Genomic DNA, 454,969 nt, shown 5'->3' with positions numbered 1-454,969 from the left:
GCCTCCGATGGGTAGCGCCGGGGTGGTCGTGGCGCACGGCTGGCGTGTGGTGGCGGACATCCATGGGTGCGTGCGTTGGATGGCTAGCGGCGCGGGGTCCGGGCGCCGTCGATGGCGGTGTCGAGGGCGGCGGTTTCGGCGGCCGCGGGTGCAGTGCGCCGCCGCGCGCTGTGTTGGGCCAGGCGCGCGAATTCCCAGGCGGGCCAGGCATGCCCGGAACCCTCCAGGGCGGCTCTCGCCTCGGCACGTGCGCGGGCATGCTCACTACGGTCGACGGCACGCTCCACGCGGTAGGCGCGAACGGCGGCGAGGTGTTCGGCTTCGCGGGCGATGTCGTCGGCGGCGGGACGCTTTCGAGGCGGTCGGTGCCGTGCCAGGCCAAGATCGCGCTCAGTAGCCTGATCGGCTTGTGTGGGGTGTCGGGATCCAGTGGCCCACGCCGAGCCAGTCGCTGATGAGTTGCTTCACATCGCGCGGTGGCCAGCCGTGGCGCGCGGGCCCGGCCAGGATGGCCGCCCAAGCGGTGGGACTAGGTGTACTGACCACGGACGTTGGTGACGGCGTGGCGTGGTGACATAACGAAGACCTCCGAGTGAAGTGCGAGCTGTCTAGGAACGCACTCGTCACGTCGGAGGTCTTCGTGTCCCACCGTAATGCCCCTTTGTCTGAAACCGGCCGTCTGCGCCTGGCTCGTTGTGTAGTCGATGATGGTTGGCCGCTGCGGCGAGCTGCCGAACGCTTCCAGGTCTCGGTGACCACAGCGGCGCACTGGGCGGGCCGCTACCGCGAGCTTGGTGATGCGGGGATGGTCGACCGCAGTTCACGACCGCATTGCAGTCCACATCGGACGCCTAAGCGGACTGAGCGGCGCATCATCAAAGTCCGGGTCATCCGCCGCTGGGGCCCGGCCCGCATCGGCTACCTACTGGGTTTGCACCCCTCCACGGTGCATCGGGTGCTCGCCCGCTACGGGCTGGCCAAACTGCGTTGGCTGGACCGTCCCACCGGGCGGGTCGTGCGCCGTATGGAATCGGCCCGACCCGGCGACCTGGTCCATGTCGATGTCAAAAAGTTGGGCAAGATCCCTGCCGGCGGTGGCTGGCGCTTGCTGGGGCGAAGCACAGGCAGACGCCATTCGCGCGCCGACAAAAGCAGCGGGAGATCAGCTAAGGACCGCGACGGACGGCGGGGTTACCACTTCGTGCACACCGCCATCGACGCGCACTCGCGACTGGCCTACAGCGAACTACTCGCCGATGAAGGAAAGCAGACTGCGGCTGAGTTCTGGTCGCGAGCCAACGCCTGGTTCCAAATGTGCGGCATCACGGTTCGAAAAGTGTTGACCGACAACGGGTCCTGCTATCGCTCCCACACATTTCGTGAGGCACTCGCTGGCATCGAGCATCGCCGGACCCGGCCATACCGGCCCCAGACCAACGGCAAGGTGGAGCGTTTTCACCGGACCCTGGCCGACGAAGGGCCTACGCCCGGCTCTATATCAGCGACACAGAACGTTGCGAGGAATTCCTCCGATGGCTACACACCTACAATCACCACCGCAGCCACACAGCACTCGGCGGCCAACCGCCCGCCACCCGCATACCTAACCTCTCAGGTCAGTACAACTAGGCCGGTGACACCTGGGGGCCTGCGGGTCGGCGAGCCATGCCTTGGCCAGCGCCGGTACGGCGGCGGTCGCGGGTAGTAACCACGTCCTGGGCGCTAGGTGGGCAGGCGCCGGTTGATCAGCAGCGCCAGCGCCGTCGCGATGAGGGCCGTCAGCACCCCGAGGCGCAGCCAGCCGGAGCTGCCCGGCCCCGGCACCGTGCGGTAGCCGATCTCGTTCTCGATCGCGTTGTAGCTCTTGTTGAGCTCGCCGATGTTGGTGGCGGTGTAGGGCTGCCCGCCCGAAAGCCGGGCGATCGTCTTCATCTGGTCGGTCGACACCGGGACCGCGACGCGCTGCCCGTCCATCTCGATCTCGCCGCCCTTGGTGCCGAATGAGATCGTCGAGATGGGCACGCCCTCGTCCTTGGCCAGGCGCGCCGCGGTGTAGACGCCGTCGTGCGGATCGCTGGGGTTGGAAGGCTTGTTCTCGCGGCCGTCGGAGAGCAGCACGATACGGGCCGGCGGCGGATTGTCGCCGCCGGTGACCGCCGTGGCGCCGATCGCGTGCAGGGCGGTGAAGATGGCTTGGCCGGTGGCCGTGCTGTCGGCGAAGTCCAGCTTCTTCAGCGCGTCGATGGTCGCCTGGTGTTGCGGGGTGGGCGGCACCAGCAAATAGGGTGTGCCGGCGAAGCCGACCAGCCCGAGGTTGATGCCCGGCGTCAGCTGGCTGGCGAACTGGCTGGCCGCCTGTTCGGCTGCCTTGAGCCGGTTGGGTTCGACGTCGGTCGCCCGCATGGACTGCGACATGTCGATGACGAGCATGATGACGGCGCGGTTGCGCGGGATGCGCATGTCGTGGGTGGGGGTGGCCAGCGCGATGGTCAACAACGCCAGGCAGAGCAGCGACGCGGCGATCGGCAGGTGCCGCCACGGCGACTGCGCCACGGGGGCGTCGGTGTAGCGGTGCAGCCGTCGGTTGCGACGAGCCTGGACCATGACGTAGATGGCCAGCAGGGCCAGGGGCACCAAACCGAACAGCAACATGCCCGGGCGTTGGAACCCGTAGAGCGGCAGCGGGCCGATTCCGGGAAGCGACACGTCACTCAACCTTCCCGTCTCCTGATGCTGCCGCCAGTAAAGAGGAGACTCGGGGACCCGTCAAACGTTCGGTAGCTCGCGGCTATTCGCGACGGAGCCGGCCCTCGACGAACTGCTCCAGCTTTTCCCACTCGCGCACCGCCGCGGCGTAGGGCGGCGACGGCTTGGTGACCGAGCCGGGCTCGAGCACGGCGGCCACCAATTTGCCCAGCGGCCGGGTGGTTTCGAGCGCCTTGTCCACCGCGGGATCCTCGGAGTAGTCGCCGATGTCGCGGAGCACCTCGACGGCCAGTTCCAGTTGCTCGCGGTCCACGGCGTCCGGCCCGTCGGCGAGGTCGTCGGCCAGACCGCTGAGCACATAGATGTTGTCGTCGGTGACCTCGACCGCCAGCGAGCCGTCGGTGGCGGCGGTGCGGATGTCGTCGTAGGTGCTCAGGTCGGACAGGTCGTGGTCGTGCTCGTCGGCCAGGTAGCGGGCCAGCGCGCGCTCGGACGGGAACACGCTGATGCGCCCGTTGCGGCCCAGGAAGATCGGTTCGTCGTCGAGGTAGCAGCGCAGCGTGAAGAAGGTGCCCGAGCTCGTCATGATCCGGATCGGATCGATGCCCACCTGCAGCCAGAAGTCCTTGTCGCCGCCCAGCACCGCGGTGTCGCCGGCCGCCCGATCGTCGGTGTCGTCGTCGTCCTCGGTGTCGGCGTCTTCTTCCGCGGTGTCGTCGTCGGCCTCGTCGGCGGCGGATTCCTCGAGGGCGTTCTCCTCGACGGCGTCTTCGGTTTCGTCCTCTTCGCGCTCCTCGGCCAGTTCGTCGGCGGCCTTGGCCGACAGCGCGTCGTCGACCTCGGGGGTGGTGGCGATGTCGTCGATCGCGCCCAGCACGTCGTCCCAGCTGCGCCCGATGACCTCGGCGATCGCATGCCAGCGTTTGGCGCCGGCCTTGCCGGTGAAGTACTCGAGCCCGCCCGACACGGTGCCCAGGCTGGGGTTGCCGTTGAAGAACTTCGACACCGCCGCCAGCTCGCACACCGATCCGATGGACGACACGATGGCCAGCGTGCCCGCCAGCGCGGCCACCGATTCCTCGGTGGGCTTCTCCGCGACCAACTCCTCGACGGCGACCAGATCGAACTGCTTGTCCTCGGCGGGCTCGAAGTCATGCGCGTGCGCCGACGTCAGGTCCTTCCACGCCGGGTGGTCGGTCAGGTCGTTGTCGGTGTCGGACCGCACGAACGCCACCAGGTCGGCGACGGAGGAGAAGACGAACAGGTCTTCGTCCTTGCCCAGGAACGCCTCCCACTCGTCGCCGGAGTCACGCCAGCGGGGCGCCCACACGGTGTAGCGGTCACCGGCGGACAAGCTCAGGCGAATGGGCACGAGGTCAGCAGCCATGCGGCACAGAATAGCGACGGCCGGCGAAGCCGCCGCCATCAGCACGGGCGATCGCGAGCGCGGCGGAGCCGGGTGAAGCGGGTCGCCGCCATCAGCACGGGCGATCGCGAGCGCGGCGGAGCCGGGTGAAGCGGGTCGCCGCCATCAGCACGGGCGATCGCGAGCGCGGCGGAGCCGGGTGAAGCGGGTCGCCGCCATCAGCACAGCGGGTTAGCCCCAGATGTCGGTGATGGGCGGCGCGCTGGCGGCATATCCCGTCTTGGGTAGCCCGTACATCTGCTCCACCGTGGAAAGCACGTTGTAGTGGTTGATCTGCTCGCCGTAGTTCCCGGGGCGGACGTGGGCGCCGTAGAACACTGTGGGGATCTGGTTGCGGCTGCCGTTATCGTCCTCGTCGAACGTCACGATCAGCAGGCTGTTGTTGGCCACCGCCCAGTTGGCGTAACCGGACAGCTGGCGGTTGAGCCAGGTGTCGGCCTGCGCGATCGAGCCGTCGTGCATGTTGTTGTCGTTGTTGGGGATGACGAACGACACGGTCGGCAGGCTGGCGTAGTTGCCCATCGGGAACGCGGAGAACGGCAGCGAGTTCGCCGCCGGCACGTTGGTGAAGTTGGCCCACGGCACGTGCTTGCGCGCGTACTTGCCCGCGGTGCACACGGGCGAGCCGACCGCGGGCAGGCCTTCGGCGAAGCCGACGAAGGTGTGGCCCGCGGCCAGCAATTCGGATCCGAGGTTGGGGGCCGCGCCGGCGTTGATCGGGCACAGGTCCTTGGTCACCCCGAAGGTGTTGCCGGCGAACAGCGCCAGGTAATTCGGTTCGCTGGGGTGTGTTTCGGCGTACGACTGCGTCATGTTCGCGCCGTTGGCGGCCAGGGAGGTGATGAAGGGCGCCGACTGGTTGCCGATGATGCCGTTCTCGGAACGGTTTTCCTCCACCACGATCACGATGTGCGCCGGCTGCGGAATGGCCGCTGCCGCAAGGCCTATGCGCGGGGTCAGCGGGCTTGCCGCGAGTCCCACCGATGCCACCGCGCCGAGCGTCAGCAGGAGGCGATGCGCCCTACCGAGCAGCGTTCTCGGACTTCGATTTTCGCGTGACACCCAGGGAGTATACGAACGCGCGTACGCCCTGGCCGGGACGAGCGCAAGCGTGTCAGAAGGGCTTTGCCCGATCGTTATATACCCTTCATGGGATGGACGTGTGCGTGCTCGACCACCCGCTGGCCGCGGCCCGGCTGACCGTGCTGCGCGACGAACGCACCGACAACTCCGGGTTTCGGGCCGCGCTGCGCGAACTCACGCTGATGCTGGTCTACGAAGCCAGCCGGGAGGCACCGCGCAAGTCGATCAGGATCCGCACGCCGGTGGCCGCGACGACCGGGACACGACTGGTCAACGCGCCGCTGCTGGTTCCGGTGCTGCGCGCCGGGTTGGGCATGGTCGAGGCCGCCCAGGCCGCGATACCCGAGGCGGAGGTGGGCTTGGTCGGTGTCGCCCGCGACGAGGAAACCCTCCTGCCGGTCCCTTATCTCGAGGCGCTGCCCGACAAACTTGCGCGCAGACCGGTGTTTGTCCTCGACCCCATGCTGGCCACCGGCGGGTCGATGGCGCACACCATCGGGCTGCTGCAACGCCGGGGCGCCACCGAGATCACCGTGCTGTGCGTGGTGGCGGCGCCGGAAGGCCTTGCGGCCGTGGGGAAAGCGGCGCCGAGCGCGCGGGTGTTCACCGCCGCGGTCGACAAGGGGCTCAACAAGTCGGCCTATATCGTGCCGGGCCTCGGCGACGCGGGGGACCGCCAATTCGGGCCGAACCTGTTCACCAGTCCTGCATCGCAGCGACCAGCTCGGCGCGCAGGGCGCCGGCGCGCCGCCGCGAAGAATCCAGATCCTCGCTAGGCGCACAGCGAATCTCCAAGTAGCACTTCAGTTTCGGCTCGGTCCCGGAGGGCCGCACCACAACCCTGACCGACGTGTCGTTGTCGCCGCCGGCGAAGATCAGCGCATCGGTGATGTCGGTGAGCTCGGCGGGGAACCCGGCCAGCGTCGCCGGCGGGGCGGTCCGCAGCCTGCGCATCAGCTCGGCCGCCTCGGCGGGGTCGGCGACCCGGCGCGACACCGCGGCGACGTCGTGCACCCCGTACCGCCGGGCCAACTCGTCGAGGAGATCGGCAACCGAACGGCCTTGGCGCAGCAGCGTGGCCACCAGATCGCACACCAGCACCGCGGCGCTGATGCCGTCCTTGTCGCGCACGGCGGCCGGGTCGACGCAGTGCCCGATCGCCTCCTCGTAGGCGTACACCAGGGTGCCGCCGGGAACCTCGGCATCGGCGCGCGCCAGCCATTTGAAGCCGGTGAGGGTTTCGACGTGGACGGCGCCGCGGCGCGCGGCGATGGCCGACAGCATCCGCGAGGACACCACCGTGCTGGCCACCACCGGTGTCTCGGCCTGGTGTGGCTGGGAAAGAATGTAATCGCCTAGCAGCCAACCTGTTTCGTCACCGGACAGCATCCGCCAGCCCGACCTGTCGGGGATGCCGACGGCGCACCGGTCGGCGTCGGGGTCCAGCGCGATCGCCACGTCGGCGCCGGTGTCCGCGGCCAGGGCCAGCAGCGCGTCGGCGGCGCCGGGCTCCTCGGGGTTGGGGAACGCGACGGTCGGAAAGTTCGGGTCCGGCGCGAATTGCGCTGCGACGGTGTGCACTTGGGTGAACCCGGCGCGGTGCAGCGTCTCCAGGGCCACCGCACCGCCCACCCCGTGCAGCGCCGTCAGCGCGACCCGCGCCGAACCGCCGCCGCGCCGCAGCCCTGACGCACGCTCGATGTAGCGTTCGACCAGATCGAGCTGCGCGGGTTCGACGGGGGCCCGGCCGATCTGGTCGGCCGGCGGTGCGCCGGCCATCGCGGCTTCGATCTCGCGGTCGGTGGGGGAGACGAGCTGGATGCCGCCGTCGACGTACACCTTGTAGCCGTTGTCGGCCGGCGGGTTGTGCGACGCCGTGATCTGGATCCCGGCGAGCGCGCCGGTGTGCCGCACCGCGAACGCCACCACCGGAGTGGGCACCGGGCCGAGCAGCAGCACCGAAAACCCTTGATCGGCAAGCACTTCGGCGGTCACCGTGGCGAATACCGCTGAGCCGTGCCGGGCGTCGCGCCCCACGACCACCTGCGCGCCTGCCGGTCCGCGCCGCTTGAGCACCTGTGCCACCGCCCAGGTGGCCCGCGACACCACCGCGACGTTCATGGCGTCGGGCCCGCCGCGCACCGGGCCGCGCAGGCCCGCGGTGCCGAACGTCAGGGGGTGGGCGAAGCGCGTGGCGAGTTTTGCCGCGTCGCACGCGGCGAGTTCGGCGGCCGTCCGTGGGTCGGGGTCATGGGCGATCCACTCCTCGGGCGTCATGGCCCTAAAACCGGGGCAGCCGCTCGAGGATCAGGGCCAGCAGGGCGCCCATCCGGCTGGCGGACGCGGCACCGGCCGAGAGCACCTCGACGTGGCTCAGCGGCTCGCCGCCGATGCCGGCGGCCAGGTTGGTCACCAGCGACAGCCCGAGCACCTCGGCGCCGCCCGCCCGCGCCGCGATGGTCTCGTGCACCGTCGACATGCCGACCAGGTCGGCGCCCAGCGTCCGCAGCATCCGGATTTCCGCGGGGGTCTCATAATGCGGGCCGGGCAGGCCGGCGTAGACGCCTTCGGTCAGCGTTGGGTCGGCCTGGCGGGCGAATTCGCGCAGCCGGGGGGAGTAGGCGTCGGTCAGGTCCACGAATTGCGGACCGACCAGCGGGGAACGCGCGGTCAGGTTCAGGTGGTCGCTGATCAACACCGGTTCGCCGACGGTCATGTCCGGGCGCAGTCCGCCCGCCGCATTGGTGAGCACGACCGCGCGCACGCCGGCCGCGCACGCCGCCCGCACCGGATGAACGATGTGGCACAGGTCGTGGCCCTCGTAGGCGTGGATCCGGCCGACGAGCACGAGCACCCGGTGTTCGCCGATGCGCATCGACAACAGCTCACCGGTGTGCCCGATCGCGGTGGGCGGCCGGAAACCGGGTAGGTCGGCCTGGGGCAAAACGGCGGTCTTCCCGATCGCCCCACTGCCGAGCGCCGCGACCGCGGGCGACCATCCCGAGCCGAGGACGATGGCGACGTCATGCTCGGCGATTCCGGTGCGCTCGGCGATGACCGCCGCGGCCCGGCGCGCGAGGTCGCCTCGGTCGGACGAGGTTTGGGTCACAGCGGCAGCCTAGCCCGGCGACGGCGAGCGCCCGCGGGGCGCGAGTGAGGAGCCGGGCAATCGAACCTAGCCCGGCGACCGTGTCGCCGGTATGTGTCAAGATCTGGCGTATGAGTCTTCGTAAGTGGCCGGTGGTTGGCCCGGTCATGGGAACTGCGGTTGCCGTTGCGCTGTCAGTGGTTTCGATCACATTCGGACCGGCGCCGTCGGCCAAGGCGGACTGTCCGAACGTGCAACTGATCTTCGCCCGGGGCACCGCCGAGCCGCCCGGCCTGGGCGTGGTCGGCGACGCGCTGTTTGCCGCCCTGCAGCCCGCCCTGGGTTCGCGCACCGTCGATTCCTATGCGGTGAATTACCCGGCCAGCTACAACTTCCTGACTACCGCCGACGCCGCCAACGACGCACGCGACCACATCGCGGAGATGGTCGACCAGTGCCCGTCCACGCGGCTGGTGCTCGGCGGCTTCTCGCAGGGCGCCGCCGCGATCTCGATGCTCGCCGGGGTGCCGCCCGTCGGCCAGCGCATCGGCAACTTCGGATCGGCGCCCGCGCTGGATCCCGCCCTGGCCAACAAGATCAGGGCCGTGGCGGTGTTCGGCAATCCCGGCAACCGCTTCGACACACCCCTGTCGTCGACGGGCGCGTTCGCCGGCCGCACCATCGACTTGTGCAGCGAGGGTGATCCCGTCTGCGTCGTCGGGGGTCGCGACCGGGATGCGCACCACGACTACTCCGCCCCGCCCTACCCGGGCCAGGCGGCGGGATTTATCGCCGGGCTGGTGTAGCCCTCAGGGCCTCCGGGCCGTAGGCCGGTGAGTGACATACTGCGAGAGTGCCCACCGCCCCGTTAGACAGCCCACTGGACAGCGTCGAAGCTGTCGTGCGGCGGCGCGGTGGCGAGCTCGTCGAGTTGTCGCACGCCATTCACGCCGAGCCCGAGCTGGCGTTCGCCGAGCACCGCAGCTGCGCCAAAGCGCAGGCGCTGGTCGCCGAGCGTGGCTTCGAGATCACCGCGGCCGCCGGCGGTCTGGACACCGCCTTTCGCGCCGACTACGGCAGCGGGCCGCTGACCGTCGGGGTGTGCGCCGAATACGACGCGCTGCCCGAGATCGGGCACGCCTGCGGCCACAACATCATCGCGGCATCGGCGGTGGGCACCGCGCTGGCCCTGGCCGAGGTGGCCGACGAGCTCGGCTTGCGGGTGGCGCTGCTGGGGACTCCCGCCGAGGAGGCCGGCGGCGGCAAGGCACTGTTGTTGCGGGCCGGGGTATTCGACGACATCGCCGCCGCGGTGATGCTCCATCCCGGGCCGACCGACATCGCCGCCGCCCGCTCGCTGGCCCTGTCCGAGGCGACCGTCACGTACCGCGGCAAGGAATCCCACGCGGCCGTCGCGCCGCACCTGGGGATCAACGCCGCCGACGCCGTGACCGTCGCGCAGGTGGCCGTCGGGCTGCTGCGCCAGCAGCTGGCGCCCGGGCAGCTGGTGCACGGGATCGTCACCGACGGCGGGCAGGCGGTCAACGTCATCCCCGGGCGCGCGGCGCTGCAGTACGCGATGCGCGCGGTCGAAGCCGATTCGCTCAGGGAGCTGGAGGGCAGGATGTACGCCTGCTTCGCCGCGGGCGCGCTGGCCGCCGGCTGCGAATACGACATCGACAACCCGGCACCCGCCTACGACGAACTCACCCCCGACCCGTGGCTCGCCGACGTCTTCCGCGACGAGATGCGCCGGCTCGGCCGCGAGCCGGTTGCCCGCGAGTACGAGGCGGCGCTGCCCATGGGCAGCACAGACATGGGCAACGTGACCCAGGCGCTGCCGGGGATCCACCCGGTGATCGGGCTCGACTCGAACGGGGCCATGGTTCACCAGCGCGGCTTCGCCGAGGCCGCCACCAACGCCAGCGCCGACCGCGCCGTGATCGAGGGCGCGATCATGCTGGCGCGCACCGTGGTCCACCTGGCCCAGACGCCCGCCGAACGCGACCGGGTGATGGCGGCGCACGAACGCAGACGCGGCGGGGAGCGCGCATGAACCTCGCCGACGCCGCCGAATCCTGGCTGGCCGCACACCACGCAGACCTGGTCGAATGGCGCCGGCACATCCACCGCTACCCCGAGTTGGGCCGGCAGGAGTACGCCACCACCCAGTTCGTCGCCGAGCGGCTAGCCGAAGCGGGGCTCAACCCGAAGGTGTTGCCCGGAGGCACCGGGCTGGTCTGCGACATCGGCCCCGAGCACGAGCCCCGGATCGCGCTGCGGGCCGACATGGACGCGCTGCCGATGGCCGAACGCACCGGCGCCCCCTACGCGTCGACCATGCCCAACGTCGCGCACGCTTGCGGGCATGACGCGCACACCGCCATCCTGCTGGGCACCGCCCTGGTCCTGGCGTCGGTGCCCGAACTGCCGGTCGGGGTGCGGTTGCTCTTCCAGGCCGCCGAGGAACTGATGCCCGGCGGGGCGATCGACGCCATCGCGGCCGGCGCCATCAGCGGGGTGTCGCGGATCTTCGCGCTGCACTGCGACCCCCGGCTGGAGGTCGGCAAGATCGCGGTCCGGCACGGCCCCATCACCTCGGCGGCCGACCAGATCGAGATCACGCTGTACTCGCCCGGCGGCCACACCTCGCGCCCGCATCTGACCGCCGACCTGGTGTACGGGCTGGGCACGCTGATCACCGGGCTGCCGGGGGTGTTGTCGCGGCGCATCGACCCGCGCAACGGCACCGTGCTGGTGTGGGGCGCGGTCAACGCGGGGGTGGCGGCCAACGCGATCCCGCAGACCGGCGTGCTGGCCGGCACCGTGCGCACCGCGAGCCGGCAGACCTGGGTGGGGCTCGAGGAGATCATCCGCGAGACCGTGTCCGGCCTGCTCGCGCCGCTGGCCATCGAGCACACGTTGCAATACCGGCGCGGCGTCCCGCCGGTGGTCAACGAGGACGTCTCGACGCGCATCCTCACCCACGCGATCGAAGCCATCGGCCCCGACGCGCTCGCCGACACCCGCCAGTCCGGCGGCGGCGAGGACTTCTCCTGGTACCTGGAGGAGATTCCCGGCGCGATGGCGCGGTTGGGGGTGTGGCCGGGCGCGGGCCCGCAGCTGGACCTGCACCAGCCGACGTTCAATCTCGACGAGCGGGCCCTGGCGATCGGGGTGCGGGTGCTGGCCAACATCGTCGAGCAGTCGGCGGTGCTCGGGCGGTCTTAGCGGGCGGCGCCGCGGTTCGTGGCGCGCGCGACGTGTTGGGCGATGTGCGCGTACGTTCGGCGCGTGACGTCGCCGGCCTGGCTCATGATGTTGTATCCGTGGTCGACGTCGGCCACCTCGTAGTACTCCGCCAACGCGCCGGCCGCGTCCAGCTTCTCCGCGTACCTGCGGGCTTCGCCGCGGAGCCGATCGTGCTCGGCCGTCACGACCAGTGCGGGCGCGATGCCGGCGATGTCGTCGGCGTTGTCGCCCCAGGCGGGCGAGGCCAGGCGATCGCGCCGCTGCGCCCGCTCGGGTATGTAGGCCGTGTCGAAGACCTCACCCATCCACGGCTTCATGATCGCCCGACGGCCGAGCGTGGACGGCTTGTCGCGGGTGGGCGTGACCAGGTCGAGGGGCGCGTAGTGCAGCACCTGCAACGCGATGTGCGGGCCGCCGTCCTCCCTCGCGAGCCGGGCCGCCGCGGCGGACAGGTTGCCGCCCGCGCTTTGGCCGCCGACGCACAGCCGCGCGCCGTCCCAGTCGTGCTGCGGGCCGGCGGCCCAGCGCACCACGTCGTAGATCTGGTGTACCGCGGCGGGAAACCGGTGCCGCGGCGCCAGGACGTAGTCGGGGTTGATCACCAGCACGCCCGCGTTGGCGGCAAGGTACCGGCACCAGGGATCGTCCTGTTCGGGGTGCCCGACCACGAACCCGCCGCCGTGCACGTTGACATAGACCGGCGGGTCGGTCGTTTCCGCCGGCGGGTGATAGACGGTCGCGCGGGTGGGGCCGTGCCGGGTGGGGATGGTGACTTCGCTGGTGCGGCCCGGAATCTCGGGGAAGCGCACGGCGGCCTTGGGGGCCGGGTTGACCGCGGCGGCGAACGCACGCGCCAGCGCGTCCGCGACCGGTGGTGTGGACAGGATCGACACTTAGGCGCTGGTCCCCGGGCCGATGTTGCGCGCCGGGCGAGTGCGCAGGCTGTGCACGTAATCGCTTGGCGCCCCGGCGATTTCGGCGGCATCCGCCATGACTCCGAGATATCGGGCCGACGGCAATCCGCCCTCCCACGCGTCCAGCACGTACAGCCAGGCCAGGACCGGGTCGGTGGTGGTGTCCGACGAGATGCGCTCGACCCGGCACCGGATCTTCTGGTGGACGCCGAACTCCGAGCCCTCCCAGCGGTCCAGGTTGACCTCGTCGGCCGGTGTCATGTCGTAGAGGACGACGAACACCTTGGAGCCCGGGTCCTCGACGACGGTGGCCAGCGCGCCCTCCCAGCCGATGTCCTCGCCGCCGAACGTCAATCGCCACCCGTGCAGCCAGCCCGTTCCGGCCATCGGCGAATGGGGTGCGCGCTTCAGCATCTGCTCGGGGTCCATGTTCGACCCGTACGCGGCGTAGAGCGGCACGGGGAAAGCTTAGACGTCCGAGCTGGCCCGGTCTGCCCCCGAGCGTTGGGCGGGGTGCGGCCGGCTTCGTTAGGTTAGGGCTGTGGTGACCCGCATCGTGATCCTCGGTGGCGGCCCGGCCGGTTACGAAGCCGCGCTGGTCGCCGCCACCTCACACCCCGACACCACCCACGTGACGGTGATCGACTCCGAGGGCATCGGCGGGGCCGCCGTCCTGGATGACTGCGTGCCGTCCAAGACGTTCATCGCGTCGACCTGGCTGCGCACCGAGCTGCGCCGGGCGCCGCGGCTGGGTTTCGAGATCGACATCGACGACGCCAAGATCTCGCTGCCGCAGATCCACGCCCGCGTCAAGCAACTCGCCACCGACCAGTCGGCCGACATCACCGACCAGCTGCTCGGCGTCGGGGTGCACGTGGTGGCCGGCCGCGGCGAGCTCGTCGACCCCACACCCGGGCTGGCCCGCCACAACATCAAGGCGACCGCCGTTGACGGCGCCACCAGCGAGTACGAGGCCGACGTGGTGCTGATCGCCACCGGCGCCAGCCCGCGGGTGCTGCCGTCGGCCCAGCCCGACGGCGAGCGCATCCTGACCTGGCGCCAGCTCTACGACCTGAAAGCGCTGCCCGAGCACCTCATCGTGGTCGGGTCGGGGGTCACCGGCGCGGAGTTCGTGCACGCCTACACCGAATTGGGTGTGCCGGTGACGGTGGTCGCCAGCCGCGACCGGGTGCTGCCCTACGAGGACGCCGACGCCGCGCGGGTTCTGGAGGCGGCGTTCTCCGAGCGTGGCGTGAAGTTGGTGAAGAACGCCCGCGCCGCGTCGGTCACCCGCACCGAGGACGGCGTGCTGGTTACGCTGGCCGACGGGCGCACCGTGGAAGGCAGCCACGCGCTGATGACCATCGGTTCGGTGCCCAACACCGACGGGCTGGGCCTCGAGCGGGTCGGCATCGAGCTGGGCCGCGGCGGCTACCTGACCGTGGACCGGGTTTCGCGGACCTCGGTCACCGGCATCTACGCCGCCGGGGACTGCACCGGCCTGCTGCCGCTGGCCTCGGTCGCCGCCATGCAGGGCCGCATCGCGATGTATCACGCGCTGGGCGAGGGCGTCAGCCCCATCCGGTTGCGCACGGTGGCGGCGACGGTGTTCACCAGGCCCGAGATCGCGGCCGTCGGTGTGCCCCAAACGATGATCGACGACGGTTCGGTGTCGGCGCGCACGATCATGCTGCCGCTGCGCACCAACGCGCGCGCGAAGATGTCCGGGCTGCGGCAGGGTTTCGTCAAGGTGTTCTGCCGCAAGTCCACCGGTGTGGTCATCGGCGGGGTGGTGGTGGCGCCGATCGCCTCCGAGCTGATCCTGCCGATCGCCGTGGCCGTGCAGAACCGCATCACGGTCAACGAGCTGGCGCAGACGCTCGCCGTGTACCCGTCGCTGTCCGGCTCGATCACCGAGGCGGCGCGGCGGCTGATGGCGCACGACGACCTGGACTAGTGGCGACCGGTGGACCGACGCGTCGGGCGTTGAACCGTTAGCCTTGGTGCAGCACGTCCCTACTGGCGAGTAACCGACGGGAGTTTCTTCAGTGAGGAGTCCAGGTCGTGGCTGATCCGATCCACGCGTCCACCCAGCGAAGCTCGCCGGTGTCCGTGCTGGGTCCGGAGCATCGGCGCGCGGCCTGGGAACGGCTGGGCGCCGAGCAGTTCGACGTGGTGGTGATCGGCGGCGGCGTGGTCGGTTCGGGTTGCGCGCTGGACGCCGCGACCCGGGGGCTCAAGGTGGCGCTGGTGGAAGCGCGCGATTTCGCGTCGGGCACCTCGAGCCGCTCGTCGAAGATGTTCCACGGCGGCCTGCGCTACCTCGAGCAGCTGGAGTTCGGTCTGGTGCGTGAGGCGCTCTACGAGCGCGAGCTGTCGCTGACCACGCTGGCACCGCACCTGGTCAAGCCGATGCCGTTCCTGTTCCCGCTGACCAATCGCGTGTGGGAGCGTCCCTATATCGCCGCCGGCATCTTTCTCTACGACCGGATGGGTGGGGCGAAATCCGTTCCGGCGCAAAAGCATTTGACCCGCGCGGGCGCATTGCGGCTGAGCCCGGGCCTCAAGCGCAGCTCGCTGATCGGCGGAATCCGTTACTACGACACGGTTGTCGACGACGCCCGGCACACCATGACCGTCGGGCGCACCGCCGCGCACTACGGCGCGGTGGTCCGCACATCCACCCAGGTCGTCGCCCTGCTGCGCGAGGGCGATCGGGTGACCGGGGTGCGGGTCCGCGACTCCGAGGACGGCTCGATCACCGAGGTCCGCGGCCACGTCGTGGTCAACGCGACCGGGGTGTGGACCGACGAGATCCAGGCATTGTCCAAGCAGCGCGGGCGATTTCAGGTGCGGGCCTCCAAGGGTGTGCACGTCGTGGTGCCGCGCGACCGCATCGTCAGCGACGTCGCGATCATCCTGCGCACCGAGAAGTCGGTGATGTTCGTCATCCCGTGGGGCAGCCACTGGATCATCGGAACCACCGACACCGACTGGAATCTCGACCTGGCCCACCCCGCGGCCACCAAGGTCGACATCGACTACATCCTGCAGACCGTCAACACGGTGCTGGCCATCCCGCTGACCCACGCCGACATCGACGGCGTGTACGCGGGGCTGCGGCCGCTGCTGGCGGGGGAGAGCGAGGAAACCTCGAAGCTGTCCCGCGAGCACGCCGTGGCGGTGCCCGCCCCGGGGCTGGTGGCCATCGCCGGCGGCAAGTACACCACCTACCGGGTGATGGCCGCGGACGCGATTGATGCTGCGGCGCAATTCATTCCGGCCCGGGTTGCGCCGTCGATCACCGAGAAGGTCAGCCTGCTGGGTGCCGACGGTTACTTCGCGCTGATCAACCAGGCCGAGCACGTCGCCGAGCTGCAGGGGTTGCACCCCTACCGGGTGCGCCACCTGCTGGACCGTTACGGGTCGCTGATCGGTGACGTGCTGGCGCTGGCGGACGAAAACCCCGACCTGCTCAACCCGATCAAGGAGGCGCCGGGCTATCTGCGGGTCGAGGCGCTGTATGCCGTGACCGCCGAGGGGGCCCTGCACCTGGAGGACATCCTGGCCCGCCGGATGCGCATCTCCATCGAATACTCCCACCGCGGAGTCGACTGCGCGCGAGAGGTCGCGGATGTGGTTGCGCCGGTGCTGGGTTGGTCCGCGGCGGACATCGACCGTGAGGTCGCCAACTACGCCGCCCGGGTGGAGGCCGAGGTGCTGTCCCAGGCCCAGCCCGACGACGTGTCGGCGGACGAGTTGCGGGCCAGCGCGCCCGAGGCGCGCGCCGAGATCCTCGAGCCGGTCCCCCTCACTTGAGACCCGCCCCGCTTCCCGTGCGCGACGGGCTCGGCCCGGCGCGGGTGAGGCTGCGGGGCGGACCGGTGCTGGCCGAGCTGGGCGCGCGGTTCGGCGCGCGGGCCCGCGCGAAGGTGCTGGCCGGGGAGGTGGTGGGCGCCGACGGCGCGGTGGTCGATGCCGCCACCGTGCTGCCGGCCGGGGCGAGCGTCTACCTCTACCGCGAGCTGCCCGACGAGGTGCCGGTGCCGTTCGGGATCCCGGTGCTGCATCGCGACGACGACATCGTGGTCGTCGACAAGCCGCCCTTTCTGGCCACGATGCCGCGGGGGCGGCACGTCGCGCAGACCGCGCTGGTGCGGTTGCGCCGCGAGCTGGGGCTACCCGAGCTGAGCCCCGCGCACCGGCTGGACCGGCTGACCGCCGGAGTGCTGGTGTTCACCGCGCGCCGCGAGGTGCGCGGCGCGTTCCAGACGCTGTTCTCGCGGGGGTTGGTGCGCAAGACGTATCTGGCCCGGGCCGCCGTCGACCCGGCGTTGCGGCTGCCCCGTGTGGTGGAAAGCCGCATCGTCAAGCGCCGGGGCCGGCTGCAGGCGGTCAGCGAGCCGGGTGCGCCGAACGCCGAGACCCTGGTGGAGTTGCTGTCCGCGGACGGCCTCTACCGGCTGACCCCACGCACCGGACGCACCCACCAGCTGCGCGTGCACATGGCCTCGCTCGGGATACCGATCGAGGGGGACCCGTTGTACCCCAACGTGATTGACGTTGCGGCCGACGACTTCAGCACGCCGCTGCGATTGCTGGCACAGCGCATCGAGTTCACCGACCCGCGCACCGGCGAGCGCCGCGAGTTCGTCAGCCGCCGGGTGGAGCCGTAGCGTCTGATTGCCACCCTGCCCTGATTCCTGCGCAAAACACCCACCACGCGGTAGCGTCATGTTTGCTGGTTGGGTCGTCGGGAGGCAACCATGAAGCGCGGCATCGGTTCAGGAGTGGCGGCCCTGCTCATGGCCGCCGGGCTGATCGCCTTTGCACCGCCGGCCGTCGCCGGCTGCCAGTACGGGGGAGGCGTTCTCAGCAAGTGCGACGGGCCCGTCCAGCCCGACGGCACCTGGCAACGTTGCGTCGCCGTCACCCGCCTGATTCCCCACGGAGCCAGTTCCTACCTCGTGCCCGAGCAGAACTGCGACGTGATGGGCCCCGACCAGCGCCCGCCGGATTTCGCGTTCGCCGACCCCCCGACGCACATCGACTGAGCGGACAGCCCGCGGCATGGGCCGCCCGGGATCGGGTAGCCCGCGCGTATGGACATCACCGTCACGTTCGTCGGCAACGCCACCACGCTGATTTCCGTCGGCGGGCTGACGCTGCTGACCGACCCGAATTTCCTGCACCGCGGGCAACGCGCCTACCTCGGCCACGGCCTGGTGTCCAAGCGCCTGAAGGAGCCGGCGTTGAGCATCGACGAACTCCCGCCCGTCGACGCGATCGTGCTCTCCCACATGCACGGCGACCACTGGGACCGGGTGTCGCAGCGGGGTCTCGACCACGCCCTTCCCATCGTCACCACCCCGCACGCCGCCCAGCGCCTGCACCGCCGCGGCTTCGCGCACGCACGCGGCCTGCGGACCTGGCAACAGCACACGATCACCAAGGGCGAGACCACGCTGACCCTCACGTCGCTGCCCGGGCGCCACGCGCCGGGGTGGAGCCGGCGCCTGCTGCCGCCGGTGATGGGCACCATGCTCGAGGTCGCCGCCGACGGCTCGCCCCGGCGCCGGCTCTACATCTCCGGGGACACCCTGCTGGTCGAGGAGCTGAAAGAGGTTCCGGCGCGGTTCGATCCGATCGACGTGGGGATGCTGCACCTCGGCGGCACGCGGCTGCCGGCCGGCCGGCGGCTTCCGTTCGGGCTGACCGTAACCATGGACGGCCGCCAGGGGGCCGAACTCGTCGCGCTGCTGAGCCTGCCGAAGGTCATCCCGGTGCACTTCGACGACTACGCGGTGTTTGCGTCGCCCCTGGCCGACTTCACCCGGGAAATGCGGCGTCGCGGGCTGGGCGACCGCGTCGTCACCGTGAACCGCGGCGCCTCGGTCACCGTCTGAAAGAGGGGCCCCGCCCTTGAACGGCCCCTTGAACGGCCCCTTGAACGGCCCCTTGAACGGCGGGGCGAGGTTCGCCGGTCAATAAATGGGGAGAGGAGCGCGTAGCTGGGGGTATAGGGTGTCCTAGCGGCTTGCGGTCGAACTGGGAGGTAACCGACCGCAGGTAGCAGGCATCGATGTACAAGAGTTTGGGGCTTTTTCGCGGCCTGGTTAACGGAAATTTGCTGAGGCGTTCTCAGCGTGGGCATTGTGAGATGTGATGGATCTACTAGCACCCCCCGAGGTCACCTCGACGCTCATCCACACCGGGCCCGGAGCGGGCTCGCTGATCGAGGCCGCCGGCGCCTGGCAGCGCCTGGCCGTCGAGCTGGAGAATTCCGTCTCCACCTATGCCTCCACGTTGTCCTCGCTCATCGATTCCTGGGACGGTCCGTCCGCGATGGCGATGCTGCTTTCCGTCCAGCCCTACCTCTTGTGGTTGCGCGAGACGGCGCAGCAGTCCGCGCAGATGGCCACCTCGGCGGAAGCCGCCGCCTCGGCCTTCAGCGCCACTCGCGCCACCGTCGTGCATCCCTCGGTCGTCACCGCCAACCGGACGCGCCTGCGGCAGCTGCTCATGACCAACCGGTTCGGGACCAACACCGCGGCGATCGCCGAGGCCGAGAACGAATACCAGACCATGTGGGCGAACAACGCCGCGGCGATGACCCGCTATCAGGCGACGACGTCGCAGGCGACTACGCAACTGTCGCCGTTCACCTCGCCGCTTCCCGACACCAATCCGGCCGGAACGGCCAACCAGCAGGCCGCGGTGATGAAAGCCTCGACTGACTCTTCGGGTTCGTCACTGGGATCGATATTCTCGGGGCTCAACACCGCCGGCGGCTTCGACCCCAACAGCGGCTGGTTCGGCTGGGCGAACACCTGGGCCAACCAGTTCATGTCGTCCGGTTTCCCCGTCAACCTATTGACCGTGTGGGCGCAGATGGCGACCGCCCAAGGGGTCGCGTCCGTCGGCGGCGACATCGGTTCCGGCCTGTCCGAGGGCCTCGGAGCGACCACGGCGAGTCTGGCCAACGCGATCAAGGGAATCGGCGCGGGGGCTTCCGCGCCGACCGGGGCGTTGGGGGTTGGCGTCTCGCTGGGCAAATTGACCGCGCCCCCCGCCGTCGTGGGGCTGTTGCCGGGCGCACCGGCCGGGGTGCAACTCGCCTCCGCGGCGTCCCCGCTGCCCGCGACGGAATCAGGATTCCCCATGATGCCGATGATGGTGCCGCCGCCGACGGCCTCGGCGGGCACCGGCTGGCGAAAACGCAAACAGCAAAAGTACGAGGACGTTGCCGTGGGCCGCGAGGTCAAAGGCAAAGTGATGCCTCGAAACCCGTCGGCCGGATGACATTGACATTGACGTCGGCGCCGCACGACCGCGAGCGCCGATCGCATCCACGGGGTCGGCAGAGTCTGTCAAAGGCGACCAGCACCAGCGCCGACGCGCGTCGTTCGCCCCACCCACTTCTTCCCCAAGGTAAAGGTTCATGGATTTTGGGATACTGCCGCCCGAGATTATCTCGGCGCTGATCCACTCCGGACCCGGCGCTTGGTCATTGATCGAAGCCGCCGGCTTCTGGCAGGAATTGAGCGCCGAGCTGGAGCAATCGGCAAGCAGCTACACCGCTGAGCTGTCGTGGCTGTCCACGACGTGGCACGGTCCGTCGTCGCTGGCGATGGCCGAGGCGCTGGAACCGTATCTCGCCTGGTTGCGCCTTACCGCGCAGCAGTGCCAGCAGACCGCCGCGTCGGTGGAGGTCGTCGCCGCGGCATTCGAATGGACCCACTGGACGGTGGTGCATCCCTCGCTGGTCGCCGCCAACCGGGCGCGCCTGGCAATGTTGTTGGCCACCAACTTCTTCGGCATCAACTACCCGGCCATCGCCGAAACCGAAGCCGAGTACCACACCATGTGGGTCAACAACGCGGCCGCCATGTATCGCTACGCCGCGACCTCGGCGGGCGCCGTCAAGCTGCCCCAGTTCTCACCGCCGCCCCAGGTGGCCAGTCCATCCGGGGTGACGACCCAGGCGACGATGGTGCCCACGACTACCGCTACCTCTCCGATGGCGTCGCAGTTGGCCGCGTCCACCGGGTTCGACCCCCAAGCTGGCTGGTTTGGATTTGCCAATCAATGGGCGAGCCAAACCATCGCCGCGAGCGGATTTCCGGTCAATATTCTGGGTGTGTGCGCGCAATTGGCCACCGCGCACGCGTTCACGTCGCTGGGTGAGGGCATCGGTCCGGGATTGGCGGACGGCGCCGCGGCGCTGGCGTCGGCGGAGACGCGGCTCGTCAGCGCGGTCGGCGCCGCGGGGTCGTCCTTGGCGCCGCGGGCGACGCTGGGTGTCGGAATTTCGCTGGGCCACCTGACCATGCCGCCCGCGACGGTGGGAATGTTGGCGTCGTCGCAGGCGCCGGTGCAGCTCGCCTCGGCGGTGTCGCCGCTTCCCCCGGGCGGCGCGCAGCCGCCCATGCTCCCCATGGCGCCGGTGCGCCCGGGCCGGAATTCGAGCGACGGCCGCCGGCGTAAGGGCCGCGACTACGACGACATCGAGTACGGCGCGGAGCTTTCGGGCACGGTGATGCACCGTCCGCCGTCGGCGGGTTGAGAAGATCGCGTGGTGGGCAACGCTCCGCAGATCCAGGGCCGCGTGTGGCGCGGCGGCAAGGCGCAGGACGACTTCGAGTTCGGCAAGATCTCGGACCACCTGTCCGAGCCCGACACCCTGGTGTGGGCCGACCTGTGCAACCCCGACCACGACACCCTCGGCGGCCTGGCCGGCGAACTCGGGCTGAACCACTGGGCGGTCGAAGACGCCGTGGCGGCGGCCGAACGGGTCAAGGCCACCGGCTACGAAACCCACACCTTCTTCACCGTCTACGCCGCCGACATCGCTGACCCCGCGGCGAACGCCGTCCCCGCGCGCGCACTGACGATGCAGCGCATCTCGGCCTTCGTGCTGCCGCAGGGGCTGATCACCGTGCGCCTGACGCCCGACTTCGACATGGCGCAGGTGACCCGGCGATGGCAGGAGCTCGGCGGCCAGGCCTCCGGTGTCGGCGCCCTGGTGCACGGCCTGCTCGACGTGGTGGTCGACAGCCACTTCGCCGCCGTGGAGGCCCTCGACGACGGCATCGAAGCCATCGAGGACGAACTCTTCGACGGCACCTCCCGCAAAGGCGATTTTCAGCGCCGCACCTTCGGGTTGCGCCGGGACCTGGTGAACCTGCGGCGGGTGGCGCTACCGATGCGCGAGGTGGTCAATTCGATTCAGCACCACCGCATTTCGGACGGCACCGACCGGCAGCTCGATCCGCTGTACGCCGACCTCTACGACCACGTGCTGCGGGTGTCCGAATGGACGGAGTCGCTGCGCGACATGGTCACCACGATTTTCGAGACCAACCTGTCGCTGCAGGACGCGCGGTTGAACACCGTCATGAAGAAGCTGACGGGATGGGCGGCCATCATCGCCGTGCCCACGGCGATCACCGGCTTTTACGGGCAGAACGTTCCCTACCCGGGCTTCGGTACGGCGGCCGGATTCGCGGCCAGCACCAGCGTGATAGCCGTCCTGATGGTGGTGCTGTACGTGATGTTCAAACGTCGCGATTGGCTCTAGGCCGCGAGGCCGGTCACTGCGTCACGGGGGCTGAGGCGGAAAGACCGTGCTGGATGCCCTGATTGATTTTGTCCCGCAGGGCCGGGCTGCCTGGCGGATCTGACTCCTTGCAGGCGCAGCTGAGATGACTGAAGGGATTAGGGTCGGTGCTGGCCGATGCTGCGGTCCAGCCGGAAGCGCCAAGAACGATGGCAACACCCGCAACACCGACCAAAAGTTTCGGAATCATTTTGGCCTTGTGCTCGTCACATTAGTTTCGGATGTTCCAATTTTAGCCGTGAATTCGTCACCAGTCTGTCAACCGGCTGTAAATTTCAGGACCCGGATGCTGCCGCGTACTTGGGGCAGTACGCCTTGATGCTGACGCCGACGAAGTAACCGGCGTGATAGCCGTCCAGCGAACTGCTGGACAGCACGTTGTTGGCGACCTGTTCCGGCGTTTGGCCCGAATCGAGTTGGTGGCACACGGTGTGACCGGAGTTGACCACGGCCTCGGGTGACTCGAAGTTGATCCCCTTGGCTTTCAGCGCGGCGAGGAACGCCTCATCGGCGGAGGTGGCATGCGCGCTCGCCGGTGTCGACAGGGCGCCGAGTAGCCCGGCCACCGGCGCAACGCCGATAGCCAGAAGCGACCGCGCGCGGCCGGGCTTGCGCATCTGGGTGCTCGTCATTTGTGATACTCCCGTGGAACAGAAGAGCCGTAGCTTGCTGAAGGCGGGGCCAGTCGGAATGTTCGCACGGCGCCGCGTCACCCGACGGGGTATCGCCGATAATGCCGTCCGTGCCATACCAACGTTTGCTCTGTCTTCGGCGGCGCGTAACCGGCCTCTGTCCGTCGCTGCGCCGTCGGCGACCTGACAACATGCCGTACGCGCGGTGGCTGTGGCTCGCGCTGGTGGCGATATGCGTGGTCGGCTGCGGGGTCCGGCACGTGTCGGCGGCGAGCGCCCGCGAGGTTTCCGGTACGTTCCGATCCAACGGCATGGACCGAACCTACATGTTGCACGTGCCGGCGGGCGACCCCATCGGCCTGGTGCTCAGTTTGCACGGGGGCGGCGGAACCGGGATCGCGCAGCGCGCGCTGACGGGGTTCGACTCCGTTGCTGACGCCCACGACCTGTTGGTCGTCTACCCCGACGGCTACGACAAGAGCTGGGCCGACGGGCGCGGCGCGTCGCCCGCGGATCGCCGCCACATCGACGACGTGGCCTTCCTGGTCGGGCTGGTGGGCAAGCTGCAACACGACTACAACATCGCGCCCGGCCACGTTTTCGTCACCGGGATGTCTAACGGGGGCTTCATGTCCAACCGGCTGGCCTGCGATCGGGCGGACGTCTTCGCCGCGGCGGCGCCGGTGGCCGGCACCCTGGGCGTGGGCGTGGCCTGCAACCCGTCGCGGCCGGTGTCGGTGTGGGAAGCCCACGGCACCGCCGACCCGCTGGTGCCGTTCAAGGGTGGCGCGGTGCGCGGCCGCGGCGGGCTCAGCCACTCCATCTCGGCGGATGCCATGGTCGCGAAGTGGCGCGCGGCGGACGGTTGCACCGGCGACCCGTCGATGGAGGTGCTGCCCGATGTCCGGGACGGCACCGTCGTCCACCGGTTTGTCTCGGCGGCGTGTTCGGCGTCCAGCGAGGTGGTCTTCTGCAAGGTCGACAAGGGCGGGCACACCTGGCCGGGCGGCAAGCAATATCTGCCCGCGGCCGTCATCGGGCCCACCACGCACGCGCTTGACGGGTCGGAAGCCATTGCCGAGTTTTTCCTCGCGCACGCGCGGGATTAGCGCTGGCACGACGGGCACCAGTAGGCCACCCGTGCTTTCGTGTCGTCGGCGTCGATGGGGGTGGCGCAGCGACGGCACTGCTGCCCGGCGCGCCCGTAGACCCAGAGCTGGCGCCCGCTGCGGGTGTCACCGGTGGTGCACCGGTTCCAACGAAAACGGTTGAGCCACAGCATTTCTCGTGCGCGAGAGACCAGCAGCCGCGGATCTGCGATGGCGCTCACCGGCGCGGTGGGCAGATGCCCGCTGATAAAACACAGTTCGTTGCAATAGACGTTGCCGATCCCGGCCAGCACCCGCTGGTCCAGCAGCGCCTCGGCGATCGGGCGGTGCGGGTCGGCGGTCAGGTTGGCGGCGGCACGCGCCGGGTCCCAATCCTCGCCCAGCAGATCGGGTCCCAGGTACGCGACGGCGTCGCCGTCGCGGTCGCGATCCAGGATCTCGAGCACCCCCAGGTCGACGCCGACGGCCCGGGCGGTGCCCGTCTCCAAGACGATGCGCGCCCGGTGGTCCACCCGCACCCGGCTGCCGACCCGCCAGCTGCCCTCCATCTTCAGATGCGAGTGAATGCTGGCGCGCCCCACCCGGATAAACAGATGCTTCCCGCGGCTGACGACCTCGTCGACCACCTGGCCGGTGAGGTCGACGGTGGCGAACCGCGGCACCCGAACGTCGCAGCGGGTCAGGGTGCCCCCGAGCAGGTGCTGACGCAGCACGGCGGCGGTGTGCCAGATGGTGTCACCCTCGGGCATCTCAGCGCAGCCGCATTCCGCGTGGCGTCGTGTGGAATCCGGCGTCGGTGAGCGCGCTCAGCGGCGCGGACCCGTCCGCGCGGGGCGCCAGTGCCGGCACCCCGTCGATGCGCTCCACCAGCATCCCCGCGACGCGGCGGGAGGCGACCAGGTCGGCCAGGGCCGTCGCCGCCGCGAGGTGGGCCGCGGGATCGTCGGTGAAGGTCAGCAGCGAGCGTCCGCCGCGCTCCAGGAACCAGGCGAGCTCGCCGTCGACCAGCACGACGAGCGCGCCGGCCTTGCGGCCCGGCCGCGCGCCCTCGCCGGCGGAGGCGGGCCAGGGCAGCGCCGCGCCATACGGGTTGGCGGGGTCCGCCGCGGCCAGCACCACCGCCCGGTATTCCGGCCGTTCCGGATCGACCCCCTCGCTGAAGTTGCGCAGCCGGTCGACCGTCGATGCGACGGCGAACTGCGCCCCGCCCAGCGACTCGATGAAGTAGCCGCGCTGGCACCGGCCCGCGTCCTCGAAGGTGCTCAGCACCTTGTACAGGGTGGCGAACCCGCCCGGGACGCCCTCGGTGGCCACCGCGCCGCGGGTGAGCACGCCGTGGCGGCCCAGCAACAGTTCCGCTTGGTAGTGGGCGCGCAGCGTGGAATCGGGCTCGGGGGCCGGCAGGATCGACCATCGGCCGCCCACGGTGGGGTCGGCGGGCCGGGACTGCGCGTGCGCGACGGTGTACCGGCTCAGCCGCGGCGGGCGCTGCGACCGGTGCGCGGGTGCGGAACGTTTCCGGGCGCCGGCGCCCCCGAGGACGGCGCGCACCGGGGCGAACGTGTCGCCGGTGATCCAGCCGGCCCAGATCAGTTCCCACAGTGCGGTTTTGAGCTCGGCGTCGGAGACCGCGCCGTGCGCGAGTTGGCGGAAGAAGTAGGCGCCGCCCCCGGCCAGGGTGTCCAGGATGGCGCGGTGGGCGTCGCCCAGGTCGATGTCGGCGGGCCCGGCCAGTGTCAGGGGCGCGGATTCGCCGGCGTGCAACGCGATCCAGCCGTCGCTGCTCGAGATCGACCCGGCGCCCGACCAGGTGACCTCGCCGGTGGCGAGCAGTTCGTCGAGCATCGCGGGGGAGTAGTCGCGGACCCGGGGGGCCAGCACCAGCGGCTCGATCGCCGACGCCGGCATCCGCACACCGGCCAGCTGGTCGATCACCGACATCAGGCCGTCCAGGCCGGAATAGCCTGGGCTGCGCGAGGATTCGGCCGCCCCCACGTGATGCCAGGCCGGCAGGAAGCGGCCGTACGCGGCGGTGCTGACCGGCTCGACCTGGGCCCGCAGCGCCGCCAGCGACCGTCGCCGCAGGATGCGCAAGACGTCGGCGTCGCACCACTGCTCGGCCCCGACCACACCGGCCGCCCCCGACGTCTCGGGCGCGGCGACGAAGTCGCCGCGCACCAGCCGGCCGTCACCGGCCAGCCGGCCCAGGACATCCGCCGTCACCCGCAGCCCCAGGCCGAATCGGGCGGCGGCCTCGGCCGTGGTGAACGGGGTGTGGGTGCGCGCGTAGCGGCCCAGCAGTTCGCCCAGCGGGTCGGTGACCTCCTCGGTGAAGGCGGCCGGCACACCCAGCGGAACCGGGATGCCGATGCCGTCGCGCAGGCGCCCGATGTCCTCGATGGCCACCCACCAGCTGCGCCCGGCGAACGACACCGTCAGCGCGCGCCGCGCCGCGCGCAGGCCCTCCAGCCAGCCGCCGACGTTTTTGCCGTCGGCGATGTCACTGCGGGCGGCCACCTCCTCCTCGGTCAGCGGGCCCAACAGCCGCAGCAGGTCCGCGACGCCCTCGGCGTCGCGCGCGGCCCGTTCGGCCGAGAGGTGCTGCAGCTGGCGGGCGGTGGCGTCGATGACCTCGGGATCGAGGAGCTCGCGCAGCTCCACCCGGCCCAGCAGCTCGGCCAGCAGCGTGCTGTCCAGCGAGAGCGCCGCGGCCCGGCGCTCCGCCAGCGGGCTGTCGCCTTCGTACATGAACGCGCCGACGTAGCCGAACAGCAGCGACGCCGCGAACGGGGAGGGGCGCGCCGTCTCGACCTCGACAACCCGCACCCGCCGCTGGGCGATGCCGGTCATCAGCGTCACCAGGGCGGGGACGTCGTAGACGTCCTGCAGGCATTCGCGGATGGTCTCCAGCACGACGGGGAAGTCGGGGTATCTGCGGGCCACCTCGAGCAACTGGGCGGCGCGCTGGCGCTGCTGCCACAGCGGCGAGCGGCGGCCGGGGTGCCGGCGCGGCAACAAAAGCGCGCGGGCCGCGCACTCGCGGAACCGCGACGCGAACAGCGCCGAACCGCCCACCTCGTCGGTGACGATCGGGTCGATCTCGTCGGCGTCGAAGACGAAAAGGTCCGCGCCGGGCGGTGTTTCCATCCCCGTGTCCGACGCGAAATCGGCCAAGGTGTCGGGCAGGCGCACCACGACGCCGTCGTCGGAGGCGGTGGGCTTCTCGTCGATGCCGTAGCGTTCCCGCAGCCGCCGGCCCACCGCCAGCGCCAACGGCCCGTTCACGGGCAGCCCGTAGGGCGAGTGCAGGATCACCCGCCAGTCTCCGAGCTCGTCGCGGAACCGCTCGACCAGCAGGGTGGTGTCGGTGGGCACCACCCCGGCGGCGGTGCGCTGCTCGTCGAGCAGGCGCGCCAGGTTGTCGGTGGCGTAGGCGTCGAAACCCAGCCCGGCGCAGCGGGTTTCGAATTCCTCGCGGGTGAGGCCGGCCAGCTCACCGGTGAACGCGCCGAGCGCGGTGCCCAGCTCGGCCGGGCGGCCGACGCCGTCACCGCGCCAGAACGGCAACCGGGCCGGTTGGCCGGGCGCCGGGATCACCAGCACCCGGTCGTGGGTGATCTCGGTGATCCGCCAGCTGGTGGCGCCCAGCGAGATGACATCGCCGGGCCGCGACTCGTAGACCATTTCCTCTTCGAGTTCGCCGACCCGCGAAGGCTTTTCGGCCTCGGAGGCCAGATACACGGTGAACAGCCCCCGGTCGGGGATGGCCCCGCCGGAGGTCACGGCCAGCCGCTGCGCGCCGGGGCGCGCTGTCAACGTGCCGGTGTCTCGGTCGTAGACCAGCCGGGGACGCAGCTCGGCGAAATCGGTGGAGGGGTACTTGCCGCTCAACAGGTCCAGGGTGGCCTCGTACACGCTGCGCGGCAGCGTCGCGAACGGCGCGGCGCGGCGCACCGTGTCGAACCACTTGTCGGCGTCCAGCGGCTCGAGCGCGGCGGCCGCCACGGTCTGCTGCGCCAGGATGTCGAGCGGGTTGGCGGGCACCCGCATCGTTTCGATCTGGCCGGTCAGCATGCGCTGCACGCTGACCGCGCAGCCGATCAGGTCGGTGCGGTGCTTGGGGAACAGCACGCCCTGGGAGACCTCACCGACCTGGTGCCCGGCCCGGCCGATGCGTTGCAGGCCGCTGGCCACCGACGGCGGCGCCTCCACCTGGATCACCAGGTCGACCGCGCCCATGTCGATGCCGAGCTCCAGGCTGGAGGTGGCCACCACCGCCTTGAGCAGCCCGCGCTTGAGGTCCTCTTCGACCAGGGCGCGTTGTTCCTTGCTCACCGACCCGTGGTGGGCGCGCGCCAGGATCGGGTCGGCGCCGTAGGTCTGGCCCGAGCCCATGATGTGCGCCGGGGCGCCGCCCGCCACCTTGGGGTTGGCCTCCGTGGACAGCTCGAGGCCGCTGCGTTCGGCGTGGATCTCGTTGAGGCGGGCGGTGAGTCGTTCGGCCAGCCGCCGCGAATTGGCGAACACGATGGTCGAGTTGTGCGCCTCGATCAGGTCGACCAGACGGTTCTCCACGTCGGGCCAGATGGAGGGGGTACCTCCCGCTTGCGGGGGAGTGTTCGCCAGGTTGGCCATGTCGGGCACCGGCACGGCCACGGTGAGCTCGACCGTCTTGGCCGACGCCGGCGCGACGATGGTCGTCGGCTGCCCGCCGGACAGGAACCGGGCGAGTTCCTCGGGCGGGCGCACCGTCGCCGACAACCCGATCCGCTGGGCGGGTGCGCCCTCCCGCAGCGAGTCGAGGCGCTCCAGCGACACCGCCAGGTGCGCGCCGCGCTTGCCCGCGGCGATGGCGTGGATCTCGTCGACGATCACCGTCTGCACCCCGGCCAGGGTGTCGCGTGCCGCGGAGGTGAGCATCAAGAACAGCGACTCCGGAGTGGTGATCAGCACGTCGGGGGGCCGGTTGATGAGGTGGCGGCGGGTGGCCGGCGGGGTGTCGCCGGAACGCACGCCGACGCTGATGTCCGGCGGCGGCAGGCCCCGGCGTTCGGCGATGCGGGTGAGCCCGGCCAGGGGGGTGCGCAGGTTGCGCTCGACGTCGACGGCCAGCGCCTTGAGCGGGGACACGTAGAGCACCCGGGTACCCCGCGGGCGGTCGGCCGAGCCGGCGAGGCTGTCCAGCGCCCACAGGAAGGCCGCCAGCGTCTTGCCGGACCCGGTGGGGGCGATCACCAGGGTGTTGTGGCCGTCGGCGATGGCCTCCCAGGCCTCGGCCTGCGCAGTGGTCGGCGCATCGAAGGTGCTGGTGAACCACTCGCGGGTGACGGCGCTGAACCGGCCCAGGGGGTCGGCGGGGCCGGGTGGCCCGGAATCAGCGCGAGTGCTCACCCGTCCATGGTGCCAACGGGGACCGACATGATGCCGCGGCGCTCAGGTGCGCGAGGTGTTCATCGCCTCGCCGAGCTCCTCCGGGATCTCGGGCACCCGCGCGATCGCGTCCAGCAGCGCGTGCGCGCAGGCATCGGCGAGCTTGTCGGCGTCGGTGGTGGGGTCGATGATCCGCTGCCGGCAGATCTCGAAGGTCATCGCCAGCCAGCCGTTCAGGATCACCCGCAGATGGCGCTCGACCTCGGGTTCCATGCTGGCCGCGGGGAGTTCGGCGATCAGCCGGTTGATCCGGGACATGATGTGTTCCATCTGGCGGTTCTTGGCGTCGTCCTCGACGCCCAGCAGAACCGGGTCGGACCGCCCCAGCCCGACGTACGCCGCCCACGCGGCCTCCGGGTTCTGCTCGTGGTAGGCCATGTAGGCCAGCACGCCGACCCGGATCTCCTCATACATGGTCAGACCGGTGACGTCGTCCATGTTGGTGTTCTCGTACAGGCGGTCGGCCTCGTCCTTGACCACCGCCGCGAAAAACGCTCGCTTGTCGGGGAAATAGTGGTACATCAGGGCCCGCGACACCCCGGCGCGTTCCGCGATCTCGTCGATGCGGACCTCGTCGTAAGGTCGCTTCCCAAAAACCTCTGCCCCTAAAGCGAGCAGCTCAGCGCGCCGATCCTCGGGGGATAGACGCCTTCGGGCTGTCGGCATGTGTCAGATAGTACTCATACGACATGAGACGACGGCCACAATGGATTCAACGCCTCAGCCGAACTCCACTCCCTGGGCCAGCGGCAACTCGCCGGAATAATTGACGGTATTGGTACTTTGGCGCATGTAGGCCTTCCACGAGTCCGTGCCCGATTCCCGCCCGCCGCCGGTTTCCTTCTCGCCACCGAACGCGCCGCCGATCTCCGCGCCGGACGTGCCGATGTTGACATTGGCGATTCCGCAGTCGGATTCGGCCAGGAACTGTTCGGCCTCGCGCAGGTCCGTGGTGAAGATGGACGACGAAAGCCCCTGCGGCACGGCGTTGTTGAGGGCTATCGCGTCGGCCAGCTCGTGGTAGGTCAGCACGTAGAGGATGGGCGCGAACGTCTCGCTCGCCACGATGGCGGTCTGCCCGGGCATGCGCACCACGGCCGGCGCGACGTAGTAGGAATTCGGCTGCTCGCGGCCCTGCGGGTGCCGGCGGTCGCCGTCGATGACCTCGCCGCCGTCGGCGCGCGCGGATTCCAGCGCCCCCACCATGTCGCGGTAGGCGGTCTCGTGGATGAGCGGCCCGATCAGGGTGCCGGGTGCACACGGGTCGCCGATGGGCAGTTGCCGGAAGGCGGACACGACGCGGTCCACCACCTCGTCGGCCACCGAGTGGTGGACGATGAGCCGGCGCAGGCTGGTGCAGCGTTGGCCGGCGGTGCCGGCGGCGGCGAACACGATGGCCCGCACCGCGAGGTCCAGGTCGGCCGACGGCGTCACGATGGCGGCGTTGTTGCCGCCCAGTTCCAGCAGCACCCGGCCGAACCGCGCGGCGACGCGGGGGCCGACCTCGCGGCCCATCCGGACCGAACCGGTCGCGGACACCAGCGCGACCCGGGGGTCGTCCACCAGCAGCCCGCCGAGGTCGCGGTCGCCCAGTATCAGGGAGCTCACCGCGGGCGGGGCGCCGACGTCGGCCGCGGCCCGGGCGATCAGCGCCTGGGTGGCCAGCGCCGTCAACGGCGTCAGCTCCGAGGGCTTCCACACCACCGGGTCCCCGCACACCAGGGCCAGCGCGGCGTTCCACGCCCACACGGCGACCGGGAAGTTGAACGCGGTGATCACCCCCACCACGCCGAGCGGGTGCCAGGTCTCCAGCAGCCGGTGTCCGGGGCGTTCCGACGCGATGGTGCGCCCGTAGAGCTGGCGCGACAGGCCGACGGCGAACTGGCAGACGTCGATCATCTCCTGCACCTCGCCGGCCGCCTCGGAGGTGATCTTGCCGACCTCGACGGTCACCAGGGTGGCCAGCTCGTCCTTGTGCGCCCTGAGCAGCTCGCCCAGGCGCGCAACCAGCGCGCCGCGGACGGGGGCGGGCGTGGTTCGCCACACCGAAAAGGCTTGGGCCGCTTGGGCGATCGTCGCATCGGCGCGCTCGGGTGTGGTGGGCGCGACGGTGAACAGCACCTCGCCGGTGATCGGCGTGCTGGCGGGCAACCCGTGGGCGTCCGGCTCGCCGAGGCTCGCGGTGACGCCGATGGCGTCGAAGGCCGTGCGAACCCGGGCGCGCAACTGTTCGGTGGTCATGAGCATGCCTTTTCGTAGAGGGCGTACGGGTCGGCGACGTCGCGGCCGATCGCCCCGGCCAGCCACTGCGCGTCGTAGCCGGATTCGTCTGGCGCGTCCGCGGTTTCGGCGTCGCAGTCCAGGTTCGACCGGAAGATGCCCGCCGCCGAGGCGGGCAGGAAGTCCTCGTAGACGATCGGCGCCGACGGGTCACCGCCGCGGTAGTAGCCCAGCCCCTCGGCGGCCATCCGCTCGTCGGTGGGCGGAAAGTGATCCGCCCACACCGCGGCCGGGTCGGCGGCGCTCATCGCGGCGTCGTAGCGCGCGCGGCCCTTCGGTGTCAGCGCGACACCGCGGGCCTCCACTTCGCCGAAGCGCACCCGCAGCGTCCCCTCGGTGATCCGACCGTCCTCGCCGCGGAACCGGCGGGGTTCGGCCAGGGCGCGAAAAGAGGTCTGGCGCAACAACACCGCCGGCCCGTCGGTGCGCGGCGGCCCTTGGATGGCGTCGATCATGGCGATGCCGCGCCCGGTCATCCGCCGGTACAGATCGTCGATGTCGAGGACGCGGGGCGTCAGGTGGTTGAGGTGGGTGGAGCCGGCGCCGGCGATGTCGGCGGCCACCGCGGACACCCGTGACAACTCGTCGTACCAGGACTTGTCGATGGGCTCGGCCGACAGGGCGAACGCCGCCACCGCCGCCGCGACGAACTCCCGCGCCCGGTCGGCGGTGCAGCCGTCCTCGGCGGTGACCTCACGCGCGCGGGCGAGCAGCGCGGGATCGAACAGTTGGCGGCGCGCCAGGAAGGCCTCGACGCGGCGGCGCAGGTCACGGTCGAAGAACCGCGCGTCGTGGGTGGCCAGCATCGAGGTGAACACCCGAAAAGGATTGAGCGACAGCTCGTTTGCATCGACGGGCCGGAAGGCGGTCGACACCACGGGGACGGGTGAGGCCGCGCAGCGCAGGTCGTAGTAGCCGACCGGCAGCATGCCGAACGCGGCGAAAAGGTCGGCGACCGCGGCCAGTTCGGCCGGGCTGCCCACCCGGATGGCGCCGTGCCGCTCGGCCGTGACGCGCCGCAGCGAACCGAACCGTTCGGCGTCGGGGTGGCGCGCCGCGACATCGGCGTTGACCCGCTCGCTCACCGCGACCAGGGTGCCGTAGGCGGGCACCTCGGCGGCGTACATCGCCGAGAGGCCCGCGGCGAAAAGCGCGCGAAGCTGCCACGTCGGCAGCCATTTCGCGCGGCTCACGGCGCGCCGTTCGTGCGATAGTCTCCGGCCATGAGTGAGACGCTCGACGACGTCGACCGGATTCTGGTGCGCGAGCTGGTCGCCGACGGACGCGCGACGCTGGCGGAGTTGGCGGCCAGCGCCCGGCTGTCGGTCTCGGCGGTCCAGTCGAGGGTGCGCAGGCTCGAGGCCCGCGGCGTCATCGCCGGATACTCGGCGCGCATCGACCCGGAGGCCGTCGGGCACCTGCTGTCGGCGTTCGTGGCCATCACTCCTCTGGATCCCTCTCAACCCGATGATGCGCCCGCCCGCCTCGAGCACATCGAGGAGATCGAATCGTGTCACTCGGTGGCCGGCGAAGAAAGCTACGTCCTGCTGGTGCGCGTCGCATCCGCCCGGGCGCTCGAGGACCTGCTGCAGCGAATCCGGACGGCGGCGAACGTCAAGACCCGCAGCACCATCATTCTCAATACTTTTTACACAGATCGGCAGCATATTCCATAAATTATCCTGTCACGGCGCAACAATAGTGTAAAAATACGCCATCATGCCCGTACCATGGGCGTCATGACGGCCGCCATGGAACGTTTCGCGCCCGCCGGTCGCCGTGTGGATGCCGACGCCGTCCACGCGGTGCTGGCGCGCAGCATGCTGGTCGACGGCTTCGACTTCGTCCTCGATCTGGACCGCTCGCAGGGCTCCTACCTCTGCGACGCCCGCGACGGCCGGCGCTACCTCGACATGTTCTCGTTCTTCGCCTCCTCGGCGCTGGGCATGAACCACCCGGCGCTGGCCGCCGACGACGAATTCCGGGCGGAGCTCGTCGCGGCCGCCCTGAACAAGCCCAGCAATTCCGACGTGTACTCGGTGGCGATGGCCCGCTTCGTCGAGACGTTCGCCCGGGTGCTGGGCGACCCGGCGTTGCCGCACCTGTTCTTCGTCGACGGCGGGGCGCTCGCGGTGGAGAACGCGCTCAAGGTGGCGTTCGACTGGAAGAGCCGGCTCAACGAGGCGCGCGGTGTCGACCGCGCGCTGGGCACCCGGGTGCTGCACCTGCGCGGCGCCTTCCACGGCCGCAGCGGCTACACGCTGTCGCTGACCAACACCAACCCGGTCACCGTGGATCGCTTCCCCACGTTCGACTGGCCGCGCATCGACGCCCCCTACCTCCGGCCGGGCGCCGACGTGGCCGCGCTCGAGGCCGCGTCGCTGGCCCAGGCCCGCGCCGCCTTCGAAGCCCACCCGCACGACATCGCCTGCTTCGTGGCCGAACCCATCCAGGGGGAAGGCGGGGACCGCCACTTCCGGCCCGAGTTCTTCGCCGCCATGCGCGAACTGTGCGACCGGCACGACGCCCTGCTGATCTTCGACGAGGTGCAGACCGGCTGCGGCCTGACCGGAACCGCTTGGGCCTACCGGCAATTCGGCGTGCAACCCGACGTGGTCGCGTTCGGGAAGAAGACCCAGGTGTGCGGCATCATGGCGGGCCGGCGGGTCGACGAGGTCGCCGACAACGTGTTCGCGGTGCCGTCCCGGCTGAACTCGACGTGGGGCGGCAACCTGGCCGACATGGTGCGCGCCCGCCGCATCCTGGAGGTGATCGAGGCCGACGAACTCTTCGACCACGCCGCCGCGCAGGGCGCCTACCTGCTGGGCTGCCTCGAGCAGCTCGCCGGCGAGTTCCCCGGCGTCGTCCTCGATCCCCGCGGCCGCGGCCTGATGTGCGCGTTCAGCCTGCCGAGCGCCGCCGACCGCGACGAGCTGATCCGCCGGCTGTGGCGGCGCGCGGTGATCGTGCTGCCCTCGGGCCGCGACGGCGTCCGGTTCCGTCCTGCGCTGACCGTCACGCGCGCCGAGATCGACGCGGCGATGCGGGCCATGCGCGCCGCGGTGACCGGCCTGACCTGAGACCGAGCCCGTTTGCCCCGGTTTGTCAGGGGGTACTTCTTAGAGCCGTCGGTGGCGAGCCGGCGTCGCGGCGCGTAACCAAAACGGTGCGGCGAGCGATGAACTTAGGCGGGGCCGGGGGCGGGGCACGCCGGGGCCGAATCCGGGGAGGTGAGGACGATGCAGAAAGCAGGCGAGCGACCAGGCGGTGATCGCCTGGGGCAGGAAGACCGCGAGGTGCTCGCCGCGGTCCGGTTCGCCGTCGCGGCGACGGCCGCCGCCGTCGGCTTCCTGCTGATCGCCGCGGTGTGGGTGAGCACGTGTCCGACCGGGGGCGTCGACACCGTGGCCTGCGGCCCGCCGCAGCGCACCCTGCTGGCGTTCGGCGGTCCGATGATCGCGCTGGCCGCCGGGATCTGGGCGTTCGTGCGCACCTACCTCGTGTGGAAGGCCCGCGGAACCTGGTGGGGATGGCAGGGCGCCGGCTGGTTCTTGCTGACCGTCATGGCGCTGATGGTCGCCATGGGCGTTGCCCCGATCGCCGGTCCGGTACTGGCCCTTTAGGTTTGCTTCCCCGCGATCTAACGTTGATGGTGCGGTGAGGAGCAGCCATGGGAGACACCTATCACGACCCCGTCGACCATCTCAGGACCACGCGGCCGCTCGCCGGCGAGTCGCTGATCGACGTCCTGCACTGGCCGGGATATCTGTTGGTGGTCGCGGGCGTGATCGGCACCTGCGGAAGCCTCGCGGCCTTCGCGACTGGACACCACCACGAGGGCATGACCGCCGGCGTCACGGCCGTCATCGCCGCGGCGCTGGGTCTCGTCTGGCTGGCGGTGGAACACCGCCGGATACGCAGGATCGCCGATCGGTGGTACTCCGAGCACCCCGAGGTGCTCAGGCAATGGCCCGCCAGCTAGGGCGCCGCCACCGAAACACCGTCCGCTCTCCGCTTTTTCCGGGGTGACCTGCCACGACGTCACCCGTTGTGAGTTTTTGCCGGAAACCCGGATCCGAGATTACGGGCGGCGGCGAGTGGGTATCAGGTGTGCACCATGATGAGTGCCGGAACGGTTGCGTTTGCTTGGACGGAAAAGACCTCACCCCATCATGGGGGACAAAATCACGAACACACCGACATAAATGCCTACTGCGAGCACCAACAAAACGATCAGCGTGACCCCGGCGATTACCGCGACGCGCCTAAGCCGGCGCGTCCGGTCTGCATCGGTCGTGTCAGGCCCGTCCACAGCGGGCCGAATACCCGGCGGCGATCATGACTAACCGGCTCGAACGCACGGTCCAGGGCGGGCTGAGGAGCAGTAGTAGTGTCAGTCAAACCATGCCGGGAGACCATATGAACGATGCTGGATCGCACGCCAACAAGCGTCCGCGCGGCCATCGCGCTGTCGAACTTCACGTCGCAGCGCGCCTGGAGAACCTCGCGATGCTGCGCACCCTGGTCGGCGCGATCGGCACCTTCGAGGACCTGGATTTCGATGCGGTGGCGGACCTGCGGCTCGCGGTCGATGAGGTGTGCACCCGGTTGATTCGCTCGGCCACTCCCGACGCGACGCTGAGCGTCGTGGTCGATCCGCAGGACGACCAATTGGTGGTGGAGGCCTCCGCGGCATGCGACACCCACGACGTGGTGGCGCCCGGCAGCTTCAGTTGGCATGTGCTGACGTCCTTGGCCGACGACGTCCAGACTTTTCACGACGGTCGCGAACCCAATGAAACCGGCAGTGTTTTCGGCATCACACTGACGGCGCGACGGGCGGCCTCCAGCAGGTGACACCGCGAGCTGCCGGCGGTTCGGTCTCGCGTCCGAACGAGTACGCCGATGTTCCGGACATGTTCCGTGAGTTGGCCTCCGTCGCGCCCGACTCCATGGAAGTTCAGCGCCAGCGGGACAAGATCGTCGAGCGCTGCCTGCCGCTGGCCGACCACATCGCGCGCCGCTTCGAGGGCCGCGGGGAACCGCGCGACGACCTCGTCCAGGTGGCGCGCGTGGGGTTGGTCAACGCGGTGGTGCGTTTTGACGTCGACGCCGGCTCCGACTTCGTTTCGTTCGCGGTGCCCACGATCATGGGCGAGGTCCGCCGCCACTTCCGCGACAACAGCTGGTCGGTCAAGGTGCCGCGGCGGCTCAAGGAACTACACCTGCGGCTCGGCACCGCGACCGCCGATCTGTCCCAACGGCTGGGCCGCGCGCCCACCGCGACCGAACTCGCCGCGGAGCTCGAGATGGACCGCGAAGAGGTGGTCGAGGGCCTGGTCGCCGGCAGCTCCTACAACACCTTGTCGATCGACAGCGGCGGCGGGGGCGAGGAGGAGGAAGCCCGCGCGATCGCCGACACCCTCGGCGATGTGGACACCGGCCTGGACCGCATCGAGGACCAGGAATCGCTACGCCCGCTGCTCGAGGCGCTGCCCGAGCGGGAACGCACGGTGTTGGTGCTGCGGTTCTTCGAGTCGATGACGCAAACGCAGATCGCCGAGCGGGTCGGCATCTCACAGATGCACGTGTCGCGCCTGCTGGCGAAATCGCTAACGCGGCTGCGGGACCAGTTGCAGTAGCGGCCGGGGGTTTTCGTCGTCGTCGACCCACAGCGGCTCCAGGAGCGGCTCGGCCTTGGGCGTCGTCACCGGGAGCTGGCCGTCCGGGTCGCAGACGCGCAGCAACCTGGCCACCGCCGGGCTCGGCGCCATGGCCCACGAGACCTGGGCGGCCGAGCACAGCACGTTGATCCGGTGCAGCGCCGAAAAGCCTGCGGTGCCAACGAATTTCAGGCCGCGCAGGTCGAGGACCACCCGTCGGGAGCGGTTGAGGCTCTTTTGGACGTAGGCGGCGAGCTGATCGGCGTTGGCCGCGTCGAGCTCGCCGTCGACCGTGATCAGGGTGCCGACCGGGCCCCACCGCGCAGTGAACTGCGCCGTGCGGCTTTGTTGCCAAGATTGGGCCACAGGCATTGCTGACTCCATCCTGTTGAGCAGGATTACTGCTACGGGAATAGTCAGGAATACGTCAACCGACTGCAAAAAGTTCGGAGAAGCAGGGAATTTCGCCTACCCCCACGCCATCGACGTATCCCGGGAGGCTGTGAACTCAACCTTGCCCGATACCCTACTCGCGGTAGCCAGGGGCGACAACGTTCCCTGTGAACTCTCTCAGGGCCGCTACTTGATCTCGGCGAGCACCGTGCCCTGCGTGATGGCGGCGCCGGCCTCGACGGCGAGCCCGGTGATGACCCCGTCCTTGTGCGCGGTGACCGGGTTCTCCATCTTCATCGCCTCGAGGACGACCACCAGGTCGCCGGTGGCAACCTCCTGGCCTTCCTCGACCGCGACCTTGACCACGGTGCCCTGCATGGGCGCGGTGACCGCGTCGCCGGAGGCGGCCGCACCGGCGTGCGCCCCCCGCTTGCGTGGCTTGGGCTTCTTGCGGATGACACCGGCCTCGCCGCCGCCGGAGCCGCCGTTGGACAGCGCCAGATCGCCGGGCAGCGACACCTCGAGCCGGCGGCCGCCGACCTCCACGACGACCTTCTGGCGGGGCCGGGCGTCCGCCTCCTCGTCCAGGGGCTCGCCGCCGGTGAACGGTTCGATCGTGTTGTTCCACTCGGTCTCGATCCAGCGCGTGTGGACCGAGAAGCTCTCGCCGTCACCGATGAACGCCGGGTCGCTCACCACGGCGCGGTGGAACGGGATGACCGTGGCCAGCCCCTCGACGTGGAATTCGTCCAGCGCGCGGCGGGAGCGGGCCAGCGCCTCCTCGCGGGTGGCGCCGTAGACGATCAGCTTGGACAGCATGGAGTCGAACTGGCCGCCGATCACCGAGCCGGCCTCGACGCCCGAATCCAGCCGGACGCCGGGCCCGGTGGGGATGTCGTAGCGGGTGACCGGTCCCGGCGCGGGCAAAAAGCCCCGTCCGGCGTCCTCGCCGTTGATCCGGAACTCGATGGCGTGCCCGCGCGGGGTGGGGTCCTCGGTGAGGTCCAGCTTCTCGCCGTTGGCGATCTTGAACTGCTGCAGGACCAGGTCGATGCCGGCGGTCTCCTCGGTGACCGGGTGCTCGACCTGCAGGCGCGTGTTGACCTCCAGGAAGGAGATCAGGCCGTCCTGGCCGACCAGGTATTCGACGGTCCCGGCGCCGTAGTAGTGGGCCTCCTTGCAGATCCGCTTGGCGGACTCGTGGATCTCCTTGCGCTGCGCGTCGGTCAGGAACGGCGCGGGCGCCTCTTCCACCAGCTTCTGGAACCGGCGCTGCAGCGAGCAGTCACGGGTGCCGGCGACGATGACGTTGCCGTGCTGGTCGGCGATCACCTGCGCCTCCACGTGGCGCGGCTTGTCCAGGTAGCGCTCGACGAAGCACTCGCCGCGGCCGAACGCCGCGACGGCCTCACGGGTGGCCGACTCGAACAGGTGGGGAATCTCTTCGATGGTGCGGGCCACCTTCATGCCGCGGCCGCCGCCGCCGAAGGCCGCCTTGATCGCGATCGGCACGCCGTATTCCTTGGCGAAGGCCACCACCTCGTCGGCGTCCTTGACCGGGTCGGGGGTGCCGGGCACCAGCGGGGCCTGGGCGCGGGCGGCGATGTGGCGGGCGGTGACCTTGTCGCCGAGATCGCGGATGGACTGCGGGCTGGGGCCGATCCAGATCAGGCCCGCGTCGATGACCGCCTGGGCGAAATCGCCGTTCTCCGACAGGAATCCGTAGCCGGGGTGGACGGCGTTGGCGCCGGACTTGGCCGCCGCGTCGAGGAGCTTGCCGAAGTCCAGGTAGGACTCCGCGGACGTTTGACCGCCCAGCGCGAACGCCTCGTCGGCCAGACGCACGTGGGGCGCGTCGGCGTCGGGTTCGGCGTACACCGCCACGCTGGACAGGCCCGCGTCGCGGGCCGCGCGGATCACCCGGACAGCGATCTCGCCGCGGTTGGCGACGAGGACTTTGGAGATCCTCGAGCTGGCGTGACTGGCCACAGCGCCTCCTGTATGGCATCGGTCGCAGACGTATTTCTGCGGGCTTCTCTAAGAGAATTTCTTACAACGAGTTCTCGGGAAGTCTAAGCGCCGCGCCGTTGGGCCGACGAGGCGGTCCGGGTTTACCCGGTCGGCTCGCGCAGCCTGCGCTTGATGCGGGCGAGCATCGCCGAGAGGCCGCGCAGCCGTAGCGGACTGATCAGCGCGGCCAACCCGAGGTCGTCGTAAAAATCCTCGGGCACCGCCAGGATGTCGGCGGCGGGCTGCTCGTCCAGACCGGTCGCCAGGATCGACGCGAAACCCCGGGTGGTCGGCGATTCGGCGGGCGCGCTGAAGTGCAACCGCACCCGGTTCGGGTCGCTGGCGTCGACGTGCAAGAACAGCGGGGTCTGGCACTCGGGCACCGGCTCCATGGCCCGCTCTTCCAGCTCGGGCGGCAGGTCCGGCAGCTCGTCGGCGAATTCCAGCAGCAGCTTCAGCTTGTCCTGGCCCTCGACCTCGGCGAAGTCGGAGACCACCTCGGCCAGCGGCGCGGGCATGCTCATGGCGCACCCATCAGACGGAGACGCGCCCCGGTGCGGGCCCCGGTGCTGGTCCCGGTTCCTGGCCCGCGACGATCGGGGTGCGCACGGTGTTGCCCCATTCGGTCCACGATCCGTCGTAATTGCGCACGCCGGGCTTGCCCAGCAGGTGCGTCAGGACGAACCAGGTGTGGCTGGACCGTTCGCCGATGCGGCAGTACACGACGGTCTTGTCGTCCGGCTCGAGGAAGCCGTAGAGCTCCTCGAGCTCGTCGCGGCTGCGGAATCGGCCGCTCTCGTCGACCGCCTTGGCCCACGGGATCGACCGGGCGGTCGGGATGTGGCCGCCGCGCAGCACGCCCTCCTCGGGGTACTCGGGCATGTGGGTGCGCTTGCCGGTGTACTCGTCCGGCGAGCGCACGTCGATCAACGGCTGGCTGCCGAGAATCTCCAGCACGTCGTCCTTGAACGCGCGGATGGGCTCGTCGTTGCGCGTGACGACGGGGTAGCCGGTGGACGTCTTGGTGGGGACGTCCAGCGTGGTCTCCCGGCGTTCGGCCAGCCACAGGTCGCGGCCGCCGTTGAGCAGGCGCACATCCGGGTGACCGAAAAGCGTGAACACCCACAGCGCATAGGCGGCCCACCAGTTGCTCTTGTCGCCGTAGATCACCACGGTGTCGTCGCGGGCGATGCCCTTGCGGTCCATCAACTCCGCGAACTGCGCGCCGTCGATGTAGTCGCGGACCCGGGGGTCGTTGAGGTCGGTGTGCCAGTCGACTTTCACCGCGCCGGGGATGTGGCCCACGTCGTAGAGCAATACGTCCTCGTCGGACTCGACGATCACCAGGCCGGGGGTGCCCAGGTGGGCGGAGAGCCAGTCGGCGGTGACCAGTCGCTCGGGGTGGGCGTAGTTCGACAGTGTCGGGCTTGGATCGGGGGGTAATGCCACGTTGCCGAGCCTACTCATCCCGGGATTTCGTCACCAACGTCGACGTGTTGTCGCCGATTCGCCCCCATCGGCCCAACGAGTCGACGCTCGGGGTCAGTTCGCCGCCCACAGCGCGGCCACCGACAGCCCGGCCCGCCCCAGCAGGGTCCGCAGCAGCGGCAGGCTCACGCCGATCACGTTCGACGGGTCGCCTTCGATCTTGTCGACGAACCAGCCGCCCAGGCCGTCGAGGGTGAAGCCGCCCGCCACGTGCCACGGTTCGCCGCCGGCCACGTAGGCGCTCAGATCGGCATCCGTCGGATCAGCGAAATGAACTGTGGTGCAAGCGGATTCGACCTCACGATGGGTGATTGCGCCGTCGGACAGCCGCAGCAGACAGTGCCCGGTGTGCAGCCCGCCGGACCGCCCGCCCATGAGGCGCCACTGGCTCGCAGCGGCGTCGGCCGACCCGGGCTTGCCGCACAGCCGGCCGTCGAGGAAAAGCATCGAATCACAGCCAATGACAACGCAATCGGCCGCGACGCCGCCGTCCAGCTCGCCGGCGACCTGTTCGGCCTTGGCCCGGGCCAGGCCGCACACGACGTCACTCGGCGAGGCGTCGGGCCCCAGCGCGGCCGCGACCGCGTCTTCGTCGACGCCGGACACCACCACCAGCGGATCGACGCCCGCCTGACGCAACACCTTGAGCCGGCCGGCCGAGGCCGACGCCAGCACCAGGCGGGTCAATGCCTCATGTGCGTCATTTGCTGCATGGTCAGCCGCTGGTAGTTCGACATCGCGAACCGCAGCCGGTCGACCGGGAGGCCCCAGCGGGTCTCCTCGGGCTGTTCGGGCTCCGGCCCGCCGCCGGCACAGCCCAGCACCGCGACCAGCGCGGCCACCTCCTCGAGGGTGGGTTCGCCCCTGAGGATCTGGATGTGCGGCTCGTGCGCCTCGGGCGCGGCTTCGGTTGCCGCAGAACCGTTTTCGTCGTTCTGACTCACAGGAGCCGAATTGCTCGTCTCGTTCCCGTCGCTCACTGCGTTCGCTCCGCTCGCTCGACTCACAGCGGAATGTTCCCGTGCTTCTTGGGGGGCAGGTGGGCGATCTTGCGTTCCAGCAGGCGCAGCGCCGTGCCGATGTAGCCGCGGGTGTGCGACGGCGGGATCACCGCGTCGACGTAACCGCGCTCGGCCGCGACGTACGGGTTGACCAGGGTGTCCTCGTACTCCTGCTGCAATTCCAGCCGCAGCGCGTCGACGTCCTTGCCCTCCTTGGCCGCCTCGGAAAGCTGCTTGCGGTAGACGAACCCGACGGCGCCGGAGGCCCCCATCACGGCGATCTGCGCCGACGGCCAGGCGATGTTGACGTCGCAGCCCATGTCCTTGGAGCCCATGACGCAGTAGGCGCCGCCGTAGGCCTTGCGGGTGATGACGGTGATCTTGGGGACGGTGGCCTCGCCGTAGGCGTAGAGCAGCTTGGCGCCGCGCCGGATGATGCCGTTGTATTCCTGGCCGGTGCCCGGCAGGAAGCCCGGCACGTCGACCAGCATGATGATCGGGATGTTGAAGCAGTCGCAGGTCCGCACGAACCGGGCCGCCTTCTCCGAGGCGTTGATGTCCAGGCAGCCGGCGAACTGCGTCGGCTGGTTGGCCACGATCCCGACCGGCCGGCCGTCGATGCGGCCGAACCCGACGACGATGTTCTGCGCGTAACCCCCCTGGACTTCCAGGAATTCGTCGTCGTCGAGGATGCGGGTGATCACCTCGTGCATGTCGTAGGGCTGGTTGGGCGAGTCCGGGATCAGCGTGTCCAGCTCGAGGTCCTCCTCGGTGAGGTTGTCCTCGATGGCGCCCGGCGGGTGCGGCTCGGCGTAGCGGGGCGGGTCGGTCGCGTTGTTGGGCGGCAGGTAGCTCAGCAGGTCGCGGACCCAGTCGAAGGCGTCCTGCTCACCGGAGGCGACGTAGTGCAGCGTGCCCGACTTGGCCATGTGGGTGTGGGCGCCGCCCAGCTCCTCCATGGTGACGTCCTCGCCGGTGACGGTCTTGATGACGTCGGGCCCGGTGATGAACATCTGGCTGGTCTGGTCGACCATGACCACGAAGTCGGTCAGCGCGGGGGAGTAGACGTGCCCACCGGCGGCGGCCCCCATGATCAGCGAGATCTGCGGGATGACGCCGGAGGCCAGGATGTTGTTGCGGAAGATGCGGCTGTAGAGGCCGAGCGAGACGACGCCCTCCTGGATGCGCGCCCCAGCGCCGTCGTTGATGCCGATCAGCGGGCGGCCGGTCTTGATCGCCAGCTCCTGGACCTTGACGATCTTCTCGCCGTACACCTCGCCGAGGCTGCCGCCGAACACCGTGGCGTCCTGGCTGAAGATGCACACGTCGCGGCCGTCGATGGTGCCGTAGCCGGTGATCACGCCGTCGCCGAGCGGGCGGTTGTTCTCCAGGCCGAAATTCTTGCTGCGGTGCCGGGCCAGCGCGTCGAGCTCGACGAACGAGTCCTCGTCGAGCAGGGCGAGGATGCGCTCGCGGGCGGTCAGCTTGCCCTTGGCGTGCACCTTCTCGACGGCCTCTTCACCCACCGGGTGCAGCGACTCCTCGCGACGCTTGTGCAGTTCGGCCAGCTTGCCCGCGGTGGTGTGGATGTCGATGGTGTGTTCGGCAGCGGGCTCCGCAGTGTGGTCGGTAACGCTCGTCATGGGTGTCGAGCTTAGCGTGGCTGGTAGCCCGTCCCTGTGAAGGGCTTTGACGGTAACCTCCGCTGATGAACGCCGACCCGGTGCGCATGTCGGAACTGGGATCCGATTCCGCCTCCGTGCTGCGGATCATTTCCCACTTCGACCGGCTCCACGAGTCGGCGGCCGACGCCGACACCGTGGTGCGCTGCGCGGCACTGCTGGCCGAATGCCCGGTCGGTGCGCGGTGGGCGTCGGGCACCGTGATCCGTTACGACGCGACGGGTCGCCTGGAACCGGGCTGCGCGCCGGCGCCGGCGCCGGCCGACGAGCCGAGCGTGTGGCTGGAACGCGACGGTCCCGGGCACGCCCTCGATCCGGTGCTGCTCGATCGGTTGGGCCACACCCTGCGCGCGGTGCCGGCACGCGCCGGGGCGTCGGGCGAGTTGCACATCGGGGATCCGGCGCTGCTCGAAGTCGTGCTCTCCGGCAAGGAGCGCCGGGAGGACCGGGCGCGGGCCGTCCGCCTGCTCGGGCTGGACGAAGGGCGCAACATCTGCGTCCTGGCGGTGTCCGCGCACTCGCCACCCGAGGCGCTGCGGATCATCGCGCGGCAGCTTCCGGGCTCGTCGGTGCGCTCGACCGCCATCGGGAACGCGACGGCCGTGCTGTGCCAGGGGCCCATCGACACCCGGGCGCTCTCCGACGGGCTGGAGAGCGCGATCACCACCGCGTTCCCGGGACGGCGGAGCGAGGGGCCCGACCGGGGCCCCTGGGTGGGCATCGGCGCCAGCGTCGAAGCGCTGGCCGCGGCCACGTCGTGGCAGCAGGCTCTGGGCGCGCTGCGCTTCGCGTCGTCGACCGGTTATGGCAGGCGCGCCGTGGCCTACGAGCGGCTCAGCGCGCTGGAGCTGTTGGCCGATATCCCTTTGGAACGGGTGCACCGGCAGCGAGATGTGTTGCGGATCAACGAGATTGCCGCGACGCCGACGGGCGCGCTCGACGTCGACACCGTGGAGGCCTTCTTCGTGTTCGGGTCGCTGCGGCGCACGGCCGCCGAACTGCATCTGCATCACAGCACCGTCGCGGCGCGGCTCGCACATGTCGGGTCGCAGATGGGATGGGATTTCAACGATCCGATGGACCGGTTCACGGCCACCCTGGTGCTCATGATCCGGCGGATCGCGTTGTCCTCGACCGAACTCGACGAACCGGAAAGGTCCTGACCGACGGTCGTCGGGCGGATCGGCGGATACGGGCGACGGCTGGCGGATGACCGCGGGCCACCGGATTCGTGATGATGACCGCATGGCGATCATCGACCCCAACCGGACCTGGGAACCGCTAGAGAGGCGGTTGGCCGAAACCACCAACGAGCGGCACCGGGCGGTGCTGAGCGTGGTGATCGAGCACATGAAGGCCGAAGCCGCACCGGATTTGGGGCGGTTGATGGCGACGCTGAGCCCCGAGCCCGCCTACCACTTCTGGCACGGGGCCCAGGATGTCGGCGCGAAAACCACCGACGGGGTGCGCAGCTACTACGTCGACTTCCTGGCGACCCGCACCAACATTCTCGAGTTCGAGGTGCAGCGGCTCGTCGTCGACGATGACTGCCTGGTGACCGAGGGTCTGCTCAAGCAGCTCTACCCCGCCGCGGAGCTGACGCGCATCCTCGGGATGCCGGTCGACGACCCCGACGGGGATTACCTGGTGGTGTTCCGGCAGCTGCTGCTGTGGCCAATCGACCAGAGCGGCAAGATCATTGGTGAGGACTCCTACAACCCGGGCGTGGTCAGCGTGACCAAGCTGTCCCGCGACGAGCTGCCGCAGGAGTACCTGGACCTCGTGCACGCGTCGGCCTGAGATGCGCGCCGACATCGCGACGATGCTCCTCGATCGCCTCGGTGACCAACACGTCGGGCTGCGCACCCGTGACCGCGACTGGACCTGGGACGACGTGGTCCGCGAATCCGCCGCGCGCGGCGCCTTGGCCCTGTCGATGCGCCGCAGATCGTTTGCCCAGGCCCCGTTTCACATCGGGGTGCTGCTGGACAACGTGCCCGACTTCGTCTTCTGGCTCGGCGGCGCGGCGCTGGTGGGGGCGACCGTGGTGGGCATCAACCCGACCCGCGGTGCCGCCGAGCTGGCCGCGGAGATCCGGCACACGGATTGCCAGCTGATCGTCACCGACGCCGCGGGGCTGCAGCGATTACGCGACCTGGACCTGGACCTGGAACCGGACCGGTTCCTGCAAGTCGACGACCCCGGCTACCGCGGGCGCATCGATGCCCACCGCGGTCACCCCGCCGTCGCGGCCGGCGTGGGCCCGGAGTCGTTGTTCCTGCTGCTGTTCACCTCGGGGACGACGGGCGCGTCGAAGGCGGTCAAATGCAGCCAGGGGCGGCTGGCCTGGATCGCGCACACGGCCACCGAGAAGTTCGGGCATGTCCGCGACGACGTGGACTACTGCTGCATGCCGCTGTTCCACGGCAACGCGATCATGGCGCTGTGGGCGCCGGCGCTGGCCAACGGCGCCACCGTCTGCCTGACCCCGACCTTCTCGGCGTCGCGATTCCTGGCCGACGTGCGGTATTTCGGTGCGACGTTTTTCACCTACGTGGGCAAGGCACTCGCCTATCTGATGGCCACACCCGAGCGGCCCGACGATGCCGACAACCCACTGGTCCGCGGCTTCGGCACCGAGGCGTCACCGGATGACCAGGCCGAGTTCCGGCGCCGCTTCGGCGCGGAGCTGCTGGAGGGCTATGGCTCGAGCGAGGGTGGCGGCGCCGTCTCGCACGCCGCGGACGCGCCACCCGGGGCGCTGGGCCGGCCGGCCCACCCCGGCGTCGCGGTGGTCGATCCGCAGACGCTGACCGAGTGCCCGCCCGCGCTGCTCGACGAACACGGCCGGGTGCGCAACCCCGACGAGGCCGTCGGCGAAATCGTCGACAAGTCGGGCACCCGGACGTTCGAGGGCTACTACAACAACGACGACGCCGACGCCGAGCGGATCCGCAACGGCTGGTATTGGACCGGCGACCTCGGGTACCGGGACGAGGCGGGCTTCCTGTACTTCGCCGGCCGCCGCGGCGACTGGATCCGGGTCGACGGCGAGAACACCTCCGCCCTGACGATCGAGCGTGTCCTGCGCCGGCACCCCGACGTGGTGGCGGCCGGGGTTTATGCGGTGCCCGACCCGCGATCCGGCGATCAGGTGATGGCGGCCCTCGAGGTGGCCGATCCCGAGAAGTTCGACGCCGCAGGTTTCGCCGCCTACCTCTGCGATCAGAAAGACCTGGGCAGCAAGGGCGCTCCCCGGTTCCTGCGGCTGTCGACGAGCCTGCCCGTCACCGGCTCCAACAAGGTGCTCAAGCGCGTGCTGCAACGCCAGCGCTGGCACACCGACGAACCGGTGTATCGGTGGGCCGGGCGGGGAGCGCCCGCGTACCACCGGATGAGCGCCGACGAAAAGCGCTCGCTCGACGCGGAATTCGCGTCGCACGGCCGGCAGCGCTACCTGTGAGCGCGGCGAGGTAGTCTCCGCTGATGGACGCCCGCCTGTTGGGAACCGCGGACTGGACGGCCGAGTGCGACGTACTGGTCGCGGGATCCGGCGGTGGCGGCGTCACCGGCGCGTACACCGCGGCGCGCGAAGGCCTCGACGTGCTCCTGGTCGAGGCGACGTCCAAATTCGGTGGCACCACGGCGTATTCCGGCGGGGGTGGCGTCTGGTTCCCGTGCAATCCGGTGCTGCTGCGCGCCGGCACCGACGACACCATCGAGGACGCGCTCACCTACTACCACGCGGTGGTCGGCGATCGCACGCCGCGCGAACTGCAGGAAACCTACGTCCGCGGCGGCGCGCCGCTGATCGAGTACCTGGAGGCCGACCCGAACCTGAAGTTCGTGCCGTTGCCCTGGCCCGACTACTACGGCAAGGCGCCCAAGGCGCGCCTCGACGGCCAGCGCCACATCGCGGCCAAGCCGCTGGCGGTGGCCGCCGCCCCCGAATTCCGCGACGCGATCCGCGGGCCGCTGGACACCGACCGGCTCGGCGCCGAACCGCCGTCCGACTACTACGTCGGGGGCCGCGCGCTGATCGCCCGCTTCCTCAAGGCCATCGGCCAGTACCCGAGCGCGTCGCTGCGGCGCGACACCGCCCTGGTCGAACTCGTGGTGTCCGACGGCAGGGTCACCGGCGCGATCGTCGAGACCGGCGGGCAGCGCGGCGCCATCCGCGCCCGCCGGGGCGTGCTGCTGGCCGCCGGGGGCTTTGAAGCCAACGACGAGCTGCGCCGCGCGTACGGGGTGCCGGGCGTGGCGCGAGACACCATGGGCGGACCGGGAAGTCGCGGCCTGGCGTTGCAGGCCGGCATCGCCGCGGGCGCGGACACCGACCTGCTGGACCAGGCGTGGTGGTCGCCGGGCATGACCCATCCCGACGGCCGGTCCGCCTTCGCGCTGTGGTTCACCGGCGGCATCTTCGTCAACCAGGACGGCGACCGGTTCGTCAACGAGTCCCGGGCCTACGACCGGGCCGGCCGCGAGATCATCGCGCAGCTGGCCGACGGGTCGATCACGTTGCCGTACTGGATGATCTACGACGACTCCGAGGGCGAGGTGCCGCCGGTCAAGGCGGCCAACGTCTCCCTCGTCGAGACCGAGAAGTACGTGGCCGCCGGCCTGTGGCACTCCGCGGACACCCTCGAGGAACTGGCCGCCAAGATCGGCGTGCCGGGGGAGCGGCTGGCGGCAACGGTCAAGCGGTTCAACGATTTTGCCGCCTCCGGCGTCGACGAGGACTTCGGCCGCGGCGACGAGGCATTCGATCGCGCGTTCTCGGCGGGCGCGTCGCCGCTGGTGCCCATCGTCACCCCGCCGTATCACGCCGCGGCGTTCGGCATCTCGGACCTGGGCACCAAGGGCGGCCTGCGCACCGACGCCGCGGCGCGGGTGCTGGACAGGTCGGGCCACCCGATTCCAGGCCTGTACGCGGCGGGCAACACCATGGCCGCGCCCAGCGGCACCGCGTATCCCGGCGGGGGCAACCCGATCGGAACCAGCATGCTGTTCAGCCACCTGGCCGTGCTGGACATGCGCGCCCGTCGGCCCTGAGTTCTGATATGGGGTGCTGATATGGGGTGCTGCTTTGTCAAGTGGCAGGGTGAAGCGGCGGCCACGACCGTCGTCGCGGCCGCCGCTTCGTTGGCCCGATAGAGTTTGACGCGGCGTCGTGTCGACGCTGGGTCAGTCTGATATGCGCGGGTTGGTTACCGCAGGACGGGACTTTCGGCATGAGCGGTTCGCTGGTCTAGGGTCGAGGGTAGATGCGTTGTGCTGCAATGTATCTCCTCATAGAACTGACGCGTGTCGCTCAGTCAAACGCTTTGCCTGCGTCGTCTCTGTCGGGACAATTGTGGTTACTTAGCCGTCGAGAACGGCCACCGACCAGCACCAGCCGGCCAGTTCACGAGCGATCGCGGCGTTGGCGATCACTGGCCGTTTGTGACGCTGATCGAAGCGGACCCAGCGGGTATGCAGGCGTCGATTGGCGGCGTGACTGCGCGCCCGCAGGGCAGGTGTGGCCGTCGCCCAGCGGCGTCGCAGACGTTGGCTGGGCCGATAGGGCTTGCGGTGATGCCAAGCCGACTCGATCAGCAATCGACGGACATGACCATTGCCGGTCTTGGTCAGCCCGCCCTGAGCGCGTGTATCGCCAGAGGAATACTCCGTAGGGACCAGGCCGACGTAGGCGCCGATCGTGCGGCCTGTGAAGCGGGTCCAGTCACCAATCTCGACGGCCAAACCGAATGCAGTCAGTGTGGAGATTCCTCGCAGGCACTGCAGGCGGCCGGCGACGCCGGTGAACTCCGAGTCGGCGGCCATCTCGGCGATCGCGTGATCGAGCCTGTCGCGGCGATCAACGGTGGCCAGCATCGCATCGAATGCGGCGTCAAACGCCGCCTGCTGGCCGACATTGCCGAACTGCTGTTGACGTAACCATTGTTCGTGTTTACTCGTCCAGGCTTCACCGCCGTGGTAGACAATCCCTTGCCGCAGAAGCAGTTTCGATATCCGGTGGCGCGCGCTCATCAGATCGCCGCGGCGATCCTCGCGAGCACGGACCAGATCTCGGGCAGACTCTTGGGCCGGCGAGGGAATCGCCACGGACACCACTTCGCCCAGATGAAGGAGCCGGGCCAAGTGCCGCGCATCACGCGCATCGGTCTTGACCCGATCGCCAGCGGGCCGGATCAGCTTCGAGGGCGCCAACACCTGGCAGTCGATCCCGGCCGCGAGCAAAGCCCGCGCCAACCCAAATCCCGTCGGTCCCGCCTCATACACCGCATTGACCGGCCCCGGCAACGACCGAGCCCACTCGAGGATCTCCCCGTGGTGCGGAGTCATCCGGCGCTCGATCACCTCGCCGGTCTCACCATCCAACGCACACCCGAACACCGATCGTGCGTGCACATCCAAGCCAACACTCGTACGCTGACGTATCACTGGGGCCTCCCAAATCTGTGGCTCTACCGGCCAGGACCCACTTCCTGACGGCAACCCACGATCACATTTGAGCGAGGCCCCAGCCCACCCATACCGTCTAGGCTGGGTCCGGTGACAGACCGAGATCAACTTCGAGCACCACTGGACGCCGCCGCGCTGCGCGCCGAGTTGATCGGCACCGGGCTGGGCTGGCGTCAGCTCGACGTCGTCGAGCAGACCGGGTCCACCAACGCCGACCTGCTGGCGCGGGCGGCGTCGGGCGCCGACGTCGCGGGTGCGGTGCTGATCGCCGAGCACCAGACCGCCGGCCGGGGGCGGCACGGCCGCGGCTGGTCCGCCACCCCGCGCGCCCAGATCACGATGTCGGTCGGTGTCAGTGTCGTCGACGTCCCGAGCACCGGGTGGGGGTGGCTGCCGCTGGCCACCGGGGTGGCGGTGGTCGACACCGTCGCTCCGCTGCTGGAAGGGTCCGGGGCCCGGGTGGGGCTCAAGTGGCCCAACGACGTGCTGGCCGGGCCGGCGGATTCGCCGGGCAAGCTGGCCGGAATTCTCGCCGAGGTGGCAAAGCCCGTGGTGGTTATCGGCTTGGGGCTCAACGTGACTCAGTCCGCCGACGAGATCGACGGCCCCGGCGCGACGTCGCTGCTCGATCTCGGCGTCGCCGAACCCGACCGCACCCGGCTGGTGTCCGCCCTGCTGCGGGAGCTGGGACGGCGGATCGTGGCCTGGCGCGCCGCGCGCGGCGCCGACTGGGCGTTGGCCGCCGACTACCGGGCGCGCAGCCTGACCCTCGGCAACCGGGTGCGCGCGCACCTGCCCGGCGGCAAGCAGATCGATGGGACCGCCACCGCCATCGACGACCAGGGCCGGCTGTGCCTGGAAAGCGGCGGGCAGACCGCCGTCGTCGCGGCCGGCGATGTGGTGCATCTGCGGTAGTGGCGATCGCAAGCGCGGCGTAGCCGGGCGCAGCGGGTCGCCACCATCTGCGGTAGTTACGCCTGGGCTGTCGCGTCGCGCGGCTAAGGTCGGCGGGCATGGGCTATCCGGACAATGTGCTGGCCGCCGGCGAGCACGTCATCGTGCACCGCCACCCGCACTGGAAGCGGTTGATGTGGCCGGTGCTGGTTCTCATGCTGGCGACCGGGCTGGCGGCGTTCGGCTCCGGCTACCTCAACTCGACGCACTGGGAGCAGCTCGCCAAGAACATCATCCACGGCGTCATCTGGGGGATCTGGCTGGTGATCGTCGGGTGGCTGACGCTGTGGCCGTTCGGAAGCTGGCTGACCAACCATTTCGTGGTGACGAACCGCCGGGTGATGTTCCGGCACGGGGTGTTGACGCGCACCGGAATCGACATCCCGCTGGCCCGCATCAACAGCGTGGAATTCCGCGACCGCATCACCGAACGGATGTTCCGCACCGGGACGCTGATCATCGAGTCGGCGTCACAGGATCCGTTGGAGTTCTACGACATTCCGCGGCTACGCGAGGTGCACGCGCTGCTGTATCACGAAGTCTTCGACACCCTGGGCTCCGAGGAATCGCCGAGCTGACCCAGCCGCCCGGCCCGATTGCGCCAGGCGCGCAGCAGGGTGACGTTTCCGCCCTCGATCTCGTCTTCGAAGATCTCGGCAATACCGCCCGCGGTGAGCGCCGATTCCAGGGCCTTGTCGGGCGTGCGGGCAAACTGGTCCGGAAATACCCAGCGGCGAAACGCCCAGAAGCGGAACGCCATCTGCAGCAGGTTTCCGATGATGTAGGCCGAGATGAAGTCGGCCAGGTTTTCCACCGCCAGCGACACCGTCGGCACGCGCAGTTGCAGCACGTAGCTGGAGAACCACAGCGGCGCCATGGACAGCAGCACCCCCACGCCGCTGAACGCGAAGAACAGCAGGGCCTCGTGGTGGCGCTCGCGCCCGCCGCGGTTGCGGAAGCTCCATTCCCGGTTCAGCACGTAGGACGCGATGACCGCCACGATGCCGGCGATCACCTTCGCGGTGACCGGTTTGGGTTCAAGAATTGTCAGCTTGAGGGTATAGAAAATCGCCGAGTCGATGACGAACGTCGTTCCGCCGACAATGGCGAATTTGATCAGTTCGTGGTGGCGTAGCAAATAGGGCTGCAAAACCCTTGGCAGACGCGCGATCGTGGCTTCAGCGAAGGACACAACACGTCAGTGTACGGACGGACACAAATTCGACGCAAAATCGTACATAACAATTCAGTGTCGGCCGCGGTCAACACGGCTTTGGCCGCGGCGTGCGGAGCCGTGACACCATGATGGCCGTGCCGAGTACACGCCCGCCGGGCGCCGCCCCCCTCGAAACGCCCCCCGCAGCCGCCCGCGCCGTTCCCCGGGTCACCCCCGTCGTCGCGATGGTCGGTGGCGGTCAGCTCGCCCGGATGACCCACCAGGCGGCGATCGCCCTGGGGCAGACGCTGCGGGTGCTGGCCACCGACGCCGGCGAATCGGCCGCGCTGGTCGCGCCCGACGTGGTGATCGGCTCCCACACCGATCTCGAAGACCTGCGCCGGGTCGCCGCGGGCGCGGACGTGCTGACGTTCGACCACGAGCATGTGCCGACCGAGCTGCTGAACAAGCTGGTCGCCGACGGCGTCAACGTGGCGCCGCCGCCGCAGGCGCTGGTGCACGCCCAGGACAAGCTCGTGATGCGGCGGCGGTTGGAGGCCCTCGGCGTCCCGGTGCCCCGCTATGCCGAGATCCGCAGCGTCGACGAACTCGACGAGTTCGCCCGGGGCATCGCCGGACCCGTGGTGGTGAAGGCGATCCGCGGGGGTTACGACGGGCGCGGCGTGCGGATGGCCCGCGACCCGTTGCACGCCCGCGAGATCGCGGCCGACTTCCTGGCCTCGGGCGTGCCGGTGATGGCCGAGGAGCAGGTGAACCTGCGCCGCGAGCTGTCCGCACTGGTGGCGCGGTCGCCGTTCGGCCAGGGGGCGGCGTGGCCGGTCGTCGAGACGGTGCAGCGCGACGGGATCTGCGTGCAGGTGATCGCCCCCGCGCCGGACCTGCCCGACGACGTCTCCGCCGACGCGCAGGGGCTGGCGTTGCGGCTGGCCGGCGAGCTCGGGGTGGTCGGTGTGCTCGCGGTCGAGCTGTTCGAGACGGGCGACGGGGCGCTGCTGGTCAACGAGCTGGCGATGCGGCCGCACAACTCGGGGCACTGGACCATGGACGGGTCGCGCACCAGCCAGTTCGAACAGCATCTGCGCGCGGTGCTGGACTACCCGCTCGGCGACACCGACGCCGTCGCGCCGGTGACCGTGATGGCCAACGTCCTGGGCGCCGCGACACCCCCGCAGATGAGCGTCGACGAGCGGCTGCACCACCTGTTCGCGCGGATGCCCGACGCCCGCGTGCACCTGTACGGCAAACAGGAACGCCCCGGCCGCAAGGTCGGCCACATCAACTTCGTCGGCTTGGGCCCGGCGCGGGAAAACGTGGCGAAGCTGCGGGAACGCGCCGACCTGGCGGCACACTGGTTGTCACATGGGGAGTGGACGGACGGATGGGATCCACATGCGCCGGTGACGATGAACAGAGCGGTGCGATCGGAAAAGGCGGGAGGAGCGGCGCAACATGGCTGAGCAGCCTCAGCAGGCTCGGGTCGGCGTGATCATGGGCAGCGACAGCGACTGGTCGGTGATGCAGGACGCCGTGGCCGCGCTGGCCGAGTTCGACGTGCCGGCCGAGGTCCGCGTCGTCTCGGCGCACCGCACCCCGCAGGTGATGTTCGACTACGCCCGCGACGCGGCCGGGCGCGGCATCGAGGTGATCATCGCCGGGGCAGGGGGAGCGGCGCACCTGCCGGGCATGGTCGCGTCCGCGACGCCGCTGCCGGTGATCGGGGTGCCGGTGCCGCTCGCGCGCCTCGACGGCCTCGACTCGTTGCTGTCGATCGTGCAGATGCCCGCCGGTGTCCCGGTGGCCACGGTCTCCATCGGCGGCGCCCGCAACGCCGGCCTGCTCGCCGTGCGCATCCTCGGGTCGTCGGACCCGGCGCTGCGGGCGCGGATCGTCGACTTCCAGAAGCAGCTGGCCGAGACCGTGCGGGCCAAGGATGAGGCGCTACAGCAGCGCCGGGGTAAAGTTACCGACTAGTAGCTTGGCGACGAGGCGCGCCGCGCCCGCGCAGGAGTCGGGCAGTTCGGCAGGGCGCCACAGGAGAGCGTAGGAGGCTCGAGATGGCTGGATGGGCCGGAAACCCCACCTTTGATCTGTTCCAGTTGCCCGAGGAGCACACGGAATTGCGGGCGGCGATCCGCGCGCTGGCGGAGAAGGAGATCGCCCCGCACGCCGCCGACGTCGACGAGAATGCCCGCTTCCCGCAAGAGGCGCTGGAGGCCCTGAACGCCTCGGGGTTCAACGCCGTGCACGTGCCCGAGGAGTACGGCGGGCAGGGCGCCGACTCGGTGGCCGCATGCATCGTCATCGAGGAGGTCGCCCGCGTCGACGCGTCGGCGTCGCTGATTCCCGCGGTCAACAAGCTGGGCACGATGGGGCTGATCCTGCGCGGCTCCGACGAACTGAAGAAGCAGGTGCTGCCGTCGATCGCGGACGGCTCGGCGATGGCGTCCTATGCCCTGTCCGAGCGCGAGGCCGGCAGCGACGCGGGGTCGATGCGCACCCGGGCCAAGGCCGACGGGGACGACTGGATCCTCAACGGCGCCAAATGCTGGATCACCAACGGCGGCAAGTCCAGCTGGTACACGGTGATGGCGGTGACCGATCCGGACAAGGGCGCCAACGGTATTTCGTCGTTCATGGTGCACAAGGACGACGAGGGATTCAGCGTCGGGCCTAAGGAGCGCAAACTCGGCATCAAGGGTTCGCCGACCACCGAGCTGTACCTCGAGAACTGCCGCATCCCGGGCGATCGGATCATCGGCGAGCCGGGCACCGGTTTCAAGACGGCGCTGGCGACGCTGGACCACACCCGGCCCACCATCGGGGCGCAGGCGGTCGGCATCGCCCAGGGCGCGCTGGACGCCGCCATCGCCTACACCAAGGACCGCAAGCAGTTCGGCCGTCCGGTCAGCGACAACCAGGGTGTGCAGTTCATGCTCGCCGACATGGCGATGAAGGTGGAGTCCGCCCGGCTGATGGTGTACCACGCCGCCGCCCGCGCTGAGCGCGGCGAATCCCACCTCGGCTTCATCTCCGCGGCGTCGAAGTGCCTGGCGTCCGACGTCGCGATGGAGGTCACCACCGACGCCGTGCAGCTCTTCGGCGGCGCCGGCTACACCGTCGATTTCCCCGTCGAGCGGATGATGCGTGACGCCAAGATCACCCAGATCTATGAGGGCACCAATCAGATTCAGCGCGTGGTGATGTCGCGGGCGCTGCTGCGCTGACCGTTTCGCGGGGGTGTTGGGAAATCGCCGGCCGTACCGCATAGGATCTCCACGGCGCGTGAAGTCCAAGCCGACGGTCGGTAAACAGGCACCGGCTATCCCGTCTGACCACCGCCACCGAGCAATGGTCTTATCGCGGCCAGGGGGTCTGCAGTGCAGAACGTGACTTCCCACTCCCGTCCACAGATGGCCGGGAATTGATACCGGCGCGTGCTCCGGTCACACCGACGGCGAGTTGGCAGTCCTTGTCGTTGCTCTTGGTCGAGGACGACCGCGCCGACGCGTTGCTCGTGGAGGACCTGATCACCGACGCGGCCACCGACGTCCGGGTGGTGTGGGCCAAGTCGATGGCCGACGCGGAACGCGAGCTGGAATCCGCCCGCCCCGATTGCGTGCTGCTGGACCTGCACCTGCCCGACGCCAGCGGGATCGACGCGTTGGACCGCGTCGCCAAGCTGGACGCCACCGTCCCGATCGTGGTGCTGACCGGGCTGAACGACGAGTACTTCGGGGCGTCGGCGGTCGCCGCCGGCGCCCAGGACTACCTGGTCAAGGGCCGGGTCGAGCCCGAGATGCTGCGCCGCGCGCTGCTGTACGCGATCGAGCGCAAGCGCGCCGAGCTCATCGCCGCCGACCTGCACGCGACCCAGCTGCGGGCTCGGGAGAACGCGCTGCTGGAACGCGGACTGCTGCCCTCCCCGCTGCTGCTGGACAACCCGGGCGTCGACATCGTCGCGCGGTACCGGCCGAGCCGCGAAGACGCCTTGCTCTGCGGCGACTTCTACGACGTCGTCCAGACGCCCGACCGGATCGTGCACGTCCTGATCGGCGACGTCGCCGGGCACGGCCCGCACGAGGCGGCCCTGGGCGCGGCGCTGCGGATCGCGTTTCGGACGCTCACCTTCGCGGGCGTGCACGGCGTCGACCTGATGCGGCAGCTGGAGCGGGTGCTGTATTCGGAACGAACCGGCACCGGCATCTTCGCGACCGTGCTCAGCCTCGAGATCTCGCCGGACAGCCCGCGGGTCAGCGTCATCCGCGCCGGGCATCCGGGGATGTTGCTGCAGGGCGGTGGCGCGGTGGAGTGGGTGGAGCCGCCGGGCGGCCCGGCGCTGGGCCTGCATGCCGGCGACTGGCCGCGCCACGAGCTTGCGCTGCCCTCGGGTCACGGCCTGCTGTTGCTGACCGACGGTCTCTACGAAGGCTATTCGGGGCAGGGCACCGAGCGGCTCGGCGAGGATGGCCTGCTCGAGCTGGCCCGCTCGCACGTCAACCAACCCGGCCCGGCGTTCGTCGACGCCCTCATCGACGGCGCCCAGGAACTCGCCGAGCCGCGCGGGGGTCTCACCGACGACATCGCCGTGCTCCGAATCGAGAGGACCACGACGTGACGGCACCGCGTCCGCTTCGGCTCGCGCAGCTCACCGTGCGGGGGTGGCTGGCCCTCGTCCTGTGGATCATGGGCGCGACGGTGCTCCTCGGCGCGGTGGTCGGCGGGGTGTTGCTGGATCGCACCGACCAGGTGTCGCGCCAGGTGGGTGAGGACATCCAGCCGGCGCGCGTCGCGGCGACGCACCTGCAGGCGGCCCTGCGGGACCAGGAAACGGGCGTGCGCGGTTACCTGATCTCCGCCGACCGGCAGTTCCTCGCGCCGTATTACGACGGGCAACGCGCCGAACGGGCGGCCGCCGAGGAGATTCGGCGGCTGGTGGGCGGGCGCGCGGAGCTGATGGCCGATCTGGAGGCCATCGAATCGGCCGCCGCGGACTGGCGGAGCAGCTATGCCGAACCCGTCATCGCGGCGGTCACCCCCAAGGTTCCCACCGTCGTCAGCACCTCGATGGCCGACCTCGGCAAAGCCAAATTCGACCGGCTACGAGTGCTTTTCGATACGCAGAACACGCACCTGGCGGACGCGGCGACAAGCGCCGTCGGTGAGCTCAACGACATCAACGGCTGGCGCGACTGGGTGCTGGGCGCGATGGTGCTGATCGTGTTGGGGACGGCCCTGCTGATCGGGTTGCTGAGTCGCGCCGCGATCACCCGGCCGATCGCGAATCTGGCCGCGGCCTGCCGCCGGATCACCCAGGGCAACTTCGACGAAGTCATCTCGGCGCCCAAGCGGCCCAAGGACATTCGCAACATGGCCATCGACGTCGAGAACATGCGCAAACGCATGGTCGAGGAGCTCGACGTGTCCCGTTCGGCGCAAACCCTGCTCGACGAGCAGGCCGCCGAATTGCGCCGTTCCAACACCGAACTCGAGCAGTTCGCCTACGTCGCGTCCCACGATCTGCAGGAACCGCTGCGCAAGGTGGCCTCCTTCTGCCAGCTGCTGGAGAAGCGGTACGGCGACAAGCTCGACGAGCGTGGCGTCGAATACATCGGCTTCGCGGTCGACGGCGCCAAGCGCATGCAGGCGCTGATCAACGACCTGCTCACCTTCTCGCGGGTCGGCCGGCTGGGCACCACCGAGACCGAGGTGCAACTCGACGCGACGCTCGACTCCGCTCTGGCCAACCTGGCCATCGCGATCGAAGAAACCGACGCCCAGATCGTGCGGCCCGCGGAGCCGCTTCCGGAGATCCTGGGGGACCCGACGCTGCTGACGATGCTGTGGCAGAACCTCCTTGGCAACGCGATCAAGTTCCGGCACAAGGATCGCCCGCCCCGCGTAGTCATCGAATGCTCACCCGGCGAGGGCACCCACGACGGCGAATGGTTGCTCAGCGTGTCGGACAACGGCATCGGCATCCCGGAGGAATTCTCCGACAAGGTCTTCGTCATCTTCCAGCGGCTGCACGGCCGGGAGGTGTACGCAGGAACCGGCGTGGGGCTCGCGTTGGTCAAGAAGATCGTCGAGCATCACGGCGGGACCGTGCGGATCGACACGTCCTACACGGAGGGGACGCGATTCGAATTCACGTTGCCCACCCCCGGGCCCGTCGAGGAAGAAGACTCAGTCGCTTTGGAAGGAGCGCATCAGTGACAGTCGAAGGCAGAGCGATCGACATCCTGCTGGTCGAAGACGACCCGGGCGACGAGCTCATCACGCGAGAAGCGTTCGAGCACAACAAACTCAAGAACAGGCTGCACGTCGCGCACGACGGGGAGGAGGGCCTCAACTACCTCTACCGGCGCGGCGAGTTCGCCGACGAGCCCCGGCCCGACCTGATCCTGCTCGACCTGAACCTGCCCAAATACGACGGCCGCCAGCTGCTGGAGAAGATCAAGTCCGACCCCGACCTGGCCCAGATCCCGGTCGTCGTGCTCACCACCTCCTCGGCCGAGGAGGACATCCTCAAGAGCTACAAGCTGCACGCCAACGCCTACGTCACCAAACCCGTTGACCTGGACCAGTTCATGAAGGCGGTCCGCCAGATCGACGAGTTCTTCGTTCAGGTGGTGCGGCTGCCGACCGCCTGAACGGCGGGCTACCCCGATTCGGAGTGCCGCCGCGCGAACCAGGTGATCAACCGCCCGAGGATGATCAGCAGGAACACGAACACGATCAGCAGGAACGCGGCGTCGTAGGACAGGTCGCGGGCCGTCTTCGACGGCAGGTTGTAGAACGTCCAGATCGGATAGGTCAGGTAACCGACCGGTGAGTCGGTGAGCTTCCCGGTCGGGGCCGAGTTCGACCAGCCCGCCGTGTACAGCATCGGCGCCGTCTCGCCGACCGCCAGCGCGAGCGCCACCAGCAGCCCGGTGACGATGCCGGGGATCGCCGACTTGAGCACGATCTTGCGCAGGGTCCAACCGAGCGGCAACCCGAGCGCTTCGGCCCCCTCCCGGTAGGACGTGGGCACCTGGGAAAGCGCGGACTCGGTGGCCTTGGCGATGTACGGGATGCTCATCGCCGAGAGCGTCAGCACCCCGGCCGCCAGGGAGAACCCCCAGTGAAACTTCACCACCAGCGCCAGGTAGCCGACGTAGCCGAGCACGATCGACGGGATGCCGGACAAGATCTCGTAGGCGCCGCGCAGGATGGAACGTGTTCTGCCGCCGGCGAATTCGGAGAGATAGATCCCGGTCAACACGCTGACGGTGCCCCCGACCAGCATGACGCCGACGCCGACGACCACGGTGCCGATGATGGCGTTGCGCAGGCCGCCGCCGTTGCCGCGGGTGTTCTCGGTCAGGACGCTCCATTTGAAGACCGGCAGGGCGCGCGCGACGACTTCGATCAGCATCCACAGCGTCGGCACGACCACCACCGCCAGGCAGCACACGCAGGCGATCCAGAACAGCGCGTTGACGATCTTGCGTCGGGTACCGACCACGTCAGACACCCCGTCCCACCGGCAGCGCCGTGCCCGACACCCGGCGCACCATCGCGCGGGCCGCGACGTTTGTCAGCAACGTGATCACCATCAACACCAGCGACACCTCGGCGAGGGTTTTCACCGCGAAGTCGGTGAAGTCGGTCATCGCCGAATCCAGCTGCGACACAACGGTTGCCGCGATGGTGGTCATCGTCGCGTAGATGTTGGTGGGTATCGCGCCCAACACCGCGCCCGACACCATGGCGACGGCCATCGTCTCTCCCAGCGCGCGGCCCAGCCCGAGCACCACCGCGCCGACGATGCCGCTCGACACCCACGGCAGGGTGACCCGCCGCGCGCACTCCCAGTCGGTCATCCCCAGCGCGACGGCGCCCTCGCGGGGCAGCACCGGCACTTGCCGGATCAGGTCGCGGGTGGTGCTGGCGATGATGGGGATGACCATCACCGCCAGCACCAGCCCGGACACCAACAAGCCCTCCCCGTTACCGGTGTTGCCGCGGAAGTAGCTGAGCACCGGCACGTCGGGGGCGTTGCGGGCGATCACCGGGGCCACGTAGTGGGCGATGAACGGCCCGAATGTCATTGCGCCCCAAAGGCCGACGATGACGCTGGGGATGCCGGCGAGCAATTCGAGCACCATCCCGATGGCCGACGCGAGACGCTTCGGCAACCGCTCCACGATCACCAGCGCCGCCCCGATCGACACCGGCACCCCGATGACCAGGGCGATCGCCGAGGTCGCCAGGGTCCCCACGATCAGCGGCAACGCCCCGTAGTAGGCGCCGACCGGATGCCGGACGCCGCGGGTGACGACGGCGTCGCCGTAGGTGTTGCCGGGGTTCCAGTCGGTGGCGGTGAAAAAGTGCAGCCCGTTGACCCTGATCGCGGGCAGCGCCTCGAGGAGCAGCGTCGCGAGCACGAACACCAGCGCGAGCAGCGGAACCACCGCGCCCACCGCACCCAGGGAACGGATGGTCAGGCCCGGGCGGCGCGCGCCACGGATCCGCGCCAGCGCGCCGCCCATCGTGAAGTCGGTCACCAAGCTCCTACTGGCCGCTGAGCTTGGCGATCTGGGCGTCCGACAACTTCGCCACCTCGGTCGGCAGCGGTTGGAAGTGAACCTTGTCCAGGAACGAGGCGTTGTTGCCGTCGGTGATCGCCCAGTGCAGGAAGGCCTGCAGGGTCTGGGCGGTGGCGCCGTCCTTCTGACCGCTGTTGACGATGGCGTACTCGTAGTTGACGATCGGGTACCCGTCGGGGGCCGGGCCGTTGATCAGCGAGACCGCCTGGTTCGCCGGGGTTTTCGAGGCGAAGCCGGCGGCCGCGGCCTGGATGCTCTTGGCGTCGGGCAGCAGGTACTTGTCGGAGGCGTTGGCCAGTTGCGCCTCGCCGAGCCCCTTGCCCTGGGCCTGGTCGAGGAAGCTGATGCCGATGTAGGCCACGCAGCCCGGGGTGTCCGCGCAGCCGGTCACCATGCCGCCGTTGCCGTTCTCGCCGAGCGCGCCGGGCACCGTCGGGAACGCGACGGTGGTGCCGAAGCCGGGCGATTTGCCCCAGCCGTCGGGGTCCTGCTTGGACAGGTACTGGGTGAACAGGAAGGTGTCACCGGACCCGTCGGAGCGGTGCAGCGGAACCACCGGCGTGGCAGGCAGATTCACGCCGGGGTTCAGCCCGGCGATCTGCGGGTCGTTCCAGGTTTTGACGGTGCCGTTGTACATGCCGGCCAGCACCTTGCCGTTCAGCTTGATGTGTTCGGTGACGCCGGGCAGGTTGTAGTTGACCTGCTGCGCCGAAATGGCCAGCGCGATGTTCATCAACCCCTTGTGCGCGGCCATGTCGCCCTCGGACAGGTAGGCGTCGGAGGCACCGATGGCGACCGCCCCGGCCGCGGCCTGGGAGATCCCGGTCCCGGAGCCGGTGCCCTGGGTGGTGATCGTGACGTTCGAGTACTTGTCGTGATAGGCGGGGCCCCACAGGTTGAACAGCGGGTAGAGCAGCGTGCTGCCCGTCTCCGACAACGTCACCGGCGATGACGCCGGCGTCGTCGCGACCGGCCCGCCGCCACCCTGGCTCGGCGCACCGTTCTGCGAGGTCGAACCACACGCGGCCGCCGCCAAAACTAATGGCGCGGTCGCGGCCATCGCCAGCAACCTACTCATACGAACTTTCACGGTCTGTTCCTTTCTCTTTCCTTTAGGCCCTTGCGTCCCTTTGCGTTTACTCTGCTCAGCCGCTGATCTTGGCGATCTGGGCGTCCGACAACGTCACTACCTCGTCCGGTAGCGGCTGGAAGTGAACCTTGTCCAGAAACGACGGGCCGTTGCCCTCGGTGATTGCCCAGTGCAGGAACGCCTGCAGCGTCTGGGCGGTGGCACCGTCGCGCTGGTTTTCGTTGACGATCGCGTACTCGTAGTTGACGATCGGATACCCGTCGGGGGCCGGGCCGTTGATCAGCGAGATCGCCTGGTTCGCCGGGGTTTTCGTGGCGAAGGCGGCGGCCGCGGCTTGAATGCTCTTGGCGTCGGGCAGCAGGTATTTGCCGGAGGCGTTGCCCAGCTTGGCCTCGCCGAGTCCGTGCTGGTCGGCCTCGTCGAGCGAGCCGATGCTGGTGTAGGCCACGCAGCCGGGGTTGGCGGCGCAGCCGGTCACCATGGCACCGTCGCCGTTCTCGCCCAGCGCGGCGGGCACGGCCGGGAAGGCGACGGTGGTGCCGAAGCCGGGTGATTTGCCCCAGCCGTCGGGGTCCTGCTTGGACAGGTACTGGGTGAACTGAAACGTGCTGCCGGACCCGTCGGAGCGGTGCAGCGGAACCACCGGCGTGTCGGGCAGTTGCAGGCCGGGGTTGATGCCGGCGATCTGCGGGTCGTTCCAGGTTTTGATCGTGCCCTGGTACATGCCGGCCAGCACCTTGCCGTTGAGCTTGAGGTGCTGATGGACACCGGGCAGGTTGTAGTTGACCTGCTGCGCCGACATGGCCAGCGCGATGTTCATCAGCCCCTGGTGCGCGGCCATGTCGCCCGCGGACAGGTAGGCGTCGGAGGCGCCGATGACGACGGCCCCGGCCGCGGCCTGAGAGATCCCGGCGCCCGAGCCGCTGCCCTGGGTGGTGATGGTGACGTTCGGGTACTTCGCGCGGTAGGCGGCGCCCCACTCGCTGAACAGCGGGTAGAGCAGCGTGCTGCCGGTCTCGGAGAGCTCGATCGTGGAGGTCGCCGGGGCGGTGGCGACGCTGCCGACGGTCGGGCCGGCGCTCGCCGCACCGCCCCTTGGGGTCTCGGCGTGCGAACCGCAGGCCGCGATCCCCAGGGCCGGCGGCGCGATGGCCACCAGACCCAGCAGCGTACCCAGACGAGTCTTCACGTCCCCGCTTCCTCTTCCCCGGCGAGACCCTTTCCCGCTATTGGCTTTCTGAGACGCTTTCCGAGACCCCGGCCGTGTGCGTGGAGCCCTGATCCGAGCCCTGCGCCGGCCGGAACGGCGCGAAGTAGCGGACGGTCTCCTCATGCTTCGGCGACAGGAACAACTGCTTGGTCGGCCCCTCCTCGACCAGCCGGCCCTCGAAGAAGAAGGCGGTCCGGTCACCGCTGCGGGCGGCCTGCGCGAGGTCGTGGGTCACCATGATCACGGTCAGCCGGTCGGCGAGCGATCGGATGAGTCCCTCGATCTTTTCGGTCGTGGTCGGGTCCAGCGAGGAGGTGGGCTCGTCGAGCAACAGCACGTCCGGGTTGACGGCGAGCGCGCGGGCCAGGCACAACAACTGCTGCTGGCCACCGGAGAGCCGGAACGGGGAATCGCCGAGCCGATCCTTGACCGCGTCCCACAGGCCGACCTCGGTGAGCCGGGCCTCGGCGACGTTCTTGAATTCCTTGCGCGGCGCCATTTTGTGCGCGCGCACGCCGGCCACGACGTTGTCCATGATCGACATCGGGAACGGATTGGGACGCTGGAACAGCATGCCGACGCTGCGGCGAAACTCCATCAGGTCGCGGTCGGCGAAGATGGTGCGCCCGCCCAACAGGACGTCGCCGCTGTGCCGGAAACCGGAGACCTTGTCGTTCATCCGGTTCAGGGTGCGCAGGAAGGTGGTCTTGCCCGACCCGGTCGGCCCCAGCAGGGTGGTGACGGAACGGGCGGGGAAGTCGAGACTGACCTGCTCGAGGACCGTTTTGGGGCCGAACCCCAGGGTGAGGTCGACAGCCCGCATGAGCTGGCCGCCATCGGCGACAGGAGCCGCAACTGCGGCCGGTAGCTGTTGTTCGCGACGCATTGACAGCCAATGCTACGTGTTTGCGACCGGCACCCGGTCACCGGCCATTAACCTCTTATTCTTTGTCAAGGGTTTGTATATTCGCGATTGGTTAACTTTTGTTGACGATCAAAGGAGTTTCGTGAGGATCGCTCGATCTGGCGTCGCACTGAGCCTGGTGGCCGCCGTCGCCCTCGCGCTGGCGGGATGCGGCGACAACAACTCGTCGTCGGGATCGAACGCCAAGACGGCGCCGGTGGACTGCGGCGGTAAGAAGGTCCTGAAAGACAGCGGCTCGACAGCGCAGCAAAACGCCATCGAGCAGTTCGTCTACGCCTACGTCCGGGCCTGCCCGGGCTACACGCTCGACTACGACGCCAACGGATCCGGCGCCGGCGTGACCGAGTTCCTCAACAACCAAACCGATCTCGCCGGGTCCGACGTCCCGCTGGATCCGTCCACCGGTCAGAACGACCGGGCGGCCCAGCGGTGCGGCTCGCCGGCCTGGGATCTGCCCACGGTGTTCGGGCCGATCGCGGTCACCTACCACCTCACCGGGGTGAACGGGCTGAAACTGGACGGGCCCACCGTCGCGAAGATCTTCAACGGCACCATCACCAAGTGGGACGATCCGGCGCTGAAGGCGATCAACTCGGGCCTCAACCTGCCGTCGACGCCCATCACGGTCATCTTCCGCAGCGACAAATCCGGTACCACCGCCAACTTCCAGAAGTACCTCGACGGCGCGTCCGACGGCGCCTGGGGCAAGGGCGACAGCGAGGTGTTCAACGGCGGCGTCGGGCAGGGCGCCAGCGGGAACAACGGCACGTCCGCGCTGCTGCAGAACACCGAGGGGTCGATCACCTACAACGAGTGGTCGTTCGCGGTGGGCAAGCAGCTGACCATGGCTTCGATCATCACCTCGGCGGGCCCGGACGCGGTGCCGATCACCAAGGACTCCGTCGAGAAGACGATCGCCGGGGCGACGTTCAAGGGGCAGGGCAACGACCTGGTGCTCGACACCTCGTCCTTCTACAAGCCGACACAGTCCGGCGCGTACCCGATCGTGCTGGCGACCTACGAAATCGTCTGCTCGAAGTATCCGGACGCGGCGACGGGCACGGCGGTGAAGGCATTCATGCAGGCCGCGATCGGTCCGGGCCAGGAGGGTCTGGATCAGTACGGTTCCATCCCGCTGCCCAGCTCGTTCACGGCGAAGCTGTCGGGCGCGGTCAATGCGATTTCGTGACATGGAGACTCGACGGTGAGCGATAGCGGGCCGGCCTCGCGGGCCGGGTCCTGGTTCGGCCCCTACCGGCTGGTGCGCCTGCTGCGGCAGGGCGGCATGGGTGAGGTGTACGAGGCCGAGGACACCCGCAAGCACCGCATGGTGGCCCTGAAACTGATCTCGCAGCAGTTCTCCGGCAACTCGGAGTTCCGGGCGCGCCTGCAGCGCGAGGCCGATATCGCCGGCCGGCTGACCGAACCACATGTGGTGCCGATCCACGACTACGGCGAGATCGACGGCCGATTCTATGTGGACATGCGCCTCGTCGACGGCGTCGATCTGGGCACGCTGTTGCGCCGGGACGGTCCGCTGGCCGCACCGCGGGCGATCGCCATCATCAGCCAGGTCGCCGCCGCGCTGGACGCGGCCCACGCCGTGGGGGTGACGCACCGCGACGTGACACCGGGAAACATCCTGATCACCGGCAGCGACTTCGCGTACCTGGCGGATTTCGGAATCGCCCGGGCCGCAACCGATCCGGGGTTGACCCAGTTCGGGACCGCGATCGGCACGTATTATTACATGGCCCCGGAACGATTCACCGACGACACCGTCACCCACAGCGCCGACATCTATTCGCTCGCCTGTGTTTTGAGTGAATGCCTGACCGGCTCGCCGCCGTACCGGGCCGACACGATCGAACGGCTGGTCGCCGCGCACCTGACGAAGACGCCCCCGTCGCCCAGCCAACTGCGCCCCGGCGCGTTTCCGCCCGCTTTGGATCAGGTGATCGCCAAGGGCATGGCCAAACGTCCCGAGGAGCGCTACCGCACCGCGGGCGAATTCGCCGCCGCGGCCCATGACGCGCTGACCACGTCCGAGCAGCGCAAGGCCACCACGATCCTGCGGGAGGGGGAAAACGCCGTCCAGCGTGCGGAGGCGTCGGGCCCGCTCCCCGGGCGCGAGCCGCCCTCATGGCCCAGCGCCGAGACCATGGCGGGTCCGGTGGCCCCGAGGACGGGCGGCACCGGTTGGTCGGAGCGCTCCGGCCATAACCCGTCACTGATTCGCCCCGCCCCAACGACGACATTCGGCCACACCTACGGGTCCGGGCCGGACTTCAGGAGGCCCCCCGTGCCAATGGACCCCAAACGCAAACAGTGGATCATCGTCGGCGCCATCGCGCTCGTCGCCCTCGTCGCGTTCATCCTGGCGGTCGCCGGTTACCTGTCCACGCGGTCCTCGGGGCCGGCAGAGCAGGCATCGGGCCAAAGTGTGTTGCCGTTCAACGGCATTGACTTCCGCCTGTCCCCGGGCGGGGTGGCGCTGGACAGCGCCGGCGACGTCTACGTCACCAGCGAAGGCATGTACGGCCGGGTGGTGAAGCTGACGGCCGGTTCGAACGCCACGACGGTGCTGCCGTTCCACGGGCTGTATGAGCCACAGGGTCTGGCCGTCGACGGTGCGGGCACGGTGTACGTCGCCGACTTCAACAACCGGGTGGTCAGCCTGGCCGCGGGCTCCAACGACCAGAAGGTGCTGCCGTTTTCGGGTCTGAGCTATCCCGAGGGCGTCGCGGTCGACAGCCAGGGCAACGTGTACGTCGCCGACCGCGGTAACAGCAGGGTGGTGAAGCTGGCGGCGGGATCCAAGACCCAGACCGAGTTGCCGTTCACCGGACTCAAGAATCCCGATGGTGTCGCCGTCGACGCCGCGGGCACCGTGTACGTCGCCGATACCGACAACAACAGGATCGTGAAGCTCGACGCCAATTCAAATACCCAGGCGGAGTTACCCTTCCAGAACATCTCTGTGCCGTGGGGCATCGCGGTGGACAACAGCGGCACCGTCTACGTCACCGAACACGACAAGAGTGACGTGCTGAAGTTCCCGGCGGGCTCGAACGCGCCGACCGTCCTGCCGTTCAACGGGCTCAACACGCCCCTGGCGGTGGCGGTCGACAAGGACCGGAACGTCTACGTCGCCGACCGCGGCAACGACCGGGTGGTCAAGCTGACGCCGTGAGGCTCACGATGCGGGTTGCGGTGCGCCCAGATACTCCTCGGTGTGCTGCCCGAGGGCCGGGGGAGGATCGGTGGCGTCAGCGTCGAAGCTGGAATACCGTGCCGGGGTGCGGATTACGGTGACCGCGTCCTCGCCCTCGCCGACCGGCAGGGCGAGCTCGTTCTCGGCGAACAGCGCGGTGCCGACCACCTGCTTCCAGGTGTAGGCGTGGCAGGCCATCAGGCCGCCCTCCTGGAGCAGCCGGACCCATTCGTCGGCGGTCTTGGCGGCCAGCGCCTTCTCGAGTTCCTCGGTGAGCTCCGGATAGTTGAGCGCGCGGGCGCGCTGGTCGATGAACCGTTCGTCGTCGCGCATGTCGGGGCGGCCGATGATCTCGCACAGCTTGTCCCAGTGCTTGGGCACGTACGCGCTGATCACCAGGTAGCCGTCGGCGGCCTTGAAGGCGTCCGACGGCTGGGTGGCGAACCCGACGCCCTTGCGCCGCTTGGGTTTTGACGTGGAATCGGACGGCTTGGGTTCCGCGTTCGGCTTGTTCAGGTGGATGGTCAGCTGGCTGGCCTGCAGGCTGATCGCGACGTCGTACATGGCGACGCGCACGACGTCGGCTACCCCGTGGCGCTCGCGGTTGAGCAGCGCGGCCAGCACCGCCTGCGCCAGCACGTGACCGCTGGCGGCGTCGACGAGCTGGAACGGAATGATCTGGGGTTTGCCGCTGGGCGTCGGCATCCCGGTCGTCATGCCCGATTCGGCGGCGACCATCAGGTCCACGCCGGGCCGGCTGCCCTCCGGGCCGTTGCCGCCGTAGGCTGACAGGCGCGCGTAGACGAGTTGGGGGTTGCGGGCTTGCAGCTCGTCGGGTCCCAGGCCCATGCGTTCCATCACCCCGGGCCGAAACCCTTCCAGCACAACGTCGGCGGTGTCGACCAGTCGCATGATCTGCTGCTTGGCCTCGTCGCTGCGCAGGTCCGCCATCACCGACTTCTTGCCCCGGTTGTGGGGCAGGAACAGGGTGGCCAGCGGCGGGCGGCCGGGCAGGACCGCGGTGATGTGGCGGGCGGCCTCGCCGACGGGTGCTTCGACCTTGATGACCTCAGCCCCCAGGTCGGCCAGCACCTGGCCTGCCATCGGCCCGGCGATGTTCTGGGTGAAGTCGAGAACCCGGAATCCGTCAAGCGGCTTGGGCGGCTTGCTGTTTGGCACGGTGTCTGCCTTCCTTTTAACGCGCCGCGTTGAGCACCGCGGTGCAGTAGTAGTTCTGGGCGAAGGGTGCCTCGGGGTCGGTCGACTGCAGCGGCAGCCCGGCGTTGGCCAGCAGCTGGTTCAGCGGGGTGCGCGCCGGTTGCCAGCCCCGCTGCTGCAGATAGGCCGCCACGTCATTGCGCGGCCCGGGGAACCCCAGATCGCCCAGCGCGATGTCGAGGCCGCGCTGCCGCCACTTTTCGCTCGCCGCGTTCAGCGCGTCCCCGCTGGCGCCGGTGTTCGCGAAGACCTCGGCCATCAGTTGGCTGCCATCGGCGGACAGCGCGGTGATGTTGTCCAGCAACCGGTCCTGGGCCTCGGGCGGCAGGAAGCCGATCAGCCCCTCGGCGGCCCAGGCGGCGGGCCGCCCGCTGTCGAACCCGGCCCCGCGCAGCGCCGACGGCCAGTCGTGGCGCAGGTCGACCGGGACGGTGCGGACCTCGGCGGTCGGCCGGGCGCCGAGTTCGGCGATGGTGGCGGCCTTGAATTCGAGGACCTGCGGCTGGTCGATCTCGAACACCGTGGTGCCCGCGGCCCAGGGCAGCCGGTAGGCGCGCGCATCCAGGCCGGAGGCGAGGATGACCACCTGGTGGATGCCGGCGGCCCCCGCCTCGGCGAAGAACGCGTCGATGTAGCGGGTGCGGGCGGCCATCATGTCGGTCATGCGCTGCATGCCCCACGCGGCGCCGGGCTCGTCGACGTCGTCGGCGTCGAGTTCGCCGGCGGCCCACCGGGTCATGAAGTCGACACCGACCGCGCGCACCAGCGGCTCGGCGAACCGGTCGTCGATCAGCCCGTCCCGGGTGGCCCGGGCCCGTCCCGCGGCCACCATGGTGGCGGTCGCCCCCACGCTGGTGGCCAGGTCCCAGGTGTCGTCGTCGGTGCGCGCCATCGCGGAATTCCCTTCGGGTCTACTGGTTAGCAACAATAACTACCCGCGCCGGGCCGCGGCCCGCGGGCCGCGCCGCGCCGCGACACAGATCGATCACGGCCGGGTGTTGCGGCACCGGCCCCGCCGTGCGCTCGCTAACCTGGCCCAATGACCACTTCGGTTGCCCTCGCGCGGGAATGCACCGCCGCGCACGACGCCGAATTCACGCGCGGCGCCGCATGGGCACGCCGGCTGGCGTGGATCAGCCTGGCCGTCGTGCTCGTCGAGGGCGTCGTCGGGCTGTGGCAGGGGTTCTCGGTCGGCTCCATCGCCCTGACCGGATGGGCCCTCGGTGGGGCGTCGGAGGCGCTGGCCAGCGCGATGGTGGTGTGGCGGTTCAGCGGTGCGCGCACTTTTTCCCACACCGCCGAGCGGCGCGCGCAACGCGGCGTCGCGGTGTCGTTCTGGCTGACCGCCCCGTACATCGCCGCCGAATCCATCCGCGAGCTGGCCGGTGACCACCGCGCCGAGACGTCGGTGATCGGCATCGCGCTGACCGCCCTGGCCCTGCTGCTCATGCCGGTGCTGGGCCGGGCCAATCACCGGCTGGGTGCGCGGTTGGGCTCGGGAGCCACCGAGGCCGAGGGCATCCAGAACTACCTGTGCGCCGCCCAGGCCGCCGGCGTGCTGATCGGCCTTGCCGCGACGGCGCTGTGGTCGAGCGCATGGTGGATCGACCCCGCCGTGGGGCTCGCGATCGCCGGTGTCGCCGTGTGGCAGGGCGTGCGCGCTTGGCGCGGCGAGCAGTGCGGCTGCTAGCTTCCGCCGCGCTCACCGCTGTCGCTCGGTGACCCGCTGCGCCCGGCTTCGCCGCGCTGGCGATCACCGTTGTCGGGCGGCACATCCAGCCGATATCTGATAAGCCGGGAGCTGTTGGCCACCACCGCCACCGACGACGCGTTGTGCAGGATCGCCGCCAGCACCGGGGACAGCGCGCCGCCCGCGCCGATGATCAGCCCGGCGGCGTTGACGGCGATGGACATGCTGTAGTTCTCCCGGATGACGTCGACGGCGCGGGCCCCCAGGTCCCGCACGTCGAGCAGGCGGTGCAGGTCGTCGTTGGCCAGCGCCACGTCGGCGGTCTCCACCGCGACGTCGGTTCCGGCCAGCCCCATGGCGATGCCGATGTCGGCGGCCGCCAGCGCGGGGGCGTCGTTGATGCCGTCGCCGACCATGCCGACGATGAAGCCCGCGTCCTGCAGTTCGCGCACCGCCGCGAGCTTGTCCTCCGGCATCACCTCGGCGCGCCACTCGTCGATCCCGAGTTCGCCCGCCACCACCTCGGCGATGTCCGGGTGATCGCCGGTGAGCATCACGATCCGGCGAATGCCGTTGGCGCGCAACTGCTTCAGCACGTCGGCGGCCTCCGGCCGCACCTCGTCGCGCAGGCTGATCAACCCCACCAGCTTGCCGTCGACCGCCAGCAGCAGCGGCGTCTCGGCCTCGCGGCGCAGCCGGTCCACCCATTCCGACGCCTTCTTGGACACCCGGACCTTTTCGGAACGCAGCAGCCCGGGGCTGCCCAGCAGCAGGGTGCGGCCGTCGGCCCAGGTCCGCATGCCCAGCCCGACCAGCACCTCACACTCCTCATGCGGCGGGATGGTGATGTGGCGCTCCTCGGTGGAGCGGATCACCGCCTCGGCCAGCGGGTGGCGGGAGTGGATCTCCGAGCTGGCCGCATAGGCCAGCACCTGCTCGGGCTGCCAGTCCTTGTGCAGCGCAATGATATTGGTGACCACCGGCCGCCCGACTGTGAGCGTGCCGGTCTTGTCGAACACGATCGCGTCCACCCGGCCGGCCTGCTCGAGATGCGAGCCGCCCTTGATCAGAATCCCGCGGCGCGCGCCGTTGCCGATCGCCGCGCTGATCGCCGTCGGGGTGGCCAAACCCACCGCGCACGGGCAGGCGATGAGCAGCATCGTCATCGCCCGGCGGACGTCACCGGTGACCGCCAGCGTGATGGCCGAGACGATGAACGAGGTGGGAACGAAACGGCGAGAGAAGTTTTCGCCGACGGTCTGGATCGGCGCCCGGTCGTGCTGCGCCTCTTCGACCCGGGCGATGATGCGCCCGATGGTGGTCTGATTGCCGACCGCGCTGGCCCGCACCACCAGCCGCCCGCGCACCACCACCGAACCGGCGTGCACGTGCGCGCCCGCCACGATGCTGACCGGAAGGTTCTCCCCGGTGATCGCGGACTGGTTGACGACGGCCTCGCCGTCGACCACCTCGCCGTCGACCGGGATCGCGACGTGGTCGTGCACCACGACCTCGTCGCCGATCTGCACGGTGTCGATCGGCACCTGCACCTCGTTGCCGTCGTCGAGCCGGAGCCATGCCGTGTCCTGGTTGCCGCGCAGCAGCTCCGAGATGGCCCGCCGGGTCCGTCGCAGCGTCAGGTCCTGCAGGTACTCACCGATGTTGAGCAGCCACAGCACGGTCAGCGCGACGACGTTCTCCCGCAGCACCAGGCTCGCCACGGTCGCCGCGGAGACCAGCGCGTCGGTCCCGGCCCTGCCGGAGCGCAATGAGCGCAGGGCGCCGCGCAGGAAGGGATAGCCGGTGAAGACGGTGACGCCGGTGGCGAACAGCCGGCCGCTGGGGCCGAGCAGCGGCGGCCGGGCGAACACGTAGCGGCGCACCCCGAGCAGGCCGAGCGCCGCGCCGCCGATCACCATGCGCAGCACGTCGGCGTTGCGGATCTCGGAGGAATGCGGCGCGCGGACCGGGATCAGCTCGGCGGCGACGTGTGCCGCGTCGCCGATGGCCGCGAGCACCGAGGACCGGTCGCAGCGCCGGGGCGAATACCAGACGACCACCGATCCGGTGCGCGGGTAGGCGTGCACCACGCGCACGCCCTCGCACTTGGCGACGGCCTCCTCGACCGCGACGGCGCGCCGCGAATCGGCGCGCACCCAGGTGACCGAGACCCGCATGCGCCCGGCGGCATCCGAAATCACCTGCAGCGCAGGGTCATTCGCCCGTGCCTCGTCTGCAACGTCGGGGACTAGGGCTAGGTCCATCGTGGCGATCAGTGCTCGTGGTCGTGGGTGTCGGCGATCGACGGCGTGGGCGCCTCCTCGCCGATGCGCTCGCGGGCCTCGGCCATCACGTCGGCGAGGCGCAGGCGCGCCGACTCGGCGGCCTCCTCGGCCCTGCGGGTGCCGCGGAGCCCGAGCTCGGCGCCCTTCACCGCGGTCTCGTGCAGCGGCGCCTTGGCCACGGCCTTGCGCACCACCTCGTAGGCCGTCACGCCGACCAGCCCGGTGACGACCGTCCCTGCCGCCTTCGCCAAGAGCCCGTACACCGCCATCACCGCAACCTTCCTCGTCGTCTCAGCGTTTAGCCCATGTCCGCTCGACGTTAACATCGAAATATTGCGATATCAATATGTATCGACGGCGGTGGCCCCGCCGGGCGGGTTACAGCACCCGGGTGACCTTTTCGGTCTCGATGCGGCGCGACTGCGCGTCCGGATCGGCGTTGGCCACCTGCACCAGCGAGGCGCCGACGGCCATGAGCGCCAGCAGGCCGTCCACCAGCTCGGCGGGGTCGGTCCACGGCTTACCGGACAGCACGCGGTCGCTCGACGTCAAACCCCTTGTCGCCGCGGAGGTTTGACAGTCCGCAAGCACCTCGTCGACCGGGCGCCCACCCAGCGCCGGGCCCGGGCGCGGTTCGGGAACGATCTGGTCGCCGTGCACCCGCACCGCGGTGGCGTAGTCGGTCACGCCGATCGGCAGGTCGGGCGCGGGGCGGCCGAACGCGTCGAGCGACAGCACCGCGACCTCGCCTCCCGCCACCGCGTCGTCGGCTTCGTCCAGCCTCTCGATGGTGCAGAGCGCCAGGTCGGCCGGGCCCGCCAGCACCGCCTCGGCGCCGATCCACCACACCCCGAACAGCACGGCCGCCGTCTGCCAGTGCGCGGGCAGCAGGATTGCGACGCGGCTGGCCGGCCCGGCCCCCAGTTCGTCGCGCAACAGGTTGCCCGTCTTGGCGGCCCAGTTGGCCAGCGTCACCCCGGACAATTCGATGCGCTCGCCGGTCGCGTCGTCGTAGTACGTGATCCGCGGGCCGACCGGGTCGGACCGCAGCATCGGATCGAGGATGGCACCGCTCAGCGTGCTCAGTTGATGCACGGGTCGTTAGTTTATGCACTCCGGCTTGTCGGAACCGGCGGTCAGGATCGGCGACGGCGGGGGAGCGCCCGCGTTGGCGGTCACCGCGCCGGCGGTGGACACCCGGGCGGGCATGATCGATTCGGTGCCGGACAGGCCCGAGCCCGGCCCGCTGTAGTCGTTGGCCAGCACCACCCGCACCGCGCCCGGCGCCAGTGAGGTGTCGGCGATCACCGGCAACCCGCCCAGTTCCTTGGCGACCTCTTTTGCCCCCATGTCGTCGCTCTTGGCGGCGCGGACCTGGCTGGCCTTGACGTGCCCGCCGTCGTTGTTGCCCACCGTGCCGGCGGCAAAGCCCTTGGCGCTCAACACGTCCGACACGGCCGCGGCCAGCCCGTTGATGTCGGTGTCGTTGACGACGCTGGCGGTGGTCTTCGCGGGGGTGTAGGCGATCTCCTCGGTCTTGCCCTGCTCCTGCTCGTGCAACAGGCCGCCGACCCAATCGGCCACCTGGTGCGGGTCCACCCGCACCACGCTCTGCATGCCGTCGTCGCTCCAGCCGGCGCCGTCGAGCACCGGGATGGTGGCGAACGCGACGTTGCCGCCCGCCAGCTTCTGCATCTGCTGCACGAAATCCATCACGTCCCACCCGGCCGAGATCACCACCGAACGCTGCACGGCGGATTCCAGGCGCCGCACCGTGGTGGGGCTGGACAACGTCTTGCCGGAGATGACCCGATGGGCCAGCGAGGCCATCACCACCTGCTGGCGCACCACCCGGTCCAGGTCGCCGCGCGGCAGTTCGTGGCGCTGGCGCACGAAGCTGAGCGCCTCCGGGCCGCTGAGCCGTTGCGGGCCCGCCGGGAAGTCCGCACCCGAAAGCGGTTCGAACACGGGCTCTTTGAGGCAGACGTCGACGCCGCCGAGGGCGTCGGTGATCAGCGAGAAACCGAGCAGGCCGATCTCGGCGTAGTGATCGACGGTGACGCCGGTGAGGTCGGCGACGGTCTTGATCAGCGCCTCGCGGCCGGCCTCGGTGCCCTGGGCGGCCGCATCCGCCGCGGCATCGCCGGCCCTGACCAGGCTGGCGCGTTTGGCTTCCCGGGTCTGGCCGTAGACGCCGTTGATCTTGGTCTTGCCCAGCCCGGGGGCGGCGACGTAGGAGTCGCGCGGGATCGAGATCGCGGTCGCCGACTTCCCGTTGTTGGGGATCCGGATGAGGATGATCGTGTCGGTGTTGGTGGCTTCCTCGTCGCCGGCCTTCAGCGTGTCCAGTTCCTCTTGGGACAGCGGGTTGCCGTGCGCGTCGGTGCGGCTGTCGAGGCCGACCAGCAGGATGTCGATCGCGCCGTCGTCGCCGCCCTTGCCCAGCGAGGGCGCCGACATGTGAAAGATGCCGTCTTCGAAGGACCGGACATTGCTCCACGCGATCCCGGTGCCGACGACGACCGCGAGCGTCAGCACGGTGGTAATCACACGAACCACACGTTGCACAGGCATCCCACTACATTACTTGCGACACATCAGCTTCACGGGTAGCCAATCGCGGCGTGGCCCGCGCCGCCCCGCGATTTCTTGGGCCACGCGCTTTTCTGGGCTTCGCCCGGCCATGCCAAACTCGAACCATGTCAGGCAGGATCGTGATCGCCGGGGCCGGTGGGCAGCTGGGCGGCTATTTGAGCTCGCTGGCGGCAGGTCAGGGCCGGGAGGTCCTGGCATGCGGGTCAGCGCAGTGGGACATCACCGACCCCGCGGCGGCCGAGCGGATCGTGCAGCGCGGCGACGTGGTGATCAACTGCGCGGCCTACACAGATGTCGACGGCGCCGAAACCGACGAGGCCGGCGCCTTCGCGGTCAACGAGGCCGGTCCCGGGCACATCGCGCGGGCCTGCGCGCGGGCCGGCGCCCAGTTGATCCACGTGTCCACCGACTACGTCTTTAACGGCGACTTCGGCGGCGCGCCGCCCCGGCCGTACGAGCCCAGCGACCAAACCGCGCCGCAGGGCGTGTACGCCCGCAGCAAGGTGGCAGGCGAGCAGGCCGTGTTGGCGGCGCTGCCCGAGGCGGTCGTGGTCCGCACCGCCTGGGTCTACACCGGCGGCACCGGCAAGGACTTCGTCGCCGTCATGCGCCGACTGGCCGCCGGGGACGGCCCGGTGGACGTCGTCGACGACCAGATCGGCTCCCCGACCTACGTCGGCGACCTGGCCGCCGCGCTGCTGCAGATCGTCGACGACCGCGTGCCCGGCCCGATCCTGCACGCCGCCAACGAGGGCGCGGTCTCGCGGTTCGACCAGGCCCGCGCCGTCTTCGAGGAATGCGGCGCCGACCCGGCCCGGGTGCGGCCGGTCGGCACCGACCGCTTTCCCCGGCCGGCGCCGCGGCCGGCCTACTCCGCGCTGGCCAGCGGACAGTCCGCGGCGGCCGGGCTGCGGCCGCTAAGGCCCTGGCGCCCTGCGCTTGTCGCGGCCCTGGCCGCCTCGCAAAGCGACGCTGCCAGCGGTGTCGCGGCCGATCGACCGTTACCCTCTACGCGTGACTGACGTTCTGCCGGTCGTGACGGTGACCTATTCACCGGGTCCGCACCTGGAGCGCTTCCTGGCCTCGCTGTCGCTGGCCACGGAGCGCGAGGTGTGCGTGCTGCTGGCCGACAACGGCTCCACCGACGGCACCCCGCAGGCCGCGGTCGATCGCTATCCCAACGTGCGGCTGTTTCACACCGGCGCCAACGTCGGCTACGGGACCGCGGTGAATCGCGCCGTCGCCCAGCTGGACCGCGAGGACGACTGGGTGATCGTGGCCAACCCGGACGTGCAGTGGGGCCCGGGCAGCATCGACGCCCTGCTGGACGCCGCGTCGCGCTGGCCGCGGGCCGGTGCGCTGGGCCCGCTGGTCCGCGATCCCGACGGGTCGGTGTATCCGTCGGCGCGGCATCTGCCCAGCCTGATCCGCGGCGGCATGCACGCGGTCGTCGGGCCGTTCTGGAAAACCAACCCGTGGTCGGCGGCGTACCGCCAGGAGCGGCTGGAGCCCAGCGAGCGCCCGGTCGGCTGGCTGTCGGGGTCGTGCCTGCTGGTGCGCCGGTCGGCGTTCGGCCAGATCGGCGGCTTCGACGAGCGCTACTTCATGTATATGGAGGACGTCGACCTCGGCGACCGGCTCGGCAAGGCCGGCTGGCTGTCGGTCTACGTGCCGTCGGCGGAGGTCCTGCACCACAAGGGCCACTCCACGGGCGGGGACCCGGCCAGCCACCTGGCCGCCCATCACAAGAGCACGTATATGTTTCTGGCCGACCGGCACGCCGGTTGGTTGCGCGCGCCGCTGCGCTGGACGCTGCGCGCCTCGTTGGCGGTACGTTCCCGCCTGATGGTGCGCAGCGCGGTGCGCGCGTCGGGCCGGGCGAAACTGGCGGAAGGGCGACACTGAGGTGGGAACTCCACAAGTCGACGTCGTGATCCTGGTCGGCGGCAAGGGCACCCGGCTGCGGCCGCTGACGCTGTCGGCGCCCAAGCCCATGCTGCCCACCGCCGGGCTGCCGTTCCTCACCCATCTGCTGTCGCGGGTCGCCGCGGCGGGCATCGAGCACGTCGTCCTGAGCACGTCGTACCGGGCCGGCGTATTCGAGGCGGAGTTCGGTGACGGCTCCAAGCTGGGCCTGCAGATCGAATACGTCACCGAGGAGAGCCCGCTGGGTACCGGCGGCGGCATCGCCAATGTCGCCGGCCACCTGCGGCACGACACCGCGATGGTGTTCAACGGCGACGTGCTGTCGGGCTCCGACCTGGGCCAGATGCTCGACTTTCACCGCGCCCAGGAATCCGACGTCACCCTGCACCTGGTGCGGGTGGGCGACCCGCGGGCGTTTGGCTGCGTGACCACCGAGGAGGGCAGGGTCACCGCCTTTTTGGAGAAGACTCAGGATCCGCCGACCGACCAGATCAACGCCGGCTGTTACGTGTTCTCGCGCGAGATGATCGACCGGATCCCGCGCGGCCGTGAGGTTTCGGTGGAGCGCGAGGTGTTCCCCGCGCTGCTGTCCGATCCCGGCGTCAAGGTCTGCGGCTACGTCGACGCCAGCTACTGGCGCGACATGGGCACCCCGGAAGACTTCGTCCGGGGGTCGGCGGATCTGGTGCGCGGCATCGCGCCGTCGCCCGCCCTGCACGGCCACCGCGGCGAGCAGCTGGTGCACGACGGCGCGGCGGTGTCCCCGGGCGCGGTGCTGATCGGCGGCACCGTGGTGGGGCGGGGCGCCGAGATCGGGCCCGGCGTCCGGCTCGACGGCGCGGTGATCTTCGACGGCGCCAAGGTCGAGGCCGGCAGCGTGATCGAGCGCTCGATCATCGGCTTCGGCGCGCGCATCGGCCCGCGGGCGCTGGTGCGCGACGGCGTGATCGGCGATGGCGCCGACATCGGCGCGCGGTGCGAACTGCTGCGCGGCGCCCGGGTGTGGCCCGGCGTGTCCATTCCCGACGGCGGCATCCGCTACTCGAGCGACGTCTGAAGGCGGGGGTGCCTTCGCGTCCCCGAACGTGAAGCCAGCCGCACGCTCGAGGCCGAACGTGAAGCTAGCCGCACACGCGGCGGCTAACGGGCACGCGTGGCCCGCGACACCAGGTACGCCAGCGCGTGATCGGTCCCGGCGGGCAGCGCGTCGGCCGGCCACCAGCGCAGGTCCTCCGACTCGTCGCTGATCGCGATCCGCGCCCCGGCCGGCGCGTGCGCCACGAACTGCAAATCCAGATGGCGGGTGGGCACGCCCAGCGAGCACACCACCGGATGCACGTGCACCGCGGCCAATTCGGGTTCCATGCGCAGCTCGTCGACCCCGGACTCCTCGGTGGCCTCGCGCATCGCCGCGGCGACGATGTCGGCGTCGTCGTCGTCGCAATGGCCGCCCAGCTGCACCCAGCGGCCCAGGCGACGATGCAACGTCAGCAGCACCCGGCCGCCGCTGTGATCGAGCACCAACGCCGACGCGGTGACATGCCCCGGCACGCACTCGCGGCGGCACGCGTCCTCGCGGGCCGCTACGAACGCCAAAACGGCGTGCCGCAACGAATCCTGGCCCGCGTCCGGGGGTTCCCAGTCGGACAGGATCGCGATCACCGACTCCCGCAGGCTCACCGCGAGCCCCGCCGTTTCCTGCGATGGGCCAGCGACGCCCACGCCGCGCGGCAGTCCGCCACGGTCTCGGCCGGCAGTCCCAGCCCGTCGATCAGCACGCGACGGTCGACGAGGTCGAGCGCCTTCTCGATCTCGTTGGCCTTCAACAGCAAATCGACGTCGCCGGCGAGGTCGGGATCGGCGTGTTCGGGCGCGGGAACGGGCAGCTGCTCGGCCTCGCGGGGTTCGAGCTCCAGCACGCCCCCGCCGTAGCTGCGGCCCATGACCTCGGTGAAGGCGAACGTCACGCTGTTGTGGAACACCGCGGCCAGCCCCGCCGGGTCGACGGGGCGCCCGCGGGAGCGGGCGAGGCGCACCCGATGGACGGTGTCGGTACTCGTGGCGCCCACACCATTGACGGTCAACCGCGGCGCCCGGTGAATCTGGCGCAGCAGGAACAGGTCTGGCGCCCACAGCGACGGCGTGCTCCACCAGGGCGTGCGGATCGAGCACTTGTAGCCGCGGTGCACGCCGGCCACCTCCCCGGCGCGGATGTGGGCGATCAACGCGGGATCGGCCGGCTCGCGTGGCGCGTTGAGCAGCCAGCTGCGGTGCGCGGAGGCGACATCGCTTGCCCGGCAATCGGTGTCGTAGATCAGCCCGGACAGCTGGGCGCTGCGCGAGACGAGCGGGACGCAATGCGGCCGCAATCCCCGCTCCCGGGCCTGGGCGTCGGTCAGGGTGAAAAACGCGTTGCGCCCGGTCACGATGCCCACATCCACCTCGGCCAGAGACCCGAGCGGGAGCAAGGCGTCGGAGGCCTTGAGCGCGCGCAGCAGCCGGATCGCGGCGGGGTCCAGAAAGTACTTGGTCCACTTCTCGTTTTCGTGCAGCAGCGCGGGCGCCCATTCGGCGTCCAGGTCCGCCCGCGCCAGCGCGTCGGCGTCGGGCAGGTGCACGGTGCGGATGCGGGCGGGGCCGGGGCCGGTGACGCCGCAGAACAACACGACCTCCTGCAGGATGCCGTCGAACACCAGCCGCTCGAAGGTCAGCAGCGTGATGTCGCGGAATCGGCTCAGCAGAAAGTCGCGCAACGGCGCCGCGTAGGTGACCTGCAGCAGCTCGGCCGGGAGCACCAGGCCCACCCGCCCGCCGTCGCGCACCAACATCGTGCTCGCCACGACGAACGGCACCCACGCGTTGGTCAGCCTGCTCGGCCGCAGGCCCTCGCGCCGCATCAATTCCAGCGCCGGGTCGCGGTGCTGCGGGGCCCAGTTGCCGAACCGGATGTAGGGCGGATTGCCGGCGACGCCGTCCCAGCCGCCGGCCCCGGCTTCAGCGGCGCCGGCCAGCCAGGTGAACAGGCTGTCGGTGTCGACGGGCGCGAACCGGCGGGCCTTGGCCGCCTCGCGCGCGATCAGCTCGACGCCGTGGGCGCGGTCGCTGAGCGCGGCCAGCTCGCGCAGGATCGCGCCGTCACCGCAGGAGGGTTCGACGATCTTGGGGCCGGCCTCGCGAACCCAGCGGGCCAAAAACCGTGCCACCGGCGCGGGGGTGTAGTAGCCGCCGCGGACCTTGTCGGCCGACGCCGCCGCCTTGCCCGCGAAGTTCATGGGCTCAAGTATTACTTGCGGATCAGCAGATCCCCGGGGTCCCCGGCGTCGCGCGGGCCGGCGGGCTCGTCGGCGTAGCCGATGGCGATGGCGCCCAACGGCTCCCAGTCGGCGGGCAGCTCGAGCTCGGCGCGCACCAGGTCGGCGGCGAAAATCGTCGACCCGATCCAGCAGCTGCCCAGCCCGCGCACCGCCAGCGCGACCAGCAGGGCCTGCACGGCCGCCCCGACGGCCACGGTGAACATGGTGTGCTCGGCGTCGGTGCGGGCGGCGTCGGGATAGGAATGCGCGCCGTCGGGAACCAGGACCGGGATGACGACTTCGGGCGCGTCGTAGAGGATCTGGCCGCGCGCCACCCGGCGCTCGATGGCGTCGGCGGGCTTACCGTCGCCGGCGAGGTCGGCGCGCCACTTGTCCTTCATCCGATCCAGCAGCCGGGCCCGCGTGGCCCGGTTTTGCAGCCAGGCGAACCGCACCGGGCGGGTGTGGTGGGGGGCCGGGGCGGTGAGGGCCTCGGCGACGGCCGCCTCCACCAGATCGGCCGGGACGGGCTCGGCGCCGAACCGGCGCACCGATCGGCGCAGCAGCTGCGCTTCGCGGCGGCCCAGGTCGATCGCCTCGGCGGTGCCGAGCCAGAACAGGTCTTCGGTGCCGGGCCGCAGCAGGCGCCGCGCCGTCGAGCCGTCGTCGGTCACGGACAGTCCGCGCACCACCGCCACCGGCATCGCGGTCAATTTGCCCTTGACCAGATCGGCGGCCGCGGCGATCTCGTCGGCGACCGCGACCTCGGTGACCAGCAACTCGTTGCCGTGTTGGTCGAGCGCCCCCGAATAGCCATGCAGCACAGCCAGACCCGCCGCGCCCACCGCCGCGTCGGTCTGGCCGTTGCGCCAGGCGCGGCCCATCGTGTCGGTGATGACGACGGCGACCTCGACGCCGAGCCGCTCGCGCAGCGCGGCGCGCAGCGTGGCGGCGCTGCCGTCCGGGTCGACGGGCAGCAGCGCCAGCTCGTCGCGCCCGACGTTGGAGCCGTCCACGCCCGCGGCGGCCTGGACCAGCCCGATCCGGCTCTCGGTGATCAAGGTCTTGCCCTTGCGGGCCAGCACGCGCACGGCTTCGTCGTCGACCAACTTGCGCCGCAGCCGGTCGCGCTCTTCCGGGTCGCGGGGCGCCGGCACCAGCCGGCCCTCGCATTTGGACACCGCCTTGCTGGTGACCACCACGACGTCGCCGTCGCGCAGCCAGGGTGCCCCGGCGGCGACGGCCGCGCCTAGATCGTCGCCGGGCCGGAACTCGGGCAGACCGGCGACGGGCAGGATCTCGATCGCGGCGGCGGTGCCGTGCTCGCCGGGTGGAGCGTTGTGGGTCACGGCGCCACCCCCGCCAGCTCCAGCCCGGCGCGGACCATCTCGGCGGTCGCCCCGGGGTCGGTCATCACCAGCGGCACCGAGCGCACCGCCACGCCGTCGATGTCGGCTGAGTCGCCTTCGCTCACCAGCCAGCAATCCAGGATGCCGGTGCCCCCACGCGCGCCGTAGTGGCGGCCGACGGCCTCGGCGGTGGACTCGACGCCGATCACCGACAGGCAGGCATCGGCCATGCCGCGCAACGGCTTTCCACCGATGATCGGCGAGTAGCCGACGACCGGGGCCTTCGCCGCGCGCAGCGCGCCGCGGACGCCGGGGACGGCCAGAATGGCGCCGACGCTCACCACCGGGTTCGACGGGGCCAGCAGGATGACGTCGGCGTCGGCGATGGCCGCCGTGGCTTCGGTTGTGGCGGCTGCCTTTTCGGCGCCGACGAAGGCGAAGCTGTGGGTGGGCACCTGGGCGCGGTAGCGCACCCACCACTCCTGGAAGTGGATGGCCCGCCGGCTGCCGTCGTCGGGATCGGTTATCACCACGTGCGTCTCGCAGCGGTCGTCGGTGACCGGCAGCAGCCGCGCGCCCGGTTGCCAGCGGTCGCACAGCGCCGTGGTGATCTGTGACAGCGGGTAGCCGGCGTTGATCATCTGGGTGCGCACCAGGTGGGTGCCCAAGTCGCGGTCGCCGAGTCCGAACCAGTCCGGCTGCACCCCGTAGCGCGCCAATTCCTCTTTGGCGTGCCAGGTTTCGTCGCGGTGCCCCCACCCTCGCTCCGGGTCGACACCTCCACCTAAGGTGTACATGCAGGTGTCCAAATCGGGGCAGACTCGCAGTCCGTGGATCCAGGCGTCATCGCCAACGTTGACGATCGCCGTCAGCTCGTGACTGCCGGCTTCCGTGTCTGGGCGCCGTAGCGTGTGAAATTGACCCAGTCCGAACAACTGTTGAACCCCCAGCAGGAAGCGGGCGCCGCCAACCCCACCGACCAGAACGGTGACCTTCACTTGAGCCTCACACAGCACGACAGTACTGCCCGTCGACAGCGCGGTGGCGGGCCCGTCGGGGCTGCCTCAAAGTTGGGCTTCCCCACCACTTGTGGGGAAGTTGGGGGCTATGTGATCGACACGCCGACGGCCCAAAGCAACAGAAACGCCGAAATTCGATCACGAGATGGTATGGAAATTCGCCGAAGTGCTTGACCCGGCAGATCAACCCGTGTCTAATCACATCAGTGTCATTTCCCGGTTGGCCGGCCGACTCCGGTGTCGCAGACCGAGATTCGATCACTTGTTCGAATTGTCTGTACATCAGAACAGTGGGAATCAAACACTCTCTCTCCAATCAAGCTGAGGAGGCGGACGACCGTATGTCTTACGAAACTTTTCGAGGCGCCATGGCGAGCACGCCGCACACCCCGATCGACTCGGCGCCGGACCGTCCCGCCCGGCCGCACCTGACCGTGGTTCCTGATGCGCCAGTCGCATTCGAGCCCGAGCCGTTGCCGGCGCCCGTCGCCGACCAATGGCAGGACCGAGCGCTGTGCGCCCAAACCGACCCCGAAGCCTTCTTCCCGGAAAAGGGTGGGTCCACCCGCGAGGCCAAGAAGATCTGCCTGGGCTGCGAGGTGCGCCACGAGTGCCTCGAGTACGCGCTCGAGCATGACGAGCGCTTCGGCATCTGGGGCGGTCTGTCCGAACGCGAGCGCCGCCGCCTCAAGCGCGGCATCATCTAAACGCCGCGCACCGTAGTTATTCGTCGTCGATCGTCGGATCGATGACCGACGGTTCAACGTCGAGATAGATGGCCACCTGGGCCACCAGGATCTCGTGCAGCAAGTCGCCGAGTTCGACTGTGTCCTTGGCCCTTCGCTCAATTGGCTTGCGGAACAGCACAATTCGCGCCCGCGTGGAGTTGCCGCGGATGTCGACACCGGCCGGGATCAACCTGGCCAGGGGGATCGGTCCGTCGGCGATCACCTCGGGTGGCCACTGCACGCTCTCGGGATCCTTGGCCGCGATCCGCGGAATCTCATCGACCGCCACGTCGAGCTCGGTCAGCCGGTCCTGCCAGTTCCGCTCGATGGGTTCGTAGGCCTCCAGCACCGCCATGTCGAACCGCTCGGCGCGGCTGCGCCACCCCGGCACGCTGGGGGGCAGCAGCGGGCCGCGCATCTCGCGCCCCCTGCGGAAGAGTCGATGGGTGACCGGTCGGCGCGGAGCCGATCCGTCCGAAAACCGATCTCTTCGCGGGGAACTGCGCGAATCGCCCACGCGCCGATGGTAACGGTTGCACATCGGCGCCCGTCCGGTTGCGCGTGTCCGGCGCTTGGGCGGCGTTTGTGCACGATAGCCTTTCGAACGTGAACGTTCCCCGTCGCTGTTGCCGGCCCGGGTGCCCGCACTATGCCGTGGCGACCCTAACGTTCGTCTATTCGGACTCGACGGCAGTCGTCGGCCCGCTGGCGACCGCTCGGGAACCCCATTCTTGGGATTTGTGCGTCAACCACGCCGGCCGCATCACCGCTCCCCGCGGATGGGAGCTGGTGCGCCATGCCGGTCCCCTTGTTTCCGAGCCCAATCACCCCGACGACGACGACCTTGTCGCGTTGGCCGACGCGGTCCGCGAAGGTGGTTCCGGGGAGCGCGGCGCGCCGTACGGCGGCACCGTCTCGCCCGTGAACGGCTTCGCGGACCCGCACATCCACCACGGCGGCTCCCAGGCCACCGCGCCCAGCAGCAGTGTGCTCGCCCCGCCGGAGCATCGGTCGGGGCGGCGCCGCGGGCATCTGCGCGTGTTGCCCGACCCGGCCGACTAGGCGGGTCCTGGCCAATCCGCCCGCACCGCGGCTCGTGTTCTCTTTCGCCCGATAGGCTGACGGCCAAGAGTTCACGTCGTCAGGAGTCCCGCATGTCTCGGCCCGCCGCGACTGTCCACCGTGTCGTCAAGGCTTACGACGTGCGTGGTCTAGTCGGCGAAGAGCTCGACCAGCCGCTGGTTACCGATCTGGGCGCGGCCTTCGCCCGCCTGATGCGCGCCGAGGGCGCCCGCCAAGTCGTGATCGGCCACGACATGCGCGACAGTTCGCCCACCCTGGCCGCCGCGTTCGCCGACGGCGTCACCGGCCAGGGTCTCGACGTGGTGCGCATCGGTTTGGCGTCCACCGATCAGCTCTACTTCGCCTCCGGGCTGCTGGACTGCCCGGGCGCGATGTTCACCGCGAGCCATAACCCGGCCGCCTACAACGGAATCAAGCTGTGCCGGGCGGGGGCCAAACCCGTGGGCGCCGAGAGCGGGTTGCGCGTCATCGCCGACGACGTCATCGCCGGCGTCGAGGGCTCCGCGGGCCACGACGGCCCGCCCGGAACGGTCACCGACCGCGACGTGCTGGCCGACTACGGGCAATACCTGCGGTCCCTGGTGAACACCTCCGGGCTGCGCCCGCTGCGCGTGGCCGTCGACGCCGGCAACGGCATGGCCGGTCTGACCACCCCCGCGGTGCTCGGCCCGATCGGCTCGATCACGTTGTTGCCGTTGTACTTCGAGCTCGACGGCTCCTTCCCCAATCACGAGGCCAACCCGCTCGAACCCGCCAACCTGGTGGACCTGCAGACGTTCGTGCGCGAGACCGGCGCCGACATCGGGCTGGCCTTCGACGGGGACGCCGACCGCTGCTTCGTGGTCGACGAGGGTGGCAACCCCGTGTCGCCGTCGACCGTGACCAGCCTGGTGGCCGCGCGCGAGCTGGGCCGCGAGATCGGCGCGACGATCATCCACAACGTGATCACCTCGCGCGCGGTGCCCGAACTGGTCAGCGAGCGCGGCGGCACACCGCTGCGCTCGCGGGTGGGGCACTCCTATATCAAGGCGCTGATGGCCGACACCGGCGCGATCTTCGGCGGCGAACATTCGGCGCACTACTACTTCCGCGACTTCTGGGGCGCCGACTCCGGGATGCTGGCGGCGCTGTACGTGCTGGCCGCGCTCGGCGAGCAGGACCGCCCGCTGTCGGAGCTGACCGCGGACTACCAGCGTTACGAATCGTCCGGCGAGATCAACTTCACGGTGGCCGACGCCGCGCAGTGCACGGAGGCGGTGCTGAGGTCGTTCGGCACCCGCATCCACTCCCTCGATCACGTGGACGGCGTGACGGTGGACCTCGGCGACGGCAACTGGTTCAACCTGCGCAGCTCGAACACCGAGCCGTTGCTGCGGCTCAATGTGGAGGGCCGCACCGCCGAGGACGTCGGCGCGATGGTCGCCCAGATCAGCGCCGAAATCGCCGCGCAGACGTCGCGCGCCGGGGCCACCCCGTGAACGCCACCCGGGCGGTCGATCTCGAAGACACCGAAGGCCTGCTGGCCGCCGACCGCGACGGCCTGCTGCGGGCCGCGTCGTCGGCCGGCGCGCAGGTGCGCGCGGTCGCCGCCGCGGTCGAGGAGGGCGCGCTGGACCCGCTGCGGGCCGAGGACCGTCCGCGCAGCGTGATCTGGGTGGCCGGCCGCGGCACCGCCGAGACCGCCGGGACGATGCTGGCCGCGACGTTGGGTTCGGTGACGTCCCAGCCGTTCACGCTGGCCGCCGAGGCGCCCCCGTGGGCGGGCCCGCTCGACGTGCTGATCGTCGCGGGCGACGATCCCGGCGACCCCGCGCTGGTCGCCGCCGCCGCGACCGGGGTGCGCCGCGGCGCGCGGGTCGTGGTGGTGGCGCCGTATGAGGGCCCGCTGCGGGATTCCACCGCAGGCCGCGTGGCGGTGCTGGCGCCCCGGCTGTGGGTTCGCGACGAGTTCGGGCTGTGCCGGTATCTGGCCGCCGGGCTTGCCGTGCTGCACGCCGTCGACCCGCGGCCCAGCATCGACCTGGGGTTGCTCGCCGACGAGCTCGACGCCGAGGCGCTGCGCAACAGCGCCGGCCGCGAGCTGTTCACCAATCCAGCCAAGCTGCTGGCCGCGCGGATCGCCGACCGCCAGGTCGCGCTGGCCGGCGACGGCGCCGCGACGCTGGCGCTGGCGCGGCACGGCAGCTCGGTGCTGCTGCGCGTCGCGAATCAGGTGACCCCGGCCACCGGGCTGGCGGACGCGGTGGTCGCCCTGCGCGCCGCGGCCTCGAGTGGCGGGATCGCCGATCCCGACGCCGCCTTGTTCCACGACGAGGAGCTCGACGGGCCGCTGCCGCCGCGGCTGCGGGTGCTGGCGATCATCCTGGCCGACGAGCAGACGGTGGTGGCCGCCAGGACCGCCGGGCTCGACGACGTCTACCTGCTCGCCGCCGAGGATGTGCCCGACGGACCCGGCGGCTCTGCCGGCTCCGGTGTTTCGCCTGCGCTGGGGGGTCCCGGCCGCGCCGAGCAACAGCTGGCAGTATTGGCCGTCCGGCTGGAGATGGCCGCGGTTTACATGCGACTGGTGCGGGGATAGATAGAACAGTGGAACTGCTTCGCGGGGCCTTGAGAACGTACGCGTGGGGTTCGCGTACCGCCATCGCCGAGTTCACCGAACGTCCGGTGCCGGCGGCGCATCCGGAGGCCGAGCTCTGGTTCGGCGCCCACCCGGGCGACCCGGCCTGGCTGGAAACCGACAACGGCGAGATCACGTTGCTCGAAGCGCTCGACGCCGACCCGGAGGGTCAGCTCGGGCCGGGGTCGCGGGCCCGCTTCGGGGACGTGCTGCCCTTCCTCGTCAAGGTGCTGGCCGCCGACGAGCCGCTGTCGTTGCAGGCGCACCCGAGCGCCGCGCAGGCGGCCGAGGGTTACCTGCGCGAGGAGCGGGTCGGCATCCCGCTGACCTCGCCGGTGCGCAACTATCGCGACACCTCGCACAAGCCCGAGTTGCTGGTGGCGCTGCACCCGTTCGAGGCGCTCGCCGGATTCCGCCCGGCGTCGCGCACGATCGAGCTGCTGCGGGCTTTGGCGGTTTCCGACCTCGATCCCTTCATCGACCTGCTCAACGACCAGTCCGACGCCGACGGTCTGCGCGCGCTGTTCACGACGTGGATCACCGCGCCGCAGCCCGACATCGACGTGCTGGTGTCCGCGGTGCTGGACGGCGCGATCGCGTACCTCAGTTCGGGGGCAACGGAATTCGCGGCCGAGGCCAAGACGGTGCTCGAGCTCGGCGAACGCTATCCCGGCGACGCCGGCGTGCTGGCGGCGCTGCTGCTCAACCGCGTCAGCCTGGGCCCGGGTGAGGCCATCTTCGTGTCGGCCGGCAACCTGCACACCTACCTGCGGGGTTTCGCGGTGGAGGTGATGGCCAACTCCGACAACGTGTTACGGGGTGGGCTGACCCCCAAGCACGTCGACGTGCCCGAGCTGCTGCGGGTGCTGGACTTCGCGCCCACCAGCGAGGAGCAGTTGCGGCCGCACATCCGCCGCGAGGGCTTCGGGCTGATCTATGAGACGCCGACCGACGAGTTCGCCGTCGCGCTGCTGGAGCTCGAAGACGAGTACGTCGGCCACGAGGTGGATGCGACGTGTAGCCACGACGGGCCCCAGATCCTGTTGTGCATCCAGGGTTCCACGACGGTGCACGGCAAGTCCGGCTCGCTGACCCTGAAGCGGGGGATGGCCGCGTGGGTGGCGGCCGATGACGCTCCGATCCGGCTGGTCGCGCACGAGCCGAGCAAGCTGTTCAGGGCGACGGTAGGGCTGTAACGGCCGGCCCTGATGGTGGCGACCCGCTTCGCCCGGCTCGTGCCTAGCGCGGCGACCCGCAGCGCCCGGCTTCGCCGCGCTTGCGGTCGCCGCGGCCGCGCGTGCGGTCGCCGCCGCCGCGCTTGCGATCGCCTCGCCGCCGTCTGACGGCCTCGCGTCGCTCGCTCAGCCACAGCCGGGCGTTGTGCGCGATGGCCCGGCCGATGATCCGCGGCGGCGGAACCATATAGAGGCTGTCCAGCAGCGAGAACCGGCGCAAAAACCATTCCGCCAGAACGGGTTCGGTTTCGGCGGCGCCCAGGAACTGGTCGAACAGCGCCCCGGAGGGCCGCCACCACCAGGGAACCGGCCCCGACGTGTCGGCGTGGTGGAAGGTGATGTCGCCGATGGCGTTCATCATCCACACCGGGAAGGTGCTCTTGGCGGTGGCCCGATTGAGCGCCGCGGCCAGTTGATCGTCGGGGCCTTGCAGGGCGCGGCGCAGATGGCCGGCCTGCAAAGAGGTCATCGTCATGCCTTGGCCGTAGGTGGGGTTGAAGCTGGCCACCGCGTCGCCGAAGGCGATGATGCCGCCTGGGAAGCGGTCGACTTTGTCGTAGCGGCGCCAGCGGCTGGCCGGGAAGGCGTGGAAGGCCGGATCGCCCAGCGGCTCGGCCTGTGCCAGCGCCGCGTTGAAGTGGGCGGGAAGCAGTCGCTGGGCCAGCGCCAGCATCTCGGGGAAGGTTCGCGGCGGTTTGACGTCGGCCACGCCGAAGGTGGTGAGGACCCAGGTGCCGTCCTCGTAGCACAGCATGCCCAGCCCCAGGGATTGGTCGTGGGAGGCGCCGGCGACCACGACCTTCTCCGCGATCAGCCCGTCGGGGATGCGGAACTGCTGGGTGGCGTAGTTGATGCCGATGTCGATGGCCTGCTCGACGGGGCGCGCAAATCCCCAGTGCGTCAACCACACCGGCAGCCGGGTGCCCCGCCCCGCCGCGTCGACGACGAGGTCCGCGCGCACGAATTCCGGCTCGCCGTCGGCGGGATCGGCCGGATCCACCAGCACGCCGGTCACCCGTTGCCGCGTGCGGTCGAACCGCGGTTCGGCCACCGAGCGCCGCACGATGATGACGTTGCCGAGGCGCTGAACCCGTCTGCGCAACTGCCATTCCAGGTGCGGCCGGCTGGGCACATAGGCGGTGAATTCGTCGCGCAGGGTTTGCCCGGTGCCCAGGACATGGCCCGCGGCGCCCAGGTGGATGCAATCGGGCCGGTTCTCCAGCTTGGGCACGCCGGCGGCCACCATGCCGTCGAGCAGGCCGGGAAAGAGGTTCTCGAATTCGATCGCCCCGCGCGCCATCAACATGTGCAGGTGCCGGTCCTGGGGCACCGTCGCCCGGTTCGCCGGGACGGCCGGCAACTCGTCGCGCTCGAAGACCGTCACCCGCGCATACGTGTCCGACAGCACCCGCGCGGCGCACAGCCCGGCGATGCTCCCCCCGATCACGACCGCGTGCGCCCGCGTGTTTGCTTTGCTGTCCGGCATCCGTGGGGAGTACCCAGTACTGTGTCGGACCAATGGCTCCCAGCGTTGGGAAAGGGCGGTTGCATGGCCAATCGATGGCGCACGAAGTCGGTGGAACAATCGATCGCCGACACCGACGAGCCGGACACCAAGTTGCGCAAGGACCTCACCTGGTGGGACCTGGTCGTCTTCGGCGTCGCGGTGGTGATCGGCGCCGGCATCTTCACCGTCACCGCGTCGACGACGGGCGACATCACGGGGCCATCCATCTGGTTGTCGTTCGTCATCGCGGCCGGCACCTGCGCGCTGGCGGCGTTGTGTTACGCCGAGTTCGCTTCCACCCTGCCGGTGGCCGGTAGCGCCTACACCTTCTCCTACGCGACCTTCGGGGAGTTCCTGGCCTGGATCATCGGCTGGAACCTGCTGCTGGAATTGGCGATCGGCGCCGCCGTGGTGGCCAAGGGCTGGTCGAGCTACCTGGGCACGGTGTTCGGGTTCGCCGGTGGCACAGTCGAATTCGGGTCGGCCCAGGTCGACTGGGGCGCGCTGGTGATCGTCGCGGGGGTGGCGACGCTGATCGCGCTGGGCACCAAGCTGTCGTCGAGGTTCTCCGCGGTGGTCACCGGCATCAAGGTGTCGGTCGTGCTGTTCGTCGTGGTGGTCGGGGTCTTCTACATCAAGCGCGCGAACTATTCGCCGTTCGTTCCCAAACCGGAAGCCAGCAGCGAGGCCAAGGGCATCGACCAGTCGGTGTTGTCGTTGCTGACCGGGGCGCACAGCAGCCACTACGGCTGGTACGGCGTGCTGGCGGGGGCGTCCATCGTCTTCTTCGCGTTCATCGGTTTCGACATCGTCGCCACCATGGCCGAGGAGACCAAGAATCCGCAGCGCGACGTCCCCAGGGGGATCCTGGCGTCGCTGGGCATCGTGACCCTGCTCTACGTCGCGGTCGCGATCGTGTTGTCCGGCATGGTTTCCTACACGGAACTCAAGACGGTGCGCGGCCGCGGGCAGGCGAACCTGGCGACGGCGTTCACCGCCAACGGCATTCACTGGGCCAGCAAGATCATCTCGATCGGCGCGCTCGCGGGATTGACCACCGTCGTGATGGTGCTGATGCTCGGCCAGTGCCGGGTGCTGTTCGCGATGGCGCGCGACGGGCTGTTGCCGCGCTCGCTGGCGAAGACCGGTTCGCGGGGCACCCCAGTGCGGATCACCGTGCTGGTCGCCCTCGTGGTGGCCGTGACCGCGTCGGTGTTCCCCATCACCAAGCTCGAGGAGATGGTCAACGTCGGCACGCTGTTCGCCTTCGTCCTGGTCTCCGCCGGCGTGATCGTGCTGCGCCGGACCAGGCCGGACCTGGAGCGCGGCTTCAAGGCGCCGTGGGTGCCGGTGCTGCCGATCGCCTCGATCGCTGCCTGCGTGTGGCTGATGCTCAACCTCACCGCGCTCACCTGGGTCCGGTTCGGGGTCTGGCTGGTGGTCGGCACGGCGATCTACATCGCCTACGGCTACCGGCACTCGGTGCAGGGCGAACGCGAGGCCGTCGCGTCCGAGCCCGCCGACACGCTCGAGGCGGACCCCCACAGCCCGGTGCCGTAGCAACGACTTTACAAAACAACGACGTTTGTCTAGACACAAGACGCAAACGCCGGTATTGTCCAATCTCAACGTGGTGTGACTCACAAGGAGGTTGGGCATATGACGACACTCGAACCGCAGGTAGAGCAGGGAACCGGCGCGCCCGTCTGGCGGGACAAGAAGCGCCGCCTGTGGCTGATGGGGCTGATCGCCCCGACGGCGCTGTTCGCGATGCTGCCCCTCGTCTGGGCGCTGAACCGGCTCGGCTGGCACGGCGCCGCGCAGGTGCCGCTGTGGATCGGTCCGATCCTGGTCTACGTCCTGCTGCCGATCCTGGACCTGCGCTTCGGGCCCGACGGCCAGAACCCGCCCGACGAGGTGATGCAGCAGCTGGAGAACGACAAGTACTACCGCTACTGCACCTACGCGTTCATCCCGTTCCAGTACCTCAGCGTGGTCTTCGGCGCCTACCTGTTCACCGCCTCGAACCTGAGCTGGCTGGGGTATGACGGGCCGCTGGGCTGGGCCGGCAAACTGGGCGTGGCGTTGTCGGTCGGGGTGCTCGGGGGCGTCGGCATCAACACCGCGCACGAGATGGGCCACAAAAAGGATGCGCTGGAGCGCTGGCTGTCCAAGATCACGCTGGCGCAGACCTGCTACGGCCACTTCTACATCGAGCACAACCGCGGCCACCACGTGCGGGTGGCCACCCCGGAGGACCCCGCCTCGTCGCGCTTCGGGGAAACATTCTGGGAGTTCTTGCCGCGCAGCGTCTTCGGGAGCCTGCGCTCGTCACTGCGGCTGGAAGCCCAGCGGATTCGCCGGTCGGGCAAGAACCCGTGGAATCCCGTGACGTACCCGTCCAACGACGTGCTCAACGCCTGGGCCATGTCGGTGGTGTTGTGGGGGATCCTGATCGCGGTCTTCGGGCCGGCGCTGATCCCGTTCGTGATCATCCAGGCCGTCTTCGGTTTCAGCCTGCTCGAGGCGGTCAACTACCTCGAGCACTACGGCCTTCTGCGGCAACAGAATTCGAGCGGCCGCTACGAGCGGTGCACCCCCGTGCACAGCTGGAACTCCGACCACGTCGTGACCAACCTGTTCCTGTACCACCTGCAGCGGCACAGCGATCACCACGCCAACCCGACGCGGCGCTACCAGACGCTGCGCAGCCTGGACGGCTCGCCCAACCTGCCCAGCGGGTACGCGTCGATGATCTCGCTCACCTACTTCCCGCCGCTGTGGCGCAAGGTGATGGACCACCGGGTGCTGGCGCACTACGACGGCGACATCACCAGGGTCAACCTGCAGCCGCGGCTGCGCGAGAAGCTGCTGGCGCGCTACGGGGCCCAGGGGGCCCGGGCATGACCGCCTACCGCTGCCCCGGCTGCGACTACACCTACGACGAGGCGAAAGGCGCTCCGCGGGAAGGCTTTCGGCCGGGAACGCCCTTCGCCGACATTCCCGACGACTGGTGCTGCCCCGATTGCGCGGTGCGCGAGAAGGTCGATTTCGAAATCACGACAGCCCGATAGGAGTGAACCGATGAGCGAGGACTACAAGCTTTTCATCTGCGTGCAGTGCGGGTTCGAATACGACGAGGCCAAGGGCTGGCCGGAGGACGGCATCGCGCCGGGAACCCGGTGGGACGACATCCCGGAGGACTGGAGCTGCCCGGATTGCGGCGCGGCGAAAACGGACTTCGAGATGGTCGAGATCGCCCGTTCGTGACCGCCATCGGCGCCGCTGCCCGTCGCGAAAGAACAGATTCCGGCCCGCGAGCCGCTATTGTCGCGGCTGTGAAGCGGATGCCGTACGCCGAGGCGTCGCGCGCCCTGCTGCGCGACTCGGTGCTCGACGCGATGCGGGAGGAGCTGCTGACCCGGGACTGGTCGGCCATCACCCTCTCCGACGTGGCCCGCGCCGCGGGCATCAGCCGGCAGACCATCTACAACGAGTTCGGCTCCCGGCAGGGGCTCGCGCAGGGATACGGCCTGCGCCTGGCCGACCGCCTGGTCGACGCCGTCAACGCCGCGCTAGAGGCCCACGTCGGCGACATCTATGCCGCGTTCCTGCAGGGGTTCCGCGATCTGTTCACCGAGCTGTCGGCCGATCCGCTGGTGATCTCGCTGCTGACCGGCGTCGCCAAACCGGACCTGCTGCAGATCATCACCACCGACAGCGCCCCGATCATCACCCGGGCCTCCGAGCGGCTGACCGCCGCGCTCACGCACAGCTGGGTGGCCACCAGCGACGAGGACGCCGGTGTCCTGGCGCGTGCCATCGTGCGGCTGGCGCTGAGCTACGTGTCGATGCCACCCGAGGCCGACCACGACGTGGCCGCCGATCTGGCGCGGTTGATGACTCCCTTCGCCGAGCGGCACGGCGTCATCAACGTCCCCTGAACGTTCCCTGGCCCGTGCGGCGCGCGGGCGCACGACTACAGTGGCGCAAGAACATACCTAAGCTAATTACCGCTTGGATCCGAGCGAGCCCCTAGACGGCAGGAAAAAGGAAGAGAAGCTATGACGACGACCGAAAACGCACTCACCCCCGAGGTTCGAAACGGCATCGATTTCAAGGTCGCCGATTTGTCGTTGGCGGATTACGGTCGCCGGGACATCGAGCTCTCGGAGCAGGAGATGCCGGGTCTGATGTCGCTGCGCCGCGAGTACCACGACGTCCAGCCGCTCAAGGGTGCGCGCATCTCCGGCTCGCTGCACATGACCGTGCAGACCGCGGTGCTGATCGAGACCCTCGTCGCGCTGGGCGCCGAGGTCCGCTGGGCGTCCTGCAACATCTTCTCCACCCAGGACCACGCCGCGGCCGCGGTGGTCGTCGGCCCGCACGGCACCCCGGAGGAGCCCAAGGGCGTCCCGGTGTACGCGTGGAAGGGCGAGACGCTCGAGGAGTACTGGTGGGCGGCCGAGCAGGTGCTGACCTGGCCCGACGAGCCCGCGAACATGATCCTCGACGACGGCGGCGACGCCACCATGCTCGTGCTGCGCGGGGCGCAGTACGAGAAGGCCGGCGTGGTGCCGCCCGACGAGGAAGACGACTCGACCGAGCACCGGGTGTTCTTGAACCTGCTGCGCAAGCGCTTCGAGACCGACAAGGACAAGTGGACCAAGATCGCCGCGTCGATCAAGGGCGTCTCCGAGGAGACCACCACCGGCGTGCTGCGGCTCTACCAGTTCGCCGCCGCCGGCGACCTGGCGTTCCCGGCGATCAACGTCAACGACTCGGTCACCAAATCCAAGTTCGACAACAAGTACGGCTGCCGGCACTCGCTGATCGACGGCATCAACCGCGGCACCGACGTGCTCATCGGCGGCAAGAAGGTCCTGATCTGCGGCTACGGCGACGTCGGTAAGGGTTCCGCCGAGTCCGTGGCCGGCCAGGGTGCGCGGGTGACCGTCACCGAGATCGACCCGATCAACGCCCTGCAGGCGCTGATGGAGGGCTTCGACGTCAAGCGGGTGGAGGACGTGATCGGCGAGGCCGACATCATCATCACGACCACCGGCAACAAGGACATCATCACCCTCGAGCACATGAAGGCGATGAAGGACAAGGCGATCCTGGGCAACATCGGCCACTTCGACAACGAGATCCAGATCGCCCGCCTGGAGAAGTCCGGCGCCACCAAGACCAACATCCGCCCGCAGGTCGACCTGTGGACCTTCCCGGACACCGGCAAGTCGATCATCGTGCTCTCCGAGGGCCGGCTGCTGAACCTCGGCAACGCCACCGGCCACCCCTCGTTCGTGATGAGCAACAGCTTCTCCAACCAGGTCATCGCGCAGATCGAGCTGTGGACCAAGAACGACGAGTACGACAACGAGGTCTACCGGCTGCCCAAGCACCTCGACGAGAAGGTGGCCCGCATCCACGTCGAGGCGCTCGGCGGCCAGCTGACCAAGCTGACCAAGGAACAGGCCGAGTACATCGGCGTCGACGTCGACGGCCCGTACAAGGCCGACCACTACCGCTACTGAGCCACCAGATCGCCGCCGAGCGTGACACCACAGTCACGCTCGGCGCCGACTGTGACTGTGGTGTCACGTTCGCGGCTCGATAGGCTCGCGCCGTGCTGATCGCGATCGAAGGCGTCGACGGCGCCGGCAAGCGGACGCTGACCGAAGGGTTGCTGTCCGCTTTCGAAGCGGCCGGGCGGTCGGTGGCCACGCTGGCCTTCCCGCGCTACGGGCAATCGGTGACGGCGGACATCGCGGCCGAGGCGCTACACGGCGAGCACGGGGACCTCGCGTCCTCGGTCTACGCGATGGCGACGCTGTTCGCGCTCGATCGCGCCGCGGCGGTCGAGCATCTCGAGGGGCTGCGCCGCGACCACGACGTGGTGATCATGGATCGCTACGTCGCCTCGAATGCGGCCTACACCGCCGCGCGCCTGCATCAGGACGCGGGCGGGCCGGCGGTGGCCTGGGTGCACGGCCTCGAATACCGGCGCCTGGGTCTGCCCGCGCCCGACTGGCAGGTGCTGCTGGCGGTGTCGGCCGAACTGGCCGGGGAGCGCGCGCGCAGCCGGGCCGCATCCGATCCGAGCCGCCCGCGCGACAGCTACGAACGCGACGACGGGCTGCAGCAACGTACCGGCGACGTCTACGCCGGGCTGGCCGCCGCGGGGTGGGGCGGCCCCTGGCGGGTGGTCGACAAGGACGTCGATCCGGGTGGTTTGGCCGCCAGTTTGATCGCCAGATAGCACAAATTTGTCACGATTCGGCCTTATCGGAGAAGAAACGCCCGTGTGGCGCCCCAGTTTTGTCCCGATCTGGTGACACCATGGACTCCATGAGGCAAAGGATTTTGGTCGTCGATGACGACGCTTCGCTAGCCGAGATGCTCACCATCGTGCTTCGTGGGGAGGGTTTCGACACCGCGGTCATCGGTGACGGCACCCAGGCCCTGACTGCGGTGCGCGAACTGCGCCCCGATTTGGTGTTGTTGGACCTGATGTTGCCCGGCATGAACGGCATCGACGTGTGCCGGGTGTTGCGCGCCGATTCGGGCGTGCCGATCGTGATGCTGACCGCCAAGACCGACACCGTCGACGTGGTCCTGGGCCTCGAGTCGGGCGCCGACGACTACATCATGAAGCCGTTCAAGCCCAAGGAGCTGGTGGCCCGCGTGCGGGCGCGGCTGCGGCGCAACGACGACGAGCCCGCCGAGATGCTGTCCATCGCCGACGTCGAGATCGACGTGCCGGCGCACAAGGTCACGCGCAACGGCGAGCAGATCTCGCTGACCCCGCTGGAGTTCGACCTGCTGGTGGCGTTGGCGCGCAAACCGCGGCAGGTGTTTACTCGTGATGTGCTGCTCGAACAGGTGTGGGGCTATCGTCACCCGGCGGATACCCGCCTGGTGAATGTGCACGTCCAGCGTCTGCGGGCCAAGGTCGAGAAAGACCCTGAGAACCCGACCGTGGTGTTGACCGTTCGAGGAGTGGGTTACAAGGCCGGACCTCCGTGACCCACGCACGTCTAGAGCGTCGTAAGGGAGAGCGCCGGCGGTGATTTGGGGCTCCCGGCGACGCACTCGGAGCCGCTGGGGGCGCTCCGGCCCCATGACTCGCGGCATGGGCGCGGTGAGTCGGGCCGTGGCAGTCGCCTGGCGCCGCTCGTTGCAGTTGCGGGTCGTCGCGCTGACGTTGGGGCTGTCGCTGGCGGTCATCCTGGCGCTCGGCTTCGTACTGACTTCTCAGGTCACCAATCGCGTGCTCGACGTCAAGGTCAAGGCCGCCATCGAGCAGATCGAGCGGGCGCGCACCACGGTCGGTGGGATCGTCAACGGCGAAGAGGCGCGCTCGCTGGACAGCAGCCTCCAGCTGGCCCGCAACACGTTGACCTCCAAGACCGACCCGGCCTCCGGCGCGGGGATGGCCGGCGCGTTCGACGCGGTGCTGATGGTGCCGGGCGACGGTCCGCGCGCCGCGACCACGGCCGGACCCGTCGACCAGGTGCCCAATTCCCTGCGCGGCTTCGTCAAGGCCGGGCAGGCGTCCTACCAGTACGCGACCGTGCACACCGACGGATTCTCGGGCCCGGCGCTGATCGTCGGCACCCCGGCGTCCTCGCAGGTGGCCAACCTGGAGCTGTACCTGATCTTCCCGCTGAAGAACGAACAGGCCACCATCCAGCTGGTGCGCGGCACCATGATCACCGGGGGCGCGGTGCTGCTGGTGCTGCTGGCCGGGATCGCGCTGCTGGTGTCGCGCCAGGTGGTGGTGCCGGTGCGGTCGGCCTCGCGCATCGCCGAACGGTTCGCCGAGGGGCACCTGTCGGAGCGCATGCCGGTGCGCGGCGAGGACGACATGGCGCGGCTCGCGATGTCGTTCAACGACATGGCGGAAAGCCTGTCGCGTCAGATCACCCAGCTGGAGGAGTTCGGTAACCTGCAGCGCCGCTTCACTTCTGACGTGAGCCACGAGCTGCGCACCCCGCTGACCACGGTGCGCATGGCCGCCGACCTGATCTACGACCACAGCGCGGACCTCGACCCCACGCTGGCGCGCTCCACCGAGCTGATGGTCAACGAGCTGGACCGGTTCGAGTCGCTGCTCAACGACCTGCTGGAGATCTCCCGGCACGACGCCGGTGTCGCCGAGCTGTCCGTCGAGGCGGTCGACCTGCGTACCACCGTGCAGAACGCGCTGAGCAACGTCGGGCACCTGGCCGAGGACGCCGGCATCGAACTGAAGGTGGACCTGCCGACGCACGAGGTGATCGCCGAGGTCGACACCCGCCGGGTGGAGCGGATCCTGCGCAACCTGATCGCCAACGCCATCGACCACGCGGAGCACAAGCCGGTCAAGATCCGGATGGGCGCCGACGAGGACACGGTCGCCGTCACCGTCCGCGACTACGGGGTCGGGCTGCGGCCCGGTGAGGAGAAGCTGGTGTTCAGCCGGTTCTGGCGCGCGGATCCCTCGCGGGTCCGCCGGTCCGGCGGCACCGGGCTCGGCCTGGCGATCAGCATCGAGGACGCGCGGCTGCACCAGGGCCGGCTGGAGGCGTGGGGCGAACCGGGCGACGGCTCGTGCTTCCGGTTGACGCTCCCGCTGGTTCGCGGCCACAAGGTCACCACGAGCCCGCTGCCCATGAAGCCGATTCCGCAACCCCCGCCCACCGGCCCACAGCACGCGAAAGACCGCACGCGGCAACGAGAGCCGGCCGAGAGGACCCTGTGATGCGGCGGTTGTTGGGCCTGCTGATGCTGGCCATGCTGCTCGCCGGCTGTGCCGGGGTGCCCAGCTCGTCGGCGCCCCAAGCCATCGGCACCGTCGAGCGGCCGGCGCCGTCGAACCTGCCCAAGCCGACCCCGGGCATGGACCCCGACGTGCTGCTGCGCGAATTCCTCAAGGCCACAGCCGATCCGGCGAACCGGCACCTGGCCGCCCGCCAGTTCCTCACCCAGTCGGCGTCGAACTCGTGGGACGACGCCGGTAGCGCGTTGCTCATCGACCACGTCGTGTTCGTCGAAACCCGTGCGGCCGAACGTGTTTCGGCAACGATGCGGGCGGACATCCTGGGCTCGCTGTCCGACATGGGGGTGTTCGAAACCGCCGAGGGAGTGTTGCCCGACCCGGGGCCGATCGAATTGGTCAAGACCTCCGGCGGCTGGCGCATCGACCGCCTGCCCAACGGGGTCTTCCTGGACTGGCAGCAGTTTCAGGCGACGTACAAACGCAACACCCTCTACTTCGCCGACCCGACCGGCAAGACCGTGGTCCCCGATCCGCGTTATGTCGCGGTGCCCGACCACGATCAGTTGGCCACCGAACTGGTCTCCAAGGTGATCGGCGGGCCGCGGCCCGAGATGGCGCACACGGTCCGCAACCTGCTCGCGCCGCCGTTGCGGCTGCGCGGGCCGGTGACCCGGGCCGACGGCGGTAAGAACGGGATCGGCCGCGGGTACGGCGGTGCGCGCGTCGACCTGGAGAAGCTGTCCACCACGGATCCGCACAGCAGGCAATTGGTTGCGGCGCAGATCATTTGGACGCTGGCCCGGGCCGATATCCGGGGCCCGTACGTGATCAACGCCGACGGCGCGCCGCTGGACGACCGGTTCCGCGACGGGTGGACCACCTCCGATGTCGCCGCGACCGACCCCGGCGTGGCCGACGGCGCGGGCGCCGGGCTGCACGCCCTGGTGAACGGCTCATTGGTGTCGCTGGACGGGCAGCGCACCTCGATGGTGCCCGGCGCGTTCGGTCGCATGGGGGATCAGACGGGGGCCGCGTTGTCGCGCAGCGGCCGGGAGGTGGCGTCCGTGGTGACGCTGCATCGCGGCGCCCCGGACATGGCGGCCTCCCTGTGGATCGGCGATCTGGGCGCCGAAGCGGTGCAGTCCGCCGACGGGCACAGCCTGTCGCGGCCCACCTGGTCGCTGGACGACGTGGTGTGGGTGGTGGTCGACGGCAACAACGTGCTGCGGGCGATTCAGGAGCCGGCGTCGGGGCAACCCGCGCGCATTCCGGTGGATTCGGTGGCGGTGGCCACCCGGTTCCCGGGGCCGATCACCGACCTGCAACTGTCCCGCGACAGCACGCGCGCCGCGATGGTGATCGGCGGCCAGGTGATCCTCGCCAGCGTCGAGCAGACCCAGGCCGGGCAGTACGCCCTGACGTATCCGCGGAGGCTGGGCTTCGGGTTGGGCAATTCGGTGGTGTCGCTGTCCTGGCGCACCGGCGACGACATCGTGGTGACCCGCACCGACGCCAACCATCCGGTCTCGTACGTCAACATCGACGGGGTGAATTCCGACGCGCCGGCCCGCGGCCTGCAGATGCCGGTGACGACCGTGGTGGCCAACCCGTCCACGGCCTACGTCGCGGGTCCCGAAGGGGTGCTTCAGTATTCGCCGTCCGCCGACGGTCAGCAGGGCTGGTTGGACGTGCCCGGGCTGACGGTTCCCGGCGCGGCGCCGGTGCTGCCGGGCTGACGGTCGCCGCCATCGGGCTAGCGCCGGCCCTGCTCATGTCGGCCCCGGCCGTCACACTGTCGCCATGCTCGACCTGTTCCTGCCTGCCGAATGCGGCGGCTGCGGCGCCCCGTCGACGCGCTGGTGCGACGCCTGCACCACCGAGCTGGCCGTCAGGCCGGACGAGCCGCACGTGGTGAACCCGCGCATCGACGCGGGCGTCCCGGTGTTCGCGCTCGGCCGCTACGCCAACGCCCGCCGGCAGGCGATCCTGGCGCTCAAGGAACACGGCCGCGCCGATCTCGTCGCGCCGCTGGCGCGCGCACTGGCCCTCGGGGTGCACCGGCTGCTGGCGTGGGGGATCGTCGACACCCCACTGACCCTGGTGCCCGCACCGACCCGGCGTTCGGCCGCACGCCGGCGCGGCGGCGACCCGGTCACCCGGCTGGCCCGCGCCGCGGTGGCGCAGCATCCGGAGATCTCCGTCGCCCAGGCGTTGCGCATCAAGGCCTTGACCCGCGACTCGGTGGGGCTCGGCACGGCCGCGCGCGAACGCAACATCGCGGGCCGGGTCGTGCTGCGCGGCCGGCCGCCGCGCACCGACGTCATGGTCGTCGACGACATCGTCACCACCGGGGCGACGGCGCGCGAATCGGTGCGCGTGCTTCAGGCCGCCGGGGTCCATGTCGTCGCGGTGCTGGCGATCGCCGCCGCGTGAGACTGTGCGACAGCCATGAGGTTGTGAAGAACTCGCAACAGCTCGGCGAAATTAGTGGCATGGGTGGGCGAACACGAGCTAACGTCGGAATCAACATTCATTGACTCACTGGTCGGGATATTCCCAGGTTGAGCCCCACTTGCGGGAAGGGGTGAGTAATCGACACCTCGCACCGGCGGGCAGCCTGCGGCGGTAGCCAGTCTCGAACCGCTCTCACCTCGTCGGCGCATCAAGTCAGCCGGGCACGCAACGCGCGTGCGACGTGTAAAGAGAAACGAGTTGTCACGTATGTCAAGGCTATCCGTGGATTCCGGTCAGATTCTGGACCAACCCTCTTCCATCGCCGATGGGCAAGCCCAACCGACAACCACCGCCGACGTTGTGTTCAAAGGCCGCAACGTAGAAATCCCCGATCATTACCGTCTGTACGTCTCGCAAAAACTCGCCCGCCTCGAGCGGTTCGATCGCTCCATCTACCTTTTCGATGTCGAGCTCAAGCACGCTCCCAACCGGCGGCAGCGCAAATCCTGTCAACGCGTGGAGATCACCGCCCGCGGCCGCGGCCCGGTGAGCCGGGCGGAGGCGTGCGCCAACAGTTTCTACGCCGCGTTCGAGTCCGCGGTCGACAAGCTGGAGAGCCGGCTGCGCCGCGTCAAGGACCGCCGCAAGGTCCATTACGGCGACAAGACGCCGGTGTCGCTGGCCGCCGCCACCGCGGTGCCACCGCCCGAACCGGCACGCGGCGCGCCCGAGGCGCCGGCCGATCACGACGGTGTGGAGTCGGACCACGAGCCCGGGCGGATCGTGCGGACCAAGGAGCATCCGGCCACGCCGATGACGGTGGACGACGCGCTCTACGAGATGGAGCTCGTCGGGCACGACTTCTTCTTGTTCCACGACAAGCACACCGAGCGGCCGTGCGTCGTCTACCGGCGCCACGCCTATGACTATGGGCTGATCCGCCTGGGCTGATCCCCTCACCCCGCCGAACGTCGACTTATTGCGAGATTTCACGCAGATTGACGCAAGAAGTCGACGTTCGGCGCCCAAAGAGCGACGTCACCTAGGATGGGTGTCGCCAAAGACTCCGATCCGGCCCGGTGACGACGCAGAGCGCGTAGCGCGATGACGAGGAGCCGGGCGATCAAACCGTAGAGGACATAGCTGTGCTGTCGAAGTTGCTGCGCCTTGGCGAAGGTCGCATGCTCAAGCGTCTCAAGCGGGTGGCTGACTACGTCAACACCTTGTCCGACGAGATCGAGAAGCTGACCGACGCCGAGTTGCGGGCCAAGACCGACGAGTTCAAGAAGCGGCACGCCGACGGCGAGAGCCTCGACGACCTGCTGCCCGAGGCGTTCGCGGTGGCCCGGGAGGCGGCCTGGCGGGTGCTCGACCAGCGCCCCTTCGACGTGCAGGTGATGGGCGCGGCGGCGCTGCACTTCGGCAACGTCGCCGAGATGAAGACCGGTGAGGGCAAGACGCTGACCTCGGTGCTGCCGGCCTACCTCAACGGCATCGGCGGCAAGGGCGTGCACGTCGTCACCGTCAACGACTACCTGGCCAAACGTGACAGCGAGTGGATGGGCCGCGTGCATCGCTTCCTCGGCCTGGACGTCGGCGTGATCCTCGCCCAGATGACACCCGACGAGCGCCGCGTGGCCTACAACGCCGACATCACTTACGGCACCAACAACGAGTTCGGGTTCGACTACCTGCGCGACAACATGGCGCATTCGCTCGACGACCTGGTCCAGCGCGGGCACAACTTCGCCATCGTCGACGAGGTCGACTCCATCCTGATCGACGAGGCCCGCACCCCGCTGATCATCTCCGGCCCCGCCGACGGCGCCTCCAACTGGTACCTCGAGTTCGCCCGGCTGGCGCCACTGATGGAAAAGGACACCCACTACGAGGTGGACCTGCGCAAGCGCACCGTCGGCGTGCACGAGCTCGGCGTGGAGTTCGTCGAGGACCAGCTCGGCATCGACAACCTCTACGAGGCCGCGAATTCGCCGCTGGTCAGCTACCTCAACAACGCGCTGAAGGCCAAGGAGCTGTTCAACCGCGACAAGGACTACATCGTGCGCGACGGCGAGGTCCTCATCGTCGACGAGTTCACCGGCCGCGTGCTCTACGGCCGCCGCTACAACGAGGGCATGCACCAGGCGATCGAGGCCAAGGAGCACGTCGAGATCAAGGCCGAGAACCAGACGCTGGCCACCATCACGCTGCAGAACTACTTCCGGCTCTACGACAAGCTCGCCGGCATGACCGGTACCGCCCAGACCGAGGCGGCCGAGCTGCACGAGATCTACAAGCTCGGCGTGGTGCCCATCCCCACCAACAAGCCGATGGTCCGCGCCGACCAGTCCGACCTGATCTACAAGACCGAAGAGGCCAAGTACATCGCGGTCGTCGACGACGTCGTCGAGCGCTACGAAAAGGGCCAACCGGTGCTGATCGGTACCACCAGCGTCGAGCGCTCCGAATACCTGTCGCGGCAGTTCCAAAAGCGCCGCGTCCCGCACAACGTGCTCAACGCCAAGTTCCACGAGCAGGAGGCGACCATCATCGCGGTCGCCGGCCGGCGCGGCGGCGTCACGGTGGCCACCAACATGGCCGGTCGAGGCACCGACATCGTGCTGGGCGGTAACGTCGACTTCCTCACCGACCTGCGCCTGCGTGAGCGCGGCCTCGACCCGGTGGAGACACCCGACGAGTACGAAGCCGCGTGGCACGAGGAACTGCCCAAGGTCAAGGAGGAGGCCTCCAAAGAGGCCGAAGAGGTGATCGAGGCCGGCGGTCTGTACGTGCTGGGCACCGAACGGCACGAGTCGCGGCGCATCGACAACCAGCTGCGCGGCCGCTCCGGCCGCCAGGGCGACCCGGGCGAGTCGCGCTTTTACCTGTCCCTGGGCGACGAGCTCATGCGCCGCTTCAACGGCGCCGCGCTCGAGGCGATGCTCAACCGGCTGAACCTGCCCGACGACGTGCCCATCGAGGCCAAGATGGTCACCCGCGCGATCAAGAGCGCCCAGACCCAGGTGGAGCAGCAGAACTTCGAGGTCCGCAAGAACGTCCTTAAATACGACGAGGTGATGAACCAGCAGCGCAAGGTGATCTACGCCGAGCGCCGCCGCATCCTGGAGGGCGAGAACCTCAAGGAGCAGGCGCTGGACATGGTCCGCGACGTCGTCACCGCCTACGTCGACGGCGCGACCACCGAGGGCTACGCCGAGGATTGGGACCTGGAAGCGCTGTGGACGGCGCTCAAGACGCTGTACCCGGTCGGCATCGACCACGAGCCGCTGACCCACCATGACGCCGACTCCGAGCGCGACGACCTCACCCGTGAGGAGCTGCTCGAGGCGTTGCTCAAGGACGCCGAAAACGCATATGCCGCAAGGGAAGCCGAGCTCGAGGAGATCGCGGGCGAGGGCGCGATGCGGCAGCTGGAGCGCAACGTGCTGCTCAACGTGATCGACCGTAAGTGGCGCGAGCACCTCTACGAGATGGACTACCTCAAGGAGGGCATCGGGCTGCGCGCGATGGCGCAGCGCGATCCGCTGGTCGAATACCAGCGCGAGGGCTACGACATGTTCATGGCCATGCTCGACGGCATGAAAGAGGAGTCCGTCGGCTTCCTGTTCAACGTCACGGTCGAGGCGGTGCCCTCCCCGCAGGTCGCCCCCGTCCAGGCGCCCGAAGGCCTGGAGGAATTCGCCACCGCCGCGGCCGGACAGCAGGGCGGCGCCACGACGACGGCCGTGCGCGAAGAGGCCCCAAGTACGTTGCGCGCCAAGGGGATTGACAACCAGGCGCCCGCGCTCACCTATTCCGGCCCGTCGGAGGACGGTTCGGCGCAGGTGCAGCGCAACGGCGGCGATTCCAAGGCGCCGGCCGGGGTTCCCGGGGGCGCCAGCCGGCGCGAGCGCCGCGCGGCGGCGCGGCAACAGGGACGCGGCGCCAAGCCACCCAAATCGGTGAAGCGGCGCTAGCGGCCCACCGTCCGCGCGAGTGCGCGGCTGGTCGCACACTCGGCACCGAGCGTGCGACAGGCCGCACATTGGTGGCCGAAATGAGGCATCCGCCCCATGCGCGGGGGCGACGTTCGCGTGGACCATCCCGGCATGACCACAGCGCGCACCCCGCTCGACGCCGCCACGGCCGTCCTGCACCACCCCGTCCTGCCCGCGGGAAGTGACGAACGCTTCGTCGGTTTCGGCGTCATGGGTCTTCCCTTCGCCAGCGGGCATTACCTGGCGTTGCGGCAATTCCCGGCGACGTCGTTCTCGCCCGGCTATCGGTCGGTGTGGCACCGCGACCCCGACGATGCCTGGACCTTTTACGCGACGACGCCGGGTCCACAGAGCTGCGCCCGCTTCTTCTCCGCGGCGACCCGCCACGACGCCGTCCAGTGCGACATCGACGTCGCCTGGGTCACGCCGTGGTCGTTGTTCGTCGAAATCCCGGGCCTGCTGGCCTGGCAGATCGATCTCCACGCCACATGGTCGACGCGGCTGATGAGCACGATCGGCGAGCGGTTGCCGACGTGGGCGTGGACCAATCGGGCGGTCCTGGCCGTCCTCGGTCGAGTCGCCGGGCCGACGCTGCGGGCCGGGCGGATCCGGCTCGCCGGAACCGTGCCCAACGGCCAGCGATTCATGATCGCGCCCGCGCGGGTGTGGACGGTGAGGCACTCGCGGACGATCTTGCGCGAGGTGGACCTCGGACCGGTCGGGCCGCTGCACCCGCAGGCGAGGCTGGCCGGCTTCCGGCCGCCGCAACGCGGCGTGTTCGCGGTGGGCTCCGGGCACTTCGACACCTTCGACCCGGGCCGGCATCAGGCCGTGCGGCGCACCGTCCCAATCGGGTGACCGGCAGCGGTTAGCTGGGCACAATGAGGCTCATGTCAGAGCCCGAACTACCGACGCGGGCGGAGTTGCTGGCGGCGTTGTCGGTGGCGATCGATCTCGGCCTCGGCCAGCCCGCCGAGCACATGCTCCGGGCGGCGCTCATCGCGACCAGGCTCGCGGACCGACTCGGGCTGGCGGCAGAACAGCGCGACTGCGCCTACTACACCACCCTGATCATGTGGATCGGCTGCCACGCGGACTCCCACGAATACGCGCGATGGTTCGGCGACGACATCGCCGTGCGCCATGACTCCTACCTGGTCGACTGGTCCGGGTTTCCCTACCTGCGTTTCCTGGTGAGCAACGTCGGTCGCGGCCAGCCGCTCGCGCATCGAATGGCCGTGATGGCAACGCTATTCGCCGACGCGCGCGGTCACATCTCCCGGTTGATCCACTCGCACTGCGCGTCGGCGGCCCTGCTGGCCGATCGCATCGGCCTGGGCTCCGACGTGCAGGCCGCGCTCGCGTTCGCCTTCGAGCGTTACGACGGCGGCGGCCTGCCCGCGGGCGCCCGGGGCGAGGCCATCCCGATCCAGATGCGCATCGCGCAACTCGCCGATATGGTCGAGGTGCACCACCGCACCTACGGCGTCGCCGGCGCCGCGGCCATGGTGCGGGGCCGGCGCGGCGGGCAGTTCGATCCCCGGGTCGCCGACGCGTTCCTGCGCGACGCCGAGGCGATCCTGGCCGGGCCGCCGGCCGGCGACGCGTGGGCGGCGGCGCTGGGCGAGGCGCCCGATCGCCATCAGCGACTTGACGATTCGTCGCTGGACGCGTTGCTCGTCGCGCTGGGTGACTTCGTCGACCTGAAATGCCCGTTCACCCTTGGGCATTCGCGCGCGGTGGCCCGGCTCGCGGGCGAAGCGGCGCTGGCCGCCGGGCTGATGCCGACGCGGTGACCCTGACCCGGCGCGCGGGCCACGTCCATGACCTCGGCCGCATCGGGGTGTCGAATCAGATCTGGTCCCGGCCGGGACCGTTGAGCGCATCGGAATTCGAGCGGGTACGGCTGCATCCGTACCTGACGGTACGGATCCTCAACCAGGTCCCCGGGGTGCGGCAGCTGGCCGAGGTCGCGGGCAATCACCACGAATGCCTCAACGGCTCGGGGTATCCGCGCGGGCTGGCCGGGCCCGCGCTGCACATGCCGGACCGCATCCTGCCGCCGCCGTCCGTTACCAGTCCGCCTGCGAGCCAAGGCCGTACCGGGAAGCGATGCCGGCCGAGGCGGCGGCCCGCCGGCTGCGCGGGCGCGCGCAGGCCGGTGAACTCGAACCGGTCGCCGTCGAGGCGGTGTTGCACGCGGCCGGCCAACCCGCGCAACGGCCGACCCCGCGGCCGGATGGCCTGACCCCCAGGGAAATCGAGGTGCTGCGCCTGGTTGCGAGGGGTGCCTCCAACAAGGAGATCGCGGCATCGTTGGTGATCAGCGAGAAGACGGCCCGCAACCACGTCGAGCGAACGTACGCCAAGATCGGCGTATCGAACCGCATCGGCGCCAGCATGTACGCGCTGCGGCACGGCCTGGTGACCACGGCGCCCAGCTAACCCGGACGACGGCCGGAAACGTGCCGGGCGCGGCCGAAAATGAGGCATCCGCCCCATGTTCAAACGCGCCGGCGAGGCGCACAATCAGCGAATGAAGCGATTCTTGATAGTCGGTTACGGCGCCGCCGCTTACCTGCTCTTTCTCGCCGCATTCCTGTACCTCGTGGCCTTCCTGGGAAACTTCTGGGTGCCGCGAACCGTCGATCACGGGATCTCGTCGCCCGCCGGTCAGGCCGTGCTGATCAACATCGTGCTGCTCGCCGTGTTCGCCGTCCAGCACAGCGTCATGGCGCGGCCGTCGTTCAAGACGTGGTGGACGCGGTTGGTGCCGTCGCCGATCGAGCGCAGCACCTATGTGGTGCTGTCGAGCGTCGTGCTGGTGCTGCTCTACTGGCAATGGCGGACGATGCCGGCCGTCGTCTGGGACGTGCGGCTGCCGGCCGGGCGCCTGGTGCTGTGGACGTTGTTCTGGCTCGGCTGGGCGATCGCGCTGGCCGCGACGTTCATGGTCAGCCACTTCGACCTGTTCGGCCTTCGCCAGGTGTACCTGGCGTGGCGCGGAAAACCCTACACGCACATAGGTTTTCACGCCCGGATGCTGTACCGGCTGGTGCGCCACCCGCTCATGCTCGGTTTCGTCATCGTCTTCTGGGCGGTCCCTACCATGACGGCCGGGCACCTGCTGTTCTCGGTCGCCATGACGGGCTACATCCTGGTCGCCACCCATCTGGAAGAGCACGACCTGGTGGAGGCGCTCGGTGAGCAGTATCGCGACTACCGTCGCCGGGTGCCGATGCTGCTGCCGCTGGGACACCGGCCGCGCCGCGATCCCGCCCAACCGGCGGAGCTGCATTAGCGCTCGGGCAAGCGTCGCGGTCCGCTGACGGCGGGCCGCGCGACCTGTCAGGATTGACGGCATGGATGTCAAGGAGGTGTTGCTGCCCGGGGTCGGTCTTCGTTACGAGTTCACCGATCGCAACGGCGACCGCATCGGCATCATCGCGCGGCGCAGCGGCGATTTCGACGTCGTCGTCTATACCCGTGAGGATCCGGACGAGGCCCGGCCGCTGCTCCACCTCAACGACCAGGAGGCCGAGGCCGTGGCCCAGATCCTGGGGGCGCCCCGGATCGCCGAGCGGTTCACCGAGCTGGCCCGCGAGATACCCGGGCTCGAGACCGGGCAGGTGCACATCCTGGCGGGCAGCCCGTTCGTGGACCACCCGCTGGGAGACACCCGCGCCCGCACCCGCACCGGGGCGTCCATCGTCGCCATCGTGCGCAACGAGGAAGTGCTGGCCTCGCCGGGCCCCGCGGAGATGCTGCATGTCCGGGACGTTCTGATCGTGATCGGCACCGAAGACGGCATCGCCGGCGTCGAGCAAATCATCGACAAAGGTTGAGCCGGTGCAAATCTCGGGGACGCTGTTGCTACAACTCGGCGCCCTCCTGGCCACGCTGGCCGTATTGGGCGCCGCCGCACGCCGATTCGCGTTGTCGCCCATCCCGGTGTACCTGCTGGCGGGCCTGGCCCTGGGCAATGGCGGGATCCTGCCGATGGCCGCCGGCGGGGAGTTCATCACCACCAGCGCGCCCATCGGCGTCGTGCTGCTGCTGCTCACCCTGGGCTGCGAGTTCTCGGCGGCCGAATTCTCCAGCAGCATGCGCCATCACCTGCCGTCCGCGGCCGTCGATGTCGTCTTGAACGCCGCGCCCGGCGCGATCGCCGGCTGGCTGCTGGGACTGGATGGCGTGGCCATCCTGTGCCTGGCCGGCGTCACCTACATCTCCTCGTCGGGCGTCATCGCACGGCTGCTGGAGGATCTGCAGCGGCTCGGTAACCGGGAAACACCGGCGGTGCTCTCGGTGCTGGTGCTCGAAGACTTCGCGATGGCCGCCTACCTGCCGCTGTTCGCCGTCCTGGCGTCGGGCGGCGGGTGGCTGCGCGCCGTCGGCGGCATGGTGGTGGCGGTGGGCGCCCTGATGGCGGCGTTCGCCGCCTCCTACCGCTGGGGCCACCACGTGGACCGGCTGGTCGAACACCCCGACTCCGAACAGCTGATGCTGCGGGTGCTGGGCATCACGCTGATCGTGGCGGCGGTGGCCGAGTCGCTGCACGCCTCGGCCGCCGTGGGCGCATTCCTGGTGGGCCTGACGCTGACCGGGGAAACCGCCGAGCGGGCCCGCCAGGTGCTGGGGCCGTTGCGCGATCTGTTCGCCGCCATCTTCTTCCTGGCGATCGGCTACTCGGTGGACCCGCAGGAGCTGATCCCCATGCTTCCCGCGGCACTGATCCTGGCCGCGGTGACCGCGGCGACCAAGGTGGCGACCGGGATGTTCGCCGCCCGGCACGACGGGGTGGCGCGGCGCGGTCAACTGCGCGCGGGCACCGCGCTGATCGCGCGCGGCGAATTCTCGTTGATCATCATCGGATTGGCCGGCAAGTCGCTGCCCGCCGTCGCCGCGCTGGCGACGTCCTACGTTTTCGTCATGGCGATCATGGGGCCGGTGCTGACCCGCTATACCGGCGGTCCGCGGACGGCCGCCGCGGCGAGGTGACCGGCGCGGTCACCCGATGTGCAGGGCGACCACCATCCATCGGACCCCGCTCGCCAGGCTCACCTGCTCCACCCGGCAGGCGATGGCGTGGATGCGGTTCCCGCGGCTGTAGGAGCCGAAGACCTCGGCCGCCGTGTCCGGGTCCCGGTGGCCCGCCGGCTGTAATCGCAGGCGGCGCAACACCGCGGCACCCGCGTGACCGTGCGCCTGCCCGGCGGCCGAACGCCCTACCGCGACAACCGAATCCACCAGGCTGGGCGCCAGCAACGGATTCAGCTGGGCGGCCGGGCGGCGCCGGTCGATGACCTCCAGCACGCGCCGCAGCGCGGCGTCGGCGAAGCTCGCCGCCTGGCGCATCCGCGCGGACATGACCGTGGCCGAATCCGGCGCCGGCGCTCTGCTGGGTTGCCCGGTGTAGGGCCGGGGCGCAGGGTGTGCGCTGCGGCGGCGTAACGGGGCCCGCGAGGCCGGCCGGCACGGCGGGACGGCACGCGGCACGTCCCGGGTTTCCGGCTCGTAATCGACGACGGGCATGACGGTGAAGGCGCCAGGCGGATTCGCAACGGGGCTACTGTTCAACGCGCACTCTCCAACTCTTCGGCCGGACCGGAAGCCTGCTGGAGAGGGGCAGACAGTGGTCATCATTACATAACTCTGCGATCGCGCGTCCCCATCCCGACGCGCGCCCCGGGGCGGGCGATTACGGTGGGCGAGACATCGCTTGAGGCGACAGGCGATGAATCGACGAGGAGGACTGCGCCGAATGGTGACCCGGTTGTCCCCGCCGGACGCGTCGTTCTATCGGCTGGAAAACACCGCCACGCCCATGTACGTCGGATCGCTGGCCATCCTGCGCCGTCCGCGTGCCGGGCTGAGCTACGAGACGCTGCTGGGCACCGTCGAGCAGCGGCTGCCCCAGATTCCGCGCTACCGGCAGAAGGTCCGGGAGGTGCCGGTCGGCACGGTCCGGCCGGTGTGGATCGACGACAACGACTTCGACATCACCTATCACGTGCGACGCTCGGCGCTGCCCTCACCGGGCAGCGACGGCCAGCTGCACGAGCTGATCGCGCGGCTGGCCGCGCGGCCGCTGGACAAGACGCGGCCGCTCTGGGAGATGTACCTGGTCGAGGGCCTGTCCAAGAACCGGCTCGCCCTCTACACCAAGTCGCATCAAGCGCTGATCAACGGGATGGCGGCGCTGGAGATCAACCACGTCATCAGCGACCGGACCAAGCGCCCACCCCCGGCCCCCGAAGACATCTGGATCCCGGAGCGCGACCCGGGCAACACCCGGCTGGTGCTGGGCGCGATCGGTGAGTGGCTGGTCGGTCCGAGCGCGCAGCTGCAGGCCGTCGGGTCCGCGATCGGCGGCCTGGTGACCAACTACGGCGAGCTCGTCGGCGCCGGCCGCCGGGCGTTCGATTTCGTGCGCAACCTGGCCCGCGGCGACGCGCCCAGCAGCCCGCTCAATGCCACCGTTTCGCGTCATCGCCGGTTCACCGTCGCCACCGGCAACCTCGACGACTACCGCGCCGTGCGGGCCCGCTACGACTGCGACGTCAACGACGTGGTGCTCGCGGTGATCGCCGGCGCGCTGGGCAACTGGCTGATGTCGCGTGGGGTGGCGGTGTCGCCGACCGCGACGGTGCGGGCGATGGCGCCGCTGTCGGTGTACGACGACGGCGACCTCGACGCGAGCGGCCCCGGCCAGGCGATCAGCCAGGTCATGCCGTTCCTCGTCGACCTGCCGGTGGGGGAGCCGAACGCCGTGGTGCGGCTCTCGCAGATCGCGCACGCCACCGAGTCCAACCCGACGGCGGCCCAACTGGTGGACGCCAGGACCATCGTCACGCTGTCGGGATTCGCCCCGCCCACGCTGCACGCCATGGGAATCCGCGTCGCGACCAGTTTCCCGAGCTTCTCCAAGCGCACGTTCAACCTCCTGATCACCAACGCGCCCGGCGCCCAGTCGCAGATGTACGTCGCCGGCACCAAGTTGCTGGAGACCTACACGGTGCCGCCGCTGCTGCAGAACCAGGCGCTGGCGATCGGCGTGACCTCGTACAACGGCATGCTCTACTACGGAATCAACGCCGACCGCGAGGCCATGAGCGACGTCGACCTGCTGCCGGGACTGCTGGGCCAGGCGCTCGAGGAGCTGCTGGAGGCGTCACGGTCCTAGTCGGCGGTGAAAACCCCTGCGTGCGGCTATCATTCGTTGCTGTGAAGCCAGCCGCGCCCACGATTTCCGACGCCTCCGCGCCGAGCTAGCCGCACATGACGGTCGTCTACATCCCCGCCACGCTGGCCATGCTGCAGCGGCTCGTCGCCGACGGCTCGGTGCGGCCGGTCAACGGCACGGCGTTCGCGCTGACGCCGAAGTTGCGCGAGGCCTACGCCGAGGGCGACGACGACGAGCTCGCCGACGTGGCGCTGCGCGAGGCGGCGCTGGCGTCGCTGCGCCTGCTGGCCGGCGACGCGCCTTCGGAATCCCTGCCGCCGCGCCGCGCGGTTGTGGCCGCCGACGTCGACTTCGACGCATCCGGGGTCACCTACCGTCCCGACCTCGACGACGCCGTGGTCAGGCTGCCCGGCGCGGTCGCGATCGAGGACGTGATCGCCGCGTACGTCGACAATGCCGGCGCCGAAGAGGCGGTGGCCAGGGCCATCGAGGCCGTCGACGCCGCTGACCTGGGCGATGAGGACGCCGACCTGATCGTCGGCGACGCGCAAGACCACGATCTGGCCTGGTACGCAAACCAGGAACTGCCGTTCTTGCTCGAGCTGATGTGAGGCATTCGAGACGGCAGCGCTAGCTACGACACCGTAGGTTACGGTACCGTAGGTTTCGTGAAGCGCACAGAATCGACCACAATGTGAGCGTAAGCAAAGCGCCACGTCGTGAGCAGGAGCTTCCTCTGGGCAAACGGAACCCGTCGATCACGGGCAACGTCGTCGACACCAAGCGACCCGTGGTCGCCGGCGCCGACCGGCACCCCGGCTGGCATGCCCTGCGCAAGCTCGCCGCGCGCATCACGACGCCGCTGCTGCCCGACGACTATCTGCACCTGGCCAATCCGCTCTGGTCGGCGCGCGAACTGCGAGGACGGGTCCTGCAGGTGCGCCGCGAGACGGAGGACTCCGCGACCCTGGTCATCAAGCCGGGCTGGGGCTTCAACTTCGACTACCAGCCGGGCCAGTACATCGGCATCGGACTGCTGATGGACGGCCGCTGGCGCTGGCGGTCGTACTCGCTCACGTCGACCCCGGCGCCGACGCCCGCGCGCTCCGGTTCGGCGCGCACCGTGACCATCACGGTCAAGGCGATGCCGGAGGGGTTCCTCTCGTCGCACCTGGTGGCCGGTGTTGAGCCGGGCACCGTCGTCCGGTTGGCCGCGCCGCAGGGCAACTTCGTTTTGCCCGATCCCGCGCCGCCGTCGATCCTGTTCCTCACCGCCGGCTCCGGGATCACGCCCGTGATGTCGATGTTGCGAACCCTGGTGCGCCGCAACCAAATCGGTGACATCGCCCACCTGCATTCGGCGCCCACCGAGTCCCACGTGATGTTTCGCGGCGAGCTGGCCGCGCTGCAGGCCGACCACCCGGGCTATCGGTTGCAGCTGCGCGAGACGCGTACCCAGGGCCGGCTCGACCTGTCCGTGCTGGACGCCGACGTACCGGATTGGCGCGAGCGCCAGACCTGGGCCTGCGGGCCGGAGGGCCTGCTCACCGCGGCGGAACGCCTATGGTCGGCCGCGGGCGTCGCCGAGCGTTTGCATCTCGAGCGGTTCGCGGTGTCCAAGGCCGCACCCGCCGGCGCCGGCGGAACGGTCACCTTCGCGCAAAGCGGACGCGCCGTCACGGCCGACGCGGCGACGTCGTTGATGGATGCGGGGGAGAGCGCCGGGGTGCAGATGCCCTTCGGGTGCCGCATGGGTATCTGCCAGTCGTGCGTGGTCAGCCTGGTGGAGGGGCACGTCCGCGACCTGCGGACCGGCCAGGAGCACGACCCGGGGACCCGGGTGCAGACCTGTGTGTCGGCCGCGTCCGGCGATTGCGTGCTCGACATTTAAAGGCTACTCACAGGTAACCTACGGCTTCGTAGGTTACGATAGCGTAGGTCTCGTACCGAACAAACGACCGCAGGGAGAAGAAGACGATGGCGATCACCGACGTCGACGTATTCGCCCATCTGACGGACGCCGATATCGAAAACCTGGCCGTGGAGCTCGATGCCATCCGCCAGGACGTGGAAGACTCGCGCGGCGAGCGGGACGCCCGCTACATCCGCCGCACCATCGCGGCCCAGCGCGCGCTCGAGGTAACCGGCCGGCTGCTGCTGGCCGCCAGCTCGCGGCGCTCGGCCTGGTGGGCGGGGACGGCGACCCTGGGCGTGGCCAAGATCGTCGAGAACATGGAGATCGGCCACAACGTCATGCACGGCCAGTGGGACTGGATGAACGACCCGGAGATTCACTCCTCGACGTGGGAGTGGGACATGAGCGGGTCGTCCAAGCACTGGCGCTACACCCACAACTTCGTGCACCACAAGTACACCAACATCCTCGGGATGGACGACGACGTCGGCTACGGCCTGCTGCGCGTCACCCGCGACCAGCGCTGGAAGCGCTTCAACGTCTTCAACCTGGTCTACAACACCTTGCTGGCCCTCCTCTTCGAGTGGGGCGTCGGCCTGCAGCACGTGGAGCTCGGCAAGATCGCCAAGCGCCGCATGGACAACGACGAAGCCCGGCAGCGGGTCGACGAATTCCTGGCCAAGGCCGGGCGGCAGGTGTTCAAGGACTACGTGGCGTTCCCCGCGCTGACCTCGTTGTCACCCGGAGCCACCTACATGTCCACGCTGAAGGCCAACGCGCTCGCCAACGTGATTCGCAACGTGTGGGCCAACGCGGTGATCTTCTGCGGCCATTTCCCCGACGGCGCAGAGAAATTCACCAAGACGGACATGATCGGCGAGACCAAGGGGCAGTGGTATCTGCGACAGATGCTGGGCAGCGCCAACTTCGAGGCCGGCCCGGCGCTGAGGTTCATGAGCGGCAACCTGTGCCACCAGATCGAGCACCACCTATACCCCGATCTGCCGAGCAACCGGCTGCACGAGATCTCGGTGCGGGTGCGCCAGGTCTGCGACAAGTACGACTTGCCTTACACCACAGGGTCTTTCCTGCTCCAGTACGCGAAGACGTGGCGCACGCTGGCCAAGCTGTCGCTGCCGAACAAGTACTTGCGCGACGACGCCGACAACGCCCCGGAGACCCGCAGCGAGCGGATGTTCGCCGAACTCGAGCCGGGTTTCCTGGGTACCGATCCGGCCACCGGCCGCCGCCGCGGGCTCAAGTCCGCGATCGCCGCCGTGCGCGGTTGGCGGCGCGGGAAGCGGGCGGTCGCAGCGGCGCGTCTTGACGACGGCCTGGCCGCTTAGGGCTCTCTGCCCGACGGACTCGCCTAGGGCAACGCCGAACGTGTACTCGCTGCTCGTGTTTCGCTGATTTCCCGCGCGGAGAGCACGCTCGGCGCGGTCGTCAGGTCAGGGGTGCGTGACGAGGTAGGTCTCGTTGCCCAGGTCGGCGGTGAGTTCGTCGACATCGAACGGGCGGTCGAGCCGGGCGCCCAGTGCCTTCGTGTCGACGAGCAGACTGATCTCCGCGGTCTGACGCGCGAAAAGCCGCCCGATGTACGGGTAGATGCGGCGCATGATCGCCCGCTCGGCGGAGGTGCAGCGTGACGCGCAGTAGCCGACGTGGCCGATCTCGTCGGTGAGGATCTCGCTGTAGAGCAGTTCGATCCGCTCGGCGACGTCGGGTTCGTCGGCGAACAGCCTTCTGCCCACCCGGCGCAATTCGTCAAACATGATGCAGCCGGCCATCTCTGCGGCCCCGACGAACATGAAGCCGAGCCGTTCGGGGAGGAATACGCCCGTCTTGACGAACTGGCGCATCACGAAAGGCGGCGGGACAACCTGGAAGGTCAGATCGAACACGTCCAGCGCGTACGCCAGCAGTCGAGTGTGGTAGTGCTCCTCGAGTTCGAGGTAGACGTTCTCGGGCGGCAGGCTCTCGTCGCTGTTGCGCCCGTAGGTTTCGCCGAGTCCCACGCCGAACCGCTCCGCCTGATTCAGTTTGGCGGTCGCCAGCGGGAACAGCATCTTGGGGTCCAGGCCGGGTTCTGGTCGCCGCCGGCGCAGGTTGCGCAGGAACGTCTGCCGGTCGGCGGGATGTGCCGACCGGACGGGGTTGGCTTCGAGTTCGTTGAAGAACCGTTCTCGATTCGCCAACCGCCTGTTCAGCAGGTCGGCTTCGCCGTCACGTCTGGCCAAGAAGTCCCGGTAGCCCTCGATGCCCGTGCGATTCATCGTTTCTCCATCCCGTTGACAATCGTTGTCACGTAACGACTTAACAGCGCAGCGTCGTGCGCCCCGGTGGCGAGCAGCGCGAATAGCCCGGTCAGGAAGAACATTCCGAGCTCCGATGCGTCGACTTCGGAGGACACGTGTCCCTCGTCTTGGGCCCGGCTGATCACGCCCACCAGGAACTGAGCGAGGGGATGCTGCGTCAACTCGTCTTCGACCGGACGGGTCGAGGAGAAATGCAGTCCGAGCATGTCCCGGAAAACGACGTCGCCCAGCCGGCGTTCGGCACTGAGAACGTGCGCTACGAGTTGTGAAAGCACCGACGCCAGATCGCCCTTGGCGTCGCCGAGTTCGCTGATGATCCGGGTCTCCTCGTTGCGCTCCACCTCGATAAGGACGTGCTCCTTGGTCGGGAAGTGGAAGTAGAACGTCCCCCGCACCACGCCCGCGGCAGCCGCGATGGCGCTGACGTCAGCGGCGGCAAACCCACGCTGGGAGATTTCGGACAATGCCGCGTCGAACAAGCGCGCCCGGGTCTCGAGCCGCCGGGCCTCCCGGACGCTCGCGGCCGGCGAACTGGCCGGGGATGATCCGCGTGGCGACGCCATGCACGCACGGTACGCCAATTGCTGACGGCCGTCAATGACAGGCGTCAGCGAATTTGCGATTCAGGAGCCCCCGGTCACCTTTACGGCCAGTGCCGCCAGCTTGGCGTCGAGTTGCTCGGCGGCGCTGAGCAACTCGGGATTGGGCTCGACGACGATGAGCGACGACGGCTTGACATAGGTCAAGCTGCTGCCGGTGCCGTTGTCGGTGAGCAGCAGCTCGACGGGCGCGAACAGGCCCGCGGTCACGTCGTGGCGCAGCATCGTGATGGCGATCAACGGGTTGCCCAGGATGACGCGCAACGCCTTGCGGTCGATCCCGGCCTTGCCGATCCAGGCGCCGTGGTCGACGACCCCGAACAGCATGAATCCACTTGGGCCGACGTGGGATTCGACGCGGTCCTCGTATGTTCGCCAGTCATCGGTGGACGTCGCGATGTCGTTGATCGGCACCGGATCTTGGCCGATGTCGGCCAGCAGCGCGGCGACCAGCTCGTCGTAACTCTTGGCGCTGTCGTAGCGCATTCGGACGCCGTCGAAATGGGTTTCCGGCATGACGCCCCCGCTAGCCCAGTCGCTCGATGATGGTGGCGTTGGCCATGCCGCCGCCCTCACACATCGTCTGCAGCCCGTACCGACCGCCGCGCTGCTCCAGAGCGTTGACGAGCGTGGTCATGATGCGAGCGCCGCTGGCGCCCAAGGGATGACCGATCGCGATCGCGCCGCCGTTGACGTTCGTCTTGGCCAGATCCGCGCCGGTGTCCTTTGCCCAGGCCAGCACGACGGGAGCGAACGCCTCGTTCACCTCGAACAGGTCGATGTCGGCCAGCGTCAGCCCGGCGCGCCGTAACACCTTCTCGGTGGCGGGAATCACGCCGGTCAGCATGTAGAGCGGGTCGGAGCCCACCACGGTGGTGGTGTGGATTCGCGCCAGCGGGCGCAGGCCCAGTTTCTGGGCGACCTCACTGCTGGTGATCATGACTGCGGCGCTGCCGTCCGACAGCGGCGATGAGTTACCCGGGGTGATCTCCCAATTGATCTGCGGGAAGCGGGCTTTCATTGCGTCGCTGTAGAACGCCGGCTGCAATCCGGCCAGTGTCTGCACCGTCGTGCCGGGCCGGATGATCTCGTCGGTGGCGAGCCCGGCGATCGGGATGAGCTCGTTGTCGAACAGCCCTTCCTTGGTGGCACGGGCGGCCTTCTCGTGGCTGCCGGCGGAGAACTCGTCGAGCTCGCTGCGCGAAAAGCCCCACTTCGCGGCGATCAGTTCGGCGCTGATGCCTTGTGGCACCAGGCCGTCGGGATACCGTGCGTCCATGCCCTCGCCGAATGGGTTGCTGCCCGGCGACACCTGGCTGCCCATCGGGACGCGCCCCATCGATTCCACGCCGGCGGCGATGACCAGGTCGTAGGCGCCGGCGATCACACCCTGGGCCGCGAAGCTGATGGCCTGCTGGCTGCTGCCGCACTGGCGGTCGATGGTGACGCCGGGCACCGTCTCCGGGAATCCCGCACCCAGCAGGGCGTTGCGGGCGATGTTGACGGCCTGGTCGCCGACCTGGGTCACGGCGCCGGCGATGACATCGTCGACCTGCGCCGGATCGACGCCGGTGCGCCCCACCAGTTCCCGCAGGCTGTGCGCGAGCAGGTCGGCGGGCAGCACGTTATGCAGCGCGCCACTGGCTTTGCCCTTGCCGATGGGGGTGCGGACTGCTCCGACGATGACGGCGTCGCGGTTCATGGCTCCTCCTTGAGCATCTGGATATACCTAGCTATACCTAGGTAAACACCTCGGTATGCTGAAAGCAACCCAGCTGCGGAGGTGATCTAGATGACACTGCTGCAAGGTCCGCTGGCCGACCGCGACGCCTGGTCGGCGGTGGGCGAGTGCGCGATCGAAAAGACGATGGCCGTCGTCGGTACCAAATCCGCGATGCTGATCATGCGCGAGGCGTACTACGGCACCACGCGTTTCGACGACTTCGCCCGTCGGGTTGGCATCACCAAGGCCGCCACCTCGGCGCGGCTGGCCGAGCTGGTCGAGCTGGGACTGCTACGGCGCCAGCCCTATCAGGAGCCCGGCCAGCGCAGCCGCGACGAGTACGTGCTCACCCAGGCGGGCATCGATTTCATGCCGGTGGTGTGGGCGATGTTCGAGTGGGGGAGGCACCATCTGCCGGGGCGCCACCGGCTGCGGCTGACGCACCTGGGCTGCGGAGCCGAGGTGGGCGTCGAAATCCGGTGCGCCGAAGGTCATTTGGTGCCGCCCGACGAACTCGGCGTGCGGCTGGCTAAGAAGTCTGGTTGAGCGCGGTCAGCAGCCGGCGGGCGGCGGCGACGCGCCGGACGGCCGGCCCGGTCAGCGTGTCCAGCGCGCACTCGGGGTCGGCCGGCGGACCCATGTGCCCACAGCCGCGCGGGCAGTCCTCGATGGCGTCCGCCAAATCCGAGAACGCCATCATGACGTCGTCGGGCTTGATGTGCGCCAGCCCGAAGGATCGGATGCCCGGCGTGTCGATCACCCAGCCCGACGTCGATAGAGGCAGCGCTACCGATTGGGTGGAGGTGTGCCGCCCCCGGCCGATGTCGGTCACGTCGCCGACGGCGCGGTCCGCGTCGGGCACCAGCCGGTTCACCAACGTCGACTTGCCGACGCCGGAATGCCCGAGCAGCACGGTGATCTTGCCGGCGAGCAGGTCCGCCACGGCGAGTAGGGGATCGTCGCGGCCCGCCACGATTACCGTCAGATCCAGGTCGACGAACTGCTCCGCGAACGGCTCCGGCGGGGCGAGGTCGGTCTTGGTCAGGCACAGGATCGGCGTGAGTCCGCCGGCGTAGGCGGCGATCAGCGTCCGGTCCACCAGCCCGGTGCGGGGAGGCGGGTCGGCGAGCGCCACCACGATCAGCAGCTGGTCGGCGTTGGCGACCACCACCCGTTCGGTCGGGTCGGTGTCATCGGCGGTGCGCCGCAACACAGTTCGGCGCTCGCCGCGACGCACGATGCGGGCCAGCGTGTCCGTCCGCCCGGACAGATCGCCGACCACATCGACCTCGTCGCCGACCACGATCGGCGTGCGGCCCAGTTCCCGGGCCCGCATGGCGGTGACCCGACGGTCGACGTCACCGCCCAGCACGCATCCCCAGCGGCCGCGGTCGACACTGACCACCATGGCGGCCTGGGCGTCGGCGTGCTCGGGACGCGTCTTCGTCCGCGGCCGCGAACCCCGGCCGGAGCGGATCTTGACGTCGGACTCGTCGTAGTCGCCGGGCTTCACATGCCGTGGTCTTCCTGAGCGGTCAGCATCTGGGCCCACAGCCGCGGAAAGTCCGGCAGCGTCTTGGTGGTCGCGCCGATGTCGTCCACCTCGACGCCGGCCACCCGCAGCCCGACGATCGCGCCCGCCATCGCCATCCGGTGGTCGGCGTACGCGCGCCAGACCCCCGGCCGCAGCGGTGTCGCCGTGATCACCAGGCCGTCGGGCGTTTCGGTGCAATCGCCGCCCAGGCGGTTGATTTCGGTGCTCAGCGCGGCGAGCCGATCGGTCTCGTGGCCGCGCAAGTGGGCGATGCCGGACAGGCGCGACACCGATCCCGGGGTGGCCAGCGCCGCCAGGGCGGCCACCGACGGTGTCAGCTCGCCGACCGCGCGCAGGTCGACGTCAAAACCGACGTAGTCCTTGGAGCCGCGCGCCTCCAGGTACGAATCATGTTGGGTGACAACGGCATTCATCTTGCCCAACACGTCCAGAATGTGGTCGGCGGGTTGCACGCTGTTCGCCGGCCAGCCGGTGATGCGCACCGCGCCGCCGGTGACCACGGCCGCCGCCAGGAACGGAACGGCGTTGGTGAGGTCCGGTTCGACCTCCCAGTGCCGGGCCGCGACCGGCCCCGGCCGCACCCGCCAGCGGTTGGGGACGGAGTCGTCGATGTCGACGCCGGCCTGGCGCAGCATCACCACCGTCATCGCGATGTGCGGCGCCGACGGCAGCGCCGAACCGGTGTGTCGCACCGTCAGCCCGTCGTCGAAAGAGGCCGCGCACAACAGCAACCCGGAGACGAACTGCGACGAGGCCGAGGCGTCGATCTCCACGGTGCCGCCGGTGACCGAACCGGTGCCCAGGACCCGGAACGGCAGCCCCGAGCCGTCGATCCGCACGCCCAGCCCGCGCAGCGCATCCAGCAGCGGGACGATGGGCCGCGCCCTGGCCTGCTCGTCGCCGTCGAACTCCACGATCGATTCGGCGAGCGCCGCCAGCGGCGGGACGAAGCGCAGCACCGTGCCCGCCAGGCCGCAATCGACCTGTGCCATCGGTTCCGGCACCACGCGGCCGCTGACCGTCAATTCCGTCCCGTCGCCGTCGACGTGCAAGCCCAGCGTGCGCAGCGCGCCGATCATCAGGTCGGTGTCCCGGCTGCGCAGCGCCCCGCTGATGGTCGGGGTGCCTTGGCCCTGCGCGGCCGCCAGCGCCGCCAGCACCAGGGTCCGGTTGGTCTGCGATTTCGAACCGGGAACGGTCACGGTCGCGTGCACCGGTTGCGGTGCCTGGGGGGCCGTCCACGTAGTCACCGGTCCATCATCGCCTGTCACCGGTTGTTGCCACCAATAGGAGTTCGCGCTCTGCCACCATGGAGGTATGTGCGGACGGTTCGCGGTCACGACCGACCCGGCCCTGTTGGCCCAGAAGATCAAAGCGATCGACGAGACCACCGGCGCCGCGGCTGGAGGCGACGCCGGTTCGACCGGCCCTAACTACAACGTGGCTCCGACCTCGACCATCGCGACCGTCGTCAGCCGGCATTCCGAACCCGAGGACGAGCCGACGCGGCGGGTGCGTCTGATGCGCTGGGGATTGGTGCCGCCGTGGGCCAAGGCGGGCGCCGACGGCGCGCCCGAAACCAAGGGCCCGATGCTGATCAACGCCCGCGCCGACAAGGTCACCAGCTCGCCGGCCTTCCGGACCAGCGCCAAGTCCAAGCGTTGCCTGATCCCGATGGACGGCTACTACGAATGGCGGGTCAATTCCGACGCCGCGGCCGGCAAGAAGTCCCGCAAGACACCGTTTTTCATGTACCGGGAGGACGGCGAGCCGCTGTTCATGGCGGGCCTGTGGTCGGTGTGGAAGCCGGCCAAGGATGCGTCGCCGCTGCTGAGCTGCACAATCATCACCACCGACGCGCCCGGGGAGCTCGCGCAGATCCACGATCGGATGCCGTTGGTGATGCCCGAGCGCGATTGGGACCGGTGGCTCGACCCCGACGCCCCGATCGATGAACAACTGCTGGCCCGCACGCCCGACGTGCGCGCCATCCGCACGCGTGAGGTGTCGACGTTGGTCAACAACGTGCGCAACAACGGCCCGCAGCTACTCGAGCCGGCCGAGCCGGAGCCCGAGCAGGCGCGGCTTCTCTAGCGCTATCCGCGCGGGTCATGCGGCAGCTGACTGATTCGAAGATCGCGCCTGAGAACGAGATTCAAACGGCGTGTGCGAAGAAGGTGTCAGGTATTCCGTCGAGCTTGATGGCGTCCCTCGCGATGCCGTCGACGTGTAGGAGCGCGCGACCGGCGAAGGCCCGTCCGCAGGCCCGGCGAGTCAAGTTGACTAAACCGGACGTTAGTTCACCAAATTCGCAGTAATCAGCGGGTCGCTGGGCTAGGCTCCTGGATTTGTTAACGAGGCATTAACAAATGCTCACGGGAGTGGCACTGGCGAGAGTGAGCGCACCGATGCCGGTGGTAAGGACCCTGATGACCTGGAGGCCGCGCGATGACACTCGAGTCACCGAACATCAACATGGGCTTCGCCAGAGCGAAGAAGTTCGCCACTAATCGGTCGGTTTTGATCGCCGGGGCCTTCGTCGGCACGCTTCTTTTGATCAGCGTGCTCGCCGATAACGGCCGCGCCGACTCGATGCCCAACACTGCGCCCACGACACTCATGACTTCCGCGTCCAGTCCGGCGGCATCGTCAGCATCCCTGGATGCCACGGCTACGTCGGTCAAACTCGCCACACTGCCAATCAAGGGACGCGCGCCGAAGACCGGTTATGACCGCAGCCAGTTCGGACCCGCGTGGACCGACGACGTGAGCGCGACCTACGGGCACAACGGCTGCGACACACGCAACGACATCCTCCGGCGTGACCTCGTTGCAGTCGAACTCAAACCCGAATCGAACGGCTGCACCGTGGTCGCCGGGGTATTACACGACCCCTACACCGGCAACACTGTGGAGTTCCATCGCGGCCAGGGCACGTCCTCACAAGTGCAGATCGACCACGTTGTCGCGTTGTCGGATGCATGGCAGAAAGGGGCGCAGCAGTGGGACGCAGCCCGACGCCGCAACTTCGCCAACGACCCAATCAATCTTCAGGCCACCACCGGGTCGGTCAACGAGCAGAAAGGCGACGGCGATGCTGCAACGTGGTTGCCGCCCAACAAGTCCTACCGCTGCACGTACGTTTCCCGCATCGTCGATGTGAAGTCCACCTATGGGCTGTGGGTGACGCAGGCGGAGCACGATGCCATCGCTCGGGTACTCGCGACCTGTGGTGGGCCCGCCGTCGCTCCCGCGACCGACATGATCACACCTGCTGCGCCGGAAACCAGTACTCAAGTCGTTCCGTCGCCGACCACCCCGGCGTCCAGCGGTGATTCGTCTGTGTACTACCCGAACTGCAAGGCTGCAAGGGCTGCCCACGCGGCACCCATCTACGTCGGACAACCCGGATACCGACCTGGGTTAGACCGTGACGACGATGGCGTAGCTTGCGAATAATCCGTCGGATCAGCCGCAAGGCGTAGTCGAGTTACAGGTTTCGCGAATACTCTTTCGCCGCAACAATGTTCGTGGCGCCCGTTACTTATACCTGATGCACTATGGCCTGGATTGAGCAAGGATTCACCGGCTGGTCCTCAACCACAGCTGGGCGACCATCAGCGTGAGTCGGTGGTTGGAACGTCGAGGGCGTACTCGATTAACGGACGTCGGCGGACTACTCAACGCCAAGTAGGTTGCCGGCCGGGCCGATTCGGATGATGGATCTGGGCGGCCGCGATGCAATCGCTCATGCCGCGCCGGGGTTGTCGGCTTCTTCGTCGTCGTCTGAACTACCCCAGGTTTAGTTCCTACTCGGTTGCGAGGGCCGGGGTCGGCTGGCTCGCAGGGTGTGAGGTGCCGGTGAGGGCGGCCTCGTACTCGGCGGGTGGAACGTAGCCGAGGGCTTCGTGCAGGCGTTCCTGGTTGTACCAGGCCACCCATTCGGCGGTCGAGAGTTCGACATCATCGATGCACCGCCAGGGCTTGCCGCGGTTGATGAGCTCGGTCTTGTAGGCGGCGTTGACCGCTTCAGCGAGGGCGTTGTCATAACTATCGCCACGCGACCCGACCGAGGGCGCGATCCCCAGTTCAGCCAGCCGGTCGGTATAGGCCAGCGATAGGTACTGGGATCCGCGGTCGGAATGATGAACCAACTCGGATAGATCGGTATTCGACTGCCACACAGCGTGATTGAATGCTTGAAGCGGGAGGTCTTCGGTGCGCATCGTGGCCGAGACCGCCCAGCCAACGATCTTCTTGGTGCACGCATCAGTGACGAACGCGGTGTAACAGAACCCCTGCCAGGTCCGCACGAACGTGATGTCGGCGACCCATAGCCGGTTCGGTGCAGCGGCCCGGAATTGGCGGTTGACCAGATCGGCCGGCCGGATCGCGGCCGGGTCGCTGATCGTGGTGAACACCGGCTTGCCCCGCTGGGCGCCGCGCAACCCGGCCTTGCGCATCAACCGGCGGGTTTGTTCACGGCCCAGCTGCCAACCACGCCGTGTCATCGCCGCGTGCATCTTCTTGACCCCATACACCGAGTAGTTCTGCCGGTGCACCGCCTCAAGGTCAGCGATCAGCTGCTCATCGCGGATCTCCCGGTCCGACGGTGGTCGGGTCCGCGCGGCCCGATAACCCCGCGAGGTGAGGAATCCGGGGATAGCTGCCCGCAGCACACGGCAGATGAGCTCGACCCCGAACTGATCGCGATGAGCATCGATGTAGGCGATCATTTCGTCGCGGGGCGGTCGAACTCCGCGGCAAAAAACGCAGACGCTGACTTCAAAATCTCGTTAGCCCTGCGCAGTTCAGCGTTCTCGCGCTTGAGCTTACGGATCTCGGCATGCTCAGAACTGGTCATGCCCGGCCGTTCACCAGCATCGACTTGGGCCTTGCGTCGCCACCGACGCACCGACTCCTCCGAAATATCGAGTTTGCTGGCGACAGACTTTATGGCCTCGAACTCCGACACTTCCGAGGCTTCCATCACAGTGTCCAACAACCGCAACGCACGCTGCCGAAACTCCGGCGAATACTGACGGGGCATAGCTTCCAATCCTCCTATAAGGATCGGAACTAAACCTGGGGTAGTTCAGTCGTGTTCGTGGTGGAGGAGTTTTTCGGGGTGGTGGTAGGTGTTGGTGCGGGGTTGGCCGCGCTCGAGGTGGGGCGGGGGTTTCCATTCGGTGTCGCCGCGGGCGTTTGTGCGGGTGTGCCATCCGCCGGGGTTGAGCATGCGGTGATGCGGGCCGCAGGCGAAGGTGAGGTCGTCGATGTCGGTGCTGTGACACTTGCTGTAGTCCGTGGTGTGGTGGACTTCGCAGTAGTAGCCCTTAACCCCGCAGCCTGGGGCGGTGCAGCCGCGGTCCTTGGCGTACAACACAATCCGCTGCCCCGGGGAAGCGATCCGCTTGGTGTGATACAACGCCAGGGCCTTGCCTTTATCGAAGATCGCCAGGTAGTGGTGGGCGTGGCGGCCCAGGCGGATCACCTCACTCATCGGCAGGATGGTGCCCCCACCGGTGAGGGCGCGTCCGGCGGCGGCCTCCAACTCGGCCAGGGTGGTGGTGACGATGATGGAGGCCGGCAACCCGTTGTGCTGACCCAACTCCCCGGAGGCCAACAGCGCCCGCAGCGCGGCCAGCAGGGCGTCATGGCCGCGCTGAGCAGCCGAGCGGGAGTCGCCGTCGATGGCGGCCTGGCTGGGCGTCCCCTCCACACACGGCATCTCATCAAGCGGGTTGCACATGCCCGGCGCGCCGAGTTTGGCCTCCACGGCTTCGACGGTGGCCCGTAGTTCGGGAGTGATCAGGCCCCGCAACTCCGACATGCCGTCGGGTCGTTGGCGGCCCAGGGTCACCCCGCGGCGACGGGCCCGGTCCTCATCGGTGAAAAGACCGTCGGGATTGAGGCAATCTTCCAGGACGTGGGCCAGGCCGTCGAGTTCGTCGGGCCGGTGATAGGCGGCGTGGCCGGCCAGATCGGCCTCGACCCGCTCGCGGGTGGCCGGGTCGATCCAGCCGGGCAGCCGGCGAAAGAACCTGCGGATCACCGCGACGTGTCCGGCGCCCAGCTCGCCGCGGCGCTGGGCGGCGGCGGTGGCGGCCAACACCGGGGGCAAGGGTTCACCGGTCAGACCATGACGTGGGCCCAGATCGGCGGCCTCTTTGACCCGCCGGCCGGCCTCGGTGTGGCTGATCCGCAACCGGTCAGCGATGGCCTGATCGAGTTTGGCGCCGAGTTCTTGGATGCTGGCTTGGCGGGCCAGGTGATTGATCAACTGATGCTCGGGCACGGGCAGGCGGCGGCGCACGCTTTCGCAGCGCTCCAACAGCGCCACACACTCCCGAGGGGCCAGCGCGTCAAAACTCAGCCCTGCCACGCCCTCGAGGGCGGCGTCGAGCGCGTCGAAGGCCGCGCTGATCGCGTCCCGATCCACGATGCCCGAACTCATACCGTCAAACTATCGAGGCCCACCGACAGAAAACCCCGAATTGTGACCACTGAAAACACAGTGGCACAAGGGAATTCAATATACGTTTCCGATATCCGAAACGTAGCGGCGCGAGGCGCGATCCGCCGAGGCGCCCGCCGCCGCGCGATCGACCACACGCAAAGCCGGCCCGATCGCACGGGGCTTCGCCTCCCAGCCGCCTAACTCCGCTGCGCCGTCAGCGACACGGCGGTGGCCACCGCCTCCAGCAGGCGGGTGAGTTGCTCGGCGTCGCCGACGGTGCGGTCACCGGCGGCCAGTCGGGTGAAGATGCCGGCGATGAACGTCGTGACGGCGGTGGTCTGCGCGTCCAGCAGTTCGGGGTCGCGGGTGTCCGGCTGCAGGTGGGCGATGGCGTCGCGGGCCATCGCGTTGATCCGGGCGACGAACACCTGCGATGTGTCGGCCAGATCGGGATCGCGCGCGGCGCCCAGCAACAGTTCGTGGCGCGCGCGGTTCAGCATCAGCCCGGAGCCCTCGGCCTGCATCATCGTCAGCCGGGCCAGGTGCGCGAACGGCGAGAGTGGGTCGACCGGTTCGTCGATCACCGACTGCAAGTTGGCGACGTCGATCACCGCCACGCGCTTGCCGACGCCGCGCAGCAAGGCCGCGCGGGTGCGGTAGTAGTACGACGTGGTGCCCTCGGGGACGCCGGCGCAGCGGTCGACGCGCCCGTGGGTGAGCCCGCGCGATCCGTGTTCGGCCAGCACCTGGATCGCGGCGTCGCATAGGTCGCGGCGGCGTTCATCGCCGTCGCGTTTGCGGGACCTCGTACTGTCAGCCATGGGTCACCGAAGGACGGTGCCGCCGTCGATGTTGACGACCTGACCATTGATCCATTCGCCCTCCTCGGACAGCAGGAAGGCGACCAGCGCGGCGATGTCGCCGGGGTTGCCGACGCGCGGTCCGCGAATGCGCTTGAGCGCGCCGGCCTCCAGGTCCGGCCACCGCGGCACCGAGCGGATGGTCTCGGTTGCGGTGAACCCGGGCGCGACCGCGTTGCACCGGATGTTGTCCTTTCCCCACCGTGACGCGACGTGGCGGGTGAGCGCGCCGATGCCGGTCTTCGCGGTGGCGTAGGCCGGGCGCGCGGGCTCACCCTGGAACGCCGCAGCCGACGACATGTTGACGATCGCCCCGCCGCCGCGGTCCAGCATTCTCGGGATGGCGTATTTCATCGCGGCCACATACCCGCGCAGGTTCACCGCCATCACCCGGTCCCAGACGTCGAAGTCGATGTCCACCACGTCGGTGTCGGCCCGGATGGCGCTCATGTCGGCGCCCACGTTGAACAACAGGTCCACACCGCCGAAAGTCGTTGCGGCGGTGTCGATCAGCCCGGCGACCGACGTGGGGTCCGCCAGGTCGAAGGGCACGTGGGCCGCCGTTCCCCCAGCGGCGGTGATGTGTTCGGCCGTCTGCTGCGCGGCGTCGGCGGCGACGTCGCCGATGACGACCCGGCAGCCTTCCTCGGCGAGACGCGCGGCGGTCGCGGCGCCGATTCCGGTCGCGCCGCCGACGACGACCGCCACCTTGTCGATCAAACCCTGCAATCCCATGGATATTGACTTTACCTCTAGAACTGTAGAGGATCGCCAGTCATGGCTGGAATTCATCGGGAGCGGCCCGGAGCCGGCGACCTGTCGGCGGCGACGGACACGCCGGCGCTGGCCCTGGGCGACGGCGTCTGGATGTCACCGGGCGTCTCCAACGCCTACGCGGTGGCCACCGACGAGGGACGGGTCATCGTCAACAGCGGGCTGGTGTTCGAAGGGCCGTTGCATCGCAGGGCTTTTGCCGACGTGCCGGGCCCGACGCGGGCGATCATCGTCACGCAGGGGCACGCCGACCATTGGGGCGGGGTGAACTCGCTGCGCGACGAGGGCACCAACGTCGTGATGAACCGCAACTATCGGTATTGGCGCGACGACAACACGCTGCTCATGGGCTATCGGGTGCCCAAGACGTCGTTCGCCTTCCAGAAGTTCTCCGACGCGGTGCTCGAGCATTTCCAGACCGTCGACCCCGCGACCATCGACTTCTCGTTTCCCGAGCCGACGACGACGTTCGACCAGCGGCACAGCTTCACCGTCGGCGGCCGAGCCTTCGAGCTGGCGTGGACGCCGGGCGGCGAGACCACCGACGCGCTGGTGGTGTGGCTGCCGCAGGATCGGATCCTGTTCACCGGCAACCTGTTCGGGCCGCTGTTTGGGCACGTGCCGAACCTGATGACCATCCGCGGCGATCGCTATCGCGATCCGATTCTCTACATCGAGTCGCTGAACACCGTGCTGGAATACGGACCGCAGCGGCTGATCACCGGCCACTTCGACCCCATCGAGGGCGCCGATCGCATCGCGGAGGAAGTCACCGCGATGCGTGACGCCATGCAGGCCGTGCACGACCGCACCGCCGAACTGATGAATTTCGGCACCGACGTCCACACCGCGATGCGCGAGGTCACGGTGCCCGAGCACCTCGACATCGGCGAAGGGTACGGCAAGACGTCGTGGAATGTGCGCGCCATCTGGGAGATGTACACCGGATGGTTCCGGCATCGCTCCACCACCGAATTGTATGGGGTGGCACCGGATTCGGTGGCGGCCGACGTGGTGAGCGCGGCCGGTGCCGACGCGCTCGTGGACGCGGCCCGCGCGCACGTGGCCGCCGGGCGGCCGGTGCAGGCCATCCACCTCACCGACCTGATCCTGGCCGCCCAGCCGTTGCACGCGGCGGCGCGCGCGGCCGCGGCCGACGCCCACGAGGCGCTCCTGGTCGACGCGGAGAACTTCTGGGAAAAAGCCTGGCTCACCAAATCCATCAACGAACTGAGGTCACCCGAATGAACACCGTCAACTTCGATTTCACCGGCGCCAACGTGCTGGTGACCGGCGGCACCAGCGGAATCGGCAACGCCATCGCCGCCGCATTCGCCGGCGCGGGCGCCGCCGTCACGGTCACCGGCACCCGCGGTTCCGCCGCGGACTATTCCGAGACTGATCTGAGCGCGTACACCTACCGCCAGTGTCAGATCCAGGATCCCGAATCCGTTGACGCGCTGGCGGACTCGCTGGGTGAGCTGGACATCTTGGTCAACAACGCGGGCGGCCCCTATCCCGCGGGCGACGAATACGACCCGGACGGCTACGTCGCGTCGGTGACGCAGAACATGTTCGGACCGATGCGGCTGACCATGCGCTGTTATGACCTGCTCAAGTCCAGCCAGGCGCCCGGCGGGGCGAGCGTCGTCAGCGTCGTGTCGATGTCCGCGTTCCGCTCGGCGGTGTTCGTCCCCGGCTACGCCTCGTCGAAGATGGGCCTGCTCGCCCTGACGATGAACCTCTCGCGGCGGTGGGCTGACGACGGAATCCGGGTCAACGCCATCGCGCCCGGGCTCATCGACACCCGAATGACCCACCCGGCCATGGGCATTCCCGAGGTGATGGACGTCGAGATCGGCTTCCACACGCCCCTGGGCAGGCCCGGCACACCCCAGGACTGCGCCGGCGCGACGCTGTTCCTGTGTACCGACGCCGCCTCGTACATCACCGGCACCACCATCGCCGTTGACGGCGGATACCTGACGGTCTGAAACGATGAGCGACAACAACTTCGACAACGTCTCGACCACCGACGACGTCTTCACGCTGGCCGCACAGCGCACCGGCCTCGCCGAAATCGATTCCGACTCTTGGCGCGACGGGCTGGCCATCATGCTCGACGAGCTCAACAGTTCGCCCGCGTTCACCCCGTTCGGCCGCGAACGCGTCCTCACCGACGCCACCGACGCGCTGGGGCGGCGCATGCAGGTACACGCCTACATCCAGGCGCACCCCGAAGTCCTCGACGCGCCCGTCGAGCGACCGCTGATCGTCCTGGGCATGCCACGCACCGGAACCACGGTCATCAGCTACCTGCTCGACCAGGATCCGGCCAGGCGCTCGCTACTGCACTGGCAGTGCGTGCACCCGATCCCGCCGGCGCCCACCGAGGCGCTGCGCACCGACCCGCGCTGCCTGGCCCTGCTGGAGGAACAGCGCAAGATCCTGGACATGGTCACGCAGGCCAAAGTGCCGCTGCCGCACTGGGAAGACGCCGACGGGCCCACCGAGGACATGTTCATCCACAATCAGGATTTCAAGGGGCTGTCCTGGGACTCGTTCCTGTCGACCTCGCGCTACGCCGAATGGTTGTTCCACGAGACCGACATGACCAGCACCTACGAATACCAGAAGCGCTACCTGCAGGTCCTGCAATCCGCCGCCCCGGGCAACTGGAGCCTGAAGATGCCGTCGCATTCGGTCCACATCGAGGCGCTGCTCACGGTGTTCCCCGACGCCCGGCTGATCTGGGCGCACCGCGACCCCTACAAGGCGACGGGGTCGCTGTGCAACCTATGGAAGCTGCCCAAAGGGATGGTGCTGCACCCCGATGCCATCGACCTGAATGCCATGGGGCGCAACGCCATGGCGCAGATGCGCTACCACGTCCAGCGGCCGCTGCGGGCCCGCGACCGCATCGGCGACGAGCGCTTCTTCCACATGTATTACCACGAGATGATGCGCGACCCGATGGCAGTGATGCGGCGCATCTACGAGTGGGCCGACGAACCGCTGACCTCCGAAACCGAAGCGCGCATGCGTAATTGGCTCGCCGAGCACCCCCAGGACCGCTTCGCGCTCAACGCGTACACCCTCGACCAGTACGGCCTGACCGTCGACGCGCTCGAACCGATCTTCGCCGAATACCTCGATACCTTCGACATCGAACTGGAGGCCACGCCATGAATCCGGCGGACTGCCATCACACCGGTCTGGTGGTCGACGATATGTCCGCCGCCGCCGAACGGCTCACCGGGGCGATGGGGTACCGGTGGACGAAACCGGTCGAGTACACGTTGAGCGTGGCCACCGCCGAGGGCGACATCGACGTGCCGTTCCGCTTTGTCTACTCGGTCGACGCGCCACACCTGGAGCTGATCCAGGCAGTGCCGGGCACAATCTGGACCGCGCCACCCGGAGGCGGCGCCCACCACCTCGGCTACTGGGTCGACGACATAGCCGGTGCCGCAGCGCAACTCGAACACAGCGGGTACCGCCTGGAGGCGCGACCCAGTGGCGAGACGCTGTCGATGTTCGCCTACTACGTCGACCCGTCCGGCGTCCGCATCGAGATCGTGGACCGGGCACTGTTTCCCGACTGGCCCGGGTTTCTGCAATCCATGGCGGCTTGACCCGTTCGCGCGAGGAGTCACTGATGAAGATGTCAATGGTCACCGGCCCGGGCAAGGCCGAAGTACTCGACGCCGAGCGTCCCACGGTGGGCCCCAACGACGTGCTGGTCCGGATGCGCGCCTGCGGCATCTGCGGTTCGGACGCGTTTTACATCACCATCGGCGGGCTGCCCCCTCGCCAGGGACACACACCGCTCGGACACGAGCCCGCCGGGGAGATCGCCGAGGTCGGCGAGATGGTGAGCGGCCTGGCCGTCGGCGACCACGTCGTCATCAACCCGATGGCCGCCCCGGGCGGCATCATCGGCAACGGCGGACCCAGCGGCGCGCTCGCCGACTACCTGCTCATCGAAAACGCGGTCCGCGGAACGAGTCTCGAGGTCATCCCCGACCACGTCCCGTGGGAGGTCGCGGCGCTCAACGAGCCGATGGCCGTCGCGCGTCACGGCGCCAACCGGTGCCGACCCAAGCCGACGGACAAGGTCGCCGTGTTCGGCGCCGGACCGATCGGCCTGGGCGCCACGCTGGCCTTCAAATCCCTTGGCGTGAGCCACGTCGTCGTCGTGGACCTGCTCCCCGGCCGGCTGGACAAGGCGCTACAGATCGGCGCCGACGCGGTCATCAACTCCGCCGACGAGGACGTCGTGGCGCGCCTGATCGAACTGCACGGCCGGGGCGAGAGCATGTACCCCGGCAAGGCGGGCACGAACATCTATCTCGACGCGGCCGGTGTGCCCGCCGTCGTCAACACCGCGCTCGCCGCCGCGCAAAAGGGTGCCACCGTGGGCATCGTCGGCGTCCACAAGGAGCCGGTGCCCGTCGACCTGATCAACGTGATGAGCAACGAGATCACCCTCCTCGGGAGCATGGGCTACCCCGACGAAATCTTCGAGGTGACCAAGGATCTCGTCGCGAACTGGGAGAAATACGCGCTGATCGTCAGCCACACCATCCCGTTCGACAACGTCGGCGAGGCGCTCGAGCTCGCCCAAACTCCGGGTGCCGCGGACAAGGTCGTCGTCACTCTCGGCTGATGTCGGCGGTGATCGCGCCGGTGAGGCGGATCAGGTCCCGGGGTGCGACCGCGACATCGTAATGCCGCTTGCCGGCGCTGCACAGCATCCGATCCCAGCGCAGCGCGGAGGCGTCCAGGACCGTGCGCAGCCGCTTGCGTTGACCGAACGGCGAAATGCCGCCCACCACATAGCCGGTGGCCCGCTGCGCGGCGGCGGGCTCGGCCATGACGGCTTTGGCCACACCCAGCGCCGCGGCGACCGCCTTCAGCGACAACCGCGACGGCACCGGCACGATCGCGACGGCCAGCTCACCCGGCAGCGCGACGATCAGCGTCTTGAAAACCTGTTCGGGCGCCACGCCGGACGACGCGGACAGGTCGGCGACCGCGTCGAAGTGCAAAACCTGGTGCGGCACACCGGCTTTCACCAACTCGGCGATGCCCGGGGTGGCCGCGCCGCGCACCGGCTACCTCCGACGGTCGTGACCCGCCGCGCCCGGCTGCGCCGCGCTTGCGATCACGACGAACTCCGACGGTCGTGACCCGCCGCGCCCGGCTGCGCCGCGCTTGCGATCACGACGAACTTCGACGGTCGTGACCCGCCGCGCCCGGCTGCGCCGCGCTTGCGATCACGACTATGGCCCCGAGTACCCCGGCGGGTTGACGCCGTCGACCCAGAAGTCCACGCCCAACTTCGAACCCGGCACGCAGTTGTACGCCGAGAGGTCGGTGACGCCGGATTCCACCAGCACGTCCTCACACAGCAGCATGTTGCCGGTGTACTCCTTGGACGGCTTGTTGAGGACGACGTAGGCGGCGTCGGAGTACACCTCGGGCTTGCGGGCCCGGCCCATCGCCTCGTCACCGCCGAGCAGGTTCTGCACCGCGGCGGTCGCCACCAGCGTGCGCGGCCACAGCGTGTTCGACGCGATGCCTTCGTCCCGCATTTCTTCGGCGATGCCCAGCGCGCACAGCGTCATGCCGAACTTGGCCATCATGTAGGCCGTCGGCTTCAGCCACTCGCGGCCGAGCAGCACCGGCGGCGACAGCGTCAGGATGTGCGGGTTCTCGCGCCCTTTCAGGTGCGGGATGCAGGCCTGCGATACCGCATACGTGCCCCGCACCTGGATGCCGTTCATCAGGTCGAACCGCTTCATCGGCACCTCGGTGACCGAACCCAGGTTGATCGCCGACGCGTTGTTGACACAGATGTCGATGCCGCCGAACTGCTCGACAGTCTTGGCCACGGCGGCCTCGACCGAATCGGGGTCGCGGACGTCCCCGACGATCGGCAGGGCCTGCCCGCCCGCCTCTTCGAGCTCCTTGGCCGCGGTGAACACCGTTCCCGGCAGCTTCGGGTGCGGCTCGGCGGTCTTGGCGATCAGGGCGATGTTGGCGCCGTCCTGGGCGGCGCGCTTGGCGATCGCCAGGCCGATGCCGCGGCTGGCGCCGGAGATGAACATGGTCTTGCCATTCAGGGACATGGCGTCACACTAACGCCACGCCGGAATCGGCCCGACCGGGGTCTGCGCCGGGGTGCGGGTACCGATATTGCGGGCCGAATTCGCCCCGGAAATAGCCGGATCGTGCGCGCGGTTGATCCAATTGGTTTTTCGATGCGGTGGGTCACACCCGGGCGGAGCTTGTCGGGGTGAGCCTTTAGATTGGGAGGAGCAGCGTGGTGTCAACGGCGACGAGCCTGTTAGGCGAGGAGCAGTTGGCTGGCGTCCTTGCGAGTCCGGTGGCGCTTTCGGTGCTTTCCGGTAACACCGCAGCAGAAGGGACCGGATTAAGCGACATGGCCGATTCTCTAGATGGCCGCGATGGCGCGGCAACGCCGTCCATTACCGAGCCCGTGGCGCCCGAAGAGACGGACGCCGAACTGACGGCGCGCTTCGAGCGCGACGCGATTCCCCTGCTGGACCAGCTCTATGGCGGCGCGCTGCGCATGACGCGAAACCCCGCCGACGCCGAGGACCTGCTGCAAGAGACGATGGTGAAGGCGTACGCGGGCTTCCGCTCTTTTCGGGCCGGCACCAATCTCAAGGCATGGCTGTACCGGATCCTGACCAACACCTACATCAACAGCTATCGCAAGAAGCAGCGCCAGCCGGCGGAGTATCCGACCGAGGAAATCACCGACTGGCAGCTGGCCGCCAATGCCGAGCATTCCTCGACCGGGCTGCGTTCGGCCGAGGTGGAGGCCCTGGAGTCGCTGCCGGACTCCGAGATCAAAGACGCGCTGCAGGCCTTGCCGGAAGAATTCCGGATGGCGGTCTATTACGCCGACGTCGAGGGATTTCCGTACAAGGAAATCGCCGAAATCATGGATACGCCGATCGGAACGGTAATGTCACGGCTGCACCGCGGCCGACGGCAACTGCGCGGCCTGTTGGCCGACGTTGCCAAGGAGCGGGGCTTCAACCGCGGTCAGCAGGCGCACGAGGAGGTGTCGTCATGAGCGAGTTCGCCGGCCAGGGCGGTGCTTCGCCGGAGGCCTGCCCCAACGACGAGTCCCACGGCAGCGTCGGCTGCGCGGAGGTCATCCGCCAGGTCTGGCTGCTGCTCGACGGTGAATGCGGCCCGGACACCCGCGAACAACTGCGCCAGCACCTCGAGGCGTGCCCCGGCTGCTTCAAGCACTACGGCCTCGAAGAGCGCATCAAGGCGTTGATCGCCACCAAATGCAAAGGCGAAAGGGCCCCGGAGGGCCTGCGAGAGCGGCTACGGCTCGAGATCCGGCGCACCACCATCATGCGGGGTACGCAGTAGCGTCCCTCAGGAATTGGGTCGCTTGCCGTGGTTGGCCTTGCTGTGCTTGCGGTCGCGCTTCTTACGGCCTCGTTTGGCCATGGGTCGAACCTCCGTTGATTGCTTGTCAAACCAGGCGCCTGGCGCCGGTTGGCTTGCCGTCCAGTCTCTCACGAGACGCGCCGCGCATTGTCTTCGCCCTGGTGCGGCCCGCATGCGGGGCCGTCGGGGGCCGCGCGCCGCGGTCCCGGCGGGCCCTGTGGTTCGATGTAGGCGAGCCTGGTAGAACCTTGATGGACCAAAGATCCAGCGATGGACCAACAACCGGCGATGACCAGCAGCCAGCCTGCGCAGAGGCCGAAACGAGTGGGGTGAAGATGGCCGAGGATGTGCGCGCCGAGATCGTGGCCAGCGTGCTCGAAGTCGTTGTCAACGAGGGTGACCAGATCGGCAAAGGCGACACCGTGGTGCTGCTGGAGTCGATGAAGATGGAGATCCCCGTCCTTGCCGAGGTCGGTGGCACCGTCAGCAAGGTGAGCGTGTCGGTGGGCGACGTCATTCAGGCGGGCGACCTCATCGCGGTGATCAGCTAGCCGGTCAGGCCCCTTCGACCAGCCGCCGGGGAACGACCCGGGGAGTAAGCGATGTCAACTCTCGGTGATCTGCTCGCCGAACACACCATGCTGCCGGGCAACGCGGTCGACCATCTGCACGCGGTGGTGGGCGAGTGGCAGCTGCTGGCGGATCTGTCGTTCGCCGACTACCTGATGTGGGTGCGGCGCGACGACGGCGTGCTGGTGTGCGTGGCGCAATGCCGGCCCAATACCGCGCCCACGGTGCTCCAGACCGACGCGGTGGGCACCGCCATCGCCTCCGGCCGCCTGACCCTCGTCGCCGAGACGTTCGCGTCGGGCACCGCACAGCGGGATAACGTTGCGGGCCAAGAGAATTCGTGGTTGCCGGGCACCCACGTCGAGGCGTCCCCGGTGCGGTACGGCGGCCAGGTGGTGGCCGTGCTCACCCACCATCAGACCGCGGTGGCCGCCGACCGCGCGTCCGGCCAGTTGGAGATCGCCTACCGGCAGTGCGCCGGCGACCTCGTCCACATGCTCGCCGAGGGCACCTTTCCCGACGCGGGCGACGTGGTGATGTCGCGCTCCACCCCCCGGGTCGGCGACGGCTTCATCCGCCTCGACGTCAAGGGCGTCGTCGACTACGCCAGCCCCAACGCGCTGTCGGCCTACCACCGCATGGGCCTGACCGCCGACCTGGAGGGACACAACCTCATCGAGGTCACGCGCCCGCTGATCTCGGATCCGTTCGAGGCGCAGGAAGTGGCCGAGCACGTGCGGGACCTGGTGGCCGGGGGGCGCAGCATGCGCATGGAGGTCGACGCCGGGGGAGCCACCGTGCTGCTGCGCACGCTGCCGCTGGTGGTCGACGGCGCCAGCGCCGGCGCCGCGGTGCTGATCCGCGACGTCACCGAGGTCAAGCGCCGCGACCGGGCCCTGATATCCAAGGACGCCACCATCCGCGAAATCCACCACCGGGTGAAGAACAACCTGCAGACCGTCGCGGCGCTGCTGCGCCTGCAGGCCCGCCGCACGGTCAACGCGGAGGGTCGCGAGGCGCTTATCGAGTCGGTGCGCCGGGTGTCGTCGATCGCCTTGGTGCACGACGCCCTGTCGATGTCGGTGGACGAGCAGGTCAACCTCGACGAGGTCATCGACCGGATCCTGCCGATCATGAACGACGTGGCCTCGGTGGACCGTCCGATCCGCATCAACCGGGTCGGCGATCTGGGCGTGCTGGACTCCGACCGGGCCACCGCCTTGATCATGGTGATCACCGAACTGGTGCAAAACGCGATCGAGCACGCCTTCGACCCGGCCGTCGAGGAAGGCTCGGTGACGATCCGCGCCGAGCGCTCCGCGCGCTGGCTGGACGTCGTGGTGCACGACGACGGCCGCGGCCTGCCGGACGGATTCAGCCTGGAGACCTCCGACAGCCTCGGGCTGCAGATCGTGCGGACGCTCGTCTCGGCGGAACTGGACGGCACCCTGGGGATGAGCCAGTCCGCGGCCCGCGGCACCGACGTGGTGTTGCGCGTCCCGATCGGCCGACGGACCCGAATGCTGTTGTAGGCAGACGCAAGAGTGCGGCCCCGACAATCGTCGAGGCCGCACCGTTTTGCGTTATCTGGGTTAAACCCCGCTGCGGGCTTTCGTCCGGGCGTTGCGACGCTTCAGCGCACGCCGCTCGTCTTCGCTCATGCCGCCCCAGACGCCCGAGTCCTGGCCCGTGTTCAGGGCCCAGCCGAGGCACTCTGTGGTCACCGAACACCGATTACAGACCAGTTTCGCGTCAGCGATCTGCGCGAGCGCCGGACCACTGTTCCCCACCGGGAAGAACAGCTCCGGGTCTTCGTCACGACAGACCGCCTTGTGGCGCCAATCCATACGTCTTTACTCCTTACTGAGTGCGCAGCAAGGCGCACGGCTATTTTCTTCGGCTGTTAAACGCGTGCAGAAGAAAAGGGGCCGCACCCCTACGTAAATTTCTGCATGCAACCTTTTGATCGTTTCACAGGCTCAACAGATGTCAATAGTGTGAGTTCGCTCGTGGGCTATCTCACTTTGATCATCTCGTAGTCAAGCCCTTACTCCGTTGTACTACACTCACGGGCCACTCCCGGTGCAGCTTTTTGTTGCGTGCGCCACAGCCCCGGCGTTGCCGCAGTTCAGCGACGTTTTTGCTGAGGAGGCGCGGCCACCGCCAGCGCGTCGGGGACCGACTTGAACGTCATGGTTTCGCGCACGCCGAGATAATCCCCGTCGAACTGGCAGGCGACGGCGCCTCCGGTCGAGGTAACTCGCACGCACGGCAGGTCGTCCTCGGTGACGAGGTGCTTGAAGTCGAACGTGGGCCGTTTTGCGAACATCTGCCGCACGATCCGCAGGGTGGGGACCAACTTCAGATTGGTCGGCGCGAACACCCCCAGCCCCGACTCGAAGCTGCAGCCGGGATTGGTCCACACCGGCCGCTCGTTGGCGAACGTCCACGGGCTGGAGTTCGACACGAACGCGAAGCTCACGCCGGAGATGGGTTCGCGGCCGGGAAGTTCGAGCGTCAGCATCGGCTCGCGGCGGGTGTAGGCCCACACGGCCGGCACCGATGCGCGAATGTAGCGCCACGCGGTGACCTTGCCGCCCTTGCTGCGTTCGGCCTCCACCGCGGCCACCACCTCGGCGTCGACGCCCATGCCGGTGTTGAACACGGCCCACCGCTCGCCGCAGTCGATCAGGCCGATGCGGCGCCACGTGCCGTGGCGCTGGAAGTCGTCGAGCAACTGGATGAGCTGGTTGGTGGCCGCGACCGGATCCGGCGAGATGCCCAGCGATCGCGCCAGCACATTCGCGGAACCCCCGGGCACCACGGCCACCGCCGGCACCGGCCCGCTCGGAAGCGTTCCGGGGCGACCGAGCAGACCGTTGACCACGCCGCTCACCGTGCCGTCGCCGCCGTGCACGACCACCAGGTCGACGCCGTCGGCGGCGGCCTTCTGCGCGAGTTCGCTGCCGTGCCCGCGATGGTTGGTGTGTTCGACGCTGAGCTGCAACCGGCTTTTGAGGGCGTGGGCCAGCAGATCGCGACCGGCCGGCGTGGTGGAAGTGGCTGTGGGGTTGACGATCAGCACGGCCCGCATGAATCACGAGCTTAGGCGGGCCGGTTAAGGCTGCGCTGTGGGGGAACCGCGGGGGATGGGCGGCCACCCTGACTACGCTGGCGCTGTGACGCCGCCAGCCGCCCCGACCGCCGTCCGCCGCGCCGGCGTCATCGTCGCGGCGCAGGGCGTGGCCGCGCTGGTCGTGGCCGTGGTCCTGGTGGTGCGCGGGATCGCCGGGGCCGACCAGCATGTGGCCAACGGTCTGGCCACCGCCGGGTGGTTCGTCCTCGTCGGCGCCGGAGTGATCGCCGCGGGGCGCGCGCTGATGCTCGGCAAGCGCTGGGGTCGCGGGCTGGCCGTGATCACCCAGCTGCTCTTGCTGCCGGTGGCGTGGTACCTCGCGGTCGGATCACACCAGCCCGGCTTCGGGATCCCGGCGGGGGTTGTCGCGCTGGTCGTGTTGGGTTTGCTGTTCAGCCCCGCCGCGGTGCGCTGGGCCGCCGGTGGTCAGGGCGACTCCGCCAGTCCCGCCAACCGCGGCCCCGACAGCCGGTAGGTGGTCCATTCGTTCTGCGGTTCCCCGCCGATCCCGTCGTAGAGCGTGATGGCGTCGGCGTTCCAGTTCAGCACCGCCCAGGACAACCGGGTATAGCCCCGCTGCAGGCATTCGCCGGCCAGTGCCGCCAGCAGCGCCCGGGCCAGCCCGCGCCGGCGAAATCCCGGGCGCACGAACAGGTCTTCCAGATAGATGCCCGCCGCGCCGTCCCAGGTGGAGAAGTTGACGAACCACAACGCCGTCGCCGCGACCTCACCGTCCGCCTCCGCCACGTGCCCGTACACCGTCGGGCGGTCACCGAAAAGCGCTGTGGAGATTTGTGTTTCGGTGACGGTGCACTGATCGGCGGCGTGCTCGAATTCGGCCAGCGCGTGGATCAATTCGGTGATGGCGGCGACGTCGTGCGGCGCGGCGCGGCGGATGTCTGCGGTCATCGTTGGACTTCCAGGGCGTTGAGTATCGTGGCGAATTTCGTTGTGGTCTCAGCGACTTCGTCGTCGGGATCGGATTCGGCGACGATACCGCCACCGGCCCGCGCCAGCGCGCTGCGCCGGTCCGCCGACAGCTGCGCGCAGCGCAGCGACACCACCCAGCGGCCGTCGCCGCGGGCGTCGCACCAGCCCACCGCCCCCGCGTAGAACCCGCGGTCGCCCTCCAGCTCGGCAATGAGCTGGACCGCGGCCTTGGTCGGGACGCCCCCGACGGCCGGGGTGGGGTGTAGCGCCAAAGCCAAATCGATTGCGCTCGTTGAGGTATCGCGCAGCCGTCCGCTGATCGGCGTGCACAGGTGCCAGACCGCCGCGGTGCGGCTCAGTTGCGGCTCGGGGGCGATCGACAGGTCGTCGCACAGCGGCTCCAGGGCCGCCCGGATGGTCTCGATGACCAGCTGATGCTCGTGGCGGTTCTTGGCCGAGGAGGCCAGCGCGGCGCCGTTGGCGGCATCGGCGTCGGGGTCGGCGCCGCGCGGGGCCGACCCGGCAAACGGCCGGCACTCGACGCGGTCGCCGCTGCGCGCCACCAAAAGTTCGGGGCTGGCGCCCACCAGGGCCACGCCCGCGTAGTCGTCGCCGGCGGCGCTCAGATCGACGAGGTAGCCGTAGGCGGTAGGGTCCGCCGCGACGAGCCGACGCAAAACGGCCCGCGCGTCCATCGGGGCATCGGCCACCAGCTCCAAGGCGCGGGCCAACACCACCTTGTGCAGCGGGTTGTCCGCGGCGGCGAGCTGATCGCGGGCCCGGCGGACCCGGTCGCGGTAGTCACCCGGCGGCGGGAGGGCCGCGGCCACCCGCACCGGCGGCAGGGCGCCCGTAGGCCAGTCCGGGGGGCCCTTTGTGACATCGACGGCGTGCGGCGTCAGCAACGCGGCCGGGCTGCTGACATCAAAGGGCAACGCGCCCAACACAATCGGCACCTGATTCGACCGCAGCGCCGCCTGCGCCGCGCCCACGTCGCCGTAGCGCCGCAGCACGCCGTCGGCGATCAGGGTTTGCGTCGGCCCGCACAGCACGAACGGCGGTTCGGCGTTCAGATGCTCGACTCCTCCTCGCGCCGCTGCGCGGCGCGCATCGTCGTCTTCGGCGTTCAGATGCTCGACTCCTCCTCGCGCCGCTGCGCGGCGCGTATCGTCGTCTTCGGCGTTCAGATGCTCGACTCCTCCTCGCGCCGCTGCGCGGCGCGTATCGTCGTCTTCGCGGTTCACTGTCCCGTCAACCCGAGCGCCCGCAACTGCCGCACCCCGTGCTCGAACCCGCAGACCGCGATCGAGGCGGTGATCATGCCGAAGCGGCTGCCCTCGACCAGCGGCAGTTCGACCCAGCGGGTGATCACCGCGCGGGAGAAGTGGCCATGGCTGACGAAGACCACGTCGCGCGACTCCATGTGCCGCAGCGCCGTCGTGACCGCGGCGTCGGCCCGCTCGCTGACCTGCGCGACGCTCTCACCGCCGGGGCATCCGTGCGTCCACACCAGCCAGTCGGGCACCGACTCCCGGATCTGTTCGGTGGTCATGCCCTCATAGGAGCCGTAGTCCCACTCCGCGAGCTGTTCTGTCACCTCGTCGATGGACAACCCGGCCAGCTCCGCGGTGACCAGCGAGCGTCGCCGCGGGCTGCTGATCACCAGCGGGTCAACAAGTTTCAGTTCACCCAGCGCCCTGCCGGCCAGCTGCGCCTGTTCCCGGCCGGCGTCGGTCAGCTCGACCTCGGTGCGGCCGGTGTGCTGGCCGGATTTCGACCACTCGGTCTCGCCGTGGCGCAGCAGCACCAAACGGTGATCGTGCAAGCCCATACCGAATGATTCTGCCGGACGACATGCGGTGGCCGCTGGGCCCAAGCGCATGGTGGACGAACATGCCAGGATGGCACTGTGAACGCGCGGCGATGCGGAGGGGCGGGCGGCTGGTGAGTAGGACCCGGGTATTGGCGGTGGCCAACCAGAAGGGTGGCGTCGCCAAGACGACCACCGTTGCCTCGCTGGGGGCGGCGATGGTGGAGGAGAAGAAGCGGGTGCTGCTGGTCGACCTCGACCCGCAGGGCTGCCTGACCTTCTCGCTGGGCCAAGACCCCGACAAACTCCCGGTGTCCGTGCACGAGGTGTTGCTCGGCGAGGTCGAGCCCAACGCCGCGCTGGTCGAGACGGCGGAGGGAATGGCGCTGCTACCGGCCAACATTGACCTGGCGGGGGCCGAGGCGATGCTGCTGATGCGGGCGGGCCGCGAATACGCGCTCAAGCGCGCGCTGGCCAAGCTCGGCGACGACTTCGACGTGGTGATCATCGACTGCCCGCCGTCGCTGGGCGTGCTCACCCTCAACGGGCTGACCGCCGCCGACGAGGTCATCGTGCCGCTGCAGTGCGAGACGCTCGCGCATCGCGGCGTCGGCCAGTTCCTGCGCACCGTCGCCGATGTCCAGCAGATCACCAACCCGGAGCTGCGCCTGCTCGGCGCCTTGCCGACGCTGTACGACTCGCGCACCACCCACACCCGCGACGTGCTGCTCGACGTCGCCGACCGCTACAGCCTGCCGGTGCTGGCCCCGCCGATTCCGCGCACGGTGCGTTTCGCGGAGGCCAGCGCCTCGGGTTCGTCGGTGATGGCGGGCCGCAAGAACAAGGGCGCGTCGGCCTACGGCGAGCTGGCGGCGGCGCTGCTCAAGCACTGGAAGAGCGGTAAGCCACTGCCGACGTTCGCCGTCGAGGTGTAGTTCCCACCGCGGGCGGCGTGAGCCGGGCGCGTGCTGAACTGCCGCGGCAACCTGAGCGTTCAGCCCAGGGCGACCACGGTGTCGCCGCGCTGCTCGAAGATCCGAGAACCCGACACGGCGGGGATCACCGCCGCTCCCGGTGGCGGGGCACTCGCCGTGCGGTCCACCGGAATGTAGCGCTCGCCGACGCCGCTGACCGGGTCGTAGACGCCGATCGCGCCGGTGACGGGCACCAGCAGCCGACCCGCCATCATCACTCCCGGCCCCAACGGCGCCGCCTTGTCGCCCGCGGCGATGGTGTAGCGCAGCGCCAGGGTGTTCACGTCGAAAACCATCAGCGAATCGCCGGTCCACCAGGTCAGCAGGCTGCCGGCGTGGGAGACCGCCGCCGCGCGCGACGGCGGCTTGGGCAGCAGGGTGCTCGCCACGGTGGCGCCGGTTTCGTCGATCACGTCCATCCGGGGCTGGGGCGCGGGCAGGTACACCGCGGTGGCGTTGTCCCGGACGGCCAGCACCCGGGCGCCCGAATCGGGCGCGATCCCCGGCTCGGCCACGATGTGTTGTTGGGGTTCGTCGTCGTCCTTGCCGGGCCGGAGCAGCACCAGGCGCAGGTCGGCCTGGTTCGCGCAGCTCTCCAGCACCGAGACGGCGGTCGAGCTGGCCGCGGCCGAGATCAGCTTGCAGCCGGAGTGCAGGCCCCGCGCCGACGGCTTCACCCGGGCGTCGGTCTCGCCGTAGGCCACCATGCGCACCATGTCCGAGCGCCACAGCTCCAGGTGGGTGTCGCCTACCGACAACACCGTCATGCCGTCGGAGGAGAGCCGCACCCGCGGGTCGGCGTAGCCGCTGCGGGCGGGGCCGCGGCGGCCGGTGGAGCCGTCCAGGGTGCTCACCTGCCCGCAGCCGCGATCGTCCCGATAAACCCCGACGGCGTAGCGGTACAGCCAGGAGACTCCGCAGAGGGCGGTGTCGCGGGCGTAGCTCCAGCGGGACTGGCCCGTGCCGGCATCGCGCCCGTCGATCCGGACGCCCGCACCGGTGACGACCACGCCGCCCACCACGACCGGCTCGGTGGTGGCCGGACTGGCGGCGGTCCACAGCTGTTTCAGGCCGGCCGGCACCTGCCGGGCCGGGCTCGGGTTGGGTGCCGGGACGGCGGCCGGTCGGCTGCTGGTCGCCCGCGCGTCGCTGGTCCACCAGATCAGGGCCGCGGCCACGGCGACGACGACCGCGATGGCCGCGGCGGCCAGGATGTCGCGCTTGGTCCGGCGCTCGGGTCTGACCATGCGGGGCGCGGTGCGTTAGTTGGTTTGCGCGGTGGGGGCCGCGGCGGAGGCTTCCGCCGGCTTGCGGCGCCGACGGCGGCGACGGCTGGAGCCGGGGTTCCCCGGCGGCGAGCCGGCCGGCGTTTCCGCGGTCGCCTCACCGTTGCTGCTCGCGGCGCCGTTGCCCGACGGGTGCCCGCTGACCGGCTGGCCACCGCGGGTGCGCCGCCGCGTCCCGGACCGGCGCGCGGTCTTCTCCGATTTCTGTCCCGGCTTCTGGGCCGCGCGCTCGGCGGTGCGGCGCGCGCCCTGCGCCGTGCGGGCCGCGCCCACCGTGCCCCCGGCCTCGGCGGGGATGCTCAGCTCCTCGTACAGGTGCGGCGAGCTGGAGTAGGTCTCGGCGGGTTCGGGGTTGTCCAGCCCCAGCGCCTTGTCGATCAGCGCCCAGCGGGTGAGCTCGTCCCAGTCCACCAGGGTGACGGCGACGCCGGTCTTGCCGGCGCGGCCGGTGCGACCGATGCGGTGCACGTAGGCCTGCTCGTCCTCGGGGATCTGGTAGTTGATGACGTGGGTGACGTCATCGATGTCGATGCCGCGGGCGGCCACGTCGGTGGCCACCAGCACGTCGATGTCGCCGGTCCGGAAAGCCTTGAGCGCCTTCTCGCGCGCCACCTGTCCGAGGTCGCCGTGGACGGCGCCCACCGCGAAACCGCGCTCGGCCAACTCGTCGGCGACCTTCTGCGCGGTGCGCTTGGTGCGGGTGAAGATCATCGTGGCGCCGCGGCCCTCGGCCTGCAGGATCCGGCTGACCAGCTCCACCTTGTCCAGGGCGTGGGCCCGGTAGGCGTACTGGGCGGTGGTGTCGTGGGTGGCCGCCGAGTGCGGCGCCTCCGCCCGGATGTGGGTGGGCTGGTTCATGAAGGTGCGGGCCAGCGTGATGATCGGGTCCGGCATCGTCGCGGAGAACAGCATCGACTGCCGGGCGACGGGGATCTGGCGCAGGATGCGCTCGATGTCGGGCAAAAAGCCGAGGTCGAGCATCTCGTCGGCCTCGTCGAGCACCAGCACCGAGAGCCCACCGAGCTGCAGGTGACCCTGCTGGCTCAGGTCGAGCAGCCGGCCCGGGGTGCCCACCACGACGTCGGCGCCGGCGCGCAGCGCCTCGATCTGCGTCTCGTAGGGACGGCCGCCGTAAATAGAAACCACCGAGAGCCGTCGGCCGCCGTCGGCGGTCAGATGCTTGGCCGCGAGCGCCAGGTCATCGGTCACCTGCAGGCACAGCTCGCGGGTGGGCACCACGATCAGCGCGCGCGGTGTGCCGTTGAGGGGCCGCTCGGCGGAGCCGGACGTGATGCGCTGCAGCAGCGGCACCCCGAAGGCGAAGGTCTTGCCCATGCCGGTGCGGGCCTGGCCGATCAGATCGTCGCCGGCGAGCGCCAGCGGCAGGGTCAGCTCCTGGATGGCAAAAGGGCTTTCGATCCCTTTTTCGGAGAGCGCCCGCACGACTTCGTCGCGGACGCCGAGTTGAGCAAAGGTCAGTTCAGTTGTGCTGGTCAGTGTGGTCATGCGTGGGTAGGTAGCCTCTCGGGACGTATCGGATTGAGTCGGTGTTTCTCTGTCGCGGTCACGCGCGCACGAGTTCCGACTCCGAATACGTCGCCGAGTCGCGGGCTCCGGCTCAGTCTGGGTGGTCCCAGCCCGGGCGGGCCTGCTGTGCACGCACATTTCGCCGATAGCGGCGTGGGAAGAACATTGGCACAAATACAGCCGCCATCTAGCTACATGATAGCTGGTCGAACGCTGGCCCCATGTTGCGCCAAGCCCGCCGACTACAGTGTTGCCATGACCCGGCCCTCTTACCAGCCCTCTTCCACCGACCAAGTGGACGAACCGGCTGCCCCACGACTGTCGGCCGATCACCCCGGGGTCAACGAGTTGTTCGCGGTCTTGGCCTACGGTGAGATCGCCGCGTTCTACCGGCTCACCGACGAGGCGCGGATGGCGCCTGACCTGCGCGGACGGATCTCAATGGCGAGCATGGCCGCCGCCGAGATGCAGCACTATGAGCAGCTGCGCGACGCGCTGGAAAGCCGCGGCGTCGACGTGGTGCCGGCGATGTCGAAGTACGTGTCGGCGCTGGAGAACTACCACCGCCTGACGATGCCCAGCACGTGGCTGGAAGCTTTGGTGAAGACGTATGTCGGCGACGCCCTGGCCGCCGATCTGTATCTGGAGATCGCCGACGGGCTGCCCGACGAGGTCGCCGACGTGGTGCGGGGGGCGCTGGCGGAGACCGGGCACTCGCAGTTCGTCGTCGCCGAGGTGCGCGCGGCCGTCACGTCCAGCGGCAAACAGCGCAGCCGGCTGGCGCTGTGGTCACGCCGCCTGTTCGGCGAGGCGATCACCCAGGCCCAGTACCTGCTGGCCGACCACGACGAACTCGTCGACCTGGTGATGTCGGGCGCCGGCGGGCTGGGCCAGCTCAACGCGTTCTTCGATCGGTTGCAGAAGACGCACGACCGCCGCATGCACGAATTGGGCCTGAGCTGACCCGCAGGTCACTCAGTGTGAGCAGGTCGCCATGTTCGAAGGGGCGGCCGACGCCATGACCCGCTGGCCGGCGGCGTTGAAGACCGAGCAGCTGAGCTGGCCGTAGAAGCTGGTCGCGACCACGGATTCGGTCTGCACCCCGGGATTCAGGACCACCACCTTCGACCACGGCAGCGACACGTTGAACTCGCTCTGCGGGACGCCGCGCGCGTCGGTGTAGACGACGTTCACCAGGTCCAGCAGCTGCTTGGTCCCGCTCACGCTGTAGACGACGGTACGCGGGTTCAGCGTGGCCGTCGGCGGCGGCGGCGCGAGAGGCGGTGCGGCCGTGGGTGTTTGGGCCGCCGGGGTACTCGGCGCGGCGCTCGGTGTGGTGACGGTCGTCACGGTCTCCGGCGGCAACTGGGCCACGCGTGAGGGGTTCGGTGGCGCGGACGCCTTGGTGGTCGCGGGCGCTGAGGTCACCGGGTGGGGAGCCGGCGCTCCCAGCGTGGCCTTGGTGGAGGCGCTGTCGCCGCTGTTGATGATGACGGCGGTGGCGATGGCGCCGACGGCCACCACCGCGCCGAGGATCGCCGTCGCGGGCCGCCAGCGCGAGTCGCTCGGCCAGCCCGTCCAGTTGTAGTCGGCGTGCAGGTAGGGGTCGGTGTCGCAGTCGTCAGCGTCGTCGTCCGGGTAGCTCCGGATCCGGTCGTCGAGGTGCGGCAATGTGGTACCCATGGGGCCGAAGTTAGCCATGTGAAAGCACGGATCGGGTATCGCGCGGGTGTGTGTGACAACCTGCAAGCGAATCGTTATCGGCGCGCGACCGAAGTTTCGCTGACCGCGAAGTGTGGGGACGCGACGGGGTGGGGGTCGGCCGCGTCCACTAGCCTGCTGCTGACAGGGCTGGGACGTCGCCGCCCGCGCAAGACTTCATATACCTACGGAAGGGGTGACCGTGGAGGTCAAGATCGGGATCACGGATAGTCCGCGCGAGTTGGTCCTCGCCAGCGACCAGACACCCGCCGAAGTCGAAGAACTGGTCAGTGCCGCGCTCAGCGAGGGATCGGGTCTGCTGCGACTGAGCGACGAGCGGGGCCGTCGCTACCTGATCCACACCACCAAGATCGCCTACGTCGAGATCGGCGTCGCCGACGCGCGACGGGTCGGCTTCGGGATCGGTGCCGAAATCGAAGCCGGGAAACACGCCGGCAAGGGGCGTTAGGACCGGGTCAGCGGCACGTGTGACAGTCCGCCCCAGGCGAACTGGACGGTGCCCTCGACGGCGTCCGCCTTGGAGATCGGGCGGTCGGAGTCGAGCCAGTACCTGGCGCAGTCGACGCTGATGCCGACCAGCCCGACGGCGATCATCCGCGCGCGGTGCGGGTCCAGCCCGGAATCCTCGCTGATCAACGCGAACACCGCGTCGATGCAGGATTCGGTCGCCACGCGCACCTGGGCGGCCACCTCGGGTTCGGTGACGTAGTCGTTCTCGAAGATCAGCCGGTAACCCTGGCTGTCGTGCTCGATGAAATCGAAAAACGCCTGAACCGCGGCGTGCAACCGCCGGCGGTTGTCCTTGGTGGCGCTCAGCGCCTGCTGAACGCCGGAGACCAGGTTTTCCACGTGCCGCGCCAGCACCGCGAGGTACAGCTCGAGCTTGCTCGTAAAGTGTTGGTAGAGAACGGGTTTGCTGACCCCGGCCCGATCGGCGATTTCGTCCATGCCGGCCGCGTGGTAGCCGCGGTCGACGAAGACGTCGCTGGCGACGATGAGCAGCTGGCCGCGGCGCTCATCGCGGGGTAGCCGGTTTCCTCGCCGGTTGGTAGCCCCGGCACCGTCCGCCGGCCGGCCGCGGTCGGCCGATCTGACGGCACGCCGTGCCGGCATCTTGGCGAGTTCGCTCATCGAGTCCTCATCTGATTGTCGGCGGCCGACCGTCGGTTCACCGGGGCCAGCCGCTCGCAGCTCGTTAAAAGACCTTACTACCCGCGGGGTTGGACCTGCCGCCATCGCGGTTGTCGCCCTGGCAGAAGCGGTGTCGGGCGGGGGATTCGGGCGCGCCACGGTCGGCGCGGCTGGTGCGCTGTGTAATCCTGGGAAAATGACGTCGCAGCGGCCCCCGCGCAGCACCGGTCGCGTGCCGATGCTCCGCGACGAGTGGCGCGAACCGCTGCGGGCGCTGCGTGATCCGCTGGCCGCCCCGGAAGCCGGGCGCGCGCGGGCCGACCGTGGGCGGCAGCGGCAGTGGCGCAAACAAACGTGGCTGGGGCGGTTCGTCTCCACCTACGGCTGGCGCGCGTACGCGCTGCCCGTGCTGGCGGTGCTGACGGCCGTGGTCATGTATCAGACGGTGACCGGCGCCGGCGCGTCGAAGCCGACGGCGAGTCAGCCCATCGAGAGTCCGCCCGCGATCGGCGCGGTGGGCACCACGATCATCGACGCGCCGCCGCGTGGCCTCGCCGCGTTCGACGCCAACCTGCCGGCCGGGACGTTGCCGGACGGCGGCCCCTTCACCGAAGCGGGCGACAAGACGTGGCACGTGGTGCCGGGGACGACGCCCCAGATCGGGCAGGGCACCGCCAAGGTGTTCCGGTACACGGTCGAGGTGGAGAACGGCATCGACCCGACGATGTTCGGCGGCGACGAAGCATTCGCCCAGATGGTCGACCAGACGCTCGCCAATCCGAAGGGCTGGACGCACAACCCGCAGTTCGCCTTCATCCGGGTCGACGGCGCCGCCGGGGCAAAACCCGACTTTCGGATCTCGCTGGTGTCGCCGGTGACGGTGCGGGAGGGGTGCGGCTACGAATTCCGGCTGGAGACCTCCTGCTACAACCCGGTTTTCGGCGCCAGCCGCGAGGCCCGGGTCTTCATCAACGAGGCGCGCTGGGTGCGCGGCGCCGTGCCGTTCGAAGGGGACATCGGTTCGTACCGGCAGTACGTGATCAACCACGAGGTGGGCCACGCCATCGGATACCTGCACCACGAGGCCTGCGAGCAGCAGGGCGCCCTGGCGCCGGTGATGATGCAGCAGACGTTCTCCACGTCCAACAACGACGCCGCGCAATTCGACCCGGACACCGTCAAGGCCGACGGGAAGACCTGCCGCTTCAACCCCTGGCCGTACCCGATCGCCTAGCCGGGCCCAGCCCCCCTACGATGCGCGCAGCGTCTCGTTGCCGTCGTCCCGGCGGGCTGCTGTGATGGTTTGAGAAGCCGAACCGCGAAGCCGAACCGAGGAGATGGTGTCCGTGTCGTCGTTGCCGCCTCTGGTGGCACCCGCAGACCACCTGACCGGAGACGAGGTGGCGCGCTACAGCCGCCACCTGATCATTCCCGGCCTGGGCGTCGACGGGCAGAAGCGGCTCAAGAACGCCCGGGTGCTGGTGATCGGTGCCGGCGGGCTGGGGGCGCCCACCTTGCTCTACCTGGCCGCGGCCGGCGTGGGCACGATCGGCATCGTCGAATTCGACGTGGTCGAGGAATCGAACCTGCACCGCCAGATCATTCACGGCGTGGCCGACGTCGGCCGTCCCAAGGCCGTCTCGGCGCGGGAGTCGATGGCCGCGATCAACCCGCTCGTCGACGTGCGCCTGCACGAGGTGCGCCTGGACTCGACGAACGCCGTCGAGTTGTTCGGCCGCTACGACCTGATCGTGGACGGCACCGACAACTTCGCCACCCGGTACCTGATCAACGACGCCGCGGTGCTGGCGAAAAAGCCGTACGTGTGGGGGTCGATCTCCCAATTCGAGGGGCAGATCTCGGTGTGCTGGGAGGATGCGCCGGATGGGCGCGGCCTCAACTACCGCGATCTCTACCCGGAACCCCCGCCGCCCGGCACCGTTCCGTCGTGCGCCGAAGGCGGCGTGCTGGGCATCGTCTGCGCCTCGGTCGCCTCGGTGATGAGCACCGAGGTGATCAAACTCATCACCGGCATCGGCGAATCGCTGTTGGGCCGGTTGATGATCTACGACGCGCTGCAAATGACCTATCGCACCATCGCGATTCGCCGGGATCCGTCCGACGCGTCGCGGCCGAAGATCACCGAGCTCGTCGACTACGAGCAGTTGTGCGGCGCGGTGGCCGGCCCCTCAGCCGGCGGCGACGGCGACTCCGCCATCACCCCGCGGGAGCTGCGTGAGCTGCTGGATTCCGGCAAGGAGCTGGCCCTGATCGACGTCCGCGAGCCCGTGGAGTTCGACATCGTGCACATCGACGGGGCGCAGCTGATCCCGCAGTCCTCGATCAACTCCGGTGAGGGCCTGGCAAAGCTGCCGCGGGACCGCATGCCGGTGCTGTATTGCAAAACGGGCGTGCGCTCGGCGCAGGCGCTGGCGGCGCTGAAGCAGGCGGGATTCGCCGATGCGGTGCATCTGCAGGGCGGAATTGTGGCCTGGGCGCAGCAGATACAGCCCGACATGGTCCTGTACTGAGCTTCGCCGCTGTTGGACTCGATTAGAGTACCGGTGTGACAGTCGAGCCACCGCCGGACCATGTGCTGTCGGCGTTCGGCTTGGCCGGCGTCAAACCCGTCTATCTGGGCGCCAGCTGGGAGGGCGGCTGGCGGTGCGGCGAAGTCGTCCTGTCGCTGGTGGCCGACAACGCCCGGGCGTCGTGGTCCGCGCGGGTCCGCGAGACGTTGTTCGTCGACGGGGTCCGGCTGGCCCGTCCGGTCCGTTCCACCGACGGGCGCTACGTCGTTTCCGGGTGGCGGGCGGACACCTTCGTCGCCGGGACACCGGAGCCCCGCCACGACGAGGTCGTCTCGGCGGCGGTGCGCCTGCACGAGGCGACGGGCAAATTGGAGCGCCCCCGCTTTCTGACCCAGGGGCCCACGGCGCCCTGGGGGGACGTCGACATCTTCATCGCCGCCGACCGCGCGGCGTGGGAGGAACGGCCGCTGGCCTCGGTGCCGCCCGGCGCGCGGGTGGCCCCGGCGACCGCGGACGCCGAGCGCTCGGTGGAGCTGCTCAACCAGCTCGCCACGTTGCGCAAGCCGACCAAGAGTCCCAACCAGCTGGTCCACGGGGACCTTTACGGCACAGTGCTTTTCGTGGGCACCGCGGCGCCGGGCATCACCGACATCACCCCGTACTGGCGGCCCGCGTCGTGGGCGGCGGGCGTGGCCGTCATCGACGCGTTGTCCTGGGGCGAGGCCGACGACGGACTCATCGAACGCTGGAACGCGCTGCCGGAATGGCCGCAGATGTTGTTGCGGGCGTTGATGTTTCGCCTTGCGGTCCACGCGCTGCACCCGCGGTCCACCGCCGAGGCGTTCCCCGGGCTGGCCCGCACCGCGGCGCTGGTCCGATTGGTGCTCTAGCCGCGTGGCGTCCCGCCACTAAACCCCGTCGGGGAATTCGTAACGAACCTCGCCCAGCGCGATCCTGCCGTCGTGGGCGAGCACGCCCTCGGCGCGCAGCAGCTCCAGCTGGCGGGTGGTCAGGTGGCGCGCCGGGCGGCCGGATGCGGTGATCACCCGGTGCCACGGGAGGTCCGAGGAGTCGGTCCGCATGATCCAGCCGACGATCCGCGGGCTGGAAAGCCCTGCGACGGAGGCGATGTCGCCGTAGGTGGCCACCCTGCCGGACGGGATGGCGGCGACCAGCGCCCGCACCCGCTCGACTTGATCGTCGGTCACCGGCGCCACGGTCAGCGGGCTTCCAGCAACTCGCGGGCCAGCGCGGCGACTTCGTCGGGCTTGGCGTAGGGCACCATGTGGTTGCAGTCGAAATCCAGTAGCCGGAAACGCGATCCCAGCCGCTGCGCAAGGCCCGCGACGAGTTCGTCGGTGACGTAGGGCGGCGATGTTCGCTTGGCGCGCACCAGGATCGTCGGCGTCTGCGCCGGGGGCAGCACGGCGTCGCGGGCGAGCTCGCTCCAGTACGCCATCATCGCGGGCAGGCTGATGCGCCAGCCATAGCGGCCGTTGGGCAGCGCGATCAGATGCTCGTCGAGCTCGGCGTCGAGCAGTGCGGGCTCGACATCCGACCACGAGCCGTGCACCTTTTCCATGCGCGCTTCCTCCGCGTCCGGATAGTCGGGCGAGGACAACATGGCCTCGGCGATGTCGCGCATCCACGCGCCGTCCAATCCGATCGCCGGATCCAGCAGCAGCAGCCCCGCCACCCGGTTCGGGCGGGCCGCGGCCAGGTGCATGGCGAGGCCTGCGCCGAACGAGTGGCCGACCACCACCACGGGCGTGCCCGCCTGGTCGTCGAGGAGGGCGGCCAGTGCGGAGATGTTGGCGTCGATGGTCCACGGCGCCGCCCACGAGGACCGGCCGTGGCCGAGCAGATCCGGTGCGGCCAGCCCGATCTCGGGCAGCAAGCCCGAAAGCTGCTGCCAACGCTGCCCGTGCCCCGTCAACCCGTGCAGCGCCAATATCCGCGCCGGGCCTGGCGGGCCGTAGCGGTGGACGTACAACTCAGCGGTCACCCGTCGATGGTGCCAGCCGCGTCGCGGGCGGTCCTCAGGGGTCGGTCCTCAGCGATCGTCGTCCCGATCGTCGTCCGCGGACACCACGTAGGCCTGCTCGATCACGTCGGCTTCGTTGGCTTCGCGGTCCCGGGCGCTCACGTAATCGGTGTCCAGGCCGGCCTCGTCGTCGGAATCGGCGGGCCGCAGTTGCTCCACCGCGTCGCCTTCGGGCGCCTCGTCGGTGGGAAAGCCGTGTTCGTCGTCCGTCATGGTCTTTCACCCCTCCTTCCGTGCGTCGAGACCATTCTTCGCGCTGCTCCGGCTTCCAGGGTACGAGGCCGGGTCGGCGCCGGCCGGGTCCACTTGTCACACCCTGGTGATTGCATGCAGCCATGGCATACACGTGGCAGGCCGACGCGAGCGCTCTGCTGGCGCCCGGTGCGCGTGGTGTCGTTCGCGTGTTGGGCGGCCCCGGCACCGGGAAGAGCAGCCTGCTGGTCGACGCCGCGGTCGCCCAGATCGACGCCGGGATGGCCCCGGAATCGGTTCTGCTGCTTACGGGTTCCGGTCGGCTCGGGATGGCCGAGCGCAGCGCGTTGACGACGGCGTTGCTGCGCTCGCGACCGAGCGGTCCGGGCCGGGTCGCCGTCAGCGAACCGCTGGTGCGGACCGTGCACGGGTACGCCTACGCGGTCTTGCGGCGTGCCGCCGAGCGCGCCGGTGATGCCCCCCCGCGGCTGGTCACCAGCGCCGAACAGGACGCCATCATCCGGGAACTGCTGGCCGGAGACCTCGACGACGGGCCACGCGCGGCCGCCGCATGGCCGGCGCAGCTGCGGCCGGCGCTGAGCACCGCGGGGTTCGCCACCGAACTGCGAAACCTGTTGGCCCGCTGCGCCGAACGCGGTGTCGAGCCCCAGGAACTGGAGCGGCTGGGCCGTCGTTGCCGCCGGCCGGAATGGACGGCCGCCGGTCAGTTCGCGCGCCAGTACGAACAGGTGATGTTGCTGCGCGCGGCGGTCGGCACGGCGGCGCCGGAGGCAAAGGCCCCCGCGCTGGGCGCCGCCGAATTGGTGGGCGCGGCGCTCGAGGCGTTCGCCGTCGATCCCGAGCTGCTGGCGTCCGAACGCGGCCGGATCCGCGTCCTGCTGGTCGACGACGCCCAACAGCTCGACCCTCAGGCGGCGCGCCTGGTTCGCGTGCTGGCGGCGGGCGCGGAGCTGGCGCTGGTCGCCGGTGACCCCAACCAGGCGGTGTTCGGCTTCCGGGGCGGCGAACCGGCCGGGCTGCTCAACGGCGACGCCCCGACGGTGACGTTGACGACGTCGCATCGCTGCGCGCCCGCCGTGGCCCGCGCCGTCAGCGGCATCGCCGCCCGGTTGCCCGGCGGCGCCGCCGGCCGCCGGATCGACGGCGCCGGGGCGGGGGAGGGGTCGGTCACGGTGCGGCTGGCCGCCTCGGCGCACGCCGAGGCGGCGGCGATCGCCGACGCGCTGCGACGGGCGCACCTCGTCGACGGTGTGCCCTGGTCGCAGATGGCGGTCATCGTGCGGTCGGTGCCGCGGGCCGGCACGCGGTTGCCGCGCGCGCTGGCCGCCGCCGCGGTGCCGGTGGCCGCGGCCGCCACCATCGGGCCGTTGGCCGAGGAGCCGGCGGTGCGCGCGTTGCTGACCGTGCTGTCGGCCGCCGCCGACGGGCTGGACGGAGCGCGCGCGCTGGCGTTGCTGACCGGCCCCATCGGTCGGGTCGACCCGGTGTCGCTGCGCCAGCTGCGCCGAACACTGCAGCGCGCCAACCCCGATCGCCCGCCGGGCGATTTCGCCGAGCTGGTGGTCGAGGCGCTGTCGGGCGCCGTGCCGCCGGGTCCGCAGTTCCGTTCGCTGCGCAAGGTCCGCGCGGTGCTGGATGCGGCCGCGCGGTGCCACGACGCCGGTCAAGACCCGCGCTACACCCTGTGGGCCGCCTGGCACCGGTCGGGGCTGCAGCGCCGCTGGCTGTCGGTCAGCGAGCGCGGTGGCCCCGGGGCCGCCCAGGCCGCCAGGGATCTCGAGTCGGTGACCGCGTTGTTCGACATCACCGACGACTACGTGTCGCGCACCTCGGGCGCGTCGTTGCGCGGCCTGGTCGAGCACGTCGCCGCGCTGCAGCTGCCGAGCGCCGGCCCCGAGCCAATTGCCACGGCCGAGCAGGTCAGGGTGCTCAGCGCGCACGCCGCGCTGGGACACGAATGGGATTTCGTGGTCATCGCCGGATTGCAGGATGGGTTGTGGCCCAACACCGTTCCGCGCGGCGGTGTGCTGGCCACCCAGCGGCTGCTCGACGAGCTGGACGGGGTCACCGCGGACGCCTCGTTGCGCGCGCCCCTGGTGGCCGAGGAGCGCCGGTTGCTGGTGGCGGCGATGGGCCGCGCCCGCCGGCGACTGCTGGTGACGGCCGTCGACAGCGACACCGGCGGGGCGGACCACGCGGCCACGCTGCCGTCGCCGTTCTTCTACGACATCGCGCAGTGGGCCGACGAGGACGTGGATGGGGCTGCGCTGCAACCTGTTTCGGCGCCGCGAGTGCTGTCGGCGGCCGCGCTGGTGGGCCGCCTGCGTGGCGTGGTCTGCGCCCCTGACGGGGCGGTGGACGAGCTCGCCCGCGATTGCGCGGCAACACAATTGGCCCGGTTGGCCAAAGCCGGGGTGCCCGGCGCCGATCCGGTCGGCTGGCACGGCCTGACCCCGGTGAGCACCGGTGAACCGCTGGGGGGCGGTGACGGCGTCGTCACGCTGACCCCGTCGACCCTGCAGACACTGACCGACTGCCCGCTGCGCTGGCTGGCCGAACGGCACGGCGGAACCAACCCGCGCGATCTGCGCTCCACCATCGGCTCGGTGGTGCACGCGCTGATCGCCGAACCGCACCGGAGCGAATCGGAACTGGTGGCCGAGCTGGAGCGCGCCTGGCAGCATCTACCCATTGAGGCGCAATGGCATTCGCACAACGAGCTGGCCCGTCACCGCGCGATGCTCGAGGCGTTCATCGAGTGGCGAAGCCAGAGCCGCGGCGCGCTCACCGAGGTCGGCGTCGAGGTCGAGATCGACGGAACCCTGGAAACCGGTGACGGGGAACAGGTTCGGTTGCGCGGTCGCGTCGACCGGCTGGAGCGCGACGCCGCCGGCCGGCTGGTGATCGTCGACGTCAAGACCGGCAAGTCCCCGGTCAGCAAGGACGACGCCCAACAACACGCCCAGCTGGCGATGTATCAGCTGGCGGTGGCCGAAGGCCTGGTGGTCTCCGGCGGCGACACTGTGGAACCCGGTGGGGCGCGGCTGGTTTACGTCGGCAAGACCGGTGCGGCGGGGGCCGTCGAACGGGAACAGGACCCGCTCACGGCGGCCGGCGGCGACGAATGGCGACAGGTCATCCGGCGAGCGGCGGACGCGACGGCCGGCCCGCAGTTCGTCGCGCGGCGCAACGACGGGTGCACGCACTGCCCCATCCGGCCGTGCTGTCCGGCGCACACCGACGGGGCGGCCCGATGAAGGCCCGCTACAGCCCGAGTGAATTGGCTTGTGCGCTAGGCCTTTTCCCGCCGACCGAGGAACAGTCCGCGGTCATCGCCGCGCCGCCGGGGCCGCTGGTCGTCATCGCCGGTGCCGGCGCCGGTAAGACCGAGACGATGGCCGCGCGGGTGGTGTGGCTGATCGCCAACGGCTACGCCGAACCCGCGCAGGTGCTGGGGCTGACGTTCACCCGCAAGGCCGCCGGCCAGCTGCTGCGCCGGGTCCGGTCCAGGCTGGCCCGGTTGGCCGGCGTCGGCCTGGGCGCGACGGGCCCCGCCGGCAATGCCGCCGAGCCCGAGGGCGCGCCGGTGATCAGCACCTACCACGCGTTCGCAGGCTCGTTGCTGCGCGACTACGGGCTGCTGCTGCCCGTCGAGCCCGACACCCGGTTGCTCAGCGAAACCGAGCTGTGGCAGCTGGCTTTCGACGTCGTCAACGGGTACCGCGGCGAGCTGCACACCGACAAGACCCCTTCCGCGGTCACTTCGATGGTGTTGCGGCTGTGGGGGCAGCTGGCCGAACACCTCGTCGACACCGGCCAGCTGCGCGACACCCACGTGGAGCTGGAGCGGCTCGTCCATGCCCTGCCCGCTGGTCCCTATCAGCGGGAGCGCGGGCCCAGCCAGTGGTTGCTGCGGCTGTTGGGCACCCAGACCGAGCGCGCGGAGTTGGTGCCACTGCTGGATGCGCTCAACGAGCGCATGCACGCCGCGAAGGTGATGGATTTCGGGATGCAGATGGCGTCGGCGGCGCGGCTGGCGGCGAGCTTCCCCCAGGTCGGCGAGGACCTGCGCGCCCGCTACCGGGTGGTGCTGCTCGACGAGTATCAGGACACCGGCCACGCCCAGCGCATCGCGCTGTCGGCCCTGTTCGGCGGCGGGGTCGACGACGGGTTGGCGCTGACGGCCGTCGGCGACCCCATCCAGTCCATCTACGGCTGGCGCGGGGCCTCGGCGACCAACCTGCCCCGGTTCACCACCGACTTTCCCCGCTCCGACGGCAGCCCCGCGCCCGTGCTGGAATTGCGGACCAGCTGGCGCAATCCGCCGCGGACCCTGCGGGTCGCCAACGCCGTATCCGCCGAAGCGCGACGGCGATCGGTGGCCGTGCACGCGCTGCGCCCGCGCCCCGACGCCCCGCCCGGCACCGTCCGCTGCGCCTTGCTGCCCGACGTGGTGGCCGAACGCGAGTGGATCGCCGACCACCTCGAGGCCCACTACCGGCGGGCCCGGGCCGACGGCGTGAGCCCGCCGACGGCCGCGGTGTTGGTGCGGCGCAACGCCGACGCCGCGCCGATAGCCGACGCGTTGCGGGCGCGCGGCATTCCCGTCGAGGTCGTCGGGCTGGCCGGGCTGCTGTCGGTTCCCGAGGTCGCCGAGGTGGTGGCCATGCTGCGGCTGGTCGCCGACCCGACGGCCGGCGCGGCGGCGATGCGGGTGCTCACCGGCGCGCGCTGGCGCCTCGGCGCCCGCGACATCGCCGCGCTGTGGCAGCGAGCGCGCGCGTTCGGCGGAAGCGCGGCGGACGCCGCGCCGCCCTCGCCCGAGGCGATCGCGCGCGCCGCCGGCCCCTCCCACGTCGACGCCGACACCGTCTGCCTGGCCGACGCGATCGCCGATCCGGGTCCGGCGGGCTCGTATTCGGCGGCGGGATATCAGCGCATCACCGCGCTGGCCGCCGAGCTGAACGCCCTGCGCGCCCACCTCGGCCATCCCCTCGCCGACCTGGTGGCCGAGGTGCGCCGCGTGCTGGGCGTCGACTGCGAAGTCCGGGCGGCGGCGGGGGTGGCAGCGGGCTGGGCCGGCACCGAGCACCTTGACGCCTTCGCCGACGTCGTCGCCGGTTACGCCGAGCGCGCCGACGGCGCGGCCACGCGACTGGACGCGTCCGCGACCGCCTCGGTGGCCGGCCTGCTGGCGTTTCTGGATGCCGCCGAGACGGTCGAGAACGGTTTGGCGCCAGCCCCCTTGGCCGCCGCGCGCGACCGCGTCCAGGTGCTCACCGTGCACTCCGCGAAGGGGCTGGAATGGCAGGTTGTGGCGGTCGCACACCTGTCGGGCGGGACGTTCCCGTCGACCGCGTCCAAGAGCACCTGGCTCACAGACGCGGCGGAGCTGCCGCCGCTGCTGCGCGGCGACCGCGCCGCCGCGGGCGCGCTGGGCATCCCGGTGCTCGACACCTCGGACGTCACCAACCGAAAACAACTGTCGGACAAGATCTCCGAGCACCGCCGCCAGCTCGATCAGCGGCGAGTCGACGAGGAGCGCCGATTGCTGTATGTCGCCATCACCCGGGCCGAGGACACGCTGCTGCTATCGGGACACCAGTGGGGCGCCACCGGGATCAAGCCGCGTGGCCCGTCGGACTTCCTGGTGGAGATCAAGGACGTCATCGACGGCGCGGCCGCGGCCGGCGACCCCTGCGGAACCGTGGAGCACTGGGCGCCGCCGCCCGCCGGCGGCGAGCGAAACCCGCTACGCGACAACGTTATCGAAGCGGTGTGGCCCGCCGACCCGCTGGCCGTGCGGCGCAACGAGGTCGAGCGCGGCGCGGCGCTGGTGAGCCGGGCGCTGGCCGCCGGGCCCGCCCAGCCGTGCGCCGACGTCGACGGCTGGGCCGCCGACGTCGACGCCTTGCTGGCCGAACGTGCGCGGCTGACCGAGCCGCCGAGCCGGCAGCTGCCCGGGCAGTTGTCGGTCAGCTCCCTGGTGGGCCTGGCGCGCGACCCGGCGGGCGCCGCGCAGCGGTTGAGGCATCGGCTGCCGTCGCGGCCGGACCCGCATGCGCTGCTGGGCAACGCGTTTCACGCCTGGGTCCAGAAGTTCTACGGCGCCGAATGCCTGTTCGATCTCGGCGATCTGCCGGGGGCCGCGGACTCCGACGTCGGCGACACCGCCGAATTGTCGCAACTGCAAGCAGCGTTCACCGAATCACCGTGGGCCGCAAGGACTCCCGTCGCCGTCGAGGTGCCGTTCGAGATGCCGATCGGTGACACCCTGGTCCGCGGGCGCATCGACGCGGTGTTCGCCGACCCCGATGGCGGCGCGACCGTGGTGGACTGGAAGACCGGTGAACCGCCGCGCGGCCCGGAGGCGCTGCGCCAGGCCGCCGTCCAGCTTGCGGTGTACCGGATGGCCTGGGCGGCGCTGGCCGGGGTCCCGGAATCGTCGGTGCGCACCGCCTTCTACTACGTGCGCGCCCGCACCACCGTCGTCCCCGACGAACTGCCGGGTGCCGCCGAGGTGGCCGGATTGCTGAGCGATCCGGGCGGCCTCCGGTGTGACCCGCGCCGCCCGAGTATGGGGGAGGTGGTGCCCGTGGTTACATAAGACGCGTGCGTGTCTCGTGCGCGGAAATCAAGCCGATGACGGGCCGCCGTGGGCAACGGTAGGTCGCGAAAGCTGAGCGGTCTGGATGAAGCGCTGACCGCCCAGCGCGGTCACCAGCTGATCAGCGTGGTGCGCATCCCCGAGGAGCACGCCAGTCCCATCCGCGTCATCACCCGCCGCCTGGCCATCGCCCTGGTGGTGCTGTTCGGCGCGGCCGTCATCGTCTACCTGGACCGCGACGGTTTCCGCGATGTGCGCAACGAGCCGCTGACTTTTTTGGACTGCCTGTATTTCTCGGCGGTTTCGCTGTCGACGACCGGCTATGGCGACGTCACGCCGTACACCGAAACCGCGCGCCTGGTGCACACCCTGATCTTCACCACGCTGCGGATCGCGTTCCTGGCCGTGCTGGTCGGCACCACGCTCGAAGTGCTCTCCGAGCGGTCTCGCCAAGGGTGGAAGATTCAGCGTTGGAGGAGCAGAGTGCGCAACCACACCATAGTGATCGGCTATGGCACCAAGGGGAAAACGGCGGTCGCCGCCATCCTCGGCGACGAAACGATCCAGACGGAGGTCGTCGTCGTCGACACCGACCGCAGCACGCTCGAGCACGCCGAGAGCGCCGGCCTGGTCACCGTGCACGGCGACGCCACCAAGGCCGATGTGCTGCGGCTGGCCGGGGCCCAGCACGCCGCGTCCATCATCGTCGCCGCCAGCCGCGACGACACCGCGGTGCTGGCGACGCTGACGGCGCGAGAGATCGCGCCCAAGGCGAAGATCGTCGCCTCGATCCGCGAGACCGAAAACCAGCACCTGCTGCAGCAGTCGGGCGCGGACTCGGTGGTGGTCTCGTCGGCGACCGCCGGTCGCCTCCTCGGGCTGGCCACCACGACGCCCAGCGTCGTGGAGATGATCGAGGACCTGCTGACCCCCGACGCCGGCCTGGCGATCGCCGAGCGCGAGGTTGAGCAGAGCGAAGTCGGCGGCTCGCCGCGGCATTTGCGCGACATCGTGCTCGGCGTGGTGCGCGACGGCCACCTGTGGCGCATCGATGCCCCGGAGGTGGACGCCGTCGAGGCCAACGACCGGCTGCTCTACATCCGAAGCGTCGGGCACTGATGGCGATCGCGGACTTTCAGCTGCGCAGCGTCCCGTTGCTGTCGCGCGTCGGCGCCGACCGAGCCGATCAGCTGCGCACCGACGTCGAAGCGGCCACCGCGGGCTGGGCCGGGGCGGCGCTGCTGCGGGTGGACTCGCGCAATCAGGTGCTGGTCGCCGACGGTCGCGTGGTGCTGGGCGCCGCCGCCGAGCTGGGCGACAAGCCGCCGTCGGAGGCGGTGTTTCTGGGGCGCCTCGAGGACGGCCGCCACGTGTGGGCGATCCGCGGCGCCCTGCAAGCCCCGGAGGATCCCGACACGCATACCGAGGTGGTGAACCTGCGCAGCCTCGGCCCGATCTTCGACGACACCAGCGGCCAGCTGATGTCATCGGCTGTGGCGCTGCTGAATTGGCATGAGAAGTCGCGGTTCAGCTCGGTCGACGGCGCACCGACACGCCCGGCACGGGCGGGCTGGTCACGCGTCAACCCGGTCACCGGGCACGAGGAGTTCCCGCGCATCGACCCGGCGGTGATTTGTCTGGTGCACGACGGCGGCGACCGCGCGGTGCTGGCACGCCAGGCGGTGTGGCCGGAGCGGATGTTCTCGCTGCTGGCCGGATTCGTCGAGGCCGGTGAGTCATTCGAGGGATGTGTGGCTCGGGAGATCCGCGAGGAGATCGGGCTGACCGTGCGCGACGTGCGCTACCTGGGCAGTCAGCCGTGGCCGTTCCCGCGCTCGCTGATGGTCGGCTTCCACGCCGTCGGCGATCCGGCGCAGGATTTCTCGTTCAACGACGGCGAGATCGCCGAGGCGGCGTGGTTCACCCGCGATGAGGTGCGCGAGGCCCTGGCGGCCGGGGATTGGTCGAGTTCCTCGGAGTCCAAACTCCTACTGCCCGGGTCGATTTCGATCGCTCGGGTGATCATCGAATCCTGGGCCGCGATCGACTGACCCGGGCGCCGGACGGCGACGTTCAGTTGCCGGTCTCGGCCAGCTTCGCCTTCACCTGGGCCGCGCTCGGGTTGGTCAGCGTCGACCCGTCGGCGAACTTCACCGTCGGGACCGTTCGGTTGCCGCCGTTGACCGAGCTGACGAAGTCAGCCGCCGCCGCGTCGTGCTCGATGTCGACCGCCTCGTACGGAATTCCGTTGGACTTGAGCACCGTCATGAGCCGATGGCAGTAGCCGCACCAGGAGGTGGTGTAGACGGTGAGCGGGGCAGTGGTCGTCATAGCCCGATAACGTAGCCCGGCGACGATGCATTCCGCGCGGCGGGATGCGGAGGAGTGGGATGCGACTCGCCGGCGCGACACGCCAGGGCATCCGATTCGGGCGTGGCGATGCATCGCCTTCGTCGGCGACTTGTCAGTATGGGAAGCCACTATGGACGCCATGCCGACGGTCGCCGATCCACTGACAGCCGGGCTGGACGACGAGCAGCGCGAGGCCGTGCTGGCTCCGCGCGGCCCGGTCTGTGTGCTGGCGGGCGCCGGAACGGGCAAGACCCGCACCATCACTCACCGGATCGCCCAGCTGGTCGCCGGCGGTCATGTCGCCGCCGGCCAGGTGCTGGCGGTCACGTTCACCCAGCGGGCGGCGGGGGAGATGCGCTCCCGGTTGCGGGCGATCGACGCCGCGGCGGGCACGGGACCGGCGGTCGGCGGGGTCTCGGCCCTGACCTTTCACGCGGCCGCGCACCGGCAGTTGCGGTACTTCTGGCCGCGGGTGGTCGGTGACACGGGCTGGCAGCTGCTGGACAGCAAGTTCGCCGTGGTGGCCCGGGCGGCCGGCCGGATCCGGCTCAATGCCGGCACCGACGACGTGCGCGACCTGGCGGGCGAGATCGAGTGGGCCAAGGCGTCGCTGATCGGTCCCGAGGAATACCCCGCCGCGGTGGCCGCCGCGGGGCGGGACATCCCCCTGGACGCCGCCCAGATCGCCGGCGTCTACGCCGCCTACGAGGCCCTCAAAGCCCGCGGCGAACACGTCACCCTGCTCGATTTCGACGACCTGCTGCTGCACACCGCGGCCGCGATCGAAAACGACCCGGCGGTGGCCGAGGAGTTCCGTGACCGCTACCGCTGCTTCGTGGTCGACGAATACCAGGACGTCACGCCGTTGCAGCAGCGGGTGCTGACGGCCTGGTTGGGCGACCGCGACGACCTGACGGTGGTGGGCGATGCCAACCAGACCATCTACTCGTTCACCGGGGCGTCGCCGCGGTTCCTGCTCGACTTCTCCCGCCGCTTCCCCGATGCCACCGTCGTGCGCCTGGAGCGTGACTATCGGTCCACCCCCCAGGTGGTGTCGCTGGCCAACCAGGTGATCGCCGCGGCGCGCGGGCGGGTCGCCGGCAGCAAGCTGCACCTGGTGGGCCAGCGCGCACCGGGCCCGGCGCCGACGTTTCACGAGCATCCCGACGAACCGGCCGAGGCCGCCGCGGTCGCGGTGTCGATCGCGCGGCTGATCGAATCGGGCACCCCGCCGTCCGAGATCGCCGTGCTGTATCGGGTCAACGCGCAGTCGGAGATCTACGAGGAGGCGTTGACCGAGGCGGGCATCGCCTACCAGATCCGCGGCGGCGAGGGATTCTTCAATCGCCAGGAGATCAAACAGGCCCTGCTGGCGCTGCAACGCGCCGCCGAGCGCGGCGCTGAGGATGGTGCCGACGCGCCCCTGCCGGACGTCGTGCGCGCGGTGTTGGAACCGTTGGGGCTGACGGCCCAGGAACCGGTCGGCACCCGGGCCCGCGAGCGCTGGGAAGCCCTGAGCGCGCTGGCTGAACTGGTGGACGACGAAGTGGCGCAACGCCCGCAGCTGGACTTCCCGGGGCTGCTGGCGGAGCTTCGGATGCGCGCCGACGCCCGGCACCCGCCGGTGGTGCAGGGCGTCGCGCTGGCGTCGCTGCACGCCGCCAAGGGACTCGAGTGGGACGCGGTGTTTCTGGTCGGGTTGGCCGACGGCACGCTGCCCATTTCGCACGCCCTGGCGCACGGCGCCGAAAGCGAGGCGGTCGAGGAGGAGCGCCGCCTGCTTTACGTCGGAATCACCAGGGCCCGAACGCATTTGGCGCTCAGCTGGGCGCTGGCCCGTAGCCCGGGCGGGCGCCAGGGCCGCAAGCCGTCGCGGTTCCTCAACGGCATCGCACCCCAGGCGCGGGCCGAGCCGGGGCCGAACAAGTCTCGGCGCAACCGCGCCACCGTGACCCGCTGCCGGATCTGCAACAACAACCTGACCACTCCGGCGGCCGTCATGCTGCGCCGCTGCGAGACGTGCGCGGCCGACATCGACGAGGACCTGTTACTGCGGCTCAAGGCGTGGCGGCTCGACGTCGCCAAGGAACAGAAGGTGCCCGCCTACGTCGTCTTCACCGACAACACCTTGATCGCCATCGCCGAGCTGCGGCCCGACGACGACGAGGCGCTGATCGCGATTCCCGGCATCGGCGCGCGCAAGCTCGAACAGTACGGTCCCGACGTGCTGGAGCTGGTTCGCGGTCGCTGACCGGTAAACCCGCAGGTACAAAATCGGTTGTGACGGCGACGGTGACCGTTTACCCTCGATACCGCAACTGCGCACTACGGAATCGGCACGGCGGAAGGAGGGTGGCCACGATGATCAGCGACGCGTTCGGTGTAGGCGTGACGAGCCCCGACCTGTCCGCGGGTATCGCCCATGCCGCACACGCCGCCGTGTCGGCGGCCGCGCGTAAGCATCGCGCCGCCGCCGCGACCGACGCGTCCGTAGGAGTCGGGGGCCCACCGCAGGCAAGGTAAGTACCAGCCCCGGTTTTCACCCAGATGGCCACGGACCCCGAAGTCAAGGATCCGTGGCCATAGTTGTCGGGTAGACACTTTTCGACCTGGTCCGGATCACCGCCAAGGACAGCAACCCAGACCAGGAAGTAGGTGGTAGACATGTCGGCACCGACAGCCCCCAGGCCGGATTTGCCGTGTCACGCCGGCGATCCCGATCTCTGGTTCGCCGAAGCCCCGGCCGATCTCGAGCGCGCCAAGTCGCTGTGCGTCGACTGCCCGGTGCGCCGCCAATGTCTGGCGGCCGCGCTGGAACGGGCCGAACCGTGGGGCGTGTGGGGCGGCGAGATCTTCGACCGTGGTTCGGTCCTGAGCTTCAAACGACCACGGGGACGCCCCCGCAAGGCGGCCGCCTAGGACGCGAAAGTGCAACTGCCGACACGTTTCCCGAGGTGGTTTCACGCGGTGGATGCAACGGTGGGTGGTTTGGACAATAGTTCGTTGAGGGCTTCGGCGGGTGTATTCCAGTCCAGGGTTTGGCGTGGTCGTCCGTTGAGTTCGGCGGCGACGTAGTCCAGGTAGCCGGCGCCATAGACCGATAGGTCGGTGCCTTTCGGAAAGTATTGGCGCAAAAGCCCATTGGTGTTCTCGTTGCTACCGCGTTGCCACGGCGAGTGTGGATCGCAGAAGTAGATATCCAAGTCAGTGGCGTCAGCGATGGCGAGGTGGTTGGTCAACTCCTTGCCCTGGTCCCAGGTCAACGAGCGGCGTAGATGGTCGGGCAACTCGGCCATTTTGGCCACGATGGCGTTTTGCACCGCCAGGGCGCCGTGGTCATCGGGCAGGTGCAAGAGCATGACAAAACGGGTGGTGCGCTCAACCAGAGTGCCAATCGCGGACCCCGATTTGGTGCTGCCCAGGATCAGGTCGCCTTCCCAGTGACCGGGGACGGCACGGTCGGCGACCTCGGGTGGGCGTTGGCTGATATTGACCATGTCGGGGATACGTCCGTGGCGGCGGGCCCCGGGCTGGTGCTGGGATCGGCGCACCGCGCGTTTGGTCCGCAGGCACCGATGCAGCTCGCGGCGCAACGAGCCGCGGCCCTGAACGTAAATGGCCTGGTAAATGGCCTCGTGGGACACCCGCATCTCCGGATCATCAGGGAAGTCGCGGCGCAGCCGCGCGGCTATCTGAGTTGGGCTATGCAACTGTTTTAACCGAGTCTGCACTTCGGCGTGCAGCCTGTCATTGATCGCGAGCTTGCGGGTCTTGGGGCGCCGCGCCCGATCAGCGGCACGGTCATGCGCCGACACGGCCAGATAGCGCACGCTCGCGGTCTTGCCGCTTTGGCGGGCCCCGAACGCCTCTTTGCGCCGATACCCCGATTTGCAGCCCGTATGGCGGTTACGCAACTCGCAGTTGCTGTCGATCTCACGCTTAATCGTCGATGCTGGCCGGCCCAACCGGCGCCCGATCGAGCGCAAAGATTCCTGGGCATGCACACCGGCCTGGATCTCGATGCGTTCCTGCAAGCTCAACCGCGGCCGGGGACCGCAGATATTCGGTGTCCTGAAACGGGGTTTCACCCCGCCAGCCTCACGGAACCACTGCCGACCCGTGCCTTGCGACACGCCGACGGCCACGCCCGCCGAGCCCGGATCAAGGCCCCGCCGAACACATTCCCAAAACACCGGAACCCGCGACCGCAACGTCCCATTGGCCATCGCAACACTCCTCACTCAGAAGATGTGTTGCATCCATCCCTTGAAATCAAGCGAGTGTCGGCGTCGGTAGTTGCACTTTCGTGAACTCCACGACCGCGCGAACTAGACGACCGCGCTGTCCGGTTCGGCGAACCCGGGCACCAGCTCTTCGGAGAGTGCCTTGATCGGCACGTGGGCGTCCAGCTGACACAGGATCGCGGCCACCGACATGATCACCCGCATCGGGATCACCAGCTTGGGCGGCAGGTCCATCTGCCGGGCGGTGCGGATCTGCGACACGGACCGGTCGATCTCGATGGCCGACATCTTCTGCAGCCACTTGCGGGTGTAGTGGAAGACGTCGACCTCGACCGGTTCGACGTACTGGCGCAGCATGTCGTCGATGTCGCGCACCGACACCTGCTGGCCCTTCTGGATGAAGCCGGCCTTTTCCATCGTCGGCAACAGCAGGTCGTAGTTCTTGTCGCGGGCGAGCCGGATGCTCATGCCGAGCTCGATCGGCAAGCCGCCGGGTAGCGGCGCGACGGCGCCGAAGTCGATCACGCCCATGCGGCCGTCGTCGAGCAGCATGAAGTTGCCCGGGTGGGCGTCGCCGTGCAGCATCTCCAGCCGGCGCGGCGCGTCGAACGTGAGCTCGAGCAGGCGGGCGCCGATCAGGTCGCGCTGCTCGACGGTGCCGTGCCGGATGATCTCCGCCATGGGGGTGCCCTGCATCCACTCCTGGATCACCACCTTCGGCGCGCTGGCCACGATGCGCGGCACCGCGAAGTGCGGGTGGTCGTGATACGCCTTGGCGAAGGCGCGCTGGTTCTCGGCCTCGAGCCGGTAGTCCAGCTCCATCTCGGTGCGCTCGATCAGCTCGTCGACCACGCCTTGGATGTCGGCGCCCGGCGCGAGTTGCTTGAACACCCCGACCAGCCGCTGCATGGTCTTGAGGTCAGCCCGCAGCGCCTCGTCGGCTCCGGGGTACTGGATCTTGACCGCCACCTCGCGGCCGTCGGACCACACCCCCTTGTGCACCTGGCCGATGCTGGCCGAGGCCACCGGGGTGTCGTCGAACGAACTGAACCGCTCGCGCCACTTGGTGCCCAGTTGGGCGTCGAGCACCCGGTGCACCTTGGCCGCGGGCAGCGGCGGGGCGTCCTTCTGCAGCTTGGTCAACGCCTCGCGGTAGGGCTCGCCGAACTCCTCGGGGATCGCGGCCTCGAGCACCGACAGCGCCTGGCCCACCTTCATCGCGCCGCCCTTGAGCTCACCCAAGACGGTAAACAATTGGTGGGCGGCCTTCTCGAGAAGCTCGGCCTGGACCTCGTCCCTGGACTTACCCGTCAGCCGTTTACCGAATCCGAGCGCTGCCCGACCGGCGAATCCGACCGGAATGCTGGCCAGCTTGGCGTTACGCGCAGCCCGGCCCCGTTTGATGTCTGCCACGTAACCATCATCCATGATGACCTGCGCGATGTGGAGAGAAGACGACAACGCTCGTTGTCACAATCCGTAGGCCCAGGTCAGCGGGTGCGCCCGCATCAGCAGGCGCACAACGGGTGTTTCTCCCATTGCCGCGCGACGATCGCGCCGGCGTGCAGATCGAATTCCAGCGTCGCGTTGAGCGTCTGGGGTGGCTTCGCATCGGAGGTCGCCTCTTGCCCGCGCACGGCCGCGATCACCCGGTTCACCTGAGACAGCGCCAGCGCCGCGGTCGCCAGCACGGTGGCGCGGTCGGCGACGCCGACGGTCTCCCGCAGCTGCGCACAAATCGCCGGCCACGCCGCGTCGCGGTCCCGGCGGTGCAGGTCCGCGCAGGCCAGGCAGCTCGTCACGCCGGGGATCACCAGCGGACCCACCAGCCCGATGCCGTCGCGCACCCGCACCACCAGGTGCGCGACGCCCTGATCGTGCAGATCGCGCACCATGCGCGGGTCGGCGACCAGGTAGTCCGAGAACACGACCAGGTCGACGTCGCCGGCCGACACCGCGGCGTGCGGTTGGCTGCTGTGCGCGATCCGGGCGCCCGAGCAGCGCAACGACTCCATCAGCAGCTCCGAGAGCGGCCCGCGGCCGTGCACGCGCACCGACGGGGCCCGGCCGCGCGGTCGCCCGCATTCGGTCGCCACCCCGGCGTCGACGAGTTGGGCCACCAGGCTTCTCAGGCCGTCGGCGTCGGTCAGGCCACGGTCGAGCGCCCGCCGCTGCAGCTCCGGCAGGGGGGTCGGGGACGACATGGACCGCAACAGCGTGGCCAGTTCGGCGGCGGCCAAGCCGCTCGGGGGGCGCACCAGCACCGCGCGGCGGGGATCCCAGCCGACCTGGACGGCGCCATCGGGCCGCAGCAGCACCGGCATCGCCGGGTCCAGCGCATAGGTGGACAGCACCGCCTGGCACTGCTGAGTCACCGCGCAACTGTGTCACGCAGGAGGCAATGGCTCCGCTCAGTTATCCACAGAACCGGTGCCGGGGCCCGGCCCCTCCGGATCCTGGCCCTCGCGCTCGAGTTTGGCGATCGCCTCGTCGATGCCGCTGGTGTCGCCGCCGATGACCCGGTCGATGAATCCGGCCGGCTCGTCGAGGTCCTCGGCGTCGGGCAGCAGGTCGGGGTGTTGCCAAATGCCGTCGCGGGTGTCGACCCCGGCGGCCTGCGTCAGGCGCTCCCAGAACGCGGCGGCTTCACGCATCTTGCGCGGCCGCAGCTCCAACCCGACCAGCGTCGCGAAGGTCTGCTCGGCCGGGCCGCCGCTGGCGCGGCGCCGGCGCAGCGTCTCACCGAGCGCGCCCGCGCCCGGAATCCGGTCGCCCAGGGCGGCGGCCACCACCACCTGCACCCACCCTTCGATCAGGGCGAGCAGCGTCTCCAGGCGCTCCAGCGCCTGCGTCTGCGCGGGAGTGGCCTTGGGCTCGAAAACGCCCTGCCCCAACAGGTTTTCGATCGCCGCCGGATCCGACAGCGACGCCGGATTGAAGTCGCGGGCGAGCTCCTCGATTCCCGACATATCGATCTGCATGCCCATCGCGTAGGCCTCGACCGCGCCCAGTAGTTGGCTCGACAGCCAGGGGACGTGGCTGAACAGCCGGTGGTGGGCGGCCTCGCGCGCGGCCAGGAAGGTCAGGATCTCGCTGCGCGGCCGCTCGAGTCCGGTGGTGAACGATTCGACGGCGTCGGGCATGATCGCCGCAATTCCCTTGGGGCCCAACGGCAAACCGATGTCGGTCGAGGTCAGCACCTCGCGGGACAACCGGCCCAGCGCCTGCCCGAGCTGCGAGCCGAACGCCATGCCACCCATCTGCGACATCATCTGCAGCAGCGGGCCGGCCATGCTCTTGGCTTCCTCGGGCAGCGACGCCGCCCACACCGTCGAGATCTGTTGGGCCATCGGGTCACACAGCCGCTTCCACGTCTCCAACGTGTTGTCGACCCAGTCGGCGGGCGTCCAACCCACCACCTTGGCGGTGCCCGCGGGCAGTGCCGTCGCCCCGTCCAGCCAGGTTTCGGCCAGGTGCACCGCGTCGGCGATCGCCGAGTTCGTCGTGGCCGGCACCGGCGCCACGAAGCCGATCGAATTCGACGCGACGCGACGCGCCAGTTCGTAATTGACCGGCCCCGAGGCCGTTCCGCCGGGTCCGACGGTGCCCGCGCTGCTGAACATCTGACCCAGCTGGGTGAAGATCTGCCCCAGGTCACCCATGCCGAAATCGCCGCTCATACCGAACGCGGCGAACGGGTCGGAAGGGTTCGAGCCCGAATCGGGATCTTTTTTCCCGGGTTTGTCGGGGTCCTCCCCGTGGGAGAAGCCGAACGGCAGGTCAGCCATGACCCCAACGGTACTCACCGTGGGATCGGAAGGCGCGCGACGGCGGGTCAGCTTGTAGCTGAACCACGTAACCGGACCCTTGCAGCCGAATGACCGGCGACGTGGCCCGTCTAGTGTGTTCGGCGTGAACAGGCGCATCCTGACCTTGATGGTCGCGCTGGTGCCGATCGTGGTGTTCGGCGTCTTGCTGGCGGTGGTGACGGTGCCGTTCGTGTCGCTGGGTCCCGGCCCCACCTTCGACACGCTCGGCGAGGTCGACGGCAAGCAGGTGGTGGCGATCCAGGGCACCCTGACGCATCCGACCACCGGTCACCTGAACATGACCACGGTGTCCCAGCGCGACGATCTGACGCTGGGCGAGGCGCTGACGCTTTGGCTTTCGGACACCGAACAGCTGGTGCCGCGCGACCTCATCTACCCGCCCGGCAAGTCCCGGGAGGAAGTGGACAAGGCCAACAACGCGGACTTCAAGCAGTCCGAGGACAGCGCCGAATACGCGGCCCTGGGCTATTTGAAGTACCCCTCGGCGGTCACCGTGGCGAAGGTCCCCGAACCCGGTCCCTCGGCGGGCAAGCTGAAGGCCGGCGACGCCATCGACGCGGTCAACGGCACGCCGGTGGCCACCGTCGACGCTTTCACCGGGCTGCTGAAGAGCACCAAACCCGGTCAGACCGTGACGATCGACTACCGCCGCAAGAACGAACCCGCCGGTGTGGCGCAGATCACGCTGGGCGCCAACAAGGACCGCGACTACGGCTACGTCGGTGTCGCGGTGCTCGACGCGCCGTGGGCGCCGTTCGTCGTGGACTTCAACCTCGCCAACATCGGCGGCCCGTCCGCCGGGCTGATGTTCAGCCTGGCGGTGGTCGACAAGTTGACCACCGGGGGCCTGGCCGGGTCGAACTTCATCGCGGGAACCGGCACCATCACCGCCGACGGCAAGGTCGGCCAGATCGGCGGCATCACGCACAAGATGGTCGCCGCGCACGCGGCCGGGGCGACGGCGTTTCTGGTGCCGGCGAAGAACTGTTACGAGGCCAGTTCGGACAATCCGTCCGGACTGCGGTTGGTCAAGGTCGAGACGCTCGGCCAGGCAGTAGATGCGCTGCACGCGATCACGTCCGGTGGGCAGCCGCCGAGTTGCTAGGCAAGCGCGGGATCGCCGGTTGTCGCAATGCGTAGAGTTGTCACCGTCTAGCAATCGATCAGGGAGCGTAGCCAGTGGGGATGCGGCCCACCGCAAGAATGCCGAAGCTGACTCGGCGTAGCCGGATTCTGATCCTGATCGCACTGGGTGTGATCGCTTTGCTGCTCGCGGGTCCGCGGCTGATCGACGCCTACGTCGACTGGCTGTGGTTCGGCGAGCTCGGCTACCGCTCGGTGTTTTCCACCGTGCTCGTCACCCGGTTCGTGGTCTTTCTCATCGCCGGCCTGCTGGTGGGCGGCATCGTGTTCGCCGGGCTCGCGGTGGCCTACCGCACCCGCCCGGTGTTCGTGCCGAGCAACGACAACGACCCGGTGGCGCGGTACCGCGCCGTGGTCCTTTCCCGGCTGCGCCTGGTCAGTGTCGGCGTACCGGTGGCGATCGGCTTGCTGGCCGGCATCATCGCGCAAAGCTATTGGGTGCGGATCCAACTGTTCCTGCACGGCGGAGACTTCGGCATCAAGGACCCGCAGTTCGGCAAGGACCTCGGCTTCTACGCGTTCGAGTTGCCGTTCTACCGGCTGCTGCTCAGCTACCTGTTCGTGGCGGTGTTCCTGGCGTTCGTGGCCAACGTGTTGTCCCACTACGTCTTTGGCGGCATTCGGCTGTCCGGACGCACCGGTGCGCTGAGCCGTTCGGCGCGGATCCAGCTGGTCACCCTGGTCGGGCTGTTGGTGCTGCTCAAGGCGGTCGCCTATTGGCTGGACCGCTACGAGCTGTTGTCGCACACCCGCGGCGGCAAGCCCTTCACCGGAGCCGGATACACCGACATCAACGCCGTGCTGCCGGCGAAGCTGATCCTCATGGCGATCGCGCTGATCTGCGCGGGCGCGGTGTTCTCCGCGGTCGTCCTCCGGGACTTGAGGATTCCCGCGATCGGCCTGGTCCTGCTGTTGCTGTCGTCGCTGATCGTCGGCGCGGGCTGGCCGTTGATCGTCGAACAGATCAGCGTCAAACCCAATGCCGCGCAAAAGGAAAGCGAATACATCAGCCGCAGCATCGCCGCGACGCGGCAGGCCTACGGTCTGACCGCGGACGTGGTCACCTACCGCAACTACACCGGCGACGCGCAGGCCACCGCCCAGCAGGTCGCCGACGACCGCGCGACCACCTCCAACATCCGGCTGCTCGACCCGACCATCGTCAGCCCGGCGTTCACCCAGTTCCAGCAGGGCAAGAACTTCTACTACTTCCCCGACCAACTCTCCATCGACCGGTACCTCGACCGCAACGGGTCGTTGCGGGACTACGTCGTGGCGGCGCGCGAACTGAACCCCGACCGGCTGATCGACAACCAGCGTGACTGGATCAACCGGCACTCGGTCTACACCCACGGCAACGGGTTCATCGCGTCGCCGGCCAACACGGTGCGCGGAATCGCCAACGACCCCAACCAAAACGGTGGCTATCCCGAATTTCTGGTCAACGTCGTCGGCGCCAATGGCAACGTGGTGTCCGACGGTCCCGCGCCGCTCGACCAGCCGCGCGTCTACTACGGGCCCGTCATCTCCAACACCGCGGCGGACTACGCGATCGTCGGGCGCAACGGCGCCGACCGCGAGTACGACTACGAGACCAGCAACGAAACCAAGAACTACACCTACACCGGGCTCGGCGGCGTCGCCCTCGGCGACTGGTTGTCGCGCAGCGTGTTCGCCGCCAAGTTCGCCGAGCGGAATTTCTTGTTTTCCAATGTGATCGGCTCGAACAGCAAGATCCTGTTCAACCGCGACCCGGCGCGCCGCGTGGAGGCGGTGGCGCCGTGGCTGACCACCGACAGCTCCGTGTACCCGGCGATCGTCAACAAGAGACTGGTGTGGATCATCGACGGCTACACCACGCTGGACAACTACCCGTACTCCGAACTCACGTCGCTGGAGTCGGCGACCGCGGACTCCAACGAGGTGGCGTTCAACCGGCTCGCACCCGACAAGCGGGTCTCCTACATCCGCAACTCGGTGAAGGCGACCGTGGACGCCTATGACGGCACCGTCAGCCTGTATCAGCAAGACGAACAGGATCCGGTGCTCAAGGCGTGGATGCGGGTGTTCCCGGGCACCGTCAAGCCCAAGAGCGACATCAGCCCCGAGTTGGCCGAGCACCTGCGCTATCCCGAAGACCTGTTCAAGGTGCAGCGGATGCTGCTGGCGAAGTATCACGTCAACGATCCGGTGACGTTCTTCTCGACGTCGGACTTCTGGGACGTGCCGCTGGACCCGAACCCCACGGCCAGCAGCTACCAGCCGCCCTACTACATCGTCGCGAAAAACATTGCGAAGAACGACAATTCGTCGTCCTATCAGTTGACGAGCGCGATGAACAGGTTCAAGCGCGACTACCTCGCCGCCTACATCAGCGCGAGCTCCGACCCGGCGACGTACGGGCGGATCACCGTGCTGACCGTCCCGGGTCAGGTCAACGGGCCGAAGCTGGCCAACAACGCGATCACCACCGACCCGGCGGTGTCGCAGGACCTCGGGGTGATCGGGCGCGACAACCAGAACCGGATCCGGTGGGGCAACCTGCTCACCTTGCCGGTGGGGCAGGGCGGGTTGCTCTACGTCGAACCCGTGTACGCCTCCCCGGGGGCCAGCGACGCGGCGTCGTCATACCCGCGGCTGATCCGGGTGGCGATGATGTACAACGACAAGATCGGCTACGGCCCCACCGTGCGCGACGCGCTCACCGGGCTGTTCGGTCCCGGCGCGGGCGCGGCGGCGACGGGCATTCAGCCCACCGAGTCGGGGACGCCCGCGGCGAGTCCGCCGGCCAGTGTGCCGGCACCCGCCATCACGCCCGGATCGCCGCCGCCGGTGGCCGCACCGCCGGTGCCTGACGGGTCCGTGGCGCTGTCACCCGCCAAATCCGCTGCGCTGCAAGAGATTCAGGCTGCACTCGGCGCGGCGAAAGACGCGCAGAAGAAGGGCGACTTCGCTGGCTATGGTGCCGCGTTGCAGCGCCTGGACGACGCGATCACCAAGTACAACAACACCAAGTAGCTTTCAGGCGTAGGCCGTCCGGAACCTGTCCCGATAAGCCTTCGGGCTGATGCCCAGGTGGTTGACGAACGCGCGTCGCAGCGTTTCGATGCTGCCGAAGCCGGCCATGCCCGCGGTCTCGGTGACCGACCGGCCGGCTTCGAGCGCGTTGCGGGCGAAGCCGATTCGAACCAATTCGACGTAGCGCGCCGGGGTCATCCCGAGCTCTGATGCAAACAGCCGGGTCAGCTGGCGTGTGCTCAACGAGGCCAGTGCCGCAAGCCTTTTCACGCTGTGGTCGGCGGAGGGGTCGGCCGCGATCGCTTCGGTGACCGCGCGCAGCGGCGACTGCGGCGGGGGATCGGCCTCGACCAGCACCGAGAATTGTGATTGTCCGCCGGCGCGTTTCAGGTAGACGACCAGCCACCGGGCGACGTCGCGGACCAGTTCGGTGCCGTAGTCCATTTCGACCAGCGCCAGCGCCAGGTCGATGCCCGAGGAAATCCCGGCGGAGGTGAAGACGTCGCCGTCGCGGACGAAGATCGCGTCGGGCTCGACGGTGATGTCAGGGAAGGCCCGGGCCAGCCGCCGGGTGTCGTGCCAGTGCGTGGTGGCGCGCCGACCGTGCAGCACCCCGGCCTGCGCGAGGATGAACGACCCGGTGCAGATGGACGCCATCCGCCGGGTTCGCTCCGAGACGGACCTGATGGCTTCGACGAGCGCGGGGTCGATCGGTCGCCCCGGCAGGTGGTCGCTGCCGGCGACCAGGACGGTGTCGGCGGAATCGATGGCCGAGATCGAGTGGGTGACCCCCAATCGGGTCCCGATCGACGTTGTCACGTCGCCGCCGTCCACCGACGCGACGGTGAGCCGGTAATCGGCGCCGAACCGGTTGGCCTCGACGAAGACTTCGCCCGCCCCGGCGACGTCCAGCAGCGTCACCCCGTCGAAGACGACGATGACCACCACCCGGGAACGCGCTCCACCTGTAGCCACGTGAGCCATTGTGTCGCTTTCTGGGGAGTTGACGGCTGAAACGACCGGCGTCGAATCGTCCGGACCGTCGCACACTGAGCACGACGGTCACCGGAGAAGGAGACGACAAGATGACCACCAGTTCGATCGACACCACCGCCGGCATCCACGTGCCCGACACCGCGCTGGTGCGCGAGGTCACCGACTTCATTCGCGACAGCGCAGACGAGTTGCTGTTCAACCACTCCCGGCGGGTGTTCTTCTTCGGCGCGCTGCAGGGCATGCGCCGCGGGGTGCAACCCAACCTGGAGTTGCTCTACGTCGCGGCCATGTTCCACGACCTCGGCCTGACGGAGCACTACCGCAACTCGACCGTCCGCTTCGAGGTCGACGGCGCCAACGCGGCGCGGGACTTCCTGATGGACGCCGGCGTCGACAAGGCCGACGCCGACACGGTGTGGCTCGGCATCGCCCTGCACACCACCCCCGGCGTGCCGGAGTTCCTGGCGCCCGAAGTCGCGCTGCTGCAGGCCGGTGTGGAAGTCGACGTGGTCGGCGTCGGGCGCGAGCAGCTGGCCCCCGAAGCGCTCGCCGCGGTGATCGCCGCCCACCCGCGCCCGCAGTTCAAGCAGCGCATCCTGGCGGCGTTCAACGACGGCATGAAGCACCGCCCGCACACCACGGCCGGCACCATGAACGCCGACGTCCTGGCGCACTTCGATCCGGCGTTCGAGCGCGTCGATTTCGTCGACAAGATCCTCAACAACGGCTGGCCGGAATAGCCCGGACGGGAGTAGACAGATGGACATCTACGAAGCGCTGTACACGACCAGGATGATGCGGCGCCTGCGGCCCGATCCGGTTCCGCTGGACACGCAGGCCCGCATCCTCGACGCGGCCGTTCGCGCCCCCAACGGGGCCAACACCCAACGCTGGCACTTTGTGGCCGTTGACGATCCGGCGCTCATCCGCGAGTTCGCTCAGCTGTTCCGGCAGGCCCGCGCCCTCGAATACGAGAAGTTCGGGGCGGGGACGGGGCCGATGGTGGCGCCCGCGCCCGGCGCCGACGCGGCCGCACACGCCGAAACGATGCGCCGGATCAAAGGTTCGGGGGACTACCTCGCCGACCATTTCGAAGAAATTCCCTTGTTGCTCTTCGTCTTCGCGATCGACGACCTCGGCGGCGCCAACATCTTCCCGGCGATCTGGAGTGTGCTGCTCGCCGCCCGCGCCGAGGGTGTCGGCGGCGTCATGACGATGGTGCTCCGCAACTTCGAGGACAGGGTCGACGAGTTGTTGGGCGTGCCCGTCGAGGAGGGCTGGACGATGTCGGCCATGCTGGCCCTCGGCTACCCGCGGGGCACATGGGGTGTCGCGGCCAATCGCCATCCCGTGCACGAGGTTTCATCCCGTAACGGCTGGGACACGCCGTTCGGTGTCGAAGTGCCGCAGCCGCTTTGGCCGCCCCAGGGCGACACGGCGACCGCGGTCGGGTTCTGAAAAGGAGGAACGTCAGATGAGCGGCGCGAACGAAATCGGGGTCACGGTCGTGCAGCCGGGGGAGGGCGATTACGTTGCCCTGCCTGGGTTTGGGGCCGTCTTCAAGCTGTCCGGCAAGACCAACGGCGGCGAGGTGTCCATCGTCGAGCACCCGTTTGCGGTCGGCCTGCTCACCGCCGCGCACCGGCACACCCGCGAGGACGAGCATTCGATCGTGCTGGCTGGCGAGATCGGCTTCCGCTCGGACGACAGTGAGGTCGTCCTCGGGCCCGGCGGCTACATCACCAAGCCCCGCGGGCAGATGCACGCGATGTGGAACGCCGGCAGCGAGCCGGGCCGCATCATCGAAGTCATCACCCCGGGCGGGTTCGAGAACTATTTCCGCGAACTCGGTGAGCTGCTCCTCGAGCACGCCGACGACCCGGCCGGCAAGCCGCTGCACGAGTTGCCCGAGTTCGGCGAACTCGCCGACAAATACGGGCTGACCTACGGGTCACCGGAGTGGATGGACGACATCGCCCAGCGATATGGACTGAACCCGCCGTCACACTGAACGAGGCCTCCCGCCCCGCTGAGCGCGCGATTTGGTCGCCGTGACACCGGTTCGGTAACCTGGCATTCACCAACGCGGGGTGGAGCAGCTCGGTAGCTCGCTGGGCTCATAACCCAGAGGTCGCAGGTTCGAATCCTGTCCCCGCTACCAGGTAAAACGGCCCCCGGAGATGGCTCCGGGGGCCGTTTTCATGCCGGGTGGGACGCGTTCGCAAAGCGAATGATCCGTTGGGAATGTGTTCGCGAGGCGCGCGATGGCCTATCTTTACCTCCGTCCGTCGCATCGGTACCGCGAGTTGTCGGAGGAGATCCCACATGCGCAGCTTCAAGGTGGCAGCGTCCGCCACGGCCCTCGTCCTCTTCGGCCCGGCTGGCGTCGCCGCTGCCGCGCCGCCGAAGGACTACTGCGCCGAACTCAAGGGTGCCAACACCGGCCAGGCATGCCAGATCCAGATGGCCGACCCCGGCTACAACGTCAACATCAGCTTCCCGGTGAACTACCCCGACGAGAAGTCCGTGGCGGAGTTCATCGCCAAGGAGCGCGACGATTTCGTCAGTGCCGCCAAATCCTCCGCACCCCGCGACCAGCCCTACCAGCTGACTATTTCGTCGACGAACTACGGGTCGGCGATACCGCCGCGCGGCACCGAGGCCGTGGTGTTCAAGGTCGTCGAGAACACCGGCGCCCCCAAGACGACGTTCAAGTCGTTCAACTGGGACCAGACCTATCGCAAGGCGATCGTGTGGACCGCAGCCTCAGACGACAAGAACAACACGCCCTTGTGGCGCGTCGACGACCCGCTGCAGACCGTCGCGCCCGTCGTGCAGAGCGAGCTGCAGAAGCAGGCCGCGCCGCCCGCGAACCCGGCGCAGACCCCGCCGGGGAACCAGCCGCAGACCGCACCGCCCGCGAGCCCGACGCAGACGGCACCGCCGGTGACGATCGCGCCGGCCGCCGCCTACGACCCCGCGAACTACCAGAATTTCGCCGTCACGAACGACGGTGTGATCTTCTTTTTCGACCAAGGTCGCATGCTGCCCGACGCCACTCAGGTGCTGGTGCCGCGCTCCGCGATCGACCCGATGCTCGCTTAGCGAGCGCAGATCTACCGCGGCAGCACGGCCTCGATGGCGCTGATGACCTCGGGGGCGTCGGGCTCGGTGCGGGGCCGGAAGCGCTGGACCACCGCGCCGTCGGGTGCGAGGAGGAACTTCTCGAAGTTCCACTGGATGTCTCCGGCCTGGCCCTCGGCATCGGAGGCTTTGGTCAACTCGGCGTACAGCGGGTGCCGGTCGTCGCCGTTGACGTCGGTCTTCGCCAACAACGGGAACGTCACCCCGTAGGTCCTCGAGCAGAACTCCTGGATCTCGTCGGCCGTGCCCGGTTCCTGGCCCATGAACTGGTTGCAGGGCACGCCGACGACCGTCAGGCCGCGCTCGCCATAGTCCGTGGCCAGCTTCTCGAGGGCGGTGTACTGCGGGGTCAGACCGCATTTGGAGGCGACGTTGACGACCAGCGTTGCGCCGCCGGACAATTCGGCAAGCGTGGTGGGCCGGCCGTCAAGGGTGGTAAGGGCGATGTCTTTGAGGGTCACGCCGACGACGCTAACGCAGATCAGAGCCAGCCGGTACGGGCGGCCGCAACCGGCTCGGCGGGGGCCGGGGCCAGCTCCCCGTCCCGCACCCCGTCGAGCAGCCGCTGCACCGCGGCGACGATCTCCGGCGCCGCGGCGGCGAGCCCCTTCTTGTCGGCCTCGCTGACCTCGTCGGCGTCGACGCCGGCCCGGGCCAGCACGGCGGACGGGTCGGCCAACTGCTCGGCCAACCACGACACCGGGTCGGCCGACAGCTCGGGCACGAAGTGCCGGCGTCCGGGTTCCCAACCGTCGAAACGCGGGTGGTGATGGGCCCGGTCCAGCGTCCCCGGCGGGCTTTCCGCCGATCCGAATAGGTCCACCCGCCACACCGGGCGGGTAAAGGCGATCGGGACGCCGGCATAGATCGAGCCCTGCGGCTCGGCCCGGTCGACGAGGCGCAGTTCCAGTCTGACTCCCCGCTCCGGGGTTTCCTGACCTTCGAGCGGGGACGGGTCGACGAAATACATGTCCCCGACGACCACACCCAGGGATTCGAATCCGAACGCTGCGAGCATTGCGCCCCTTTCCTGACCGCTATCCGAGCGTAGACCCGGACGTGGACGGGCGTGCCGCTACCGGAGACGGGTCGCGCCGTCGCGTCTCGTAAAATTGAGCGCGCTGCAAAAGGCGTCAGACGAATTTGTTAATGACGGTTCGCACAAGCGGGGCCGTCGCGGTACATTTCAGTGAACCTTGTTGCAAGGGCCCCTGGTATCGGCTCTGACCCGGGGGACGCGGTTCGCCACAGCACCGGGAAGGCGCGTGGCGCGAACGTGAGGGGCGGCGACGGTGGTGTCGGAACAGCGAAGTCCCGGTTCACCCGTGCAGATCAACTCGCAACGAACACCGCCCTACAAGTGGATCGCCCTCGTCACGCTGCTCGTGCTCGCGGTGATTTTGGCCTTGGTGTATGGGCAGTTCCGGGGCGCCTTCACCCCCACGACCAACCTGACGATGTTGGCGTCGCGGGCTGGGTTGGTGATGGATCCGGGGTCGAAGGTCACTTATAACGGGGTGGAGATCGGCCGGGTCGGCAAGATCACCGAGACGGTGCGTGACGGGAAGCCGGCGGCGAAGTTCACGCTGGAGGTCTATCCGCGGTACCTGAAGCTGATCCCGTCGAATGTGAATGCTGATATCAAGGCGACGACGGTGTTCGGCGGCAAGTATGTGTCGCTGACGACGCCGGCCAACCCGTCGGCGCAGAAGATCTCGGCGCACACCGTGCTCGATGCGCGTTCGGTGACCACCGAGATCAACACGTTGTTTCAGACGATCACCTCGATCGCGCAGAAGGTCGATCCGGTCAAGCTGAATCTGACGTTGAGCGCGGCGGCGCAGTCGTTGGCCGGGCTGGGGGACAAGTTCGGCCAGTCGGTGGTGAACGCGAACGCGGTTCTTGATGAGGTGAATCCGCGGATGCCGCAGGCGCGCAAGGATATTCAGCAGTTGGCGGCGTTGGGGGACACCTATGCCGACGCGTCGCCGGATCTGTTCGACTTTTTGAACAATGCGGTGGTCACCGCGCGCACATTCAACGCGCAGCAAAAGGATTTGGATCAGGCGTTGTTGTCGGCGGCGGGGTTCGGTAGCACCGGGGCGGAGATCTTCGAGAAGGGTGGGCCGTTTCTGGCGCGCGGCGCCGCCGATCTGGTGCCGACGGCCCAGCTGCTGGACACCTACAGCCCCGAACTTTATTGCACCCTGCACAACTACCACGACATCGTGCCCATCACCGGCGCCTCCGAGGGCGGCTTCAACGGCTACTCGCTGAACATGGACACCGAGGTCACCTCGGGCTTAGGTCTGTTGCTCAACCCGGTCGCCACCGTCCCCGTCCTCGCCTCGCTCCTCGGCGGCATCGCCGGGGTGGTCGGCGGGGCGCCCAACCCCTACGTCTGGCCCGAGAACCTGCCGCGGGTGAACGCCCGCGGCGGCCCCGGGGGTGCGCCGGGTTGCTGGCAGCGGGTCACCCGCGATCTGTGGCCCGCACCGGAATTGGTGATGGACACCGGCAACAGCCTTGCGCCCTACAACCACCTGGACACCGGATCGCCGTACGCGATCGAGTACGTCTGGGGCCGTCAGGTCGGCGACAACACGATCAACCCCTAGCGCGCGAAAGAGTTGCCGGGAACCATCATTCGCGCGCCGGCATGATCGGTGGTCCGCCGCGCTCGGCGCGAGTATTCGGTGTTGCTTTGTTCGTGCCGCCGCGTCGCGGTACATTGCACTGGTCTTCGTTATTGCATCTGTGTACAGAGCCCCTGGTAACGGACAGTAAGTCGGGGGAGTGATTTGCCGCAGCGCCGTCAGGCCGCGGCACCGACCATGAGGGGCAGTGGTGGCGTCGGTGGGTTATCTGAATAACCAACCGCATCCCTGGCTGTCGCCGAGCGCGGAATACCGGCCGACCTTCGGACTCCTGGTGTAACGCCATGGAAGGTTCACCTGTTCAGATCAACGACTCGCGGGAGCCGCCCTACAAGTGGATCACCCTCGTCGTCGTGGTGGTGCTCGCGGTGATCTTCACCTTGGTGTACATCCAGTTCCGAGGGGGCTTCACCGCTAAGACCAACCTGACGATGTTGGCGTCGCGGGCGGGGTTGGTGATGGATCCGGGGTCGAAGGTCACTTATAACGGGGTGGAGATCGGCCGGGTCGGCAAGATCACCGAGACGGTGCGTGACGGGAAGCCGGCGGCGAAGTTCACGCTGGAGGTCTATCCGCGGTACCTGAAGCTGATCCCGTCGAATGTGAATGCTGATATCAAGGCGACGACGGTGTTCGGTGGCAAGTATGTGTCGCTGACGACGCCGGCCAACCCGTCGGCGCAGAAGATCTCGGCGCACACGGTGCTCGATGCGCGTTCGGTGACCACCGAGATCAACACGTTGTTTCAGACGATCACCTCGATCGCGCAGAAGGTCGATCCGGTCAAGCTGAATCTGACGTTGAGCGCGGCGGCGCAGTCGTTGGCCGGGCTGGGGGACAAGTTCGGCCAGTCGGTGGTGAACGCGAACGCGGTTCTTGATGAGGTGAATCCGCGGATGCCGCAGGCGCGCAAGGATATTCAGCAGTTGGCGGCGTTGGGGGACACCTATGCGGACGCGTCGCCGGATCTGTTCGACTTTTTGAACAATGCGGTGGTCACCGCGCGCACATTCAACGCGCAGCAAAAGGATTTGGATCAGGCGTTGTTGTCGGCGGCGGGGTTCGGTAGCACCGGGGCGGAGATCTTCGAGAAGGGTGGGCCGTTTCTGGCGCGCGGCGCCGCCGATCTGGTGCCGACGGCCCAGCTGCTGGACACCTACAGCCCGGAAATCTATTGCCTGATGCGCAGCGAAGTTGACGCGTTGGGCCCCACGGGCGCTGCCGAAGGCGGGTTCAACGGCTACTCGCTGAACATGGACACCGAGGTGCTCTCCGGGCTCGGACTGATCGCGAACCCGGTGTCTGCGGTGCCCGTCATCGCGTCGCTGGTGGGCGGCGTCGCCGGGGTGGTCGGCGGGGCGCCCAACCCCTACATCTGGCCCGAGAACCTGCCGCGGGTGAACGCCCGCGGCGGCCCCGGGGGTGCGCCGGGTTGCTGGCAGAAGATCAGCCGCGACCTGTGGCCCGCACCGGAATTGGTGATGGACACCGGCAACAGCATCGCGCCCTACAACCACCTGGACACCGGATCGCCGTACGCGATCGAGTACGTCTGGGGCCGCCAGGTCGGCGACAACACCATCAACCCCTAGCGGCCCAGCCCCGACAACGCTTGGCGCAAGCCAGGTTTCGCGCTTTCAAGGATTGGTGAAGCGCCGTAAGCGCGATGCTTATTTCGCGTGCACGCGCCCGGCTGGAGCACTTAGGTAAGGCTAACGTAAGCTCACTGAGTTGTGGGCGCCGTTGCCTGGATCGAGGGGGGCGTAGCCACTGGTCGTCCGTCACGAGCTACAAGGGGTTCACGCATGCGCATCGTCTTTTTCGGATTCCAGACCTGGGGCTACCGGACCCTCGAGGCGCTCACCGAGATGGACCATGAGGTCCCCCTGGCGGTCACCCACCCTTCCAGCGAGGAATCGTACAAGGCGATCTGGTCGGCGCCGGTGGAGGACCTCGCGCGTGACCACGGCATCCCGTTGCATCTGACCGAGACGGTCGACGCGGAAACCATCGATCTGGTCAAGCGCGCCGAGCCCGACGTCATCGTCGTCAACAGTTGGTACTACCGGATGCCGGCGGAACTGTACAACCTGCCGCCGCACGGAACCTTGAACTTCCACGACTCGCTGTTGCCGAGGTTCACCGGGTTTTCGCCCGTGCTGTGGGCGTTGATCAGCGGCGAGTCCGAGTTCGGGCTGACGGTGCACCGGATGGACGACGGCCTGGACACCGGGGACATTCTCGTGCAGCGTTCGGTGCCGATCGGTCCCGACGACACCGGCACCGAACTGGTGCTGCGCGGCATGGATCTGATCCCGGAAGTGCTGGCCGAGGCACTCGGTGCGCTGGAGTCCGGCACTGCGGTCTGGCGACCGCAGAACAAGGCCGAGCGGACGTACTTCCACAAGCGTTCGGAGCGTGACAGTTTGATCGACTGGGGTTGGGCGGCCGAGGACCTGGAGCGGTTTGTGCGCGCGCTGTCCGACCCCTACCCGCGCGCCTACAGCTTCTACCGAGGCGAGCGGATCGAAATCCTCGAGGCGCGCGTTTCCGAGGCCGGTTACGGTGGCACGCCGGGCCGGGTGATCGTCCAGGAGGAGGGCGGCGCGGTGGTCTGCGGCCCCGACTCGAATCGGGGCAACAACCGCGGGCTGGTGATCACCCGCGTCCGCTCTGCGGACGGAGTCGAGTGCGGCGGGGGAAAGTTCTTCCGGCGAGGCGGTTACCTGACCAGCCAGCCCTGACACGTTGCCTGTTCTGAAAGGCTGCGATGGACAACGCATCTTCGGCCACTAGCGCTGCATTGATATCCGCCGTCCCCGCCGGGCAATCGGACGCCCACGCCCCCGATTACCCGGACAAGATCGACGGCAGATTGCTCTGGATCGGCGCGGTGTGCGGTCTGGCCAGCACGATGGGAAACCTGGACGGTACCGCGGTCGCCGTCGCTCAGCGGACCTTTGTCACCGAATTCGGCTCTACCCAGGCGATCGTCTCGTGGACGATGGCCGGCTACATGCTGGCGTTCGCCGCCGTCGTCCCCGTCACCGGTTGGGCCGCCGACCGATTCGGCACCAAACGCCTCTTCATGGGCGGTGTCCTGGTGTTCACGCTGGCCTCCTTGCTCTGCGCGATCGCCCCGAACATCGTGCAGCTCGTCGGCCTCCGTGTGCTCCAAGGGATCGGCAGCGGCATCATGACGCCGCTGTGCTTCGTGATCTTGACCCGCGAGTCGGGTCCCAAGCGACTCGGCCGCCTGGTCGCGATCGGGGCAGTTCCGTTCCTGCTCGGCCCACTTGGCGGGCCGATCCTGGGCGGATGGTTGATCGGCACCTGCGGCTGGGAGTGGATATTTTTGATCAACCTGCCGATCGGGCTGAGCGCCCTGGCGGTCGCGGCGGTGATGTTGCCGAAGGACCGTTCCGCGCCCTCGGAAACGCTCGACGTGACCGGAGTGCTGCTGCTCTCACCCGGCATGGCGGCCTTGCTGGGCGGGATGTCGTCCATCCCGGGACGTCGCACGCTCGCCGACCCCCATGTGCTGTTGCCCTCGATAGCCGGCCTGACACTGATTGCCGCCTTCGTTTTTCACGCCTGGCGTCGGGCGGATGCCCCACTGATCGACCTACGCCTGTTGAAGAATCGCGTGGTCCGGCAGGCCAACCTGACATTGCTGATCTTCGCGGTCACCTATGTCGGAATCTTGTTGCTTGTCCCAAGCTATTTCCAGGTTGCGCTGCACCAGACGCCGATGCAGGCCGGGGTGCACTTGATCGCCATGGGATTGGGCGTCGTACTGACCACACCCGTGGCCGGAATAGTCATGGACCGACACGGGCCGGGCAAGATCGTCCTGGCCGGCTTCCCGCTGATCGCAGCGGGATTGGGCATCTTCACCATCGGAGTCGCCCGGCAAGCAGACTATGCACCGACGCTGATGGCCGGCCTGCTGCTCATGGGCATGGGAATGGGCTGTGTCGCAACGCCTCTCTCCGCGGCGTGCGTGCAGCCGTTGGCGCCGCATCAGATCGCCCGCGGCGCGACCCTGCGCAGCGTCAACAATCAGCTCGGCGGGGCGGTCGGGGCCGCCCTGATGACGGTGCTGTTGACGAATCAGCTCATCCACCGCGAGGACACCGGCACCGCGTCCGCCCACCTCGTCCACGCCTACACGCTGGTATTTGCGGTTGCCGCCGCGGTGGCGGCGGTCGCGATCGTCGCCGCGGCGTTCCTGCCGGCGACTGCTGATGACGCAGCGCGACGAGGCCAACCTGACGAGCGCCCGAGCGCTCGCCCAATGAGAAAGTTCGTTGCCTGATGCTCAATTACGGGACGCAACCAGACACGCTGGGGCCGTTGACCGCCGCCCAGCGGGCACTATGGGCCGCGCAGCAACTTCGGCCCGAGATCCCTTACAACTTCGCCGGTTATCTGGCGATCGACCACGACGTCGACGCCGACAAGCTCATGGTTGCCTGCGAATCGGCGGCCGCGCGGTTCGGTACGCCCTGCGCGCGGCTGTCCCTCGAGGACGGCGAGCCGGTCTTCATCGTCGACCGCACTTTCCCGCTGACCCTGTGCTGCGTCGACCTGCGCGCCGCGGCCGACCCGGCGGGCGCCGCGCACAGCTGGATGGAAGACGACTACTGCCGGCCCGTCGACCTGCTCGCCGACCGGCTCATCAACTTCGCGCTGCTGCGGATCGCCGACGATCTGTCCTACTTCTACCTGCGTACCCACCACGTCCTCGTCGACGGCTACGGCGCCAACAACATCATTCGCCACGTCGCGGCGGTCTACTCGGGAGACCGGCCCCACACCGGCGAAGTCGACTTTTCCGCGTTCGCCCTGCTGCCCGAGGCCGACGGGAAGTATCGGCAGTCTTCACGCAGCGCCGCCGACGCCGAGTACTGGAAGACCGTCGTGCGGGGGCCGCTGGACATCACCGACCTGGCGGGAACGCAACGCCCCGTCGCGCCACGCCATCCGATGGTGCGCGAGTTGGTGTGCACGCACGGACTCCTGGGAAATGGCCAAGACCAGTTCGACGTCGCGAGGGTCGTCGCGGCAACGGCGGCGTTCGTCGCGAAAACGACTGGACGGCAGACTATTTCGCTGTCGCTACCGGTGTCGGCGCGGACCACCGCGGCGCTGAAGAAAAGCGCGGGCATGGTATCCAACATGGTGCCGCTGGTCATCGGCGTCGATGACGGCGACACCGTCGGCGACCTGACCGATCGGGTCGGCACGGCCGTCATCGGTGCCCTGCGGCATCAACAGTTCCGGGGCTGGCCGGACCTGGTCGCCGACGCGACCGGTCACGACACCAACCTCGAGTTCGGACAGGTGGTCAACGTCTTCAACTTCGCCGAGCCGATGCGGTTCGGTCCGTCGCTGCCCATGTGCAATGTGTTGACCACCCTGCCGATCCAAGACATGGCGATCAACATCTATCCGCCGCTCGGTGGCGGCACGCCGCGAATTCAGTTTGCCTGGAACCCAGATCGATACACCGCCGACGAGGTCGACCGGCACATCACACGTTTGGAGTCGCTGTTCGACCGCCTTCTGATGGCGGACGCATCGGTGGTGCTGCGGGAGGTGCCGCTGCTGGATCGCGGCGAACGCGATCTGCTGCTGTCGAGGTGGTCCGGCGCCGGTGTGGATGCCCCGGTCGGCTTGGCGCCGGAGCTGTTGGCCGCCGCGGTGACCGCCGATCCGGACGCGGTGGCGATCGTCGATGGTGACCGTGAGTTGTCGTACCGAGAGCTCGACGAGTCCTCGACGCGGTTGGCGCGGGCGCTGATCGATGTCGGCGTCGGCCCCGAGCGCGCGGTGGGCGTGGCGATCGACCGTTCCGCGGAATTGGTGGTCGCCTGGTGGGCGGTGGCCAAGGCCGGCGGCATGTATGTACCGGTGGATCAGGCCCAGCCGGTCGAGCGCGTCGCCGCGGTGCTCGATGCGGTGGCGGCCGTGTGCGTATTGGCTTGCGGCAGCGGCGATGTGGCCGGTGCCGGGGCGCGGCCGGTGCTCCGCGTGGACGACCCGGAGCTGGCCGGGCGAAGCGCGGATCGCATCACCGACGCGGATCGGGTGGCGCCGCTGGACGTGGACGGCGCGGCGTATGTGATCTTCACCTCGGGGTCCACCGGCACCCCCAAGGGCGTGACCGTCACGCACGCCGGCCTGTTGGGGGTGGCCTCGGCGCAGCGCGCGGTGTTCGGGTTGGGTGCGGACGCGCGGGTGCTGATGGTGGCTTCCCCGGTCTTCGATGCGTCGGTGTTCGAGATGCTCTGGGCGGCCGGCTCACGGGCAACGCAGGTCGTTGCGTCGCGCGACGTCTATGCCGGTGACGCGTTGGCCGCGTTCCTGCGGGCGCACCGGGTGAGCGCCGCCGTGTTGACGCCGACGGTGCTCTCGTCGTTGGATCCGGCGCGACTGGATGGGCTCGGCACGGTGATCACCGCCGGCGAGGCCTGCCCCGCCGAGCTGGCGGCCGTCTGGGCCACGGGCCGGCGGATGGTCAACGCCTACGGCCCGACCGAGGCCACCATCTGGGCCACGTGCAGCGCGCCGCTGGCCGCGGGGCAGCCGGTCCGCATCGGCGCCGCCATCCCCGGGGTGCGCACGCTGGTGCTCGACGCGCAACTGAACCCCGCGCCGATCGGGGTGGTCGGCGAGCTCTATCTGAGCGGGCCCGCGCTGGCGCGCGGATACGTGGGCCAGGCGGCCTTGAGCGCAGAACGCTTCGTCGCCAACCCCTTTGGCGGCGCCGGATCGCGGATGTATCGCACCGGCGACCGCGTGTGCTGGGATCCGGACGGTCAATTGCGTTACCTCGGGCGGACCGACGCGCAGGTCAAGGTTCGCGGCTATCGCATCGAACCCGGCGAGGTCCAAAGCGCCATGGCGGCGGTGGACGGGGTGGGGCAGGCGGTCGTGATCGCCCGCGAGGGGCACGGAGGCGACACGCGTCTGATCGGTTACATCACCGGGACGGCCGATCCCGTGGCGATCCGTGACCAACTCGCCGAGCGGCTCCCGGCCTACATGGTGCCCGCCGCGGTCGTCGTGATCGATGCGCTGCCCCTTACGGCCAACGGCAAGTTGGACACCCGGGCCCTGCCCGCGCCGGAATACACGGCCGGCGCCTACCGGGCGCCCGCCGACGCCGTCGAGGAGATCTTGGCCGGCATCTACGCCCAAGTCCTCGGCGTGGAGCGGGTCGGCGCGGACGACTCGTTCTTTGATCTGGGCGGCGACAGCATCATGTCGCTGCAGGTGGTGGCCCGCGCGCGGGCCGCCGGCGTGATGTGCCGTCCGCGTGACGTTTTCGTCGAGCAGACGGTGGCCCGGCTGGCCCGGGTGGCCACGGTGACCACCGGCGACGACGACGCTCTCGACGATGGCACCGGGCCGGTGACCGCGACCCCGATCATGCGGTGGCTGCACGACATCGACGGCCCGGTCGACCAGTTCAACCAGACGATGCTCGTGCAGGCCCCGGCGGGGGCGGGCGAGGCCGACGCGGTGGCGGTCCTGCAAGCGCTGCTGGACCGGCACGCCATGTTGCGGCTGCGCGTCGACGATGACGGCGCCGGCGGATGGTCGCTGTCGGTGCTCGACGCGGGTTCGGTCGATGCCGCCGGGCGCGTGCGGGCGGTGGACGTGTTGTCCGATGAGGCGCTCGTCGACGCGCGCTCGCGGCTGAACCCGGGCGCCGGGGCCATGCTCAGCGCGCTGTGGGTGTCCACCACCGGCCAGCTGGTGTTGATGATTCACCACCTGGCCGTCGACGGGGTTTCGTGGCGAATCCTGTTGGAAGACTTAAATATCGCGTGGGCCCAGCACCGTAGCGGTCAGCCGGTGGTCTTGCCGCCGGGCGGCACGTCGTTTGCCCGGTGGTCGGCGCTGCTGAACGAGCACGCGCGCCACCCCGAGGTGGTGGCCCAGGCCGACGCATGGCGGCGGGTATCGGCCACGCCCCCGGCGTTGCCGGCGGCTCACGTTACCGATACCCACGCCAATGCCGGCCATCTGTCGGCCCAGCTGGATGTCGAAACCACCCGCATGCTGCTGGGCGAGGTGCCCGCCGCGTTTCGCGTCGGCGCGCACGATATCTTGCTGATCGCGTTCGGCATGGCGGTCACGCAGCTGTCCGGCAACGGCGGCACACCGATCGGCATCGACGTGGAAGGCCATGGGCGCCAGGAGCTGAGCGCCACTGTGGACCTGTCGCGCACGGTGGGTTGGTTCACCGCCACGTACCCGGTTGCATTGCATCTTGGCGGCCTGGACTGGGCGCAGGTCGCGGCTGGTGACACCGCCCTGGGAGCGGTGCTCAAGGGGGCTAAGGAACAGCTGCGCGCCCTGCCGGACGGCCTCACCTATGGGCTGTTGCGCTACCTCAATCCCGATGCGGGCCTGGATGATTGCGATCCCACGGTCGTGTTCAATTACCTGGGACGACTCGCCGGTACGGCGGAGCTCTCCGACGACGTGTGGCGGCCAAGCCTCGACAGCTTGTCGGCCACCGCCGTCGCGTCGGCGGTGCCCGTGCCGCTGTCCCACACCGTGACGCTCGACGCCGGTGTCCTGGACGACGAGGGCGGACCACGGCTGCACGCCAACTGGACCTGGGCGACGTCGGTGCTGGATCACGCGGACGCAACACGCCTGAGCGAGTTGTGCTTTGAGGCACTGCGGGGCATCTGCGCGCACGTGCGCCGCGGTGGCGGCGGCCTCACCCCGTCGGACGTGGCCCCCGCACTTCTCACCCAGCAACAGATCGATGTCTTCGAGCGGCACGGGCGCGTCGCCGACGTCTTGCCGCTGACCCCGCTGCAGCAGGGGCTGTACTTTCACGCCGCGGCCGCGCAGGCCGGCGGCGTCGACCTGTACGCGCTCCAGCTCGAAATCGGCATCGCCGGTCCCCTCGACCCGCAGCGGCTGCGCGAGGCGGTCCACACCGCCGTGCGCCGCCACCCCAACCTCGCCGCCCGCTTCTGCGCCGACATCGACCCGCCCGTGCAGATCATCCCCGGCGACCCCACGATCCCTTGGCATTACGTCGATCTCGGCACCGATCAGGCCGACCTTGACGACCGCGTCCAACGGTTGTCCGCCGCAGAACGCGCCGCGGTCTGCGAACTGGCCGACCCGCCCGCCTTCCGGGCGACGCTTATTCGCACCGCCCACGACCGCTACCGGTTCGTGCTCACCGCCCACCACGTCGTGCTCGACGGCTCATCCCTGCCGATCCTGCTGCAGGAAATCTTCGCCGCCTACCACGCACAGCACCTGCCCGCGCCGGTGCCCTACCGGAGGTTCGTGGCCTGGCAGGCCGGCCGAGACCTCGACGCCGCGCATGCCGGCTGGCGAGAAGTGCTGGCCGGCTTCGACACTCCCACGCTGGTGGGACCGCCGCACCGGCAGAGGCTGGGGCGCCAAGGCCTGGAATCGCGCAGGCTCTCCGAACAGACCACTCAGGCGCTGCACCACTTGGCGCGGGCCCACCACACCACCATCAACACCGTGCTGCGGGCCGCGTGGGCGCAGCTGTTGATGTCGCTGACCGGGCAGCGCGATGTGGTCTTCGGCGCCGCGGTCTCGGGACGCACGGCCGACGTGGCCGGCGTCGAATCGATGGTGGGCCTGCTGATCAACACCGTGCCGGTGCGGGCGCACGTGTCCCCGCAGACCACCATCGCCGGCCTACTGAGCAAGCTGCACAACGACTTTCAGCAGACTCTGGATCACGAACACCTGGCGCTGACCGAGATTCACCGCATCACCGGTCACGACCAGCTGTTCGACACCCTGTTCGTCTTCGAGAACTACCCGCTGGATGCGGCGGCCTCGATGGAGCTCGGTGAGCTGTCCGTCACCGACTTCCGCAGTCACGAATCCACCCACTACCCACTGACCCTGCAAGCCACACCGGGCCGCGAGGTCGCGCTCGGCATCGAATACGATGCTGATCTTTTCGATGCGGGAACCGTTGCAGCGCTTGCTGACCGAGTTGAGCGAGTCCTGCTGGCGATGATCGACGACCCGTCACGGCGGCTGTCATCGGTGGACATGGTCGCGCTGGACGAGCACGAGCGTTTCGACGAGTTCGGCAATCGGGCGGTGCTTGCCCGCGCGGCGGGCGGGGCTTCCATTCCTGAACTGTTCGCCGCACAGGCGCTTCGCACACCGGACGCCGTCGCACTGAGCTGCGGCCAAGTCTCCTGGACCTACCGCGAGCTCGATCTGGCGTCTAATCGACTGGCGCACCTGTTAATCGGCCACGGCGCGCGCCCCGGACAGTCTGTGGCGCTGATGTTCGGACGATCGGCGGAGGCAATCGTCGCGATCTTGGCGGTGCTCAAGTCGGGGGCGGCGTATCTGCCGATCGACCCCGCCGTGCCCGACGCGCGCATCGAATTCGTGCTCGGCGACGCCGCGCCCGTCGCGGCGGTGACGACCGCGGAGCTGACATCGCGGTTCGACGGCCACGCACTGACCGTGATCGACGTCGCCGATCCCGGCATTACCACCCAGCCCGATGCGGGGCTGCCGCCGCCGGCCGGCGCCGACATCGCCCACATCGTGTACACCTCGGGGACCACCGGTGTGCCCAAGGGCGTAGCGACCACGCACCACAACGTGACCCAGCTGCTGGAGTCACTGCACATCGGGTTGCCGTCGGGGCCGGGGCAGGTGTGGTCGCAGTGGTATTCGTACGCGTTCGACGCCTCGGTCGAAGAGATCTGGGGCGCGCTGCTGCACGGCAGCCGCCTGCTGGTGGTGCCCGAATCGGTGGCTGCCGTCCCAGAACACTTTCAGGCCTTGCTGGTTCGCGAACGCGTCACCGTACTGCATCAGACTCCGTCCGCGCTGGCGGCGTTGTCGCCGCAGGGCCTGGAGTCCGCGGCGCTGGTGGTGGCCGCCGAGCCGTGCGCGGTGGAGATGGTGGACCGCTGGGCGCCCGGCCGGATCATGACCAATGCTTACGGCCCGACGGAAACCACGTTGTGCGTGACGGTCAGCGTGCCGCTGGTGCCCGGCGCCGGGGTGGTGCCGATCGGTGTGCCGGTCCCGGGTGCGGCGTTGTTCGTGCTCGACGCGTGGCTGCGCCCGGTGCCAGTCGGTGTGGTCGGCGAGTTATATGTGGCCGGCCGTGGTGTGGGGGTGGGGTATGTGCACCGGGCGGGGCTGACGGCGTCGCGGTTCGTGGCATGCCCGTTCGGCCAGCCCGGACAACGGATGTATCGCACCGGGGACCTGGTGTCCTGGGGCGCCGACGGCCAGTTGCGCTATCTGGGCCGCGCCGATGAGCAGGTCAAGATCCGCGGCTATCGCATCGAGCTCGGCGAAATCCAGTCGGCGCTGGGCGGTTTGGCTGCGGTGGATCAGGCCGTGGTGATCGTCCGCGAGGACCGCCCCGGCGACAAGCGCCTGGTCGGGTATGTCACCGAATCGGGGAGCGGCGCGCTGGATCCCGCCGCTGCGCGCACCGAGCTGGGTGAGCGGTTGCCCGCCTACATGGTGCCGGCGGCGATCGTGGTCGTCGAGGCGCTGCCGTTGACGGTCAATGGCAAGCTGGACGCCCGGGCACTGCCGATACCGGAATATCGCGACACCGCATATCGCGCTCCGTCGAACGCCGTCGAGGAAATCCTCGCCGGTGTCTACGCCCAAGTGCTCGGACTCGACCGCGTCGGCGTCGACGACTCGTTCTTCGACCTCGGTGGTGACTCCCTATCCGCGATGCGCCTCATCGCGACCATCAACACAACGTTGCACACAGACCTGACCGTGCGCTCCCTCTTCAACACCCCCACGGTCGCCCAGCTCGCGCCGCAACTCCGCGAAACCGCGGGGAGGGACGAGCCCTTGGTCGCTGCCGACCGGCCCGACTTGATTCCGCTGTCGTATGCCCAAAGCCGATTGTGGTTCCTCGGCCAATTGCACGGGCCCTCACCGGTTTACAACATGACCGTGGGGCTGCGGCTACGCGGGCGACTCGATGCCGGCGCGTTGGGCGCCGCGCTGCGCGACGTCGTGGCCCGCCACGAATCGTTGCGCACGATCTTCCCCCACATCGAGGGCGTGCCATACCAGGAGGTGGTGTCACCGGAGCGGGCGGACCTCGGCTGGGAGGTGGCGGATGCCACCGGGTGGACACAGGCCCGGCTGGCCGATGCCATCGACGCCGTGGCGCGCCACGCGTTCGACCTGGCGACCGAGACCCCGCTACGCGCAAAGCTTTTCAAGCTCGCCGAAGACGAGCACGTGCTGGCGGCCGTCGTGCACCATATCGCCGCCGACGGATCCTCGATCACCCCGCTGGTGCGTGACCTGGGGATGGCCTACGCCGCCCGCTGTGGCGGACAGGCCCCCGACTGGAACCCGCTGGCGGTGCAGTACGCCGACTACACGTTGTGGCAACGAGCCCGCTTCGGTGAGTTCGACGAGACCGACGGCCCGATCGCCGACCAGTTGGCCTACTGGCAAGGGGCTTTGGCCGGGATGCCCGAACGCCTGGAGCTGCCCACCGATCGGCCGTATCCCGCGGTCGCCGACTATCGGGGTGCCAATGCGGCCGTGGAGTGGTCCGCCGACGTGCAGCAGCGGGTGCGCGCGTTGGCCCGTGAGCACGACGCGACGAGCTTCATGGTGATGCAGGCCGCGCTCGCGGTGCTGCTGGGCAAGCTATGCGCGACCGACGATGTGGCCGTGGGGTTCCCGGTCGCCGGGCGGCCCGACCCCGCGCTGGATGACCTGGTGGGCTTCTTCGTCAACAGATTGGTACTACGGGTCGAGCTGGCCGGCGATCCCACCGTCGCCGACGTGCTGGCTCAGGTTCGCTCCCGCAGTCTCGCCGCCTACGAGCACCAGGATGTGCCCTTCGACGTGTTGGTGGACCGGCTCAATCCGGCCCGATCGATGGCGCAGGCCCCGCTGGTCCAGGTGTCGTTGGCATGGCAGAACCTGCCCGGGCAGCACGACCCGGCGGCCGGACTGGACTTGGGCGATCTGCATATCACCCCGATGCCGCTGGACACCCACACCGCGCGCATGGACCTGACCCTCTCGCTGGCCGAACGGTGGAATCAGGCAGGCGAACCCGCGGGGATTTCCGGGGCGGTGGAATTCCGCACCGATGTGTTCGACGCGAAAAGCGTTGAGGCGCTGATCGCCCGGTTGGAGCGGGTGGTGGCGGCCATGACGGCGGATCCCACCCGCCGGTTGTCGTCCATCGATGTGCTCGACGAAGGCGAATACGCGCGGCTGGACGAGATGGGCAACCGCGCCGCGTTGACCCAGCCCGTCGCCGGCGTGTCGATACCGGAACTGTTTGCGGCGCAGGCGAATCAAACGCCCGACGCGGTGGCGATCACCTGTGCGGGCCGCTCGATGACCTACGACGAGTTGGAGCGGGCCGCCAATCGGTTGGCGCACCACCTGGCCGGCCAGGGTGTGGGGCCGGGTCAGTGTGTGGCGCTGCTGCTTTCGCGCTCGACCGAAGCCATCATGGCCATCCTGGCCGTTTTGAAGACGGGGGCGGCATACCTGCCCATCGATCCCGCGGTGCCCGATGCCCGGATCGGGTTCCTTGTCGGCGACGCCGGACCGATCGCCGCGCTCACCACCGCCGAGTTGGCCGGCCGGCTCGAAGGTTACGACCTGCGCGTCATCGATGTCGACGTGCCGGTCGACGCCCAGCCCGGCTTCGCGCCCCCGGCGCCGGCCGCTGACAACATCGCCCACATCATCTACACCTCGGGCACGACTGGCGTCCCCAAAGGTGTTGCGGTGACACACCACAACGTCACACAGTTGATGCGGGGACTGGACGCGGGCATGACCGCACCCGGACCGGTGAAGGTGTCGACGCAGTGGCATTCCTATGCGTTCGACGCGTCGGTCCGCGAGATCTGGGGTGCGTTGCTGCACGGCGGGCGGCTGGTCGTGGTGCCCGAGGCGGTGGCGGGATCACCGGAAGAGCTGCGCGCCCTGCTGGTCGACGAACGGGTCGACGTGGTGAGCCAGACCCCATCCGCCTTGGCCGCGTTGGCCCTCGACGGTCTGGAATCGGCGGCGTTGATCGTGGGCGGAGAGGCCTGCCCGACCGAGTTGGTGGATCGGTGGGCGCCGGGGCGGGTGATGACGAACGCGTACGGCCCCACGGAAACCACCGTGGACGTGACGATCAGCGCCCCGCTGGAGGCGGGCGCCCCGGCGGTGCCCATCGGCGCGCCGGTGGCGGGTGCGGCGCTGTTCGTTCTCGACAAGTCGCTGCGCCCGGTGCCGCCCGGGGTGGTCGGCGAGTTGTATGTGGCCGGCCGCGGCGTCGGCGTCGGATACCTGCGCCGCGCGGCGCTGACGGCATCGCGATTCGTGGCATGCCCGTTCGCGGAAGTACCCGGCGCCCGCATGTACCGCACCGGTGACCTGGTGCGCTGGGGCGCCGACGGGCAGCTGCACTACGTGGGGCGCGCCGACGAGCAGGTCAAGATCCGCGGCTACCGCGTCGAGCTCGGCGAAATCCGCACCGCGCTGGCCGGTTTGGACGGCGTGGAGACCGCGGCGGTGATCGCCCGCGAGGACCGCCACGGCGCCTTGCGACTCGTCGGCTACATCACCGGCACCGCGGACCCGGCCGTCGCGCGCGCCGAGCTGGCCACCCGGCTGCCCGCCTACCTGGTGCCTGCCGCGATCGTGGCGATCGACGCGTTGCCGCTGACCGTCACCGGCAAGCTGGACACCCGCACACTGCCCGCACCGGAATACCGCGACGCCGCATACCGCGCCCCGGGCAACGCCATCGAGGAAATCCTGGCCGACACCTACGCCGAAGTTCTCGGCCTGGACCGCGTCGGCGTCGACGACTCCTTCTTCGACCTGGGCGGGGATTCCCTGACCGCGATGCGCCTGATCGCCGCGATCAACAAGACGCTGAACACCCGCCTGGGCGTGCGCGCCCTCTTCGACACACCCGACATCGCCCAGTTGGCCCCCCGGGTCCGCGCGGGCGAGGCCGGGCTGGAGCCGTTGGTGGCGGGGGAGCGGCCCGACGTTATTCCGCTGTCCTACGGACAGAGCCGGCTGTGGTTCCTCGACCAATTGCACGGCGCCTCACCGGTTTACAACATGGCGGTGGCGCTGCGGTTGAGCGGGCGGCTCGACGCCGACGCGTTGGCTGCGGCGCTGACCGACGTGCTGGCCCGCCACGAAGCGCTGCGCACCGTGTTTCCGCACACCGACGGCGTGCCTTACCAGGACGTGGTGGCGACCGAGCGCGCGGACTTCGGTTGGGAGGTCGTCGATGCCACCGCATGGCCGCCCGCCCGGCTGGACGACGCCGTCGGCGCCGCCGCCTATCACCGGTTCACGCTGGGTACCCAGATTCCCTTGTTCGCCAAGCTTTTCCGCCTCGCCGAGGATGAGCATGTGCTGGTCGCCACCGTGCATCACATCGCGGCCGACGGCTGGTCCGTGGCCCCGCTGGTGCGCGACCTGGGAGCGGCCTATGCCGCCCGGCGGGCAGGCCAGGCCCCCGGGTGGGCCGCGCTGCCCGTGCAATACGCCGACTACACGCTGTGGCAGCGCGCCCAATTCGGCGACCTCGAGGACAGCGACAGCCCCATCGGCGTCGAGCTGGCCTACTGGCAGGAGGTGCTGGCGGGGATGCCCGAGCGGCTGCCACTTCCCACCGACCGGCCCTACCCGCCGGTCGCCGACTACCGCGGTGCGAGCGTGGCCGTGGAATGGCCGGCGGAGCTGCAGCAGCGGGTGCGTGCCCTGGCCCGCGCGCACAACGCGACCAGCTTCATGGTCATCCAGGCCGCCCTCGCCGCGCTGCTCTCCAAACTCACCGCGATCAACGACATTTCGGTCGGGTTCGCCATCGCGGGTCGCACCGACGCCGCGCTCGATCAGCTGGTCGGGTTCTTCGTCAACACCCTGATCCTGCGCGTGGACGTCAGCGGGGACGCCACGGTCGCCGACCTGTTGGCCCAGGTCCGCTCCCGCAGCCTGGAGGCCCTCGAACACCAGGATGTGCCCTTCGAATTGCTGGTGGAAAGGCTCAACCCGATCCGGTCTTTGGCCCACCACCCGCTGGTCCAGGTTTCGATGACCTGGCAGAACCTCCGCGAGCACGGCAACGACCCCGCCGCGGGCCTGGACCTGGGCGACCTGCAGGTCACCCAGCTGCCCCTGGAAACCCGCACGGCCCGCATGGATCTGACCTTTTCCCTCGGCGAACGCTTCACCGAGGACGGCGAGCCCGCGGGCATCGGCGGCGCGGTGGAATTCCGCACCGACGTGTTCGACGCCAAAACCGTTGAGGGCCTCATCGATCGGCTGGAACGCGTGTTGGCGGCGATGACAACCGACCCGGCCCTGCGGCTGTCGTCGGTGGACGTTCTCGACGCCGCCGAACGTGCGCACTTGGATGCGCTGGGGAATCGGGCGGCGTTAGACGCGCCCACCGCCGGTGTGTCGGTCCCGGAGCTGTTCGCCCGACAGGTGGCTCGCACCCCGGACGCGGTGGCGGTCAGTTGCGGCGGCGGCTCGATGACGTATCGGGAGCTCGACGAGGCCGCCAATCGGTTGGCGCACTTGCTGATCGACCATGGTGCCCGCCGCGGTGAATGCGTGGCGGTGTTGTTCGAACGCTCGGCGCCGGCGATCGTGGCGATTTTGGGGGTGCTCAAGTCCGGGGCGGCGTATCTGCCGATGGATCCGGCGGTCCCCGACGCCCGTATCGAGTTCATGGTCGGCGACGCGCGCCCGGTCGCGGCGGTGACCACCACCGGGCTGGTCGATCGGTTCGCCGGGCTCGTGGTTCCGGCACTCGAAATGAATGACCCCGCGATGACGCGCCAACCGTGCACCGGGTTGCCGATGCCGGATGGCGAGGACATCGCCCACATCATCTACACCTCGGGCACGACCGGGGTGCCCAAAGGCGTTGCAACCACGCATGCCAATGTGACGCAGTTGCTGGGGACGCTGCACGTCGGGTTGCCCTCGGGGCCCGGACAGGTGTGGTCGCAGTGGTATTCGTATGCCTTCGACGCCTCGGTGGAAGAGATCTGGGGCGCCTTGCTGCACGGGTCGCGGTTGGTCATCGTGCCTGAGTCGGTGGCCGCGTTGCCAGAAGACCTGCAGGCCTTGCTGATTGACGAGCAGGTCACCGTATTGCACCAGACCCCCTCGGCGGTCTCGGCGCTGTCACCGCGGGTGCTGGGGTCCACGGCGTTGGTGGTGGCCGCCGAGGCGTGCTCGGCCGAACTGGTGGATCGGTGGGCGCCCGGGCGGGTGATGACCAATGCCTACGGGCCGACCGAGACCACGATGTGCGTGGCGGTCAGCCCGCCGCTGAGCGCCGGGATGGGGACGCCACCGATCGGCGCGCCCGTGCCCGGGGCGGCGTTCTTCGTCCTCGACCCGTGGCTGCGGCCGGTGCCGATGGGCACCGTGGGCGAGTTGTACGTGGCCGGGCGCGGGCTCGGCGCCGGCTATCTGCGGCGGCCGGGCTTGACCGCGTCCCGGTTCGTGGCGTGCCCATTCGGACAGCCCGGACAGCGGATGTATCGCACCGGGGATCTGGTGCGCTGGCGTCCCGATGGACAGTTGCAGTACCTGGGCCGCATCGACGAGCAGGTCAAGATCCGCGGATACCGCATCGAGCTCGGCGAAATTCAGGCGGCACTAAGCGGTTTGGACGAGGTGGATCAGGCCGTCGTGATCGTGCGTGAGGACCGCCCCGGCGACAAGCGTTTGGTGGGCTATGTCACCGAGTCGGTCCCGGGGGCACTGGATGTGGTCACCGCGCGGGCGCGGCTGCGAGAAGGGTTGCCGCCCTACATGGTTCCCGCCGCCCTGGTGGTGATCGAGGCGTTGCCGCTGACGGTCAACGGCAAGCTCGACACCCGCGCGCTGCCGGTGCCGACCTACCGCGACGCAGACTATCGCGCCCCGGGCAACGAACTCGAACACCTGCTCGCCGAGACCTACGCCGAGGTTCTGGGCCTGGACCGCGTCGGGATCGACGACTCCTTCTTCGACCTCGGCGGCGACTCCCTGTCCGCGATGCGGCTGGTCGCCACCCTCAACAAGGCTCTGCAGACCCACCTGAGCGTGCGGACCCTGTTCAACGCCCCTACCGTCGCCGCCCTGAGCCAACAGGTGGACAAACACACCGATGACCCGCGCTTCGTCGCCGTCCACGGCGCGCAGGCCGCCGAGGTGCATGCCCGTGACTTGACGCTGGACAAGTTCATCGACGCCGCGACGCTGGCCGCGGCTTCGTCGTTGCCGGGACCCGGCACCGAGATACGTACCGTGTTGCTCACCGGGGCAACGGGATTCCTCGGACGGTATCTGGCGCTGCAGTGGCTCGAGCGGCTGGAACTGGCCGACGGAAAGCTGATCTGCCTGGTGCGCGCCGGCTCCGACGAGGAGGCGCGCCGCCGCCTGGAGAAGACCTTCGACAGTGGGGACCCACAGCTGCTGAGGTATTTCCACGAGCTGGCCGGCGACCATCTCGAGGTCATCGCGGGCGACAAGGGCGAGGCGAACCTGGGTCTCGACGAGCAAACCTGGCGCCGGCTGGCCGAATCCGTCGATCTGATCGTGGATCCCGCGGCCGTCGTCAACGGCGCGCTGCCCTACAGCGAGTTGTTCGGACCCAACGTGGCGGGCACCGCCGAGCTGATCCGGTTGGCCCTCACCGCGAAACTCAAGCCTTTCACCTACGTGTCGACGGCCAACGTCGGCGATCAGGTCGCGCCGGCGGCGTTCACCGAGGACGCCGACATCCGGATCATCAGCTCCAGCCGGCGCAACGACGGCAGCCGCGCCAACGGCTACGGCAACAGCAAGTGGGCCGGTGAGGTGTTGCTGCGGGAGGCCAACGACCTGTACGGGCTGCCGGTCGCGGTGTTCCGCAGCGGAATGATTTTGGCCGACACCACCTTTGCGGGCCAGCTCAACCTGTCGGACCTGGTCACCCGGATGGTGCTCAGCGTGGTCGCCACCGGTGTCGCGCCGCGGTCGTTCTATCAGCTTGACGCCCAAGGCAATCGGCAGCGGGCGCACTACGACGGGTTGCCCGTGGAATTCGTCGCCGAGGCGATCGCCACGTTGGGGGCCCGCGTCGGCCGGGAATCGGGGAGCGGGTTTGAGACCTATCACGTGATGAACCAGCACGACGACGGCATCGGGCTCGACGAGTACGTCGACTGGTTGATCGAGGCCGGTCATCCGATCGAGCGCATCGACGACTTCGGCGACTGGCTGCGCCGGTTCGAGGCCGGGCTGCGTGCACTGCCGGATCGGGTGCGCGAGCATTCCATCCTGGCGGTGTTGATGTCGACGAATGCGCTTCAGTTGCAGCCCGCGGACCCGGCCTGGAATTCCGCCGTCTCGACCGATCGGTTCCGCGCCGCGGTCCAAGACGCGAAAGTCGGCGCCGACAAGAACAATCCGGACATTCCGCATGTCACGCCGGGAGTGATCATCCAGTACGTCGTCGGCTTGCAGCTGTGCGGGCTGCTCTAACCCCGGGGACCGTCAGCCGCTCAGGCCCGCCTCGAGCTTGGTGTCGGTGGATTTCACGTCGCGCCCCGCGCCGGCCGACACGGTCGCCGCCTCACCGCGGGCCAGCCCCACCGTCGCGACGATCACCACCACCGCCGTCGCGGCGAGGGCGAGCCACTCCCAGCCGCTGGCCGCCAACGTCTCGCCGAGCACGACGATCCCGAGGATCCCGCCCACCACGGGCTTCGCCACGATGATCGTGGGCAGGGATGCGGTGAGCGCGCCGGCCCGATACGCCGATTGGTGATAGATCATGCCGGCCACCCCGCAGGCCACCAGCGCGTAGAGCTCGAAGGAACGCCACACCTGGCCCGGGTGGCGCTCGAGGATGTCGACGACGCCCTTCATCAGGACCGCGAACACCGCCAGCAGCGAGCCGGCCACCGCCGCAAGCAGCAGCGCCGCGACGGGACGATCCACCCAGATGCGGGCGCCCAACAAGCCCAGCAGCAACAGCGGGCCGATCACCGCGGCCACCACGAGCCACGTCTGCAGCGGCGCCCGCTGCTGACCGCCGGTCGGGTCTCCGATCGCGATGAGCACCGCCAGCGCGACCGCCAGTAGTAGCGCCCAGGTCCACTCCCGGCGGGTGATCGGGTGATGGCTCATCCGCGCGTAAATCGGCAGCGCGAACAGCAGCGCCGTCACCTGCAGCGACATCACCAGCAACACCGAGCCCTTGTCGAGGGCGGCGGCCAGCAGCAGGTAACTGCCGATGTCGCCCAAACCGCCCAGCCACCACCGGGTGTCGCGCAGCAACATGCCGAACAACGTCAGGTGGCCCACCCGCCTGTCGGTGACCTCCTGCGCGGACCGCTGACGCACGACGTTGCCGATCGCCGATGCCAGCGCGGCACACAGGGCGAGAATGGCCGCCAGATGCACGTCGGACATGGCATAACCTCCTCACCCAGCTGGCTTGTGCTCGAACTACTAATTTAATCGCGGCGCCGACCGGCGCGCGCCTCGCGGTTGCCCGGGCCGCACAGACGCGGCCCGCTCAGAGCGGGAATGCGGTTCCGGTGAGCCGCTCGGACAGTTCCCAGAGCGCGGCGGCGGTGCCCGCGCGCCTGGCCGGCCAGTTGCGCCACGTCGGTTGGGTGCGACCGTACAGCCCGAACCGCGGGCCGACGAAGGTGTTGCCCGGCAAATCCTGCGACACCGCGTACAACGTCTGGCGGGCGCCGAAATCCGCGTCGGTCGACACGATGCGGTCGACCGCCAGGACCGCCGCGTCGCCCAGTTTGCGGCCGGAGTTGCCCTGCAGGTTCGTGTGCGACCAGCCGGGGTGGGCGGCCAGGGCGCGCAGCGAAGCGCCGACGCCGTCCAAACGCCGCTGCAGCTCGCTGGTGAACAGCAGATTGGCCAGCTTCGACTGACTGTAGGACAGCCAGGCCGAATAGGGTCGCGACTGAAAGTTCAAGTCCTTGAGGCTGATATAGCCGAAGTGGTGCATCAGCGAGGACACCGTCACCACGCGGTCGGTCAGCTTGGGCAGCAGCAGGTTGGTCAAGGCGAAGTGGCCGAGGTGGTTGGTGCCGATCTGACCCTCGAAGCCGTCGACGGTCACCGCGTGTTTGGTGGCCATGATGCCCGCGTTGTTGACCAGGACGTCGACGGTGTCGATGCCCTCGGCGAAGCGCCGCGCCGACCCCAGATCTTGCAGATCGAGCTCGCGCACCTCGACCCGGCCGGCGGCCGAGCGCGCCATGCGGGCGGCCGCGGCGTGACCCTTGTCGGTGTTGCGGACGGCCAGGATGACGTGGCCCCCGACCCGGACCAACTCGCGGGCGGTGATCTCACCCAGCCCGGCGTTGGCGCCGGTGATGATGATGGTCCGTCCGGCGAACGAGGGCAGCTGGGCTGCGGTCCAATCGGCCATGGCAGACACCCTAACCACGCATCCGCGAACGCCGCCGCGGGGCCGAGCGGCCTCGCGGCGGCGCCGAGGACGCGTTCGGGGTCCGGCGGTGCTCCCGGGTATCGTGCCTGGGATGACCAGCGACATCCCACCGGCGCGGGTAGCACGACAGCGGTGTTTTGTCAGGTACGCGCGGGGGATCGCCGGATGTTTCTAGGCGTCATCGTCAATCCGAAAGCGCGGAAGAATCGTGCCGCTCCCCGCGATCGCATCGACGAGCTGCGTCGCCTCGTCGGTCCCTGGGGCGAGGTGCACGAGACCGCATCCATCGACGATCTCCGCGACACCATCAAGCGGATCGGCCCGCGCGTCACCCACCTGGTGGGCGACGGCGGCGACGGCGCGCTGCATTGGTTGATCAACGAAACCGAGCAATGCGAACCGGACCCCGAACGCTGGCCGGCGTTCGTCCCCTCCAACGGTGGCAGCGTGAACGCCGTTGCGCGCAAGGCCCGGGTGCGCGGCCGGCCGGAGACGATCATCCGCGCATTGACGGCGGCCGCCGAAGCCGATCGACCTCCGCCCGAGGTGCGCCTGGACACGTTGGTGCTCGACGGCGAAACCGCCGACGGCGCGGCGTTTCATCGGCTCTGCTTCGGGCTGGCCGCCGGGGGTGTCGGCAACCGCTTCTATGACCGGTACTACGCGGCCCCCGACCACGGTCGGCTGGCCGTCGCGCGGGTGATCGCCCGCAGCTTCGGCGACTACATCACGTCCAAGGTCGCCCCGAGCCGGGTGAAGACCCCGAACTACGCGTCGATCCTGTTTACCCCGACGAGCGCCCGCGTCGTCATCGACGGCGACGAGGTCCCGTCTCGCACGCACAGCCTGCTGCACGCGGGCGCGATCGACCTGCGCATCGGTGGCCCCCTGCGGTTGTTCCCGAAGGCGGCCGAACCCGGCGCGCTGCACTTTCAGGCCGGATACCTACGGCCCTCGAGAATCGTGGCGCAGCTTCCCACCGCCCTCACCAACGGCATGCTCCGTGGCAAGGGGCTGCGCGACGTCAACGGCCACGAGATGATCATCGAAGCCGAGGGCGAGCCGCTGTCGCCCATCATCGATGGGGAGCGCTTCCTGGGCATCGTGAAGCTCGTGGCCCGGGCGGGGCCGCGGATCCGCATCGCGCAGGTCGCGCCGTCCAGCATCGCCCGGGCGCGCAGCGCGACGGCGTCGTGACGCACGCCACGTCATAGTTCCGCAATCCGGTTCCGACACCGTGCGGCGCGCGTAAAAGGCCCGGTAAATCCGACCCCGGAAATGCTTTTATGGCTTTGCGAATTGACGCCTCGGCCAAGCGGATGAAAGACTATTACGGCCCGCACTATAGGCATCTGAATTACGCGAATTAGTACATCCGTAGGTCAGTATCTGAGGAGCCTGTTCGGGCAATAACGCCAGGTCGCTGACCACTGAGATACTGAAGTCCGTATCGTCGCAGATCAGCATTTGCGCAATTAATTTCGCCGCTTAAGCCAGAGCTGTGAATGTGTTGTGCATAGCCCATTAATGGCGCTGAATGTTTTGCTCTTCACCGGTCGGCGGCGCTACATTGGTTTTATATTCATGACGGAAGTCGTTCCCGGGCTCAGCCCGAACCGGAAGGGGGTCGCTCCTACGATGGAGACGCTGATCGATTACCTGCACAAGTGGGAAGCGCTGAAGCCGGACCAGACCCTTTTCCGCTTCGTCGACGTCGACGGGCGCGAACTCGAGCACTACACCTATCAGAGCTTCGCCGACCGTACCCGCGAGCTGGCCGCCTACCTGTCCAAAGAGGCCGGCCTCAAGGCGGGTGAGCGGGCGTTGCTCGTCTACCCCCCCGGCCTGGAGATGATCGCGGCGCTGTATGCCTGCGCGCGCATCGGGGTGATCGCCGTTCCGGTCAGCCCTCCGCTGCCCATGTCGTTCGATTCCGGGCTGGCCAAGCTCAGCTTCATCGCGCGGGATTGCGGCGCCAGGGCCGTGCTGTCGACGAAGCAGTTCGAGTACGACTTCCGGCTGCTGCTCGGCCAGCGGCACGGTGGGCAGGGCTGGTCCGACGCCGCCCTGCCCGAGCTGCCCTGGTTCGCCACCGACGGTGCCCAGGAGTTCGGCGGCGCCCCGGTGGCGGACACCCCGGGGGACGTGTTCTTCCTGCAATACACGTCGGGCTCGACGAACGACCCCAAGGGCGTCATCGTCAGCCACGCCAACGTGATTGCCAACGGGTCCGCCTTCACCGGCGACGTGGTGCTGGCCTCGTGGCTTCCGCAGCATCACGACATGGGCCTGATCTCGGCCTACATGTTCATCCTGCTGCTGGGTGGATCCACCCATGCGATGTCGCCGTTGGACTTCCTCGCACGGCCCTCGTCGTGGCTTCGGCTCATCAGCGACGTCCGCGCCACACACACCCCGGGACCGAACTTCGCGCTCGAATACTGCCTGCGTGAGGACAAGCTGCCCGCCGCCGAACTCGCCGGTGTCGACCTGAGCAGCCTCGAGTGCATCGTCGTGGGGGCGGAACCGTTGCGGGCCAACACCTTCGACCAATTCCGGCAGCGGTTCGCCGACTACGGCCTGCGGCCCGAAGCGCTGACGGGCGCTTACGGCATGGCCGAGTCCACGTTGATCGTGTCGATCCGGGGGCGCCAGACCATCGCGGTGAACAAGCGGGGGCTGGAAAAGAATGTCGCGCGGGTCGAAAAGGCGTTGCCGGAGAACAGCAATCAGGTGCCGTTGGTCAGCTGCGGCAAGCCCATCGACGACACGCTGGTTCGCATCGTCGAACCCGAATCGCGAAAGGCACTGGGCGAGGGCCGCGTCGGCGAAGTCTGGCTGGACGGGCCCTCCAAGGGCGGCGGCTACTGGAACCGCCCGGAGCTCACCGCGGAGATGTTCGGCGCCCGCATCGCCGGCGATGACGAACACACCTACCTGCGGACCGGCGATCTCGGCTTCCTCTACGAGGGCGAGCTGTTCGTCTGCGGCCGCAGCAAGGATCTGATCATCGTGCGCGGTGTCAACTGCTACCCCTCCGACATCGAAGCCATCGTCGAACGCTCGGACGCGCACGTCCGCAGCGGGTGCGTCGCCGCGCTGTCGGTCGAGCGCGACGAGCAGGAGGCGTTGGTCGTGGTCGCCGAGGTGCGAGACGAGCACAACCTGCCCGACGCGAAGGCCCTGGCCCGCGCCATCCGGCGGCACTGCCACGTCGATCCGCACACCATCGTGTTCGCGCCGCCGCGCAGCATCCCCAAGACCACCTCGGGCAAGATCCGGCGCGCGCGGACCCGCCAGCTGTGGCTGGACGGCACGCTGCCCGCGTTCACTAGTTGGGTCAACCCGGCGGTCACCCGGGCCCACGAGGGTCTGGAGGTCGGTGCGGGCCCGCTGGAGCGGTTCCGCAATCTCATCGAGAGCTACGACCTCACCGGCGACGAGGACTGCTCGTTCGCCGACCTCGGCATCGATTCGCTGGCGCTGGCCGAACTGCGCACCGACCTGCAGGCCGTGCTGGAGGAGCGCGGCGCGGGCGAGCTCGCCGAAGAGGTCAACACGCGCCTGCTGCAGCGGCTGACGGTGGCCGAATTCTTCGGGCTGATGCGGCAATTCGGGGAGGGATCCGGGCAGCCGCTGGACGCCCTGCGCCGGGCGCTGGACCAGATCTCCGCCGACTACGAGGCATACGAGACCGCCCAGATGCGCGCCGACGCCGCCCTGCCGCTGCCGGAGCCGGCACCGGCGCGGGCGGGTGCGCCCACCGACATCCTGCTGACCGGCGCGACCGGGTTCCTGGGGCCGTTCCTGGTGGGCAGCCTGCTCGGCAGGACGTCCTACAAGGTGCACGCACTGGTGCGCGCCACGGACGCGGCGCACGGCTTGGACCGCATCGTCGCGTCGCTGCGCCGCGCTCAGCTCTGGACGCCGGCGCTGGAGGCCGAGGTCCGGGCGCGGGTGCGGGTGATCTGTGGCGATCTCGCCGAGCCCGCGCTGGGCATCGGGGAGGCGGCCTTCCAGCAACTCGCCGAGGACGTCGACGCCGTCGTGCACAGCGGCGCCCTGGTCAACTACGTGCGGACCTACGACGCCCTGCGGCCCGCCAACGTGGAGGGCACCCGCGAGCTGTTGCGGCTGGCGATGACCGCCCACCGCAAGACTTTCCACCTGGTCTCGAGCACCTTCATCTACGGCTGGAGCACCGAGCCGGTGGTCGGGGAGTGGGACGCGAACGAGAAGATGGCCGGGCTGGACTTCGGCTACTCGCAAACCAAGTGGGTCGGCGAGCAGCTGGCGCTGGCCGCGCAGCGCAAAGGGCTCGACGTCCGCATCTACCGGCCCTCGCTGATCTCTCCGACCCGGGCGGGCTTCGGCAGCCAGGACGACATCTTGGTGCGCCTCACGGCGTTCATGATCGAGCACGGCCTGGCCGTCAACGCGCTCAACCAGATCAGCCTGCTGCCGGCGGACCTGATCGCGGATCACATCGTCGCGCTGATGGATCTCCCGGACGAGTCGGGCAGTGTTTTCAATATGACGGCCGACGACTACTACAACCTCACCGACATCACCCGGATCCTGTCCGAACGCTACGGGTATCGCTTTGACTACCACGACATTCCGTCGTTCGCCGAGCAGCTGGACCGCCGCTGCACGCCGAACGACCAGATGTATCCGCTGGTTGACTTCCTCACGCGGTCGGCGGGCAAGATCGCGGCGATGCGCGACAAGCGATACAACAACACCCAGTACCGGCACCGGCGGGGGCTCGCCACGGTCCGCCTGCGCGAGCCGGCCCTGACCGAGACGGTCGATTACCTCGTCCGGTTCTTGCGCAGCGAGCGTCTGATCACTGAGGTAGAGGATGAGGCGCAACGCAGCGCCTAGCACGGAAAGGGATGGCAACGATGTTCACCGTCGACGACAAGGCGGCGGGCCCGCATGACGCCTCGCTCGATCACGAGCGCATCGTCCTGCAGGCGCGTGACGTCGACTTCGATTGGTCGACGCTCCCGTTCTATTACGTGCCGAATGAGCCCTTCACCACCCACTTCTGCAACGTGCTGCACCTGCTGCTGCCGGCGGGTGAGGAGTTCATCGTCGACGCGTTCAAGGACACCCTGCCGCTGATCAAAGACGATCAATTGCGGCGCGACGTGCAGGGATTCGTCAGCCAGGAGGCCATGCATTCGCAGGCGCACGCGGGTGTACTCGGGCACTTCGCGGCCAACGACATCGACGTCACACCGTTCACCGACCAGATGCGTTGGCTGTTCGGCCAACTCATCGGTGACCGCCCGCACTGGAGCGGGCGCCGGCGGCAGAGCTGGTTGCTCGAACGGGTCTCGATGGTGGCGGCGCTCGAGCACTACACCGCGATCCTGGGCGAGTGGATCCTGGATACCCCCCAGCACGACGCCCTGGGCACCGATCCGGTAATGCTGGACTTGCTGCGCTGGCACGGCGCGGAGGAGGTCGAGCACAAGGCCGTCGCGTTCGACACCATGAAGCATCTGCGCGCCGGGTACTGGCGGCAGGTGCGCACCCAGCTGCTGGTGACGCCCGCGCTGCTGTGGCTGTTCATCCGCGGCGTGCGATTCATGTATTCCGTCGACCCCTATCTGCCGCCGGGGACCAAACCGCGCTGGCGCGACTATTTCCGCGCGGCCCGAAGGGGCTTGGTGCCGGGGCCATTCCAGTTCCTGCGGGTCATCGGCGCCTATTACACGCCGAGTTTCCATCCGTCCCAGCTGGGCGGGGTGGGACGCGCGGTCGACTATTTGGCCCGCTCGCCCGCCGCCCGAGCGTCGCACTGAATACGGGAGCGTTCGGGATGACTCAGTCCAGCACCGTGGTCGCGTCCGACGGGGTTTCCCTGGCGGTCCACGCCTACACCGAGATCGACCCGCGGCGGCCCACCGTTCTGGCGATCCACGGCTACCCGGATAACCACCGCGTGTGGGACGGCGTCGCACACGAACTCGCCGACCGGTTCAACGTGGTGGCGTATGACGTGCGCGGGTCCGGCGAATCGTCGAGGCCGACGGGACGATCGGGTTACGTTCTGCCGCAGCTGGTTTCCGATGTCGGCGCGGTGATCGACAGCCTCGGGGTGGGCCAGGTTCACCTGTTGGCCCACGACTGGGGTTCGATCCAGGGCTGGGCGGCGGTCACCGACGACTCGGTGATGGCCAAGGTCGCCTCGTTCACGTCGATCTCCGGGCCGCACCTGAACTATGCGGGCAGGTTCCTGCGGTCTCCGCGCACACCGCGCGCCGTTCTCGACGTCGTCAAGCAGGCCCTGGCCTCCTCCTACATCTGGTTCTTCCTGTGCCCGGGTGTGCCGGAGCTGGCGATCCGGTCGCGGGCGACCGTGAAAGTCTTTGCCGCGGTGGAACGTATCGGCCGCGGGCGCGGCAGCGATCGGCAACGCGCGGCCACGACCCGCTCGATCGAGGACTACCTCAACGGGCTGAACCTGTACCGGGCGAACATGCCGGCGCCGTTCTTCGTCCCGGTGCGGCAGTTGCCGCAGACCCGGGTGCCGGTGCAGGTGCTCGTCGCGCGGCGGGACTATTTCGTATCGCCCGCCCTGCAACGGTTTACCGGCTCTATTCCCGACCGCGGCAGGATCGTCCCGATCGAGGGTGGCCATTGGGTGGTCACCTCCCATCCCGACGTCATCGCCGGGTTCACCGGCGAGTGGGTCAATCTGACGTCGGAGAGTGCGGGCCGCCGCGAAATGGGGCAGGCGTGAGAACGGCTGTGACACGGTCTATTTGGGATAGCATTCCGGCCGACCTCTACGGCCGGCGCAAACGCGACCGGATGTACACGGCGTTGTACGGGGTCGGCACGCTGTTCGGGGGCATGGCGTCGGCGTCGCGGTGGACGCCCTCCCGGGTACAGCCCGTGCAGCGGACCACCACCGCGGTAGTCACCAAACGTGAGGAACTGACGCCCGATGTGGTCGCGTTGACGCTGGCCGACCCGGACGGTGGGTTGTTGCCGTCCTGGACACCCGGCGCGCACATCGACGTTCGGCTCCCGTCGGGCCGGCGCCGGCAGTATTCGCTGTGCGGGCCACCCGGGCGGCGCACCGACTATCGCATCGCCGTGCGCCGCATTGCCGACGGCGGCGGTGGCTCGATCGAGATGCACGACACCTTCACCGTGGGGGACCCGCTCGAGTTCGAAGGGCCCCGCAACGCGTTCTATCTCGTCACCGACGAGCATGAGGTGTTGTTCGTGATCGGCGGCATCGGGGTGACGCCCATCCTGCCGATGATCCAGACCGCGCAGCAGCACGGAATCGCTTGGCGCGCCGTCTATGCCGGGCGCAGCCGGGACTACATGCCGCTGCTCGACGAAGTGGTGGCGGTCGCGCCGGACCGGGTCACGGTGTGGGCCGACGACGAGCGCGGCCGGATCCCCACCGCGGCGGACCTGCTCGCCGACGCCGGGCCGACGACCGCCGTCTACGTGTGTGGCCCCACGGCGCTGCTGGAATCGGTGCGCACCGTGCGTGACGAGCACGCCGGCGCGCCGCTGCACTACGAACGTTTCGGGCCGCCGCCGGTGATCGACGGCGTCCCCTTCGAACTGGAACTGGCGCGTTCGCGGCGGGTGCTCACGGTGCCGGCCAACCGTTCGGCGCTGGACGTCATGCTCGACCGCGACTCGACGACGGCCTATTCCTGCCAGCAAGGCTTCTGCGGCACCTGCAAGGTGAAAGTGCTTGCCGGACAGGTCGATCGGCGGGGTAGCGCCGCCGAGGGGGACGACGAGATGCTGGTCTGCGTGTCCCGGGCGAAAAACGGGCGTGTGGTCATCGACGCCTGACCGTTTCGAATCGCCTACATGGGGCCGGGAAGCTCTCCCAGGCTGGAAAGTTCGGCATGCACGGGTCCAATGGCGGCCTGATATTGCTCGTCGGTGAGGGTCTTGGCGTAGTAGCGGCTCATGCGGAGCTGGTATTGCTGGTCCCGAAGTTGGCGGATCCGATCGAGCCTGGCGGCGTCTGCCGCGCCGAATTTGAGCTGCTCGACGCTGATGTGGCCGGCCATGACCTGTTCGATCGGCGAGAGCCGGTAGCCGCAATGGGCGAGCAACTCCAGGTAGGCCTTGCAATGTGCCCGTTCCCCCTCCCGCCACGTGCCGCGTTGGGTTCCCCATTCGAAGGCGGCCAGCACCATCGCGAGCGTCACGACGTTGGGGCGCGCGTCGGCATGGGCCAGCGCCGCCAAGTCCTCGCTCCGGGATCCGTCGACGCCGAGGAGCTTTGCGGCTATTGACATGCTGGCCGGGCAGTGCAATTCGGTCAGGTAGTGGAAGTTGCGTGCGATGAAGATGTCGATCCACGGCGGCGGCGCCGCAAGCAGATTGGCCCGAACCCAGTCGCGGCGCGCCCCGGCGACGCTCCGCGCGAGTCGGTCCAGCTCGCGCATCAGCACCCAGTCGCGGTTGGCGTCGGCGGCGGCCTCGGATTCCAGCTTGGTGGGCCGGCACCCAGTGAACGTGGAGCATCCTTCAACCTCGTCGAGACTCCAGGGTCGCGCTTCGTCGAAGGTCAGGTAGGACGCATAGACACCCAATTCCGGGCACCCCACGCGTTTTGCCAAATCGCTCACCGTCGTTTTTCCGGGCAACAACCTGCAGATGTGATCCCGCTGGCCGAGGTCATCCCGGCTATAGATGAGGCCGATTTCCCGGTGGCGCGATCGGTCGTCGTTGTCCAGAAACACGCACCACCCGGCCGGCCCGGCGATTCCCGGTACATAGTGGGTAGAAATCTCGATCAGCAGGTCATCGATGGTCGCCGAGGCGGGATAGACCCAGAACTCGCGATGGGAGTCGACATCGTCGCCCATGGCGACCGAGTCCCGGTCGACGGTCACCTTCACCGTGTCAGACATATTGAGCCCCACCTACCTCGACCCTGGGCTACCAACGTATCGGAACGCGTTGGTGTTCGGTGTTCGATTGCGCGGCGCTGCGTCATGCTTAGCCAATGCCGAAGAAATCGTTGCGCCCGCCGGCGCAGCCGGAATCTGGGCCGCAGGGTCCGCTGCTGGGGACGTGGCGAGCGGCCGGCCTGAGCATGGCCGTGATCGCGTCTGCGGCGGCGGATGGGTTGGGCGCGCTGCTCGGGGCGGTGATCGTGATTCCGGTGATCTATGCCTTGACGCGACTGCGCGCGTACGCCCCGCACGCGCGCAGTACCGCCGAATTGATCGGCGCCACGCTGGGCCCCAGGGCTGGGTTCGCTGCGGGCGCCATTCAGCTGCTTGCCTACCTCGCCTTGGCGGCCAAGTTCGCCATCACGCTCGGAGCGGTTGTGCTGGTGGACGTTTCATCCGGTGACGACCCCGCCAAGGTTGTTTCGTGGTTGCCGGTTGGCGCACTGGTGGCCGCGATCGTCGTCGGTGCCGTCGTCTGCTGGGCGTCGACCCGGGCCGTCGCCTCGGTGGTGGCGCCGCTCGTGGTCGCGGGTTTGCTCGTGTGCGTCTACCTCGCCGTGGCGGTCGCCGCCCGCGTCGCCGCGGGCAGTGACGCGGTCGTCATCGGTACGGCCGCAACGCCGCACCAGCTGTCCGACCAACTCGTCGGCTTCGGTCTGGGGATGGTGGGCGTCGAGCTCGTCACGGTCCGCGGCGCGCGCATCGGCAGGCCGGGCCGGTCGATGTCGCTGGCGGTCGCGGTGATGGCCGGGGCGGCTGTGGTGTTGTGGGTGGCCGACCATCAGGGTGTCGCGGGGCCGTGGCGGTGGAGCGCCAAATTTCTGTCCGAGGCTGTTCCGGAGTTCTCCGCCGATGCCGGTTGGATGTGGATGGCCGTCGCCGGCGTCACGTTGGCGACGGCGGCCGCGTTGGCTTCGGGGTGGGCGGTGGTGCGCGTCGCCGTTGGCCTGGCGGCCACTGGTGAGGCAACGCCGAATACTGGCCTGCGAGTGGCGGTGGCAGTGCTTGTCGCGGCGATGGCGGCCGTCTTGTCCGCGCACGGGGCTCGCGCGGTCGCCGCGGTCGTTTTCGGCGCGGCGGCGCTATTGCTGGTTGTGTTGTATGTCGCCGTCGCAGAGGCCAATTCACGAATTCCCGGTGACAGCGTCGTGGCCTGGTGGGTGCGGCTGATCATGCCCGCGCTGGCAGTGGTGGCCGTGGTCAAACCGGTGGTGGATGCCCACCTCGGTGTGGTGGAGGTGGCGACGGTGATTGTCGCAATGCTCGGGGTGTGCGCCGCGTTGGCCGTGGCGTCGCTGTCGAGGGCGCCAGGGGTGCCCGGCCAAATCTGAGTAGTCTTACGGATCCCACCAAGGGTGCGCCGTCGCAGGCTTATTGGCATGACCGTTCCCAACAGCATGTCAAAAACCACCGCCGCCTTCTTCGTTCAGGCCGCCGTCGCCTTCGCGATCAGCTTTGTGACCGCGCTGGCCGGGATTTACTTTCTTCCCCTTGACGCGTGGCAACGACTGTTCCTCGGCATCACCTTCCTCTTCCTGGTATCGAGCGCGTTCACGCTGGCCAAGGTCATCCGTGACCACCAGGAAGCCGCGACCGTTCGGGTCCGACTCGATGAAGCCCGCATCGAGAGGCTGCTGGCCGACTACGACCCGCTGGGCGCCGCGAGCTGAGTAGTACTACTCAGGCTCAACGCGTAGAACTGCGCAGGCCCTGGGCGGCCTGCTCGGCAACGCTTCTTTCATCGCACGACTTCGACTCCGCCGCAACACTTCTATCCCTATTCACAGAAGGACACCCATGACAACTCTCGCGAGATTTCCCGACGCCGCCGAGGTGGCCGTGCGCACGCCGGCCGACCGTGATCGCGTCCTGGACGTCATCCGCATCACCTCCCTGATCGGTGTGGTGCTCGGCCATACCGTGATGCCCATCAGCGTCATCGAAAACCATGTCCTGATCTGGGATAACCTGCTCACCACTTCGACGCTGTTCCAGGTAGCGACCTGGCTGCTTCAGATCATGCCGCTGTTCTTCTTCGCCGGCGCCGCGGCCTGCCTGTCCTCCTGGTCCCCGGGCACCAACTGGGGAGACTGGCTGATGAAACGCTGCACCAGGCTGTTCCGGCCGGTGTTCTACTACCTGGCATTCTGGGCGGTCGCACTGACCGTGCTGTATCGGGCGCTGCCCCAACATATTTACGAGCCGATTGCCGGCGTCAGCACGCAGCTGCTGTGGTTCCTGGGCGCCTACGTCCTGGTGCTGGCCGCCATGCCGGTGCTGCACCGCATCACCACGGCCCGCGGCCTGGCCGCCGGTGTGGCCGCCGTCTACGGGGCGATCGCGGTGATCGACCTGATCCGGCTGCACTGGCCGGCGGCGATGCCCCTGGGCTACCTCAACCTCGCCGTCTGGCTCATTCCCGCCATGTTCGGGGTCGCCTACCGCCGCCGGCTACTCAGCGGTCGCGCCGCGCTGGCCGTGGCCGGCGCCTTCTTCGCCGTCGACGTCGCACTGGTGCGCTGGGGGCCGTACCAGATCAGCATGGTCGGCACCGGGGATCACCATCTTTCCAACACCAGCCCGCCGTCGTTGCTGTTGGCCGGGCACGCAATCACCTTGAGCGCCTTGGCCATCGCGGGCGCACCGGCGATCGCGCGCTGGGCGCAGCGGCCACGGGTGTGGTGGTGGACCGCAATCGGCAACTCCGGGGCGATGACCCTCTACCTGTGGCACATGCCGGTGCTGCTGGGCGTGCATCTGCTCTTCGATTACCTTGACTGCCCGCGGTTTCCGGGCCAGCCGGACTTCCTCGCCATCAGCGTCGCGCAGGTGGTCATCGTGGTCCTCGCAGTGGCCGTGCTGTTCGTCGCGTTGCGGCCGCTCGAAAACAACCCGCTGGCCGGCTGGGACGGCGCCGGGACCGTCACCTCGCGCGGGCGGGGCGCGGTCGTCGGCGCGCTGCTGTGCGTGGCCGGTGTCGCGATCCTGGCCGCGATCAGGTGGGGCCTCAAGGACGACGGGCTGGTGTGCATGGCCGTGGTCGTGGCCGCACTCGTCGCCGCGCGGGCGATGGCCCACGAGACCGGCGGGGCACCCCGCTAAAAGCGGGTCACGGTTCGGAGTCCAGGCCATGCTCGATCGCATAGCGCGCCAATTCCACCCGGTTCGCGACCTGAAGCTTGCGAAATGTCGCCTGCACGTGGTTTTCGACCGTGCGGTGGCTCAACGACAGCCGGGCGGCGATCTGCTTGGCGGACAGCCCTTTTGCGACGTAGCGTAACACCTCCGTCTCGCGTTCGGTCAGGCTGGGACGGGCGGGGCCGTCGTCCTTGCTTTGCGCGATACGCCGGTATTCACCCAACACCAGTCCGGCCAGGCCCGGGGTGAACACGGCCCGGCCCGCGGCCGTCGCCGTCACAGCCTGTGCCAGTTCGGGTTTCGAGGCGCTCTTGACCAGATATCCCGTCGCACCAGCTTTGACGGCCTCCAAGACGTCGTCACGTTCGTCGGAGGCCGACAGCACCAGCACCCGCGTCGACGGCGACACCGCGAGCACCGCGGCGGTGGCCTGTGCGCCATTCCCGTCGGGCAGTTGCATATCCATCACCACCACGTCGGGTTTGACCACGCCCGCCCGCCGCCCCGCGGCGGCCACCCCATCGGCCGTGGCCACCACGGTGAATCCGCCCTCGGCCAGGTCGCGCGCGACCGCGTCACGCCAGATGGGATGGTCGTCGACCACCATCACCGTCGCCGGCGTCACATCCTCAGCCATGCCGTCCCTCCCCGCGCGGCACGCACAACTCCCACTCGGTCCCCTCGCCAGGGGCGCTGCGCAGTTGCGCGGTGCCGCCCAGCGACGTCAACCGCCCCACGATCGACTGGGAGACGCCCAGGCGTCCCTGACGCGCCGCTTCCTCGAGTCGACCGTCGGCGATGCCCACGCCGTCGTCGCGCACACTGACTACGACGGAATCGCCGAGGTCCTCCACGAGTACGTACGCGCGCGCCTCCGGGCCCGCATGGGCGGCTGCGTTGTCCAGCGCATTGCCCACCGCGGCGTCGAGCTCGGTCCCTACCCGGCGCCCCAGCGACACCGGAGTCGCCGGCAGGCTGATCGACACCCGGTCGGACGCCCGGCAACGCAGCAGCGTGCGCAGATCGATCGTCGCGCCGTCGGCCTCCGGATCCAGGTCGGCGCACGCCACCCACCGGCGCAGCGCACGCTCTTGCTCGCTCGCCAGGTCGGCGAGTTCCGCTGTCGCGCCGCCGATTTCATGGCCCTTTTTGGCGACCAGCGCCAGCACCTGGATGGCGCCGTCGTGCACCTCGCGGGACAGCCGCTCGCGTTCTTGCACCGCGGCGCTCAACCGGGCCGCCCGTTGCAGTTCGGCGTGCGCACGTCGAGCGGTCTGCGCGGCCATACCGATCGCCATGCCGATGGCCAGCTCGATGATGACGGTGGCGTTGTGCCCCAGGTTGAGGGCGAGGTAGTCCTTGACCGCGAAATTGGTGGCCATCACCGCCAGACCTGTGAGCATCCCCCCGCCGGGGCCGAACTGGATCGCGGCGGAAATCGTGGGATTGCTCGCCCACAACGTCGTCGGCCAGGTCTGGTTCTCGGCCGCCCAGTGCGGCGTCGCGACGACGGTGTTCGACCACATGAGCAAGACCGCGATCACGATCTCGGCGAGCACCCAGGACGGTCTTCGGCCGAACCCCCGCAGGTAGCCGACGGCACACGCCGCGCTCCAGCCGATCAGGAGCGCGAACAGGATCCACCCCAGCGCGGGTCGGCGCAGATCGGGATTGATCGCGATTTGAAAGCCGGCGGCGTAGATGCAACTCAGCAGCCGGAAAACCTGCGCTGCACGCCACAGCGGCGTCGTGGGATCGGGATCCTGGTTCGGCATCGTGATCAGCATAAATGGCCTCGCGCCGACGAACCGACGGCGCGATCGTGGAGACCAGGACGGCGCCGCGAGAGGGAGGGCGGCACCCGGGTGCACTGGATCGCTCCACTGCGCGATCCCTGACAACGAATTGCCTTGCCCTGCAGCTCCTTACTGACGCTTGTCGGCGGGACGGACGCGGCGGTGCGCGGTCAGGAGCAGGTGGTCGAATTCCGATTGGGTGTTGAGCGGCAGGCCGGCGCCGCGGAAGTCCTGAGCGATCTGCTCGGCGAGCGTCCGCAACTTGACGTTCGCCTCCTGTGACAGCCATCTGAGCAACTCGAAGGCCGCGCTGTCGCTGAGGCCGTAGACCAGCATCAGCATTCCCTTGGCGCGTTCGATGCCGGCCCGATTCTCGTTGATCTCAGCGAGTTTCGCGCTGACGGCCTCCTCGTTCACGTGCCCGTTCGGCGCGGAGATGTCGATGTAGAACCCGTGCGTTCCGATCACGCCGTCGTCGTCGTAGAGCCGATCGCCGACCACGACGACCTGGCGTACGTTGCCGGCGGTGTCGATGATCCGGTGGCGGGTGCTGAACGCCTGGCGGGTGTTCACGAGCTGATCGATGGTCGCCGCGACCTGTCCGCGGTCATCGGGATGCTTGTGTGAGAGCACCAGCTCGGTGGTGGGAACGACGCTGCCCGGCTCGTAGCCGTGCATCCGCTGCACCTGTTCCGACCATTCCCACCGCTGATCGGTGAAGTAGAACCGAAACCAGCCCGCGGGTTGGGCGTCGCCGCCGGACAAGGCCTGCTCGACGCTGGCCGTTTCGCCGTTGAGTTCCCATGTCGCTTCCACGGTGGCTCCTAGCTCGGTGCACGCAGCCGAGGGCGGGCGGCGGCCGCGGGGCCGGCACGCGAGCGCGTGCCGTGGGTGCCGCCGCCCGGCCCGCTATCCGGTCAGGCGTTGATGACTTCGCGATGGCCGGCGCCGTCGGCGACGGCCCGGGGAGCGTCGCCGCGACCGACGGCGATCTTGCGCGGCTTGGCCTTCTCGGCCACCGGGATGTGCAGACTCAGCACGCCTTCGGCGTAGGACGCCTGGATCTTGTCGGTGTCGAGGTTTTCGCCGAGCACCAGCTGGCGGCTGAACACGCCGCGTGGCCGCTCGGTGGCCAGCATCTCGCGGTTGGGGTCGAGGGCCGGTCGTTCTGCCCGCACGGTTACCACATTGCGCTCGATGTCGATGTCCAGTGAGTCGGCATCGATGCCGGGCAGGTCGAACTCGACGACGAACTTCTCGCCTTCGCGCCAGGCGTCCATCGGCATCACCGCCGGCCGGGCGGCCGTACCGAGCACCTGGTGGGCAAAGCGGTCGAGCTCACGGAAGGGATCTGAACGCATCAGCATGGTAGTCACCTCTCACTCCGATCTACGCGGTGGTCCGGTAATTTCCTATGTCTAATGACATAGATTCGGTATAGCACCATCGACATATTGACGCAAGTATGCTAAACAGATTTTCAAGTGAATCAGCTGAGGGGATGTGCGATGGTCGAGCACCGCGGCGAGGCCGGGGCTCCGGCGTCCGACCACGGGGTGTACGGCATCTCGGTGGCCGCCGAACTGTCCGGGATTCCGGTGCAATCGTTGCGGCTCTACGAACGCTATGGATTGCTGACGCCCGCGAGAAGTCAAGGGGGAACCCGCCGTTACAGCGCCGACGACCTGACGCGGCTGCGGCGCATCAGCGGGCTGGTCGAGGCCGGGGTCAACCTGGCCGGCATCGCGCGCATCCTCGATCTCGAAGACGACAACGAGACGCTGTCGGCCGCCAACACCGACCTGCGCTCCACCAATCGCACATTGCGCGAAGCCGCGAAGGCGCCGAAGGCCGCCGCCGGCCCCGGCGAACGCGGCGCGACCAGGCCCTGAACCGGTCGCAGATTGCGCCCACCTCCGTCGGGTACTCACCCCGCTGTGCCTTGAAGCGCGGCGAACGAGTCTTGAAGGAGACGCAATGGGAGATCTGACCGAAACCGGCGCTCAGGTGGTGGACGGCGCGCGGCACGAAGCCGACGCCTACCGCGGCGACAACCCCCGGCCGTTGGGCGGCTACCTGGTGGTCCTGGTCGTCTACGCCGTCGTGGTGTCCGTGGCGACGGCGGCCGCGGTCGCGAGCGGGCGCACCTTGCCGACGCGCTGGCGGATCCAGGATCTGATCATCCTCACCCTGGGCACCCACAAGCTCTCGCGAACCTTGACCAAAGACGCGGTGACCAGCCCCCTACGCGCCCCGTTCACGCATTACGCGGGCACGGGCGGCCCCGCCGAGGTCCAGGAGGAGGTTCGGGAGCACAGTCAGCTCCGGCACAGCCTGGGCGAGCTGTTGACCTGCCCGTTCTGCCTGGACATGTGGGTCGCCACCGGATTTGCCATCGGCCTGGTGTTCGTACCCCGGTTCACCCGGCTGATCGCGGGCGTCTTCAGCGCACTGGCCGGGGCGGATTTTCTTCAACTCGCCTACGCGATGGCCCAGCAGTCCGCCGAAGGCTGAGATCAGCTCGTCTTGGGCATCGGGATGCCCTCGCTGGCCGTGAATTGTGCGTCGTCCTCGGAGGACAACCCGATGGACACGACGGAGCGGTTGAACAGCATGTCGGTCAGGTAGGCCAGCGACACCGCCCACCGGTTGACGCCGCGGGGGATCGCGTACAGGTGGTAGGACCTCGTCACGACCTTGGCCGGCAGCCCGGACAGATGGATGTTGAGCGGGTTGGCCACCGCTTTTCGGGGCCCCAGATCGACCACCAGGCCCAGGTTGCGGTGCTTGTAGTCCTTGGGGCTGCCGTAACCGAGGCTGGCGGCGACGTTGCGGGCCAGCACCTTGCCCTGCCGGGTGGCGTGTTGGGCGGTCGGCGGCGTGACCTTGCCGGGCTGGGTGAGGTCGGGAACCGCCGCCGCGTCACCGGCCGCGAACACCTCGGGGTGACCGGGCACCTGTAGATCGGGCTGCACCGTGAGCCGGCCCTTCTCGGTCGGCAAACCCAGGTCTTGGATCAACGGGGCACCCGTCACCCCCGTCACCCAGGCGATCGTGTGCGTGTCGATGCGCGAATCATCGCTCAGCACAACGTGATCGGCGTGCGCCTGCTTGAGCGTGACACCGAGCCGGACGTCGATGCCGCGCCGCCGTAACACCTTCATCGCCGCCTCGCCGAGCTTCTTGCCCACCTCGGGCATCACCTGCTCGGCCAGGTCCAAAAGCAGGAACCGCACTTCGGCCGGGTTGAAGCCCATCTGTTTGGCCGCCGCGTCGGCCAAGGCCCGCAGCTGCACCACCAACTCGGTGCCCGAGTAGGAGGCGCCGACCACCACGACGGTGCGCCGGGCGGCGGCCACCCGGGGATCGTCGTCGATGTTGGCCAGCTCCAGCTGCTCGATGAAGTGGTCCCGCAGGTAGAGGGCCTCGGCGGTGGTCTTCAACCCGCGCGCATGTCGTGCGAGGCCCGGGACGTCGAACAACCGCGTCACCGATCCCGGCGTGAGCACCAGCCGGTCCCAGGACATGGAATGGCTGCGTTCCTCGGGATCGCAGTACGTCAGCGTCTGTTGCGCGAAGTCGACCCCGTCGACGCGCCCGCGCACCGCATGCACGCCCCGCAGCGAATTGGCCAGTGGGATAGCGACAAAGCGGGCATCGACGACACCGCCGGCCACGTCGGGCAGCAACGGGGTGTAAAGCATGTAGTCGACCGGAGAAATGATCGTGATGTCGACGGGTGCGTGCCGCCGGCGCAGAATTCGCGCCAGATGGCGGGCGCAGGTGAATCCGGTGAAGCCGCTTCCCACAATCGCAATGGAGGTCACCGACCCGAGTGTAGGCGGACTTCCGCGGCAAGGAGTCCTCGCGCCTTCGGAAGCCAGCAGACGATCGCGAAAACACTTGATCAGCAAGGTGTTTCGAGGAAGCGGGCACTCAGAAGCGGCCCGGGCCTCTTCCCTTTCGGAGGCCCCGGCCACCGCCGTCGTCCCACCGGTTTCGTTATCGTGCCTTGCGCTTCGTTGGATGGCTCATAGACTTCTCGTTGAGCGGTGGCGTTCGCGCGTTGGCAGATGCCGGCGCGACGCCTATCAGGAAGGGCTCTGCGGGCCATGACGGTTCCGGGGGTGATGTGATGCGAGACGGCAGCGCCACGATCGTCAATCAACTGGTGGAGCTGGTGGCCAACCTGGAGCGTGAACAACGCGGCATCGCGGCCGGTCTGCACGAACTCCTCGACAACGGGGTCCACCACGTGGCCGGATCACAGTACGCGGGGATCACCCTGGCCGAGAAGGACGCATCGGTCAGCAACGTGGCCGCGACGCACCGCTACCCGATGGTCCTGGACGCCATCCAGGACAGCTCCGGCGAAGGGCCGTGCCTGACCGCCGCCTGGGAGCACCACATGATGCACATCGCCGACCTGAGCTCCGAACGGCGCTGGCTGCGCTACCGCCGGCTGGCGCTCGAACAGACCCCGATCCGCTCCATCCTGTCGTTCGAGTTGTTCATCGACGGCGGCAGCATGGCGGCGCTGAACTTCTACGCCGACCGCCCGCACGCTTTCACCGAGGAGTCGGTGGAGATCGGCACGGTTTTCGCCACGCACATCGCCCTGGGATGGTCGATGATGCGCCGCCAAGACCAATTCCGTAGCGCCCTGGCGTCGCGCGACATCATCGGGCAGGCGAAGGGGGTCATCATGGAGCGCTTCGGCATCGACTCCGTCGCAGCGTTCCAGTTGCTGACCCGGGTTTCGCAACAATCCAATATCAAGCTGATCGAAATCGCTCGGGCGCTCATCGAGAGCGAACATCCGCTCCAGTGCCGCTGGCACTGACCACGACCCATGCGGGCGTCCGGCGCCGCCGTTTCGACGGGTGGCAGGCGGGTATGCGCCCTTGCCATGAAGGCTGTCACGTGGCACGGCAAGCGCGATGTGCGGGTGGATTCGGTGCCCGACCCCAAGATCGAGCAGCCCACCGATGCCATCATCGAAGTCACCTCCACCAACATTTGCGGGTCCGACCTGCACCTCTACGAGGTTCTCGGGGCCTTCATGAAGCCGGGGGACATCCTCGGCCACGAACCGATGGGCATCGTGCGGGAGGTCGGCGCCGAAACGGGCGACCTTCGGGTGGGGGACCGGGTCGTCATTCCCTTCCAAATCTCTTGCGGCAGTTGCTACATGTGCGGCCAACAGCTTTATACCCAGTGCGAGACCACCCAGGTGCGCGACCAGGGCATGGGGGCGGCGCTGTTCGGCTACTCGGAGCTCTACGGCGAAGTCCCCGGCGGGCAAGCCGAGCTGTTGCGCGTTCCCCAGGCCCAGTTCACCCACATCAAAGTCCCTGTGGGGCCGCCTGATTCGCGATTCGTCTATCTGTCCGACGTGCTACCCACCGCCTGGCAGGCGGTCGCGTACGCCGACATCCCGGAGGGTGGCACGGTCACCGTGCTCGGTCTGGGCCCCATCGGAGACATGGCCGCCCGCATCGCCGACCACCTCGGTTACCGCGTCATCGCCGTCGACCTGGTTCCCGAACGGCTGGGCCGCGCCGCGCAACGCGGCATCCACACCATCGATGTGGGCCGGCTCGACTCGTCGCTCGGTGACGCGATCCGCGACCTGACCGACGGACGTGGATCCGACTCCGTCATCGAAGCGGTGGGCATGGAGGCGCACGGTTCGCCGACCGCCAAACTGGCGCAGCAGGCCACCGGGCTGTTGCCGGACGCGCTGGCCAAGCGGCTCATGCAAACCGCCGGGGTGGACCGGCTGTCCGCCCTGTACTCGGCCATCGACATCGTGCGGCGCGGGGGAACGATCTCGCTGATCGGCGTGTACGGCGGAATGGCGGACCCGCTTCCGATGCTCACCCTCTTCGACAAGCAGGTGACCCTGCGGATGGGCCAGGCCAACGTGAAACGCTGGGTCGACGACATCATGCCGCTGCTGACCGACGACGACCCGCTTGGCGTCGACACCTTCGCCACCCACGTGCTTCCGCTCGATGAGGCCCCGCACGCCTACGAGATCTTCCAGAAGAAGCAGGACGGAGCGGTGAAGGTCATACTCAATCCGTGATTGACTCTGCCACAAGGCTTTCCGCGTAGTGACACCGGCCCGGCGGGCGGCCCGGGAGTTTGACCGCCACGCCGGCGGGGTATTGATGCGCCATGACTCCCGCAGAGGCCGCAGCCCCCACGCCGACCGGAGAGGTGTGGCCGGGTAGGGCCTATCCGCTGGGCGCGTCGTACGACGGGGCGGGCACCAATTTCGCGGTGTTCAGCGAGGTGGCCGAGCGGGTGGAGCTGTGCCTGTTCGACGCCGAGGGCACCGAGAGCCGCATCACCTTGCCCGAGGTCGACGGCTTCATCTGGCACGCCTACATCCCCAACATCGAACCCGGCCAGCGCTACGGCTACCGCGTGTACGGACCGTACGACCCGCAGGCCGGACACCGATGCAACCCGAACAAGCTGCTGGTGGACCCGTATTCCAAAGCCATTGACGGCTCGTTCGAGTGGAATCAATCGCTCTTCAGCTATAACTTCGGCGACCCCGACAGCCGCAACGACGACGACTCGGCGGACAGCATGCCCAAGTCGGTCGTGATCAACCCCTACTTCGACTGGGGCAACGACCGCCCACCGGATCGCCACTACGCCGACACCGTCATCTACGAGGCCCACGTGAAGGGCCTGACCCAGACCCACCCGGACATCCCCGAACAGCTGCGCGGCACCTACGCCGCGGTGGCGCACCCGGTAATCATCGACCACCTCAAGGGTCTCGGCATCACGGCCATCGAACTGATGCCGGTGCACCACTTCGCCAACGACTCCACCCTGGTCGACAAGGGTCTGTCCAACTACTGGGGCTACAACACGATCGGATTCTTCGCGCCCGACTTCAAGTACTCCGGCGCCACCACGCCGGGCGGGCAGGTCCAGGAGTTCAAGGCCATGGTGCGGTCGCTGCACGAGGCCGGCATCGAGGTCATCCTCGACGTGGTCTACAACCACACGGCCGAGGGCAACCACCTCGGCCCCACGTTGTCGATGCGCGGCATCGACAACGCCGCCTACTACCGGCTGGTCGACGACGACAAGCAGTACTACATGGACTACACCGGCACGGGCAACAGCCTCAACGTCGGGCATCCGCACGCGCTGCAGCTGATCATGGATTCCCTGCGCTACTGGGTGACCGAGATGCATGTCGACGGTTTCCGCTTCGACCTGGCCTCGACGCTGGCCCGCGAGTTCTACGACGTCGACCGGCTGTCGACGTTTTTCGAACTCGTGCAACAGGATCCGACCGTCAGCCAGGTCAAGCTGATCGCCGAACCGTGGGACGTCGGGCCGGGCGGCTATCAGGTGGGCAACTTCCCGCCGCAGTGGACGGAATGGAACGGCAAGTACCGCGACACGGTCCGCGACTTCTGGCGCGGCGAGCCCGCCACCCTCGACGAGTTCGCCTACCGGCTGTCCGGATCGGCTGACCTCTATGAGCACACCGCGCGCCGGCCGGTGGCGTCGATCAACTTCGTCATCGCCCACGACGGGTTCACGCTGCGCGACCTGGTGTCCTACAACGAGAAGCACAACGAGGCCAACGGCGAGGACAACAACGACGGCGAGAGCCACAACCGGTCGTGGAACTGCGGGGCGGAGGGGCCCACCGACGACGAGCAAGTCAACGCCCTGCGCGCCCGCCAGCAGCGCAACTTCCTGACCACTTTGCTGTTGTCCCAGGGCGTGCCGATGATCTGTCACGGCGACGAACTCGGACGCACCCAAAACGGCAACAACAACGGCTATTGCCAGGACAACGAGCTCACCTGGATCGATTGGGGCGCCGCCGATGCGGGCCTGCTGGAGTTCACCCGGACGGTGTCGGCGCTGCGCGCCGAGCACCCGGTGTTCCGCAGGCGCCGGTTCTTTTCCGGCAAGCCGGTGCGCCGGCGCGGCCAGGACAGCGTGCCTGATATCTCCTGGTTCACCCCCGAGGGTGCGGAGATGACCGACGAGGACTGGGGCGCGAGTTTCGCCAAGTCGGTCGCGGTGTTCCTCAACGGCCACGGCATCGCCGGCCGCGACGAGCGGGGCCAACGGGTACTGGACGACTCGTTCCTGCTGTGTTTCAACGCCCACTACGAGCCGATCGAATTCACCCTTCCGCCAAAGGAATTCGGTTCCTCCTGGCAGGTCGTGGTGTACACGGGGCCCGAAGAGACCACGCCCGCCGACGAGGTGCCCGGCGCGGGCAAGCTCAACGTGGAGGCCCACACCGCGGTGGTGCTGCGGGGACTTCCCTCGGCCTAGCGGATCCGGCGAATTACTCTCGCCGACAAGGCCGCATCGGCTATTTTTTTCCGCACGATGTCGATGCCGCGTGTCGACCGCCGGGAACGAGAGGGACAGCCGATGGACAGGCCCGGTCCCGGCGCGCGTCTGGAATCGGCGATGAACACCTCCGGGCGGGCGGCCGCGCTGTTGGTGCTCGTGGTCGCCGCGCTGACGTGGGTGGGCTGGACGGCCGGCATCGAGCGGTTGACGCGGATCTATCCGACCTGGCCGCAGATGATGCCGTGGACCGCGCTGTGGCTGGCCGCGCTGAGCGCGGCGATCCTGGTGCAATGGGGGAGTCCGTCGCGCGAACGGATTTGGGCCGGACGGGGTTTGGCCGCCGCCGCGGCCGCCTTCGCGGTCGTCGTCCTCGCGGAGTACGCGAGCCTCGGCTCGTTCACCGTGGACAGGATCTGGTTCGGCGAGGCCGTCGGCATGCACGAGTGGTCCTGGCCGGGGCGCCCGAGCGTTCAGACGGCGTTGTCGGCGCTGCCCTTGGCGACCGCCATCGCGCTGATCCGGGTGGATCGGTCGACCCGCGTGGTCTGGCCCCTGTGCCTGGCGGGCAGTGCGGCCATCCCGTTCGTCACGGCCGGGGCCTACCTGTTCGACGCCTTGGCGCTGGTGGGCGTCTCGCCGTCGAAGGGCCAGGCGTTCCTGACGGCCGTGGCCCTGTTGCTGCTCGTCGCGGCCACCGCGCTGGCGCGCGCCGACCGGTTTCCGCTCGCGTGGCTGCTCGCCCGACCGGACCGTTCCTCGTTGGTTCGGTTGCTCGGGATCCTGGCCGGCTTTCCGCTCGTCGTGGCCGTGGCGAGGCCGATCTTCGTGGAGCTCGGCCCGGACGACAACGCGCAGTGGACCTTCTCGATCCTGTTGGGAACCGCGGTCGTCGGGGCGGTGACCTTCTACTTCAGCCAGCGCGAGCAGCACTTGCTGATCGCCAAGGAGGTGGCCAGCAAGCAACGCGCCGAGGCCGAGATGCGCTATCGCCTTCTCGCGGACAACGCCGTCGACATCATCGTGCACTTCCGCGGCGGCGAGGTCGCGTGGGTCTCCCCGTCGGTGGAACCCGCGCTGGGTGGCCCGCTGTCCCGGTGGACCGGCCCGGATTTCGCCGGCCGCATCCACCCCGAGGATCGCGACAACCTCCAAACCGCCCTCCGCCGTATCGCGGGCGGCGAACAGGTGCTCCAACGCTTCCGGGTGTGTGCCCTCGACGGCGAATACCACTGGGTCGACGGTCACGGGAAGCCCTACACCGATGCCCGGGGCGACACCGACGGGCTGATCGCGGCGTTGCGGGTGGTCGACGATCAGGTCGAGGCCGAACAGCGACTGGAACGGTTGGCGCGGTTCGACACCCTCACCGGTTTGGTGAACCGGGCCGAGGCCCTGGCCCGGCTGGAGGCCGCGCTGCGGCAACCGCAGCCCGCGGGCACCCATGTCGGTGTCCTGTTTTGCGACGTCGACCGCTTCAAGGCGATCAACGACCGGTGGGGACACGGGACGGGCGACGTCGTACTCGCGACCGTGGCGGCGCGGATCCGGGCGAGCGTTCGCCGCGGGGACACGGTCGGGCGCACCGGCGGCGACGAAATGCTGATCCTGTTGCCCGGCGTCCGCAGCGCCGACGAACTCGCCCAGATCGCCGAGAAGATCCGCCGTCGCGTCGCCGAACCCATCGCCGTCTCCGGCGACACGATCGGCGCGACCCTGAGCATCGGTGCCACGCTTGCCCGTCCCGCCGAGTCCGTCGACGCGGTCACCGCGCGCGCCGACGAGGCCATGTACCGGGCCAAGTCGGGCGACCGGAACACCGTCGAGGCGACGTAAATAGCGAGTGATCGCCACCGGACGAGTCGCATCCGGTAGGTTTCACCGCGACAGCGTCTCGCGTTACAAGAGAGGGCGAATATGTCAAGGACAGTGGTGGTCGGCGCCTCGAGCGGGCTGGGGCGTTGCATCGGGGTCGGTCTCGCGCAGCGCGGCGATGACGTCGCGCTCCTGGCCCGGCGTCTGCAGCGCATCGAGTCCGCGGCCAAGGATGCCGGCCCGAACGCGATCGCCATCGAATGCGATGTCACCGACGAGGCGTCCTGCCGATCGGCGATCGGCGCCGCCGCCGACGCCCTCGGTGGGATCGACAACATCGTCTACACGCCCGCCGTCGGCCCGCTGGTCCGCATGGTCGACACCGATGCCGACACGTGGCGGCGCATCTTCGACACCAACGTCATCGGCGCGTCGCTGGTGACGGCCGCGGCGATGCCGCACTTGACCGCGTCGGCCGGCAAGGCGGTGTACCTGTCCTCGGACGCCGGCACGTTCGGTCCCCCGTGGCCGGGGCTGGGCGCGTACGGCGTCAGCAAGGCGGCCCTGGAACGGCTGGTCGAGGCGTGGCGGGCCGAACACTCCGACGTCGGCTTCACCAACCTGATCGTCGGGGAGTGCGCGGGCGGCGAGGGCGACGCGGCGACGGGAATGAATGCCGACTGGGATATGGACCTCGCCATGAAGGCGGTTCCGCTGTGGTCGTCGCGCGGGTGCATGCCGGGCAAGCTGATGCCGGTCGACGACCTGATCGACGTCGTGCACACCATCCTGCGCACCAACGCCTCGACGTCGATGCCGCTCGTGGTCGCGCGCGGCGCGCCGGCCAGCCCCGCGGCGTTCGCCGAGGCCAACCAGTCGTAGATCAGCCGGATTAGCTGCGGCCGAGCTTTTCCCGCGCGAGGTCGGTGAGGAAGCGGGCCGCCGACGTCGGCCGGAACGCCAGCGCCGCCTCGGTGAGCGCGTCGCGGGATTCGGTGGGTAGCTCGATGTCGGCGGCGGCGACGTTGAACTCGAGCTGCTCGACGCTGGACGCGCCGGGAATGGCGACCACGCCCGGGTAGCTGATCAACCAGGCCAGCGCCACCTGTGCCGGCTTGGCGCCGACTTGCGTTGCGACGTCGCGCAACACCTGCAGCAGCGGCTCGACGCGGCGCAGGTTCTCGGTGCCGAACAACGAGTTCATCGCGCGAACGCCGCCGGGGCGGTTGTCGACGCCGTACTTGCCGCCCAGCAGCCCCTGTTCCAGTGGGCTGTAGGCGATCACGATGCGGTTCTCCCGTTCGGCGAACGGCACCAGGTTCTTGAGCGCTTTCGGGTAGGCGAGCGAGAAGTGCACCTGGTTGCTGATCACCGGCCGGCCCAGCGCGGCGTCGGCCTTCTGCCACCGCTGCAGCGAATAGTTCGAGACGCCCGCCGCCCCGATCGTGCCGCGGTCCAGCAGATCTCGCATCCCGGGCATGATTACCGAGTCCGGCACCACCGGGTTGGGTTGGTGGACCTGGTAGAGCGGGATGCGATCCAGCCCCAGCCGCCGGGCGCTGGCTCGCGCGCGTTGCCTGACCACGGCCGGGAAGGGGGCGACCGGCATGATCTTGCTGGCCACCGCGACCTCGGCGCGTTCGTCGCCGAGCGCCTCGCCCAGGATCCGCTCGCTCTTGCCCAGGCCGTACACCTCGGCGGTGTCGAACAGCGTCACCCCCAGGGCGCGGGCGCGCCGCACGATGTTGCCCGCGGCGCCGGTGGCATAGCTGTCCCCGTAACCCCATTCGCGGGAGCCGAACTGCCAGGTGCCCAAGCCGATCCGGCTGACGCGTCCGACCCCGTCGACGTCGACATACTTCATCCGCTCAGCGTAGTGGCGATCGCAAGAGCGGCGGAGCCGGTCAGCCGGGGATCTTGCCGAGGATGTAGTTGGCGATGGTGACCGCGGCCACCCGGGGCCGCTCGCTGTCCGTGCTGCCGCTGGCGGACACGTTCAGGTCGATGACGACGTTGGCCTTGGCCGCGACCGCCCGCGCCGAGCGCACCTGTATTCCCTTGGGCGTCAAGTCCAGTGTGGTGATGCCGTTGCCGGCGTCGGCGGGAGCGCTCACCGCCATCGCGATCGGCTGCCCCCCGGACGCCGTCACGGTGACGGTCGATCCGCCGCACTGGCGCCATCCGGACAGCAGCGTGTTTAGCTGTGACTGCGCCCCGGCCGGATCGCGGAACGCCGCCACGCCCTGGATGACTTGGATCGACTTCAGCATGCTGCGCGTGTCGGTGAATTCGCCCGCGTGATAACCGGTGAAGGAGCCGGGGGTGTAGGCGTCCGGGCTCCCGGCGGCGATGCTTCCCCAGCATTCCGGGCGGTTGATGCTGCCGTCCTGCGCCGAGCGGCCGGGGCTGTTCCACGTCGGCCCGACCTCCAGGTTCGCGTCGGCGGTGATGTTCCTCAGCGCGTCCAACCCGGGCAGCAGCGTGGTGATGGTGTCCGGCGGGACGGTGGGCGGCGGGGGACCGCTGGACGTGGTGGTCTCGCGCGCCGCCCGGTGTGACGAGGTGGAGCCGCCCAGCGTCGCCCACCCGGCCAGCGCGACGACCGCGAGCAGGATGAACACGTACGACAGCGTCACACCCACCAGGGCGCGGTCACGGCCGAGTTCGCCGGTCCGCCGGATTCGCGCCAACCCGAGGTGTCCCAGGACCGCTCCGGCGGGCGCGAACACGAACGCGAAAATCAGTGACAGCGTGGCCAACGTGTTGACGGCCGGGCGGTACGGCGGGGGCGCGGGCGGCGGCGTGAACGCGGGTGGTTCCGCCGGCGGCTCGATCGGCTCGATCGGCTCCATCGGCGGGACTGACGGCGGCATCCGGCCGAGCGGGTCGTAGCTCAGCGGGTTCTGCCAATACGGGTCCTGCGGGTTGGTCACGCCGTGCCTCCTTCGCGGCCGAACCTGCCCGAAATGTAGCCGACGGCCAGGGACCGTGCCCGAACCCACGCGCCCCAGGCGCGGCCTGGCGATGCTGAGCACATACCCCACCGGGGCGCGGCCACACCCGTTTGACGGCCGATTTCGCCGGGTAGCCGCTTCGGTGAGCGCGCAACAGCCCTGCGCGTCGAACCAAGGAAGATGGGAGGGACACCATGGCACGCACCGCCATCACGTCGCCCACCGACGTGGTCGACTTTCTCCTCAGTCAGCACGAGCAGATCAAGGCGAGGTTCGCCGAAACGCTGGCGGCGTCCGGACAGGCGCGGGAGAAGGCTTTCGTCGAGCTTCGGCGACTGCTCGCCGTGCACGAGACCGCGGAGGAAGAGATCGTTCACCCGCGAGCCAAGCGCAAGATCGCCAACGGCACCGCCGTGGTGGGCAAGCGGCTGCACGAAGAGCACGAGGCCAAGACGGTTCTGCAGCGGCTGGAAAAACTCGACGTCGACAGCGAGGAATTCACCCGCGAGCTGACCACGCTGCGCGACGCGGTGATCGACCACGCCGAGCACGAGGAGCACGACGAATTCGCCAAGCTGGGCGAGGAATTGAGCGCCGACGAGCTGGAACGGATGGGCCGCGCCGCGCAGCTCGCCGAAGCCATCGCCCCCACCCGGCCGCACGCCGGGGTGGAATCCCAGGTGGCCAACCTGGCCGCGGGTCCGTTCGCCGCGATGCTGGACCGCGCCCGCGACGCCATCATCGGGAAGGGCTGACGAGCCACCCGGGGCTGGGTACCCCCGCTCAGTGGGGGAGCGGGGGTACCCACGCCACGGCATTCACATGACCGCCACATCGAAGGCCCCCGGCGCCGCCCGCTACCTCCCCGAGGAGCGGGGCATCGACGCGCTGCGCAGCGCGGCCGAAACATGCCATGGCTGTTCGCTTTTCGAAGACGCCACCCAAACCGTATTCGGTAACGGGCATCCGGGAGCGCCGATCATGTTGGTGGGCGAGCAGCCCGGCGACCAGGAGGACCGCGCCGGTGAGCCGTTCGTCGGCCCGGCGGGGCGACTGCTCGCCCGGGCGCTCGAAGACGCCGGCATCGACCCGGTGCTGACCTATCAGACCAACGCCGTCAAGCATTTCAAGTTCACCCGCAAGGGCGGCAAACGGCGCATCCACCAGAAGCCGGGCCGCACCGAAGTCGTCGCCTGCCGGCCCTGGCTGATCGCCGAGATCGAGGCCGTGCAACCCGAGGTCATCGTGTGCCTGGGAGCAACGGCCGCTCAATCGTTGCTGGGCACCACTTTTCGGGTTTCGGTGCAGCGCGGACGCGAGCTGAAGCTCCCGTCGTCCGTCGACATCGCGATGACGCCCGAGCCGATCGTGGTGGCCACGGTGCACCCGTCGTCGGTGTTGCGGGACCGCAGCGACCGGCACGACGAGGTCTACCGGTCGTTCGTCGACGACCTGCGCAGCGCGCGTTCCGGGCTGGCCTGACCGGGCGGCCGACCGCCGGGTCAGCTCTTCTTGTGCGGCATGAATTCCTGCATCTTGGTTTTCAGGCCGACCTTGACGAAGCCCACACGGTCCTCGTCGCCGGACAACACCGCCGCGGTGGCCGACTTGAACTGCTCCCAGGTGGCGTGCGGCGGGATGGGCGGCATGTCGGGATCGGTGAATACGTCCAGCACGGTGGGACGGTCGGCCGACAGGGCATTGCGCCACGCGTCCGACAATTCGTCGGGATCCTTGATGGCCATGGCGTTGAGACCCAGGCTGGCAGCGAAGGCGGCGAAGTCGACGTCGGGAAGGTTTTGGGACTCCGCGAATTTCGGCGCGCCCGCCATGGCGCGCATTTCCCAGGTGACCTGGTTGAGGTCGTTGTTGTGCAGGATCGCGATGATCAGGCGGGGGTCTTTCCATTCGCTCCAGTAGCGCTTGATCGTGATCAGCTCGGCCATGCCGTTCATCTGCATGGCGCCGTCACCGGCGAACACGATGACGGGCCGGTCGGGATTGCCGAATTTCGCACCGATGCCGTAGGGAACCCCGGGCCCCATCGTCGCCAGCGTGCCCGACAGCGAGCCGCGCATGTCGCCGCGGAAGCGCAGGTTGCGCGCGTACCAGTTGGCCGACGAGCCGGAATCGGCTGTGACGATGGCATTCTCAGGCAGCTGCGGGGACAGCTCGGAGAACAGCCGCATCGGGTTGATCGGATCGGCGCTGACCATCGCTTCCTTGTCCATGGTCTCCCACCAACGCGCCACGTTCTTCTCGACGCCCTCCCGCCACGACCGGTCCTCCTTGCGGCGCAGGTGCGGAATCAGGGCCCGCAGTGCGGACTTCGCATCAGCGACCAGGTTGACCTCGTACGGGTAGCGCATCCCGATCATTCGCCCGTCGACGTCGATCTGCACCGCCCGGCACTGGTCGAACTGGGGCAGGAACTGCGTGTAGGGGAAGCTGGATCCCACCGTGAGCAGCGTGTCGCAGCCCATCATCAGCTCGTAGCTCGGCCGTGTCCCAAGCAGCCCGATAGACCCTGTGACCCAAGGCAATTCGTCCGACAGGACGTCCTTGCCCAACAGCGCCTTGGCCGCGCCCGCGCCGAGCAGGTCGGCGACCTCGGCCAGCTCTTCGCGGGCCCCGCGCGCACCGGTACCCACCAGCATGGCGACCTTCTTGCCGGCGTTGAGGACGTCGGCGGCGCGCGCGATGGCGGTGTCGTCCGGGGCGATGTCCGGGTATTCGATGCCCAGGCTGGAGGGCACCATCTTGAACGCGTGCTCCGGCGGGGAGTACGGCAGCTCTTGGACGTCGCTGGGGATGATCAACGCCGTCGGCGCCCGCTGGGTCATCGCGATGCGGATTGCGCGGTCCAGGACGTTGGGCAATTGCTCGGGGACGGTGACCATTTGGACGTAATCGCTGGCGACGTCCTTGAACAGGTTCAGCAGGTCGACCTCCTGCTGGTAGTTCCCGCCCATGGCGCTGCGGTTGGTTTGACCGACGATCGCCACCACCGGCACGTGGTCGAGTTTGGCGTCGTAGAGGCCGTTGAGCAGGTGGACCGCGCCGGGGCCCGACGTCGCCGCGCACACTCCCACCCGGCCGGTGAATTTCGCGTAGCCGACCGCCTCGAAGGCGCTCATCTCCTCGTGGCGCGACTGGATGAACTGGGGTTTGTTGTCGGCCCGCCCCCACGCGGCGAGGAGCCCGTTGATGCCGTCGCCGGGATAGCCGAACACGTGCTCGACGCCCCACGCCCGCAACCGCTCCAGCAGGTAGTCGGAGACCTCTTGTTTGGACATGTTTCCCTCCTGGGCAGACGGTTCTTCAGTGCTGGCGGGTGGGCGTGTGTGGCTGTTGGTTGAACCACCTGCAGGCAGGCGTGGCTACGGCAGACAGCCGCGCATGGGCGGCTTTGGCACTTCCCACAGGTGCGGGGTTACCCGCAAACGGTGTTGTTATTCCCCTTCACGAGCCGGCCAGCTGACTCACAGCCAGTTAACAGCTGGCGGTGGGGAACAGTTCATGCCGTCTTACGCAGGGTGGACGAGCCGTTGGCGTTGTCGCTCTTGGCTACGCGCCGGATCAGCATCCGGGTGGCCTTGTCCAGAATCTCCTGGGCCACGTCGGGCTTGCGGGCGCGCTCGGCGCGGCGCACCGCCGCGGCGATGGTCAGGCCCTGCTCATAGCCGGTGACGACGCGGGGATCCACATAGGAACCGCGCGCCACCGCCGGCGTGTTGCCCAGCTCCTCGGCCACCTCTTTCATCACGGCGGCCTCGACGCGCTTGGCGACCCGGCCCGACACCGCCGGGTCGGCGTCGGCGAAGGCCGCCGCCGCCAGCACCGTGCCGTGCCACGTTCGCAGGTCCTTGACGGTGTAGTCGTCGCCGGCCAGCTCCTTGAATCGGGCGTTGAGGTCGTCGGCGCGCACGTCGAGCCACCCGGAAGCGGTGCGGCACACCAGCAATCGCTCGGTGCGGTTGGGCCTGCGCATCAGCGAGCGCACCGCCCGGACAACGTCGGCGTCCTCGATCTCCACGGTGCGCCGGACCCCGCTCTTGGCGGGAAAGTCGAATTCGACGGCGTCACTCCGGATTACCACATGTTCACACAGCAGCGTGGACAAACCGTAGGACTCGTGTTCCTCGGCGTATTGCTCGCCGCCGGCGCGGAAGTAGCCGCGATCGAGCAGCCGCAGCGCGAGCGCCAACACCCGCTTCCGGGTCAAGCCCTGGCGCGCAAGGTCTTTGGCGATCTCGGCGCGCCATGCCGGTAGCCGCGTCGACAGTTCCAGCACCCGGTCGAACTTCTCCTCGGCGCGTTCGGCCTGCCAGGCGGAGTGGTAGAGGTACTGGCGGCGGCCGGCGGCGTCGACGCCGACGGCCTGGATGTGACCGTTGGGAAACGGCGAGATCCACACCTTCTTCCACGCCGGCGGAATGACGAGATCCTTGATGCGCTGCAGGGTTTCCGGATCGGAAACCGGCTTGCCGCTTGGCTCGTAGTAGGAGAAGCCCTTTCCGCGGCGCTTGCGCGCGATTCCCGGCTTGCTCAGCACGCTGCGACGCAGTCGCATCCTCGGCCCTCCAGTTCCGTCCGCCGGCCGCATCACTATTCGCCAGAAGTACCCGCCGGCAAAGGCGTTCACACGGACCGTCACGGTTCAACGCGGAAACGACCCGCCACAACGTTGTGGCGGGTCGTCTCGTGGGCTGGATCAGCCGGCCATGAACTCGTGGTAGGCCGACTCCAGGTTCGGCGGCAGGGCGGTGACGTTGCACTGCCGTTCGGTGTCGCCGATCGGGGCCAGGATGCCGCGCAGGTCGTAGTACTCCTGCGGGTGTCCGGTGAAGTAGCTGCGCAGGCTTGATGCAGCTTCGGGCCGCGGCTGGCCGTAGGCGGCCGTCACCACCTGGTTCGCCCCCGGGTGCGCCGCCAGATACTGCTCGGCGGATCCCTGCACCGAGGAGACGGTGGAGTTCACACCCTCGGGGCTGCAGTCGGGTGCTGCGGACGCCGACGGCGCGCCGACGATGCCCATGGCCATCCCCCCGAGCAGGCAGCCGGCGCTGATTCCGGCCATTCGACGGCGCGCGACAATACTGCTGATTTTCATGATGATTGTTGTCCTTCGAAGCGAAATGGTTTTCTCTCGACTGAGGCTCCCGATCCTCGAAATCCAAAGTAGCCGAGGCAAACGGTGGCGATGTTCGCTGACGACGAACGTCGGGGCGCGCTTGGGGCCGTTGAGGGCGCTCGCGACCGTCTTTGCTAAGTGAACGGTGAAGCGGTCCGCAAATTTCTAAGAGAACGCACCCGTTCTTAACCAATCGTGATGTCGATCGTGACGCAATCGTTATTCGCGGATGCGCTGACGAGACGTCCCCGCGATACCAGGGCGAGAGGTCACCGTCGGGATGATCGTTGTCAGTTGCGCGTTGCTGCTGTGACCTCAGCTCCCGCTGGGCTCTTCGCCGTCGGCGACCTGATGCCCATCGATGCTGGGCGGCGCCAAGGTCTGCAGCCACGTGTCGACGTCGGGACCGACGACCACCGCGTGACCGGACGCCAACAGTACCCCGTTGGCGAGCGCGGCCACCGCGGGCCGGACGGCCCGCACCTGCCGGCTATCGCCTTGCTGGGCAAGCAATTTCGACGTCAGCTCGGGCAGGCGGATGGGGTGCGGGCCGGTGATGGTGCGCGGCGTGTGCGACTGTCCCAGCGCCGCCTCCACCAGGACGTCGGCGACGGTGTCGGCGGCGATCGGCTGGATCAGCCAGTCCTCGACGATCACCTCGTCACCGTCGCAGCTCACCGCATCGCAATGGGTGGCGCATTCATACCACTGCGTGGACTTGACGATCGTGGTCGGTACCGGGCCGTCGAGCAGGATGTTCTTCGCCGCCCGTTTGCCTTCGTAGTAGGGGATGCCGTCGAATTCCGGGTCGTCGATGCCCGCGATCGTCGGCACCACCAGGCGCTGCACGTCCTGTGTGGCACACGCGCCCACGATGTTGTGGGAGGCGGTGGCCAGCGCTTGGCTGACGTCGACCGGTTCGGGCGGCACCGGATCGGATACGTCGATCGCGACGTCGACCCCCTTGAGCGCCTCGCAGAGGTCCGGCCCGCTGAACAGATCGATGCCCTGCTCGCGTGAGATCTCAACCACCGCGACGTCGCGCGACCTCAGCCGGGCGACGACGCGGGATCCGGCCGTACCGGTCGCCCCGATCACGGCGATGGTGGACACCGCCCTCACCCCCCTTCGCGCCGCCGGCTAGTACTACCCGGTAAAACCCGTTTCAAACCGATTGCCCGGCCTGATATGTGCGTGCGGAAGGCAACGCGGGACGGGCCGTTTGATGAAGCTTGCGGCGGGAACGCCCTAGGTGCCATCGAGCGCAAGCTCACTCACCACCGAGAGGAAGGTCAACCCATGGGAGACCAGAAGAGCGGGCCGCAGGAAGCGGTGCAGGGCGCCGTCGAGGGCGTGAAGGGCAAGGCCAAGGAGGTCGGGGGGACCGTGCTCGGTCGCGACGACCTTGTCGACGAGGGCCAGGCTCAGCAAGACAAAGCCGACGCCCAACGCGACGCGGGCAAGAAGGAAGCCGAAGCCGAGTCGGCGCGCGCCGGTGCGGACGCGGCCGAAGAGCGCCAGAAGAAAAACCAGTAGGCAGCTTCAGTCAGGGGGTCCGGTCCGTTTCTCGGGCCGGGCCCCCGACTCACACCCGCTGCAGGTCGACCACCAGCGGGCGGTGATCGGAAATCGGCATCGGGCTGGCCTCGACCGGGCCGCCGCGCAGCCGGGGGTCGTCGGTCAAGATGTGGTCGAGCTGGCGGTTGGGGTGATCGGCGGGAAACGTTTCGGCGACGGCCAGCGCCCGCATGCCCGACCAGCGACGAACGGTTTTCGGCGTCATGTTCAAGTCGCCGGTCAGCAACCGTGGGCCCGGGAAGCCGCGCAGGTCGTGAATCACCCGCAGCAGCTGGCGCCGGTTCCAGCCCGGAACGAACGACAGGTGCGTGTTGGCCACCGTCAGACCGCCCATCGGGGTGCGCAGCCGGGCGATGACCGCCGCGCGCGGCTCCTCATCGACGATCATCACCCGGTTGGGGCCGGGCAGGTACATCGGAAAGCGCATCGGGATGCGGGGGAGCCGCAACACCTGCCAACTGGCCACGGGGTATCGGGACAGCAGGGCGATCCCGTACGCGGCGGTCCCCGGCTGTTCGCGGCCGGTGGCGGCCATCCAGGTGGCGCCCGGGGTACCGGAAATCGCCGCGACGAACCGGTGCTCCACCGCGCCCATGGCCTCGGCGGCGGCAGCGGTCAGGTCGGCCCGCTCGGAGCGTGGTTGATCGCAGTCGACCTCCTGCAAGCTGAGCACGTCCGGATCGAGGCGGCGCACGCAATCGCGCAGGCGCGCAACGTCGACGCCGTTCCCGACCGTGCGGCCGTGCAGGATGTTGAAGGTCGCCACGCGCATAGGTTTTCGCCTACCCACTTTCCCGCTCGGGCACGCACCGCGGCATTCCCGCAGCGGGTCGGTGCGTGGATCACCGAAATACGACTTCTCCCACGGCGGAGCCCACCGCGAGCAGCCGCGCGAGCACGAAACTCGGCAATATGGGCGAGGATTCCCCATCGGTGGGCTCGAGTTGACTTCGATAGCATTGCGCCGCACGGCGTTTGCGACCCATCGCCCAGCTGGGAGATGGCACCGAATAGGCTCGGGTCCACGGCACCGCCGGATCGGCGAGATGCGCCCAATGCCACATCAGCACCGGATATTCCAGCAGCGTCGCGCCGGTGCGGGCGCACGCGTCCGAGGCCGCGCGCCCCACGGCTTCGTGGTCGGGATGCCCGTCGCCCCGCCAGGTCGCTGCGCACCAGGTCGCCGGACCGCCATCGGCGAGCATCTGCACCAGCGTGTCGGCCAGGCTGTTCTCGTGATCCGTCAGCTCACCGTCGGGAAACCCCAGCGAGATCGGGCTGGGGACATTCAAATGTCTGGCCGCCCGGCCCATTTCGTATCTGCGAATGGTCGCCATGCGAAGCCGGTCGGAGACCGACACTCCGGGTTGGGCGGCGCCGCCGTCGCTGACCGAGACCACGTGAACGTCAACCCCCCTCGCGGTCAGTTGCGTGGTCATCGCACCCAGGCCGAGGGTTTCGTCGTCGGGGTGCGGGGCAACGACGATCAGCCGTCGGCACTCCGCCAAATCCAGTGTGGGCAGGGGCCGTTCGGCGAAGGCGGCCAGCCACAACGGCACCGGGGTGCCGCCATGGGTCAGCGGATCGGGGGCACACGCGCAGTTGCCCGCCGGCACGGTTTTCACGGCGCCCTCATCGCCTGCTTGCCCGCCAGCTGCCCGAGTTCGGCCAGGTCTCGCTCCGCGTGGCTCTGCCGGATGTAGATGCTCAGGTCCGCGACCCGTTGAGCGTGCCGTCCGTCCTGGCACAGCGGGCCCGGGCCCAGGGCGCGGCCGGTGCGCGTAATCGCTTCGTCGACAGCGTGTTCCACGACCGTGCGGACGCGGCGCGCCAGCAGTTGCGCGGTTCCGGAGCGGTCGAACGGATCGGCGTCGACCTGGACCGCGGCCTCGGTGAGGATCGCGTCGCTGGCGGCCAGCGCGGCGTCCACGGCGCCCAAGTGTGCCAGCGAGTACGCGTCGGCGGATTGGCTTGCGGCGCAGCGATACAGCGGGTCGGCGACCCGGCGTGCGCCGCCGAGCCAACAGGCGGCGACACCGATTGCGCCGTGCCAGAATCCCGGTCGATCCAGGTAGTCGCCGGGGTCGCCCACGGCGACGGCCTGGGCGTTGGTGAACAGGACCGGCCTGGTGTCGCTGCCGGCCATCCCCGCGTTCCACCAGGTGCTGGGCAACGCCTTGACGGCCGGGTCGGTCACCGTCACCGCGAACAGGCCTTGCGTCCCGTCCCCGAGCCGTGCGGTCACCAGCGCGTGCGTGCAGAACCCGGCGCCCGCGCACCACACCTTGGTGCCGTTCAAGGTGAACGCCCCGTCGGTGTCGGTGGCCGTCAGCGCCGTGTCCGGGGCTTCGGCGGCCCACACGCCCCACAGCTGACCCGGGTCGGGGGGCTTGCCGCCCAACTCGTGCAGGATCGCGACGGCATCGACGTGGGACTCGGCGATCCTGGCCGCGACGATGTTGTCCTCGGCCAGCCGCGCCAGCCGCTGCCAGCGTTCGGCCGTGCGCCCCGACGCGGGAAGAGGCAGATCGAGTCGTCCGGACTCGAGCCAATGTTCGATGAGCCCCGCCGTCACGCCGGACCCCCCGCCGGGGATGCCCCCGATCGCACGGCCGGAATCACACCGGTCGCAGCATCATATGAACGTGGCACCGCGGTTGACATAACGGGACGTTTTCCCCATTGGCCGGAAGTTAAACGGCCTTACGATCGTCCGTCGGCAGGTTGTCCGTGGCGCCGGCGGGGTATCACCTAATGCACCATGGCACCCCTCGACGCACATGCCGACGCAACCAGCTGCGCCTCGCGGTTGCGAGAGGCGCTGAAGGGCGCCGCCTCGGCGCTCAAGGAGCATGGGCCGCGTTTCGCCCTGGCGGGCAGCTACGCGTTATGGGCTTACGGCGCACCGGAACCCAGTCACGATGTGGACCTCGTGGTGGCCGAGGCCGACGTGGAGACGGCCGTGGCCACCCTCACCAATGCCGGGTTCGTCGTCGAACGGCCCCCGGAGGATTGGTTGTTCAAGGCCCGCACCGGCGACACGCTGGTCGATGTCCTGCATCGCATCAACGGCGTACCGGTCGATGCCGACACGCTGGATCAGGCCGAACAGCAGGAGGTCCTGGCGATCAGCATGCCGGTGCTGCCGCCCACCATTGTGCTTGTCCAGCAGCTGCGCTCCCTGGGGGAGCATCACTGCGACTTCGCCAGATTGCTGCCGGCCGTGCGCGCGGTGCGCGAACGCCTGGACTGGCGGCGTATCGCCGCGCAGACCGCCGAAAACGATTACGCGGTCGCCTTCTTGGTGCTGGCCGACCGGCTCGGGCTGACGCGTCAGTGATTACGCAGCTTGGCCACCAGCTTGTCCTTCGTCAGGCTCGAATAGCCTGACATGCCAAGCTCTTTGGCCCGCTTCTTCAGTTCGGGAACGGTCCAGTCCTGGTAAGACCCGGACTTGCCGCCCTTGCGACCCGCCGAGGACTTGCCCCGGCCGGCGGCCGCATTCGAAATCCGCGCGGCCTTCTCCTTGGAGTCACCCTTCTTGCGCAGATCCTGGTACAGCTTCTCGTTCTTGATCGACGAACGCGGCATGATCCATCCTCCTGTCCACGATGAGACGCCTTTTCAGTTATGCCCGCCCCGACCGCGGGGAAAACACCGGCGCTAGGCCGGAACCGGGTCGGTGCGACGCTGCCAGCAACGGTGTTGAGCGAGCGCGCCGGCGAATTCCTCGACGAAGCGGTCGGGCAACTCGTCGGCGGCGGCCGTGGTGGTGATGACGGATTGGTCGTTGAGCACGTCGGTGTCCTCGGCGAGGCGGTTGGTGATGCCGGCGGTGCGCAGCAGGTCGACGCCGGCACCGTACGCGCCGATGGGCTTGAGATGCTTGTAGGCCTCGGTCACGAAGTGCACCGCATACCCGTCGTTGGACAGCGTCGCTATCGACCGCGGGCCGCACGCCACCACGACCGCGTCGTAGAGCACCGACGCCATCGTCGTGAAGGAACGGTCGACGGGCAGTTCGCCGCCGGATCCGCCCTCCAACGTGCCGCCGGCCACCGGGGCCAACACCTCGACCACCGCGCCGCGCTGTCCCATCAGCTCGATGAAGCGCTGTGTTCCCACCACATCGACGCCGTCGGCGGCCAGCACCGCGACCTTGCGCGATTCGATGGTGTCGCCCGCGTCGGTGACTTGTGACAGCGCCGGCGAGGCGGCCACCGCGTCGTCGACCTGCTCCTCGGGCGGCGCGGGAAGTCCCAGCTTCGCGGCCACCTGGGCGGCCAGTTCGCCGTCGACCCGGGCGAGCTGTGCGACCACCGCCGAACGGATCTCGGGTATCTCCACCTTGCCGAGCTCGAAGGCGAACGCGGCGACGATGTGTTCGGCTTCCACGCGCGTCATGCTCTTCCAGAACATCCGCGCCTGGCTGTAGTGATTCTCGAAGGACTCGGCCCGCTTGCGCATGGTCTGCCCGTCGAGCCGCTGGGTGTAGTGCCGGAATACGTTCTCGTCGGCTAGCGCGGGGCAGCCGCCGCCGATGGTGTTCTTGTAGTAGCTGGAGCGGCCCTGCGGAATCGCGTGCTGTCCGTAACCGTCGTGCTGGTTGGTGCGGACCTCGGCCACCGGACGGTTGATCGGCAGCTGGGCGAAGTTGGGGCCGCCCAGCCGGATCAGCTGGGTGTCCAGGTAGGAGAAGTTGCGGAACTGCAGCAGCGGATCATTGGTGAAGTCGATGCCCGGCACCACGTTCGCCGTGTGGAACGCGACCTGCTCCGTCTCGGCGAAGAAGTTGTCCGGGTTGCGGTTCAACACCATCTTCCCCACCGGACGAACCGGAACCTGTTCCTCGGGAATGATTTTCGTCGCGTCGAGAAGATCGAAATCGAATTTGAACTCGTCCTCCTCGGGCACGAGCTGGACGCCGAGCTCCCATTCCGGGTACTGGCCCGACTCGATGGCCTCCCACAGGTCGCGTCGGTTGTAGTCGGGGTCTTTGCCGGCGATCTTCTGGCATTCGTCCCAGATCAGCGAGTGCACGCCGAGCCGCGGCTTCCAGTGGAACTTCACGAAAGTTCCCTCGCCGCGGTCGTTTACCAGCCGGAAGGTGTGCACGCCGAAGCCCTGCATCATGCGGTAGCTGCGCGGTAGGGCCCGGTCCGACATCAGCCACATGATGGTGTGCAGCGTCTCGGGCTGCAGCGCCACGAAATCCCAGAGTGTGTCGTGTGCCGACTGCGCCTGCGGAATCTCGTTGTGCGGCTCGGGTTTCACCGCGTGCACGAAGTCGGGGAACTTGATCCCGTCCTGGATGAAGAACACCGGGAAGTTGTTGCCCACCAGGTCGTAATTGCCTTGTTCGGTGTAGAACTTGGTGGCGAAGCCGCGCACGTCGCGCACGGTGTCGGCCGACCCTCGGGAGCCGGCCACCGTGGAGAATCGCACGAACACCGGGGTTTGCAGGCCCGGCGTCGTCAAGAATTTCGCCGCGGTGTACTGCGCCAGCGAGTCGTCATACGGTTCGAAATAGCCGTAGGCGCCGGCACCCCGCGCGTGCACCACGCGCTCCGGGATGCGCTCGTGGTCGAAATGGGTGATCTTCTCGCGCGCGTGAAAATCCTCCAGCAGCGTCGGCCCCCGCTCACCGACCGACAGCGAATCGTCGGTGTGGTCGACGCGCACACCCTGTTGGGTCGTCAGGTATCCGGTGTCCCGACGGAACCGGGCGGACTCCAGGTCGCGCTGCTTGGGATTGGGGTCGGTAGCCATGACTGCCTTTCTGGGTGATTTGCTGGGCCGCTCAACGGTCGCTCAACGGTGTGGAGTACCACCGTCAAACCCGGGTAAAACGGCCCGAATCCGGCACCGGTCCATGGCTTCGAGGGTTGCCTGCCATCGATGCGGGTAGACGGCAGTGGTGATTGCGGCGGCTGACGAAAACGGCGGAAATCGGGCGGCCCGGAAGCTCCACCGGAGCGACATCCGATGAATGTCCATCCGCCGGCTATCTGGATCGAGAGGGAAACCCCTCAAGGCGTACCAATCCTGACGATGGAAGGCGTGCTCGACAGCGAGACCTATCTCGCGGTCCGCGACGCCGTGATCACGGCAGCGATCGACGAGCCGCATGCGGTGATCGTTGGTGTCGATCGTTTGCGCGCTTCATCCATTTCGGCCTGGACGGTGTTCAAAAGCGCTCGTTGGCATGTCAGCGTGTGGCCGGACGTCCCGATATTGCTGGTGTGCGAACAGCCGGCGGTGCGCCGGGCGATCGCGACGGCCGGCGTCGCCCGATATGTGCCGATCCATTCCACCCGGCGGCTCGCGCTGGACGCAGTGCACGATCAATCCCGCAAGGTCCGGCGACGGGCGCGCACCGAGCTTGCGCGATCCTGCGACAGCATCGACCATGCACGTGGCGTGGTCACCGACCGCCTTACCAGATGGGACATCCGCGAAGTGGTCGCGGCCGCGGCCACGGTGGCGACCGTCTTCGTCGAGAACGCTCTCGACCACACCGAGAGTGCGCCGGTGTTGATCGTCGAGAGCTATCGAGACACCGTCACCGTTGCGGTCGCGGACGACAGTCCCCAGCTGCCCGGCCGGCGCGAGGCTCCCGAGCGCGGTGCCGACGTCGTCTCCGGACTGGCCATCGTCTCCGCGGTGTCGCGCGCGTGGGGCGCGGCCCCCACATCGTCGGGCAAAACCGTCTGGGCATTGGTCGGCCGGGAAAACCAGCTCTGATACCGCCTCCGAGCGTTTCACTCGGGGCCAGCAGACGAAACCCCGGCCACAAAACGAAGTCGCGATCTTGTTCGTTTCGCGGACGCCCACAAGAGGTATGCCACGTGATGCCGGGGGACGGACGACGTGCGGGGAGGAACCGCGGTTGAAGATCGCAATTGTCAGCGGCGACGACGTGGTCGGGGAGGACCCCGAGCAGCTGGGTGTCGCGCTGACGGCGCAGGGGCATGACGCGACGGTCTGCCTGCGCCAAAGCGGTCGACGGCGCGCGAAGGCAGCCATCGGCGGCTGCCGCCGTGTGTCGGTTCCGGTCGGCCCGCGCGCGGCGGCCTCCGCCGTCGACGTGCTGCCCTACGTCGGGGAATGGGCGGCGAAACTGGAGCGCGTCTGGTCAAAGGAACATCCCGACGTCGTGCATGCGTACGGGTGGCTGGGTGGCCTGGCCGCGCAACTGGCCGCACGACGTCGGTGTGTCCCGGTCGTGCAGACGTTCTTGGGCCTGGCCGCGACGGCGCGCGACCGTGCCGTGGCCGCACCGCCAAAGAGCGAACGCGAGCGTATCGAGCCGCTGCTGGCGCGCAGCGCGATGTGGGCGACCGGCGAGAGCAGCGCCGAGGTCGACATGCTGGCCCAACTGCGCCACAGCCGCGCGCGGGTGTCCGCGTTGACCTGCGGCGTGGACTCCGAGCGTTACACGCCGGCCGGTCCGGAAATTGCCCGCAACGGGCTGCAACGCGTCCTGTGTGTGGCGCCGAACCCGCTGCAGCATAACGGTTTTGATATCGCGATCAGTGCGCTGTACCGGGTCCCGGGGGCCGAGTTGGTCATCGCGGAAACCGACGCGACGAACACCGTGCACGATGACGCGCGAGCCCAGTTGCAGTATCTCGCCAAGGAATTCGGGGTCGCCGACCGTGTCCGCTTCGCGGGCACGATCCCCGGCAGCGAAATGCCGATGTGGGTGCGGTCCGCCGACGTCATGGTGTGCACGCCTCGTCAACCGCTGCGCCCCTCGACCGCGCTGCAGGCCATGGCCAGTGGCGTGGTGGTGGTCGCCGCGACCGTGGGCGCGCTGGCCGACGTCGTCCTCGACGACATCACCGGTATCGTACTGCCTCCGGAAAATCCCGTCGGCCTGGCCGCCGCGCTGAGAAGGCTCCTCGCCCAGCACTTTCAGTGCGAAAGCATGGGCGCGGCCGGACGGAGCCGCGCACAGTCACGCTTCGGGTGGGACCGGATCGCGCTCGACGCGCTGAACGTTTACCAGAGCCTGGGGGCGCACGACCGGGCAGTGACGAGGGTGCCCACAGTCCTTCCTCTGAGCCGGCCATGACTACCGCGACCCGCGGGACCGCCGGCTTACCGTCCGGGGAGTTCGTCAGTCCTGCGGGCGCAGCGGTCGAGGAGGATCGGGCCGAGTACTGTCCAGGCCGGCCCGAGCTCGGCGCCGACCCGGATCACGGGGTCCAACCAGTCGCGGTGGAATACAAGCAGTTTCGTAGCAGCGATGTGCAGGCGGCGCGCCGGCTTTTCGCCGGCGCCTATCGGCCGGGCTGGCGGCTCTCCGGCTTCACCGGCCACTGCGCGGTGTCGCATCGGCGCCGGGACACCGGGTCGATGACGGTGGACGAGGTGGCCATCCAGGGTCGGTTGACGCTCGAGATCCCGGCGGCCGACACCGTTGTCGTCATACAACCGCGCGCGGGATCGCTGAGCGTCGCGGGCGGCCCCTCGGCGACCGCGGACTTCCCGATTCTCGTCACGCACGGTATGTCCTGTGTATTGCACTGCAACGGCGCGCGTTTCGATGTGGTTGTCCTCGCGGCGGAGGTGCTGCTCGCGGTCGCCGCCGAATGGCACACGGCGCTGTCGCAACAGACCCAGTTCCTGAAATGGCGTCCGCGTTCGCGTGCCGCCGTGCGGGCCTGGCATCGAGCGCTCGACTACGTGTTGACGACGTTGGCCTGTTCCGACACCGCCCAGCAACCGATGATCGCCGCGGGCATGGCCAACCTGCTGGCCGGCGCGTTGCTCGAGTGCTATCCGTCCAACCTGACCGAGCAGGATCCGGCCAGCGGCCTCGCGCTGCCCGAAACGCTCAAGGAGGCGGTGTCTTTCATCCACCGCCACACCACCGAGGACATCGGCATCAACGACGTCGCGGCCGCCGTGCATCTGACCCCACGGGCGGTCCAGTACCTGTTCCGCCGCCGGCTCGACACCACACCGACCGAGTACATGCGTCGGGTCCGGCTTCGCCGCGCCCACCAAGAGCTGATCGCGGCGACGGCGGGCGCCTCGACCGTCACCGAGATCGCCCGGCGGTGGGGGTTCGCGCACACCGGGCGCTTCGCCGTGCTCTACCGGCAGACCTACGGGCAAAGCCCCCACACCACGCTGCGGCAACAGACCCCGGCGTGACGCCCGCGCGGTCAACCACTCAACCGGCGCAGCAGCTGGTTCGCGGCATAGCGGCCACTGAGCACGGCGCCGGCCGCCGTGGCCGGATTATCCACGCCGACCGCCTCGCCCGCCAGATAGAGCCGGTCGCTGATCGGCTGCTGTAGCCGGCACCGGTCGTCGGGACCGGAGCCGGGCGGGTGAAACGAATAGGCGCCGAGCGCATACGGATCGACGCTCCAGTTGGACGTCCGCACGTCGGTCAGCGCGATGTGCTCACCGAAGAGCCGGCGCGCGATCGGTGCCGCGCTGGCCAACAGATCCTGGGGCGAGCGCGACTCCACGAATCGGCCGCGGGTGCCGCCGTTGAGGGCGACCGCCACCGGCGCCACATCGCTGGCCACGGTGAACCATTGCGACCACAGGCCGCCGTCGGGCCCGAGGTATTGGTAGAAGGCGTTGTCCGCCTTCCACGTTCGTTGATCGAAGCGGAAGAAGCTTTTGGACAAGACGCCGAAGCCCAGCGCGTCGATCGCCCGGGCGTGCCCATCGGGCAGAGCTGGATCAAAGGCGATCGCACCGGTTTTCAGCACGCCGAGGGGAACGGTGACAATCGCGGCCGGTCCCCGGTATGCGTTGTGCTTGGTCCGCACGACGACGGCGTCCTCACCGTGCACGATCGCGGTCACCGGTTCGTTGAGCTCGATCGCGAGCCCGTCGGCGAGCGACTTCGGCAGGGCGTCATAGCCGTTCGTGATCACGTCCTGGTCGCCGCCGGAGTAGTCACCCTTATCGAAGGTGCCGGCCGACAGCTGATCCGCGTCGGCGGCGTATTCGTCCTCGACCTCGGTGGTGAGGTAGAACGCCAGTTGGGCTCGATCGGACGGGGAAAGCCTCGCGGCGGTGGCGGCGGCCTTGACGGCGTCGCCCAGGCTGCCGGCGCCGGCTTGGTCGCGGGCTCGTTCCACGAACGCGCGCCAGGTGGCGCTGCGGTAATCGGCCGGCCGCAGAGCGGGATCGGCCACGAGCTCGGCCCACCCGTAATAGTCGGTGGCGACCAGCCGGGCCCCCGCCCGTCGCGCCAGTTCGGTCAGCGGGTTGCCCGTCGCGCCGTGGATCCACGACGCGCCCAGCTCCAGGGGCGTCCCCCAGCCGCGGTCGGTGCATACCCTGCCACCGATGCGGTCGCGGGCCTCGATGACGCGCACCGCCCGCCCGGCGTCGTCGAGGCTGCGGGCGGCGGACAATCCCGCCAGTCCGGCGCCGACGACGAGGACCGAGTCGATGTCCTCGGACGGCGGATGCTTCGGCGCGCACGCGGACGCCATCCCGGCGCCGACGACGCCCGCGGTGGCCGCGAGAAACGCCCGCCGCGACAACCAAGACACGGGTCTAAGCGTCTCATAAGAACCGTTTGCCGGATTTCCCAAATCCCCGCCGAATATCGGGATAAAATCGTCTCATCCTTAGCTGCGGCGACGGGGCCGCGTTCGAGGGGGGAGCGGCGATGAGTGCTCGACGGTCGGTACGCGCAATTGACCCCTTCCCCGAACGGCTGCCGCCGAGTGAGACCGTGTCGGTCCGCGCGGCCGACGGCACCCGGCTGCATGCGGAGGTGTTCGGGCCTCCCGACGGTTATCCGATTGTCCTGGCGCACGGCATCACCTGCGCGATCCGCGCGTGGGCCTACCAGATCGCCGAGCTGGCCGGCGACTACCGGGTGATCGCGTTCGATCATCGCGGGCACGGCCGAAGTGGCGTGCCGCGGGCCAAGGGTTACAGCCTCAAACACCTTGCGTCCGACCTGGATTCGGTGCTGGATGCGACGCTGGCGCCGCACGAGCGGGCGGTGCTGGCCGGTCACTCGATGGGCGGCATGACCATCGCCGCATGGTCGGAGCGTTACCGGCACAAGGTCGCGCGGCGCGCCGACGCCGTCGCGCTGATCAACACCACGACCGGTGACCTGATCCGCAACGTGCAACTGCTCGCTGTCCCGCACGGGTTGTCGCCGGCGCGGGTGCTCGCGGGGCGGGCCCTGATCGGCGCGTTCGGGGGGTTTCCCGTCCCGGGGGCGGCCCGCATCCCGAGCCGTTATGTGGTTGCGATGCTCGCGACCGGGCGCGACGCCGACCCGAGCATCGCGCGGATCGTCTACGAGCTCTTCGAGAAGACGTCGCCGCTGGGGCGGGCCGGATGCGCGCGGGCGCTGGTCGCGTCGGTGGGGTCGCGCTATCTCGACCTCAGCGGGCTGACGGTGCCCACGCTGGTCATCGGCAGCGAACGCGACCGGCTGACACCGATCGGCCAGTCCCGCAGGATCGCACGTGACGCGCCCAACCTGATCGGCCTGGTAGAGCTACCCGGGGGGCACTGCTCGATGCTGGAGCACCCCCGCGAGGTGAGCCGCCAGCTGCGCGCGCTGGCCGAAGCGGCCATCCACAACGCCGCGACCAGCCGGATCAGTTCATAGCAGCGCGGTGACCTCGGCGGCCGCCCGCTGGCCGGACCTGATCGCCCCGTCGAGGAAGCCCGTCCACTCGTCGGCGGTTTCGGTGCCGGCCCAGTGGATCGGGCCGACCGGTTCGCGCAGCCACCGCCCGAATCGCATCCACGACCCTGGCGGCACCGCCGCGGTCGGGCCGCCGGGCGCGAATTCCTCTGCGCCCCAACGATGATCGACGTAGTCGAGAGGCTTGAGTGCGTCGTCGCCGAAAAGCGTTGCAAAGCAACGTAACACGTCGCGGCGGCGCTGATCGCCGGGCAGCGAGTCGAACGCGCGGGCGTCGACGAAACCCATGAGAATGCCCGGACCGTCCGGATGCGGGCTGACGTCGAACGTGATGAAAACGGGGCCCTGGTCGGACAGCGCCTGCCCGGAGAATCCGTTGGCCCGCCAAAACGGCGTGGAATAGGCCGCATACGCCTTGCTGAGCCGGCCCTGCGGCCAATGCCGGGCGAGTTGCTCGTACTCGGCGGGCAGCGGGGGAGTGAACTCGATCGAGGCGCGATGGGCCGGCGGGATCGCGACGATGACGAAGCCGGCCTCGGTTTCGCCGACATCGGTCGTGACGGTCACGCCCGCGCCGTGGCGTTCGATGCGCCGCACCGGCGCGCCCAGCACCACCCGCGTGTCCAGCTCGGCGGCCGCGGCCTCGGCGATCTGTTGCGTGCCGCCGGGAAAGCGGTCCTGCTGGGCGCCGTCCTCGACGTCGAGCAGCCGGTCCAGGCCGCCGGCCGCGTGCGCGTAGCGGGCCGCGTGCAGCATCGACACGTCGTCGGGTTCGCACCCCCAGGTCACCCGCGCCACGATCGCCAGCAGGTCGCGCGACGAGGCCGTCGCCCGCACCGAGCGCAGCCAGCCGCCGAGCGACACGCCGTCGAGTTCGCGCGCCCGCCGGGCGTCCCACGGGGCCGCCAGCGGGACCCCGCGGGCAATCCTGTCAAACTGCCAGCGCAGCCGGCCGATGTCCAGCAGGCCGGTCAGGGACAGCTTGGGAATCGTGCCGCGATACGCGTGCGTCCAGCCGCGCCAGTGGATCAGGTTCTTGCCGTCGTGGTGCGTGGGAATCGTGGGAACGTCGAGTTCGGCCGCCATCGCCAGCACGGCGTCTTGGGTCGGCCCGACGAACGTGCCGCCCAGATCGGCCGGCAATCCGGCGACGCTGCCAGTCAGCGACCGTCCACCGACCCGGTCGCGGCCCTCGAAGACCACCACGTCGTGGCCCTGCCGGGTCAGCTCGCGTGCGGCGGCGAGCCCGGCAAAGCCCGCTCCGACTACGACGACGTCGACGATCCGGGGCGGCTTTGACACGCGCTCTAGTGAACCGCATTTCTGCGATTTGCAGGGCGAAATTGTGAAGCCCGCGAGCCTGCGCTGGTTGCGCGAATGAGCCGAGAACCGTCGAACGGGTCGGCGTTTCGCATACCGGCTAAGGCGCGACCGTGAGCCAGTCTTTGAATCCCGACGGGTCGTGGCGGCCAAGCGCGCCGTGCTCGTAGAGGCCCCAGCCCTCGACCGGGGGCTTGTCGCCGTCGCGGCACACCGCCCGGCCGACGTGGTCGATCACGCCGAACCCCGCGCGGGCGATGATCGCCGGGTCGGTCATGTCGTAGGTCAGCCGCTCGGCGAACTTCTCGCCCTTCCACATGCCGTGGATCCAGTCGGAGTCGCCGCCGTAGCCGCCGCCGACGTGAATGGGGACCGGCAGCTTGGACTCCACGTCGAAGTGGACGCCGGTGCCGTCGGGGGTGGTGGCCTCGATCGTCGCGCCGGTCGGGATGCGGGTGCCGGAGCGGTAGTGGATCTTGACCCGCGGCCAGCCCAGCTGCTCGACGCGGCCGTCTCGCCAGATCCGGGTGCAGTCGTTGAGCGAGCGGAACCCGTTGGGCTCCTCCTGGATGATCAGCACGATCGCGAACTCGTCGAACGCCATCGGCACGTACAGCCACCACATGCCCTCGAAGGGCGGATCGGCGGGCCGCCCCGCGGGCTCGGCCTCGCCGATCGGACGGATGCCCCAGGACCGGTCGCGGCTGCCCAGCCAGGTGTTGGGGTCGACGGTGATTTCCTCGCCGTCGACGACGATGTGCCCGCTCCAGCTGCCGAGCTGGGCGAAACGCTGCGCGTCCAGCGTGACCCGGTTGCCGGAACGCAGGATGTGCGGCTGTTCCTGGACGACATCGAACAGCCCCTTCCAGGTGAGATCGGCTGCGATGCCTTCGGTTTCGTCGAGGACCAGCCGCAGCTTGTTCAGCGGCTCGATGACCTCGATCCGGTAACCGTTGACGTGCTGGTTGAGGCGGTCCTGATCGATGGCGTCCGAAACGTGCACGGCGGTCTGCGTGTCCCCGCGCCGCACGAGCAGGAACGCGTCCTTGACCCCGAGGTTGGGGTAGTAACCGATGCCGCTGATCACGAAGATGTTCCCGGTGCGGTCGTGGGCGTTGAAGTAGGAGCGGTCGTAGAAGTTGCGGTCCGAGGATCCCGGCCACGCGATCGGCTGGGGAATCTGATGTACCGGGAACTCGTCGAGCGGTCCGAGCATTTACTGGTCCTCTCCGATAAGACGTTTCATCAATCCGGCGTGGTAGAACAGCGATTCGACATCGTCGGGCTTTTCGGTTTCGCCGAAGTGCACCCGTCGCGCGCCGGTGCGCATGAACACGCACGCCCACATCACGCCCGAATACACGTAAAACCAGTGCAGGTCGCCGATTTCGACGCCGGTCAGGCGCGCGTAGGTAGCGCGCACGTCGTCCTCGCGCATCACCTCCGGCAGCCCCGGCAGCGTCGCCAGCCCGGCGAGTTCTTGAAACACCATGTGCGCGAATATCATCCACGCCACGTCGAGCTCACGCGGGCCCAGCGTCACCATCTCCCAGTCCAGCACCGCCACCGGCGCGAAGTCCTGGTACAGCACGTTGCCGACGCGCGCGTCACCCCACAGCAGCACCGGTTCGGCGGCGGCCGCCTCGGCGGGCCAGTTGGCTTCCAGCCAGTTGAAGGTGCGTTCCAAAAGCGGCGATCGCCCGATGTCGGGCACCGCGAAGTCATACCAGGACCGCACCCAGTTGAAGTGCTTGCGCAGCGCGGTGTCGCCGCTCAGTCCCTCGGTGAGGAAGCCAAATGTATTCTGCGCGTTCGGAATCGAGTGCAACGCGGCGAGTACTCCGACGGTCGCGTCCTGTAGTTCGCGCTGCCGCTCGGCGGGCGCGTCGGCAAACCAGTTGCCGCCGAACGTGTAGGGCATGACGTCGGGCGGCACCTCACCGTCGACGTAGTCCATCACGAAGAAGGGGGTGCCGAGGACGTCGCCGGTGTTCTCCAGCCAGCGCACCCGGGGGACCGGCACGTCGGTCAGTTCGCCGACCTTGCGGATGACGTCGAACTGATGGTCGAGGCGGTAGGTCGGGAAGACCTGCACGTCCTCGGCGGTGGGCGCCACCCGCGTCACGAGCTTCTGCTGGGTCGGCTGTCCGTCCTGCTGCCAGCGGACGGTCAAGATGATGGTCTCCGACGACATGCCCGTCGAATCCACGCCGCTTTCCACGGTCACCTCGGGTTTTGCGCCGTCGGGCAGTACGGTAGAAAGCCAGCGCGACATCACCGCCGGCAAGGTGGTGACGTCGCGGCTGGAGCGCTGCAGTCGGTCGACGTTGTCGACTGCCGGTTCAGTGGCCACGGGAGTGCCTCCGTCCTTTGGGACTTTTTCGCGGCAATTACGATACGGTAGGTAGCGTTATGAAAGCAGACCCGTCCGGCCTTGACAAGGCCCCCGGCGCCGGCCGCCCGCGCGATCCGCGTATCGACTCGGCCATCCTATCGGCGACCGCGGAACTGCTTGTCCAAACGGGCTATTCAAATATCAGTCTGGCCGCGGTCGCCGAGCGGGCCGGCACCACGAAATCGGCGCTGTACCGGCGATGGTCGAGCAAGGCCGAACTGGTGCACGAGGCGGCCTTCCCGGTGGCTCCCACCGCGCTGGAGGCGCCGGCGGGGGATATCGCCGCCGACATGCGGATGATGATCGAGGCCACCCGCGACGTGTTCACCACCCCGGTGGTGCGCGCCGCGCTGCCCGGCCTGGTCGCCGACATGACGGCCGATCCCGCGCTCAACGCGCGGGTGATGTCGAGATTCGTGGACTTGTTCACCGCGGTGCGGCTGCGGCTGCGTGAGGCGGTTGACCGGGGCGAAGCCCATCCCGATGTGGATCCGGACCGGTTGATCGAGTTGATCGGGGGAGCGACGATGCTGCGGATGCTGCTGCGCCCGGAAGAAGCGCTCGACGATGCGTGGGTGGAACAGACCACGGCCATCGTCGTGCACGGGGTGCGTCGATGACGGGCCGGCTCGCGGGGCGCGCCGCGATCGTCACCGGCGCCAGCCGCGGCCTGGGCCGGGCGATCGCGCTGGCGCTGGCCGCCGAGGGGGCCGCGGTGGCCGTCGGCGGGCGCACCGAAGAGGTCTGGGATGAGCGGCTGCCGGGAACCATCGGTGAGACGGTCGCCGACATCGAGGCGGCGGGCGGACGTGCCGTCGCGGTGCGGGCCGATTTGACCGACCGTGACGAGATCGGTTGGTGGCATCGGCGCGAGACGCGTTGGGCCCCATCGCGATTCTGGTCAACAATGCGGCCTTCACCGCGCCGGGACGCCCACCGGTGCCCGGCGCCGAGCCGCGCGCGAAACCCGCAAAGCCCAGCGGCGCCAAGCCCGGCTGGCCGGGGTTCGTCAGCACACCCTTGCACGCGTATCGCCGGCATTTCGACATCGCGGTCTTTGCGGCTTACGAGCTGATGCAAATGGTGTGCCCCGACATGATCGAGGCGGGTGGCGGCTCGATCATCAACATCACCTCGGTGGCGTCGCGACTGCCCGGTGACGGCCCCTACGCCGACCGCAGCGGCGGAGTGCTGCCCGGGTACGGCGGATCCAAGGCCGCGCTCGAGCATCTGACCCAGTGCGCGGCATTCGATCTCACCGACCACAACATCGCGGTCAACGCGCTCTCGCCGTCCAAACCGATCCTCACGCCGGGCCTCTCCTACTATGCCCGCAACTTCGACGACACCGCCTCGGCGGACGAATTCGCCCGCGCGGCAGTGGAATTGGCCCTTGTCGACCCTGCCAAGGTCACCGGACGCACCATCGGTCACCTGCAGGTGCTCGACGGCAGTTTCCGGCCGTTCGCGCTGGACTAAGCCGGGGTGGTGGCCGTGACCGCGTTGATGATCACGGCGTGCAGCTTGTGCCTCGGCCCCAGTCCTGGCCCTAGGGCCGTCTGACGTGCAAGTATGAGCAAAGCCAGTGCCGCAACGGCGGCAGGCAACCGGTTGAGTGGTGTGCCCCATGCCTGGTATGGACAAGCCGACAGGGCGGGTCGTGGCCCTGATCGTTCTCCTACTCGTGGTCGCGGCCGCCCTGCGCGGGTATCTCCCGGCTCCGCAGCATGCGGTCCGCAGCGAGTCGGGGGGCCGGGCGGCGATGGTGCTCGTGGTCGCGATTTTGGCGGCGATGCTGGCATTGGTCGCGATTGCGGTCGTCGCGCGGTTGCGGGACCCGCGTGCGCCCGCGCCGTCCGCGGGTGCACTGTCCGACATGCTGGGCACCGGAAGGGGCCGACCGAGTTGGCGCGTGTTGCTGATCGGCCTCGGGGTGATCGTGGTCTGGCTGCTGATCGTGATCCTGCTGACCCGCCTCGTGGGGCCTCACGGCATCGGGCCGGCGCCGTCGGCGTCCGAGACGGGGGCCCCGCCGCCGTCGCATGCGGGCTCGCCACCACCGCACCAGCAGCATCGGCAGCGGCCGCGCGACGGCTCGCAGAACATGCTCGGCGTGCTGCTCGCCAGCACGGCCGCGATGCTGTTGGTGACCGTCGCCGGAACGGTCGCCGCGGCGAGGCGACGGTGGCGCCCGGTGGCGCCCCGCATCGCCGACGAGCCGGCCGAACTCCCGGCGGCCGCGGCGCGTTCGAAGTCACTGGCGCGGGCGGCCGAGCGTGGACTGGCCGAGATGACGGACCTGCGCCGCGAACCGCGCGAGGCGATCATCGCGTGCTACGCCGCAATGGAACGCGAACTCGCACATGTTCCCGGCGCCGTGCCCCAGGACTTCGACACCCCGTCCGAGGTGTTGGCCCGTGCGGTCGAACACCATGCCCTGCACGCCGATAACGCAGTACAACTGGTGAACCTGTTCACCGAGGCGCGGTTCAGTCCGCACGTGATGAACGAAGGTCACCGCGACGTGGCCGTGCACGTGCTTCGCCTGGTCCTCGACGAACTGGGAGCGCGGAGCGCGGCATGAAAAAGACCACGGCCCTGGGTATTTTCCTCATCATCGGCATCGAGGTGCTGGCGCTGACGCAGCATGACCGCCGATTCGTGTTGGCTGCCTCCGGCATTGGGCTGGCCCTGGTGCTGCTCAGCATGCGGCGCACCCTGGGACGCGGGCACCAAACCGGGGCCGAGGCGGACGCCGACGACCTCGGGGATTCGTTGCGCCGCTGGCTTTCCACCACCGAGACGACGATCCGCTGGGCGGAGGCCACCCGGGCCGACTGGGATCGGCATCTGCGCCCGATGCTGGCCCGACGGTATGAAATCGCCACGGGCCAACGGCAAGCCAAGGATCCCGCGGCGTTCCACGCGACCGGTCGAATGCTCTTCGGTGTCGAATTGTGGGAATGGGTCAACCCCAACAACGTCATCCGCAACGGCGACCGCCAACCGGGGCCGGGCAGGGCGGCCTTGGAAGAGATCCTGCGAAAGTTGGAACAGGTATGACGGAAGGCGCGATTCAGACATGACGCTGCCGGCGGCAACCACGACCGCACACTGCGAGGCGATTCTCGACGAGATCGAACGCGTGGTGGTGGGAAAGCGCTCCGCGCTCAAGCTCATCCTCACCGCGGTTCTCGCCCGCGGCCACATCCTCATCGAGGACCTGCCGGGCCTCGGCAAGACGCTGATCGCGAGATCCTTCGCGGCCGCGCTGGGCCTGCAATTCACCCGTGTGCAGTTCACCCCCGATCTGTTGCCGGCGGACCTGCTCGGGTCGACGATCTACGACATGCAATCGGGCCGCTTCGCGTTCCGGCCCGGACCGATCTTCACCAACCTGTTGCTCGCCGACGAGATCAACCGCACGCCGCCGAAAACGCAGGCGGCGCTGCTGGAGGCGATGGCCGAACGCCAGGTCAGCATCGACGGCGAAACACACCAACTGTCAAGGCCTTTCATCGTGCTGGCCACCGACAACCCGATCGAGTACGAGGGCACGTACCCGCTGCCCGAGGCGCAGCTCGATCGGTTCGCGATCCGGCTCGAACTGCGGTATCTCAACGAGCGCGACGAGACCTCGATGTTGCGCCGTCGCCTCGAACGCGGGTCGGCCGAGCCGACGGTCAATCAGGTCGTGGACGCGCACGACCTGCTGGCGATGCGGGAATCGGTCGAGCAGGTGACCGTGCACGAAGACGTCCTGCATTACGTGGTCTCACTGGCCAACGCGACGCGGCACCATCCGCAGGTCGCGGTCGGCGCCAGCCCCCGCGCCGAACTCGATCTGGTGCAGCTCGCCCGCGCCCGCGCGCTGCTGCTCGGCCGCGACTACGTGATCCCCGAGGACGTCAAGGCACTCGCCACCGCGGCGGTCGCGCACCGCATCACCCTGCGCCCGGAAATGTGGGTGCGAAAGATCCAGGGAGCCGACGTCATCGGTGAGCTGTTGCACCGGCTGCCGGTACCGCGCACCGGCGCCAGCCCGCAGGAGACGGGATGAGTCCGGCGTGACGCAAAGCCACGGGGTCGAGTTCCACTGGCGTGCATCGGGATTGACGCGGGCGATCGCCACCTGCGCGGGGTTTGCGATGGCCGCGGCCGTCATCGGCGCCCGGTGGCAGCTGATCGCGTTCGCGGCGCCGCTGCTCGGCGTGCTGTGTTCGATCAGCTGGCAGCGGCCGGTGCCGGCAATTCGCGTGCACGGCGCGCCCGACGCGCAGCGATGCTTCGAAAACGAACAGGCGCACCTACGGGTGTGGATCACCGACGAAGAGGAAGGGCTGTCGGCCGTCCGGCTCACGATCCCGGACGTCGAGGGGATGGATCTCGAGATCCCCGATTCCGATGGGGGCCAGCAGATCACGGTCACGGCGACGGCGCAGCGGTGGGGCCGGTACTCGATCGCGGCCCGCCTCGACGCGACCGCCCGGGGTGGGCTGCTCACCGGCACGGCCCTCGTCGACGCCGCGGAGGTCATCGTGTTTCCGCTGACGCCGCCGCAGGCGACGCCCATCCCGCAGACCGAACTCCTCGACCGGCTGGGCGCACACCTGACCCGGCACATCGGCCCCGGCGTGGAATACGCCGACATTCGCCCCTACGTGCCCGGAGACCAACTGCGCGCGGTGAATTGGCCGGTGAGCGCGCGCCGCGGCCAGCTACATGTCACCGAGCGGTTGACCGACCGCGCGGCCGATGTGGTGGTGCTGATCGACGGGTACCGGCAGCCGGCGGGACCGGCGACCGCGGCGACCGAGCGGGTCGTGCGGGGCGCGGCGCAAGTGGTGCAGACCGCGTTGCGGCACGGTGATCGGGCCGGGATCGTCGCGCTCGGGGGCAACCGTCCGCGCTGGCTCGGCGCCGACATCGGGCAGCGCCAGTTTTATCGGGTGCTCGACACCGTGCTCGGCGCGGGCGACCGATTCGAACGCACCACCGGCACATTGGCGCCCCGCGCGGCGGTCCCGGCCGGGGCGATCGTCATCGCGTTCTCCACGCTGCTCGACACCGAATTCGCGCTCGCCCTCATCGATTTGCGGAAGCGGGGCCATGTCGTGTTGGCCGTGGACATCCTCGACAGTTCGCCCTTCGAGGACGACCAGGATCCGTTGGTCGATCGGATGTGGGCGCTGCAGCGCTCCGCGATGTATCGCGACATGGCCACCATCGGTGTGGACATCGTGTCGTGGCGAGGCGACAGCGGTCTCGAGCAGTCGATGGGTGTGCTGCCCGATCGCCGCCGCCGGGTGCGCGGGAGGCTTCGTGGATAGCGGTGGCACGGGGGCGCTGGCGCGGGTGGGGGCGCCCGCGTTCGCGACCGGGTTCGGTGTGCTCATGGTGGGGTTGGCGGCGGCCGGCGGTTCGCACGGGTTCGCGGTGGCCGCGTGGGTGGCGGCGCTGATTGGGGTCGCTGTGGGGACGGTCTTCCGTTCCGCCGCGACGGTTGCCGTGCTGCTGGCGGTCGCGACGGTCGTGCTGTCCGATCCGCCGCTCGTGTTCGTCGCGCTCTCCGGGTTGTGTGCGGCCGCCTACCTGGTGTGCCGCCATGCGGTCGGCGCGGCCGCCCCGGTGGTGCTGAGCAGCTGGCCGACGGCCGTTGCCGCCGTGGGGTTTACGTTCGCCGGCCTGGCCGCGACGTCGTTTCCGCTGCAGTTGCCGTGGCTGCCGCTGGCCGCCCCGCTGGGGGCGCTGGTGATCTACCTGTTGGCGATCCGGCCGTTCCTGGCCTGACCGCGGCCCCGACGCTTGCTCAGTGCAGCAGATGCGCGGCGTGATCGGCCAGGTCGAGCAGTGGCTGCGGGAAGATGCCCAGCACCACGGTGACCGCGGCGCAGACCGCGATCGCGGCCTTGCTCAGGATGCCCGGGGCCACCACGTGCGGGGTGTCCTCGGTTGCCTCGGTGAAGAACATCGACACGATCACCCGCACGTAGAAGTAGGCGGCGACGCCGCTGGCGACCACACCGACGATCACCAGGGGCGCGGCACCCCCCTGGGCAGCGGCCTTGAACACGGCGAGTTTACTGACGAACCCACTGGTCAGCGGGATGCCGGCGAAAGCCAATAAGAACATCGAAAACATCACGCCCACAATGGGTGAGCGCTGTCCCAGCCCGGCCCAGTGCGACAGCGCGGCGTCCTCGACACCGTCGTCGTCGCGGATCAGGCCCACGATGGCGAACGCGCCCACGGTGCTGAAGCTGTAGGCGAGCAAATAGAACAACGTGGAGGACAGGCCGGCGTGGTTGTCGGCGATGACGCCGGTGAGGATGAATCCGACGTGGGCGACCGACGAGTAGGCCAGCATCCGTTTGACGTCGGTCTGGTTCACCGCGGTGATGGTCCCCACCGCCATGGTCAGGATGGAAATCGCCCACAGCACCGGCCGCCACTGATCGTGCAGCGGCGGCAGCGCGACGTAGATCACCCGAAGCAGCGCACCGAAAGCCGCGACCTTGGTGGCCGCCGCCATGAACCCCGTGATGGGGGTGGGGGCGCCCTGATACACGTCGGGAATCCACGAGTGGAACGGCACGGCGCCGACCTTGAACAGCAGGCCGACCGACAGCAGCGCGACACCGACCAGCGCCAGCGAGCTGTCGCCGCGCGCGGCCAGCGCATCCCGGATACCGGTCAGCAGCAGCGTGCCGGTCGCGCCATACAGCAGCGCCACCCCGTAAAGGAAGAACGCCGACGAAAACGCGCCCAGCAGAAAGTACTTCATGGCCGCTTCCTGTGACAGCAGGCGGCGGTGACGGGCCAGGCCGCACATCAGGTACAGCGGCAGGGACAACACTTCCAGCGCGACGAACATGGTCAGCAGGTCATTGGACGCCGGGAAGACCATCATGCCGCCGACCGAGAGCATCGCCAGCGGGAAGAGCTCCGTCTGGGCGGCACCCGCCCGCTCGGCCGCCCGCTCGGCGTCGCTGTCGGGCACCGCGGACGCCTGCGGGGTGAACGAGTCCAGGCCTCCCGTGCCGCCGGAGCCGGCCGCGACCGAAACCCTGCTTTCCGCTTTGGTTTGGGTGCGTTCGGCGATGAAGATGACCGCCATCACCGCGACCAGCAGCACGGTGCCCTGCAGGTACAGCGTCGGCCGGTCGATGGCCATGGCGCCCAGCACCGCGGCCCGCCCGGAGCTCTTGATCGAGCGGCTCACGGCGATGACGGCGACGAACGCCGCGATCAAACCGCCGAGGGCAAGCGTCACTTGGCCGCTGTAGCGAATGCGCCTGGGCAGGAACGCTTCAGCGAGGACCCCCACCACGGCGATGCCGAACACGATGAGGGTGGGGGACAGCAGGAAGTACTGGATGCTGGGGGTGGGGAGGGTCATCGCGGTCCTTCAGCGGTCCGGGCTTCGGCTGGCCTGGGATTTCCCACCGGCACAGTCGGTTTGGGGTCGTGCTGGCCGATGGTGGTCATGGTGTTCTCGACGGCGGGATTGATGATGTCGAGCACGGGCTTGGGATAGATCCCGAGCACGAGCAGCAGCGCGATCAACGGTGCGACGACGACCAATTCGCGCGCCCTCAGGTCGCCGATCTTCTCGTTGCCGGCGGCCACCGGCCCGGTCATCACGCGCTGGTAGAGCCACAACATATATACGGCCGACAGCACCAGCGCGGTGACGCCGAATCCGGCGGCCAGCCAATACCGGTTGAAAGTCCCCAGCAGGACCAGGAATTCGCTGATGAACGGGGCCAGGCCGGGCAGTGACAGGGTGGCCATGGCCGAGACCAGGAAGGTACCCGCCAGGATGGGCGCCACCTTCTGCACGCCGCCGTAGTCGGCGATCGCCCGGCTGCCGTGCCGCGATATCAGGAAGCCGGCGATCAGGAAGACCGCCGCCGTGGACAGCCCGTGGTTGAGCATGTACAGCGTCGACCCGCTCTGGCCCTGGCTGGTCATCACGAAGATGCCCAGGATGATGAACCCGAAGTGCGAGATCGACGTGTAGGCGATCAGGCGCATGATGTCGGTCTGACCGATGGCGACGACCGCCCCGTAGACCACCCCGATGACCGCCAGCACGACGATCAGCGGACGGAAATACGTTGAGGCGTCGGGAAACAGCTGCAGGCAGTAGCGCAACATGCCGAAGGTGCCGACCTTGTCCATCACCGCCATCATCAGCACCGCGGTCGCCGGGGTGGCCTCGACCGCGGCGTCGGGCAGCCAGCGGTGGAACGGCCACAGCGGGGCCTTGATCGCGAACGCGAACATGAAGCCCAGGAACAGCGCCTTGAACACCGCGGAGTCCGCCCCGTAGCGTCCGGAGGCGACACCGGCGACGATCTCACGGAAGTCGAACGTGCCCGACCCGTGCTGCGAGGTCACCACGTACAGCCCGATCACCGCGGCCAGCATGATCAGCCCGCCGAACAGGTTGTACAGCAAGAACTTCACGGCCGCGCGTGAGCGGCCCGGCCCCCCGCCGAAGCCGCCGATCAGGAAGTACATCGGAATGAGCATCGCTTCGAAGAACACGTAGAACAGCAGCACGTCCAGCGCGATCACCGAGATCAGCACCATGGATTCGATGGCCAGCGTCAGCGCGATGTAGGCGTGCACACCGCGTGACGATTGCAAGCTCGGCGAAGCCGGGCGCAGCAGGTCGTCACCATCGTCTTGCGTGCGTTCGCCACCGTCGTTCCAGCCGGCCACCTGCAGCACCGGGATCAGCACCGCGGTCAGCAGCACCAGCACCACCGCGATGCCGTCCACGCCCAGGGTGTAGCCGGCGCCGAAAGCCGGGATCCACTGGTGCTTTTCGACGAACTGGTACGGCGCGCCCCCGGTTTTGAACCCGAGGGTGACGACGACCGCGACCGCGAGGGTCAGGACGCCGAAGATCAGTCCGGTCCACTTGGCGAGCTGTCGCAGCCCGGGCGGCATCAGGATGATCAGCACGGAGCCGGCGAGCGGGACCAGCCACAGCACGCTGAGCCACGGAACCGAATTCAGCGAGTTCACCACAGTTTCACCGCCAGGATCATCGCGACCACCAGCACGGCGCCCGTCAGCATGGACAATGCGTAGTTGCGGGCGAAGCCGGTTTGCAGTCCCCGCAGGCGATTTGACGTCTGGCTCACCAGCGCCGCCAGCGCGTTGACCGAGCCGTCGACGCCCGCGTTGTCGACTTCGACAAGCGCGTGGGTCAGTTGCGCGCCGGGGCGCATGAACACCTCCTCGTTGAAGGCATCGCCGTAGAAGTCCTTGCGGACGGCGGTCGTCAGGGGGGAGACCGACAGCGGAGCCACCCGGGGGATGGGCGCGGTGGCATAAAGCCGGTAGGCCACCGCGATCCCGACGACGACCACACCCAGCGCCAGGGCGCTGCTGACCCAGGCCGGGAAGGCGTGGGTCACTTCCTCGTGTTTCCCGACGACCGGCTCGAGCCAGCGCGCCAAGGTCCCGCCGACCGCCAGCAGGCCACCGGAGAACACCGAGCCGACCGCCAGCAGGATCATGGGCCACGTCATCAGGGCGGGCGCCTCGTGCGGGTGGGCGCCAGGACCCCAGCGCTTCTTACCGAAGAAGGTCATCAGCATCACGCGGGTCATGTAGAACGCGGTGACGCCCGCACCCAGCAGCGCCGCCCCGCCCAGCACGTAACCTCGAACGCCGCCGGCGGCCAGCGCCGCCTCGATGATGGCGTCCTTGGAGAAGTAACCCGCGAACGGCGGCACACCGATGATCGCCAGGTATCCCAGGCCGAACGTCGCGAACGTGATCGGCAGCGCCGCGCGCAGGCCGCCGTAGCGGCGCATGTCCTGTTCTTCGTCCATCGCGTGGATGACCGCGCCGGATCCGAGGAACAGCCCGGCCTTGAAGAACCCGTGGGTGAGCAGATGCATGATCGCGAACGCGTAGCCGGCCGGACCCAGGCCGGCGGCCAGCACCATGTAGCCGATCTGGCTCATCGTCGACGCCGCCAGCGCCCGCTTGATGTCGTCCTTGGCGCAGCCGATGAAGGCCCCGAGCAGCAACGTGACCGCACCCACGATGACCACTGCCAGTTGGGCGTCGGGCGACAGGTTGTACAGCGGGTTGGACCGCACGATCAGATACACCCCGGCGGTCACCATGGTGGCGGCGTGGATCAACGCGGACACCGGGGTGGGGCCCTCCATGGCGTCGCCCAGCCAGGCCTGCAGCGGTACCTGGGCGGACTTGGCGCAGGCGCCGAGCAGCAGCAACAATCCCATGGCGGTCAGCGCGCTGGAATTTTCAGGCCCCGTGGCCTTAGCCCCGGCGAACACCCCGGCGTAGGACAGCGTGCCGAAAGTGCTGAACATCAAGAACATTCCCAGCGCCAGCCCGGCGTCGCCGACCCGGTTCATCACGAAAGCCTTCTTGGCGGCCGTGGCCGCCGTCGGCTTGTGGTACCAGAACCCGATCAGCAGGTAGGACGCCAGGCCCACCCCTTCCCAGCCGACGTAGAGCACCACGTAGTTGTCGGCGACGACGAGTAGCAGCATCGAGGCGAGGAACAGGTTGAGGTAGCCGAAAAACCTTCGGCGGTCCGGGTCTTCGGCCATGTAGGCGACCGAATAGATGTGGATCAGCGAGCCGACCCCGGAGATCAGCAACACGAAACACACCGACAGCTGGTCGATCTGCATCCCCAGGTCGACCTGGAGCTGGCCGACCGGGATCCAGCTGAACACCTTTTGGTGGATGACGCGGTCGTCGGCGGCGCGGCCGAGCAACTCGCCCAGCAGGCTCAGGCCCAGGCCGAATGCCGCGAGGGCGGTAGCGCAGCCCAGCCAGTGCCCCCACCGGTCGGTGCGCCGCCCGCCGAACAGCAGGATCGTGGCACCCGCCAACGGCAGCGCCACCAGCAGCCAGGTGTATTGAGTCATCTTGGCGTCTTCAGCCTTTGAGTAGATTCGCGTCGTCGACGGACGCCGATTTGCGGGCACGGAAAATGGTCATGATGATGGCCAGGCCGATGACCACTTCGCAGGCGGCCACCACCATCGTGAAGAACGCGATCATTTGCCCGTCCAGGTGGCCGTGCATCCGCGCGAACGTGACGAACGCGAGGTTGACCGCGTTGAGCATCAGCTCGACGCACATGAACATGACGATGGCGTTGCGGCGCAACAACACGCCGGCGGCCCCGATGGTGAACAGCAGCGCCGAAAGGTACAGGTAATTCGCGGGATTCACGACGCACCGCCTTGTGACAAACTCGGGCTCCCCTCGGGGGACGGGGTCTTCTTGCCGTCGGCGCCGCGGCTCTGCAGCATCGGCGACACCGACAGCTTCGAGTACGAGCCGTCCGGCAGCAGCGCGGCCACGTCGACGGCGTTGTGGCGGGCGTAGACGCCGGGGCTGGGCAGCGGGGTGGGGTGGCCGCCGGGCTGGAATCGTTCCTGGGAGAGCTCTCGTTGTGTCTTGCGGCGCTCGAAGCGCTCGCGGTGCGCCAGCACCATGGCCCCGACCGCCGCCGTGATGAGCAGCGCGCTGGTGAGCTCGAACGCCCAGAGGTAGCGCGAAAAGATCAGCGCCGCCAGCCCTTCCACGTTGCCGGCGGCGTTCGCGGTGGTCAGTCCGGCGAAACCGCCCGTGGACACGTTGCCGATGGCGGCGATGAGCAGGATGCCGAACCCGACACCGGCGGCCACCGCGGCGACGCGCTGCCCCCGCAGCGTCTCCCGCAGCGATTCCGCCGAGTCCACGCCGATGAGCATCAGCACGAACAAAAACAGCATCATCACCGCGCCGGTGTAGACCACGACCTGAACGACGCCCAAGAACAACGCGTCCTGGATCATGTAGAACACCGCGAGGATGATCATCGTCATCGCCAGGAACATCGCCGAGTACACGGCGTTGACCGCCACCACGACGCCGAGCGCACCGAGCACGGCCAGCGCGCCCAGCACCCAGAACGTCACCGCTTCGCCGGTGGAGGTTCGGGTGATGGTGTCGTGGGCGAAGCTGGATGCCAGAACTGACGTGACGGCGTGGCCCGCGAAACCGGTCACCGGGAGTCCCCGGCGTGCCGGGTGTCCCGCAGCCCGTGCGCGGTCACGTTGCCCTGGTAGTAGTCCTTGTCGGTGGCGCCGTCGGTCCTGGGGTGCGGCGGCGCGAGCATGTCTTGCAGCAGCGGCGCCAGCAGCCGGTCCTTCTCATAGATCAGGTCGGCGCGGTTGTCGTCGGCCATCTCGTAGTCGTTGGTCATCGTCAGCGCCCGGGTCGGGCAGGCCTCGATGCACAGGCCGCAGCCGATGCAGCGCAGATAGTTGATCTGATACACCCGGCCGTAGCGTTCCCCGGGCGAATACCTGAGTTCCTCGGTGTTGTCGGCGCCCTCGACGTAGATCGCGTCCGCCGGGCACGCCCACGCGCACAGCTCGCAGCCGATGCATTTCTCCAGGCCGTCCGGATAACGGTTGAGCTGGTGACGGCCGTGGTAGCGCGGCATGACCGGGCCCGGCTTTTCGGGATACTCCTCGGTGACATTCTTTTTGAACATCGATCCGAACGTCACGCCGAATCCGGCGATGGCGTCCAAGAATTTAGCCACGTGCTTTCTCCTTGCTCGCAGCCGCCAACGACTTCTGGGTCGTCGCCGGCAGCGGCGGTGTCGGGAATACCGGTGTGGAGATCGATGCGGCGGGCAGTTTCTTCGCGTCGCGCCGCAGCTGGCGCTCCAACGCGCGAATACCCGGCGCGCTGAACGGTTTTCGCAGCAACAGCACCAGCGCCGTGGCGAACACGACGCTGCTGACCACCAGCACCGGGGTCCAGTGCGCATACCCCTGGTTGCGCAGCGTGCGGACCACCGCCGCGATCAGCACCCAGACCAGCGAGGCCGGGATCAGCAGCTTCCAGCCCAGTCCCATGAACTGGTCGTAGCGCAGCCGGGGCAGCGAGGCCCGCAGCCAGAAGTAGATGAACAAGAACGTCCACATCTTGGCGGTGAACCAGAGCACCGGCCACCACCCGGTGTTGGCGCCCGCCCACATGTTCAGTGGCCACGGCGCGTGCCAGCCACCGAAGAACAAGATGGTGGCGAGCGAGGAGACCGTCATCATGTTGACGTACTCGGCCAGCATGAACATCGCGAACTTCAGCGACGAGTACTCGGTGTGGAATCCCGCGACCAGTTCACCCTCGGCCTCGGGCAAATCGAATGGCGCCCGGTTGGTTTCACCGACCATCGAGATCAGATAGATCACGAACGACGGCAGCAGCAGGAACACGTACCAGACGTGGTCCTGCGCGGAGACGATCTGTGACGTCGACATGGAGCCGGCGTAGAGGAACACCGCCGCGAACGACAGCCCCATCGCCACCTCGTAGGAGATGACCTGGGCGGTGGAGCGCACCCCGCCCAGCAGTGGGTAGGTCGACCCGGATGCCCAGCCGCCCAACACGATTCCGTACACGCCGATCGCGGACAGCCCCAGGATGAACAGCACCGCGACCGGGAGGTCGGTCAGCTGCAGCGGCGTGCGGTGGCCGAACACCGACACCACGGGGCCGAACGGAATGAACGCGAACGCGGTGAACGCCGGGATCGTGGAGATGACCGGCGCCGCGAAGTAGACGAACTTGTCGACACCGCCGGGGGTGATGGTTTCCTTGAGCGCCAACTTGATTCCGTCGGCCAGGCTCTGCAGGACGCCCCAGGGGCCGGCGCGGTTGGGTCCGGGGCGCCGCTGCATCCAGCCGAGGATCTTGCGTTCGAGCAGAATCGCGACCAGCACGTTGAGCATGAGGAACACGAAGATCGCCAGCGCCTTGCCGAGCACCAGCCACCAGGTGTCGTGCCCGAAGGCGGTCAAGCCGGTAGTCACTTTCCCACTCCGATGTTCACTGTGCTGCCCAGGGTGACGCCGAGCTGGCGGTGCACCGCCGACGCCGACGAGTTCAGCGGGAGCCACACCACCCGGTCGGGCATGTCGGTGACGACCAGCGGCAGGCTGACGGATCCGCGTGACGTGCTGACGGTCACCGCGTCGCCGTCGGCGGCGCCGATCTCTGCGGCGGTCTCCGCGGACAGCCGCACCACGGGTTTGCGCGCGGTTCCCGCCAGATGTGGCTCACCGTCTTGCATTCGGGCGTTGTCCAGCAACATCCGCCAGCCGGCCAACACCGCTTGTCCCGCGCCGGGCTGGACAGGGTCCGGGGCGGCGACGGCCGGGTTCGCGGCGCGCTTGCCGTCCCAGTGCCGTAGCGCGGCCATTTCCTGGCGGGCAGTGTCGACGTCCGACATTCCCAGATAGACGCCCATCTCGTCGGCCAGCGCGTCGAGCACCTGGTGGTCGGACTGTCCGGCCTGCTGGGCGGTGCCGCGCAGCGCGGCCTCGAACGGCCGGAAGCGGCCTTCCCAGTTGACGAACGCGCCAGCCTTCTGTGTCGTCGACGCGACGGGGAACACCACATCGGCGCGTTCGGTGACCGCGCTGTGCCGCACCTCCAGGCTGACCACGAAGCCGGCGCCGTCCAGCGCCGCCAGCACCGCTTGCGGGTCGGCGAAGTCGTCGGGCTCGACACCGCCCACCAGCAGCGCGCCCAGCGTTCCGTCGGTCGCGGCGCTCAGGATGCCGTGGACGTCACGCCCACGGCCGGAAGGCAATTCGGACACGTTCCACGCCTGCGCGACCTGGGCCCGGGCGGTGTCGTCGTCCACCGGGCGCCCGCCGGGCAGCAACCCGGGCAGCGCACCGGCGTCCAGCGCACCCCGCTCACCGGCCCGTCGCGGCACCCAGGCAAGGCGAGCGCCGGTGGTGTCGGCGAGCCGGGCCGCCGCGGACAATCCGCCGGGCACGGTGGCCAGACGTTCGCCGACCATGATGACCGCGCCCGGGGTGGACAGCAGGTCGCCCACCTCGCCGGTGGCCAGGCCGTCCAGCGCCGAGGCTTCGGCGCCGGGCACGGTCTTGATCAGCCGGCCGGACATCTTGTCCAACGCCCGGCTGGCGAACGGCGCCACCGCGAAGACCGGCAACCCGTGTTTGCGGGCAGCCTTGCGAAGCCGCAGGAACACGATGGGCGACTCGTCCTCGGGCTCGAACCCGACCAGCACGACCACCGGAGCCGATTCCAGGTCGGCGTAGCTGACGGCGATCGGCCTGCCGGCGATGCGCGCCGCCAAGAAGTCGGCCTCTTCGGCCGAGCTCGGGCGGGCCCGGAAGTCGATGTCGTTGCTGTCCAGGACGATTCGCGCGAACTTGGAGTATGCGTAGGCGTCCTCCAAGGTCGCCCGGCCGCCGACGAGCACCCCGGCGCGCCCGCGCGCGGCTTCGAGGCCCTGCGTCGCGACGGCGATCGCGTGCGACCACGACGCCGGTTGCAGCGAGCCGTCGGGATCGCGAACCAGGGGAGTGGTGATGACGTCGGGCTGGGTTGCGTAATTGAACGCCCACCGGCCCTTGTCGCAGTTCCACTCCTCGTTGACTTCCGGGTCGTCGCCGGCCAGCCGGCGCAGCACCTTGCCGCGGCGGTGATCGGTGCGCTGTGCGCACCCGGAGGCGCAGTGTTCGCAGACGCTCGGGCTGGAGACCAGATCGAAAGGTCGCGCCCGGAACCGGTAGGCGGTCCCGGTCAGCGCGCCCACCGGGCAGATCTGCACCGTGTTGCCCGAGAAGTACGAGTCGAACGGCTCATTGGCGTAGATGCCGACCTGCTGCAGCGCGCCCCGCTCCTGCATGTCGATGAAGGGGTCGCCGGCGATCTGTTCGGAGAATCGCGTGCAGCGCGCGCACAGGATGCAGCGCTCGCGGTCCAGCAGCACCTGCGAGGAGATGTTGATCGGCTTGGCGAAGGTGCGCTTGTCGTCGGTGAAGCGAGAATCGGCCCGCCCGTTGGACATTGCCTGGTTCTGCAGCGGGCATTCGCCGCCCTTGTCGCACATCGGGCAGTCGAGCGGATGGTTGATCAGCAGCAGCTCCATCACGCCGTGCTGCGCCTTGTCCGCGGCCTCGGAGGTGAGCTGGGTGCGTACCACCATGTCGTCGGTGGCCACGGTGGTGCACGAGGCCATCGGCTTGCGTTGGCCCTCGACCTCGACCAGGCACTGCCGGCAGGCGCCGACCGGCTCAAGCAGCGGGTGGTCGCAGAACCGCGGGATCTGGATGCCCATCAATTCGGCGGCCCGGATCACCAAAGTGCCCTTGGGAACGCTGATTTCGATGTCGTCGATGGTCAGCGTCACCATCTCCGGCGGGCGCACCTCGTCGCCGGTCTCGGTTTTGGCAAGGCTCGTCATCAGCTCGTCATGCCTTTCCGTTCGCCGTCAGCATGGAGTCTCGTGGATCGAACGGGCATCCGCCGCCCTCGACATGGGCGACGTACTCGTCGCGGAAGTACTGGATCGACGACATGACGGGGCTGGCGGCGCCATCGCCCAAGGCGCAGAACGCTTTACCCAAGATGGAGTCGGAAATGTCCAGCAGCTTGTCGAGGTCCTCGTGCGTGCCGGTGCCGGCCTCCAGCCGCTCGTAGATCTTGTCCAGCCAGAAGGTGCCCTCGCGGCACGGCGTGCATTTGCCGCATGATTCGTGCTTGTAGAAGTACGTCCAGCGCTGCACCGCACGCACCACGCAGGTGGTTTCGTCGAAGATCTCCAGCGCCTTGGTGCCCAGCATCGAGCCGGCGCCGCCCACGCCCTCGTAGTCCAGTGGGACGTCGAGATGCTCGTCGGTCAGCAGCGGGGTGGACGAGCCGCCGGGCGTCCAGAACTTGAGCCGGTGACCGGCCCGCACCCCGCCGGCGTAGGCGAGCAACTCCCGCAACGTGATTCCCAGCGGGGCCTCGTACTGCCCGGGGCGGGTGACGTGCCCGGACAGCGAATACAGCGTGAAGCCGGGGGACTTCTCGCTTCCCATCGAGCGGAACCAGTCCACGCCGTTGCCGATGATCGACGGCACGCTCGCGATGGTCTCGACGTTGTTGATCACCGTCGGGCAGCCGTACAGGCCGGCCACCGCGGGGAACGGCGGGCGCAGCCGCGGCTGGCCGCGTCGGCCCTCCAGCGAATCCAGCAGCGCGGTTTCCTCGCCGCAGATGTACGCACCGGCGCCGGCGTGCACCACCAGCTCCAGATCGAACCCCGAGCCGTTGATGTCGCGGCCCAGATAGCCCGCGGCGTAGGCCTCGGCCACCGCGTTCTGCAGGCGGCGCAGCACCGGCAGCACCTCGCCGCGCACATAGATGAACGCGTGGTTGGCCCGGATCGCGTAGGCGGCGATGATGACGCCCTCGACGAGGACGTGCGGTGTCGCCAGCATCAGCGGAATGTCTTTGCACGTACCAGGTTCGGACTCGTCGGCGTTGACCACCAGGTAGTGCGGTTTGGCGGCCGCGCCGGTGTCGCCCTGCGGGATGAACGACCACTTGGTCCCGGTCGAGAAGCCGGCGCCGCCGCGCCCACGCAGCCCGGAATCCTTCACCAACCCGATCACCGCGTCGGGCTCCATCCCCAGCGCCTTCTTCATCGCCTCGTAGCCGCCGTGGCGGCGGTAGGTCTGCAGCGTCCAGGACTCGGGGTCGTCCCAGAAGCGACTGAGCACCGGAGTGAGCGGCGTGGCGCCCGACGACTCGGAAGTGGTTGTCATTGCTGGCCTTCCGGCGCGCTGGGCGCAGCCATGCCGTGTTCCTTGGCTACCTTCAGGCCGGCCAGGGTCGCGGCACCGGCGCCGCCCTGCCCCTGGTCGGGCCGCTCGTCGGGCAAGCCGGCCAGGATGCGCGACGTCTCCCGGAAGGCGCACAGCGGCGCACCGCGGGTGGGGGGCTTGGGCTGACCGGAACGCAGCGAGTCGACGAGTTCGCGCGCCGACTCGCAGGTCTGGTTGTCGAAGAACTCCCAGTTCACCATCACCACGGGCGCGTAGTCGCAGGCGGCATTGCATTCGATGTGTTGCAGGGTGACCGATCCGTCGGGGGTCGTCTCGTCGTTGCCGATGCCCAGATGTTCTTTCAGGGCATCGAAAATGGCGTCGCCGCCCATGACGGCGCACAACGTGTTGGTGCAGACGCCCACCAGGTAATCGCCGGTGGGGCCGCGGCGATACATGGTGTAGAAGCTCGCCACCGCCGACACCTCGGCCCCGCTGAGTCCGAGCTGCTCGCCGCAGAACTCCAGGCCCGCCGGTGTCAGGTAGGAGTCCTGAGCCTGCACCAGGTGCAGCAACGGCAGCAGCGCCGAGCGCTTCTCGGGGTAGCGGCCCATGATCTCCTTGGCGTCGACCTCGAGCCGGGCCCGCACCTCGGGCGGATACGACGTGGGCGCGCCCTCGACCACGAACGCGTTGGGCTCGTCGGGCGGCGGGCCGAGCCGGAGGAAGACCGGCTGTCCCTGCGGGCCGGTCACCGGTCCACCCCGCCCATGACCGGGTCGATGCTGGCGACCGAGGTGATCAGGTCGGCGACCATCCCGCCCTCGCACATCGCGGCGACCGACTGCAGGTTGGTGAACGAGGGGTCTCGGTAATGCACCCGGTAGGGCCGGGTGCCGCCGTCGCTGACCATGTGCACGCCGAGTTCCCCGCGCGGCGACTCGACCGCGGTGTACACCTGGCCGGGAGGGACCCTGATGCCCTCGGTGACCAGTTTGAAGTGGTGGATCAGGGCCTCCATCGAGCCGCCCATGATCTTGGCGATGTGCTCCGGCGAGTTGCCCATGCCGTCGGGTCCCACCTTCAAGTCGGCCGGCCAGGCGATCTTGCGGTCCTCAACCATGGTCGGGCCCGGCTTCAACTTGTCCAGACACTGCTCGACGATCTTGATCGACTCCCACATCTCGTTCACACGAATCATGTAGCGCCCGTAAGCATCACACGTGTCCTCGGTGATTACGTCGAATTCGTAGTTTTCGTATCCGCAGTACGGTTCGCTCTTGCGCAGATCGTGTGGCAGCCCGGTGGCGCGCAGGATCGGTCCGGTGATGCCCAGCGCCATGCACCCGGTCAAATCCAGGTAGCCGACGTCCTGGGTGCGGGCCTTCCAGATGGCGTTCTCGTTGAGCAGACCGCTCATTTCGCGCAGCACTTGGCGCAGCGGCTCGAGGGCCTCGGCGATCTCGGTCTGCGCGTTGGGCGGCAGGTCTTGGGCCACGCCGCCGGGCCGGATGTAGCCGCTGTTCATCCGCAAGCCGGTGATCGATTCGAACAGGGTCAGGACGATCTCGCGGCCCCGGAAGCCGACGAACATCGGGGTCATGGCGCCCAGTTCCATGCCGCCGGTGGCCAGGGCCACCAGGTGCGACGAAATCCGGTTGAGCTCCATCATCAACACGCGGATGACGTCGACGCGCTCGGGTATCTGGTCGGTGATGCCGAGCAGTTTCTCCACACCCAGGCAGTAGGCGGTCTCGTTGAAAAACGGTGCGAGGTAATCCATCCGGGTCACGAAGGTGACGCCCTGGGTCCAGTAGCGGTATTCGAGGTTCTTTTCGATACCCGTGTGCAAATACCCGATCCCGCAGCGGGCGTCGGTGACCGTCTCGCCCTCGATCTCCAGGATCAGCCGCAGCACCCCGTGCGTGGACGGGTGCTGGGGACCCATGTTGACGACGATGCGTTCGCCGGGATCGGCATTGCGGGCGGCTTCGACGACCTTGTCCCAGTCCTGGCCGCCGGCGACCACGAGTGTCTCGCCGGCGCCGTCGTGCGTCGATTCTGTGGTGGTGCTCATCAGTTGTACGCTCTCCGCTCGTCGGGCGGGGGTATCTGTGCGCCTTTGTATTCGACGGGAATCCCGCCGAGGGGGTAGTCCTTGCGCTGCGGATGTCCGTGCCAGTCGTCGGGCATTTCGATGCGGGTCAGCGACGGGTGACCGTCGAAGATGATGCCGAAGAAGTCGTAGGTCTCCCGCTCGTGCCAGTCGGTGGTCGGATAGATGCCGAACAGCGACGGGATGTGTGGATCACCGTCGGGCGCAGACACTTCCAGGCGGACGCGGCGGTTATGCGTGATCGACTGCAGCGGGTACACCGCGTGCAGCTCGCGGCCCGCCTCGTGCGGGTAGTGCACCCCGCTGACCCCCAGGCACATTTCGAAACGCAGTTGCGGTTCGTCGCGAAGGCGCTGGGCGACCTGCGGCAGCGCCTCGCGGCGCACGTGCAGGGTGAGCTCGTCGCGGTACACCACGACTTTTTCTATCGCGTCGGTGAATTCGACGCCGCCCTTTTTCAGCGCCTCGGCCAGGCCGTCGACCAGCTCGTCGAAATAGCCGCCGTAGGGCCGCGGGCTGCTGCCCGGAAGCAGGACTTCGCGCACCAGCCGCCCGTAGCCGGACGTGTCACCGGAGCCCTTGACGCCGAACATGCCGCGGCGCACGTCGATGACTTCTTCGTCGGCGCCGCTGATTGCTTCTTTCGGGTCCTGGTCCGGCGAGCTCATCGCAGCAGTCCGCGCATCTCGATGGTGGGCCGGGCCGACAGCGCCGCCTGTTCGGCTTCGGCGATGGCGTCTTCGCGGTTGACGCCCAGCGGCATGTCCTGAATCTTCTCGTGCAGCTTCAGGATTGCGTACAGCAGCATCTCCGGTCGCGGCGGGCATCCGGGCAGGTAGATGTCCACCGGGACCACGTGATCCACGCCCTGGACCACCGCGTAGTTGTTGAACATTCCGCCCGACGACGCGCACACGCCCATGGCCAGCACCCATTTCGGCTCGGCCATCTGGTCATAGATCTGGCGCAGCACCGGTGCCATCTTCTGGCTGACCCGCCCGGCGACGATCATCAGATCGGCCTGCCGCGGGGTGGCCGAGAAGCGCTCCATGCCGAACCGCGCGATGTCGAATCTTGGCCCGGCGGTTGCCATCATCTCGATGGCGCAGCAGGCCAACCCGAACGTCGCCGGCCACAGCGAGTTCTTGCGGACGTAGCCCGCCACCTTCTCGACCGTGGACAGCAGAATCCCGCCGGGCAGCTGTTCCTCAAGACCCACGTCTTACCTCAATCCCACGTCAGGCCGCCGCGGCGCCACACATAGGCGTAGGCCACGAAAACCGTGAGCATGAACACCACCATTTCGACCAGAGCGAACGTGCCCAGCGCGTCGTAGCTGACCGCCCACGGATACAGGAACACGATCTCGATGTCGAAGACGATAAAAAGCATCGCGGTCAGGTAGTACTTCACCGGAAACCGCTGTCCCGCCGTCGCCTGTGGGCCGCTCACCGAGGTCGCGGTGGGTTCGATTCCACACTCGTAGGCCGCCATCTTCGACTTGTTGAAACGTGACGGGCCGGCCAGGCTCGCGATCACCACCGAGCCCACGGCAAAGGCGGCGGCAATCGCACCGAGCACCAGGATGGGTATGTAGACGTTCAATTCGCTCCATGATCCGTACGAGCCGCCTGCGGCGGCCAGGCGGTAACCGGGCTGCTGTGACGAACTGGGTCTGAAGCCCGTCACAGTGATCTTCAACATAGCGTCGCGGCGTGCGGTGCGCTTGCCCGGGGTGGGCGTTTTGCAGTATTGGGCCACCGCGCGCGTGCTGTGCTGCGCGAACTCGGGAGGCGACGCGTTCGGGACGCGCGCCGGGATCAACGGCGGGAGGCGGCGCCGACGCGGTCAGGACCGCCGCAGGCGGTCACCGGAGGGCAAAACCCGCGGCAGGGCGCGGCTTCGCGTGGGTCAGCGAACCGGGGTTCGCAGCAAATTGAGGACCGTGCGGCCCAGCAGGATGGGGTCGATGGGGTGCGGCACCGCGCCTTCGGCGCGCGACCAGGACGCCAACCACGCATCGTCGGGACGCCCGGTGAGCACGACCAGCGGCGGGCATGTCTCGAGTTCGTCCTTGAGCTGTTTCGCGATTCCCATGCCGCCCGTCGGGGTGGCTTCGCCGTCCAGGATGGCCAAGTCGATGCCGCCCTGGTCCATCGTCCGCACCACCATCGGGCCGGTCGCCACCTCGACGTAGCTCAACTCGGGCAAATCCGGGTGCAGCTGCTTGCCCAGCGCGCGCATCACCCGTTCGCGGGTGTGGGCGTTGCTGCTGTAGACGAGGATCCGCAGGGCGACGCTGGATTGGGGGGTGGAGTCGGCCACGGTGCAGATGCTACTGGGGTCGCCGCGGGTTTAGCGGGGTGCCCGCGGAAATCTCAATGCGATTCGCGCACGAAGATGGCCTCCGCCGCCGCGGTCACCGTGGAGCTCATCATGCCGAGCCGGTTCCAACCCAGGTCGAAACGGCCCCGATCGAGGGTGGTTTCGCCGGCGATCCGGATCGAGCCGTCGTCGAGCTCGGAGATCGTGACGGGCAGCGGCAGCTCCGCGGTGATGCCCTTGATGGTGAAGTTGGCCCGAACGTCGGCCGCCTTGCCCGTCGTCGGGTGCAGCGCGGTGACGACGACGCTGATCTCCCCGAACCGGTCGACGTCGAAGAAGTCGGGCGACCGCAGGTGTTTGTCGCGAAGGCCGATCCCGGTGTCCAGTGATGCGGCCCGGATGTCGACGCGCCCGAAAACCGCTCCCTGGCCGGTCAGTTGGCCGTCACCGGTGAAGTCGGTGAAGCGGCCTTTGACGTTCACCAGCCCCCACATGTTGCCGACCCTGAACGTGATGGCCGAGCGATCCGGAACCAGGTTCCACGCGCCGGCCATGTCGGGATCGTGAAGCAGTGTCTCCAAAGTCGTCATCGTCACCCCCATGCCTTGTGGCGAATCTAGCCTCAATCCATCAACGGCGCGATCCCGGCGGGATCGAAATATTCGTCGATGCGTTCGATGAGGCCGTGACTGCCCACCCTGATCACGATGCAGACCCGCAGCGAGATCGATTGCCCCGCATGCCCGGTGGCGTGCAGGACGTGCTGCTGGACGAAGCCTTGAGCCGAGCCGTCATCGAAGAACTGCCGGTCGAGAATCTCGTAGCGGCGCTGCGTGGTCGCGCCGATGAACCAGCCGATGACCCGCATCGCCCGGGCCTTGTCGTCTGTTTGGAGGGGGTCGCGGCGCGAGCCGACGCGCCACACCGCGATGTCGTCGCTCCACATCGCCTCGACCGCCGCGACATCGCTTCGCTCGATCGCGGTGAACAGGCGGTTGGCGGCCTCGACGACCGTTTCTGCGCGGGAAGCGGGCATGGCACGGCTCCTATTCGCTGTCGTATCCGGGGTGGGCGACGGCGAGCCGGCGCCGTACCAGGGTTCGCAGGCAGGCCGTGACGTCGGCCGCTCGGGCGTCCATCTCGCCGGACCGGATCGCGGCGGCAAGCTGTTCCTCGTCGGCGACGCCCAACCCGGACAGCGCCGCGCGGGATTCGGCCTCGTTGTCGTCGAGCAGTTCGCGCTCGACGATGCGCAACGCGTTGGCCGCCACCCTGGCGTGAAAGTTGACCTGGCCGTCGGTCGCCGACCGCACGTCGGTCTCCAGGAATTCGGCCACCGCGGCCACGAGTTCGGCCGCCAGCGGGCGGCCGTGCGCGCCGATCACGGCGCGGCCCGGCCCCGATTGCCCGCCTCCTCCTCGCGCCGCCGCGCGGCGCGCATCGTCGGCGGGCGCGAGCAGGCTGAGCAGGTCCCACTCCGTCTCGCAGACGCGCCGCCCGATGGTGGCCAGCTCGACCGAACGGTGCTGGCCGCTCAGATGCCGTTCCGCCTGGAATCGGCAGATGACACCCCAGCGCAGCGTGGCCAGCACCAGCCACCAGTGAAACGCCACCCGGTCGACGGTAGTTGCGCTGGCCTGCTCGTAGGCCCGCAGGAAGCTCTCGATGCTGCCGAGGCCGCCGGCGCCGAGGCCGGCCGGGGCGCCGAATCGCCAGGCCCGGATGCAGAACCACGCCAGGTCTTCGTACGCCTGGCCGACGTGCACGAGCTCCCAATCCAGCACCGCGGCAAGGTTCGATCCGTCGACGATGAGGTTGCCCATCCGGAAGTCGCCGTGCACCAGCACCGTCGGCGACGGTTCGGGCCGGTGGGCGCCCAGCCAGCGAAACGCCCATTCGAAGGTGGCGGTGGTGTCGCCCATGTCGTCGAGGCGCTGGCGCCATTCGTCGAGTTGGTCCTCGTGGGTGATCCCGGCAACGTGGGGGTCGGCGCGGTGAATGGCGGCCGCCGCCCGCGCGCACTGCTGCAGCAATCGGGCGCGGCCCGCCTGCCCGTCGGCGGCGTCGAGCTGGCGTTGGATGCGCCGCACGATGGTCTCGCCCTTGATCTCGTCGCAGATCAGAAACGGATTGCCCAGTGCGGCAGGCGAATTGTCGGCGATCAGGACGTGGGGGACCGGCGCGCCCGCGGCCGCGGCGGCGGCCTGTGACCGGGCCTCGAGTTCCATGCCGGCATGCACGTCGTCGGGCGGCCCGGTGCGAAAGATCAGCGAGCGGCGTTGCCCGCCGGTGACGGCCTCGAAAGCCCAGGTGGTCCGGCTGGCGCCGCCCGTCAGCGCGCGCAGGTTCTCGACCGCCGTGTCGGCGCCGATGGCCGACGTGAGCACGGCGGCGAGTTTGGCCGTCAGCTCGGCCGTCTCGTCGTGCATCATTTTCGGCCGAATTTGAACAGCCGCTGCGCCACCCGGCGAATCTGGATCTCTTCGGCGCCCTCGGTGATCCGGTAACGACGGTGGTGTCGGTAGATGTGCTCGAACGGTTCGTGCCGGCTGTACCCGAGCCCGCCGAAGATCTGCATGGCGCGATCGGCGGCGTCGCAGACCAGCCGGTTGGCGCGGTAATTCGCCATCGACACCTTGTCGGAGACCTCCATGTGGTGGTCGCGGTCCAAATGCCAGGCGGCGTATTGGACCAGCAGGCGCACCATCTGCGCCTCGGTCTGCAATTCGGCCAGCGGCCATTGCACGGCCTGGTTGACCGACAGCGGCTTGCCGAACACCGTTCGGCCGCCGGCGTATTCCGCGGCGCGGTCGATGCAGTACTGCGCGGCGCCCAGGCTGCTGGCGGCCTGTCGAATCCTGTTCTCGTGCAGGAAGGTTTGCGCCACCTCCAGGCCGCGATCCACCTCGCCGAGCACCGCGTCCGCGGGCACCCGAACGTCGGTCAGCTCGACCTCGCCGTGGTCGGTGGGCATGTTGAACGTCCACCAGTAGTAGGGAACGTTGAATCCGGGTGTATCGGTCGGCACCAGGAACGCCGTGATGCCGCGCGCGCCCCCGGGCTCACCGGAGGTGCGTGCGAAGACCAGATCGTGGGTTGCGCGGTGCACGCCGGTGTTGAATCGCTTGGAGCCGTTGATCACCCAGCTGTCGCCGTCACGTTCGGCGCGTGTTTCGAGCCAGGTGGCGTCCGAGCCGTGCTTCGGCTCGGTCAGCCCGAACGCCATCGAACGCTCCCCGGTGATCAGCGCCTCCGACCACACCCGGCGCTGCTCATCGGTGCCGAAGCGCTCCATCATGATCACCTGCGGGAAATTCCCGACGATCGACGACTCGTTCTGCAGATCGTTGTGCAGGCCAAGGCCCTTGTGCGCCAGGTGTTCCCGGATGACGGCCATGTCGACGTTGCTGCCGTCACGGCCGCCCAGCGAGGCCGGCAAGCCGTAGCGCAGCCAGCCCGCCCTGTCGGCGCGCCTGCGCATCTCGGCGAGCAGGTCCTCCCACTCGCGGGTCGGGATGCCGTCGTTGTCCCAATCGGTGCGCGCGTGCTCGCGGCGCTGGTCGAAATACTGGATGTTCTCGCGTTCCAGCGGTTTGATCTCCGCCTCGATGAACTCGTCCATCTCGGCGAGCACACCCGGAAGGTGTTCGGGCAGCGTGAAATCCACAAGTATCTCCTTACGCGCCGTACAGAGTTTTCTTCCAGATCGTCGACAGGGTGGCGATGGCGTCCTTGTCGCTGATCTTGATGCCGAGGTTGGAGGGGCCGACGAAGACGGTGGTGAAGTTCTCGAAGAGCAAGGCGATGGCCGCCGCGGTGTGCTGGGGATGCAGCTCGGCGCCGTATCCCTGATCCTGGGCGCGGCGCACCGAGGCCGCCACGAGATCCATGCCGAAGCGCCGGAATTCGTTTTGCACGGCGGCGAAGCGCTGCTGGGTGGCGGCCAGCTGGGCCACCGCGATCATGATGCCGATGTTCTGTTTGAACATGTTCCAGTAACCGGTGACCACCGAGGTGAAGAACGCGTCGTCGTCGGGGGAGTCCGGCAGGTGAACGCTCAACCCCGACGGTGTGACCACCTCATGCAGGAACGATTCCGCCAGCGCCGCCAACAAATCTTCCTTGTCGGTGAAGTAGCGGTAGAACACCGCCGGCGATTTCCCGGCGGCCGACGTGATGTCGGCCAACGTGGTGCCGTGAAAGCCCCGTTCGGCGAACAGCTTACGGGCGGCCTGCTCGAGGGCCTGCCTGGTTTGGCGGCCTTTGGCGGTCAGCTCGCGGGTTGCCTCCGGGGCGGACATCAGTTCCCCCGCACTCAATGTCTCGGTCGGTCGCCGGCGCGCAACAGGGCGCTCGGCAGATCGTGGCCCACCAACGACTTCGCCACGGCGGCCGCGGCGATGGCGGCATCCAGGTCGACGTCGACGCCGATACCGCTGTCGCGCAGCAGGTACACCAGATCCTCGGTGGCGATGTTGCCCGTTGCGCCCGGCGCGAAGGGGCAGCCGCCCAGGCCGCCGACCGAGGCGTCGAGCCGGGTCACCCCGGAGCTGACCGCCGCGTACGCGCTGGCCAGCCCGGAGCCGCGGGTGTTGTGGAAATGACCGCCCAGCGGCATGTCCCCGATCACCGGACGCAGTTGGGCGATCAGCGAACTCACGCGGCCCGGGGTGGCGGTGCCGATCGTGTCGGCGATCGACAGACGGTCGACTCCGCGCTCGCGCGCGGCCGCGGCGATGTCGAGCACCCGCTGCGGCGGGGTGGGGCCTTCGAACGGCGAATCCCACGCGGTGGCGATCACCACTTCGACGCTGACCCGGGGGGCGGGGCCGTCGTGCGCGATGGCGACGATCTCGTCGATCGCCTTGGTGGCCTCGGCGCTGGTGCGCCCGACATTGGCCTGGCTGAACGTGTCGTCGGCGGCCACCACGTACTCGATGGAGCGCAGTCCCGCGGCGACGGCCCGCTTGGCCCCGTTGGGGCTGGCGACCAGCGCGGAGAATTCGATGTCGGGGTAGTCGTGCAGATGGGCGGCGAGCTCGGCGGCGTCGGCCATCGACGGCACCTTCGTCGGGGAGACGAACGCGGTGGCCTCCACCTCGCGGACCCCGGTGGCCGCGACCGCGGCCAGCAGTTCGAGCTTGGCCGGCAACGGGATTGGCGTCTCGATCTGTAGGCCGTCGCGCAGAGAGACCTCGCGAATATCGACGTGCTGGGCGGTCACAGTACCTCCTCGGCGCGCAGCTCCTCGAGCTCCTCGGCGGTCCTGCCCAGCAACCCGGTGTAGACGTCGTCATTGTGCTCGCCGGGTCGCGCGGGACCGGCGTTGCGCAGCCGGCCCGGAGATTCCGAGAGCACGGGAACAATGCCGGGCCCGAGGACATTGCGTTGCAGCCGCTGGTCGTAGTGCTCGATCAGCATGTCGCGGGCCCGCAGCTGCGGGTCGTTGACGACCTCGGCGACCGTGTTGATCGGCCCCGCGATCACGCCTGCCGCGGAAAGGGTTTCGATGATCTCGCCGGGTTGGCGTTCGGCGGCCCAGCAGCCGATGATGTTGTCGAGCTCGTCCTGGTTGCGGCCGCGTGCGACGTGCGTGGCGAACCGGTCGTCGGTGGCCAGCTCCGGGCGCCCCATGGCCTTGCACAGCCGGGCGAAGACGGTGTCCTGGTTGGCGGCGATCACCACCCACGAGCCGTCGGCGCTGCGGTAGATGTTGGACGGGGCGATGCCCTCCAGCCGGGTGCCCGACGGTCCCCGCACCACACCGCCGACGTCGTAGTCGGGGATCGTGGATTCCTGGACGGCCAAACAGGATTCGGTGAGCGCGACGTCGACCACCTGGCCGCGCCCGGTGATGCTGCGGCGGTACAGCGCGGCAAGCGCGCCCTGGGCGCCGAACATGCCGGCCAGGCTGTCCCCGAGCGAGAGCGCCAGCCGCGGTGGCGGGCCGCCGGGGAAACCGTTGAGGTGTCGCAGTCCGCTGGCCGCCTCGGCGACCGAGGCGTAGCCGGCCTTGGAGGCGTCGGGTCCGGTCTGCCCGTAGCCGGACACGCGCACCAGGATGATGCCCGGATTGCGTTGACTGAGCACGTCGTAGCCGAGGTTCCATTTTTCCAGGGTGCCGGGGCGGAAGTTCTCCACCACGATGTCGGATTTCTCGACGAGCTCACAGAACAGTTCGCGGCCCCGGGGGTGGCGCAGGTCGAGGGTGATGGCCCTCTTGTTGCGCGCATGCACCGTCCAAAAGACGTGCTGCCCATCGACTTCGGCCTGGCCCCAGGTGCGCAATGGGTCCGGGGCCTTGGGCAGTTCCACCTTGATGACGTCGGCCCCCATGTCGCCCAGCAGGCGGCCGGCGAAGGGGCCGGCGATCAACGTGCCGAGTTCGAGGACCCGGACGCCGTCGAGCGGACCCGCTACATCGATGCGCCGCTCTCCCCCGCAAGCGGGAGGTGCCCCCGCCTCATCGCTGCGCTCTGCATCGTCGCCGGCGGAAGTCACTCGGCGCTCACGAAGTCGTGCCGGACCAGCCAGTCGGTGACGATGGTGACGGCCGTGCGCAACGCCTCGCGCTGGTCGGGTCCGGCGTAATAGTGTGTGGCGCCGGGAATTTCGTGCATCTCCTTGTCGGGGTGCCCGATCGCTTGGAAGAGCCGCCGGGTGTGGCTGGGCGTGCAGGCATCATCGGCGAGGTTACCGATCACCAGCGCCGGGATCGCGATGTCGGGCCCGCAGGTGACCGCGTCGCCGCGGGCGTCGTCGTAGCTCCACTGCGAGAGCCAGCCGCGCAACGTGGAGAATCGGGCCAACCCGACGGGGCTCATGTTCACCACTTGAGGATCCCCCAGGTAGCACGTCCCCGGGGCGCGTTCGTTGGGATCGACGGTCGGGTCCAGCCACCGCGGGTCGGCCATGGTGCCGTGCACGACGAACCCGAACTCGTCGTCCGGCCGGCCGGCGGCCTTCAGCTCGGCCAGTTTTTCCATGACCCACGCGGTGATACGACGGTTGCGGTCGATCTGCGCCTGCCGGTACCGGGCCAGGAATTCTTGGCTGTAGGGCGGCTGGTTCGGATTGTCGGGGTTGTACAGGTCAAGCTCGGGATCGCGCTGGGTGGGGTCGGATTCGTCGAGGATCGACGCGTCCAGCCATTCGGTCAGCGTGCCGTGCCGGCTGATGTGCGCGGCCAGCAGCATGATGCCGTCGGCCGGGGGCAGGTCGAGTTTGGTCAGGTCGGGTCCGTCACCGGTCGGGCTGGACGTGATGGTCGGATTCTGCGCCTGCTGCTGGTAGAACACCGACAGTGAACCGCCGCCGCTCCATCCGGCGAGCACCACCTTGGAGTAGCCCAGGCGTTTCTTGGCGTCCTTGATGCACTCGCCGAGATCCTCGACCACCTTCTCCATCAGCAGCGCCGAGTCGGTGCCGCGGAAGCGGCTGTTGCAGTAGATGACGTGATGACCGGCCCGGGCCAGGGCATTGATCATCGGCAGGTAGGCGCCGCCGCCGATCGGGTGCATGAACACCAGCACCGTGTCCGACGGCTTGTCCTTCGGCTTGAGCAGGTAGCTTTCCAGCACGGTGATCTCGGCCAGGCCGCCGTAGACGTCCCGGACACCCGAATTGTTCTGGAAGGCAACGAGATAGGGGATGCGGTCGTACTCGTGCTTAACGGCGCGGGTCATCAATGTTGTCCTAGGTCGTGGGCCAGTACCTCGGCCGACGGGGTCAGCCGCCGGCGGGTGTCGATGGCGATCACCTGCCAGTCGACGCGGGAGTACTCGTCGAACTTGCGGCGCGCCCGCTCGCGCGCCTTCTCCGGTGCGCCGTGGTGAACCCCTTGCGGCGCATGCGAAATCAGGCCGGGCGGCATCGGGATGCCATAGAGCGAGCCACCGTGGAAGAAGGCGATCTCGTCGTAGTCGACGTTGCGGTGATACCACGGTGTGCGCTCGGTGCCCGGGATGCCTTCGGCGGGCTTGGGCAGGAAGTTCATCACGTAGACGCCGGTGGCTTGCATGAACAGGTGCACGGTCGGCGGCAGGTGGACGCTGTCGGAGGTGACGACGTTGTAGTCGGCGATGTTGAACGTGAACGCGAAGTTGTCACCGCGCCATCCCTCGACGTCGAGCGGATTATGTTGGTAGAACAGCGTTGTCGGGCCGCCATCATGGATGAGCCGGACCTCGTACTCGCCGCCGGAATCGCCCTCGTCGGCGGGGGCCGGCTCGGGGATGACCACCTGCGACGGGTCGAAGGGGAAGTGGCGGCCCAGCGCGCCGGGTGGCGGTATCCGAAACTCGTCGCTGGCCTCGATCATCAGCATCGTCGTCGCGGTGTCGGGCAGCTGGCGCCAGGTGCATGCCTTCGGGATGTACAGCCAGTCGCCCTCCCGGTAGCGCAGCGGCCCGAACTCGGTCTCGGCCAGGCCGCTGCCCTGGTGAACGAAGCACAGCAGGTCGCCGTCGACGTGACGGGCATAGAACGGCATCGGCTCTTGGCGGCGGCTCAACAGAATTCGGCAGTCGTCGTTGCTGAACATCAGCAGCGGCCCGCCGCCCGCGTCCGTGGCGTCAGCCGGCTTGAGCTCACTGGACAGCACGTCGAGGGGGCGCAGCGGGCCGACCGATCGGTAGGCGGTGGGATCGTTGCGCCGATAGAGGTTGGCGGTGCGGCCGGTGAATCCGCCGCGGCCCAGCTCGTCGTCCTTGAGCCCGTCGAGGTCGGCATGCAGGCGGCGTGGCGTTCGGCCTTTCCGCAGGTGCACAAAGGATTCCATGGACGGCTCCTCCGATGGGCCAAGCTCGGCGGTCACAAAACTGAAAGTGACATTACTTTTTGTTTTGGTCGGACACAAGGGCGGCATCGGCGTTGTCGCGAGGCCGTCGTCGTCCCCGTCCCGCGTGAGTCACAGTCGCCACAGGCGTCTCCGTCAACCCCGGACGCGCAGCACGACCTTGCCCTTGGCGGTGCGGTTCTCCAGCGAGGCGACCGCGGCCGCGGCCTCCGCCAGCGGATAGGTCGCCGGCTCGGGCGGGGCCAGCTCCCCGGAGGTGAGCAGCCGCTCGAGTCCGGCCCACTGCTCGGCCAGCGCGCCCGGATGCGTCCCCGCCCACGCGCCCCAACCGACGCCGACAACGTCAATGTTGTTGAGCAGCAATCGGTTGACCTTGACGGTGGGGATTTCCCCGCCGGTGAATCCGACGACCAGAAGCCGTCCGCCGGGGGCGAGCGAGCGCAGGGAATCCGTGAACCGGTCACCGCCGACCGGATCGACGACGATGTCGACGCCGCGGCCGTGGGTCAACTCCTTGACCGCGTCCTTGAACCCGTCGGCCAGCACCACGTCCGTCGCGCCGGCGGCCGTGGCGATGTCGGCCTTGTCCTGCGTGCTGACGACGGCGATGGTGCGCGAGGCCCCCAGCGCCGGCGCCAGCCGCAGCGCCGAGGTCCCGATGCCGCCGGCCGCGCCGTGGACGAGCACCGTCTCACCGCGCTGCAGCCGGCCCCGCACGGTGAGCGAGAAGTACACGGTGAGGTCATTGAAGAGCAGGCCGGCGCCGGCCTCGAAGCTCACGTTGTCGGGCAGCTTGAACACCCGGTCCGGGGCCAAGATCGCGACCTCGGCCATGCCGCCGGACAGCATCGTGAGGCCGACGACCCGGTCGCCGGGACGCACGTGCGCGCCCTCGGGCGCCGAGCGGACCACGCCGGCGATCTCGGCGCCGAGCACGAACGGCAACTCCGGGCGGTATTGGTACAGGCCGCGGGTGAGCAGCGCGTCCGGGAACGCCACCCCGGCGGCGTGCACGTCGACGACGACCCCGTCGCCCGTCGGTTCGTCGATGTCGGCCAACTCGACCGCGTCTGGACCATCGAGCCGAGTCACCCGTACCGCGCGCATGCCAGCAGAGCCTACTGCCGGCTCAAAAACCGCCCGCGACCCGCACCACGGCCCGGCCGGAGAACTTGCCGGCGCGCACCTGATCGATCACCCCGACGACGTCCTTCACGTCGACATCGCTCACCAGCGAGTCGAGGTGACGCGGCCGCAACGAATCACCCAGCCGGCCCCACAGCGCGCGCCGCCGCCCGATGGGCATCAGCACCGAGTCCATTCCCAGCAGCGCGACACCGCGCAGGATGAACGGCATCACCGTGGTGTGCAGGGCCGGACCCCCGGTGAGACCGCTGGCCGCCACCGCGCCGCCGTAGTCGATGGTGCTGAGCACGTCGGCGAGCGTCGCCCCACCCACACAATCCACCCCGCCGGCCCAGCGCGCCTTGCCGAGCGCGCGCGGCTTGGCGTCGGGATCGGCGGGCAGGCGGCCGATAACCTCCGCGGCGCCAAGGGCTTTCAGCCGCTCGGCGGCGTCGGCCTTTCCGGTCGAGGCGACGACGCGGTACCCGGCGGCCGCCAGCAGGTCCACGCTGACCGAGCCGACTCCGCCGGTGGCCCCGGTGACCACGATGGCGCCGGCGTCGGGCGCAATGCCCCAGTCGATCAGCGCCTGCACGCTCATCGCCGCGGTGAAGCCCGCGGTTCCGATCGCCGCGCCCTCGTGTGGACTCAATGCGCCGAGCGCCACCACCTGGTCGGCCGGTAACCGTGCGTATTCGGCGTAGCCGCCGTGGTGGCCGGTGCCGATCAAATAGCCGTGGGCCAGCACGTTGTCGCCGACGGCGAAGTCGGCCGACGTCGACTCCACGACCTCGCCGGTCAGGTCGATGCCGGGGACGACCGGATAGTTGCGCACCACGCCGCCGCCGGGCGTCAAGGCCAGGGCGTCTTTGTAGTTGACGCTCGAATACAGGACCCGGATCGTCACGTCCCCGGGCGGCAGGTCGTCGGGACGAAGTGTCTCGACCGATGCGGTGATCCGGTCACCATGTTGGCGCGCGACAAGCGCGTGAAACGTGTCCATTCCTCGACGCTAACCTCACCGCGTGAAAACCCGCGAGTGGGCTGAACGCGGGCGCTACCTGAGCTCGGCCGACGACAGGCCGAGCAATCGGCGGGCGACCACCAGCTGCTGGATCTGTTGGGTGCCCTCGAAGATGTCCAGGATCTTGGAGTCGCGCGCCCACTTCTCCAGCAGGGTCTGCTCGGAATAACCTGCGGTGCCGGCCAATTCGACGGACTTGAGGGTGACGTCGGTGACCATCCGGCCGGCCTTGGCCTTGCTCATCGACGCTTCTTTGGAGTTGGGGATCTTGTTGTCGGCCTGCCAGGCCGCCCGCAACGACAGCAGGTAGCTGGCCTCCCAGTCGGCTTCCATCCGCAAGAACTCCGCCGCCGCAGCGCTCTGGGCGTGCGACGGCCGGTCGTAGGAGATCTCCACGCCGGCGTCGGTGAGGATCTTGCGAATTTCCTCCAGGGCCGCGCGGCCCACCCCAACGGCCATGGCGGCGACGATAGGGCGGGTGTTGTCGAAGGTCTCCATGACACCGGCAAAGCCCTTGCCGACCTCGATTTCGGGATTGCCGAGCAAGTTTTCCTTCGGGATGCGGACATTGTCGAACCGGATGGCGGCGGTGTCGGAACCCTTGATGCCCAGCTTGTGCTCGAGCCGCTCGACCGTGACCCCGGGGTGCTCGCGCGGCACGACGAACGACTTGATCGCCGCGCGGCCCTGTGACTTGTCCAGCGTCGCCCACACCACGATGTGGGTGGCGCGCGACCCGGCGGTGACGAAGATCTTCTCGCCGTTGATCACGTACTCGTCGCCGTCCAGGGTGGCGGTCGTCGCGACCGCCGCCGAGTCCGACCCGAAGCCGGGTTCGGTGATCGCCATCGCCGCCCAGACCTTGCCGAGGCGTTGCAGCTGCTCGTCGTTGGCGACCGCGGAAATGGCGGCGTTGCCCAGCCCCTGGTAAGGGACCGAGAGCATCATCGCGAGGTCGCCCCAGCTGGCTTCCAGCGTCTGGAGCAGTGCGGCCATGTTGGCGCCGTTGTGGTTCTTGTCCCGCTCTTCGTCCTCGCCGCCCAGTGCGTTCGCCCCGGCGAATTCGAATGACTCCGAAGCGCCTTCGAAGAGGCTGAACAGGGTGTCGAGCTCGACCGGGTACGCGTGCTCCTTGAGGTCGTACTTGCGGGCGATCGGCCGCATCAACTCAGCGGCGCCCTGATGCGTCTTGGTCGTCACCGCTTGCATCTTGCGGGGAAGTTCCAGATTGATTGCCATGATTGAACTTTCAGCTCGAATGGGTTAACGACTTAGATGACTGCTAGATGACCACGACACCCTCGGCGACGCCGATGGCCCGCAGGTCGCGGTACCAACGCTCGACCGGGTGCTCCTTGGTGTAGCCGTGGCCGCCGAGCAGCTGAACACCGTCCAGTCCGATCTGCATGCCCTTGTCGGCGCCGAGCCGCTTGGCCAGCGCCGCCTCGCGGATGAACGGCAGGCCCTGCTCGGCGCGTGCCGCGCCGCGCCAGGTGATCAGCCGCAGCCCGTCCAATTCGATGGCGATGTTGGCGCACATGAAGGCCACCGCCTGGCGATGCGCGATCGGCTCGCCGAAGGCCTCGCGTTCCTTCACGTAGGGGACGACGTAGTCGAGGACGGCGTGCGACGTGCCGACCGTCAGCGCCGCCCAGCCCAGCCGGGACAGCGCGATCGCCTCGGAGTAATCCTGATCCGACGCGTCGTCCTCGCCGAGCCGCGCGCCCAGCGGGACCGACACCCCGGAGAGCTCGACGTGGCCCAGGGCCGCCGCGCGGAGCCCCATGCTGGGGTCGGCTTTCACGGTGAGGCCTTTCGCCGACGATTCGACGATGAACAGGGCCGGCTTGCCGTCGAGCTGGGCGCCGACGATGAAAAGCTCGGCGTCGGCCGCGGCCGGCACCAACGACTTCACCCCGTCGAGGCGGTAGCCACTCGGGGTGCGCACCGCGGTCGTCTTCAGCCGGGTGGGGTCGAAGAGCGGTTGCGGTTCGGCGATGGCCACGCAGGCCTGCGGTACGTTCTCGCCGGCGAACTCCGGCAGGTAGGTGGCCTGCTGATCGGCGCTGCCCCAATGGGTCAGCGCGGAGGCCACGCCTCCCGGCGCCAGCAGCGGCAACGCCAAACCCATGTCGCCGTAGGCGAGTGCCTCGGCGACCAGCACGTTGGTCACGCTGGAGCGGTGCGCGGCGATGCCGTCGAAATCCTCGGGAATGTTGATCGCCGTGATGCCCAGTTCGGCGGCCTTGGTGATCAGGTCGCGGGGGTAGGTGGCCGCCTCGTCGGCGTCGTGCGCCGCGGGCCGCAGCACTTCTTCGGCGAATTCGTCGAGGGTCTCGACGATCATCTTCTGCTCGTCGTCGGGCGTCAGGTCGAAATAGTCCTTGCCGCTCGACTTGAGTCGGGTCGGCCCGGTGCGCACATTCTGGACCCGCTTGAACTGACGAGAGGTCGTGGCGGCCGTTGAGAAGATCGTCTTCGTGCCGTAGCCCAGGGCGCGGTTGAGCGGGTCGCGCAGTCGGTATTTGTCCAGGAATTCCTGACCGACGAGCGGGGTGATGAGCGCGATGGCGATGTCGACGCCGGTGCGTTTGTGCGGTTGCAACCCGACCGCGGACTTATGGTCGCGCCGTTTCGCGCGGGAGCGGGAGGTTGTTTGTGGTGAACCGGAATCGGTCATGGGTCAGCGGCCTCAGGTTTGTCGGGCAAGCGGATAGAGCCAATCTTACTCCGGAGTAAGATCACAGAGAACACTTGTTAACTAATTCACAGTGAGGCTGCCGAGCACCTGCCGCTGCAGCAGGCCGTTGGTGGCCACGGCGCTGCCGTGATGCGGGCCCGCGGTGCCGTCGAGCGCCGTCAGCGTCCCGCCCGCTTCGCGCACCAGGATGTCCAGCGCGGCGAGATCCCATACCGACACTTCCGGTTCGGCGGCGATGTCGACCGCCCCCTCGGCCACCAGGCAATAGGACAAGAAGTCGCCGAACGCGCGCACCCGCCACACCGCATCGGTCAGCGCGATGAAGCGGTCCCGCACGCCGAGCTGCGCCCACCCGGACAGACTGGAGAACGACAGGCTGGCCGAATTCAGTTGCGCCACTGAGGAAACCGATATCCGACGGGGTGATGCGCCGTTGATCGCGACGAACGCGCCGTGGCCCTGCGCAGCCCACCACCGGCGCTGCAGCGCCGGGGCGCTCACCACGCCGACGACGGGGACGCCGTCGTGCAGCAACGCGATCAAACTCGCCCATACCGGCACGCCGCGGACGAAGTTCTTGGTGCCGTCGATCGGGTCGATGATCCACTGCCGCCCGGTGAAGGCGGTGTCTCCGCCGAATTCTTCGCCGACGATGCTGTCATCCGGCCGTTCGCGCGCGAGCACCTCGCGCAGCTCGGTTTCGACGGCGCGGTCGGCATCGGTCACCGGCGTCAGGTCCGGTTTGGTGTCGACGCGCAGGTCCAGCGCCCCGAAGCGGGAGGAGGTCAACGAGTCTGCGCGGTCGGCCAGCGCCAGTGCCAGCGCCAGATCGTCGGAACCCATGGCGCAGTCTTATCACGGCCCTACCATGGCGGGGTGTGGGAATTCGGACTGCTGCTCCTGCTGGTCGCGGTGCTGGCGGTATTTCTGGTCCAGCGGTTCGTCCCGCGCGGCCCCCGCGGTGAGCTGCTGAGCGGCACCCTGCTGGTGACCGGAATCAGCCCGCGGCCCGACGCGACCGGCGAGCAGTTCGTCACCATCGCCGGGGTGATCAACGGCCCCTCGGTCAACGAACACGCGGTGTATCAGCGCATGGCCGTCGACGTGAATCAATGGCCGACCATTGGTCAACTGTTTCCGGTGCTGTATTCGTCGAAGAATCCGGACAACTGGAAATTCGCACCGCCGGAACCACCCGCGCCGCAGGAGCCACCGCCGGGCTAGGGGCGCCTCAGCCGGCCGCGGGTGGGCGTGTCATGACCGTGATGCGAACGCCGTAGCGGGGCACCACAAGCGCGGCCCGCGAGACTCTCCCCCCAGGTATTCCGGGAATGCCGGCGGTGGCGGGCCCGGTGCGGGCTATCGCCTCGGTCGCCGGCAGGCCGGACAAGCCGCCGCCGGGCACCGCCGTGGCGGGGCCCCCGGCCGCGGCGGCCCAGCCCGCGGGCACCGACATCGAGCCGATCCGGCCGGCGCGGGCGAGCACCGCATTGACGTTCCCCAGACCGGAGGCGGCACCGCTGAGCGCGGGCACCTTCGGGAGCGCGGCCGGAACCGCCGCGAGGTTCGGCAAGATGCCCAAGTTCTTGTCGGCCTGGATGATTCCGGCGTTGAACCCCTCCGTGGTGAAGATTGATCGGAACGCGACCTGGGCCCCCTGGATGGTGTCCAGGATTCGCGCGAATCCGTCCCTTCTGGAAAACGCGAACAGCTGCGAGCCCGGGCCCGCATTCGAGTTCGCGGCATTGGCGGTAGCTTGCGTGACGGCGTCCTGCTGCGCTGTCACCCCATCCTGAGTGGTCGCTTGGCGCGGGGCAGAGAACGGCGAAAACTGCACCGTTGCAGCAGAACTGGCGGAATAGCTGTACATCGCGGAGGCGTCCTGGGCCCAGTATTCGGCGTACTGGGCCTCGTTCGCCGCGATCGCGGCGGTGTTCTGCCCGAAGAAGTTCGTTGCCACCAGCGTCGCCAATTGGGTGCGGTTGGCCGCGACCGCGGGCGGGGGCACGGTCATGGCGCGCGCCAGCTCGTAGGCTGCTGCCGCCGCCCTGGCCTGGATGGCCGTCTGCTGTGCGCGCTCGGCGGTCGCGTGCAGCCATCCCACGTAAGGGGCGGCGCTGGCCGCCATCGCCTGGGAGGCGGGCCCGTACCAGGACAGGCCCGTCAGGCCAGCCAGCACCGATTCGTACACGGCGGCCGTGATGCTCAACTCGGCCGCCAGTGAGTCCCAGCTTCCCGCGGCGGCCAACAACGAGCCCGAGCCGGGGCCCGCGTACATGCGGGCAGAGTTCACCTCTGGTGGAAGAAGGCCGAAATCCATTGTCTTACAGCGCTATCAGCTGCGTGCAGCGACTCTGCTCGCGGCACGTCACCCGGCAGCCGGCGGGCGTGGCATCACCGTGAGCCGCACGCCATAGCGGGGCGGGACACCCGCTCCGACGGATCGCGAGGCGCCGCCACCTGGCATGCCGGGGTAGCCGGGATAACCGGACGCTACCGGCTCCTCGGTGCCCCGCAGCGTGGTGAAACCGGCCGGTTCCAACGGCGAGATATGGGTGCTCGTGGGGGCGGCCCAGCTTGCCGGCACGGACATCGGCCCGATCGATCCGGCGTGCGAGAGGGTCGCTGTGACGTTGCCCAGCCCTCCGCCGAGACCCCCGCCGAGACTCGTTGTGGTGCTGCTGAGCGCGGGGGCCGCGAGGGCAGGGGCAGCGGCCAAGGGTTTGGCGAGAATGCCCAAATTGTTCTCGGCCCCGATGATGCCGGATACGAACTGCTCCATGTTGTAGGGAGCGCTGAAGCCGACGCCGGTGCCCTGAATGGCGTCGAGGGCCGCAAAGAACGGTCTGCCGCCGGCCGCCGCTGTCGTATCGGACAAGTCATAGATGTCGCCGTAGTAGTTGTAGGTGTTGCCCGTTTGCTGCGTGGACAACGGTGAAAAACTCTGCGTGACGGCCTTGTTGGCGGCAGCGTTGGTGTTGGCCGCGGTCACGGCGGCCTTCTGGGCGCCCACCCCGGACTCGTTGGTGGAGTTGTTCGCGGGCGCAAACTGCGGCAACCGGGTCGCGGCCGCCGAGGACACGGAGTAGCCGGACATGGCGGCGGCGTCCTGGGCCCAATAGTCGGCGTACTGCGCCTCGGTGTCCGCGATGGCCGCGGTGTTCTGGCCGACGATGTTCGTCGCCACCAGCGACGCCAGCAGCGCGCGGTTGGCGGTGACCACCGGTGGGGGCACCGTCATCGCATAGGCCTGCTCATAGGCGGCCGCGGCCGTCCGCGCCTGCAAGGCCGTCTGCCGGGTCTGCTCGGCGGCCGCTTGTAGCCATTCCGCGTAGCGGGCGGCCGCGAACGCCATCGCCTGCGCTGCGGGACCGCGCCATTGCAGGTCCAGGCCCGAGAGTGCCGATTCGTAGCCCTCGGCGGCCGAACTCAGCTCGGCCGACAGCGCGTCCCAGCTTCCCGCCGCGGCCAACAGCGAGCCCATTCCGGGCCCCGTATACATCCGGGCGGAGTTGATTTCTGGTGGAAGAAAAGCCCAATCCATGGTGGAGACATCCCCTCAAAGTGCGGTTTGCGGACAAACGCCGCTGGCGCCGGCGTCGCCGCACCGGCGTTGATCAAAGTGGGTGGTGGCCGCTGCCAAACCGGCTCTGCAAGCCGGCAAAGCTCACGCTCGCGCCGGAGGATGGGACGGCCGCACACGATCGCTCCGCGCGTGCCTAGCGGGCAGCGCGGTACTTATCGAGTGGGCGGACCGTTCGCACAGGGCATCGCGAGTGACCTTCGGGTTTTCGGGCTCTTCAAAGGTCGCAGGTGCCGCCGACGCGTGCGGGCTTTTGCTCATTTCCCGGCTCCGACCAGGCAGAATTAAGATTGCATTTGCCTGACGTTCACTCTCCGTTAACCAAACTCGGCGCTTGATTTACGCGTGCTGAATAGTGAAAGTAATTGACGCGCTTGATATTTGGGCTAACTCCGGCGTCGGACCGGTCGTCATCCGCGGCGGTTGAAATTGTCGACCACGCCCCGCAGCATCTCCGGATTCCGCAGGAACGGCGTGATGATGTCGACCGGCAAGGGGAAGACGACGGTCGAGTTCTGATCCGCCCCCAGCTCCAGCAGCGTCTGCAGGTACCGCAACTGCAGCGAGGCCGGGCTCTTCGAGAGGGTCTCGGCGGCCTCGCGCAGCTCCTCCGAGGCCTGCAGCTCGCCGCGCGCGTTGATGACCTTGGCGCGGCGTTCGCGTTCGGCCTCGGCCTCGCGGGCCATCGCCCGCTGCATCGACTCGGGGATCTCGACGTCCTTGATCTCCACGACACGGACCTGAACACCCCACGGTTCGGTCTGCTTCTCGATGATCGTGCGCAGATCGCTGTTGAGGTCCTCGCGATGCGCGAGCAACGTGTCCAGGTCCGCCCGGCCCAGCAGCGAACGCAGGGTGGTCTGCGCGATCTGCGAGGTGGCGACCGCGTAATTCTCCACCGCCAGAATCGCTTTCAGCGGATCGGTCACCTGGAACATCACGACGGCGTTGACACGGGCCGGCACGTTGTCGCGGGTGATCACCTCCTGCGGCGGAATGGTCAGCGTGACCAGGCGTTGGTCGACGCGAATCATCTTGTCCAGAAGCGGGATAAGGAGCCGCAGACCCGGGGCGTACAGCGGACGTACATGCCCCATCCGGAACACCACACCGCGTTCGTATTCACGTAGCACCGCCAGCGACCAGGTCGCGAGTACCACCAGCACAACGATCCCGGCGGCGATGAGGCCGATCACCAGCGTGGTCATGTCGTATTGTCCTCCTTGCTTTTCCAGCCGCCCCAGTGCGTGGAATAGCGGTCGATCGCCGCGGCCACCTGGTCCTCGATCGCGGTGCGGTGCGGAAGGTGTTCGGGGGCGTTGGAGGGAGTGCTCCACAGGTGGCGGACGAGCGGTGCTCCGAGCAGCGCGACGAGCAGCACGGTCGCCGTCAGGACCAGCGCGTCCGCGGCCGAGTGGTTGGCGATCAATGTGGCCAGCGGTAAGACGATCCCCAATGCGGCCACGCAGCAGGCGATTCCGCGGTGAAACCGGCCGGCGTCCGAATGCGGCCACGGGTCGACCTCGCGGCTTATCTCGCGACCGTGCTCGGACGTGGTGCAGCCGGATTTGACGGGGCAGCTGTTACAGACCACCGGTGATGCGCGATATCGCATGACCCGATGCTTCGGATCGAACGACGTCGGCCACAGCCAATGGTCCTGCGGGCAGATCCATGCGTCATGGTCGGGCCGGTAGGTGAACTGCCCTGTGCGCCAGCGCGCCGCGTGCGCTGATGCCCGTCGTGCCATGACGTCGAAACTCCAGCCGACGGCCAACAGGGCCAGGGAATACCCGGCGATCAGCCATACCGAGGTCGCCGGAGCAGTCATCGGTCAGTCCTTCACCGGGACTTGGGCCTCGTCGGCCGCGGCCTCGGTGTAGAGCGGGTGTTCGGGCATTTCCTCCAGCGTGGTACCCGAGCGGAAGTTGCGCAGCGCGGTCCAGGCGATCCAGACGAAGGGCAGCACACCGCCGACGATCAGGATGATGTCGCCCGGCATCCGCAGCCATTCGAGCACCGCATTGCCGGGTTTGGTGATGTAGCCCAGCGATCGCGCTTCGAAGTAACCGTCGTTGACCGAGTGGAAAAGCTGCAGCACACCCAGCGGCAGTAGGGTGGCGAACACCATCCATGCCAAGCCGATATTCAATCCCCAGAACGAAATTCGGGCCAGCTTCTCGGGCCATTTGTCGGCCGGGATCACATACCGGAACGCGAACATGGCCAGGCCGACGGCAAGCATGCCGTAAACACCCATCATCGCCGCGTGTCCGTGGTTGGCCGTCAGCGCGGTGCCGATCTGGTAGTACGACACCACCGGTAGGTTGATCAGGAATCCGAAGATGCCCGCCCCCAGGAAGTTCCAGAAGCCCACCGCGACAAGGAACATGACCGCCCAGCGATGCGGGAAGGGGTTGGCGTCGCCGGACTGCTGACGCGCCCCCAGCTGCAGGAACGCCCACGCCTCGACGGTCAGGAAGGTCAACGGAATCACCTCGGCCGCCGAGAAGAACGCGCCCAGCGCCATGTGCTCCACCGGCGTGCCCGAGAAGTACAGGTGGTGCATGGTGCCGATGACGCCGCCCGCGGAGTACAGGATGACGTCCAAGAAGATCACCCCGAGCGCGATGCGTTCGCGCACCACGCCCAGCAGCACGAACATGTAGGCCACCATCACGGTGGTGAACAGCTCGAGGAAGTCCTCGACCCACAGGTGCACCACCCAGAACCGCCAGAAGTCGGCGACGGTGTAGTGAGTGCCGCTGCCGGCCAGCAGGCCCACGGTGTAAAACACGGGGATCGCCAGCCCGGAGAAGAAGAACAGCCAGGGCATGTTCATCTTCGATTCGCCCTTGAGCCGCGCGCGCATGCCGCGCCAGATGATCGCGATCCACACGAACATCCCGATAATCAGCAGGATCTGCCACAGACGCGGCAGGTCGAGGTATTCCCACTGCTGGGAGAAGAGCCCGCCGGGGGGGATCACGCCGTAGATGGACAGCGCCTCGGTGATCAGCGAGCCGAACACCACCAGCGCCACCGCACCGAGCAACACGTAGGCCAGCAGGGCCTGTCGTTTGGGCTCCCGGCGCGCGATGAACGGCACCAGGAAGATGCCGCCGGCGAGAAACGCCGCCGCGGTCCAGAACAGCGCCAGCTGCAGATGCCAAGTGCGGGCCAGGTTGTAGGGCAATATCCGGGCCAGGTCCAAGCCGAAGAACGTGGACAAGTCGGCCCGGTAGTGCTCGGCGGCCGCGCCCAGCAGCGTTTGCGCCAGGAACAGCACTGAGACGACGGCGAAGAACCAGATGCAGGCGCGCTGCGCCGGCGTCAGGCCCACTTCGCCGGGCTGACGGAAGGACAGGGTGGACGACTCGGCGCTGTGCCAACCCACCTTCTGGCTCCACCGGCCGTACACGGCGAACATCACGCCGATGCCACCCAGCAAGGCGATCAGCGACAGCGCCGACCAGACGATCACCGAGGCGGTGGGGCCGTTGTCGACTCGTGGCTCGGCGGGCCAGTTGTTGGTGTAGGAGTACTTATGCCCCGGGCGCTCGGCCGCCGCGGCCCACGCCGTCCAGGCGAAGAACCCCGTCAGGTCACGGATTTGCGCCTTGTCGGTGATCATGTGGGGCAGCAGGCCGTATTTCGTCGAGTTCTCCCCGAAGTACGCGGCATACCGGCTCTGAATGTGGTCGAAGGCCGCGGCCTGGCGATCGGTGAACACCAACGTCTTGGTGGCCGGGTTGTAGCGGTTGGTGCGGAACTCGGTGACCACCCGATCATGCGGATCGGTGACACCCTGCGCTCGCAGTTGATCGGTGACGTCCTGCGTCGCCGCGCGCAGATATTCGGCGGTGTAGTCAGGCCCCAGGTAGGCGCCGTGGCCCAGCACCGAGCCGTATTCCATCAGCCCGCGCGCCTGGTAGAGCTCCTGGCCACGGGTGATGTCCTCGCCGGTGAACAGCAACTGACCGGATTCGCTGACGACTTTGTCCGGCATCGGCATCGACGCCGAATAGGTGCGGTAGGCCAGAATGCCCATCACCAAGAAGCCGAAGATCATGACGAGGGCGACGCCCTGGACCCAGCCTTTACCGACCAGGGGTTGAGACGATGGCTGTTGGGCGGATGTCGGTTGAGCGGTCATGCGCGAGGTCTCCCGTCTCGGTGATGGCTGTGGTGCCCGCTGTCTCCCATGTCAAACAAACCCGGTTTTCGTCCGCACCCAGTATTCGGTTGCCGGCGTCGCGATGGCAACAGTCAATTCCCGGAGTTTCGCGGCCAATAGGGTCCCATGGCGCCTATTTCTGGACCCAATTCTTCTGGGGGAGAGCGGTTTACGGGCAATAGCCTAAGGGCGAATGGTGTAGCGAATGCCCGATGGCTCAACGGAGGAAGTCGCGATGAGCAACATATATCCAGCTCCGGCAATTGTCGTAGGAGTCGACGGATCCCGGGCGGACACCTCATGCGGCGGTGTGGGCGATCGAGAGGCGGTCAGCCGCGACATCCCGCTGCGACTGGTCTGCGTCATCGATCCGCACGCCGCGTTGGCCGACGCGCATCGGGCCGTCGATGCCCGCCGGCGAACCGGTCAAGGTAGAAAACGGACATCCCTTGGGGCAAAACGGGTTTCAAGCTGGCCGAGATCGAGGTCGGCGGTCACGGTCTGCACCGCGCAGGTCAGCAGCGTTGTCGTCGAAGTGGACAACGGCACGGTGTTGCGGCGTGCGTTCGAGGAAGCGGGGCTGCGCGGCGCCGCACTGCGAGCGGTGTCGATCTAAGCCGGCGCGGGGCACTGCGTGCTCGCGATCCGCTGCGGCAACCTATGATTCGGGCTCCGGACCGAACCGGAAATGACGGCCGGTGACTTCGGTCGGGGTGATCCGCACATAGTGCGGCTTGGGTATGGCTGTCCAGGGCAGTAACTGCGCGCGGTCGGCCTTGTGAATGTCCGCGTCGGTTTTCAGCAGCCGAGCGCGACCGCGGACGATGACACTCCAGCCCTCGACGAGGTTGTGGTCGTCCACCTCGAAAACCACCGCGTGGTTCGCCACGGCCGAGAACAACTTGGTGCCCTCGGCGGTCCGGAACAGCACGGTCCGGTCTTGCGCCACGAAGTTGACCGGAAAGATCTCGGGCTCACCGGCGAAGTTGGTGACAAGCCGGCCCAGCGTCACGCTGCCCAACAGATTCCAGTTCTCGTCTTCAGTAAGCACGCTCACCGGTTCGTCGCTACGCACGACCCCAACGCTACGGAGAATTGCCGGCGTTGAGTAGGGCCGGCGATCTAACCGTGGCTGACCCGAAGCAACTTGGCCAAACTCGGCAGCTTGATGCGGGGGCGCCCGTGCGGCTCCCCGGCCGCCCGCTCATGAGCGTCGATGAGCTCCCAGTGCGCCGAGGTGACCAGTTTGGGTTGGCGCGATGCCAGCCAGTCCGCCAGCCGGTCCGCGTGGTTGTCCGGGAAATCCGCCAGACCACTGTCGTCGCCGCGGGCCAGGTCGGCGAGCAGCGTGTCCACGGTGTCCTGGGAGTCCTTCTTGTTGGTGCCGATGACGCCGGTCGGCCCGCGCTTGATCCACCCGACCACGTATTCGTTGCGGCTCCCGTCGACCCGGCCACCACTATTGGGGATCGTCGCGGTCTTCTCGTCGAACGGCAGCCCAGGGGTGGGCACGCCGCGGTAACCGACCGAGCGCACCACCAGCTGGACCGGCAGCTCCTCGCGCTCGCCGGTGTCGCTGGCGGAAACCCGCCCGTCGGCGTCGGTGGTCAGCTCGTTGCGGCCGAGCACGATCCGTTCCACCCGGCCCTCGCCTTTGATCTCGATCGGCGAGGTCATGAAGCGCAGCACGATCCGGCGATGCCCCGGGCGCGGGGGGCGCTTCGCGTAATCACGCAGCACATTGATGTTCTGCTTGGCCGTCTTGCCGGCAGCGGCGGCATCCTCGTCGCTCACGCCTTCGAGCTGGGCCGGATCGACGATCACGTCGACGTTCTCCAGCTCGCCCAGCTCGCGAAGTTCGAGCGTGGTGAAGGCGGTCTGCAGCGGCCCACGCCGACCGATGACCACCACTTCGTCGACTCCGCACGGCCGCAACGACTCCAGCGCGTGGTCGGCGATGTCGGTCTGGCCCAGCACGTCGGGATCGGTGACCAGGATGCGCGCGACGTCGAGGGCGACGTTGCCGTTGCCGACGATCACGGCCCGCGCGCCCGACAGGTCGGGCGTGGCCTCCTCGAAGTTCGGGTGCGCGTTGTACCAGCCCACGAAATCGACCGCGGCGATGCTGCCATCCAGCTCCTCGCCGGGAATGTTCAGCGCGCGGTCGGACTGCGCCCCGACGGCATAGACGACGGCGTCGTAGCGCTCGGCCAGCTCACTGGCTTGCACGTGCTCGCCGACTGCGATGTTGCCGAAGAAACGGAAGCGCGGGTCTTGGGCCGTCTTCTCGAATTGCTTACTGATCGACTTGATCTTCGGGTGGTCGGGGGCGACGCCGGAGCGCACCAGCCCCCACGGGGTGGGAAGCATCTCGAGCATGTCGACGGCGACATCGATGTCCTCGGATCCGTCGGCCGCCTTCAGCAAGGATGACGCGGCGAAAAACCCCGACGGTCCGGAGCCGACGATTGCAACGTGGTATGGGCGCATTCTCGACCTTCTATTCGGGCCCGGTTCAGCGCGCAGAGGGGCTGTCGCGCGCGAGCAGGGCACATGATCGTGACTCGACTCTAAACGCATGACCGCTGGTCGTGACCTCAGCACTCGCCGGTGGCCGAGCAGGTTGGAGGCCCCCGGTAACGTTGTCGGCTGTGGAACCCGACCGTCAAGCCGACATCGCCGCCCTCGACTCCACCCTGACCACGGTGGAGCGGGTGCTCGATGTGGACGGTCTGCGCGCCCGCATCGAGAAGCTCGAACACGAGGCGTCCGATCCTCAGTTGTGGGACGACCAAGCCCGCGCCCAGCGGGTGACCAGCGAGTTGTCTCACGCGCAGGGCGAACTACGCCGGATCGAAGAGCTGCGGGGGCGGCTGGACGATCTGCCGGTGCTCTACGAGCTGGCCGCCGAGGAGGGCGAAGGCGCCGCTGACGCGCTCGTCGAGGCCGACGCCGAGCTGAAGGCGTTGCAGGCCGAGATCGAGGCCACCGAGGTGCGCACCCTGCTCTCGGGCGAGTACGACGAGCGTGAGGCGCTGGTCACGATCCGCTCCGGGGCCGGTGGGGTGGACGCCGCCGACTGGGCCGAGATGCTGATGCGGATGTACATCCGGTGGGCCGAGCAGCACAAGTATCCCGTCGAGCTGTTCGACACCTCCTACGCCGAAGAGGCCGGCATCAAGAGCGCGACGTTCGCCGTGCATGCGCCGTTCGCCTACGGCACGCTGTCGGTGGAGCAGGGTACGCATCGGCTGGTGCGAATCAGCCCATTTGACAACCAGAGCCGGCGTCAGACCTCGTTCGCCGAAGTCGAGGTGCTGCCGGTGGTGGAGACCACCGATCACATCGACATTCCGGAAGGCGATGTGCGCGTTGACGTTTACCGCTCGAGTGGCCCCGGCGGCCAATCGGTGAACACCACCGACTCCGCGGTACGTTTAACCCACATCCCAACGGGTATCGTCGTAACTTGCCAGAACGAAAAATCGCAGTTGCAGAACAAGATCTCGGCGATGCGAGTGCTTCAGGCAAAATTGTTGGAGCGCAAGAGATCTGAAGAACGCGCCGAACTGGACGCGTTAAAAGGCGAAGGTGGCAGTTCGTGGGGCAACCAGATGCGCTCCTACGTGCTGCACCCCTATCAGATGGTCAAGGATCTGCGGACCGAATACGAGGTCGGCAACCCTGCGGCCGTCCTGGATGGAGACATCGACGGATTCCTGGAAGCGGGAATCCGTTGGCGCAACCGAAAAGATGACGAATAACACAAGTATTCTCGCGGCCTCGATGACGCACCGCTGGCACGACTTCTGGCGGGGCGAGATCGGCGAGTGGATCATCACCAGGGGTCTGCGGATCGCCATGGTGCTGATCGCCGCGGTGCTGGCGGCCCGGTTCGTCAACTGGGTGGCGCAGCAGGTGACCCGCCAGCTCAACCTCGGCTTCGCCGAAAGCGACGCGCTGGTGCGCTCGGAAGCCTCCAAGCACCGCCAAGCCGTGGCGTCGGTGATCTCCTGGGTGTCAATCGTCATCATCGGCATCTGGGTCATGATGCAGATCGCCGACGTGCTGCAGTTTTCGGTGGGGGGACTGGTCGCGCCGGCCACCGTGGTCGGCGCCGCGCTGGGTTTCGGCGCCCAGCAGTTGGTGAAAGACCTGCTGTCCGGCTTCTTCATCCTGATGGAGAGGCAGTACGGCTTCGGGGATCTCGTCACCCTCACCGTCGTTGCCGCCACGGAGGCCAGCGGCACGGTCGAGAACGTGACGTTGCGAGTGACCCGGCTGCGCTCGCCGGATGGCGAGGTGTTGACCATTCCGAATGGGCAGATCGTCAAGGTGGTCAACCTGTCCAAGGATTGGGCGCGCGCGGTGGTGGACATCCCGGTGTCGACCAGCGCCGACCTGAACAGGGTCAACGACGTCCTACACCAGGAATGCGACCGCGCGATGGACAACCCCGTGCTGGGGGAATTGCTGTTGGATGCGCCCACCGTGATGGGTGTCGAAAGCATCGCGGTCGACACCGTCACGCTGCGTCTGGTGGCCCGGACCTTGCCCGGCAAGCAGTTCGAGGTCGGCCGGCAGCTGCGCGTCCTGGTCATCAGGGCGCTGGCCCGCGTCGGAATCGTGACGGCGGCGGACGCGCGGGTGGGGCTCGTCGAGGACCCCTCCGTCCCGGCCGCCCAGGCCGCCGAACAGCAAACCGACGATGAAATCCAAGGTGCGGGGCACAAGCGTTGAAGTTCACCCTGAACATCCTCGAGAAGCGCGGCGACGACACGGATGCCGACAATCGCTGGCCGAATTACGTCTTCGGCGGGCGGATGCGCACGTCGACCCTCGTGCTGATCATCGTCTTCTTCGCGGTGTGGTGGACCTACGACACCTACCGCCCGGAGTCGGCGCCCAAGCCACCGGCCCAGCAAGTGGTGCCGCCGGGGTTCGTGCCCGACCCCAACTACACGTGGGTGCCGCGCAGCCGCCTGCAGCAGCCGCCGGCCACCGTCACCTACACGCCGACCCCGACGACCACGCCGCCGCCTCCACCACCGCCGCCGCCCCCGGTGACCACGACCACCACTACGCCGCCGTTCCAGATGCCGCAGCTGCCGTGCATACTCCCGGCGCCGTTCTGCCCGCCCAGCACGACGCCCCCCACGCCGACGCCCGAGCAACCGCAGCCTGGTCCCGGACCGACCCCCACTACGCCGCCCCCGGCCCGTTGACTTCGCCTGCCAGCGAAGATCACCGCTACACTGGCGTGCCGTGATGATCACCCTGGACCACGTCAGCAAGAAGTACAAAGCGTCGGCGCGCCCGGCGCTGGAAGACGTCAACGTCAAGATCGACAAGGGTGAATTCGTCTTCCTGATCGGGCCGTCGGGCTCGGGCAAGTCGACGTTCATGCGCCTGCTGCTGGGCGCGGAAACGCCGTCGGCCGGCGATGTCCGGGTGTCAAAGTTCCACGTCAACAAGCTGCGCGGCCGGCACATCCCGCGGCTGCGCCAGGTCATCGGCTGCGTTTTCCAGGACTTCCGCCTGCTGCAGCAGAAGACGGTCTATGAGAACGTCGCGTTCGCCCTGGAGGTGATCGGCAAACGAACCGAGGCGATCAACCGGGTGGTGCCCGACGTGCTCGAAACCGTCGGCCTGTCCGGCAAGGCCAATCGGCTGCCCCACGAGTTGTCCGGTGGTGAACAGCAGCGGGTGGCGATCGCCCGCGCGTTCGTCAACCGGCCGCTGGTACTGCTGGCGGACGAGCCGACGGGCAACCTCGACCCAGATACCAGTAAGGACATCATGGATTTGTTGGAGCGGATCAACCGCACGGGGACGACGGTGTTGATGGCGACGCACGACCATCACATCGTCGACTCGATGCGCCAGCGCGTCGTTGAGCTGTCGTTGGGCAGGCTGGTGCGCGACGAGCAGCGCGGCATCTACGGGATGGACCGCTAAGTGCGCTTTGGCTTCCTGCTCAATGAGGTTCTGACCGGGCTTCGCCGCAACGTCACGATGACGGCCGCGATGATCCTGACGACCGCCATCTCGATCGGGCTGTTCGGCGGCGGTCTGCTGGTGGTCCGGCTGGCCGACAATTCCCGGGAGATCTATCTCGACCGCGTCGAGACGCAGGTCTTCCTTACCGACGACATCTCGGCGAACGACGCGACATGCGTGTCCGCTCCGTGTAAGGCGCTGCGCGACAAGGTCGATGCGCGACAGGACGTCAAGTCGGTGCGGTTCGTCAACCGGCAGGACGCCTACAACGACGCCATCAAGAAGTTCCCGGAGTTCAAGGATGTCGCGGGGAAGGACTCGTTTCCCGCATCGTTCATCGTCAAGCTGAACAATCCCGAACAGCATGCGGAATTCGATGCCGCGATGCAGGGGCAGCCCGGCGTGCGCAGCATCCTCAACGAAAAAGATCTCATCGACCGGCTGTTCGCGGTGCTGGACGGGTTGCGGGATGCCGCGTTCGCCGTCGCGCTGGTGCAGGCCGTCGGGGCAATCCTGTTGATTGCCAACATGGTGCAGGTCGCGGCCTACACCCGCCGCACCGAGATCGGGATCATGCGACTGGTGGGCGCCAGCCGGTGGTACACCCAGTTGCCCTTCCTGGTGGAGGCGATGCTGGCCGCGTCCATCGGTGTCGCCATCGCGGTCATCGGCCTGATGCTGGTGCGGGCGTTGTTCCTGGACAACGCGCTGAGCCAGTTCTACCAAGCCCACTTGATCGCCAAGGTCGACTACGCCGACATCCTCTATATCTCGCCGTGGCTGTTTCTGCTCGGTGTGTCGATGGCGGCCCTGACGTCGTACGCGACCTTGCGCCTCTATATCCGGCGGTAGCTGTGGTCAAGGGATCCGGCCGGGCGAAGGCGGCGGGCGGCAAAGGCGGCAGCAAACAAGTTGTGGCCACCAATCGTAAAGCGCGGCACAACTATTCGATCATCGAAACGTTCGAGGCCGGGGTGGCGTTGCAAGGCACCGAGGTCAAAAGCCTGCGCGAAGGCCAGGCCTCGTTAGCTGACGCGTTCGCAACGATCGACGACGGCGAAGTTTGGTTGCGCAACTTGTACATTGCCGAGTATCAGCACGGTAGCTGGACCAATCATGATCCGCGGCGCAACCGAAAGTTGTTGTTACATCGGCAACAAATCGACAGGCTGGTCGGCAAGATTCGAGATGGTAACCTCGCCTTGATGCCGCTGTCTCTGTATTTCTCCGAGGGCAAGGTCAAGGTCGAACTGGCCCTTGCGCGCGGCAAAAGGGCTTACGACAAACGCCAGGACCTGGCCCAGCGCGATGCGCAGCGCGAAGTGGTTCGTGAACTTGGGCGCCGAGCAAAGGGCATGACCTGATCGGCGCCGCTTACGCCCAGCTGTCGGCCGTTACGTACGGTGTCAGCGATTTTGTGGGCGGTGTCGCAGCTCGGCGGGTGGCCGCGCTGCGCGTCATGCTGGTCGCCTATCCGATCGAGACCGTGTTGCTGGGCGCGATGGCCATCTTCGTCGGTGGCCCTATTCATGTCGGTGCCGTTGTGTGGGGAACCCTGTACGGAATCGGCATGGCCTTCGGCATGTGGGCGTTCTTCGCGGCGCTGGGTTCGGGACCGATCTCGGTCGTCTCACCGTTGGCCGCCGTGCTGAACGCCGCGGTGCCCGTCGCGGTCGGTATGGCGTTGGGGGAGCGGCCGGGGCAGGCGGCCCTGGTGGGCGTCGTGCTGGCGCTGGGAGCGGTCATGCTGGTCAGCCGCGAGGCCCCCGTCGAGGGCACCCCGTATCGGTTCACGCCGAAAGTGGCCTGGCTCACAGTCGTTGCGGGCTCGGCGATGGGACTGAACCTGGTGTTCCTGCATCAGGCGCCCCACGTCTGCAAGCTGTGGCCGCTGTTCTTCGCCCGGGTGGCGGCCAGCCTGGTGATCTTCGCGATGGCCGCAACCAGCCAGAACCTGAAGATGCCACGCGGTAAGCCGCTGCGGTTGGCGGTGGCCGTCGCCGTGCTGGACATTTTCGCCAACATCACCATGCTGGCGGCCCTGCACACCTGGCTGCTGTCGTTGGCCAGCATCCTGATCTCGCTGTATCCGGCGGCGACGGTCGTCCTGGCGATGGTCGTGCTGCGCGAGCGGGTGACCCGCTGGCAGGGGATCGGCATGGTGCTCGCCATGGGGTCCGTGGCCATGATCGCCTCGGCGTAGACGGTTGTGATGCGGCCTAATATTGGGCCGTTGGCACATATCACCGCCCGGGGAGACGACGTTGGCCGCGTTTGATACCGAGGACCCTGTCATTCGAGAGCTGTCGAACGCGGTGGACAAGAGCCCCGATGTGATCGAGCTGCGGATGCATCTGGCCGGCTTGCTCGCGGACAAAGGCCGCTATGCCGAGGCGCTGGGCCATTGCAGCACGGCATTGACGCAGGAGCCGGGCAACGCGAACGCGCTGGCCCTCCTGCAGCGGTGCAGCGCGGCGCTGGCGGCGCCACCGACCGAAGCGTCGGCACCGGTTGCGGAACAGCCTGCCGCCAACGAGGGCTTCGACTGGTCGAGCGCCGAACAGGAAGTCGCCGACATCATCGAGCCCGCATTCGTCGAGCAACCTCCTGACGTGGTCAACGAGGACGACTTCGACGTGGTGCAGCGCGTTCGTGTCCGGCTGGACGATGTCGCGGGCATGGATGAAGTCAAACGCCAGCTGGACCTCTCGTTGCTCGGCCCGATCCGCAACCCCGAGCTGATGAAGGCGTTCAAGGTATCCGCGCGCGGCGGGTTGTTGCTGTATGGGCCACCGGGTTGCGGTAAAACTTTCATCGCCAAAGCGGTTTCTGGTGAGCTGGGAGCGAGCTTCTATCAGGTGGGAATCGCGGACGTCCTGCACCACTGGTTTGGCGAATCCGAACGCAGCATCCGCGCCGTCTTCGACACCGCTCGTCGCAACGCACCTTGCGTCCTGTTCTTCGATGAGGTGGACGCCCTGGGGCATCGGCGCTCCGCGCTGAGTGGTAGCTCCGGGATGCGCCCCGTGGTCAACGCCCTGCTGGAGGAGATGGATTCGGCCGGCTCGGCCAACGACGGGGTGTATGTCCTCGGCGCCACCAACGCGCCCTGGGATGTCGATCCCGCTTTACGGCGGCCCGGCCGATTCGATCGGATGATCTTCGTCGGCCTACCCGACACCGGGGCGAGGGCCGGGATCGTGCGTTCACACCTGCAAGATCGGCCCATCGCGGGCATCGATCTCAAGTCGATCGCCAACCGGACTGAAAATTTCTCGGGTGCCGACCTGGCCTACGTCTGTGAGACGGCCACGCAACTGGCGATGGCCGATTCGATGCGCAGCGGGCAGGTTCGGCCGGTGGCCATGGCCGACATCGACACCGCCATCGCGCAGATCCGGCCAAGTACCGGGCCGTGGTTCGAGACCGCCCGCAATGTCGTCGAATTCGCGAACAACGACGGTACCTATGACGAGCTGGCGAAGTATCTGCGGCGCAAAAAGTTTCGGTGACCTCCGATGACTTCGGAGCCTGGACTCGGGCGGATCGACGAGGCCATCCGGGTCGCAGACGCCTACATTGACGCCAGAAAATACGAAAGCGCGCGTGAGATCCTGGGCCGGTCACTGTCACAAAACCCCAACGACCCCGCCCTGCTCGCGTCCTACTCTCGTGCCGAACTCGCTCTTGGCAATTATTGGCCCGCCGCGCGCAGCGCCTATGCCGCCTTGTCCGGCGCACCCGACAACGAGTTCGCAATGCGGTTGTATGCGCTGTCGCTCTACGGCTTGGGGCGCCGTGATGACGGCCTGTGGATGGCGTGGCGAGCGGTCACTTCTCATCCGAATGAACCTGCACCACTGCGGCTTTACGCGTTGTTGTTGCAGAGGGCGCGGCAGTTGCGCTCGGCGCTGGACGTCATCGACCGTGCGCTACGGCTGGATCCGCAAAACGTCGAAGCGCTCATTCGGCGCGGCTCGATCCTGGATGACATGGGCCTGCGGAACGAGTCCGAGGCTGCGTATCGGGCGGCGCTGCAGCTGGATCCCGCGAATGCCGAGGCGCTGAACGACCTGGCCGTTCATCGATTGGGGCACTTCAAGTTTGGACGCGCACTGCAAGGGTTCCTCGGCGCTGCGGGGAGCGATCCGGAGTACGGGGAGCTGAGCCGCAGGAATATCGGAGTCGTTCTCCGAAAAGTGCTCACCCTCGTAACTATTGGAGCCTGTGTTCTCAGTGTGCTCCTCGCCGTCACCGCAGGGGTCTACGACGAAGGGCGCTCGACTGCGGCGTTGCGAGTGCTGGTCGGACTGCTCACCGCGATCTTGGTCGCCGTGCTGCGGTGGTTGCTCCGCGCGATCCCGCGTCAAGTGTTCATTGCGGTCCTGCGCGAGCAGTACTTCGTCGCGCTTCGCCTCGCCCATGCAGGCGTAGTGGTCGTCGCGGGGGCATGGGTCACCGTTTGTCCGTGGCCCCCAGGGATGATCGCCGTGGGGGGTATGCTGGCCGTCGCAGCCCTGGTAATAATGCGGATCGGTCTCTTCATCAGGAAGTAGGCAGCTTACGATCCTGGCCATGGCCGATCGCCCCGTCACCAAGCTCGACAAGTCCGCCGTGCTCTCCGGTCTGTTCACCGTCTGGGATGACCTCGACGCGCTGTTGGCCGGGTTGTCCGAGGCGCAATGGCGGGCCGCGAGTCCGCTGCCGGGCTGGGACGTCAAAGCGTTGGTGTCCCACATGATCGGCACCGAGTCCTTCCTCGCCGGCATCGCCGCGCCCCAGCCGGATATCGACGTCTCGACCCTGGAGCACGTGCGCAACGACATCGGGGCGATGAACGAGTGCTGGGTTCGCCATCTGGGCGCGCACGCGGACGCCGATGTGCTGGAAAGCTTCAGGGCGATCACCGACGACCGGCGCGCGGCCCTGACGGCCCTGTCCGATGAGGAGTGGGACGCGGTGACGGCGACTCCCACGGGGCCGGACACCTACGGCCGATTCATGCGGATCCGGGTGTTCGACTGCTGGATGCACGAGCAAGACATCCGCGTGGCCTTGGAGCGCCCGCCCACCGACGACGAGCTCGCCGGCCCCGCTGCATCGCTGGCCGTCGACGAGATCGCCGCCACGATGGGCTACGTCGTGGGCAGGCTGGCCAAGGCTCCCGAGGGTTCGCGCGTCCAGTTCGAGCTGACCGGCCCGCTGGCCCGCACCATCCGGGTCAGCGTCGACGGCCGCGCCGCCGTCGTCGACGACTTCGCGGGACAGGAACCCACCACGACAATCCGGCTGGACGGGCTGCAGTTCACCAGGCTCGCCGGCGGGCGCCCGATGTGCCCGGCGCGCGCCCAGGACGTCGAACTCGGCGGCGACCAGGACGTCGCCACGCAGATCGTCGAGCACCTCAACTTTGTGATCTGATCGCAGCCCGGCGGGGAAGATAATCCCGTTGCCGCTGGTTGGTAGGCGGGTACCATTGATATTCCTGCCGAAAGTCGGCGGGATGCGAGGGGCTGAACGGTTTCGACTTCGCGCATCGAATCAAGGGAAGCGTGCCGGTGCAGGCAACCGACCACCGTAAGCGTCGTTGCAAACAGATAAGCGCCGATTCACATCAGCGCGACTACGCTCTCGCTGCCTAAGCGACAGCTAGTCCGTCAGACCGGGAAAGCCCTCGACCCGGAGCCTGGCGTCAGCTAGAGGGATCCACCGATGAGTCCGGTCGCGGGACTTATCGGGACACCAACAGCGACTGGGATCGTCATCTCGGCTTGTTCGCGTGACCGGGAGATCCGAGTAGAGGCATAGCGAACTGCGCACGGAGAAGTCTTGAGGGAATGCCGTAGGACCCGGGTTCGATTCCCGGCAGCTCCACAACTGAAGATCTACTAGTTAGCAGGCCAGAGCGAGTATTCTCTCGGGCCTGCTTTCTTTGTAGGCACATTTCGGCACAGGTCGTAGCGCTTAAGCCGTTCGCGGTTTACAAGGTTCGGCTAGTCGTCTGCAGGCTGATTCCTGCGAGCATCCCAAATCCTTTGTGTCTGCTCATCGATCGATCGGTGGTGGATTTCCTGAAAGTTCCGTCCACCGCGGTGGAATGTGGCAATGACAGCGGACGGCACATCCTGCTCCGGCATCGGTGACGGCAGCCAATCGCACGGTCGTACGTGCACCAAATCCACTGCCGCGGCCGTTTCGTCGGCGTCATAGAAGTACGGCCCGCAGATGCGGCCCAACCAGAACCACCCGTCGGTGTCGCGGGTCCACACAAACGAGCCGTCGTCGAGCTCGGCGAATCGGGCGATCCGATGGACAAGCGGTTCCTGTTCGCCCGAGCGGTCCACGTATTGCCCGAAGCCGCACAGGCCGAGCCGTCGAGCCCGATCGATCGCAGCTTGTGGATCGACGGCATCGTTGCGGGAACGCATCGGCGCGCGGTGGACGGCGACCATGACAAACATCGTGCCCTGATGTACCGCCGGCGACCGTCCAGGCGTGCGCCGATCGCCGAGCACAGATGCTCGGTGCGCTAGGACCGAAGTGGCTGCGTCGGGACGCAACTCAGCTGTGTTGTCGCTTACCGCGTTTGCGCGTCGTCAGCTCTTCCAGACGACCTTGTCGACGCCGGCGGCATCCCGGTAGACAACGCTGTCCGGGGCCGTGCCGCCCCGAACGTCGAAGTAAAGCCGCCCGGTTGCCTGGGCGCCCGGTGCGATCGGCTGGTTGGGAAGGCCGTCGACTTCGTGCCCCTTCATGACGGCATAGGTCGAGCTGTTGACGGCACGCGCGTTGAAGTCGGCAATGACCGGAGTCGCGTTACCCCGCACACCCGTGGCCGTGACGTCGGAGTACCAGATGCCGTCGTTGTGACCGCTGGGCTGCAGGTTGTTCACGATGTAGTTGATGGCTTCTGCGCCGTTTGCGCTGGGAATCTCTGCAGATTGGCCGAATGCCACGACTTGGGGGTCCGCCCATGCCGGTGTGGCCATCAGGATTCCTGCCGTCGCGATGCCGGCGGCAGCCGCCGCCGTTTTCCTGGCAACCGTAGAGAGCATCATGCCGAACTCCTTCCCTAGGTCCCTGCAGTCAAGAAGCGCTAGCCGCTTGCTCGATATCGCGGGGCGTATCCAGACTTGCGGGTTTCAAACCTGCTCGACGACGGCAGGTTGAACGATCTAACCTTTCGCCTCCAGGACCACGATGGGGATGGGACGCGACGTCCGCTTCTGATATTCGACGTAGCGGTTTTGGTTGTTCTTGTTGACGACTTGCCATAGCCGCGAGTAGTCGGGGTCGTCGGGCAGCACCGGTCGGGCGGTGACGGCGAAACGCCGTGGGCCGACGTTGATCTCGACGTTGGGATTGGCTTTCAGGTTGTGGTACCAGCCGGGGGCGTATGCAGCAGCAGGCTCGGTATCCATAGTGTGCGGTGACCGATCCAACCGTTTGTCTTCCGATATACCGTGTCGTGCACCCGGAGCAGCCGGGGGAGCACCTTGTCTTCTACGGAACTCATAGCTGCCAGTCTTGCTCGATAGCGTCGGTCTGCTCCAGGGCTTCCTCGAAGCGCGAGGCAATTCGGACGAATATCCGCACTTGTCTGCCGACATGGCTATAGTCACCTCGGGCTGAAGGGACGGTTAGCTCAAAGGGGGGCAGACGGTAATTGGCGCAAGCATCGACAAATTGCTGCCGCCGTCGCGATTCGAATGTATCTGCCATTCTCGAATAACGATCATCGCTGCGCCCTCGCAGCCATGATTGTTCGGCGAAAGTCTTCCGTCCACCCAGTTGGTGACCATGGCAGACGTTGAGAGCGTCCGCCCCGGCACGGAAGTACGGGACCTGCGGCCGCCGAAGCTGGCATTTCGCCAAGACCTCGAAGGCCTGCGTGCCGTCGCGGTGTTGGCCGTCGTGCTCTTTCATGCCGGCGTGCCCGGTATGGGTGGTGGGTTCACCGGCGTAGACGTGTTTTTCGTCATCTCCGGTTTCCTCATCACCGGAATGCTTTTCCGCGAGGTGAGCACTGCGGGAACCGTCCGCCTGGGCCGGTTCTACGGGGCGCGAGCCCGCCGGCTGCTGCCGGCATCGGCCGCGGTGGGAGTTGTCACCGCGATCGCCTCGGCGATCCTGTTGCCTCCGTTGCAAGCTGAGGGCGTCATCGCTGACGGCGTCGCCAGCGCGCTGTATATCGGCAACTACTGGTTCGTCTTTCACGGCATCGACTACCAACTTGCTTACACGCCGCCGTCGCCGTTCCAGCACTACTGGTCCCTGGGTGTAGAGGAGCAGTTCTACCTGGTGTGGCCGGCCGTCATCATCGGTACGGCTTGGGTCATCCGGCGGCTGCGTCAGCGCGACACGGCCCCGTCGTCCGAGCGGCCTTATTTGTTCGCCCTTGGGCTGGTCGCGGCCGTGTCGTTTGCCGCGTCGCTGCTGGCGACTCCGATCGTGCCTTCCGTCGCGTTCTTTTCACTGCCCACCCGGGCGTGGGAGTTGGCCGTGGGCGGCCTGGTGGCCCTGACGACCGCCCAGTGGCGCCGGCTGGCGGCGCTGCCCGCCGCGATCGTGGGATGGGCAGGCCTGGCACTGATCCTGCTGGGTTGCACCGTCTTGAGCGTGACCACGCCCTATCCGGGCACGGCCGCTCTGTTGCCCGTGCTCGGCACCGCGCTCGTGATCGGCGCGGGCTGTGTCGACCCCACCCGGGGGTGCGGGCATCTTTTGGCGTGGTCGCCGATAGGAGCCATCGGCCGGATTTCGTACTCGTGGTACCTCTGGCACTGGCCGGTGTTGTTGCTCGCGCCGCCGTTGCTGGGCCATCCGCTGGGGCTGGTGGGCAGGCTGGCGACGGTCGCGATATCCGGCGGCCTGGCCGTGCTCACACTGCGCTTCGTCGAAAACCCGCTCCGCTTCGCCGCTTCCGTGCGCCGGTCTGCGCTCCGCAGTCTGTTGCTCGGTGGTGTCGCGACCGCGGTGGCGGTATGCGTGGGTGCGGCGTTGCTGGTAGCGATCCCCGCCCCCGTCGGGCACGGAGCCCCGGCGGCGGCGCTGAAAGTCAGCGGGCCGATTCCACCGGCGGGCGACAGCATCGACGCGTACGACGCGGCGGTGCAGTACACGATCGCGCAAGTGCAGACGATGGTCGCGGTGTCCGCCGACCTCAAGGCAGTTCCGTCGAATCTCAACCCGTCGATCAGCAGTGCGGCGGCCCAAAACCCGACCGCCTACTTCAAGGGTTGCCTGCGGAATTTCCTGGAGGCCGACCAGCCCGAGTGCATCAGCGGCGACAGAGCCTCGAAGACCAGCGTCGCCCTGGTCGGTGACTCGACCGCAGCGATGTGGATCCCTGCATTCCAGCAGGTCACCGGGCAGCGGCACTGGCGGCTGGAGACCCTGACCAAGGGCGGCTGCCCGATGCTGGACCTGCCCATCATCAACCCGTTCCTGCGGCGGGAATTCACCGAGTGCGACAAGTGGCGCGATCTGGTCGTCGCCCGCCTGCGCAACCAGCACCCACAGTTGGTCGTGTTGAGCCTGTGGCGGAAATACGGTGACCGTTACGACTTCCCGGCGGGTGTCACGTCATACGACTCCGCCTGGCTCGGCAGCCTGACCCGACTCGTCCAGCAGCTGCGCGGCACCGGTGCGAAGGTGCTGGTGCTCGGGCCGGCCCCGGATCCGCACGCATTGGTGCCGACCTGCCTGTCCGGTCACCTCGATGACGCCACGGCATGCGCGCCGCCGAGATCGACGGCGGTGAACGATCCGGGCATCGCCGCCGAGGCGGCCGCTACCAAAGCCGGCGGCGGACAGTATGCCGACCTCACCGAGCTGTTCTGCACCTTGGACCGATGCCCGGTCATCGTGGGCAACACCGTGGTGTTCCACGACGCCAATCATCTGACATTCGAATACGCCCGGGAGTTGGCGCCGGTGATGGGCTCGCTGGCTGATCGCGCGCTTCTGCCCGGCTGACGCACGGTTCTGCGAGCCCTGCCTCAGGCCCGAGGCTTTGCGACGATCCTGGCCGGAACCGTTCAGCGGGTGCGCTCATGTTCGCTACCCTTAACTCGATTCATCAGTTGCCTGGGAAGTTGAGGCCACGAAATGGCTGAAAGACCCAAGGCTCGCCCCCGGGCGCCGGGACCGAGCGACATCGTCGCGGAGTTGGCTGCCGCCGGATTCGACAACGCGCGCCAGATCGCCCGAGGCGCCGCCGGCGTGGTGTATCGCTGTCACGAGACTGCGCTCGGGCGAAACGTCGCCATCAAAGTGTTGCCGACATTCGTCGACGACGAGAGCCGCGAACGGTTTCTCCGCGAGGGCTACGCCATGGGTGGGCTCTCGGGGCATCCGAACATCGTCAACATCCTGCGCGTCGGCGTCACCGCGGGCGGCCGGCCTTACATCGTGATGTCGTACTGCGCCGCCGGTTCCCTGGGCCTCCGGGTGCAGCGGGAGGGGCCGATCGCCTGGCCCGAAGCCATGCGGATCGGTGTGAAATTGTGTGGGGCGCTCGAAACCGCCCACCTGTCCGGCACTTTGCATCGCGATATCAAGCCCGCGAACGTTCTCGTCAACGACTACGGCGAACCGCAACTCACCGACTTCGGGACGGCACACGTCGCCGGGGGATACGAAACGGCGTCCGGGTTGTTCTCTGGCACAGTCGATTTCCTCGCACCCGAGGTGATGACCGGCGATCCGGCGACGGTCGAGACCGATGTTTACTCGCTGGGTGCCACGCTCTATGCCCTCATTGCCGGCAACGCTGCATACGAGCGCCGCAGCGGCGAAGACCTCCTCGCGCAGTACACCCGGATCAGGAGCACGCGGGTCCCGGACCTGCGCCCCAATGGGATCCCCGACGCGGTGTGTTCGGCGGTCGAGAAAGCGATGCGGATCGACCCGGCTGAGCGGCCGGCCTCGGCGGCGGAGTTCGGCCGCGGATTGCAGGAGAGCCTGCGGCGCAACGGATTAAAGCCCGACTCCATGGCGATCACCGCCGCCGGTGCGGGTCCGGGACACACCGTGCGGCCGGTGCCGAGACCGCCGAGGATTGCCAAACCGGGCCCACGGATTGCCGGCCCGGAAAGCGCCACCTCGCTGATGAATGCGCTGGGCGATCGCACCACCTCGACGCCACCGCTTCCGCCGTCACCACCGGCCGGCCGGCAACCGGGACGCGCACCCGCTGCCGCGCGCGGCCCGACCACCCCCGAGCCCACCCAAGCGATCCCCCAACCGACAAGCGTCACCGACGCCATCGCGCCGACGAGTTCTACCGACCGAGGTCCGGGCACGCCGCGCGCATTGGCGACCGGGGCGGTGGCGTGGCCCAAGCCGTCGCAAGCGAAGCGAAACCGTGTCACGGCGGCGTTGATCGCCGTGGGGATCGTGGTGGCTGTGTTGGTGCTGGGCAGCGGCGTCTACGTGCTGCTGACCCACGGCAAGCGGCACCCCGCGGCCGCCGCGAGCCAGCCGGGCCAGGCATCGGTGAAGTGGCAGCCGATCACCAACGCGCGCATTGCGCGCGACGCTGCGGCCACCACCCAGGCCGACGGCACGATCTGGATCTTTGGCGGAATCGGAAGCGACCACGCGGTCGTCGCGAACCACGAGGGGTACGACCCCGTCATCGACAGCTGGAAGAGCGGCGACGATCTCCCGGTGCCGGTTCAACAGGCCATGTCCGTGACGTGGCAGGGAAACCCGATTGTGCTCGGCGGCTGGCGCGGCACGGGCGCGCAAAAGGTTGCCAGCGACCAGGTTTGGCGTGTGGTCAACAGTCATTGGGTCGAGCTGCCCCACATGTTGCAGCCCCGCGCGGCAGCGACGGCGGCCGTGGTGGGCGACCGCATCATCGTCACGGGCGGTGTCGACGCAAACGGAGCGCTGCTGAACTCCACCGAGATCTTCGACGGCAACACCTGGACCCTCGGCACCCCCATCCCGACCCCGCGACAGATGCTGGCCGGCGCGTCGGACGGAAAGCTGGTGTACACGGTCGGCGGAACCAACGGGAACACCGACCTGGTGGCGGTCGAGGCGTATGACCCTGCCGCGAAGACCTGGACGAAATTGCCCGACCTTCCCCAGCCGCGCAGTGACTTCGGCGTGGCGATCGCCGATCGGCGCCTGGTCGCCGCGGGGGGACAGGCGGCCGGGCAGGTCCTCAAGAGCGTGGCGGTGCTCGATCTGTCAACGAAGACGTGGGAAGCCTTGCCGGACATGGGAACTGCGCGCCACGGCATGGCGGTCGATGCGGTGGGGAAATCCATCTACGCCATCGGCGGGTCGACGGCCGTCGGCGACGGCCAGGTGACCTCGACGGCCGAAGCGTTGCAGTTGCCGGCGCGCCTAACCCAGCCGGTCGCGCAGTGGCGTTCCCTGCCGGACGCACCGACGCCCAGGCTGATGACCGCCTGGACCGTGCTCGACAACAAGATCTGGATCATGGGCGGACTGCGCGACGGCGCCGCGCTGCAGACGGTCGAAAGCTATGACCCGCGCACCGGCGCCTGGCAAGCACAACCCCCCTTGCCCATCCCGCTCCACCACGCCGCGGCGGCCGCTTATCGCGGCGAGGTCGTGGTACTCGGGGGTGCCAGCAGCGATCTCACGCAGGCGTCCACCAAGGTGTTCGCCTTGCGGGGCGGCCATTGGGTGGAGTTGGCCGGCCTCACCCACGCTCGGGCGGCACCGGCCGCCGCGGAGGTCGGTGACAAGCTCGTCGTCGCCGGCGGACAGAACGCCAAGCAGCTCGTCGGCCAGACCGAGGTCTTCGACGGCAGCTCGTGGCACGACGCGGCCAACATGCCCACCCCGCGCGAACACCTGGCTGCGGCGTCCGATGGCACCTACATGTACACGGTCGGCGGGAGATTCCTGTCCTCAGACAAGAACTCCGCGGCGTTTGAACGGTTCGACCCCCAAGCGGGCACCTGGACAAAGTTGGTGGACATGCCAACTCCGCGTGGAAGTTACGGCGCCACGTTCATCGATGGCCGAATCGTGGCGGTCGGTGGTGAGGAACCGACGCAGGTGTTGGGAGTGGCCGAAATGTACGACATCGCCGAAGCGAAGTGGACCACGCTGCCCCCGCTGCCGACGCCGCGTCACGCCGAGGCGGTCGCGACGGTCGGCAACACGGTGTACTGCATTGGCGGCGCGAACCGGCCCACCCACGAAGGCCCCGTCGCGACGGTCGAGGCCTTGGACTTCGTCTAGCGACGGATCAATGGCGCTTGAGCCGGCTGCGCCACCCCACGACGCCCGCGTACACGACCGTCAACAACACCAGCATGCCGACGTCGAACAGCCATGTCCCCGCCGTGTGTTTGAAGTGGCGGTCTTTCGGGGCGAGCGGTCCGGGCTCGATCGTCCACAAGTCGACGGTCGACGCCTGCGCCGCGTACCCCCAACGCGATGGCACCGCCCACGACATCTGATCCAGCCCGACCCGGTTGGTGACCGGGACCATCCCACCGCAGAGCACCAGCTGCAACATGAGGGACACGACCAGCAGCGGCATGATCTGCTCGTTCGACCGCGCCAGGGAGGACAGGACGAGGCCGATCATCGCCGCGGCCACGCACATGGCGGCGGTGGCGACGTACAGCTCGAGCGTGGCGCTGCCCAGGAGCAGCGCCGGCCGGGTCGGCGCTCCTTTGCCCAGAATGGTGATGGTGGTCGCGATCGCCGATTGGACGACGGCGAACACGAAGAAGACCGCCATCTTCGCCAGCAGGTAGGCCTTGGTCGACAGGCCGACCGCCTGTTCGCGGCGAAAGATCGGGCGCTCGCCGATGAGGTCGCGGATCGTCAGAGCGGTGCCCATGAAGACGGCGGCCATGGTCAGCAGCATCAACACCGATCCGGGTTCGTCGGACCCGTCGCCGTTCGGGTCGGCCACGCGGAACCCCGTCGAGCCGGGGACGGTCAGCGACAGCGCGCCCATCACGAACGGCAGCAGCGCCAGGAAGATGAAATAGGCGCGGTCGGCGACGATCAGCCGGATCTGGCGGCGGGCGATCGTCGAGAACTGACGCCAGGTGCTGGAGCGCGCCGGGGCACCGAGATCGGCCGGCTTGTCCGCGTCGGGTACGGGAGGCGGCGGTTTGGCTTGGGCCAGGAATCGACGGTTGGCTTCGTCGGGGTCCGCGCCCACCATCCCAAAGATCTTGGCCCAGTTGGTGGTTCCCATGGTGGCTTCGATGTCGTCGGGCGGCCCGCAGTACGCGGTCTTGCCGCCCGGAGCCATCAGCAACACCTGGTCGCACAGATCGAGGTAGCTCAGCGAGTGCGTCACCACCAGCACGACGCGGCCGGCGTCGGCGAGTTGCCGCAGCATCGTCATGACCTGCAGGTCCAGCGCGGGGTCCAGGCCCGACGTGGGCTCGTCGAGGATCAGCAGTGACGGCCCGGTGAGCAGCTCCAGGGCCACCGAGGCGCGTTTGCGCTGGCCGCCGGAGAGCTTGTCGACCCGGGTGTCGGCGTGCTTGGTCAACCCGAGTTCCTCGATGACCTGCGCGACGACCTGGGCGCGGTCGGACTTGCTGGTGTCGGTCGGCAGCCGCAACTCGGCCGCGTAGTTCAGCGCCTGGGTCACCGTGAGCTGGCGGTGCACGACGTCGTCTTGGGGCACCATCCCGATCCGGCTGCGTAACGACGCGAACTGGGCGTGAATGTCGTGGCCCTCGAAGGTGATCGAGCCGGACGTCGGACAGGTGGCGCCGGCGATCAGCCGGGACAACGTGCTTTTGCCCGCTCCCGACCCGCCGATGAGCGCGGTCAGCGTCCCGGGCCGGGCGGTCAGGGAGACCTTTTGGATCAGCCGCTTGTTGTCGACCTGAAAGTCGACCTCCCGCACCTCCAGCCCGCCGGTGCGGGTGGCCGCTTCGGCGCGGCGGAGCAGGATTTCGCCATTGAAAACGAGGTCGACGTTGCCGATCGTGACCACGTCACCTTCGGTCAGCGGCGCCGACAAGATGCGGGTGCCGTTGACGAAAGTCCCGTTGATGCTTTGCGCGTCATGGATCTCCATGCCGGTGGGGCTCGGCACCAAGTAGGCGTGATGGCGCGATGCCAGGACGTCCGAGATGACGATGTCGCTGTCTTCTGCGCGACCGATGATGGCGGCCCCCGCGGGAGGCGCCCCGAGCTTCGATCGTGACCGCTGCACGGCGCGCCGGAGGTTGGCACTGTCGAACCCCGAGGCTTCGAGCGTTTCTGCCCCTATTTCGGTGAGCGGCTGGTGTCCCGCCGGCCGCGGCGGGCCGACCGGCTGCGGTGCCGGGTAGGGAGGACGCGGTGGCCGGCCGGGCGGCGGATAGCGCGGCGGGGCGGGCTGCGGTCGCGCGATGTGGGGCGGCGAGATGCCGGGCCGCCGTGGCGGTTCCGGACGAGAAGGCCTCGGGCCGCCCGGCGGCGCGATCACCGGTGCCGCCTCGAGGGTGGGTGGTAGTTGGCCGACCGCCCCGTCGTGCCGACCGATCCCAAAGCTCAGGCGCGGCCCGTCCGGCCTCGCGAGGTTGATGCTCTGACGGTCGTGGACGTCGACCACCCGTACCCGGTGACCATTGACGAAAACGCCGGAGGGCGAACCGTTGTCGATCGCGATCCATTTGGACCCGTCGAAGCGCAGCAGCAGGTGGGCGCGGGCGATCAGTGGATGGGCAACGCGCATGTCGGCACGGAGGTCACTTCCGACCACCACATCGTGGCCCGGCGCGAAGCTGCGCTGTGACCACTCCGATTGAACCGTCAGCACGGGCGGTGCAGGCCTACTCATCACATAAGTATTGGACTCGCCGCCAGCAAACGCTCACTTTTTCGCTTTATAGGTGCAGATGGACGGTCTCGCCGCCTCAGCTGCGCGCGGTGTTCTCGGTGATGATGTCGCACGCCGTGTCGTAAAACGCGCTGATCAACGTGGAGAACGAAAGCTGGAAGGGATGAATCATGTAGACATCCAGGTGCTCGAGGCGCCAGTCGGGCAGCACCGGCACGATGCTGCCGTCCCGCAACTCGGTGGTGACGATGATCTGGCTTGGCATCGCGCCGACACCGAGTCCGTGCAGGATGTACTGCTTGCACACCTGGAAGTTGTTGGCGCGTGCCCGAACCATCGGTGCGAGCTCATGGCGCCGCTTGTTCTTTGCCATGGTGAGCTTGCGCGGTGCCTCGCTGACTCCGCAGTCGATGAACGGCACGGTCTCCAACTGTGTGGGGGACGTGATGGGTTCGGGTAGTGAGCGGATGAACTCGGGCGATGCACAAAGGAAGAGTTCGAGGCTGAAGACCTTGCGCGCGATCAGCGTCGAGTCTTGCAGAGGTCCCGTGCCGAAAACCACGTCGTACCCGTCGTGGACGGGATGAACGTCGTTGTCCACCAAGCGGATATCCAGCCGAGAGTGTGGGTACTGCTGCAAAAATCTGGCGCCGACCCGTGACGCGTAGTCGATGCCGACGAAGACCGGGATGGCAACGCGCAACTCGCCCTGCGGCTCGAGCTTGCTGCCTTCCACCAGCGCTCGCACCCCGTTGGCTTCGGCCAGGATGTTCACGCCGTGGCTGTAGATCTTCTCGCCCAGGTCGGTGACGGTGAGCTGATGCGTGTTCTTGCGCAGCAGCTTGATCCCGAGGTCCGTTTCGAGCTTGCTGAGCTTGCGGCTGACGGTGGACTTGGGCATGCCGAGCAGCGTTGCCGCCTTTGACAGGCTGCGGCACTCGACCACCTTGCCGAATACCAGCAAGGCGTCGAGGTCGAACGGCAGGTTTTGCTCCACGTGGTGTTCCAAAATTGCAACAGGGTGTTGCAATTGAAGGCCTATTTGCGCATTTGGTCAAGTGCTACCTTCGGCCGAGAGGCGGAGGAGGGCCCGATGAGTCAGGACGTCTTGGTGACGAAACCGTCAAGCGGGCACTGGACGGACGCCTATCCCGAATTAGGCCGTGGCCCAGTGTCACTCGAGGACTGCGTCTCAAAAGAGTTCTACGAGAAGGAACGCGAGCACATCTTCAAGAAGACCTGGCTCTACGTCGGACGGGTCGAGCGAGTGCCGAAGTCGGGAAGCTACTTCACCCGTGAGCTGAGGTTCCTCGACACGTCGATCATCATCGTTCGGGGCAAGGACAACGTGATCCGCGCCTTCCACAACATCTGTCCGCACCGCGGCAACAAGATGCTGTGGGAGGACGACCCGTTCGAGGAGGTGCAGGGTCGCGCCCCGGTGCTGTACTGCCGATTCCACGGCTGGCGCTACAAGCTCGATGGCTCGCTGCACGCAGCCACCCGCAAGGATCTGCTGCTCGACTTCGACGCCGAGAGTTGCCGCGTGCCGGCGATCCAGTGTGAGGTGTGGGAAGGGTTCATCTTTGTCAACCTCGACCCGCACAACACCGAGCCGCTGCGGTCCTACCTCGGCGAATTGGCCCACGGCATCGAAGGCTATCCGTTTGCGGGGCCACACCAGGTGTATCGGTTCAAAGTCGAATTGCAGTGCAACTGGAAGATTTTCGTCGACGGATTCGCCGAAAGTTACCACGGGCCGTATCTGCACGCGTCGTCGTTCGGCGCTCTCACCGCGGAGGCCCGAGACGCCTTCGACCAGCCGAACCCGTTTACCGATGCGCTGGCCTACCAGCTGAAGGGTCCGCACCGGATGTTCTCCTTCGCCGGCGAGCCGTCACAAAAGACGCCTTACTCCAAACCCATTGAGTGCGTGATGGAAGCGAGCGCGGCCGGTCCGTGGAACAAGCGCACCGACCGCGGTCCGATGCCGCCGGGACTCAATCCCACTCGTTCGGAGAAGTACGGCTTCGACTCGTTCCAGTTCTTCCCCAACTTCGTGGTGATCTTCGGTTCGTCCGGTTACAGCACCCACACGCACTGGCCGACGGGCCCGCACTCGCACATCTTCGAAGTCGAGATGTTCTACCAGCCGCCCAAGACGCACAAAGAACGGCTGGGACAGGAGCTCACGGTGACTTTCCTCAACGACATCATCCTGGAGGACGCCAGCCCCTCTGAAGGACTACAGGCGATGCTCAACAGTGGCGCACTCACGCACTTCACGATGAATGACGAGGAGATCCTGCTGCGTCACCTGCACAAGGTGGTGGGTGACTACGTGGCGGCCGGCGAGAGGGCAAAGGCCGGCCGATGAACACCCGTTTGCCGCAGGAGTTCTCGGCGATCGAGCACCTGGTGCCCGAGTGGGCCATCGAAGATGGGCATGAGCGCTACGTGAAGCGGGTGAACAGCTCCATGGCCGAGATACAGGCGTTCTACGACGAGGTGTTTCCGCACGCCGAGGAGGCGGTCGCCTACATCGACAAGTTCGACTATTCCGAACCGCTGCCCGAGGACGTCGCGAACCTGCGCAATCTGCTGTACTCGTTGATCACGGTCTCGTTGGCGGTGGAGCTGTGGAGGCAGCCGCGGGTAAAGCATTCGGCGACCACGATTCTCACGAGATTGAGCTGACGCATGGGACTGTCCACCACACGACTCGACGTCATCGACTGCACACCGTTGATCGGCAGCGAGATAAAGACCGATCTGGACACGCTGCTCAGTGGTCGCGACGCCGGCGCGATCCGCGCGATCCTCGAGCAGCGAGGGGTGGTCTTCTTTCGTGGACTGCAGATCAGCGACGAGCAGCAGGTCACTATCGCGAAAACCCTTGGCAGCATTGTGCAGAACGAGGGGGAGGGCGGGATCTACAAGATCTCGCTCGACACGAACGTCAATCAGCGGGCCGAGTACCTGAAAGGCTCGCTGTTCTGGCATTTCGACGGCTCCCTGCAGCCCTATCCGAATTTGGCCACGCTGTTGCGGGCCATGAAGCTGTCGGACTCCGGCGGTCAGACCGAATTCTGCAACACCTACGCGGCCTACGAGGATTTGTCGGAGGCCGACAAGGAGGCGATCGCCGGCCTTCGCGTGGTTCATAGTGCGGAGCGCTCGCAGTACTATGTGCGGCCCGAGATGAGCTACGAGGAGATCGCGTTCTGGCAGAAATCGCCCACAAAATCCTGCCCGATTGTGTGGACCCACCAATCCGGGCGCAAGTCATTGCTACTCGGTGCGACGGCCGACTACGTGATCGGCCTGCCGGTGGAAGAAAGTCGCGCATTGCTTGCGCGACTTCGTGACTGGGCGACTCAGCCGCGCTACGTCTATCGCCACGAGTGGCAGCTGGGCGACCTTCTGATGTGGGACAACACCGGGACCATGCACCGGGCGCTGCCGTATGCCGCTGACAGCGGTCGGCTCATGCACCGCACGGTCCTTGCGGGTGAAGAGCCGCTGGATTGAAACTCGGCATCGCGACACCCGTCGTCACGAACGTCGCCGGCGCAGCCTTGACGTGGGAGAAGACGGCCACCATCGAAGACATCGGTCGCGTCGCCGAGACGGCGGACGGCCTTGGCTATCACCACCTCACCTGCAGCGAGCACATCGGCATACCGTCGGCCGAGGCCGCCCGCCGCGGCTCCCGGTACTGGGACCCGCTGGCCACCCTCGGCTACGTGTCGGCACGTACCAGCCAGATCCGGCTCGTCACGATGACGCTGGTGCTCGGTTATCACCACCCGCTCGCGATCGTAAAGCGTTATGGCACATTGGATCACGTCAGCGGCGGCCGGGTGATTCTCGGCGTCGGTGTCGGGAGCCTCAAGGAGGAATTCGACCTGCTGGGCGCGCCGTTCGACGACCGCGGTGCTCGTGCCGATGATGCTCTGAAGGCGCTGCGGGCGGCGTTGCCCACCAATGAGCCGGTGTATGAGGGCGAGTACTACTCGTTCGGCGGGCTCACCATCGATCCCTGTGCGCTGCAGCCACATATGCCGATCTGGGTCGGCGGGCGCACCAAGCGGTCGTTGCGCCGTGCGCTCACGCTCGCCGACGGCTGGTGTCCCTACTACGTGTCCATTGCCACCGCCGCCGAGTGGCTGCGGGCGCGAGAAATGCCGGACGGCTTCGAGGTCGTCTTGCCCGCCGACCAGCCACTGGACCCGGTAGGAGAGCCGGCGAAAACCGAAGACGCGCTGCGCTCCATCGCCGCCGCCGGGACCACCACGTTGTCGGCCCGGTTCATCCACCATTCGCTCGAGCACTACCTCGAGCAGATTCACGCCTTGGCCGAGTTGCACGCCAAAACGTTCTGACCGGCAATATCAGAACGGCCACTTCGCAGGTGGGAGACGCTTAATCTCCTGACATGGACCGCTTCATTCAGTGGACGTGGGATCGGTTTGGTCCGCGTTATCTCCTGGCGTGTTGGGCGCTTGCGTTTTTCATTTCGCTCCCGATCTACTCCGTATTCATATCGCTGCCGGTCGTCGTGTTCGAGAAGTCCGGTCGCTACATCGAGGTCGGAACCGTCACCATCGGCGCGGTAGTGGTGCTTGCGTGCATCTTCATTCTTCCGGGTCGCCGGTGGGTGCGCCCCGCGGAGCAGTGGGCTGCTGGCCACCACGTCGATCGGGCGGCAGCGCTGGAGGGCACCTATGTCTACGCTCGCAGGGCGACCGTGCGAGCGATCTGGGGCGCCGCTGTCTGGGGCGCCACGCTGGCGGTCGTCGTCGGTGTGATGGTCGGGGCGCGTGGGACGCGGCTGGTGCAATACGGGATCGTGGCCGCTGTCGTGGTAGCGGCGATCCAGCTGGTCGCCTATCACAACATCGTGGAAGGAGCGTTCCGCCCAGCCCGGATCGCCCTCGCCGGTGACACGGAACTTGGCGATTCGCTGCCACGCGCCCGCCCGACTTTCGCCGGGCGATCGAACGTGTCGGTGGTTGCCGCCACGTTCGCGTACGCCGCCGGCGGAGCATTGCTCGCCGGAATGGCCAATGTCAGTGCCGCCCCCATCCTTTCGATCCTGATCGGGGGTGCGATGGCGGTTGCCTTCGCGGTACCGGTGACCGTCGGTTTCGGATTCTCTAGATCAATGCAACCCATACGCGACCTTGCCAAGGGTGCCGAACGCGTTGCGGCAGGCGACTATAGCCAGCGCCTACCTGTCGTCCAGGACGACGACCTCGGCGCCCTGTCCGCGTCGTTCAACCGCATGCAGGCGGGTTTGGCTGAGCGGCAACGGCTTCAGGGCGCGTTCGGCACCTACGTCGATCCGGCGCTAGCGGCGCGGCTGCTCGAACAGGGCGACGACGTGTTTACTGGTGAGCGCCGCGAGGTGACCGTGATGTTCATCGACATTCGCGATTTCACCCCGTTCGCCGAAGCCAATACCGCCGAGGACACCGTCGCCCGGCTCAACTCGCTGTTCGAGATCGTCGTGCCCGCCGTCGTCCACGCCGGTGGGCACGTCAACAAGTTCCTTGGCGACGGAGCCCTCGCCGTATTCGGCGCACCGAACGACCTTGCGGGACATGCTGATGCCGCGGTATACGTCGCCGTCGGGATCCAGCGGCTCGTTGCGGAGCGCTTCGGTGGCGCAATGCGGATCGGCATCGGGATCAACACCGGGGTGGTGATCGCCGGCACCATCGGCGGTGGCGGCAAGCTCGAGTTCACGCTGATCGGTGACACCGTCAACGTCGCTGCGCGCGTCGAGCAGCTCACCAAGGCCACGGGCGACGCGATCCTGCTCACCCAGTCGTGTGTCGACGCGCTGGCTTCGCGACCTTCCGGCCTCGTCGATCGAGGGCCCCACACGTTGAAGGGCAAATCTGCCGCGGTGCAGGTCTTCACAGTTGACCCAATGCGCTGGTCAGCGTGTTGACCCCCAAGAGGTGAAGTGCGCGGTCCTACGCAGCAAATTAAGATTCGGACCGCAATCCCGGCGAGCGGAAGGGAACATTCGTGGCAGATGGATTGAAGGTCGATCCCGCCGCACTGCACGTGGGCAGCAACGACATGTTCAATGCGATCGGCGAGGCCGCGTTGGATTTCTTCAGCCATGAGGACGGCCTGGCGGCGGCCGCGCCGGGCTGGATCGGATCCTCGGAGCTGGCGCTGGGTGAGCTCGCGGCGCGCTGGCAGGCCCGCCACGACCATCACCAGCTGCAGGTGGACGGCCTGGGGTCGCACGTCGCCGAGGCGATGCTCGGCTACCTCACCAACGAGGACGAGTCGGCGCGAGCTTTCCGGTCGGTGCGGGAGTAGGGGTCACGAGTGGGGCAGCTGACCCCCAATGACGTCAAGCGTTGGGATCTCGGCGCGATCCAGAAGGTGTTCGAGACCGCCAACGGACGCGCCAACACCTTGCAGCTGTTGGGGGAGAACCTCCAGCAGGTGCATAACGTTCTCAGCGGCTGGAAAGGGGAAGCCGGAGAGGCGTTTCGCGCTGACCTCGGTAGGGCTCGGCGTGACATCGAGGCCGACGGTCAGGAGTCCCGGCAGGTAGCCGCGGCGGTGGCACGCGCCGAGGGGGATGTGAGCGCATGCAAGCGCGAACTCGAGGACATCGAGCGGACCGCTGAGGCCAATGGCTGGACCATCACGCCGGATTGGCGAATCGACGTGGGCGACACGTGGATTGGGCACGATCCCGTAGAATTTGCCGCCCAGCAACAGCTACTGCAGGATCAGCTCATTGCGTTGAACGTGCACGCCCACAGCGCCGACCACGAGCTTGCCGCTGCCGTCCGCTTTGCCGTGGGCGAAGTCCCACTGGATGCCAGCGGTCAGGCGCCAAGTGGTGGCGCGCCGGGGCAAGGTCCGCCCAATCCGGCGGCAGGGCGCAACCCACGGACGTTGCAAGACATGCTGTTGCCGGCCGGTCCCGCAGACGCTGGGCCGGACGGTGCCTCGCCGAAAGGCCCGCCGCTTCCCGCCGGCGCCGTGGGCAAGCCGTTGTCGCTGCAAGACATGCTGTTGCCTGCTGGACCTGCCGCACCCGGGCGCGGCGGTGTCCCGCCGCCGCGGCTGAACTCCGCAGATGTGGAGAGTTTCAAGGCGATTGCGCGCCAGACCATGATTCGCGACGGTGTGCCGCCGAATCAGATCGAGGCGCGGCTGAATGACGTTGTGAGCCAGACACAGCAGTGGATTGACAATGGGATGCCCAACTACGTTCCCCCCGAGCCGAAGGCCCCGCCGCCACCGGGATTTTCCGAAGGCTTTAGTGACCGTTGGTTCGCTACCGAGCAAGGGATCAAAAACCTTTTCGGGCAGGGAGGTCCCGGAGCTCCAAGTGTGCTCAAGTCATGGGAGCAGATGCTCAAAGGCACCGCCACGACGGCCCTGAACCCCGTGGGCACCGCGCTAACGGAAATCAAGAGCGCAATGGACTCCCCAAGTCTCGCCTACTATTTGGGCGGCGAGACCTCCGACGTGGCCACTACGCTGCCCACGATGCTCTTTGGCGGCGAAGGAGCAATGGTTAGAGCGGGGCTCCCGGCTGAAGTCGTCACCGAAGGCGGTGCGCCTTTGGCGGTTGTGCGCGGATGGAACCCCACGGGCGGGATGACCTGGGACGACTTTGCGTCCCAGTTCGGCACCCCGACATCGCGGAGCTACCCATTGAACGATGGCTTCCCGTTAGGCTATGAACCCCAGCCCGCGCGGCTGCCTGAGGGTGCCATCATCGACAGGTTCGGATCCGAATACGGCCGGTACCTTGCGCCGGATGGCACGCCGTTCGCCGATCGCGCCTTGGCGCCAGAATCTGTTGGGGGCGATTACAACCGATACATGGTGACGGGACAACCGCTGCCGCCGGGCTGGCAAGTCGTAGAAGGTCCAGTGCAGCCGTATTATGGCCAGACGCCGTCGCCCGGCAGCCTTCAATACATGATCTTGGGTCCGGATGGCGTGGAAGTGAGCGTAAAAGAACTCGTCGACAGGGGGTTCCTTGATGAATACGGACCGCGCCTCGGACGATAAATCTGCGGCACTTCAAAGTGAAATCGATCGTTTGTCGGAAAGGCTCGGGGTCCGTCCCATGCCGGTTGGGTTCAGAACGACCGATGGCTTGAACATTTTCTGTGCCGACGACGGCACATATCACTTCACTTTCTACGAGCGCGGAAAACTCGGCTTCGACCGGGTAGGCAGCCTCGATGACCTTCTCTACTGGTACACCGAGGGCGTGGTTACGAGCCAAGCGGCAAAACAAGTGGGAGACCGAGCGGAACGTTTCAAATACGAGTATCAAATTTTGAGTCAATTCGATGTTGACTGGGCGAAGAGGCGGGTGCGTGACCTCGCAGCGATCTTCCATAATGGTCAGCCAGAAGACATTTCATTACTCCCGGACATTGGCGAAGCGCTATGACACCAGCAGACCCCGCCTAGCTATTGGTCCAGCGATCAAACGTGGCCTCCATGTCAGGACAGAATGTCCCGACGGCAGCCCCCATGATCTGGCCCGCTTGCGCGGCCGCGTAGCCATTGCTCGCCACCGTCGGGTAGATCGTGTCGAAGTCGGTGCCGCCGCGCGCTTGCTGACAGACGCTGTTCCCGATATCGACCATCCTGCCCGGATTGTCGTACGGCACATGCAGCACGTTCAGGGTGTGCAGATAGGCGCCGACGGAGATGGGATCGGGGTCCGCGTGGGCTGTCGGCGCGAGCGACACCAGCCCGGTCAGCGCCGCGGCGATCAGGGCCGACTGAGACAAGGTCTTGAGGATCATGCCGTGGCCGATGCAGGCCGACGCTCTCGGGTCCATGGTCAGGGAGCGTAAATGCTGTGTAGCGAAGTTTTACGTGTTTTCGGCGATCCACGTAGTGGTGAAGCGCAGCATCTCGGGGATGCCCTCTGCCAATCCGGCGCCGATCGATTTCTCGAGTTTGCCGGCCACCAATGGGATTTTGACGTTCACCTGAAAGGCGGCGCGCAGTTGCGAGCCGCTGTCATCTGTCGGCGCCAGCCACGTATCCGCATGGCCTGATCCCAATCCGCCCGAGGCGGACACGGTGACCCGCCCACGCACCTGGCCGTCACCGTCGGGACGCCACATCTCGGTCTGCACGATCTTCACTTCACCGGTAACGAATTTGGCGACCAGCCCGGGCAGGATCTGACGACCTAGGCGTTGGGTCGTACGCACCGTGACGGTGCCGCCGGGGTCGGCCACCAGTGAATCCAAGGTGGTGTCGGCGGCGCCGGCGGCGATGCGGGCCAGCCAATAGTCCTCGCGGCCGAACGCGGCATGAATTTGCTCGACACTGGCGGGCGACTCGGTCAACACGTCGAAGGAGCGCGACATCAAACCATTCTTGCAGAGGCGGATGACCCGAGGCGGTGGGTGCTGTCTCGGACCTAAGACTCGGACTCAGATCCCAACAGCCGCAACGGATGCAAGCCATCAACATTGCCGACGAACGGCGGGTGGATGCTGTAGCCGAGCATGCGGCGGATGTCATCGGAGACGGTGCGCGCGATCTCGCGCGACACCGACAACGTATAGGCTTCCATCGGCCGCAGCCACGGTTCACAGTATTGAGCGGTGATCGCAAGCCGCTCGTGGGCAGTGTTGTTGGCGCCTCCGCCATGCCACAGGGTGCCGACGAAGAAGACGCACGAACCGGCGGGCATGACGACGGGCAACGCCTGGTCCTCAGCGTCCGGCCTGCGCTTACCCCAGCGATGGCTGCCCGGGTACAGGACCGTGGCGCCGTTGTCGGCGGTGAAGTCGTCGATCGCCCAGATCGTGGCGGCCGCCAACGGCGCCCGCGGGCGCGGAATCGGGTAGAAGCCGTCGTCATGGTGGGCCAGTTGCGCAGTCTCGCCGGGCTGAATGTTGATGGCCTGCAACGCCGAAAGCAGATAATTGGGCATCAGCAACCGGTCGAGAGCGGCGAGTACGCGGGGATGGTCGACCAGCCGGTCGCACACCCGCGTCCTGCTCAGCACGCTGTAGATCCGCTGGGTACGCCGGCCCTCGAAAGAGTTCCGTCCGGTGTGCCCGAGCCAAGGCCGCACGGTCTCACGGATGTGCCCGCATTCCTCGGCGCTGAGCAGATTCTCCCAAATGACGTACCCGTCGCGGTCGAGCGCGGCCATGTCGGCCTCGACGACCGCGCTGTCGACCGAGCTTCCGCCCGTCGGCGTCCGCCTGTAGCGCTGCGCCAGGTCGCCCCGAAGGTCCTCCAATGTGGTGACGGATTCGTCGTCGATGCTCATTGGTGCTCGTCCTTAGTCCACTGGCACTTCTGCCCAGACTAGGCCGAGTCCGGCTCGACTCACACCCAATCGCCCGCGTGTTAACCCCGAAGCCCGGTGATGAAGCGTTGCACGCTTCGGCCCAGCGACCGTGGCACGTGGTCGGGATCCATCAGCTCGTTCTCGGCCAGCGGGCCCGCCTCATCGGCCACGGTGCGCTCGGTGAAGGGCTGCAAGGTTTTGCCGTCGCCTCGAAGCGCCTCGATGGCCGTGTGTACCGATCGGTGTTCGGCTACCGCCCCTTCGAGCTCGCCCGGCGGCACACCCAGGTGCTCGGCCACCAAACCGTTTCGCACGGAGACGATTTCGCGGCGCACATCATCATCATCGGAATGGGCCGGTCGCGCCTCGATGGCCACATCGCATTCGCTGTCGAACCCCATCGACCGGTTGTTGAAATTCGATGACCCGATCCGCAGCAGCCGATCGTCGACCACCAGCACCTTGGAGTGGATGTAGATCGGCGCGCCGCGGTCGGTCACCGGCCAGTAGACACCCAACCGGTCATGCTCGTCGGCCTCCCACAGCTGTTGAAGCAGGCGGTGGCGTGCGCTGTCCATCGTTCCCCGCTCGAGCGGGTTGTTGCCCTTACGGGCAAGCACGATGACGATCTCCGGGCCGTCGGCTTCCCGTAGTCGCGCAGCCAAAGCTTCGGCGATGGTGCGCGACGCCAGGTATTGGTTCTCCACGTAAATGGTGTCGCGGGCCGCCGCTATGGCGGCGAGGTTGAGCGCCTCGACCTCGCGGACCTCGGGGCGATCCTCCAGTTCGGGCAGGGTGAGCGCGATCCCGACGTCCACGTTGCGCAGTGTCGGTTCCAGCTTGCCGGGCCACGCGCTGTGCCGTGCCTCAACGGGTGCCAACGCTTGTTTCGTCGCCGTCTTCCACCGCGCCAACGCTTGCTCGCCGACGGCCCGCGCCGCCTCGCCGTCGACCGCGGCCCCGACGTCGTGCCGCGGCCCGTAGCTGCGGCTCCCCGTGCGGCGCTGACGGTTGACATGCTCATGGGAGCGGGTGTCCCATCGGTCGAGGGTGAGGTCGATGCCGCCGCAGAACGCCACCGCGTCGTCGACGACGACGATCTTCTGGTGATGCACCGAGCCGAGCGGGTGGACGCCGTCGATGGCGAAATGCATTCGCTTGCTGCTGATCTGGTTCACCAGCGATACCGGGGCAAGTCCGAACCACAGGCCATCGAACGCCGGGAGCAGGCGCAAATTGGACTTCAGCAGATAGATATCCAGACCCGGCCGTTTCCACAGCATCCAATAAAGGAAGGTGCCCAGCTGGTTCGGGCCGGGCAGCGTCTTGTGGCCGCGCTCGAAGGTCACCCGGGAGTCGAAATCCCAGCCGATCAACATGATCCGGTGGCGGGCGCGCAGCATCGCCGCCTTGACGTGTTTGAAGTAGTCCGCCGCGTCGACGATGGGGGCGAACCTTTCGGCGCGTGCCGTGCGCCAGCACGTCTGGCCGGGCGTCAGCAGTCGGTCGTCCTGCACGCCGGGGCTCTCAACGACGTTGATGGGTCAGCGCGGACATAGCCACTGTGTACCACACCCAGGCCCTTCGCCCAGGCGGCCCTATATGAGGATGGAGCCATGCGCATGACTGCAGTGCTCACGAGTTTCGTCGCCCTCATCGGTGTGGCCACGCCTGCGCACGCCGATCCGGCCGGCGACTCGGCCTCCGATGCGAGCTTTTTAGCCGCGCTGAACAAGGCCGGCATCACCTATGAAAGCCCGGCCACCGCCGTGGGGGTGGGCAAAAGGGCATGCGAGCTGATGGACGAGGGCCATCCCCAGGTCGACGTCATCCACAACGTGTCGTCGAGCAATCCAGGATTCACGGTGGACGGCGCCGCCCAGTTCACCATGATCGCGGCGAGCGCCTATTGCCCCCAGCACCTGGGGCAACCGGTCGGCCAGGCGACTAGCCCGACTGGAAGCTGAGCTCCACCTCGGAGCGGGTGCGGACCTGATCGGTGCCGGGCACGTAGGTCGGCGCGGTGTGGGAGACGGTGGTGCCCCCCTTGACCCGGGCCTGCGCCTGCCGAAACTCCGGAGCCGGGCCCGACGCGGCGTTGATCCCGTTGATGATCGACCACACCGCGGCACGACGGGCGGTGCGTTCGATGATGTTGCAGTCACGGTGCTGAAGGAGTTGCTTAGCCCATTTCGGCATCGTGTCGCGAATGGCCCAGTCGACGGCGGCCTGCGGCATGGCGACGTTGGGGCCGGTGCCCATCGCTTTCCCATGGGTGACAGCCAATTTCGGCAAGTACGACTCCAGGCACTCGAGCGTCTCGGCCTTGGTCGTCGGCAGATCGGTGCCACCCAGGGCATGTCCGACCCGGACGAACTCACCGTAGTAGCGGTCGAGTTTCTTGCCGCGCAACGGCATTGGGTGATACAGCTCGTGCGCGGTGGCCAGCCCCCAGACGACCGTCGCATAGTTCCATCGCAGCCACTCGGGATCGTCGGCGTCGTAGCGGGCTCCGTCGGGACGAGTGCCCTTGATGGTGTGGTGCATCGCGCGCACCGACGCCGCCAGGCGCTCGGCGGTTTCCGTCGACCCGTACGCCGTGCCGATGAAGAACGCGACCGAGTGGCCCAACCGCGTCGCGGCGCCTTCGGGGTCGATCTGCGGCACCCGCGATATCGGGTTTCCGTTGCTGTCGCGCTTGATCAGTCGCGAATGGTGCATGCCCATCCAGTAGATCGACGGGTCCAGGGACTCCATGAAGGCGGCGCAATACAGGCCGAAGATCAACGCGGGCAGGTGCGAATGCACGCGCCACACGGCGCTGTCGGGACCGAACCAGCCCGGATCGCCGACGGGCGCGGCGAACTCCATGCCGCGGAAGAAATGCCGCCGCATGGTGTCGTCCAACCGCTTGTTGATCAACTGCCCGACTATCTGGTGTGGCAGGAACACAAATCACTCCCTCGGATTTCTGGTCACGACTGTAACCAGAATATGTTTTGGTTACAGGCGTGACAAGACCCACGCCGCGTCGACCTACGCTGTAGGGATGTCGAGTCCCACCCGCTGGGCCGGTGTACCGCTCAAGGACCGCCGCGCCGAGCGTCGTGCGCTGCTGGTCGAGGCCGCGTACCGCCTGTTCGGCAGCGCCGGGGAGGCGGCCGTCTCGGTGCGCTCGGTCTGCCGGGAATGCGGATTGAACACCCGGTACTTCTACGAGAGCTTCGGTGACACCGACGATCTGCTCGGCGCGGTCTACGACCGGGTGAGCGAGCAGCTCGGCGAAGTGATCGCGGCCGCCATCGACGAGGCGGGGGAATCGCTGCGGGCCCGGACCCGCGCCGGCATCGCGGCCGTGCTGGGGTTCTCCTCGGCCGATCCGCGCCGCGGCCGCGTGCTGTTCACCGATGCGCGCACCAACCCGGTGCTGGCCGCCCGGCGCCGCGCCACTCAGGACATGTTGCGCCAGGGTGTGCTGACCGAGGGCTGGCGTCTCAACCCGGGTTCCGATCCGGTGGCCGCCGAGGTCGCCGCGGCGATGTATACCGGCGCGATGGCCGAGCTCGCCCAGCAGTGGCTCGCAGGTCATTTGGGCAGTGATCTCGACGCCGTCGTCGATTACGCTCTGAAGCTGGTGTTGTGGTAGCGGGGAGTGCGGTGATGGGCCAAATCGAACATGCGATGGACCCCGTTCGGCGCATCCTGGGGCACAAGGTCAGCGTCGGCGCGCTGATCGAACTCGCCGTGTGGCTGGCGATTCCCTACCTCTGTATTGGGTTCGCCTGGACCGTTATTCACCCCGAACAGACTCAGCGAATTCAGGCAAGGATAGAAGTGGTGTCGCCCGCCGCCGCCGATGCCATCGCGTTCGGGGTCGCCACGGTGCTGTGGCCTGCCGCGCTGCAGATCGCCGATGCGTGCCCGACGCCATGACCGACTTTCGGATCGAATGCGTGCGCGAGACGGCCGTTTGCTCCTAGGCTCTCAGACCATGTCAATCGACCGGTTCGGCCTCTCCGCGGGCACCATTCGGCTCGCCTCCGGCATTTCGTTTCTCGTTGATCCTCTGCGCGCAAACAAGTTGTGGGGCGACCCGGACGAGCCGACGCCGACGGCGCGACTGTTGCTGCGGTCGATGGGTTATCGCGATGCGCTGATCGGTGCCCTGCTCGCGGCCGCGGCGCTGCGCGGGAAAAACACCCGCGGCTGGTTCCTGGCCTCCGCCGGGGCCGATGCGGCCGACCTGGTCGGCGGGATGAGCGTGCACCGCGAGTTGAAGCCCTCGCAGCAACTGATCGGCCTGGGCGGCGCCGCCGTCGGGATCGCCACCGGGCTGTGGGGCGCGGTGCGTCCGACCAAGCGGACGGGCGAGGCGCCAGCGCCTGCCTGAATGCTGACATCCGAGCGCAGATGCGGTTGACTGAGCGGCATGGGCTTCGGTGTGCTGACGTTTGTTACCGACGAGGGCATTGGTCCGGCGGACCTGGGGAGGGCGCTCGAGCAGCGCGGGTTTGAATCGCTCTTTCTTGCCGAGCACTCGCACATCCCGGTCGACGCGAAAACTCCGTACCCCAGTGGCGGCCCGATTCCGCGGAAGTACTTCCGCACGCTGGATCCGTTTGTCGCGCTGACGGCCGCGGCGGCGGTCACCGAGAGGCTCGTTGTGGGCACCGGCATCGCGTTGGTGCCGCAGCGCGATCCGATCCACACCGCGAAAGAGGTGGCGTCGCTGGACCTGGTGTCGCAGGGACGATTTCGCTTCGGCGTGGGCGTGGGATGGCTGCGCGAAGAGATCGCCAACCACGGTGTCGATCCCGCGGTGCGGGGACGCGTGGTCGACGAGCGCCTGGACGCGATGATCCAGCTATGGACGAACGAAAAAGCGGAATTCCATGGGAAATTCGTGAACTTCGACCCCATCTACAGCTGGCCCAAGCCCGTGCAGCAACCGTATCCGCCGCTGTACCTGGGCTGTGGACCCGCGGGCTTCAAACGTATCGCGCGGCTCAACGCGGGTTGGCTCTCGATGACGGGCTCGGTGCAAGAGCTATCGCCTCAGCTGGACCAGCTGCGCGAGCTGGTCGGCCAGAACGTGCCGGTGATCCACTTCCATGGCGGCGCAGCCACGGCGGCAGAGCTCGAGGGCTACCGAGATCTGGGATTGCAACACCTCTTGGTGAACCTGCCGACGGAGCCGCGGGATCAGACGCTGCAACGCCTCGACGCGTTGCACGCCGAGTTCGGCAAGCTAGCGTAAAGCTAAGTGCCGCAGAAGGTTTGGTACTTGCCGAAGTCTTCGGGGGCGGGGCTGGCGTAACGCTCCAAACCGGGTCGCTCTGCATACGGCTCGGTCACCGCCGCCAGGAGCCGCTCGAAGGGGCCGAGGTCGCCGTCCGTCGCCGCGGTGAGGGCCTCCTCGACCAGATGGTTACGCGGAATGTAGATCGGGTTGGCGCGGTCCATCGCGTCGGCGTCGGGACCCAGGGCCGTCCAGCGCGCCAACCAGTCGTCAAAGCCGGCCAGGTCCATGAACAGTCCGCGCGCGGGCTCGGCATCACCATTCGCCGCCCGGCCGAGCCGGCGGAAGAACGACGTGTAATCGACGTGATTCTGCTTGAGCAGCACGAGCAATTCCTCGACCAACGCCGTCGCGAATTCGGCGTCGACGCCGGCGGAGAGGCCGAGTTTGGCGCGCATCCCGGAGGCCCACACCGCGTCATAGCGGGCTTGGAACACCCCGAACGACTGCTCCGCCAGTGCGATGGCTTCCTCGGTGCTGTCCGAGAGCAGCGGAAGGAGTGTCTCGGCGAAGCGCGCGAGGTTCCAGCCGGCGATGGCCGGCTGGTTGCCGTAGGCGTAGCGGCCCCAGAAATCGATCGAGCTGTAGACCGTGTCGGGGTCGTAGGCCTCGATGAAGGCGCATGGTCCGTAGTCGATCGTTTCGCCCGAGATCGTCGTGTTGTCGGTGTTCATCACGCCATGAACGAATCCGACCAGCATCCAGCGGGCGATCAGCGCGGCCTGGACCGCGACGACCGCTTCAAACAGCGCCAGGTAGGGGCGTTCGGCCTCGGCCGCGCCGGGATGGTGGCGGGCGATCGCGTGGTCGGCGAGGCGGCGTAGCAGCTCCTTGTTGCCGGTGGCCGCCGCGTATTGAAAGCTGCCCACCCGCAGGTGGCTGCTGGCCACCCGGGTGAGCACCGCCCCCGGCAGTGTGGTTTCGCGATAAACCGGCCGCCCGGTGCCGACCACTGCCAAGGCTCGTGTCGTCGGCACGCCCAGAGCGTGCATCGCCTCGCTGACGATGTATTCGCGCAGCATTGGTCCCACCGCCGCCAGGCCGTCCCCGCCGCGGGCGAACGGCGTGGCGCCAGAACCTTTCAGGTGGATGTCGCGCAGCCGCCCGTCGGTGCCGACGAGCTCGCCGAGCAGCAGCGCACGCCCATCGCCTAATCGCGGGACGAAGCCGCCGAACTGATGCCCCGCGTAGGCCTGCGCGACGGGGGCGGCCCCGCTGGGCACCCGGTTGCCCGTCAGGAAGCGCAGCCCGTCGTCGCCGCGCAGCCAGGCGGCGTCGAGCCCAAGCCCTTCGGCGAGCCGGTCGTTGAGCACGAGCAACCGCAACTCGGGAAACGTCTCGGCTTGCCAGCGGACCGCCATTTCCGGCAATTCACGGAAAAACCGGTCCTGCAGGGCAACGGTGGTATCCGGGGCAACGCTCATGTGACCGAGCCTACGGAAATTCAACCGATGGCTTGCCCGATGAGGTCGCGGGCGCGATCGAGCATGGAGGCAAACGGGCCGAGCGCGAAATTCAGCTTTGCCGACTCCACGCCCGGGTGGGGGTGGGTTGGGGCGATGGCCTCGGCGGCGCGCACCGCCGTTCCCATCCGCTTGAGATCGTCGGTGTCGAGCTGTTGCGTGAGGACCGGGAATTCCTCGGTCTCCTCCTGCTTGGCGTGCTCGAGCACGGCTTCGCGCAGTTTGGTGAGTTCGTCGATGAACCGCTGCGAGGTGACGTCGAGCTGCTCGATCTGTGACAGCAGCTCCTTGGCCTCATGCTCTTCCTTCAGGCGGGCGTCGACGAGGGCTTCGCCGTCGTCGGCCTCCTTGCGTGCGCGCGGATGCACGATCATTTCCTCGGCGGTTTCGTGTACCGCCAGCAATTGGCGCAGCGCCGCGAACGGCTCCTCACGCGCTTTCGGATCCGTGGCGTGCAACACCTGGTCAAACATGTCCTCGATGAGGTTGTGCTGTGCTTTCAGGAACGCGACGACCTCGTCGGGCGACTGGATAATCATGTCGGCCATCGCCGATACCTCCAGTGAATTCGGGAGTTGTGAAACGCACGCTGGGCTGTGTGCGGCTTCGCGACGTATACCCGCTGCGCACGCGGCCAAACGGCACCCCGCAGTGCGGGACGCATTCCGCGGGACGCGCCAAAACCGGAAGACGTTGGGGAACAACGTATTTCGATACCGGACCGGTGTCCACCCAAATCCCCGTCAGGCGCGCAGCGCCCGACGGACATCTGGGTGAGACGAAGGGTTAGACGCCGCGGTCGCGAGGGGAGACCGGTCCGACGCCGGTGCCGGCAGCGGTGTCCTTCCGGCGCATCAGTCCGGCGAGCCCACCCAGACCGAGCAGGCCAACGAGGCCCCACAGCCCGCTGTTGTCGCTGTGCTGATCGTCGTTGTGGTCCGCCAACGTCGTTGTAGCGGGCGACGGCGCCGGAGCACTCGGGCCGGCGGCATTGGCGACACCGGCTCCTCCCAACAACAGCGCCCCAGTGGTTGAAACGATGGCGATGGTCCTACGCATATTTACTCCTATGGATTTTCTCGGTCGAAGGCCAGACGGCTGATCGAGATACATTTGGAGACCAGGGTGCTCTAGTCTCCGCAGAAAGACGTGCGACAACGGTCGCGACGTCCAAGGGGACGGCTACCCCGCGCTGCCACCGGGAAACGCGACCGCGGGCCGGTTTCGTTTGCTGGCCGGTCCAGTGATTCGCCGCTCCGGTCAGGAACTCGGCCGGCGCCGCGGCCGAGTCGCCATGGCGTCCGCGGGGCTTGCCCGACCGATTGTTCCGGGACATCGCTACGGTTAAGGACACACGTCCACCATTTGAAACCACGAGAAGACGACAGATCAGCCGATATGGACGAACAGGTCAACAGCAGCGCCGCCGAATCCGAAGACATCGGCTCTCGCATCGACCCGGTACTGGCCCGGAGCTGGCTCCTGGTCAACGGCACGCATGCCGACCGGTTCCAGTCCGCGGTGCACTCCCGCGCCGATATCGTCGTTTTCGATATCGAGGACGCCGTCGCGCCCAAGGACAAGCACACCGCACGCGACAACGTGGTGAGTTGGCTGGGCGCCGGCAACGTCGACTGGGTCCGCATCAACGGCTTCGGCACCCCCTGGTGGGCGGACGACCTGGCCGCCCTTGCCGCGACGCCGGTCGGCGGGGTGATGCTGGCGATGGTCGAATCGGTCGACCACGTCACCGAGACCGCGAAACGGCTCCCCGATGTGCCGATCGTGGCCCTGGTCGAAACGGCGCGGGGCCTCGAGCGCATCACCGAGATCGCGGCGACCAAGGGAACCTTCCGGCTGGCGTTCGGCATCGGGGACTTCCGCCGCGACACCGGTTTCGGGGACGACCCGGCGACCCTGGCCTACACGCGATCCCGCTTCACCATCGCCTCCAAGGCCGCCGACCTGCCCAGCGCGATCGACGGCCCCACCATCGGCTCCAATCCGCTGAAACTGATCGAGGCCACGGCGGTCTCCACCCAGTTCGGGATGACCGGCAAGATCTGCCTGACGCCCGACCAGTGCGCCGTCGTCAATGAAGGTCTATCCCCGTCGCAGGACGAAATATCTTGGGCGAAAGAGTTTTTCGCCGAGTTCGAACGTGACGGGGGAGAGATCCGCAACGGCTCTGATCTGCCCCGCATCGCGCGCGCGACCAAGATTCTCGAGCTGGCTCGCGCGTACGGCATCGAGGCCTTGGACATCGACGAGGAAGAACGCGATCACTCACCCGCGCCGTCGGACACCTATCACTACTGAGCGCTACGCCGCATGTCGCGCGAGCGCGACGCCGACGCGGACTTCGAGCTTGCTCATCGTGATGGTGGGGCCGCGCGGCGGCGCCGTCGAACGGTAGGTTTTGCCCGTGGGCGTCGTAAAAAGTGCTGTATGGGTATGGTTTTCGTCGACGCTCGTGCGCACCCGCCACCCCGCATTTTCCTTGACGTAGTTGCAGTGCTCGCACAATCCGAGGCCGTTGTCCGCGGTGGTCGGGCCGCCGACGGCCCACGGCTGCGCGTGGTCGCGGTGCCTGATCGGCGCGTCGCAGTAGGGAGTGCGGCAGTGTTGATCGCGGAGCCCGATGAACGCGGCCAGGCCCTGCGGGAAGAGTCGTGCCCGTGATTCCATCGCCACCAGCGCCCCGGCCTGGGGATGCGCGTAGAGCCTGCGCAGAGTCGCTCGCGAACGTCGATCGGCGGCGGCCGCGGCGACCATGCTGCGGGCGACCGCCGCGGGAACGGGACCGTAGCCGGAGATATCGGCCGGCACATCGCCACCGCCAAGCAGCGTTTCGTCGGACAGCACCAGGTTGACCGCGACCGGGGTGGGGACCGGTGCGCAGCGGCCGGTCACCCTTTCCACCAAGGTGTCCGCCATCACCTGCCCGCGCGGGCGCCCGTCACCGCAAGTGTCTGCTTCGCGGCGCAGCGCCGCATACACCGAAACCCCCTGAGCCACCGGCAATAACGCCGAGACATAGGTCATCGTGTCGGGCGCCGGCCGAATGGTGACGGTGCGGTCGTTCTCGGCCTTGGCCGCCCGCTCGACGACGGCATGCGGATCGAGCCGGTAGGCGATCGCCTTTGCGGCCGCGGCCACTCGCGCATCGCCCATGCCGCTCAGGCTCGCCGGGTCGGCACACATTTCCGCGTCCAAGGCGCGGCGGTCCTCGACGTCCAGGCATGCGCTCTCGCGCACGATCAGCGTCGCCCGCCACTCCGACAGGGCCCCGCATTCCAGCGCGGCCAGCGTATGCGGCATCTCGTGCACCAGGGCTTTGGCGAAACCCAGATGCCGGCCGCCCCGCGCGGGGGAGTCCCGTCGCGCCAGGGCAACCTCGCTTGCCACGCCGCGTCCGCGGCGCGCGGCGGGCACCCCGGTGGCCGCTTCGGTGGCTCGACGCGCCGCGTCCAGAGCGGCCGCCGCCCGGGCCTGGCCGGCGGCCGCCGCGGACTTGAGCGTCTCCAGCTCGGCGATGCGCTCTACCAGCGACGATTCGTCGGCTGCCGGATCGACGGCGGTCAATTCCTCGAACATACTTTCGATAGTAATTGTGCCCACTGACAAGCGGGCCCATGGCTACTCTGGGCATGTGAGCCCCAGAGGGCGGATCTGAGTCGTGCGGGTCTACGACGACGTCGGCGCTGACGAGGGTCAGCGCGTGCTGGTCGATCGGGTCTGGCCGCGCGGCATGCGCAAGGACGACCCGCGGGTGGGTATCTGGTGCAAGGAGGTCGCGCCATCGAAGGACCTCCGCGAGTGGTACCGACACCGGGCCGAACGGTTCGACGAATTCGCTTCGCGCTACAAGGCGGAACTGCGCGACAGCGCCGCGCTGGAGGAGCTCCGCAAGCTAGCCAAGCGGGGTCCGGTCACGTTGGTCACCGCGACTCGCGAGGTTGACATCAGCCAGGCGGCCGTCCTGGCGAAGCTGCTGAAAAGCCGGTGATCGCCAGTTCTCACCGTGAGACGATCGTGCGATGCGTTTGGGATTGCATGCGCTCGGGATCGGCGCCGGCGCCGACCGCGCGGTGATCGATGCCGTCGCGTCAACTGCGGATGAGTGCGGCTTCGCCACCCTTTGGGTAGGGGAGCACGTCGTCATGGTAGACCGACCCGCTTCGCGCTATCCCTATTCCGACGACGGCGTCATTGCCGTTCCCGCCCAAGCGGATTGGCTTGACCCGATGATCGCGCTGAGCTTCGCCGCTGCCGCCTCATCCCGGATCGGCGTAGCGACGGGCGTGCTCCTGCTGCCCGAACACAATCCGGTGCTGGTCGCCAAGCAGGCCGCCAGTTTGGACCGGCTGAGTGGTGGGCGGCTGACGCTGGGAGTGGGCGTCGGATGGTCCCGGGAAGAATTCGCCGCACTCGGAGTGCCGTTCGCGCATCGTGGTGCGCGCACCGCCGAATACGTTGGCGCGATGCGCACATTGTGGCGTGATGACATCGCCTCGTTTGAGGGGCAGGCCGTCCGTTTCGACTCCATTCGGGTTAATCCCAAGCCGCTGCGCGATCGTCGTATCCCCATTGTGGTTGGGGGCAATAGCGATGCGGCACTGGGGCGCGTGGCGATGTGGGGCGACGGCTGGTACGGGTTCAATCTCGACGGCCCGGCAGCGGTGCGCGATCGGATCGCCAAGCTGGAACAACTGTGCGCGGAATCGGGCCGGGACCATACCCGGCTGCGACTCTCGGTGGCGCTGCGCGACCCGAGCGTGGGTGAGATCGTCGCCCTCGCCGAGTTGGGCATCGACGAATTGGTTCTCGTCGAGGCGCCCCCGGACAAGCCCGAGGCGGCAGTCGAGTGGGTTTCCGCGCTGGCGCAGAAGTGGATGGTCCCCCGCTGAAGCGCGTTCGACCAGCAGCGTCGTAGGCTCAGGCGCAGAAATGAGTGACGCCGAACCCATCCTCCCGCGGGAACTGACCGACCTTCCCGAGGAGATCCGTAGCGTCCCGCCGCCCCCCATCCCGGACCTACCCGAGCCGTACGGTTTGCGACTTGCCGACCCGGGTGCCGACGCCGACATGATCTCCGAGTGGATGAGCCGCCCGCACCTGATCGAAGCCTGGGAGTCGCACTGGCCGGTGGCGCGGTGGCATCGCTACCTGCGGGCGCAACTTCAGGGTGACTTTTCTCGTCCCTTCCTGGCGATGCACGACGCGGTGGACCGCGCATATATCGAGCTATACAGAGCGGCAAAGGATTCCATCGCCACTCGCTACAATCACGATCCTCACGACCTGGGTTTGCACGTCGCGGTCGCCGACCTGGATTACATCCAGCGGGGACACGTCGGGTACCTGCTGCCGCATTTGGTGGGCGGCATCTTCACCCTCGACCCGCGGTGTCGCCGAATCATGTTCGATCCCGACCACCGCAATGCGTTGGCGCGCAAGTTCTGTGAGCGTGGTGGCTGCGCATTCCTCGGCGAGCATGACATGGCGAATCGCCGCATGGCGCTGTACGTGCTGCCGCGCACCCCCGACGACGTCCCGCGCGCCTGACTAGATCAGCTCGGCAAGGCGCTGCCCGATGAACGCCGCCGCTACGCCCAGCACGACGCTGAAGACGATGTTGGCGAGCGAGGAGCGCAGTTGGCGCTCCTCGCCGAGTCGCTGCGTCTCCAGCATCCAGGTCGAAAACGTGGTGTAGGCGCCGACGAAGGCCGTGCCAGCCAGCAGGGCCGCCTCCTTGTTCAGCGCCAGACCGCCGAGGAAGCCGAGAAGCGCTGCGCCGCTGATGTTTACGACGAGGGTACCGAACGGGAACGGCCGGGACACCCGGCGCGCCACCGCACGGTCGATGACAAAGCGCAGCACCGATCCGATGCCGCCGATGAGCGCGACGCCCAGCCAGACCAGCGCCGTCGTCGCCGCGGCGGCGGTCATTGACGCACCCGCACCCGGCGCACCAACTTGGTGGCCAGGTGCACCGCCAGCAGCCCGAGCACGATGCTGGTGACGGTGTAGCCGGCGGCCAACCCGCAATGGCCGTGCTCGATCATCCGCACCGTCTCCACCTGCATCGTGGAGAAAGTGGTTAAGCCACCGCACAATCCGGTGCCGAGCAAGGGGCGCCGATAGCTCGACGTCGGCAACCGCTCCAACAGTCGGGTCGTGAAATAACCCACCAGAAAGGCCCCCACGACGTTGACCGTGAACGTCGGCCACGGCCAGCTCCCTGGGTCGCCGCCGGCGAGGGCGCTCAGTGCGGCACGGGCCAGGGAGCCCAGCGCCCCACCGGCAAACACCGCGGCCAATTCGCGATAGTCCCGTTGCGCCACTGGCGTCGATTCCCTTCGTTTGCCGGTGCGCTACGCAGCGTATGGCGGGAGTACCGACCGGCGCAGGCCGGGGGGACTCGGACACGGGCAGAATTGGTAACCATGGTGGCCAACCCTCGCGCCGGTCAGCCGGCCCAACCCGAAGACCTTGTCGATCTGCCCCACCTGGTGACGGCCTATTACTCGCTTCAGCCCGATCCCGGCGACGTCGCGCAGCAGGTGGCATTCGGCACGTCGGGACACCGCGGGTCGGCACTCAATGGCGCATTCAACGAGGCGCACATCCTGGCGATCACCCAGGCCATCGTCGAGTACCGGGCCGAGCGCGGCACAACGGGCCCGTTGTTCATCGGACGGGACACGCACGGCCTGTCCGAGCCGGCCTGGGTCTCGGCGCTGGAGGTGCTGGCCGCCAACGACGTCGTCGCCATGATCGACTCCCGCGACCGGTACACGCCGACCCCGGCGGTCAGCCACGCCATCCTCACCTACAACCGCGGCCGCACCGACGCGCTGGCCGACGGAATCGTCGTGACGCCGTCACACAACCCGCCTTCGGACGGGGGCATCAAATACAACCCGCCCAACGGCGGCCCGGCCGACACCGACGCAACCAACGCAATCGCCAAGCGCGCCAACGAGATTCTGCGCGACGGGTCGGGCGTCAAGCGCATTCCGCTGGCCCGCGCACTGCAGGAAGCGCAGCGCCACGATTACCTCGGCAACTATGTCGACGACCTGCCCAACGTGGTCGACATCGATGCCATCCGCGCGGCCGGGGTGCGGATCGGCGCCGACCCGCTGGGCGGGGCGAGCGTGGACTATTGGGGCGAGATCACCGCGCGGCATCGCCTGGATCTGACCGTGGTCAATCCGCTGGTCGACGCGACGTGGCGGTTCATGACGCTCGACCACGACGGCAAAATCCGGATGGACTGCAGCTCGCCCGACGCCATGGCGGGACTCATCCGCGCGATGTCCGACAACCCCGGCCGCTACCAGATCGCCACGGGCAACGATGCCGACTCCGACCGCCACGGCATCGTCACCCCCGACGCGGGGCTCCTCAATCCGAACCACTACCTGGCGGTGGCCATCGAATATCTCTACACGCAGCGGCCGTCGTGGCCGGGCGGCATCGCGGTCGGCAAGACCGCGGTCAGTTCGTCGATGATCGACCGGGTGGTCGCCGGCATCGGCCGCAAGCTCATCGAGGTGCCGGTCGGCTTCAAGTGGTTCGTCGACGGCCTGATCGAGGGTGGCATCGGCTTCGGCGGCGAGGAATCGGCCGGGGCGTCGTTCCTGCGGCGTGACGGCTCCGTGTGGACCACCGACAAGGACGGCATCATCCTGGCCTTGCTGGCCTCCGAGATCTTGGCGGTCACGGGGTCGAGTCCCTCGCAGCGCTATGAACGGTTGACCGCCCAATACGGCACGCCGTTCTACGCGCGGGTCGACGCGCCGGCCGATCGCGAGCAAAAGGCCCGGCTGGCCAAGCTGTCGGCCGACGAGGTGACGGCAACGGAACTGGCGGGGGAGCCCATCACCGCCAAGCTGACCGCGGCGCCGGGCAATGGCGCCGCGTTGGGCGGATTGAAGGTGACAACGGCCAACGCGTGGTTTGCCGGGCGACCGTCGGGAACCGAGGACGTGTACAAGATTTATGCGGAATCTTTCAACGGAGAAGGGCATTTAGCGGAGGTGCAAGAAACTGCGCGCGAGGTAGTTAATAAAGTCATCGGGTGACCCTTTCCCCCCGCATTACCCGCCCGGGGGGACGCGCGCCGCGTTCGACCCGCCTGCCGCGCGAAGTTTGGATCCTTAGCTGGGCAAATATCATGGTTGCCCTGGGTTACGGGGTCATTTCGCCGGCGCTGCCGTCTTTCGCCCGCAGTTTCGGCGTCAGCATCAAGGCGGTGACCTTCTTGGTCACCGTCTTTTCGTTGGCCCGCCTGTGTTTTGCGCCGGTCAGCGGGCAGCTGGTGCAGCGGCTGGGGGAGCGGCGGATCTACATCGGCGGGATGGTGATCGTCGCGGTCTCCACCGGCGCGTGTGCGTTTTCCCAGGCTTACTGGCAATTGATGGCTTTCCGCGTCATCAGCGGAATCGGATCGACAATGTTTTATGTTTCGGCGCTGGGACTGATGATCCATATCAGCCCGCCCGACGCCCGCGGACGGGTCGCGGGCCTTTTCACCACGTCGTTCATGGTCGGGGCCGTGGGCGGCCCGGCCGTCGGCGCCCTGGCGGCCGGTTGGGGGCTCACCGCGCCGTTCATCGTGTACGGCGTCGCGCTGCTCGGTGTGGCGGTGGTGCTGTTTTTCGGCTTGCGGAATTCGGCCCTGGCCGCCCCGGGGCCGCCGACGCGGTCGACGGTGACGATGCGAGAGGCGTTGCGCGTGCGCGCCTATTGGTCCTCGCTCGGGGCCAATTTCGCGACCGGTTGGTCGGCGTTCGGCCTTCGTGTCGCCCTGGTCCCCTTGTTCATCACCGACGTCATGGGCCGCGGCGTCGGCGTCATCGGCATTGCGCTCGCGGCGTTCGCCGGGGGCAACGCGTTGGCCATGATCCCCAGTGGCTACCTGTCCGACCGGATGGGACGGCGCACGTTGATGATCGTGGGCCTGGCGTTGTCCGGTGTGGCGACCATCTTCTTGGGCGCGGCGTCGTCATTGCCGAGGTTTCTGGTCGCCGCGGTGGTGGTGGGGGCGGTGACGGGCATCTACATGTCGCCGATGCAGGCCGCCGTCGCCGACATCCTGGGCAGCGAGGCGCGCGCGGGCAGTCCGGTGGCGGCCGTTCAGATGATGTCCGACCTGGGCGCGATCGTCGGATCCGTGACGCTCGGTTGGGTCGCCGAGCGGCTGAGCTACGGCTGGGGTTTCATCATCAGCGGCATCGTTTTGCTGATCGCCGCGGTGGGCTGGGTGGTGGCGCCGGAGACCCGGACGGTGCCCGTTCCGGAGCCCGACCCCTTGCCGTCTCCGCACACGTTGAATCTTCCTGAGCAGCAACTTTGAAGGACGGTTACCGGTGGTGTAGCTTCGATGAGCACGACTGGGGGCTATGGCGCAGCTGGTAGCGCACCACACTGGCAGTGTGGGGGTCAGGGGTTCGAGTCCCCTTAGCTCCACCGAAATAACTGGGCGGATCGCGCCAATCGACGTCGCGGGTCTAGCAGAATGCGGCGGTCATGAAACTCCCGCCGGCCACGAGCGCGATGACGAGCGCGGCGGTCTCGTGCCCCGTCGACGCCGCGGCGACGACGCCGGCGACCGCGCTGATGAATATCGTGACGGCCAGAAACGCCATGAACAGCCGGTGCGAATTGACCGCCGCGCCGGAACGAGGCGTGACCATGGCCTTGTTCGTACGATTCACGCCCACCATGAAATCTCCTTGGTTGTGACGCCCGCAACATATCACGCGCAGATGTGGCCTGCATCACACATTACTAGGCGCGCCGTGGTATCAGTCCGGTATCATTCGGCTATGGGAATGACTCTTCGGCCCAGTGAACAGCAGGCGGAAGCGCTGCGCAGGCAGGCCAGTGCGGAAGGCCGATCGATGCAGGCCGTCGCGCTGTCGGCCATCGACGAGTACATCGCCCGGCGGGCGCACAAGGCCAAGGTCGCCGATGCGCTGCAGCGCGTGCTTCGCGAGGAGGCAGGTGTTCTGGAGCGCCTCAAGGACGCATGACGGACTATCTGGACCTCGAGGATCTTCTGGAAATTGCCCGAAAAGCCGTCGGAGTGGACGTCATTGTCCGGGATTACGGCTTGCTTGAATCCGCTCTGGCGCGTCCTCGAGCCTCCATCTTTGGCCAGGACGCCTACCCGGATCTGCACGTCAAGGCCGCCGCACTGCTGCATTCGCTGACACGGAATCACGCGCTGGTGGACGGGAACAAGCGACTCGGGTGGGCGGCCTGCCGGACGTTCCTGGCAATCAACGCCCAGTGGATCAGTGCGCCCGAGGACGATCGCTTCGATTTGGTGATCCGGGTGGCCACCGGTGCGATGGCCGGTCTCGACGACATTGCGGCACAACTGCGCGGCTGGAGCCACCCGTGACCGCTGCGAACCACGCCGGCTTCGGGCAACGCCGTTATGCGGCGGCGATCCGCCGATTAGGTTTTCGTCTTGGGGCGCATTAATCTAGCCCGCGGTTCGATTGCGACTCAGGAAAGCAGCCATGCCTGTTCAGCCCACTCTGCTGCGCCGACAAGCGCCGCGTAGCGTCCGTCGACAGCGGGTCGCTCCCCGCGTGAAATGTCCGATGGTCGGTCAGTGCTTCGACATCGAAGTCGCCCGCGACGCCGACGGATGGGCGATCAGCGTTCCCGAAATCGGCCGGACCACCCGCACGACCAGTCGGGCCGCGGTGGAACTGGCCGCGCGCGAATGCATTGCAACCTGGACCGGTATCCCGATCGGTTATGTCGCCGTCTACGTCGTCAGCGAAATCGCTTAACAGTCGAGGGCGCGTTGTTGTCGGGCGGCCTGCAGGATCGAGCCGGCGGTGACAAATGCGGGTTTGTCGCGGTCCTTGCCCTCGACGGGCAGCCCGGCCGCGCGGCGCAGCACCATCAGCGCAAGCCCGCTGTACGTCGCATAAGGAACGATCAAAAGGTTCACCCGCTCCTCGCTGCCGATGAACGTCATCACGTGCTGGCGCTTGTGCTCCCATCCGTGCCAGTTGAAATCGGGCGGCCGTTGTAGGGCCGGCCAGTTGACGTTGACAGAGCAGATGTCGCCGAGCAGGGGTGTCAGTGCCGCGACAAGGCCGGGCAATTCGTTGGTGATGCGGTCCGCGCGTGGCCACCACGCTCCGTCGATGTCGCCGCCCAACTGGTGGGCTACCGAGACCCGGACGGGGACGGCCGTGCGTCGGCTCAACGTGCGATACACAGATTGTTCCTAAGTTCGGCATCGCTCGTCCGCGGTCGCGTGCGAGTGGAGGAATCACATTGCCCTTGGGTGTTCACTGCGCCCATTGCGGTAATTTCCGCGGACAACGAAACGGCTCACCTTCGACGCTACCCCACCATCGAGGTTTGCTCGCTATAGGAGCGCGGTCAGGTGACCAGGGGCAGCGCGTAACCGCGACGCAGCTTGCCGGACGGCGTCTTGGGAATCGCCCCTGGAGCCAGCACCACCACACTGCGTGGCCGAGCCGCGACTTCGGTGACGACTTCGTGAGCGACCTCGTGCTTGATGCGCCGCACCTGCGCGGGATCGTCGACGTCGTTCGACTCCACCGCAACGGCAAACGATTCCCGAGAATGGCCGGCATCGAGCCGCACGGCCGCCACACACCCGGCGCGCACGCCGACGACCCGCCCGGCAGCACGTTCGACATCACCGGGGTAGATGTTGCGTCCGGCCATGATGATGACGTCTTTGGCCCGACCGCAGACGACCACGTGGCCCTGCTCGGTGAGGTAACCCAGATCGCCCGTGTTCAACCACCCCTGATTGTCTTGAGCGGCCACAAAACCGGCCGTCGTGACATACCCGGACGTGACCGGATCACCCCGCAACTCGATGACTCCCACACCTCGAGGCGCCAGAAGGGCGCCGTCCTCATCGACGATGCGTGCCTGTATGCCGTTCAGCAGCGGCCCCAGCGACGCGAGCCGACGGGTGCGGCCGGTGGAGGCGGGCACTGCGCGCCGCAGCACCGCCAGCATGTCGCCGTCCACCTCATCGACGACGAGTCCACGGCCACACTCCGAAAATGACACTGCCACAGTTGTTTCGGCCATTCCATAGGCGGGCAAGATCGCTTCTGGACGCAGTCCGAACGGCGCGCCGGCCAAACACAGTTCCTCCACGTCGGCCGGTTCGACCTGTTCGGAACCCGATAACGCCCACCGCAACGACGACAGATCAAAATCACCGGGCTTTGCGTGCCGCCGTAACCGCTTGGCCAGCAACGCGTAGGCAAAATTCGGTGCCGCGGTCATGGTCGCTCGGTACTTATCGATCAGCTTGGGCCACAACAAGATATCGGACAGGAAGTCGATCGGCGTGATCTTGACCAACTCGGCACCGAATAGCATTGGCACCGTTAAAAATCCGGTCATTCCCATGTCGTGGAAAAGAGGTAACCAGCTCACGATCACATCGGTATCCAGGTCGTACCGGGCACCGACGAACATCGCCTCGGCGTTGGCGATCACGTTCGCATGAGTGATCATCACTGCTTTGGGACAATCCGTCGAGCCCGACGTCAACTGCAGAAGCGCCAGATCGTCCTCACCGCTGTCGACGACAGCGGTCGGTGCGGCGCTCAACAGCTCGGCCATCGTCACCACCGCGACGTCGTGCTCGGCCAACACGTCCACGGCGGCCATGAACGGCTCCGACACGATCACGACGGTCGCCTCGATCATCGTGATGACCGCCAGGGTGTCGCGGACCCACGCCTGCAGATCGGTGCGTGGCGTCGGTTGATGCAGCATCGTCAGACACGCGCCGCGCAGCCACACACCCTGCGCGATCGGCGCGACTTCCGCCGGGGCGCCGGCCAGCACACCGACCCGATCGCCCGCGCCGACCCGGAGCGCCGCCAATCCGCCGGCTACCCGCCGGGCGCTCTGATGAACTTCGGTCCAGGTGGACCGAACTGGCGAACCGGGCTCGCCGGTCACCAGGCCGTGGGTACTCGTCTCCGCAGCGCACAGCATCGCATCAACGAATCTGCTCACCGCCACCTCCCCTGCGTCAGGCCAGCTACAGGCCTGTTTTGGTCATCTCGGGACGTATGAGGTGCCGAGGACATGCTACTGACCTCAGGCGCGTCTCCCCAGAGGGCGCGCCGCCCGTCCGGGTAAGGGCGACGGCCGCGGCAAGCTGATCCGCCCGCGAGAAACGCGGAACTGCGGATAGGCTGGTGGGAACAAGGGAGGATGGACATCATGTCCACACAGAATTGGTCCGACGCACCCGAGATTCACCCGTCGCAGATCCGGGTCGGCGACGTCATCGGCACGCGGCGCCCCACGGAATTGCGCCTGACCGTGAAAATGATCAGTGGTCCGCAGAGCGGTCCGCGGCAATGGACATTTTTCAGCCGCGACGACAACGGCCAACAGCGCACCAGCACGTTCGGCGAGGACGACGTGGTTCGCAGATACGCCAAAGCGGCATGACAATGCCTTAGATCCGTGCCAAACGCCAAGGGCGGCAACGGATTCTAGGATCCCGCGGCGATCGCGATCGATTTCGTGTCCAGGTAGCTGTCGAGGCCTTCGGGCCCGAGCTCGCGTCCGTAGCCGCTTGCCTTGACCCCGCCGAAGGGCGCGAAGGGATCCATCGTGTACCCCTGGTTGACGCCGACGGTCCCGGTGTGGATGCGGGTGGCCATCGCCAGCGCGCGGTCGGTGTCGTCGCTCCACACCGATCCCGCCAGGCCGTAATCGGAATCGTTGGCGATCGCCAACGCCTCCTCGTCATCGCGGTAGGGGATGACGGTGATGACGGGCCCGAAGATCTCTTCCCGGGCGATGCGCATGGTGTTGTCGGCCGCCGCGAACAGGGTGGGCCGGACATACCAGCCGCGGTCGAGCCCGTCGGGCATGTCGGTGCCGCCGACGACGACGCGCGCGCCCTCGTCCTGACCGATCTGGATGTAGTCGCGAACGCGCTGCTGCTGGCGCCGGGACACCAACGGACCGAGCTGGGTGTCGGGATCGTTGGGATCGCCGACGCGAAGGCCGGCCATCTCGGCCGCGAGCGCGTCGACGTACTCGTCGTGGCGCCCCTGCGGGACCAGCACCCGGGTGAGCGCATTGCAGATCTGGCCGCTGTTGGACAGGCTCGCGGAGCGCACCCCGGCGGCCACCTTGTCCGGCGATGCGTCGTCGAGGACCACGGCGGCGGACTTGCCGCCGAGTTCCAGGCTGACCTTGGTGAGGTTGACCGCGCAGGATGCGGCCACGGCGCGCCCCGCCGTGGTGGAGCCGGTGAACGACACCTTGTCCACGCCACGGTGGGCGACGAGGTAGGCGCCCAGCGCACCGTCGCCCGGCAGGACGCTGACCACGCCCGGCGGCAGGCCGGCCTCGGTGATCATCTCGCCCAAAAGCAGTGCGTCCAAAGGGCTTTCGGGGGCAGGCTTGAGCACGACGGTGCAGCCGGCCAACAGCGCGGGCACCAGTTTGGTGACGATGAGGAACTGGGGCATGTTCCACGGCACGATCGCCGCGACGACGCCGACGGGTTCCTTGCGGACGTGCACGTCGCTCCCGAAGAACCCGGGCCTCGTCTCCTGCCACGGATGCCTTTCGGCCAGGTCGCAGAACGCGCGCATCATGAACGCCGGCAGGCCGACCTGGGCGCGCTGGGCGAAGCTGATCGGGGCGCCGATCTCGGCCGTGATCGTCGTGGCCATCTCCGCGCGGCGTCCGTCGTAGATGTCGGCCAGGCGCCGGATCGCGGCGATCCGCTCCGCCGGCTCGCTGCGGCCCCAGGGCCCGAAGGCCGCCCGCGCGCCGGCCACCGCCGCGTCGACGTCGTCGGATCCCGCCGCATTGACCTCGGCGATGGGTTCCTCGGTGTGCGGCGAGATGACGCGCAGGACGCCGGCGGGCGGCCGTGCCCCGTCTCTTGCGGCGATTTGCAGTGCGGGGTTGTGGTCCATCCGCGCCTCCCGGGGGCCAGTATCAACTACTTGCTATTGGTGAGTCGAGGATATACCGTCGGCCCTGACGGAGCTCTCAGGGATGGGTGAAACCGGTGCGCAGGTGGTTGTTTTCGCGCGGGCAGTGCCGCGGCGAGCGGCTGACACCTGAGGTTTCGGTGAGATTGGACTGCATAAGGAGCGATCATGCCTCGATTTCCTAAACCGCCGGAGGGAAGCTGGACTCAGCACTACCCGGAATTGGGCACCGCGCCGGTGTCCTACGAGGACTCGATCAGCCCCGAGATCTACGAGTTGGAACGCGACGCCATCTTCAAGCGGGCCTGGCTGAATGTCGGTCGCGTTGAACAGCTTCCGCGCAAGGGTAGTTACCTCACCCGGGAACTGAAGGTCGTCAACACCTCAATCATCCTGGTTCGCACGACATCTGGCGATATCAAGGCTTATCACAACGTGTGCCGGCATCGCGGCAACAAGCTGGTGTGGAACGACCTGCCGCAGGAAGAAACGAGCGGAGTGTGCCGGCAGTTCACCTGCAAATACCACGGTTGGCGCTACGACCTGGACGGCAACCTCACCTTCGTGCAGCAGGAGGAGGAATTCTTCGACCTCGACAAGGGTCGCTACGGGCTGGTGCCGGTGCACTGCGACGTGTGGGAAGGGTTCATCTTCGTCAACTTCGCCAAGAAGCCCGAGCAGTCGCTGCGAGAGTTCCTCGGACCCATGATCACCGGGCTGGAAGGCTACCCGTTCGACAAGATGATCTCGCGCTGGTGCTATCGCTCTGAAGTCAAGGCGAACTGGAAGCTTTACATGGACGCGTTCCAGGAGTTCTATCACGCGCCCGTGTTGCACGCGAACCAGTCACCGACCGCGTACTCGAAGGCGGCCGCCGAGGCGGGTTTTGAGGCCCCGCACTACCGGCTGGACGGGCCGCACCGGCTGGTCAGCACCTCGGGGGTGCGCGCCTGGGAAATGGCGGACGAGATGCGCAAACCGATGGAGGACATCTGCCAGAGCGGGCTGTTCGGGCCGTGGGACAAGCCCGATCTGGGCCCGATGCCCGAGGGGCTCAACCCGGCGAAATGTGATCCGTGGGGGCTGGATTCGTTCCAGCTGTTCCCGAACTTCGTCATCCTGTTCTGGGGCCAGGGCTGGTATCTGACCTACCACTACTGGCCGACGACTTACAACAGTCACCTCTTCGAGGGCACGCTGTACTTCCCGGCGCCGCGCACCCCCCGCGAGCGGGTGGCCCAGGAACTGGCGGCGGTGTCGTTCAAGGAATACGGGCTGCAGGACGCCAACACGCTGGAGGCGACCCAGACGATGCTCGAATCCGAGGTGATCGACGAGTTCTTGCTCTGCGACCAGGAGGTCCTGATCCGGCACCTGCACAAGGAGACCGCGGCCTGGATCGATGACTATCGCCGGACGACGAGCGCGGGGGTGTGAACGCGATGCCGACGATGCTGCCCGCCGAGTTCGCCGACCTCGAACCGTTCGCCGAGTGGTGCCTGGCCAGCGAACCCGAACGCTACGCCAAGAGGCTCGCCAGTTCGATGGTCGAAATGAAGGCCTTCTACGACGCGATCACCCCGCGCGCTGAGGAAGCATTGTCGTTCTGCGACAAGTTCTCTCTCGACGACTTGCCGGACGACGTTCTGAATTTGATGCACCTGCTCTACTCCATGATCATGGTGTCGTTCCCGGTGGAGTGCTGGAAGCAACCCCGCGTCCCCGACTCGGGCGCTTCGACCCTGGACTGCGTGTCCGAGCCGGTTCCATGACCGAGGCGACCGTCCTGCGGGCGGCGCGTTGGGCCGACGTCGTCACGGGGCAGATCCACGCTCCGGCGGTGATCGTGGTCGAAGGCGAACGCATCGGTGCGATCAATCCCGAAGAGCCGCTGCCGGATTCGGCCACCATCATCGACCTCGGCGACATGACGCTGCTGCCGGGCCTGATGGACATGGAACTCAACCTGCTCATCGGCGGGCCCGGCGGACCGGAGGGCCTGCCGTCACCCATGCATGGCGTGCAGGACGACCCCGCCTATCGCACGTTGCGCGGTGCGGTCAACGCGCGCACCACCCTGGACGCCGGGTTCACCACGGTGCGCAATCTCGGGCTGATGGTCAAGACCGGCGGGTATCTGCTCGACGTGGCGCTGCAGCGCGCCATCGACCAGGGCTGGCACATCGGGCCGCGCATCTATCCCGCCGGCCATGCCGTCACCCCGTACGGCGGGCACCTGGACCCGACGGTCTTTCAGCGGTTGGCTCCCGGGGTCATGCCGCTGTCGGTGGCCGAGGGCATCGCCAACGGCGTCCCCGACGTGATCGCCTGCGTGCGTTACCAAATCCGGCACGGCGCCAAGCTGATCAAGGTCTCCGCCTCGGGCGGGGTGATGTCGCACAGCACCGCCCCCGGCGCGCAGCAGTACTCCGATGCCGAGTTCGCCGCGATCGCCGACGAAGCCCACCGCGCCGGAGTCCGCGTGGCCGCACACGCCGTCGGAGACACCGCCGTACAAGCCTGCATCCGTGCCGGGATCGACTGCATCGAGCACGGCTTCTTGGCCAGTGACGAAACGATCCAGATGATGGTCGACCACGGCACCTTCCTGGTCTCGACCACATACCTGACCGAGGCCATGGCCATCGACCGCATCGCACCGGAGCTGCGCAAGAAAGCGCTCGAGGTGTTCCCACGCGCAAAGGCCATGCTGCCCAAGGCGATTGACGCGGGCGTCCGGATCGCGTGTGGTACCGACGCGCCGGCCATCCCGCACGGCCAAAACGCCAAAGAACTGGGCGCACTGGTTGCGCGGGGCATGACTCCCGCACAGGCAATCCGCGCGGCCACGGTGGTGGCCGCCGAGCTGATCGACGCCGACGACGAGTTGGGCAGGCTGGCGCCCGGCTATCTGGCCGACATCATCGCCGTGCCGGGGGACCCGTTCGATGACATCGCCAGGACCCTCGACGTCCGCTTTGTCATGAAGAACGGACAGATCTACAAGAACCCCGCGGCCTGACGGAGGCAGCTATGGAACTCACCGACAACATCCTGTGGCTGCTCAAACAGGCCTTCTATTACTCCCTGACCACCATCAACGAGGCGATGCGGGAACACGGTGTGAGCACTGCCCAGATCGGTGTGCTGCGCCAATTGGCCAACGAACCCGGGTTGTCCGGCGCCGAATTGGCCCGCCGGCTGCTGATCAGCCCGCAGGGCGTTCAGCTCGCGCTCACCGCCTTGGAGCGCCGCGCCCTGGTGGAAAGAAAACAGGACCCCCAACACGCGCGCATCCTGCGGGCCTACCTGACCGGGGAAGGCCGCAAAGTCGCCGAGACGGTCGTCAACGACGCGATCGCCGCACACCAGGAGGTGTTCGGCGTGCTGACCGAGGACGAGCAGCGGACCCTGCGCGAACTGCTGGGCCGCGTGGTCGAAAAGGGCACCGGCCATGAGCTGTTCGACGATCACGTCGAGGGTTGACACCTGCTACGACGGCGCCCGCGCGCACCTTCGGGCCGCGGCGCCGGACGATGAATATCTAGTACTTGAGACTAATCGCAAGTAGTTGATACTCTGGCGGGGATGGGAGAGAACCGCATGGCAACGGACGCCGGTCCGGCGACGCTGAGCACCGGACCCGGGGGTGTCGACATGGCTGATGTGCCGGACGGCTTTGTGCCGCTGCGGATCAAGCAGGTGGTACGCGAAACCCGCGACGCCGTGTCGATCGTTGTCGATGTTCCGCAGGGCAGTGCGGCACAGTTCGGCTACCAAGCCGGACAATTCCTGACGCTGCTGGTCAGCATCGACGGACGCGAGTACCGGCGCTGCTACTCGATGTCGTCGTCCCCCGCCGTCGGCGAAGACCTGCGCATCACGGTCAAACGCGACCGCGACGGCGCGGTGTCGAACTGGCTCAACGACACCGCCGCACCCGGCGACCAGCTGTACGCCCTACCGCCGCAGGGTCGCTTCGTCTTGAACGACACCGACCGAGAGCTGGTCGCGTTCGCCGGCGGAAGCGGCATCACGCCGGTGTTCTCGCTGCTGCGCACCGCGCTGGCGTCCGGCACGCGCAGCGCGCGGTTGTTCTACGCCAACCGGAATCGTGACGCGGTGATCTTCGATGAGGCCCTGCAGGCGCTGGAAAGACAGCACGCAGACCGCTTCGTCCTGCACCACCATCTCGACGACCAAACCGGCTTCGCCACCCAAGCGGACATCGCCGCGTTCCTCGAGAACACCGACGGCGCCGACTTTTACGTCTGTGGGCCGAACGAGTTCATGGAGACGGTGCGGGCCGCCCTGGGTGGGGCGGGGGTGCCAGCCGACCGCCTGCACATCGAGCACTTCGACGTGACCGATGTGACCGCGGCGGCGCCGCCCGACGCCGACGCGGTCACCGACGAGGTCACCATCGTGCTGGACGGATCGACGACCACCGCGCCGTACTACGCGGGCAATACGTTGCTGCAGACGGCCCGCATGGCGGGGCTGCGGGCGCCGTCCTCGTGTGAAATCGGTTCGTGTGGAACGTGTATGGGCCGCCTGACGCAGGGCAGTGCCCGGATGATCAACAACGATGCGCTCGACCAGGACGAGGTCGACGAAGGCTGGGTGCTGACGTGCCAGGCGGTGCCGACCAGTCCCACGGTGCGGGTGGTCTACGAATGAGCGAAAAGGCGGTGGACGGTGGAGCGGTTGCGATGACGCGGGTGGCGGTGGTGACCGGCGGCGCCTCAGGCATGGGGGAGGCGACTTGTCACGAATTGGGTCGGCGCGGCCTCAAAGTGGCCGTCCTCGATCTCAATGAGCATGCGGCGCAACGTGTCACGGACGACCTGCGCGCCGAAGGCGCGACCGCGCTCGCGGTGGGCGCGGACGTCACCGACCGGTCCGCTGTGGAGCAGGCATTCGCGAAGGTGCGCAGCGAACTGGGGCCGGTGACGGTCCTGGTGACCAGCGCCGGGATGTTCGGGTTTTCGCCCTTCCTGGACATCACCGCCGAATCCTGGTCGCGGATCATCGATGTCAACCTGACCGGCACGTTTCATTGCTGCCAGGTCGCGCTCCCCGACATGGTGGAGGCGAACTGGGGGAGGATCGTGATGATCTCGTCGTCGAGCGCCCAGCGCGGATCCCCGTTCGCCGCCCACTATGCGGCGTCCAAAGGGGGCGTGATCACGTTGACCAAGTCACTGGCCCGCGAATACGCGCCGCACGGGATCACCGTCAACAACATTCCACCCTCGGGCATCGAGACACCGATGCAGCACCAGGGCCAGGCCGCCGGGTACCTGCCCTCCAACGAGCAGATCGCCAGCAATATCCCGTTGGGCTACCTGGGAACCGGGGCCGATATCGCGGCGGCGGTGGGATTTTTATGTTCGGAAGAAGCAAGGTACATCACCGGTCAGGTCTTGGGTGTCAATGGCGGATCGGTGATGTGATAGTGAGGGATGCGATGACCAGATCAGGCCGGCCGCCGGAAGGCTCCTGGACCGAGCACTACCCCGAATTGGGAACCGGGCCCGTCTCTTTCAGAGATTCGACGTCACCGGAGTTCTACGAACTCGAGCGGGAAGCGATCTTCAAGCGGGCGTGGCTCAACGTCGCCCGGGTGGAGGAATTGCCCCGCGTCGGCAGCTATCTGACCAAAGAGATCGAAGTCGTCGGGGCGTCGGTGATCGTGGTCAAAGGCAAAGACGAGCGAATCCGCGCCTTCTACAACGTGTGCCGGCACCGCGGAAACAAACTGGTGTGGAACGACTTTCCCGGTGAAGAGACCCGCGGGACGTGCCGGCAGTTCACCTGCAAGTACCACGGTTGGCGCTACGACCTGCAGGGCGAGCTGAAGTTCGTGCAGCAGGAATCGGAGTTCTTCGACCTCGATCCGGGAAAGTACGGATTGCGTTCGGTGCACTGCGACGTGTGGAACGGCTTCGTCTTCATCAACTTCGACAGCGAACCGCGCCAGAGCCTGCGCGAGTTCCTCGGCCCGATGATCACCGGCCTCGACGACTATCCATTCGGCAAGCTGACCGAACGCTACGACTGGGTGGCCCACAACAACAGCAACTGGAAGATCTTCGCCGACGCCTTCCAGGAGTACTACCACGTGCCCTCGCTGCACTCACAACAGGTGCCGTCGGAGGTGCGCGACCCCAACGCCGGATTCACCTGCGGGCATTTCCAACTCGACGGCCCGCACCGGTTGGTCTCCACCGCCGGACGGCGCCGCTGGCTGTTGCCGCCGGAATACATGTACCCGATCGAGCGGGCCACCCGCAGCGGTCTGGTGGGGCCGTGGCGGACCCCGGACATCGGCGAGCTGCCGGCCGGCCTCAACCCGGGAGGGATCGAGCCCTGGGGGATCAGCAACTTCCAGATCTTCCCGAACATCGAGATTCTGATCTACGGCGGGTGGTATCTGCTGTACCGGTACTGGCCCACCTCGCACAACACGCACCGGTTCGAGGCATACACCTACTTCCACCCGGCGAGCACCGTGCGGGAACGCATCGAACACGAGGTCGCCGCGGTGGTGCTCAAAGAGTTTGCGCTGCAAGACGCCGGGATGCTGGGTGGTACGCAGGCGGCGCTGGAGTACGGCATCGTCGACGACTTCCCCCTCAACGACCAAGAGATCTTGGTGCGCCACCTGCACAAGGTCGTCGTCGACTGGGTCGAAGCCTATCGCCGCGAACAGGATCCGGTGGGGGTGTGACCATGCATCCCATGTTGCCCAGCGCATTCGCCGAGCTGGAGGACTACGCCCAAACCTGGTGCCTGGCAACCGAGACCGAGCGCTGGAACGCCCGGGTCGGTGCGTCGATGCCGGAGCTGCTTGGCTTCTACGACGCGTTCTTCCCCCGCCTCGAAGAGGCCATCGACTACTGCGACAAGTTTCCGCTCGACAACCTGCCGGACGACGCGCTGAACCTGTTGCACATGATCTATTCGCTGATCATGGTCGCCATGGCGGTCGAGATCATGCATCAACCGGCCCCGGTCGACGCCGCCGACGCGGTCATGACCCGGACCGGCTGGCCGGTGCCCTGATTCATCCCTTCTCCGAAAGGTCCGACCATGGGTCTGCTGACCATCACGAAACTCACCGAGTCCGTCGGCGCCGAAGTCGCGGGCCTCGAGCCCACCGCGCTGGCCGACGACGACTCGGTCGGTGCCGCGGTGTTGGATGCGTTGGAAGACAACGGGGTTCTGGTCTTCCGTGGGCTGCACCTCGACCCGGCGGCCCAGGTCGGCTTCTGCCGTCGCCTCGGTGGAGTCGATCACTCCTCCGACGGTCACCATCCGGTACCCGGCATCTACCCGATCACCCTGGACAAGTCCAAGAACGCCTCAGCCGCCTACCTGAAGGCGACCTTCGACTGGCACATCGACGGCTGCACGCCGCTGGGTGAGGAATGCCCCCAGAAGGCCACGGTGCTCTCGGCGGTGCAGGTGGCCGAATGGGGCGGGGAGACGGAGTTCGCCAACAGCTACGCCGCGTACGACGCCCTGACCGATGAGGAGAAGGAGCGGTTCGGCGCCTTGCGTGTGGTGCACTCACTGGAAGCGTCCCAGCGCCGCGTGTATCCCGACCCTTCACCGGAACAGGTGCAGCGCTGGCGATCTCGGCGTACGCATGAGCATCCGCTGGTGTGGACACACCGCAGCGGCCGCAAATCACTCGTGCTGGGCGCCTCCGCGGATTACGTCGTCGGCATGGATCTCGACGCGGGCCGGGCACTGTTGGATGAACTCCTGGACCGCGCGACCGCGCCCGAGAAGGTCTACAGCCATAACTGGTCGGTCGGGGACACCGTCATCTGGGACAACCGCGGGGTGCTGCACCGTGCGGCCCCGTACGACCCGAACTCCCAGCGCGAGATGCTGCGCACCACCGTGCTCGGCGACGAGCCGATCGAATGACGGCAGCCGACCAGCATCCGCTGCGTCTGACACCGTTGCCCGCCGACGAGTGGGACGAGCGCGCCCGGGAAGCGTTGGCATCCCTGATCCCGGTCGAGCGGGCCAATCCCGTTGGTGCGGGCAATGTTTTGTCGACGCTGGTCCGCCACCCCGACCTGACGGCGTCCTACCTGCCGTTCAATGCCTACCTGCTGACCCGCTCGACGCTGTCGCCTCGGGTGCGAGAAGTCGCGCTGCTTCGCGTGGTGCATCAAAGCAAGTGCGGCTACCTGTGGTCGCACCACCTTCCCATCGCCGCGCGGGCGGGCCTGTCCGAATCCGAGATCGACGACATCCGGTCCGGCCGCTGCGCCGACCCGACCGACCAAGCCGTGATCCGGGCCGTCGACGACCTCACGGGTGACAGCACGATCGGCGAAACGACCTGGGATGAACTGTGCCGCCTGTTCACCCAGCAGCAATGCATGGATCTGATATTCACCATCGGTGGCTACCTGCTGCTGGCCTTGGCCGTCAACACGTTTGGCGTCCAAGACGAGGCACGGTAGAGCTCGGCCTCACCCCGAATGTGGCGCGCGGGCTGACTCACGTAATAGGCGACTTGCGAAAGCGCCGGCCCATGCGCTCTCGCGTTCGCGAACCGTCTCATGGTCGGTGCTATCTTCTCAGCTATCTCTCAGCGGACCCGCCTTACGCTGGAGCTCTCGAATAGACCTCAACTTTGTGCCGTGCGGGGGGTCGATGATGAAGATCGCGTCCGTCATCGCCCGTCAGCTGCTGGACTGCAAGGCTCGGCCGCTGGTCGAGGTTGAAATCACCACTGACACCGGTCATGTCGGCCGCGGCGCGTCACCGACCGGCACGTCCGTCGGCTCGCACGAGGCGTTCGTCCTGCGTGACGGCGACCGAACGCACTACAACGGGCTCAGCGTGCACCGCGCGATCGCCGCCGTCACCGACGAAATCGCTCCCGTCCTGTTCGGCGCGGAACTCGACGATCCGCGGTCCCTCGACAGAATCATGATCGAGCTCGACGGCACGCCGGACAAACACCGACTCGGCGGCAACGCGATCTACTCCACGTCGATCGCGTTGCTGCGCGCGGCCGCCGCGGCCGCGGGCATGCCCGCCTACACTTACGTCGGCGCTCTGCTCGGACTCAAGCCCCCCACCACCGTCCCGGTGCCCAGCTTCAACATGATCAACGGCGGTCATTATGGGGATGTCTGTCAGACGTTCAGCGAATTCCTGGTCGTGCCGTATCGTGCGGACTCCGTCGCCGCGGCGGTGGAGACGGGTGTGAGCGTGTTCGCAATGCTCGGCGAGGTGCTTGCCGTGCGACTCGGCCGCACACCGACGCTGGCGTCGTCCTACGGATACGTCGCGCCGTCCAGCGATCCGCACGTCGTCCTGGAAATGTTGGTCGACGCGGTCGAGCGCGCCGGCTGCGCCGACGTTGTCGCGTTCGCGCTCGACTGTGCGTCCAGCGAGGTATACGACAGCAGCTCTGCGACATACGCATTCAACGGCGAGAGGGTCACCGCGGCGGCGCTGATCGACTATGCGCGGGAACTGTCGACGGAATTCCCGATGCTGTTCATCGAAGACCTGCTCGACGGGGATGACTGGGCCGGATTCTCCAAAGCGGTGCAGACGGTCAACCGTTCGATCATTCTGGGGGACGACCTGATCGTCACCAACCGCGACCGCTTGCAGCGGGCCGTCGAGACGTCGGCCGTTGACGGCTTCATTTTGAAGCCCAACCAGGTCGGGACCATCGCCGAGGCGCTGGACTGCTTCGAATACGCCACGCGGAACGCTATTTTGGCGATCCCCTCGGGGCGGTCGGGTGGTGTCATCGACGATGTGGTGATGGACCTGGCGGTGGGGTTGGGGGCGCCATTTCAGAAGAATGGCGCGCCGCGCTCGGGTGAGCGCATCGAGAAGCTCAACTTCCTGCTGCGTGCAGCTGAAGGCATCCCAGACTGCGCACTGGCGGACGTGCCGGCACTGGTGCGGTTCTGAGCGCATCCCGGTTCAGCGGCCGGCGAACACCGCCAGCTCGATCGCCACCGCGGCCCCGCAGACCACCGACACGATCGAAAGTGCTATCCAATCATTCAGTTTCGGCCGCGACACGACCGCCGAGATCTGGCCAGCTCCGCCACGGGCGGTGATCGCATCGCCCATCTCGTCGGCGCGGCGCAGTGTCACGGTGATGACCGCGACGATCAGATCGATCACCTCTACCGCTCGTCGCCTCACGCGGGCCCTGCGGGTCCGCGGTGTGTGTTTGGGTCGCAACCGGCGAGCGGCTTGGAGTACCCGGAATTCGTCGATCAGCATCGGGAAGGTGCGCAGTGCGAGAGCCAAGGCGGCCGACCAGTCATCGATGGGGATCCGCAATGGCCGCAACCGGCGACCCAACGCGGCCACCGCGGGCGCGATTTCGGCGATATTGGTGGTCCACGACACCATCGCGCCGAGGCCGAGTAACACGACCGACATCGCGGTGACGCGCAGGAAGTCCAACAGGCCGCCGAGGCCGATGGAGGCGGTGCCCAAGTGGATCACCGGGCTCCCGCCGGCCAATGTCGCAGTGATGCCGACGATGGCCAGCACGATCCAAAGCCAGCGCGGCACTGACGGCAGCACGCCTCGGGGAATATGTGCTATCCACACGCCCGCCAGCAGGAGCGCGGCCGCCAGTGCGATCGCCACCCAGCCTGGGAAGAATGCCAACAACACCGAAATACCAAAAACGGTAATCAGTTTGGTGCCGGCCCAGAGCCCGTGCACGGCGGATCGCCCGGGCACCGGGCGCAGCAGTACAACGGGGCGAGGCGGGCGACGGGCCGCGCGCTTGGCCGGCAACGTCGTGGCCGGCGTATCGCGTTGGGCCGCACCGGATGCCGGTTCAAGCGAACCGTCACTGAGGTGCACGATGCGCGGGCACAGCTCTTCCAGCCCGGCGAAGTCATGCGAAATGACCACCACGGTCAGGCCCGTGTCCCGCCGCCGGTCCGCGAGCAGCTGGACAAGACCGCGCTGGCTGGCGGCGTCCAGCCCCGCCAGTGGCTCGTCGAGTATCAACATCCGCGGCGACCGTGCCAGCAACCCGGCCAGGACCACGCGGCGCATCTGGCCGCCGCTGAGCTGGTCAATCCGCCGCTTGGTCAGCGCGGCATCCAAGCCGACGACCGCCAGCGCCGCGGTCACCCGGTCGTGATCGTCAGGCGAAAAGCCAGCCGCAGAGGCCACTTCCAGGTCTACCCGGCTGCGCATCAATTGCAGCCGGGCTGCCTGGAACTTGAGTGCGACCATGCCGACCTGCTCAGCGACGGGGCGCCCGTCAAGCAGACAGGTACCGGTCGTCGGTTTCGTCAATCCTGCCATGATCCACGCCAGCGTGGACTTTCCGGAGCCATTGCCGCCGTGGATCAGCAGCCCGTCGCCCTCGTGGACCGCGAAGCTGACATCGCGGAGCGCGGTGTTCGCCCAGGGGGTGCCACTGCCGTATTCGTGGCCGACACCCACGAGTTCGAGCAGCGGCGCGTGGGAATGCCGGCCCACCGCTACGGTCGGCGCCGGCGCGGCCGCGGTCTCGACCATGGCGGTGTTATCCAGCGAGGCGCTGAGATCGATTGTGCGGTCGGCGGATTCGGCCTCATCGCTGTAGTGGGTGACGTAGACCAGGGTTGTGCCGTAACGGTCGGTCAGGCCGGACAGCACGGCCAGCAATGCGTCCCGGCCCTTCTGATCGACCATGGCGGTGACCTCGTCGGCGATGATCAGCGACGGTTCGCGCGCCAGCGCGGCGGCCACCGACAGCCGCTGCAATTCACCGCCGGACAGGCCACCGGTGTCGCGTTCGGCGAAGCCGTCGAGGCCGACCTCCCTCAGTAGCCGGTCCACGTCCGTGGTCTTGCCGGGCGGCAGCCCCCAGACCACATCGTCGGCGACCCGCGTGCCCAGCACCTGGCTTTCCGAGTGCTGCATCACCAGCGCGGTGCCACCGAGCTGACCGAGCCCCACCGCGCCGGGGCGTTCGACAGTGCCCGATGTCGGTTCGCGGCCGGTCAGTATCAGCGTCAGCGTGGTTTTCCCCGAGCCGTTGGCGCCGGTGACCGCGACGTATTCGCCTGCCCGCACGTCCAGGCTGACCGCACGCAGCGCGTCATGGTCAGCGTGCGGGTAGCGGAAGCGCACCTCGTCCAGCCGCACCGGCACCGGCCCAATCGGTCCGCTTTCGGGCAGGGCGTCCAGTTTGTGAACATCGGGAACGCCGCGCAGCCGCTGCAGCACGCGTGACAGCGCCCACCAACCAATCACCGAAGCGACCGTGATCGCGATGGCGGCGTATCCGACAACCAGCCACTGCCAGTAATTCAACGCTTCGGCGAAGAACCGCTTGAACTCCTGCGCCGGCGCCTGTAGGTGTGGAACCCGCGCCATGACCGCCGCGACTCCGTCCGCCGTGGCGGCGATCGCGCCGAACACCAGGTGCCGGAACCGCGCCAGGACGGTCAGGGCGATGACCACCGCGACACCGACGACGACACCGGCGACGAGGGACACGGCGATCACCGTCGGCGTGCCGCGGTTGCGGCGCTTCACGATTCCGGCCAGCCCGCCGACGTAGGCGCAGAGCAGAACCGTCATGAATCCGCTCAAGCCGACTACCAGGAAGCCGATCACACCGGCGGCGACCGTCGCGGTGATCAGCACCCGGATCCGGTAGCGATAGGCGAGCAGGCCCATCGGCACGGCTCCCAGCAAACCCAGCCCCCCCGCGTGCGGGAGGACGACCGCAACGATCGCGATCGCCGCGCACAGGGCACCCATCACCGACGCCTGCGCCAGTTCATTGGGCCGTAGCGATGGAGTCCGTGACGGCGCGATCGCCGCGGTGGCTGTCACGCCACGATTATGCCCGTCGTCAAATGCGCTCTCTTATCAGATTTTCAGGTAGCGCTTGTCGGTGGGGCTCAGCGCTGCGGCAGCGGGTGAGTACGCACCAGCGTCGGCCACCAGAACCACGGTCCGAGGATGCGCAGGATGCACGGCACGACGAACGAACGCACGATCAGGGTGTCGAGCAGCAGGCCGATGCACACGGTGGAGCCCACCTGACCGATGGTTCGCAGATCGCTGGTGAGCATGGCCAGCATGGTGAACGCGAACACCAGACCCGCGGACGTCACCACGCCCCCGGTGCTGCCGAGCGCGCGGATGAGACCCGTGTGAATGCCGCCGTGCAGTTCCTCCTTGACCCTGTTGATCAGCAGCAGGTTGTAGTCCGACCCGACGGCCACCAGGATGATGAACGTCAGCGGTAGGACGAGCCAGTGCAGGTGCAATCCGACGAGGTGCTGCCAAAAGAGGATGGACAGGCCGAACGCCCCGGCGTAGGAGAAGGCCACCGTGCCGGGAATCACCAAGGCCGCCACCAGACTTCGGGTGATGAACATCATGATCAAGAAGATCAGCACGAATGCCGCGATCGCCGCGATCAGCAGATCCGACATCGCGTACTGCTTGATGTCCTTGTCGTTGGAGCCCGAGCCCCCGATGTAGACCCGGGCGCCGGCCAGCGACGTCTCTTTCAGGAGCGTCTTGATCGCGTCGGGGAACTGTTCGACATGCTCCACCCCCTCGGGGCCCATCGCGTCGCCCTCGTGGGTGACGATGAAGCGGGCGGCCTTGCCGTCGGGCGACATCATCAGCTTCATGCCGGCCTTGAGGTCCTCGTTGTCGAAGGCCTCGTGCGGGATGTAGAAGAAGTCGTCGCTGCGGGACTTGTCGAAGTCGTTGCCGACGTTGATCAGGTCGTCGAACGTCTGGTCGGTTTGGATGGACTGCAGATCCGCCGACCCGTAACTGTTGACCAACTTCAATTGCAGCGCCTCGGTGTCGTCAGCGGTGGCCTTCAGTTGGGCGATGATCTGCGGGAAGGCCTTATCCACTTCTGCGAGGGAAATTTCGGCTTTGTCGATATCTTCGGCCAGGTGGTCGATGTGATCGATCGTGTCCCACAACGATCGGAACGCCCAGCAGATGGGGATGTCGAAACAGTGCTTCTCCCAATAGAAGTAGCTCTTGATCGGACGGAAGAAATCGTCCAGATTCGAGACTTCCTCGTTCATCTCGTTGCTGACCCTTTTCAGGTCCTCGACGGTGAGCACCGTCTGGTGCAGTTCGTCGGAGACCTTCTGGAAAAAGCCGATCTCCTTTCGCAACACCGCGACTGAGTGCGCCTGGATCTCGGCCTGCGCATCGGTGTTGGAATTCTGCTCCCTGTTGAACGGGAGTTGTTGGCCGTTGCCGCTGCCCTGCGTGGTGAACAGGTAGGGAATGCTGGCGTGCTCGAGCGCACGGCCCAAGGGCCGCGTCATCCCTTGCACCATCGCCACGCCATGCAGCCGGATCAGGGCCCTGGCGACCCGGTCCAACGAGATGAAGTCGGCCGAGTTGCGCATATCGTGATCGGTCTCGACCATCAACATCTCGGAGAACAGCTTGCTCTTCGGGAAATGCCGATCGGCGGCCTGGAAGCCGAGATTCGCAGGCGCACCGGCCGGTTGGTACTGCCGGTCGTCGTAGTTCTGCCGGTAGCTCGGCACAAAGATCGCGCCGAGCATGACGACGGCGGAACTGGCCACCAGGATCGGCACCGGCCAACGCACGACGCTCGCGCCGATGCGCCGATAGAGCCGCCCGTGGACGTTGGTTCTCGGATCGAACATCCCGAAGAGGCTGCCGACGGTCAACACCGCCGGACCCAACGTCATCGCCGCGGCGATGGTGAACAACATGGTGATCGCGACCGCCGGTCCCATGGTGTGGAAGTAGTTCAGCCGCGCGAACGTCAAGCAGTAGCAGGCGCCGGCGATCGTCAGCCCAGACCCGATGATGATGGGCGCCACGCCCTTATAGGCGATGTAGAAACTATCCTCCCGGCTTTCGCCGGCCTGTCGCGCCTCGTGATATCGGCCCATCAGGAAGATGCCGTAGTCGGTCCCCGCCCCCAGGGTCAGCGCGATGACGATGTTCACCGCGAACGACGACAATTCGATGTATCCGTAATGGCCGAGGGTCGAGACAACCCCCTTGGCGACCAGCATTTCGATGAGGACGCCGAGCAAGGGCACCAGCAGGGTTGACGGGGTTCGGTACACCAGCAGCAGCATCACGACGATGAGGATGATCGTGACGATCGTGACGTTGTTCAGGCTGGCATTGGCGATGGCGAGGGTGTCGGCGGCCAGGGGGGCCGCGCCGCTGACGTAGACCTTGAGCCCGGGTGGCGGCGTGTCCTTTTTGATGATGTCGCGCACGGCGTCCACGGACTGGTTGGCCTGAATCTGGCCGATGTCGCCGGCGAGCCGAAGCAGCACATAGGTGCACTTGCCATCGACGCTTTGCGCCCCGGCCGCGGTGAATGGTTTGCCCCACAAATCCATCACGTATTGCACGTGCTTGGTGTCGTTCTGCAGGCGGCGCATCAAATCGTCGTAGTAGCGGTGATCCTGGTCGCCCAGTCGCCGGTTCGCCTCGAACACGACCATGGTCAAGTTCGTCGAGTCGGATTCGTGGAACTTTTCGCCGATGTGCAGCAGCGACCGCTGCGAGGGTGCGTAGTGCGGGACCATCGGCCCGGCGAGCTCTTCTGCGACCCGTTCCACTTGGGGCATAAAGGTATTCGTGGTGACCGCAAGAAGGCCCCAGAAGAAGATGATCGGAATCGCAAGGGCGCGGACCATTTTGGGGATGAAAGGACGCTTGACCCGGGGCTCGTCGAGGCGATGCCCGGTCATGCCGACTTCACCCTGCACTGGACGTCGGCGTCCTGATGGTCGCCCGATTGTTCGTCGCGGATAACGCCGTCCACCAGCATTCGACACCCGACCTGACCGCCATGAACGTGCACCGAGATGCTGCCGGACGCCACCGTGAGCGTGGTGGTCTCCGTGTGGGTCCACGGCAGGGTCGTGATGTCTACCTGATGCGGATGGCCGTCGATGTCGACGTAGACGAGCTTCCCGCCTTGCCCGGCGGAGCCGAACACCTCATAGGTGATCCGCTTGAGATTGAACTCCTCGGGTGCCTGCGGACCGTTGACGGTGATGACCGGCTCCGGTTCGGAGAACTGATGCACCTTGTACATGCACAGCAGACCCATGCCGATCGCGACGACGGCGACCAACGGCATCCAGATCCGCGCCAGCGCAGTCCTGCCGGCTGAACGAGGGCTCACTCGATCACCTCTCGCGACCCGGACCGGACATCGTGTTTGTGCCCTCCGCTCTCGCCCTCGCGCCCGTCAAATAGTAGACGGTCATGTGCTCAATTGACACATCATGGTGCAAAGGCCAGGAACACCGCAACCCGGTCTTGTCTTGCCTCAGGCCACTTTCTTCAGCCGCCGCCGCAACCGGGCGCTGCGGCGAATCTGAATCGCCAGGTTCGTCGAGGTCAGCATGGGGATCACTCCGAGGAAGGTCCGCTCGGACGGCGTCGCTCCATGCAGGTGATAGAGGCTGCCGAAGACGAAAAAGCAGCTCAACATGAACAACGCGCCGGGGATGCACAGGGTCATCAACGATCCGCGGTCGGCAACCACTTGCTTTGCGTAGTCCAACTCGTCCTGCGACATCGGTTCGCCTTTACGCACCTTGTGCAGAACCGCTTTGGCGCTCCCGATTTCTTCGCTGACCGGAGTGGTCGTACGGCGCTCCAAGCGGTTTACGTGCACGGCAGCGACGGCCGCCACGATCAACGCCAGCGCGAGGCTGACGGCGGTCAGCAGACCATATAACGCTGAACTCATTCTCCAGTCCTTGCTGCCTCGGACCAACGAAACTCGTGAAGAACGCTACCCCAGCCAATGAACAGGGGCGTCAATGTTTTCCGGAGTCGCGGTCCTTGATCACGTCGCGGACGACCAATCCCAGCAGGAAGAGCAGGGCGAGCGGCACGAGTAGCTTGAAGATGATCGAGGCGTGGCTGTACAGCAGGCCGTAGGCGATCGCCCCGATCAGCACCATGGCGAGCAGGATGCCGCGATTGATCTTGTCCGTACTCATTCGGAAAACCTCACTTGTCGATGGCATTGCGGTGCTTGCGATTTCGGCGCACGACGAACCAGAGCAGTCCGGCCATCGCCACGGCGATGCCGGAAATGACCAGCATCACCTTCAGCCAGGCCCAGTCGTCGTGCTTCTCGTGGGCGACGGGCGAGGTTGCCACCGGCGCGTCGGCGGGGACGCGGATACCGGCCAGCTTGCTGACGAACGCACTCGTCGTCGCGTACGGGTCGGGTCCATGATCGGCGGCCGACTGATTCATCAATCCATCGACGCTGTCCGCAATGACCTTGGGCACCTGGTAGGCACGCACGTGATAGCCGTGCGAGTCGATGACGACGATCACCCCGCTGAATTTCGGATCCCGCCCCAACATGACGGCGTGGATGGCATCCGCGGTGGTCACACCGCTGTTACCGGGCGCCACCGCCGCCACCCAGATCGGCGCCTGGCCGCTCCACGCCCACGGGCCGGCGAGGATCTGTCGATTCAGTTCGTCGACGTTCTGCAGCGGCGGCCTCGCCCCGGGGTCGGTCACCACATGCGTCTCGGAGTTGAACCTGGCCACCAGTTCGTCGGTGTAGGCGTCGGCCGAGGCGCACGGAGCGAGCAGCATTGCCAGCGCCACGGTCAACGGGACGAGGACAAGGCCACGGAATCGGAATATCACTGTTCTCCTGCCACGAGTCGTTGGGCCGATCCTGGCTGCCGCCCTCAGTGGGCGCCACTCAAATTCAGCGTGACGACGCCGGCGATGATCAGACCGACACCGACGACCTTGGTCGGCGACAGCGACGATCCCAGGAACAGCACGGCGATCAGCACGATGAGCGCCGTGCCGATGGCCGACCACAACGCGTAGGCGACGTCGGTCTGCATGCCGCGCGAAATCGACACCGCCAACAGCGCGAACGAGATGGCGTAACCGGTCAGGCACACCACGGTCGGCCAGAGCCGGGAGAAACCTTCGGTGCTCTTGAGCAGGCTGGTCGCCACCACTTCCGCGAAGATCGCGCCGAGCAGGTACAGGTAGGTCAACATGCCCGACAACGCTAGCCGCGCGCAAGGCGAACCTGACAGACTGATCACCCTGGCGCGGCGGCCGTTCGGAAAGGAGTTGCGTGCGATGGCGTTTCCCGCTCACGTGTTGAGCCTTGACGTCAGCGACGCGATCGGCGAACGGGCAGCTCTGGCGGCAACCTATTACCCCGCGCGCACACGCGCGGCGACCGCGGTGCTCGTCTGCTTGCCGGGGGGCACCTACAGCCGCGAGTACTGGGACCTCGACATTCCCGGCCATGACGGGTACAGCTTCGCCGAATTCGCCACCGAGGACGGCTACGCGGTCGTGACGATCGATCCCTTGGGCACCGGCGCAAGCTCACAACCGGTCCGTGATTTCGATTTCGCCGACATCGCCGCCGCGCTGGCCCGTGCCGTCCGCGCTCTGCCTGACACCATCGGCGTCGACGCGCCGCCGGTGGCCGTGGCGCATTCGCTGGGCGGATACCTCGCCCTCACCCAGCAAGCGCTGTACCCCAGCTACTCCGGCATGGCGATTCTCGGATGCACCAATCAGCACGTCGCGCCGCTGAATCTGGATGCGGCATTCATCGCCCGCGCCGGGTCCCCGCAAGGCCGCGCCGAGCTCGCCCAGGAGATCCTCTCCGCCTTGCCGCAGCCGTATTTCGAGGGCCCCCGCGAGCATCTGCAGAGCTGGTTTCACCTCGCCGACGTTCCTGCGGCCGTCGTCGCCGCCGACTCCGTCACCGCCAAGTCGGTCGTGCCGCGGGTGTTCGGCACGGCGATGATCCCCGGTGTCGTGGCCGAGCACGCGGCGCGGATCGATGTCCCGGTGCTTCTCGGTTTCGGCGTCGTCGATGTCTCACCGGATCCCCGCGCCGAGGCGGGCCTGTACCGGAGTTGCCCCGACATCACCACCGTGGTGTTGGCCGACAGCGCGCACTGCCACAACATGGCGTCGAGCAGGCACCGGCTGTGGCGGCGACTGCTGGATTGGACCGCGACCGTGGTGTGCGGATCGTGACGAAGGGCCTCGACCGCCGCCTGGCCCGTCACGCTCCGGCCGTGCTGAGCGCGTTTCGCCTCGTCTACGGTCTGCTCTTCGCCGCCTACGGGTCGAGGAGCCTCCTCAATTGGCCCGTCCACTCGCCGGTCGTCGTGGAGTTCGGGTCCTGGCCCGGCTGGTATGCCGGACTGATCGAGATCGTCGCCGGTCTGCTCGTCGCCGCCGGGATGTTCACGCGCACCGCCGCGTTCATCGCGTCGGGGGAAATGGCGGTCGCCTACTTCTGGATCCATCAGCCCCTGGCCCTCTGGCCCGTCGCCGACCCACCGGGTGGCAACGGCGGAGCGCTGTCGATCCTCTTCTGCTTCGCGTTCTTCCTGCTGGTGTTCACCGGCGGGGGCGCCTATTCGATCGACGCGCTGCGCGGCAGGAGGCTTCCCCTCACCCGGCGATAATGGCATTCTCTGATACGGAGAAGCCGTTTCCGACGCTGGGCGGCTGCGGAGGAGGTCGACGATGAGCGTGCGGCGCTGTGACGGGATGGTGGCTCTCGTCACAGGAAGCAGCCGGGGCCTGGGCAAGGCGATTGCCGCGCGGCTGGCCGAACGCGGAGCCACGGTGGCGCTGACCGCCCGCACGATGGACCCCGACCCCAAATACCAAGGCTCGCTGAGCCAGACGCGCGACGAGATCGTGGCCGCCGGCGGGAAAGCCATTGCGGTGCAAGCGGATCTGTCCCAAGCCGAGGACCGCGAACGGCTTTTCGCCGAGGTGGCCGGCGCCGTCGGCGCACCGGACATGCTGGTGAACAACGCCGCCGTGACCTTCCTGCGGCCCCTCGACGGGTTTCCCGAGCGGCGCGCCCGGCTGATGATGGAGATGCACGTGCTCGGCCCGCTGCATCTGTGCCAGCTGGCCATCCCCGCGATGCGCGAGCGCGGGCGCGGCTGGATCCTGAACCTCACCTCGGTGGGCGGCGACCTGCCGGCCGGACCGCCGTTCTCCGAGTTCGACCGGACCGCAGGCTTCGGCATCTACGGGACGGCCAAGGCCGCGCTCAATCGGTTGACGAAAAGCCTTGCGGCAGAGCTGTACGACGACGGGATCGCCGTCAACGCCGCCGCCCCGTCCAACCCCGTCGCCACCCCCGGCGCCGGCACCCTCGACCTGGCCAAGACCGACACTGAAGACATCGCCCTGATCACCGAAACCGCGTTCCGGTTGTGCACGGGCGATCCCAAGACCCTGACCGGGCGCATCGCCCACACCCAGCCCTTCCTCGCCGAAGTCGGCTGGACCGCACCGGCGGGTTGATGGCCGAGCTCGATCTGGCGGAACTGCGCGCTCGCCTCGCCGATGCGGGCGTCACGGACGTCGCCCCACTGTCCGGGGGCGCCTCGAGCCTGACGTTCGGCGGCGACCTGGATGGCAGGCGCGTGGTGGTCAAGGTCGCTCCGCCGGGCGTGGAACCCGTCGCACATCGCGACGTGCTGCGCCAGGCGCGCGTCCTCAAAGCCCTTGCCGCGACCAGTGTTCCGGTTCCCGACGTGCTGCGGGAGGACCCGGGAAATCCCCCGGACGCGCCGCCGCTATATGTCATGTCCCGGGTCGACGGCGACTGTGTCGAACCACTCTTCGACGGATGCACGCCCTTGGACGGCCTGACTGACCGGTACCGGAATGCGTGCCGGGCCATGGCCGCGCTGCACCGCCTTTCGCCGAACGAGCTCGGGCTGGGCGATGAACCCGTCGTCGACCCGGTCGCCGAAGTCCACCGCTGGTCCGACACGCTGCGCACCGTCGACCCGGCGCTGGCGCCCGGCTGGCCGACGGTGCGCGACGCCCTATTGGATTGCGCGCCAGGCGCGATGGCGCCCCGCGTGGTACACGGCGACTTTCGGCTGGGCAATCTGCTCGCCACCGGGACGCGGGTCAACGCGGTCATCGATTGGGAGATCTGGTCGATCGGCGATCCGCGCATCGATGCGGGCTGGTTCCTGATCAACTGCGACCCGGACACCTACCGCAGGGTTCCGGTGCCGGACGGCACGGCGCCGCCGACCGCCGAACTCGCCGAGCTCTATCGGCGCGAGTTAGGTTGCGAGGTCCCCGATTTGGGCTGGTTCACCGCGTTGGCGTGCTACAAATCGGTGGCGACATGGTCGCTGATCGTCAAGCACAATCGCCGAAGGCGATCGCCGCGGGCCGAATTGGAAGCGATGGCAGCCACTTTGCCGCGGTTGCTGGCGCGCGCAGACTCGGTGCTGGACTGACGGGGTAGCTGATCAGCCGCAGTGGGCCCCGAGATTTTGGCAGACCATTCCGACACCGCCGCCGGTGGTCGACAGTTCGTTTTCATCATCGTCGAACGGGTTCGTCAACGTGGTCGGGAACTGGATCGGCCATTCGTCGATCGCCGGGATGTCGGGCTGCTGGCCGGGGTCCGGAGAAGCGAGCGCCGTGCCGGTGCCGCCGGTCAACGCTGCAAGGGTCATTGAACCCGCGACCAGTAGGCGAGCGCACCTGCGAGAAATCATCGCCACCTCTCCGTCATTCAGGCGAATACTGGAGATTGTCGAGACGCTACTGCCGATTCTACATTGCATAACAGTCACGAACGAGCAACAAATGTGGATTGCCGGCCAGCAAATTTCGTGTCCCGAACCGGACCCTGCGTACGGTTTCGTCCGTGAGGCCGGTAGCCAGCGTCGTCCGTCGTGCCATGGCTATCGCCGTTTGCCTCGCCATCTCGGTGATCGCGGCGCCCGCGGCCGATTCCGAACCCCAACTGGGCCCCGCTCCTCCCGACGCGGCGGCCCCGGGCGGGGGCGTGGTGCCCTCGAATCCCCCCGCGATCCTCAACACCCCTGACGGGTGGACCCTGGGAGTGGGCGCACGGGACGAAATGCAGGTTCCCGTGGCACCGTTGACCACCGCGATCTCGTCGCGCGAATACGTGTCCGGTGGCATCTTCGTCGGTTCGCTCAGAGGAGGATCCGAAGAGCCCCACGGCGTCCTCGAGGTGGGCTACCAGATCGGCTGCGGGATCGACATGAGCACCTCCAACGGTGTGATCATGGAGGGCGGCGCCGGCATCATCCCGGGTGTCACCCCGACCTTCGACACCACCGGCACGCTGCCGGCCCTGCTGCCATTCGTCTCGACGCCCATCAACGGCGCGATGAGCGTGGGACTCAAGCCCGGGCTGGTGATCGTGGTGCCGGTGATCAAGAAGCAGTTCAGGGGCGCGAATCCCTGGGTGATGATCAGCAATTTCCACGTCAAGATCGACGGCTGTGTGGGCCAGTCGTTCATCCGCTCCTATGCGGTGTTGACCCGCCAGACCGACCTCTCCGACGTGGTGCTGTCCTACGTGGGCGTCACGAAAGCGGTTTAGCCGCGGGGGATACCCGCTAGCTTGTCGGCGAACTTCGCCTCCGCCGCCGCGCGCAGCCGCAGCAAATGCTCGGAGGGAAACAGGTCGGGCGCGGGCTTGCGGTCCTTCAGCAACAGCCGGGCCAGCGTGACCTTGTGCACCTCGGTCGGACCGTCGGCCAGCCCGAGCACGAACGACTCCACCAGGTACTGCACGAAGGGCATCTCGTGGGTGGTGCCCAGCGACCCGTGCAACTGGAGCGCCCGCGAGGAGACGTCGTGCAGCACCTTCTGCATCATCGCCTTGACCGCCGAGATGTCGGCCCGGACGGCCTTGTAGTCGTTGAATTGATCGATCTTCCAAGCGGTTTGCAGGGTCAGCAGCCGGAAGGCCTCGATCTCCATCCACGAGTCCGCGACCATCTCCTGCACGAGTTGCTTGTTGGCCAGCACCTCGCCCTGGGTGTAGCGCGACGCCGCGCGCTCGCAGATCATGTCGAAGATGCGGCGGACCAACCCCACGGTGCGCATCGCGTGGTGAATGCGCCCGCCGCCCAGGCGGGTCTGCGCGACGACGAAGGCCCCGCCGCGCGGGCCCAACATGTGATCGGCTGGGACGCGCACGTTTTCGTAACGAACATAACCCTCGCGTCCGCCGCCCGGGGGCTGGTAGCCCAGTCCCACGTCGCGCAGCACGTTGATGCCGGGGGTGTCTCCGGGAACGACGAACATCGAGTAGCGCTCGTACGGCGGCGCGTCGGGGTCGGTCATCGCCATCACGATGAGGAATGACGCCATGGAGGCGAACGACGAGAACCACTTCTCCCCGTTGATGATCCAGTGATCACCGTCTTGCACCGCGGTGGTGCGAAACACCTTCGGGTCGGCGCCGCCCTGCGGCTCGGTCATCGAGAAACAGGAAATGATGCGGTTGTCCAGCAGCGGCTCGAGGTAGCGCGCCTTGAGCTCGGGTGTGCCGTAGTGCGCCAGGATTTCGCTGTTGCCGGAGTCGGGCGCTTGTGAGCCGAAGACGATCGGCGCGCATTCCGAACGCCCGAGAATCTCGTTGAGCAGCGCGAGTTTCACCTGGCCGTAGCCCGGACCGCCCAGGTGCGGGCCGAGGTGCGTGGCCCACAGCCCGCGCTCCTTGACGATCTCCTGCAGCGGCGGGATCAGCGCCTGGCGCACCGGATCGCCCAGGTCGTGAGACTCCTTGACAATCAGGTCGATCGGCTCGCATTCTTCACGGACGAAGCCTTCGACCCATTCCAGTTGCTCGGCCCATTCCGGGTCGGTGGAGAAGTCCCACGACATTCAGCGTCTCCTCTTGCTCTGTGCCACCACGCCGGAGTCGACGAGTTCGGCGATGGTGTGCGTGTTCAATCCGGCCTCGCGCAGCAGCGCTTGCGTATGGTCGCCCGGCAGCGCGGGGGCCGACGGCGTAGCCGGGCGCGTGCGGGAGAAGCGCGGCGCCGGGGCGGGCTGGGTGATGCCGTCGAGTTCGACGAAGGTCTGCCGCGCGACGTGGTGCGGATGCCGCGGCGCCTCGGACAGCGAAAGCACCGGCGTTGCACAGCATCCCGGCGTGTCGAGGATCCGCTCCCACTCGTCGCGGGGTTTCTCGGCGAAACGGGCGGCCAGCGTGGCGCGGTGCGCGGCCCAGGCGGCCGGCGCGTCGTCGTCATGGGGCACGGTGACGCCGAGGCGATCGCACAGTTCGGCGTAGAACTTCGGCTCCATGGCGCCGACGGCGACGTGACCGCCGTCGGCCGTGGCGTAGACGCCGTAGAAGTGCGCGGCGCCGTCGAGCAGGTTGGCTTCGCGTTCGTCGCGCCAGGTGCCGGCCGGCAGCATGCCGAAGTAGGGCGCCAACAGCGCCGCCACGCCGTCGACCATCGCCACGTCGAGCACCTGACCCACACCGGACTCGCGCGCCTCGAGGATCGCGCTGAGCAAGCCGACCGCCAAAAGCATTCCGCCGCCGCCATAGTCGCCGATCAGATTCAGCGGCGGGACCGGCGATTCGGCGGTGCCGATGGCGTGCGACGCGCCCGTGAGGGCCAGGTAGTTGATGTCGTGACCGGCGTGACCGGCCAGCGGGCCGTCTTGCCCGTACCCGGTCATGCGGGCGTAGACCAGGCGCGGGTTGCGCTCGGTCAGCGCGTCCGGCCCGATGCCCAGGCGTTCGGCCACTCCCGGGCGGTACACGTCGACGAAGGCGTCGGCGCCGGCGGCCAAACGGTGAACCAGGTCCCGGCCACGGGGATCCTTCACGTCGGCGGCCAGTGACCGCTGGCCGCGGCGGACCGTGTAGTCGATCGGCAGCGGGCCGTCGACGCCGGCCAGGGCGTCGACGCGGATGACGTCGGCGCCCAAGTCGCCCAACAGCATTCCGCAAAACGGTGCCGGCCCCAGCCCGCCCATCATGACGATGCGGACGCCGCGCAGGGGTCCGGTCATGAGGACCACTTCTTGCGGCGTTCGGCCGCCTCGTCGGTCGCGTGAGTGATCACCTGATTGCGGTTCTCCAGTTCCAGCGCCGACTCGAAGCTCGCGGCGTCGGTGTTGACCTGCAGGGCTCGCTTGGTCAGTTGCGCTCCGAGCGGGGCGTGGCCTGCGATCAACGAGGCCAACTCCACCGCGCGGCCGGCCAGTGCGTTTGGCTCGACGACCTCGCTGACCAGCCCGCGCCGATCGGCTTCGGCGGCCGACACCGTGCGGCCGGTGAGCATCCAATCGGCGGCCACGCTGGTGCCGACGATGCGCGGCAGGTGATAGCTCATGCCCATCTCGGCGCCCGAGAGCCCCAGCAGGATCGCGGCATTGCCGAAAGTAGCGGCGGCCGAGCAGATTCGGATGTCCGCGGCCAGGCATAGCGCCAGGCCCGCACCGACACAGGGCCCGTTGACGGCGGCGATGACGGGCTGCGGCACGGCACGCACCGCCTCGGCGAGGGCGGCCATCCTCTCCTGCAAGCGCATCCGCTCCAGCGCCGGCGCGGTGGCCTCGGGCATCGACGGCCCGAAGTCGCGCACGTCGATGCCCGCGCAAAACCCGCGTCCGGCGCCGGTCAGCACCACGGCGCGCACCGCGGCGTCGCCGGCCAAATCCGCGAGGAGAGCACGCAATTCGGTCTGCATCGCCTCGTTGATGGCGTTGAGCCGCTGCGGGCGATTCAGACGCAGGACGGCGACACCGTCGGCGGGCCGGTCGAGTTCCAGCGTGGCGGGCATGGTCACACCCGCTCGATGATCGTCGCCGTGCCCATCCCGCCGCCGGTGCACATGGTCACCAGTCCCGTTGTCAGATCGCGACGTTCAAGTTCATCGAGGACCGTGCCGATCAGCATGGCGCCGGTGGCGCCGATCGGGTGACCGAGGGCGATCGCGCCGCCGTTGACGTTGACCACGTCGGGATCGATGTCGAGATCGCGCATCGTCTTGAGCGGGACCGCGGCGAAGGCCTCGTTGATCTCCCACAGATCGATGTCGGCCGCGGTCATGCCGGCGCGTTCCAGGCATCGCTGGGCCGCGGGGGCGGGCGCGGTGAGCATGATGATCGGTTCGCTGCCGATGGCCGCCGTGGCCCGGATCTGCGCCCGCGGGGTCGCCCGGTGGGTGTGCATCCAGTTGGAGGAGGCGAGGAGCACGGCGGCGGCGCCGTCGACCACGCCGGACGAATTGCCCGCGTGGTGCACGTGTTCGATGTGGTCGAGGCCGGGATAGCGCTCGAGGCAGATCTCGTCGAACGTGCGTTGCTCGCCGTCGGCGCGGGCGGTTCCCATCGCCTCGAAGGCCGGCTTGAGGCGCGACAGCGTCTCGGCGGTGGTGCCCGGGCGGGGGTGCTCGTCGCGCTCCACGCGGCCGTCGGGGGTGGTCACGTCGACCAGGGAACGATCGAAGCGCCGCTCCTCGATGGCCACCGCGGCGCGGCTCTGGCTCTGCGCGGCGTAGGCGTCGACGACCTCGCGGCCGAATCCCTCCAGCGTGGCGATCAGATCGGCCGAAATGCCTTGCGGGACGGTCGGGTACGCCGCACGAAGATCGGGGTTGTTGCCGTCGATCGTCGGGACTCCGGCCGTCACCCCCCACCGCGACATCGACTCGACGCCGCCGGCGATCACCAAATCCTCACTGCCGGCGGCGATGCCCGACGCCGCGACGGTGACGGCCTGCTGGCCCGACCCGCAGAACCGGCTCAACGTCATCCCCGGCACGGCCTCCGGCCAGCCCGCCAACAGGACCGACAGGCGGGCGATGTCGTCGCCGTGGTCCCCGCTGAGGATGCCGTTCCCGGCGATCACGTCATCGACGTCGACCGGATCGAAGTCGGCCCGTTCCGCCAACGCGGTGAGGCAGCGGGCGAACAGGGCCTGCGGGTGAACCGCGTGCAGTCCACCGTCCGGGCGGCCCCGCCCGCGGGGCGTGCGTACCGCGTCGAGAATCCAGGCGTCGATGGCGGACTCCGATCGTCGTGGGTCGGCTCAGGTCACCAGCGATCGTAATTCGTCTCTCGGGTGTGGAGAACCACCTTCTCCGAATTGGCGAAGCTATTTTCGCGAGGGCGCGGGCAATCGGCACTGTCGTGGCGGGGCGTGACCAAGAGGCGGATGTTGCGCCAGCGCCGCCGCGAGCGTAAAGCCCTTGGGCCGCGGCGCTATTCGCGACGCGACGCATCGGCGTGCATAAGCGGGCGTTTAGCGGGTAGCCGGGCGCCATGACCACGATCGGATACTTTCTCAGCTGCGAGCAATTCGGCCCCAAGGAGCTCATCGACCAGGCCAAGCGTGCCGAGGACGCCGGCTTCGACGCGCTGTGGATCTCTGACCACTATCACCCCTGGAACGACGAGCAGGGCCAAAGCCCGTTCGTGTGGGGAGTGATCGGTGCCCTGTCGGAGGCGACGTCGCTTCCCGTCAGCACCGCCGTCACCTGCCCGACCGTGCGGATCCACCCGGCGATCATTGCGCAGGCGTCGGCGACCGCGGCGGTGCAACTCGAAGGGCGCTTCGTGCTGGGAGTGGGCAGCGGTGAGGCCCTCAACGAGCACATTCTGGGCGATCCATGGCCGTCCGCCGGTGTGCGCCTCGAGATGCTGGAGGAGGCGGTCGACGTCATCCGCAAGCTGCACCAGGGTGGCGAGGTGAGTCACCACGGAAAGCATTACGAGGTGCAGGAAGCGCGGGTCTATACGAGGCCCGAGCAGCCGGTACCGATCTACGTCTCCGCGTTCGGGCCCCAGGCCGTGGAGCTGGCCGCGCGCATCGGCGACGGGTACAGCATCGCCATGCCCGACGGCGAGCTGGTCAAGCAATTCCGGGAGGCCGGCGGCGGCGACAAGCCGGTGCAGGCGGGCACCAAGGTCTGCTGGGATCATGACCCCGATGCCGCGCTGAAGACGGCGCATCGGTTGTGGGGCAATGAGGGGTTGCCCGGCCAGACCTCCCAGATCCTGCCGCGGCCCAAGGATTTTGCCGCCCTCATGTCGCTGGTGCCACCGGAGACGGTCGCCGAGAGCGTCGCCTGCGGCCCGGATCCCGAGAAGCACATCGCGCAGGTGCGCCAGTACATCGACGCCGACATCGACGAGATCTACGTGCAGCAGATCGGTCCCGACATGGACGGGTTCTTCGCGGCATGGCAGCAAGCCGTGTTGCCCGAGCTGCGCGGCGAAACCGGCTGAACCTCAGTCGAACGGCGGGCCGTCGAATCGATCACGGGTGATGAACTCCACGACCGGCCGGCGCCGCAGCTTCCTCAGCTGCCGGACCGGTTTGCCGAGCGGCACCACCGCGGCGACCGCGTGTTGATCGGGGATCCCCAGCAGCCCGCGGACGTCGTCTTCGGCCGCGATGGCCATCGTCGTGATGGTGCCGCAGTAGCCCTCGCTGCGCGCGGCAAGCAAGATGTTCCAAATCAGGGGATAAACCGAGGCCCCGCCGGCGATGCCCACGCGGTCCAGGCCTTGATCGAGGGCGGCGACGACGGTCAGATCCACCGAAACCACCAGGACGACAGGCGCTTTCGCGATCGGCGCGACGAACGTGTCGGGGATCTGAGTCTCGTCGATGACGTCTTGCGGCACGCCGCTGGGATGGATTGAGTTCCAGGGGTTTTCCCCCGCCTGCAGCTGCGCGAAGTAACGGCGTGCGGCGGGCATCCCGAGTTCGGCCAGCCGGCGCCGTACCGTCGCGTCACGGACCACGGTGACGTGGGCGCCCTGCCGGTTGCCGCCGCTGGGAGCGAAGCGGGCGTTGTCGAAGATGCGCTGCAGCACCTCGTCGGGCAACGGATCGTCGGTGAATTCCCTTGCGGCGAACGTCGTTCGCATCACGTCGTACAGGTGCATGCCGGGGTGGCTCATCAACTCCCCGACGCGCACCGCTCCAGGCGGAAGGTGCGCTCGAACCCGGCCGGCTGCGTCGTCAGCGTCACTTCTACCGCCCCGCTGGGGGCGATGACGTAGCGCTCCTCGACGTCGGGGCCGTCCCGCCCTTCCGCCCAGCGGCCGACCGGCTGACGCCCGAGGTCATCCCGGTCGTGCAGGGCCGGGTCGAACGGAAACAGCACCGGGTCATACGGCGTGACGTCGCCGTCGGGCCGCCCGTTGACCAGGCGGCTGCATTCCACGAACCGGAAGTGCCCGATGTTGTGCGCCGCGCGATATCTGCGCTTCACCACCAGCGGGGATCGGCCGTCGTCCGGGAGCGAGACGTCCTTGGACACGATCGGGTCGAAGACGACCCCGGCGCCGGCTTCGGCCTCCCGGAAGACGCCGAAGTTTCTCGAAAAGCGTTCGGAGAGCGCGAAACCCGATTCCTTGTCGAGGAAGACGGCAAGGCCGATGGCCGTGGCGGCGAAGGGGTGCGGGGAGCGCTTGACCCGCTTCTCGCCGAAAGTGTTGCGCAGCATCCGCGACACCAGCGGGAAACCGCCCGCGCCCCCGACGACGTAGATGCCCGCCACCTCCGAGAGGTCCACGTCCTTGCGGCCGCCGGCCGGGTCACGCAGGACCCGGTCGAGCAGCTCCATCGTCTGATCGACCAGCGGCGCACACACCGTGTAGACGTCGTCGATGGGGCAGGAGAACGGGGGACGATCGACGGGGGAGAGGTCCACCAGGAAGCGTCGCGTCTGCGGCCCGACCGCCTCCTTGCGGGTGGCGCATTCCTCGGCGAGCAGGTCGCGTGTGGCGGCGTCGATGCTGGGCAGGCCGGCGCCGGCCAGCACCAGCTCGACGATCGCCTCGTCGAAGTCGTCGCCGCCCAGGCGCTGGATGCCCTCGCTGATGACGACCTCGTTCGCGTGCCCGGTCATCTTGAGCAGCGAGGCGTCGAACGTGCCGCCGCCGAGGTCGTAGATGAGGACGTGTTCGCGTTTGGCGGTGATGGTGGAGCGGTACCGATGGGCGTATTCCAGGCTGGCCGCGGACGGCTCGTTGAGCAGGGCGACGACGCGGAAGCCCGCGGCGACGTAGGCATCCAGGGTGAGGAGGCGCTGGGCGCTCGAGGCGTTGGCCGGCACGCTGATCGCGGCTTCGATCGGTTCGCCGGTGGACAGGGTGGCGTTGGAGTGCCGCTGCAGGTCGGTTTTGAGTTGGGCCAGGAAGCCGGTGAGCAGATCGGCGAGGCGGTAGTCGCGGCCGGCCAGGTTGACCTCGGTCTGCGGGCCGGCGTCGTTGAGCAGACGCTTGAACGAGCGCAGCACCGACCACCCCGGATCGTGCCGGACGGCGGCGGCGTCGGCGCCGTAGCGCAACTCGCCGTCGGCATTTGCCGCGATGATCGACGGCCACGCGTCCACGCCGTCGAAGGAGACGACGGGATAGTTGCCTCGGTCGACGGCCGCGACGACGGTGTGGGTGGTGCCAAAGTCGATGCCGACTCTCATCGCGCAAGTTTAGAACCGCGCCGCGGGCTTGGGCACGACCTTTTCGTTCGGCGCGTCCGGCGCCCGTGATCTAGTACAGCGCGCGCACGGCGTCGATGGTGTCGGCCTCGGCGGGGCCCTTGTCGTCGCGGTACCGCACCACGCGGGCGAACCGCAGCGCCAGCCCACCGGGGTAGCGCGACGATTTCTGCACGCCGTCCATGGCCACCTCGACCACCTGCTCGGGTCTTACGTGCACGACGTAGCCGTCCGTCCCGCCGATCGCCAGTTCGCTGAACCGGGTCGTCTGCCAGTCCAGCATGGCGTCGGTCATGCCCTTGAAAGTCTTTCCCACCATGATGAATTCGCCCGTGGCCGGGTCGCGGGCGCCCAGATGGATATTGGAGAGCTTGCCGCGGCGGCGCCCCGACCCCCACTCCACGGCGAGCACCACCAGGTCCAGGGTGTGCACCGGCTTGACCTTCAGCCAGCCCGCCCCGCGGCGACCGGCCTGATACGGAGCGTCCGGCGCCTTGGCCATCACGCCTTCGTGGCCGGCGGCCAGCGTCGCGTCCAGGAAGGCGCCCGCCTCCACGGGGTCGGACGTGAGCAGCCGATCGACCCGCTGCGCGGGCGGCACCAGCGCGTCGAGGGCGGCCAGCCGGTCGGTGGTCGGCGCGTCGAGCAGGTCAACGCCGTCGCGGTGCAGGATGTCGAAAAAGAACACCGAAAGTGGTTGCGCGGCAACGGCCGCGGCGACATCGACCGAGCGGCCGAACCGAGAGGCGGTGACCTGGAAGCGCTGCGGCCGGTTGTCCGGCCGCAGCGCGATCGCCTCGCCGTCGGCGATGAGGTCGTCCACCGGCAGCACCAGCGTCGCCTCTACCACCTCGGGAAGCCGGGCGGTGACATCGTCGAGGCTTCGGGTGTAGACGGTGACCTGGTCGCCCGCGCGGTGAATCTGTACTCGCGCCCCGTCCAGCTTGGCTTCGAAAATCGCCCGCCCGCCGTGGCGTTCGATCGCCTCGGCCACGCTCGGCGTGGTCTGCGCCAGCATGGGGCCGACCGGCCGGCCGACCCGCAGGGTGAAGGCCTCCAAGGCGGCGGGTTCGCCGGACAGGGCCGCCGCGGCGACCGCGGGCAGGTCGCCGCCCAGCATCGCGGCCCGCTGCACCGCGGGGGCGGGGAGCCCGGCGGCCTTGGCCACGGCGTCGGCCATGATTCCGGCCAGCGCGCCCTGGCGCAGTTCGCCGCCGAGCAGCCGCAGCAGGAACGTCTGCTCGGTTTCGGTGGCGGCGGCGAACAACGCGGCCAGGAGCGCGGCCCGGCGGGCCTGCGCGCCCTTGCCGGACACGACGCCGATCTCGGAGAAGGTGGCGTCGACGCCGCACACGGTCAGCGTGGCGATACCGGCCGGCGGCGGGCGCGAACGCAACGCCGCCCAACCGACCCCGATCTGGCGTTGCCGCAACTCGCCGGACAGCCAGGACACGACAATCGCGACCAGGGCGGCATCGGGTGCGGCCCGCGCCAGCAGGTCGGCGATATGGGCGACTTTTCTCAGCCGCGACGACGTGCTTCCGACGTCGGTTGACGCCTTAGCCACGTCGAGGAGGAGCACGGTTGCCAGCTTGGCATGGCTCGGTGACAAGCGTCCGGAGCGGACACGCTAGCGTGCCTACGTAACGTTACAGATTGCATGGATTCTGACAAGCCTACAAATGGGAGGTCCGGATGGAGATCAAAGGGAAGAAGGTCGTCGTCATCGGCGGCGCGTCGGGAATGGGTCGGGCCAGCGCCGAGCTGCTGCACGATCGCGGCGCGGATGTCGCGGTGCTCGACCGCGAAGGCTCCGACGGTAAGACGGTGGCCGACGGCATCGGCGGCACCTTCTACCCCGTCGACGTCACCGACTTCACCGGCACCGAGGAGACCCTGCAGTCCGCGGTCGACAAGCTCGGCGGGCTGCATGTCGTGATCACCACCGCCGGTGGCGGTATCGCCAAGCGGACGCTGACCAAGTCCGGCCCGCACGACCTCGAATCCTTCCAGTCGGTGATCGACCTCAACCTCATCGCCACCTTCAACATCAGCCGGCTGGCCGCCGCGCACATGGCGAAGAACGAGCCCGAAGACCCCGACACCGGGGAGCGCGGCGTCATCATCAACACCGCGTCGATCGCGGCCTTCGAAGGCCAGATCGGGCAGGTCGCCTACACCGCCGCCAAGGCGGGGATCGCCGGCATGTGCCTGACCATGGCCCGTGACCTGGGTTCGGTGGGCATCCGGGTGCTGGGGATCGCCCCGAGCCTGTTCGCGACGGGCCTGACCCAGGGCATCCCGGATGAATTCGCGGCGGCGCTGACCAAGGACGCGGCCTTCCCGAAGCGTCTGGGCCGTCCCGAGGAGTACGCCAAGCTGGTGGCCGCCATCGTGGACAACCCGATGCTCAACGGCCAGTGCCTGCGGCTGGACGCCGGGCAGCGGTTCGCGCCCAAGTAGACGCCCCCCGCCGGGGCCCTCCCCGCATTAAGTACACTCTTTAGCCAGCCGCCCCGCTTCCCCTCGAAGCGGGGCAGGCACCCAGCTTCAGCTCCGCGGGGCCGCGCAGCGGTCCGAGGGGGAGCGGGGCAATCACCCGGCTGGCATGCGGCGCGAGGAGGGCCCTCATGGGTATCGCATTAACCGACGACCATCGTGAACTCGCCGAGGTGGCTCGCGGGTTCTTGACCGCGCAGAAGGCGCGCTGGGCGGCGCGGTCGCTGCTCGACGCCACCGACGAGCCCCGGCCCGGATTCTGGCAGAACCTGGTCGAATTGGGCTGGCTCGGCCTGCACGTCGACGAAGAGTACGGCGGCTCCGGCTACGGGCTGCCCGAACTGGTGGTGGTGATCGAAGAACTCGGTCGCGCGGTAGCGCCCGGGCCCTTCGTGCCGACGGTGATCGCGTCGGCGGTGATCGCCAAAGACGGTGCGGCCGAACAGAAGTCGCGACTCCTGCCCGGCCTGATCGACGGAACGGTCACCGCGGGCGTTGGCCTAAGCGGCGAGGTGCGGATCGACAACGGCGTCGCGACCGGTGAGGCCGGAATCGTGTTGGGAGCCGGGCTCGCCGAGCTGCTGATGATCGCCGCCGGCGACGACGTGCTCGTGCTCGAGCGCGACCGCGACGGCGTTTCGGTCGAGGTGCCGGAAAACTTCGATCCGACACGGCGATCCGGGCGGGTTCGCCTGCAGGACGTGCGGGTGGCCGACGGCGACATCTTGTCGGGAGCGCGGCAATCGGCGCTGGCCCGGGCGCGAACCCTGCTGGCCGCCGAGGCGGTGGGCGGTGCGTCCGACTGCGTCGATGCGGCCGTCGACTACGCCAAGGTGCGCCAGCAATTCGGGCGCACCATCGCCACATTCCAAGCGGTCAAACATCACTGCGCCAACATGCTGGTCGGTGCGGAGTCCGGGATCGCCGCCGTCTGGGACGCCGCCCGCGCGGCCGGCGAGGACACCTCGGAGGACGAAACGCAGTTCCGCCTGATCGCCGCGACGGCCGCGGCGCTGGCGTTCCCGGCTTACGTCCGCAACGCCGAACTCAACATCCAGGTGCACGGCGGCATCGGCTTCACCTGGGAACACGACGCGCACCTGCACCTGCGGCGTGCCGTCGTGACCACGGCGCTGTTCGGTGGTGACGCGCCGGCGGCCGACGTCTTCGAGCGCACCGCCGCCGGCGCCGTCCGCGAAAACAGCCTCGACCTGCCGCCTGAAGCCGAAGAGCTCCGCGCCGGCGTGCGCGCCGACGCCGCCGAGATCGCCGCCCTGGACAAGGACGCCCAGCGCGACAAGCTGATCGAGACCGGCTACGTGATGCCGCACTGGCCCAAGCCATGGGGACGCGCGGCCGACGCCGTCGAGCAACTGGTCATCGAGGAGGAGTTCCGCGCGGCCGGTATCAAGCGGCCCGACTACGGAATCACCGGCTGGGTGATCCTGACCCTCATCCAGCACGGAACGCCTTGGCAGATCGAACGATTCGTGGAGAAGGCGCTGCGCAAGGACGAAATCTGGTGCCAGCTGTTCTCCGAGCCCGACGCCGGCTCGGACGCGGCGTCCATCAAGACGCGCGCCACTCGGGTCGACGGTGGCTGGAAGATCAACGGCCAGAAGGTGTGGACCAGCGGTGCGCACTACTGCGCGCGCGGCCTGGCCACCGTGCGCACCGACCCCGACGCCCCCAAGCACGCCGGCATCACCACGGTGATCGTCGACATGAAAGCGCCCGAGGTGGAGGTGCGGCCGCTGCGACAGATCACCGGTGGCTCGGACTTCAACGAGGTCTTCTTCAATGACCTGTTCGTGCCCGACGAGGACGTTGTCGGGGAGCCCAACTCCGGCTGGACGGTCGCCCGCGCCACGCTGGGCAACGAGCGGGTCAGCATCGGTGGCAGCGGGTCGTTCTACGAGGGGCTGGCCGCGCAACTGGTGCAGCTGACCCAGGAACGACCGGATCGGTTGGCGGGCGGGCACGTTCGGGTCGGGAACTATCTCGCCGGCGAGACCGCGCTGCGCCTGCTGAACCTACGGCGCGCCGCGCGCAGCGTCGAGGGGACGGGCCCGGGCCCCGAGGGCAACGTCACCAAGCTGAAGCTGGCCGAGCACATGGTGGAAGGCGCCGCGATCATGGCGGCGCTACTGGGTCCCGAGGTCACACTGCTCGACGGGCCCGGCGCCCTGGCCGGCCGGCTCATGATGGGAGCCCGCGGCATGGCGATCGCCGGCGGCACCTCGGAGGTGACCCGCAATCAGATCGCCGAGCGGATCCTCGGCATGCCGCGCGACCCGCTGATCAACTAGCCTGCGCTGATATCAAACCGGCGCGAACTGCGGCGCACCGGCGCCGCTCCGCTCCGCCCGGAGGGCGACCGGCATCCCGCAGGTCACCGAATCGGGTTCGCAGCCAACGATATTGGCCGCCACCCGCAGGCCACTCTGTTCGGCCAGCTCCACGATGGCGATGACGTAGGGGGTGGGGATCTCCGGGTTGTACGGGTGGTGGTTGACCGTGTAGGTGAACACCGTGCCGCGCCCGGACACCGCGCGCGCGACCAACGAGGCCCCGCACTCGCGGCATTCGCCGCTCGCCGGATGGACCCAGCGCGCGCAGTCGTCGCAGTACTCGATGAGCAGCGCCCCGTCTGACACGACGAATACAGTACACTCAATTGATTCGACGCGGCGACGGTGTGGTCTGACGGGCGGTGTACATGACGCATTTCGAAAAAGACGCGATCTTGTCCGGCATCGGGATCTCGCGGATCGGCCGTCGCACCGGCACTCCGGGCCTGGAGCTGACCATGGAGGCGGTGCGCGCGGCCATCGAGGACGCGGGATTAACCGCGACCGACATCGACGGCATCGCCACGCTGGGCGACACACCCGCTGAGGACGTCAACGCCCAACTGCGGATCGAGGCAGCGGATTGCGGGTCCGGGTTCGGCACCGGCGGACTGCTGTCGCCCGTGATGTCGGCCTGCCGCGCGGTCGCCGAACGCCGCGCCCGGCACGTGGTGGTGTACCGGACGATTCAAATGCTCGGCGGCACCGTCCCGGTCAAGCAGGAGAAGAACGCTCCCGCCCCTCCCTTGGCGCGGATGTTCGAGACACCCGAAGGCGAGCCGAAGCCCGCCGTCGGCGCGATGGACGACGTCAACGATCTGGTTGCGGCGCAGGCCTATTCGGCCGCCAACTGGCTGGCGCTCAATTGCCGTCGCCACATGGAGCTGTACGGGACCACCAAGGAGCAGCTCGGGTGGGTGGCCCTCAACGGCAGGCGCAACGCCGCGCTGAATCCCCTTGCGGTGTACCGCGACCCGATGACGATGGCCGACTACCTGGGGGCGCGGCCGGTCTCCACCCCGCTGGGGCTGCTGGACTGCGACGTCCCGATCGACGGCTCGATCGCGGTGGTGGTGTCCCACGCGGAGTACGGCGCCGACTGTCCGCACCGCGCGGTGCGGGTGGAGGCGATCGGCGGATCCGACGGCGCCGGTGGCTGGTTTCACCGCGACGATTACCCGAAGATGGCGATGTCGGACGCCACGGCGCAGATGTGGTCGCGGACGCAGCTGCGGCCCGCCGATCTCGACATCGCCCAGTTGTACGACGGATTCACCTATCTCACGCTGGCGTGGCTGGAAGCCCTCGGTGTGTGTGGGGACGGCGAGGCCGGGCCCTTCGTCGAAGGCGGCGCGCGGATCGCCCGCGACGGCATGCTGCCGCTGAACACCTACGGCGGCCAACTCTCGGCGGGGCGCATGCACGGCTACTGGGCGTTGCACGAGGGGTGCCTGCAACTGCGCGGCGACGCGGGGGAGCGGCAGGTCGCCCGCCGCCCGGAGGTCGGCGTCGTTTCCGTCGGCGGTGGGCCCGTCGCGGGGTGCATGCTGCTCACCTGTTGAGCGTGTGATTGAGCTCAAATGAGTGAGGACCTGAAGGCCGGCCAGGCCGACAAACTGGCGTCGATCCTCGCCCGCGACATCGAGGCGGACATCGTCCGCCGCGGCTGGGCCGTCGGCGAATCGCTGGGATCCGAACTCGCCCTGCAACAACGCTTCGGCGTGAGCCGATCGGTGCTGCGCGAGGCCGTTCGCCTGGTCGAGCACCACCAGGTCGCACGGATGCGGCGCGGCCCCAACGGCGGGCTGTACATCTGTGAGCCCGACGCCGGGCCCGCCACCCGCGCCGTCGTCATCTATCTCGAATATCTGGGCACGACGCTGGGCGGTCTGCTCAACGCGCGACTGGTGCTCGAGCCGTTGGCGGCCTCGCTCGCCGCCGAGCGCATCGACGAAGCCGGCATCGCCCGGCTGCGGGCCGTGTTAGACGCCGAGGAAAAGTGGAAGCCGGGCTTGCCGGCGCCGCGCGACGAGTTCCACATCGCGCTGGCCGAGCAATCGAAAAATCCCGTGCTGCAACTGTTTATCGACGTCCTGATGCGGCTCACCACGCGCTACGCGCTGGCGTCGCGAACGGACTCGGCGACCGAGGCCATCGAGGCGGTCGAACACCTGCACGCCCACCACTCCAAGATCGTCGCCGCCGTCACGGCCGGTGATTCCGCGCGCGCCAAGACGCTGTCCGAGCGACACGTCGAGGCGGTGACGGGCTGGCTGCAACGGCACCATCCCGGCGACAGGGTCCGCGGGCGTAGGCGGCGGCGTCTCGATTCCGAGGTGCCCCGCGGCAAGCTGGCCGAGATGCTGGCCGTCACCATCGGCGACGACATCGCCGCCAGCGGCTGGCACGTCGGGTCGGTCTTCGGCACCGAGGCGGCCCTGCTGGAGCGCTACCGGGTGAGCCGCGCGGTGTTCCGCGAGGCGGTGCGCCTGCTCGAATACCACTCGATCGCCCACATGCGCCGCGGACCCGGCGGCGGACTCGTCATCGCCGAACCCGCTGCCCAGGCCAGCATCGACACGATCGCTTTGTACCTGCAGTACCGCGACCCGAGCCGCGAAGACCTACGGGGCGTCCGCGACGCCATCGAGATCGACAACGTCGCCAAGGTCGCCAAGCGGCTCGACGAGCCCGAGGTGGCGGCATTCCTCGCCACGCATCGGTCACGGCTGCCGGACGCCGCGCAGCCGACGCCTGACGACGTCCGGCGGGCGATCGCGGAGGAGTTCAATTTTCACGTCGGGTTGGCGCAGCTAGCCGGCAACGCGCTGCTCGACCTGTTCCTCCGGATCATCGTCGAGTTGTTCCGCCGGCATTGGTCGAGCACCGGGCAGGCGCTGCCCACCTGGTCGGACGTGCTGGCCGTGCACCACGCTCACTTGCGCATTGTCGAGGCGGTGGAGGCCGCCGACGAGAGCGTCGCCTGCTATCGCCTCCGCCGTCACCTCGATGCCGCCGCCTCCTGGTGGCTGTGATCGCGCCGCCCGATGTCGCCCCCCCCCGCGGGTGTGCGCGCAAATGTGATCTGTTGCGCGGCATAGCGAAGGCCCGTCTTGGGTACTGGAAGGGGGGATGGGCGACAGCCGATCCAGCAGGGGGTTGGCGCAAGTGATCGAAAGCGAGAGCGCTGAAGTGACGGCGGATACCGAAACCAGACAATACGGTTTCGTCCACTCCGCACTGATTTATCACTCTCAGCAGGAGTTTTTGGACTTGGTGGGCCGCTTCGTCGGCGACGGTTTGGCGTCAGGCGAGGCGGTGCTGCTCGCCGTGCCTCCCGAGACCCTGGCCCTGCTGCAGGGCGAGTTGTACGACGGCGAGGCGTTGCCCGCCGACGTGTATATGACCGACGTCACCGAGGCCGCCCGGAACCCGAGCCGGTTCATGGCGATGGAGGGCGCGTTCATCGACGAGCACCCGGATCGGCGGGTGCGGATCGTCAGCCAGCTCGCGTGGCCGGGCCGCACCGAGGAGGAGTTCGTCGCCTGCATCGAGCACGAAGCGCTGGTCAACACGGCGATGGACGCATACCCGGCGACAAGTCTGTGCCTCTACGACGCGAGCGCGATCGGCGACCAAGTCCTGATGGATGCGCGGGCGACGCACCCGTTGTTGTGGAAAAGCGGTGCGCTGCACCGCAGCCCGGACTACGCGCCGAACGAAGTGCTGCAGCGTTGCAACCAGCCGTTGGCCGCGAATCCCGGCGCCGTCACCTACATGGTGAGGAAGTCAGCGGATCTTCGGCCCGCCCGCTCGTTCGCCGTCGACTATGCGGGGTGGATGGGGCTTTCCCAGGAGTGCATCGAGGATCTGCAGTTGGTCGCCACCGAGTTGGCCACCAATAGCCTGATGTACACCGGGGGCGCCTGCCGGTTGGCCTTCTGGAAAGACGACGGATATCTGGTGTGCGAGGCCCGCGACACCGGACAGCTCGACGATCCGCTGGTGGGCCGCCTCGACCCGGGTCCGTGCGGCCCCGCCAGCCGCGGCCTGTACTTGGTCAACGCCATTTCGGATTTGGTGCGCACGCACACCACGAGGACCGGTACGACGATTCAGGCGTATCTGCGCTTCGAGTCGGCGGCCAGTCCGGCGGGGTAACAAGCGACCCGCCGGCAAGGGGATCCAGCGGGTCGCTTGTCGTCATCGGTTACAGGCCGAGGCCCCCGGTGATCCCGCCGATGATCCCGCCGACCGTTCCTCCGAGGGTGCCGCCGAGCGTGCCGCCGGTAGTGCCGCCGCCGACCCCGGCGGTGGTCCCCGTCACCAAGCACCCGGTAGGCGCGAACAACACCACGACAAATCCGGCGGTCGCCGCGGCGGCTTTAATGGCCTTCTTTGTCTTCATTGAGTTCACAACGGGATCCTTTCTCGCGGGAGGTGTGACGGCGCGTACACCGCGCTGCAGAACGGATGTTATAACGGTTATTAGACGTACGTAAAGAGTTAATTTGTTTCGTAGAAAGGTCCCGGCTATGGTGCCCGGGATCATGTCAATAGCGCAGCGCCACAACGTCATTGGGGGCGAAGCCACACCGCGACCGCCATCGATTAATGGCAGAATATGTCGATTGGACGCCATTAATTCGCGTCGCAGTTGTGACGTGCGAGTAGTACGAAGTCGGTCGCGAATTAGTGTGTCATCCGGGATATCCGGACGAAATGCAAGCGACCGCTGGATGCCGCCGACAATGCAGCGGCCCAGCGGGGCCGCTTGTCAAAAGGCTTAAAGGCCGAGGCTTCCTATGAGTCCGCCGATGCCGCCCACACCGGACCCGCCGGCTCCGCCGATGAGGCCCGAGCCTCCGGCGCCGCCGGTGACCGTCGTCGCGCATCCCGGTACGGCTAACACCGCGGCCAGCCCGACGGCCGCGACGGCAGTTTTGAGGGTCTTCTTGGTGCCTTCCGCCTTCATGATCGTGCCTTTCGTGTGAGGGGCGCATGGCCCGATGTCTGCACCACACGTGTTCAATAACCGTTGTTGTACGCACGTAAACCAAAAAATCCGATCTATTTTCTATATTTTTTTGTACGGTCGTATGGGAGTTGCAGGAGCGGCGCGAAGGGGTCTATTGTCGTCGCTCATGCGTCTTCTCGCGCGTTTCGTAGTAGCTAGCACCCGCAGCGGGGTCTGAACCGGACCGACCCCCCGCTGTAGGTCGGAAGCTACTGCCGTCGGTCGCACCAGCTGACTAGAGAAGACCGGCACCATGACTTTTCCCGAGCGGAATCAGCTCCAACATCTCGACCGGGCCACCGCGTGGTTTGGCAATCGCTTCGGCGTCTCGTTGCCCCGCGGTCTGCGAGAGCAGGCCGATGCCATGCCCTGGGAGGCATTCGTCGCGGCCTACGGACGCGGCACCGGACCCCTGCGGCTAGGCCAATGGGAGTGCACCGACGCCTCGAGACCTGGCCCGCAGGCGCGCAACTTCCGGGCGGTGATCGCCCTGGGCGATCGCATCAGCACGGCAACCGCCGCCGCCGGCGGCCCGATTGCGGCCCTGACCGCGATGCTGCACGAGCGCGGAGTCACCGTCGAAATCGTGAAGTTCCATCAGATGCAATCACCCACCGGCACAGCCACTTTCATCCGCGGCAGCAACGGTGCCCGCGCCGAGTGGGCGATGGGCCTCTCGGACGATCCGACGCAGTCGGCGCTGCGCGCGGTCATCGCCTGCGCCAACCGGTTGCTCGCGGTCGACTGATGCCGCGCGTGCCGCGCAACCAACTAGGGGAGTTTCATTTGCGCTAGCGCCGGTGGTAGCGCAAATGAAACCCGGCCTCTACCGCGACGGCGGTGAAGGTGGCACGCCGTCGAGGACGTTCTACAGCGGGCGCAGCACGATCGGCATGCCGTCCATCGGAATCGGCATGCCGCCGTAGTCCCAGCGCGGCTGGTAACCCGGCCGGGCCAGCTCGACGCGGTAGCGGCGCAGCAGCCGGTGCACCACGGTCTTGACCTCCAGCTGACCGAACACCATGCCGATGCACTTGTGCGCACCGCCGCCGAACGGCGCGAAGGCGTAGCGGTGATTCTTGTGCTCCGAGCGTGGCTCGGCGAACCGCTCGGGATCGAATTTGTCTGGCTCCGTCCACAATTCGGGCAGCCGGTGATTCATGCCGGGCCAGATGGTGATGTTGGTTCCGGCCGGGATGTAATGGCCCAGCAGCTCGGTGTCGCGCACCGCCATCCGCATGTTGAACGGCAGTGGCGTCACCATGCGCAGCGACTCGTTCATGATCAGTTCGAGCGTTTCCAGCTTCTCCAGCGACTCGATGTCGAGTGGCCCGTCACCAAGCCGGGCCGACTCCTCGCGCGCCCGCTCCTGCCACTCCGGGTTGGCGGCCATGTTGTAGACCATCGTGGTGGTCGTCGACGTGGAGGTGTCGTGGGCGGCCATCATCAAGAAGATCATGTGGTTGACGATGTCTTCGTCGGTGAAGCTGTTGCCGTCGTCGTCCTCGGTGTGGCACAACACCGTGAGCATGTCGTTGCCGGTGGCGTTGCGGCGCTCCTTGACGCGCTCATTGAAGTAGTCCTCGAGCAGCTGGCGGGCGCGCAGACCGCGCCACCACTTGAACGGCGGGATCGGCTGCCGGATGATCGCCCCACCGGCCCGGGTCGTGGTGGTGAACGCCTGGTTGACCTTGGTGACGAGGTCGTGGTCGGACCCCGGCTCGTGCCCCATGAACACCAAGGACGCGATGTCGAGGGTGAGTTCCTTCATCGCCGGGTGGAACAGGAATCGCGCATCGTTGGTCGGCCAGCTGGCGACGATGTCGGTCGCGACGCGGTCGATGTGCTCGACGTAACCGGTCAGGCGGCTACGGGTGAACGCCTCCTGCATGATCCGCCGGTGGTACATGTGCTCGTCGAAGTCCAGCATCATCAGCCCGCGGTTGAAGAACGGCCCGATCACCGGGTGCCAACCCTTCTGCGAGAAGTCCTTGTTGCGGTTGGAGAACACGGCCTGGGTGGCGTCGGGCCCCAGCGCCGTGACCGCGGGCATGATCGGCGAGTCCAGGTAGATCAGCGGACCCTTGTTGCGGTAGAGGTACAACGCATAGTCCGGGCCGCCGCGGAACAGTTCGATGATGTGGCCGAGGATCGGGAGCCCGGCATCGCCCATCACGGGCTTGAGGTCGCTGCCGGCGGGCGGTTCCGCCAGGACTTTGGTGTCCCATTCGTGGGCGAGCAGACGCTTCTCGATCGCCCCCATGCCCGGGATGGTGTTGAGCGTCGGGGTGAATCGGCGCCGCGCCTGATCCAGCAGGTAGTGCGGAGTGCTGATGGTGGCGGTCATAGACGCTCCTTTAGCGTGCCCTCGGGGTGACAGCGGTCACTGTTTAATACCTTCGCTGAAAAACTTGACGGCTGTCAAGTTTGCTTTTTACGCGGCGTGGTGCAAGGTCAGGGAGTGAGCAGCCACCCCGCCAATCCGGAGCCGGGCGCACGTCGGCGTGGCGACAAGCAACGCCAGGCGATCGTGGAGGCCGTGCGCGAACTGCTGCAGGAAAAGCCGTTCGCCGAGTTGTCGGTCAGCACGATCAGCCTGCGGGCCGGGGTGGCCCGATCCGGCTTCTACTTCTATTTCGACTCCAAGTACGCGGTGCTGGCACAGCTGATGGCCGAGGCCACCGAAGAGCTCGAGGAACTCACGCAGTACTTCGCGCCGCGCCAGGCGGGCGAGTCGCCCGAGGAGTTCGCCAAACGGATGGTCGGCAGCGCCGCCGCCGTCTACGAGCACAACGATCCGGTGGTGACCGCCTGCAACGAGGCCCGCCACACCGACGTCGAGATCCGCGATCTGCTCGACCAGCAATTCGAGGTGGTGCTGGCGCAGATCGTCGCCATCGTCGAGGCCGAGATGAAGGCCGGGACCGCCCGACCGATCAGCGACGATCTTCCGACGCTGATCCGCACCCTGACCGGTACCACCGCGCTGGTGTTGACCGGCGACCCGATTCTGACCGGATCCGACAGCGATCGTGACCGACGGGTACGCGTGCTCGAGCAGTTGTGGCTGCACGCGCTGTGGGCCGGTCGTCCCTAGAGCCGGTCTGGGTGGTACCGGCGGTATCGTCTAGCGCCATGGCGAAGAAGGCATCCGGGCGGTATTTCGCGGGGAAGCGGTGCTTTGTCACCGGGGCGGCCAGCGGCATCGGCCGCGCCACGGCGTTGCGGCTCGCCGCCCATGGCGCCGAGCTCTATCTGACCGACCGCGACTCCGAGGGTCTGGAATTGACCGTGGCCGACGCCCGCGCCCTGGGCGCGGAGGTCCCCGAGCATCGGTCGCTGGACATCGCCGACTACGACCAGGTGGCCGCGTTCGGCGCGGACATCCACGCCGCGCATCCGCCCATGGACCTGGTGCTCAACATCGCCGGCGTATCAGCCTGGGGCACCGTCGACCGGCTGACCCACCAGCAGTGGAGCAAGATGGTCGCCATCAACCTGATGGGTCCGATCCACGTCATCGAGACCTTCGTGCCGCCGATGGTGGCGGCCAAGCGGGGCGGCCATCTGGTCAACGTGTCCTCGGCGGCCGGGCTGGTCGCTTTGCCCTGGCACGCCGCCTACAGCGCCAGCAAGTACGGACTGCGCGGCGTCTCGGAGGTGCTGCGCTTCGACCTGGCCCGCCACCGCATCGGGGTGTCGGTCGTGGTTCCCGGCGCGGTGAACACGCCGCTGGTAGGGACCGTGGAGATCGCCGGCGTGGACCGCGAGGACCCCAACGTCGCCCGCTGGATACGGCGATTCGCCGGCCACGCCGTGTCGCCGGAGAAGGCCGCCGAGAAGATCCTGGCCGGGGTCACCAAGAACCGATACCTGATCTACACCTCGGCCGACATCCGGGCGCTCTACGCGTTCAAAAGGCTTGCGTGGTGGCCCTATAGCGTCGCGATGCGCCAGGTGAACGTGATCTTCACCCGCGCGCTGCGGCCCGCCCCGCCCAACCCGGCGCCGCTAGTCCGGCATGAGCAACTCCAGCCGCACCCCGAGCAAGCGGACCGGCCGGTCGAGGGAGAATAAATCCAGGACGCGCAACGCCGCGGCGACGATCGTGTCGCGATCGGTGGTGGGCGCGTCGAGTTTGCGAATCTTGGTGCGGGTGTAGAAGGTTGCGGTCCGCACGGTAACCGCCACCCGCGTCACCACCCGCGCTTCGGCCAGCACGTCGTCCAGCGCTTGCTCGGCCAAACCCGTTACGGCCGCGTCCATTTCGGCGCGATCGGTGAGGTCGCGGGGAAAGGTGACGACGTGGCTGCGCGAGCGCGGCACCCACGGCTCGGCGCTGACGTGGCTGTCGCCGCCGCCCTTGCCCAGCAGGAGCAGCCACAGCCCGGTGCGCGCCCCGAACGTGGCCGTCAACAACTCGGCGTCGCTGCCGGCCAGTTGCCACACCGTCGTGATCTCAAGGTCCGCAAGCTTTTTCGCCGTCTTGGGACCCACGCCCCACAGCGCGTCGACCGGACGGTCGGCCATCAGCGTCATCCAATTCGCATCGGTGAGCACGAAGATGCCGTCCGGCTTGGCAAAACCGGTGGCGACCTTGGCGCGCTGCTTGTTGTCGCTGATGCCCACCGAGCAGGACAGCCCGGTTTCCGAGGAGATGACGCTGCGGATGCGTTGTGCCGCCTCGGTGGGGTCCTCGGCGTGGACCGCGACGTAGGCCTCGTCCCAGCCCCACACCTCCACCGGATGTCCCAGATCCCGCAGCAGGCCCATCACTTGCCCCGATGCCGCGTCGTACGCGGCGGGGTCCGAGGGGAGGAAGGTCGCCTCGGGGCAGCGGCGGGCGGCGGCGCGTAGCGGCATGCCCGCGCGGACACCGAATTCCCGGGCCTCGTAGGAGGCGCAGGTGACGACCTTGCGCGGTTCGCTCGGATCGCCGTTGCCGCCGACGATGACGGGCAGCCCGGCCAGCTCGGGGCGACGGCGCAACTCGACCGAGGCCAGGAACTGATCGAGGTCCACGTGCAGGACCCAATCCCGTGCCGCGGTGGGCATTCCGGCGTTCACCGCCCGCAGAGCTTGCGCGCCAGGCTTTCCCACGCGTCGCCCAACGTCGCCAGGGTGTGACCGCGCTCGGTCAGCTGATGCTCGACGTAATCCACGTCCAGCAACGCGAGCAATGCGTCGGTCTGGGCATCGAGGTCGCCGGTGGTCTTCGCCGAGGCCAGCACCACGCGCACGTGCCTGCGCAGGACGGCGGCCGCCGGCGCGTGACGAGTCCGCGGGTCGCGGTTGGCCGCGGACAGCAGCGCGCGGTGGGTGTGGGCGAAGCACATCCGTTCCCGGCCGAAGGCCACGAGCCGATCCAACGGCGGGGCATCCGGCCCCAGCGGCGGCGGACCGAACAGGAACGCCTCCTGGCTGGCCCGTTCGTCCTCGTCGAGCAGCACCATCATCAGGCCGGCCCGGCTGCCGAACCGGCGGAACAGCGTGCCCTTGCCGACGCCGGCGGCCGCGGCGACGTCGTCCATGGTGACGGCGTCGGCCCCGCGCTCGGCGACCAGGCGGCGCGCCGCATCCAGCAGCAGCGCGCGGTTGCGCACGGCGTCGCCGCGCTCCCGCGCCGGCAGCTGCGGGATGCACACGGGCAGCTCGCCCGACCGTTCGACGTCGCTCACCCCTGCACTTTAACGCTCACGGAATAAATCGGACCACAGTCCGTTTAGGTCGTGGGAGGATGTATACCAACGACCGAAGGGAACTGCGAGAAGTGGCAATCACAATCTTGGCGTTAGTGGGAAGCCTGCGGGCGGCGTCGATCAACCGTCAGATCGCCGAATTGGCGCGGGCCGTCGCCACCGACGGCGTCACCGTCACGCTCTTCGAAGGGCTCGGTGACCTGCCGTTCTACAACGAGGAGATCGACGACGCGATGAACGCCGACGCGCCGCCGCTGGCTCCGGTGGCCGCGTTGCGCGCCGCGGCGGCCGACGCCGACGCCGCTCTGGTGGTCACCCCCGAGTACAACGGCAGCATTCCGGCGGTCGTCAAGAACGCGATCGACTGGCTGTCGCGCCCCTTTGGCGACGGCGCGCTGAAAGGCAAGCCGCTGGCGGTCATCGGGGGATCCTTCGGCCGGTACGGCGGGGTGTGGGCGCACGACGAGACCCGCAAGTCCTTCGGCATCGCCGGCGCGCGGGTCGTCGAGTCGATCAAACTGTCCGTGCCGTTCACCACGCTGGAAGGCAGGGCCCCCGCCGAGGATGCCGAGCTCTCGGCGAACGTGCGCGATGTGGTGGGCAAGCTCGCCGCCGAAGCCGGCTGATTGGCCGAAGTCGACAAGCCGGCCGGGAGGCGACCAGCGAGGTTGTCGTTGCCGAATAGCCAAAGCCGCCAGCGTCGTCTGGCGGCTTTGCTAGCTGTCGGTGTGCGCGCCGCGGGCGGCGGGGCGAAACCGGGTTGTCGGTGGCCGCTGCTATACCCATACACGGAGGCGCCTTCGTCTCGGCGTGTGATCTGCGACACGCCGGGGCGGGTGTCTGAATTTGTTCGACACAGGCCTTACGACCAGGGAATTTCAGAAATGTTATTCAGAACATCTTGTATCTCGACATCTTGTCAGCCACTAGGTGTAGTGTTTCGATGCACCGGCGGATCCCAGGATCGCCAAGCCAGCCAGGCTCGGTGAACCCCCGAAATCGGCGCGAAGTGGTCGAAGACAGGTCTTCGGCACTGGTCGCCGCACGACGGGAATCTGGGCGCCTGCCGGATCGCTGAACCTAGCAAAGACGCAGTCCAAAAGTAGTTGCCAGTCCATTGGGTCCCCCTCTTCCGCAAAGGAGCGGCATTCTATGAGCATCACCGTGTACACCAAGCCGGCATGCGTGCAGTGCAGCGCCACCTACAAGGCGCTGGACAAGCAGGGCATCGTCTACGACAAGGTCGACATCACGTTGGACTCCGAGGCGCGTGATTACGTGATGGCGCTGGGCTACCTGCAGGCTCCCGTCGTGGTGGCGGGCAACGACCACTGGTCGGGATTCCGGCCCGATCGCATCAAGGCGCTCGCCGCGGTGGAACTCAGCGCGTAAGGCAAGACGTTAGGTAAGGAGGTTGCGGCACCCATGGGGCGCAACCTGGTCTATTTCTCCTCCGTGTCGGAGAACACCCACCGCTTCGTGGAGAAGCTGGGGATTCCCGCCACGCGGATACCGCTGCACGGCCGTATCGAGGTGGACCAGCCCTACGTCCTGGTGCTGCCCACCTACGGCGGCGGCCGGGCGACTCCTGACCTCAACGCCGGCGGCTATGTCCCCAAACAGGTCATCGCCTTTTTGAACAATGAACACAACCGTTCGTTGATCCGCGGCGTCATCGCCGCGGGCAACAACAACTTCGGCGCCGAATTCGCCTACGCGGGTGACGTGATCTCGCGCAAGTGCGGCGTTCCGTACCTCTACCGCTTCGAACTAATGGGAACCCAGGACGACGTGGATGCCGTCCGCGCGGGCTTAGCCGATTTCTGGAAGGAACAGACGTGTCAACAACCGTCGCTGCAGAGCCTGTAACCACCGGAGCCCACGCGTTGCCGGGGGAGACGGACTATCACGCGCTCAACGCGATGCTGAATCTGTACGACGCGGACGGCAAGATCCAGTTCGACAAGGACCGCGAGGCCGCGCACCAGTACTTCCTGCAGCACGTCAACCAGAACACGGTGTTCTTCCACAATCAGGACGAGAAGCTCGACTACCTGATCAAGGAGAACTATTACGAGCGCGAGGTCCTCGACCAGTACAGTCGCAACTTCGTCAAGACGCTGCTGGACCGGGCCTACGCCAAGAAGTTCCGTTTCCCGACGTTCCTGGGGGCGTTCAAGTACTACACCTCCTACACACTGAAGACGTTCGACGGGAAGCGTTACCTCGAGCGCTTCGAGGACCGCGTCGTCATGGTGGCGCTGACGCTGGCCTCCGGTGACACCATCCTGGCCGAAAAGCTCGTCGACGAGATCATCGACGGCCGTTTCCAGCCGGCCACCCCGACGTTTTTGAACTCGGGCAAAAAGCAGCGCGGGGAACCGGTGAGCTGCTTTCTGCTGCGCATCGAAGACAACATGGAGTCCATCGGGCGATCGATCAACTCCGCGCTGCAGCTGTCCAAGCGTGGCGGGGGAGTTGCGTTGCTGCTGAGCAACATTCGCGAGCACGGCGCCCCGATCAAGAACATCGAGAACCAGTCCTCGGGCGTCATCCCGATCATGAAGCTGCTCGAGGACTCGTTCTCCTACGCCAACCAGCTCGGTGCCCGCCAGGGCGCGGGCGCGGTGTACCTGCACGCGCACCACCCGGACATCTACCGGTTCCTGGACACCAAGCGCGAGAACGCCGACGAGAAGATCCGCATCAAGACGCTGAGCCTGGGCGTGGTGATCCCGGACATCACCTTCGAGCTGGCCAAGAAGAACGAGGACATGTACCTGTTCTCGCCGTATGACGTCGAGCGTGTCTACGGTCTGCCGTTCGCCGACATCTCGGTCACCGAGAAGTACTACGAGATGGTCGACGATGCCCGCATTCGCAAGACCAAAATCAAAGCGCGCGAGTTCTTCCAGACGCTGGCCGAGCTGCAGTTCGAATCCGGCTACCCGTACATCATGTTCGAGGACACGGTGAACCGGGCCAACCCGATCGACGGCAAGATCACCCACTCGAACCTGTGCTCGGAGATCCTGCAGGTCTCCACGCCGTCGGTGTTCAACGACGACTTGTCGTATGCCAAAGTGGGCAAGGACATTTCGTGCAACCTGGGGTCGCTGAACATCGCCAAGACGATGGACTCGCCCGACTTCGCGCAGACCATCGAGGTGGCGATCCGCGCGCTGACGGCGGTGAGCGATCAGACGCACATCACCTCGGTGCCCTCAATCGAGCAGGGCAACAACGAGTCCCACGCAATCGGGCTCGGCCAGATGAACCTGCACGGCTACCTGGCCCGCGAGCGCATCCACTATGGCTCAGAAGAGGGCGTCGACTTCACCAACATCTACTTCTACACCGTGCTCTACCACGCGCTGCGCGCGTCGAATCGCATTGCGATCGAACGGGGAAGCAAGTTCGGTGGCTTCGAGAAGTCGAAGTACGCCTCGGGTGAGTTCTTCGACAAGTACACCGAACAGGTGTGGGAGCCGGCCACCCCGCGGGTCCGGAAGATCTTCGCCGAGGCGGGCATTCGCATTCCGACGCAAGACGATTGGCGGCGGCTGAAGGAGTCGGTGCAGACGCACGGCATCTACAACCAGAACCTGCAGGCCGTCCCGCCGACGGGGTCGATCAGCTACATCAACCACTCGACCAGCTCGATCCATCCGGTGGCGAGCAAGATCGAGATCCGCAAGGAAGGCAAGATCGGCCGCGTCTACTACCCGGCGCCGTATCTGACCAACGACAACCTGGAGTACTACCAGGACGCCTACGAGATCGGCTACGAGAAGATCATCGACACCTACGCCGCGGCGACGCAGCACGTGGATCAGGGACTGTCGCTGACGCTGTTCTTCAAGGACACCGCCACCACCCGCGACGTGAACAAGGCGCAGATCTACGCCTGGCGCAAGGGAATCAAGACGCTGTACTACATCCGCTTGCGCCAGCTGGCGTTGGAGGGAACAGAGGTCGAGGGCTGCGTGTCCTGCATGCTGTAGGGCACCGACGCACTCTCGGGGAGTGCTTTAGAGGTTGTCGGCGCCCCAGCCGGCAAGCCGGTGTTCGCGCTCGGCGGCATCGATGTCTTCGACCCTCGTCATGATCGACCAGCGGTGCCCGAAGGGGTCGACGATTGAGCCGAACCGGTCGCCGGTGACGAAGGTCTGGGCCGCCTCGCGTACCGTCGCGCCCGCCCTCTGGGCCCGCGCCAACACGTCGTCGACGTCGGTGCAGTACAACGCCATCGAATGGGTCACCGATTCTGTCCGGCCGGGGGCTTCGAGGTGATAGCCGGGGTTGGGATCGGCCAGTTGCAACCTGCCGTGGCCGAAGTCCAGCTCCGCGTGCGCGATCGTGTCATTCGGCCCGGCCATCTTCTCGACGAGTGTCGCACCGAAGACGTCGACGTAAAAGTTGATGGCGGCTTCGGCGCCATCGACGACCAAGAACGGGGTCAAACTCGTGTAGCCCTCGGGAATCGGTTGCTCAGTCATGGCAACCAGCTTGGCTAGATTCGTGATGTGCAGGCTTGGAAAAACGCGCCACAGGCGATTGGTCCACAGCCGGGCGTGGTCGGGCGCGCGGGGAGCGCAACGGCGTTCGACCTCCGTCGCCAAGCGCCGTCGGAGGCCGCCGCCAAATTCGTCGAGCATTTTTGGTCGGTGTGCTGGGATCTGACCGGCCAGCCGCCGCGTGAAAGCCAAGTGATCACTTTCCCGTCGATCAACCTCAGCCACGAGTGGGGCACCGACTCCCCGCGCCATGGATTCGCTTTGCCCGCCACCCTGGTACACGGTGTCGTCGAGAGGGTCTTCACCATCACGTTGTCGGGGCGCGGTGCGGTTGTCGGTGCGCGTTTCCGCGCCGGCGGGTTCGCCGCCCGATTCGGACGCGACGCGGCTGCGCTGACCGGCCGAATCGTTCGAGTCGACGATGACTTGTTCAGCGGTCCAATGCTTTTCGATGACGACATCGAGCTCGCCGCCGCGCAACTGGACACGGCGATCGGCGCCGCAACGGTCTCCGACCCGACCTACGAGGCCCTCACGGCGCTGCTACGGCGGATGCACGACGACGACGCTTTGCACCGCGTGGAACAAGTGATGGCTTGCTCGCCGTGGAGCGCGCGAACCACTCAGCGCGTGTTCCGGCGCTACGTCGGTGTGCCGGTCAAATGGGTGCTGTGCCGTTACCGCCTGCAGCAAGCTGCGTTGGCGATCGAGAGCGATCGTCGCGTCGACTTCGCCGAGCTGGCCGTCCGCCTCGGCTGGTACGACCAGGCGCACTTCACCAACGAGTTCCGGTCGATGCTCGGCTGCAGCCCCGGGGAGTACGCCCAGCGGCACCGTTAACCGCGGTGTCCTCGTCCCGCCAGTCTGCCCAGGTCAGAAGCCGCGACGGGGTAAAGTGCGTTTCGTGGTGAGAATGCCTCGACCCTCTAGGCCCCACCCGGCCGCCAAGCCGGGGGCCAAGGTCGACGCGCGCAGCGAACGCTGGCGCGAGCACCGCAAGAAAGTGCGCAGCGACATCGTCGACGCGGCGTTCCGCGCCATCGACCGGCTCGGACCCGAACTGTCCGTGCGGGAAATCGCCGAAGAGGCCGGCACCGCCAAACCGAAGATCTACCGGCATTTTCACGACAAGTCCGACCTGTTCCAGGCGATCGGGGAGCGGCTGCGCGACATGTTGTGGACGGCGATCTTTCCATCCATCGACCTGAAGACCGACTCGGCTCGCGAGGTGATCCGGCGCGCCGTCGAGGAGTACGCCAACCTGGTCGACAAGCACCCCAACGTGCTGCGGGTCTTCATCCAGGGCCGTTCCGCGGCAAGCCCACAGATCCTCAACGAGGGCCGAGGTATCACCCTGGCCGTGGCCGACATGTTCGACAACGAGCTCCGCGAGATGGAGCTGGACCACGCGGCCGTCGAGCTGGCCGGGCATGCGGCGTTCGGCTCGGCCGCGTCGGCCACCGAGTGGTGGCTGGGTCCCGACCCCGACAGCCCTCTTCGCATGCCGCGCGAGCAATTCGTGGCCCACCTCACGACGATCATGATGGGGGTCATCGTCGGCACCGCCGAGGCGCTCGGCATCCGCATGGACCCTGACCAGCCGATCCACAGCGTGGTCCCGGCCAACCGCGCCGCGGGCTGACCTTTGGCACGTTGACATCGCCCTGGCGATCGTCAACACTCGTCCCAACCGATACCCTGGGTACTGGGTATCTGCGCCAGCGGGGCGGCTACGGCCGAGGATGCCAGCGAGCGCCGACCCGAGACTGGCCCGACGAGAAAGACCGATCGACCGTGACCGACGTCGTGACACACACCGAGACCGCACCCGTCCCCGCGGCCAAGGCCCCGAAGCCCGTCCACACCCGCGCCGTCATCATCGGGACCGGGTTCTCCGGCCTGGGGATGGCCATCGCGCTGCAGAAGCAGGGGGTGGGCTTCGTCATCCTGGAAAAGGCCGACGACATCGGCGGCACCTGGCGTGACAACAGCTATCCCGGGTGCGCCTGCGACATCCCGTCGCACCTGTATTCGTTTTCGTTCGAGCCCAAGCCGGACTGGAAGAACCCGTTCTCCTATCAGCCCGAGATCTGGGACTACCTCAAGGGGGTCACGGAGAAGTACGGGCTGCGCCGCTACATGGAGTTCAACTCGTTGGTGGACCGGGCGCACTGGGACGATGAGGAGCACCGCTGGCACGTGTTCACCGCCGACGGGCGTGAATACGTCGCGCAGTTCCTGATTTCGGGTGCCGGCGCGCTGCACATCCCGTCCATGCCCGACATCGAGGGTCGCGACGAATTCGCCGGTGCCGCTTTCCATTCCGCGGAGTGGGACCACAGCATCGACCTGACCGGCAAGCGGGTGGCGGTGATCGGGACCGGCGCCAGCGCGATCCAGATCGTGCCGGAGATCGTCGGGCAGGTCGCCGAACTTCAGCTCTACCAACGCACCCCGCCGTGGGTGGTGCCGCGCTCGAACCCCGAGATCCCGCCGGCGGTGCGCCGCGCCATGGAGAACGTGCCCGGCCTGCGGGCGCTGGTGCGACTGGCCATCTACTGGGGCCAGGAGGCGCTGGCCTTCGGAATGACCAAGCGGCCCAACCTGCTCAAGTTCATCGAGGCGTACTGCAAGTACAACATTCGTCGATCGGTCAAGGATCGGGAGTTGCGCCGCAAGCTGATTCCCAACTACCGCGTCGGGTGCAAGCGAATCCTGAACTCCTCCACCTATTACGGGGCGGTGGCCGACCCGAAGACCGAACTGGTCACCGACCACATTTCGCGGATCACGTCCGACGGCATCGTCACCGTCGACGGCACGCACCGGAAAGCCGATGTCATCGTGTACGCCACCGGTTTTCACGTCACCGACTCCTACACCTACGTCCAGATCAAGGGCCTGCACGGCGAGGATCTGGTGGACCGCTGGAATCGCGAGGGCATCGGCGCCCACCGCGGGATCACCGTCGCCGATGTGCCCAACCTGTTCTTTCTGCTGGGCCCCAACACCGGGCTGGGGCACAACTCGGTGGTGTTCATGATCGAGTCCCAAATCCGTTACGTCGCCGACGCGATCGCCACCTGCGACAAGCTGGGCGCGCAGGCGCTCGCCCCGACCCGCGCCGCCCAGGACGCGTTCAACGACGAGCTGCAGCGCAGGCTGGGCCCGTCGGTGTGGAACAGCGGCGGCTGCAGCAGCTGGTATCTGGACGAGCACGGCAAGAACACCGTGCTGTGGGGCGGCTACACCTGGGAGTACTGGCGGGCGACCCGCTCGGTCAAGCCTGCGGAATACCAGTTCTACGGCGTCAGCACGGGCAGGCACGCGGCCCCCGTGCGAAGTTGAACCACACCGTTTGGGGGTTTTGGCCGCCGCCCGGCGTTACAGTTTCAGGGAAATGAGCGCCTATCAGACCGTCGTGGTCGGCACCGATGGCTCGGACTCGTCGCTGCGCGCGGTGGATCGCGCAGCGGCGATCGCCGCGGATCACGGCGCGAAACTGATCGTTGTGACGGCGCATCTCCCCGTCCCCCAGGAACGCGGCCGCTACGCCATCCCGCCGGGGAGCGACCACGGCCAGGACTATCGGACGGTTGGGGAGGCCCCGTACTACGCGATCCTGCAGAACGCCAAGGAACGGGCGCACCAAGCGGGGGCCAGGAACGTGGAGGAGCGGTCGATCGTGGGTGCCCCGATCAACGTGCTGGTGCAGCTGGCCGAGGAGGTCGGCGCCGACCTGATGGTGGTGGGCAACGTCGGGCTCAACAGCGTCGCCGGGCGGCTGCTGGGATCGGTCCCGTCCGAGGTCTCCCGCAGGGTCAAGACCGATGTCCTGATCGTCCACACCGCCAACTGAACCATCGCTTCGAATCAGTTGAGCAGCTCCGTGAAGGCGCGCGCGGCCGCGTCGACGCCGGCGGCGTCGTCGGTGGCCACGAGATCCAGTAGCAGGCCGCGGATTACGGCCAATCCCAACCTGGCCAGGGCGGGGTCGGACGCGGCGCCGGCGACGGTCGCGGCCTCTTCCAGCCACCCGTCGACGGCGCCGGGAACCATTGCGGCAAAAGGCTTTTCGCCCTGGGCGGCGCGGGCGTAACACTCGAAGAAGAGACGCTCGAACTGTCGCAGTTCGGGCCGACGGAGATCTGCCCACATGGCGGCGAAGCTCTCGGCCGGGTCGGTGGGCAGTTCGGCCAGCAGCCCCATCTGGCGGCGCTCGACCTCCTCGACGATCGCCACAAGCATGTCTTCACGAGAACCGAAGTGGTGCAACAACATTCGGTGGCTCGTGCCGACCGCGTCGGCCACCGCGCGCAGCGACCGGTCGCCGATGCCACCGGCGGCGAACTCGGTGACGAGGGCATCGAGGAGTTGGCGGCGCCGCTCGGTGTCAGGGGTGCGCGCCATCGGCGCGGCTGAGTTGCTCGGAGCGGGCCTTGAGGCCTTCGGCCTCGAGTTTGAGGTATCGCTGGGTCATCGATCGCATGAGCCGTCCGACGAGGGCGCCGAGCACGCCGTTCTGGTCGATGCGCTGGCGCACCAGGGTGCCCCCGCCCGGCTGGGGGATCACGTCGTGGCGGGCGCTGGCCGTCGCGCCGGGAGCGCGCTGCACCCACGTCCAGGACGTCCCCGGGTCGAGTTCGGTGATCGTCCACACCAACTTCGACATGCGTGGCTGTTTGATCGCGAACCGCCCGCCGACGGCGAGGCCGGGCCCGTCCACCGCGGCCAGCGACGTCACCGACGCCGTCCATTCGGGCCAGCGCTCGACGTCGCTGAAGACCTTCCATACCAGGTGCGCCGGCGCGTCGATCTCGACGCTGTCTTCGGTAATCATGTACCAAATGGTACATCTTGTGCCCGGTTTTGCCCACGCCGCGCCGGCCGACGCGCGCATACTGGAGAAGGAAGTAAATCCGGCGGCCCGCGGGCGTCCGCGACACGCACAAACACAACTTCTTGTGTTGCGCTCGGTTGTCGTACCCCAGGGGTAGTGTCTGGAGCCTGACGTCCCTCAGGCAAAACGGCGTGTGAAGCGGGGTTCTGGTGACCGAGAACATGAAGCTGATTGACCGCGTTTCGGCGATCAACTGGAACCGGCTGCAGGACGAAAAGGACGCGGAGGTGTGGGACCGGCTCACCGGCAACTTCTGGTTGCCCGAGAAGGTGCCGGTGTCCAACGACCTGCCGTCGTGGGGCACCCTGACCGCCCACGAAAAGCAGATGACCATGCGGGTGTTCACCGGCCTGACGTTGCTGGACACCATCCAGGGCACGGTCGGGGCGGTCAGCCTCATTCCCGACGCGCTGACCCCGCACGAGGAGGCCGTCTACACCAACATCGCGTTCATGGAGTCGGTGCACGCGCGCAGCTACAGCAACATCTTCTCCACGCTGTGCTCGACGGCCGAGATCGACGACGCGTTCCGCTGGTCGGAGGAGAACCCCAACCTGCAGCGCAAGGCCGAGATCGTCATGCAGTACTACAAGGGCGACGAACCGCTCAAGCGCAAGGTCGCCTCCACGCTGCTGGAGAGCTTCCTCTTCTACTCCGGCTTCTACCTGCCGATGTACTGGTCGAGCCGGGCCAAGCTGACCAACACCGCCGACATGATCCGGCTGATCATCCGCGACGAGGCCGTCCACGGCTACTACATCGGCTACAAGTACCAGCGCGGCCTGGCGCTGGTCGACGACGCACGCAAGCAGGAGCTCAAGGACTACACCTACGAATTGCTCTTCGAGCTCTACGACAACGAGGTGGAATACACCCAGGACCTCTACGACGAGGTCGGGCTCACCGAGGACGTCAAGAAGTTCCTGCGCTACAACGCCAACAAGGCGCTGATGAACCTCGGCTACGAGGCGCTGTTCCCGCGCGACGAGACGGACGTGAACCCGGCGATCCTCTCGGCGCTCTCACCCAACGCCGACGAGAACCACGACTTCTTCTCCGGTTCGGGCTCGTCGTACGTGATCGGCAAGGCCGTCGTCACCGAGGACGAGGACTGGGACTTCTGAGCTGAGCGGTTTGTGAACGCCGCGTGAATTGTGGCCGGGGCGCGGCGGCCCGGTGGCGCCGGCGACCGAATAGCCGGGACACTGGTGGGCGTGGCGATTACCCCATCCTCTACGGCCGCTTTTTTCCGTTCGGTGATCCAGTGGCTGCAATGCGGCTACCCCGACGGCGTCCCCGGACCCGATCGCGTCCCGCTGTTGGAGCTGCTGCGCAGCACGCCCCTGACCGAGGACCAGATCAAGGAAGTCGTCGACGCGATTGACGAGGAAACCAAGCCGGGCGACGAGATCAACCGCGACGTGATCGCCGATTTCATCTCCGACATGACCCACTACGACGCCGGTCCGGAGAACATCGCGCGGGTGGCGGCCCGGCTGGCCGCCGCGGGTTGGCCGCTGGCGGGCATCACGCACCCGACCGACGCGGCCGAGGACCCCGGCGCGGCCAACGGCAAGCCCGAACCGGCCCCCAACACGGTTTCCTGAGCCGCTACAGCTTCGAGATGTCGATGACGAAGCGGTAGCGGACGTCGCTGGCCAGGACGCGCTCGTAGGCCTCGTTGATGTAGTCGGGGTCGATGACCTCGATTTCGGGCGTGACGTTGTGTTCGGCGCAGAAGTCCAGCATCTCCTGGGTCTCGGCGATCCCGCCGATGTTCGACCCGGACAGGCTGCGGCGCGCCAGCGCCAGCGGGAACGCCCCCACCTCCATGGGGTGCTCGGGGATGCCCAATTCGACGAGGGTGCCGTCGACGTCGAGCAGGCTCAGGTAGTCGTTGAGATTCAGGTTCGCCGAGACGGTGTTGAGCATCAGGTCGAAGCTGCTGCGCAACTTCTTGAAGGTCTCGCGGTCGGCGGTGGCGTAGTAATGCTTGGCGCCCAACCGCAGCCCGTCTTCCATCTTCTTCAGCGACTGCGACAGCACGGTGACCTCGGCGCCCATCGCCGCGCCCAGCTTGACGCCCATGTGCCCCAGACCGCCCAGGCCGATGATCGCCAGTCGCGTGCCAGGCCCGGCCTTCCAGTGCCGCAGCGGAGAGAACAGCGTGATGCCGGCGCACAGCAGCGGCGCCGCCTTGTCCAGCGGCAGCGAGTCGGGGATGCGCAAGACGAAGTTCTCGTCGACGACGACCGCCTGGCTGTAGCCGCCCTGCGTCGACGTGCCGTCCTTGTCGATCGAGTTGTAGGTGAAGGTCGCGCCGTTCTTGCAGTACTGCTCGAGCCCGGCGTCGCAGCTGCTGCACTGGCCGCAGGAGTTCACCATGCAACCCACACCGACGTGGTCGCCCACCTTGAACTTGGTGACCTCGGCGCCGACCTCGGTCACGACGCCGGCGATCTCGTGGCCCACGACCACGGGGTAATTCGGTGTGCCCCATTCGCCTTTGGCCGTGTGGATGTCGGAGTGGCAGATGCCGGCGAACCTGATGTCGATGGCCACGTCGCGCGGGCCCGGGTCGCGCCGCTCGATGGTGGTCTTGGTCAGCGGTCCGGTCGCCGACGTGGCGGCGTATGCCGAAACAGTGCGCATGAATTTCCCTCTTCGGTCTGATGGCTTCGACCAAAATTTTAGCTAGGGTAACGTTCTTCCGCCAACTATCGGGGCGAACATCACGTTCCGACGACCGTGCCCGGCGTCAGTTGATGGGGGCGTTCACCAGGCGCAGGTCGTCGACGATGCCGCGGGCAGCGATCAACCCCTCGCCGGTTTGCCAGATCTCGTCGTTGACGACATAGACCCGGTTGTCGCGGTTGGCGGACAGCTTGCGCCACGGGCCGCTGTCGAGGACCGTGGCGGCCCGATCGGCGGCCGCCGGGGAGGCGCACGACAGGTACACCACGTCGGCGTCGGCGATCGACAGATCCGGGTCCTTCGCGAGATCCGCGTCGGTGGCGCCGATCTCGACGTAGGGCTTGTCGGTGAACCGCTGCGCGGCCGGCCGGTCCACGCCGACCGACCCGAGCACGCTGGCCGGGAAGTTGTTGGCGCCGTAGACCCGGATCGTCCCGGTGGTCAGCTGCACGATCGACGCCTGAAAGTGGGAGGCGTCATGCCGCGCGCCCACGTCGGTGGCCCGTTGCGCAAACCCGCTGAGCAACGCGTCCATCGCGGTGCCGCGCGCGGTGGCGGCGCCGACGGCGCGCAGGTTGTCCTCCCAGGCTGCGCCCGGTGCGCCGGTGAACACCGTGGGGGCGATCGCCGCCAGCTGCGGATACAACGTGGGCGTCAACCCCTGGGAGCCCAGGATCAGGTCGGGGTGGGCGGCCTCGATCGCCTTCACGTCCGGGTGCGACCGCGTCCCCGCGCCGGGCACACCGTGCACCGCACCACCCAAATACGGGGGCTGACCCGGCGAGCCGTCCGGCAACGCGGCGGCGACCACCCGCGATTGCAGGCCCAGCGCGCACAACGCGTCGAGCTGGTCGCCGGAGAGCACCACGATGCGCCGCGGGTCGGCGGGCACCTGCACCACGTCCGGCTCGACCCCGGCGGCGTTGTGGACCCGCCGCTTCGCGGCCCCCGAGTCGGCCTCGGCGGCGTCGCGGGCGCACGAATCGTCAGGCCGGCGGTCGTTTCCCAGCACGCCGGCCCCCGCGATCTGCGTGGTGGGGGTGACCAGCGAACGGACCGGCGGCGTGGCGGCGCGCTTGTCGGATCCGCAACCGGCGCACGCCGCGACGACCGCCGCCGTCACCGCGGTGGCAACAGCTATCCGGGAGGCCAGCCCGGCGGGTCTGATCACGCCGAACAACACGCGTCAGACGCTAACATCCGGCCCGCGTGGCGATCGCGAGCGCGGCGGAGCCGGGCGAAGCGGGTCGCCACCATCGACCCGCGTGGCGATCGCGAGCGCGGCGGAGCCGGGCGAAGCGGGTCGCCACCATCGACCCCTGCCGGCGCCGCGCCGAAGGACACGCCGCACCGCCGACGCGTTTACGACAGTTTGTAGGACCAGCCCTGACGTCGCCATGATCGACGGCTAAGATTCCTCTCAATAGTGATGTTGGGCCAGTGTCCGATCCGGATGTTTGGAGAAGCTGTTGACAGCCGAAGCGCCCCCTTTGGGAGAACTCGAGGCCGTTCGTCCGTACCCGGACCGCATGGGCCCCAAAGGGAACCTCGTCTACAAACTGATCACGACCACCGATCACAAGCTGATCGGCGTGATGTACACCGTCACCTGCTTCGCCTTCTTCTTCATCGGCGGGCTGATGGCGTTGCTGATGCGCACCGAGCTGGCCGCTCCCGGGCTGCAGTTCCTGTCCAACGAGCAGTTCAACCAGCTGTTCACCATGCACGGCACGATCATGCTCCTGCTGTACGCCACCCCGGTGGTGTTCGGATTCGCCAACCTGGTGCTGCCGCTGCAGATCGGCGCGCCCGACGTGGCGTTCCCGCGGCTGAACGCCTTCTCGTACTGGTTGTTCCTGTTCGGCGGGCTGATCGCGGCGTCCGGCTTCATCGTCCCGGGCGGGGCCGCCGACTTCGGCTGGACCGCCTACACGCCGCTGTCTGACGCCGTCCACTCGCCCGGCGCCGGGGGAGACCTGTGGATCACCGGGCTGATCCTCGCCGGTCTGGGCACCATCCTGGGTGGGGTCAACATGATCACCACCGTGGTGTGCATGCGCGCGCCCGGCATGACGATGTTCCGGATGCCGATCTTCACCTGGAACATCCTGGTGACCTCGATCCTGATCCTGATCGCGTTCCCGATCCTGACCGCGGCGCTGTTCGGGCTGGCCGCCGACCGTCACCTGGGCGCCCATATCTACGACGCGTCCAACGGCGGAGTCCTGTTGTGGCAACACCTGTTCTGGTTCTTCGGCCATCCCGAGGTGTACATCATCGCCCTGCCGTTCTTCGGGATCGTCACCGAGATCTTCCCGGTGTTCTCGCGCAAGCCGGTCTTCGGCTACACCACGCTGGTGTACGCGACCCTGTCGATCGCCGCCCTGTCGGTCGCGGTGTGGGCGCACCACATGTTCGCCACCGGAGCCGTTCTGCTGCCGTTCTTTTCGTTCATGACGTACCTGATCGCGGTGCCCACCGGGATCAAGTTCTTCAACTGGATCGGCACGATGTGGAAGGGGCAGTTGACCTTTGAGACGCCGATGCTGTTTTCGATCGGCTTCCTACTCACCTTCCTGCTTGGTGGCCTGACCGGCGTGCTGCTGGCCAGCCCGCCGCTGGACTTCCACGTCACCGACAGCTACTTCGTCGTCGCCCACTTCCACTACGTGCTGTTCGGCACCATCGTGTTCGCGACGTATGCGGGCATCTATTTCTGGTTCCCGAAGATGACCGGCCGGCTGCTCGACGAGCGGCTGGGCAAGCTGCACTTCTGGTTGACGTTCATCGGGTTCCACACCACGTTCCTGGTCCAGCACTGGCTGGGTGACCTGGGCATGCCCCGCCGCTACGCCGACTACCTGCCCAGCGACGGCTTCCAGCCCTACAACATCGCCTCGACGGTGGGCGCCTTCATCCTGGGCGCCTCGATGTTCCCGTTCGTCTGGAACGTCTTCAAGAGCTGGCGCTACGGCGAGGTCGTCACCGTCGACGACCCATGGGGCTACGGCAACTCTCTGGAATGGGCGACCAGCTGCCCGCCGCCGCGGCACAACTTCACCGAGCTGCCCCGAATCCGTTCGGAGCGGCCGGCATTCGAGTTGCACTACCCGCACATGGTGGAGCGGCTGCGCGCCGAGGCGCATGTGGGCCGGGCGCACGGGCCCGCGGACAAGGACGTCACCAGGCTGGACGACGTCCAGGTTCGCAGCTGATGGCCTGACGGGCGGCTGTCGGGAGTGAACTCACCACCCAAGGTGTCGGTGCTGATCACCGTCACCGGCGTGGACCAACCGGGCGTGACCGCGTCCCTCTTCGAGGCGCTGTCGCGGCACGGGGTCGAGCTGCTCAATGTCGAACAGGTGGTGATCCGGCACCGCCTGACGCTCGGCGTGCTGGTGTGCTGCCCGGCGGCCGTCGCCGACGGCGCCGAACTGCGTCACGATGTCGAGTCGGCCATCCACAAGGTGGGCCTGGACGTCAGCATCGAGCGCAGCGACGACGTGCCGATCATCCGGGACCCCTCGACGCACACCATTTTCGTGCTGGGCCGGCCCATCACGGCCGGGGCGTTCGGCGCGGTGGCCCGCGAGGTGGCCGCGCTGGGCGTCAACATCGACCTGATTCGCGGCGTCTCGGATTATCCGGTGACCGGCTTGGAGTTGCGGGTCTCGGTGCCGCCCGGTGCCGACGGCCGGCTGCGGACCGCGCTGAACCGGGTGTCCAGCGAGGAGCACGTCGACGTCGCCGTCGAGGACTTCACGCTGGAACGGCGGGCCAAGCGGCTCATCGTGTTCGACGTGGACTCGACGCTGGTGCAGGGCGAGGTCATCGAGATGCTGGCGGCGAGGGCGGGTGCCGAGGGCAAGGTCGCCGCGATCACCGACGCCGCGATGCGCGGCGAGCTGGACTTCGCCCAGTCGCTCGAGCAGCGGGTCGCGACGCTGGCGGGCTTGCCCGCGACGGTGATCGACGAGGTCGCCGACCAGCTGGAGCTGATGCCGGGGGCGCGGACCACGCTGCGGACGCTGCGGCGGTTGGGTTACGCGTGCGGCGTGGTGTCCGGGGGTTTCCGCCGGATCATCGAGCCGCTGGCCGAGGAGCTGATGCTGGACTATGTCGCCGCCAACGAGCTGGAGATCGTCGACGGCACCCTCACCGGCCGGGTGATCGGTCCCATCGTCGACCGGGCCGGAAAGGCCACGGCGCTAAGGGAATTCGCGCAGCATGCCGGGGTCCCGATGGCGCAGACCGTCGCCGTGGGCGACGGCGCCAACGACATCGACATGCTGGCCGCCGCGGGGCTGGGGATCGCGTTCAACGCCAAGCCGGCGCTGCGTGAAGTGGCCGACGCGTCGTTGAGCCACCCCTACCTGGACACGGTGCTGTTCCTGCTGGGCATCACCCGGGGCGAAATCGAGGCCGCCGACGCGGTCGACGGCGAGGTGCGCCGGGTGGAAATCCCGCCCGAGTAGCTCGCGCTCGCCGGGCATACGGCACGATGGTCGGGTGCCCGAAAACGGAAGCGAGGCAGCCGACCCCGATCTGCTGATCGAGTTGCGCGAGGTGTCGCTCCAGCGCGGCGGCAACGTCCTGGTCGGGCCGCTGGATTGGGCGGTCGAACTCGACGAGCGCTGGGTCATCGTCGGGCCCAACGGGGCGGGCAAGACGTCGCTGCTGCGGATCGCCGCGGCGGCCGAACATCCCTCGTCCGGCGTGGCTTTCGTGCTCGGTGAGCGGCTGGGCCGGGTCGACGTGACGGAGTTGCGTTCCCGCATCGGCCTCAGTTCCTCGGCGCTGGCGCAGCGCGTGCCCGGCGACGAGGTGGTGCGCGATCTCGTCGTCTCCGCCGGCTACGCGGTGCTGGGCAGGTGGCGCGAGCGCTACGAAGACGTCGACTACCGCCGGGCGATCGACATGCTGGAGAGCCTCGGCGCCGAGCATCTGGCGGACCGCACCTACGGCACGCTGTCGGAAGGCGAACGCAAGCGGGTGCTGATCGCCCGCGCGCTGATGACCGACCCCGAACTGCTGCTGCTCGACGAGCCCGCCGCCGGCCTGGACCTGGGCGGGCGCGAGGAGCTGGTGGCGCGCCTGGCCGACCTGGCCGCCGACCCCGACGCGCCCGCGCTGGTGCTGGTCACCCATCACGTCGAGGAGATCCCGCCCGGGTTCAGTCACTGCATGCTGCTCGCCGAAGGCGAGGTGGTGGCCGCGGGATTGCTCACCGACGTGCTGACCGCGGAGAATCTGTCCACCGCTTTCGGCCAAGCGATCGCCCTCGACGTCGTCGACGGGCGCTACTTCGCGCGGCGAGTCCGCACCCGCGCAGCCCACCGGAGGCAGCTATGACGTCACCCGAGGAAACCCCGCTCGTCCCCAGGCCGGCGGCGACCGTGATGCTGGTCCGCGACACGGGCCCCGGACTGGGCGTCTTCCTGATGCGCCGGCACGCCAAGATGGAGTTCGCCGCGGGGACGATGGTGTTCCCCGGCGGCGGCGTCGACGACCGCGACCGCAACGCCGATATCGCATGGGCCGGACCGGCGCCGGAGTGGTGGGCGCAGCGCTTCGGCATCGAACCCGACCTGGCCGAGGCGCTGGTCTGCGCCGCGGCCCGCGAGACCTTCGAGGAGTCCGGGGTGCTGTTTGCCGGCCCGGCGGGCCGGGGCCGTGCGGCGCCGGACAGTATCGTCGGCGACGCGTCGGTGTACGGCGACGCCCGCCGGGCGCTGGCCGACGGGACGTTGTCGTTCGCGGACTTCTTGCGGCGCGAGAAGCTGGAGCTGCGCTCGGACCTGTTGCGGCCGTGGGCCAACTGGGTCACCCCGGAGGCCGAGCGCACCCGCCGCTACGACACCTATTTCTTCGTGGGGGCCCTGCCGGAGGGGCAGCGCGCCGACGGTGAGAACACCGAATCCGACCGCGCGGGCTGGACGACGCCGGAGGCGGCCATCGCCGACTTCTCGGCCGGTCGCAGCTTCCTGCTGCCGCCAACCTGGACGCAGCTGGACTCGCTGGCCGGGCGGACCGTCGCCGAGGTGCTGGCCGTGGAACGCCAGATCGTCCCGGTGCAGCCGCACCTCGAGATCCAGGGCGACAACTGGGTTTTCGAGTTCTTCGATTCCGACCGCTACCACCAGGCGCGGGAAGCGGGCGGGCTGGGATGGCGGCATTGAGCGAGTTCGTCAGCGTCGTGGTCAGCGACGGCTCGCAGGACGCCGGGCTGGCCATGCTGCTGCTGTCGCGGCCCCCGACCAACGCGATGACCCGCCAGGTCTACCGCGAGGTCATCGCGGCGGCCGAGGAATTGGGGCGGCGCGACGATGTCGCGGCCGTCATCCTGTTCGGCGGCCACGAGATTTTCTCCGCCGGCGACGACATGCCCGAACTGCGTACGCTGCGGGGTGCCGAAGCCGAGACCGCGGCCCGGGTCCGGCAGGAGGCCATCGACGCGGTCGCAGCCATCCCCAAGCCGACCGTGGCGGCCATCACCGGCTACGCGTTGGGCGCCGGGCTCACGCTGGCGCTGGCCGCCGATTGGCGCATCAGCGGTGACAACGTGAAGTTCGGCGCGACCGAAATCCTGGCCGGGCTGGTGCCCGGCGGCGACGCGATGGCCCGCCTGACCCGGGCCGCCGGGGCCAGCAAGGCCAAGGAGCTGGTGTTCAGCGGGCGATTCTTCGACGCCGAAGAGGCCCTGGCGTTGAACCTCATCGACGAAATGGTGGCCCCCGATGACGTGTACGACGCCGCCGCGGGATGGGCGCGCCGTTTCCTCGAGGGTCCGCGGCACGCGCTGGCCGCCGCCAAGGCCGGAATCAACGACGTGTTCGACCTGGGGCGCCCCGAGCGCCTCGCCGCCGAACGCCGCCGCTACGCCGAGGTGTTCTCCGCTGGTCAGGGCGGTGGCGATCGGGCGGATCCCGGCGGCCGTTAGGCTGCCCTGCATGACGAGTTCGACCGACGCCGTGCCGACGCCTCACGCCACCGCCGAACAGGTGGAGGCCGCCCGGCACGACAGCAAGCTGGCCCAGGTCCTCTACCACGACTGGGAGGCCGAAACCTATGACGAGAAGTGGTCGATCTCCTATGACCAGCGCTGCATCGACTACGCGCGCGGCCGTTTCGACGCCATCGTGCCCGACGAGGTGCTCCGTGACCTGCCGTACGACCGGGCCCTCGAATTGGGCTGTGGCACAGGCTTTTTCCTGCTGAACCTGATCCAGTCCGGGGTCGCGCGCCGCGGGTCGGTGACCGACCTGTCGCCGGGCATGGTCAAGGTCGCCACCCGCAACGGGCAGTCCCTGGGCCTGGACATCGACGGCCGGGTCGCCGACGCCGAGGGCATCCCGTATGAAGACAACACCTTCGACCTGGTCGTCGGGCACGCCGTGCTGCACCACATTCCCGACGTCGAGCTGTCGCTGCGCGAGGTGATCCGGGTGCTGCGCCCGGGCGGACGGTTCGTCTTTGCCGGCGAACCGACCAGCGCCGGCGACGTCTACGCCCGCGAGCTGTCCACGCTGACCTGGCGGATCGCCACCAACGTCACCAAGCTGCCCGGCCTGGGCAGCTGGCGGCGCCCGCAGGCCGAGCTCGATGAATCCTCCCGGGCCGCGGCGCTGGAGGCCATCGTCGACCTGCACACCTTCACGCCCGGTGACCTGGAGCGGATGGCCGCCAACGCCGGCGCCACCGAGGTGCGGACCGTCAGCGAGGAGTTCACCGCCGCGATGTTCGGTTGGCCGGTGCGCACCTTCGAGGCGTCGGTGCCGGCCGGGCGGCTGGGGTGGGGCTGGGCGAAATTCGCCTTCAACGGCTGGAAAGCCCTGAGCTGGGCGGACGCCAACGTGTGGCGGCGCGTGGTGCCGAAGGGCTGGTTCTACAACGTGATGGTGACCGGGGTCAAACCCTCCTGAGCGGTGGGCTGCGGTTCAGCGCCGACGATGTCGGCTACCTGCGGTCGCAAGCCGGCGCCGCGGCGCTGGCGACCGTCGCCGAACTCGAGCTGACGGACGCCACCCGGGTCGCCGACGTCGCCGCGGCCCGCGCCCACTTCGGCGACCGGGCGGCGGTGCTGGTGGAGACGGTCCTGTTGCGCCGCCGCGCCGTGGAGAAACTGAGCGGGCCGGGCTTCGCGGTGTCGGACTGGCTGTTCACCGACGAGGCGCTGCAGCAAGCCACCGCCGCGCCGGTGGCGCTGCACCGGGCCGGGCGGCTGGCCGAGGGCGGACCGGACGTCGTGGTGCACGACGCGACCTGTTCGATCGGCACCGAGCTGGCCGCGCTGCGCGGCCGCGGGATCACGGCGGTGGGCAGCGATCTCGACTCCGTGCGGCTGGCCATGGCCCGCCACAACCTGGGGCCGGTGGGGCTCTGCCGCGCCGACGCGCTGCACCCGGTCACCCGCGACGCCGTGCTCGTCGTCGATCCTTCGCGACGTGCGCAGGGGCGGCGGCGCCTGCGCATCGACGACTATCAGCCCGGGCTGGCCGCGTTGCTCGACGCCTACCGTGATCGGGATTTCGCCGTAAAGTGCGCTCCGGGAATCGATTTCGACGAGGTTCGTCGCCTCGGGTTCGACGGAGAGATCGAGGTGACGTCCTATCGCGGCTCGGTGCGGGAAGCGTGTCTGTGGTCGGCGGGGCTGGCGCGGCCCGGCGTCACCCGGCGGGCGAGCGTCCTCGACCGCGACGAGCAGCTCACCGACGCCGACCCCGATGACTGCCCGGTGCGGCCGGTCGGGCGGTGGATCGTCGACCCGGACGGCGCGGTGGTCCGGGCCGGGCTGGTGCGCCACTACGGCGCGCGGCACGGGCTGTGGCAGCTCGATCCCGACATCGCCTATCTCTCGGGCGATCGGCTGCCGGCCGCGGTGCGAGGCTTCGAGGTGATCGAGCAGCTGGTCTTCGACGAACGACGGCTCCGGCAGGCGTTGTCGGCGCTGGACTGCGGGTCGTTGGAGGTATTGGTCCGCGGGGTGCGGGTGGACCCTGACGCGTTGCGCAAACGGATGCGGCTGCGCGGCGACCGACCGCTGTCGGTGGTCATCACCCGCATCGGTGCACGCGCCTCCGGTCGCGCGATGGCGTTCGTTTGCCGGGCGTCCCGGTAGCGCCGGGTACGCTGGCGGCGGTTACTTTTCCGGTCACACCCCGCCCTGGCTAGTTTGCGAGGACAATTCCACGATGCGTTATCTGATAGCCGCTGCGCTGCTCGCGCCGGCGGTCTTGGTGGGCTGGCCGGCCGCCGCCGCGCCGCCGTCCTGCGCGAGCCTGGGCGGCACCGTCGAGGCCGACCAGATGTGTCGTGTGCACGCCACCGGCGCCAACTACATGCTCACCATGACGTTTCCCACCGACTACCCGGACCAACAGGCGCTGACCGACTACATCACCCAAAACCGGGACGGCTTCGTCAACGTCGCGCAGAGTTCCGGGGGTCGTGACCAGCCCTACCAGCTGGAGGCCACCACCGACCAGCGCAGCGCCGGCCAGCCGCCGCACAACACCCGCAGCGTGGTGCTCAAGTTCTTTCAGGACGTCGGGGGAACGCGTTCATCGACCTGGTACAAGGCGTTCAACTACAACCTCGGCACGAAGCAGCCCATCACGTTCGACAACCTGTTTCCCCCGGGCGCGACGCCGCTGGACGCCATCTTCCCGATCGTCCAGCGCGACTTGGAACGTCAAACCCCTTTGGGCGCTGCGATTTTGCCGTCGACGGGGCATGACCCGTCGCACTATCAGAACTTCGCCATCACCGACGATCAGCTGATCTTCTACTTCGCCCCCGGCGAGATGCTGCCGGCGTTCGGCGGGCCCGCCCAGGCCCAGGTGCCCCGCAGCGCCATCCCGCCGCTGGCCATCTGAGCGCTCAAACGGGTCCGGCCCGCAATTCCATCGCCACGGCCAGGGCCGCCAACGCCACCTGCGCGACGCAACCGATGATCGGCACGAAGAACGCCCTTCTCCGGCACACCAGCAGGTACACGGCGACCACGACGTCGGCGATCAAGAGGGCGGCCCCGCCCCAGGTGCCCAGGTTCATGGCCCGGTCGATCCAGGCGGGATCGCCGCACTTCTGATAGCCGCACGGGTCCGTGCTCATCACCAGCAGGCCCAGCACCACAAAGCTCGCTCCGTAGAGGGCCCCATGGATGACCAGCAAGACGAGCGTCGCCACGATATCCGGCGTGCTGACCTGCCGGCCCTCCGCTGTGGTGGTCGCGGCGTCCGCTGCTGTGGGGTCGTCGATCGGCACTCCAGGAGTATGTCCCGGTCAGGCCGGCGCGAAACCGTAGACCTGACCGTCGCTGGTGGCGGCCACCACCCGCCGGTCGGTGCCGACGGCAACCCCCAGCGGATACCCGGTGGCCGCCGGCAGCGGATAGCTGTTCAGCGTGTGGCCGTCACCCGGATCGAAGACCAACACCGACATCCCGGGCGCGCCGTTGGCGGGCGGCCCGCTGACCACCGTGTAGCCGACCCCGGCCCCCGCCAGGCTCGACGACGACAGGGGGACGGCGTCGTCGCGGCGCCACACCTGATCGGCGTGATCGCCCGCGTCCTTGAACGCGACCAGCCGCGTGTCGGGCCCACCGCCGGAGACGATCAGCCCCTGCGGAGTGATCGCCGGGGGAGTCTGCGCCAGAAATCCCAGCGGCACCGACCACTTCACCTTCGCGTCCGCGGTGCGCAGCGCCCACAGGCGCTGGTCGCGGCCGTTGACGTAGACGGTCGACCCGTCGGCCGAGAGCACCGGGCTGGCGATCGCGCCCGCGCCCACGGCGTCGCTCGTCCACTCCTTGGTCAGCAGCGGGGTCTGCCCCGGGTGGTACTTCAGGCCCACCAGAACCGCGGCCGGCGCGCCCGGCTGCCAGACGCCGAGCACCGCCATCCCGTTGGCCGCCGAGAAGGCGGGGGCCGCGGCCACCGGGCAGCCCTGGCGGGCCGGTGCGCAATCGGCGAGCCCGCGCGTCGCATCGGTGGGATCGATACCGTCCACCAGATCGAGCGGGCTGCTCACCACCTGGCCGCGATGGGCGTCGAACACCAGCACCTGCCCCAGGTGCGTGGCGACGAGCAACTCGCCGTTGCCCAGGAACCGCGGCGTCGTGGGCATGCCGATCACCGGCTGGCGCCACCGCGTCCACTGGGTCACCGGGAAAGACAGGAACGCTCCGGGCTGGCCGACGTACACGTTGTCGAACCCGTCGAGCAGCGGGCCGCCGAAGCCGCCGCCCTGGAACAACCGCACACACCAGCGCTGCCGCCCGTTGTGGTTGTTCTCCCACTCCATCAGCGAGCACCCCGCCGAGGTCTGGGCGTTCAGTGCCAGATAGCCGCGCGCGCTGAGCGCGGGTCCGGCCGCCAGGCTGCCCTTGACCGAGCGGGTCCACTGCAACGACAGCTTGGTGGCCCCGCCGGTGGCGGTGTAGCTGCTGTTGGCGGCGTCGGCGTATTGCGCCGGCCAACCCTGCGCGGCCGACGCGTCCACCCAGGAGTCGGTGTTGCCGCAGCCGCTGGCCACGGCCGTGAGCGCCGCCGCCAGCAGCGCGGATGAGCAACGCCGAAGCCCACTGACGAGTTGTCGCGCAAGCACGTCGGTTTCCAAGTCCTTCCCGGGGCGGGCGCAGGTGCGGCGATCGAGTACACGTGAGGGTATCGCTTGGCCCCTCGACTAGGCTTTCCGGCCATGACGAGCATGTGGGGCGCTCCGGTCCATCGCCGCTGGCGTGGATCGAACCTGCGCGACCCGCGCCAGGCCAAGTTCCTCACGTTGGCCTCGCTGAGGTGGGTGCTGCGCAACCGCGCATACACCCCGTGGTACCTGGTGCGCTACTGGCGATTGCTGAAGTTCAAGCTGGCCAACCCGCACATCATCACCCGCGGCATGGTGTTTCTCGGCAAGGGCGTGGAAATCCATGCCACGCCCGAGCTCGCGCAGCTCGAGATCGGCCGCTGGGTCCACATCGGTGACAAGAACACCATCCGCGCACACGAGGGCTCGCTGCGCTTCGGCGACAAAGTGGTGCTGGGCCGCGACAACGTCATCAACGCCTACCTCGACATCGAGCTCGGCGATTCGGTGTTGATGGCCGACTGGTGCTACGTCTGCGACTTCGACCACCGCATGGACAACATTGACCTGCCGATCAAAGATCAGGGCATCGTCAAGTCCCCGGTGCGGATCGGCCCGGACACCTGGGTGGGGGTCAAGGTGTCGGTGCTGCGGGGCACGTCCGTCGGGCGCGGCTGCGTGCTGGGATCTCACGCGGTGGTGCGCGGTGTGATTCCGGACTACTCGATTGCGGTCGGCGCGCCGGCCAAGGTGGTCAAGAACCGCCAGCTCGCCTGGGAGAGCTCGGCCGCGCAGCGTGCCGAGCTGGCCGCCGCCCTGGCCGACATCGAACGGAAAAAGGCCTCCCGCTAGCTATTTGGTTGGGGCCGGTCGTCGACCTTGAAATGGAAATTGACGTCGCCCGCATCGACGTTCGTGACGGTCACCAGCACGCCGTACTTTGCGCCGCGGTCGGTGAGCTGACACCGAAGCGACGCGCCCGCAACGCCTTTCAAGTTGTCGGGGCAGGTCACCGAGTCCGGTTTTCTGCCCACCCGCTGGCCGAGCTGGGTGCTGATCGCGGCGGCGATCTGGTTCTTGTCGACCATCTCCACCATGTCGAACTTGACGTCGCTGCCGTCGACGCGGGTGACCGTGACGCTGACACCGAACGGCCGGTTCTTCACCGTCATTTCGCAGTTCACCTGCGCGCCGACTTTGGCGGGCAGGTCGTTCGGGCAGTTCACCGACTCGGGCTTGTTGCCGGCGGCGTCGGTCATCTTGGCGGTGATTTGGCCGGCGACATCGCTCCTGCTCACCGCGTGCGACGAACCGATCGAGCAGGAACAGCCCGTGATCACCGCGGTAAGGCCGGCGGCGGCGCCCGAGATCAGCACGCGGATGAGGGAGATGGTCATTGTCGGCTCCCGATGGCTTGACCGAATCGTCCGATCATGGCACGCCAACCGGCTCCGGGTGCACGCTCGGGCTAACGAACACCGAGTTCAGATGCGCTGATAACGCCGCAGCGCTTCGGCCCGTTCGGCGGCGTGGTCGACGATGGGCTGCGGGTAACCGTCCGGCCGCTCGCCCTTGCGCAGGTGCGCGTCATGCGCCGAGCGCAGCTCGGGCACCCAACGGCGAATGTAATCGCCTGTGGGATCGAACTTTTCGCCCTGCGTCGTCGGGTTGAACACCCGGAAGTAGGGCGCGGCATCGGTGCCGCAGCCCGCGCACCACTGCCAACCATGCTGGTTGTTCGCCATGTCGCCGTCCACGAGCTGGTCCAGAAACCATTCGGCGCCCCACTGCCATGGCAGGTGCAGGTCCTTGACCAGAAACGACGCGACGATCATCCGCACCCGGTTGTGCATGAACCCGGTCTCCCGCAGCTGACGCATCCCGGCGTCGACGAAGGGAAAACCGGTTTCGCCGGCCTTCCACGCCGCGAAGCCGCGCTTCGCCTCGGCGCCGGCGTCGGTCTTGATGCCGTCGAAAGCGCCGTTCCAGTTGCGCCACGCGCTCGCCGGCCAGTGGTGCAGCACATCGGCATAGAAATCGCGAAAAGCCAACTCCCGCAGGTACGCTTGCGCCCCGCCGCTGCGCGTGTCCAGGTCGGCAACCAGAGTGCGGGGATGGACGGTGCCGAATTTCAGGTGCGCCGACATCCGGCTGGTGCCTGCCAGATCGGGTCGGTCGCGGTCGGCGCTGTAGGTTCTCAATCCGTCGCCGACGAAGGACTCCCACTGGGTGCGCGCCGCCGCCTCGCCGGCGGCGACATCGAGCCGGACGCCGGGGTCGGGGATTTCGCAGCGCTCGATCCCCAGGCGCCGCGGATCCAGCCAGCGCGCGGACGTGGCGCTCGATTGCGCCGGCGCCCGCCAGCCGGTTTCGTGCCACCGCCGCAAAAACGGGGTGAACACCCGGTAGGGCGAACCGTCCGGCTTGGTGACGCGTCCGGGCGACACGAGATACGGTGACCCCGTTGCCACCAGCGGGACCGCGCCCAATGCGGCCCGCACCCGTTCGTCGCGGCGCGTTCCGAACGGCGCGAAGTCTTCCGAGATGTGCACCGACGACGCGCCGATCTCCTTGGCAATGCGGGGAATCCGTGTCTCGGGCCGCCCGCGGGTTACGAGCAGGCGCCCATCCAGGTCGTCGCGCAGCCGCCGCAGCGAGTCACCCAGGAACTGCAGCCGGCGCTGTCCCGACGAGCCTTCCAGGCGCGGATCGAGCACAAAACAGGCGAGCACCTCGTCGCTCTCGGCCGCGGCGAGGAGCGCCGGATGATCACGCAGCCGCAGATCGCGGCGAAACCACAACAGCGCGGGCATGATTCGGCTCCCTAACGGTTGAGCCGCCAGATGTGGGTGGACAGAACGGTCGCGAAGCCGCACCACAGCGGATAGGGCAGCAGCGCCAGCGCGCCCCGCGGGGTGGCTTCGGCCGTGCGCCTGACCAGGTCGGCACTGCTGGCCGTCAGCGCCGCGGCACCGACCGCGGCCGCGCCGAGCTTGTGGTACCGGAAGAACAGCCAACTCCACCCGGCGTTGAGCAGCAGATTCACCACGAGCGTCGCGGCGTAGCGACGCGCCTTGCCGTCCTGCCCGGTTGCGCGAAACCGGTCGATGGCCACCGCCGACGTGGCCGCGATGTCCCCGTAAAGCGTGGTCCATACCGTGGGGAAGGCGGCGCGGGGCGGCTGGTAGGCGGGCTTGTGAAGCCGCGAATACCACGGCGAGGCGGCGTCGGCGCTGGCGACGCTGCCGGCGCCGGCGGCTGCGGCGACGCCCAGGGATGTCGCGCCCAAGATCGATTTGTTCACGGGGTGCTCCGTTCGCGTTGGGCCCGATCCGCTTGCTGCTCAACGGGTTCGGTGTGGGTAGGGCTGTTGGGCCACCAGATCCGGTCGCCGATGAGGGTGAACAGCGCCGGGATGACCAGCGTGCGCACCACGAAGGTGTCGAGCAGGATGCCCAGGCCGACGATGATCCCCAACTGCGTCAGGACGATCAACGGCAACACCCCGAGCACGCAGAATACGGCGGCCAAAACGATTCCCGCGCTGGTGATTACGCCGCCGGTGGCCGACACCGCGCGGACCATCCCGTCGCGCGCGCCGTGCTGCGCGGCTTCCTCGCGGGCCCGGGTGACCAGAAAGATGGTGTAGTCCACGCCGAGGGCGGCCAGGAACAGGAAGGCGAACAGCGGGGTGGTGTTGTCCAGCGCCGGAAAGCCGAAGACGTGGATGCTCGCCCAGCCGCCCATGCCCAACGCGGCCAGGGCGCCCAGGATGGTCGCGGCCAGCAGGGTCGGCGGGGCGAGGGCCGATCGCAGCAACACATACAGGACCACCAGGATGACGGCCAGGATCGCCGGGATCAGCAGCACGCGATCATGCGTGGCCGCATCCCGGATGTCGAGGGCCTGCGCGTCGGCGCCGCCCACCAGCGCACCGGGGTCGGCGGCCCGGGTCGAATTCCGCAGGGCGGCAACGATGCCGAATGCCTGGTTGGATGACGGCGGTGCGTCGATCACCACCGACCATTTCGTCAACCCGGTTTCCGAGCGGCCGGACTCGGTCACCGAGACCGCCCCGGGCGTGGTCCCGATGGCCTGCCGAACGGACGACGCGTGGGCGGTGGGGGCGACGACCAGCGTGGGGTTGGCCAGGCCGGCCGGGAAGTGTTCAGCCACAACGGTGTAACCGGACACCGAATCCGCATGCACCCGGAACTGTTCGGTCTGCGACAGCCCGATCCGGGTTCCCCACAAGCCCGTGCCCAGGGCGGCCAGGGCCGCGATCGCGATCACCGCAACCAGTGCGGGACGACGGGCCACCCCTTCCGCGATGCGGCGCCACGCACCGGAATCCCGGGCCGCGTCGTCCCCGGCGTGCGGGATGAACGGCCAGAACAATCGGCGGCCGCAGAGGGCGAGGATCGGCGGCAGGATGACGAGCACAGACACCGCGGCGACCACCAGGCCGCACGCCCCCAACGCGCCCAGGCTGCGCGTGCTCGGGGTGGCGGCGAACAGCAGCGTGAGCAGGGCCAGCACCACGGTGGCATTGCTGGCCACGATGGTCGGGCCCGACCGGCGCACGGCGTGGCGCAAGGCGGCACGGTGCCCGGACTGGCGCCGAAGCTCTTGGCGATACCGGGAGATCAACAGCAGCGCGTAATTGGTGCCCGCCCCGAACACCAGCACGCTGGTGATGCCCGACGTGGCGCCGTCGAAGCTCAACCCGGTCGCCGACGCCACCGCGGTGCCGACCGCGGCGGCGACCCGATCGGCGAATCCGACGACCAGCAGGGGGACCACCCATAGCGCCGGGGACCGATAGGTGGCGATCAGCAGCAGCGCCACCACCGACGTCGTCACGGCGAGCAGGGTGATGTTGGCGTTGGTGAAGGCGCCGGCAATGTCGGCGCCGAACGCCGGGCCGCCGGTGATGTGAACCCGCAGATCCGCGGGCAGGCCCGTCGCCGCGGCCGTGCGCAGCGCGGTCACGGTGTCGCCGAGGGCGAGACCCGACAGGCCTGCGCTGATCGGCACGATGCCCAGGACGGCCTTGCCGTCGTTCGACGGCAGCGCGGGCGCCGCGCCGTCGGCCCCGCCCGGTTGCGCGGCGGCGTGGGCGCGATCGCGGGCCGCTCGGGCGGCGGAGATGTCGGAGGGGCTCAGCACCGCACCGTCGGTGCGGCTGACGACCACGATCAGGGGCGCGCGGTCGCCGCCGGGAAACTGCCGGGACAGCGCGTCCACTTCGGCGGAGGCCGAGTCGTCGGGAAGCGATTTCGGCGACTGGCCCGCCGCCGCGTTCCCGCCGATGAGCACCATGAAGCCGACGCCCAGCAGCGCCGCCACCAGCGCGAGCAGCCACGAGCGTCGACCCGTCACGGCGGCGGCCAAGGGTTCCCACACCACGAACACAAGCCTTTCAGTTTGTTAAACATTAATCAACTGAAATGATGCATCGCCACGGCACACCAAAGGCGGTGTGCACCAGGGGGCACTATGGACATTATGGACGCAGCGGGTTGCCGGCGATGACCCTCGACCGTGGCGCGATGAAGAATCGCAAGCGGCGCCACATCGATGTGTGCCTGGGCGAACCGGTCGGCTATGACGGGGTCACCACCGGCCTGGACCGGTATCGCTTGCCGTATAACGCCCTCACGCAGACCAGCCTGGGCGACATCGACGTGTCCACCAACTTTTTCGGTGTCAACCTGCGGTCTCCGATCCTCATCGGCGCGATGACCGGGGGCGCCGAGCTGTCCGGGACGATCAACCGGAACCTGGCCGCGGCCGCCCAACAGCTGGGCGTCGGCATGATGCTCGGCTCGCAGCGCATCATGCTGGACAGCGCGCTGGGGGAGCGCGCCGCGGACAGCTTCGCGGTTCGCGACGTCGCCCCAGATGTGTTGCTGTTCGGCAATATCGGTCTATCTCAACTGGCGGGCGCGGCGGTGCCGGACCTGGCGAAGGCACTCGATCGGGTGGGCGCGGACGCGCTGGCCGTGCATACCAATCCGTTGCAGGAAGCGATGCAACACAACGGCGACACCGACTTTTCCGGCTCGGTGGATCGGCTGCGAGAAGTGGCCGGCGCCCTCGGCCACCCGGTGTTGCTCAAGGAGGTCGGCCACGGGATCGGCGGCGCCGCGGTGGCGGAACTTCTTGGGGCCGAAGGCAACGTCCCGGTTGCCGGGATCGACGTGGCGGGCGCCGGTGGCACGTCGTGGTCGCGCGTGGAGCAGTTCGTGCGTTACGGCGAACTGCGCTATCCGGAGTTGGCCGACTGGGGCATCCCCACCGCGCGGGCGATCCTGGAGGTGCGCGAGGTGCTGCCGGAGATCCCGTTGGTGGCTTCCGGGGGCATCCGGACCGGGATGGACGCGGCCAAGGCGATCGCATTGGGCGCCGACGTCGTGGCGGTGGCCCGGCCGCTGCTGGGAGCCGCGATCGAATCCGCCGCCGCCGTGGTGGATTGGCTGCAGCCGTTCATCGACGAGCTTCGGGTTTGCCTGCACGGCTGCGGAGTCGCGAACCTTGCCGGCCTGCGCGAGGTCGATCTCGTCGCGCTGCCGTAGCTTCGCGCGACGTGGCCGTCAGCCGGGCGTGCGGCTCGCCGTTGCCGCGCTGCGTCGGCCTTTTGGCGCGGCGCTCTTACTGTCGGTGGCGGTCGACTTCTTGGGAGTTGGTGCGGTGAGCCGGGATTCGAAGGTGGACATCGCCTCGATCATCGCCGCGAAGACACGATGGGCCGCCGTCAGGTCGCGGTCGGGCAGGTCGGACAGGGCGGTACGCAGCTCGGCGCCAAGGGGAGTGAAAAAAGAACGAGCCAGCGCCATCCCCGATTTCTCGTAGCGAAGCAGCGTCTTGCGGCGATCCTCCGGGTCGGGCTCGCGCCGGACATGGCCCGCCTCGATCATGCGGTCCACCAGATAGGTGATGGCGGCCGGTGAAACGTCCATGCGCCGGCGCAATTGCGCCGCGGTCAACGGCGTCCCGGCGGTTTCGGCGACCATGATGTGCAGTAACGCGTGAAAGTCGGTGCCGCTGACGTCGTTTTGGCGAGCGAAGTGCCGGCCGATGCGGTCGGATTGCGCGGTGATCGCACGCATGTCGGCCGACACCAACTTCTCGAGTTCGGCTCGATCTACTCGCCGATCAGCGGCGGCGCGCTTGGTCACTTACCCGCATCCTTCTTGCAAGATACGCCGACCAGCGTTTCCGGTCCGGTCAGTGGCCATCAGCCTACGGCACCCTGGTCACGGTGCTGTGGTCACCGCGCCGGTTTGAACGGGTGCGCCCCGGGTATGTGATGCGCAATGACTTTGATCGAGACATCGCAACGCCTGCGCCGAGCGGGGCGCAAAGTGCTGCGCCTGCAACGACGGTTGTGGCTTGCCCAGCTGGCCGTGTGGCCCACGGTGATCGTGCTGGCGGTCCTGCTGGTGGGGGCGCTGTGGATGGTGTGGAAGCGGACGGCCGGTCGCAGGGGCGGGCCGGAATCGGCGGCGCACGCTGCGCCCCGCTATCCGGCACCGCCGCGGACCTGATAGCGGCGCTCGGCGTAGGCGAGGTCGTCGCGCCAGAGCCTGCTGGACGCGAAGCGCATCAGCGGTGTGATCAGCGGCGCCACCCGAGATGCCCGCTTGAACCCGGGCCGCCCCGAATGCGCGATGGTGGCTTCCAGGACGGCGGTGCGGGGACGGCCGTCGGGTCCCAAACCGATTGGGGTGGCATGGGTTTCGACGACGCTGCCCGTCCCTTCCCCATCCACGATGCGCATGACGATGGTGCGGGCCTCCGGGCAGCTGAACTCCGCGACGACGGGTACCCCCAGGCGTCCCATCCGGAAGGTCACGGCCACCAAGAAGCGGTCGGCGTGTTCGGTCGGCGTGCTGAGCACCTCGAGCCGGGTGAACGAGTACGGGTGAAACCATGCGCCATGCCACGGATCGAGCCGGTTGGCGATGATGTCGATGGGTTCGCAGACGCCCTCCATGCGGGCGACGGCGGCCAGGGTGTCGCCGGTCGGCCGGTCCGCAATCACCGGAAGCTCCAGTGGCGTCTCGCGTCCGACCGCATCGAGCCGCACCCAGACCAGGGTGCCGTCGTCGTGACCGGGCAGTGGGCTCCAACCGAATTCGCGGGCGCGGCCGTCCAGGGTCAGTCCGTGCCACCGGCACACCAGCGTGCCCCGATGCACCGTCCCGGTGGCGAGGTCGGCCCCCAGGTGCGGGCAGCTGCGCGGCCCCACGCACAGTCGGTGCCGTTCGTCGCGCCAGGCGACGACCTCGACGCCGGCGACGCGCGCGCCGAACGGTCGCCCGCCGACCACCTGCCGGCTGGCGGCGAACGCGTACCAGTTGCCGGTGGCCCGGTGCTGGGAGCGCCGCAGCGCGGCCTCGATGAGGGCGGGTTGTGCGTCGCGATAGGTCGGGCGCTGATCGGCCCACGGCACACGCGGGATCACCTGCAGGGGCCAATCTTTGGAGCGCTCTCGCAGGGTTTGCAGCCGGTCGCGGATGTTCATCGCCGGGCGACTCTCTGGCGGGTGGCAAGCCATCGCAGCAGTGGTGACCGGCCCTCGGTGGGTACCGTGGCCAACGGGTGCCCGGCCAGTCCCCACCGTGTCAGCAGTTGGTTCGCGGCGCACCAGCCGGTGGTGGCGGCGCGCTCCATCAGCGCCACCGGCAGGTCGATTCGGATGGCGTCGCCGGCCAACACCAGGCCCGGCGTCGGGGTGGTCACCGCGGGGCGGTCCGGATAGGAGCCCGGCGAGAACAGGGGGCAGTCGCTGCGATGCAGCAGCCTCTCGTGAACGATCTGTGCCGCAGCCGTTTCCGGGTAGACCGTGTGCAGCTGGCGTAGTGCGGCCGCGCGCGACGGCGCCGAATCCAGGGCGTAGGAATGCAATTCGACGACGGAGCCGCGCTGTGTGCGCGCCCACGTGCGGGCCTCGCGTTCGTAGCGTTCCAACACGCTGATGTTGTCCAGTGGCTTGTGCCCGGCCGTGCCAAGGAATGCCGGCCGCCGCGCCGAGACGGGGCGGTCGAGCCAGAACCGATGCACGGCGAACGGCGGCGCGGTGCGCAGCCGCGAGATCTGGGCCCGCCAGTCATCGGTGCCCAGGCCGCTCGATGCCGCAACGATTCGCTGCAGACCCGCGACGTCGGTGGCCAGCACCACGGCGTCGACGTCGAGAGGTTCGTCGGAATCGGTGTGTACCCGAAAGTGTCCCGCCGGCCCGGTGTCGATGCTCTGGGCGTCGGTGCCGAGTCGAAACCGCACCCCGCGCCCTTCGAGGTAGCCGCTCAAGGGTTGCCACAACGCGCTGTCGTAGTTCGCGCACGGAACGTCGAAGATCAACCCTTCGGCCGATCCCAGGAAGTAGATGTGGAACATCGTCGCCAACTCGGCCGCGGACAGCTTGGTGGGGTCGGCGAAGAAGCTGCGGGAGAACACCTCGAACGCCAGATGCCGTGCGGCCTCCGGGAATCGGATGTTTTCGAGGAACGCCGCGGCGTCGATGTCGTCGAGGCGCTCGTAGGTGTCCGGCACCGACACCGCGGCCAGGGGCGCGGCGGCGCGGGCGTCGATGCGGGTGAAGTCACGAAGCCGAAACGTCGGACTGCGCGCGGCGAAGACGACGGCGTTCCAGGGAGGGGTGCGCGGCAGCCCGCGGAAGCTGTCGCGCCGCCCCGACCCGTCGATGAGCGGGTAGTCGTCGACGGGGGTGAGCATCCGCAATTCCGGATCGATCCGCGTCAGCAGGGCGCGCAGGTTGTAGTACTGCCGGAAGAAGGCGTGGAAGCCCCGGTTCATCGCGAGGTCGGCGCCGCCTTCGTGTTCGGTCCAGCCGCCGACCCGACCGCCGAGGTAATGCTCGCGTTCGATGACGTCGACGGCGACGCCGCGCTCGGCGAGCCCGGTGGCGGCGGTCAGGCCGGCGATCCCGCCGCCGACGACGGCGATGCGGGGGCGTGACGGCAGCGCGCCGGCGTCCGGCAATCCCGTTGGTGCGGGCAAGGTTCGGCGTCGACGATCGGTGGCGTGCGCGGTCATGACGGCGCATCCGCCAGGAAAGTGTGCACGATGTTGGCTTCCCAGCCGGGCATCGTCTCGCTGTGCACGGCGGTGAAGCCGGCGTCGGCGAGGCGGGCCCGGAACCGCGCGGCCCCGTCGAACGCCAGCACGCTACGCCACAGGTAGCGATACAGCGCACTGTCCCGGGTGCGCCACCAGCCGGACGGGATGATGATGCCCCAACAGACGGCGTGCCAGACGCGGGTGGCGGCGGGGGAGTCGCGCACCGAATACTCGTGCACCGCCAGGGTGCCGCCCGGCCGCAACAGCGCGCGGAACTTCCGCAGTTGGTCGTCGCGGTTGGCGACGTTGCGGATCAGGTACGCGGCCAGGATGCCGTCGAACGGCCCGGTGATCCCCTGCTCCGCCAGCCGTTCGACGGGGGTGTGGACGAACCGCACCGTGGCGGGCCAGTCCTTCGCGCGCGCCTCGTCGAGCATGCCGCGCGATGCGTCCACGGCGACGATGTCGGCTTCGGGCGCGACGGCGAGCAGGGCGGCCGTCGAAGCACCCGTCCCGCAGCCGGCGTCGAGCAACCGTAAGCCCTTGCCGCGGGCCGGAATCCGCATCCGCTTGGCCGACAAAAGCAGCTGCGCGTGGTAACCCGGGCTGGCGCCGACCAGCCGATCGTAGGCCGCGGCGCCCGCGTCGAACGCGGCTGCCAGGTCGCCGGGGGCGGGCCCCGCATCACCGACGCGCACGTTGCCGTTCCCACAGCAGCAGCACCGCGGTGACCAGCGCGAAGCCGAATAGAAAGTCCTCGACCGGGATGTCGAAGGGGAAGCGCACCCCGCTCAGCTGCCGATCGTCGTAAATGACGATGGGCGAGCTCAGCTTGGTCAGCCATCCGTCGACCGGGATCTGGAATCCGAGGACGATCAGCATCGACAGCCAGTAGGCCGGTCGGCGGAAAAGTCCGGTTCGCAGCACCGCCAATTCCAGTGCGCAGACGGCGAATACGGCCAGCGTGGCGGGCAGGGTGTAGCCGAGGCCGGTCATCGCCGGTGGACCTTTGCCAGGATGGCGTTCACGGCGTTGTAGGTCAGCAGCCCGCATGTCGGAATGACGAGAAAGAACAACACCTCTTCGACCGGCACCCGAAACGGGATGCTCACGCCGGTGAGGTACGCGCCGTCATAGGTCCACACGTGCGCGGCGACCGCGATCTCGTCCCAGATCAGGAACACCGCCGCGACCGGCAGCACCGCCTTGATGAGGCGTCGCCACTGTCGGTAGACGCCGGGGCCCAACGTCTCCAGCGGCGCGGTGATCGCCAGGCATGCGGCCAGGACAACGAAGTATTGCCACCGATCGCTCATGCGGCCCCCGCGTTGAGATCGTCTCGCTCGCCATTTCGCGCCCGCCACGACCGTATCAGTCCCGCACCGGCCACCCGAAGCCGTCGAGCCCTGCCCACGGTGGCCCGGTGGTCGAACACCGCGAACTCGCTTCTTTCGATGCAGTCCAGGATTTCTGCGTACAGGGCGGCCGCCGTCGCCACGCACGGTCGTGAGCGACGCGCGAGCGTGGCGATTCCCGCCGCGGCGAATCGGTAAGTCTGCCGCGCGATTTCGTGTTGCGCGGCCAGGGCGCGGCGCACCCGGGGGTCGGTACGGCGGTGCGTGTGACACCATCCCAACAGCTCTCGATCGACTCCGTCGGCGGCGAGTTCGTCGGCGGGCAGGTAGACCCGGCCGCGCACCAGATCTTCGTCGACATCGCGCAGGAAGTTGGTGAGCTGGAAGGCCCGGCCCAGCGCCGCCGCGTAGGGCGCGGCCTCCTCGGCCGGCGTCACCGTGCCCAGGATCGGGAGTACCTGCAGCCCAATCGCTTCCGCGGAGCCCCGCATGTAGCGGTTGAGCGCTTCGCGGTCGGGATAGTCGGTGACCGTGAGATCCATTCGCATCGAGGTCAGGAAGTCCTCGAACAGCGCGGCGCTGATCCGGTAGCGCCGTGCGGTGTGGGTAACCGCCGCCACCAGCGGATCGTCGAGGTGGGCGCCGTCGGAGAAGAAGCGCTCGGACAGTTGCTGCAGCCGCCTGCCGCGAGCGGACGCGTCCAGCCGCGGATCGAGGTCGTCGAGGATGTCGTCGGCGTAGCGGGCGAAGCCGTACAGCGCGTGCACGGGCGGCCGTTGGTCGGGCGCGAGCAGCCGGGTGGCCAGGAAGAAGGTTCGGCCATGGGAGGCATTGAGTTCCCGGCACCGGCGATACCCGTCGCGCAGCCGCGGATCGTCGATTCCGGCGGCGGCCAATTCGCTGCGCATCATGGCAAACCGGCTTTCATGTCGAGGTTGGTGGTCGACCGCTCGGCGGCCCCGGTGATGCGGTCCGCGGCGAGTCGCCCGGAGATCAGGGTGGTCGGCACGCCGACGCCCGGCACCGTGGACGAGCCGGCGAGCACCGCGTTGTCGATGCCGCGGACCAGGTTGGCCGGGCGGAACGGGCCCGTCTGGCCGAAAGTGTGGGCGAGCGCGAACGGGCTGCCGGCCGCCATGCCCTGACGGGCCCAGTCGGCGGGCGTGACGACGTCGAGAACCGTTGCGTCTCGCTGCAATCCGGGTAGCAGTCGGTCGGCGACGTGTGCGACGAGGCTTTCGGCGTAGGCGCCGCCGGTCCGCGACCAATCGATGGCGCCCCGCTGCAGGTTCGGCGCCGGGGCCAGGACGTAGAGCAGATCGCGTCCCTCGGGGGCCAGGGCCGGGTCGCCGGCCGTCGGGCGGGTCACCAGTAACGACGGGTCGGCCATGAGCCGACCGTCGCGGATGATGTCGGTGAAGGTCCGGTCCCACGCCTCGCCGAACAGGATCGTGTGGTGGGCCGTCTCGGGGGCGACCGCGGGACAACCCAGGTGAACCACCACCGCCGACGGTGAGGCGCGCAGCCGCACGGCGCGACGCGGCGTGCGGCCCAGCAGCGCGTAGGTCTGGGGCAGTTCGGTGGTCAGCACCACCGCGTCGCAGGCGATGCGCCCGGTCCGTTCGGCGAGTACGGCCGTGACCCGTCCGCCGGAGCGTTCGAGCGCGGTAACGGTTGCGTCGTAACAGAATCGGACACCCGCATCGGCGGCCGCGGCGGCCAAGGCGTCCGGCAGCGCGCGCACGCCGCCTCGCGGAAACACCACACCGGAGATGGTGTCCATGTAGGCGATGACCGCGTAGACCGCCAGGGCGTCGCGCGGCGCCACCCCGGCATACAGCGACTGGAAGGTGAAGATCCGCTGCAGCCGTGGATCGCTGATGTGCCGCTTGACCATCCGGTCCCACTTGCGGAAGCCGCCGATCGCCGTCAGCTGCGCCAGCTGCGGCGTGACCAGCGAGAGCGGGGAATCGAAATTGGCGCCGATGAATCCGTCGAATTCGGTGCGGTACAACCTGGTCAGCCACTGGCGCAGCCGCCGGTAGCCCGCCGCCTGCCCGGCCCCGGCGAACTCGGCGATGGCGCCAACCATCCGGTCCGCATCGCTGTGCACATCAAGCGCGCTGCCGTCGGCGAACACGGCGCGGTAGGCGGGATCAACCGTCAACAGCTCCAGCCGGTCGGACCGGGTCTCGCCGACGGCCGCGAATGTCTGGTCGATAATGTCGGGCATCGTGAGAACCGTTGGCCCGGTGTCGATCCGGTACCCGTCGATGTCGAGGCGTCCGGCCCGCCCGCCCGGCCACGGCTCGCGCTCCACCACCGTGACCGCGCGCCCCCGTCCGGCCAGGTGCAGGGCCGCGGAGAGCCCGGCCAGGCCGGCGCCGATCACCACGACGTGATCGGTGCGTCCTTCGATTCTCCGCATGGTCAGCGTGCTCCCGGGTCGGTATTGCTCATGCGCCGCGATCCGTACAGGCCGCCGCCATTTCGGCCAGCGCGATGCGAACGGGTTCCTCGATCGACACGTCGGCGAGGTGGGCGCGCGCGGACGCGACGCGGTCGCCGATCATCCGTTCGATCAACCCCAGGGCCCCGGTCTCGATGATCAGCGCCTTCCACCTGTCGATCGCGTCGTCCTCGAGGGCTTCACGATTCGCCAGCTCGGTGAGTTCACGGCGCGTCGACGGATCGGCCAGCTGGTGGGCGGCCGCCACGACGCTGGTTGCCTTGCGCTCGAGCAGATCTCCCGCGCCGGGCTTACCCGTCACCGCGGGGGATCCGAAGACGCCGAGCACGTCGTCGCGCAGCTGAAACGCCTCGCCGAGGGCGCGGCCGTAGCAACCCAGCTGGGACAACGTGCGAGCGTCGCAGCCGGCCATGGCCGCCCCGATCTCCAGGGGCCGGCGCACCGTGTAGTTGCCCGATTTGCGCCGTGCCACGTCGAGCACGAATTCCAGCCCGGGCGCCTGCCGCGCGTCGTTCGTCAAGTCGGCGAACTGTCCCACCGCGAGCTCGGTGCGCATCGCGTCATAGCGCGGCCACACCCGTTGCAGCCGCCGGGGGTCGACGCCGCTGTCCCGCAGCATCTGTTCGGCCCAGATCAGGCACAGATCTCCGAGCAGGATGGCGGCCGACTCGCCGAATCGTCGTGAGGTGCCGGGCAATCCGCGCTCCCGGTGCCACCGCCCCAACTGCAGATGCGCCGACGGACGGCCGCGCCGCACGTCCGAACCGTCCATGACGTCGTCTTGCAGCAGCGCGAACGCGTGCACCAACTCAAAGCTGGCCGCGGCCCGCAACGCGGCCGGGTCGGGCGGCGCACCGCACAGCCACCCCAGGTACATGAACGTCGACCGCAGGCACTTACCGCCGGAGGCGAAGTCGGCCAGGATGTCGCCTGCCGCTTCGATACCCGCCCCGTCCAGTTCGGCGGCCCGTCGCTCGGCGACGAAGTCGGCGACGTGGACCAAAACCATCCGCCGCAGGTTCGACCGCCACTCGCCGAAGTCGGTCCGGCCGAACCACGCCGTCGCCACCGGCGGTGCTGCGGTGGGCGGCGAAAACGACAAAGCTCCCATGTTGCCCAAGCGCTCCCTCCCGAACGGCCTGGAATGCCCGGGCCTGCGCGGCCCCGGCACACGCGGTCATACCCACCGACGAGGCGGACAAACCACTGCGCGAGCCGCCTGGTTTCCGCCCCGCGCCGCCCGGGAGGACATACCACCTCGTTCAATAACTTAAACATTCATTCGATGAAATTCACCCGGGCCGCGCCGGCCTGGAGCGACGACGGCCGGCCTCGCCGCGTCACCCTCGAGAGAACTAAGGCATCGAACCGAAACGCGAACTCGTGCAGCGGTTTAACGGCGGTGAGGTCACGACGCGGCGCCGCGGCTGACCTGGCTCCGCGGCTGTCGGGGACGAGGCAGGTCGGACATGAATCTGAGGCGGGCCCGCAGGATGTCTTCGATGGTTTGAAAGGCTTCCGGTACCGAGTCGGTGGTCGCCAGCCCGTTGTCGTGCACGATGCGCAGCAGTGGCCGCATCGCCGTGCCGGTGACCACGCTGCAGTGCACGCGGGCTTTGCGGAATTCGTCGTTGAGCACCAGCAGCGCCCGAAAGCCCTCGACGCTGACGAAGCGCAGCCGGCTCACATCGAGGACCACGGGGGTCTTGAGCCGGGCGAAGCCGCGGATGGCGTCGGTGAGATCGTGCGCATTCGCGGCATCGACCTCGCCGTCGACGCGCACCACCGTGGCGAGGCAGCGCGCATAAACGTATACGTGTGCCCTGGCGAATTGGGCCATGTGGCGGCAGTGTGCGGGATCATGGTGGTCCGCCGAATGCGCGGAGTGAAGAGCAGCCATTGAAGCGCCTATCGATGGTGGTGAGGAGGGAGTGACCAGTGTTTTACACACCGCTCCCGTTAGAGACGCAGCTGTGAACTCAACCTGACAGCAGCCTAGCGCCGAACGTCCTCGCTCAGGAGCAACGTTTCGTTTTCCGGCCGGTGGGCAACCGCGTCTGGCCGCTGGTGAATCCGGTGGTGAAAGCGCGTTTGGCCGTCCGGCCGCGGGGTATACGCGGGCCAAGTAACAAACGCGTCGAATCCCTTGACGGACGCGAGGGGTGGTGCGGCCCAATGGAAAAGCAAGGCCGCCGCTGGTGCCGGTTAGCGGTTGCGCCCGCTGCCGCGATGATGCTCATCGGCGCGCCGGGATGGGCCACCGCCGACCCCGGCGTCACCGTGTTTCCGGGAATGGAGATTCGTCAGGGCAACACAGTGTGCATGGTCGGAATGGTCGAGCCGCGGCTGCGGGTCGCGCTCACCAGCGGGCAATGTGACGGTGGGCAGTCGATGGTGACCGACCGAGACCGCAACCCGATCGGCGACGTGGTCCTCGGCCGTCGCCAGGTCGACACGGACTCGGCCGCGGACACCTCGATGCTGCCGGTGGAATACGAAGTCATCGCTCTCGCAGGCAATGTCACGGCCTCGGACCTGTTGCCCACGGGACGCCGGCTGCGGTCGACGCCCGGCCTGAGTGCGCAGCCGGGCCTGCCCGTGTGTCAGCTGCGCCGCTCGACGGGCCAACGATGCGGCTCCGTCGGCACGGTCACCAACGGCCGCTTCGCCATCGCCGACATGGTCGTGGACGGTCGTGACTTCGGCGGCCCGGTCTACGCCCTGACCGACGACAACAACGCCGTCATCGTTGGGCTTTACGAGGGCATGTGGAGGTCTGCGCCGCAGTTCGAGACGTGGCAGGCGGTCATGGCCCAGGTCTACATCGACAGCCACTCCTCCAGCGGGCATCAACAACTCCCCGCTCTACGCATGATCAACTGGCACACCACCCCTCGCGTATTTGCGGCACCGTAACTTCCCCGTCGTCACGCGACCCGGGCCGCACCGCGTGTTTCCCCCGACACAGAACGGGAATCCGCCGCCGGTGAACGTTTTAGAACTCGTGGCGGTGCCCTTCCAATGGGGCTCCGCGATCCGGGGCAAGCGGCTCTTTCATCCGACCGGAGTGTTGGCGAGGGGCTTCGTCGAACGCGTCGCCCCGGCGGGTCAGGGCCTGCCGATCCCGTCGTCGGAGATCGTTGCCCGGGTATCCAAGGCCAGCGGCACACCCGGCGCGCTGCCCGACTTCGTCGGCCTGGCCTTCCGGTTGCCGCCCCCGGGGCCGGCGGGAAAGCCCTGGGACATCTTGCTGGTGTCCGCGGGGTCGGGGGTGCTGTCCCGGGCGGTGGCGCTGCGGCCGACCGTGTCGTGGAACGGCCGGACCCTGACCACCCTGATGCCGTTGCATTATCAGAACAACAATTGGTGGCTTCGGGCCCGCACCCCGGGCGACATCGACGGCCTCGGCCTGTCGCTGGACACCTTCCGCAACCGTCTCGAACGCGGCAATATCGAGATCACACTCGACCAAGCCTGCGGCAGAGGCCATTTCACACCATTGGGTCGTTTGACGCTGACCACCGTCATCGACGACGAAGCCCATCACGACGTGTCGTTCGATCCCGTCGTCAACACCGCGCCCGGCCTGAACCTGCACCCGCGCTGGCTCGCCGATCTGCGTGCCCGCGCATATCGGAACAGCCGTGACGGCAGGGACGCCGATGCGTAGCCACGTGAGCGAGAGCGCGTGGGAAGGAGGTAACCGGTGTCCAAGCGCATCGTGATCACCGGCGCCAGTGGCAATGTCGGCACCGCGCTGCTGCGCCGGCTCGCCGAGGACGGCTCCGACTACGAGATCGTCGGAATCACCCGCAGGCGACCGCCTCCGGACGACGTGTACCGGCCCGTCCGCTGGCATGAGCTGGACCTGGCCGACCCGGGCGTGGAGATTCAGTTGCTCAACGTCTTTCGCGGAGCCGACCGCGTGGTTCATCTGGCGTGGGGATTTCAGCCCACCCGCAACAGGCGGTACCTGGACGCCGTCGCCGTCAACGGCAGCACGGCGGTATTGAGCGCGGCACACAACGCCAAAGTTCCTCACCTGCTGCACATGTCGTCGGTGGGGACCTACGCCGCCGGGCGATATGGACAGAAGGTCGATGAGACTTTCTCGACCGCGGGCATCCGTTCCTCCGCCTACAGCAGGGCGAAGTCCGCGGTGGAGCACATGCTCGACGGCTACGAGCGGCACAACCCCGACGGGGTCGGAATCACCCGGATGAGGCCCGGATTCATCATGCAGCGCGACGCTGCGCCGGGCCTGCGCCGCTATACCCTGCCCGCGTACGTGAACCCGCACTGGCTGCGTTGGCTGCCGTTGTTACCGCTGGATCGCTCGCTGAGCGTGTCGATCGTGCACGCGGACGACGTCGCCGACGCGTGCGTCAAGGCGATCGAGGGTTGCGCGCTGGGGGCGTTCAACTTGGCCGCCGAGCCGCCGGTCGGGCGCGACGACGTCGCGCGGGCGGTGCGGGCACGCCCCGTGCACGTGCCGTCGGCGCTGCTCGGCTTGCTGGTGGAGGCGTCGTGGCGGGCGAGGTTGCAGCCCCTGGACCGCGGCTGGCTGGATATGGCGTTTTCGTTGCCGCTGTTGGCCACCGGCCGCGCGCGCACCGTGCTGGGATGGTCGCCGCGCTGGGATGCGGTGGCGGCGCTGGCCGACCTCATCGACGGCTTCCTTCATGAATCGGGGACCCGCAGCCCGGTCCTGCATTCGCGGTCGTTCGCCGAGGCCATCGCGCGCGACGTCCACGAAGGCCCGCTCACGGTCCGGCAAGTGCCCTAGGAGCCCCGCCGTCAAAAACCGCTACCGGTCCGGCAAGGCGTGTTCGACGATGGGGAGCCGTGCGTGCGGCTGCCGCTCGCCGCGCTTGGCCGAGAGATACACCTGCGCGGTCTTGTCGGCCACCGTGTGCCAATCGAAGTCGGACGTGAGGCGTTCGCGGGCGGCATGGGCGCGTTGTTGCGCGGCGCGCGGATCGTCGAGCACCGTGCGGATCGCCGCGGCCAGCCGGGTCACGTCGCGGGGTGGACACGATACGCCGGTCTGACCGTCGATCACCGCCTCGCCCAGACCGCCGATGTTCGACGTCACCAGGGGGGTGCCGGCCGCGGCCGCCTCCAGCGCCACGATGCCGAACGGCTCGTAGTGACTGGGCAGCACCGCGGCGTCGGCGCGATGCAATACGGCCAGCAGCTCGGCGTGTTCGAGGTGGCCGACGAAGCGAATCGCCTTGAGCACCCGGTGTTTACGGGCTTGCTCGATGAGCCAGCCCTGCTGGGTGCCCTCGCCGGCGATGGTCAGTGTGGTTCCCGGGTGGGTGCGCCTGATCCGCGGGAGCGCGGCGATGACGTCGTGCACGCCCTTCTCGTACTCCAGCCGCCCCAGGTAGAGCAGTTCGGCGGGCCCGGTGCGCGGCCGGCGCGCCGCGAACGGCCACCGCGCCGTTTCAATGCCGTTGCAGATCACGGTGATCTCGGCCAGCCCGGGGCCGAACAGTTCGGTGATCTCGTCGGCCATCGATCCCGAACACGTGATCAGCGAATCGGATTCACGCACCAGCCAGGACTCGACCGCGTGCACCTGACGGCTGAGCGCACCGCTGACCCAGCCGGAATGCCGACCGGCCTCGGTCGCGTGGATCGTGGAAACCATTGGCACGTCATAGAATTGGGCCAGCGCGATCGCCGGATGGGCCACCAGCCAGTCGTGGGCGTGCACGACGTCGGGCCGCCACGCGTGGTTGCGGTCCGGTTGCTTGACGGTCAGCCCGGCGCGGACCATGGAATGGCCCATGGCGAGCGTCCAGGCCATCATGTCGGTGCCGAAGGCGAATTCGTGCGGATCCTGCGCGGCCGCGATCACCCGGACGCCCTCGCTGACGTGGTCGGACGACGGATGGCTCCGGGGATCGGTTCCGGTGGGTCGGCGCGACAGCACCACCACGTCGTGGCCTGCGGCCGCCAGCGCGGTGGACAGGTGATGCACGTGCCGGCCGAGCCCGCCGACGACCACCGGCGGGTACTCCCAGGACACCATCAGGATTTTCACGTCGTGACCCACCTCATCGGGGCAGCCGGCGCGCGTCGAGGGAGCCGAACAGTCCGTCGGCTCGGTTCCACCCCTGCGCCAGGCGCTGCGCGGTGTCGCGCCGCCCGGACGCCAGCGCCCCCGCGATCTCACGGGCGGCGTGCGCGTGCAGGTGGGCGCGGTAGCGGGCGTAGTCGGCGGCCGAGTCCTTGCTCACCATGAACGGCCAGTCACTGGAGACGGTGAGCAAGGTTTCGCGCAGGATCTGATCGGCGACGTGGTCGCGGGGGATCGGCCCGTCCAGCGTCGCGGTTTGGGACAGCGCCTTGTCGACGGTGCTCAGCGCGGTGTCGACCACTTCGTTGTTGAGCTGCACCAGGTCGGCGACCTGGTCGCCCGCCCACACCTGCCAGTCCTTGCCCGAACCCCACGAGCTGGGCGGCAGGGCCACCGGCTGACCGACGAAGCCGTCGGCGAGCGCGTCGTTCAGGGTGCCCACCCGCACACCGGCCTCGGGCAAGGCGCGCAGCACCCGCTCCAGCCAGGTCGGGCCCTCGTACCACCAGTGGCCGAACAGTTCGGTGTCGAAGGCGGCGATCACGTGCGCGGGCCGCCCGATGCGCGCGGACTCCGAGAGCAGGCGGTTGCGGACCGTCTCGACGAAGTCCCCGACGTGGACGTCGACCGCGTGGTCGGCGCGCTCGGGGTCGTAGGGCGCCTTGGCGTCCGAGGACACGTTGCGGCCGGTGACCCTGGCCGGCTTCAGGCCGGTGAGGTGGTCATAGGTGTGGAAATCGCGGTAGGCGGCATGCCCGGGGTAGCCCGACTTCGGCGACCACACCCGATAGCTGACCTGCAGGTCGCGGCCGAACGCCACCACGTCGGTGTCGCCGACGGGCCGGCCCAGGGCGGTGTCACCGTGCAGCGACGGGCCGTCGACCATGAAATGCGTGACGCCGGCCGCGGAGTAGTCGTGTTCCAGCCCGGGCGCATACGCGCATTCGGGCGCCCAGATGCCGCTGGGGGTGTGCGCCAGCCGCTGTCCGGCGTCGGCCAGCCCCTCGCGCAGGGCGAACTCGCGCAGCCGGGGCGCGAGCAGCGGTTGGAACGGGTGGGCCAGCGGCCCGCCGAGCAGCTCCACCGTGCCGGCGTCGAGCAGGCCGCGCAGCAGCGGGCTACCGCCGTGCCGCCACAGGGTGGCGAAGTCCTCGAGCGCGCTGTGGGCCTCCGCTTCCTCGCGAATTCCCAAGGCGCGCAACGCTTCCGGTGTGCAGGACTGATAGCCGGCCGACTTCGACCGGGGAATCGACCGCACGCTGGCCGCCTCGGTCGCGCGCAGCCGCCAGTTCGCCAGCCAATGATGCATGCCGCCAAGGCAATACGGGTCGTCGAGTTGGGCGTTCACCACCGGTGTGACGCCGAGCGTGATCAGCCCCCGGCGATCCTCGCCCGCCAGCGTGTTCAGCACGCGCATCAGCGGCAGGTAGGCCGCCGCCCAAGATTGATAAAGCCATTCCTCACCGACCGGCCAGCGGCCGTGGTGGGCCAGCCAGGGGAGGTGGGTGTGCAAAACCAGGGTAAACAGGCCGGGGACCCGGTCTTGCGTTGAGGTCACGGCGCTACCGCGATCGCGATCAGGTCGAGACTGTCGTCGATGTGCCGGCCGGTCGCCGCCCCGGATCCGCTCTCTATCAGCTCGAAGTCATCCGTGGTGACCGCGGCGACGTCCGCCGCCAGGTCGGGTGGCCACGGCGCGTCGGTTACCGCGCGCGCGATTTGCGCGTCGATGATCGAGCCGCCGTGCCGGGCATCCATCTCCCGCAGCCGCGGACCGTGGAACAGGCCGCTGATCGACACGTCGGAGAAACCCCCGCCGACGAGGAGCTCGGCCAGCTCGCCGGCGTTGAGTTCGCGGGTGTGGAACGGGTTGATCGGGGTGTCGCGCCCGGGTGAGAACGTGATCCGGTTCGGCGTGGACATCATCAGCAGCCCCGACGGGCGCAGCACCCGCGCGCACTCGACGACGAATTGTGTTTGGTCCCACAGATGCTCGATCACCTGGAAGTTGACCACAATGTCGACCGAGGAATCGGGCAGCGGCAGCTGCGCGAGGTTCGCCTGCATGACGTCCACCCGTGGGTAGCGGGAGCGGACGTGGGCCACGGCGGACTCGTCGTAGTCCACGGCGATGACGCGGCGGGCGACACCGGCGATCAGATCGGCGCCGTATCCCTCGCCGCAGCCCGCCTCGAGCACCTCGCGGCCCACGCAACGCTCGGCCAGCCGCTGATAGACGACCTCGTGGCGGCGGAACCAGTAGTTTTCGATGTCCAGCCCCGGGATGGTGCGCTCGCCCGTCAGCGTCAACATCGCGTCGCCCGCCGACGCGGAATCGCCGGGGGCGCGCGGGGGGACGTCAGGGACCAGTGCGCTCATTGCATAGGCAGGCTAACGCGAAGTGTCGGATTCGCGAACCACGAAAGTGGGTGGCCCCGCTTCTCAGGCGGCGGACGGGCTGCACGAACCTGCCGCCCGGCGACGATCCCGTCCGGGACAGCGGACGGGGGAGGAGCGGGCAATATGGCCTGAGCCACCAGCTATGGTGTGAAGGCATACCGCACAAAGTTACCGGGTAGTAACACGGCTGTGCGTTGCGAAAAACGCGTACCGAGGTCTCGCAGTCGATCGCTGCGGACCCCTTCGAGGAGGACGAACCACACTCATGACGAACATCGTGGTCCTGATTAAGCAGGTCCCAGACACCTGGTCAGAGCGCAAGCTGACAGACGGCGATTACACGCTGGACCGCGAGGCTGCAGACGCCGTGCTCGATGAGATCAACGAGCGCGCGGTAGAAGAGGCCCTGCAGATCCGGGAGAAGGAAGCCGCCGACGGCGTCGAGGGATCGGTCACCGTGCTGACCGCGGGTCCCGAGCGCGCCACCGAAGCGATCCGCAAGGCGCTGTCGATGGGCGCCGACAAGGCCGTCCACCTCAAGGACGACGGCCTGCACGGCTCCGACGTGGTGCAGACCGGGTGGGCCCTGGCCCGCGCGCTGGGCACCATCGAGGGCACCGAGCTGGTGATCGCCGGCAACGAGGCCACCGACGGCACCGGCGGGGCGGTGCCGGCCATCATCGCCGAGTACCTGGGCCTGCCGCAGCTCACCCACCTGCGCAAGCTGTCCATCGAGGGCGGCAAGGTCACCGGTGAGCGCGAGACCGACGACGGCGTCTTCAACCTCGAGGCCACGCTGCCTGCCGTGGTCAGCGTCACGGAGAAGATCAACGAGCCGCGCTTCCCGTCCTTCAAGGGCATCATGGCCGCCAAGAAGAAAGAGGTCACGGTGCTGACCCTGGCCGAGATCGGTGTCGAGAGCGACGAGGTCGGGCTGGCCAACGCCGGATCCACCGTGCTGTCGTCGACGCCGAAGCCGCCGAAGACCGCGGGTGAGAAGGTCACCGACGAGGGCGAGGGCGGCAACCAGGTCGCCCAGTACCTGGTCGGCCAGAAAATCATCTAGTCGAGCACCCCATCGAAGACCATTCCTGAGACGAGAAGAGCGATATAACCATGGCTGAAGTATTGGTGCTCGTGGAGCACGCGGAAGGTGCGCTGAAGAAGGTCACCTCCGAATTGATCACCGCCGCCCGCGCGCTGGGCGAGCCCTCCGCCGTCGTGGTCGGGGCGCCGGGAACGGCCGCCCCGCTGGCCGACGGGCTGAAGGAGGCCGGCGCCGCCAAGATCTACGTCGCCGAGTCCGACGACGCGGACAACTACCTGATCACCCCGGTGGTCGACGTGCTGGCCGCGCTCGCCGAATCGAACGCGCCCGCGGCGGTGCTGCTGGCCGCCAGCGCCGACGGCAAGGAGATCGCCGGCCGGCTCGCCGCCCGGATCGGATCCGGTCTGCTGGTCGACGTGGTCGAGGTCAAGGAAGGCCCCAAGGCCGTCCACTCCATCTTCGGTGGCGCGTTCACCGTCGAGGCGCAGGCCAACGGCGACACCCCGGTGATCACCCTGCGCGCCGGCGCCGTCGACGCCGAGCCGTCCGCCGGTGCGGGCGAGCAGGTCACCGTCGAGGTCCCGGCCCCCGCCGAGAACGCCACCAAGATCACCGCCCGCGAGCCCGCGGTCGCCGGTGACCGGCCCGAGTTGTCCGAGGCCACCATCGTGGTGTCCGGCGGTCGCGGCGTGGGCAGCGCCGAGAACTTCAGCGTGGTCGAGGCCCTGGCCGACTCACTGGGTGCGGCCGTCGGCGCGTCGCGTGCCGCCGTCGACTCCGGCTACTACCCGGGCCAGTTCCAGGTGGGCCAGACGGGCAAGACGGTCTCGCCCCAGCTCTACATCGCGCTGGGCATCTCCGGCGCCATCCAGCACCGCGCGGGGATGCAGACCTCCAAGACCATCGTCGCGGTCAACAAGGACGAAGAGGCACCCATCTTCGAGATCGCCGACTACGGCGTGGTGGGCGACCTGTTCAAGGTCGCTCCGCAGCTGACCGACGCGATCAAGGCACGCAAGGGCTGAGTTTCTCGGCCTCGAAGAGCCCCCGGCGCGGCGGTGCCGGGGGCTTTTTCGGCCCACCCGCAAACCCCGTGCGTCACAAGGGCCCCACCAGTGCCTAGCGGAGGGATGGGCCGTCGTACCCACCTCCGAGCGACAACGGCAGACGGGCTCGGTCATTTCGTCATCTGACGTGCACCGACACGTCACAGCGTCGATGCCGACCAGCTCACCGGCTACGCCACGTTGTGTCTCATGAGCATCGCTTCCGTCCTCATCCCCGCCGACAAGCCGGGTAGCGCGGCCACCGCACCGCGGTACTCCCTGTTGCTGTCCACCGACCCCGACATGATCGAGGCGGCGCAGCGACTCCGGTACGACGTCTTCACCAGCACACCGGGCTTCGCCGTGCCGCCGGACGACGGCCACGGCTCGGACCGGCGCGACGAGGACCGCTTCGACGAGTTCTGCGACCACCTGCTGGTCCGCGACGACAACACCGGCGAGCTGGTGGGTTGCTACCGCATGCTGGCGCCGGCGGGCGCCATCGCGGCCGGCGGGCTGTACACCGCCACCGAATTCGACATCCGGGCCTTCGACTCGCTGCGGCCGTCCCTGGTGGAGATGGGGCGCGCCGTGGTGCGCGACGGGCACCGCAACGGCGGCGTGGTGCTGCTGATGTGGGCCGGCATCCTGGCGTACCTGGACCGCTACGGCTACGACCACGTCACCGGATGCGTGTCGGTGCCCATCGGCGGCGAGCCCGACGACCAGCCCCCGGGCAGCCGGCTGCGCGGCGTCCGCGACGTCATCCTGGCCCGCCACGGGGCGCCGCCGCGGTACCGGGTGCGGCCACACCGTCCCGTCCTCGTCGACGGGACGGCCCTCGACGACATCCCACCGCCCGCGCGGACGTCGGTCCCGGCGCTGATGCGCGGTTACCTGCGGCTGGGCGCCCAGGTGTGTGGGGAACCCGCGCACGACCCGGATTTCGGTGTCGGGGACTTCTGCGTGCTGCTGGGCAAACAGCACGCCGACACCCGATACCTGAAGCGACTCCGATCGGTGTCGGCCGCCTCCGGGCTGACCAGCGCAGCGGCGGCCGGGTACCGATGAGCGCCGGCGCCGGGCATGCCTGGCTGCCGCGCGCGTCGTGCGACGCCGGCTGCGTGGGTGCCGGCGACGCGGTGGGCGCCCGGCCGCTGCGGGTGGCGCTTCGCGTTCTGCTGGCGCTGCTGCTGGCGCCGGGGCTGCCGCTGCTGGCCGTGCCGCTGCCGGGTCGCACCCGCGTGCAGCGCCTCTATTGCCGGTCGGTGCTGCGCTGTTTCGGTGTCCGGATAGCGGTGTCGGGCAACCCGATTCGTAACCTGCGCGGCGTGCTGGTGGTCAGCCCACACATGTCGTGGCTCGACGTCTTCGCCATCGGCTCGGTGTTGCCGGGGTCGTTCGTCGCCCGCGCCGACATGTTCAGCGGGCCGGCGACCGGGATCGTGGCGCGCATGTGCCAGGTCATCCCGATCGAGCGGTCCAGTTTGCGGCGGCTGCCCGGTGTGGTGGACGCCGTCGCCCGCCGGTTGCGCGCCGGCCAGACGGTCGTGGCGTTTCCGGAGGGCACCACCTGGTGTGGTTCGTCCGGCGACGATGCCGGCCGGGACGCGGCCGGAGGAGAAGCCGGACCCTCCCACCGAGGCCGGGGGTCCTTCTACCCGGCCATGTTCCAGGCCGCGATCGATGCCGGCCGGCCGGTGCAGCCCGTGCGGCTGACCTACCATCACGGCGACGGCACCCCGTCGACGGTGCCGGCCTTCGTCGGCGACGAGACGCTGCCGGGCTCGATCCGCCGGCTGCTCGCCCAGCGCCGAACGCTGGCGCAGGTGCACGTCGAGTCGCTGCAGCTCCCGGGGACCGATCGGCGCGCGCTGGCGGGCCGCTGCCAGTCGGCGGTGGGCGCCGGGACGGCCCGGTGCGCTGGTCACGGGCACGTGCTGGTGGCCTGAGCCCACCGGCGGGCCGGTATCGTGGGTCGCGTCATGGTCTATTTGGATCACGCCGCCACCACCCCGATGCACCCCGCCGCCGTCGAGGCGATGACGGCTGCGCTGGGCACGGTGGGCAACGCCTCCTCGCTGCACACCAGCGGCCGGGCGGCGCGGCGCCGCATCGAGGAATCCCGTGAACTGATCGCCGACAGGCTAGGGGCCCGTCCCTCGGAGGTCATCTTCACCGCGGGCGGCACCGAGAGCGACAACCTGGCCGTCAAGGGCATCTACTGGGCCCGGCGCGACGCCGAGCCGCGGCACCGGCGCATCGTCACCAGTGAGGTCGAACACCACGCCGTGCTGGACTCGGTCAATTGGCTCGTCGAGCACGAAGGCGCCGAGGTGACGTGGCTGCCCGCCGCGGCCGACGGCTCGGTGTCGGCGGCGGCGCTGCGCGAGGTGCTCACCCGCCACGACGATGTCGCGCTGGTCTCCGTCATGTGGGCCAACAACGAGGTCGGCACGGTGCTGCCCACCGCCGAACTCGCCGCCGTCGCAGCCGAATTCGACGTGCCCATGCACAGTGACGCCATCCAGGCGGTGGGGCAGCTGCCCGTCGACTTCGCCGCGAGCGGGTTGTCGGCGATGAGCGTGACCGCGCACAAGTTCGGCGGTCCCGCCGCCGTGGGCGCGCTGCTGCTGCGCCGCGACGTCGCGTGCGTGCCGCTCGCACACGGCGGCGGCCAGGAGCGCGACATCCGTTCGGGGACGGCCGATGTGGCCGGTGCGGTCGGAATGGCCGCGGCGGCCAAGGTCTCGGTCGACGGGCTCGAGGTCAACAGCGCCCGGCTGCGGGCGCTGCGGGACCGGCTGATCGACGGCGTGCTGGGCGGCATCGAGGACGTCACCCTCAACGGCGCCCGCGACCCGCTGCGCCTCCCCGGCAACGCGCACTTCACGTTCCGCGGTTGCGAGGGCGATGCGCTGTTGATGCTCCTGGACGCCAACGGAATCGAGTGCTCGACCGGTTCGGCGTGCACCGCCGGCGTCGCGCAGCCGTCGCATGTGCTGATCGCCATGGGCGCCGACCCGGCCAGCGCCCGCGGATCGTTGCGACTCTCCTTGGGGCACACCAGCGTTGACGCCGACGTCGATGCGGTGCTGCGGGTGCTGCCCGGGGCGGTGGACCGCGCGCGGCGGGCGGCGCTGGCCGCCGCGGGGGCGTCCTAAGTGAAAGTGCTGGCCGCCATGAGCGGTGGCGTCGACTCGTCGGTCGCCGCCGCCCGGATGGTCGACGCCGGACACGAGGTGGTGGGCGTGCACCTGGCGCTGTCGTCCTCGCCCGGCACGCTGCGCACCGGCTCGCGGGGCTGCTGCTCGAAGGAGGACGCCTCGGATGCGCGCCGGGTCGCCGACGTGCTCGGAATACCGTTCTACGTCTGGGATTTCGCGGAGAAATTCCAGGAGGACGTCATCGACGAGTTCGTGTCGTCCTATGCGCGCGGCGAGACCCCCAACCCGTGCGTGGTGTGCAATCAGAAGATCAAATTCTCGGCGCTGTCGGCGAAAGCCGTAGCGCTCGGGTTCGACGCGGTGGTCACCGGTCACTACGCCCGGCTTTCCGGCGGACGGCTGCGCCGCGCCGTGGACCACGACAAGGACCAGTCCTATGTGCTGGCCGTGCTCAGCGCCGAGCAGCTGCGCCACGCGGCGTTCCCGATCGGGGACACCCCCAAGCCGCAGATCCGCGCCGAAGCCGCGCGGCGCGGGCTGGCCGTCGCCGAAAAGCCGGACAGTCACGACATCTGCTTCATCCCGTCGGGCGACACCCGGGCCTTTCTGGGCGCGCGCATCGGGGTTCGCCCCGGCGCCGTGGTCAACGCGGAGGGGGCGGTGCTCGCCGAGCACGACGGGGTGCACGGTTTCACCATCGGCCAGCGCAAAGGGCTGGGCATCGCCGGGCCCGGCCCCGACGGACGACCCCGCTACGTGACGGCAATCGACGCCGAGACCGCGACCGTGCGGGTGGGGGAGGCGGCCGATCTCGATGTTCGCGAATTGGTCGGGCGCGCACCGGTATTCACCTCGGGTGTGGCGCCGTCGGGTCCCATCGAGTGCGCGGTTCAGGTGCGCGCGCACGGTGAAACGGCCGACGCCGTGGCCGAACTCGTCGACGACGAACTCGTCGTGCGGTTGCGCGTCCCGCTGCGCGGCGTCGCGCCGGGCCAGACTCTGGTGCTGTACCGGCCCGACCCCGACGGGGACGAGGTGCTCGGCAGCGCCGTCATCGCCGCAACGTCGCGTTGATCGGCTGCTAACGCGGGACGTTCGCGGCGATGTTCGTCATCACGATGTCGGACACCGATTGGGCGAAGCCGCAGAAGGTGACTTCCAGCATCGCCACCGACAGGATCCGATAGTCGCGGCCGCAGCCACCGGGCCGCAGGTGCAGCGAGGTGCCGTCGGCGTTCCAGTCGCCGACATAGAGCTGCCCGCCCGAGCCGTTCGCGCAGTCCCCGACGGTGCCCACCAGGGCGTTGAAGGCGCTGCGCGCGGTGTCTGCATCGCGATAGGCCGCGGCGCCCTCCGAGATCAACGCGCCGTCGGGCGGGTCCTGAAAGGTCGTCTTGTGAAACGCCGCGAGGTCGTGCCCGAAGGTCGCCGTCTCGTCGTAGATGAACCGGCACTCCCGCGGCGCGGTCTCGGCCAGCGCGTCGATGTTCACCGGGCTGGTGCCGTCCATCGAGGGAATGATGGTCAAATGCTCACCGGCGCCGGTGATCGCACGCATCCGCGACTGGTCCAGCAGGATCGTGTCGACGTCGACCCCCTGAACCACCCTGCGGTTGGCGTCGGGCCCCGCCAGGGCGGCGCCGTCCACCACCCGGGTGCACGACACCGCCAGCAGCGCCGCCCCGCACCACAGCAGTAGCCTCGCCCACTTCGTCTTCTGCGACACCGTTTTTGCACCCCTCTGGCGTTGAACCTACCCGCGCCGCCGCTCGGCACACAGCCCCTGCCGACGGGTGGCCCAGGTGCCGTCGAATACGGTTGGCCGGTGAGTGTTTTCGCGGGGCCCAGCGGTGTCGGTTCCTGGCCCGGCATCGCCGCGCGCGAGGCCGCCGCCGTGGTCGTCGGCGAATTGGCCGGCGCGCTGTCCCACATCGTCGAGCTGCCCGCCCGCGGCGTGGGCGCCGACATGTTGGGCCGGGCCGGCGCGCTGCTGGTCGACGTCGCCATCGACACGGCGCCGCGCGGCTACCGCCTTACCGCCCGGCCGGGCGCGGTGACCCGCCGCGCCATCAGCCTTCTCGACGAGGACATGGACGCGTTGGAGGAGGCGTGGGAGACCGCCGGCCTGCGCAACGCCGGCCACGTGGTCAAGGTGCAGGCGCCGGGCCCCATCACGCTGGCCGCCGAGGTCGAGCTGGCCAACGGCCACCGCGCGATCACCGACCCCGGGGCGCTGCGCGACCTGACGGTGTCGCTGGCCGAAGGCGTGGCCGCGCATCGTGCGCAGCTGTCCCGGCGCCTCGAGACGCCGGTGGTGGTTCAGTTCGACGAGCCGTCGCTGCCACCAGCGCTGGGCGGAGGGCTGAGAGGGGTGACCGCGCTCAGCCCGGTGGCCCCGCTCGACGAGGCGGTGGCCGGCGGCCTGCTCGACGCCTGCGCCGAGACGGTGGGCGGCGAGGTGCTGCTGCACTGCTGCGCACCCGGCCTGCCCTGGGAGCTGTTGCAGCGCAGCATGTTCGGCGCGATATCGGTCGACGCGGGCACGTTGAGCGCGGCGGACCTCGACGGCATCGCCGCATTCGTCGAGTCGGACCGCGCCGTCATGTTGGGCGTCGTCGCGACCAAGACCCCGCCGCGCCGGCCGTCGGCGGAGGAGGTCGCCGCCGCGGTGGTCGCGGTGACCGATCGCCTCGGCTTCGCCCGCTCGGCGCTGCGCGAACGCATCGGCGTCACCCCGGCCTGTGGTCTGGCCGGCGCCACGCCCGAATGGGCCCGCACCGCGATCGAGCTCGCCCGCAAGGCCGCCCGGATGTTCGCCGAGGATCCCGACGCCATCCAATAGGCAACCGAGGGGTTGCGCTTCTTACCGCGCCGTGCTGAACTAATAGGCAACCAGGAGGTTGCATATGAAGATCGAGAAGCAGGTGGTGCTGCGCGCGCCGCTGGAGCGGGTGTGGCGGGCCATCAGCGACGCCGAGGAATTCGGCCGCTGGTTCGGGGTGCGCTTCGACGGGCCGTTCGTCGCCGGGACATCGGTGACCGCGGCGATCAGCCCGACCACCGTCGACGGCGAGGTCGCCAAGCGCCAACAGTCGCACGCGGGCGTGACGAGCACCTGGCAGATCGTCGCCGTCGAGCCGCGGCGGCGGTTCGCCTACCGCTGGCATCCCTTCGCCATCGACCCGGAGGTCGACTATGAGGGCGAGCCGACCACGCTGGTCGAGTTCACCCTCGCCGAGCGGTCCGACGGCGTGCTGCTGACCATCACCGAATCCGGTTTCGAGGCCATTCCGGAGGCCCGCCGCGGCGCGTCGTTCGAGGCGAACGGCGAAGGCTGGGCGATCCAGACCACGCTGGTGCGCAAGTACATCGAGGGCGTTCGGGTATGAGCGGACGAGTCGCCGTCGGCGCCCCGATCTTCGGTGCGCTCGGTGACCCGAACCGGCTGCGCATCATCGTGCGGCTCTGCGATCAGGGCCCGAGCTCGACGTCGCAGGTCACCAGCGTCGTCCCGGTCACCCGGCAGGCGGCGAGCAAGCACCTGCAGCTGTTGGAGTCGGTCGGACTGGTCACCAGCAGCCGGCGGGGGCGCGAGCGCGTGTGGACGGTGCAGACCGGGCCGTTGGCGTCGGCCAGCGACTACCTCGACCAGTTGTCCCGCAGGTGGGATGCGGCCCTGGAGCGGTTGCGGTCCTTCGTGGAAGACGGAGTGGAGGATTGAGTCGAGCGCGCCGGGTTTTGCGTCGGTGTCCTCGGATAGCCTGCCAAGGTGAGCTCAGCAGAAGCTGATTCGGTAGCGCCCGAGGTTCGGCGGCAGTGGCAGGACCTGGCCGAATCGGTCCGTGAACACCAGTTCCGCTACTACATCAAGGACGCGCCGATCATCTCGGACGCCGAATTCGACACGATGTTCAACGAGCTCCTCGCGCTGGAGGAGCGCCACCCGGAGCTGCGGGTCGCCGATTCGCCGACCCAGCTGGTCGGCGGGGCGGGCTTCGCCACCGACTTCGCCGAGGCGCAGCACCTGGAACGGATGCTGAGCCTCGACGACGTGTTCGACCGCGACGAGCTGGTGGCCTGGAGCAATCGCGTCGAGAACGAGGTCGGCAAGGAACCGCATTACCTGTGCGAACTCAAGATCGACGGGGTGGCGCTGTCGCTGGTGTACCGCGACGGCCGGTTGGAACGCGCCGCGACCCGCGGCGACGGCCGGGTCGGCGAGGACGTGACGCTCAACGCGCGCACCATCGACGACGTGCCCGAGCGGCTGTCCGCCGACAAGGACTTCCCGACGCCGGACCTGCTGGAGGTGCGCGGCGAGGTGTTCTTCCTGCTCGCCGATTTCGAGGCGCTCAACGCCAGCCTGGTCGAGGACGGTAAGGCGCCGTTTGCCAACCCGCGCAACAGCGCCGCCGGGTCGCTGCGCCAGAAGAATCCCGCCGTCACCGCCCGGCGCAAGCTGCGGATGATCTGCCACGGCATCGGCCGCACCGAAGGGTTCGCCCCGAAGACCCAGCACGAGGCCTACGCCGCGCTGAAGGCGTGGGGGCTGCCGGTGGCCGAGCAAACGGCACGCGTGCGCGGCCTGGCCGCGGTGGAGGAGCGGATCGGCTACTGGGGTGAGCACCGCTACGAGCTCGAGCACGAGATCGACGGCGTGGTGGTCAAAGTCGACGATGTCGCGTTGCAGCGCCGGCTCGGGACCACGTCGCGCGCGCCGCGCTGGGCCGTCGCCTACAAGTACCCGCCCCAGGAGGCGCAGACCAAGCTGCTCGACATCCGCGTCAACGTCGGGCGCACCGGGCGCGTCACGCCGTTTGCGTTCATGACGCCGGTGAAGGTGGCCGGGTCGACGGTCGGGCTGGCCACCCTGCACAACGCCGCGGAGGTCAAGCGCAAGGGCGTGCTGATCGGCGACACCGTGATGATCCGCAAAGCCGGCGACGTGATCCCGGAGGTGCTGGGGCCCGTCGTCGACCTGCGCGACGGCTCCGAGCGCGAATTCGATATGCCCACAACGTGTCCCGAGTGCGGCACCCCGCTGGCACCGGCCAAGGAGGGCGACGCCGACATCCGCTGCCCGAACGCGCGGTCCTGTCCGGCGCAGCTGCGGGAGCGGGTCTTTCACGTCGCGGGTCGCGGGGCGTTCGACATCGAGGGGCTCGGCTACGAGGCCGCCGTCGCGCTGCTGAAGGCAGACGTGATCGCCGACGAGGGCGACCTGTTCACGCTGACCGAGGACGACCTGTTGCGCACCGAGCTGTTCCGGACGAAGGCGGGCGCCCTGTCCGCCAACGGCAGACGGCTGCTCGACAACCTCGACAAGGCCAAAAAGGTTGCGCTGTGGCGGGTTTTGGTGGCGTTGTCGATCCGGCATGTCGGGCCGACGGCGGCGCGCGCCCTGGCGACCGAGTTCGGCGATCTGGACGCCATCATGTCGGCCTCCACCGAGCGGCTCGCGGCGGTCGAGGGGGTGGGCCCGACGATCGCCGCGGCACTCACCGAATGGTTCACCGTCGACTGGCACCGCGCGATCGTCGACAAGTGGCGTGCCGCCGGCGTGCGGATGGCCGACGAACGCGACACCAGCGTGCCCCGCACCCTGGAGGGGCTGACCGTGGTGGTCACCGGGTCGCTCGCCGGCTTTTCACGCGACGACGCCAAGGAGGCGATTCTGGCGCGCGGGGGCAAGGCCTCCGGGTCGGTGTCGAAGAAGACCGACTACGTCGTGGCCGGCGATTCGCCGGGTTCGAAGTACGACAAGGCCGTTGAGCTGGGGGTGCCCGTCCTCGACGAGGACGGCTTCCGGCAGCTGCTGGCCGACGGTCCGCCGGAAACGCCGGCGGAATAAGCCGATGAGCGGTCGGTACGGCGATTCCACCCGCAGCCTCAAAGCCGTGAATTATCAAGCGGTTTCGGGTCAGCCGGTCGCACCGCAGCCGGTGTTCGCCGCCACCTATCACCTTTCAGGCGACGAAACCCTGGACAGCTACGGTCGCAGCTCCAATCCGACGTGGCGACAACTGGAGTCGGCGCTCGCCGAGCTGGAGGGCGCGGCGGGCGCTCGGGTGTTCGGCTCGGGGATGGCCGCCATCAGCGCGGTGCTGCGGGCCTTGGCGCCGCCGGGGTCGACGGTGGTGGTGCCGGCCGACGGCTATTACCAGGTGCGCCGCCACGCCACCGAGGACCTGGCGCCCGCGGGGGTGACCGTCATCGCCGCGTCCAGCTCGCAGATCTATGACGCCGCCGCCGAAGCCGACGTGGTGCTGGCCGAGACCCCCACCAATCCGGCCCTCGACGTGATCGACCTGCACCGGCTGGCCACCATCTGCCACGGTCACGGCGCACGCCTGGTCGTCGACAACACCGCCGCCACGCCTTTGGGTCAGCAGCCGCTGTCGTTGGGCGCCGACGCGGTGGTGGCCAGCGCCACCAAGGCCCTGTCCGGTCACAGCGACCTGCTGGCCGGCTATGTCGCGACCAGTCAGCCCGAGTTACTCGCCGCCGCCGAGCGCCAACGACTGCTCGCCGGCGCCGTCCTGGGCGGGTTCGAAGCGTGGCTTCTGTTGCGCAGCCTGGAAACTGCGGGACTGCGCTTCGAGCGCCAGTGCCAGAACGCCCGGGCGGTGGCGACGATGCTGGCCCGCCACCCGGCGGCGCGCGCCGTGCGCTATCCGGGGTTGGCGGAAGATCCGGCGCATCATGTCGCCATGGCGCAGATGCGCCGATTCGGGGGCCTGCTCACGGTCGAATTGGCCGACGCCGCCGCGGTCCACGCCCTCGTCGACGCCAGCGAGCTGCTGATCGCCGCCACCAGCTTCGGGGGCCTGCACACGTCGGTGGATCGGCGGGCTCGGTGGGGCGACGCGGTCGCCGACGGATTCGCGCGCATTTCGTTGGGCATCGAGGACACCGACGACCTCGTCGCCGACATCGAACGCGCGCTCATGAGCTCCCGATAACGGACATATACATGCCGCACCGCGCGGGCGGCTCTATCGTGGGTTCTATGACCCAGACGGCCGAGGAGTGCGAGCAGGCATCGCCGTGGTCGCCGCGCGAGGCCGAGATCCTGGCGGTGACCCTGCGGCTGCTGCAGGAACACGGCTATGACCAGCTGGCAGTGGAAGCGGTGGCCAACGCCGCCCGCGCCAGCAAGGCCACGGTCTACCGGCGCTGGCCGTCCAAAGCCGAACTGGTGCTGGCCGCCTTCATCGAAGGGGTCCGCCAGGTGGCCGTCCCGCCGAATACGGGCACGTTGCGCGGCGACCTGCTGAGCCTGGGGGAGACCATCGCGGTGGAATGCGGGCAGCACGCCAGCACCATCCGTGCGGTAATGGTCGAGGTGTCGCGCCACCCCGCGCTCAAGGACGCCCTGCAGCATCAATTCCTCGACCAGCGCAAAGCGATGATTCAGCACGTGCTGCGTCAGGCCGTCAACCGGGGTGAGATCACTGCAGACGTCATCACCGACGAACTCTGGGACTTGTTGCCCGGCTACCTCATCTTCCGGTCGATCATCCCCGGTCGGCCGCCCACCCGTCACACCGTGCAGGCGTTTGTGGACGGGTTCCTGATCCCGGGCCTGACCGCGCAGCCCCGCGCCTAGGGCGCGAACCGCCAACGCGTCGCCCCGTGGGGCTCGGCGGTTGCGACACCGACAGCGCCCGGGCCACGAATCGGTACAAATACCACGGCGGCGGCCCTGCGCTCTGGGCGCTGTACGGGGCGGTGACGGCGTCGCCGTCGCGTTCGCACGGCCAGCCGGAGTCGCGATACAGCGCCGTGACCTCGTCGAGTTCGCGCCCGTCGGTGGTCCGGTGGGCTGCGCCGTCGAGCACCAGGTCGACTC

421 protein-coding genes, 2 tRNA genes, 1 other RNA gene, 8 pseudogenes and 1 other annotated feature (1 of these 433 cut by a window edge) are annotated in these 454,969 nt (G+C 68.4%); of the genes and pseudogenes, 233 read left to right on the top strand and 199 right to left on the bottom strand.

The window, feature by feature from the left end:
* The first annotated feature begins 640 nt into the window (after positions 1-640).
* Positions 641-1,629 (top strand): annotated as a pseudogene (locus AC0KS4_RS19715) (IS481 family transposase).
* 93 nt (positions 1,630-1,722) lie between these two features.
* Here the strand turns inward: AC0KS4_RS19715 and AC0KS4_RS19710 are convergent.
* The 3 genes from AC0KS4_RS19710 to AC0KS4_RS19700 form a co-directional block, all read right to left on the bottom strand.
* Complete coding sequence (locus tag AC0KS4_RS19710) at positions 1,723-2,706, bottom strand: VWA domain-containing protein (protein WP_238956727.1); 984 nt, start codon at positions 2,704-2,706, stop codon at positions 1,723-1,725.
* Positions 2,707-2,788: 82 nt separating this feature from the next.
* The gene (gene satS, locus AC0KS4_RS19705) at positions 2,789-4,093 is read right to left on the bottom strand and encodes a protein export chaperone SatS (RefSeq protein ID WP_238956726.1); all 1,305 of its coding nucleotides are present in this window, start codon (positions 4,091-4,093) and stop codon (positions 2,789-2,791) included.
* Between the two features lie 210 nt (positions 4,094-4,303).
* Complete coding sequence (locus tag AC0KS4_RS19700) at positions 4,304-5,194, bottom strand: alkaline phosphatase family protein (RefSeq protein WP_472408525.1); 891 nt, start codon at positions 5,192-5,194, stop codon at positions 4,304-4,306.
* Between the two features lie 92 nt (positions 5,195-5,286).
* Between AC0KS4_RS19700 and upp the strand changes: the two genes are divergently transcribed.
* Positions 5,287-5,991, top strand: coding sequence for a uracil phosphoribosyltransferase (gene upp / locus AC0KS4_RS19695; RefSeq protein WP_238956725.1), 705 nt, complete (start codon positions 5,287-5,289; stop codon positions 5,989-5,991).
* On the opposite strand, the gene AC0KS4_RS19690 is transcribed toward upp, so the two are convergent.
* Together AC0KS4_RS19690 and AC0KS4_RS19685 are read right to left on the bottom strand one after the other, a co-directional pair.
* Positions 5,912-7,492: a phospho-sugar mutase gene (locus AC0KS4_RS19690; RefSeq protein WP_238956724.1), complete on the bottom strand. Its 1,581-nt coding sequence runs from the start codon at positions 7,490-7,492 to the stop codon at positions 5,912-5,914. The two genes, upp and AC0KS4_RS19690, sit on opposite strands and share 80 nt — an antisense overlap.
* Positions 7,493-7,496: 4 nt before the next feature.
* A complete protein-coding gene (locus tag AC0KS4_RS19685; protein WP_238956723.1) occupies positions 7,497-8,324 on the bottom strand; it encodes a purine-nucleoside phosphorylase in 828 nt (275 codons plus the stop codon).
* A gap of 170 nt (positions 8,325-8,494) precedes the next feature.
* Here AC0KS4_RS19685 and AC0KS4_RS19680 point away from each other — a divergent pair, with 170 nt between their 5' ends.
* Genes AC0KS4_RS19680 through AC0KS4_RS19670 form a run of 3 tightly spaced genes read left to right on the top strand, consistent with a single transcriptional unit; the run spans position 8,495 to position 11,534 of the window.
* A complete protein-coding gene (locus AC0KS4_RS19680; RefSeq protein WP_238957372.1) occupies positions 8,495-9,109 on the top strand; it encodes a cutinase family protein in 615 nt (204 codons plus the stop codon).
* A gap of 47 nt (positions 9,110-9,156) precedes the next feature.
* A complete protein-coding gene (locus AC0KS4_RS19675; RefSeq protein WP_238956722.1) occupies positions 9,157-10,359 on the top strand; it encodes a M20 family metallopeptidase in 1,203 nt (400 codons plus the stop codon).
* Positions 10,356-11,534, top strand: a complete 1,179-nt coding sequence (locus tag AC0KS4_RS19670; RefSeq protein ID WP_238956721.1) for a M20 family metallopeptidase — start codon at positions 10,356-10,358, stop codon at positions 11,532-11,534. The genes AC0KS4_RS19675 and AC0KS4_RS19670 overlap by 4 nt, the downstream gene beginning before the upstream one ends.
* Here AC0KS4_RS19670 and AC0KS4_RS19665 read toward each other — a convergent pair.
* Both AC0KS4_RS19665 and AC0KS4_RS19660 read right to left on the bottom strand, forming a co-directional pair.
* A complete protein-coding gene (locus AC0KS4_RS19665; protein WP_225329344.1) occupies positions 11,531-12,364 on the bottom strand; it encodes an alpha/beta hydrolase in 834 nt (277 codons plus the stop codon). The genes AC0KS4_RS19670 and AC0KS4_RS19665 overlap by 4 nt on opposite strands.
* Positions 12,365-12,448: 84 nt before the next feature.
* Positions 12,449-12,928, bottom strand: a complete 480-nt coding sequence (locus tag AC0KS4_RS19660) for a gamma-glutamylcyclotransferase family protein (protein ID WP_020823439.1) — start codon at positions 12,926-12,928, stop codon at positions 12,449-12,451.
* An 82-nt stretch (positions 12,929-13,010) separates the two neighbouring features.
* On the opposite strand from AC0KS4_RS19660, the gene AC0KS4_RS19655 reads away from it, so the two are divergent.
* The 8 genes from AC0KS4_RS19655 (at position 13,011) to AC0KS4_RS19620 (ending at position 22,049) form a co-directional block, all read left to right on the top strand.
* Positions 13,011-14,426 carry an NAD(P)H-quinone dehydrogenase gene (locus AC0KS4_RS19655; RefSeq protein ID WP_225329338.1) on the top strand — a complete coding sequence of 472 codons (1,416 nt, stop codon included), beginning with the start codon at positions 13,011-13,013 and terminating at the stop codon, positions 14,424-14,426.
* Between the two features lie 107 nt (positions 14,427-14,533).
* Entirely contained in the window at positions 14,534-16,288 is a 1,755-nt protein-coding gene (locus AC0KS4_RS19650) for a glycerol-3-phosphate dehydrogenase/oxidase (protein ID WP_225329339.1), read from the top strand.
* Complete coding sequence (locus AC0KS4_RS19645; RefSeq protein WP_225341273.1) at positions 16,285-17,145, top strand: pseudouridine synthase; 861 nt, start codon at positions 16,285-16,287, stop codon at positions 17,143-17,145. The genes AC0KS4_RS19650 and AC0KS4_RS19645 overlap by 4 nt, the downstream gene beginning before the upstream one ends.
* 90 nt (positions 17,146-17,235) lie before the next feature.
* Positions 17,236-17,523 carry a CDGP domain-containing protein gene (locus AC0KS4_RS19640; RefSeq protein ID WP_225329585.1) on the top strand — a complete coding sequence of 96 codons (288 nt, stop codon included), beginning with the start codon at positions 17,236-17,238 and terminating at the stop codon, positions 17,521-17,523.
* Between the two features lie 48 nt (positions 17,524-17,571).
* The gene (locus tag AC0KS4_RS19635; RefSeq protein WP_238956720.1) at positions 17,572-18,375 is read left to right on the top strand and encodes an MBL fold metallo-hydrolase; all 804 of its coding nucleotides are present in this window, start codon (positions 17,572-17,574) and stop codon (positions 18,373-18,375) included.
* 259 nt (positions 18,376-18,634) lie between these two features.
* A complete protein-coding gene (locus AC0KS4_RS19630; RefSeq protein WP_238956719.1) occupies positions 18,635-19,771 on the top strand; it encodes a PPE family protein in 1,137 nt (378 codons plus the stop codon).
* A gap of 139 nt (positions 19,772-19,910) precedes the next feature.
* A complete protein-coding gene (locus tag AC0KS4_RS19625; RefSeq protein WP_238956718.1) occupies positions 19,911-21,035 on the top strand; it encodes a PPE family protein in 1,125 nt (374 codons plus the stop codon).
* Between the two features lie 12 nt (positions 21,036-21,047).
* Positions 21,048-22,049 (top strand): magnesium transporter CorA family protein, encoded by a 1,002-nt coding sequence (locus AC0KS4_RS19620; RefSeq protein ID WP_238956717.1) that lies wholly within the window; start codon positions 21,048-21,050, stop codon positions 22,047-22,049.
* Between the two features lie 314 nt (positions 22,050-22,363).
* On the opposite strand, the gene AC0KS4_RS19615 is transcribed toward AC0KS4_RS19620, so the two are convergent.
* The gene (locus AC0KS4_RS19615) at positions 22,364-22,720 is read right to left on the bottom strand and encodes a DUF732 domain-containing protein (protein ID WP_225329581.1); all 357 of its coding nucleotides are present in this window, start codon (positions 22,718-22,720) and stop codon (positions 22,364-22,366) included.
* A gap of 191 nt (positions 22,721-22,911) precedes the next feature.
* On the opposite strand from AC0KS4_RS19615, the gene AC0KS4_RS19610 reads away from it, so the two are divergent.
* Positions 22,912-23,829: a CE1 family esterase gene (locus AC0KS4_RS19610; protein WP_225329580.1), complete on the top strand. Its 918-nt coding sequence runs from the start codon at positions 22,912-22,914 to the stop codon at positions 23,827-23,829.
* Here AC0KS4_RS19610 and nei2 read toward each other — a convergent pair.
* The 5 genes from nei2 to hglS are packed head-to-tail and all read right to left on the bottom strand — an operon-like array spanning position 23,826 to position 32,732.
* The gene (gene nei2, locus AC0KS4_RS19605) at positions 23,826-24,578 is read right to left on the bottom strand and encodes an endonuclease VIII Nei2 (protein WP_238956716.1); all 753 of its coding nucleotides are present in this window, start codon (positions 24,576-24,578) and stop codon (positions 23,826-23,828) included. The genes AC0KS4_RS19610 and nei2 overlap by 4 nt on opposite strands.
* Before the next feature lies 1 nt (position 24,579).
* Positions 24,580-29,220, bottom strand: coding sequence for an ATP-dependent helicase (locus AC0KS4_RS19600; protein ID WP_425326328.1), 4,641 nt, complete (start codon positions 29,218-29,220; stop codon positions 24,580-24,582).
* Between the two features lie 42 nt (positions 29,221-29,262).
* Positions 29,263-29,925 (bottom strand): TetR/AcrR family transcriptional regulator, encoded by a 663-nt coding sequence (locus tag AC0KS4_RS19595; protein ID WP_225329578.1) that lies wholly within the window; start codon positions 29,923-29,925, stop codon positions 29,263-29,265.
* 54 nt (positions 29,926-29,979) lie between these two features.
* A complete protein-coding gene (amaB, locus tag AC0KS4_RS19590; protein ID WP_238956715.1) occupies positions 29,980-31,500 on the bottom strand; it encodes an L-piperidine-6-carboxylate dehydrogenase in 1,521 nt (506 codons plus the stop codon).
* Positions 31,497-32,732 (bottom strand): 2-oxoadipate dioxygenase/decarboxylase, encoded by a 1,236-nt coding sequence (gene hglS, locus AC0KS4_RS19585; protein ID WP_238956714.1) that lies wholly within the window; start codon positions 32,730-32,732, stop codon positions 31,497-31,499. The genes amaB and hglS overlap by 4 nt, the downstream gene beginning before the upstream one ends.
* Before the next feature lie 30 nt (positions 32,733-32,762).
* Here hglS and AC0KS4_RS19580 point away from each other — a divergent pair, with 30 nt between their 5' ends.
* From AC0KS4_RS19580 to AC0KS4_RS19555, 6 genes are all read left to right on the top strand, one after another.
* Positions 32,763-33,215 (top strand): Lrp/AsnC family transcriptional regulator, encoded by a 453-nt coding sequence (locus AC0KS4_RS19580; protein ID WP_225329575.1) that lies wholly within the window; start codon positions 32,763-32,765, stop codon positions 33,213-33,215.
* Between the two features lie 63 nt (positions 33,216-33,278).
* On the top strand, positions 33,279-34,619 hold the full coding sequence (gene lat, locus AC0KS4_RS19575) for an L-lysine 6-transaminase (protein ID WP_225329574.1): 1,341 nt from the start codon (positions 33,279-33,281) through the stop codon (positions 34,617-34,619).
* A 159-nt stretch (positions 34,620-34,778) separates the two neighbouring features.
* A complete protein-coding gene (locus tag AC0KS4_RS19570; RefSeq protein WP_225329573.1) occupies positions 34,779-35,162 on the top strand; it encodes a hypothetical protein in 384 nt (127 codons plus the stop codon).
* A gap of 47 nt (positions 35,163-35,209) precedes the next feature.
* Positions 35,210-35,521, top strand: coding sequence for a protein UsfY (gene usfY, locus AC0KS4_RS19565; protein ID WP_225329572.1), 312 nt, complete (start codon positions 35,210-35,212; stop codon positions 35,519-35,521).
* Positions 35,522-35,958: 437 nt separating this feature from the next.
* Positions 35,959-36,396, top strand: a complete 438-nt coding sequence (locus AC0KS4_RS19560) for an ATP-binding protein (protein WP_238956713.1) — start codon at positions 35,959-35,961, stop codon at positions 36,394-36,396.
* Positions 36,393-37,181, top strand: coding sequence for an RNA polymerase sigma factor SigF (locus AC0KS4_RS19555; protein ID WP_067166076.1), 789 nt, complete (start codon positions 36,393-36,395; stop codon positions 37,179-37,181). Before AC0KS4_RS19560 ends, AC0KS4_RS19555 begins: the two co-directional genes overlap by 4 nt.
* On the opposite strand, the gene AC0KS4_RS19550 is transcribed toward AC0KS4_RS19555, so the two are convergent.
* The 7 genes from AC0KS4_RS19550 to AC0KS4_RS19520 form a co-directional block, all read right to left on the bottom strand.
* The gene (locus AC0KS4_RS19550) at positions 37,152-37,586 is read right to left on the bottom strand and encodes an STAS domain-containing protein (RefSeq protein ID WP_225329570.1); all 435 of its coding nucleotides are present in this window, start codon (positions 37,584-37,586) and stop codon (positions 37,152-37,154) included. The genes AC0KS4_RS19555 and AC0KS4_RS19550 overlap by 30 nt on opposite strands.
* A gap of 195 nt (positions 37,587-37,781) precedes the next feature.
* On the bottom strand, positions 37,782-39,584 hold the full coding sequence (locus tag AC0KS4_RS19545; RefSeq protein WP_225329569.1) for an acetyl/propionyl/methylcrotonyl-CoA carboxylase subunit alpha: 1,803 nt from the start codon (positions 39,582-39,584) through the stop codon (positions 37,782-37,784).
* Positions 39,585-39,706: 122 nt separating this feature from the next.
* Positions 39,707-40,129 (bottom strand): SufE family protein, encoded by a 423-nt coding sequence (locus tag AC0KS4_RS19540; RefSeq protein ID WP_225329568.1) that lies wholly within the window; start codon positions 40,127-40,129, stop codon positions 39,707-39,709.
* Positions 40,130-40,139: 10 nt separating this feature from the next.
* Entirely contained in the window at positions 40,140-41,054 is a 915-nt protein-coding gene (locus AC0KS4_RS19535) for a sulfurtransferase (protein WP_225329567.1), read from the bottom strand.
* 93 nt (positions 41,055-41,147) lie between these two features.
* Positions 41,148-41,780, bottom strand: a complete 633-nt coding sequence (locus AC0KS4_RS19530; RefSeq protein WP_225329566.1) for a Maf family protein — start codon at positions 41,778-41,780, stop codon at positions 41,148-41,150.
* The gene (locus tag AC0KS4_RS19525; RefSeq protein WP_238956712.1) at positions 41,777-42,073 is read right to left on the bottom strand and encodes an acyl-CoA carboxylase subunit epsilon; all 297 of its coding nucleotides are present in this window, start codon (positions 42,071-42,073) and stop codon (positions 41,777-41,779) included. The genes AC0KS4_RS19530 and AC0KS4_RS19525 overlap by 4 nt, the downstream gene beginning before the upstream one ends.
* A 23-nt stretch (positions 42,074-42,096) precedes the next feature.
* Positions 42,097-43,737 carry an acyl-CoA carboxylase subunit beta gene (locus tag AC0KS4_RS19520; protein ID WP_238956711.1) on the bottom strand — a complete coding sequence of 547 codons (1,641 nt, stop codon included), beginning with the start codon at positions 43,735-43,737 and terminating at the stop codon, positions 42,097-42,099.
* Positions 43,738-43,802: 65 nt separating this feature from the next.
* Between AC0KS4_RS19520 and AC0KS4_RS19515 the strand changes: the two genes are divergently transcribed.
* The 4 genes from AC0KS4_RS19515 to AC0KS4_RS19500 all read left to right on the top strand — a co-directional run bounded on the left by AC0KS4_RS19515 (position 43,803) and on the right by AC0KS4_RS19500 (position 48,831).
* A complete protein-coding gene (locus tag AC0KS4_RS19515) occupies positions 43,803-44,939 on the top strand; it encodes a PucR family transcriptional regulator (protein ID WP_238956710.1) in 1,137 nt (378 codons plus the stop codon).
* Positions 44,940-45,021: 82 nt separating this feature from the next.
* Complete coding sequence (locus tag AC0KS4_RS19510) at positions 45,022-45,576, top strand: nuclear transport factor 2 family protein (protein WP_472408524.1); 555 nt, start codon at positions 45,022-45,024, stop codon at positions 45,574-45,576.
* A gap of 1 nt (position 45,577) precedes the next feature.
* The gene (casI, locus tag AC0KS4_RS19505; protein ID WP_238956708.1) at positions 45,578-47,239 is read left to right on the top strand and encodes a steroid-22-oyl-CoA synthetase; all 1,662 of its coding nucleotides are present in this window, start codon (positions 45,578-45,580) and stop codon (positions 47,237-47,239) included.
* A gap of 23 nt (positions 47,240-47,262) precedes the next feature.
* Positions 47,263-48,831: an FAD-binding protein gene (locus AC0KS4_RS19500; RefSeq protein ID WP_238956707.1), complete on the top strand. Its 1,569-nt coding sequence runs from the start codon at positions 47,263-47,265 to the stop codon at positions 48,829-48,831.
* Between the two features lie 309 nt (positions 48,832-49,140).
* Here the strand turns inward: AC0KS4_RS19500 and AC0KS4_RS19495 are convergent, their stop codons facing one another.
* Entirely contained in the window at positions 49,141-50,223 is a 1,083-nt protein-coding gene (locus tag AC0KS4_RS19495; RefSeq protein ID WP_472408547.1) for an IS110 family RNA-guided transposase, read from the bottom strand.
* A 111-nt stretch (positions 50,224-50,334) separates the two neighbouring features.
* Between AC0KS4_RS19495 and AC0KS4_RS19490 the strand changes: the two genes are divergently transcribed.
* Together AC0KS4_RS19490 and AC0KS4_RS19485 are read left to right on the top strand one after the other, a co-directional pair.
* Positions 50,335-51,159 (top strand): biotin--[acetyl-CoA-carboxylase] ligase, encoded by an 825-nt coding sequence (locus AC0KS4_RS19490; RefSeq protein WP_238956706.1) that lies wholly within the window; start codon positions 50,335-50,337, stop codon positions 51,157-51,159.
* Positions 51,160-51,257: 98 nt separating this feature from the next.
* Positions 51,258-51,776, top strand: coding sequence for a PH domain-containing protein (locus AC0KS4_RS19485; protein ID WP_238956705.1), 519 nt, complete (start codon positions 51,258-51,260; stop codon positions 51,774-51,776).
* On the opposite strand, the gene AC0KS4_RS19480 is transcribed toward AC0KS4_RS19485, so the two are convergent.
* Complete coding sequence (locus AC0KS4_RS19480) at positions 51,731-52,390, bottom strand: GtrA family protein (RefSeq protein WP_008259906.1); 660 nt, start codon at positions 52,388-52,390, stop codon at positions 51,731-51,733. The genes AC0KS4_RS19485 and AC0KS4_RS19480 overlap by 46 nt on opposite strands.
* 110 nt (positions 52,391-52,500) lie before the next feature.
* Here AC0KS4_RS19480 and AC0KS4_RS19475 point away from each other — a divergent pair.
* From AC0KS4_RS19475 to AC0KS4_RS19450, 6 genes and pseudogenes are all read left to right on the top strand, one after another.
* A pseudogene (locus tag AC0KS4_RS19475) lies at positions 52,501-53,861 on the top strand (5-(carboxyamino)imidazole ribonucleotide synthase).
* Complete coding sequence (gene purE / locus AC0KS4_RS19470; protein ID WP_238956704.1) at positions 53,825-54,346, top strand: 5-(carboxyamino)imidazole ribonucleotide mutase; 522 nt, start codon at positions 53,825-53,827, stop codon at positions 54,344-54,346. Before AC0KS4_RS19475 ends, purE begins: the two are co-directional and overlap by 37 nt.
* Positions 54,347-54,429: 83 nt before the next feature.
* A complete protein-coding gene (locus AC0KS4_RS19465; RefSeq protein ID WP_238956703.1) occupies positions 54,430-55,599 on the top strand; it encodes an acyl-CoA dehydrogenase in 1,170 nt (389 codons plus the stop codon).
* Positions 55,600-55,844: 245 nt separating this feature from the next.
* Positions 55,845-56,990 carry a PP2C family protein-serine/threonine phosphatase gene (locus tag AC0KS4_RS19460; protein WP_225329558.1) on the top strand — a complete coding sequence of 382 codons (1,146 nt, stop codon included), beginning with the start codon at positions 55,845-55,847 and terminating at the stop codon, positions 56,988-56,990.
* Positions 56,987-58,588, top strand: a complete 1,602-nt coding sequence (locus tag AC0KS4_RS19455; RefSeq protein ID WP_225329557.1) for a sensor histidine kinase — start codon at positions 56,987-56,989, stop codon at positions 58,586-58,588. The genes AC0KS4_RS19460 and AC0KS4_RS19455 overlap by 4 nt, the downstream gene beginning before the upstream one ends.
* Positions 58,585-59,025, top strand: a complete 441-nt coding sequence (locus AC0KS4_RS19450) for a response regulator (protein ID WP_225329556.1) — start codon at positions 58,585-58,587, stop codon at positions 59,023-59,025. Before AC0KS4_RS19455 ends, AC0KS4_RS19450 begins: the two co-directional genes overlap by 4 nt.
* Before the next feature lie 8 nt (positions 59,026-59,033).
* Here AC0KS4_RS19450 and pstA read toward each other — a convergent pair whose 3' ends face one another.
* The 5 genes from pstA to AC0KS4_RS19425 form a co-directional block, all read right to left on the bottom strand.
* Complete coding sequence (gene pstA / locus AC0KS4_RS19445; protein ID WP_225329555.1) at positions 59,034-59,882, bottom strand: phosphate ABC transporter permease PstA; 849 nt, start codon at positions 59,880-59,882, stop codon at positions 59,034-59,036.
* A 1-nt stretch (position 59,883) separates the two neighbouring features.
* Entirely contained in the window at positions 59,884-60,909 is a 1,026-nt protein-coding gene (gene pstC, locus AC0KS4_RS19440; RefSeq protein ID WP_238957368.1) for a phosphate ABC transporter permease subunit PstC, read from the bottom strand.
* Between the two features lie 22 nt (positions 60,910-60,931).
* Positions 60,932-62,044, bottom strand: a complete 1,113-nt coding sequence (gene pstS / locus AC0KS4_RS19435) for a phosphate ABC transporter substrate-binding protein PstS (RefSeq protein ID WP_275254528.1) — start codon at positions 62,042-62,044, stop codon at positions 60,932-60,934.
* 67 nt (positions 62,045-62,111) lie between these two features.
* Positions 62,112-63,245 (bottom strand): phosphate ABC transporter substrate-binding protein PstS, encoded by a 1,134-nt coding sequence (gene pstS, locus AC0KS4_RS19430; protein ID WP_238956701.1) that lies wholly within the window; start codon positions 63,243-63,245, stop codon positions 62,112-62,114.
* A gap of 37 nt (positions 63,246-63,282) precedes the next feature.
* Positions 63,283-64,089 carry an ATP-binding cassette domain-containing protein gene (locus tag AC0KS4_RS19425; RefSeq protein ID WP_238956700.1) on the bottom strand — a complete coding sequence of 269 codons (807 nt, stop codon included), beginning with the start codon at positions 64,087-64,089 and terminating at the stop codon, positions 63,283-63,285.
* 184 nt (positions 64,090-64,273) lie between these two features.
* Between AC0KS4_RS19425 and pstS (AC0KS4_RS19420) the strand changes: the two genes are divergently transcribed.
* Both pstS (AC0KS4_RS19420) and AC0KS4_RS19415 read left to right on the top strand, forming a co-directional pair.
* Entirely contained in the window at positions 64,274-65,380 is a 1,107-nt protein-coding gene (gene pstS / locus AC0KS4_RS19420) for a phosphate ABC transporter substrate-binding protein PstS (RefSeq protein WP_238956699.1), read from the top strand.
* Positions 65,381-65,395: 15 nt separating this feature from the next.
* Positions 65,396-67,384, top strand: coding sequence for a serine/threonine-protein kinase PknD (locus tag AC0KS4_RS19415; RefSeq protein ID WP_238956698.1), 1,989 nt, complete (start codon positions 65,396-65,398; stop codon positions 67,382-67,384).
* Between the two features lie 3 nt (positions 67,385-67,387).
* Here the strand turns inward: AC0KS4_RS19415 and AC0KS4_RS19410 are convergent, their stop codons facing one another.
* Both AC0KS4_RS19410 and AC0KS4_RS19405 read right to left on the bottom strand, forming a co-directional pair.
* Positions 67,388-68,584: a CaiB/BaiF CoA transferase family protein gene (locus tag AC0KS4_RS19410; RefSeq protein ID WP_238956697.1), complete on the bottom strand. Its 1,197-nt coding sequence runs from the start codon at positions 68,582-68,584 to the stop codon at positions 67,388-67,390.
* A gap of 16 nt (positions 68,585-68,600) precedes the next feature.
* A complete protein-coding gene (locus AC0KS4_RS19405) occupies positions 68,601-69,515 on the bottom strand; it encodes a class I SAM-dependent methyltransferase (RefSeq protein WP_238956696.1) in 915 nt (304 codons plus the stop codon).
* A 147-nt stretch (positions 69,516-69,662) separates the two neighbouring features.
* Here AC0KS4_RS19405 and AC0KS4_RS19400 point away from each other — a divergent pair, with 147 nt between their 5' ends.
* Positions 69,663-70,313, top strand: coding sequence for a cation efflux transmembrane domain-containing protein (locus tag AC0KS4_RS19400; RefSeq protein WP_238956695.1), 651 nt, complete (start codon positions 69,663-69,665; stop codon positions 70,311-70,313).
* Here the strand turns inward: AC0KS4_RS19400 and ctpC are convergent.
* The 4 genes from ctpC to AC0KS4_RS19380 all read right to left on the bottom strand — a co-directional run bounded on the left by ctpC (position 70,310) and on the right by AC0KS4_RS19380 (position 75,172).
* Positions 70,310-72,577, bottom strand: a complete 2,268-nt coding sequence (gene ctpC, locus AC0KS4_RS19395; RefSeq protein WP_238956694.1) for a manganese-exporting P-type ATPase CtpC — start codon at positions 72,575-72,577, stop codon at positions 70,310-70,312. The two genes, AC0KS4_RS19400 and ctpC, sit on opposite strands and share 4 nt — an antisense overlap.
* An 8-nt stretch (positions 72,578-72,585) precedes the next feature.
* Complete coding sequence (locus AC0KS4_RS19390) at positions 72,586-72,867, bottom strand: DUF1490 family protein (protein WP_225328978.1); 282 nt, start codon at positions 72,865-72,867, stop codon at positions 72,586-72,588.
* A gap of 109 nt (positions 72,868-72,976) precedes the next feature.
* On the bottom strand, positions 72,977-73,693 hold the full coding sequence (locus tag AC0KS4_RS19385) for a TIGR03089 family protein (protein WP_238956693.1): 717 nt from the start codon (positions 73,691-73,693) through the stop codon (positions 72,977-72,979).
* A 6-nt stretch (positions 73,694-73,699) separates the two neighbouring features.
* Entirely contained in the window at positions 73,700-75,172 is a 1,473-nt protein-coding gene (locus tag AC0KS4_RS19380) for an LCP family protein (protein WP_238956692.1), read from the bottom strand.
* Positions 75,173-75,297: 125 nt separating this feature from the next.
* On the opposite strand from AC0KS4_RS19380, the gene rfbD reads away from it, so the two are divergent.
* Genes rfbD through manB form a run of 3 tightly spaced genes read left to right on the top strand, consistent with a single transcriptional unit; the run spans position 75,298 to position 78,176 of the window.
* The gene (gene rfbD, locus AC0KS4_RS19375; protein ID WP_238956691.1) at positions 75,298-76,215 is read left to right on the top strand and encodes a dTDP-4-dehydrorhamnose reductase; all 918 of its coding nucleotides are present in this window, start codon (positions 75,298-75,300) and stop codon (positions 76,213-76,215) included.
* Positions 76,208-77,098, top strand: a complete 891-nt coding sequence (locus tag AC0KS4_RS19370; RefSeq protein ID WP_238956690.1) for a glycosyltransferase family 2 protein — start codon at positions 76,208-76,210, stop codon at positions 77,096-77,098. The genes rfbD and AC0KS4_RS19370 overlap by 8 nt, the downstream gene beginning before the upstream one ends.
* A 1-nt stretch (position 77,099) precedes the next feature.
* Positions 77,100-78,176, top strand: a complete 1,077-nt coding sequence (gene manB / locus AC0KS4_RS19365) for a mannose-1-phosphate guanylyltransferase (RefSeq protein ID WP_238956689.1) — start codon at positions 77,100-77,102, stop codon at positions 78,174-78,176.
* A gap of 83 nt (positions 78,177-78,259) precedes the next feature.
* On the opposite strand, the gene AC0KS4_RS19360 is transcribed toward manB, so the two are convergent.
* The 4 genes from AC0KS4_RS19360 to cofD are packed head-to-tail and all read right to left on the bottom strand — an operon-like array spanning position 78,260 to position 82,759.
* Entirely contained in the window at positions 78,260-78,799 is a 540-nt protein-coding gene (locus AC0KS4_RS19360; protein WP_238956688.1) for an NUDIX hydrolase, read from the bottom strand.
* Positions 78,796-80,391, bottom strand: coding sequence for a class I SAM-dependent methyltransferase (locus AC0KS4_RS19355; RefSeq protein ID WP_238956687.1), 1,596 nt, complete (start codon positions 80,389-80,391; stop codon positions 78,796-78,798). Before AC0KS4_RS19355 ends, AC0KS4_RS19360 begins: the two co-directional genes overlap by 4 nt.
* 11 nt (positions 80,392-80,402) lie before the next feature.
* Entirely contained in the window at positions 80,403-81,761 is a 1,359-nt protein-coding gene (locus tag AC0KS4_RS19350; RefSeq protein ID WP_225328970.1) for a coenzyme F420-0:L-glutamate ligase, read from the bottom strand.
* Positions 81,758-82,759, bottom strand: coding sequence for a 2-phospho-L-lactate transferase (cofD, locus tag AC0KS4_RS19345; protein WP_225328969.1), 1,002 nt, complete (start codon positions 82,757-82,759; stop codon positions 81,758-81,760). Before cofD ends, AC0KS4_RS19350 begins: the two co-directional genes overlap by 4 nt.
* Before the next feature lie 389 nt (positions 82,760-83,148).
* Between cofD and AC0KS4_RS19340 the strand changes: the two genes are divergently transcribed.
* Positions 83,149-83,487 carry a WhiB family transcriptional regulator gene (locus tag AC0KS4_RS19340; RefSeq protein WP_255642085.1) on the top strand — a complete coding sequence of 113 codons (339 nt, stop codon included), beginning with the start codon at positions 83,149-83,151 and terminating at the stop codon, positions 83,485-83,487.
* A 16-nt stretch (positions 83,488-83,503) separates the two neighbouring features.
* On the opposite strand, the gene AC0KS4_RS19335 is transcribed toward AC0KS4_RS19340, so the two are convergent.
* Complete coding sequence (locus AC0KS4_RS19335) at positions 83,504-83,926, bottom strand: metallopeptidase family protein (RefSeq protein ID WP_225328968.1); 423 nt, start codon at positions 83,924-83,926, stop codon at positions 83,504-83,506.
* A gap of 188 nt (positions 83,927-84,114) precedes the next feature.
* On the opposite strand from AC0KS4_RS19335, the gene AC0KS4_RS19330 reads away from it, so the two are divergent.
* The 4 genes from AC0KS4_RS19330 (at position 84,115) to manA (ending at position 88,404) form a co-directional block, all read left to right on the top strand.
* A complete protein-coding gene (locus AC0KS4_RS19330) occupies positions 84,115-84,570 on the top strand; it encodes a DUF3499 domain-containing protein (protein ID WP_225328967.1) in 456 nt (151 codons plus the stop codon).
* A gap of 92 nt (positions 84,571-84,662) precedes the next feature.
* Positions 84,663-86,069 carry a phosphomannomutase/phosphoglucomutase gene (locus tag AC0KS4_RS19325; RefSeq protein ID WP_225328966.1) on the top strand — a complete coding sequence of 469 codons (1,407 nt, stop codon included), beginning with the start codon at positions 84,663-84,665 and terminating at the stop codon, positions 86,067-86,069.
* On the top strand, positions 86,066-87,169 hold the full coding sequence (locus AC0KS4_RS19320) for a TobH protein (protein ID WP_238956686.1): 1,104 nt from the start codon (positions 86,066-86,068) through the stop codon (positions 87,167-87,169). Before AC0KS4_RS19325 ends, AC0KS4_RS19320 begins: the two co-directional genes overlap by 4 nt.
* 8 nt (positions 87,170-87,177) lie before the next feature.
* On the top strand, positions 87,178-88,404 hold the full coding sequence (gene manA, locus AC0KS4_RS19315; RefSeq protein WP_225328964.1) for a mannose-6-phosphate isomerase, class I: 1,227 nt from the start codon (positions 87,178-87,180) through the stop codon (positions 88,402-88,404).
* 43 nt (positions 88,405-88,447) lie between these two features.
* Here the strand turns inward: manA and AC0KS4_RS19310 are convergent, their stop codons facing one another.
* Positions 88,448-89,929, bottom strand: coding sequence for an FAD-dependent oxidoreductase (locus tag AC0KS4_RS19310; RefSeq protein ID WP_225328963.1), 1,482 nt, complete (start codon positions 89,927-89,929; stop codon positions 88,448-88,450).
* Positions 89,930-89,992: 63 nt separating this feature from the next.
* Here AC0KS4_RS19310 and AC0KS4_RS19305 point away from each other — a divergent pair, with 63 nt between their 5' ends.
* The 18 genes and pseudogenes from AC0KS4_RS19305 to AC0KS4_RS19220 all read left to right on the top strand — a co-directional run bounded on the left by AC0KS4_RS19305 (position 89,993) and on the right by AC0KS4_RS19220 (position 110,167).
* Entirely contained in the window at positions 89,993-91,510 is a 1,518-nt protein-coding gene (locus tag AC0KS4_RS19305) for an amino acid permease (protein WP_225328962.1), read from the top strand.
* A gap of 99 nt (positions 91,511-91,609) precedes the next feature.
* A complete protein-coding gene (locus tag AC0KS4_RS19300; protein WP_238956685.1) occupies positions 91,610-92,857 on the top strand; it encodes an alkane 1-monooxygenase in 1,248 nt (415 codons plus the stop codon).
* Positions 92,854-93,024, top strand: coding sequence for a rubredoxin (locus AC0KS4_RS19295; RefSeq protein ID WP_225328960.1), 171 nt, complete (start codon positions 92,854-92,856; stop codon positions 93,022-93,024). Before AC0KS4_RS19300 ends, AC0KS4_RS19295 begins: the two co-directional genes overlap by 4 nt.
* Before the next feature lie 10 nt (positions 93,025-93,034).
* The gene (locus AC0KS4_RS19290) at positions 93,035-93,220 is read left to right on the top strand and encodes a rubredoxin (protein ID WP_225328959.1); all 186 of its coding nucleotides are present in this window, start codon (positions 93,035-93,037) and stop codon (positions 93,218-93,220) included.
* Between the two features lie 77 nt (positions 93,221-93,297).
* Entirely contained in the window at positions 93,298-93,894 is a 597-nt protein-coding gene (alkX, locus tag AC0KS4_RS19285; RefSeq protein ID WP_225328986.1) for a TetR family transcriptional regulator AlkX, read from the top strand.
* Between the two features lie 120 nt (positions 93,895-94,014).
* Positions 94,015-95,487: an adenosylhomocysteinase gene (ahcY, locus tag AC0KS4_RS19280; RefSeq protein WP_225328958.1), complete on the top strand. Its 1,473-nt coding sequence runs from the start codon at positions 94,015-94,017 to the stop codon at positions 95,485-95,487.
* 92 nt (positions 95,488-95,579) lie between these two features.
* On the top strand, positions 95,580-96,212 hold the full coding sequence (locus AC0KS4_RS19275; RefSeq protein ID WP_225328957.1) for a dTMP kinase: 633 nt from the start codon (positions 95,580-95,582) through the stop codon (positions 96,210-96,212).
* A gap of 80 nt (positions 96,213-96,292) precedes the next feature.
* A complete protein-coding gene (gene mtrA, locus AC0KS4_RS19270; RefSeq protein WP_007168097.1) occupies positions 96,293-96,979 on the top strand; it encodes a two-component system response regulator MtrA in 687 nt (228 codons plus the stop codon).
* A gap of 40 nt (positions 96,980-97,019) precedes the next feature.
* Positions 97,020-98,696, top strand: a complete 1,677-nt coding sequence (gene mtrB, locus AC0KS4_RS19265) for an MtrAB system histidine kinase MtrB (RefSeq protein ID WP_225328956.1) — start codon at positions 97,020-97,022, stop codon at positions 98,694-98,696.
* The gene (gene lpqB / locus AC0KS4_RS19260) at positions 98,696-100,450 is read left to right on the top strand and encodes an MtrAB system accessory lipoprotein LpqB (RefSeq protein ID WP_238956684.1); all 1,755 of its coding nucleotides are present in this window, start codon (positions 98,696-98,698) and stop codon (positions 100,448-100,450) included. Before mtrB ends, lpqB begins: the two co-directional genes overlap by 1 nt.
* 64 nt (positions 100,451-100,514) lie before the next feature.
* Positions 100,515-101,147, top strand: a complete 633-nt coding sequence (locus tag AC0KS4_RS19255; RefSeq protein WP_238956683.1) for a ComF family protein — start codon at positions 100,515-100,517, stop codon at positions 101,145-101,147.
* A 303-nt stretch (positions 101,148-101,450) separates the two neighbouring features.
* Complete coding sequence (gene hpf / locus AC0KS4_RS19250; protein ID WP_225328985.1) at positions 101,451-102,119, top strand: ribosome hibernation-promoting factor, HPF/YfiA family; 669 nt, start codon at positions 101,451-101,453, stop codon at positions 102,117-102,119.
* Between the two features lie 194 nt (positions 102,120-102,313).
* Positions 102,314-105,145, top strand: coding sequence for a preprotein translocase subunit SecA (gene secA, locus AC0KS4_RS19245; protein ID WP_225328953.1), 2,832 nt, complete (start codon positions 102,314-102,316; stop codon positions 105,143-105,145).
* A 132-nt stretch (positions 105,146-105,277) separates the two neighbouring features.
* Positions 105,278-106,024 (top strand): hypothetical protein, encoded by a 747-nt coding sequence (locus AC0KS4_RS19240; RefSeq protein ID WP_238956682.1) that lies wholly within the window; start codon positions 105,278-105,280, stop codon positions 106,022-106,024.
* Between the two features lie 32 nt (positions 106,025-106,056).
* Positions 106,057-107,611, top strand: a pseudogene (locus AC0KS4_RS19235) (HD domain-containing phosphohydrolase).
* 91 nt (positions 107,612-107,702) lie between these two features.
* Entirely contained in the window at positions 107,703-108,467 is a 765-nt protein-coding gene (gene mddA / locus AC0KS4_RS19230) for a methanethiol S-methyltransferase (protein ID WP_238956681.1), read from the top strand.
* A 61-nt stretch (positions 108,468-108,528) separates the two neighbouring features.
* On the top strand, positions 108,529-109,011 hold the full coding sequence (locus AC0KS4_RS19225) for a cation:proton antiporter regulatory subunit (protein WP_225328951.1): 483 nt from the start codon (positions 108,529-108,531) through the stop codon (positions 109,009-109,011).
* Positions 109,012-109,015: 4 nt separating this feature from the next.
* Positions 109,016-110,167, top strand: coding sequence for a cation:proton antiporter (locus AC0KS4_RS19220; protein WP_225328950.1), 1,152 nt, complete (start codon positions 109,016-109,018; stop codon positions 110,165-110,167).
* Positions 110,168-110,176: 9 nt separating this feature from the next.
* Here AC0KS4_RS19220 and AC0KS4_RS19215 read toward each other — a convergent pair whose 3' ends face one another.
* Entirely contained in the window at positions 110,177-110,701 is a 525-nt protein-coding gene (locus AC0KS4_RS19215) for an Rv3235 family protein (protein WP_225328949.1), read from the bottom strand.
* 229 nt (positions 110,702-110,930) lie between these two features.
* Here AC0KS4_RS19215 and AC0KS4_RS19210 point away from each other — a divergent pair, with 229 nt between their 5' ends.
* From AC0KS4_RS19210 to AC0KS4_RS19195, 4 genes are all read left to right on the top strand, one after another.
* Positions 110,931-112,352, top strand: a complete 1,422-nt coding sequence (locus AC0KS4_RS19210) for a WS/DGAT/MGAT family O-acyltransferase (RefSeq protein ID WP_225328948.1) — start codon at positions 110,931-110,933, stop codon at positions 112,350-112,352.
* A 95-nt stretch (positions 112,353-112,447) separates the two neighbouring features.
* Positions 112,448-112,963 carry a DUF6912 family protein gene (locus tag AC0KS4_RS19205; protein WP_238956680.1) on the top strand — a complete coding sequence of 172 codons (516 nt, stop codon included), beginning with the start codon at positions 112,448-112,450 and terminating at the stop codon, positions 112,961-112,963.
* Positions 112,964-113,088: 125 nt separating this feature from the next.
* Positions 113,089-114,243, top strand: coding sequence for a ferredoxin reductase (locus AC0KS4_RS19200; RefSeq protein WP_238957367.1), 1,155 nt, complete (start codon positions 113,089-113,091; stop codon positions 114,241-114,243).
* Positions 114,244-114,329: 86 nt separating this feature from the next.
* Positions 114,330-115,613 (top strand): fatty acid desaturase family protein, encoded by a 1,284-nt coding sequence (locus tag AC0KS4_RS19195; protein ID WP_238956679.1) that lies wholly within the window; start codon positions 114,330-114,332, stop codon positions 115,611-115,613.
* A gap of 105 nt (positions 115,614-115,718) precedes the next feature.
* Here the strand turns inward: AC0KS4_RS19195 and AC0KS4_RS19190 are convergent, their stop codons facing one another.
* The 4 genes from AC0KS4_RS19190 to AC0KS4_RS19175 are packed head-to-tail and all read right to left on the bottom strand — an operon-like array spanning position 115,719 to position 118,886.
* On the bottom strand, positions 115,719-116,543 hold the full coding sequence (locus AC0KS4_RS19190; protein ID WP_238956678.1) for a hypothetical protein: 825 nt from the start codon (positions 116,541-116,543) through the stop codon (positions 115,719-115,721).
* Positions 116,540-117,148, bottom strand: a complete 609-nt coding sequence (locus AC0KS4_RS19185; RefSeq protein ID WP_238956677.1) for a TetR/AcrR family transcriptional regulator — start codon at positions 117,146-117,148, stop codon at positions 116,540-116,542. The genes AC0KS4_RS19190 and AC0KS4_RS19185 overlap by 4 nt, the downstream gene beginning before the upstream one ends.
* Positions 117,149-117,208: 60 nt before the next feature.
* Positions 117,209-117,700: a DUF302 domain-containing protein gene (locus AC0KS4_RS19180; RefSeq protein ID WP_238956676.1), complete on the bottom strand. Its 492-nt coding sequence runs from the start codon at positions 117,698-117,700 to the stop codon at positions 117,209-117,211.
* Positions 117,701-117,710: 10 nt separating this feature from the next.
* Complete coding sequence (locus AC0KS4_RS19175; RefSeq protein WP_225328942.1) at positions 117,711-118,886, bottom strand: thiolase family protein; 1,176 nt, start codon at positions 118,884-118,886, stop codon at positions 117,711-117,713.
* 90 nt (positions 118,887-118,976) lie between these two features.
* Here AC0KS4_RS19175 and AC0KS4_RS19170 point away from each other — a divergent pair, with 90 nt between their 5' ends.
* Entirely contained in the window at positions 118,977-119,453 is a 477-nt protein-coding gene (locus tag AC0KS4_RS19170) for a winged helix-turn-helix transcriptional regulator (RefSeq protein WP_225328941.1), read from the top strand.
* Here AC0KS4_RS19170 and rsgA read toward each other — a convergent pair.
* Together rsgA and aroA are read right to left on the bottom strand one after the other, a co-directional pair.
* The gene (rsgA, locus tag AC0KS4_RS19165) at positions 119,437-120,420 is read right to left on the bottom strand and encodes a ribosome small subunit-dependent GTPase A (protein ID WP_238956675.1); all 984 of its coding nucleotides are present in this window, start codon (positions 120,418-120,420) and stop codon (positions 119,437-119,439) included. The two genes, AC0KS4_RS19170 and rsgA, sit on opposite strands and share 17 nt — an antisense overlap.
* Complete coding sequence (gene aroA, locus AC0KS4_RS19160) at positions 120,417-121,712, bottom strand: 3-phosphoshikimate 1-carboxyvinyltransferase (protein WP_225328939.1); 1,296 nt, start codon at positions 121,710-121,712, stop codon at positions 120,417-120,419. Before aroA ends, rsgA begins: the two co-directional genes overlap by 4 nt.
* Positions 121,713-121,779: 67 nt before the next feature.
* Here aroA and AC0KS4_RS19155 point away from each other — a divergent pair, with 67 nt between their 5' ends.
* Positions 121,780-122,556, top strand: a complete 777-nt coding sequence (locus tag AC0KS4_RS19155) for an SOS response-associated peptidase (protein WP_238956674.1) — start codon at positions 121,780-121,782, stop codon at positions 122,554-122,556.
* A gap of 381 nt (positions 122,557-122,937) precedes the next feature.
* Positions 122,938-123,921: a GmrSD restriction endonuclease domain-containing protein gene (locus tag AC0KS4_RS19150; RefSeq protein ID WP_425326358.1), complete on the top strand. Its 984-nt coding sequence runs from the start codon at positions 122,938-122,940 to the stop codon at positions 123,919-123,921.
* A gap of 350 nt (positions 123,922-124,271) precedes the next feature.
* Here the strand turns inward: AC0KS4_RS19150 and AC0KS4_RS19145 are convergent.
* The 4 genes from AC0KS4_RS19145 to AC0KS4_RS19130 form a co-directional block, all read right to left on the bottom strand.
* A protein-coding gene (locus tag AC0KS4_RS19145) for an IS3 family transposase (protein ID WP_472408499.1) occupies positions 124,272-125,512 on the bottom strand; the annotation gives its coding sequence in 2 pieces (ribosomal slippage) (positions 124,272-125,225 and positions 125,228-125,512; 1,239 coding nt in all).
* Positions 125,120-125,237, bottom strand: a sequence feature (AL1L pseudoknot). It overlaps the preceding gene by 118 nt.
* A 45-nt stretch (positions 125,513-125,557) precedes the next feature.
* Complete coding sequence (locus tag AC0KS4_RS19140; protein ID WP_238956672.1) at positions 125,558-126,919, bottom strand: HNH endonuclease signature motif containing protein; 1,362 nt, start codon at positions 126,917-126,919, stop codon at positions 125,558-125,560.
* Between the two features lie 200 nt (positions 126,920-127,119).
* Positions 127,120-127,743, bottom strand: coding sequence for a TetR/AcrR family transcriptional regulator (locus AC0KS4_RS19135; protein ID WP_238956671.1), 624 nt, complete (start codon positions 127,741-127,743; stop codon positions 127,120-127,122).
* Positions 127,744-127,746: 3 nt separating this feature from the next.
* Entirely contained in the window at positions 127,747-128,517 is a 771-nt protein-coding gene (locus AC0KS4_RS19130; RefSeq protein WP_238956670.1) for an SDR family NAD(P)-dependent oxidoreductase, read from the bottom strand.
* A 42-nt stretch (positions 128,518-128,559) separates the two neighbouring features.
* Between AC0KS4_RS19130 and AC0KS4_RS19125 the strand changes: the two genes are divergently transcribed.
* Genes AC0KS4_RS19125 through AC0KS4_RS19105 form a run of 5 tightly spaced genes read left to right on the top strand, consistent with a single transcriptional unit; the run spans position 128,560 to position 133,225 of the window.
* Positions 128,560-129,804: an alkyl sulfatase dimerization domain-containing protein gene (locus tag AC0KS4_RS19125; protein ID WP_238956669.1), complete on the top strand. Its 1,245-nt coding sequence runs from the start codon at positions 128,560-128,562 to the stop codon at positions 129,802-129,804.
* Positions 129,801-130,550 carry an SDR family NAD(P)-dependent oxidoreductase gene (locus AC0KS4_RS19120; protein ID WP_238956668.1) on the top strand — a complete coding sequence of 250 codons (750 nt, stop codon included), beginning with the start codon at positions 129,801-129,803 and terminating at the stop codon, positions 130,548-130,550. Before AC0KS4_RS19125 ends, AC0KS4_RS19120 begins: the two co-directional genes overlap by 4 nt.
* 4 nt (positions 130,551-130,554) lie before the next feature.
* Complete coding sequence (locus AC0KS4_RS19115; protein WP_238956667.1) at positions 130,555-131,745, top strand: sulfotransferase family protein; 1,191 nt, start codon at positions 130,555-130,557, stop codon at positions 131,743-131,745.
* Positions 131,742-132,191, top strand: coding sequence for a VOC family protein (locus tag AC0KS4_RS19110; protein ID WP_225329900.1), 450 nt, complete (start codon positions 131,742-131,744; stop codon positions 132,189-132,191). Before AC0KS4_RS19115 ends, AC0KS4_RS19110 begins: the two co-directional genes overlap by 4 nt.
* 23 nt (positions 132,192-132,214) lie before the next feature.
* A complete protein-coding gene (locus AC0KS4_RS19105) occupies positions 132,215-133,225 on the top strand; it encodes a zinc-dependent alcohol dehydrogenase (protein WP_225329901.1) in 1,011 nt (336 codons plus the stop codon).
* On the opposite strand, the gene AC0KS4_RS19100 is transcribed toward AC0KS4_RS19105, so the two are convergent.
* Complete coding sequence (locus AC0KS4_RS19100) at positions 133,212-133,670, bottom strand: aminoacyl-tRNA deacylase (protein ID WP_225329902.1); 459 nt, start codon at positions 133,668-133,670, stop codon at positions 133,212-133,214. The genes AC0KS4_RS19105 and AC0KS4_RS19100 overlap by 14 nt on opposite strands.
* 171 nt (positions 133,671-133,841) lie before the next feature.
* On the bottom strand, positions 133,842-134,690 hold the full coding sequence (locus tag AC0KS4_RS19095) for an SDR family oxidoreductase (protein WP_225329903.1): 849 nt from the start codon (positions 134,688-134,690) through the stop codon (positions 133,842-133,844).
* Positions 134,691-135,004: 314 nt separating this feature from the next.
* Here AC0KS4_RS19095 and AC0KS4_RS19090 point away from each other — a divergent pair, with 314 nt between their 5' ends.
* Both AC0KS4_RS19090 and rsrA read left to right on the top strand, forming a co-directional pair.
* Positions 135,005-135,667, top strand: a complete 663-nt coding sequence (locus AC0KS4_RS19090; protein ID WP_225329924.1) for a sigma-70 family RNA polymerase sigma factor — start codon at positions 135,005-135,007, stop codon at positions 135,665-135,667.
* Entirely contained in the window at positions 135,664-135,978 is a 315-nt protein-coding gene (gene rsrA / locus AC0KS4_RS19085) for a mycothiol system anti-sigma-R factor (RefSeq protein ID WP_225329904.1), read from the top strand. The genes AC0KS4_RS19090 and rsrA overlap by 4 nt, the downstream gene beginning before the upstream one ends.
* 6 nt (positions 135,979-135,984) lie before the next feature.
* Here rsrA and AC0KS4_RS19080 read toward each other — a convergent pair whose 3' ends face one another.
* Entirely contained in the window at positions 135,985-136,059 is a 75-nt protein-coding gene (locus tag AC0KS4_RS19080) for a 50S ribosomal protein bL37 (protein ID WP_085976515.1), read from the bottom strand.
* 275 nt (positions 136,060-136,334) lie between these two features.
* Here AC0KS4_RS19080 and AC0KS4_RS19075 point away from each other — a divergent pair, with 275 nt between their 5' ends.
* The gene (locus tag AC0KS4_RS19075; protein ID WP_225329925.1) at positions 136,335-136,550 is read left to right on the top strand and encodes a biotin/lipoyl-binding carrier protein; all 216 of its coding nucleotides are present in this window, start codon (positions 136,335-136,337) and stop codon (positions 136,548-136,550) included.
* Between the two features lie 51 nt (positions 136,551-136,601).
* Positions 136,602-138,101: a sensor histidine kinase gene (locus AC0KS4_RS19070; RefSeq protein WP_225329905.1), complete on the top strand. Its 1,500-nt coding sequence runs from the start codon at positions 136,602-136,604 to the stop codon at positions 138,099-138,101.
* 60 nt (positions 138,102-138,161) lie between these two features.
* On the opposite strand, the gene whiB1 is transcribed toward AC0KS4_RS19070, so the two are convergent.
* Both whiB1 and AC0KS4_RS19060 read right to left on the bottom strand, forming a co-directional pair.
* A complete protein-coding gene (gene whiB1 / locus AC0KS4_RS19065) occupies positions 138,162-138,416 on the bottom strand; it encodes a transcriptional regulator WhiB1 (RefSeq protein WP_036467351.1) in 255 nt (84 codons plus the stop codon).
* A 281-nt stretch (positions 138,417-138,697) separates the two neighbouring features.
* Positions 138,698-139,663 (bottom strand): diacylglycerol/lipid kinase family protein, encoded by a 966-nt coding sequence (locus AC0KS4_RS19060; RefSeq protein WP_225329906.1) that lies wholly within the window; start codon positions 139,661-139,663, stop codon positions 138,698-138,700.
* 85 nt (positions 139,664-139,748) lie between these two features.
* Here AC0KS4_RS19060 and AC0KS4_RS19055 point away from each other — a divergent pair, with 85 nt between their 5' ends.
* Complete coding sequence (locus tag AC0KS4_RS19055; RefSeq protein ID WP_238956666.1) at positions 139,749-140,180, top strand: hypothetical protein; 432 nt, start codon at positions 139,749-139,751, stop codon at positions 140,178-140,180.
* Here the strand turns inward: AC0KS4_RS19055 and AC0KS4_RS19050 are convergent.
* The 3 genes from AC0KS4_RS19050 to AC0KS4_RS19040 form a co-directional block, all read right to left on the bottom strand.
* The gene (locus AC0KS4_RS19050; protein ID WP_238956665.1) at positions 140,132-140,614 is read right to left on the bottom strand and encodes a GNAT family N-acetyltransferase; all 483 of its coding nucleotides are present in this window, start codon (positions 140,612-140,614) and stop codon (positions 140,132-140,134) included. The two genes, AC0KS4_RS19055 and AC0KS4_RS19050, sit on opposite strands and share 49 nt — an antisense overlap.
* Positions 140,611-141,708 (bottom strand): isochorismate synthase, encoded by a 1,098-nt coding sequence (locus AC0KS4_RS19045; RefSeq protein ID WP_225329926.1) that lies wholly within the window; start codon positions 141,706-141,708, stop codon positions 140,611-140,613. Before AC0KS4_RS19045 ends, AC0KS4_RS19050 begins: the two co-directional genes overlap by 4 nt.
* A gap of 167 nt (positions 141,709-141,875) precedes the next feature.
* On the bottom strand, positions 141,876-142,466 hold the full coding sequence (locus AC0KS4_RS19040; RefSeq protein WP_225329909.1) for an acid phosphatase: 591 nt from the start codon (positions 142,464-142,466) through the stop codon (positions 141,876-141,878).
* A 113-nt stretch (positions 142,467-142,579) separates the two neighbouring features.
* Here AC0KS4_RS19040 and AC0KS4_RS19035 point away from each other — a divergent pair, with 113 nt between their 5' ends.
* Positions 142,580-143,380: a ParA family protein gene (locus AC0KS4_RS19035; RefSeq protein WP_225329910.1), complete on the top strand. Its 801-nt coding sequence runs from the start codon at positions 142,580-142,582 to the stop codon at positions 143,378-143,380.
* 59 nt (positions 143,381-143,439) lie between these two features.
* On the opposite strand, the gene AC0KS4_RS19030 is transcribed toward AC0KS4_RS19035, so the two are convergent.
* Together AC0KS4_RS19030 and AC0KS4_RS19025 are read right to left on the bottom strand one after the other, a co-directional pair.
* The gene (locus tag AC0KS4_RS19030) at positions 143,440-144,666 is read right to left on the bottom strand and encodes an Rv3212 family protein (protein ID WP_225329911.1); all 1,227 of its coding nucleotides are present in this window, start codon (positions 144,664-144,666) and stop codon (positions 143,440-143,442) included.
* 15 nt (positions 144,667-144,681) lie between these two features.
* Positions 144,682-146,211, bottom strand: coding sequence for a DEAD/DEAH box helicase (locus AC0KS4_RS19025; protein ID WP_238956664.1), 1,530 nt, complete (start codon positions 146,209-146,211; stop codon positions 144,682-144,684).
* 276 nt (positions 146,212-146,487) lie between these two features.
* Between AC0KS4_RS19025 and AC0KS4_RS19020 the strand changes: the two genes are divergently transcribed.
* The gene (locus tag AC0KS4_RS19020) at positions 146,488-147,195 is read left to right on the top strand and encodes a ferritin-like fold-containing protein (RefSeq protein ID WP_225329913.1); all 708 of its coding nucleotides are present in this window, start codon (positions 146,488-146,490) and stop codon (positions 147,193-147,195) included.
* A gap of 12 nt (positions 147,196-147,207) precedes the next feature.
* On the opposite strand, the gene AC0KS4_RS19015 is transcribed toward AC0KS4_RS19020, so the two are convergent.
* Complete coding sequence (locus AC0KS4_RS19015) at positions 147,208-147,915, bottom strand: MmpS family transport accessory protein (protein WP_225329914.1); 708 nt, start codon at positions 147,913-147,915, stop codon at positions 147,208-147,210.
* A 220-nt stretch (positions 147,916-148,135) separates the two neighbouring features.
* Between AC0KS4_RS19015 and AC0KS4_RS19010 the strand changes: the two genes are divergently transcribed.
* Positions 148,136-148,402: a DUF3107 domain-containing protein gene (locus AC0KS4_RS19010; protein ID WP_225329915.1), complete on the top strand. Its 267-nt coding sequence runs from the start codon at positions 148,136-148,138 to the stop codon at positions 148,400-148,402.
* Here AC0KS4_RS19010 and AC0KS4_RS19005 read toward each other — a convergent pair.
* A complete protein-coding gene (locus tag AC0KS4_RS19005; protein ID WP_225329916.1) occupies positions 148,399-149,085 on the bottom strand; it encodes a TetR/AcrR family transcriptional regulator in 687 nt (228 codons plus the stop codon). The genes AC0KS4_RS19010 and AC0KS4_RS19005 overlap by 4 nt on opposite strands.
* A gap of 196 nt (positions 149,086-149,281) precedes the next feature.
* Here AC0KS4_RS19005 and AC0KS4_RS19000 point away from each other — a divergent pair, with 196 nt between their 5' ends.
* From AC0KS4_RS19000 to AC0KS4_RS18990, 3 genes are all read left to right on the top strand, one after another.
* On the top strand, positions 149,282-150,319 hold the full coding sequence (locus AC0KS4_RS19000) for a DUF3152 domain-containing protein (RefSeq protein ID WP_225329917.1): 1,038 nt from the start codon (positions 149,282-149,284) through the stop codon (positions 150,317-150,319).
* 103 nt (positions 150,320-150,422) lie between these two features.
* Complete coding sequence (gene moeZ / locus AC0KS4_RS18995; protein ID WP_225329918.1) at positions 150,423-151,616, top strand: adenylyltransferase/sulfurtransferase MoeZ; 1,194 nt, start codon at positions 150,423-150,425, stop codon at positions 151,614-151,616.
* A gap of 35 nt (positions 151,617-151,651) precedes the next feature.
* On the top strand, positions 151,652-152,506 hold the full coding sequence (locus AC0KS4_RS18990) for a TIGR02569 family protein (RefSeq protein ID WP_225329919.1): 855 nt from the start codon (positions 151,652-151,654) through the stop codon (positions 152,504-152,506).
* An 18-nt stretch (positions 152,507-152,524) separates the two neighbouring features.
* On the opposite strand, the gene AC0KS4_RS18985 is transcribed toward AC0KS4_RS18990, so the two are convergent.
* From AC0KS4_RS18985 to AC0KS4_RS18975, 3 genes are read right to left on the bottom strand one after another with little or no spacing between them, the layout of a single operon-like run.
* Positions 152,525-152,833 (bottom strand): MGMT family protein, encoded by a 309-nt coding sequence (locus AC0KS4_RS18985; RefSeq protein ID WP_225329920.1) that lies wholly within the window; start codon positions 152,831-152,833, stop codon positions 152,525-152,527.
* A gap of 2 nt (positions 152,834-152,835) precedes the next feature.
* Positions 152,836-153,621: an alpha/beta fold hydrolase gene (locus AC0KS4_RS18980; protein WP_225329921.1), complete on the bottom strand. Its 786-nt coding sequence runs from the start codon at positions 153,619-153,621 to the stop codon at positions 152,836-152,838.
* Positions 153,622-153,669: 48 nt separating this feature from the next.
* Positions 153,670-153,873 carry a hypothetical protein gene (locus AC0KS4_RS18975; RefSeq protein ID WP_225329922.1) on the bottom strand — a complete coding sequence of 68 codons (204 nt, stop codon included), beginning with the start codon at positions 153,871-153,873 and terminating at the stop codon, positions 153,670-153,672.
* 122 nt (positions 153,874-153,995) lie between these two features.
* On the opposite strand from AC0KS4_RS18975, the gene AC0KS4_RS18970 reads away from it, so the two are divergent.
* From AC0KS4_RS18970 to nudC, 4 genes are read left to right on the top strand one after another with little or no spacing between them, the layout of a single operon-like run.
* Entirely contained in the window at positions 153,996-157,130 is a 3,135-nt protein-coding gene (locus AC0KS4_RS18970) for an ATP-dependent helicase (protein WP_238956663.1), read from the top strand.
* Positions 157,127-160,480: an ATP-dependent helicase gene (locus tag AC0KS4_RS18965; protein WP_225341322.1), complete on the top strand. Its 3,354-nt coding sequence runs from the start codon at positions 157,127-157,129 to the stop codon at positions 160,478-160,480. The genes AC0KS4_RS18970 and AC0KS4_RS18965 overlap by 4 nt, the downstream gene beginning before the upstream one ends.
* A gap of 48 nt (positions 160,481-160,528) precedes the next feature.
* Entirely contained in the window at positions 160,529-161,599 is a 1,071-nt protein-coding gene (locus AC0KS4_RS18960; RefSeq protein WP_238956662.1) for a potassium channel family protein, read from the top strand.
* Entirely contained in the window at positions 161,599-162,531 is a 933-nt protein-coding gene (gene nudC, locus AC0KS4_RS18955) for an NAD(+) diphosphatase (protein WP_238956661.1), read from the top strand. The genes AC0KS4_RS18960 and nudC overlap by 1 nt, the downstream gene beginning before the upstream one ends.
* 22 nt (positions 162,532-162,553) lie before the next feature.
* Here nudC and mrx1 read toward each other — a convergent pair whose 3' ends face one another.
* Positions 162,554-162,811: a mycoredoxin Mrx1 gene (gene mrx1 / locus AC0KS4_RS18950; protein WP_225330601.1), complete on the bottom strand. Its 258-nt coding sequence runs from the start codon at positions 162,809-162,811 to the stop codon at positions 162,554-162,556.
* Between the two features lie 160 nt (positions 162,812-162,971).
* Here mrx1 and AC0KS4_RS18945 point away from each other — a divergent pair, with 160 nt between their 5' ends.
* The 3 genes from AC0KS4_RS18945 to AC0KS4_RS18935 all read left to right on the top strand — a co-directional run bounded on the left by AC0KS4_RS18945 (position 162,972) and on the right by AC0KS4_RS18935 (position 165,751).
* A complete protein-coding gene (locus AC0KS4_RS18945) occupies positions 162,972-165,083 on the top strand; it encodes an ATP-dependent DNA helicase UvrD2 (protein WP_238957366.1) in 2,112 nt (703 codons plus the stop codon).
* A gap of 110 nt (positions 165,084-165,193) precedes the next feature.
* Positions 165,194-165,355 carry a hypothetical protein gene (locus tag AC0KS4_RS18940; RefSeq protein ID WP_225330603.1) on the top strand — a complete coding sequence of 54 codons (162 nt, stop codon included), beginning with the start codon at positions 165,194-165,196 and terminating at the stop codon, positions 165,353-165,355.
* 141 nt (positions 165,356-165,496) lie between these two features.
* Positions 165,497-165,751, top strand: coding sequence for a WhiB family transcriptional regulator (locus AC0KS4_RS18935; RefSeq protein ID WP_225330604.1), 255 nt, complete (start codon positions 165,497-165,499; stop codon positions 165,749-165,751).
* A gap of 41 nt (positions 165,752-165,792) precedes the next feature.
* On the opposite strand, the gene AC0KS4_RS18930 is transcribed toward AC0KS4_RS18935, so the two are convergent.
* The 4 genes from AC0KS4_RS18930 to AC0KS4_RS18915 form a co-directional block, all read right to left on the bottom strand.
* Positions 165,793-167,058, bottom strand: coding sequence for an IS30 family transposase (locus AC0KS4_RS18930; RefSeq protein ID WP_238956496.1), 1,266 nt, complete (start codon positions 167,056-167,058; stop codon positions 165,793-165,795).
* 102 nt (positions 167,059-167,160) lie between these two features.
* Positions 167,161-168,504 (bottom strand): macrolide-binding ATPase MABP-1, encoded by a 1,344-nt coding sequence (locus AC0KS4_RS18925; RefSeq protein ID WP_225326328.1) that lies wholly within the window; start codon positions 168,502-168,504, stop codon positions 167,161-167,163.
* An 80-nt stretch (positions 168,505-168,584) separates the two neighbouring features.
* On the bottom strand, positions 168,585-169,400 hold the full coding sequence (locus tag AC0KS4_RS18920; RefSeq protein WP_238957365.1) for a cyclodehydratase: 816 nt from the start codon (positions 169,398-169,400) through the stop codon (positions 168,585-168,587).
* 87 nt (positions 169,401-169,487) lie between these two features.
* The gene (locus AC0KS4_RS18915; RefSeq protein WP_238956660.1) at positions 169,488-170,882 is read right to left on the bottom strand and encodes a zinc-dependent metalloprotease; all 1,395 of its coding nucleotides are present in this window, start codon (positions 170,880-170,882) and stop codon (positions 169,488-169,490) included.
* A 106-nt stretch (positions 170,883-170,988) separates the two neighbouring features.
* Between AC0KS4_RS18915 and AC0KS4_RS18910 the strand changes: the two genes are divergently transcribed.
* Positions 170,989-172,011 (top strand): YlbL family protein, encoded by a 1,023-nt coding sequence (locus AC0KS4_RS18910; protein WP_238956659.1) that lies wholly within the window; start codon positions 170,989-170,991, stop codon positions 172,009-172,011.
* Positions 172,012-172,085: 74 nt separating this feature from the next.
* Positions 172,086-175,067: a UPF0182 family protein gene (locus tag AC0KS4_RS18905; protein WP_238956658.1), complete on the top strand. Its 2,982-nt coding sequence runs from the start codon at positions 172,086-172,088 to the stop codon at positions 175,065-175,067.
* A gap of 3 nt (positions 175,068-175,070) precedes the next feature.
* On the opposite strand, the gene AC0KS4_RS18900 is transcribed toward AC0KS4_RS18905, so the two are convergent.
* Positions 175,071-176,051 carry a GlxA family transcriptional regulator gene (locus AC0KS4_RS18900; RefSeq protein ID WP_238956657.1) on the bottom strand — a complete coding sequence of 327 codons (981 nt, stop codon included), beginning with the start codon at positions 176,049-176,051 and terminating at the stop codon, positions 175,071-175,073.
* A gap of 101 nt (positions 176,052-176,152) precedes the next feature.
* On the opposite strand from AC0KS4_RS18900, the gene AC0KS4_RS18895 reads away from it, so the two are divergent.
* The 5 genes from AC0KS4_RS18895 (at position 176,153) to AC0KS4_RS18875 (ending at position 179,168) form a co-directional block, all read left to right on the top strand.
* Complete coding sequence (locus AC0KS4_RS18895) at positions 176,153-176,803, top strand: HD domain-containing protein (protein WP_238956656.1); 651 nt, start codon at positions 176,153-176,155, stop codon at positions 176,801-176,803.
* Positions 176,804-176,822: 19 nt separating this feature from the next.
* Positions 176,823-177,521 (top strand): nitroreductase family protein, encoded by a 699-nt coding sequence (locus AC0KS4_RS18890; RefSeq protein WP_238956655.1) that lies wholly within the window; start codon positions 176,823-176,825, stop codon positions 177,519-177,521.
* 16 nt (positions 177,522-177,537) lie between these two features.
* Positions 177,538-178,074 (top strand): cupin domain-containing protein, encoded by a 537-nt coding sequence (locus tag AC0KS4_RS18885; RefSeq protein WP_225326335.1) that lies wholly within the window; start codon positions 177,538-177,540, stop codon positions 178,072-178,074.
* 73 nt (positions 178,075-178,147) lie between these two features.
* Positions 178,148-178,224, top strand: a tRNA-Met gene (locus AC0KS4_RS18880).
* Between the two features lie 164 nt (positions 178,225-178,388).
* Positions 178,389-179,168 carry an RsiV family protein gene (locus AC0KS4_RS18875; protein ID WP_225326336.1) on the top strand — a complete coding sequence of 260 codons (780 nt, stop codon included), beginning with the start codon at positions 178,389-178,391 and terminating at the stop codon, positions 179,166-179,168.
* An 11-nt stretch (positions 179,169-179,179) separates the two neighbouring features.
* On the opposite strand, the gene AC0KS4_RS18870 is transcribed toward AC0KS4_RS18875, so the two are convergent.
* Together AC0KS4_RS18870 and AC0KS4_RS18865 are read right to left on the bottom strand one after the other, a co-directional pair.
* Entirely contained in the window at positions 179,180-179,668 is a 489-nt protein-coding gene (locus tag AC0KS4_RS18870; RefSeq protein WP_225326337.1) for a glutathione peroxidase, read from the bottom strand.
* Between the two features lie 20 nt (positions 179,669-179,688).
* Complete coding sequence (locus AC0KS4_RS18865) at positions 179,689-180,225, bottom strand: hypothetical protein (protein ID WP_225326338.1); 537 nt, start codon at positions 180,223-180,225, stop codon at positions 179,689-179,691.
* 307 nt (positions 180,226-180,532) lie between these two features.
* Between AC0KS4_RS18865 and AC0KS4_RS18860 the strand changes: the two genes are divergently transcribed.
* The 5 genes from AC0KS4_RS18860 to AC0KS4_RS18840 all read left to right on the top strand — a co-directional run bounded on the left by AC0KS4_RS18860 (position 180,533) and on the right by AC0KS4_RS18840 (position 201,424).
* Positions 180,533-181,825, top strand: a complete 1,293-nt coding sequence (locus AC0KS4_RS18860; protein WP_238956654.1) for an MCE family protein — start codon at positions 180,533-180,535, stop codon at positions 181,823-181,825.
* Positions 181,826-182,148: 323 nt separating this feature from the next.
* Positions 182,149-183,456, top strand: coding sequence for an MCE family protein (locus tag AC0KS4_RS18855; protein ID WP_238956653.1), 1,308 nt, complete (start codon positions 182,149-182,151; stop codon positions 183,454-183,456).
* A gap of 213 nt (positions 183,457-183,669) precedes the next feature.
* Positions 183,670-184,608 (top strand): methionyl-tRNA formyltransferase, encoded by a 939-nt coding sequence (locus AC0KS4_RS18850; protein ID WP_225326340.1) that lies wholly within the window; start codon positions 183,670-183,672, stop codon positions 184,606-184,608.
* Between the two features lie 26 nt (positions 184,609-184,634).
* Positions 184,635-186,182, top strand: coding sequence for a DHA2 family efflux MFS transporter permease subunit (locus AC0KS4_RS18845; protein ID WP_225326341.1), 1,548 nt, complete (start codon positions 184,635-184,637; stop codon positions 186,180-186,182).
* On the top strand, positions 186,182-201,424 hold the full coding sequence (locus tag AC0KS4_RS18840; RefSeq protein WP_425326327.1) for an amino acid adenylation domain-containing protein: 15,243 nt from the start codon (positions 186,182-186,184) through the stop codon (positions 201,422-201,424). The genes AC0KS4_RS18845 and AC0KS4_RS18840 overlap by 1 nt, the downstream gene beginning before the upstream one ends.
* A 12-nt stretch (positions 201,425-201,436) precedes the next feature.
* On the opposite strand, the gene AC0KS4_RS18835 is transcribed toward AC0KS4_RS18840, so the two are convergent.
* Both AC0KS4_RS18835 and AC0KS4_RS18830 read right to left on the bottom strand, forming a co-directional pair.
* Positions 201,437-202,357 carry a DMT family transporter gene (locus AC0KS4_RS18835; RefSeq protein WP_225326342.1) on the bottom strand — a complete coding sequence of 307 codons (921 nt, stop codon included), beginning with the start codon at positions 202,355-202,357 and terminating at the stop codon, positions 201,437-201,439.
* 106 nt (positions 202,358-202,463) lie between these two features.
* Positions 202,464-203,345, bottom strand: coding sequence for an oxidoreductase (locus AC0KS4_RS18830; protein ID WP_238956652.1), 882 nt, complete (start codon positions 203,343-203,345; stop codon positions 202,464-202,466).
* Between the two features lie 186 nt (positions 203,346-203,531).
* Between AC0KS4_RS18830 and AC0KS4_RS18825 the strand changes: the two genes are divergently transcribed.
* The 5 genes from AC0KS4_RS18825 to AC0KS4_RS18805 all read left to right on the top strand — a co-directional run bounded on the left by AC0KS4_RS18825 (position 203,532) and on the right by AC0KS4_RS18805 (position 211,208).
* A complete protein-coding gene (locus AC0KS4_RS18825) occupies positions 203,532-204,563 on the top strand; it encodes a diacylglycerol/lipid kinase family protein (protein ID WP_225326344.1) in 1,032 nt (343 codons plus the stop codon).
* Positions 204,564-205,004: 441 nt separating this feature from the next.
* Positions 205,005-208,253: a thioester reductase domain-containing protein gene (locus tag AC0KS4_RS18820; protein ID WP_238957364.1), complete on the top strand. Its 3,249-nt coding sequence runs from the start codon at positions 205,005-205,007 to the stop codon at positions 208,251-208,253.
* A gap of 20 nt (positions 208,254-208,273) precedes the next feature.
* Entirely contained in the window at positions 208,274-209,182 is a 909-nt protein-coding gene (locus AC0KS4_RS18815) for a metal-dependent hydrolase (protein ID WP_238957363.1), read from the top strand.
* 17 nt (positions 209,183-209,199) lie between these two features.
* Positions 209,200-210,123, top strand: coding sequence for an alpha/beta fold hydrolase (locus tag AC0KS4_RS18810; protein WP_238956651.1), 924 nt, complete (start codon positions 209,200-209,202; stop codon positions 210,121-210,123).
* Between the two features lie 8 nt (positions 210,124-210,131).
* Entirely contained in the window at positions 210,132-211,208 is a 1,077-nt protein-coding gene (locus AC0KS4_RS18805) for a PDR/VanB family oxidoreductase (RefSeq protein ID WP_238956650.1), read from the top strand.
* Positions 211,209-211,222: 14 nt separating this feature from the next.
* Here AC0KS4_RS18805 and AC0KS4_RS18800 read toward each other — a convergent pair whose 3' ends face one another.
* A complete protein-coding gene (locus tag AC0KS4_RS18800) occupies positions 211,223-212,281 on the bottom strand; it encodes a hypothetical protein (protein WP_238956649.1) in 1,059 nt (352 codons plus the stop codon).
* A 95-nt stretch (positions 212,282-212,376) separates the two neighbouring features.
* On the opposite strand from AC0KS4_RS18800, the gene AC0KS4_RS18795 reads away from it, so the two are divergent.
* The 3 genes and pseudogenes from AC0KS4_RS18795 (at position 212,377) to AC0KS4_RS18785 (ending at position 215,472) form a co-directional block, all read left to right on the top strand.
* Positions 212,377-213,657: a hypothetical protein gene (locus AC0KS4_RS18795; protein WP_238956648.1), complete on the top strand. Its 1,281-nt coding sequence runs from the start codon at positions 212,377-212,379 to the stop codon at positions 213,655-213,657.
* Positions 213,658-213,705: 48 nt separating this feature from the next.
* Positions 213,706-213,996, top strand: a complete 291-nt coding sequence (locus AC0KS4_RS18790; protein WP_225326350.1) for a YiaA/YiaB family inner membrane protein — start codon at positions 213,706-213,708, stop codon at positions 213,994-213,996.
* Positions 213,997-214,123: 127 nt separating this feature from the next.
* Positions 214,124-215,472: pseudogene (locus AC0KS4_RS18785) on the top strand (acyltransferase family protein).
* On the opposite strand, the gene AC0KS4_RS18780 reads toward AC0KS4_RS18785, so the two are convergent.
* The 4 genes from AC0KS4_RS18780 to AC0KS4_RS18765 all read right to left on the bottom strand — a co-directional run bounded on the left by AC0KS4_RS18780 (position 215,436) and on the right by AC0KS4_RS18765 (position 218,627).
* Entirely contained in the window at positions 215,436-216,101 is a 666-nt protein-coding gene (locus tag AC0KS4_RS18780) for a response regulator (RefSeq protein ID WP_238956647.1), read from the bottom strand. The pseudogene AC0KS4_RS18785 and the gene AC0KS4_RS18780 overlap by 37 nt on opposite strands.
* Complete coding sequence (macS, locus tag AC0KS4_RS18775; protein WP_238956646.1) at positions 216,094-217,251, bottom strand: MacS family sensor histidine kinase; 1,158 nt, start codon at positions 217,249-217,251, stop codon at positions 216,094-216,096. The genes AC0KS4_RS18780 and macS overlap by 8 nt, the downstream gene beginning before the upstream one ends.
* A 138-nt stretch (positions 217,252-217,389) precedes the next feature.
* Positions 217,390-218,076 (bottom strand): PAS and ANTAR domain-containing protein, encoded by a 687-nt coding sequence (locus AC0KS4_RS18770; RefSeq protein WP_238956645.1) that lies wholly within the window; start codon positions 218,074-218,076, stop codon positions 217,390-217,392.
* Positions 218,077-218,177: 101 nt separating this feature from the next.
* Positions 218,178-218,627 (bottom strand): Hsp20/alpha crystallin family protein, encoded by a 450-nt coding sequence (locus AC0KS4_RS18765; RefSeq protein WP_225326355.1) that lies wholly within the window; start codon positions 218,625-218,627, stop codon positions 218,178-218,180.
* A 141-nt stretch (positions 218,628-218,768) separates the two neighbouring features.
* On the opposite strand from AC0KS4_RS18765, the gene AC0KS4_RS18760 reads away from it, so the two are divergent.
* Positions 218,769-219,152 (top strand): MerR family transcriptional regulator, encoded by a 384-nt coding sequence (locus AC0KS4_RS18760; protein ID WP_225326356.1) that lies wholly within the window; start codon positions 218,769-218,771, stop codon positions 219,150-219,152.
* Positions 219,153-219,237: 85 nt separating this feature from the next.
* Positions 219,238-219,774, top strand: a complete 537-nt coding sequence (locus AC0KS4_RS18755) for a DUF1360 domain-containing protein (protein ID WP_225326357.1) — start codon at positions 219,238-219,240, stop codon at positions 219,772-219,774.
* Positions 219,775-219,776: 2 nt separating this feature from the next.
* Here AC0KS4_RS18755 and AC0KS4_RS18750 read toward each other — a convergent pair whose 3' ends face one another.
* Entirely contained in the window at positions 219,777-221,087 is a 1,311-nt protein-coding gene (locus AC0KS4_RS18750; protein ID WP_238956644.1) for an NAD(P)/FAD-dependent oxidoreductase, read from the bottom strand.
* Between the two features lie 308 nt (positions 221,088-221,395).
* Between AC0KS4_RS18750 and AC0KS4_RS18745 the strand changes: the two genes are divergently transcribed.
* The 5 genes from AC0KS4_RS18745 (at position 221,396) to AC0KS4_RS18725 (ending at position 228,312) form a co-directional block, all read left to right on the top strand.
* Complete coding sequence (locus AC0KS4_RS18745) at positions 221,396-222,103, top strand: GAF and ANTAR domain-containing protein (protein ID WP_238956643.1); 708 nt, start codon at positions 221,396-221,398, stop codon at positions 222,101-222,103.
* A 66-nt stretch (positions 222,104-222,169) separates the two neighbouring features.
* Complete coding sequence (locus tag AC0KS4_RS18740) at positions 222,170-223,351, top strand: zinc-dependent alcohol dehydrogenase (RefSeq protein ID WP_238956642.1); 1,182 nt, start codon at positions 222,170-222,172, stop codon at positions 223,349-223,351.
* Between the two features lie 92 nt (positions 223,352-223,443).
* Complete coding sequence (gene glgX / locus AC0KS4_RS18735) at positions 223,444-225,594, top strand: glycogen debranching protein GlgX (RefSeq protein ID WP_238956641.1); 2,151 nt, start codon at positions 223,444-223,446, stop codon at positions 225,592-225,594.
* Positions 225,595-225,657: 63 nt separating this feature from the next.
* Entirely contained in the window at positions 225,658-227,451 is a 1,794-nt protein-coding gene (locus AC0KS4_RS18730; protein WP_308193087.1) for a sensor domain-containing diguanylate cyclase, read from the top strand.
* 93 nt (positions 227,452-227,544) lie between these two features.
* On the top strand, positions 227,545-228,312 hold the full coding sequence (locus AC0KS4_RS18725; RefSeq protein ID WP_238957362.1) for an SDR family oxidoreductase: 768 nt from the start codon (positions 227,545-227,547) through the stop codon (positions 228,310-228,312).
* Positions 228,313-228,322: 10 nt separating this feature from the next.
* Here AC0KS4_RS18725 and AC0KS4_RS18720 read toward each other — a convergent pair whose 3' ends face one another.
* Positions 228,323-229,294: an aldo/keto reductase gene (locus tag AC0KS4_RS18720; protein WP_238956639.1), complete on the bottom strand. Its 972-nt coding sequence runs from the start codon at positions 229,292-229,294 to the stop codon at positions 228,323-228,325.
* Positions 229,295-229,334: 40 nt separating this feature from the next.
* Positions 229,335-230,363, bottom strand: a complete 1,029-nt coding sequence (locus AC0KS4_RS18715) for a sensor domain-containing protein (RefSeq protein WP_238956638.1) — start codon at positions 230,361-230,363, stop codon at positions 229,335-229,337.
* Positions 230,364-230,578: 215 nt separating this feature from the next.
* On the opposite strand from AC0KS4_RS18715, the gene AC0KS4_RS18710 reads away from it, so the two are divergent.
* Positions 230,579-231,139, top strand: a complete 561-nt coding sequence (locus tag AC0KS4_RS18710) for a hemerythrin domain-containing protein (protein ID WP_225326365.1) — start codon at positions 230,579-230,581, stop codon at positions 231,137-231,139.
* Positions 231,140-231,206: 67 nt separating this feature from the next.
* The gene (locus tag AC0KS4_RS18705) at positions 231,207-231,866 is read left to right on the top strand and encodes a UdgX family uracil-DNA binding protein (protein ID WP_225326366.1); all 660 of its coding nucleotides are present in this window, start codon (positions 231,207-231,209) and stop codon (positions 231,864-231,866) included.
* A gap of 20 nt (positions 231,867-231,886) precedes the next feature.
* Here the strand turns inward: AC0KS4_RS18705 and AC0KS4_RS18700 are convergent, their stop codons facing one another.
* From AC0KS4_RS18700 to AC0KS4_RS18685, 4 genes are all read right to left on the bottom strand, one after another.
* Positions 231,887-233,680: a thiamine pyrophosphate-requiring protein gene (locus tag AC0KS4_RS18700; RefSeq protein ID WP_225326367.1), complete on the bottom strand. Its 1,794-nt coding sequence runs from the start codon at positions 233,678-233,680 to the stop codon at positions 231,887-231,889.
* Positions 233,681-233,901: 221 nt separating this feature from the next.
* Complete coding sequence (locus AC0KS4_RS18695; protein ID WP_238956637.1) at positions 233,902-234,957, bottom strand: DNA topoisomerase IB; 1,056 nt, start codon at positions 234,955-234,957, stop codon at positions 233,902-233,904.
* Positions 234,958-235,098: 141 nt separating this feature from the next.
* On the bottom strand, positions 235,099-235,497 hold the full coding sequence (locus AC0KS4_RS18690) for a heme-binding protein (RefSeq protein ID WP_225326369.1): 399 nt from the start codon (positions 235,495-235,497) through the stop codon (positions 235,099-235,101).
* A 336-nt stretch (positions 235,498-235,833) separates the two neighbouring features.
* Positions 235,834-236,640: an SDR family oxidoreductase gene (locus tag AC0KS4_RS18685; protein ID WP_238956636.1), complete on the bottom strand. Its 807-nt coding sequence runs from the start codon at positions 236,638-236,640 to the stop codon at positions 235,834-235,836.
* 177 nt (positions 236,641-236,817) lie between these two features.
* On the opposite strand from AC0KS4_RS18685, the gene mbp1 reads away from it, so the two are divergent.
* Positions 236,818-237,054, top strand: coding sequence for a microaggregate-binding protein 1 (mbp1, locus tag AC0KS4_RS18680; protein WP_225326371.1), 237 nt, complete (start codon positions 236,818-236,820; stop codon positions 237,052-237,054).
* A 49-nt stretch (positions 237,055-237,103) separates the two neighbouring features.
* Here mbp1 and AC0KS4_RS18675 read toward each other — a convergent pair whose 3' ends face one another.
* The 3 genes from AC0KS4_RS18675 to AC0KS4_RS18665 all read right to left on the bottom strand — a co-directional run bounded on the left by AC0KS4_RS18675 (position 237,104) and on the right by AC0KS4_RS18665 (position 239,671).
* Entirely contained in the window at positions 237,104-237,868 is a 765-nt protein-coding gene (locus tag AC0KS4_RS18675; RefSeq protein ID WP_238956635.1) for an endonuclease/exonuclease/phosphatase family protein, read from the bottom strand.
* Positions 237,869-237,938: 70 nt separating this feature from the next.
* Positions 237,939-238,721 (bottom strand): PIG-L deacetylase family protein, encoded by a 783-nt coding sequence (locus AC0KS4_RS18670; protein WP_238956634.1) that lies wholly within the window; start codon positions 238,719-238,721, stop codon positions 237,939-237,941.
* Positions 238,718-239,671, bottom strand: a complete 954-nt coding sequence (locus tag AC0KS4_RS18665; RefSeq protein ID WP_238956633.1) for an acyl-CoA dehydrogenase family protein — start codon at positions 239,669-239,671, stop codon at positions 238,718-238,720. The genes AC0KS4_RS18670 and AC0KS4_RS18665 overlap by 4 nt, the downstream gene beginning before the upstream one ends.
* A gap of 186 nt (positions 239,672-239,857) precedes the next feature.
* Here AC0KS4_RS18665 and AC0KS4_RS18660 point away from each other — a divergent pair, with 186 nt between their 5' ends.
* Positions 239,858-240,436, top strand: a complete 579-nt coding sequence (locus tag AC0KS4_RS18660) for a nucleotidyltransferase family protein (RefSeq protein WP_238956632.1) — start codon at positions 239,858-239,860, stop codon at positions 240,434-240,436.
* Here the strand turns inward: AC0KS4_RS18660 and AC0KS4_RS18655 are convergent.
* The gene (locus AC0KS4_RS18655; RefSeq protein WP_238956631.1) at positions 240,430-240,687 is read right to left on the bottom strand and encodes a DUF7218 family protein; all 258 of its coding nucleotides are present in this window, start codon (positions 240,685-240,687) and stop codon (positions 240,430-240,432) included. The genes AC0KS4_RS18660 and AC0KS4_RS18655 overlap by 7 nt on opposite strands.
* Before the next feature lie 72 nt (positions 240,688-240,759).
* A complete protein-coding gene (locus AC0KS4_RS18650; protein WP_238956630.1) occupies positions 240,760-242,865 on the bottom strand; it encodes a catalase in 2,106 nt (701 codons plus the stop codon).
* Between the two features lie 216 nt (positions 242,866-243,081).
* Here AC0KS4_RS18650 and AC0KS4_RS18645 point away from each other — a divergent pair, with 216 nt between their 5' ends.
* The 3 genes from AC0KS4_RS18645 (at position 243,082) to AC0KS4_RS18635 (ending at position 246,261) form a co-directional block, all read left to right on the top strand.
* A complete protein-coding gene (locus AC0KS4_RS18645; protein ID WP_238956629.1) occupies positions 243,082-243,840 on the top strand; it encodes an STAS domain-containing protein in 759 nt (252 codons plus the stop codon).
* A gap of 145 nt (positions 243,841-243,985) precedes the next feature.
* The gene (locus tag AC0KS4_RS18640; RefSeq protein WP_238956628.1) at positions 243,986-245,173 is read left to right on the top strand and encodes a glycosyltransferase; all 1,188 of its coding nucleotides are present in this window, start codon (positions 243,986-243,988) and stop codon (positions 245,171-245,173) included.
* A complete protein-coding gene (locus AC0KS4_RS18635; RefSeq protein ID WP_238956627.1) occupies positions 245,170-246,261 on the top strand; it encodes a helix-turn-helix domain-containing protein in 1,092 nt (363 codons plus the stop codon). The genes AC0KS4_RS18640 and AC0KS4_RS18635 overlap by 4 nt, the downstream gene beginning before the upstream one ends.
* 11 nt (positions 246,262-246,272) lie before the next feature.
* Here the strand turns inward: AC0KS4_RS18635 and AC0KS4_RS18630 are convergent, their stop codons facing one another.
* A complete protein-coding gene (locus AC0KS4_RS18630; RefSeq protein WP_238956626.1) occupies positions 246,273-247,628 on the bottom strand; it encodes a flavin monoamine oxidase family protein in 1,356 nt (451 codons plus the stop codon).
* Between the two features lie 119 nt (positions 247,629-247,747).
* On the opposite strand from AC0KS4_RS18630, the gene AC0KS4_RS18625 reads away from it, so the two are divergent.
* On the top strand, positions 247,748-248,713 hold the full coding sequence (locus tag AC0KS4_RS18625; protein WP_225326381.1) for an alpha/beta fold hydrolase: 966 nt from the start codon (positions 247,748-247,750) through the stop codon (positions 248,711-248,713).
* Here the strand turns inward: AC0KS4_RS18625 and AC0KS4_RS18620 are convergent.
* From AC0KS4_RS18620 to AC0KS4_RS18610, 3 genes are all read right to left on the bottom strand, one after another.
* Positions 248,708-250,054 carry a flavin monoamine oxidase family protein gene (locus AC0KS4_RS18620; RefSeq protein WP_225326382.1) on the bottom strand — a complete coding sequence of 449 codons (1,347 nt, stop codon included), beginning with the start codon at positions 250,052-250,054 and terminating at the stop codon, positions 248,708-248,710. The two genes, AC0KS4_RS18625 and AC0KS4_RS18620, sit on opposite strands and share 6 nt — an antisense overlap.
* Before the next feature lie 118 nt (positions 250,055-250,172).
* Positions 250,173-251,288 carry an Rv3169 family protein gene (locus tag AC0KS4_RS18615; protein ID WP_238956625.1) on the bottom strand — a complete coding sequence of 372 codons (1,116 nt, stop codon included), beginning with the start codon at positions 251,286-251,288 and terminating at the stop codon, positions 250,173-250,175.
* Complete coding sequence (locus AC0KS4_RS18610) at positions 251,289-252,425, bottom strand: phosphotransferase family protein (protein WP_238956624.1); 1,137 nt, start codon at positions 252,423-252,425, stop codon at positions 251,289-251,291.
* 59 nt (positions 252,426-252,484) lie between these two features.
* Between AC0KS4_RS18610 and AC0KS4_RS18605 the strand changes: the two genes are divergently transcribed.
* The 7 genes and pseudogenes from AC0KS4_RS18605 to AC0KS4_RS18575 all read left to right on the top strand — a co-directional run bounded on the left by AC0KS4_RS18605 (position 252,485) and on the right by AC0KS4_RS18575 (position 258,257).
* Entirely contained in the window at positions 252,485-253,087 is a 603-nt protein-coding gene (locus AC0KS4_RS18605; RefSeq protein ID WP_225326385.1) for a TetR/AcrR family transcriptional regulator, read from the top strand.
* Positions 253,084-253,946 (top strand): annotated as a pseudogene (locus AC0KS4_RS18600) (SDR family NAD(P)-dependent oxidoreductase). Before AC0KS4_RS18605 ends, AC0KS4_RS18600 begins: the two are co-directional and overlap by 4 nt.
* 157 nt (positions 253,947-254,103) lie before the next feature.
* Positions 254,104-255,051 carry a DUF4129 domain-containing protein gene (locus AC0KS4_RS18595; protein WP_238956623.1) on the top strand — a complete coding sequence of 316 codons (948 nt, stop codon included), beginning with the start codon at positions 254,104-254,106 and terminating at the stop codon, positions 255,049-255,051.
* Positions 255,048-255,530: a hypothetical protein gene (locus AC0KS4_RS18590; protein ID WP_238956622.1), complete on the top strand. Its 483-nt coding sequence runs from the start codon at positions 255,048-255,050 to the stop codon at positions 255,528-255,530. Before AC0KS4_RS18595 ends, AC0KS4_RS18590 begins: the two co-directional genes overlap by 4 nt.
* Positions 255,531-255,549: 19 nt before the next feature.
* A complete protein-coding gene (locus AC0KS4_RS18585; RefSeq protein WP_225326389.1) occupies positions 255,550-256,527 on the top strand; it encodes an AAA family ATPase in 978 nt (325 codons plus the stop codon).
* Between the two features lie 7 nt (positions 256,528-256,534).
* On the top strand, positions 256,535-257,797 hold the full coding sequence (locus AC0KS4_RS18580) for a DUF58 domain-containing protein (protein ID WP_238956621.1): 1,263 nt from the start codon (positions 256,535-256,537) through the stop codon (positions 257,795-257,797).
* The gene (locus tag AC0KS4_RS18575; protein WP_238956620.1) at positions 257,790-258,257 is read left to right on the top strand and encodes a hypothetical protein; all 468 of its coding nucleotides are present in this window, start codon (positions 257,790-257,792) and stop codon (positions 258,255-258,257) included. The genes AC0KS4_RS18580 and AC0KS4_RS18575 overlap by 8 nt, the downstream gene beginning before the upstream one ends.
* Before the next feature lie 19 nt (positions 258,258-258,276).
* Here the strand turns inward: AC0KS4_RS18575 and nuoN are convergent, their stop codons facing one another.
* From nuoN to hisN, 29 genes are all read right to left on the bottom strand, one after another.
* Positions 258,277-259,866, bottom strand: coding sequence for an NADH-quinone oxidoreductase subunit NuoN (nuoN, locus tag AC0KS4_RS18570; RefSeq protein WP_238956619.1), 1,590 nt, complete (start codon positions 259,864-259,866; stop codon positions 258,277-258,279).
* Entirely contained in the window at positions 259,863-261,497 is a 1,635-nt protein-coding gene (locus AC0KS4_RS18565) for an NADH-quinone oxidoreductase subunit M (RefSeq protein WP_238957361.1), read from the bottom strand. Before AC0KS4_RS18565 ends, nuoN begins: the two co-directional genes overlap by 4 nt.
* A 5-nt stretch (positions 261,498-261,502) precedes the next feature.
* Positions 261,503-263,398, bottom strand: coding sequence for an NADH-quinone oxidoreductase subunit L (gene nuoL / locus AC0KS4_RS18560; RefSeq protein ID WP_238956618.1), 1,896 nt, complete (start codon positions 263,396-263,398; stop codon positions 261,503-261,505).
* 10 nt (positions 263,399-263,408) lie between these two features.
* Positions 263,409-263,708, bottom strand: coding sequence for an NADH-quinone oxidoreductase subunit NuoK (gene nuoK / locus AC0KS4_RS18555; RefSeq protein WP_008259456.1), 300 nt, complete (start codon positions 263,706-263,708; stop codon positions 263,409-263,411).
* Positions 263,705-264,529 (bottom strand): NADH-quinone oxidoreductase subunit J, encoded by an 825-nt coding sequence (locus tag AC0KS4_RS18550; RefSeq protein ID WP_225326394.1) that lies wholly within the window; start codon positions 264,527-264,529, stop codon positions 263,705-263,707. Before AC0KS4_RS18550 ends, nuoK begins: the two co-directional genes overlap by 4 nt.
* Positions 264,526-265,071, bottom strand: coding sequence for an NADH-quinone oxidoreductase subunit NuoI (gene nuoI, locus AC0KS4_RS18545; protein ID WP_225326395.1), 546 nt, complete (start codon positions 265,069-265,071; stop codon positions 264,526-264,528). Before nuoI ends, AC0KS4_RS18550 begins: the two co-directional genes overlap by 4 nt.
* Positions 265,064-266,335, bottom strand: a complete 1,272-nt coding sequence (nuoH, locus tag AC0KS4_RS18540; protein ID WP_225326573.1) for an NADH-quinone oxidoreductase subunit NuoH — start codon at positions 266,333-266,335, stop codon at positions 265,064-265,066. Before nuoH ends, nuoI begins: the two co-directional genes overlap by 8 nt.
* Positions 266,336-266,343: 8 nt before the next feature.
* The gene (locus AC0KS4_RS18535) at positions 266,344-268,761 is read right to left on the bottom strand and encodes an NADH-quinone oxidoreductase subunit G (protein WP_238956617.1); all 2,418 of its coding nucleotides are present in this window, start codon (positions 268,759-268,761) and stop codon (positions 266,344-266,346) included.
* A 7-nt stretch (positions 268,762-268,768) separates the two neighbouring features.
* On the bottom strand, positions 268,769-270,109 hold the full coding sequence (nuoF, locus tag AC0KS4_RS18530) for an NADH-quinone oxidoreductase subunit NuoF (RefSeq protein ID WP_225326397.1): 1,341 nt from the start codon (positions 270,107-270,109) through the stop codon (positions 268,769-268,771).
* On the bottom strand, positions 270,106-270,864 hold the full coding sequence (gene nuoE, locus AC0KS4_RS18525; protein ID WP_225326398.1) for an NADH-quinone oxidoreductase subunit NuoE: 759 nt from the start codon (positions 270,862-270,864) through the stop codon (positions 270,106-270,108). Before nuoE ends, nuoF begins: the two co-directional genes overlap by 4 nt.
* The gene (gene nuoD / locus AC0KS4_RS18520; RefSeq protein ID WP_225326399.1) at positions 270,861-272,186 is read right to left on the bottom strand and encodes an NADH dehydrogenase (quinone) subunit D; all 1,326 of its coding nucleotides are present in this window, start codon (positions 272,184-272,186) and stop codon (positions 270,861-270,863) included. Before nuoD ends, nuoE begins: the two co-directional genes overlap by 4 nt.
* Positions 272,186-272,893, bottom strand: a complete 708-nt coding sequence (locus tag AC0KS4_RS18515; RefSeq protein WP_238956616.1) for an NADH-quinone oxidoreductase subunit C — start codon at positions 272,891-272,893, stop codon at positions 272,186-272,188. The genes nuoD and AC0KS4_RS18515 overlap by 1 nt, the downstream gene beginning before the upstream one ends.
* Positions 272,890-273,444, bottom strand: a complete 555-nt coding sequence (locus tag AC0KS4_RS18510) for a NuoB/complex I 20 kDa subunit family protein (RefSeq protein ID WP_225326401.1) — start codon at positions 273,442-273,444, stop codon at positions 272,890-272,892. Before AC0KS4_RS18510 ends, AC0KS4_RS18515 begins: the two co-directional genes overlap by 4 nt.
* A gap of 8 nt (positions 273,445-273,452) precedes the next feature.
* A complete protein-coding gene (locus AC0KS4_RS18505; RefSeq protein WP_238957359.1) occupies positions 273,453-273,830 on the bottom strand; it encodes an NADH-quinone oxidoreductase subunit A in 378 nt (125 codons plus the stop codon).
* Positions 273,831-274,136: 306 nt separating this feature from the next.
* Entirely contained in the window at positions 274,137-274,550 is a 414-nt protein-coding gene (locus AC0KS4_RS18500; protein ID WP_225326402.1) for an Rv3143 family two-component system response regulator, read from the bottom strand.
* Between the two features lie 53 nt (positions 274,551-274,603).
* Positions 274,604-275,140, bottom strand: a complete 537-nt coding sequence (locus AC0KS4_RS18495) for a YceI family protein (protein WP_238956615.1) — start codon at positions 275,138-275,140, stop codon at positions 274,604-274,606.
* A gap of 32 nt (positions 275,141-275,172) precedes the next feature.
* Positions 275,173-275,586, bottom strand: coding sequence for a nuclear transport factor 2 family protein (locus AC0KS4_RS18490; RefSeq protein WP_238956614.1), 414 nt, complete (start codon positions 275,584-275,586; stop codon positions 275,173-275,175).
* Positions 275,587-275,596: 10 nt separating this feature from the next.
* The gene (locus AC0KS4_RS18485) at positions 275,597-276,982 is read right to left on the bottom strand and encodes a phosphotransferase family protein (protein WP_238956613.1); all 1,386 of its coding nucleotides are present in this window, start codon (positions 276,980-276,982) and stop codon (positions 275,597-275,599) included.
* Positions 276,979-278,217, bottom strand: coding sequence for an acyl-CoA dehydrogenase family protein (locus AC0KS4_RS18480; RefSeq protein WP_238956612.1), 1,239 nt, complete (start codon positions 278,215-278,217; stop codon positions 276,979-276,981). The genes AC0KS4_RS18485 and AC0KS4_RS18480 overlap by 4 nt, the downstream gene beginning before the upstream one ends.
* A 10-nt stretch (positions 278,218-278,227) precedes the next feature.
* A complete protein-coding gene (locus AC0KS4_RS18475; protein ID WP_225326407.1) occupies positions 278,228-278,851 on the bottom strand; it encodes a TetR/AcrR family transcriptional regulator in 624 nt (207 codons plus the stop codon).
* A 14-nt stretch (positions 278,852-278,865) separates the two neighbouring features.
* Positions 278,866-279,774 (bottom strand): hydroxymethylglutaryl-CoA lyase, encoded by a 909-nt coding sequence (locus tag AC0KS4_RS18470; RefSeq protein WP_238956611.1) that lies wholly within the window; start codon positions 279,772-279,774, stop codon positions 278,866-278,868.
* A complete protein-coding gene (locus AC0KS4_RS18465) occupies positions 279,771-280,976 on the bottom strand; it encodes a CaiB/BaiF CoA transferase family protein (RefSeq protein WP_238957358.1) in 1,206 nt (401 codons plus the stop codon). The genes AC0KS4_RS18470 and AC0KS4_RS18465 overlap by 4 nt, the downstream gene beginning before the upstream one ends.
* Positions 280,977-281,047: 71 nt before the next feature.
* On the bottom strand, positions 281,048-282,235 hold the full coding sequence (locus AC0KS4_RS18460) for an alpha/beta hydrolase family protein (RefSeq protein WP_238956610.1): 1,188 nt from the start codon (positions 282,233-282,235) through the stop codon (positions 281,048-281,050).
* Positions 282,235-283,329 (bottom strand): homogentisate 1,2-dioxygenase, encoded by a 1,095-nt coding sequence (locus AC0KS4_RS18455; protein WP_238956609.1) that lies wholly within the window; start codon positions 283,327-283,329, stop codon positions 282,235-282,237. Before AC0KS4_RS18455 ends, AC0KS4_RS18460 begins: the two co-directional genes overlap by 1 nt.
* A gap of 153 nt (positions 283,330-283,482) precedes the next feature.
* Positions 283,483-284,454, bottom strand: a complete 972-nt coding sequence (locus AC0KS4_RS18450) for an NADPH:quinone oxidoreductase family protein (RefSeq protein WP_225326411.1) — start codon at positions 284,452-284,454, stop codon at positions 283,483-283,485.
* A gap of 22 nt (positions 284,455-284,476) precedes the next feature.
* Complete coding sequence (locus tag AC0KS4_RS18445) at positions 284,477-285,475, bottom strand: acrylyl-CoA reductase family protein (protein WP_225326412.1); 999 nt, start codon at positions 285,473-285,475, stop codon at positions 284,477-284,479.
* A gap of 54 nt (positions 285,476-285,529) precedes the next feature.
* A complete protein-coding gene (locus AC0KS4_RS18440) occupies positions 285,530-286,735 on the bottom strand; it encodes an acyl-CoA dehydrogenase family protein (protein ID WP_225326413.1) in 1,206 nt (401 codons plus the stop codon).
* A gap of 43 nt (positions 286,736-286,778) precedes the next feature.
* Positions 286,779-288,176, bottom strand: a complete 1,398-nt coding sequence (locus AC0KS4_RS18435) for an acyl-CoA dehydrogenase family protein (RefSeq protein WP_238956608.1) — start codon at positions 288,174-288,176, stop codon at positions 286,779-286,781.
* Between the two features lie 81 nt (positions 288,177-288,257).
* Entirely contained in the window at positions 288,258-289,040 is a 783-nt protein-coding gene (gene hisN, locus AC0KS4_RS18430) for a histidinol-phosphatase (protein ID WP_238956607.1), read from the bottom strand.
* A gap of 33 nt (positions 289,041-289,073) precedes the next feature.
* Between hisN and AC0KS4_RS18425 the strand changes: the two genes are divergently transcribed.
* Complete coding sequence (locus AC0KS4_RS18425) at positions 289,074-289,421, top strand: hypothetical protein (protein WP_225326416.1); 348 nt, start codon at positions 289,074-289,076, stop codon at positions 289,419-289,421.
* 7 nt (positions 289,422-289,428) lie between these two features.
* Here the strand turns inward: AC0KS4_RS18425 and AC0KS4_RS18420 are convergent, their stop codons facing one another.
* The 5 genes from AC0KS4_RS18420 to AC0KS4_RS18400 all read right to left on the bottom strand — a co-directional run bounded on the left by AC0KS4_RS18420 (position 289,429) and on the right by AC0KS4_RS18400 (position 295,936).
* Complete coding sequence (locus AC0KS4_RS18420) at positions 289,429-290,517, bottom strand: PPE family protein (protein WP_238956606.1); 1,089 nt, start codon at positions 290,515-290,517, stop codon at positions 289,429-289,431.
* A 48-nt stretch (positions 290,518-290,565) separates the two neighbouring features.
* Positions 290,566-291,741 (bottom strand): PPE family protein, encoded by a 1,176-nt coding sequence (locus tag AC0KS4_RS18415; RefSeq protein WP_238956605.1) that lies wholly within the window; start codon positions 291,739-291,741, stop codon positions 290,566-290,568.
* A gap of 449 nt (positions 291,742-292,190) precedes the next feature.
* A complete protein-coding gene (locus AC0KS4_RS18410; protein ID WP_238956604.1) occupies positions 292,191-292,988 on the bottom strand; it encodes a slipin family protein in 798 nt (265 codons plus the stop codon).
* A complete protein-coding gene (locus tag AC0KS4_RS18405) occupies positions 292,985-293,611 on the bottom strand; it encodes a hypothetical protein (RefSeq protein WP_225326420.1) in 627 nt (208 codons plus the stop codon). Before AC0KS4_RS18405 ends, AC0KS4_RS18410 begins: the two co-directional genes overlap by 4 nt.
* Positions 293,612-293,614: 3 nt before the next feature.
* Positions 293,615-295,936: a nitric-oxide reductase large subunit gene (locus AC0KS4_RS18400; RefSeq protein ID WP_238956603.1), complete on the bottom strand. Its 2,322-nt coding sequence runs from the start codon at positions 295,934-295,936 to the stop codon at positions 293,615-293,617.
* A gap of 331 nt (positions 295,937-296,267) precedes the next feature.
* Here AC0KS4_RS18400 and AC0KS4_RS18395 point away from each other — a divergent pair, with 331 nt between their 5' ends.
* A complete protein-coding gene (locus AC0KS4_RS18395; protein ID WP_472408523.1) occupies positions 296,268-296,573 on the top strand; it encodes a hypothetical protein in 306 nt (101 codons plus the stop codon).
* Between the two features lie 42 nt (positions 296,574-296,615).
* On the opposite strand, the gene AC0KS4_RS18390 is transcribed toward AC0KS4_RS18395, so the two are convergent.
* The gene (locus AC0KS4_RS18390) at positions 296,616-297,032 is read right to left on the bottom strand and encodes a pyridoxamine 5'-phosphate oxidase family protein (protein ID WP_238956601.1); all 417 of its coding nucleotides are present in this window, start codon (positions 297,030-297,032) and stop codon (positions 296,616-296,618) included.
* Positions 297,033-297,079: 47 nt separating this feature from the next.
* Complete coding sequence (locus AC0KS4_RS18385; protein ID WP_238956600.1) at positions 297,080-298,447, bottom strand: FAD-dependent oxidoreductase; 1,368 nt, start codon at positions 298,445-298,447, stop codon at positions 297,080-297,082.
* Positions 298,448-298,608: 161 nt separating this feature from the next.
* Between AC0KS4_RS18385 and prfB the strand changes: the two genes are divergently transcribed.
* The 11 genes from prfB to ssrA all read left to right on the top strand — a co-directional run bounded on the left by prfB (position 298,609) and on the right by ssrA (position 307,834).
* Positions 298,609-299,721: a peptide chain release factor 2 gene (prfB, locus tag AC0KS4_RS18380; RefSeq protein ID WP_225326424.1), complete on the top strand. Its 1,113-nt coding sequence runs from the start codon at positions 298,609-298,611 to the stop codon at positions 299,719-299,721.
* Positions 299,711-300,697 carry a mechanosensitive ion channel family protein gene (locus AC0KS4_RS18375; RefSeq protein ID WP_225326425.1) on the top strand — a complete coding sequence of 329 codons (987 nt, stop codon included), beginning with the start codon at positions 299,711-299,713 and terminating at the stop codon, positions 300,695-300,697. The genes prfB and AC0KS4_RS18375 overlap by 11 nt, the downstream gene beginning before the upstream one ends.
* Positions 300,694-301,182 carry a hypothetical protein gene (locus AC0KS4_RS18370; protein ID WP_238956599.1) on the top strand — a complete coding sequence of 163 codons (489 nt, stop codon included), beginning with the start codon at positions 300,694-300,696 and terminating at the stop codon, positions 301,180-301,182. Before AC0KS4_RS18375 ends, AC0KS4_RS18370 begins: the two co-directional genes overlap by 4 nt.
* 43 nt (positions 301,183-301,225) lie before the next feature.
* Complete coding sequence (gene ftsE / locus AC0KS4_RS18365) at positions 301,226-301,915, top strand: cell division ATP-binding protein FtsE (protein ID WP_225326576.1); 690 nt, start codon at positions 301,226-301,228, stop codon at positions 301,913-301,915.
* Positions 301,916-302,809, top strand: coding sequence for a permease-like cell division protein FtsX (ftsX, locus tag AC0KS4_RS18360; protein ID WP_225326427.1), 894 nt, complete (start codon positions 301,916-301,918; stop codon positions 302,807-302,809). It abuts the gene before it with no gap.
* Between the two features lie 2 nt (positions 302,810-302,811).
* The gene (gene smpB / locus AC0KS4_RS18355) at positions 302,812-303,321 is read left to right on the top strand and encodes an SsrA-binding protein SmpB (RefSeq protein WP_225326428.1); all 510 of its coding nucleotides are present in this window, start codon (positions 302,812-302,814) and stop codon (positions 303,319-303,321) included.
* Positions 303,322-303,416: 95 nt separating this feature from the next.
* On the top strand, positions 303,417-304,160 hold the full coding sequence (locus AC0KS4_RS18350) for a DMT family transporter (RefSeq protein WP_238957357.1): 744 nt from the start codon (positions 303,417-303,419) through the stop codon (positions 304,158-304,160).
* Positions 304,161-304,221: 61 nt separating this feature from the next.
* Complete coding sequence (locus AC0KS4_RS18345) at positions 304,222-305,469, top strand: AAA family ATPase (RefSeq protein ID WP_238956598.1); 1,248 nt, start codon at positions 304,222-304,224, stop codon at positions 305,467-305,469.
* Between the two features lie 6 nt (positions 305,470-305,475).
* A complete protein-coding gene (locus tag AC0KS4_RS18340) occupies positions 305,476-306,513 on the top strand; it encodes a tetratricopeptide repeat protein (protein ID WP_238956597.1) in 1,038 nt (345 codons plus the stop codon).
* A 19-nt stretch (positions 306,514-306,532) separates the two neighbouring features.
* Positions 306,533-307,378, top strand: coding sequence for a maleylpyruvate isomerase family mycothiol-dependent enzyme (locus AC0KS4_RS18335; protein ID WP_225326431.1), 846 nt, complete (start codon positions 306,533-306,535; stop codon positions 307,376-307,378).
* A gap of 88 nt (positions 307,379-307,466) precedes the next feature.
* Positions 307,467-307,834, top strand: a transfer-messenger RNA (tmRNA) gene (gene ssrA / locus AC0KS4_RS18330).
* A gap of 116 nt (positions 307,835-307,950) precedes the next feature.
* On the opposite strand, the gene AC0KS4_RS18325 is transcribed toward ssrA, so the two are convergent.
* The 3 genes and pseudogenes from AC0KS4_RS18325 to AC0KS4_RS18315 form a co-directional block, all read right to left on the bottom strand.
* Positions 307,951-308,409 (bottom strand): GAF domain-containing protein, encoded by a 459-nt coding sequence (locus AC0KS4_RS18325; RefSeq protein ID WP_225326578.1) that lies wholly within the window; start codon positions 308,407-308,409, stop codon positions 307,951-307,953.
* A gap of 144 nt (positions 308,410-308,553) precedes the next feature.
* Positions 308,554-309,015, bottom strand: coding sequence for a DUF1942 domain-containing protein (locus tag AC0KS4_RS18320; RefSeq protein ID WP_225326432.1), 462 nt, complete (start codon positions 309,013-309,015; stop codon positions 308,554-308,556).
* 117 nt (positions 309,016-309,132) lie between these two features.
* Positions 309,133-309,473: pseudogene (locus AC0KS4_RS18315) on the bottom strand (nitroreductase/quinone reductase family protein).
* 284 nt (positions 309,474-309,757) lie between these two features.
* Here AC0KS4_RS18315 and AC0KS4_RS18310 point away from each other — a divergent pair.
* Together AC0KS4_RS18310 and AC0KS4_RS18305 are read left to right on the top strand one after the other, a co-directional pair.
* Positions 309,758-311,935, top strand: coding sequence for an acyltransferase family protein (locus AC0KS4_RS18310; protein ID WP_238956596.1), 2,178 nt, complete (start codon positions 309,758-309,760; stop codon positions 311,933-311,935).
* Positions 311,936-312,067: 132 nt separating this feature from the next.
* Entirely contained in the window at positions 312,068-315,190 is a 3,123-nt protein-coding gene (locus AC0KS4_RS18305; protein ID WP_472408522.1) for a Kelch repeat-containing protein, read from the top strand.
* Between the two features lie 7 nt (positions 315,191-315,197).
* On the opposite strand, the gene AC0KS4_RS18300 is transcribed toward AC0KS4_RS18305, so the two are convergent.
* Entirely contained in the window at positions 315,198-317,753 is a 2,556-nt protein-coding gene (locus AC0KS4_RS18300) for an ATP-binding cassette domain-containing protein (RefSeq protein WP_225326435.1), read from the bottom strand.
* Between the two features lie 76 nt (positions 317,754-317,829).
* Positions 317,830-318,750, bottom strand: coding sequence for a LysR family transcriptional regulator (locus tag AC0KS4_RS18295; RefSeq protein ID WP_225326436.1), 921 nt, complete (start codon positions 318,748-318,750; stop codon positions 317,830-317,832).
* Between the two features lie 96 nt (positions 318,751-318,846).
* Here AC0KS4_RS18295 and AC0KS4_RS18290 point away from each other — a divergent pair, with 96 nt between their 5' ends.
* The 8 genes from AC0KS4_RS18290 (at position 318,847) to AC0KS4_RS18255 (ending at position 326,208) form a co-directional block, all read left to right on the top strand.
* Positions 318,847-320,130, top strand: a complete 1,284-nt coding sequence (locus AC0KS4_RS18290) for an aromatic ring-hydroxylating oxygenase subunit alpha (RefSeq protein WP_225326437.1) — start codon at positions 318,847-318,849, stop codon at positions 320,128-320,130.
* Positions 320,127-320,450, top strand: coding sequence for a hypothetical protein (locus AC0KS4_RS18285; protein ID WP_225326438.1), 324 nt, complete (start codon positions 320,127-320,129; stop codon positions 320,448-320,450). Before AC0KS4_RS18290 ends, AC0KS4_RS18285 begins: the two co-directional genes overlap by 4 nt.
* A gap of 3 nt (positions 320,451-320,453) precedes the next feature.
* A complete protein-coding gene (locus tag AC0KS4_RS18280) occupies positions 320,454-321,284 on the top strand; it encodes a TauD/TfdA dioxygenase family protein (RefSeq protein WP_225326439.1) in 831 nt (276 codons plus the stop codon).
* Positions 321,281-322,138, top strand: a complete 858-nt coding sequence (locus AC0KS4_RS18275) for a TIGR03619 family F420-dependent LLM class oxidoreductase (protein ID WP_225326440.1) — start codon at positions 321,281-321,283, stop codon at positions 322,136-322,138. Before AC0KS4_RS18280 ends, AC0KS4_RS18275 begins: the two co-directional genes overlap by 4 nt.
* Positions 322,139-322,191: 53 nt before the next feature.
* Positions 322,192-323,712 (top strand): adenylate/guanylate cyclase domain-containing protein, encoded by a 1,521-nt coding sequence (locus AC0KS4_RS18270; protein ID WP_238956594.1) that lies wholly within the window; start codon positions 322,192-322,194, stop codon positions 323,710-323,712.
* An 80-nt stretch (positions 323,713-323,792) separates the two neighbouring features.
* Complete coding sequence (locus AC0KS4_RS18265; protein WP_225326442.1) at positions 323,793-324,095, top strand: RNA 2'-phosphotransferase; 303 nt, start codon at positions 323,793-323,795, stop codon at positions 324,093-324,095.
* 9 nt (positions 324,096-324,104) lie between these two features.
* Positions 324,105-325,817, top strand: coding sequence for a TNT domain-containing protein (locus AC0KS4_RS18260; protein WP_238956593.1), 1,713 nt, complete (start codon positions 324,105-324,107; stop codon positions 325,815-325,817).
* A 58-nt stretch (positions 325,818-325,875) separates the two neighbouring features.
* Positions 325,876-326,208, top strand: a complete 333-nt coding sequence (locus tag AC0KS4_RS18255) for a hypothetical protein (RefSeq protein ID WP_308011528.1) — start codon at positions 325,876-325,878, stop codon at positions 326,206-326,208.
* 16 nt (positions 326,209-326,224) lie between these two features.
* Here AC0KS4_RS18255 and AC0KS4_RS18250 read toward each other — a convergent pair whose 3' ends face one another.
* From AC0KS4_RS18250 to AC0KS4_RS18235, 4 genes are all read right to left on the bottom strand, one after another.
* Positions 326,225-326,605 (bottom strand): DUF732 domain-containing protein, encoded by a 381-nt coding sequence (locus AC0KS4_RS18250; protein ID WP_238956592.1) that lies wholly within the window; start codon positions 326,603-326,605, stop codon positions 326,225-326,227.
* A gap of 33 nt (positions 326,606-326,638) precedes the next feature.
* Entirely contained in the window at positions 326,639-327,145 is a 507-nt protein-coding gene (locus AC0KS4_RS18245; protein WP_238956591.1) for a DUF2505 domain-containing protein, read from the bottom strand.
* A 53-nt stretch (positions 327,146-327,198) separates the two neighbouring features.
* Positions 327,199-328,062, bottom strand: coding sequence for a phytanoyl-CoA dioxygenase family protein (locus AC0KS4_RS18240; protein ID WP_225326447.1), 864 nt, complete (start codon positions 328,060-328,062; stop codon positions 327,199-327,201).
* A gap of 80 nt (positions 328,063-328,142) precedes the next feature.
* On the bottom strand, positions 328,143-329,600 hold the full coding sequence (locus AC0KS4_RS18235) for a phospholipase D-like domain-containing protein (protein WP_238956590.1): 1,458 nt from the start codon (positions 329,598-329,600) through the stop codon (positions 328,143-328,145).
* A 105-nt stretch (positions 329,601-329,705) separates the two neighbouring features.
* On the opposite strand from AC0KS4_RS18235, the gene AC0KS4_RS18230 reads away from it, so the two are divergent.
* Entirely contained in the window at positions 329,706-330,050 is a 345-nt protein-coding gene (locus AC0KS4_RS18230; RefSeq protein ID WP_225326449.1) for a DUF732 domain-containing protein, read from the top strand.
* Here AC0KS4_RS18230 and AC0KS4_RS18225 read toward each other — a convergent pair.
* Positions 330,031-331,035, bottom strand: a complete 1,005-nt coding sequence (locus AC0KS4_RS18225) for an oxygenase MpaB family protein (RefSeq protein ID WP_238956589.1) — start codon at positions 331,033-331,035, stop codon at positions 330,031-330,033. The genes AC0KS4_RS18230 and AC0KS4_RS18225 overlap by 20 nt on opposite strands.
* A gap of 97 nt (positions 331,036-331,132) precedes the next feature.
* Between AC0KS4_RS18225 and AC0KS4_RS18220 the strand changes: the two genes are divergently transcribed.
* The 4 genes from AC0KS4_RS18220 to AC0KS4_RS18205 are packed head-to-tail and all read left to right on the top strand — an operon-like array spanning position 331,133 to position 333,340.
* Positions 331,133-331,729: a TetR/AcrR family transcriptional regulator gene (locus tag AC0KS4_RS18220; protein WP_238956588.1), complete on the top strand. Its 597-nt coding sequence runs from the start codon at positions 331,133-331,135 to the stop codon at positions 331,727-331,729.
* A 14-nt stretch (positions 331,730-331,743) separates the two neighbouring features.
* A complete protein-coding gene (locus AC0KS4_RS18215) occupies positions 331,744-332,016 on the top strand; it encodes a hypothetical protein (RefSeq protein WP_238956587.1) in 273 nt (90 codons plus the stop codon).
* Positions 332,017-332,074: 58 nt separating this feature from the next.
* A complete protein-coding gene (locus AC0KS4_RS18210; protein ID WP_238956586.1) occupies positions 332,075-332,473 on the top strand; it encodes a DUF4267 domain-containing protein in 399 nt (132 codons plus the stop codon).
* Between the two features lie 39 nt (positions 332,474-332,512).
* Positions 332,513-333,340: an LLM class F420-dependent oxidoreductase gene (locus AC0KS4_RS18205; protein ID WP_238956585.1), complete on the top strand. Its 828-nt coding sequence runs from the start codon at positions 332,513-332,515 to the stop codon at positions 333,338-333,340.
* A gap of 2 nt (positions 333,341-333,342) precedes the next feature.
* Here the strand turns inward: AC0KS4_RS18205 and AC0KS4_RS18200 are convergent, their stop codons facing one another.
* The 3 genes from AC0KS4_RS18200 to AC0KS4_RS18190 all read right to left on the bottom strand — a co-directional run bounded on the left by AC0KS4_RS18200 (position 333,343) and on the right by AC0KS4_RS18190 (position 335,904).
* Positions 333,343-334,806, bottom strand: coding sequence for a protein adenylyltransferase SelO (locus AC0KS4_RS18200; RefSeq protein WP_238956584.1), 1,464 nt, complete (start codon positions 334,804-334,806; stop codon positions 333,343-333,345).
* A gap of 20 nt (positions 334,807-334,826) precedes the next feature.
* Positions 334,827-335,393 (bottom strand): hemerythrin domain-containing protein, encoded by a 567-nt coding sequence (locus tag AC0KS4_RS18195; RefSeq protein ID WP_225326456.1) that lies wholly within the window; start codon positions 335,391-335,393, stop codon positions 334,827-334,829.
* A gap of 238 nt (positions 335,394-335,631) precedes the next feature.
* Positions 335,632-335,904, bottom strand: coding sequence for a WGxxGxxG family protein (locus tag AC0KS4_RS18190; RefSeq protein WP_225326457.1), 273 nt, complete (start codon positions 335,902-335,904; stop codon positions 335,632-335,634).
* 339 nt (positions 335,905-336,243) lie between these two features.
* Between AC0KS4_RS18190 and AC0KS4_RS18185 the strand changes: the two genes are divergently transcribed.
* Positions 336,244-337,164: an HpcH/HpaI aldolase/citrate lyase family protein gene (locus AC0KS4_RS18185; protein WP_238956583.1), complete on the top strand. Its 921-nt coding sequence runs from the start codon at positions 336,244-336,246 to the stop codon at positions 337,162-337,164.
* Positions 337,165-337,167: 3 nt separating this feature from the next.
* Here the strand turns inward: AC0KS4_RS18185 and AC0KS4_RS18180 are convergent, their stop codons facing one another.
* Positions 337,168-338,442: an HNH endonuclease gene (locus tag AC0KS4_RS18180; RefSeq protein WP_225326459.1), complete on the bottom strand. Its 1,275-nt coding sequence runs from the start codon at positions 338,440-338,442 to the stop codon at positions 337,168-337,170.
* An 82-nt stretch (positions 338,443-338,524) separates the two neighbouring features.
* Here AC0KS4_RS18180 and AC0KS4_RS18175 point away from each other — a divergent pair, with 82 nt between their 5' ends.
* The 3 genes from AC0KS4_RS18175 to AC0KS4_RS18165 are packed head-to-tail and all read left to right on the top strand — an operon-like array spanning position 338,525 to position 340,413.
* Positions 338,525-338,854, top strand: coding sequence for a DUF488 domain-containing protein (locus tag AC0KS4_RS18175; RefSeq protein WP_238956582.1), 330 nt, complete (start codon positions 338,525-338,527; stop codon positions 338,852-338,854).
* 31 nt (positions 338,855-338,885) lie between these two features.
* Positions 338,886-339,755: an LLM class F420-dependent oxidoreductase gene (locus AC0KS4_RS18170; RefSeq protein ID WP_225326461.1), complete on the top strand. Its 870-nt coding sequence runs from the start codon at positions 338,886-338,888 to the stop codon at positions 339,753-339,755.
* Between the two features lie 40 nt (positions 339,756-339,795).
* The gene (locus AC0KS4_RS18165) at positions 339,796-340,413 is read left to right on the top strand and encodes a GNAT family N-acetyltransferase (protein WP_225326462.1); all 618 of its coding nucleotides are present in this window, start codon (positions 339,796-339,798) and stop codon (positions 340,411-340,413) included.
* On the opposite strand, the gene crcB (AC0KS4_RS18160) is transcribed toward AC0KS4_RS18165, so the two are convergent.
* Together crcB (AC0KS4_RS18160) and crcB (AC0KS4_RS18155) are read right to left on the bottom strand one after the other, a co-directional pair.
* Positions 340,414-340,797, bottom strand: coding sequence for a fluoride efflux transporter CrcB (gene crcB / locus AC0KS4_RS18160; RefSeq protein WP_225326463.1), 384 nt, complete (start codon positions 340,795-340,797; stop codon positions 340,414-340,416).
* Complete coding sequence (crcB, locus tag AC0KS4_RS18155) at positions 340,794-341,192, bottom strand: fluoride efflux transporter CrcB (RefSeq protein ID WP_225326464.1); 399 nt, start codon at positions 341,190-341,192, stop codon at positions 340,794-340,796. Before crcB (AC0KS4_RS18155) ends, crcB (AC0KS4_RS18160) begins: the two co-directional genes overlap by 4 nt.
* Positions 341,193-341,294: 102 nt before the next feature.
* On the opposite strand from crcB (AC0KS4_RS18155), the gene pgm reads away from it, so the two are divergent.
* The 3 genes from pgm (at position 341,295) to AC0KS4_RS18140 (ending at position 344,325) form a co-directional block, all read left to right on the top strand.
* On the top strand, positions 341,295-342,938 hold the full coding sequence (pgm, locus tag AC0KS4_RS18150) for a phosphoglucomutase (alpha-D-glucose-1,6-bisphosphate-dependent) (protein ID WP_238956581.1): 1,644 nt from the start codon (positions 341,295-341,297) through the stop codon (positions 342,936-342,938).
* 71 nt (positions 342,939-343,009) lie between these two features.
* Positions 343,010-344,212 carry an MFS transporter gene (locus tag AC0KS4_RS18145; RefSeq protein WP_308193086.1) on the top strand — a complete coding sequence of 401 codons (1,203 nt, stop codon included), beginning with the start codon at positions 343,010-343,012 and terminating at the stop codon, positions 344,210-344,212.
* A 40-nt stretch (positions 344,213-344,252) separates the two neighbouring features.
* A tRNA-Ala gene (locus tag AC0KS4_RS18140) sits at positions 344,253-344,325 on the top strand.
* 41 nt (positions 344,326-344,366) lie between these two features.
* Here AC0KS4_RS18140 and AC0KS4_RS18135 read toward each other — a convergent pair.
* Positions 344,367-344,582, bottom strand: a complete 216-nt coding sequence (locus AC0KS4_RS18135) for a hypothetical protein (protein WP_009954684.1) — start codon at positions 344,580-344,582, stop codon at positions 344,367-344,369.
* Between the two features lie 102 nt (positions 344,583-344,684).
* Here AC0KS4_RS18135 and AC0KS4_RS18130 point away from each other — a divergent pair, with 102 nt between their 5' ends.
* From AC0KS4_RS18130 to AC0KS4_RS18120, 3 genes are all read left to right on the top strand, one after another.
* Entirely contained in the window at positions 344,685-344,891 is a 207-nt protein-coding gene (locus AC0KS4_RS18130) for a hypothetical protein (protein ID WP_026071253.1), read from the top strand.
* A complete protein-coding gene (locus AC0KS4_RS18125) occupies positions 344,888-345,265 on the top strand; it encodes a type II toxin-antitoxin system death-on-curing family toxin (RefSeq protein WP_225326467.1) in 378 nt (125 codons plus the stop codon). The genes AC0KS4_RS18130 and AC0KS4_RS18125 overlap by 4 nt, the downstream gene beginning before the upstream one ends.
* Positions 345,266-345,470: 205 nt before the next feature.
* A complete protein-coding gene (locus tag AC0KS4_RS18120; protein WP_238957356.1) occupies positions 345,471-345,665 on the top strand; it encodes a long chain fatty acid-CoA synthetase Faa4p in 195 nt (64 codons plus the stop codon).
* Here the strand turns inward: AC0KS4_RS18120 and AC0KS4_RS18115 are convergent.
* Entirely contained in the window at positions 345,662-346,102 is a 441-nt protein-coding gene (locus AC0KS4_RS18115; RefSeq protein WP_225326468.1) for a DUF5994 family protein, read from the bottom strand. The genes AC0KS4_RS18120 and AC0KS4_RS18115 overlap by 4 nt on opposite strands.
* A gap of 167 nt (positions 346,103-346,269) precedes the next feature.
* Complete coding sequence (locus AC0KS4_RS18110; protein WP_225326469.1) at positions 346,270-347,904, bottom strand: fatty acyl-AMP ligase; 1,635 nt, start codon at positions 347,902-347,904, stop codon at positions 346,270-346,272.
* A gap of 210 nt (positions 347,905-348,114) precedes the next feature.
* Here AC0KS4_RS18110 and AC0KS4_RS18105 point away from each other — a divergent pair, with 210 nt between their 5' ends.
* Positions 348,115-348,348, top strand: coding sequence for a hypothetical protein (locus AC0KS4_RS18105; RefSeq protein WP_225326470.1), 234 nt, complete (start codon positions 348,115-348,117; stop codon positions 348,346-348,348).
* A 44-nt stretch (positions 348,349-348,392) separates the two neighbouring features.
* Here AC0KS4_RS18105 and AC0KS4_RS18100 read toward each other — a convergent pair whose 3' ends face one another.
* Entirely contained in the window at positions 348,393-349,838 is a 1,446-nt protein-coding gene (locus tag AC0KS4_RS18100) for an aldehyde dehydrogenase (protein WP_225326471.1), read from the bottom strand.
* Positions 349,839-350,024: 186 nt separating this feature from the next.
* On the opposite strand from AC0KS4_RS18100, the gene AC0KS4_RS18095 reads away from it, so the two are divergent.
* From AC0KS4_RS18095 to eno, 11 genes are all read left to right on the top strand, one after another.
* Positions 350,025-351,293, top strand: coding sequence for an aromatic ring-hydroxylating oxygenase subunit alpha (locus AC0KS4_RS18095; protein WP_225326472.1), 1,269 nt, complete (start codon positions 350,025-350,027; stop codon positions 351,291-351,293).
* On the top strand, positions 351,290-351,628 hold the full coding sequence (locus tag AC0KS4_RS18090; RefSeq protein WP_225326473.1) for a hypothetical protein: 339 nt from the start codon (positions 351,290-351,292) through the stop codon (positions 351,626-351,628). The genes AC0KS4_RS18095 and AC0KS4_RS18090 overlap by 4 nt, the downstream gene beginning before the upstream one ends.
* Positions 351,625-352,878, top strand: a complete 1,254-nt coding sequence (locus AC0KS4_RS18085; RefSeq protein ID WP_238956579.1) for a metal-dependent hydrolase family protein — start codon at positions 351,625-351,627, stop codon at positions 352,876-352,878. Before AC0KS4_RS18090 ends, AC0KS4_RS18085 begins: the two co-directional genes overlap by 4 nt.
* Positions 352,879-352,889: 11 nt before the next feature.
* Positions 352,890-353,342, top strand: a complete 453-nt coding sequence (locus AC0KS4_RS18080) for a MarR family winged helix-turn-helix transcriptional regulator (RefSeq protein WP_225326475.1) — start codon at positions 352,890-352,892, stop codon at positions 353,340-353,342.
* A gap of 102 nt (positions 353,343-353,444) precedes the next feature.
* A complete protein-coding gene (locus AC0KS4_RS18075) occupies positions 353,445-354,536 on the top strand; it encodes a ferredoxin--NADP reductase (RefSeq protein ID WP_225326476.1) in 1,092 nt (363 codons plus the stop codon).
* 32 nt (positions 354,537-354,568) lie between these two features.
* Positions 354,569-355,312 carry an SDR family NAD(P)-dependent oxidoreductase gene (locus AC0KS4_RS18070; protein WP_225326580.1) on the top strand — a complete coding sequence of 248 codons (744 nt, stop codon included), beginning with the start codon at positions 354,569-354,571 and terminating at the stop codon, positions 355,310-355,312.
* Positions 355,313-355,326: 14 nt separating this feature from the next.
* Positions 355,327-356,589, top strand: a complete 1,263-nt coding sequence (locus AC0KS4_RS18065; protein ID WP_225326477.1) for an aromatic ring-hydroxylating oxygenase subunit alpha — start codon at positions 355,327-355,329, stop codon at positions 356,587-356,589.
* Entirely contained in the window at positions 356,586-356,924 is a 339-nt protein-coding gene (locus AC0KS4_RS18060; RefSeq protein ID WP_225326478.1) for a hypothetical protein, read from the top strand. Before AC0KS4_RS18065 ends, AC0KS4_RS18060 begins: the two co-directional genes overlap by 4 nt.
* A 27-nt stretch (positions 356,925-356,951) precedes the next feature.
* The gene (locus AC0KS4_RS18055; protein ID WP_225326479.1) at positions 356,952-357,797 is read left to right on the top strand and encodes a TauD/TfdA dioxygenase family protein; all 846 of its coding nucleotides are present in this window, start codon (positions 356,952-356,954) and stop codon (positions 357,795-357,797) included.
* The gene (locus tag AC0KS4_RS18050) at positions 357,794-358,345 is read left to right on the top strand and encodes a carboxymuconolactone decarboxylase family protein (RefSeq protein ID WP_225326480.1); all 552 of its coding nucleotides are present in this window, start codon (positions 357,794-357,796) and stop codon (positions 358,343-358,345) included. Before AC0KS4_RS18055 ends, AC0KS4_RS18050 begins: the two co-directional genes overlap by 4 nt.
* A 193-nt stretch (positions 358,346-358,538) precedes the next feature.
* Complete coding sequence (eno, locus tag AC0KS4_RS18045) at positions 358,539-359,822, top strand: phosphopyruvate hydratase (RefSeq protein WP_238956578.1); 1,284 nt, start codon at positions 358,539-358,541, stop codon at positions 359,820-359,822.
* Between the two features lie 12 nt (positions 359,823-359,834).
* Here eno and AC0KS4_RS18040 read toward each other — a convergent pair whose 3' ends face one another.
* The 7 genes and pseudogenes from AC0KS4_RS18040 to AC0KS4_RS18010 form a co-directional block, all read right to left on the bottom strand.
* Complete coding sequence (locus tag AC0KS4_RS18040; protein WP_308193085.1) at positions 359,835-362,642, bottom strand: DUF2232 domain-containing protein; 2,808 nt, start codon at positions 362,640-362,642, stop codon at positions 359,835-359,837.
* Positions 362,643-362,785: 143 nt separating this feature from the next.
* Positions 362,786-365,614, bottom strand: a complete 2,829-nt coding sequence (locus tag AC0KS4_RS18035; RefSeq protein WP_238956577.1) for an MMPL/RND family transporter — start codon at positions 365,612-365,614, stop codon at positions 362,786-362,788.
* Complete coding sequence (locus AC0KS4_RS18030) at positions 365,611-366,009, bottom strand: MmpS family transport accessory protein (RefSeq protein WP_225326582.1); 399 nt, start codon at positions 366,007-366,009, stop codon at positions 365,611-365,613. Before AC0KS4_RS18030 ends, AC0KS4_RS18035 begins: the two co-directional genes overlap by 4 nt.
* A gap of 192 nt (positions 366,010-366,201) precedes the next feature.
* Positions 366,202-366,627, bottom strand: coding sequence for a hypothetical protein (locus tag AC0KS4_RS18025; protein ID WP_225326483.1), 426 nt, complete (start codon positions 366,625-366,627; stop codon positions 366,202-366,204).
* Positions 366,628-366,697: 70 nt separating this feature from the next.
* On the bottom strand, positions 366,698-366,883 hold the full coding sequence (locus AC0KS4_RS18020; protein ID WP_225326484.1) for a hypothetical protein: 186 nt from the start codon (positions 366,881-366,883) through the stop codon (positions 366,698-366,700).
* 16 nt (positions 366,884-366,899) lie between these two features.
* Positions 366,900-367,553 (bottom strand): annotated as a pseudogene (locus AC0KS4_RS18015) (hypothetical protein); the annotation flags it as partial.
* 44 nt (positions 367,554-367,597) lie between these two features.
* Positions 367,598-367,921 (bottom strand): DMT family transporter, encoded by a 324-nt coding sequence (locus AC0KS4_RS18010; protein ID WP_225326584.1) that lies wholly within the window; start codon positions 367,919-367,921, stop codon positions 367,598-367,600.
* 1 nt (position 367,922) lies between these two features.
* On the opposite strand from AC0KS4_RS18010, the gene AC0KS4_RS18005 reads away from it, so the two are divergent.
* From AC0KS4_RS18005 to AC0KS4_RS17990, 4 genes are all read left to right on the top strand, one after another.
* The gene (locus AC0KS4_RS18005; protein WP_238956576.1) at positions 367,923-368,930 is read left to right on the top strand and encodes an alpha/beta fold hydrolase; all 1,008 of its coding nucleotides are present in this window, start codon (positions 367,923-367,925) and stop codon (positions 368,928-368,930) included.
* Positions 368,927-369,367, top strand: a complete 441-nt coding sequence (locus AC0KS4_RS18000) for a DoxX family protein (RefSeq protein WP_225326486.1) — start codon at positions 368,927-368,929, stop codon at positions 369,365-369,367. Before AC0KS4_RS18005 ends, AC0KS4_RS18000 begins: the two co-directional genes overlap by 4 nt.
* 61 nt (positions 369,368-369,428) lie before the next feature.
* The gene (locus AC0KS4_RS17995) at positions 369,429-370,226 is read left to right on the top strand and encodes an SDR family NAD(P)-dependent oxidoreductase (RefSeq protein ID WP_225326487.1); all 798 of its coding nucleotides are present in this window, start codon (positions 369,429-369,431) and stop codon (positions 370,224-370,226) included.
* A complete protein-coding gene (locus tag AC0KS4_RS17990; RefSeq protein ID WP_238956575.1) occupies positions 370,226-371,185 on the top strand; it encodes a phosphotransferase family protein in 960 nt (319 codons plus the stop codon). The genes AC0KS4_RS17995 and AC0KS4_RS17990 overlap by 1 nt, the downstream gene beginning before the upstream one ends.
* A gap of 12 nt (positions 371,186-371,197) precedes the next feature.
* On the opposite strand, the gene AC0KS4_RS17985 is transcribed toward AC0KS4_RS17990, so the two are convergent.
* Positions 371,198-371,392, bottom strand: a complete 195-nt coding sequence (locus tag AC0KS4_RS17985; protein ID WP_225326489.1) for a hypothetical protein — start codon at positions 371,390-371,392, stop codon at positions 371,198-371,200.
* A gap of 242 nt (positions 371,393-371,634) precedes the next feature.
* Here AC0KS4_RS17985 and AC0KS4_RS17980 point away from each other — a divergent pair, with 242 nt between their 5' ends.
* A complete protein-coding gene (locus AC0KS4_RS17980; RefSeq protein ID WP_225326490.1) occupies positions 371,635-372,309 on the top strand; it encodes an MspA family porin in 675 nt (224 codons plus the stop codon).
* On the opposite strand, the gene AC0KS4_RS17975 is transcribed toward AC0KS4_RS17980, so the two are convergent.
* From AC0KS4_RS17975 to AC0KS4_RS17960, 4 genes are read right to left on the bottom strand one after another with little or no spacing between them, the layout of a single operon-like run.
* The gene (locus AC0KS4_RS17975) at positions 372,306-373,601 is read right to left on the bottom strand and encodes an acyl-CoA dehydrogenase family protein (protein ID WP_225326491.1); all 1,296 of its coding nucleotides are present in this window, start codon (positions 373,599-373,601) and stop codon (positions 372,306-372,308) included. The genes AC0KS4_RS17980 and AC0KS4_RS17975 overlap by 4 nt on opposite strands.
* Entirely contained in the window at positions 373,602-374,747 is a 1,146-nt protein-coding gene (locus AC0KS4_RS17970) for a CaiB/BaiF CoA transferase family protein (RefSeq protein WP_238956574.1), read from the bottom strand.
* Positions 374,744-375,526 carry an enoyl-CoA hydratase/isomerase family protein gene (locus AC0KS4_RS17965; protein WP_238956573.1) on the bottom strand — a complete coding sequence of 261 codons (783 nt, stop codon included), beginning with the start codon at positions 375,524-375,526 and terminating at the stop codon, positions 374,744-374,746. The genes AC0KS4_RS17970 and AC0KS4_RS17965 overlap by 4 nt, the downstream gene beginning before the upstream one ends.
* On the bottom strand, positions 375,523-376,731 hold the full coding sequence (locus tag AC0KS4_RS17960; RefSeq protein WP_225326585.1) for an acetyl-CoA C-acetyltransferase: 1,209 nt from the start codon (positions 376,729-376,731) through the stop codon (positions 375,523-375,525). The genes AC0KS4_RS17965 and AC0KS4_RS17960 overlap by 4 nt, the downstream gene beginning before the upstream one ends.
* A gap of 272 nt (positions 376,732-377,003) precedes the next feature.
* Here AC0KS4_RS17960 and AC0KS4_RS17955 point away from each other — a divergent pair, with 272 nt between their 5' ends.
* Entirely contained in the window at positions 377,004-377,969 is a 966-nt protein-coding gene (locus AC0KS4_RS17955; RefSeq protein WP_225326494.1) for an LLM class F420-dependent oxidoreductase, read from the top strand.
* 3 nt (positions 377,970-377,972) lie between these two features.
* Here AC0KS4_RS17955 and AC0KS4_RS17950 read toward each other — a convergent pair whose 3' ends face one another.
* The 3 genes from AC0KS4_RS17950 to AC0KS4_RS17940 form a co-directional block, all read right to left on the bottom strand.
* Positions 377,973-378,635, bottom strand: coding sequence for a nitroreductase family protein (locus AC0KS4_RS17950; RefSeq protein WP_472408546.1), 663 nt, complete (start codon positions 378,633-378,635; stop codon positions 377,973-377,975).
* Between the two features lie 14 nt (positions 378,636-378,649).
* Positions 378,650-380,176, bottom strand: coding sequence for an Hsp70 family protein (locus tag AC0KS4_RS17945; protein WP_472408521.1), 1,527 nt, complete (start codon positions 380,174-380,176; stop codon positions 378,650-378,652).
* A 70-nt stretch (positions 380,177-380,246) separates the two neighbouring features.
* Positions 380,247-381,776, bottom strand: coding sequence for an ATP-dependent DNA ligase (locus AC0KS4_RS17940; RefSeq protein ID WP_225326496.1), 1,530 nt, complete (start codon positions 381,774-381,776; stop codon positions 380,247-380,249).
* A 113-nt stretch (positions 381,777-381,889) separates the two neighbouring features.
* On the opposite strand from AC0KS4_RS17940, the gene AC0KS4_RS17935 reads away from it, so the two are divergent.
* Together AC0KS4_RS17935 and AC0KS4_RS17930 are read left to right on the top strand one after the other, a co-directional pair.
* Positions 381,890-382,657: an SDR family NAD(P)-dependent oxidoreductase gene (locus AC0KS4_RS17935; protein WP_225326497.1), complete on the top strand. Its 768-nt coding sequence runs from the start codon at positions 381,890-381,892 to the stop codon at positions 382,655-382,657.
* 167 nt (positions 382,658-382,824) lie between these two features.
* On the top strand, positions 382,825-385,002 hold the full coding sequence (locus AC0KS4_RS17930; protein ID WP_238956571.1) for an acyl-CoA dehydrogenase: 2,178 nt from the start codon (positions 382,825-382,827) through the stop codon (positions 385,000-385,002).
* A 12-nt stretch (positions 385,003-385,014) separates the two neighbouring features.
* Here AC0KS4_RS17930 and AC0KS4_RS17925 read toward each other — a convergent pair whose 3' ends face one another.
* Positions 385,015-385,350, bottom strand: a complete 336-nt coding sequence (locus AC0KS4_RS17925) for a Zn-ribbon domain-containing OB-fold protein (RefSeq protein ID WP_238956570.1) — start codon at positions 385,348-385,350, stop codon at positions 385,015-385,017.
* A gap of 62 nt (positions 385,351-385,412) precedes the next feature.
* On the opposite strand from AC0KS4_RS17925, the gene AC0KS4_RS17920 reads away from it, so the two are divergent.
* From AC0KS4_RS17920 to AC0KS4_RS17910, 3 genes are all read left to right on the top strand, one after another.
* A complete protein-coding gene (locus AC0KS4_RS17920) occupies positions 385,413-386,606 on the top strand; it encodes a thiolase family protein (RefSeq protein ID WP_238956569.1) in 1,194 nt (397 codons plus the stop codon).
* A gap of 18 nt (positions 386,607-386,624) precedes the next feature.
* Positions 386,625-388,079: a FadR/GntR family transcriptional regulator gene (locus AC0KS4_RS17915; RefSeq protein ID WP_238956568.1), complete on the top strand. Its 1,455-nt coding sequence runs from the start codon at positions 386,625-386,627 to the stop codon at positions 388,077-388,079.
* A gap of 133 nt (positions 388,080-388,212) precedes the next feature.
* Positions 388,213-389,205, top strand: a complete 993-nt coding sequence (locus AC0KS4_RS17910; protein WP_225324343.1) for a sensor histidine kinase — start codon at positions 388,213-388,215, stop codon at positions 389,203-389,205.
* A 49-nt stretch (positions 389,206-389,254) separates the two neighbouring features.
* On the opposite strand, the gene AC0KS4_RS17905 is transcribed toward AC0KS4_RS17910, so the two are convergent.
* The gene (locus AC0KS4_RS17905; protein ID WP_225326502.1) at positions 389,255-389,461 is read right to left on the bottom strand and encodes a hypothetical protein; all 207 of its coding nucleotides are present in this window, start codon (positions 389,459-389,461) and stop codon (positions 389,255-389,257) included.
* A gap of 369 nt (positions 389,462-389,830) precedes the next feature.
* On the bottom strand, positions 389,831-390,019 hold the full coding sequence (locus AC0KS4_RS17900; protein WP_225326503.1) for a hypothetical protein: 189 nt from the start codon (positions 390,017-390,019) through the stop codon (positions 389,831-389,833).
* Positions 390,020-390,314: 295 nt separating this feature from the next.
* On the opposite strand from AC0KS4_RS17900, the gene AC0KS4_RS17895 reads away from it, so the two are divergent.
* Positions 390,315-390,809 carry a 2-isopropylmalate synthase gene (locus tag AC0KS4_RS17895; RefSeq protein ID WP_225326504.1) on the top strand — a complete coding sequence of 165 codons (495 nt, stop codon included), beginning with the start codon at positions 390,315-390,317 and terminating at the stop codon, positions 390,807-390,809.
* Between the two features lie 120 nt (positions 390,810-390,929).
* Here the strand turns inward: AC0KS4_RS17895 and AC0KS4_RS17890 are convergent, their stop codons facing one another.
* Positions 390,930-392,408, bottom strand: a complete 1,479-nt coding sequence (locus tag AC0KS4_RS17890; protein ID WP_225326505.1) for a cytochrome P450 — start codon at positions 392,406-392,408, stop codon at positions 390,930-390,932.
* A 114-nt stretch (positions 392,409-392,522) separates the two neighbouring features.
* Between AC0KS4_RS17890 and AC0KS4_RS17885 the strand changes: the two genes are divergently transcribed.
* Positions 392,523-393,158: a TetR/AcrR family transcriptional regulator gene (locus AC0KS4_RS17885; RefSeq protein WP_225326506.1), complete on the top strand. Its 636-nt coding sequence runs from the start codon at positions 392,523-392,525 to the stop codon at positions 393,156-393,158.
* 38 nt (positions 393,159-393,196) lie between these two features.
* The gene (locus tag AC0KS4_RS17880; protein WP_225326507.1) at positions 393,197-394,138 is read left to right on the top strand and encodes an SDR family oxidoreductase; all 942 of its coding nucleotides are present in this window, start codon (positions 393,197-393,199) and stop codon (positions 394,136-394,138) included.
* Here AC0KS4_RS17880 and AC0KS4_RS17875 read toward each other — a convergent pair.
* Positions 394,073-395,116: a DNA polymerase IV gene (locus tag AC0KS4_RS17875; protein ID WP_238957352.1), complete on the bottom strand. Its 1,044-nt coding sequence runs from the start codon at positions 395,114-395,116 to the stop codon at positions 394,073-394,075. The two genes, AC0KS4_RS17880 and AC0KS4_RS17875, sit on opposite strands and share 66 nt — an antisense overlap.
* A gap of 8 nt (positions 395,117-395,124) precedes the next feature.
* Positions 395,125-395,739, bottom strand: coding sequence for a TetR/AcrR family transcriptional regulator (locus AC0KS4_RS17870; RefSeq protein WP_225326508.1), 615 nt, complete (start codon positions 395,737-395,739; stop codon positions 395,125-395,127).
* A 59-nt stretch (positions 395,740-395,798) separates the two neighbouring features.
* Between AC0KS4_RS17870 and AC0KS4_RS17865 the strand changes: the two genes are divergently transcribed.
* The 4 genes from AC0KS4_RS17865 to nrdE all read left to right on the top strand — a co-directional run bounded on the left by AC0KS4_RS17865 (position 395,799) and on the right by nrdE (position 399,764).
* Positions 395,799-396,386, top strand: a complete 588-nt coding sequence (locus AC0KS4_RS17865) for an NAD(P)H-dependent oxidoreductase (RefSeq protein WP_225326509.1) — start codon at positions 395,799-395,801, stop codon at positions 396,384-396,386.
* A gap of 526 nt (positions 396,387-396,912) precedes the next feature.
* Positions 396,913-397,152 (top strand): redoxin NrdH, encoded by a 240-nt coding sequence (locus AC0KS4_RS17860; RefSeq protein ID WP_064936759.1) that lies wholly within the window; start codon positions 396,913-396,915, stop codon positions 397,150-397,152.
* A gap of 33 nt (positions 397,153-397,185) precedes the next feature.
* Positions 397,186-397,629 carry a class Ib ribonucleoside-diphosphate reductase assembly flavoprotein NrdI gene (gene nrdI, locus AC0KS4_RS17855; protein WP_225326510.1) on the top strand — a complete coding sequence of 148 codons (444 nt, stop codon included), beginning with the start codon at positions 397,186-397,188 and terminating at the stop codon, positions 397,627-397,629.
* A 17-nt stretch (positions 397,630-397,646) separates the two neighbouring features.
* Positions 397,647-399,764: a class 1b ribonucleoside-diphosphate reductase subunit alpha gene (gene nrdE, locus AC0KS4_RS17850; protein ID WP_238957351.1), complete on the top strand. Its 2,118-nt coding sequence runs from the start codon at positions 397,647-397,649 to the stop codon at positions 399,762-399,764.
* Between the two features lie 27 nt (positions 399,765-399,791).
* Here nrdE and AC0KS4_RS17845 read toward each other — a convergent pair whose 3' ends face one another.
* The gene (locus tag AC0KS4_RS17845; RefSeq protein ID WP_238956567.1) at positions 399,792-400,259 is read right to left on the bottom strand and encodes a VOC family protein; all 468 of its coding nucleotides are present in this window, start codon (positions 400,257-400,259) and stop codon (positions 399,792-399,794) included.
* Between the two features lie 27 nt (positions 400,260-400,286).
* On the opposite strand from AC0KS4_RS17845, the gene AC0KS4_RS17840 reads away from it, so the two are divergent.
* The 4 genes from AC0KS4_RS17840 to AC0KS4_RS17825 all read left to right on the top strand — a co-directional run bounded on the left by AC0KS4_RS17840 (position 400,287) and on the right by AC0KS4_RS17825 (position 404,136).
* Entirely contained in the window at positions 400,287-401,117 is an 831-nt protein-coding gene (locus AC0KS4_RS17840; RefSeq protein ID WP_225326512.1) for a helix-turn-helix domain-containing protein, read from the top strand.
* A gap of 73 nt (positions 401,118-401,190) precedes the next feature.
* The gene (locus tag AC0KS4_RS17835; RefSeq protein WP_255640590.1) at positions 401,191-401,919 is read left to right on the top strand and encodes a TetR/AcrR family transcriptional regulator; all 729 of its coding nucleotides are present in this window, start codon (positions 401,191-401,193) and stop codon (positions 401,917-401,919) included.
* A 152-nt stretch (positions 401,920-402,071) separates the two neighbouring features.
* Positions 402,072-403,625: a flavin-containing monooxygenase gene (locus AC0KS4_RS17830; RefSeq protein ID WP_238956566.1), complete on the top strand. Its 1,554-nt coding sequence runs from the start codon at positions 402,072-402,074 to the stop codon at positions 403,623-403,625.
* A 52-nt stretch (positions 403,626-403,677) separates the two neighbouring features.
* Entirely contained in the window at positions 403,678-404,136 is a 459-nt protein-coding gene (locus AC0KS4_RS17825) for a universal stress protein (protein ID WP_225326515.1), read from the top strand.
* A 14-nt stretch (positions 404,137-404,150) separates the two neighbouring features.
* On the opposite strand, the gene AC0KS4_RS17820 is transcribed toward AC0KS4_RS17825, so the two are convergent.
* A complete protein-coding gene (locus AC0KS4_RS17820; RefSeq protein ID WP_238956565.1) occupies positions 404,151-404,687 on the bottom strand; it encodes a TetR family transcriptional regulator in 537 nt (178 codons plus the stop codon).
* Positions 404,671-405,117, bottom strand: coding sequence for an SRPBCC family protein (locus AC0KS4_RS17815; RefSeq protein ID WP_238956564.1), 447 nt, complete (start codon positions 405,115-405,117; stop codon positions 404,671-404,673). Before AC0KS4_RS17815 ends, AC0KS4_RS17820 begins: the two co-directional genes overlap by 17 nt.
* Before the next feature lie 209 nt (positions 405,118-405,326).
* On the opposite strand from AC0KS4_RS17815, the gene nrdF reads away from it, so the two are divergent.
* Together nrdF and AC0KS4_RS17805 are read left to right on the top strand one after the other, a co-directional pair.
* The gene (gene nrdF, locus AC0KS4_RS17810) at positions 405,327-406,301 is read left to right on the top strand and encodes a class 1b ribonucleoside-diphosphate reductase subunit beta (protein WP_225326518.1); all 975 of its coding nucleotides are present in this window, start codon (positions 405,327-405,329) and stop codon (positions 406,299-406,301) included.
* Positions 406,302-406,433: 132 nt separating this feature from the next.
* The gene (locus tag AC0KS4_RS17805) at positions 406,434-406,784 is read left to right on the top strand and encodes a DUF3349 domain-containing protein (RefSeq protein WP_225326589.1); all 351 of its coding nucleotides are present in this window, start codon (positions 406,434-406,436) and stop codon (positions 406,782-406,784) included.
* 4 nt (positions 406,785-406,788) lie between these two features.
* On the opposite strand, the gene AC0KS4_RS17800 is transcribed toward AC0KS4_RS17805, so the two are convergent.
* Entirely contained in the window at positions 406,789-407,829 is a 1,041-nt protein-coding gene (locus AC0KS4_RS17800) for an NAD(P)-dependent alcohol dehydrogenase (protein WP_238956563.1), read from the bottom strand.
* A gap of 106 nt (positions 407,830-407,935) precedes the next feature.
* Positions 407,936-409,054 (bottom strand): iron-siderophore ABC transporter substrate-binding protein, encoded by a 1,119-nt coding sequence (locus AC0KS4_RS17795; RefSeq protein WP_425326325.1) that lies wholly within the window; start codon positions 409,052-409,054, stop codon positions 407,936-407,938.
* Positions 409,055-409,340: 286 nt separating this feature from the next.
* Here AC0KS4_RS17795 and ctaD point away from each other — a divergent pair, with 286 nt between their 5' ends.
* The 8 genes from ctaD (at position 409,341) to AC0KS4_RS17755 (ending at position 417,746) form a co-directional block, all read left to right on the top strand.
* A complete protein-coding gene (gene ctaD, locus AC0KS4_RS17790) occupies positions 409,341-411,086 on the top strand; it encodes an aa3-type cytochrome oxidase subunit I (protein ID WP_225326521.1) in 1,746 nt (581 codons plus the stop codon).
* Positions 411,087-411,110: 24 nt separating this feature from the next.
* On the top strand, positions 411,111-412,346 hold the full coding sequence (gene serB, locus AC0KS4_RS17785; RefSeq protein WP_238956562.1) for a phosphoserine phosphatase SerB: 1,236 nt from the start codon (positions 411,111-411,113) through the stop codon (positions 412,344-412,346).
* Positions 412,347-412,362: 16 nt separating this feature from the next.
* The gene (locus AC0KS4_RS17780; protein WP_238957349.1) at positions 412,363-413,223 is read left to right on the top strand and encodes an ABC transporter ATP-binding protein; all 861 of its coding nucleotides are present in this window, start codon (positions 412,363-412,365) and stop codon (positions 413,221-413,223) included.
* Positions 413,220-414,050, top strand: coding sequence for an NUDIX hydrolase (locus tag AC0KS4_RS17775; protein WP_238956561.1), 831 nt, complete (start codon positions 413,220-413,222; stop codon positions 414,048-414,050). Before AC0KS4_RS17780 ends, AC0KS4_RS17775 begins: the two co-directional genes overlap by 4 nt.
* Positions 414,047-414,811 carry an enoyl-CoA hydratase gene (locus tag AC0KS4_RS17770; RefSeq protein ID WP_238956560.1) on the top strand — a complete coding sequence of 255 codons (765 nt, stop codon included), beginning with the start codon at positions 414,047-414,049 and terminating at the stop codon, positions 414,809-414,811. The genes AC0KS4_RS17775 and AC0KS4_RS17770 overlap by 4 nt, the downstream gene beginning before the upstream one ends.
* A 10-nt stretch (positions 414,812-414,821) precedes the next feature.
* Positions 414,822-415,793 (top strand): class I SAM-dependent methyltransferase, encoded by a 972-nt coding sequence (locus AC0KS4_RS17765; RefSeq protein ID WP_225326526.1) that lies wholly within the window; start codon positions 414,822-414,824, stop codon positions 415,791-415,793.
* Positions 415,751-416,989 carry a THUMP-like domain-containing protein gene (locus AC0KS4_RS17760; RefSeq protein ID WP_225326590.1) on the top strand — a complete coding sequence of 413 codons (1,239 nt, stop codon included), beginning with the start codon at positions 415,751-415,753 and terminating at the stop codon, positions 416,987-416,989. Before AC0KS4_RS17765 ends, AC0KS4_RS17760 begins: the two co-directional genes overlap by 43 nt.
* Positions 416,990-417,062: 73 nt before the next feature.
* On the top strand, positions 417,063-417,746 hold the full coding sequence (locus AC0KS4_RS17755) for an esterase (RefSeq protein ID WP_225326527.1): 684 nt from the start codon (positions 417,063-417,065) through the stop codon (positions 417,744-417,746).
* A 4-nt stretch (positions 417,747-417,750) separates the two neighbouring features.
* Here AC0KS4_RS17755 and AC0KS4_RS17750 read toward each other — a convergent pair whose 3' ends face one another.
* Positions 417,751-418,137 carry a hypothetical protein gene (locus AC0KS4_RS17750; protein ID WP_374109650.1) on the bottom strand — a complete coding sequence of 129 codons (387 nt, stop codon included), beginning with the start codon at positions 418,135-418,137 and terminating at the stop codon, positions 417,751-417,753.
* Positions 418,138-418,155: 18 nt separating this feature from the next.
* The gene (locus tag AC0KS4_RS17745; RefSeq protein ID WP_225326528.1) at positions 418,156-419,490 is read right to left on the bottom strand and encodes an outer membrane protein assembly factor BamB family protein; all 1,335 of its coding nucleotides are present in this window, start codon (positions 419,488-419,490) and stop codon (positions 418,156-418,158) included.
* Between the two features lie 81 nt (positions 419,491-419,571).
* On the opposite strand from AC0KS4_RS17745, the gene AC0KS4_RS17740 reads away from it, so the two are divergent.
* Entirely contained in the window at positions 419,572-420,309 is a 738-nt protein-coding gene (locus AC0KS4_RS17740; RefSeq protein ID WP_225326529.1) for an acyltransferase, read from the top strand.
* Here the strand turns inward: AC0KS4_RS17740 and AC0KS4_RS17735 are convergent.
* The 4 genes from AC0KS4_RS17735 to AC0KS4_RS17720 form a co-directional block, all read right to left on the bottom strand.
* Positions 420,306-420,854, bottom strand: a complete 549-nt coding sequence (locus tag AC0KS4_RS17735) for an anti-apoptotic protein (protein WP_238956559.1) — start codon at positions 420,852-420,854, stop codon at positions 420,306-420,308. The genes AC0KS4_RS17740 and AC0KS4_RS17735 overlap by 4 nt on opposite strands.
* An 87-nt stretch (positions 420,855-420,941) precedes the next feature.
* Positions 420,942-422,270, bottom strand: coding sequence for a cryptochrome/photolyase family protein (locus AC0KS4_RS17730; protein WP_238956558.1), 1,329 nt, complete (start codon positions 422,268-422,270; stop codon positions 420,942-420,944).
* Between the two features lie 11 nt (positions 422,271-422,281).
* On the bottom strand, positions 422,282-422,761 hold the full coding sequence (locus tag AC0KS4_RS17725; protein ID WP_238956557.1) for a TspO/MBR family protein: 480 nt from the start codon (positions 422,759-422,761) through the stop codon (positions 422,282-422,284).
* Positions 422,758-424,866 (bottom strand): MMPL family transporter, encoded by a 2,109-nt coding sequence (locus AC0KS4_RS17720; RefSeq protein WP_225326533.1) that lies wholly within the window; start codon positions 424,864-424,866, stop codon positions 422,758-422,760. The genes AC0KS4_RS17725 and AC0KS4_RS17720 overlap by 4 nt, the downstream gene beginning before the upstream one ends.
* Before the next feature lie 122 nt (positions 424,867-424,988).
* Here AC0KS4_RS17720 and fni point away from each other — a divergent pair, with 122 nt between their 5' ends.
* Positions 424,989-426,035, top strand: coding sequence for a type 2 isopentenyl-diphosphate Delta-isomerase (gene fni / locus AC0KS4_RS17715; protein WP_225326534.1), 1,047 nt, complete (start codon positions 424,989-424,991; stop codon positions 426,033-426,035).
* An 18-nt stretch (positions 426,036-426,053) separates the two neighbouring features.
* Here the strand turns inward: fni and AC0KS4_RS17710 are convergent, their stop codons facing one another.
* Positions 426,054-426,638, bottom strand: a complete 585-nt coding sequence (locus AC0KS4_RS17710; protein ID WP_225326535.1) for a MarR family winged helix-turn-helix transcriptional regulator — start codon at positions 426,636-426,638, stop codon at positions 426,054-426,056.
* Positions 426,639-426,776: 138 nt separating this feature from the next.
* Between AC0KS4_RS17710 and AC0KS4_RS17705 the strand changes: the two genes are divergently transcribed.
* Entirely contained in the window at positions 426,777-427,007 is a 231-nt protein-coding gene (locus AC0KS4_RS17705) for a hypothetical protein (RefSeq protein ID WP_225326536.1), read from the top strand.
* Here AC0KS4_RS17705 and AC0KS4_RS17700 read toward each other — a convergent pair.
* The 9 genes from AC0KS4_RS17700 to AC0KS4_RS17660 form a co-directional block, all read right to left on the bottom strand.
* Positions 426,983-427,987 (bottom strand): DUF5914 domain-containing protein, encoded by a 1,005-nt coding sequence (locus AC0KS4_RS17700; protein WP_225326537.1) that lies wholly within the window; start codon positions 427,985-427,987, stop codon positions 426,983-426,985. The genes AC0KS4_RS17705 and AC0KS4_RS17700 overlap by 25 nt on opposite strands.
* On the bottom strand, positions 427,984-429,519 hold the full coding sequence (locus tag AC0KS4_RS17695) for an FAD-dependent oxidoreductase (protein WP_238956556.1): 1,536 nt from the start codon (positions 429,517-429,519) through the stop codon (positions 427,984-427,986). The genes AC0KS4_RS17700 and AC0KS4_RS17695 overlap by 4 nt, the downstream gene beginning before the upstream one ends.
* Positions 429,516-430,241: a class I SAM-dependent methyltransferase gene (locus AC0KS4_RS17690; protein ID WP_238956555.1), complete on the bottom strand. Its 726-nt coding sequence runs from the start codon at positions 430,239-430,241 to the stop codon at positions 429,516-429,518. The genes AC0KS4_RS17695 and AC0KS4_RS17690 overlap by 4 nt, the downstream gene beginning before the upstream one ends.
* Entirely contained in the window at positions 430,228-430,539 is a 312-nt protein-coding gene (locus tag AC0KS4_RS17685) for a lycopene cyclase domain-containing protein (protein WP_225326540.1), read from the bottom strand. Before AC0KS4_RS17685 ends, AC0KS4_RS17690 begins: the two co-directional genes overlap by 14 nt.
* Positions 430,536-430,859, bottom strand: a complete 324-nt coding sequence (locus tag AC0KS4_RS17680) for a lycopene cyclase domain-containing protein (RefSeq protein WP_238956554.1) — start codon at positions 430,857-430,859, stop codon at positions 430,536-430,538. Before AC0KS4_RS17680 ends, AC0KS4_RS17685 begins: the two co-directional genes overlap by 4 nt.
* The gene (locus AC0KS4_RS17675; RefSeq protein ID WP_238956553.1) at positions 430,856-431,809 is read right to left on the bottom strand and encodes a phytoene/squalene synthase family protein; all 954 of its coding nucleotides are present in this window, start codon (positions 431,807-431,809) and stop codon (positions 430,856-430,858) included. Before AC0KS4_RS17675 ends, AC0KS4_RS17680 begins: the two co-directional genes overlap by 4 nt.
* Positions 431,806-433,326: a phytoene desaturase family protein gene (gene crtI / locus AC0KS4_RS17670; protein ID WP_238956552.1), complete on the bottom strand. Its 1,521-nt coding sequence runs from the start codon at positions 433,324-433,326 to the stop codon at positions 431,806-431,808. The genes AC0KS4_RS17675 and crtI overlap by 4 nt, the downstream gene beginning before the upstream one ends.
* A 28-nt stretch (positions 433,327-433,354) precedes the next feature.
* Positions 433,355-434,479 carry a polyprenyl synthetase family protein gene (locus tag AC0KS4_RS17665; protein ID WP_225326544.1) on the bottom strand — a complete coding sequence of 375 codons (1,125 nt, stop codon included), beginning with the start codon at positions 434,477-434,479 and terminating at the stop codon, positions 433,355-433,357.
* A 297-nt stretch (positions 434,480-434,776) separates the two neighbouring features.
* Entirely contained in the window at positions 434,777-435,208 is a 432-nt protein-coding gene (locus AC0KS4_RS17660; protein ID WP_238956551.1) for an STAS domain-containing protein, read from the bottom strand.
* 335 nt (positions 435,209-435,543) lie between these two features.
* Between AC0KS4_RS17660 and AC0KS4_RS17655 the strand changes: the two genes are divergently transcribed.
* The 3 genes from AC0KS4_RS17655 (at position 435,544) to AC0KS4_RS17645 (ending at position 438,154) form a co-directional block, all read left to right on the top strand.
* Positions 435,544-436,284 (top strand): Rv1815 family serine proteinase, encoded by a 741-nt coding sequence (locus AC0KS4_RS17655; RefSeq protein ID WP_238956550.1) that lies wholly within the window; start codon positions 435,544-435,546, stop codon positions 436,282-436,284.
* A gap of 70 nt (positions 436,285-436,354) precedes the next feature.
* Positions 436,355-437,038: a phosphodiesterase gene (locus AC0KS4_RS17650; protein WP_238956549.1), complete on the top strand. Its 684-nt coding sequence runs from the start codon at positions 436,355-436,357 to the stop codon at positions 437,036-437,038.
* 36 nt (positions 437,039-437,074) lie between these two features.
* A complete protein-coding gene (locus tag AC0KS4_RS17645) occupies positions 437,075-438,154 on the top strand; it encodes an NAD-dependent epimerase/dehydratase family protein (RefSeq protein ID WP_238956548.1) in 1,080 nt (359 codons plus the stop codon).
* A 21-nt stretch (positions 438,155-438,175) separates the two neighbouring features.
* On the opposite strand, the gene AC0KS4_RS17640 is transcribed toward AC0KS4_RS17645, so the two are convergent.
* The 3 genes from AC0KS4_RS17640 to AC0KS4_RS17630 are packed head-to-tail and all read right to left on the bottom strand — an operon-like array spanning position 438,176 to position 441,835.
* Positions 438,176-439,420: a glycosyltransferase family 4 protein gene (locus tag AC0KS4_RS17640; protein ID WP_238956547.1), complete on the bottom strand. Its 1,245-nt coding sequence runs from the start codon at positions 439,418-439,420 to the stop codon at positions 438,176-438,178.
* Between the two features lie 13 nt (positions 439,421-439,433).
* Entirely contained in the window at positions 439,434-441,014 is a 1,581-nt protein-coding gene (locus AC0KS4_RS17635; protein WP_238956546.1) for a 1,4-alpha-glucan branching protein domain-containing protein, read from the bottom strand.
* Positions 441,011-441,835, bottom strand: a complete 825-nt coding sequence (locus AC0KS4_RS17630; RefSeq protein WP_225326551.1) for a class I SAM-dependent methyltransferase — start codon at positions 441,833-441,835, stop codon at positions 441,011-441,013. The genes AC0KS4_RS17635 and AC0KS4_RS17630 overlap by 4 nt, the downstream gene beginning before the upstream one ends.
* Positions 441,836-442,121: 286 nt before the next feature.
* On the opposite strand from AC0KS4_RS17630, the gene AC0KS4_RS17625 reads away from it, so the two are divergent.
* The 6 genes from AC0KS4_RS17625 to mnmA all read left to right on the top strand — a co-directional run bounded on the left by AC0KS4_RS17625 (position 442,122) and on the right by mnmA (position 448,191).
* Positions 442,122-442,922 carry an electron transfer flavoprotein subunit beta/FixA family protein gene (locus AC0KS4_RS17625; RefSeq protein WP_225326552.1) on the top strand — a complete coding sequence of 267 codons (801 nt, stop codon included), beginning with the start codon at positions 442,122-442,124 and terminating at the stop codon, positions 442,920-442,922.
* Positions 442,923-442,972: 50 nt separating this feature from the next.
* Complete coding sequence (locus tag AC0KS4_RS17620) at positions 442,973-443,929, top strand: electron transfer flavoprotein subunit alpha/FixB family protein (RefSeq protein ID WP_225326553.1); 957 nt, start codon at positions 442,973-442,975, stop codon at positions 443,927-443,929.
* Positions 443,930-444,160: 231 nt separating this feature from the next.
* Complete coding sequence (locus AC0KS4_RS17615; protein WP_238956545.1) at positions 444,161-445,021, top strand: GNAT family N-acetyltransferase; 861 nt, start codon at positions 444,161-444,163, stop codon at positions 445,019-445,021.
* A complete protein-coding gene (locus AC0KS4_RS17610; protein ID WP_238956544.1) occupies positions 445,018-445,902 on the top strand; it encodes a lysophospholipid acyltransferase family protein in 885 nt (294 codons plus the stop codon). Before AC0KS4_RS17615 ends, AC0KS4_RS17610 begins: the two co-directional genes overlap by 4 nt.
* A 33-nt stretch (positions 445,903-445,935) precedes the next feature.
* Positions 445,936-447,114, top strand: a complete 1,179-nt coding sequence (locus AC0KS4_RS17605; protein ID WP_238956543.1) for a cysteine desulfurase family protein — start codon at positions 445,936-445,938, stop codon at positions 447,112-447,114.
* Complete coding sequence (mnmA, locus tag AC0KS4_RS17600) at positions 447,115-448,191, top strand: tRNA 2-thiouridine(34) synthase MnmA (RefSeq protein WP_238956542.1); 1,077 nt, start codon at positions 447,115-447,117, stop codon at positions 448,189-448,191.
* Positions 448,192-448,198: 7 nt separating this feature from the next.
* On the opposite strand, the gene AC0KS4_RS17595 is transcribed toward mnmA, so the two are convergent.
* On the bottom strand, positions 448,199-448,843 hold the full coding sequence (locus AC0KS4_RS17595; protein WP_238956541.1) for a sensor domain-containing protein: 645 nt from the start codon (positions 448,841-448,843) through the stop codon (positions 448,199-448,201).
* 99 nt (positions 448,844-448,942) lie between these two features.
* On the opposite strand from AC0KS4_RS17595, the gene AC0KS4_RS17590 reads away from it, so the two are divergent.
* The 6 genes from AC0KS4_RS17590 (at position 448,943) to AC0KS4_RS17565 (ending at position 454,726) form a co-directional block, all read left to right on the top strand.
* Positions 448,943-449,959 carry a uroporphyrinogen decarboxylase/cobalamine-independent methonine synthase family protein gene (locus AC0KS4_RS17590; protein WP_238956540.1) on the top strand — a complete coding sequence of 339 codons (1,017 nt, stop codon included), beginning with the start codon at positions 448,943-448,945 and terminating at the stop codon, positions 449,957-449,959.
* A 64-nt stretch (positions 449,960-450,023) separates the two neighbouring features.
* Positions 450,024-450,506 (top strand): SRPBCC family protein, encoded by a 483-nt coding sequence (locus tag AC0KS4_RS17585; RefSeq protein WP_008259062.1) that lies wholly within the window; start codon positions 450,024-450,026, stop codon positions 450,504-450,506.
* Positions 450,503-450,838, top strand: a complete 336-nt coding sequence (locus tag AC0KS4_RS17580; RefSeq protein WP_238956539.1) for an ArsR/SmtB family transcription factor — start codon at positions 450,503-450,505, stop codon at positions 450,836-450,838. Before AC0KS4_RS17585 ends, AC0KS4_RS17580 begins: the two co-directional genes overlap by 4 nt.
* Before the next feature lie 48 nt (positions 450,839-450,886).
* Positions 450,887-452,968 (top strand): NAD-dependent DNA ligase LigA, encoded by a 2,082-nt coding sequence (ligA, locus tag AC0KS4_RS17575; RefSeq protein WP_238956538.1) that lies wholly within the window; start codon positions 450,887-450,889, stop codon positions 452,966-452,968.
* Between the two features lie 4 nt (positions 452,969-452,972).
* The gene (locus tag AC0KS4_RS17570; protein WP_238956537.1) at positions 452,973-454,079 is read left to right on the top strand and encodes a cystathionine gamma-lyase; all 1,107 of its coding nucleotides are present in this window, start codon (positions 452,973-452,975) and stop codon (positions 454,077-454,079) included.
* A 35-nt stretch (positions 454,080-454,114) separates the two neighbouring features.
* Entirely contained in the window at positions 454,115-454,726 is a 612-nt protein-coding gene (locus AC0KS4_RS17565) for a TetR/AcrR family transcriptional regulator (protein WP_238957348.1), read from the top strand.
* Here AC0KS4_RS17565 and AC0KS4_RS17560 read toward each other — a convergent pair.
* Positions 454,723-454,969 (bottom strand): annotated as a pseudogene (locus AC0KS4_RS17560) (pyridoxamine 5'-phosphate oxidase family protein); it runs 271 nt beyond the window's last position. The gene AC0KS4_RS17565 and the pseudogene AC0KS4_RS17560 sit on opposite strands and share 4 nt — an antisense overlap.

It is taken from the genome of Mycobacterium sp. NTMscope_MAC_12 (assembly GCF_976985675.1).
Note: the sequence above shows the minus strand (reverse complement) of the source record. Positions and strands in the feature narration are given on the sequence as shown.

What these genes read in the sequence shown, in the direction of transcription:
- satS (WP_238956726.1), bottom strand. Translation starts at nt 4,093, where the DNA reads ATGGCTGCTGACCTCGTGCCCATTCGCCTGAGCTTGTCCGCCGGTGAC.
- upp (WP_238956725.1), top strand. Translation starts at nt 5,287, where the DNA reads ATGGACGTGTGCGTGCTCGACCACCCGCTGGCCGCGGCCCGGCTGACC.
- AC0KS4_RS19690 (WP_238956724.1), bottom strand. Translation starts at nt 7,492, where the DNA reads ATGACGCCCGAGGAGTGGATCGCCCATGACCCCGACCCACGGACGGCC.
- AC0KS4_RS19670 (WP_238956721.1), top strand. Translation starts at nt 10,356, where the DNA reads ATGAACCTCGCCGACGCCGCCGAATCCTGGCTGGCCGCACACCACGCA.
- AC0KS4_RS19640 (WP_225329585.1), top strand. Translation starts at nt 17,236, where the DNA reads ATGAAGCGCGGCATCGGTTCAGGAGTGGCGGCCCTGCTCATGGCCGCC.
- AC0KS4_RS19635 (WP_238956720.1), top strand. Translation starts at nt 17,572, where the DNA reads ATGGACATCACCGTCACGTTCGTCGGCAACGCCACCACGCTGATTTCC.
- AC0KS4_RS19630 (WP_238956719.1), top strand. Translation starts at nt 18,635, where the DNA reads ATGGATCTACTAGCACCCCCCGAGGTCACCTCGACGCTCATCCACACC.
- AC0KS4_RS19625 (WP_238956718.1), top strand. Translation starts at nt 19,911, where the DNA reads ATGGATTTTGGGATACTGCCGCCCGAGATTATCTCGGCGCTGATCCAC.
- AC0KS4_RS19615 (WP_225329581.1), bottom strand. Translation starts at nt 22,720, where the DNA reads ATGACGAGCACCCAGATGCGCAAGCCCGGCCGCGCGCGGTCGCTTCTG.
- AC0KS4_RS19610 (WP_225329580.1), top strand. Translation starts at nt 22,912, where the DNA reads ATGCCGTACGCGCGGTGGCTGTGGCTCGCGCTGGTGGCGATATGCGTG.
- nei2 (WP_238956716.1), bottom strand. Translation starts at nt 24,578, where the DNA reads ATGCCCGAGGGTGACACCATCTGGCACACCGCCGCCGTGCTGCGTCAG.
- AC0KS4_RS19595 (WP_225329578.1), bottom strand. Translation starts at nt 29,925, where the DNA reads ATGCCGACAGCCCGAAGGCGTCTATCCCCCGAGGATCGGCGCGCTGAG.
- amaB (WP_238956715.1), bottom strand. Translation starts at nt 31,500, where the DNA reads ATGACCACCGAACAGTTGCGCGCCCGGGTTCGCACGGCCTTCGACGCC.
- AC0KS4_RS19580 (WP_225329575.1), top strand. Translation starts at nt 32,763, where the DNA reads ATGAGTGAGACGCTCGACGACGTCGACCGGATTCTGGTGCGCGAGCTG.
- lat (WP_225329574.1), top strand. Translation starts at nt 33,279, where the DNA reads ATGACGGCCGCCATGGAACGTTTCGCGCCCGCCGGTCGCCGTGTGGAT.
- AC0KS4_RS19570 (WP_225329573.1), top strand. Translation starts at nt 34,779, where the DNA reads ATGCAGAAAGCAGGCGAGCGACCAGGCGGTGATCGCCTGGGGCAGGAA.
- usfY (WP_225329572.1), top strand. Translation starts at nt 35,210, where the DNA reads ATGGGAGACACCTATCACGACCCCGTCGACCATCTCAGGACCACGCGG.
- AC0KS4_RS19560 (WP_238956713.1), top strand. Translation starts at nt 35,959, where the DNA reads ATGAACGATGCTGGATCGCACGCCAACAAGCGTCCGCGCGGCCATCGC.
- AC0KS4_RS19550 (WP_225329570.1), bottom strand. Translation starts at nt 37,586, where the DNA reads ATGGAGTCAGCAATGCCTGTGGCCCAATCTTGGCAACAAAGCCGCACG.
- AC0KS4_RS19540 (WP_225329568.1), bottom strand. Translation starts at nt 40,129, where the DNA reads ATGAGCATGCCCGCGCCGCTGGCCGAGGTGGTCTCCGACTTCGCCGAG.
- AC0KS4_RS19520 (WP_238956711.1), bottom strand. Translation starts at nt 43,737, where the DNA reads ATGACGAGCGTTACCGACCACACTGCGGAGCCCGCTGCCGAACACACC.
- AC0KS4_RS19515 (WP_238956710.1), top strand. Translation starts at nt 43,803, where the DNA reads ATGAACGCCGACCCGGTGCGCATGTCGGAACTGGGATCCGATTCCGCC.
- AC0KS4_RS19510 (WP_472408524.1), top strand. Translation starts at nt 45,022, where the DNA reads ATGGCGATCATCGACCCCAACCGGACCTGGGAACCGCTAGAGAGGCGG.
- casI (WP_238956708.1), top strand. Translation starts at nt 45,578, where the DNA reads ATGCGCGCCGACATCGCGACGATGCTCCTCGATCGCCTCGGTGACCAA.
- AC0KS4_RS19500 (WP_238956707.1), top strand. Translation starts at nt 47,263, where the DNA reads ATGGACGCCCGCCTGTTGGGAACCGCGGACTGGACGGCCGAGTGCGAC.
- AC0KS4_RS19485 (WP_238956705.1), top strand. Translation starts at nt 51,258, where the DNA reads ATGGGCTATCCGGACAATGTGCTGGCCGCCGGCGAGCACGTCATCGTG.
- purE (WP_238956704.1), top strand. Translation starts at nt 53,825, where the DNA reads ATGGCTGAGCAGCCTCAGCAGGCTCGGGTCGGCGTGATCATGGGCAGC.
- AC0KS4_RS19465 (WP_238956703.1), top strand. Translation starts at nt 54,430, where the DNA reads ATGGCTGGATGGGCCGGAAACCCCACCTTTGATCTGTTCCAGTTGCCC.
- pstC (WP_238957368.1), bottom strand. Translation starts at nt 60,909, where the DNA reads ATGGGCGGCGCGCTGGCGCGGATCCGTGGCGCGCGCCGCCCGGGCCTG.
- pstS (WP_275254528.1), bottom strand. Translation starts at nt 62,044, where the DNA reads ATGAGTAGGTTGCTGGCGATGGCCGCGACCGCGCCATTAGTTTTGGCG.
- AC0KS4_RS19425 (WP_238956700.1), bottom strand. Translation starts at nt 64,089, where the DNA reads ATGCGGGCTGTCGACCTCACCCTGGGGTTCGGCCCCAAAACGGTCCTC.
- AC0KS4_RS19405 (WP_238956696.1), bottom strand. Translation starts at nt 69,515, where the DNA reads ATGGCGCGCACCGACGACGACACCTGGGACCTGGCCACCAGCGTGGGG.
- AC0KS4_RS19400 (WP_238956695.1), top strand. Translation starts at nt 69,663, where the DNA reads ATGACCACTTCGGTTGCCCTCGCGCGGGAATGCACCGCCGCGCACGAC.
- ctpC (WP_238956694.1), bottom strand. Translation starts at nt 72,577, where the DNA reads ATGGACCTAGCCCTAGTCCCCGACGTTGCAGACGAGGCACGGGCGAAT.
- AC0KS4_RS19390 (WP_225328978.1), bottom strand. Translation starts at nt 72,867, where the DNA reads ATGGCGGTGTACGGGCTCTTGGCGAAGGCGGCAGGGACGGTCGTCACC.
- AC0KS4_RS19380 (WP_238956692.1), bottom strand. Translation starts at nt 75,172, where the DNA reads ATGCCTGTGCAACGTGTGGTTCGTGTGATTACCACCGTGCTGACGCTC.
- rfbD (WP_238956691.1), top strand. Translation starts at nt 75,298, where the DNA reads ATGTCAGGCAGGATCGTGATCGCCGGGGCCGGTGGGCAGCTGGGCGGC.
- AC0KS4_RS19355 (WP_238956687.1), bottom strand. Translation starts at nt 80,391, where the DNA reads ATGAACTTCGCGGGCAAGGCGGCGGCGTCGGCCGACAAGGTCCGCGGC.
- AC0KS4_RS19340 (WP_255642085.1), top strand. Translation starts at nt 83,149, where the DNA reads ATGGCGAGCACGCCGCACACCCCGATCGACTCGGCGCCGGACCGTCCC.
- AC0KS4_RS19335 (WP_225328968.1), bottom strand. Translation starts at nt 83,926, where the DNA reads ATGCGCGGCCCGCTGCTGCCCCCCAGCGTGCCGGGGTGGCGCAGCCGC.
- AC0KS4_RS19325 (WP_225328966.1), top strand. Translation starts at nt 84,663, where the DNA reads ATGTCTCGGCCCGCCGCGACTGTCCACCGTGTCGTCAAGGCTTACGAC.
- AC0KS4_RS19310 (WP_225328963.1), bottom strand. Translation starts at nt 89,929, where the DNA reads ATGCCGGACAGCAAAGCAAACACGCGGGCGCACGCGGTCGTGATCGGG.
- AC0KS4_RS19305 (WP_225328962.1), top strand. Translation starts at nt 89,993, where the DNA reads ATGGCCAATCGATGGCGCACGAAGTCGGTGGAACAATCGATCGCCGAC.
- AC0KS4_RS19300 (WP_238956685.1), top strand. Translation starts at nt 91,610, where the DNA reads ATGACGACACTCGAACCGCAGGTAGAGCAGGGAACCGGCGCGCCCGTC.
- AC0KS4_RS19295 (WP_225328960.1), top strand. Translation starts at nt 92,854, where the DNA reads ATGACCGCCTACCGCTGCCCCGGCTGCGACTACACCTACGACGAGGCG.
- AC0KS4_RS19290 (WP_225328959.1), top strand. Translation starts at nt 93,035, where the DNA reads ATGAGCGAGGACTACAAGCTTTTCATCTGCGTGCAGTGCGGGTTCGAA.
- alkX (WP_225328986.1), top strand. Translation starts at nt 93,298, where the DNA reads ATGCCGTACGCCGAGGCGTCGCGCGCCCTGCTGCGCGACTCGGTGCTC.
- ahcY (WP_225328958.1), top strand. Translation starts at nt 94,015, where the DNA reads ATGACGACGACCGAAAACGCACTCACCCCCGAGGTTCGAAACGGCATC.
- mtrA (WP_007168097.1), top strand. Translation starts at nt 96,293, where the DNA reads ATGGACTCCATGAGGCAAAGGATTTTGGTCGTCGATGACGACGCTTCG.
- lpqB (WP_238956684.1), top strand. Translation starts at nt 98,696, where the DNA reads ATGCGGCGGTTGTTGGGCCTGCTGATGCTGGCCATGCTGCTCGCCGGC.
- AC0KS4_RS19255 (WP_238956683.1), top strand. Translation starts at nt 100,515, where the DNA reads ATGCTCGACCTGTTCCTGCCTGCCGAATGCGGCGGCTGCGGCGCCCCG.
- AC0KS4_RS19240 (WP_238956682.1), top strand. Translation starts at nt 105,278, where the DNA reads ATGACCACAGCGCGCACCCCGCTCGACGCCGCCACGGCCGTCCTGCAC.
- mddA (WP_238956681.1), top strand. Translation starts at nt 107,703, where the DNA reads ATGAAGCGATTCTTGATAGTCGGTTACGGCGCCGCCGCTTACCTGCTC.
- AC0KS4_RS19225 (WP_225328951.1), top strand. Translation starts at nt 108,529, where the DNA reads ATGGATGTCAAGGAGGTGTTGCTGCCCGGGGTCGGTCTTCGTTACGAG.
- AC0KS4_RS19215 (WP_225328949.1), bottom strand. Translation starts at nt 110,701, where the DNA reads ATGCCCGTCGTCGATTACGAGCCGGAAACCCGGGACGTGCCGCGTGCC.
- AC0KS4_RS19210 (WP_225328948.1), top strand. Translation starts at nt 110,931, where the DNA reads ATGGTGACCCGGTTGTCCCCGCCGGACGCGTCGTTCTATCGGCTGGAA.
- AC0KS4_RS19205 (WP_238956680.1), top strand. Translation starts at nt 112,448, where the DNA reads ATGACGGTCGTCTACATCCCCGCCACGCTGGCCATGCTGCAGCGGCTC.
- AC0KS4_RS19195 (WP_238956679.1), top strand. Translation starts at nt 114,330, where the DNA reads ATGGCGATCACCGACGTCGACGTATTCGCCCATCTGACGGACGCCGAT.
- AC0KS4_RS19190 (WP_238956678.1), bottom strand. Translation starts at nt 116,543, where the DNA reads ATGAATCGCACGGGCATCGAGGGCTACCGGGACTTCTTGGCCAGACGT.
- AC0KS4_RS19185 (WP_238956677.1), bottom strand. Translation starts at nt 117,148, where the DNA reads ATGGCGTCGCCACGCGGATCATCCCCGGCCAGTTCGCCGGCCGCGAGC.
- AC0KS4_RS19180 (WP_238956676.1), bottom strand. Translation starts at nt 117,700, where the DNA reads ATGCCGGAAACCCATTTCGACGGCGTCCGAATGCGCTACGACAGCGCC.
- AC0KS4_RS19175 (WP_225328942.1), bottom strand. Translation starts at nt 118,886, where the DNA reads ATGAACCGCGACGCCGTCATCGTCGGAGCAGTCCGCACCCCCATCGGC.
- AC0KS4_RS19170 (WP_225328941.1), top strand. Translation starts at nt 118,977, where the DNA reads ATGACACTGCTGCAAGGTCCGCTGGCCGACCGCGACGCCTGGTCGGCG.
- AC0KS4_RS19155 (WP_238956674.1), top strand. Translation starts at nt 121,780, where the DNA reads ATGTGCGGACGGTTCGCGGTCACGACCGACCCGGCCCTGTTGGCCCAG.
- AC0KS4_RS19150 (WP_425326358.1), top strand. Translation starts at nt 122,938, where the DNA reads ATGGGCTTCGCCAGAGCGAAGAAGTTCGCCACTAATCGGTCGGTTTTG.
- AC0KS4_RS19140 (WP_238956672.1), bottom strand. Translation starts at nt 126,919, where the DNA reads ATGAGTTCGGGCATCGTGGATCGGGACGCGATCAGCGCGGCCTTCGAC.
- AC0KS4_RS19135 (WP_238956671.1), bottom strand. Translation starts at nt 127,743, where the DNA reads ATGGCTGACAGTACGAGGTCCCGCAAACGCGACGGCGATGAACGCCGC.
- AC0KS4_RS19130 (WP_238956670.1), bottom strand. Translation starts at nt 128,517, where the DNA reads ATGGGATTGCAGGGTTTGATCGACAAGGTGGCGGTCGTCGTCGGCGGC.
- AC0KS4_RS19125 (WP_238956669.1), top strand. Translation starts at nt 128,560, where the DNA reads ATGGCTGGAATTCATCGGGAGCGGCCCGGAGCCGGCGACCTGTCGGCG.
- AC0KS4_RS19120 (WP_238956668.1), top strand. Translation starts at nt 129,801, where the DNA reads ATGAACACCGTCAACTTCGATTTCACCGGCGCCAACGTGCTGGTGACC.
- AC0KS4_RS19115 (WP_238956667.1), top strand. Translation starts at nt 130,555, where the DNA reads ATGAGCGACAACAACTTCGACAACGTCTCGACCACCGACGACGTCTTC.
- AC0KS4_RS19110 (WP_225329900.1), top strand. Translation starts at nt 131,742, where the DNA reads ATGAATCCGGCGGACTGCCATCACACCGGTCTGGTGGTCGACGATATG.
- AC0KS4_RS19105 (WP_225329901.1), top strand. Translation starts at nt 132,215, where the DNA reads ATGAAGATGTCAATGGTCACCGGCCCGGGCAAGGCCGAAGTACTCGAC.
- AC0KS4_RS19095 (WP_225329903.1), bottom strand. Translation starts at nt 134,690, where the DNA reads ATGTCCCTGAATGGCAAGACCATGTTCATCTCCGGCGCCAGCCGCGGC.
- AC0KS4_RS19090 (WP_225329924.1), top strand. Translation starts at nt 135,005, where the DNA reads ATGGCCGATTCTCTAGATGGCCGCGATGGCGCGGCAACGCCGTCCATT.
- rsrA (WP_225329904.1), top strand. Translation starts at nt 135,664, where the DNA reads ATGAGCGAGTTCGCCGGCCAGGGCGGTGCTTCGCCGGAGGCCTGCCCC.
- AC0KS4_RS19075 (WP_225329925.1), top strand. Translation starts at nt 136,335, where the DNA reads ATGGCCGAGGATGTGCGCGCCGAGATCGTGGCCAGCGTGCTCGAAGTC.
- AC0KS4_RS19070 (WP_225329905.1), top strand. Translation starts at nt 136,602, where the DNA reads ATGTCAACTCTCGGTGATCTGCTCGCCGAACACACCATGCTGCCGGGC.
- whiB1 (WP_036467351.1), bottom strand. Translation starts at nt 138,416, where the DNA reads ATGGATTGGCGCCACAAGGCGGTCTGTCGTGACGAAGACCCGGAGCTG.
- AC0KS4_RS19060 (WP_225329906.1), bottom strand. Translation starts at nt 139,663, where the DNA reads ATGCGGGCCGTGCTGATCGTCAACCCCACAGCCACTTCCACCACGCCG.
- AC0KS4_RS19050 (WP_238956665.1), bottom strand. Translation starts at nt 140,614, where the DNA reads ATGACCGCAGACATCCGCCGCGCCGCGCCGCACGACGTCGCCGCCATC.
- AC0KS4_RS19040 (WP_225329909.1), bottom strand. Translation starts at nt 142,466, where the DNA reads ATGGGCTTGCACGATCACCGTTTGGTGCTGCTGCGCCACGGCGAGACC.
- AC0KS4_RS19030 (WP_225329911.1), bottom strand. Translation starts at nt 144,666, where the DNA reads ATGGTCAGACCCGAGCGCCGGACCAAGCGCGACATCCTGGCCGCCGCG.
- AC0KS4_RS19025 (WP_238956664.1), bottom strand. Translation starts at nt 146,211, where the DNA reads ATGACCACACTGACCAGCACAACTGAACTGACCTTTGCTCAACTCGGC.
- AC0KS4_RS19020 (WP_225329913.1), top strand. Translation starts at nt 146,488, where the DNA reads ATGACCCGGCCCTCTTACCAGCCCTCTTCCACCGACCAAGTGGACGAA.
- AC0KS4_RS19015 (WP_225329914.1), bottom strand. Translation starts at nt 147,915, where the DNA reads ATGGGTACCACATTGCCGCACCTCGACGACCGGATCCGGAGCTACCCG.
- AC0KS4_RS19005 (WP_225329916.1), bottom strand. Translation starts at nt 149,085, where the DNA reads ATGAGCGAACTCGCCAAGATGCCGGCACGGCGTGCCGTCAGATCGGCC.
- AC0KS4_RS19000 (WP_225329917.1), top strand. Translation starts at nt 149,282, where the DNA reads ATGACGTCGCAGCGGCCCCCGCGCAGCACCGGTCGCGTGCCGATGCTC.
- moeZ (WP_225329918.1), top strand. Translation starts at nt 150,423, where the DNA reads ATGGTGTCCGTGTCGTCGTTGCCGCCTCTGGTGGCACCCGCAGACCAC.
- AC0KS4_RS18975 (WP_225329922.1), bottom strand. Translation starts at nt 153,873, where the DNA reads ATGACGGACGACGAACACGGCTTTCCCACCGACGAGGCGCCCGAAGGC.
- AC0KS4_RS18970 (WP_238956663.1), top strand. Translation starts at nt 153,996, where the DNA reads ATGGCATACACGTGGCAGGCCGACGCGAGCGCTCTGCTGGCGCCCGGT.
- AC0KS4_RS18965 (WP_225341322.1), top strand. Translation starts at nt 157,127, where the DNA reads ATGAAGGCCCGCTACAGCCCGAGTGAATTGGCTTGTGCGCTAGGCCTT.
- nudC (WP_238956661.1), top strand. Translation starts at nt 161,599, where the DNA reads ATGGCGATCGCGGACTTTCAGCTGCGCAGCGTCCCGTTGCTGTCGCGC.
- mrx1 (WP_225330601.1), bottom strand. Translation starts at nt 162,811, where the DNA reads ATGACGACCACTGCCCCGCTCACCGTCTACACCACCTCCTGGTGCGGC.
- AC0KS4_RS18945 (WP_238957366.1), top strand. Translation starts at nt 162,972, where the DNA reads ATGCCGACGGTCGCCGATCCACTGACAGCCGGGCTGGACGACGAGCAG.
- AC0KS4_RS18940 (WP_225330603.1), top strand. Translation starts at nt 165,194, where the DNA reads ATGATCAGCGACGCGTTCGGTGTAGGCGTGACGAGCCCCGACCTGTCC.
- AC0KS4_RS18935 (WP_225330604.1), top strand. Translation starts at nt 165,497, where the DNA reads ATGTCGGCACCGACAGCCCCCAGGCCGGATTTGCCGTGTCACGCCGGC.
- AC0KS4_RS18930 (WP_238956496.1), bottom strand. Translation starts at nt 167,058, where the DNA reads ATGGCCAATGGGACGTTGCGGTCGCGGGTTCCGGTGTTTTGGGAATGT.
- AC0KS4_RS18925 (WP_225326328.1), bottom strand. Translation starts at nt 168,504, where the DNA reads ATGGATGATGGTTACGTGGCAGACATCAAACGGGGCCGGGCTGCGCGT.
- AC0KS4_RS18920 (WP_238957365.1), bottom strand. Translation starts at nt 169,400, where the DNA reads ATGCCGGTGCTGCTGCGGCCCGATGGCGCCGTCCAGGTCGGCTGGGAT.
- AC0KS4_RS18900 (WP_238956657.1), bottom strand. Translation starts at nt 176,051, where the DNA reads ATGGCTCACGTGGCTACAGGTGGAGCGCGTTCCCGGGTGGTGGTCATC.
- AC0KS4_RS18895 (WP_238956656.1), top strand. Translation starts at nt 176,153, where the DNA reads ATGACCACCAGTTCGATCGACACCACCGCCGGCATCCACGTGCCCGAC.
- AC0KS4_RS18890 (WP_238956655.1), top strand. Translation starts at nt 176,823, where the DNA reads ATGGACATCTACGAAGCGCTGTACACGACCAGGATGATGCGGCGCCTG.
- AC0KS4_RS18885 (WP_225326335.1), top strand. Translation starts at nt 177,538, where the DNA reads ATGAGCGGCGCGAACGAAATCGGGGTCACGGTCGTGCAGCCGGGGGAG.
- AC0KS4_RS18875 (WP_225326336.1), top strand. Translation starts at nt 178,389, where the DNA reads ATGCGCAGCTTCAAGGTGGCAGCGTCCGCCACGGCCCTCGTCCTCTTC.
- AC0KS4_RS18865 (WP_225326338.1), bottom strand. Translation starts at nt 180,225, where the DNA reads ATGCTCGCAGCGTTCGGATTCGAATCCCTGGGTGTGGTCGTCGGGGAC.
- AC0KS4_RS18855 (WP_238956653.1), top strand. Translation starts at nt 182,149, where the DNA reads ATGGAAGGTTCACCTGTTCAGATCAACGACTCGCGGGAGCCGCCCTAC.
- AC0KS4_RS18850 (WP_225326340.1), top strand. Translation starts at nt 183,670, where the DNA reads ATGCGCATCGTCTTTTTCGGATTCCAGACCTGGGGCTACCGGACCCTC.
- AC0KS4_RS18845 (WP_225326341.1), top strand. Translation starts at nt 184,635, where the DNA reads ATGGACAACGCATCTTCGGCCACTAGCGCTGCATTGATATCCGCCGTC.
- AC0KS4_RS18840 (WP_425326327.1), top strand. Translation starts at nt 186,182, where the DNA reads ATGCTCAATTACGGGACGCAACCAGACACGCTGGGGCCGTTGACCGCC.
- AC0KS4_RS18835 (WP_225326342.1), bottom strand. Translation starts at nt 202,357, where the DNA reads ATGTCCGACGTGCATCTGGCGGCCATTCTCGCCCTGTGTGCCGCGCTG.
- AC0KS4_RS18830 (WP_238956652.1), bottom strand. Translation starts at nt 203,345, where the DNA reads ATGGCCGATTGGACCGCAGCCCAGCTGCCCTCGTTCGCCGGACGGACC.
- AC0KS4_RS18825 (WP_225326344.1), top strand. Translation starts at nt 203,532, where the DNA reads ATGTTTCTAGGCGTCATCGTCAATCCGAAAGCGCGGAAGAATCGTGCC.
- AC0KS4_RS18820 (WP_238957364.1), top strand. Translation starts at nt 205,005, where the DNA reads ATGGAGACGCTGATCGATTACCTGCACAAGTGGGAAGCGCTGAAGCCG.
- AC0KS4_RS18815 (WP_238957363.1), top strand. Translation starts at nt 208,274, where the DNA reads ATGTTCACCGTCGACGACAAGGCGGCGGGCCCGCATGACGCCTCGCTC.
- AC0KS4_RS18810 (WP_238956651.1), top strand. Translation starts at nt 209,200, where the DNA reads ATGACTCAGTCCAGCACCGTGGTCGCGTCCGACGGGGTTTCCCTGGCG.
- AC0KS4_RS18800 (WP_238956649.1), bottom strand. Translation starts at nt 212,281, where the DNA reads ATGTCTGACACGGTGAAGGTGACCGTCGACCGGGACTCGGTCGCCATG.
- AC0KS4_RS18795 (WP_238956648.1), top strand. Translation starts at nt 212,377, where the DNA reads ATGCCGAAGAAATCGTTGCGCCCGCCGGCGCAGCCGGAATCTGGGCCG.
- AC0KS4_RS18790 (WP_225326350.1), top strand. Translation starts at nt 213,706, where the DNA reads ATGACCGTTCCCAACAGCATGTCAAAAACCACCGCCGCCTTCTTCGTT.
- AC0KS4_RS18780 (WP_238956647.1), bottom strand. Translation starts at nt 216,101, where the DNA reads ATGGCTGAGGATGTGACGCCGGCGACGGTGATGGTGGTCGACGACCAT.
- macS (WP_238956646.1), bottom strand. Translation starts at nt 217,251, where the DNA reads ATGCTGATCACGATGCCGAACCAGGATCCCGATCCCACGACGCCGCTG.
- AC0KS4_RS18765 (WP_225326355.1), bottom strand. Translation starts at nt 218,627, where the DNA reads ATGCTGATGCGTTCAGATCCCTTCCGTGAGCTCGACCGCTTTGCCCAC.
- AC0KS4_RS18760 (WP_225326356.1), top strand. Translation starts at nt 218,769, where the DNA reads ATGGTCGAGCACCGCGGCGAGGCCGGGGCTCCGGCGTCCGACCACGGG.
- AC0KS4_RS18755 (WP_225326357.1), top strand. Translation starts at nt 219,238, where the DNA reads ATGGGAGATCTGACCGAAACCGGCGCTCAGGTGGTGGACGGCGCGCGG.
- AC0KS4_RS18745 (WP_238956643.1), top strand. Translation starts at nt 221,396, where the DNA reads ATGCGAGACGGCAGCGCCACGATCGTCAATCAACTGGTGGAGCTGGTG.
- AC0KS4_RS18740 (WP_238956642.1), top strand. Translation starts at nt 222,170, where the DNA reads ATGAAGGCTGTCACGTGGCACGGCAAGCGCGATGTGCGGGTGGATTCG.
- glgX (WP_238956641.1), top strand. Translation starts at nt 223,444, where the DNA reads ATGACTCCCGCAGAGGCCGCAGCCCCCACGCCGACCGGAGAGGTGTGG.
- AC0KS4_RS18730 (WP_308193087.1), top strand. Translation starts at nt 225,658, where the DNA reads ATGCCGCGTGTCGACCGCCGGGAACGAGAGGGACAGCCGATGGACAGG.
- AC0KS4_RS18720 (WP_238956639.1), bottom strand. Translation starts at nt 229,294, where the DNA reads ATGAAGTATGTCGACGTCGACGGGGTCGGACGCGTCAGCCGGATCGGC.
- AC0KS4_RS18710 (WP_225326365.1), top strand. Translation starts at nt 230,579, where the DNA reads ATGGCACGCACCGCCATCACGTCGCCCACCGACGTGGTCGACTTTCTC.
- AC0KS4_RS18705 (WP_225326366.1), top strand. Translation starts at nt 231,207, where the DNA reads ATGACCGCCACATCGAAGGCCCCCGGCGCCGCCCGCTACCTCCCCGAG.
- AC0KS4_RS18700 (WP_225326367.1), bottom strand. Translation starts at nt 233,680, where the DNA reads ATGTCCAAACAAGAGGTCTCCGACTACCTGCTGGAGCGGTTGCGGGCG.
- AC0KS4_RS18695 (WP_238956637.1), bottom strand. Translation starts at nt 234,957, where the DNA reads ATGCGACTGCGTCGCAGCGTGCTGAGCAAGCCGGGAATCGCGCGCAAG.
- AC0KS4_RS18690 (WP_225326369.1), bottom strand. Translation starts at nt 235,497, where the DNA reads ATGAAAATCAGCAGTATTGTCGCGCGCCGTCGAATGGCCGGAATCAGC.
- mbp1 (WP_225326371.1), top strand. Translation starts at nt 236,818, where the DNA reads ATGGGAGACCAGAAGAGCGGGCCGCAGGAAGCGGTGCAGGGCGCCGTC.
- AC0KS4_RS18675 (WP_238956635.1), bottom strand. Translation starts at nt 237,868, where the DNA reads ATGCGCGTGGCGACCTTCAACATCCTGCACGGCCGCACGGTCGGGAAC.
- AC0KS4_RS18660 (WP_238956632.1), top strand. Translation starts at nt 239,858, where the DNA reads ATGGCACCCCTCGACGCACATGCCGACGCAACCAGCTGCGCCTCGCGG.
- AC0KS4_RS18655 (WP_238956631.1), bottom strand. Translation starts at nt 240,687, where the DNA reads ATGCCGCGTTCGTCGATCAAGAACGAGAAGCTGTACCAGGATCTGCGC.
- AC0KS4_RS18650 (WP_238956630.1), bottom strand. Translation starts at nt 242,865, where the DNA reads ATGGCTACCGACCCCAATCCCAAGCAGCGCGACCTGGAGTCCGCCCGG.
- AC0KS4_RS18645 (WP_238956629.1), top strand. Translation starts at nt 243,082, where the DNA reads ATGAATGTCCATCCGCCGGCTATCTGGATCGAGAGGGAAACCCCTCAA.
- AC0KS4_RS18635 (WP_238956627.1), top strand. Translation starts at nt 245,170, where the DNA reads ATGACTACCGCGACCCGCGGGACCGCCGGCTTACCGTCCGGGGAGTTC.
- AC0KS4_RS18625 (WP_225326381.1), top strand. Translation starts at nt 247,748, where the DNA reads ATGAGTGCTCGACGGTCGGTACGCGCAATTGACCCCTTCCCCGAACGG.
- AC0KS4_RS18615 (WP_238956625.1), bottom strand. Translation starts at nt 251,288, where the DNA reads ATGCTCGGACCGCTCGACGAGTTCCCGGTACATCAGATTCCCCAGCCG.
- AC0KS4_RS18605 (WP_225326385.1), top strand. Translation starts at nt 252,485, where the DNA reads ATGAAAGCAGACCCGTCCGGCCTTGACAAGGCCCCCGGCGCCGGCCGC.
- AC0KS4_RS18595 (WP_238956623.1), top strand. Translation starts at nt 254,104, where the DNA reads ATGGACAAGCCGACAGGGCGGGTCGTGGCCCTGATCGTTCTCCTACTC.
- AC0KS4_RS18590 (WP_238956622.1), top strand. Translation starts at nt 255,048, where the DNA reads ATGAAAAAGACCACGGCCCTGGGTATTTTCCTCATCATCGGCATCGAG.
- AC0KS4_RS18585 (WP_225326389.1), top strand. Translation starts at nt 255,550, where the DNA reads ATGACGCTGCCGGCGGCAACCACGACCGCACACTGCGAGGCGATTCTC.
- nuoN (WP_238956619.1), bottom strand. Translation starts at nt 259,866, where the DNA reads ATGACCCTCCCCACCCCCAGCATCCAGTACTTCCTGCTGTCCCCCACC.
- nuoL (WP_238956618.1), bottom strand. Translation starts at nt 263,398, where the DNA reads ATGACTCAATACACCTGGCTGCTGGTGGCGCTGCCGTTGGCGGGTGCC.
- AC0KS4_RS18535 (WP_238956617.1), bottom strand. Translation starts at nt 268,761, where the DNA reads ATGACGAGCCTTGCCAAAACCGAGACCGGCGACGAGGTGCGCCCGCCG.
- nuoF (WP_225326397.1), bottom strand. Translation starts at nt 270,109, where the DNA reads ATGACAACCACTTCCGAGTCGTCGGGCGCCACGCCGCTCACTCCGGTG.
- nuoD (WP_225326399.1), bottom strand. Translation starts at nt 272,186, where the DNA reads ATGAGCACCACCACAGAATCGACGCACGACGGCGCCGGCGAGACACTC.
- AC0KS4_RS18515 (WP_238956616.1), bottom strand. Translation starts at nt 272,893, where the DNA reads ATGAGCTCGCCGGACCAGGACCCGAAAGAAGCAATCAGCGGCGCCGAC.
- AC0KS4_RS18495 (WP_238956615.1), bottom strand. Translation starts at nt 275,140, where the DNA reads ATGACGACTTTGGAGACACTGCTTCACGATCCCGACATGGCCGGCGCG.
- AC0KS4_RS18490 (WP_238956614.1), bottom strand. Translation starts at nt 275,586, where the DNA reads ATGCCCGCTTCCCGCGCAGAAACGGTCGTCGAGGCCGCCAACCGCCTG.
- AC0KS4_RS18485 (WP_238956613.1), bottom strand. Translation starts at nt 276,982, where the DNA reads ATGATGCACGACGAGACGGCCGAGCTGACGGCCAAACTCGCCGCCGTG.
- AC0KS4_RS18475 (WP_225326407.1), bottom strand. Translation starts at nt 278,851, where the DNA reads ATGTCCGCCCCGGAGGCAACCCGCGAGCTGACCGCCAAAGGCCGCCAA.
- AC0KS4_RS18460 (WP_238956610.1), bottom strand. Translation starts at nt 282,235, where the DNA reads ATGACCCGCGCCGTTAAGCACGAGTACGACCGCATCCCCTATCTCGTT.
- AC0KS4_RS18455 (WP_238956609.1), bottom strand. Translation starts at nt 283,329, where the DNA reads ATGGAATCCTTTGTGCACCTGCGGAAAGGCCGAACGCCACGCCGCCTG.
- AC0KS4_RS18450 (WP_225326411.1), bottom strand. Translation starts at nt 284,454, where the DNA reads ATGCGCGCGGTACGGGTGACTCGGCTCGATGGTCCAGACGCGGTCGAG.
- AC0KS4_RS18445 (WP_225326412.1), bottom strand. Translation starts at nt 285,475, where the DNA reads ATGGACACGTTTCACGCGCTTGTCGCGCGCCAACATGGTGACCGGATC.
- AC0KS4_RS18440 (WP_225326413.1), bottom strand. Translation starts at nt 286,735, where the DNA reads ATGGCAATCAATCTGGAACTTCCCCGCAAGATGCAAGCGGTGACGACC.
- AC0KS4_RS18435 (WP_238956608.1), bottom strand. Translation starts at nt 288,176, where the DNA reads ATGACCGATTCCGGTTCACCACAAACAACCTCCCGCTCCCGCGCGAAA.
- hisN (WP_238956607.1), bottom strand. Translation starts at nt 289,040, where the DNA reads ATGGGTTCCGACGATCTGGCGCTGGCACTGGCGCTGGCCGACCGCGCA.
- AC0KS4_RS18420 (WP_238956606.1), bottom strand. Translation starts at nt 290,517, where the DNA reads ATGGATTTCGGCCTTCTTCCACCAGAGGTGAACTCTGCCCGCATGTAC.
- AC0KS4_RS18415 (WP_238956605.1), bottom strand. Translation starts at nt 291,741, where the DNA reads ATGGATTGGGCTTTTCTTCCACCAGAAATCAACTCCGCCCGGATGTAT.
- AC0KS4_RS18410 (WP_238956604.1), bottom strand. Translation starts at nt 292,988, where the DNA reads ATGACCACGCTGGTGATCGGCCTCATCGCCGCCGGGATCGTTGTGCTG.
- AC0KS4_RS18405 (WP_225326420.1), bottom strand. Translation starts at nt 293,611, where the DNA reads ATGACTGCTCCGGCGACCTCGGTATGGCTGATCGCCGGGTATTCCCTG.
- AC0KS4_RS18400 (WP_238956603.1), bottom strand. Translation starts at nt 295,936, where the DNA reads ATGACCGCTCAACCGACATCCGCCCAACAGCCATCGTCTCAACCCCTG.
- AC0KS4_RS18385 (WP_238956600.1), bottom strand. Translation starts at nt 298,447, where the DNA reads ATGCGCCCATACCACGTTGCAATCGTCGGCTCCGGACCGTCGGGGTTT.
- AC0KS4_RS18375 (WP_225326425.1), top strand. Translation starts at nt 299,711, where the DNA reads ATGACGAATAACACAAGTATTCTCGCGGCCTCGATGACGCACCGCTGG.
- ftsE (WP_225326576.1), top strand. Translation starts at nt 301,226, where the DNA reads ATGATCACCCTGGACCACGTCAGCAAGAAGTACAAAGCGTCGGCGCGC.
- AC0KS4_RS18350 (WP_238957357.1), top strand. Translation starts at nt 303,417, where the DNA reads ATGCTGGTCGCCTATCCGATCGAGACCGTGTTGCTGGGCGCGATGGCC.
- AC0KS4_RS18340 (WP_238956597.1), top strand. Translation starts at nt 305,476, where the DNA reads ATGACTTCGGAGCCTGGACTCGGGCGGATCGACGAGGCCATCCGGGTC.
- AC0KS4_RS18335 (WP_225326431.1), top strand. Translation starts at nt 306,533, where the DNA reads ATGGCCGATCGCCCCGTCACCAAGCTCGACAAGTCCGCCGTGCTCTCC.
- AC0KS4_RS18325 (WP_225326578.1), bottom strand. Translation starts at nt 308,409, where the DNA reads ATGGTCGCCGTCCACCGCGCGCCGATGCGTTCCCGCAACGATGCCGTC.
- AC0KS4_RS18320 (WP_225326432.1), bottom strand. Translation starts at nt 309,015, where the DNA reads ATGATGCTCTCTACGGTTGCCAGGAAAACGGCGGCGGCTGCCGCCGGC.
- AC0KS4_RS18310 (WP_238956596.1), top strand. Translation starts at nt 309,758, where the DNA reads ATGGCAGACGTTGAGAGCGTCCGCCCCGGCACGGAAGTACGGGACCTG.
- AC0KS4_RS18305 (WP_472408522.1), top strand. Translation starts at nt 312,068, where the DNA reads ATGGCTGAAAGACCCAAGGCTCGCCCCCGGGCGCCGGGACCGAGCGAC.
- AC0KS4_RS18300 (WP_225326435.1), bottom strand. Translation starts at nt 317,753, where the DNA reads ATGAGTAGGCCTGCACCGCCCGTGCTGACGGTTCAATCGGAGTGGTCA.
- AC0KS4_RS18290 (WP_225326437.1), top strand. Translation starts at nt 318,847, where the DNA reads ATGAGTCAGGACGTCTTGGTGACGAAACCGTCAAGCGGGCACTGGACG.
- AC0KS4_RS18285 (WP_225326438.1), top strand. Translation starts at nt 320,127, where the DNA reads ATGAACACCCGTTTGCCGCAGGAGTTCTCGGCGATCGAGCACCTGGTG.
- AC0KS4_RS18280 (WP_225326439.1), top strand. Translation starts at nt 320,454, where the DNA reads ATGGGACTGTCCACCACACGACTCGACGTCATCGACTGCACACCGTTG.
- AC0KS4_RS18270 (WP_238956594.1), top strand. Translation starts at nt 322,192, where the DNA reads ATGGACCGCTTCATTCAGTGGACGTGGGATCGGTTTGGTCCGCGTTAT.
- AC0KS4_RS18255 (WP_308011528.1), top strand. Translation starts at nt 325,876, where the DNA reads ATGCCGGTTGGGTTCAGAACGACCGATGGCTTGAACATTTTCTGTGCC.
- AC0KS4_RS18250 (WP_238956592.1), bottom strand. Translation starts at nt 326,605, where the DNA reads ATGGACCCGAGAGCGTCGGCCTGCATCGGCCACGGCATGATCCTCAAG.
- AC0KS4_RS18245 (WP_238956591.1), bottom strand. Translation starts at nt 327,145, where the DNA reads ATGTCGCGCTCCTTCGACGTGTTGACCGAGTCGCCCGCCAGTGTCGAG.
- AC0KS4_RS18240 (WP_225326447.1), bottom strand. Translation starts at nt 328,062, where the DNA reads ATGAGCATCGACGACGAATCCGTCACCACATTGGAGGACCTTCGGGGC.
- AC0KS4_RS18230 (WP_225326449.1), top strand. Translation starts at nt 329,706, where the DNA reads ATGACTGCAGTGCTCACGAGTTTCGTCGCCCTCATCGGTGTGGCCACG.
- AC0KS4_RS18220 (WP_238956588.1), top strand. Translation starts at nt 331,133, where the DNA reads ATGTCGAGTCCCACCCGCTGGGCCGGTGTACCGCTCAAGGACCGCCGC.
- AC0KS4_RS18215 (WP_238956587.1), top strand. Translation starts at nt 331,744, where the DNA reads ATGGGCCAAATCGAACATGCGATGGACCCCGTTCGGCGCATCCTGGGG.
- AC0KS4_RS18210 (WP_238956586.1), top strand. Translation starts at nt 332,075, where the DNA reads ATGTCAATCGACCGGTTCGGCCTCTCCGCGGGCACCATTCGGCTCGCC.
- AC0KS4_RS18205 (WP_238956585.1), top strand. Translation starts at nt 332,513, where the DNA reads ATGGGCTTCGGTGTGCTGACGTTTGTTACCGACGAGGGCATTGGTCCG.
- AC0KS4_RS18200 (WP_238956584.1), bottom strand. Translation starts at nt 334,806, where the DNA reads ATGAGCGTTGCCCCGGATACCACCGTTGCCCTGCAGGACCGGTTTTTC.
- AC0KS4_RS18195 (WP_225326456.1), bottom strand. Translation starts at nt 335,393, where the DNA reads ATGGCCGACATGATTATCCAGTCGCCCGACGAGGTCGTCGCGTTCCTG.
- AC0KS4_RS18190 (WP_225326457.1), bottom strand. Translation starts at nt 335,904, where the DNA reads ATGCGTAGGACCATCGCCATCGTTTCAACCACTGGGGCGCTGTTGTTG.
- AC0KS4_RS18185 (WP_238956583.1), top strand. Translation starts at nt 336,244, where the DNA reads ATGGACGAACAGGTCAACAGCAGCGCCGCCGAATCCGAAGACATCGGC.
- AC0KS4_RS18180 (WP_225326459.1), bottom strand. Translation starts at nt 338,442, where the DNA reads ATGTTCGAGGAATTGACCGCCGTCGATCCGGCAGCCGACGAATCGTCG.
- AC0KS4_RS18170 (WP_225326461.1), top strand. Translation starts at nt 338,886, where the DNA reads ATGCGTTTGGGATTGCATGCGCTCGGGATCGGCGCCGGCGCCGACCGC.
- AC0KS4_RS18165 (WP_225326462.1), top strand. Translation starts at nt 339,796, where the DNA reads ATGAGTGACGCCGAACCCATCCTCCCGCGGGAACTGACCGACCTTCCC.
- crcB (WP_225326463.1), bottom strand. Translation starts at nt 340,797, where the DNA reads ATGACCGCCGCCGCGGCGACGACGGCGCTGGTCTGGCTGGGCGTCGCG.
- pgm (WP_238956581.1), top strand. Translation starts at nt 341,295, where the DNA reads ATGGTGGCCAACCCTCGCGCCGGTCAGCCGGCCCAACCCGAAGACCTT.
- AC0KS4_RS18135 (WP_009954684.1), bottom strand. Translation starts at nt 344,582, where the DNA reads ATGGTGGGCGTGAATCGTACGAACAAGGCCATGGTCACGCCTCGTTCC.
- AC0KS4_RS18130 (WP_026071253.1), top strand. Translation starts at nt 344,685, where the DNA reads ATGGGAATGACTCTTCGGCCCAGTGAACAGCAGGCGGAAGCGCTGCGC.
- AC0KS4_RS18125 (WP_225326467.1), top strand. Translation starts at nt 344,888, where the DNA reads ATGACGGACTATCTGGACCTCGAGGATCTTCTGGAAATTGCCCGAAAA.
- AC0KS4_RS18120 (WP_238957356.1), top strand. Translation starts at nt 345,471, where the DNA reads ATGGTCGGTCAGTGCTTCGACATCGAAGTCGCCCGCGACGCCGACGGA.
- AC0KS4_RS18105 (WP_225326470.1), top strand. Translation starts at nt 348,115, where the DNA reads ATGTCCACACAGAATTGGTCCGACGCACCCGAGATTCACCCGTCGCAG.
- AC0KS4_RS18100 (WP_225326471.1), bottom strand. Translation starts at nt 349,838, where the DNA reads ATGGACCACAACCCCGCACTGCAAATCGCCGCAAGAGACGGGGCACGG.
- AC0KS4_RS18095 (WP_225326472.1), top strand. Translation starts at nt 350,025, where the DNA reads ATGCCTCGATTTCCTAAACCGCCGGAGGGAAGCTGGACTCAGCACTAC.
- AC0KS4_RS18085 (WP_238956579.1), top strand. Translation starts at nt 351,625, where the DNA reads ATGACCGAGGCGACCGTCCTGCGGGCGGCGCGTTGGGCCGACGTCGTC.
- AC0KS4_RS18080 (WP_225326475.1), top strand. Translation starts at nt 352,890, where the DNA reads ATGGAACTCACCGACAACATCCTGTGGCTGCTCAAACAGGCCTTCTAT.
- AC0KS4_RS18075 (WP_225326476.1), top strand. Translation starts at nt 353,445, where the DNA reads ATGGGAGAGAACCGCATGGCAACGGACGCCGGTCCGGCGACGCTGAGC.
- AC0KS4_RS18070 (WP_225326580.1), top strand. Translation starts at nt 354,569, where the DNA reads ATGACGCGGGTGGCGGTGGTGACCGGCGGCGCCTCAGGCATGGGGGAG.
- AC0KS4_RS18065 (WP_225326477.1), top strand. Translation starts at nt 355,327, where the DNA reads ATGACCAGATCAGGCCGGCCGCCGGAAGGCTCCTGGACCGAGCACTAC.
- AC0KS4_RS18055 (WP_225326479.1), top strand. Translation starts at nt 356,952, where the DNA reads ATGGGTCTGCTGACCATCACGAAACTCACCGAGTCCGTCGGCGCCGAA.
- AC0KS4_RS18050 (WP_225326480.1), top strand. Translation starts at nt 357,794, where the DNA reads ATGACGGCAGCCGACCAGCATCCGCTGCGTCTGACACCGTTGCCCGCC.
- eno (WP_238956578.1), top strand. Translation starts at nt 358,539, where the DNA reads ATGATGAAGATCGCGTCCGTCATCGCCCGTCAGCTGCTGGACTGCAAG.
- AC0KS4_RS18040 (WP_308193085.1), bottom strand. Translation starts at nt 362,642, where the DNA reads ATGGGTGCCCTGTGCGCGGCGATCGCGATCGTTGCGGTCGTCCTCCCG.
- AC0KS4_RS18035 (WP_238956577.1), bottom strand. Translation starts at nt 365,614, where the DNA reads ATGACCGGGCATCGCCTCGACGAGCCCCGGGTCAAGCGTCCTTTCATC.
- AC0KS4_RS18030 (WP_225326582.1), bottom strand. Translation starts at nt 366,009, where the DNA reads ATGCCGTTGGTCGCCGTCGTCGCGATCGGCATGGGTCTGCTGTGCATG.
- AC0KS4_RS18025 (WP_225326483.1), bottom strand. Translation starts at nt 366,627, where the DNA reads ATGAGTTCAGCGTTATATGGTCTGCTGACCGCCGTCAGCCTCGCGCTG.
- AC0KS4_RS18020 (WP_225326484.1), bottom strand. Translation starts at nt 366,883, where the DNA reads ATGAGTACGGACAAGATCAATCGCGGCATCCTGCTCGCCATGGTGCTG.
- AC0KS4_RS18005 (WP_238956576.1), top strand. Translation starts at nt 367,923, where the DNA reads ATGCCCGACAACGCTAGCCGCGCGCAAGGCGAACCTGACAGACTGATC.
- AC0KS4_RS17995 (WP_225326487.1), top strand. Translation starts at nt 369,429, where the DNA reads ATGAGCGTGCGGCGCTGTGACGGGATGGTGGCTCTCGTCACAGGAAGC.
- AC0KS4_RS17990 (WP_238956575.1), top strand. Translation starts at nt 370,226, where the DNA reads ATGGCCGAGCTCGATCTGGCGGAACTGCGCGCTCGCCTCGCCGATGCG.
- AC0KS4_RS17980 (WP_225326490.1), top strand. Translation starts at nt 371,635, where the DNA reads ATGGCTATCGCCGTTTGCCTCGCCATCTCGGTGATCGCGGCGCCCGCG.
- AC0KS4_RS17975 (WP_225326491.1), bottom strand. Translation starts at nt 373,601, where the DNA reads ATGTCGTGGGACTTCTCCACCGACCCGGAATGGGCCGAGCAACTGGAA.
- AC0KS4_RS17970 (WP_238956574.1), bottom strand. Translation starts at nt 374,747, where the DNA reads ATGACCGGACCCCTGCGCGGCGTCCGCATCGTCATGATGGGCGGGCTG.
- AC0KS4_RS17955 (WP_225326494.1), top strand. Translation starts at nt 377,004, where the DNA reads ATGACCACGATCGGATACTTTCTCAGCTGCGAGCAATTCGGCCCCAAG.
- AC0KS4_RS17950 (WP_472408546.1), bottom strand. Translation starts at nt 378,635, where the DNA reads ATGCACCTGTACGACGTGATGCGAACGACGTTCGCCGCAAGGGAATTC.
- AC0KS4_RS17945 (WP_472408521.1), bottom strand. Translation starts at nt 380,176, where the DNA reads ATGAGAGTCGGCATCGACTTTGGCACCACCCACACCGTCGTCGCGGCC.
- AC0KS4_RS17935 (WP_225326497.1), top strand. Translation starts at nt 381,890, where the DNA reads ATGGAGATCAAAGGGAAGAAGGTCGTCGTCATCGGCGGCGCGTCGGGA.
- AC0KS4_RS17930 (WP_238956571.1), top strand. Translation starts at nt 382,825, where the DNA reads ATGGGTATCGCATTAACCGACGACCATCGTGAACTCGCCGAGGTGGCT.
- AC0KS4_RS17920 (WP_238956569.1), top strand. Translation starts at nt 385,413, where the DNA reads ATGACGCATTTCGAAAAAGACGCGATCTTGTCCGGCATCGGGATCTCG.
- AC0KS4_RS17915 (WP_238956568.1), top strand. Translation starts at nt 386,625, where the DNA reads ATGAGTGAGGACCTGAAGGCCGGCCAGGCCGACAAACTGGCGTCGATC.
- AC0KS4_RS17900 (WP_225326503.1), bottom strand. Translation starts at nt 390,019, where the DNA reads ATGAAGGCGGAAGGCACCAAGAAGACCCTCAAAACTGCCGTCGCGGCC.
- AC0KS4_RS17895 (WP_225326504.1), top strand. Translation starts at nt 390,315, where the DNA reads ATGACTTTTCCCGAGCGGAATCAGCTCCAACATCTCGACCGGGCCACC.
- AC0KS4_RS17890 (WP_225326505.1), bottom strand. Translation starts at nt 392,408, where the DNA reads ATGACCGCCACCATCAGCACTCCGCACTACCTGCTGGATCAGGCGCGG.
- AC0KS4_RS17880 (WP_225326507.1), top strand. Translation starts at nt 393,197, where the DNA reads ATGGCGAAGAAGGCATCCGGGCGGTATTTCGCGGGGAAGCGGTGCTTT.
- AC0KS4_RS17875 (WP_238957352.1), bottom strand. Translation starts at nt 395,116, where the DNA reads ATGCCCACCGCGGCACGGGATTGGGTCCTGCACGTGGACCTCGATCAG.
- AC0KS4_RS17865 (WP_225326509.1), top strand. Translation starts at nt 395,799, where the DNA reads ATGTATACCAACGACCGAAGGGAACTGCGAGAAGTGGCAATCACAATC.
- AC0KS4_RS17860 (WP_064936759.1), top strand. Translation starts at nt 396,913, where the DNA reads ATGAGCATCACCGTGTACACCAAGCCGGCATGCGTGCAGTGCAGCGCC.
- nrdI (WP_225326510.1), top strand. Translation starts at nt 397,186, where the DNA reads ATGGGGCGCAACCTGGTCTATTTCTCCTCCGTGTCGGAGAACACCCAC.
- AC0KS4_RS17845 (WP_238956567.1), bottom strand. Translation starts at nt 400,259, where the DNA reads ATGACTGAGCAACCGATTCCCGAGGGCTACACGAGTTTGACCCCGTTC.
- AC0KS4_RS17835 (WP_255640590.1), top strand. Translation starts at nt 401,191, where the DNA reads ATGCCTCGACCCTCTAGGCCCCACCCGGCCGCCAAGCCGGGGGCCAAG.
- AC0KS4_RS17825 (WP_225326515.1), top strand. Translation starts at nt 403,678, where the DNA reads ATGAGCGCCTATCAGACCGTCGTGGTCGGCACCGATGGCTCGGACTCG.
- AC0KS4_RS17820 (WP_238956565.1), bottom strand. Translation starts at nt 404,687, where the DNA reads ATGGCGCGCACCCCTGACACCGAGCGGCGCCGCCAACTCCTCGATGCC.
- AC0KS4_RS17815 (WP_238956564.1), bottom strand. Translation starts at nt 405,117, where the DNA reads ATGATTACCGAAGACAGCGTCGAGATCGACGCGCCGGCGCACCTGGTA.
- AC0KS4_RS17800 (WP_238956563.1), bottom strand. Translation starts at nt 407,829, where the DNA reads ATGCGCACTGTTTCGGCATACGCCGCCACGTCGGCGACCGGACCGCTG.
- AC0KS4_RS17775 (WP_238956561.1), top strand. Translation starts at nt 413,220, where the DNA reads ATGACGTCACCCGAGGAAACCCCGCTCGTCCCCAGGCCGGCGGCGACC.
- AC0KS4_RS17765 (WP_225326526.1), top strand. Translation starts at nt 414,822, where the DNA reads ATGACGAGTTCGACCGACGCCGTGCCGACGCCTCACGCCACCGCCGAA.
- AC0KS4_RS17755 (WP_225326527.1), top strand. Translation starts at nt 417,063, where the DNA reads ATGCGTTATCTGATAGCCGCTGCGCTGCTCGCGCCGGCGGTCTTGGTG.
- AC0KS4_RS17740 (WP_225326529.1), top strand. Translation starts at nt 419,572, where the DNA reads ATGACGAGCATGTGGGGCGCTCCGGTCCATCGCCGCTGGCGTGGATCG.
- AC0KS4_RS17735 (WP_238956559.1), bottom strand. Translation starts at nt 420,854, where the DNA reads ATGACCATCTCCCTCATCCGCGTGCTGATCTCGGGCGCCGCCGCCGGC.
- AC0KS4_RS17730 (WP_238956558.1), bottom strand. Translation starts at nt 422,270, where the DNA reads ATGCCCGCGCTGTTGTGGTTTCGCCGCGATCTGCGGCTGCGTGATCAT.
- fni (WP_225326534.1), top strand. Translation starts at nt 424,989, where the DNA reads ATGACCCTCGACCGTGGCGCGATGAAGAATCGCAAGCGGCGCCACATC.
- AC0KS4_RS17705 (WP_225326536.1), top strand. Translation starts at nt 426,777, where the DNA reads ATGACTTTGATCGAGACATCGCAACGCCTGCGCCGAGCGGGGCGCAAA.
- AC0KS4_RS17700 (WP_225326537.1), bottom strand. Translation starts at nt 427,987, where the DNA reads ATGAACATCCGCGACCGGCTGCAAACCCTGCGAGAGCGCTCCAAAGAT.
- AC0KS4_RS17695 (WP_238956556.1), bottom strand. Translation starts at nt 429,519, where the DNA reads ATGACCGCGCACGCCACCGATCGTCGACGCCGAACCTTGCCCGCACCA.
- AC0KS4_RS17685 (WP_225326540.1), bottom strand. Translation starts at nt 430,539, where the DNA reads ATGACCGGCCTCGGCTACACCCTGCCCGCCACGCTGGCCGTATTCGCC.
- AC0KS4_RS17680 (WP_238956554.1), bottom strand. Translation starts at nt 430,859, where the DNA reads ATGAGCGATCGGTGGCAATACTTCGTTGTCCTGGCCGCATGCCTGGCG.
- AC0KS4_RS17675 (WP_238956553.1), bottom strand. Translation starts at nt 431,809, where the DNA reads ATGATGCGCAGCGAATTGGCCGCCGCCGGAATCGACGATCCGCGGCTG.
- crtI (WP_238956552.1), bottom strand. Translation starts at nt 433,326, where the DNA reads ATGCGGAGAATCGAAGGACGCACCGATCACGTCGTGGTGATCGGCGCC.
- AC0KS4_RS17665 (WP_225326544.1), bottom strand. Translation starts at nt 434,479, where the DNA reads ATGGGAGCTTTGTCGTTTTCGCCGCCCACCGCAGCACCGCCGGTGGCG.
- AC0KS4_RS17660 (WP_238956551.1), bottom strand. Translation starts at nt 435,208, where the DNA reads ATGGCCCAATTCGCCAGGGCACACGTATACGTTTATGCGCGCTGCCTC.
- AC0KS4_RS17655 (WP_238956550.1), top strand. Translation starts at nt 435,544, where the DNA reads ATGGAAAAGCAAGGCCGCCGCTGGTGCCGGTTAGCGGTTGCGCCCGCT.
- AC0KS4_RS17630 (WP_225326551.1), bottom strand. Translation starts at nt 441,835, where the DNA reads ATGAGCGCACTGGTCCCTGACGTCCCCCCGCGCGCCCCCGGCGATTCC.
- AC0KS4_RS17625 (WP_225326552.1), top strand. Translation starts at nt 442,122, where the DNA reads ATGACGAACATCGTGGTCCTGATTAAGCAGGTCCCAGACACCTGGTCA.
- AC0KS4_RS17620 (WP_225326553.1), top strand. Translation starts at nt 442,973, where the DNA reads ATGGCTGAAGTATTGGTGCTCGTGGAGCACGCGGAAGGTGCGCTGAAG.
- AC0KS4_RS17615 (WP_238956545.1), top strand. Translation starts at nt 444,161, where the DNA reads ATGAGCATCGCTTCCGTCCTCATCCCCGCCGACAAGCCGGGTAGCGCG.
- AC0KS4_RS17610 (WP_238956544.1), top strand. Translation starts at nt 445,018, where the DNA reads ATGAGCGCCGGCGCCGGGCATGCCTGGCTGCCGCGCGCGTCGTGCGAC.
- AC0KS4_RS17605 (WP_238956543.1), top strand. Translation starts at nt 445,936, where the DNA reads ATGGTCTATTTGGATCACGCCGCCACCACCCCGATGCACCCCGCCGCC.
- AC0KS4_RS17585 (WP_008259062.1), top strand. Translation starts at nt 450,024, where the DNA reads ATGAAGATCGAGAAGCAGGTGGTGCTGCGCGCGCCGCTGGAGCGGGTG.
- AC0KS4_RS17580 (WP_238956539.1), top strand. Translation starts at nt 450,503, where the DNA reads ATGAGCGGACGAGTCGCCGTCGGCGCCCCGATCTTCGGTGCGCTCGGT.
- AC0KS4_RS17570 (WP_238956537.1), top strand. Translation starts at nt 452,973, where the DNA reads ATGAGCGGTCGGTACGGCGATTCCACCCGCAGCCTCAAAGCCGTGAAT.